This window comes from Streptomyces sp. NPDC027672 (assembly GCF_055566335.1).
Genome location: NZ_JBVHSO010000002.1, coordinates 1 through 455,089 on the forward strand (window position 1 = coordinate 1; position 455,089 = coordinate 455,089).

Sequence of the window (455,089 nt, forward strand, 5' to 3'; positions counted from 1 at the left end):
AGGAACAGCACCAGGACCAGGACCTGGTTGACCGGGCGCAGCGAGGGCAGGGTGATGCGGCGGATCTGCTGCCACATCCCGGCGCCGTCCAGCGCGGCGGCCTCGTACAGCTCCCGCGGGATGTTCTGCAGTCCGGCCATGACGATGAGGAAGGCGAACGGCCAGCCCTTCCACACCGAGACGGTCAGCAGGGCGTAGAAGCTGTTGTCGCCGATCAGCCAGAACGACGGCTTGCCGGTGAGGTGTAGCTGGTCGTGCAGGACGTGGTTCACCAGGCCGTTGTCGTGCTGGAACATGAACGCCCAGGTGATGACGGCCGCGTAGACCGGCAGCGCGTAGGGGATCAGGAAGACGGTGCGCAGCAGGCCGCGGCCGCGGAAGGTGTCCTGCATGTAGATCGCGGCCGCGGTGCCGATCGCCCAGCACATGCCGACCGACAGCAGGGTGAAGCCGACCGTGACGAGGAAGGAGTGCAGCAGGGCCTCGCCGACGGGACCGTTGACGTCCACGGACAGCTTGTAGTTGTCGAGGCCGGACCACGGGGCCGTGCCCCAGTCGCGGATGTAGAACTGGGTCAGCTCCTTGAAGCTCATCGTGATGCCGATGACCATCGGGACCAGATGGACCAGGAGTTCGAGGACCAGGGCGGGCAGCAGGAGCAGGTACGGCAGTCCGATGCGCTTGATCCGCCCGGGGCGGCGCGGGCCGCGCGCCGCCCCGGGGGTGTTCTCGTGCACCGACCGCGTGTCCGTCTCGGGGATCGTGGTCGTCATGAGAGTGTCCGCCCTCACTTCGCCGGCATCTGCTGCTGGGCCTTGAGGAGTTTGGCCTCCACCGACTCGGTGGTCACCGCGCGGCCGGCCGCCGCCTCCGCGAACAGGTCCTTCACCGCCGTGCCCACGGCCGTCTCGAACTGGGACTCGTCGGCTACCTGCGGCAGCGCCTGCGCGCTGGTGGCCAGGGTCTGGCGCAGCACCGCGGTGCCCTGTGTGTTGAACGCCGGGTCCGACTGGGCCGACTCGACCGGCGGGATGGAGCCGTAGGCCTTGTTGAGGATCTTCTGCTCCTCGTCGCTGGTCATGAACTTCACGAACTTCGCGGCCCCGTCGAGGTTGTGGGTGTTCTTGAAGACGGCCATGTTGATGCCGGCCACCATCGAGTTGATTTGGGTACCCGTGCCCGGCGTCCCGGACCGGACGGGCGCGGGGGCGGCGGCCCAGTCGGAGTCCTTCATGCCCAGCGACTTGAAGGTGGCGGCGGCGGTCTGCCACAGCACCATCGCCGTCTTTCCCTTGGCGAAGTCACTGAGGGACTGGTTCTGTGCGTACTCCGCGTTGCTGACCGGGATGACCTTGTCCTTGGCCATCAGGTCCACGTACTGCTTGACCGCCGCGACCACGCCGTCGTTGGTGAAGTCGGGCTTGCCGTCGGCGGTGAAGAAGTCCGCGCCGTGCTGCTTGGCGAGGACGAACACCTGGTGGATGTTCTCGGAGAGGTTGGAGCCTTCAGTACCGATGGCCTGCTTGCCCTTGGCCTCGATCTTCTTGCCGTCGGCGACCAACTCGTCCCAGGTGGCGGGCGGCTTGGCGATACCCGCGTCGGCGAAGATCCTCTTGTTGTAGTAGAGGGCGTACGACATCGAGTACAGCGGGACGGCGGCCGGATCCTGGCCCTGGACGCCGGTGGAGCCGAGGGCGGAGTCGACGAAACGCTCCTTGCCGCCGATCTTGGCGAAGTTCTTCTCGTCCCACGGCAGCAGCGCGCCGGTCGCCTGGAGCGAGGCGCTCCAGGTGTTGCCGATGTTGAGGATGTCGGGGCCCTGGCCGGAGGTGGCCGCGGTCAGGATCCGGTTCAGCAGGTCCGCCCAGGGCACGACCTCCAGCTTTACCTTGATGCCCGTCTGCTTCTCGAACTTGTCCAGTTCGGGCTGGAGGACCTTCTTGTCCACGGCGATGCTGGCGCCCTGGTTGGAGGCCCAGTAGGTGAGCGTCTTGGGCGAGTCGTTGGACCCGCCGCCAGTCGATGAACCGCCGCCGCAGGCCGTGGCCACGAGAGCGAAAGACAAAGTAACGGCGCCTACGGCCGCGGCTCGGGTGGTGCGCATGACTCCTGGTGTCCCTTTCCGGGGGTCGAAGCCGTGGAAGCGCCTGCGGAGCCGACACCGCGTTCGACTTCAGTAGGCCCAAGGCTTAATTTATGACGTGAGTTAAGACGCGCAAGAAGGGTGGCGTCAAGAGGTTGGACCCTTACGCCTTACCCACCACGTCGGCGAACGAGGAGGCCAGGTGACACAGCACCGTGGCCGTACGGTCCATGACCTGCGGCGGGAGAGCCGGACCGCCGTTTTGCAACGGTTGTATTTCGACGGGCCGATGAGCCGCTACGCACTCGCCTCGACGACCGGGCTGAGCTCCGGATCGATCAGTAACGTGGTGGCCGAGTTGATCACCGACGGTCTGGTGGAGGAGGCCGGCAGGGTCGCCTCGTCTCGCGGGCGGCCACGCGTCCTGGTGCGGATCGTGGCTGGCCGCGGCTATCTGATCGGCGTGGACGTCGGGGAGAACCGGGTGCGAGTGGAGCTGTTCGACCTGTCCCTCACCGAGCTGGCACGGGTGGATCTCAGGGTGGCGTACCGGGACGGTCACGCCTACGACGTGGACGTGGTCGTGCGGAACATCAACGACGGTGTCGCCGAGGTGCTGCGGGCGTCCGGTGTCGACGGCGAGCACCTGCTCGGCGTCGGTGTCGGAGTGCCCGGCATCGTCGATGACAGCGTCGAGAGCGGCTCCGTCGTGCACGGCCAGACCATCGGCTGGACGGCCGTGCCGCTGGAGCGTCTCCTGCGCCGCACCGGCCGGCTTCCGCCACACGTGTCGTACTTCATCGACAACGGAGCCAAGACCGCGGGCCAGGCGGAGATGTGGTTCGGCGCCGGACGCGGCGCGCGCTCCGCCGTGGTGGTGCTCTTCGGCTCCGGTGTCGGCGCCTGCGTGGTCACCGACGGCCTGGAGCGCGGCCGGGCCGTCGAATGGGGCCACCTCACGGTGCAGGTGCGCGGGCGGCGCTGCCGCTGCGGCGCGTCCGGCTGTCTGGAGGCGTACGCGGGCGCCGAGGCGCTCCTCGCCCGCTGGCGCGAGGCGGGCGGCAGGCCCTCGCCCGGCGGTGACGAGGAGGGCACTCTCACCGAGCTGCTGGCAGCGGCCTGCCCGGAGGACGGGAGCACGCCCGATCCGGTGGCGGCGACCGTTCTCGCGGAGACGGCCCAGTACCTCGGCGCGGGCCTGTCCGACCTGATCAACCTCTTCCAGCCCGAACGGATCGTCGTCGGCGGCTGGGCCGGCCTGCGACTCGGTCCACGGTTCCTCGAAGAGGTGCGCACGCACGCTTTCGCGCGTACGCTGCGCCACCCTGCCACAGGCGTGGGCATAGAGCCCGGCCGCCTCGGTCCGGACGCGGTGACCATCGGTGCCGCCGCCCTGCCGCTCGCGGACTTCTTCGCCCATGGCGGCCGCCGTCCGGCTCCCACGGTCATACCGACGCCGGACCGCCCTGGCAGGCGCCCCTGAGGCGGCGGCTCTGCGAGGCCGGCCCGACCCGTGGCCCGTCGCTCTGACAGGCGGCCGGACTCGCTGCCGGGCCGCTCCCCTCACCCTTTCCGCGGCCCGCCGCTCGGCCGGCTGACGCACCGTGGTCAGTGGAGAGCGGCAGGCCAGGGCGACGCCGGAGCCGCCGGAACCTAGCACCGCCGCCTCGTTCGGCGCCCGCCCGCCCTCGCGGAGCATCGCGCGCTCGCCATGCGCCGTCCCGGCAGGCGTCACGGCCGTCGGACGCGAACCCTACTCCGCGGGCCGGCAGGTGTTCGACGGCCAGCCGCCCGCCTTCCTGGTGACCGAGGTCGACATACTGTGCGGCGGGAAGCCCTGTAGAGCGCTCTCCGCGCCCTTGTGTCACTCCCCGAGGGTGCCTACGTGCATGTCGGCGGTCAGCGTCAGGTGGCCCGCCGACCGGCCGGCGAGCAGTCGCCATACGCCGGTCTCCGTGCGCCACCCGCCGTCGGCCTCGGACCAGTGCCGCAGGGCGCGAGCAGGTACCTCGATCACGGCGGTCAGCCGTTCCCCCGGGTCCGCCTCCACGGCCGTGTATCCGGCGAGCCATCGCCTCGGGCGCTCCACCGCCGAGCCGGGTTTCGCCACGTAGAGCTGCACCACTTCGCGGCCACGCCGCCTCCCCGTGTTGCGCAGGGTCACGCGGACCGTCAGGGGACCGTCGTCGTGCACGGCCGCCGGGGCGTCGAGTTGCTCGTACTCCCATGAGGTGTAGCCGAGGCCGTGTCCGAACCAGTACGCGGGCGTGCGGCCCGCGCGCAGCCAGGCGCGGTAGCCGATGTGCAGTCCTTCCTCATACGGCAGGACGCCGGCCTCGGGCCGTGTGCCGGTGACCGGTACGTCCCGCAGGGCGGCACCCCAGGTGGTCGGCAGCCGTCCACCCGGCTCGGTAGCCCCGAACAGGACGTCGGCCAGTCCGTGACCCGCCTCCTGGCCGGGGAACCAGGACAGCAGGATCGCTCCCGCCTCGTGCCGCCACGGCATCTCCACCGGGCCGCCCGCGTTGACGACCACCACGGTGCGCGGGTTCGCGGCCGTCACGGCACGCACCAGCTCGTCCTGGTGGCCGGGGAGGGCGAGACCGGTCCGGTCATGCCCCTCGGACTCGCTGTCCTCCGTGGTGCCGACGCACACGATCGCCACCTCCGCGTCGCGTGCCGCCTCGGCCGCCGCGACGAGGGCCGACGCGGGATCCGGCGCGGGCGGGCCCGCGGTCACCACCGTGGCGCGACCCGAACCGGGAAGCAGTTCCCGCCGGGCCACCACATGCACGCGACCCAGGTGGGACAGCCGGACGCGGCCGTACCGGCACGGCGGGTTCACATGGACGACGGCGGGGTCGTCGGTCTCCCGCGGGAACGTACCGTCGACGACGGCGCGGCCGTCCACCGTGAGACTCATACGGCCGAAGCCGCCGATGCCGAACGTCCACTCCCCCTGCGCCGTGGGAGCCAGCAGAGCACTGATCTCCACGCTGTGGGCGCCCGGCGGTACATATGGTTCCAACTGGCGCCCGCTGTGGCGGTCTTCGGCGTGCAGTTCGCGTCCCTCCGCGTCGAGCACGCGGACCAGGACGCCGGGTGCGCCGCTGCGCGGGTTGCGGCATGTCGCACGGTCGAGGGGCGGGGGCGCGGTGCCGAGAGCGGGGCCGGGGGCATGGACGACGCGCACACCGTCGCCCAGTGCTCTGCGGATCCCGTCCAGCGGCGAGACGACATGGTGAGGGAAGACGCCGGCGCTGCCGCCGCCCTGGGCTCTCGGCTGTGCGGCGTGCGGCCCGATCACCGCGACACTGCGCAGGGAGGCGGGCGTCAGCGGCAGCAGTCCGTCGTTGCGCAGCAGGACCGTCCCGGCGGCGACCGCCCGGCGCAGGAGCGTCCGCTCGTCACCCGGGCCCGCCGGACCGGTGCCGACGCCCCGGGACGCGCCCAGCGCCCCCACCCGGTCGGCGAGCCGAAGCAGGCGGCGGGCCTTGTCCTCGACCGCCTCCAGCGGCACGGCGTCCTCGCGCACGGCCCGTACCAGGGCGTCCCCCCAGGGGCTTTCCGGTCCCGGCATGGCGAGGTCGTGGGCCGCGAGCGCGGCGGGCACCGTGGAGCGCATCGCACCCCAGTCGGAGACGACGACCCCGTCGAACCCCCACTCTCCCTTGAGCGGCTCCGCCAGCAACGGGCTCTCCGTCATGGTGGCGCCGTTGACGCCGTTGTAACCGGCCATGACGAGCCATACTCCGGCCGCCACTGCCGCCTCGAACGGCGCGAGGTACACCTCGCGCAGGACCCGTTCGGACACCCGGACATCCACGGTCAACCGCTCGGTCTCGGAGTCGTTGGCGACGAAGTGCTTCGCGGTCGCGGCCACGCCGTGCTTCTGGATCCCGCGGATCAGTGCGGCCCCGGTGCGACCGGTCAGCTCCGGGTCCTCCGAGAAGCACTCGAAGTGACGGCCTCCCAGGGGTGAACGGTGGAGATTGAGCGTGGGGGCGAGGACGACGTGCACGCGCTTGCGGCGTGCCTCGGCCGCGAGCAGTCCCCCGAGCCGCTCCACGAACTCCTCGTCCCACATCGCCGCGACGGCGGACGGTGAGGGCAGCAGCAGTGAGGTGTTCCGTTCGTCCCAGGCTTCTCCGCGCACTCCGACGGGACCGTCCGACGTCGCGATCTCCCCCAGTCCGATGACGGGTTCCGCGTGCGTGTGCCAGGTGTCGGCTCCGGTGAGAATCCGCACCTTCTGCCCCAGATCCAGCTTGTCGAGCAGTCGGGCGCGTTCTTCTTCAGTCATTCCGTCTGCCTCCTCGGCCGCTCATCGGAGAGCGCTCTCCCAAGCATTCCGAGGAGATCAGGTTCCTGTCAATGAGGCCGCCGTCTCTTCCAGTGTCGTGCGAGTGGAGTTCTCGGACGCTTGGAAAGGATCTCGTCGGGGGTCTTGGTTCACGTGATCAGCTGGCAATAGCCGTTGACCCTCACGCATGTCGGCTGGGTTCTGCCGACATGCGGGAGTCTGGAGTAGAGCCGTCCTTCGGCCCGGCGCTGTTGTTCAGCGCCGAGCCAGCGATCATCACCTATGAGGCGTGGCGTTACCCCACGTCAGGAGGGGAGGTTCCAGCGCTGGGCGTTGGTGTTGTTGCAGTCGAAGATCTGCAGTGGGGTCGAATGGGCCATCGTGGCGTCCACGCGGTCCAGCAGACCGTGCGGGGAGGTGGACGGCGCGGTCGGTAGCTGGTCCACGACCTCCGCGAGGACGGTCGCCGTCAGTTCGGCATCGTGTTCCTGGTCGGTGGAGTAGTTGGTCCGGCCGAAGACCGCGCTGACGCGGGTCGGCGCGAGCGGCTTCGCGATGTCTCGGCCACGCCGTCGAACGTCCGTGCCCTGCCGACCAGTTCAGAAGTGAGCGCGGCGTTCGGATCGTGCAGCCGAGCGCGATCCTATGCCGGGGCTGCTGCCCGACCGATGAAGGCCGGGCAGGCGCCCCCTGGTGTCTCTCTGGGGGTCCTCTGGTCTGGACGAGGGCCCGCGCTGTCGCCTACCGCAGTGGGCGGTGACCTTGAGGTAAGCGGAGCGGACCGCGCCCCTGGTCTACAGCCCGGCCGCCGGTTCGGAGACAGCATCCTCTGAGCTGGGGCTGCGCGACCGTCGACGCGGGTGGATCACGCGATCCGGGCCACCCGGGTTCCGCGTCCTTCGCCGGCGAGGAGCGGCATCATCGTCTGGAACATGGTGGTGAGGTGCTCGCTGGCGAGGTGGGCGTCGAGTGATGCCTGGTCGCGCCATTCCTCGATGAGGATGATGTGGCTGTCGTCGTCGAGGTCGCGCAGGAGTTCGTAGCGCAGGCAGCCGTCTTCGGCGCGGGTGCGCTCGACGACGCTTTCTATGAGAGAGCGGACCTCGTCGGCCTTGCCTTCGGCGGCGTTGCTCTCGGCGATGATCATGACGGTGTTGTTCACGGTTCTTCTCTCTTAGGTTCCGGCGTGATGGTGCTGCGCGCAGGTGGAGTGGCGTGCTGACGGGGGTGAGGTCAGGTGGCGAGCAGCTGCTGGTAGAAGTCGGCGGGGTCGGCGGCCAGGGATGCCTTGACGTGGGCGCTCCATTGGTCGACGACGACCTCGATGAGGTTGTTCTCGACGCCGTCGAGTGCGGCGCGGGCTACGTCGGCGGGGTCGGTGAGGGGGCCGTCGTAGTCGGCGCCGGCCATGATGTCGGTGTCGGCCGCTCCCAGGACGACGCCGGTGACGAGCGTGTTCTGCCCGGCGAGTTCCAGGCGGATGCCGTTGGTCATGCTCCACTCCGCCGCCTTGGCCACCGCGTAGGCGTTGCTGCCGTTGTAGGAGAACCACGACAGGGCCGAGAGCACGTTCACGATCGCGCCTCCACCGTTGGCGGCCAGGACGGGGGCGAAGGCGCGGACCATGTTCAGATTGCCCCACAAGTGCGTGTCCAGCTCGCGCCGGATCGCGTCGAGTTCGCTGCCCAGGAGGTTGGTGCCGGTGGAGATCCCGGCGTTGTTCACCAGCAGGTCGACGTCGGTGGCCGCCGCTGCGGCGGCCTCGATCGAGGCAGGGTCGGTGATGTCGAGCTGCAGGACTTCCACGCCCGGCAGGTCGATGCTGCCGGGGCGCCGGGCGGTCGCGTAGACCTTCGCGCCGCGCTCGGCGAGCTGCGCGGCGAAGTGACGCCCGATCCCTCGGTTCGCGCCGGTGACCAGCGCTGTCGCTCCGGAGATGTTCATACAGGTGCCCTTTCGATGCGGCCGTAACAGGTCAGGCCGGCTCATGGATCCCGCGCGTACTTCGGCGGTATTGCTACGCTAAAACCTGACGTCAACGTGAGGTGCAAACGGAAGGGAAGTGATCCGCGTCATGCGCATCGGACAGCTCGCCAAGCGCTCGGGGGTGAGCGTGCGCGCCTTGCGCTACTACGAGGAGCAGAATCTCCTGGAGTCGACACGGACGCCCGGCGGGCAGCGCGACTACTCCGAGGATGCCCTGGACCGCGTCCAGCTCATTCAGGATCTTTTTGCCGCCGGCCTCTCCAGCCGAACCGTCGTCGAGCTGTTGCCGTGCGTGAGCACCGGCACCGCGACCCCCGGCATGCTGGACCAGCTCACCAACGAGCGGGACCGCATCGCCGAGCGCATCCAGGACTTGTCCCGAGCGAAAAGCAAACTCGACCGCGTGATCGAGGACATCGTCGCAGCGGGAGTCGTCAAGGCGTGACGGTCCTCCGCGTGTCTGCGACTCATAGAGCCTTACAGTGCGGACGCCAGGTTTGCAGCTGCTGGGACGGCTTGCGCACTGGACCGTGATCCGGTTCCACAGTAGGTAGAGCTATGAGCGCGCCGGGCGGACCGGCACAGCTCAGAGGGCGTGGGCCAGGGCCCGCCCGAGTAAAGGATCGTCGGCGACCGGGCGGTCTCCTGTGGCGAGCCAGCCCGGCCGCACTCCGCGCTTATGCCGCCCTGACTGTTTCAACAGCTGCGCCGACCTCGGCCCAACGTGGCCTGGGGTCGGCGTGCTGTGCTGTGCGGGCGGGAAGCCTCGCTCACCAAGGCCAGGACGTCACTGAACACACCGGTGCCCCGGTCGATTCCGTACGGCCTCCGCTGCTTGTGAGCGCGCTTCGTCGGGAGTTGCCGCGGTGTGGGTGTGTCAGCGTGGGGTGAGGGCGAAGTCGGGATCGCGGCGGCGGAGTTCGGCTGCGGCGATGGTCCGCTTGTGTACTTCGTCCGGGCCGTCGGCGATTCGCAGGTGTCGCTGGTGGACGTACATCTCGGCGAGAGGGGTGTCGTTGGACATGCCGGCGGCCCCGAAGACCTGGATGGCTCGGTCGATGATCCGGGCGGCGATGCTGGGGGCGGCGACCTTGATGGCGGCGATCTCGACGCGCGCTCCCTTGTTGCCCACGGTGTCCATCAGCCAGGCCGCCTTCATCGTCAGCAGGCGGGCCATCTCCAGGTCGATGCGTGACTCGGCGATCCAGTCCTGGATGTTGCTGCGCAGCGCAAGCGGCTGTCCGAAGGTGGTCCGCCTCTGCGCCCGGTCGATCATCAGGTCCAGTGCGCGTTCGGCCATGCCGATGGACCGCATGCAGTGGTGGATGCGGCCGGGACCCAGTCGCGCCTGGCTGATGAGGAAGCCGTCGCCTTCGCCCGAGATGATGTTGCCGGCGGGTACCCGCGCGTTGTCGAAGAGGATCTCGGCGTGGCCTTCGCGGTCCATGTAGCCGAAGGTAGGCAGTGACCGCACCAGGGTCACGCCGGGGGTGTCGATGGGGACGAGCATCATGCTCTGCTGACGGTGCTTGGGCCCGGTGGGGTCGGTCTTGCCCATCACGATGAGTATTCTGCACATCGGGTGCATCGCGTTGGACGCCCACCACTTGCGGCCGTTGAGGACGTATTCGTCGCCGTCGCGGACCATGCTCAGTTCGATGTTCGTGGCGTCGGAGCTCGCGACGGCCGGCTCCGTCATGGCGAACGCGGAGGCGATTTCACCGTCGAGCAGCGGCCGCAGCCACTTCTCCTTCTGCTCGGGCGTGCCGAAGCGAGCCAGCACCTCGATGTTGCCGGTGTCCGGCGCGTTGCAGTTGGTCGCCTCCGGGGCGAGATGGGCGCTGCGCCCCATGATCTCGGCGAGAGGCGCGTACTCGACGTTGGTGAGCCCGGCGCCGAGATCGGATTCGGGAAGGAAAAGGTTCCACAGCCCTTGCCGGCGCGCTTCCGCCTTGAGGTCCTCGACCACGGCCGGGTGGTGGAACAGGTCGCCGGACGCCTTCATCTGCTCCTCGCTCACCGCCTCGGCCGGGTAGACGAACTCGTCCATGAAGGCCTCCAGCCGCTTTTGGTAGTCCAGAGCGCGTTCGGAGGGGCGAATGTCCATGAGGTTCCTCGCGATGTCCGCGGCTCGGTCTCGCCGCTGTGTGGGTAGGACCGCCCGGGCCGAGCGCCGCTGCGCCCGTCGGACTGGCCCGAGGCTAGAACAATCGCCAGTCGTGTGCAACATTATTGGAAACGTTGCATCACTGGTGATGGCGACCGCACAGTGTCCGATGAGGGGAAATCCAGATGAGCAGAGCAGCAATCGTGGCGACGGCCCGGACGCCGATCGGGAAGGCGTACCGGGGGGCGTTCAACAACACGCAGGGCCAGGAGCTTGCGGCGCATGCGATCTCCCACGCGCTGGACGTGGCCGGAATCGAGGCCGAACTGGTGGAGGATGTGGTGCTGGGCTGCGCCGTGCCGGAGGGGACGACGGGGTTCAACGTCGCCCGCCAGGCCGCGCTGCGGGCCGGCATGCCGACGAGCGTGCCGGGCATGACGGTGGACCGGCAGTGCTCTTCGGGGCTCATGGCGATAGCGGTGGCCGCTCAGCGCGTCATGTTCGACGGGCTCAAGGTCGCTGTTGGAGGGGGCGTCGAATCGATCTCCCTGGTCCAGAACGAGCACAACAACCGGTACCGGGCGGTCGATCCCTGGCTGAGCGAGCGGGTCGCCAGCTTATACTACCCGATGGTGCGCACGGCGGAGATCGTCGCCCTGCGGTACGGGATCAGCCGGACACGTCAGGACGAGATGGGTGCGGAGTCCCATCGCCGCGCCGCGGCGGCGCAGGACTCCGGGCTGATGGACGCGGAGATCGCGCCCATGACGGTGGTGAAGATCGAGAAGGACCGCGAGTCGGGCGAGTCCCGCGAGGTGGAGATCACGATCAGCCAGGACGAAGGGCTGCGCCGCGCTACGACACGGGAAGGGCTTGCCGCGCTGCGGACCGTGCTGTCGCCGGACGAGGCGGGCGGCGCTCCGTCGGTGACGGCCGGCAACGCCTCCCAGCTGTCGGACGGCGCCTCGGCCTCGGTCCTCATGGACAGCGACTACGCGGCCGCCCTGGGCCTGGAGCCGCTGGGCTACTACTGCGGCCTGGCCGTCACCGGGTGCGATCCCGAGGAGATGGGGGTGGGGCCCGTCGCCGCCGTTCCGAAGCTGCTGGAGCGGCACGGACTCACGGTCGGCGACATCGGCGTGTGGGAGCTCAATGAGGCTTTCGCGTCCCAGGCCATCTACTGCCAAGACGCCCTGGGGATCGATCCCGAGAAGTGCAACGTCAACGGCGGTGCCATCGCGCTCGGCCACCCCTACGGCATGACAGGTGCCCGGGCCGTGGGGCACGCCCTGCTGGAGGCACGGCGTCGCGGCGAGCAGTTCGCCGTCGTGTCGATGTGCATCGGCGGCGGCATGGGCGCCGCCGGCCTCTTCGAGGTCGCCTGAACGCCGGGGGTGGTCCGCCCGCACCGCGGTCGGGCCGCCCCGGCGCTCATCCCAGGGCCTGGTAGATGGCCGTGACGTACTCGGCCGAGCGGTCCGATCCGATGACTCCGGCCGACATCTGGTTCATGACGTAGGAGATCGTCAGGCCGCGATCGGGATGCATGACGGTCAGTGATCCACCCCAGCCGCCCCAGAAACAGGTACGCCCTTGGTCGATGTAGGGCAGCGACTGCGGCTCGGACAGTGCGTAGCCGATGCCCCACCGCATGGGGAGCCCCAGAACCAGGTCGACGCCGCTGGCTTGCTCCTGGAAGATCAGGTCGATGGTCGAGGGGCGGAGCAGACGCACTCCGCCGACCGAGCCACCGTCAGAGACGGCCGACAGGATCCTGCTGAGCGATCGGGCGTTGCCGTGTCCGTTGACGGCCCCGAGTTCCGCGCGCCGCCAGGCGTGCGTGTTGACCGTCGCCGCGTCGATGAGGGGGCGGGCGAAGGTCTTGACCATGATGTCGTCGGGGTCGGCCGCAGCGAAGTCGAAAGCATACGGCGGTGGTGGGATGATCTCGGCCACCCTCGCGTCGTCCTCGGGGCGCACACCGATCTGGAAGTCGGCGCCCAGCGGGGCGGCGATCTCCGTCCGGACGAATTCCGTCAGCGACAGTCCCGAGACGCGCCGCACGAGCTCCCCGACGAGGTGGCCCTGGCTGTTGGAGTGATACCCGGAAGCCGTCCCCGGCGGCCACCACGGTGCCTGATGCGCCAGCCGGGCGGTGGCGCCCGGCAGGTCGTACAGATCCTCCGTGGCCAGTGGCCCGTCCCAGCCCGAGAGGCCGGAGGTATGCGACATGAGATGACGCACCTCGATGCGGCTCTTGCCCTGGGCGGCGAACTCGGGCCAGTAGCGTGCGACAGGGGCGTGGACGTCGAGCAGTCCGCGGTCCACGAGCATCAGCGCGGCCAGATTGGTGACCATCTTGGTCGAGGACCAGACGTTGACGATCGTGTCCCTCGACCACGGCACGGTGCGTGCCGCATCCCGGTGGCCGCCCCACAGATCCAGGACCGGTTCTCCGTACAGGTCGACCGCAAGCGAAACACCCACCTCCTTCCCGCGGGCGATGTTCTCCTCGAGGAGCTCCCTCACCTTCTCGAACCGCGCATCGCATTCTCCGTCGACTACCTCTGTCATGGCTGAACTCCCTGGCTGAACGGCGATAGACACGGACCTGCCGTTGCAGCACCTGCCAGTGCTGTGACGCGGGTCACCATGCAACGTATGGTCGAATGTTGCAAGCGTCAATAGCCTGGATACCTCCCCGCAACAATCACATGAACGCTGCGCGGATGCTCCGCCGCCGTCCGCTCCCACGCGGACACCCGGCCCCTGCCGCGACGAAGGAGAAACCTGCCATGGTGAGCCTGCTGGACCCCGTCCGCCTTCGCGCCGATGCAGCGCCCAGGAGCGTCGCCATCAGGGACGCCGGCGAGCACTTCAGCTACGAAGGGCTCCTCGAATCGAGCCTGCGTTTCGCCTCGATCCTCGACGCTCAAGGCGTCGCACCCGGGGAGCGGGTCGTTCTCATCGCGCCGTCGGTGTCGGCCTACGTCGTGGCCTACCTCGGCATCCAGGCAGCAGGCTGCGTCGTGGTACCGATGAACACCATGTCGACGAGCGAGGAAGTCAGCTACGTCGTGCGCGATGCACAAGCCTCACTGATCATCGCCTGGCACGAGGCGAGCGCACCCGCCCGGAAAGCGGTGGCCGCGGACGGGCCACCGGTCGTCACCCTCGTGCACGGTATGTGGGAGGCCCTGCCGCTCGCGGCCCTGACCGACCGGGACCCCGACGACACCGCGGCGATCCTGTACACCTCGGGCACCACCGGTCGCCCCAAGGGCGCCGAACTGACGGTCGCGAACATCTTGTCCGCAGCGCGGATCTCGGTGGAGTGCAGCCAGGGAACACCGGACGACCGGATCGGCACCGGGCTGCCGCTGTTCCACATCTTCGGCCAGATCTCGGTGATGATGGCCTCGCTCACCGCAGGGAGCTCCCTGCACCTGGTAGCACCCTTCGGCCCCGAGGCCATGATCGACGCCATCCGCACACACCAGCTCACCATCATCGCCGGCGTGCCGACCATGTGGAACGCCATGCTGCGCTCGTCCAAGGGCGAGGACGGGAGCGGGTTCGGCAGTGTCCGTCTCGCTGTCTCCGGTGGCGCCCCGCTCCCGGCGCCGGTGGCCCAGGCCTTCGAGAGCCGTTTCGGGTGCGAGCTGCTCGAAGGGTACGGGCTGACCGAGACGACCTCGCAGGGAACCTTCAACGGCCAGGGAGGAATCCGGAAGTCAGGCTCGGCGGGCCGGCCGGTACCACGGACGTCGGTGGAGGTCCGGAGCGAGAAGGGTTCGCCTCTTGGCCCGGGAGAGGTGGGCGAGATCTGGATCAGCGGCCCCTCGGTCATGAAGGGATACTGGCGGCGGACCGAAGCGACCGCACAGGCCCTGGTCGACGGCTGGCTGCGGACCGGCGACCTCGGCATGATCGACCAGGACGGCGACCTCTTCATCGTCGACCGCCTGAAGGACCTGATCATCCGGGGCGGGTACAACGTCTACCCCGGCGAGGTCGAGGAGATCCTCTACGAGCACCCGCGCATCGTCGAGGTGGCCGTCGTCGGCGTACCGGACGAGCACTACGGCCAGGAGGTCGCCGCCGTGATCGTCCTGGACCGGCCGGGATCTGTCACCGGGCCCGACATCATGGCGTGGGCACGCGAGCGGATGTCGGCCTACAAGATCCCCCGCCTCGTCAGGTTCGCCGAGGCCCTGCCCAAAGGGCCCAGTGGGAAGATCCTGAAGCGGACCATCGACACCGACCGGTTCCGGCAGTCGGCCTCCGCGGCGGAACAGGCGGAATGACGTACTGGCTCCTCCCTATACTCCGGTTGTGACTGCGAAACGAGAGGCTGGAAGAGCGGCGGTGCGGCCCGGCGCACGCGAGGCGTTCAGCCTCGCCCTGAAGAAGTTCGTCAAGGGCGACCGCCTGGACATGCAGGATCTCGCCGCCGAGCTCGGCGTGGACCGTACGACGCTGTTCCGGTGGGTGGGCAATCGCGACACTCTGGTCGTCAACATCCTCACCACGCTGGCGGACCCCACCATCAAGAAGGCCGCCGAGGCGGCGAACGGCAGCGGAGGCGCTCGTATCGCGCGGATCGCCGAGATCTACGCGCAGAAGATCATCGACGCCTCGTACTACCGGGCGTTCATGCAGCGCGAGCCGGAACGCTCACTGCGGCTGACCACCACCAAGGCCAGCCCGCTGCAGCAGCACATCGTGGAGAACTTCCACAACCTGCTGCAGCAGGAGCAGGACGGCGGCCACGAGTTCCCGCCGATGGACCTGCACGACCTGGCCTACCTCATCGTGCGGATCATCGAGTCCTTCATCTACGCCGACATCATCACCGGCGAGGAACCGGACTCCGCCAAGGTCGGTGCGGCGATCGCCGCTCTCCTGACGACCTCCCCGGCCGCCCGGTAGGAGACTCCACGTCCACGACCGGGGCGTATGAACAACCGGGCCGGGCAGGAGGACCGCACCATCGCCGTCTTGCCCGGGCCCGGGCGGATCTTCGTCAGGCGATGGAGGCTCCGCCGTCGACGATGACGGTGGAGCCCAGTACGTAGTCGCCCGCGCGGGAGGCGAGGTAGACCGCCGCGGCGGCCATGTCCTCCGGCTCTCCGATGCGCCGGGCCGGAATGTAGCCGATCACCTCCTCGGCGTGGTCCCGGGCGGCACGGTTCATCTCGGAGGCGAAAGCGCCCGGCGCGATGGCGCTGACGACGATCCCGCTCTTGATGAGTTCGAGCGCCATCCTGCGCGTCAGGTGGATCACGCCGGCCTTGCTCGCGTGATAGGAGTAGGTCTCGCCCGGATTGACCGCGATTCCGTCCACCGACGCGATGTTGATGACCTTCGCAAGGTGCGCACCGGCCGACCGCACCAGGAACGGCTTCAGGGCCTGGGTCAGGAAGAACAGACCCTTGACGTTGAGGTCCATCACCTTGTCCCAGCCGGACTCGGGGAACTCGTCGAACGGGGCGGCCCACGCGGCGCCCGCGTTGTTCACCAGCACGTCCAGAGCCGGCTCGCGCTCCGCGTACCTGGCCACGAGGTCATTGATCCCCGGAACGCTCGACACGTCCCCGGGCAGCGAGTGGCACTCCCCCAGCTCGGAGAGCTCCCGGGCTGCGGCGTCGCACGCCTCCGCCTTGCGGGCGGTGATGTAGACGCGGGCCCCCTGAGCCAGAAAGCCCTCGGCGATCATCCTGCCGATGCCGCGAGAACCGCCGGTGACCAGGGCCGTGCGGCCCTCCAGTGAGAACAAGCCAGTGATGTCCATGTCGAACTTCCTGTTCAGTTACCTAGCAAGGCTGCAACATTCGCTGATATGTTGCAGGAAGGTACCGCCTCGACGATCGCGCACACAACCCCCGCAGTTGATCTTCCGGAAGGCCCGAGCATGCCCGCCGCCCGACCAGCATCCCTGCAGCCCGTCGATGCCGACTGGGCCACCGACTGGCTCACCTCCTGCGGCCTGCAGATCTCCCCTCCCCTCATGGCCCAGCGCATCGGTGCGGGCCTTTCCAACCTGACGTACCGGATCAAGCACCACGCCGGCCGCACCTGGGTCCTGCGCAGGCCGCCCTCAGGAAAACTCCTGGCCTCCGCCCACGACGTCCTGCGCGAGGCCCGCATCATCAACGCACTGTCGGGCACCGCCGTGCCCGTCCCGCGCATCTACGGGACCAGGCACGACGCCGCCGGTGTCCCATGGGTGCTGATGGAACACCTCGGCGGCGTGGTCATCGACGACATGGACACCGCCGCACGGACCCCGATCGCGGAACGAGCCTCAATCGGCCTGGACATGGCCACCACTCTCGGACTCATCCACGCCGTCGACCTGGAAAAAGCGCGTCTTCAGGACCTTGCCAGCCACGAGCCCTACGCCCCTCGACAGCTGAAGCGCTGGAACCGTCAGTGGGAAGCGTCCAAGACCGGCGAACTCCCGGCGCTCGACCGCCTCACCCGGCGTCTGGAGCGGGCCATGCCCGCCCGGGAGGAGACGACCCTCGTGCACGGCGATTTCCACATCAAGAACGTGGTCACCGACCAAGGCACGATCGCCGGCGTCCTCGACTGGGAGCTCAGTACGCTGGGCAACCCGCTGGCCGATGTCGGCACCCTGCTGGCGTACTGGCCCGCACACGGCGAATCGGACATCAGCGACATGACCTCCGCCTCCACCCTGCCCGGATTCCCCAGCCGGACCGAACTGGTCGACAGGTACGCGACCACCACCGGACGAGACACCTCAGATGTGGGCTTCTGGCACGTCCTGGGCCTGTGGAAGATCGCGATCATCGCCGAAGGGGTACTGCGCCGCTCCCTCGACACCCCCACCGACCGCGCGCGGACAGGCATCCCCACCCGCGACGTCATCACCTCGCTCGTCGGCTACGCCCACACCATCGCCGACGACGCCTCCCTCTGAACGCTCCCGTGACCACCGGGGCGAAACCGCATCCGAAAGGACAGAGCACCATGCCGCAGACTTCGACGCATCCGAACGAGGACCTCGTTCTCTCACAGCGGCACGGGGCCGTCCTGCTGCTGACGTTCAACCGCCCGGACAAGCTCAACGCATGGAACAACGACCTTGAGAACCGGTACTTCGCACTGCTCGACGAAGCCGAGGCAAACCCGGACGTACGCGCCATCGTCATCACTGGGGCCGGCCGGGGATTCTGCGCGGGCGCGGACATGACCGATCTCCAACGCGTCGACGAACTCGACGACTCCGGCCTTCCGGCCCGCCCCCGCCCTCGCGAGTTCCCCCTCACCATCCGCAAGCCCGTGGTGGCCGCGGTCAACGGGGCCGCCGCCGGACTCGGGTTCGTCGAGGCCCTGTTCTGTGACATCCGCTTCTCCACACCCGACGCCAAGTTCACCACCGCCTTCGCCCGCAGAGGGCTCATCGCCGAGTACGGCGCCGCGTGGATCCTGCCGCGCCTCATCGGCACCAGCCGCGCGCTCGACCTGCTCCTGTCCGCCCGCGTAGTGCGCGGAGACGAGGCGCTGGCCATCGGCCTGGTCGACCGCGTCGTGCCTGCGGAAAACCTCGTGGACGCTGCCGTCGCCTACGCGCAAGAGCTGGCAGACCTCAGCTCCCCCTGGGCGATGAGCGTCATCAAACAACAGGTCCACAGCGCCATGGACACCGACTTCGCGACCGCCGTGGCCCGCGCCGACGACCTCATGCAGGAGTCCCTCCTGGGCCCGGACGTCGTCGAAGGCGTGACAAGCTACCTTGAGGGCCGCAAGCCCCGATTCCCCGGGCTGGCACCGCGATGACCCGTGACCACGCAGCCCCAGCCCCTCGGTCCTTGCGCCAAGCCGTGCTGATCGACTTCGGCGGCGTCCTCACCACGAGCGTGCTCGATGCGTTCCGGGCCTTCGGCAGTGAAGAATGCCATGACCGCGATCTGCCCCTGCGCCTCCTCACCGAGGACGAACAGTCACGCGAACTCCTGAGCGCCCACGAAGAAGGCCACCTGAGCACCGAGGAGTTCGAGACCGGCTTCGCAGCCCGACTGGAACTGCACGGCGCAGCAGTGGAACCACGCGGCCTGATCGCGCGCATTCAGAAACGGTTGTACCGGGACGAATCGATGGTCACCCTCGTCAGCACCATGAGAGGTCATGGCATTCGTGTCGGCCTGATCTCGAACTCCTTCGGCTCCGACGCCTACGCCGGCTGGGACCTCGACTCACTGTTCGACAGCGTCACCATCTCCGGCCGCGAAGGGGTGCGCAAACCCTCCCGCCGCCTCTACCAGATCGCCTGCGACCGAATGGGCTGCCGCCCGTCCGAGATCGTCATGATCGACGATCTGAAGCAGAACGTCGTCGCGGCAGAGCGTCTGGGCATGGCCGGCATCACCCATCGTGATATCGCAACCACCACCGCCGAGCTCGCCCAGCACCTCGGCCGACCACAAGCCGAATTCATACCCGCCTCACGCTGAACGGCTCTAGCGCGGCCGCCCGGGTAGACCCATCTGTCCGGGCGGCGGCCGGCAGAGATACGAAGGCTCCGATCGAGGCGGGCTGGTCGGTCCACACCCAGGAGATGTCGTCGAACGCCTCGGGGCTCGCGACCCGAGAAGCGCGCTGGAGGAGCGGGGGAGAGTCTGGAGAAAGACCTCCAGATCCCGCCAGGCGGGCACCACCTTCTCGACGCCGACGACCGAGACCAAAGTCTCGGGCAGGGTCAGGCACATGCGTCCATTGCCCTCCGACTCGACGACCACCAGGGTGCCGGTCTCGGCGACCACGAAGTTCGCGCCGGAGATGCCGGCCTTCGCCCGCAGGAACTTCTCCCGCAGGTGCAACCGGGCCGCCTCCGCCAGCTCGGCCGGCTCGTCGGACAGTCCGTCCGGCGCGGGACGACCCCAACGTGCCGTCTAGGAGCGGAAGATGTCACGGATCTCGCCACGGTTGCGATGGATGGCCGGGACCAGGATGCGCGAGGGATGGTCGTCGCCCAGCTGCACGATCAGCTCGGCCAGATCGGTCTCACGCCATGAGCGCCAGACATCAACGGCCGAACCCGCGATCCGACTGACATCATGTTCCGGAACCTCGCGGCAGTTACTCCTGACCCGCCTCACTCATACCCGTCACCCTCCCCACACCCTGCTTGGATGATCCCGATGTCTCTTGTGCAGCACCTGAACCCCGAGTCGGCCCCCGCACCGGCCGGGACGTACAGCCACCTGGCCATCACCGCGCCCCAGGCCCGTGTCGCCTTCTTCTCCGGGCAGATCGACATGAGCGCGCCCGGTGCTGAACCACCCCGAGGCGCAGCAGAACAAACCCGGGCAGTCTTTGACGCCATCGCGGAACTGCTCGCTTCCCAAGGGGCGCAGCCCGCAGACCTGATCAAACTAACGACTTACCTCGTGGGCCGGGGCCACCTGAACGAATTCAACGAGATGCGCAGTGCGGTCTATGCCCAGTGGTTCCCCGAAGGGGATACCCCCGCCAACACCCTGCTCATCGTTGCTGGACTGGCGCACGAAGCACTCCTGGTGGAGATCGAGGGCTCCTTCGTCTGCCCCTAGGGTCCGTCTTCAGAGATCATCGGGTGGTGGATCGTGGTGGGGTGATACGTCGCCATGAACTCACTGATCAGGAGTGGGAGTTGCTCGCTCTGCTGATACCGCGGGCCGCGACAGGCCGACCCCGGGTGGCAGACCGGCAGGTCATCAACGGGATGGTCTACAAGATCCGCACCGGGATCTCCTGGCGTGACCTGCCCGGCCGCTACGGGCCGTGGCAGACGGTCCACACCCGCTTCCGTCGCTACGCCCTGGACGGCGCGTTCACCCGGGCCCTGCAGCAGATACAGGCCCGGGCCGACGCCACCGGTGACATCGACTGGCTGGTCCAGATCCTCGCACCGGCCCGGGTCGGCCACGCCGCCGACCTGACCATGTGATCGCGGACAAGGCATACAGCTCTCGCGGCTTCCGCAGCTACCTTCGGCAACGCGGCATCGCGCACACGATCCCCGAAAAGGCCGACCAACTGCGGCACCGGCACAATCGCGGGAGCAGCGGTGGCCGACCGCCAGGCTTCAACCGGGAGATCTACCGCCGACGGAACGTCGTCGAACGCTGCTTCAACAAGCTCAAGGGCTTCCGCGGCATCGCCACCCGGTACGACAAGACCGCTCCTTCCTACAAAGCAGCGGTCACACTCGCGTCACTCCTGCTCTGGGCAAGATCCCTTTGAAGACGGACTCTAGTTGAGCCGCGGTCTTGGCACATTCCTCCAATGCAACGCGCTGGGGACCGCGCCTCTCGGTCTGGTCCCACTCTTCGCGCCCGGCAGATCGGCAACCACCAGACCGACACCTCGGTCCCGAACGTAGCGATGGCAGCGGACCAGCGGCAGCAGCAGCGCGTCCGCACCTGATGGCGTGTCAGTAAAGTCAGCATTGGGTCAGCAAAAGGCCGGCCGAAGCTGTCAGAGGCAGCCGCACTCTGGGCCTCGGTCAGACGCGTACGAGCCTCCAGGAGCCTGGAGGGCATCGCTTCTCAAAACCGCGCGCATCCGTCCCATAGGCGTTTCGCGGAGCCTGCCCCGCCTCCGCAGGTCAGCGAGGGATCCGGCGCGGCTTCAGTGAGACCGTGGGGAGTTCGGGGGCCGGGAGCGGGTCGCCGTCGTAGCCCTGGACCGTGCCGAACCGGTCCCCCGTCATCCACTCCTCGCGCGCCTTGGCGATCTCTTCGTGCGACCTGCCGATGAAGTTCCACCACATGATGATCTCCTCGCCGAAAGGTGTTCCGCCGAGGAGGACCGTGCGCGCGGGGGTGTCCGACTCGTTCGTCAGGGTCAGGGTGGCGGGGCCCGGGTGGACGTAGCCCAGGTCGGCGGGGCGCAGCAGGGTGCCGGCCAGGCGGACGGTGCCCTGGTCGACCAGGAGACCGTGTTCGAAGCCGGGGTCGACGGCGAGCGTCACCGAGGTGTGGGGCCGCAGCAGGATCTCGGCGCCGAGCAGGGGCGTGAAGGCCGGCACCGGGGAGGTGACGCCGGCGAGTGAGCCCAGGAAGACCCGGATCTCGGCGCCTTCGCTCCGCACGGGCTCGGGGACGTGGTGCCGGAAGTCGGGCGCGGTGTCGCGGTGTGCCTCCGGCAGTGCCACCCAGAGCTGTACGCCGTGCAGGACCGTGGTCCGCGGGGTGGAGACCTCGGAGTGGCTGATGCCGTGGCCGCCGGTCATGAGGTTCAGTTCCCCGGGCCGTACGAAGGCGTGGCTGCCGAGGCTGTCGCGGTGCTCGATCTCTCCGCTGAAGAGCCAGCTCACCGTCTGCAGTCCGGTGTGCGGGTGCGGGGCGACGTCCATGCCGCCGGTCTCGGAGACGTCGTCGGGGCCGTAGTGATCGGCGAAGCACCAGGCGCCGATCAGGGTCCGGGCGCGCTGCGGCAGCGTCCGCCGTACGGTCATCGCGCGCGGTCCGCCCAGCGGCACGTCGCGCGGTGTCAGTACGTCGACCCGTGCCGTCCCGGCCGGCGGCTCGCCGTCCGCCACCGTGCCGCAGCGCACTTCGACGGGTACCGCCTCGACATTGCTCATCATGGACCACCTCTCCACCGCTGATTGTTTTACATTCAATCACCATCCGGCCGGATGCGCGTGGCGGTCCGTCTCATGATCGCAGACCCGGGCGAGGGGCGGCCCGGTGCTCCCCGTCACCAGCGGACGGCCGTGAAGTCGACCGGCCGCGGGCGCAGCAGACGCGTACGGTCCGCCAGGCCGCGCAGTCGCCGGGACATCTCGTCGGCCGGCAGGCGGCGCCGGTCCCCGTGGCCCGGCAGGACCCATTCGAACCGCAGCCGGCCCGCCGTCCTGGCCAGGGAGCCGGCCAGCGCCTCGATGGAGTACCAGGTCACGCTGTCGGCGACTTCCAGGTCACCGGTCGTACGCGACCAGTAGAAGCTGTCACCGCTGAAGCAGTAGCGGTCGTCCGCGAGACACAGGACGCTGCCCCGGGTGTGCCCGGGCAGCGGGTGGACGGTGACGCCTTCGGCGATCTCCACCGGGTCCAGTCCGCGGATCACGCGGTCCGCGTCCGGGGCGGCGTCCAGGTCCCCTTCGTGGATCCACAGCCGGGCGCCGAAGTGGTCGGCGTAACGGCGGCCGTGCGCGGCGTGGTCGCGGTGGGTGAGCAGCACGTCGGTGACCGGGCCGCCGGCGGTGTGGCGCGCGGCCAGCTCACGGCTCCAGCGGGGCGTGTCGATCATGATGCGGGCGCCGCCCGGCCGCAGCAGCAGGTAGGAGTTGGCGCCCGCGGTGCGCGGCGAGTTGTGCCCGCAGATCAGCACACCGTCGTCCAGGGCCAGCGGGAACGGGTCCAGGGCCCGGTCCGCGCGGCCGGTCACCGGCCGGATGGAGCGGGTGGGGCAGGCGAAGACCGCGGCGTGCAGGCTCCGGTTCTCCGCCTCGTCCGCCGGGGCCCGCAGGACCCGCGACTTCCCGTCGGCCTCGTCGATCAGCCCGGGCGCGAACTGCCGGGCCACGTCGCAGTTCACGCAGCGGTCGTCCACGTACCATCCGTCCACGGCGGACTCCTCTCCACGGGCAGGCGGCCCCGGCTCGGGCCCGCCCTTCAGGGGTATCCCGCCGGGCCACCGGAGCGGAACCCCCTCCCGGCCTTGTGTTTCCGGCGCCCGGGCGCTCTGGGCGGGCGCGTCCCGGTGGGTGCCGGAGGGCGCGGCGGCGGGGCGCGGGCGCCACGGCTCAGGTCCGTACCTCGAAGCCGCCGCGCCCGTCGAAGAGCACCTCGCACACCGCGTCGAACCCGTCCGCCGTCGACGGTCTGCGCAGCCGTCCCAGCGTGGCCAGGACACCGACGTCGGGCACCCGCTCGCGGCCCTCGCGCGCGGCGTTGCGCCGGAGGGAGCCCGCCACGTCCGGCGGGAACCAGTACGCCGTCACGGTCGCCCCGTACGCCCGCGCCGCCGCCACCAGCGGGGCCCATTCCTGCGGTGACGGGTTCGTGTTGTCCACGGCCACCGCACGCCCCGCCGCCAGGTGCTCCGTCACCAGCCGCATCTGCCGGGCCTGCTTGTTCCTGGCACCGCGCGGGAACAGGTCCTTGCCGACCAGCTCGTACCGGTCGGCAAGGCACCGGGCGTAGAAGGTGGACTTGCCGGACGCCTGCAGCCCGACCAGCACCGCCAGGTCCGCGTGCGTCGCCATACCCGCCACGATGGCACGCCGTCCCGGACCCGGGCGAGAACACCGGCGGCGGCACGCCCGGGGATGACCTCATCCCCGGCCCTGGCCCCTCCAGAAGGCCGGTGACCTGCGGGCCGATGCCGTCAGCCCCACCCCTGGCCCGCCAAGAGGCCGGTGACCTACGGGCGGATGCCGTCAGCCCCGGCCCTAGCCCTCCAGGAGGCCGGTGACCTGCGGGCCGATGACCTCCCAGACGGGGCCCGGCAGGTGGCCGAGGTCCGTGGCGCGCAAGGCGTCGAGGGCCTCCTCGGCGCCGGTGCCGGTGCCGGTGCCGGGCCCGGCGAGGGCGTCGGCGTCGTAGCGGGTGGTGCCGGTCAGTACGTCGTAGCCGTCCCGTACGGCCACGCGCAGGCGGCGCCCCGTCCCGTCCTCGGTGTGCAGGGCGGAGGCCACGACCAGGGGCGGTGCCCCGCCGGGCGGGGCGGGCAGCTTGCGGTAGGCCGAGGCGAGCGGGGCGGGCCAGCGCAGGCCGAGCAGCACGGGACGCTTGGCGACCACCTCGGCCAGGTCCGTCTCGCGGACGGCGTCGGGCTCCAGGACCGTCGCCCGGGCGTCCAGGACCAGGGCGGCGGGCAGCAGACAGCGCAGCGTACTGCCGGCGAGGTTGCCGCCGACCGTGGCCGTCCGCCGTACGGCGCCGGTGCCGACCGTGGCGGCGGCCAGCCGCATGACGTCCGGCACCCGGGTGTCGATCCGGTGCAGCACCACGGCGCCGCCCAGCGCCTGCGGCCCGATGACGTTCGCCTCCGGCACTCCGCGGAGCGACATCGCCAGCTCCGGGAACCCGTCCCGCTGCCAGGTCGCCCAGACGAGGGTCGCCCCGCCTATCGGCACGGCCCTCTCGGCCAGGCACTCCCGGGCTTCCGGCACGGAGGTGGGCAGACGCAACAGCACAGCGGCCGACCTGCCTTTCTGGGACTCGGGACGAGGGGCGGACGGCCGCCCCGCCGACAGCGCAGTCTTCTCGGCAGGCAGGGGGCGCGTACAGGGCTCACACGGGCATGCGGGGACGGCGTACGCGACACGGCTCGACCCGATCGGCTCCTCGGCCTGGGCGGACCCCGCGTTGCGCAGGAGGGCCGGGCCCGACGGGCGTGAGCGGCCGTGAACAGGCGTGAAGGGTATGCCGAGACGTATCTGAGCGGTGTGGCGGGCACGAAAAAGTCCTGCCGGGCCCGGGGGCCCGGCAGGACTCGTCGGTCGGAGCGGCCGGGGCTAGCCGCGGCGTCCGGCCGGATCCTGCGCGGAGGTGTCGTCGCGCTCGGCGTCACCCCGGAGCGGTCCGGAACCCGCGGCTCCGGGGGCCGACGGCTCCGCCCGGTCCCCGTGGCCCGGCCACCAGGCGGCGTGGCCGATCAGGGCCGTGAGGCTCGGGGTGAAGAACATCGCCATGACGAACGCCGCCACCGCGATGCCGAAGGAGACCGCGAAACCCATCTCCGACAGCAGCGCGTTGCCCGCGAGCATCATGGTGGCGAAGGTCGCCGCCAGGATGAAGCCGGCCGCGGCCACGGTCGGTCCGGCGTGCCGCAGCGCCATGCCGGCCGCCTCGCGCGGCTCCCGGCCCTCGCGGGCCTCCTCACGCAGCCGGGCGATCATGAGGATGTTGTAGTCGGTGCCGATCGCGACCACGAAGAGATACATGATCACCGGCAGCATGAACATCAGGCCGGAGTGCCCCTGCGCGCCCTGGAAGATCCACACGGTGGCCCCCAGGGTGGCACCGAAGCCCAGGCCCACGGAGGCCATCAGGTACCAGGGAGCCACCACACTGCGCAGCAGCAGCCCCAGAATGATCATGATGAGGAGTGCGGCGACGGGGAAGACCGTCTTGTAGTCGTGGTTGACCGCCGCGTTGATGTCCTTGAAGATCGACGACATACCGCCGACCACCGCCTCGCTGCCGCCCGGCGCCGCCGAGTGCGCGACCTCGCGGACCCGGCCCACGGCGTCGATCGCCTTGTCCGTCGACGCCTCGTACTTGAGCGTGACGGTGAAGTCCGCGGTGGTGCCCTCCCTGTTGAGCTGGGTCATACGGGCGGCGGCGACCCCGTCCACCGCGGCCAGCTTCCGCGCGTACGCCTTGAAGCCGGACGCGTCGAGCGGCTTGCCGTCGACGCTGGAGAGGTAGACGTCGGTGGGTGCGGCCGCGCCCGCCGAGTACGCCTTCTGCATCTCGTCCTGGACGACCATCGACTCCTTGGTCTTGGGCATGGAACCCGAGGCCAGGTCGAAGGTGGCCTTGTAGCCGAAGGTGCCGGCCGACAGGACGAGCAGGATCAGACCCGAGGCGATGGCGGCCAGCGCCGGGCGGCGCTGGATGCCCCGGCCGAGGGCGGCGAAGCGGGCGTTCTGCGGTTCCTTCTGCCAGGACTTCGAGGGCCAGAAGACCTTCGGTCCGATGAGCGAGACCACGGCGGGGATCAGGGTCAGGCCCGCGACCAGGGTGGCGGCGACCGCGATGGCGAGCGCCGGACCCATCTGCTTCAGGAAGCCCAGCGTGGACAGCACCAGGGCGAGGAAGGCGATGATGACCGCCCCCGCCGCCGAGGCGATGGCCTCGCCGACCCGGCCGACCGCGTTGACCATGGCCTCCTTGGGTTCGTCCCCGGCACGCAGGCTTTCGCGGTAACGGAAGATCAGGAACAGGAAGTAGTCGGTGCCGACGCCGAAGAGGACGACGATGAGGATCGACGAGATCGAGCTGTTGGCCTGGAGGTCGAACAGCTTGGTGGCGTAGGCGATCAGTCCGTTGGCGATGGCGGAGACCAGGCCGATCAGCACCAGAGGCAGTACGGCGAGGATCGGCGCCCGGAAGATGATCAGCAGGGTCACCAGGATGATGACGAAGGTGCCGATGCCGATCAGCGCCTGACCGCGCTTGGACGAGTCCTGCTGGTCGAGGGCCTGGGCCGCGGAGCCGCCCAGTTTGACGTCGAGATGCGTGCCCTTGGCCAGTTTCCCGGCCTCTTCACGCAATTCCTTCGCCGCGTCGGCCTGTTCGGGCTGACCGGCCTTCTTGCTGTCCATCTGCACCAGGGTCATGGTGTACTTGCCGTCCTTCGACGGCTGGCCGGGGACGACCTTCTGCACCTGGTCGATGTGCTTCTTGCCCAGTTCTTCGGTGATGCGGGCGACATCGCGCTGGTCGTCGGCGGTCAGCTTGCCGCCGTCGGTGCGCTGGTAGAGCGCGATCGCGGACGGCGTGAAGGCGCTGGGGAACGCCCTCTGCTGAAGGTCCGCCGCTTGGATGGACTCGTAACTCTTGGGTAGAAAGCTGCTCTCGTCACTGTTCGAGGGCAGGCTCGGGGCGGTGGCGACGATGGCCACCGCGGCGATCAGCCACGCCACGATCGTCCACACGGGATGACGGACGACGGCGCTGCCTATTCGTCGGAACATGCGGAGGGTCCTCCTGGGAAGGAAGATCACCGCAGCCCGGGGAGCGGTCCCTGGCATCGGCGACCCCGACCGGCACACGTCGAACGGGCCGGTCGCATGGTTGTCTTGGCCTCTCATCCTAGTGACCACGCGCCCGCATCCCCTCATCGGACGCGCACGGCCCCTCCCCCGCGGCCGGGGACGGCAGCGGCGGGTGAAGGACCACGGGTGAGCGGTCGCGGGCGCGCGGTCGCGGGCGCGCGGTCGCGGGGAGACGGCCGCGGGTGAGCAGTCGTCAGGTGCCGGGCCCGCGTGCGGCATGGCCGCCGCGTCGCGCCTACCGGGACCGGTACGGCAGGCTCGGTTGGCCGGCGGCGGTACGGAGGTGGCGCGTGGAGTGGTCGGAGCGGGTGGTCGTCCGGGACGGCGTCCGGCTGGTGTGCCGTGACCGGGGCGGCTCCGGACCCGCCGTGGTGCTGTTGCACGGGCCGGCCGGCCACGCCGGCGAATGGGACGCGGTGGCCCGGCGGCCGGCGGGACGGTTCCGGCCGGTCGCGGTCGACCAGCGCGGGCACGGCGCCGCCGAGCGGCATCCGTCCGACGTCTCGCGCGCGGCCCTGGTGGCGGACGTGGTCGCGGTCGCCGGGCAACTGGGGCTGCACCGGCCGGTCCTGGCCGGGCAGTCGCTCGGCGGCCACACGGCGCTGCCGGCCGCCGCCGCGCATCCGGGACTCGCCCGCGCGCTCGTCCTCGTCGAGGCCGCGCCCCGCGATCCCGATCCCGGGGCTCCGCAGGCCATCGCCGCCTGGCTCGACTCGTGGCCGGTGCCGTTCCCCTCCCGGGAGGCGGCGGTCTCCTTCTTCGGCGGCGGCCCGGTGGGCGAGGGCTGGGCGGCCGGGCTGGAGTACCGCGAGGGCGGCTGGCATCCGCGCTTCGACCGTGCGGTGACGGTGGCCTCGGTCGCGGAGAACGCGCGGTGTTCCTCCCGGCCTGCCTGGCAGCGGGTCGGCTGCCCCACGCCGGCCGTGTTCGCGCAGTCGATCGGCTGCCCCACGCCGGCCGTGTTCGCGCAGTCGAGTCTGCTGCCGGGGGCGGACAGACGCGATGCTCGCCCAGCGGCCGGACACCCGGGCGGTGAGCGTTCCCGGCACGGGGCACGACCTGCATCTCGAACAGCCGGAGGTGCTGCACGGCTGCTGGAGGACTTCCTCGCCGGCCTCACCTGACGTCCGGGGCCGCGTCCATGGCCCGGCTGCCTCGGCCATGGAGGGTGCCGGTGTGGTGGCGGGGTCAGCCCGTGGCGCCGACCAGGGCGGCCGGCCGCTGCCGGGCCTCGGCGATCACGCGGGCGCCGCGGTCCGGCGCGGTGTCCAGCCGCGGCAGGACGTCCGGGGCGGCGATCGCGGGCAGGAGATGGCCGTAGAGCGCCGACGTGCGGTCGGCCAGGTCGGTCCAGCCGGCCGCGGTCTGCGAGACGAACTGCACGCCGATCCAGGCGCCGAGGAAGACCTGGGCGGTCTCCTCGGGCACCACGTGCGGCAGCACCTCGCCGCGTTCCTTGGCGTCCGCGAGCACGCCCGAGGTCAGGCGGGCCCAGGCCGGCCAGGCGCTGCCGAGCACCTCGTTGCCGGGCAGGTCGGCGGAGATCCGGGCCCCGGCGAGCAGGAGGGGTTCCCTGGGCAGGCGCCTTGCGAGGACCATGCCCGCGTCCACCCACTCCTGGAGCTTCAGCTCCCGGGGCAGGAGGTACTCGGGGCTCAGTTGTTCCTCCAGCACGCCCCGGGCGAGGTCCGCCTTGGAGTCGAAGTGGAAGTACAGGGCGCCCTTGGTCACGCGGGCCCGCTTGAGGATCTCGGCGATGGTGGCGGCGGCGTACCCGCGCTCCGCGAAGACGGCCGCGGCGGCTGCCAGAACGGCGCGTCGGGTCCGGACACCTCGCTCCTGCCGTGCCACGGACCCTCCCTCAGGCCGGAAACCAGACCGAACAGCACGCACCATACCGCACGTCCGGTCAACACCGTGGTGGGCAAAGGTTGTTGAAAGGAACGGTCCCACACAGCGCCGGGAGACGGCCCGGCGGCGGCCGAATTCGGTTGCGGCGGGGCCGGTGAGCCGGGTGTGCTGGTCCCATGGGCGGTGCCACGGAACAGGCGGGACGGGCCGGGGCGGCGGGCGCGGCCGGGACGCGGCCGGCTCCCTGGCGCGGGCGGGCCGTCCTCGCGGCGCTGATGCTGTCCGCGTTCACGCTCAACACCGTGGAGAGCCTGCCGGTCGGTCTGCTCGAACCCGTCGCCCACGGCCTGCGCGTGTCGCTGTCGGCGGCCGGACTGCTGGTCACCGGGTACGGCCTGACGGTGGCCGTGGCCTCCGTGCCGCTGGCCCGGCTCGTACGGTCGGTGCCCAGGCGCCATGTGTGCACCGGACTGCTGGCCGCGCTGACCGCGTCCGGTCTGATCGCCGCGACGGCCGCCTCCTACGGGCAACTCCTCCTGGCGCGGCTGCTGTCCGCTCTCGCGCAGGCGCTGTTGTGGGCGGTGGCGGGACCGGTGGCGGTGGGCCTGTTCGCGCCCGAGGTGCGCGGACGGGTCGCCGGGGCGCTGTCCGTCGCCGGGTCGCTGGCGCTGGTGGCCGGGGTGCCGGCCGCGACCTGGCTGGGCCGGCACGGCGGCTGGCGGCTGCCCTTCGTCCTGCCGGCCGTGCCGGGACTGCTCTGCCTGGTGACGATCGCCGCCCTGCTGCCGGCCTCGCCCCCGGAGGAGGAGCCCGCCGCGTACGCCGAGCGGCCCGATGCCCGCCGGTTCGCCCTCGTGCTGGCGGCGGGGTTCCTCTCCGCCACCGGGGCGTTCGCCGGCTACACCTACATCGCGGTGTTCCTGGAGGGCGTGAGCGGGTTCGCCCCGGGCACGGCCGGCGTCCTGCTCTCGGTCTTCGGCGCCGCGTGCCTGGCCGGGGTGAGCGTCACCGCCGTACTGCTGGACCGTTTCCCGGGTCCGGCGCTGACCGCGGCCGTGTGCGTACAGGCCGTGGGCATGCTCGGCCTGTCCGCGGCCGGCGCCCGGCCGGTGGCCGCCGTGGTGTTCCTGGTGCTGACGGGCGGTGCGCTGGGGCCGGTGTTCATGGCCGCGCAGCACGCGATGCTGCACTGCGCTCCGGGCCGTACGGACCTCGCGCTCGCGGCGAGCTCCGGCTGCTACAACGCCGGGATCGCGGCGGGCGCCGCGCTCGGCGCGCTGCTCCTGCCGCACACCGGCGCGCGGGGCGTCTTCCTCGCGGGCGGAGTGCTGACCGCGGGGGCCTGCGCGGTGCTGCTCGGCGAACGACTGTCGCCGCTGTCACGCCGGCCACGCCTGCCCCGTCCGCCGGGGCCGGACTGATCTTCCCCCGCGCCGCGGCGCGGGCCCCGGCCGGCGGCGCGCAGGTGTCGGACCGGGACGCGGGGGCATCGGCGGTGTATGGATGCACGGACGTGGACACTGCGGGGCCGGTCCCAGGCGCGGCAGGCGGCGGACAGTACGGCGATGACCGTGGCGGCGCGGGCCGGTTTCGCCGCGCGCGGGCTGATCTACGTGCTCGTGGCGGTCATCGCGTTGCAGATCGCCTTCGGCGGGGCCGGCCACGGGCGCCAGGCCGACCGGGGCGGTGCCCTGGGTGAGCTGGCCGAGCGGCCGTTCGGGTCGGTGCTGCTGTGGGCCGTGGGCGTGGCGCTGGCCGGAATGGCGTTGTGGCGGCTGTCGGAGGCGGTGTTCGGCGGCTCGGGCACCGACGGCTCGAAGCTCTCCAAGCGGGTGACGGCCCTGTTCCGTGCCGTGTTCTACGGCTTCGTGTCGTACTCGGTGCTCGCCTACGCGGCCGGGGACCGGGGCAGCGGCAGCGGGTCCTCCGACCGGCACACCGACGATGTCACCGCCCGGGTGCTGGAGTGGCCCGGCGGTCAGTGGCTCCTGGGCCTCGCGGGCGCCGGTGTGGTGATCGCCGGGCTGTGGATCGCGGGGCGGGCCGTGCTGCGGAAGTTCCGCAAGCACCTGCGGACCGGGGCCATGTCCCCCCGGGTCCGTCCGGTGGTCGAGTTCCTCGGCGTGACCGGTGGCGCGACCCGGGGCGTCGTCTTCGCCGCGGCCGGTGTGTTCGCCGTCGTCGCGGCCGTCCGGCACCAGCCGGGGCAGGCCAGGGGCATGGACGACACGCTGCGCGGGTTCCGGGACCTGCCGGCCGGGCCGTGGCTGCTCGCGCTGGTCGCCCTCGGTCTGGCCGCGTTCGGGCTGTTCTCCTGGTGCTCCGCCCGCTGGCGCGACCTCTGAGCCGGCGGCCGGCGGGCTCCCGGGTCCCGGGACGCGGTCAGTCGGAGTCGGGTTTGCCGCGCGCCGCGGCGTACGCCTGGGCCGGTGTCATGGTGACCCCGTCGAGCTTGACCGTCTTGTAGGGGCTCACCTGGGCGCAGGTCTTGGCCTGGTCGGCGGTGGAGGCGTGGGCGCCGCCGACGGCGGTCTTGGCGTCGGACGTCTTCGGCGCCGGGCCGGCGGCGGATACGGAACTCCCGCCCGGGTAGCCGGCTCCGCTCGGCCAGTCGCCGCCGATCACGAGGGTGAGGCCCGTGCCGGTGCCCTGCCTGAGGTGCGAGGCGGGCAGACCGAGTGCCTTGGCGACCGTCAGCGCCTCGGGCCGGTGGCCGGTGCCGTAGGTGAGGGTGGTGGTGGCCGCGGGGCGGGGCGCGTTGCCCGTGCTGGTGGCGGAGCTGAAGCCCCGGCCGGTGAGGGCGCCGGCGACCACGGAGGCGCGGCCGGTGATGCCGGTGCCGTTCTCCACCGTCACCGCGATCCGGGACGCGGGCACGGCGGCGGCCGTGGCGGACGCGGACGCGGACGCCGTGGCGGACTTCTTCCCGGAGCCCGCGGTCAGGGACCGGTCGTCCGCGATGGCGGCGAACAGGGACGCGGCCCCGGGTCCGGCCACCACGCGGTCGTGGTCGGCGGGGTCGGGTGCCGTCTGCATCGTCGCGAAGGTGATGCGCTGGGCGGGCACCTTGTTCACGTCGGTCGCGAGCCCGATCAGCTTCCGGACGGTGCCCAGGCCGTCGTCCACGGTCAGCGCCTTGGTGGCGGCGTCGGCCAGCTTGTAGACCGCGGAGGGGTCGGTGAGCGTGCCCGCGCTCTTGAACTTGCGGATCACCGCGCTGAGGAAGATGTGCTGCGAGACCGTACGGCCGAGGTCGCTGCCGTCGCCGAAGCCGTGCCGGGAGCGTACGAACTCCAGCGCCGCCTCGCCCTTGAGGGTGTGGGAGCCCTTCGACAGCTTCAGGTGGGAGTAGGTGTCGTAGACGTCGTCGCTGACGCACACCGAGACGCCGCCGACCGCGTCGGACATCTTGACCACACCGGAGAAGTCCAGCTTGACGAAGTGGTCGATGGGGATGCCGGTGAGCCGGTGGACCGTGGCGACCTGGCAGGCGGGGCCGTACTGGAGGGCGCTGTTGATCTGGCCGTAGTAGCCGGGCGTGGACTTGCCCGACTCGGTGTCCGAGCAGGCCGGGACCTTCGTCATGGTGTCGCGCGGGATGCTCAGCACGGTGGCGTCGGAGCGGTCGGCGGATATGTGCAGGACCATCTCCACGTCCGCGTTGCTGCCGGTCTGCACCCCGGTGTGCGCGCAGCCGCCGCCGAGCGCGCAGTCGGCGGCGCTGGTGCGGCCGTCCGAACCCATGACGAGGATGTTGATGGGGGTGCGGCCGAACGCGTCGGCCTTCTCCGCGCCGCCCTTGCCGTCCAGCGAGACGCTGTGGATGTTGCCGTCGAGATGCTGGTAGAACCACCAGCCCACGCCGGAGGTCAGCACGATGAGGGCGGACAGCGTGATGGCGGAGCCCCGCAGGATCCGCCTGCCGCGTCCCGGCGCGCGGGCCGGGCGGGGCGGCCTGCCGCCGCGTGCGCGCGAGGCGACGCGGGCCGCGGCCCGGCCGCCGGACGGACCCGCCGGTGCCGCACCGGCCGCCCGCTGACCCGCCGGCCCCGCCGGTCCCGTGCCCGCCGCGCGCCCGCCGGGTATCCGGGCGCCGGGGCCGTGTGTGGCCCGGCCGGCCTGCCCGTTCCACGGGTCGCTCATCTTCCACTCCCCCTGAACGGTCGGGCCTGAACGGTCGGGCCTGTGCGTCGTCGGTCGTCTGATCGCGCCTGGTCGCGTCTGTTCGCGCCTGGTTGCGCAATCTAACAAACGTACGAACCGGACAGCACGGATCCTTACGGAATTCACAGGAGGCAGGGTGCCGGACGGCACGGCGGGAGGCGGGTCCGGAGCTAGGGTCTTTCGTTGGGATCGGGCCGGATCAGGGAGCGGGGTCTGGTGCCGTGCATCGCAAGGCGGAGGAGGGCGCCATGGCGGAGCCATGGCAACCGACGACAACGCCGCTGGGGGCACCCCCTGCTCGAAGAGCTTGGGGGAGGTGCCAGGGCCCGCGAGCCCGGCATGATCCAAACGAGAGGCCCTACACCGTCGGTGCCGTCGCGCCGGGCCGGTGCGGGCGCGTGTCGTCCGCCGCGGGGGCCGGGCCGGCCAGCCGGGGGAAGGAGCGGGCGGCGGCCAGGAAGCCGAGCGTCGTCAGCACGAACGGCCAGGTGAACGCCTGCCCGCCGGCGGGTGCGAGCAGATGCGCGACGGCGGGTGTCACGGCGGTGGCCGTCGCGGCGCCGAGCAGCGCGTACGGCAGCGTGGCCGGGGCCGCCGCCAGGAAGACACCGCACAGCGCCACGGCGACGAGCACCGCGTTGCAGCCCATCGTGCCGTCGGCGATCCGGGCCGCCGGCACGCCGAGCGCCCAGGCGGTCAGCAGGCCCGTCGCACTGCCGGCGCAGGCCGCCAGCGCCGCCACCCGGCTCGCCAGGAACAGGCCCGCGAGCAGCAGCGCACCCGCGTACCACTGGTCCAGGAAGAAGACCTGGGAGACGTTGCGGAAGAATCCCCGCCACAGCTCGTCCGGGCCCGGCGCGGTGGGGCCGGCGGCCGGGCGGGGCAGCGCGGCGAGGCCGCGGCCGGGCGGCCGGACCCGCCGGAAGGCGGGCGCGGCGATGGTGACGGCGCTCGCGAGCAGGCAGTACGGCAGGGTCAGCGACGGCAGCCGCCAGACCCGCAGCAGCCGGACCACGGCGGCGGTGGCGACCACGGTGACGACGCAGCCGGCGGCGGCCAGCAGCGCGGTGCCGGGCCGGCCCGGTCCCAGGAACACGGCGCACCACAGGGCGAGGAGGCAGGAGTTGAAGCCCTCCAGGCCCTGCTCCACCCGGTCGCGGGCCACGTGCAGCAGCCGTGCCGTGCCGGTGCCGAGGGCGGCGCCGGCCAGGGCGTAGCCGGCGTAGCGCCAGTCGGCCGTGGCCAGCGCGAGCAGGACGACGGCGCCGGTCCGCGCGTCGGCCAGGAACATCACCTGGGCCGGGCCGCGCAGCACCGGCCGTCCGGCACCCGCGCCGCGTTCCGTGCCGGGTCCCCGCCGCCGCCACCGGACCCCGTACGACCGCCCCACGCCCCGCCCCTCCCCGAAGCCCATCGTGCACTATTCCGCGATACGGCATGCAACTTCCGCCATACGATACCGCTTGTCGAGGTCCGCCGGGTGGCCGGTCCCGTCGGCCGCCGTCGCGGCAGCGGGCGCTCGCCGCCGCACCGCCCGGTGCGTACGCCGGTGCACGCCCCCCTCGGCGGAGGCGGGCGGGAGTGCGGTGCGGAAGACCGGCATCGTCCGCGTGATCCTGGGCAGCCTCCCGATGAGGAAAGCTCTGGGCAAGGATTGATGAGCGAGGAACGCGTGGCGGACACGGTCGAGACGAACGAAGAGGTGGGACCGGACCGGCTGTCGGTCACCCGGTCCACCGTGGACGGCGTCACCGTCGTCACGGTGACCGGCGAGATCGACCACCACACCTCGGGTGTGCTGCGGGCCGCCCTCGCCCCCGCGGACCCCGCCCCCGGAGCGCGCACCGTCGCGGACCTCAGCGGCGTACCCTTCATGGATTCCAGCGGCATCAACGTCCTCATCGCCGGCCACCAGGCCCACGAGCCGGCGGGCTGGCTGCGGCTGGCGGGCGTCCGCAGGCCCGTCCTGCGCACCCTGGAGATCGTCGGCCTCACGCCGCTCATCGCCTGCTACCCCAGCGTCCGCGAGGCCCTGGAGGACTGACGGCGGACCGGCGCGTGGGGCCGGGGGGCGGGGCTTGCACACGGGTCGCCCCATGGGGTCGGCGTACGCCGTGACAGCGCAGCTCACCGCACGCCCCCGTAAGCGATCTGTCCGTTTATGATGCGGAATGCCGGATTGTCTCTCCCGTCCGGCTGCCGTCCGTCGTCCGTCGTCCGCCGCAGAGGAGCAGAGCCCATGACCGGTGATCCGGAGCCGATCGGCGCGCAGGCCCGCCGTGCGCTGGAGCAGGAACTCGCCGACCTGCGGGACGAACGCCGGCTGGTCGCCGGGACGCTCCGGGACTCCGCCTCGGTCGGCGACCAGGCCGACCAGGCCGACGCGTTGCGGCGCGTCGACCAACTGGCGCGGCTGGACCGCCGTATCGAGGAGATCACCGATCGGCTGCGCCAGGCGGAGGCGGCCGGTCCCGCGCCCACCGATGTGGCCGGCGTGGGCAGCACGGTCACCGTCCGGTTCCCGGACGGCGCAACCGAGACCCTCGAGATCGCGGAGGTGGCCGAGGCGCTGGACCAGAGGCTGGTCACCGCCGACAGCCCGCTCGGCCGGGCGCTGCTCGGCCGCCGGCCCGGGGACAGCGTGCGCTACGACACCCCGGACGGACCGGCGACGGCCGTCCTGGAGTCGATCGGCTCGCCTCCGTCCTCCTGACGACCGCCGGCCGTCACTCCACTGGAGCCGGTGCCGCGCCGTCCCCGCCCTTGCGCACCGTGCAGTGCAGGGTGTCGTTCCGCACGTCGGCCACGATCGTGTCGCCGGGCTCGGCCTCGCCGCCGAGCAGCAGGGTCGCGATGCGGTTGTCCAGTTCCGCCTGGATCGTGCGGCGCAGCGGGCGGGCGCCGAACTCGGGCTGGTGGCCGTGGGCGATGAGCAGCTTCTTGGCGGCTTCGGTCACCTCCAGGTCCAGGCCCTGGGCGCGCACCTTGTGCTTGCTGCGGTCCAGCAGGTGGTCCACGATCCGTCCCAGGTCGTCCTGGGTCAGACCGTGGAAGATGATGATGTCGTCGATCCGGTTGAGGAACTCGGGCAGGAACCGGGTGCGCAGGTCGTCCATCAACTCGTCCTTGAGCGCGGAGACATCGCCCTGGTGGTCCAGGATGCGGTGGGCGCCGATGTTGGACGTCATGATGACGACGCAGTGCCGGAAGTCGACGGTGCGGCCCTGGGCGTCGGTGAGCCGGCCGTCGTCCAGGATCTGGAGCAGGGTGTTGAAGACGTCGGGGTGGGCCTTCTCCACCTCGTCGAAGAGGACCACGCTGTAGGGGCGGCGGCGGACCTTCTCGGTGAGCTGGCCCGCCTCCTCGTAACCGACGTATCCGGGAGGCGCGCCGACCAGCCGGGCGACGGTGTGCTTCTCCTGGAACTCGCTCATGTCGAAGCGGATCATGCGGTCCTCGCTGCCGAACAGGAGGGCGGCGAGGGTCTTGGCGAGTTCGGTCTTGCCGACTCCGGTCGGGCCGAGGAAGAGGAACGAGCCCACGGGACGGTTCGGGTCGCCCATGCCGGCGCGGTTGCGGCGCACGGCCTGGGAGACGGCGGTGACCGCCTCGTCCTGGCCGACGATCCGCGCGTGCATCTCCTCTTCGAGCCGCAGCAGTTTCTCCTTCTCGTCGGCGGTGAGCTGGGAGACCGGGATGCCGGTGCGGCGGGCGACGACGTCGGCGATGTCGGAGGCCGTGACGGAGACGACGCCCTCGCGGCGCTCCTCGATGCCGGCCAGCTCGCCCTCCACCTCGGCGATCTGCCGCTTCAGCTCCGAGGCCTTCTCGAAGTCCTCGGCGGAGACGGCCTGTTCGAGTTCGCGGCGCAGCATGGCGATACGGTCCTCGCGGCCGACGATCTCGGTGGAGCGGCCGGTGCCGCGCAACCGCACCCGGGCGCCGGCCTGGTCCATCACGTCGATCGCCTTGTCGGGCAGGAAACGGTCGCTGATGTAGCGGTCGGAGAGTTCGGCGGCGGCCGCCAACGCCTCGTCGTCGAACCGGACCTGGTGGTGCGCCTCGTAGGTGTCGCGCAGCCCTTCCAGGATCTGCACGGTCTCCTCGACGCTGGGCTCGGGCACCAGCACCGGCTGGAAGCGGCGTTCCAGCGCGGCGTCCTTCTCGATGTACTTGCGGTACTCGTCGATGGTCGTGGCCCCCACGACGCGCAGTTCACCGCGCGCGAGGGCGGGCTTGAGCATGTTGCCCGCGTCCATGGCGCCCTCGCCGGTGGCGCCCGCGCCGACGACCGTGTGCAGTTCGTCGATGAAGAGGATGATCCCGCCGTCGGCCGCCTGGACGTCCTCGATGACCTTCTTCAGCCGCTCCTCGAACTGCCCGCGGTACTGGGCGCCCGCCACCATGCCCGACAGGTCCAGCACGACGACCCGCTTGTCCTTCAGGCTGTCGGGGACCTCGCCGGCGACGATGCGCTGGGCGAGTCCCTCCACGATCGCGGTCTTGCCGACCCCGGGTTCGCCGATCAGCACCGGGTTGTTCTTGGAGCGCCGCGAGAGGATCTCGACGGTCTGCTCGATCTCCTCGGCCCGCCCGACCACCGGGTCCAGCTTGCCGGCCTTCGCCTCCTCCGTCAGGTCACGGCCGAACTCGTCCAGGGTGGTGGCCGGTTTCCCGCGCTCGGCGGGGGCCGCCTCGGTGCGCGCCGCCGGCTGTTCGGTCAGGCCCGCCAGGCGCTGGGTGTCCGCGCCCTCGGCCCGCAGCATCCGGGCGGCGCCCGTGTCGCTGTCGCCGATCAGGGCGCCGAGGATGTGCTCGGGACCGATGTAGGACGCACCGGCCGCCTGCGAGCGGGCGTAGGCCGCGCCGAGCGTGCGCTTGGCGGCCGGGGTGAGGCCCGGCCGCGCGGAAGGCTCGCCGGACTCGCGGGGCAGCACCTTGGCCAGTCCGGCGGCGAGCGCCTCGGGGTCCAGACCGGCCTGGGAGAGGAGCCGGCGGGACGAGGGGACCTGGGTGGCCGCCCAGAGCAGGTGCTCGGTGTCGAGGTCGGGGGTGCCGTCCTCGGCGGCCCGCCGCGCGGCCAGGTTGAGCAGTTCCTGCGCCGACTCGGTCAGCAGCCGTCCGATGGGCACGCGCTGCACGGCGGGGGGCGACGATGCCGGCGACATCCCGAAGAAACGATTCAGCAGCTCACTGAAGGGATCCGACGAACCGAACGGTGCACCGAACGACATCGACATGACAGCTCCTGGCGCGCGGGGAGGTCGGCGGTCCGCGGAAGGCGTCCGCGAGCGGCGCCCACGAAGGGGCCGTAATCACTGAAACCCGCGGTGGACGGCACCGCAAGCGGAGGACGGCGGGCGGGAGACCACCGGGAAGGGGCACCCGCCGGTCCGGGAACCGGAACCGGGAACTGGTCGCAACCGGAACCGGGAACCGGTCCGGGAACCGGTCCGGGAACCGGAACGAGGAAGCCCGCCGAAGCCCGCCATGGCGCCTGCCCCAGCGGCGCGGCGGCTCTCCCGCGGAACGGCTCACACGGGTGGGTAGGACTCCCCTGGGGCGCGGGTCAGTAGAGCACCGGCAGGTCCCCGGGGCGGACGCGCAGGGTGACCGGCAAGGTGGCCTCCACCTCGCCGTCGGCGCCGTACGGCACGGGCCGGCCGGCCTCGACGCGCAGCTCCCGGCCGCGCAGGACGCGCACCTCGGGGCGGCGGACGTGGGCGCCGGTCCGCAGCTCGCGCATCAGCGTGAAGAACAGCCGGCGCGGGGCCTCGCGGATCAGCACGATGTCGAGAAGTCCGTCGTCGACCTTCGCGCCGGGGGCGATGAGCCGGCCGGAGCCGTAATAGGGCGAGTTGGCGGCTACGACGGTGTAGCCGCGGTGGGTGTGTTCCGTACCGTCGACGGTGACGCGGTAGTCGGCCGGCCGCCAGGCGGCGACCGCCCGCAGGCCGCCCGCGTAGTAGGAGGCGGCACCGCGCAGCAGCCGGGCGTTGTTGGCGTGCCGGTTGGCCTCCGCGTCGACACCGGCGTACACGCTGCCCAGGACGACGGTGCGCGGATGGACGGCCGACTCGACCTCGATGGTGTCGACGGGCCGCGGCTCGGCGTGCAGCAGGAGGTCCGCCAGCGCCTCGGGTTCGGCGGGCAGGCGCAGGGCGCGGGCGAAGTCGTTGCCGCGGCCGGCCGGTACGAGGCCGAGCACGGTGCCGGTGCCGCTGAGCGCGCCGCCGATGCCGCCGGCGATGCCGTCGCCGCCCACGGCCAGGACGATCCGGCCGCGCCCGCCCGCCCTGCGGGCGATGTCCTGGGCGTGGGCGAGGCTGTGGCTGTACTCGGTCTCCAGTCCGGCGCCGGCCGCGCGCAGCAGCCGGGCCAGCCGGAGCAGGGTCGCCGCCCCGGTGGAGCCGCCCGCTGTGGGGTTGACGACGGCGGTGAACTGGCGCATCGGTGTGCCTTTCGCGGCAGGCGGTCGGTTCGGGTGGTCAGTCGGTGGGCAGCAGGACGCCCGGGTTGAGCAGGCCGTCCGGGTCCAGGCGGTGCTTGACGGCGCGCAGCACCGAGACGCCGAGCGGGCCGGCCTCGCGGACGTACCAGTCGCGGTGGTCGGTGCCGACCCCGTGGTGGTGGGAGATGGTGCCGCCGGCCGCCAGGACGGCTTCGTTGGCGGCGTGCTTGGCGGGCGTCCAGTGGGCCACCGGGTCCTCGCCCTGGGCGCTGACGACGGTGAAGTACAGCGAGGCGCCGTTCTCGTAGACGTGGGAGATGTGGCACATCACCAGGGGCGGGGTGCCGGCCCGGGTGAGGGTGTCGGTCAGGGCGGTGCGGACGGCCGTGTAGAGGCCGGGGAGGCGGGACCAGAACGCGGCGGTCTCCAGCGTCTCGGCGAAGGCGCCCGCGTCGAGCAGGGCGTCGCGCAGATAGGGCGCGGAGTAGCGGCCGTGCGCCCAGCGTTCGCCGGGTGCGGTGCCGGCCGGGGTGCCGCCGCAGGCCCGCAGGACGTCCGCCGCCCGCTCGCGGCGGTGTGCGGTGTCCTCGGCGGTGCCCTCGTAGCCGGCGATCGCCAGGCAGCCGGTGCCGTCCGGCTCCGGGCCGGCGCCGATCGCGTCGGGCTGCGCGAGGCCGATGAACGTCTCGGTCTCGTCGGACAGGCGCAGCACGGTGGGCCGGGGCCCGTCCTGGGCGAGCCGGCGCAGCGCCGCCGTGCCCTCCTCGAAGGAGCCGAAGCGCCAGCCCTCGTACACCCGGGCCTCGGGCAGCGGGCGGATCCGTACGGTGACGGAGGTGATGACGCCGAAGGCGCCCTCGGAGCCGAGGATCAGCTGGCGCAGGTCGGGTCCGGCGGCGGAGCGGGGGGCGCGGCCGGTGTCGAGGGTGCCCTCGGGGGTGGCGAGGGTCAGGCCGAGCACCATCTCGTCGAACCGGCCGTACCCGGCGGACGCCTGTCCGCTGGAGCGGGCGGCGGCGAACCCGCCGAGGGTGGCCCACTCGAAGGACTGCGGGAAGTGGCCGAGGGTGAACCCCCTTGCGTTGAGCCGCCGTTCGGCCTCGGGGGCGCGCAGGCCGGGCTGGAGGACGGCGGTGCGCGAGACCGGGTCGAGGTCGAGCAGGGCGTCCATGCGGCGCAGGTCCAGGGCGACGAACGCGCTGCGCTGCGGGGCGAGTCCGCCGACCACGGAGGTGCCGCCGCCGAAGGGGACGACGGCCAGGCCGTGCGCGGCGCAGACGCGGAGCACGGCGAGCACCTGGTCGTGGCCGGCGGGCAGGACGACGGCCTGCGGTACGTCGGCGAGGTCGCCGGCGCGGATGCGCAGCAGGTCGGGGGTGGACTTGCCGCGGGTGTGCCGGACGCGGGTCTCCGGGTCGGTGCGGACGTGCTGTGCGCCGTCCACGGCCCCGGCGAGCGCCGTCAGGGCGGCGGGCGCGACGACGGGTTCGGGCGGGCGGACGTCCGCCAGGGCGAGCGGGGGCGTGCTGCGCGGCCGGACGCCGAGCAGGTCGCGCAGCAGCCCGGTCACCGTGTCGGGCAGTGGCGCCGCCTTGGCCGGGTCGCCCCAGCCGTTCCACAGCATGTCCATTGAACGGTCGTCCTCACAGGGTCGGTGTGCTGGTCGGGGTCCTGGCCCCGGTGTCCGGTGCTTGGTGCTCGGCTCGGTGCTCGGTGCTGGGTGCTCGGTGCGCGCGGTGCGGCTGCCGTGCCCCGTGCCGGGACGCTTCCGCCCGGCCTCCGGGGCGTTACACTGTGACACATGACGCCTATTCGTCACAACGGTTCGGACAGTGATCCCGTGCTCGACGCGGCACGCGACTGCGTGCTGGCCGTCGGGGTACGGCGCACCACGCTCGCCGACGTCGCCCGGCGGGCCGGCGTCTCCCGGATGACGCTCTACCGGCGCTGGCCGGACCTGCGGACCCTGGTGGGCGATCTGATGACCCGGGAGTGGATCGAGGTGGCCACCCGGGCCATCCCTGAGCCCGCGCCCGGCGTCGCCACGCGCACCCGGATCGTGGACGGACTGGTGGCCGGGGTGGAGGCGTTCCGCGCGCATCCGCTCTTCCGCAAGATCGTCGACGTGGACCCGGAACTGCTCCTGCCGTATGTGCTCGACCGGCGCGGCGCCAGCCAGGAAGCGCTGCTGGCGCTGCTGGGGGACGCGTTGCGCGAGGGCCACGCGGACGGGTCCGTACGGCCCGGTCACACCGAACGGCAGGCCCGCGCCGTGCTGTTGACCGTGCAGTCCTTCACCCTGTCCCTGCGCACGATGACCGACGAGGACGACCCGGAGCTGGACTCCGCCGCGTTCCTCGGCGAGCTGCGCGCCCTCCTGGAGAGGACCCTGACGCCATGAGCCACACCGAGGCCGCGCCCGGCTCGTCCCTCGACGCGGGCCGGCGCGCCCGGGACCTGGCCGAGGCCGCGTCCGGCCGGACGGCCGACGTCCTGGTCGTCGGGCTCGGCGCCACCGGTGCCGGGGCCGCGCTGGACGCGGCGGCCCGCGGGCTGGACGTCGTCGCGGTGGACGCCCACGACCTGGCCTTCGGCACCTCCCGCTGGAGTTCGAAGCTGATCCACGGCGGGCTGCGGTATCTGGCCTCCGGGCAGTTCGACGTGGCCCACGAGAGCGCGGTCGAACGCGGTGTGCTGATGACCCGTACGGCCCCGCACCTGGTGGCCGCCCAGCCGTTCGTGCTGCCGCTGACCCCGCTGGTGTCCCGGGCCCAGGCCGGGGTGGCCTGGGCCGGCTTCCGGGCCGGGGACGTGCTGCGGCTGGCCGCCCGCACCCCGCGAGGGGTCCTGCCCGCGCCGCGCCGGCTGTCGGCGACCGAGGCCCGGCACCTGGCGCCGTCGGTCCGCGCGGCCGGACTGCGCGGCGGACTGCTGTCCTGGGACGGCAGGGTGACCGACGACGCCCGGCTGGTGACCGCGCTCGCCAGGACGGCCGCCGCGCGCGGCGCCCGGGTGCTGACCCGGGTGCGGGCGCTGGAGCTGACCGGGACCGGCGCCCGGATACGCGACGAACTCACCGGCGAGGAGGGCGAGATCAGGGCCCGCGCGGTGATCAACGCCGCCGGGGTGTGGGCGGGCGGCCTCGCCGACGGCATCCGGATCCGCCCGTCCCGCGGAACCCATCTGGTGCTGCGCTCGGAGCGGCTCGGCGCGCTGCCCGCCGGCCTGCACGTGCCCGTCCCCGGCGAGAGCAACCGTTTCGTGCTGGTCCTGCCGCAGGGCGACGGCCGGGTCTACGTCGGCCTGACGGACGAGCCGGTCGACGGCGGCATCCCGGATGTGCCGGAGGTGCCCGAGACCGACATCGGCTTCCTGCTGGACGTGCTCGGCTCCCTGCTGGACGCTCCCGTGTCCCGGGACGAGGTCGTCGGTGCCTTCGCCGGGCTGCGCCCGCTGCTGGACACCTCCGCGCACGACGGTGCCGGGCCGGCGCCGCGCACCTCCGACATCTCCCGCCGGCACGCGGTGCTGACCTCGCCCGACGGTGTCACCACCGTGGTCGGCGGCAAGCTCACCACCTACCGGCGGATGGCCGAGGACGCCGTGGACGCCGCGGCCGTGGCGAGCGGGCTGCGCGCGGCCCCCTCCCCCACCGCCGCGCTGCCCCTGATCGGCGCCGCCGCGCCCGGACGGCTGCGCGCCCTGCCCGCGCCCGGCCGGCTGATCCGCCGCTACGGCACCGAGGCCGTGGCCGTCCACGCCCTCGCCGTCCAGGACCCCGCCCTGGCCGAGCCCGTGCTCCCCGGCCACCCCGTCACCCGCGCGGAACTGCTCTGGGCGGCCCGGCACGAGGGCGCGCTCGACGAGTCCGACCTGCTGGACCGCCGTACCCGCATCGGCCTGGTCCCCGAGGACCGCGCCCGAGCGCTGCCCGCCGCCCGGGAAACGCTGGAGCGCGCACGGACGGCACACCGCTGACCCGGACGACCGCTCCCCCGGCCCGCACCGGGCCAGGCGTGCCCGTCCCACCGGGCCGCTGGAGCGCGCACGGACCGCACACCGCTGACCCGGACGACCGCTCCCCGGCCCGCACCGGGCCGGGCGTGCCCGTCCCACCGGGTCAGAGCAGGCGGCGGATGTCGCCGCGGACCCGGTAGAAGCCGCCTGCCGCCGGGTGCAGGGCGTCGACCACGTAGCGCGCGCCGGGTTCGCGTATCGCGCGGGGGAACTGGACGTTCCAGGAGGAGTCGTAGCCGTCCGATATCACGTGCACCCGCACCCGGCCGTCCTCCCGGACGCACTCGACCACCACCGACCCGGCGGGCGCCCGCTCGACCGCGGACACCGCTGCCGCGCCCGTGGCGGGGGCGTACGCCGGCAGGGCGGCGGCCAGTTTCACGTCCCGCACCACCGGCACCGTGCCCTGCTGGGCCGCGGCGACGGCCGCCTCGCTCGCGTCCACGCACACCAGCGAGCCGTCGGTGGTGACCAGGTACAGCCGCTCGTCGCGGTACTGCATCGACAGCGCCGAACCGCCGCCCGTGCCCAGCTTCCACAGCCGCCGGCCGTCCCGGTCGAAGCAGTACACGGAGGAGGCCGCGTCACCGGCGAAGACGAACCGGCCGCCGGGTGAGGTGGCGCACGAGTACACCGGGCCGTCGCACGCGTACGTCGCCTCGACGGCGCCGGTGGCCTTCGACAGCCGCTGGACCACGCGGTGTGCGGTGCCCGCGTACACCGCCTCCTCCTCCTGCCAGCCGAAGAGCACGCCGCCTCGGGTGGGCGTGTGCCACAACTGGCCGCCGCCGTCCGGCGCATAGGCGGTGACGCCCCGGTGGTGGCCGTGGTACACGGCCCGGTCGTCGGCGCGCACCATCCAGGCGTGCTCGCCCTGGCTGCGGCGGGACCACTGGTGTTCGTCCTCGTGGTCGATGACCGTGAGCCCGCCCGCGCGGTCCGAGACGTCGAGGACGCCCTCGTGGATGTCCAGCCAGAAGATGTCGACGTCCGCGGCGATGTCGTAGGCGGCGAAGGGCAGTTTGGCGGAGAGGTCGTACACCTTGCCGTCGTCGCAGCCGGCGTAGATCCAGAAGTCGTCGGCGACCAGGCACTTCACGCCGTCGGGAAGGCTGAAGCGGGCCAGGACGGCGCCCTCGTGGTCCAGGGTGTAGACGTCGCCGGCCTGGTTCCCCACCCAGCAGCGCTCGTCGTCGACGTGGATGCCGAACGCGGCGGAGCCGGTGCGGAACCGCCACAGCACCGGTGCCACGGCCCGCGCGGTGGACGGCGCGGAACTGACCTGACGGCGGGTCACCGCGCGGGGCGGGCGCTGTCCGCGGACGGCCGGCGCGTATCCCTTGCGGACCTTCTCGCCGACCTTCCGCGCGGCGGCGGCCCGCGCCTTCTCCTCGGTCGGGAACGTGGAGGTCTGGGTCTGCCCGTCGGCGCCGATCCTGCCGTACCGCACCGTCACCACCCGGCCGTCGACCGCCACCTCGTAGAACTTGTGGGCACCGCCGCCCTCCTGCGAAAGCTCCAGATACGTCGTCGACAGCGCGGACACCGCGGACATGGCAGACCTCTCCCCCAGCTGGACCCGCGGCCGTTCCGGCAGGTCCCCGACTGCTGTTCACGGTAGGGGCAGGCACTGACAATCGGCCCTGCGGCGGATCGCGGCCGGCCGCCGCGGGTCGCCGCCGGTCGCCCCCGGTCGCGGCCGGAAGCCGCGGACGGCCGGTACGGCCATCGGTGGTCGGCGGGCGGTGGTGGGCGGACAGCGCGGTGGTCGGCCTGGCGGTCGACGGTCGACGGTCGGCGGTCGGCCGCCAGCGGTTACGGCGCGTCGGCCGCCGTCGGCGTCGGTGACTCCATGCCGCCCAGTAGCCGGTGCAGGCACCGGAGCGCGAGCGCGGCCGGGGAGCCCTCGCCCGTGACGCCGGCCTCCGTGCCGGCCCAGGTCTCCAGCGCGATGCGGATCGCGTCCGTGGCCGCCGCCGCGACCAGGCGCACCTCCAGCGCGTCCGGACTCGCTTGCGCGAGCCGGGCGACGACCGGGACGAGCCGCTCCTCGGACTCCTGGTTCACCCGGTACCACACCGCGCGCAGCGCGGGATCGTCCGCGGCGGCGCGCAGCAGCCCCCGGGTCCGCAGCAGCGCCTCGGCGGCCTCCTCGTCCGGCGCGGTGAGCGACTGCTCCACCGCCGTCGCCAGCGCCCGGAACAGACCGGCCCCGGGCTCGGCCGCCTCCAGCAGCGCCCGCCACCGGTCGGCCCCGGCCGCGAGCAGCGGGCTCACCGCGTCCTGCTTGGAGCGGAAGTAGCGGTAGAAGGTGCGCAGCGCGACGCCCGCGTGCCGGGCGATCTCCTCGGCGGTGGTCGCGTGCGGGCCCTGGGCGGCGAACAGCCCGGCCGCCGCGTGGGCGATGTCGAGCTGGGTCGCGGCCTTGCGGCGCTCGGTCAGGGAGGAGGGCGGCGGCTTCGTGCTCACCTCTGAAGCGTACGGCCCCGCACAGCCAGGTGGCATCCGATGCCGTAATGGCAAAACGTGCCATGACGGCGTAACGTGAAGGACACCGAGGCGCCGGACGGCAAGAGAACCGGCGTCCCACAGGGCTCGCCGCACCCCGGCGGGCCGGGCAGGAGAAACACACATGAACCGCTACGACGGCCGCCGCGTGCTGATCACCGGAGGCGGCTCCGGCATCGGCCAGGCCACCGTGCTGCGCGTCCTCGCCGAGGGCGGCAGCGTGGTGGCCGCGGACGTGAGCGAACGGGGCCTTCGGGACACCGCGGAGAAGGCCGGCGGCTTGGCGGACCGGCTGACGACCCTGGTCATCGACGTCGCCGACGAGACCTCCGTGCGTGCCGGGACGGCCGCGGCGATCGCTTCGCTCGGCGGTCTGGACGTGCTGGTCAACGCCGCCGGGATCCTGCGCTCCTCGCACACGGACCGCACGAGCCTTGCGGACTTCACCCGCGTCCTCCAGGTGAACCTCGTCGGCACCTTCCTGATGATCCGCGAGGCGATACCGGCGCTGCTGGACGGCCGGGACGCCGCGGTCGTCAACTTCAGCTCCACCTCCGCCGCGTTCGCGCACCCCTACATGGCGGCGTACGCGGCGAGCAAGGGCGGCATCCAGTCGATGACGCACGCGCTCGCGGCCGAGTACGCCGGCCGGGGCATCCGCTTCACCGCCGTCCAGCCGGGCTCCATCTCCAGCGGCATGACCGACGGCAGCGGTGCCAGCGGCCAGAGCACGGGGCCAGGCCTGCCCGCCGACGCCGACATGACCCTGTTCGCCAAGCTGTCCCCGGCCCTCGGCCAGGGCTTCGCCGGACCGGAGACGGTGGCGTCCGTCGTGGCGATGCTGGCCTCCCGGGACGGCGCGTTCATCACGGGCACGGAGATCCGCGTCGACGGCGGAACCCACTTCTGACCGCCGCGGTGCGCGGACCGGTGCTCGGCGCAGGTCTGCTCTCGTCGTAGTGCTGTGCCCCGGCCACCCGTGGTGGCCGGGGCACTAGGAGGCCTGGACGGCCCAGGCGCCCTCGCGGGTGGAGTTGTCGCTGATGGTGACGTAGTCGCCGGTCGCCTGGTCGCGGAGCACGGTGATGTTCGGCTGGTGCGCGACGGGATGCTCCTTCTGTCAGGACCGCTGAGCCGAGAGCTGCGGATACATGGCCGCGAGGTCTCCGGACAGACCGGCCTTGACCTGCCTGCTGACATCGTCCGCCAGCACCTCGTACGTCCCGGTCTCCACGCCGTCGAGCGCGAGCGCGGCGACCTGGTGGGGGCTGGACTTGGGCGCGTCCACGTGCGCGGTCATGTCGGTGTCGACGTAGCCGACGTGCAGCCCGGTCACGCCGATGCCGCGCGGGGCCAGTTCCAGGCGCAGGGAGTTCGTCTGGGACCACAGGGCGGCCTTGGTCGCGCTGTAGGAGCCGGCGAGACCGATCCAGGAGAGCGCGGAGTGGACGTTGAGCAGGTGACCGCCGCCGTTGCGCTGGAGGATCGGCACGAAGGCCCGGGTGACCAGCAGCGGGCCGAAGAAGTTGGTCTCGAACTCCCGGCGTACGTCGTCGAGCGGGGCGTCGAGGAAGGAGTGCGCGCCCAGCGAGATGCCCGCGTTGTTGACGAGGACGGTGACGTCGGGCGCCGCCGTCGCCGCGGCCTGGACGGACTGCGGGTCGGTGACCTCCAGCGCGAGGGGCACGGCGTCCGGATGGGTGACGGTGCGGGGGTCGCGGGCCGTCGCGTACACCTTGGCGGCGCCGCGCGCGTACAGCTCTTCCACCAGCGCCTTGCCCAGCCCGCGGCTGCCGCCGGTGACCAGCGCGACGGAGTTCTTGATCGAGGTCATGTGCGTCTCCAGACAGGAAAACCGATCGGTTTCCACTACCGTAAACCGATCGGTTTCCCGCGGCAAGCGGGATGGTCAAGTCAGATGCGAGTGCGTGGGAAATCCCAACCGAGCAGGTGGGGCGGCGACCGACGGGGCGGGGAACGGCCCGAGCGCGTGGATGACCGTTCCCCGCCCCTGCCGGCCGGACCGCCGACGCCTGGGCGGCCGGGGCGGCGCGCCGGTCCACGGACACGACCGGCGCGCGAACCCGCACCGCCGGTCGCCGGTCCTGCTCCGACCCTCCGCCACCGCGCCCGCCCGCGCCATCCGGAGGGGCCCGGGCGGGTGAAAGAGGAGCGCTGACGCCCTCCGCTCACCCCAGCCGCCGGCCCGCCCCGCTCCCGTCCGCGCCCCCCGGCGCCCGCACCCCGCTCCCCCGCCCCTCGACCCCCGTCGACGACCTGCGGGAACTCCCTGCGTTGCCCGGGAAGTTGATATGGGAAGCTGGGCCCGGCCGGTGCGGGCCGAGGCCGTACCGGCCGTGGAGAGGAGCACAGCGTGACAGAGAACGGCGTCGAGGCCGTCACCATCGACACCAGCAGACCCCATCCCGCGCGGATCTACGACTACCTGCTGGGCGGCAAGGACAACTACGAGGTGGACCAGCAGGCCGGCGACCGGCTCGCCGCCGCGGCCCCCGAGGCACGGATCGGCGTCCGGGCGAACCGCGCCTTCCTCCAGCGCGCCGTGCGCTACGTGGTGGGCAGCGGGATCCGGCAGATCCTGGACATCGGCACCGGACTGCCCACCTCGCCGAACGTGCACGAGGTCGCGCAGAAGGTGGCGTCCGATGTGCGCGTGGCCTACGTTGACAACGACCCGATCGTCGCCGCGCATGGAAACGCCCTGCTCAGCCGGTCCGGCACGACCCGCATCGTCCTGGGCGACCTGCGTGAGCCGCGGGCCGTCCTGGACCACCCGGACATCCGCCAGCTCATCGACTTCGATCAGCCGGTCGCCGTACTCCTCGTCGCCATCCTGCACTTCCTCGCCGACACGGACCGGCCCGCCGAGGTCGTCGCCACCCTGCGCGACGCGCTGCCCGCCGGCAGCTTCCTGGTGCTGTCGCACGCGACGGGTGACTTCGCCGACCGCTCCGCCGCCCAGGACGTCTACACCAACGCCACCGCCTCGCTGAACCTGCGCACCCGCGCCGAGGTGGAGCGGTTCTTCGACGGTTTCGAGCTGGTCGAACCGGGCCTGGCCCAGGTGCCGTTCTGGCGCCCGGACGCCCCGCCGCCGCCCAGGTCCGAGGAGATCGGTTTCTACGGCGGCGTGGCCCGCATGTCCGCCTGACCGGCCGGTCCCCTCCCGCACTCCCGCAGCGCTCCCGCACGGAGGACCGGTGGCCCGCCCTCGGCGAGGACGGGCCACCACCGGACGCCACGGACCGGCACGGGACACGCACCACGGACCGGCACGGGACACGCACCACGGACCGGCACGGGACACGCACCACGGACCGGCACGGGACACGCACCACGGACCGGCACGGCAAAGCGCGGGAGGCACAGCCGCCCCCACCCGGGAAGCCGCCGCCCTCACGGGCCGCCGCCGACCACCATGGTGCCGCCGACCCCCGTGGTGCGCCGGGCGTACCGGTGGGACGCTGGAGGAGAGAGGTGTCCGACCAGGCGACCCTGGAGGGCCGATGGGGCGTGACGTTCCGGCGCTCGTCTTCACCCGCGAGGACCGCCGCCGGTACCGGACCAAGATGCAGAGGTGCCTGGAGGCGTTCGCGCAGATGCTGCGCGAGGCGCGCTTCGACGCGGAGCGGCCCCAGGTGGGCCTGGAGATCGAACTGAACCTGGTGGACGAGGACGCCGAGCCGGCGATGCGCAACAGCGATGTGCTGGAGGCGATCTCCGACCCGGCGTGGTCCACCGAGCTGGGCCGGTTCAACCTGGAGATCAACGTCCCGCCGCGGCGGCTGGTCGCGGGCGGTCCGGACGCCTGGGAGGCGGAGATCCGGGCCGCGCTGAACCACGCCGAACAGCGGGCCCGGTCGGTCGGCACCCGGCTGATCACGGTCGGGATCCTGCCCACGCTGCGGCAGGAGGAGATCGGCGAGGGCGCGCTGTCGGAGAACCCCCGCTACCGGCTGCTCAACGACCAGGTCTTCGCGGCCCGCGGCGAGGACCTGCGCATCGAGATCGACGGCGCCGACCGGCTGCGGACCTACGCGGACACCATCACCCCGGAGGCCGCGTGCACCAGTACGCAGTTCCATCTCCAGGTGTCGCCCGAGGAGTTCGCCGGCTACTGGAACGCGGCGCAGGCGATCGCCGGGGTGCAGGTCGCGCTCGCGGCCAACTCGCCGTTCCTCTTCGGCAAGGAGCTGTGGCACGAGACGCGGATCCCGCTGTTCGAGCAGGCCACCGACACCCGCCCGGAGGAGATCAAGGTGCAGGGAGTACGGCCCCGGGTCTGGTTCGGGGAGCGGTGGATCACCAGCGTGTTCGACCTGTTCGAGGAGAACCTGCGGTACTTCCCGGCCCTGCTGCCCCTGTGCGACGCGCAGGACCCGGCGGAGACCCTGGACCGCGGTGACGTCCCGGAACTGTCCGAACTCACCCTGCACAACGGCACGATCTACCGCTGGAACCGGCCGGTGTACGCCGTAGCCCACGACCGGCCGCACATCCGGGTGGAGAACCGGGTGCTGCCCGCCGGACCGACCGTCGCCGACACCCTCGCCAACGGCGCGTTCTACTACGGCCTCACCCGCGCCCTGGTGGAGGAGGACCGGCCGGTGTGGTCGCGGATGTCCTTCGCCGCCGCCGAGGACAACCTGCACGCCGCCGCCCGGTACGGCATCGACGCGCCGCTGTACTGGCCCGGGATGGGCGAGGTGCCGGCGCCGGAACTGGTGCTGCGCCGGCTGCTGCCGCTCGCGCACCGGGGCCTGGAGCTGTCCGGCATGGACGCCGCCTGGCGGGAGCCGCTGCTCGGCGTGATCGAGCAGCGCTGTGTGACGGCGCGCAACGGGGCGGTGTGGCAGAAGGAGATGTTCCACCACCTCGCCGCCACCACCCACTCAGGCCGGCACGAGGCGCTGCGCCGGATGACGCAGGTGTACATCGACTACATGCACCTCAACGCCCCGGTGCACACCTGGCCGGTCGACTGACCGGCGCCGGGGCCGGGGCCGGCGGCGCGGACAGATCCTAGGCCGGTGCCCGGGTCGGTCGTTCCAGGCTGGTTCCCGGGCATGCCGAGGCTTCCGGCAGGTGGGTCTTGGCCCACTGCGCCAGTTCGCGGAGCGCCGGTTCCAGGGCCGCGCCGGCGCCGGTCAGCCGGTAGGACACGCGCAGAGGCGGGCCCTCGTCGACCTCGCGCAGGAGCAGCCCGGCCGCGCCGAGTTCGGCGAGCCGGTCGGAGAGCATGCGTTCGCTGATGCCGGGGATGGCCCGGCGGAGGTCGGCGAAGTACGCGGGCTGTTCCACCAGGACGGCCACGATCGGCCCGCTCCAGCGCTTGCCGAGGAGCTGGAAGACACGGGTGATGCCGTCGTCCACCCGCTTGCAGGCCGCGCTGTCGTGGTTCTCGTCCATTACCTCATGCTACTACCCCGCCGTAGGGTGCTGAAGAAAAGTAAGCTCATGTGGTAAACATAGTCCAGTACGAAACATCAGCCCAACGCTCCCGGCGTCCGGCTGCCCAGCCCTTTCCCGGAGACATCCATGGCCACGCTGCTGCACATCGACTCGTCCCTCTTCCCGGCCGGGGCGTCCGCCTCCCGCGCCGTGACGGAAACCTTCCGCAAGCACTGGGAGGAGGAGCACCCGGAGGGCACGGTCGTCTACCGCGACCTGGCGGCGCAGCCCGTCGCGCACATCACCGCCGACGCGCACCTCGCCGGCTTCGTCGACCCGGCCGACCACACTCCGGAGCAGGCCGCCGCCTTCGCCGAACGCGTCAAGCTGATCGAGGAGCTTGAGCAGGCCGACGCGGTGCTGATCGGCGCCCCGATGTACAACTACTCGATCCCGTCGACCCTCAAGGCCTGGGTGGACAACGTGATCCTGATCGGCCGCACCGCGGGCGCGTCGCCCTCCGCCAAGGGCACCCCGGTGACCATAGTCGCCAGCCGCGGCGGCTCGTACGCGCCGGGCACGCCGCGCGAGGGATACGAGTACGTGCAGAACTACCTCAAGGCCGTCTTCGCCGACGCCTTCGGCATGGACGTGGAGTTCATCGTCCCGGAGCTGACCGCGGCGACGCAGAACCCGGCGATGTCCGAGCTGGTCCCGCTGTACGAGGCCTCCCGCGACCGCGCCCTGGCGGACGCCGCCACCCGCGCGCGGGACCTCGCCAAGCGCCTCGCGGCCTGAGTCCGCAGGGGCGTGAGTCCGCACGGGCCCATGCCCGAACCGGCAGGCGCCTGAACCGGCTCCCGCCCGCACCGGCCCGCGCCCGCCGGGCACCACGACACCGCCCGGCCCGCACCACCACGGCGCCGCGCCACCACGGCAGCGCGAGTCGCCAAGGCGGCGCCACCGCACCGCGGTCGTCAAGGCGCCACGCGCCCAGGCGGCCCCGCCCTGGCCCCGGACCGCCGCACCCGCGGTCCGGGGCCGCGTGCGCGCCACCGCCCGCCCGGCCGTCCTCAGGCGAGGACCAGCACCAGGGGCACGCCCCGGCACGGCACCAGTCGCAGCCCCTCGCAGGTGCGGGGCCGGGCGGTGGCGAGGACGTCGCCGAAGTCCGGGCCCTTGGTGAGGGAGCCGGCGAGGTGGGCCGCGTCGGCGGAGGCGGCGACCCGGCCGCGGGCGTTCACCAGCCGGGCCGGGCGGGCGAGGCCGCGCAGCAGCGGGAGCACCGCCGCCTCGAAGTGCCGCAGATACACGTCGGCCGCCGCCACCCCGGCGAACCGGCCCTCGAACCAGACCGGTTCGGACAGCGTGAGGCTGTACTCGTCGGAACAGAGGTAGTCCACGTACGGGCCCGCCACGGCCCGGCGCCCGGTGGCGCGGGGCAGCGCGAACCAGTCCCAGTGCGTGTAGTCGGAGTAGGCCGACCGGCCGGGGTCGAGATCGAGCAGGAGCGGGCGTACGACACCGTCGGCGCCCGACTGCCACCACTCCAGCCAGGCCGGCGCATCGGCCAGCAGCCCGGGGTCCGCGACGAAGCCGGCCCCCGAGACGAGCGCTTCCCGGTCCAGCCGCAGGTGCAGTCCGGGGCGCAGGGCGGCGAGGTCGCGGCTGACGGGCCGGCGCCCCTCGGCGGCCACCCGGCGCAGCAGGACGGCGGTGTCGGCGCGGGTGGCGGCGACCGCCTCGAAGACGGCTTCCAGCGCACCGCCCACCTGTGCGGCCACCCAGGTCTCCGGTTCGGTGCCGACGGCGGCGAGCCGGGACCTGACGCCCATGGTGTCCTCCAGCGGACGGGAACCGGACGCGGCACGGTCAGAGCGTGAGGCGTACGGCGACGAGCCGCGCCGTCGTCTCCCTGACGCACCGCTCGGCCAGCGTGCCGGCCGTGTGGTCGGCCCCATCCTGCACCGCGGCGACGAGGCGTCGGTGCCGGTCCGCAACTTCTTCACGACAGGCGTCCTCGGCGAGGACGAGACAGGGCAGCGCGCCCACCTCGCTCTGCAGGGCGACCTGTTCGCGGGTGAGCCGGGCGGACTGGGCGGCGGCGGCGAGTTCGACGTGGAAGCGGCCGTACAGCCGGCCGCGCGCCGCCGCGTCCCCGGCCTGGGCCAGCTCCCGCGCCGTACGGCGCAGCGGCCGCAGGTCGGCGGGTTCGGTGCGCTCGGCGGCGAGCCGGGCGGCGGCGCCGGACAGCGCGGCCCAGTGGTCGCCGAGGTCGCGCAGTTCCTCGGTGCTCCAGCCGCGCAGCCGGTCCCGGAGCCGGTCGTCGGCGGGGACCTCGGGCAGCGAGACGAAGCTGCCGCCGCCCCGGCCCCGCCGGGTGGTGACCAGGCCCTGCTGCCGCAGTGCCATGAGCGCCTCGCGCAGGGTGACCGTGGAGACGCCGAGCCGTCCGGCGAGTTCGCTCTCGCCGGGCAGTTGCTCGCCGTCGGCGAGGAGGCCCAGCTCTATGGCGTCGCCGATGCGGTGGACGACCGCGTCGACGCGGGCCCGGCTGTCCACCGGGCTGAAGACGGCCCGGCGGGCGCCGCCCTCTGTCTCGTCCTGCCTCACGGTCACCACCTCGCGCGTTGACGCAACCTTTACCCTAAGGCCCTCTTGAGCTATGACCTATGACTTCATATGTTTGCGGTCAACGTTCAGCGCGCCAGAAAGGTTCCCGTATGGAGGGAATGGCGATCCGGCTGCAGGGCCTGCGGAAGGCGTTCGGCGCGACGGCCGCCGTGGCCGGCGTCGACCTGGAGATACGGGACGGCGAGTTCTTCTCGATGCTCGGCCCGTCCGGCTCTGGGAAGACGACCCTGCTGCGGCTGATCGCCGGGTTCGAGACGCCCGACCAGGGCCGGATCGAACTCGCGGGACAGGAGGTCACCGGTCTCGCGCCGTTCGAGCGGGACGTGCACACCGTCTTCCAGGACTACGCGCTCTTCCCGCACATGACGGTCGAGCAGAACGTCGCCTACGGGCTGCGGGTCCGCAAGGTGCCGAAGGCCGAACGGCTGGTCCGCGCCCGCAAGGCCCTCGCCGAGGTCCGCCTCGAAGGCTACGGGCAGCGGCGGCCCCGCGAGCTGTCCGGCGGTCAGCGCCAGCGCGTCGCACTGGCCCGCGCGCTCGTCGGCCGGCCCCGCGTGCTGCTGCTGGACGAACCGCTCGGCGCGCTCGACCTGAAACTGCGCGAGCAGATGCAGGGCGAACTCAAGGCGCTCCAGCGGGAGGTGGGCATCACCTTCGTCCTCGTCACCCACGACCAGGAGGAGGCCCTGACCATGAGCGACCGGATCGCCGTCGTCGACCAGGGCCGCATCGCCCAGACCGGGACGCCCGCGGAGATCTACGAGCGCCCGGCGACCGCGTTCGTCGCCTCCTTCGTCGGCGTCTCCAACCTGCTCGACGGCGAGACGGCCCACCGGGTCGCCGGCGCTCCGGGCACCTACAGCATCCGCCCGGAGAAGATCCGCCTCCTGAAGGAGTCCGCCGCACCGGACGAGCCGGACCACGCCACCGCCACCGGCACCGTGGCCGAGGTCGTCTACCTCGGGGACGCCACCCGCTTCGTGGTCGACCTGGACGGCGGCGGCCGGCTGACCGCGCTCCAGCAGAACCTGGAGACCTCCTCGGCGGACGCCGCCGCCTACCGGGGCACCCGGGTCCGCCTGGCGTGGCACCGCCGGCACACCGTCCGGCTCCCTTCCTGACTTCCTGATCCCGTCCTCTGCCCTTGGCCCTGAACCCGTCCTCTCCCCTTGGAGGAACGCCGTGCGCCTCACCCGTACCGCACGCGCCGCGGCCCTCGGTGCCGCCGCGCTGCTGCTCGCCGCAGCCTGCGACTCCTCCGGGTCCGGCGGTCCCTCCGCCACCGGCCTCCACCCGCCGGACCTGAAGGCTCCGGCGGCACTGGGCCGGACCGAGGGCCAGGTCAACCTGATCGCGTGGGCGGGCTATGTCGAGGACGGCTCCGACGACCCCCACGCCGACTGGGTCAGCGGTTTCGAGAAGCGGACCGGGTGCCAGGTCCGCGCCAAGGTCGCCGCCAGCTCGGACGAGATGGTCAAGCTGATGAAGACCGGCGCGTACGACGCCGTCTCCGCCTCCGGGGACGCCTCCCTGCGCCTGATCGCCTCCGGTGACGCGGCCCCCGTCAACACCGCCCTGGTCCCGAACTACAAGGACGTCTTCAGCGGGCTGAAGAACGACCCCTGGAACTCCGCCGAGGGCCGAATGTACGGCATCCCGCACGGCCGGGGCGCCAATCTGCTGATGTACGACACCGAGAAGGTGCGGCCCGCGCCCACCTCCTGGTCGGCCGTCTTCGACGGCGCCGCCCGGTACAAGGGGCACGTCACCGCCTACGACTCGCCGATCTACATCGCCGACGCGGCCCTGTATCTCAAGTCCGCCAGGCCGGAGTTGAGGATCGAGAACCCGTACGCGCTCGACCGGAAGCAGTTCGACGCGGCCGTGGCGCTGCTGAAGCGGCAGAACGCGAACATCGGCGAGTACTGGAGCGACTATCTGAAGGAGGTCTCGGCCTTCAAGAGCGGCGACTCGGTGCTCGGCACGACCTGGCAGGTGATCGCCGGCCTCGCCGCCGACGAGGGCGCGAAGGTGAAGACGCTGGTGCCCAAGGAGGGTTCGACCGGCTGGTCGGACACCTGGATGGTCTCCAGCAAGGCCAAGCACCCCAACTGCGCCTACAAATGGCTGGACTGGATCGTCTCGCCCAAGGTCAACGCCCAGGTCGCCGAGTACTTCGGCGAGGCACCGGCCAACTCCCGGGCCTGCGCGGAGACCGAGGACGAGAACTTCTGCGCGGCCTACCACGCGGCCGACGAGGGCTACTGGAAGAGGATCGCCTTCTGGAACACGCCCATCGAGCAGTGCCTGGACGGCCGCAGGGACGTGACGTGCGTGCCGTACGCCGAGTGGGTCCGGGCCTGGACCGGGATCAAGGGCTGAGCCGTGCCGACCGACGTGCCGGCCGCCGCCGGCCGGGGCACCGTCCGGCGGCTCGCCTCGCTCCTGCACCGCGGGCCCCGGCTGCGGCTGACGCTCCTGCTCACCGCCCCGCTGCTCTGGCTCACCGTCCTCTACCTCGGCTCGCTGGCGGTCCTGTTCGTCTCCGCCTTCTGGACGACGGACTCCTTCACCTCCCAGGTGGTGAAGGTCTGGTCGACGGACAACTTCCACGCGCTGCTGACGACACCGGTCTTCCGGCAGGTCGTCCTGCGCAGCGTCGTGGTGGCCCTCGCGGTGACCGTGCTGTGCGCGGTGCTCGCCTTCCCGGTCGCGTTCTACACCGCCCGCCTCGCCCCGCCGCGCCGGCGTCCGCTGCTGGTGGCGGCGATCCTCACCCCGCTGTGGGCGAGTTACCTGGTCAAGGTGTACGCCTGGCGGCTGATCCTGTCCCGGGGCGGGCTCGCCGACTGGCTGCTGACCCCGTTCGGACTGCACGGCCCCGGCTACGGCCTGCCCGCCACGGTGCTCACGCTGACGTACCTGTGGCTGCCGTACATGATCCTGCCGGTGCACACCGCGCTCGAACAGGTGCCGGCCGGGCTGCTCGACGCCTCCGCCGACCTCGGGGCCCGGCCGGGCCGCACCTTCCGCTCGGTCGTGCTGCCCCTGGTGCTGCCGTCCGTCGCCGCCGGTTCCGTCTTCACCTTCTCGCTGAGCCTCGGCGACTACATCACCGTGCAGATCGTGGGCGGCAAGACCCAGCTCGTCGGCAACCTCGTGTACGCGAACATCGACCTCGACCTGCCCATGGCCGCCGCGCTCGGCACCGTGCCCGTGGCCGTGATCGTCCTGTACCTGCTGGCGGTCCGCCGTACGGGCGCCCTCGACACCCTGTAGGAACCCGGAGGAAGGAGCACCATGCGTCTCGGCCGCGCCGCGCGCATCGCCCTGCGGACCGGCGCCGGGCTCGGTTTCGCGGTGATCTACGCCCCGCTGCTGCTGGTCCTGCTCAACTCCCTGAACCCCGACCGCAGCGCGGGCTGGCCGCCGCCGGGGCTGACCGCGCGGTGGTGGTCGGTGGCGGCGCACAACCCCGGTGTCCGCCAGGCGCTGTGGGTCTCGGTGAAGGCCGGGCTCGGGGCCACCGCCCTCGCGCTGGTGCTCGGCACCCTCCTGGCGTTCGCGGTGGCCCGGCACCGCTTCTTCGGCCGGGACACGGTGTCCTTCCTGGTGGTGCTGCCGATCGCGCTGCCCGGCATCGTCACGGGCATCGCGCTGAACTCGGCCTTCGGCACCGTGCTGGAGCCGCTCGGGGTGGGCCTCGGGCTGTTCACGGTGATCGTCGGGCACGCCACGTTCTGTGTCGTGGTGGTCTTCAACAACGTGGTGGCCCGGCTGCGCCGTACGGCCGGTTCGTACGAGGAGGCGGCCATGGACCTCGGCGCGACCACCTTCCGGGCGTTCACGGACGTCACCTTCCCGCTGGTGCGCTCCGCGCTGCTGGCGGGCGCCCTGCTCGCCTTCGCGCTGTCCTTCGACGAGATCGTGGTCACCACCTTCACCTCCGGTCCCGGCGTCCGGACCCTCCCGCTGTGGATCTACGACAATCTGGCCCGGCCACGGCAGGCACCGGTGGTGAACGTCGTGGCCGCGGTCCTCGTCCTGCTGTCGGTACTCCCGGTCTACGCCGCCCAGCGGCTGTCCGCGGACACGGCCACGTCGAGCCGCGTGTAGGCGCCGGTTCGCGGGCAGCCGCCCGGCACCCCGCCGGGGTCCGCCCGCTCCGGCCGCCTACGATGATCGTGCCGGTACGGGAGGGAAGGGGCTGCGGCATGACGGGTGGGGACACGACGGGCCGGGCGCGGACCCTGCGCGCCTCCTACGAGGCCGCCTCGGCGGTGGTCGCCGGCCTCGGCGACGAGGAGTCGTGGCAGCCGACCGGCTGCACGGGCTGGGCGGTCCGCGACCTCGTCTTCCACTGCCTGGCCGACGCCCGGCGTGCCCTGGTGGCCCTGCACACCCCCACGGACGAGCCCGCCGACCGGGACGCGGTGACGTACTGGCGGGACTGGCGCCCGGACACCACCGGGGCGGCGCACGGCCGGCGCTACGCGCGGGTCAACGGCAGCATGTTCCTCGACTTCGGGCAGTTGAAGGAGGCGTACCTGGAGACGCTGGCGGCGGCCGTGCACGCGGCGGAGCAGGCCGATCCCGGGCGCCGGGTGGCCACGCAGGGGCATGTGCTGACGGCCGGCGACCTGATCACCACGCTCGCGGTGGAGGCGACGGTCCACCATCTCGACCTGACGGTGGCCCTCCCGCTGGCCCCGGGCCCCTCACCCGAAGGGCTGGCCGCGGTGCGCGCCACCCTGGACGGGCTGCTCGGCGGCCCCGCCCTGCCGGAGTGGAGCGACGCCCACTACGCGCGCGTGGGCACCGGCCGGGCCGCACTGACCGACGCCGAGCGTGCCGCGCTGGGCCCGGTGGCGGACCGGTTCCCGCTGTTCGGGTGAGCGAGGGCCGGCGGCCCGCCGGCCGCACGTCCGACCCGGCGACACGCGGGCACGGTGTCCGCGCGGTGCGGGGCGGCCCGGCCGGGAGGATGGAAGCCTGCGGCCATGAACATGCCTCCCAGCGTCAACAGCTACGTCGACCGGGTCACGGCCGGGCCCGGCGGCGCGATGACCGACGAAGCCGGCGTCCTCACCGGTGACCTCACCGTGGCGACCCTCCTCCTGCCGGACGGCCACAGCGTGCGCGTCGCCGTGCAGCACTACGGCGACGACACCTGGTACACCCTCTCCGGGAGCCCGGCCCCGGTGCCGGCCGGCCGGCTCGCGGCGTACCACCGGGACCTGCTGGGCCGTATCCGGCGCGGCGGCGGCACCCGCGCCAGCTGAGCGGGCGGGGCCCGTCCTCGGCGTGCGCGCGGCGGGGCGGCCTTCCGTAGGCTGAAGGAGTCCGGTCCTCGGGCCGGAAGGTCTGTCACGGGCAGGAGGCGGTCGTGATCGAACTCGCCGCGGTGTTCGGCGTCGCGGGAGCGGCGAGCAACGCCGTGGGCACCGCGTTCCAGCGCAAGGCGGCCTCGGCCAGCAGCCGCGGCGGACTGCGGCTCCTCGCGGAGCTGGTGCGCCGGCCGTACTGGGTCATCGGCATGGCCGGGGTGATCTGCGCCGCGCTGTTCCAGAGCCTGGCCCTGGTCAACGGTCCGCTCGCGCTGGTCCAGCCGCTGTTCATCCTGGAACTGCCCTTCGCGCTGCTGGTCGGCGGCGTGCTGATGCGCCGGCGGCTGCCGCGCTCGGGCTGGTGGGGCGTCGGCGGCTGTGTGACGGGCCTCGCCGTCCTGCTGGTGGCTGCGGCCCCGCGCGGCGCGGCCGACCAGGCGCCGCTCGCCCGGTGGATCCCGGCGCTGGTCCTGGGTGTCGCCGTGATGGGCGCCGCGGTGCTGCTGGCCGGCCGGGGCCGCCCGCCGGCCCGGCGCGCGGCCTTGCTGGCCGCCGCCTCCGCGACCGGCAACGCCCTGACCGCGGCCCTGCTGAAGTCGGCCAGCGGCACCTTCGCCGACCACGGCCTGCCGGCGTTCCTGCGGTCCTGGCAGACGTACGGCTTCGCGCTCGCCGGTGTCGCCGCCGTACTGCTGCTGGAGAACGCGTTGCAGGCCGGTCCGCTGGCCGCGGCGCAGCCCGCGCTGACCATCGGGGACGCGGTGGTGAGCCTGGCCCTCGGCATCACCCTCTTCGGCGAACGCGTCCGCACCGGCTGGTGGCTCGTGCCCGAGGCGTGCGGGGCCCTGCTGATCGTCGTGGGGGTGCTGGTGCTCAGCCGGGCCGTGCAGCGCATCGTCGTGCTCCCGGCGCCCGCGCCGCAACGGGACGCGGTCTCGTGAGGCCGCTCAGGGAGCGGTGACCAGCGGGGGCACGCCCCAGTCGGCGACGAGTGCGGTGCGCAGGGCGCGGACGGCGTCCGGGCCGACGCGCTCCACCAGCACCGACTCGATCACCCCGATGGTGGCCTGCGCGCGCTCGTGCACGCGCAGGCCCTCGGCGGTCATCCGGATCAGCCGCCGGCGCGCCGAACCGGGATCGGGTTCCTGCTCCAGCAATCCCATGCCGATCAGGCCGTGCACCGCCTGGTGGGCCGTCTGCCGGGTGACGCCGATCCGCCGGGCCAGCTCGGAGACGGTGGTGCCGTCGGAGTCGAGCATCGCGAAGACGGACGCCTGCGCCGTCGTCACCGGCTGCTCGCCCGCCGCCTCCATGCTGGCGAACAGGGCGTCCTCGAACCAGCGGCGGGCCTCGGACAGAAGCTGGGGCAGATGGGCGGCGCGATGGCTCATGGCTCCTCGGAGGTTCGGGCACCCGGCGGTACCCGGCGGATTATCCCCCGGCGCAGTGCCGTACGACGAACTCGGCGGTCCGTGTGAAGCAGCGCTCGGCCTCCTCCTCCGTGAGCCCCACCCACAGGTGGTTGCCGCCGGGCACCTTCACCTGCTCGACCGGTACGCCCGCGGCCCGCAGCGCCGTCGCGAGCCGGTCGCTCTGCGCGCAGGGCACGAACTCGTCGCCGGTGCCGTGCAGCAGCAGGAACGGCGGCGCCCCGGGCGTCACCCGCAGCGCGGGGCTCGCGGCACGGGCCGGGCCGGGCGCGGCGGCCGGGGCGGCGCCGAGCAGCAGCGCCTCGCGGGTGGCCGGGTCGTGCGGGTCGAAGCGGCCCGTCGGGTGGTCCTCGGCGAGGCGGGTCAGATCGGTCGGCGCGTACCAGGTGACGCAGCCGCGCACGGTCGCCGCCGGTCCGCCGGGGCCGGGCGCGGCGGTGAGCGCGGTCAGCGCGGCGAGATGACCGCCGGCGGACTCGCCCCAGAGCACCACGCGGTCCGGGTCCACGCCGAGCGCGCCGGCCCGGTCGCGCAGCCAGACCAGCAGCGTCCGCAGGTCGTCGAGCTGGGCCGGGAAACGGGCCTCGCCGCTGAGCCGGTAGTCGGGGCAGACCACGGCCACACCGGACCGGACCAGCCGGGCGAACGGGCCGGGCGTCCAGTGCCGGAACCGCGGGCCCGGGTCGTCGCGCCGTCCGGTGCGCCAGCCGCCGCCGTGCACGAAGACGACGACCGGGAGCGGGCCGGCCGCCGGCTCGGGCAGCCATACGTCGGTCTCCAGCGGCCGGACGCCGTCGGGTACGGCGTACACGGCGGCGCGCAGCAGCCGCACGCCGGGCGCGGGCCGGGCCGGCGGCGGAAGCGGCAGCCGGGCCGGGTCCGGCGGCGCGGGGAGTGCGAGGGGCGAGGCGGGCGCGTCGGCGGACGCGGACGCGCCGGTGCCGGGAACGCTGTGGTCCGGCACGGGGTGCGGGGGGATCGGGTTCTCGGTCGGCATGGCGGGTTCTCTCGGTGGGCGAGGAGCGGGTACGGGGTCCGGGCGTTGTCGGTGGCCGGTGAGCACCACGTCGGCGCACGGCAGCGGCTCGGGCGCGGAGTCGAAGAACGCGGTGCACGGCAGCGGCTCGGGCGACGAGTCGAAGGACGCGGCGTGCGCCCGGGCGGCCTCGGTGGGGGTCCGGCAGCAGTCGCTGCCGTACAGCAGCCGGTCCGGGTCGGCCGGCCCGAGCGGGGCGGGCGCCTGGCGCGGGAGGGCCCCGCCGGCCACACCTAGACCTACGGCACGGCCGTCAGCTCCCGGTGCGCCACTGGTGGTCGGGGAGGAAGCGGACGTCGTACTGCTGCGGCACGGTCCCGAACTTCTCCGGTTCGGGCACGAACGGCCGGGCCGGCAGGCCGAGGCCGTCGGCCGGTGTGCCGAGGGACTCGAAGAACCGCTCGAACGTGCCGCCCGGTCCGGCTGCCACGCCGACGACCTGCGAGTGGTGGCGTTCCATGCGGTAGGAGTGCGGGCAGTTCTTCGGTACGAAGCCGAAGTCGCCGGGCGTGAGCAGCTTCTCGTACTGCTCGCCTTCGAGGTCCTCCACGAAGAGCCGTACGGCGCCCTGCGTGATGTAGAAGACCTCGTAGGTGTCCGCGTGGGAGTGCGCGGGGATCAGCTCGCCCTTGGGTCCCTCGCAGGTGAAGAAGTTGAAGGTGTTCTCGGTCTGCTCGCCGCCCGCGTAGACCGTGACGAGGTCACCGAAGAGGTGCGCCCGGTCGCCCAGGCCCTTCTCGATGAAGTAGGGCTTGCCCGGCTCCGGCGGGATGAAGGAGCGGGACCGGTAGCGGGTGGCGTATTCGATGGTCATGCGGAGCCTCCGGTTGGTGCGCTGACTAATGTCAGGCTACCTGACATAGCGCGCGTGGCCAACGGTGCGGAGGACCCCGATTCCGGTCCGGTGCCGTCAGCGCCGCCGGACGAGCCGTACCTCCTCCACGCCCAGCAGCCCGAGCAGCGGCACCCTGCCGACCCGCTGCCCGGGATCGACCGTCAGCCCGGAACCGCGGATCAGGTCCAGCAGCAGCTCGGCCAACGGCATCACCATGTGCCGGCCCCAGCAGCGCTCCGACGCGTGCCCGAAGGGCAGGTAACCCGGGGTGGCGTCCGGGTCGAGGGTGTCCCAGCGCTCCGGGCGGAAGGCGTCCGGTTCGTCCCAGAGCGCGGGGTCGCGGTGGGACAGCAGCGGCAGCAGCAGGACGTCGTCCCGGGCGCCGATCCGGCTGTCGACCGCCGGGTATTCGGGAGAGGCGTTGCGCAGGATGTTCCAGGAGGGCGGCAGCAGCCGCAGCGACTCCAGGATGATGTTGCGGTGGGGTGTGCCGTCGTCGAACGGGGCGCCGAGCCAGAGCGCGTTGGCCACGAGCGTGGAGACGGTGAAGCACACGGGGGCCGCGGCCCGGCGGTAGACGCCCATGGCGTACCGCCGCTCCTGGTAGCCCCGGGCCCGCGCCGCGCGGTCGGCGAGGCCGGTGAGCCGGGCGTCCGGCCGGGGCCAGCCGGGCAGCGCGGCGCCGACGCCGATCACCGACCAGGTCAGCTTCGGGGTCAGTTCGAGGGTGCGGCTCATCAGCATGCGCAGCCGGCGGGGGTCCTGGCCGAGGATGAGATCGCGCAGGAAGAGGTGTCCGGTCAGCGGCCAGGGGCCGGCCAGGTCCACGTGCCGGGGCAGCGGCCGGGCCAGCGCCTCGCGGACGTCGTTGCCGATGGTGCGGGTGACGGCGGACGCCTCGGCGCGGCTGATGGAACGCCCGTGCAGCGGCTTGAAGGTGGGCCGTTCGGTCTCGGTGGCCCGGCGCGCGGCCAGGATGCGGTCGGCGACCTCGTGCCCCGCGACGCCGATGGTGTCCGGTTCCAGCCGGAAGACGTCCCGGCCCAGGTGCTCGCCGATGAGGGCGGCGAGGCGCGGCGCGAACACCGTGGTGCGCGCCGGCGGGGCGGATGACGACGGCATGGCTCCTCCAATACGGGGGCGGGGCGGGGGTGAGGCGGGGCGAGGGAAGGACGCCGCTGCCCGGCCGGACCGCGGCGCGGTACGACCGGACAGCGGTGTCAGCGCCTGTGCGCGCGGCGCGGGATCAGTACCACAGGTACCAGGCGTTGGCCTTCAGGCTCTTGGGGGCGGCGACCCGGTTGCGGATGGCGAAAAGGAGCTTCATGGCGGCACCTCCTCTCGGGGGGCGGAAGGGTGACACGCGGCGACTCCGGACGGAACCGGTGAAGATCACGTGTCGACGGCCTCCGGAACCTGCCCAAGATCGTTGACCACTTAATCGCCAGGGCGCCGAAAACCTCGCCGACCAGTCGTTTTCAGACTTTCGCCGGCCAACGGCACTCCGGTCCGACTCTCCGCGCCGACGCCTGCGAGCCGCGCTGCGAGTGAGGTCGACACCCCGGCGACGGCCGTGCCGAACGCCCGGATGCCGGACAGCCGGTCACGGGGAGCGGACACGCGCCGACCCCGCCGCGGCCCGGCCCGGCGGACGGGAAGTTGGCCGAATACGTACGCTCATACGCCCGGAGCCGCCACACGGACGGCCTCTCGATGCCCGCGCGATCCGGAAGCGTCGCTTCAGCTCTCCGTACGACCGTCTCCCGTACGGCTGCCGCCCGTACCGCCGCCTCCCGTACGGCCGCCATCCGTGCGGCCGTCTTCGGTCTGGACCGTGGCCGGCTCGCCGGCCTCGGAGACGACGAGGTCGAGCAGGCCCGGGAAGCGGGCGTCCAGGTCGTCGCGGCGCAGCCGGTTCAGCCGGCGGGTGCCCTCGTCGCGCTGACGGATGACGCCGGCCTCGCGCAGCACCTTGAAGTGGCCGCTCTGCGTGGACTTGCTGACCGGCAGCGCGAACGTCGTGCACGCCAGTTCGCCGTCCGGGCCGACGCCGGCGAGCCGGGCGACGATGGCCAGCCGGACCGGGTCGCCGAGGGCGGCGAGCACGGTGTCGATGCGCAACTGGTCGCGGTCGGGATGGACGAGCGGGGTCGCGGTACGGCTGGCCATGCCACCAGGGTACCCAAGCATGTTCGGTCGTCATGAACATCCTTGGGTTCATGTTCAGCTTCTCCGAACATCTGCTATGTTCGCCGAACTTGAACATGAACGGCTCTCCGAACGCACCCGCACCCTGTCTCCGGGAGGCACGCATGCCGCTCCACCGTCCTGTCGCCGCCGCGCCCTCCCGAGGGCCGCTCGATCCGGGGCGCCGGCTGCGGTTTCGGGCCACGGCCTACACCCTGCTGGTGCTGCTGACCGGCACCAACCTGCCCACCCCGCTGTACCGGGGCTACCAGGCGGAGTTCGGTTTCTCGCCCCTGGTCGTCACGCTGGTCTTCGCCGTCTACGTCGCCGTACTGATCCCGGCCCTGCTCGTCGCGGGCCCCCTCGCGGACGCGGTCGGCCACCGGCGCGTGCTGCTGCCGGCGGTGGCCGTGGCCGCGCTGGGAGCCCTGGTCTTCGCCCTCGCGCGGGACACCGCGTGGCTGTTCGCCGCCCGTGCCTTGCAGGGCCTCGCGCTGGGCGCGGCCTCGGGCCCGCTCACGGCGGCGCTGACGGAGCTGGAACCACGCGGCGACCAACGCCGGGCGGCGCTGGTCTCCACGGTGGCCTCCGTCGGCGGCCTCGGGCTCGGCCCCGTGCTGGCCGGCCTGCTCGCGCAGTACGCGCCCGCGCCCCGGGTGCTGCCGTTCGCCGTGGAGATCGCGCTGCTGGTGCCGGCGGCGGCCGCGGTCCGGGCGCTGCCGGCCGGGCGCTCCGGCGTCCGGTGGCGTCCGCGCCGCCCCGGTGTCCCGCGTGAGCTGCGGGCGGTGTTCGCCACCAGCGGTACGACGGGTTTCCTCGCCTTCGCCGTGACCGGCCTGTTCCTCGCCCTGGTCCCCGCCTACGCCGCCACGCTCTCGGGCAGCGGCAACCTGGTGCTGGGCGGCGCGGCGGTGGCGCTGCTGCTGTGCTGCTCGGCGCTGGCCCAGCTCGCCGGTCACGGCAGGCCGTCCGGCACCCTGGAACGCGCCGGTCTGCCGCTGCTGGCCGCCGGGCTGGCGCTGCTGGCCCTGGCGGGCGGTGTCTCCTCGCTGCCGCTGCTGCTCGCCGCCACCGTGGTCGCGGGAACCGGTCACGGGCTGGCGTATCTCGGCGGTCTCAGCGCGGTCAACCAGGCGGCGCCGGCCGGCCGCCGCGCCGATGTGCTCTCCACCTTCTACGTGATCATCTATCTGGGGGTCGGGCTGCCCGTCATCGGGGTCGGCTTCCTCGCCTCGGCGACCGGCCTGCTGCTCGCCGTCCAGTCCTTCGCCTGCGTCGTCGCCGTGCTGTGCCTGGTGGTGCTCGCGGCCCTCGGCCGGACCCGCCGCCGCGCGTCCGGTCCGGTGCCGGGCGGCGCCGACGGCGGGTCCGGCCGGCCTCATCTCACGCGGCGGGCCGGGGGCAGGTGACGTCACCGGCCGGCAGGTGCCCGGTCGCGAAGTAGGAGTTGACCGTGGCGTCCACGCACGCGCTGCCGAAGACGCCGTAGACCGCGTGCTGGTCGGCGTCGCGCAGGGTCACCAGACGGGAGCTGGGCCAGTCGCGGTGCACCGTCTCGGCGTTCCGGTAGAGGGTGCGCGGGTCGCCGGTGGCGTTGACGAGCAGGGCGGGCAGGTCGGCGCGGACCGCGGTGGGGCGTTCGCGCGGCGGCGCCCAGAACGCGCAGGGGTTGATGTTGTGGCTGACGGGTGTGAACAGCCGGTCCCCGGTCCCGGCGCGGCGCAGGTCGCGCCAGTACGTCTCCGGGTCGCGGGGTGCGGTCCCGTCCGCGCACAGGGTGGCCGTCTGCGCGCTGCCGTAGGCGGAGTCGTGCCCGGTCAGCAGGAAGTCCAGGGTCTGGGCCAGCCACGGGGACGGCGAGACCGTCCGGCCCTCGGCGGCCTGCCGCACGTCCCTCACGGCCTCGGCGAACTGGCCGTAGGCGGTGGGATTGTCCTGCGAGAGGCCGTTGAAGACGACGACCGGCAGGATGTGTCCGTCCACGCGGTGGCCGCCGAGGCGCAACGGGGTGCGGGCGGCGGCCGCCCGGACCGCCTCGACGGTGTCCAGCACGGCGCTCGCGGTGCGGCCGAGCCCGTAGTCCGCGTCGTGCGCGGCGGCCCAGCCGGCCCAGTCGCGCAGGGCGTGCCCGTTGGCCTCCTCGGTGCCGCGCAGCAGCCGGGGGCCGTAGGTCGCGGGGTCCACCACGCCGTCCAGGACGACCCGGTCGGTGCGGCCGGGGAACATCGTCGCGTACACCTGGCCCAGGTAACTGCCGTAGGAGTAGCCCAGGTAGGAGATCCTGCGCTCGCCCAGCGCGGCGCGGATCACGTCCATGTCGCGCGCGGTGTTGCGGGTCCCGGCGTACGGCACCAGGTCGCCGGCGTGGGTACGGCAGCGGCGGGCGAGGTCCGCGGCGAAGCCGGTCATCCGGTCGAAGCCGGCGCGGCCGGTGCCGGCGCCGCGGACCATGCTGCCGGTGGGCCAGTGGCAGTCCAGCGGGGTGCTGCGGCCGACGAAGCGGGGGTCCACGCCGATCACGTCGTAGCGCGCGGCCACTTCGCGCAGGGCGTCGTGCACGTAGGGCGGGTCGCCGAGCGTCTGGCCGCCGGGGCCGCCGCTGTTGAGGAGCAGCGGGCCGACGCGGTGGGCGGTGTCGGTGCCCCGGATCCGGGAGATGGCGACGGTCAGGGTGCGGCCGTGCGGACGGTCGTAGTCCAACGGGACGGTGACGTCGGCGCATTGGGCACCGGCCTGTTCCAGTTCCCGGCCGGTGGCGTCGTCGGGCCCGAGCAGGCAGCTCTTCCAGTGGAGGCGCTGGTGGTGGTAGCGGGCGAGCGGATCGCCGGCCGGGCGGTCCGCGGCGGGTGCGGTCTGTGCGGCTGATGCGACGGACGCGACTGAGGCGGCGGGTGCGGTGGCCGACTCGGCAGGCGCGGCCGTGGTGGCTGATGCGACAGGCGCTGCTGATGCGGCCGTAGTTGCGCCCAGGGACAGGGTGCCGGCGAGGGTCAGGGCGAGGGTGGCGGCCCGGGCGGCGCGGCGCCGTGGGCGGGGTCCGCCGCCTGGACGGGTGACGCGGGTCATGCGGGGGTCCTTCCGTTGGACGCGCCCTCACAGAGGGCCGTGTCGACGATGGCGAGGAAGTCCTCTTCGGCCTCGAGCGTGGCGGGCACCTCGGTCAGGGCGACCGCGGCGGTGCGCCCGCCGGGGCCGCGGGCGACCAGCGCCCGGTGGCCGCCGGGCACGGTCCCGGCGTGGCCCCACCAGGTGCCGCCGCAGGACAGCGGTGAGGAGATCAGGCCGAGCCCGTAGCGGGCGCCGGGCCAGAGGCGGTCGGGGTCGGCGGCCACCGTCCGCCGCATCTCCGCGAGTTGGTGTGCGGGCAGCAGCCGGCCGGTGAACAGCGCGGTGGCGAACCGGGTCAGGTCGGCCGGGCTGGACACCAGGGCGCCGCCGACGCCGCCGAACGTCGTGTTCCAGGCGGTCCCGTCCACACGGTGGCCGTCGGCCGAGGTGAAGTAGCTGTGCGAGTGCGGGCCGTTGATGCGGGGCTCGTCACCCGGCCAGTAGGTGTCGCGCAGGCCGAGCGGCGCGATGATGCGGCGGGTGATCTCGGACTCCGGGCTGTGTCCGGTGACCGCGCGGATGATCAGCCCCGCGATCAGGTAGTTGGTGGTCGCGTAGTGCCAGGTGTGCTCCGGGCGGGGCAGTCGCAGGGCGCGGGCGATGAGCCGGCGCGGGGTGAAGTGGCGGTACCGCATCCGCTCGGGGTGCTGCCACTCGGGCGCCTCCAGGTAGTCGGGCAGTCCGCTGGTGTGCCGCAGGAGCTGCCGTACGGTGATCCGGCGGCCGTCGTAGCCGCCCGCGCGGATCAGTCCCGGGAGGTAGCGCTCGACGGGCGCGTCCAGGGAGAGCCGCCGCTCGGCGGCGAGGCGCAGGACGACGGTGGCGGTGAAGGTCTTGGTGACGCTGCCGGCGCGCAGCCGGTCGGTGGTGTTCATGGGGCGGCCGGTGCGCAGGTCGGCCGTGCCGTCCGTCGCCGTCCAGCGGGCGCACGGGGCGGCCGGGTCGGGGCCGGTGACCAGGACCGCGGCGCCGGTGATGTGGTCGTGTGCCACCAGGTGGCGTACGGACCGGGTCACCTGCGGGTGCGGGGCGCACGTGCCGGGCGCGTCGCGGGACGGCTGCGCGACGGCGGCCGGGGCCGCGGTGAGCAGGCAGGCCAGGGCCAGGGTCAGGGCCACGGGGCCGGTACGACGGCGCCGCGCGGGGGTCGGTAAGTAGATCGCCATGGCGCTCCACGCTAGGCAGCGCCCGGGGCGTCCTCACTCCGGCAGGCAGGCGGATCCGCAGGGGGCCGGCCCCCGTGCGGGAGGGGAGGAAAACCCCCGGCGCCGGCCCGCCCGCCGGCCGCGTGCGCCCAGCGAACCGGTTCCCGTGCAGACCAGTGAGCCGGTGGGCGCACCGGTGCCCGTACCGCCCGGTGAGCCGATCGCCGCACCGATATTCGTACAGGCATACCAAGGGTGAACGAGGGGTTGTTGTGCCGCCGCCGGGTCCGGGTCCTGGCACTCTGCTGGGGACGATCCGGCCCGCATCCGGCCGGGCCGGGCGACAGCGGCCACGGGTCCGCTCTGTCGCCGCCGAGGGCGGGCAGGACGGTGGAGGAAGTGATGGACGGTTCCGCCGCGTCCCCCGGTCCGCCGGACGGGGCGCGCCGGAGGGTGCCGCGGCACGTGGCCTGCGTGATGGACGGCAACGGCCGCTGGGCGGCCCAGCGGTCGCTGCCCCGTACGTCGGGCCACCGCGCGGCGGAGACGACGGTGATCGACGTCATCGAGGCGGCGCGGACGGCGGGCGTGGAGTGGCTGAGCCTGTTCGCGTTCTCCACGGAGAACTGGCAACGGCCCGGCCCGGAGGTCGAGTTCCTGATGCGGCTGGTCCGCCGTGTGGTGCGCAGGCACGCGCCGCTGCTGCACGTGCGCGGGATCCGCTGCCGGTTCCTCGGGGCGACGGATCCGCGCATCCCGCCGCCGCTGGCCCGGGACTTCGCCGATCTGGCGACCCTGACCGGCGAGAACCGGGGCATGACGCTCACCGTGGCGTTCGATCACGGCGGACGCCGGGACATCGTGGCGGCGGCCCGGTCGCTGATCCGCAGCGGAGTGCCGGCCGAGGACGTGGACGAGCGGTGTTTCGCCGCCCATCTGCCCTTCCCCGACACACCCGATGTGGACCTGGTGATCCGGACCTCCGGTGAACAGCGCATCTCCAACTTCATGCTCTGGCAAGTCGCCTACGCGGAGTGGATCTTTCCGCCGGTCCTGTGGCCCGACTTCCGCGCGGAGCACTTCCTGGAGTGCCTGCACACCTATCAGCAGCGCGACCGCCGCTTCGGTGGCGTACCGCCGCACGTGAACGGAGAACGACGACCATGACGGAGACGGACAGCGACGAGCCCACGCACCCCGACGGCGGTGCCCCGGCCGGTGCCGGTGCCGGTGCGAAATCCGGTGCCGGTGCCACGGCCGGTGCGCGGGACGGTGCAGGCGCGGGCGCCGGCGACCCGGCGGACACCGGCCGGCTCTTCGGCGCGGGCAGCCGGTTCCACGGCTTCTTCAACGACCCGCGCTGGGCACCGGCCATGGTCCGGGCCACCGTCCTGGAGGCCGCGCATCCGCAGATCGGCGCGGCCCTGATCGACAACTCCACGTTCGTGGCCCATCCGTGGCGGCGGCTGCGCAACACGGTCGTGAGCCTCCAGCGCATGTTCGGAGCCGACGACGAGGTACGGCGCAGGGAGGCGGCGCGCCTGAACCGGATGCACGCCCGGCTGAAGGGCACCGACGCGGACGGCCGGCCCTACGACGCGATGGACCCGGCGGTGCGGGCCTGGGTGGTCGCGACCCTCTTCGAGAGCAGCGTCACGATGTGCCGCCTGAGCGGACAGCCGCTGGAGCAGACGGTCATCGAGGAGCTGTACGCCGAATTCCGGGCGTACCTCGCCGTGTTGGACGGCGACGCCGGCCAGCTTCCGCCCACCGTGCAGGAATTCTGGCCGTACTTCGACCGGGTGGTCGAGGAGGAGCTGGAGAGCACCGAGGCGGTGCGCATCATCCTCTACCGGCTCTTCGACCACCTGCCCGCCCCGCCGCTGCTGCACGGCCTGCCCACCCTGTGGGCGGCGGGCCGGGCGCTCGCCGGACCGCTCGTCGGCGTGGTCACGGTGGCGTCGCTGCCGGAACCCTTCCGGCGGCACGCCGGGCTGCCCGAACTGCCCGGCGCCCAGACGCTGATGCAGGGCGCCTATCTGGGCGCCGGTCTCGCCCGGTTCCTGCCGGACGGCTGGATCCGCACCGACACCCTCACGGACCTGCTCTCGCTTTCCCCCGGCTCCCCCGACAGCGACGACCCGCGGGCCCGGACGCTCAGCGCGCTCCGGGACCGGATGAAGCGGGCCGGTGCCCTGGTCCGGCTGATCACCCCGCTGCCGCCGGAACCGGAACCCGGCGACGCGCAGGGGACGCGGCGCGGCGCGGAGGAGTTCTTCGCCACGGTGCTGGACCAGACCGGGGACGGCTACCTGGACTGGCCCGACCTCGCCGCCATGGCCCGGGAACTTGCCGGCCGGCTCGACCTGGACGAGCCGGCCGAGACCCGGCTCTACGACGCGTTCGCCGACTGGTGGCGGGAACTCCAGGCGGCTCTCGACACCGACGGCGACGGCCGCGTCAGCCGCCGCGAGTACGCCGAGGCCGTGCCGTCGCTCGCCGGTTCCGCCCTGATCCGGGTCGCCGAGGTCCTCTTCGACGTCACGGACGCCAACGGTGACCAGCGCATCGACGCGGCCGAGTACCGGGCCCTGTTCCGCCGGGGCTTCGGACGTGACCTGGCCGGCGCCGACGGCACATACCCGCGCGGGGCCTTCGTACGGGACTTCCTGTCCTTCATGTCCGGCCGCGAACGCTCGACCCCGTACGACCCGCTGCTCGCCGACGCCTGATCCGGGGCCCGGTCCGGACCCCGCCCGGTCAGCCGAGGCCGAGGACGCTCATGGTGTGCTCGGCCATGCGCCGCTCGCCGAGGGCGTTGGGGTGGACCGGGACGATGTTCTGCCCGAACAGCAGCGGCTCGACCCACCGGGTACCGACGGGCCGGCAGGCGTCGTGCCCGGCGGAAGCCGTGGCGAAGTCCACGTAGGTGGCGCCGGTCTCCTCGGCGGCGCGCCGGACCACGTCGTTGAGGTGGGTCTGGAGGGCGTGCAGGTACGGCACGTCACCGGCGGCGAGGGGCAGTTGGACGAAGCACGACGGGTCGGCCGTCGCCGGGGTGATCCACGGGTAGCCGAGGACGGCGACCCGGGCGTGGGGCGCCTTGGCGCGTACGGCGCGGAGCGCGGTCTTCAGCGCCGGGTAGGTGGTGGCGTCGATCTGGTCGTCGAAGGACGTGCCGTACTTGTCCTTGCAGGGGCTGCCCTTGCCGCCGCTGAAGACGCCCGCGGTGCCGCAGGCGGTCACGGCGTTGATGAAGGTGCCGTTGTCGTTGCCGCCGATCGTCAGCGTCACCAGGTCGGTGTCCGCGGTGAGCGCGTCGGTCTGGGGCGCGACGCCGGGGTACTGCGCCTCGGTGAAGTCCTTGGTCTGGGCGGCGCCGCAGGTCACGTCCGTGAGCCGGGCGCCCGTCCGGCCGGCGATGACGTGTGGGTAGTTCGCGGTGGAGCGCAGACAGAGCGGACTGCCGAGGTCGACGGGCAGGACGCCGGAGGCGGCGCTGTAGCTGTCGCCGAGCGCCGCGTAGCGCAGGGGTTCGGTGGCCTGGGCGGGGGCCGTGCCGAGACCGAGGGCCAGCGCGCCGACGACTGCGGACGCCGCGGTGAGGACACGGCGCAGAGTAGTCATGGGCATGACATTTCCTTCCCGGAAGGGGACACGACGGACGCACCGGCGGGCGTGCGCCAACGGGCATGGCGGTGCCACGAGCTGCACCGGAACGCGAGAACGGGACGGTTCGACCGGGCCGGGGCGGGAGACCGGCCGCGGGATTACCACGGAGTACTACCGATAGGTAATGTGCGGCCGGCGAAACACGGAGTCAACATCGCGGACCGAACTTTTGAAACACGGACCTCCGGACCCGCCCGGGGCCGTCACCCCATCAAGGGGCAATAGTTCGGTTATGCGAAGTTTTACCTGTTTTCCGTGCGGTGACGGTCGCAATATGGGCACCCGAAGGGCAGGAGCACCACTATCCGGAGGCACGCCATGATCGTCCTCGGCATCATCCTGCTCGTCGTCGGCTTCCTCACGGGGATCTCGATCCTGTGGACCATCGGGGTGATCCTGCTGGTGATAGGGGCCATCCTGTGGATCCTCGGGTCCATGGGCCACGCGGTCGGCGGCCGCCGCCACTTCTGGTAACCACGCCACCTCGCCCCGCCCGCGCGCCGGCCAACGGCCCGCGCGCCGGGCGGACGCGCGCGGCGACCGGTTCCGGGGGCGCGTGAACCCGCCGGACCGCGCCGTCGGGCGGGCGCGGGCGGCCGGCGCGGGTGGCCGACGCCGGCTGTCCGGCCGGACGGGGCGCAGCGTCACGCCGGTCCTAATACCGGGCGGGACGTCTTGGTATGGGGCGGCACGGTCCTGGTACCGGGCGGGACGGCGGTGCGCGTACGGACCGCCCTGGCCGCCGGCTGAACGGCCGCGGCCCGCCCACGCACCGCGCACGGGAGCCTGTCCGCGCGGGCGCGGGACCTTCGGGGGCCGGGCCTCCGGGGCGGGACCGCCGGTCAGGGCCGGACACGGGCGCGTACCAGCCGTGGCCTGCCACCGGCGTCTCCCCCACACCACCGGCCCCGGCGCCACGACCGGCGCCGACACGCCCTCTGGCCAGTGACGGCACCGCCCGTCAGCGCGTACCCGTGCGTGGTCGTAACCGCGCTTGCCGTCGACCCCGTTGCCCTGGCCGGCATCCCCCTGGCGCCCCGGCCGCCAGACCCCGCCCTCAGCCGCACCGGCTCCTCTCAGGGCACTGCCCGTCGGTGTCGAGGTGGCCGCGAAGGGGTCGGGGCGGGTCGGTGCCGCCCCGGCGTTCCCCGTCAGGCGCAGGTGCCGGTGGGGCGGGCGCGGGTCACCACGTCGGTGATGCCGGTGGTCGCGTCCAGCCAGACGACCCGGGTGCCGTCGGCCGCCGCCGCGGAGAGCTGCTCGCCCCGGTCGCAGGAGACCCGGGCGCGGTGCGTGCCGTCGCCCGCGCGGTCCGGGGTGAACTGCCACAGCTTGGACAGCGCCGCGTTGCCGGTTTCGGCGTCGGGGGTGCGGGCGACCACCGTCACCGCGGCCGCGGAGGCCGTCACGTCGGCGATGTCGAGGGCGCCGGGGCCGGTCTCCGGACTGAGGTCGGTGATGCCCGAGCCGTCTATTGCGGCGCGGCGCAGGGTGGTGGCGCCGTTCTGGCCGGTGGCGTCGAGCAGCCAGTAGACGCGGTCGGCGGTGAGGGCGGTCGGCCCCAGGCTGGTCTGCGGACCCGCCTGCTGGATCACCGTCTCCGCACCGGTGGCCGTGTCCCGCAGCCGGGTGGTGGCCTCGTACACCGCGGAGACGCGCTGCCAGTCCTGGTAGACGATCCGTCCGGCGCTCACGGACGGGAAGGTCGCCCGGTGGTAGGTGCCGCCGCCGATGGTGACGACGTTCGCGGGGTCCTTCAGGCTCAGGTAGGCCACACCGGCCCGCCCGCCGATGTTGTAGTAGGCGAAGGTCACGAGGTCACCGTCGACGCCCAGTGCGGTGCCGGTGCTGCGGCCGTGCCACAGGGTGCGCACCGGTCCGCCGGCGAGCGGCCGGGCCAGGATGTCCACGCCTCCGGGGCCGTGGGCCTGCCACACCACGGTCTTGCCGTCGGTGGCCGGATTCACGTGGTAGCGGCCGTCGTTGGGGCTCATCAGCCGGAGCTGTCCCTTGCCGTCGGTGCGGCCGGCCCACACCGAGTACGGTTCCGCGCCGGACTCGTCGGAGTCGGCGGCGGCCCACCAGCCGCCGCCCGCGCCGAGCCGCGAGTCGTAGGTGTCGACGCGGGAGAGCAGCACGTCGGAGTCGATGCCGAGGGCCTCCTCCCAGTGCGGGACGATGCCGTGCGCGGTGAAGGCCCGCCGTACGGCCGCGAGTTGCCTGCCACCGGCCTTGAGCTGTTTCGCTGCGGCGAGGACCGCGTCCCGGCCCTGGGTGAAGCCGTCGAGCGGGGTGAGGTATTCGGTGAGCGCCTTGTAGACGACCGCGTCGGCGAGTTCGGGGCCGAGGTCCTCGCGGATGTCCCAGAGTGCGCCGGCGAAGATGGTGGAGTTCAGGTGGACACCGCCGTTGTCGGTGCCGAATCCGACGCCGAGGAAGGAACCGGCGGTGGTGCGCCCGTCGTTGAGGTCGCGGATGGCGCAGGCGCGCGGGTCCTTGGTACGGCACAGGGTCTCGCCGAGGAGCCCGGAGTCGGGGTCGTCCATGGGGAGGTGACGGACGTCCGCCTCGATGGCGTTGCCGAAGTAGTCGGCCAGCGCCTCGTTCACGGCGCCGGACTGGCCCGCGTACACCAGGTCGGCGGAGTGCTGGACGACGGCGTGGGTCATCTCGTGGCCGACGACGTCCAGGGCGGCGGACAGCGGGCGGTACTCGTCGTCCCCGGAGCCGTAGACCATCTTCTGGCCGTCCCAGAAGGCGTTGACGTACGGCTGTCCGTAATCGGTGGCGCCGACCAGGGAGTTGACGGTCATGCCGTGTCCGTCCAGGCCGTCCCGGCCGAACCTGGTCCGGTAGTGGTCGTAGACCTGTCCGGCGGCCCAGTGGGCGTCGACCGCGCCGGACACGGTGGCGTCGGTGCCGAACAGCGGGGTGGGCGAGGCCATTTCCTCCAGGCCGTCGGGCCAGGCTCCGGACAGGTCGCTCGCCCAGCGGTCGCGCGCGTCCCAGGTGGCGAGGACGTGACCGGGATCGTCCTCGCCCTGGACCCGGGTGCGGTCGCGCAGCACATAGGCGTCGCGGGTGTCGTCGTGGGTGACGGCGAGCGGCACGGTGGTGCCGTCCAGCCGGACACCGGAACCGGTCGTCGCGGACCCGTCGCCCAGCCGGACAGCGGAACCCGTCGTGCCGGGTGCGGGGACGGCGGCCGGGGCACGGCCCGCGCCGTCGCGGGAGGTCGTGGTGGTCCAGGCGGCCTTGGTGCCGGGGGCGGCGAACGTGCGGACACCGCTGTACTGGAGCACCGGATAGCCGGCCCGGGCGTCGATGTACACCTCGCGCAGCACCGGTTCGCCGGATGCCGGGCCGGTGCCGCGGACGGTGATGTGCCGGGTGAGGATGCCGGTGCCCCGGGGTACGACGACCAGGCCGTGCGAGGTCCCGGTGAGCGGCGTCGCCGCGTCCCCGCCGACCGGCCCGGCTGCGAGATCGCGCCGTACGGAGTCGACCGCGCGCTCGACCGCCAGGGTGTCGCCGATCCCGGCGGCCGTGCCGGTGCGCAGTCCGCCGAAGTACCGGCCGGAGGTGCCGGTGACGATGCGGCGGCCGTCCCGCTGCTCCATGCGGACGATGTACTGCCCGCCCAGGACCGGCACCCCGTGGTACGTCTGCCTCAGCCGCACGGTCCGCCGGTCCCCGGAGACGAGCGTGCCCGCGGGCTCCAGGTCCCGTAGCGGGTCGGCGATCCGGTAGCGGTCCGCGCGGCCGGCGAGGTAGGCGCGCGCGGCGTCCGCGGCGGTACGCGCCGTGGGTGCCTGCTCCCGGATGCCGTCCACCAGGGCGGGCGTCGCCGGGTCCCGGGGGCCGGGCGGCGCGGCGGCGCCGGCGGGTGCCGCCGGAACGACGAGTGCGGCGGCCCCCAGGAGCGCCGCCGCACCGGACAAGAGGTTCCGCCGGGCTCTCGCCCCTGCCGCCGGCCGCCCGGCGCGCGTTCCGCACTGCCTCACTGTCCCCAACCCCCCACGCCCACAAGCACGTTGCCCGGCAGCGGTCCGCCGTCGGGCAGGGCCATTGGAAGCGGTGGCACGCCGGTGCGCAACAGACCTGACGAGGCGAGGGCGATTTCCGGACCCGGCCGCCGGCCCACTGTCGCGGGAGCGCCCCGGAATTGTCCGTGGTCCGTAACAGACGGATCCCGTGATCGTTCTCCGTCGTCCTGCCAGATGCACGGAACCGATCGGCACGGCGGAACGACACTTCAGGGGCGGGGACGACATGGCACGGCACGGTGGACGGGGCTGGTACGGGCGGGTGCTGGCGGCGGCGGTCGGGGTGACGGCGGTGGCCGCCGCCACCTCGGTGTGGACGGCGCAGGCCGGCCAGCCCGGCGGCGGGTCCGCCGCCCCGGGTGCCGCCGCGCGGCCCGGCGCGTCGCAGGCGGCGCCCGTGTCCGCGACCATCGTCCACGCCTCCGACCGGGGCGCGCACGCGGTCAACATCACCATCGACGACGGCCCGGACCCGGTCTGGACCCCGCAGGTGCTCCGGCTGCTGCGGGACAACGGCGTGAAGGCGACCTTCTGCATGGTCGGCCCGCAGGCCCAGGCCCACCCGGAGCTGGTCCGGCAGGTGGTGGCCGCCGGTCACCGGCTGTGCGACCACACGGTGGCGCACGACACGGCCATGGACCACAAGTCCCCGGCGTACCAAGCGCGGCAGATCCTCGATGCGGAGCGGCAGATCACCCAGGCGTCGGGCGGTGTGCGGCCCCTGTACTACCGGGCCCCGGGCGGCGCCTTCACCCCGTACAGCCGGAAGCTGGCGGCCTCCCACGGGATGCGGCCGCTGGGCTGGAACGTGGATTCCAAGGACTTCGAGCGGCCGGGCAGCGAGACCGTCGTCGCCACCGTGAAGAGCCAGTTGGCCAACGGTCCCACGATCCTGTTCCACGACGCGGGCGGCGACCGCTCGCAGACGGTGGAGGCGCTGCGCACCCTGCTGCCGTGGCTGAAGCAGCAGGGGTACGCCTTCGGTTTCCCCGTGCGCTGACCGGGCGTTTGCCGGTCATGAGGTCTTTGTACCGGTGAGGCGTTGCACGGGGTGCGTCCGCTGGTCACAGAGTGGTGGAGACCTCTTGTGGGTGTGTTCGGGCAGCGCCTAGCCTCCGAGGCGTTGTGCACAGCGAAACCAGTATTGCGCATGTTGCAACGCCACAGGAGGAGCAGTCCATGAAGCTGTCCGTCCGCCTCGCCGCATTCACCGCGCTCGCCGCCGCGCTGGGCACCGCCTGCGCGCCCCAGACCTCGGGCACCTCCTCGCCCGGCAAGGACGAGAAGACCGGCACCCTGCGCGTCTGGCTCTTCCAGGAGGTCGACAACCAGCCCAAGGAGCGGGTCGTCGACACCGTCCTGGCCGGGTTCGAGAAGGCCCACCGGGGCGCCCGCGTCAGCGTCGAGTACATCCCCGTCGACACCCGCGCCCAGCGCGTCAAGGCCGCCTTCAACGACCCGGGGTCCGCGCCCGACGTCATCGAGTACGGCAACACCGACACCGCCGGCTATGTGCACGACGGCGGACTCGCCGACGTCACCCGGGAGTTCGGTGCCTGGAACGAGGCGAAGGACACCGATGCGACCGCCCGGCAGTCGGTCACCGTGGACGGCAAGGTCTACGGTGCGCCGTACTACGTCGGCATCCGGGCGCTGTACTACCGCACCGACGTCTTCCGACAGCTCGGCCTCCACGTGCCGAAGTCACAGGCCGAGCTGATCACCACCGCGAAGCGGGTGCACGCCGCGCGCCCCGACCTGTACGGCCTCGCGGTCGGCGGCGCCTACACCTACGGCGCGATGCCGTTCATCTGGGCCAACGGCGGCGACCTGGCCACCCGGAAAGGCGGTGGGTACACCTCGGCCATCGCCGGACCGGCCGCCCGCAAGGGCATCACGGCCTACACCTCCCTCTTCGGCGACGACAACTGTCCCGCCGCCAAGTGCGCGGGCATGAACGGCAACGACACGGTGACCGCCTTCGCCGCCGGCAAGGCGGCCATGGCGATCGGCGGCAACTTCAGTCACGCCGCCGTGGACGCCGGGAAGGCCAAGGGGAAGTACGCGGTGGTGCCGCTGCCGGGCGTGCGGCCCGGCTCCATCGCGCCGGCGTTCGCGGGCGGCAACAACATCGGTGTGCTGAAGAGCACCTCGCACCGCACGCTCGCCGTGGACCTGATGAAGCGGCTCGCGGGCAAGGAGACGCAGGGGCGGCTCTTCGACGCGATGGGTTTCCTGCCGACCTTCGCGGACGTACGCGAACAGGCCGCCGCGAGGGACCCGTTCGCGAAGCCGTTCGTCGACACGCTCACCGCCGGCACCCGGTTCGTGCCCGCCTCCCCCGGCTGGGCGCAGATCGACTCCTCGCTGGTGCTGCCGACCATGTTCCAGCAGATCGTCAGCGGCAAGAAGGACCTGCCGGCCGCCGCCGCGGACGCGGCCCGCCGGATGAACGACGCGTTCGGCACCGCGGGATGACGCGAAAGGCGGCCCGCCAAGCCGTACCCCCGCTCTCCCGGCCGCGCCGTGGGTCCCGTGCCCACGCCGGCTGGACACCCTGGCTCTATCTCGCGCCGGCCCTCCTCGTGTCCGGGGCACTGCTGGTCTACCCCGTGTACCAGCTCGGGCTGATGTCGTTCCTGGAGTACACCCAGGCCCAGGTCAGCGGCGGCGAACCGACCCGCTTCCGGGGCCTGGACAACTACACCGGGCTGTTCGCCGACGAGCAGTTCCGGCAGGTGCTGCTGGCGACGGTCGGCTTCGCGGCGGCCTGTGTGGTGTGCACGCTGGCGGTGGGCTGCGCGCTCGCCGTCCTGCTCACCCGGGTCCGCGCCGTCCCGCGGACCGCTCTGCTGCTGGCCGCGCTGGGAGCCTGGGCGACACCGACGGTCACCGGCTCGACGGTCTGGCTGTTCCTCTTCGACCCCGACTACGGCCCGGCCGACCGCCTCCTGGGCCTCGGCGACTATTCCTGGACGTACGGCCGGTACAGCGCCTTCCTGCTGGTGCTGCTCGAAGTCGTCTGGTGTTCCTTCCCGTTCGTGATGGTCACCGTATACGCCGGCATCCGCGCCGTACCCGGCGAGGTGCTGGAGGCCGCCGCCCTGGACGGCGCCTCGCAGTGGCGGATCTGGCGCTCGGTGCTCACGCCGATGCTGCGGCCCATCCTGGTCATCGTCACCGTGCAGTCGGTGATCTGGGACTTCAAGGTCTTCACCCAGATCTACGTGATGACGGGCGGCGGCGGCATCGCCGGGCAGAACCTGGTGCTGAACGTCTACGCCTATCAGAAGGCGTTCGCGTCCTCGCAGTACAGTCTCGGCTCGGCGATCGGCGTCGTGACGCTGGTGATCCTGCTGGCCGTCACGCTCGGCTATCTGCGGCTGCTGCGCCGCCAGGGGGAGGAACTGTGAGCCCCGTACGCGCCCTGCTGCGGCGCCCCTGGCGGACGGCCGCCGAGGCGACCGCGCTGCTGACCGCCGCGGTCGTCGCCTTCCCGCTGTACTGGATGCTGCTCGGCGCGCTCCGGCCGGCCGGGGAGATCCAGTCCACCGAGCCGCGGCCCTGGACGTCCTCGCCCTCGCTCGACTCCTTCCGGCGCGTGTTCGAACAGCACGCCTTCGGCCGGTACTTCGTCAACAGCCTCGTCGTCGCGGTGAGCGTGGTGCTCGCCTCCGCGCTGATCGCGTTCCTCGCCGCGACCGCCGTGACCCGCTTCCGGTTCCGGTTCCGGACCACCCTGCTCGTGCTGTTCCTGGTGGCCCAGATGGTGCCGGTGGAGGCGCTCACCATCCCGATGTTCTTCCTCATGCGGGACGCCGGCCTGCTGAACACGCTGGGGTCCCTGGTCCTGCCGCACATCGCCTTCTCGCTGCCGTTCGCGATCTGGATGCTGCGCGGGTTCGTCCGGGCCGTCCCCGAGTCCCTGGAGGAGGCGGCGTACCTCGACGGGGCCAGCCGTGCGCGGTTCCTGTGGCGGATCCTGTTCCCGCTGGTCCTGCCGGGCCTGGTGGCCACGAGCGTGTTCTCCTTCATCTCCGCCTGGAACGACTTCCTGTTCGCCAAGTCGTTCATCATCAGCGACACCACGCAGTCGACCCTTCCGATGGCCCTGCTGGTCTTCTACAAGCCCGACGAGCCGGACTGGGGCGGGGTCATGGCGGCGTCCACCGTGATGACCGTCCCGGTCCTGGTGTTCTTCGTCCTGGTCCAGCGGCGCCTGGTCTCCGGGCTGGGCGGAGCGGTGAAGGACTGACGCAGGCCGCCCGCCCCCCGCGGCCGGCCGGCGTCGCAGCGCGGGAAAAACCGCTGGCCGGACCCCTGGCCGTGGTGCTGGGATGAGGCGATGCGAGAGGATCACACGGCGGTCGTGGACCGCGGCCGGTACCCGGACGCGGTGACCCCCTGGGAGCGCGAGTCCTGGCGTGCCGGGGCCCTGGAGTGGGTCGCGGACCGGCTCGCCGCGCACGGCCTGGTCCAGGACGGGACCTTGGAGGTGCGGCTGCGGCCGTGGTCGGTGCTCGTCCGGGTGCCCGTGGCCGGGCGGACGGCCGTCTGGTTCAAGGCGAACCCGGAGGCCAGCGCGTTCGAGGGCCCGCTGACCGCCGCGCTGGCCCGCTGGGTGCCCGGGCAGGTGCTGCGGCCGCTGGCCGTCGACGCCGGGCGCGGCTGGTCGCTGCTGCCGCACGGCGGCGAACTGTTCCGGGCCGTGCTGGACCGGGAGCCGGTCGCGCCGCGCGAGTGGGAGGCGCTGCTGCGTCAGTACGCGGGCATGCAGGGCGACTTGGTGCCGCACACGGCCGGGATCGAGCGGCTGGGCGTGCCCTCCGCGCGCACCGCCGGGCTGCCCGCGGTGTTCGACCGCCTGCTCGCCGCGAGCCACGCGCTGGACCCGGACGAGCGCGCCCGGCTGGCGGCCCTGCGGCCCCGGCTCGCCGACTGGTGTGCCGAACTCGCCGCCGTCGGCGTGCCGGACACGCTCGACCACGCCGACCTGCACGACGGCCAGTTGTTCCGGCCGGAGCCGGGCCGGTTCACCTTCTTCGACTGGGGCGACGCCGCCGTCTCCCACCCGTTCTGCAGTCTGCGCGTCACCGCCGAGCGGGCCCGCGACCGCTACGGGCCGCAGGTGCTGCCCCGGCTGCGCGACGCCTATCTGGAACCGTGGACCGGCCCCGGCCGCACGGCCGCGGAACTGCGGCGGGCGGCGGCGCTCGCCTGGCGGCTGAGCGCGCTGGGCCGGGCCGCCTCCTGGGGGCGGATGTTCCCCGGCCCGGCCGGCGCCCGACCGGGAGCGGTCCAGAGCGCCGAGTGGCTGCTGGAACTCCTGGCCGAGCCGCCGTTCGGGGCCGGCTGACCGCCCGGACGGTCAGGGCAGCGGGGTGCCGCCGGTCGCGTTGAGGATCTCGGCCGTGATGAAGCTGGCCTGGGGCGAGGCCAGGTAGACGTAGGCGGGGGCGAGTTCGACGGGCTGGGCCGGGCGGCCGAGCGGGCTCTGCTTGCCGAACTCCGCCGTGTCGGGCAGCGTCGCCGGGATGAGCGGGGTCCACACCGGTCCGGGCGCCACGGCGTTGACCCGGATGCCGCGCTCGGCGACCATCTGGGCCAGCCCCTGGGTGAAGGTGACGATGGCGCCCTTGGTCATCGCGTAGTCCAGCAGCGGCGGGCTGGGCTGGTACGCCTGCACCGACGTGGTGTTGATGACGCAGCCGCCGGCCGGGATGTGCGGCAGGGCGAACTTGGTGAGCCAGAACATGCCGTACAGATTGGTCCGCAGCACGCGGTCGAACTGCTCGGTGCTGATCGCCTCGATGCCGTCCGGCTGGGCCATCTGGTAGGCGGCGTTGTTGACGAGGACGTCGATGCGGCCGAACTCGTCGACCGCCCGCCGGATCAGCTCGCGGCAGTTGCTCTCCTCCCTGATGTCGCAGGGCACGGCGACCGCCTTGCGGCCGGCGTCCTCCACCAGGCGGGCGGTCTCGCGGGCGTCGTCCTCCTCCTCCGCGAGATAGGTGAAGAGCACGTCGGCGCCCTCGCGGGCGTAGGCGAGCGCCACCGCCCGGCCGATGCCGGAGTCCCCTCCCGTGATCACGGTCTTGCGGCCGTCGAGCCGGCCGGAGCCGCGGTAGGAGTCCTCGCCGTGGTCGGGCGGCGGGTCCATCGGGCCGGTGTGCCCCGGATGCGGCTGGTCCTGGGAGGGGAAGTCGGGGCGGGCGTGCTGTGTGACCGGGTTCGGCCGCTCACCCTGCTGGTCCGGCACGGTGGCCTCCTCACGTGTCGCGCGTTCGGTACAGCCGACCGTGTTCCCGCCTCGCGGCGGACGAAAAGCGTCCGGTGCCGGTCAGGGCGTGGGCGCGTCCGGGCCGCCGGCCCGCATCCGGTCCCGCCGGGCGAGGTTGTACAGCCGCAGCAGGTGCTTGGCCACGGCGCAGGGCGCGGCGTCGGCGTGGCACTGGCGGCAGGTCCGCAGGTGCTGCTCGTAGGTGAGGCGCGCGTTTTCCAACGCGTCGTTGACAGAAGACATGGACTTCTCCGGGCAGGGCGCGTCCGGGGAGGGACAGCGCCGAAGTTGACTGACTGGTACACCCGAAGCAAGGTGATCATGTTACTGGCGGTACTGGGAAACTCGTACTGTCACCACGGCCCCGGCCGCCCCGCCGGCCCCCTGCGCGCCCCCTCCCCCGCCCGGCCTTTCACCCCGGCGGGACCGAAGCCGGCGGTGCGTTTCCTCGTTGTCCCGGGAGGCCGGGTACCGCTCGGCGGGAAACCACGTGAAGCTCCGCGTGGGGTCTGGACGACATCGCCCGGGTCTTCGCCGGGCTGTGGGAGCGGGTCTGCGCGCGGGCCACGGTCGGCTGCCTGTGGAACGACGGCCTGTACGGCCGGCTGCTACGGCACGAGCGGTACGGGTTCCCGGCCGCGCTGTCGGATCGCGGCCACACGCTCGCCGACCTCGGCGCCTACCGGGAGCCGGCCGGCGACCTCCAGGACGAGGCCGACCGGCTGCGCGACCTCGGCGCGGAGATCGTCACCAGCGCGGCCACCGCGGCCGACCTGGCCCTCTTCCACCGCCGGGTCCGCGAGGCGGGGCTGCGGCTCCGGCTGATCACCTGCTCGCGCCGGCTGACCTACCCGCACCCCCACACCCGTCCGGCGCCCGAGGTGCACGCCGAACCCGGCGCCGCGCGGGTGGGCACGCTCGTCTACTGGAGCCCGGGCCACCCCTGCCGCTCCAGCCTGGACGGCATCACGGCCGCGGAGCCGGCCCGCGCCTACCAGGAGGACACCGGTGATCCCTGGCTTCCAGCCCCTGGGACTCGCACACGCCCTGCTGGAGACCGCCCGCCACGCCCTGGCCACGGCCGCCGACCCGGCCGACCGCGCCGCGGTCGCCGACGCCCTCGCCCGCACCCGGCTCGGCACCGTCGCCGGCCGGCTGGACTTCACCGCCGGACCGACCCCGAACATCGCGCTGCTCCCGCTGGTGGGCGGCCAGTGGCAACCGGGCCCGGACTGCCCCCGCCTGACCGTGGTCGACAACACGGCCCACCCAGCCGTACCCCTGACAGCCGAACTGACCCCGACCGACTGAGCGGGCCCCGCGCGGTCACCCTCCTGTCCGTAGTCGCCGGGCGTGTTCCAGGAAGGCCGTCAGGCCGACGTCGAAGGCGCGGTCGGCGCGGCCCTCGCCGACCGCGGCGAGGGCCTGGGCGAGACGTGGGGTCGGGGCGCCCGCCGTCAGTTCCCACATCGTCTCGGGGGCGGCGAGGTCGAGGGCCGAGCCCAGCACCAGGTTCTCCAGGGCGATGAGCAGCGGCATGATCTCGGCCGGTGCGAACCCGGCCGCCAGCAGGACGCCCACCGCGCGCTCGTACTGGGCCAGCACCCGGGGCGCGCGGACGGGCGAGGTCATGAGCAGCGGGATCACCCGGGGATGGGCGGCGAACGCGGCCCGGTAGGACCGCGCCCACGCCTCCACGGCCGCGTCCCACGGGGTCGCGTCCAGCGTGCCCGGGTCGATGGCCGCGCTGATGTGCTCGCGCAGCAGTTCCACGATGCCGTCCCGGCCGTCCACGTGGTGGTAGACGGACCCGGTCTGCACGCCCAGCTTCCGGGCGATGCGCGGGACGCTGAAGTCGCCCGTCTCGTCGACGAGCCGGAGCGCCGTGGCGGTGATGCGCTCGCGGTCGAGGAGCGGTGTGCGCGGCCGTCCCATGATCGGTGTTCCCCCCTGAGGTCTTCCCGGATGCCCAACGGCAGGTTACATTGCGGAAACCGAAAGCCTTTAGGTTTACGGCTTCGGGGGCCGCCATCCCGTCGTGCCCCCGCGAGACACCGGCTCCGTACGGCCCACCCCGGCCGTGCCCGCCGGCGCCCGCGAACCCGGCTGCCCCACCACCGGGACCCCCTCCCCTCTCGCCGCCAGAAGGGCTCCCCGCATGTCCGTGTCCACCCGCGAGATCCCGGAGGAGGCCGCGCCGTCCGGCGCGGCCGCCCTCCGCTCCGGCACGCTCGGCACCGCCGACATCACCTTCTTCGTCGTCTCCGCCGCCGCGCCGCTGACCGTGATGGCCGGAGTCGCCCCGCTCGCCATCCTGCTGGGCGGTGTCGGCGCGCCCGTCGGTTATCTGCTGGCCGGGCTGACCCTGGCCGTCTTCGCCGTCGGCTTCACCACCATGAGCCGCCATGTCACCGGCGGCGGCGCGTTCTACGCCTACATCACCCGGGGCCTGGGCCGCCCGGCCGGCGTCGGCGCCGCCCTGCTCGCCCTGGTCGGCTACAACGGCATGGAGATCGGGGTCTACGGCCTGCTCGCCACCACCACCCGGGACACCCTGCACACCCTGTTCGGCGCCGACGTGCCCTGGCTGCCCGTGTCCCTGGTCGGTCTGGTGCTGATCGGCTACGGCGGCTACCGCTCGATCGACTTCGGCGCCAAGCTGCTCGGGATACTGCTGGTCGCCGAGACCGGGATACTCGTCCTGCTCGCGGGCGGGGTGCTGCTGCGGGGCGGCGCGCACGGCCTCTCCCTGGCCTCGCTGACCCCGGACCGGGTGTTCGTGCCGGGCACGGCGGCCGTCCTCGCCTTCGCCTTCGCGGCGTTCACCGGTTTCGAGTCCACCGTCATCTACCGCCGCGAGGCCCGCGACCCCGAACGCACGGTCCCGCGCGCCACCTACGCGGCGGTCGGCTTCCTCGGCCTGTTCTACGCCTTCATCGTCTGGATCGCCGTCCAGGCGTTCGGCGACGACCAGGTGGTGCGGGCCGCGGGCGAGGACCCGGCCGGGCTCTTCTTCACCGCGATCACCACCTACGTTGGCGGCTGGGCGGCCGGCCTGATGCACGTCTTCATCGTCACCAGCGTGCTCGCCTCGCTGCTCGCCTTCCACAACGCCATCAACCGCTACGCGCTGGCCCTGGCCGAGGAGGGCGTGCTGCCCCGCCGCCTCGGCCGCGTCCACGGCCGGCACCGCTCCCCGTACGTCGCCGGTCTCGCGCAGACCGCGCTCGGCGCCGTGGTCGTCCTCGTCTTCCGGGCCGCCGGCGCCGATCCGTACCAGCAGCTCCTGCTGTGGGTGAACACCCCGGGGATGATTGGCCTGTTGCTGCTGCAACTGCTGGCCGCGATCGCCGTGCTGTGCTACTTCCGGCGGGTACGGCACACCGAGGGCCGGGTGCGCACGGTGCTGGCCCCGGCCCTCGCCGCCGTCCTGCTGACGGCCGCGATCGTGCTGGTGGTCGGCCATATCGACCTGTTCACCAGCGCGTCCCCGACCGTGAACACCGTGCTCGCCGCCGTCGCGCCCGTCGTCTTCCTGCTCGGTCTGCCGCTGGCGTGGTGGCTGCGCCGCAACCGCCCGGCCGTCTACGCCGCGTTCGGCACCGAACCCACCGAATGACCCTTCCTCACCCAGGAGTTCACAGCATGCCCGCTGCCGGTCTGATCCTCACAGGCGCCCACGTCCACACGCTCGACCCCGCCCGCCCCGCCGCCACGGCCGTCGCCCTGCACGACGGGCTGATCACCGCCGTCGGCACGGCGGACGACGTCCCGGACTGGCGCGGCCCCGGCACCGAGGTCGTCGATCTGGGCGGCGCGCACCTCGTGCCCGGTCTGACCGACGCGCACAGCCACCCGGTGTGGGGGCTCGGCATGGCGACCGGCACCGACCTGTCCGGCGTGACGGACCTGGCCGGACTGCGCGCGGCGCTCGCCGGGGCCGAGCGGCTGGCGGGCTGGGTGGTGGGCCACGGCCTGGACCACAACGCGTTCGAGGGCCGCCCGGTCCACCACGAACTGGTGGCGGACGTCCTGGGGGCCACCCCGGCCTTCCTGCGGCTGTACGACGGCCACTCCGCCCTCGCCAACGGCCCCGCCCTGGCCGCCGCCGGGGTGGCCGGGCCGCGCGCCTTCGACCAGCGGGCCCAGGTGGTGTGCGACGCCGCCGGCCGGCCCACCGGGCATCTGGTGGAGCACGCGGCGATGGACCTGGTCACCGAGGTCATGCCCCGGCCGTCGTACGCCGAACGGCGGGCGCGGCTGCTGGAGTTGCTGTCCGCCATGGCCGCGACCGGGCTGACCGGCGCCCATGTCATGGACGGCGGGGACCTGGAGCTGGTGGAGGCGGTGGCGCGGGAGACCGTGCTGCCGGTGCGGCTGCGGTTCGCGCCCTGGTGCATGCCGGGCGCGGACGCCGACGCGCTGCGCGAACTGGTCGAGGCGCAGGGCAGGGGCGGCCGGCACTGGGTGGTCGGCGGGGTCAAGTTCTTCATGGACGGCACCGTGGAGGGCGGCACGGCCTGGCTGGAGCATCCCGACTGCCACGGCCAGGGCACCGACGCGTTCTGGCCGGACCCGCACGCCTACGCCGAGGCGGTCCGGACCCTGCACGCGGCCGGTGTCCGCACCGCCACGCACGCCATCGGGGACGCGGCCGTACGGCACGTCCTGGACACCGTGGCCTCGCTCGGACCGGGCGGGTACGGCGCGCACCGGATCGAGCACATCGAGACGGCGCCCGACGAACTGCTGCCCCGGTTCGCCGAGTTGGGGGTGGCGGCCTCGCTCCAGCCGCCGCACACCGGCTACACGCGCGACGACGGCACCGACGAGTGGTCGCGGCGGCTGGGCGGCGACCGGGCCGCCCGCGCCTGGCGGCTGCGCGACCTGCGGGAGGCCGGTGCCACGGTTGCCCTCGGCTCGGACTGGCCCATCGCGCACTACGACGTGCGGGCCGTGCTGGCGACGGCCCGCCGGCCCAGGGGTGCCGCGGCGCACCGGCCGGGGCTTACCCCCGTACAGGCGCTGGAGGGCTGCACCAGCCATGCGGCGGCCGCCGCCGGGGAGAGCGCCGTCGCCGGCCGGATCGCGCCCGGCCGCCGCGCCGACCTCACCGCGCTCGGCGTCGACCCGGTACGGGCGCCCGGAGACGAACTCGTCGACGCGCCCGTGGCGTTGACGGTCACCGGCGGGCATGTGGTGCACCGGGGACCGGGCTGGTAGGACCTCGTCGTACGAGAACCACGCGCGGACCCGCGCCGGCGCGGTGGCGCAGACTGGGAGGATGAACGACTTCGGCCTGATCTGCCAGGACACCGCTCCCGAGTGGTACGGACGGCTGCGCGCGCGGAGCGACGACCTCTCGCCCGCCGACTGGCTCACCGTGCGCGGGCCCGGGCAGGGCGCGTTCGGCACCGTGGCGGGCGTCGCCGCGCCGGGCTTCGCCGCCTACGCGCGCGTCCTGCACCCGGCCGCGCTCGACGAGCGGCCGGTGCGCTGGTCGGCCGTGGCCGCCGCTCGGGGAACCCGGATCACGCCGGGCGTCCGCTGGCACGAGGTCATCGGCACGGACCGGGAGTACGTCGAGCGCTCCGGTCCCGGAGTGCCGGGCGTGTGGGACGAGCATCCCGCCGAGGGCCCGACACCGCCCGGGGTGGCGCGGGCGCTGCTGCCCGTGCTGGCCCGGCACACCCGGACTCCGGAGCGGTGCTGGTTCGGGCTGTGGCACGGGTACGGCCGCTGGGACTGGGACCGGTTCCCCACGTTCGGGACACCGGGCCGGGAGGAGGTCCTGCTCGCCGGCCGGCTGGCCGACGTCGTCTCCCCGGTGGCCATGGACGAGTTCTCCGAACTCCCCGACCTGTGGTGGCCGCAGGACCGCGCGTGGATCGTCGGCGGCGACGTGGATCTGGTCAGCACCTACGTCGGCGGCTCGGCGGAGCTGATCGCCGGTCTGCTGGCCGCGCCCGGCCTGGAGGCGCACCCGGTGGCACCGGGCGACCTCGTCGGCTGACGGCCGGAAGCGGGACGCCGCAGGAAGCGGCGTCCCGCGTGGCGGGTGACGGCTACGGCGTCACGACGCGGCCGCCGAAGGTCACCGCGAGGTGGCCGTCGGAGGCGAAGGACCAGCCGAGGGCGCCCGCGTACGAGGAGCAGCGGGAGCCGTTGGTGCCGGTCCAGAACTGGTTGGAGGCGTCGGCGTCGCCGATGGTCTTGTCGTTCGAGCCGCTGCCGGCGAAGCGGCACGAGGTGTTGGTGCGGAACACGGACGTGCCCTTGTCGAACGAGAAGTTCCGCTCGGCGTTGTCGATGCCGACGTTGCTGGAGATCGTCATCTTGCCCGGGTTGCTGTTGTAGGTGAACCCGTGGTGGCCGTTCTTGTAGGCGATGCTGTGCTGGACGACGTGGTTGACGGCGATGTCGTCGCCGCCCAGCTTGTAGCCGTTGCGGTCGCCGTTGGAGTTGACGGTGCCGTCACTCAGCGTGCCGTTGCCGTAGGACAGGGAGTACTCGATGGTCACCGGGCCGATGGCGCCGGTGTCCGTCTTGGTGTACAGGTCCCAGCCGTCGTCGATGTTGTTGTGGGAGACGTCGTAGCGGAAGACGTTTCCGGTGCCGGTGGTCAGCTTCGCGGCGAAGCCGTCGGCGTCCTCGCCGTCGGAGTCGGCGTTGTCGTGCGACTCGGAGCTGACGATCAGGTTGTTCGACGGCCACTGCGAGTTGGGCGTGGTGGAGGCGATCCGGCCGAGCTGGAGCCCGGTGTCCCGGTTGTAGGCGGTCACCGCGCGCTCGACGATGTTGTTGCTGCCGCCGACGAAGATGCCGTTGTCGCCGGCGTGCTCGACGGTCAGGCCGGACAGCCGCCAGTAGTTGGCGTTGAGCTGGATGCCCCGGTTGGCGGGAGCCTCGGTCTGCGCCGAGAAGTTCAGGACGGGTTTCTCGCCGGGGTAGGCGGACAGGGTGGTCCGGGCGGCGGCCGTGCCGTCGCGGCCGGCCGGGATGGTGACCGTGGCCGCCGGGGTGTACGTGCCGCCGCGCAGGTAGATCGTGCCGCCGGAGGTGATCCGGCTGATGGCCGAGGTGAGCGTGGTCGGGGCCGATTCCGTGCCGGCCGCGCCGTCGGTGCCCTTCGGCGACACGTAGAGCACGGTGCCGGCCGCCGCCGCGGCCCCGCCGGCGGCGGGCGAGGCGGAGCCGGGCCCACCGGCCTGGTACGGGGCGGGCACGGCCAGGGCCGTGGTGCCGGACAGCGCGACGAGCGCGCCGGTGAGCAGACCGGCGCACGCGATGGCTGGTTTCAGTTGCATCGGCTTGTCTCCCTGCGGGTTGACTCGGCTGTGCGGATGCGAGTGGTCCAGGGGGGTGAACCCGGCCCCCGGTCGTGGCATGGTGGCCGGGTGAGGGAAAGCGCTTTCTCCCTGGACCTTCCCGACGGTAGAGAGACGTCATGCACACGTCAACCACCGCGTACATGATTCATATTCAGATAGGTGAATGGGGAAGGAGTGCGGGGTTATTCGCCGGGCGCCAGAGTGCGGGCCACGATCGCCGCCGCGTCGGCGATCAGGGCCTGGTCCACCGGGGCGTCCCTGGTGCTCTTGCCGGACAGGACGGCCAGCACGAGCGGGGTCCCCCGGGTCGTCCAGGCCACGCCGATGTCGTGGGCGCTCGCGTAGTCGCCGGTGCCGGTCTTGTCGGCCACGACCCAGCCCGCGGGCAGCCCCTTGCGGAACCGCTCGGCACTGGTGGTGTTGCCCTTCAGCCAGCCGACCAGGCGCTCGCGGTCGGCAGCGGCCAGCGCCCGGCCCAGGGCGACGCGCTCCAGGCTCGCGGCGGCGGCCGCCGCGGTCGTGGTGTCCCGCGGGTCGCCCGGGATCGCCGTGTTCAGCTCGGGCTCCCACCGGTCGAGCCGGCTCACCTCGTCGCCCAGCGACCGGTAGAAGCGGGTCAGGCCGGCCGGGCCGCCGATCTCCCGGAGCAGCAGGTTGCCGGCCGCGTTGTCGCTGTACTGGATCGCCGCCGCGCACAGGTCGGCCACGGTCATGCCGGTCGCCACCTGCTCCGCGGTGCGCGGGGAGTTGGGCAGGAGGTCGTGCGGCGGGTAGTGCACCACGCGGTCCAGGGGCGCGCGGCCGGCGTGGTCGCGCAGCACCGCCGCCGCGGCGAACGCCTTGAACGTCGAGCACATCGCGAACGGCTCCCCGGCCCGGTGGGCCACGGTCCGCCCGGTGCGGACGTTGCGCGCGTACACGCCGAGCCGGGCGCCGTAGCGCCGCTCCAGCCCGGCCAGTTCGGCCTGCCCGGCGCGCGACCGGGCGTCCGGGGCCGCCGACGCGGCCGGCGCGGACCGCGCGGTGGCGGTCAGCGCGGTGCCGGCGACCGCGAGACCGCCCTGGAGCAGGCGGCGGCGCGGCAGCGGGGGGAGACGGTCGGTCCTGGGCATGGGCGTACTCCTTCACGGGTCGTCCGCCGCCGGCGTCCGGCCGGCGACGAGGACAGCGAACCAGCGGGAGGGCAGCCATGTCCAAGAGGGAACTTTGAACGACTCATGCCTTGTTGATATGACTGCCGGATGGATCTGCTGGCACATCTCGAGGCGTATGTGGCGACGGCCGAGGAGGCGGGCTTCTCCCGGGCCGCCGACCGGCTCGGCATCGCCCAGCCCCTGCTCAGCCGCCGGATCAAGACGCTGGAGGAGCATGTCGGCGGCTCGCTGTTCGACCGGTCCCGGCGGCAGATCACGGTCACCGAGCTGGGCGTGCTGCTGCTGCCGTACGCCCGGGACGTGCTCGACCGGGCGCAGCGGCTGCGGCAGGCCGCCCGTTCGGCCCAGCGCTCGCGGGTGCGCGCCGTCGGCGTGCCGGCGGACTGCGCGCCGGCCGCGCTCGCCCGGGTCATCCGCGCCGGCACCGAGCACGGCGTCACCCTGGGCATGCGTGAACTGCCGCCCCTGGAGCGGGTGTCCGGGCTGGCGGACGGTTCCCTCGGCTGGGCTCTGGTGCGGGCCGCTCCGGAACAGGCCGCGTTCCGGGTGCCGTTGGGGCTGGCGTCCGCGCCGGTCCCGGACGGCGCGGGAAGCGAGGCCGGACGGCGCACGGTCCACCTCGAAGAGCTGCGGCCACGCCGCGGTCGCGCCGCCGGACGCGGCACCGCCCCGCCCCTGTTGCTGCTGACGGAGGATCAGGTGCCGTACTACACCGACCGGCTGGGCCGGGCCGCGGCCCGCGCCGGGCTGTCCGAGGAGCGGATCCGGCCCGCCGGACCGGCGGCCACCGCGCTCGCCGAGACGCTGGCCGGGCATGCGCTGCTGCTGTGCGCCGAACCGTTCGCCCGGCAGCACGGCGCCCACTGGGCGCCGCTGGCCGACCGCGCGCTGCACCGCGGGTACGACGTGAGCGCCGGCCGGGACCGGGACGGCGCGGGCGAGGTGCCGCACTGGCTGGCCGCGCTGCTGGCGTCCGCGGTGGGCGCCGTACCGCACCGGCGCGGCGGGCCGGCGCCCGGGGAGGGGTCCGGGGCCGGGTACGGCCCGGGGCCGGGGGCCGGGGACGTTCCGGCGCGGCTGGCGGCGCGCGGATGAGCGCGGCTGGCGGCGCGCGGATGGGCACGGCGGCGCACCACCCGGTGTACACCGGCGGCCACGGCGCCCTCCTGGACGTCGCGGAGGCCATCGCCGCGGACTGGGCGGCGCTGGGCGTGCGCGGCTCCTTCCTCGCCCGCAACCTCGACACGGGCGAGCAGCTCGGCTTCGACGCGGACGAACCGGTGCCCCTCGCGTCGGTGGCGAAGGTCCCGCTCGCCCTGGTCGTGCTGGACCGGATCGCGGCCGGCGAGCTGGACCCGGCACGGCCGGTGACGGTGGACCCCGGCACCAGCAGCGTCGGACCCACCGGGCTCGCCGCCTTCCGGCACCCGGCCACCGTGGCCGTGGGCGACCTGCTCCTGCTGATGCTGTCGGTGAGCGACAACGCCGCGGCGGACGCGCTGTTCGCGCTGGTCCCGGCGGCGGAGGTGGACGCCCGGCTGCGCGCCTGGGGATGTGCCGGGATCCGGGTGCGGCACCGGATGAACCACCTGTACGAGTGCGCGGCCGGTGCCGCCGGCAACGACTTCTCCCTCGCGCTGGAGCTGGCCGTCCGGGACGAGCGGGCGGGCCGGCACACCATCGAGACCCTGGACCCGGCGCACGCCAACGCGGGTTCGGCCGCGGCGCTCGTCGGTCTGCTCCAGCGGGTGTGGCGCGACGAGATCGCCACTCCCTCGGCGACGGCGGAGCTGCGCCGGCTGATGGGGCTCCAGGTCTTCACGCACCGGCTGGCGGGCGAGCTGCGCACGGACACCCTGCGGTGGAGCGGGAAGACCGGTTCGTTCCTGCATCTGCGGCACGAGGCGGGCGTGGTGGAGGCGGAGTCCGGGGAGCGGGTGGCGATGGCGGCGCTGACCCGCGCGGGGCGTTCCGCCGGGGTGGCGGCGGACATCGATCTGGCGATCGGGATGGCGGGGCGGGAGGCGTTCGAGGCGCTGCGCGGGTAGCGCGGGCGGGCCGGCGCCGTGGGAAGGCCGGTCGGGCGGGCGGGGAGTGCGGCCCCCGCGCGCCTGGTCCGTCAGGGCAGCAGGCGCTGTTCCTTTGCCAGCGCCACCGCTCCCGCCCGGGTCTCCACGCCCAGTTTGTCGTAGATGCGGCGCAGATGGGTCTTGACGGTGGCCTCGCTGATGTAGAGGGCGCGCGCGATGGCGTGGTTGGCCAGGCCACGGGAGAGATGGGCGAGGATGTCGCGTTCCCGGGGTGTGAGGGCGGGGCGCGGGTCGCGCAGCCGGGACATGACCCGGTCGGCGACCGGGGGCGAGAGCGCCGGGCGGCCCCGGGCCGCGGCGTGGATCGCCGTGAACAGGTCCTCGGCGCGCTCGGCCTTCAGCAGATAGCCGGTGGCACCCGCCTCGACGGCGCGGGTGACGTCGGCGTCGGTGTCGTACGTGGTGAGGACCAGGACGTGCGGGGCGGACGGCTGGGCGCGCAGCCGGCGGGTGGTCTCGACGCCGTCGATGCCCTCGCCCAGTTGCAGGTCCATGAGGACGACGTCCGGGGCCGTCCTGCGGGCCAGCGCGAGCGCCTCCTCGCCGCTGCCGGCCTCGCCGACGACCTCGATGCCGGGCGCGCTGTGCAGGAGCGCCAGCAGTCCGGCGCGTACGACGGCGTGGTCGTCGCAGACGAGGATGCGCACCGGGGTCCGGGCGGCCGTACCGGGCGGGTGGGTCATCTCGGCTCCCAGGGGATCGCCGCCGACAGGGCGGTGCCCTCGCCCGGCGCCGACTCGACGGTGAGGGTGCCGCCCAGCTGACGCAGGCGGGCGCGGATGGCGGGCAGGCCGTGGCCGCGCTCCCCCACGCCGGCCGCGGAGGCGGCGGGGGTGGCGGGGGTGGCGGGAGTGCGCGGGTCGAAGCCGCGGCCGTCGTCCGTGACGTCCAGCACGATCTGGTCGTCCAGGCAGGTCAGGGTGAGGGTGGCGGTCGTGGCCGCCGCGTGTTCGCGGACGTTGGCCAGGGCGCCCTGGGCGATGCGCAGCAGGGCGGACTCCACGGGCGCGGGCAGCGGCCGGGGCGGGGTGCCCTCGGTGTGCACGCGGACGGTGAGCGCCGGTGTCGTCTCGCGTTCGGCGACGGCGTGCAGCGCCCGGTGCAGGCCGCCGCCCCCGGCCAGGTCGGCCGGGGTGAGGTCGTGCACGAAGCGGCGGGCCTCGGCGAGGCCGTGCTCGGCGGTCGCCGCGGCCGTGCGGACGTGGTCGCGGGCCGTGCCGGGCGCGGTGTCCCACAGCCGGTCGGCGGCCTGGAGCAGCATGCGCTGGCTGGACAGGCCCTGGGCGAGCGTGTCGTGGATCTCCCGGGCGAGCCGTTCGCGTTCGGCGAGGGTGCCCTCGCGGCGTTCGGTGGCGGCGAGGTCGCGCCGGGTCCGCACCAGGTCGGCGATCAGCGCGCCCTGGCGGGCCGCCTGGCGCTGCATGACGACGAAGACGGTGGTGGCCACGGCGGCCACCGCGGGCGGTGCCAGCAGCACGTTCGGGTCGGCCCAGCCCGCCAGGCGGAGCTGGGCGGCCACCGCGAGCGCGGTCAGCACGGCCACCAGCGGCACCGCGGCGCGCGGCGGGAGGGTGCGCAGGCCGGTGTAGAAGAGCGGGACCGCGCACCAGGCGAAGCTGGGGGCCAGGACGACGAGCAGGGCCCAGGCCGCCACGACCAGGCCGAGCCAGGTCAGCCGGCGCGGGGTGGGGCGGACGCCGAGGGCGGGACCGAGGGCGTAGAGCCCGGCCAGCAGCGCGGACAGGGCGATCACCCACGGGGTGTGGGGACCGTCGGCGTGCCGGGCCAGGTAGCGGGCGGCGGAGGCGAAGAGCAGCACGAAGAACGCCGTGTGCATGACGACGGCGAGGACGCGGGTGTCGTCGCGCTCGGCTACGGCCATCGTCGGCACCTCCCTCGGATCCGCGCTGAACTGGGCAAACACCCTCCATTGTGCCCGGGTGCGCGAACCGCGGGGTCATCCGATCGGATGACCCCCGGGACATCCGGTCCACCGACCGGGCACCGTCCGTTCCGGGCCCAGGATCGATGGCGGAAGCGCATCCGCTCCCCTCGCCCCACCGGAAGGAAACCCCGGCATGCCCAGCCGCACGAAGCCGTCCCGCCGTACCCGTGTCCTGGTGGGCGGCGCCGCCCTCGCCGCCCTGGCCGCCGGTGCGGCCGGCACGGTCGCCGCCAGCGCCGCCGACTCCCCCGGCGCCACCGCCGCCGCGCCCGCGACCGCCCGTGACGGGGAGCTGACCCGGCACACGCGGCTGACCGTGGACGCCGCCGAGAAGGCGGCGCGGGCCGCGCTGGAGGCCGCCGGGAAGGACGGCCGGCAGGTGTCCGTGGCCGTCGTCGACCGCGACGGCAACACCGTGGTCACCCTGCGCGGGGACGGCGCGGGCCCGCAGTCGTACGAGTCCGCCCAGCGCAAGGCGTACACCGCGGTCTCCTGGAACGCGCCGACCTCGGAGCTGGCCGGGCGGCTGACGCAGACGCCGAACCTGAAGGACATCCCGGGCACGCTGTTCCTCGCGGGCGGCACGCCGGTGACCGCCAAGGGCGCGCCGGTCGCGGGCATCGGTGTCGCGGGCGCCCCGTCGGGCGACCTGGACGAGCGGTACGCGCGGGCGGGCGCGGCGGTGCTCGGCCGCTGACCCCGGCCGGCACCGGCGGGCAGGAAGACAGCGCGTCCGGGCCTGCCCCCGCGGGGCGGACCCGGACGCGCTGTCCGGCCGGTCAGACCAGGTCGAACCGGTCCGCGTCCATCACCTTGTGCCACGCGGCGACGAAGTCCTTGACGAACTTCTCCTTCGCGTCGTCACTCGCGTAGACCTCGGCGAGGGCGCGCAGCTCGGAGTTGGAGCCGAAGACGAGGTCGGCCCGGCTGCCGGCCCACTTCACCTCGCCCGTGCTCGCGTCCCGGCCCTCGAAGGTGGTCTGGTCCTCGGACGTCGCCTTCCACGCCGTGCCCGGGTCGAGCAGGTTGACGAAGAAGTCGTTGGTGAGGACGCCGGGCGTCTTGGTGAGGACGCCGAGCTGCGACTGCTGGTAGGTGGCGCCGAGGACGCGCAGACCGCCGACCAGCGCGGTCAGCTCGGGCGCGCTCAGGCTCAGCAGGTTGGCCTTGTCCAGCAGCAGGTACTCGGCCGGCAGGCGGTTGCCCTTGCCGAGGTAGTTGCGGAAGCCGTCCGCGGTCGGCTCCAGCGCCTCGAAGGACTCGGCGTCGGTGTGCTCCTCGCCGGCGTCCACGCGGCCCGGGGTGAAGGGCACCTCCACCGCGAAGCCGCCCTCCTTGGCGGCCTTCTCCACGGCGGCGGCACCACCGAGGACTATCAGGTCGGCCAGGGAGACCTTCTTGGCGCCGGAGGAGGCGTTGAACTCCTGCTGGATGCCCTCCAGGGTGCGCAGCACCAGGGCCAGCGCGTCGGGCTCGTTGACCTCCCAGCCGCGCTGCGGGGCGAGGCGGATACGGGCGCCGTTGGCGCCGCCGCGCTTGTCGCTGGCGCGGAAGGTGGAGGCCGACGCCCAGGCGGTGGTGACCAGTTGGGTCACGGACAGGCCCGAGTCGAGCAGCTTCGTCTTCAGGGCCGCGACGTCCGCGTCGTCGATCAGCTCGCCCTCGCGCTCCGGCAGCGGGTCCTGCCACAGCAGGGTCTCCTGCGGCACCTCCGGGCCGAGGTACAGCGACTTCGGGCCCATGTCACGGTGGGTCAGCTTGTACCAGGCGCGGGCGAAGGCGTCCGCGAACTCCTCCGGGTTCTCGTGGAACCGGCGGGAGATGGGCTCGTAGACCGGGTCGAAGCGCAGCGCCAGGTCGGTGGTGAGCATCGTCGGGCGGTGCTTCTTCGCCGGGTCGTGCGCGTCGGGGATGATCTCCGGGGCGTCCTTGGCGACCCACTGGTGCGCGCTGGCCGGGCTCTGGGTCAGCTCGTACTCGAACTCGAACAGGTTCTTGAAGAAGCCGTTGCTCCACCGGGTCGGCGTGCTGGTCCAGGTCACCTCCAGACCGGAGGTGATGGCGTCCGCGCCCTTGCCGGTGTTGTAGGTGTTCCGCCAGCCGAGGCCCTGCTCCTCCAGGCCGGCGGCCTCCGGGTCGGGGCCGACGTGGTCGGCGGGGCCGGCGCCGTGGGTCTTGCCGAAGGTGTGGCCGCCGGCGATCAGGGCGACGGTTTCCTCGTCGTTCATCGCCATCCGGCGGAACGTCTCACGGATATCGCGGGCCGCGGCGAGCGGGTCCGGGTTGCCGTTCGGGCCCTCCGGGTTGACGTAGATCAGACCCATCTGGACGGCGCCGAGCGGGTTCTCCAACTCGCGGTCGCCGGTGTAGCGCCGGTCGTCGAGCCAGGTGGTCTCGGGACCCCAGTAGACGTCCTCCTCGGGCTCCCAGACGTCCTCGCGGCCGCCGCCGAAGCCGAAGGTCTGGAAGCCCATCTGCTCCAGGGCCACGTTGCCGGTGAGGACCAGCAGGTCGGCCCAGGAGATGCTCTGGCCGTACTTCTTCTTGACCGGCCACAGCAGCCGGCGGGCCTTGTCGAGGTTGGCGTTGTCGGGCCAGCTGTTGAGCGGGGCGAAGCGCTGCTGGCCGGCGCCGGCGCCGCCGCGGCCGTCGCTGATGCGGTAGGTGCCGGCGCTGTGCCAGGCCATGCGGATCATCAGCGGGCCGTAATGGCCGAAGTCGGCGGGCCACCAGTCCTGGGAGGTGGTCAGCACCTCGGCGATGTCCTGCTTCACGGCCGCGAGGTCGAGGGCCTTGAAGGCCTCGGCGTAGTCGAAGTCCTCGTCGAGCGGATTGGCCACGGCCGGGTTCTTGGCGAGAATCTTCAGGTTCAGCCGCTCCGGCCACCACTGACGGTTGCCGCCCCCCTGGGTCGGGTGCAGGGCCCGGTCGTGCGCGACGGGGCAACCGCCGCTCTCGCCCTCCGACTTGGCGTCTGTGACGATCGCGTCGTGGTTCTCAGTCATGGCAATCCTTCCGAACTGTGCGGAACTCGGTGCTCAGGATCTGCGGCCGGTGGAACAGTCGGGGCACAGGCCCCAGTACACGACCTCGGCCTCGTCGATGGCGAAGCCGCGGTCGTCCGAGGCGGTCAGGCAGGGCGCGTCGCCGACGGCGCAGTCGACGTCGGCCACGGCCGCGCAGGACCGGCACACGATGTGGTGGTGGTTGTCGCCCACGCGTCCCTCGAACCGGGCCGGGTGGCCGGCCGGTTCGATACGGCGTACGAGACCCGCCGCGGTCAGCGCGTGCAGGGCCTCGTAGACGGCTTGCAGCGAGATGTGGCCCACGCGGTCACGGACTTGGGAGGCGATCGCCTCGGCGCCGAGGTGGTCGCCGCCCCGGACGGTCTCCAGCAGCGCGACGCGGGCCGCCGTCACACGCAGTCCGGCACCGCGCAGCTCCTCGGCGGTGGTCGGTGTCCGGGAGGCGGTCATGGCGCTGAACCTACCGGCATAAACACGAACGGTTCAAGGAAATGAAGAATGCAATTCTGGCCGCCTTCCGGATGCGGTGTTCTGCGGTGTTCCAGGGGGCGGACCGCCACACGAAACGCACGAACCTCGTACGGTGGGAAAGTCTGACTTAGTGGTCGAAGTGGTCGAAGTGGTCGTCGGGAGGGACGCCGGTGGACCTGGACAGCGTCGCCGACGAGCTGTACGCGCTGCGGCCGGAGGAGTTCGTCGCGGCCCGCGACCGGCGTGCCCTGGACGCCCGCGCGGCCGGTGACCGGGCCCTGGCCAAGGCGATCGGCGCGCTGCGGCGGCCCAGCCTGGCCGCCTGGGCCGGCAACCTCCTGGTACGCCATGAGCCGGCGGAGGTCCAGCCGCTGGCCGCCCTCGGCGAGGAGCTGCGCCGGGCGCACCGCGAACTGGACGGCGCGCGGCTGCGCGAACTGACCCGGCGGCGCAACGAGGTGATCGGCGCGTTGGGGCGGGAGGCCCGGCGGCTGGCCGCGCGGGAAGGGCACCCGGTGGGCGACGACGTGCAGCGCGAGGTCGAGCAGACCCTGCACGCCGTACTCGCCGACCCGGAGGCGGCCCGCGAGTGGGCCACGGGCCGCCTGGCGAAACCGCTCCGGCCCATGTCCGGTTTCCCCCAGCCGGACGAGACCGCCCTGAAACACCACACGGTCTCTTCAGCGACGACCGCACCGAAGGGCCGCGCTGGAGCGAAGAGGCCCGGCGGAGCCGAGAAGCCCGGCGGGGTGGAAAGGCCCGGTCGGGTGGAGAAGCGCGGTGGGGTGGAGGGGCCCGGCGGCAAGGAAAGGTCCGGTGGGGTGGCGAGGCCCGGCGGAGCCGAGAGGCCCGGCGGAGCCGAGAGGTCCGGTCGGGCCGGGAAGACCGCCGCCGTCAGGAAGTCCGGTCGGGCCGGGAAGGCCGGGGCGGGGGGCGGACCCGTCGGGGCCGGGGTTTCCGGGACGGCCGAAAAGCCCCCCGGGACAAGGGAGTTCGGCGGAGTCGAGACGGAACGTGGGTCGGGGGTGGCGCGGCGTGCGGACGAGCTGGCGCACCGGCGCCGGCTCCGCGAGGCGCGCGACGCCGTGCGCGCCGCCGAGAAGGAGCTGCACGCCCGCGAGACGGAGGCCCGCGCCGCCGAGCGGGAGGCGGCGAGCGCCCGCGACCGCGTGGCCGGGGCGGACGAGCGTGTGCGGGCGCTGCGCGCCGAGTTGCGCGGCGCCGAGGAGGAGCGGCGGCGGGCCCGTACCGAGGAGCAGACGGCACGGGACCGCGCCCGGCAGGCCGGCCGCGCCGTACAGGAGGCCCGGCGCCGCGCCGGGACCGCCGCGGCCCGGGCGGACCGGCTGGGCAGCGGATAGCGGACCGGGGACAGCGGTACGACGGCCGGCCCGCCGCACGGGAGGAGGCGGGGCGCCGTACGCGCACGCTGTCGCCGCCACGATGCGGGGCCGCCCCCGTCCGTTTCCGAGGACACCGGTCGCCGGGCGGCGCCCGCACAGCGGGTCGTCACGCCCCCGTACCCTCTTCCCGTGCCAGCCTCCCGCCTGCATCGCGTCGCCGTCCTCGTGCTCGAAGGCGCGAAACCGCTCGATGTCGGAATCCCCGCGCAGGTGTTCACGACCCGCGCGAGCATGCCGTACGAGGTGCGGGTGTGCGGGGCGGCACCCGGTCTGGTGACCGGCGGCGACGGACTCGCGTACTACGTCGCCCACGGACTCGACGCCCTCGCGTGGGCGGACATCGTCTTCGTCCCCGGCTACCGGTTCCCGGACCGCGACGACCCGCCGCCGGCCGTAGTCGACGCGCTGGTCGCCGCCCACACCCGGGGCGCGCGGCTCGCCGCCATCTCGACGGGCGCCTTCGCGCTCGCCGCCACCGGTCTGCTCGACGGCCGGCGCGCCACGACCCACTGGCACTACACCCGGGCACTCGCGGCCAGGCACCCGCTCGTCCAGGTCGACGAGAACGTGCTGTTCGTCGACGAGGGCAGCGTGCTCACCTCGGCCGGCGCCGCCTCCGGCATCGACCTGTGCCTGCACATCCTGCGCGGCGACCTCGGGGTGGCCGCGTCCAACCACGCGGCCCGCCGCCTGGTCGCGGCCCCCTACCGCAGCGGCGGCCAGGCCCAGTACGTGCCGCGCAGCGTCCCCGAGCCGCTCGGCGAGCGGTTCGCCGACACCCGCGAGTGGGCGCTGCACCGGCTCGGCGAACCCCTCACCCTCGACATACTGGCGCGGCAGGCCGGGGTCTCGCCGCGCACGTTCTCCCGGCGCTTCGTCGAGGAGACCGGCTACACCCCGATGCAGTGGGTGATGCGCGCCCGCATCGACCTGGCCCGCGAACTGCTGGAGCGCTCCGAACGCGGCGTCGAGCAGATCGCCGCCGATGTCGGCCTCGGCACCGGCGCGAACCTGCGGCTGCACTTCCAGCGCATCCTGGGCACCACCCCGAGCGAGTACCGGCGCACCTTCACCCGGGGCGAATGAACCGCCCCGGACCGCCTGGCGGGATCCTTTTGAACCATGGCGATCCCGCCACTGTCGGCGATGCCCGGCCGCGGGCGAGCCTGGTCGGGCGAAGGGAAGGGACATCACTCATGACTCGCATCGCCATCAACGGATTCGGCCGCATCGGGCGCAATGTGCTGCGCGCACTGCTGGAGCGCGACAGCGCCCTGGAGGTCGTCGCCGTCAACGACCTCACCGAGCCCGCCGCGCTCGCCCGGCTGCTCGCCTTCGACAGCACGGCCGGCCGGCTCGGGCGCCCGGTGAGCGTGGACGGGAACACGCTGGTCGTCGACGGCCGGCGGATCACGGTGCCGGCCGAGCGCGAACCCGCGCAGCTCCCCTGGGCCGAACTCGGCGTCGACATCGTCCTGGAGGCCACCGGCCGCTTCACCTCGGCCAAGGCCGCCCGCGCCCACCTCGACGCGGGTGCGAAGAAGGTGCTCGTCAGCGCGCCCTCGGACGGCGCCGACGTCACGCTCGCGTACGGCGTCAACACCGACGCCTACGACCCGGACGTGCACACGATCGTCTCGAACGCCTCCTGCACCACCAACGCGCTCGCGCCGCTGGCCGCGGTCCTCGACGAACTCGCGGGCATCGAGCACGGGTTCATGACGACGGTGCACGCCTACACGCAGGAGCAGAACCTCCAGGACGGTCCGCACCGCGACCCCCGCCGCGCCCGGGCCGCCGGCGTCAACATCGTGCCGACCACGACCGGTGCCGCCAAGGCGATCGGCCTGGTGCTGCCGAACCTCGAGGGCAAGCTGTCGGGCGACTCGATCCGCGTCCCCGTCCCGGTGGGCTCGATCGTCGAACTCAACACGACCGTCGCCCGCGACGTGACGCGCGACGACGTACTGGCGGCGTACCGGGCCGCGGCGGAGGGGCCGCTCGCCGGCATCCTGGAGTACTCGGACGACCCGCTGGTGTCGTCCGACATCACGGGCAACCCCGCCTCGTCCATCTTCGACTCGGCCCTCACCCGCGTCGACGGCCGCCACATCAAGGTGGTCGCCTGGTACGACAACGAGTGGGGCTTCTCCCACCGCGTGATCGACACGCTGGAACTCCTCGCCGGACACTGACCGGACGCCGGGACGGCACCCCGCCCCCGGCGACCACGCGGGCCGGCCCTTCCACCACACGGGCCGGCCCTTCGCCATGCCGGCCGGGGCGCAAACGTGCTGCTGCGCGGCGGCCGCACTCCGCGCCCCGCACCGCGGGAGCCGCCCACACCGCGGGACCGCCCTCACCCGGGCGGGCGTACCCGGGCGGCCGTACCCGGTCCGCCGTACGGGGCATCCGTGCCGGTCCTCGTCCGGCAGCAGTGTGATGTTCGCCGGGCGGCGTGAGGCGCGGGGGACGGACGGGCAACGTACCCGTTCATGCCCCACGCGATTTCCCTGCGGCAGGTGATGCGATGACCACGGCGACGACCCGGACGCCCCGGACGCCGCCCGCACGGACCGGCGCGACGGCCGCCGGGCCCCCCGCGCCGGCCGCCGCGCCCTCGCTGCCCTCGCTCACCGGACTGCGCTGGATGGCGGCGCTGCTGGTGTTCGGACTGCACGTGCACAACTTCGCCTGGTTCGGCGGCACCGGCGGCCGCCTCGTCGCCTGGGGCTTCGGCGCCGGCGCCAGCGGAGTGTCCTTCTTCTTCCTCCTGTCGGGATTCGTCCTGACCTGGTCGGCCCGGCCCCGGGACCGCGTGCTCGCCTTCTGGCGGCGGCGGATCGCGCGGATCTACCCGGTGCACCTGGTCACCCTCGCCGGCGCCTTCCTCCTGGCGTCCGCGCTGACGCACCAGGCGCGGCCCACGCCGAAGCAGGCCCTGGCGAACGCGCTGCTGCTGCACTCCTGGTGGCGGCCGTGGTGGCAGACGCTGAACCCGGTGAGCTGGTCCCTGGCGTGCGAGGCGTTCTTCTACGCCGCCTTCCCCCTGCTGTACCTGCTGCTGCGGCGGCTCGGGGCGCGCGGCTCGGCCCTGCTCGGCGGGCTGGCGGCGGTCGCGGTCCCCGTGCTGGCCTGGGCCGACGCCCATCACTGGTGGACCCACTCGGTGTACTCGTTCCCCGCCGCGCGGCTGCCCGAGTTCGTGCTCGGCGCGGTGACCGCGCGACTGGTGCTGCTCGGCCGCTGGCGCGGACCCGGCCTGGAGGCGTCGCTCGCCCTGGCCGTCATCGGGTACTTCCTGGTCCCGCAGGTCACCCCGGGCTACTCGGCCACCGTGTGCACCCTCGCCGGGTTCGCCCTGCTCATCCCCGCGGCGGCGGTCGCGGACCTGTGCGGGCTGCCGTCCCTGTGGCGGCGCCGGCGGATGGTGCGGCTCGGGGAGCTGTCGTTCGCCTTCTACATGGTCCATCTGCTGGTGCTGCGCGCGGCGGCCACCGTGCTGGGCCCGAAGCCGCGGTTCGGCGTGCTGCCGGGGCTGGCCGTGAGCGCCGCCGCGTTCGCCGTGTCGCTCGCCTTGTCCTGGGCGCTGTACGAGGGGGTGGAGCGTCCGGCGCGCCGGCTGCTGCTCTACCGCCGCCGGCCGCCCGCGCCGGCGGAACCGCTTCCGGCCCGCCGGGAGGCCCCGGCCCCGGTACCCGACTGACGGCCACGGACTGCGACAGACGGCGACCGACGGCGGCAGGAGGCGACAGGAGGCGACAAGCGGCCACCGGGTGCGACGGGCGGCGACAAGCGGCGGCCGGCTGCGACGGAAGCGTAGGCGCGCTGGTCAGAGCGGGTTTCCGGGCGCGGAAGCACGGGCGGCCCGGCGTTCCGGCCGAGCCGTCCCGCGTGCACGCGAGTGACGTCCGCAACATCGAGGAGAGTCTCGCGGATTTCGGGGTAGGCGCCTGCCGACACCGGGCCGGCGGCGTGTTCCGCCGGGCCGGCCGCACTCACGCACCTAAGGAGCCGAGCAGCGTGCGCGGAAGACAGCACGGGGCGAGCGGGTGGCCGGCCACCGGCCGGTCCCCCTCCCCTGCCCACCGGCGCGCCGCGCCACGCCGGCCCCTGCCCGGGCGCCTCCCGAGCCGTCCGGAGCACGTCCCGCCGCCCGGAACGTACGCTCCGGCAGCCGCAGACCGGTGCCCGCCGGCCGCCGGCCGCGCCACCGCGCCGGCCGTGACCGCCGCGCCGCACCGGCCGTCCCCGGCCCCCTCCGCCGTACCCGCCACACGGCTCGGACGGCCCTCCGGACCGCGCCGGGTGCCCGGCCGGCCGTCCCCGGACCGCCCCTCGGCCGGCCCGGTCACGCCGGAGAAAACGCTGACGGGAGCAGGTTTTGAAGGCCCCGACACCGAGAGCTACGGTGGGCGGTCGGCAATCCCCGGCTCGGGAGAGCCGGTCCACCAGCGCACCTGGCTGCGCGAGAGGAGAGGATGACAGTGCCCGAGCAGGACGCGGCCCCGTCGGCACCGCAAGTGGTGAGTTCCTTCCTGGAACAGCGCAAGGAACAGATCGCCCAGCGCTGGGCCGACGCCCCCTTGTTCCGCTCGGTCTTCACCGTCTCCCGCGACGAGGCGGTCGAGGCGTGCAAGGCCGTGGTGGACGCCCTGTCGGAGGTGGCCGTCAGCGGACGCCTGGAGGACACCAGGGCGCCCGGCTACGCGCCGGTGCGCGACCAGTTGGGGCGGATGACCCAGTCCCGGGCCCGCAACGGGTCCACCCCGGCCCAGATCGCCGACGAGGTGGCCGCGCTGCGCGCCCCCGTGATCGAGCTGCTGCGCGACGAGTTCCCCGATCCCGCGGCCCCGCAGGCCCAGGAGTGCGTGCTGGCGCTGACCCTGCTGCTGGGCACGCTGCGCCTAGTGGTGCTGGAGACGGCGCTCGACGCGAACACGGAGCTGATCGAGCGGCAGCGCCAGCAGCTGCTGGAGGTGGCCACGCCGGTCATCAAGCTGTGGGAGGGCACGGTCGCCGTCCCGCTGATCGGGACGCTGGACAGCGCGCGGGCCCAGGGGGTGATGGAGTCGCTGCTGGAGGCGATCGTCGACCAGCGCGCCCGGTACGCCATCCTGGACATCACCGGTGTGCCGACGGTCGACTCGCTGGTCGCGCAGCACCTGATGAAGACGGTGGCCGCGGCCCGGCTGATGGGCGCGGAGTGCATCGTCTCCGGGATCCGCCCGGCCATCGCGCAGACCATCGTGCAGCTCGGCATCGACCTGGGCTCGGTCCTCACCCGGGCCTCGCTGTCCGACGCGCTGGCCTACGCGCTGGGCAAGCAGGGCATCGAGGTGTCCCGTTCGGACGCGGCTGCGAGCGCCCGGTGAGCCATCCCTTCCCCGGCCACTCGACCCAGATCCCGGTGCTCGCCCTGGGCGACGTGCTGCTCGTCTCCTTGCAGGGCGAGCTGCACGACGGCATGGCCGAGCAGTTGCAGCACGACATCACCAACCGGATCGCCACCAACCGGGTGACCGGCGTGGTGATCGACATCTCCGGTGTGGACATGGTCGACTCGTTCCTCGGCCGGGTGCTCGCGGAGATCGCCTCCACGGCCCGGCTGCTGGCGGCCCGCACGGTCCTCGCCGGGATGCGGCCCGCCGTGGCGATCACCCTGGTCGAGCTGGGTCTGACCCTGCCCGGCCTGGTCACCGCCCTGGATGTCGACCGTGCCATGGAACTCCTCTCCCAGAGGGGGAGCTGATGCAGACGTCCGGCCAGGTGACCGCGACGAGCCTGCCCATCGGGTCGGACGCGGACCTGGCCTGGGTACGGCAGCATGTGCGGCAGTGCGCGGCGGCGCTCGGATTCGGCCTGGTGCAGCAGACGAAGCTGGTGACGGCGGCGAGCGAGCTGGCCCGTAACACCCTGGTGCACGGCGGTGGCGGCCGGGTGGAGATCACCCCGCTGGACGACGGGCGCAACCGGGGCCTGCGGATGTGTTTCATCGACAGCGGTCCGGGCATCCGCGATCTTCAACTGGCCATGACCGACGGGTACACCTCCGGCGGCGGTCTCGGCCTCGGACTGAGCGGAGCGAAACGACTGGTGCACGAGTTCAGTGTCGACACCGAGCCCGGCCGGGGCACGACCGTGACGGCCACCGCCTGGGTGACCCAGGTGCCCGGGTCTCGTCCGGGGGTGGGATGAGCCGGGTGTGGGAGGTCCCGGTGCACGACTCCACCCGGGTCCGGGACGCCCGGATCGCGGCGCGCGAGGCGTGCGGTGAAGCGGGGCTCGCTCCGGCGCGTACGGCGGCGGCCGAGCTGGTCGCCACCGAGCTGGCCACCAATCTGCTCAAGCACGCCGACGGCGGGCGCATGGTGGTGAACCTGGTGGAGCCGCCGGACGGCGCGGGCACGTCGGTGCAGTTGTTCTCGCTCGACCAGGGGCCGGGCATCCCCGACGTGGGCGCCGCGCTGCGCGACGGCTACTCCACCGCCGACGGCTCCCTCGGCGCGGGGCTGGGCAGTTGTCTGCGCAGCGCCAACGCCTTCCACCTGTTCAGCAGGCCGGGCCGGGGCACGGTGGCGACGGCCCGGATCGACCCGGAGCCCGCCGGACGCGGGGCGCCCACGGCCCAGTTGCCCGCGGGCGGGATCACGGTGGCCCTCGGGCAGGCCGGGGACTCCGGTGACGCCTGGGGCTGGGCGCGTTCGGGAGGGACGCTGACGATGCTGCTCGCGGACGGTCTCGGGCACGGTCCGAAGGCGGCGCACGCCTCCACCGAGGCGGTACGGGAGCTGCGCCGCGCCGCCCATCTGCCGCCCGGGGAGATCCTGCGCCGGCTGCACACGGCGCTGCGGCCCACCCGGGGCGCGGCGGTGACGGTGGCCCAGGTGGACACGGACCGGGCGGAACTGAGTGTCGCCGGGGTCGGCAACGTGGGCGGGCGGGTGCGCACCGGGGAGTCGTGGTCCTCGCTGGTCACGCACCCGGGGATCGTCGGGGCGTACTTCCCGGCGCAGGTTCCGGTGCGCCGGCTGCCGTGGCGGCCCGACAGCCTGCTCGTCCTGTACAGCGACGGACTGCCCAGCCGGTGGACACCGCCGGAGGACGCCGGGCTGCTCGCCCACGATCCCTCGGTGGTGGCCGCGGCCATCCTGCGCGACGCGGGCAGCCCCGCCCGCCCCGTACGCGACGACACCACCGTGGCCGTACTGGCCCCCGACCGCCGGACCCGCACCCATGACAGCCGCTTCTGAGACCTGGACCATCGCCTCCGCCGCGGACGCGGCCCGCGTCCGCGCCGTGCTGGCGCGGCTGACCGCGGACGCCGGGGTGCCCGCGCTGGACCGCGCCCGGTTCCTCGGCGCGCTCGGCGCCCGGCTGCGGCACGGCCTGGCCGCGGGCGGTACGGAAGTGGCCGTGGCCGCCGGCGCGGACGGGGAGCTGCGGGTCGCCGTGGACGGCCCGGAGCCCTGGCGGCACACGCTCCGCTGCCCGGCTCCCGTGCCCGGCCCGCTGCCCCGCCCGGACGAGGTCTCGCTCGCCGAGGCACTGCTGGAGGCCGACGAGGACACCGCCGCGCTGCTGACCAGCCTGGCGGAGACGGAGGAGCTGCTCGGGTTCCACCGGGAGGAGCTGCACCAGACCAACCAGGGTGTGCTGGCGCTGCACGCCGAGCTGGAGGCGGCGGCGCTGGCGCAGCGCGATCTGCTGGACGCCGAGCGGGCGGCGCGCGCCGAGGCGGAGAAGGCACGCCGGCTGCTGACCTTCCTGGCCGACGCGAGCGCGACCCTCAACGCCTCCCTGGACCACGAGGACATCCTGCGCCGGCTGCCCCGGCTGCTGGTCCCGCGGTACGCCCGGCACGTCGACGTCTGGCTGATGGACGACGAGCGGACCCCGGGCGAGCGGGTGGCGGCCACGGTGACGGCGGCGCGCACCGGCCGGCCCCAGCACGCGGGACCCCGCCCCGGCGGGCTGCCGGGCGTGGACGACCTGCCCGCCTCGGAGATCTCCCCGGACCGGCCGCTGCTGTGCCTGCCGCTGGGCGCGCGCACCGTGCAGGGCGTGCTGACGCTGGTCGCGCCGGGCGACCACTTCGACCCGGACACCACCGTGATGCTGCTGGAACTGGCCCGGCGCGCGGGCACCGCCCTGGACAACGCCCGCCAGTACGAGCAGCACCGGGATGTCGCCGAGGCGTTGCAGCGGGCCCAGCTGACCGACCTGCCCCACACCTCGGACCTCGCGCTGGCCGCCCGCTATCTGCCGGCGACGCGCGGCCTGAACATCGGCGGTGACTGGTACGACGCCTTCTCCCAGCCGGACGGCAGTGTGCTGGCGGTGATAGGCGACGTCACGGGGCACGGGCTGCGCGCGGCGGTGATCATGGGCCAGTTGCGCACCGCGCTGCGTGCCTACGCCGTCGAGGGCAACGGTCCGGCGCGGATCCTCACCCTGCTGCACCGGATGCTCCGCCACCAGCAGCCGGAGCTGTACGCGACCTGCGCGATCGCCCGGTTCACGCCCGGTGAGCCGGACGTGGTGTGGGCCGCCGCGGGCCATCCGCCGGCCGTCGCCCGCGGTCCCGGCGGCGAGGTGCGGGTGCTGGAGGAGAAACCGGGCATCATGCTCGGGGTTCCGCTGCCGTACGAATACGAGGAGCACGCCGTGGAGTTGCCGGCCGGCTCCACGCTCGCGCTGTACACGGACGGCCTGGTGGAGCGGCGGTCCGCCGGGATCGACGCGGGCATCGACCGGCTGGCCCGGGCGATGGGCGACCTCGGCAGAGCGGATCTGACGGATCTGGACGCGGCGGCGGACGCGCTGCTCAAGCCGATGCTGCACGACTCCGAACACGACGACGACATCTGTCTGTTGCTCTGCCGCACCGCGCGGGGCTGACCAGCCGTGCGCCGGCCTCCGGTCGCGGAGGCCGGCACAGGGCGGGGCGTCACTTGTTGAGGCAGTAGTTGCCGAAGGCCGGGTTCAGCAGCCCCACGATGTTGATGCTGTTGCCGCACACGTTGGCCTGGATCTCGATCGGCACCTGGACGACGTTGCCGGACAGGATGCCCGGGCTGCCCACCGCGACGCCGGTCGTGCCCGGGTCCGAGTCGGCGACGGCGGCGGTGGCGCCGGTCAGGGCGAGGGCGCCCGCGAGTACGGTCGTGGTGGCGAAGCTGCGAAGACGCATGTTCTTCCTCACGGTTGGCATTGGGACGCCTTCATCACATCCCGTGAGGTGTGCCGTTCGCCTCTCCTGGTACGCCGTTCGGGCAGGCCCTCGCCCGGATCACCGCCGGGTCCGCGGGTCAGGCGGCGGACGGGAAGCGTTCCCAGACGCGGTGGGCGGCGAGCAGCCCGGTGAGCTGCCCGAGCACGGTGGCCGCGGTGTCGCCGACGAGCACGCCGGGCGCGTCGAGCGGGATGCCGGCCGCTTCCAGCGCGGCTTCTCCGCCCTTGGCGGCGCCGATGGCCTTGCCGTGCCGGTACGCCTCCTGCAGCAGCAGTCCCACGCGCGGGTCGGGCGCGGCTCCGTGGCCGCCGGGCTGGCCGGCCTTGGCGTCCCGGGCGCCGTAGGCGTCGGCGCCGATCCCGGGTGTGCCGGCCACCAGGATGGCGTCGAACTCCACGGAGCGCGCGGTGGCGTAGGTCCGCTGGACGGTCACCGGGTCGGCGCCGTCCCCGAGGGTGCCGCCGGCCGGTGCGATGACCAGCGGGACCATACCGCCGTCGAGCACTTCCTGGCGTACGGCGCGTACGCCGTCCAGGTCGCCGTCGGGCCCGGTGAGGATGCCGATGATCCGGCCGTCGGTGGGCCAGGTCTGCCCGATCTGGGAGAGCGCGGGGCTGGGCTCGACGTCGGCGAGGGGCACGGTGGGCTCGGGCGCGGGCAGGCCGAGGCCGGCGGCGACGCCCGCGCACAGCTCCGGGTCGATGTTCGCCAGGACCTGCAAGGCCCGCTCCCGGATGGCCTGCTCGTAGCACTTGCCGAGTTCGAAGGTGTAGGCGGCGATGATGTGCTCGCGCTCGGGCGGGCTCATGCTCAGCCAGAACCGGCGCGGCTGGCTGAAGTGGTCGCTGAACGACTCGGGTGCCTCGCGGACCTTGGTCGCCTCGGGGACGCGCACGGGTGTCTCGACGAAGGCGCCCAGGTCGGCGCCCGCGGTGAAGGGGCAGCCGCCGTCGAGGGAGTTGGGCCGGTAGGGTGCCACGCCCCGGTGTACGGCCGTCTGGTGGAAGCCGTCGCGGAGCATGTCGTTGACGGGTGCGTGCGGCCGGTTGATCGGGAGCTGCGGGAAGTTGGGGCCGCCCAGCCGGGTGATCTGCGTGTCCAGGTAGGAGAAGAGGCGGCCGGCGAGCAGCGGGTCGTCGGTGATGTCGATGCCGGGGACGAGGTGGCCGACGTGGAAGGCGACCTGTTCGGTCTCGGCGAAGAAGTTGGACGGGTTGCGGTCCAGGGTGAGCAGCCCGATCGGCTGCACGGGCGCCAGCTCCTCGGGGACGATGTTGGTCGGGTCCAGCAGGTCGATGCCCTCGAAGGTCTGGTCGGGCGTGTCGGGGAAGGTCTGGATGCCGAACTCCCACTGCGGGTAGGCGCCCGCCTCGATGGCGTCGGCGAGGTCCCGGCGGTGGAAGTCGGGGTCGACGCCGTTGATGATCTGCGCCTCCTCCCACACCAGGGAGTGCACGCCCAGCTTCGGCTTCCAGTGGAACTTCACGAGCGTCGTCTCGCCGGCCTCGTTGACCAGGCGGAAGGTGTGGACGCCGAAGCCCTCCATCGTCCGGTACGAGCGCGGGATGCCGCGGTCGGACATGTTCCACAGGGTGTGGTGGGCGGCCTCGGTGTGCAGGGTGACGAAGTCCCAGAAGGTGTCGTGGGCGCTCTGCGCCTGCGGGATCTCCCGGTCGGGGTGCGGCTTGCCGGCGTGGATGACGTCCGGGAACTTGATGGCGTCCTGGATGAAGAAGACCGGGATGTTGTTGCCGACCAGGTCGAAGACGCCCTCGCTGGTGTAGAACTTCGTCGCGAAGCCCCGGGTGTCGCGGACGGTGTCGGCGGAGCCCCGGGAGCCGAGCACGGTGGAGAAGCGGACGAACACCGGGGTCTCGACGTCCTCGGCGAGGAACGCCGCCTTCGTCACGTTCGCCGCGGTGCCGTAGCTGCGGAAGACGCCGTGCGCTCCGGCGCCGCGGGCGTGGACCACGCGCTCCGGGATGCGCTCGTGGTCGAAGTGCATCACCTTCTCCCGCAGGTGGTGGTCCTGGAGGAGCACCGGGCCGCGGGGTCCGGCCTTGAGGGAGTGGTCGGTGTCGGGGAGCCGGGCGCCCTGGGCGGTGGTCAGATAGCTGCCGCTCTGCGCCATCCGGGCCTGGTCGGCGCCGGTCGGCTGGCCGGTCGGGGAGACGGTGTCCGGGCCGGTCTGGTCGGGCTTGGGCGGCAGCGGCTCACGGGGCTCGGTCGGTTCGGCGACGGTCGGGGACTGCGGCGCGGGCTTGCCCGGGATGCCGTCCTCCGGGCCCGCGGGTCCGCCTTGGAGGGCGTCCGCCACCTTGTCCGCGGCGCGCTTCAGGGGGTTCGTCTCGCTCATCGGTGATGCAGTCCTTCGCTGGTCACGGGTGCGGGTGGGTCCGGCAGGCACGGGCGGCCGCCGGGTGCGCGGTGGCGACGCCGGGGAGATGGCGCGGGCGCCATGGCTCCGGCCGGGCCGGATGCGGGTGGGATACGGATGAGATGCGGATGGAAGGGGTCGGTGGCGGCCCCGTACCGGGGTCCCCGGGCGGGAGCGTCCGAAACCGGGAACCTCGGGGAGTTCCCGGTCGGGGTGAAGTCGGGCCGTCTCCCATCGAGTTGCCGGGACGGCAGGCCCGCCGGACGCGTCGGCCCGGACCCGGGGACCACCGGCAGGGCCAGGCACCGCCTCCCGCCGAGGGCGTGTGCCTCGGCAGGGCCGGCGCCGTGACCCGGGGCGGACCGTGATCCGGCCGCCCGCACTGGTCACCCTAGGCGCAGACGGGAGCCGGCGCAGTTCGGTGCGGGGCCGGCGACGGGCCTGCGGCCTGCCGGTCAGGAGACGGCGACGGGCCCTGCGGCCGGTCGGTCAGGGGCGTACGGGTCCGGCCGGTGTCACGGGCGGGCCACGACGCGGAAGCTGTCCAGGGCGGGGTCCGCCGCGTCCGGGATGAGGAAGCCGTGGGCGACACCGCTGCGCAGGTAGTCGACGACCTCCGCGGTGATCACCTCGCCCGGCGCCACGACCGGGACACCCGGCGGATAGGGGCTGATCGTCTCGGCGGCGATCCGGCCCACGGCCTGGTCGGCGGGCACCTGTTCGGCGGGGCCGAAGAAGGCGTCGCGGGGCAGGACGGCCTGTTCCAGTTCGAGGACGCCGGGCGCGGGCAGGTGCACCGTGGGCTGCCGCTCGATGGTGTCCGCCCGCTCCACCAGCGAGTGCACCGACTCCACCAGCAGCTTCTCGGTCTCGTCGTCGTCGGCGTAGGTGATGGAGGCGCTGATCCGGCAACTGTCCGAGCCGCCCACGTCGATGTGGCAGTGGGTGCGCAGCCACTCCGCCGCCTGCATGCCGCTGATGCCGAGGTCCCGCACGTCGACGACGATCTTCAGCGGGTCGTACTCGGCGGCCAGCCCCTCCTCGATGATCTCGCCGCCCATCACCCGCAGCCCGGACAGCTCCCGCAGCCGGGCCCGGATGCGCTCGGCGCGGTGCAGGGCGGCGTCCAGGAGGCCGTGGCCCTGCTCGACCATCTGCCGCCGCCAGCCGTCCAGGGTCGCGTACACCAGGCTCGAGGCGCTGGTGGTGCCGAGCAGGTCCTCGCGCTGTTTGAGCACGTCGGGCGAGACCCGGTCGTGCTGGAGGTGGAAGACCGAACTCTGCTCGATGGCGCCGCCCATCTTGTGGACGCTGGTGACGACCAGGTCGGCGTCCGCGTTCATGCCCCACACCGGAAGGTCCGGGTGGAAGGGCAGGTGGGCGCCCCACGCCTCGTCCACGATCAGCGGCACGTCGGACACGTGGCAGGCGTCGGCCACCGCGCGCACGTCGGCGCAGGTGCCCCAGTCGGTGGGCGTGATCAGCAGCATGCCCTTGGCGTCCGGGTGTTCCCGCAGCCGGGCGCGCACGTCGTCGGCCTCCGGCGGATGGGCCATGTGCCGTTCGCCGTCGAACTTGGGGTGCACCCAGATGGGTTCCACCCCGTTGATGATCACCGCGGCGATGACCGACTTGTGCGCGTTGCGGGACAGCAGCAGCTTCTCGCCCGGGCCGGCGACCGCGCACATCGCGGTCCGCACGGACAGGGAGCTGCCGCAGGTGGAGAAGAAGGCCTGCTCGGCGCCGACCGCGTCCGCCATCAGCTCCTGCGCCTGCTGGAGCACGCCCTGGGACTGGCGGCGGTCGTCCAGGCCGTTGAGGCTCAGCACGTCGGAGCGGAAGACGTCCAGTCCGACGATCTCGGCCACCCGCGGGTCGGCGCCGCGGCCCTGCTTGTGCCCGGGAGGCCCGTACGCCACGTCCCCTCGCCGCCGGAACTCCTGCAGAGCCTCCAGAACGGGTACGCGTGAGTGGTCCATGCAAGCCTCCTGAGCCGGTCGGTTCCGCATCCTCCGTGTTGCACCGGCCGGGCTGCCCAAACCAGATGGGCCGGTGTCACAGGGCCGTTCGGGTGGAACCCGGCGGGCGCACCCACCCGTTCCGCCGTACCCGCAGGAGGTTTTCGTGTCCCTGTACGACCGGATCCGCGAGGAGGTCGCGCGGCGCGCCGACGCGCTGTGGGCCGTGGCGTCGACGCTGCACGCCGACCCGGAGACCGCGTTCGCCGAGCACCGGGCGGCGGCGCTGCTCACGGGTGAGCTGGAGGGCGCGGGGTTCACGGTGCGGCGCGAGGCGGCGGGGCTGCCGACGGCGTTCACGGCCCGCTCGGGCCACGGCCGGCCGGTGGTGGCGTTCCCGCTGGAGTACGACGCGCTGCCCGGGCTCGGCCACGCCTGCGGGCACAACCTGATCGCGGCGGCCGGCCTCGGGGCGGCCCTGGTGGTGGACGCCGTGCGGGACGGTGCGCCGGGCACGGTCCTCGCGGTGGGCACGCCCGCCGAGGAGGGCGGCGGCGGGAAGGCGCTGGAGGTGGAGGCGGGCGTCTTCGACGGGGTGGACGCGGCGCTGATGTTCCATCCGGGGGTGTACGACTGGGTGCGGGCGCCGCTGACCGCGCAGGAGCAGTACCGGGTCGCGTTCCGGGGCCGGGCCGCGCATCCCACGGGCAACCCGACGGAGGGCGTCGACGCGCTCGCCGCGCTGATCGAGCTGTTCAACGTGGTCTCGGCGCTCGGCCGGCGGCTGCCGGAGGGCTCCCACGTGCAGGGCATCATCACGCACGGCGGCACGGCCACGAACATCGTGCCGGAGTACGCGGAGGGCCGGTTCGGGCTGCGCGCGCTCACCACCACCGCGCTGGACGAGCTGGCGGGACACCTCCGGACGGCTGCCGAGGGCGTGGCGCGGGCGACCGGCACGACCGTGACGGTGGACCGGGCGAGCGTGCGCTACGAGCATTTCCGGGACAGCACGGCGCTGTCCGAGCGGTTCGCCGGTCATCTGGGCCGCGCCGGGATCACCCTGACCCCGCCCGCTCCCGGCGTCTACCTCGGCTCGTCCGACATCGGCAACGTCAGCGGCCGGGTGCCGGCCATCCATCCGTTCGTCTCGATCATGGGCGCCGGTTCCGACCACACGCCGGAGTTCGCCGAGGCGGCGGCCTCGGACCGGGCCCGCCGGGTGCTCCTCGCGGTGGTGGAGGCGCTGGCCTGCACGGCGGCGGACACGCTGACGGACGCGGGCCTGCGCGAGCGGGCCTGGGAGGGGCTGCGCCGGTCCGAGACGTGAGGGCGGAGACCGGGACGGGCGCATAGGGCAGGGCGGTCAGGAAGAGCCGCCGCAGCGGACCTCGCGTTCGTCGTCGCGGCCGTCGGCGGCGGCCCGGGCGCGCACATGTTCCACCGCGGCGGGCAGCGCCCGGCGGATCGCCTCGGGCAGCGTGCCCCGGACCGGCCACTCCACCACGCAGCGCGCCACCTCGCGCAGTTTGGTGTTGGTGTGCTGCGAGATGTGCTTGAGGACCTCCCAGCCCTCCTCCGGGCGCATCCGGGCCATGGTGATGACGACCCCGATCGCCTGGTCGACCAGGGCGTGCGAGCCGAGCGCCCGGCGTAGCTGGGCGACCTCCTCCCGGAGTGCTCCCAGCTGGTCGGTCTGCTCGTCACGTCCGATCATGCGATCACCTTGCGCGGCATGCCCGCCCGGCGCCAGCCGTCCGGCGAACGATCCGGCATACGGCCGTACAGAAAGCGAAAAAGGGCTGGTCACGGCGGACATGAAAGCCTCCGCGCGGGGCATGCGCGCAGCCATGGAATCGCTCACCTTCGACAGCGACGACCTGGAGGTCACGGAGGATTTCCTCAGCCGGGCCTACGCCAGGATGCGGATCGCCAGCGGCAGTCCGGGCTCGACCCGGGCCCGGGTGCACCGCGCCGGCGTGCCGTCGGTGAGCGTCGACGAACTCGCGCTGGACTTCGAGATGGCCTACTCGGTGACGCCGCTGGGCCGGATCTGTCTGTGCGTGGTGCACGAGGGAACCGTGCGCGACCACGCCTACCAAGGGGTCGAGGACTCCTTCGGGCCGGGGGACGTGGTGCTGTTCGCGCCGCCGGACCTGCCGTACTCGGGGCGGATCCGCCACGCCCGGTACACCATCGCCCTGCTGGACCCGGCGCTGCTCGGCCAGGTGGCCGCGGGCCCGGACGAGGCGCGTGCGGTGCGGCTGACCGGGCACCGGCCGCGCTCCGCCGCCGCGGCGCGCCAACTGCGCCGTACGATCGGCCATCTGCGCGACGCGGTGCTGGCCGAACCCGAGATCGCGGACGAGCCGCTGGTCGCCGCCACGGCAGCGCAGCACTTGGCGGCGAGCGTGCTGGCCGCGTTCCCGAGCACGGTGCGCGGCGAGCCCGCCGCCGCCGACCGCGCCGACGCGCACCCGGCGGTGCTGCGCCGCGCGCTCGCCTATGTCGACGACCACGCGGACCAGCCCGTCACGGTGGCGGACATCGCCGCCGCGGCCCATGTGACGGTGCGCGCGCTGCAGTACGCCTTCCGCCGGCACCTGGACACCACGCCGCTGGCCCATGTGCGCCGGGTCCGGCTCGCACACGCCCATCAGGAGCTGGTGGCGGCGGATCCCGGCGGCGGGGCCACGGTCACGCGGGTCGCGGCCCGGTGGGGTTTCCACCACCCGGGCCGCTTCGCGTCCTTGTACCGGAGCACCTACCGCCGGGCCCCGCACGAGACCCTGTCGGCCGGCTGACCGGCGGACTACGGGAAGGACGTCACCTTGGACGGCACGGTGTCGGTGCCCGAGGTGGGTGCGCCGGTGCCGTTGACGACGTGTGCGTACTGGCCCTTGCCGCCGAGGGAGATCACCAGCAGGTCGTGCATCCTGATCCCGGAGGTGGCGGGCACCTGGAAGCCGTGGGCCTGGACGATCGACGGATCGGCCGTGTAGTTGCAGTAGCTGCCCAGGCCCCACGCCTCGTGGGTGGTGACGGAGTCGGCGACCTTGTAGGCCGCGTAGCCGACGATGCCGTCGTGGGTGACGGCGGCGGCGTTCGGGGCGTCGTACGCCTTCTCGTTCTGGAAGAAGACCGTCCGGCCGCGCTCTCCGCTCCAGTAGACGTCGTACTTGTTGAAGTGCTCCACGAACAGGCCGGTGGCCAGCACGTCGTTGCCGTTGACCCGCAGGCCGTAGTCGGCGCGGTTGGTCTCCCAGCCGACGCCGCTGCCGTGGTCGGCGCGCCAGATCCAGGTGTGGTCGACGATGACGTTGTTGCTGTCGACCACCACGGAATCGGTGGCGAGACCGGGTCCGGCGCCGCCGATGCGGACGAACACGTCCTGCATGGTGGTGGGGTTGGCGGAGTGGTCGGCGGTGGCGCCCGGGGTGCCGATCCGCAGGAGCGTGTCGGACCTGACGGAGCCCGCGTCGATCAGGAAGCCGGCCAGCTTCACGCCGTCGACGTCGGCGACGTGCATCGCGTCGACGCCGTTGTCCGGGACGAGGGTGGCGAGGCCGAGGCCGAGGACGACGGTGTTCGGGCGGGTGACGTCGATGGTCTGGTCGAGGTGGTAGACGCCGGGGGTGAACAGGAGGTTGAGACCCTGGGCGAGGGCCGCGTTGATGGTGGCGGCCGTGGCGCCCGGCTTGACGACGTAGAACTGGTCGAGCGGGAGCGAGGTGCCCGCGTTCGCGGGCCAGGAGACGCCCCGGGCGTTGGTGCGCTTGGCCGGGACGAACACCTTGTAGGCGGAGCCGTCCAGGTAGAGGAACGGCTTCTCGCGGGAGACCGGGGTGGTGTCCAGGGTGGTGTACGGGCCGCTGTCGAAGTTGGTGGCGGGTGCGCCCTGGACTCCGGAGAAGGTCATGTTCCACACGCCGTTGGTCCAGCCGCCGACGGAGCTGTCCCGGGTGTACCACTGCTGCTGGGAGTACGGGCCGACGGTGCCGTCGATCTTGGAGTCGGCGATGTAGCCGCCGGAGGCCCAGCCGTAGCCGTTCGGGGCGAGGTTGAGGCCGCCCTTGACGTGGATGCGGCGGAAGGGTGCCGCCTGCGCGACCGCCCAGCGGTCGGTGCCGTTGGACGGGGTGAGGGCGAAGTTCTCCGCCGAACGCCAGAAGTTCTGGGTGGCGTTGCCGTTGAACCAGCCGGCGTCGACCGTGACGTCACCGTTGATCTGGGTGTCGTCGGGGTTGAGGCCGAGCCCGGACAGCGAGGTGTAGAAGCCCAGTTGGGCGTTGATGCCGTTGTAGGTGCCGGGCTTGAGCAGGAACTGGTAGCGGCCGGTGCCGAACTGGTCGGACTCCTGCCGGGCGAAGACGTCGTCGAACTTCTGCTGGAGGTTCGGGGTGGAGGGGTCGACGACGATGACGTTCGGTCCGAGGTCGCCGCCGCCCTGGACCGGCGGGACACCGGTGGTGCCGGTGTGCACGGCGACCTCCCACAGCGAGTAGCCGTAGCCGGTGCCGCGGGCGGTGCCGAGGATCCGGACGTACCGGCCGGACCCGCCGACGTCGTACGACGCCGTGCCGCCGGACGCGCCGGTGACGCTCTTGAGGGTGCTCCAGCTCTGGCCGTCCGCGGAGGCCTGGATCTGGAAGTCCCTGGCGTAGGCGGCCTCCCAGTTCAGGTCCACCTTGCACAGGTCCCGGACGGCGCCGAGGTCGACCTGGAGCCACTGCGGGTCGGTGGCCTGGCTGGACCAGCGGGTGGCGGTGTCACCGTCGAAGGCGGCGGAGGCGGGCGTGCCGGCGTTCTCGGCCGAGGAGGCGGTGGCGGGCTTGCCCCGGGCGGCGTTGGCGGTGTCGCAGCCGGCCTGGCCGCCGTCCAGGCTGCCGAACACCTGGAACTCCCACAGCGAGTAGCCCCACTGGGTGGCCCGGTGGACGCCGAGCATCCGGACGTAGCGGCCGTGCCCGGACACGTCGAGCGTGTCGGCGCCGCCGTCGGACCCGGTGACGGACTTCAGGTCGGTCCAGGCGGTCCCGTCCGCCGAGATCTGGACCTTGTAGTCCTTGGCGTAGGCGGCCTCCCAGTCGAGGACCACGCGGGTGACCGAGGCGGAGGCGCCGAGGTCGACCCGGACCCACTGGTCGTCGGTGGCGGCCGAGGCCCAGCGGGTGGAAGTGTCGCCGTCGACGGCGAGGCCGGCGGCGGTTCCGGCGTTCTCCTGGGACGACGCGGTGGCCGTCCTGCCCTGGGACAGGGGGGTCTCGGCCGCGGTGGCCGAGGGGTGGGTGGCGGGGAGGGCGGTCAGCGCGGCCGTTGCGGCCAGCGCGACACCCAGGGATCTCCATCTCATTTCGGGCGGCTCCAGAGGTGGGCGGGGTCCACATGCCTGACCCCACGGCTTAGTTCATGTTTTGATTTAAGTGATGAACCAACCAGCCCACAAGACTCGGGAAGCGAAGAACTTCAATTGCCCCGCCGGCGGGGCGGGGTCCTGCCGGCCGGTGTCAGGCTCCGGCCGGCAGGAAGGACAGGGTCTGCTCGGCCGGGCCGCGGCCGTCGCCGAGGGAGCCCGCGGCGGCGGTCCAGGTGCGCGCCGGGCTGGTCTCGGCACGCCGGCCGGCGGCCGCGGAGAGGCCGAGGACGAGGCCGCTGTAGCGGTTGACCAGGCGGTGGGTGCCGGCCGGGGCGGGCAGCACGAACCACTGCTGTCCGGCGGCGGGTTTCCCGGACCGGGCCGCGGTGGCGGTGGGCCGGGCTCCCCAGGCGCGGCCGGCCGGCCGCGTGGAGTCGACGCCCAGCAGCCGGCCGGTCGCCGCGTTGACGACGGTGTAGGCGCCGTCGCCCGTGGGCGCGAACGACCACACGGCGCGCGCGGAGCCGGCGGACGGTGCCACGGAGGTGACGGCAAAGCCGCCGGACTCCTGGGCGAGGACGCGGCCGGTGCCGCCGGCGATGCGGTAGCGGCGGCCGGGGTCCACGGGCGGCGCGGCCGGCGCGGCGGAGTCGACGGTGAGATCGGCGTACTCGCCCGAGGAGCCGTGCGAGCAGCCGAAGGAGCAGTAGGCGCGGAAGGTCCGGCCGACGACGGACGAGCCGGTGCGGCTGACGGGGTCCAGGAACCAGCGGTACCAGGAGGCGGTGGTGTAGTCACCGGTGTCGCCGATGAGCCGCCACTTCTGGGTGGCGAGATCGTCGGTGGCGTACAGGTACTGCGGTGCGCCGCCGCTCTGGTCGACGGCCTGCGGGGTGCCGATGTACCGGCCGAGGTGGGCGTCGTAGGCGATGTTCAGCAGGAACAGCGGCGAGGTCGGGGGCATGTCGCCGGCCGCGATCTGCTCGGCGGCGGTGCCGGGGCGGGCCGGGTCGTACTCGGCGGAAACGGGCGGGTAGCCGGCGGGATGGCTCGCGTCGGCCGGGACGAGGGTGCTCTCCCGGCCGCCCGTGCCGGGCTGCGACCAGCTTCCGCCGTACCACTTGCGCCAGGAGCCCGGGGCCATCTTCGCGGCGATCGGGGCGCGGGCCACGTGGGCGTGGAACGCCTTCCAGCCGCCGTCCTTGTCGACGATCCGCGAGCCGTAGTAGACGTAGAAGTAGCCGGAGGCGGTGTCGACGAAGAGACGCTGGTCGCCGTCGCCGTAGGAGTACGTCTGGTGCGGGAAGGCCGTGGTGTCGCCGCGCCCGGTGCTGTACGGCGAGGTGAGCACGTGGTCCTCGATGGTCCAGGTGCGGCCCCGGTCGGTGGAGACGGCGTAGTCGATGGCGTCGTAGTGCAGCCCGTCGCCGAAGGGCTGCGGGGTGAACTCGTTGTGCACCAGGCCGTACCAGTCGCCGGTGTCCGGGTCGACCCACACCCCGGACAGGTCGCAGTAGTTGCGCTGCGTGTAGTGCGAGCCGCTCGGGGCGTACGTCGCCTCGCGTCCGGTGGGGCTGTTGTCGCACCGCCAGGTGGTGTCGTCGTTGCGGTCGGCGGGGTTGGCCGGGTCGGCCGCCTCGCTGAGGCTCCGGTCGAAGACGGCGGTGTCGAAGTCCCCGCCGGTGTAGAAGTCCCACACCCGGGGGTCGCCGGCGCCGTAGAGCGCGGCGGACTGCTGGTAGTGGAAGGTGCCGTCGCGGTCGAGGAACGGCGTGGCGGGGGTGTCGGTGGGGTGGGTGAACGGGACCGGGGTGCCCACGGTCACGGTGTAGCGGGCGTCGGCGGTCGACGCGGTGTGCGCGGGGGACGGGGTGTGCGCGGGGGACGGGGTGGCGCCGCCCAGGAGCAGGGTGACGGCGGCGGCCACGGCGCCGCCCGCTCGGCTCGACAGTCGCACGGAGAACTCCTCATCGCCGAAGGGCCGGTGACACGGAACGATGCGGTCCCGGCGGCGCCCCGGCCATGGACTCCCGTGCCGCGCCTCTTGCACTTTCGCGTGCGTCCCGCGACCCGGCCGGCCGGGCTCAGCGCGGCTCGGGCGGGACCGCGGACAGCGGGGTGTCCCAGGCCAGTTGGGCGAGGAGCCGCTCGTCGGGTCCGGCGGGGCGGGCCACGACGGGAGCCGGTCCGGACGGCGCGCGGGTGCCGCGGGACAGACCGCCGCTGACGGTGATGTTGCGCTCGGCCCGGGGCCGGCGGTGCCGCTCGTACGCCGCGTACGCGGCCGCCGGCTCCCGCAGGTCGCGCAGCGCCTTGGCCAGCACGACGGCGTCCTCCAGCGCCATCGAGGCGCCCTGGCCGGTGGCCGGGGACGCCGCGTGGGCCGCGTCGCCGACGAGCAGGACCCGCCCGGCGTGCCAGGGGGCACCCAGCGGCAGTTCGGTGGCGTTGGTGACCATGACCGCGCCGGCCGCCCCGACCAGCGCGGCGGCGGGCGTGGCGTCCGCGCGCAGCAGCGCCAGCAGCCGCTCGCGCGGGTCGGCGGACGGTCCGGCGGACGGTTCGGCGGACTGTTCAGCGAACGCCCCGGCGGACAGCGGCTCGCCGCCGGCGCGGGCGAACCAGTAGGTCTCCCCCGCCGGGGACACCGCGTACCCGAAGGCGGTCGCGCTGCCCCGCACCATGGTGATGGCGCCGTCCGGGCCGGGTGCGGGCGCGGTGCCGGGCGCGGCGGCGGTGTAGCCGTAGTAGACCCGCTGGCCCGCGTACACCGGCCGGACGCCCGGCAGCACCAGGCGGCGCACGGTCGAGTGCAGTCCGTCGGCCCCGACGAGCAGGTCCGCGGTGACGGTGGTGCCGTCGGCGCAGCGGGCGGTGACGCCGTCCGGGCCCTGCGCCACGGACACCAGCCGGACGCCGTGGCGCAGCGGGACGCCCCGCCGGACCGCCTCGGCCTGGAGGGCCGCGTTCAGCGTGCCCCGGCGCAGACAGCGGTAGCGCAGGGCCGGGTCGTCCGCCTCGCCGAGCGGCGTGTGTGCCACCTCGGTGCCCTGGTCGTCGAGCAGCCGCAGGGAAGTCAGCGGAAAACCGACGGCCGTGACGGCGTCCGTGGCGTCCAGTTCGGCCAGCGCCCGCATCCCGTTGCTTCCCAGGGTGAGGAAGGCGCCGATGTCCTCCGCCGTGTCCGGGTGGGCCTCCAGGACGGTGACGCCGAAACCGGCCTTGTGCAGCCCCAGGGCGGTCGCGGTGCCCGCGATCCCGCCGCCGACGACCAGTACCCTCATCGCGTCCGCTCCCCCGGCAGTGCTCGGACCCCTCGCGCGGCCCCTGGCGTGACCATCTAAGAACAGCGACGGCCGGACGGGGCCGGGATCCGGACAAGGCGGCCGGTGGCGATGCGGTGGCGACGGCGGCAGGCGCCGCGGTGAGCGGACGTGCGCGCGGTGGCTGCCACCGGACCGGCGTCGGCCCGTTCCCGGGTCGTGCGCCTCCCGCTCCCGGGGTGCGTCGAAAGGCCGGGCGGACCGGTCCCGGGACACGCTCCGTGACCGCCGTGCACCGGCACGCCCCCGTGTGCGAAGGATGATCGCCGGGGAAGTGGGTACGTCCCGGCCATGCGGGTGAGCGTGGTGGATGCGGGGTCGAACACGGTCCGGTTGGTGATCGCGGATGTGGAAGGCGGTGTTCCGCTGCCGGTGCACACCGTCAAGTGGAAGCTGCGCCTGTCCGAGGAGGCCGGTGCGGACGGTGTGATCACCGACGAGGCGGTGGAGCGTCTGGTCAAGGCGGTGGACGCGGCGGGCGTGGCGGCCCGCGAGTGGCACGCGGCGGGCCCGCTGGCGTTCGCGACCACGGTGGTCCGCACCGCTCCGAACCGCGACGAGGTGCTGCGCCGGGTGGCGGCCGGGACCGGCATCCGCATGTGCACCCTGCCCGGCGAGACGGAGGCCGAGCTGACGTTCCTGGCCGCCCGCCGCTGGCTGGGCTGGAAGGCGGGCCCGCTCGCGCTGCTGGACATCGGCGGCGGCTCGCTGGAGGTGGCGTTCGGACGGGGCCGGCTGCCCGACTTCGCCGCCTCACTGCCGCTCGGCGCCGGCCGGCTCACCCGGGAGCACCTGGCCGCCCAGGACCCGCCGGGCGCGGACGAGCTGAAGGTGCTGCGCCGCCGTATCCGCCACGAACTGCGGGACGTGGCCGCGCGGATCCGCTGGGAGGGCCCGCGCACCGCCGCCGTCACCTCCCGTACGTTCCAGCAGCTGGCCCGGCTGTGCGGGGCCGCGCCGGGCCGGTACGGCCCGTTCGTGGAGCGGGAGCTGGCCTGCCGGGACCTCGGCGAGGCGGTGCGCACGCTCGGCGCGCTGCCCGCGGCGGAGCGGGCCGGACTGCCCGGCATCTCCGCGCCGCGGGCCGCGCAGAGCCTGGCCGGGGCGGTGGTGGGGCACACCGCGCTGAAGCTGATGGGCCTGCCCCGGGCCGTCGTCTGCCCCTGGGCGATCCGCGAGGGCGTGCTGCTGCGCTATGCCGAGGACGGCGCCGACTGGTGGGCGGACGCCACCGCCGGCAGTGCGGCACCGCTCCCGGCGGCGGCCCTGCGCATCGCGAGCCCGCCGGCCTGACGGACCGGGTCCGGGGACCCGGTCAGGAGGCGTCCCGCAGGCGGGGCACGCAGCCGAACCAGTCCACCTCGTCCTCGTCGGTGGTGTAGCCCAGGCACCTGATGATCTTGTCGTGCAGGGTGCCGGTCCGCTCGACGCCTCCGTCCACGTAGTCGTTCTTGTGGTGGGGCTGTACGAGGGTGTCGATCTCGACGATGTACCAGCGGTGGTCCTGGTCCGGCACGTCGCAGTGGCGGGCGGTCAGGTTACGGCTGGGCCCTTCACTCCATATGGGGCGTTCGGCGCGATCGCAGTGGGCGCGGCCGGCGGCCTCGGCGGTAGCGGCGCCGGTGCCGAGCAGCGCGGCGGCGCCCGTGGCCACCGCGGCGCCGACGCCGCACAGGCGCGTGAGAGTGGGGTTCATCGTGGGGTCCTCCTACCGGCTGTGGTGACGGCCGGAATCGCCGTGTCACCTTGCCGTGATCGTCACACCGGCCGGCAGGCCCGGCCCGCCGGGCGGCGTCCCGGTCCCCCGACCCGGTGACTTCCGTGCTGCCAATGCAGCAGAGGCCCGTCAGCGATGCCGAGGTACGGGACCGTCAGCGATGCCGGTGTGCGGGACCGTCAGCGATGCCGGTGTGCGGGGCCGTCAGCCGGGCCGGTGTCCCAGCCGGTCCCCGCCCGGTGCCAGGTCCTGGGTGCCGATCACGGACAGCAGCTCCAGTTGGGCGGCTCCCTCGGTGCCGGGCGGGGCGCTGAACCACAGCAGGCGCTGCCGGCCGTCCTCGCTGAACAGGTTGTGGCAGTCCAGTTCGATGACGCCGAGCGAGGGATGCACGATCCGCTTGCGCTCGGTGCGGCGCAGGGCCACGTCCCGCTGCTCCCAGAGGGCGGCGAACTCCTCGCTGTGCCGGCGCAGCGCGGCCACCAGTTGGGTCACGTCGGCGTCCCTGGCGCGCCGGGCGGCGACCGCCTGGAGGTCGGCGGCGAACACCCGGGAGTGGTGCGGATGGTCCTCGGCCGGGTGCAGGGCGCGGGCGGCCGGGTCGGTGAACCAGCGGTACGCGAAGCTGCCGTCGAGTCCGCGTCCCAGCGGTGCCGGACCGAGGAGGGCGACGGCGAGCGCGTTCTGCGCGAGGGTTTCGTGCAGGTCGGTGATGATCCGGGCGGGCGTGGTGGTGAGCCGGTCCAGCAGGCCGAGCAGGGCGGGCTGCGGGTGTGCCGCGGGGCCGTGCGCGGTGGCCGGGAGCGGGCGTTCGGCCAGGTGGAAGAGGTGGTCGCGTTCGTCGCCGCTCAGCCGGAGGGCGCGGGCGAGCGCGGCCAGCACCTGTCCGGACGGCTGGGCGCCCCGGCCGCGCTCCAGCTCCGTGTAGTAGTCGGCGGACAGCCCGGCGAGCTGGGCGACCTCCTCGCGCCTGAGGCCGGGCACCCGGCGCCGGGGTCCGGTGGGCAGACCGGCGTCGGCGGGGCGGACCCGGTCACGCCGGGACTTCAGGAATGCGGCCAGCTCCGAATGGTTCACGCTCCCCATGGTCACGCCCGCGCGCCCGCGGAGCCAGGGGTTGCCGGCCCCAGGGTGCGGACAACCCTGGCCCGCGTCCGGCGCCCGGCCCACGCTGGAGGGGCACCGACCACCCCTCCGACCGGCAGGAACCCACCATGACCTCGCAGGACTCCACCCCGGCCCAGCAGCCCGCCACCTCCACCCAAGAACCCACCATCCACGAGCCCGCCGCCACGGCACCGGAGGCCACCCCGCGGCCGGCCGGAACGCGGCCCCCGGCCCGCGTCGCCGTCGTCACCGGCGGCTCGCGCGGCATCGGCCGGGAGACGGCGCGGCGGCTGGCCGCCGACGGGTACGCCGTGGTGGTCGGCTACGGCGGCGACCAGGAGGCGGCCGGCGCCGCCGTCGAGGAGGTGACCGCGGCGGGCGGCCGGGCGGTCGCCGTCCGCGCCGACGTGGCCGACGAGCAGCAGGTCGCCGCCCTGTTCCGGACCGCCGAGGCCGAGTACGGCGGGGTCGACGTCGTCGTGCACACGGCGGGCCGGATGCTGCTCGCGCCGATCGCCGAACTCGACCTCGCGGACCTGGACGAGCTGCACCGCGTCAACATCCGCGGCACCTTCGTCGTCGCCCGGGAGGCGGCCCGGGCCCTGCGCCCGGGCGGCGCGCTGATCACCTTCTCCACCTCCGTGGTGGGCCTGGCCTTCCCGTCCTACGGCGCCTACAGCGCGAGCAAGGGCGCGGTCGAGGCGCTCACCCTGGTGCTGGCGCGGGAGCTGCGCGGCCGGGACGTCACCGTCAACGCGGTGGCCCCGGGCCCCACGGCCACGGACATGTTCCTGGACGGCAAGGACGAGGAGACGGTCGCCCGGCTGGCCGCCCAGCCCCCGCTGGAGCGGCTGGGCACACCCGCCGACATCGCCGAGGTGGTGGCGTTCCTCGCCTCGCCGGCCGGCCACTGGGTCAACGGCCAGGTCGTCCGCGCCAACGGCGGCATCGTCTGAGCCCCGCGCCGGCGCGGTGACCGCCCCGCGGTATTGACATGTACCTGTGCCACCCCCGAGGCTTCGTGCGTGAAGTTGCTCGATTGAGGCTCGTTTCGAGCGTCTCCAAGCAATCTCGTCAGGACAGTCAATCCGCAAAGGTGCGAGGGGAGCTGTTCCGCCGTGCGAAGACTCCGACATCGGATGCCGTGGCCGGCCTGGGTACCGCTGGGGCTGGCGACCGCCCTGGCCGCGACCGTGCTGGCCGGTCCGGCACCCGCCGAGGCGGCGGCCACCGCCTCCGGCGCCGTACTCGATCCCGCGCAGACTCGCGCCGGCTGGCAGAGCCCGGTCTACGCCCGGGGCACCGGCGCCGGCCCCGAGAAGTGCCCCGCCGCGGCCGACGACCCCGACGGCAGGGTGTGCGACCGCTTCGACCTGACCGTCTCGGTGCCGGACGGCTACTGGGACGACAACCCCGAGGGCGGTGTCCCGCTGTCGATCGCCTGGGAGCACCCCTCGGACGACTTCGACCTGTACGTCTACGACGACCACGGCAAGCAGGTGGCGTCCGCCGCGGGCACCGCGGACCCCGAGGCCACGGTGATCCCGCGGGCCTCGGGGACGTACCACGTGCTCGTCGTGCCGTACGAGGTGCACGACGGCTCCTTCACCGGCACCGCCTACCTGCCCCGGACCACGGACGCCGGTGATCTCACGTCCTTCTCGGGCGGCCACGGCAGCTACACCGTCGGGGCCGGAGCCCTCACCGCCCGCGCCGACTTCCTGACGGACGGCCGGCTGCGGCTCCAGGCGGACCCGTCGGGCGCGCTGAGCGACCCGGCCGGCACCGCGATCGTGCGCGAGCGGCCGGCCCTCCAGCCGCGCACCTCGTCCTTCGACGCCGGCGACTACTACGGCGTCCGCGCGCCGGGAGCCGTGCTGCGCGTGTACAAGAAGCCGCTGCGGTTCGGGCTGTACCGGCCCGACAACCGCACCCGGATCTGGCAGGAGGACCGGCCGCTGCGCTGGTCGACCGGCGGGATGCGGCAGAGCCTCGCGCGCGGCGCCGGCGAGCAGTTCTTCGGCGGCGGCGAGCAGAACGGCTCCTTCTCGCACCGCGGCCGGACGGTGTACGTCGCCAACAGCTTCGACTGGAACGAGGGCGGCTACAACAACTCCCAGCCGTTCTACCTCTCCAGCGCGGGCTACGGCGTCTTCCGCAACACCTTCGCACCGGGCGTGTACACCTTCGGTTCGCCGGTGACGACCGGGCAGCAGGAACGGCGGTTCGACGCCTACTACTTCCTCGGCGACGCCAAGCAAGTGATCGGGAAGTACACGGCGTTGACGGGCAGGCCGTTCATGCCGCCGGTGTACGGCCTGGAGCCGGGCGACTCCGACTGCTATCTGCACAACGCCAACCGGGGCGAGCGGCACACCCTGGACGCGCTGAAGGTCGCCGACGGCTACACCGAGCACGGCATGCCGCTCGGCTGGATGCTGGTCAACGACGGCTACGGCTGCGGGTACGAGAACCTGGAGCAGACCGCCAAGGGCCTCCAGGACCACCACGCCCAGCTCGGCCTGTGGACCCAGGACGGCATCGGCACGCTCGCCGAGCAGGTCAGGGCGGGCCAGCGGGTGGCCAAGCTGGACGTGGCCTGGGTCGGCAACGGCTACAAGTTCGCACTGGACGCCTGCGACGCCGCCAAGAAGGGCATCGAGGACAACAGCGACGCCCGCGGCTTCGTGTGGCTGCCGGTGTCCTGGGCGGGCGCGCAGCGCTGCGGGGTGCTGTGGAGCGGCGACCAGAAGCTGTCCTGGGACTACATCCGCTGGCAGATCCCGGCCTACGCCGGCGCGACGATGTCCGGGATCGCCTACAACACCGGGGACGTGGGCAGCATCTACCGCCACGACGCCGAGATGTACACCCGCGACCTCCAGTGGAAGGCGTTCCTGCCGGCCGTCATGACGATGGACGGCTGGGCGAGCGACCTCACCACCGGCAAGCCCGCCGACCAGCAGCCGTGGCGCGACGGCGAGCCGTACACCTCGGTCAACCGCGCGTACCTCCAGCTCAAGGAGCGGCTGCTGCCGTACATGTACACGCTCTCCGCCGAGGCGGCGAAGACGGGAGTGGGGGCGGTGCGTCCGCTGTGGCTGGAGTACCCGGACGACCCGGCTACCCTGGGCCCCGCGGCGAAGTACGAGTTCCTGTCCGGTCCGGACTTCCTGGTCGCGCCGGTCTACGAGGACTCCGACACCCGCGACGGCATCTATCTGCCGAAGGGCACCTGGACGGACTACTGGACCGGGCGCACCTACGAGGGCCCGGTGACGCTGGACGGCTACCACGCCCCGCTGGAGACCCTGCCGCTGTTCGTGCGCGAGGGCGCGATCGTGCCCATGTGGCCGAAGGGCACGACCAGTTGGCAGACCCGCGACCGGCACGAGCTGGACTGGGACCTGTACCCGGCGGCGCGCGGCACCAGCCGCTACACGCTGTACGAGGACGACGGCGTGACGCGTGACTTCGCCCGGGGCGCCGCGGCCACGCAGCCGGTGTCGGTGCGCGCCGACGCCCGGGGCACGACCGTGACGGCCGGCGCGAGCCGGGGCGCGTACACGGGCAAGGCGGACGCGCGGGCGTACCGGTTCACCGTGCACGGCACCCAGACGCCCGCCCGGGTGCTGCTCGACGGGCGTCCGCTGCCGGCCGGCGCCTGGTCGTACGACGCGGACACCCGCGTGACGACCGTGCTCACCCCGCGGCTGCCGCTCGACCGGGGCTTCACCCTGCGACTGGTCGACCGGAGGTAAAGGAATCGTATGGTCTAGTCCAAAGACTCGGTTGGTCTAGTCCAACTTATTGACGTGACCGCAACAGCTCCCGGAGGGTGGGGCTCCCCGTTCGGGGTCCCCATCCTCTGGAGGCACGCATGAGACGTCTTCGGGCATGTCTGGGCGCGGCGGCGGCCGTCACCCTCGCCGCGGCCGGCGCCACCGCGCTGCTCGCCGGCAACGCCTCGGGCGCGACCACCGCGCTCGACAACCGCTGGTACGCCGCCGCTCCCTACCTGATGCCGCAGGACAACGACCCGCCGGACGCGGGTGCCATCATGGACGCCACCGGTCTGAAGGCGTTCCAGCTCGCCTTCGTCCTGGCACCCAACGGCGGCGGCTGCACACCGACTTGGGACGGCACGGCACCGGTCGGCTCGGACACCGCCGTACGGTCGGTGATCGACGCCATCCGGGCCAAGGGCGGCGACGTCTCGGTCTCCATCGGCGGCTACGGCGGCACCAAGCTGGGGCAGGCCTGCGCGGACCCGGCCGCCACGGCGGCGGCCTACCAGCAGGTCATCACCAAGTACGGGCTGCACGCCATCGACTTCGACCTGGAGGAGCCGGAGTACGAGAACACCGCGGCCATCCACAACGAGATCGGCGCGGCGAAGATCCTCCAGCAGAACAACCCCGGTCTGTACGTCTCCGTGACCACGGCCGGCACGGCGGACGGAACCGGCTGGTTCGGCAAGCAGATGCTGCTGGAGGCCAAGGCGCAGGGCTTCACCCCGAACAACTTCTCCATCATGCCGTTCGACGGCGGCTTCAACAACGCGGCGAGCCAGACCAGCGCGCTCACCAAGTTCAACGCGGTCCTGCAGTCCACCTTCGGCTGGGACGAGGCGACCGCCTACGCCCACGAGGGCTTCTCGGGCATGAACGGCCGCAGCGACACCGGCGAGTACTTCACGCAGGCCGACTTCCAGACCGTCCTCGACTACGCCACCGGCCACCACATGGACCGGTTCACGTTCTGGTCGCTCAACCGCGACCGGCAGTGCAGCCCGCCCGACAACGGCGGCCGCACCTCCGGCACCTGCTCCAGCGTGGCGCAGAGCCCCTGGGACTTCGCCAAGTACTCGGTGAAGTTCGCCGGCGTCACCCCGCCGACCACCCCGCCCACGCCCACGCCGACTCCCACGCCGACCCCGACCCCGGGCTCCTGCAAGCCGGCCTGGAGCGCGGCGACGGCGTACACCTCCGGCACCGAGGTCTCCTACGGCAAGCACAACTGGAAGGCCAAGTGGTGGACCCAGAACGAGACGCCCGGCGCCTCGCAGTGGGGACCCTGGCAGGACGAGGGCGCCTGCTGAGCCCGCACCGGTCCTGACCTGCCGCGAGCACCCGGCGCCGGGACGCCGGCACCCGGCCCGACCTGCGCGACTGGTGCGAACGGCGGGACGGTCGTAGCGTCGGGTGCACGCGGTCGGACCAAGCACGACGGGCGGGAGCGGCCATGCGCGGATCACTGGTGAGAACGGCGGTCACCCTGGCGGCGGGGACCCTGCTGACGGCGGCCGTGACCACGGGCTCGGCCGGTGCGCCGGCCGGCGCCGCCCCGTCCCGCCACGGCCACACGGCGCGGCCCGTCCTGGTCGACTGCCGGTGGCAGCGCACGGTCCGCCCCGGCGACTTCCTGCTGGCCTGCGGCGACGGCAACAGCCGCCTCACCGACCTGAGCTGGTCCGAGTGGAACCGGGGCGAGGCGACGGCCGTGGGGACGAACGTGGTCAACGACTGCCGGCCGTACTGCGCGGCCGGCACCTTCCGCGCCTACCCGGTGACCGTCCGGCTCGACGGCCCGGAGCCGTGGCGGAACCACCCCGGCCTGCGGCACTACACCCGGATCAGCCTCACCTACCCGGGCGACCGCCCGGCGGGCTACCGGCACGTCATGACCTACCCGCTCTGGGACTGACCCGCCCCGGCCCCGCGCCGCCCGTCCCGCGGGACGCGGCCGGGGCCCGGCGGTCCGCGGCACACCGGTGCGGCCGGGGCCCGACGGCTCCTGGGACACCAGTGCGGCCGGGGCCCGACGCCCCTGAGACACCGGTGCGGCCGGCCGGCACCCCGGCACCGCCGCCCGGCGGGCCCGCGTGGTCCGCGCGGGCGATCCCGCGGCCCGGCTCCCGCCACCGGCGGCCCGCCGCCCTCATGTTGGTGTGACCCCGCACGCCGGCGCCCCGCGCGCCGACCGGAAAGAGGTCACATGCCCCGACGCCCCCGCCTGACCGGTGCCGCCACGGCCGCGCTCGCGCTCGGCCTCGTCGCCGCCGCGCCCGCCGCCGGCCCCGAGCCGCCCGTCACCGACGCGCGCATCGTCGCCCGCTTCGACCCGGCCGCCGGGCAGACGGCCGAGAACATCGCGCTCGAACCCGACGGCTCCGCCGACCTCACCTTCGCGTACGCCCGTACGGTCGCCCACGTGAGCCTCGACGGGACCACCACCACCCGCGCGACCCTGCCGGTCGTGGCACACCCGGCCACGCCCCGTCTGCGCCGCGCCGTCGTCACCGGCATCGCCCGCGCCCACGACGGCACGCTGTACGTCAACTACGCCACCGGCACCAGCGCCACCGGCATCTGGCGCCTCTCCCCCGGCGGCGGCCCGCCCGTGCGGATCGCCCGGCTGCCGGCCGACGGCTTCCCCAACGGGCTGGCCCTGGACGAGCGCCGGGGCGTGCTCTACGTCGCCGACTCGGTGCGCGGCACCGTCTGGCGCGTGCCCGGGTCGGGCGGCCCGGCGGTCGCCTGGGCCCGCCGGACGGAGCTGGAGCCGTCCCGCGCCGGCAGCCTCGGCGCCAACGGCGTCAAGGTCCACCGCGGCGCCGTGTGGGTGTCGAACTCCGACCGGGGCACGCTGCTGCGCCTCCCCGTCCGCGACGACGGCTCCGCCGGTCCGCCGGAGACCCGGGCGACCGGACTCGACGGCGTCGACGACTTCTGCTTCGCCGGCACCGGCCGCACCGTCCTGGCCGCGCTGGACGGCGGCCAGGTGGTGCTGGTCGGGCGCGACGGCAGCCGCGCGGCCGTCCTCGGCGAGGCGGACGGGCTGTCCGGCCCGACCTCCGTCGCCGTACGCGGCCGGACGGTCTACGTGCCCAGCGCCGCCTACCGGACCCGGCGGGCCCCGAACCTGGTCCTGGCCCGGCTGCGGTACCCCTCCGGCCGGCTGTAGGCGAGGCGCCGGCCGGCCGCGGCGGGGCCGCGCGCCCGGCCCGCCCGGCACGCCGGGCGGGGCCGGGCGGGCCGGGCGGGCAGGTCACGCCGGACGTGCCGGGCGGCGGTCGTGGGTCAGGCGATCTCCACCAGCAGGTCGCCGCCCTCCACCTGCTGGACGCGGTGGACGGCCAGCCGGGAGACGCGGCCCGCCTTCGCGGCGGTGATCGCGGCCTCCATCTTCATCGCCTCGATGGTGGCGACCGTGGCGCCCGCCTCGACCTCGTCGCCCTCGGCCACGGCCAGGGTCACCACTCCGGCGAACGGGGCGGCCACCTGGCCCGGGTCGGTGCGGTCGGCCTTCTGGGTCGCCGGGATGTCGGAGGCGACGGCCCGGTCCCGGACCTGGATGGGCCGAAGCTGCCCGTTGAGCGTGGACATCACCGTGCGCATGCCCCGCTCGTCGGCCTCGCCGATCGCCTGCAGCTCGATCAGCAGCCGGACACCGGGCTCCAGGTCGACGGCGTACTCCTTGCCGGGGCGCAGGCCGTAGAAGAACGCCTTGCTGTCCAGCACGCTGGTGTCGCCGTAGCTGTGCCGGTGGGTGTCGAACTCGCGGGCCGGGCCGGGGAACAGCAGCCGGTTGAGGGTGGCCCGCGGGTCCTTGGCCAGTCCCTCGCGGTCCTCGGCGGACAGCTCGGGGGCGGGCCTGGCCTCGGCCCGGCCCCGGAGTGCCTTGGTGCGGAACGGCTCCGGCCAGCCGCCGGGCGGGGTGCCCAGCTCACCGCGGAGGAAGCCGATCACCGAGTCCGGGATGTCGAACCGGTCCGGGGTCTCCTCGAAGGCGTCCGGGGAGACCCCGGCGCCGACCAGGTGCAGGGCCAGGTCGCCGACCACCTTGGAGGACGGGGTGACCTTGACCAGGCGGCCGAGGATGCGGTCGGCGGCGGCGTACATCGCCTCGATGTCCTCGAAGCGGTCGCCGAGCCCGAGGGCGACGGCCTGGGTGCGCAGGTTGGAGAGCTGGCCGCCGGGGATCTCGTGGTGGTAGACGCGGCCGGTCGGCGCGGCGAGGCCCGCCTCGAACGGCGCGTAGATCCGGCGCACGCCCTCCCAGTACGGCTCCAGGTCGCCGACCGCCTGGAGGTCCAGGCCGGTGGGCCGGTCGGAGTGATCGGTGGCGGCGACGAGCGCGGACAGCGACGGCTGCGAGGTCGTACCGGCCATGGAGGCCACCGCGCCGTCGACCGCGTCCGCGCCGGCCTGGATCGCGGCGAGGTAGGTGGCGAGCTGGCCGCCCGCGGTGTCGTGGGTGTGCAGGTGCACCGGCAGGTCGAACTCGCGGCGCAGCGCCGAGACCAGCTTGGCCGCGGCGGGGGCGCGCAGCAGTCCGGCCATGTCCTTGACGGCGAGGACGTGGGCACCGGCCGCGACGATCCGCTCGGCCAGGCGCAGGTAGTAGTCCAGGGTGTAGAGCCGTTCGGCCGGGTCGTTCAGGTCGGCGGTGTAGCAGAGGGCCACCTCGGCGACCGCCGTGCCCGTCTCGCGTACGGCGTCGATGGCGGGGCGCATCTGTTCCACGTCGTTGAGGGCGTCGAAGACGCGGAAGATGTCGATGCCGCCGGCGGCGGCCTCCCGCACGAAGGCGTCGGTCACCTCGGTCGGGTACGGCGTGTAGCCGACGGTGTTGCGGCCGCGCAGCAGCATCTGCAGGCAGATGTTCGGCACCGCCTCGCGCAGCGCGGCCAGCCGTTCCCAGGGGTCCTCGGCGAGGAAGCGCAGCGCGACGTCGTAGGTGGCGCCGCCCCAGCACTCCAGGGAGAGCAGTTGCGGCAGGGTGCGGGCGACGGCCGGGGCGACGGCGAGCAGGTCCCTGGTGCGCACCCGGGTGGCGAGCAGGGACTGGTGGGCGTCGCGGAAGGTGGTGTCGGTGACGCCGATGGTCGGCGAGTCGCGCAGGTGCCGGGCGAAGCCCTCGGGGCCGAGGTCCGCCAGGAGCTGCCGGGATCCGGCGGGCGGTGCGCCGGCGGGCAGCGGCGGCAGCTTGGTCAGCGGGTCGGGCAGGCCGGGCCGTTCGCCGTGCGGCTTGTTGACGGTGACGTCGGCGAGGTAGGTGAGCAGCTTGGTGCCGCGGTCGGCGGAGTGCCGGGCGGTGAGCAGTTGCGGGCGCTGCTCGATGAACGCGGTGGTGACCCGGCCCGCCTGGAAGTCCGGGTCGTCCAGGACGGCCTGGAGGAACGGGATGTTGGTGGCCACGCCGCGGATGCGGAACTCGGCGACCGCGCGCCGGGCCCGGCCGATGGCGGCCTGGAAGTCCCGGCCCCGGCAGGTGAGCTTGACCAGCATCGAGTCGAAGTGCGCGCTGATCTCCGTACCGGCGTGGGTGGTGCCGCCGTCGAGCCGGATGCCGGAGCCGCCCGGGGAGCGGTAGGCGCTGATGCGGCCGGTGTCCGGGCGGAAGCCGTTGGCGGGGTCCTCGGTGGTGATCCGGCACTGCAGGGCGGCGCCGCGCAGGGTGACGGCGTCCTGGGTGAGGCCGAGGTCGGCGAGGGTCTCGCCGGCGGCGATGCGGAGCTGGGCCTGGACCAGGTCGACGTCGGTGACCTCCTCGGTCACGGTGTGCTCGACCTGGATGCGCGGGTTCATCTCGATGAAGACGTGGTTGCCTTCGCGGTCCAGCAGGAATTCGACCGTGCCGGCGTTGCGGTAGCCGATCTCGCGGGCGAAGCGGACCGCGTCGGCGCAGATCCGGTCGCGCAGTCCCGGGTCCAGGTTGGGCGCCGGGGCCAGCTCGATGACCTTCTGGTGGCGGCGCTGCACCGAGCAGTCGCGCTCGAAGAGGTGGATGACCCCGCCCTCGCCGTCGGCGAGGATCTGCACCTCGATGTGGCGGGGCTCGACGACGGCCTTCTCCAGGAAGACGGTCGGGTCGCCGAAGGCGGAGGCGGCCTCGCGGGAGGCGGCCTCGATGGACTCGCGCAGCCGGGCCGGGTCCGTCACCCGGCGCATCCCGCGTCCGCCGCCGCCCGCGACCGCCTTGACGAAGACGGGGAAGCCGATGTCCCCGGCGGCGCGCGCCAGTTCGTCCACGTCGGTGGAGGGCGGGCAGGAGCCGAGGACGGGCACGCCGGCCGCGCGGGCGGCGGCGACCGCGCGGGCCTTGTTGCCGGTCAGCTCCAGCGTGTCCGCGCCGGGCCCGACGAAGGTGATGCCCGCCTCCTCGCAGGCGCGGGCCAGCGCGGGGTTCTCGGACAGGAAGCCGTAGCCCGGGTAGACGGCGTCGGCGCCGGCCCGGCGGGCGGCGGCCACGATCTCCTCGACGGAGAGGTAGGCCCGCACCGGGTGGCCCGGCTCGCCGATCTCGTACGCCTCGTCGGCCTTCAGCCGGTGCAGCGAGTTGCGGTCCTCGTGCGGGAACACGGCGACCGTGCGCGCGCCGAGTTCGTAGCCCGCCCGGAACGCCCGGATGGCGATCTCTCCACGGTTGGCGACCAGCACCTTGCGGAACATCATGGATTCCCTTCAGCTGCCTGCCCGGCGACGAACACCCTGGTGTCGGCCCGCCCTGCCGTACTCGCGGACACCCTAGGGTCTGACCGTAGGGGGCACGGTGCGAAAACCGTCACACCGACAGGGTGTGCGGCGCCACAGATCACCGAGAGGTGATCTTCGCCCCGTTTGCTCCGTGCCCGGATCCGGGCTTCCCGGCCTGACCGACCGTCCGCTTTCGGGAAGATGCCTGGACTCTTTCTATTTGGATCACGAATTCTCGTATAGTGACCGCAACTTCACCTGCAGTGTCACGTCTCCCAGCCGTATGAGGACCAGACCGGACCGATGACCGCGCCTACGCAACCCGGCGACCGACCCACCCTCCGTACGTTCGTCTCCGCCCTCGCCGTGACCGGTGTGCTGTCGGCGCTCGCGGTCTGCGCGGCCGTGGCGGTGGCACCGGGGCCGGCGCACACCACCGTCGTCCGGGGCGGGGCCGCGGCGGCGGTCCTGCTCAGCGTGGCGGTGGCCACGGCCGCGCACGCCCGGCGCACCGCGCGCGACGCCCGGCGCCGGCTGGAGGAGGTCACCCAGGACATCGGACGGCTGCTCCAGCAGCAGGCCCGTACGACCGAGGAGGCGCGCCAGGAGCAGCACCGGCTCATCGACGAACTCGCCCGGCAGCGGGCCGAGTTCACGGAGTCGTTCGCGGCCGAGCGGGACCGGCTGGCGGCGGAGGGCGCCCGGGAGCTGGAACGGCTCCGGCAGGACAACGCCCGGCTGGCGGCCGAGGCGGAGCGGGCCCGGCGGGAGCGGGCGGCCGCGATCTCCGCGACCTCCAACGCCGCCGCCCGGATGCAGGCGCTCGCCACGGCCACGCTCGCCGACCTGCGGGCCATGGAGGACCGGCACACCGACGAGGACGTGCTGGCCGATCTGCTCCACCTCGACCACCGCACCGCGCAGGCCGGCCGGCTCGCGGACTCCATCGCCGTGCTCACCGGGGCGCGTTCGGGCCGCCGCTGGGCGCGTCCGATCGGGATGGAGTCGATCCTGCGCGGCGCGATGGGCCGGATCGCCGGTTACCGGCGGGTGCGGGTGCACTCGGTCAGCGAGACCGCCGTCGCCGGGCACGCCGCCGAGGGCGTGATGCACGCGCTCGCCGAACTCCTCGACAACGCGGCGAACTTCTCGCCGCCGACGGCCGAGGTGCACGTCTATGTGGAGGAGGTGCCGGCCGGGGTCATCGTGTCGGTGGAGGACAGCGGCCTGGTGATGGGCGAGGTGCAACTGCGCCGCGCCGAGCGGGCGGTCTCCGGAGACGCCTCCGAGCTGGGCGGTCTGACCGGCACCCGGCTCGGGCTCGCGGTGGTCGGCCGGCTGGCCCGCAAGCACGGGCTGAAGGTGTCGTTCCGGCCGTCGGCGCGCGGCGGCACGGGCGTGCTGATGCTCGTCCCGCAGGACATCCTGAGCAGCCCGGCCGCGGCCGTGGCCGCGCCGCCCGCCGCCGCCCCGCGTTCCCCGGGCGCCTCGCCCGCACCGGCACCGGCCGCCGAGGCGGCCCCCGCCCCCGAGTCCGCTCCCCCGCCGGAACACGGCCCGGCCGGGCTGCCCAAGCGGCGCCGGGGCCGTACGCTCGCCGAGGCCGAGCGCGCCCGGTCCGCGTCCGGCACCGGGTCCCGCACCGCGCCGACGGCCGAGGAGAGCAGGACCCGCGTCGCCCGCTTCAGCAGCTTCCGCCAGGCCGTCCGCCCGTCCAGCCCGCCGAACGGCCGCTCAGCCGCCACACCGGCCGCCCCGACGAGCGGCGGCACCGGTGCCACACCGGCCGCCCCGACGAGCGGCCGACCGGGCGCCGCGCCCACCACACCGGCCGGTGACGGGCCCAGCACCCCGAACACCAACCCCTCGGTCGATGCCTCGCACGCGCCGGTGCCGGACGGCCTCGCCGCCACACCCGTGCGCGGCACCGCGTGGGACGGCGGCGAGGGCACGGCCCACACGCCGGACGCCCGGGCCGCGGACGCGCGCCCCCCGGCGTCCCCGTCCCGCCCCGCACCCGGCGCCCGAGCCGCCGTACCCTCCCCGCACCAGGCACCCGGCGACCAGACGGCCGTACCCTCCGCGCACCCCGCACCCGGCGGCCAGGCGGCCGTGCCCTCTTCGCACCAGGAACCCGGCCAGGCGGCCGGGCCGGGCACCGCAGCCGGTGACCAGGCCGCCGCCGGTCGCCACCCGCATCTCCCCTCGGACACCCACCCGCACACGCACCCGGAAGGCGACACCACTTCATGACCGGCCCGACCACCGCCGACGACACGCTCACCTGGCTCCTGGAGGGCCTGCTGGAGAGGACCCCGGGCGCCCGGCACGCGCTCGTGCTGTCCCGGGACGGGCTGAAGCTGTGCCGGACGCCCGAGCTGAGCGTCGACCAGGCCGACCAGCTCGCCGCGATCGCCGCCGGCATCCAGTCGCTGTCGCACGGCGCGTCCGTGGAGTTCGGCGACGGCAGCGGTGGCGTGCGCTCGGCGATGACGGAGTTCTACGGCGGTGTGCTGTTCATCGTGGAGGCCGGCGCCGGCGCCCATCTGGCCGTGATCACCACCGAGGACGCGGACGCCGGTGTCGTCGGGCACAACATGAGCGAACTGGTGGAGCAGCTCGGCGAGCACCTGACCGCTCCGCCCCGCACCTCATGAGCGGACCCGGCGGGCACCGGCCGGGCCGGGACGACGCCCCGGACCGGCTGTACACCATCACCCAGGGCCGCAGCCGGACCGACCCGGACAACCCTTTCGACCTGGTCACCCTGGTGGTCGCCGAGTCGGAGCCGACGACCGGCATGCAGTCCGAGCACGTGGCGATCCTGGAGCTGACCCGCTCGCCCACCTCGGTGGTGGAGATCGCCGCCGAGCTGCGGCTGCCCGTGGGCATCACCAAGGTGCTGCTCTCCGACCTGCTGGCGGCGGGCCGCGTCAGCGCGCGGCATCCGCGCCCGCCGGCCATAACCGATCCCGACATCCTGGAGCAGGTGCTCGTTGGACTCCGCAATCTCTGACGCGCGCACCCCGTTGGGTGCCTCCGCCGACCAAGGCTTCAAGATCGTGGTCGTGGGCGGCTTCGGCGTCGGCAAGACGACGCTGGTCCGCTCGGTCAGCGAGATCCGTCCCCTCAACACCGAGGAGACGATGACGCAGGCCGGCGAGACGGTCGACGACATCGGCCAGGTGCGCGGCAAGACCGCCACCACGGTGGCCTTCGACTTCGGCCGGATCACGCTGGACGCGCGCAAGGTGCTGTACCTGTTCGGAGCGCCGGGCCAGGAGCGGTTCTGGTTCCTGTGGGACCGGCTGTTCTCCGGCACGCTCGGCGCGGTGGTCCTGGTGGACACGCGGCGCATCGACGACTCCTGGTACGCCATCGACCGGCTGGAGCACCACGGCACGCCGTTCATCGTGGCCTGCAACGACTTCGGCGGCCCGGTCCGGGCCGGCGCGGACGTCCGCGAGGCCCTCGACCTGGACCCGCACGTGCCGCTGATCGACTGCGACGCCCGCTCCCGGGAGTCGTCCAAACAGGTGCTGATCACGCTGGTGCAGCATGTGAAGAACCGGTACGCCGACCCGTCCGCGCGGGCGGGCCTGCCCCGACAGGAGTTCGTGTGACCACCCCCGACGCCGTCCCGCTCAGCGGACCCAGGTTCCAGACCGAACCCGCCCGCCTGTACCGGGAGATGCGGCGCGACCACGGCGCCGTGGTGCCGGTAGTGCTCGACGGCGGCATCCCGGCCTGGCTGGTGCTCGGCTACCGCGAGCTGCACCAGGTCACCGGCGATCCGGTGCTGTTCAGCCGGGACTCGGACCTGTGGAACCAGTGGGAGAACATCCCGGCGGACTGGCCGCTGCTGCCGATGATCGGGCGCAAGCAGCCGTCGATCCTGTACACGGTCGGCGAACGGCACCGGCAGCGCGCGGCGATGATCAGCAACGCGCTGGAGGAGGTGGACGCGTTCGAACTGCGCGCGCACGCCGAGCGGTTCGCGGACGAGCTGATCGACGCGCTGTGCAGCGCGGGCGAGGCCGATCTGATCGCGCAGTACGCGATGCTGCTGCCGGTGCGGGTGCTGGCCCGGCTCTACGGCGTCCCGGACGAGGACGGCCCGGGTCTGGTCACCGCCCTCAACGACATGATCGACGGCCGGGAGCGGGCGCTGGCCGGGCAGGCGCATCTGGCCGGTTCCATGGCGCGGCTGGTCGCCGACCGGCGCAAGGAGCCCGCGGACGACGTGGTCTCCCGGATGCTCGCCGACGAGGGCGGGTTCGGCGACGAGGAGATCGTGCAGGACCTGATGGTGATGATGGCGGCCGGGCACCAGCCGACCGCCGACTGGATCGGCAACTCGCTGCGGCTGATGCTGACCGACGAGCGGTTCGCGGCCTCCCTGTTCGGCGGCCGGCACAGCGTCGCGGAGGCGATGAACGAGGTGCTGTGGGAGGACACGCCCACACAGAACGTGGCGGGCCGCTGGGCCGCCCGCGACACCCACCTCGGCGGCCGGCGGATCGGGGCCGGCGATCTGCTGCTGCTCGGTCTCCAGGGCGCCAACTCCGACCCGCAGGTGCGGACCGACGCCTCGGCGCTGACCGGCGGCAACAGCGCGCACTTCTCCTTCGGGCACGGCGAGCACCGCTGCCCGTTCCCCGCGCAGGAGGTCGCCGAGGTGATCGCGCGGACCGGCATCGAGGTGGTGCTTGACCGGCTCCCGGACATCGATCTGGCGGTGCCCGCCGACTCCCTCGCCCGCCGGCCCTCGCCCTGGCTGAGAGGACTGACCAGACTTCCCGTGCGGTTCACCCCCGTACCCACCCGCTGATCGCGCGCCGCCCCGGCCGGTGAGCGGTGCGGCCGGGGCCCGGGGACCGTCCCCGGACCGGCGCCGTACCGCCGCACTCCGACCCCCGACTGGGAGGCACGTCACGATGACGACCGGTACCGAAGCACCCCGCATCGTCCTGGATCCCTTCGTCACCGACCTGGACGCCGAGAGCGCGGCGCTGCGCGCGGCCGGTCCGCTCGCCGCCGTGGAGCTGCCGGGCGGTGTCCCGGTGTGGGCCGTCACCCACCACGCCGAGGCGAAGGCGCTGCTCACCGATCCGCGCCTGGTGAAGGACATCAACGTGTGGGGTGCCTGGCAGCGCGGGGAGATACCCGCCGACTGGCCGCTGATCGGCCTGGCCAACCCGGGCCGCTCGATGCTCACGGTCGACGGCGCCGACCACCGCCGGCTGCGCGCCCTGGTCGCGCAGGCGCTCACCCCGCGCCGGGTGGAGCGGCTGCGGGAGCGGATCGAGCACCTCACCGAGGGGCTGCTGGACGCGCTGCCCGCGGACGGCGGGGTGGTCGACCTGAAGGCGGCCTTCGCCTACCCGCTGCCCATGTACGTCGTCGCCGACCTCATGGGGATCGAGGAGGCCCGGCTGCCCCGGCTGAAGACGCTGTTCGAGAAGTTCTTCTCCACCCAGACCCCGCCCGCCGAGGTGCTCGCGACCCTCACCGAGCTGGCGGGGATCATGGCGGCGACGGTGGCGGCGAAGCGGGCCGAGCCCGGTGACGACCTGACCAGCGCGCTGATCCTGGCCTCGCAGGACGGCGACCGGCTCACGGACGAGGAGATCGTCTCCACGCTCCAGCTGATGGTGGCGGCCGGCCACGAGACGACGATCTCGCTCATCGTCAACGCCGTCGTCAACCTCTCCGCCCACCCCGGGCAGCGCGATCTGGTGCTGTCCGGGAAGGCCGAGTGGTCGGCGGTGATCGAGGAGACCCTGCGCTACTCGACGCCCACCTCGCACGTCCTGATCCGGTTCGCGACCGAGGACGTGCCGGTCGGCGACCAGGTGATCCCGGCCGGGGACGCGCTGATCGTGTCGTACGGCGCGATCGGCCGCGACGAGAACGCGCACGGTCCGACCGCCGGGGAGTTCGACCTCACCCGCGAGCCGGTCAACCGGCACATCTCCTTCGGTCACGGCCCGCACGTCTGCCCCGGTGCGGCCCTGTCCCGGCTGGAGGCGGGTGTCGCCCTGCCGGCGCTCTACGCCCGGTTCCCCGGGCTGGACCTGGCGGTCCCTGCGGCAGAGCTGCGCAACAAGCCGGTGGTGACGCAGAACGACCTGTACGAGCTGCCGGTGCGCCTGAACCCGTGACCGCGCCGTCCCGGGAGCCCCGGCCGGCACCGGCCCGGCCGGGGCTCTCGCCCACAAGGCGCCCCAGGCGGGGTGAGCGTCCCTTGTGGCGGCCCGGGAACCGTAGGAGAGTGACCGCCGGCGTGGAAGAACGCACCGTCCAGTGAGAGGGAAACCGCATGGCCACCGAGGAGTCCGACCCGCCCGAGGACGCGGATTTCCGGCGCGTGGACTCGCTGGCGCGGGAGATCTTCTCCGACGTGGCCAACAAGTGGGCGTTCCTGATCATCGAGGCACTCGGTGAACGCACGCTCCGGTTCAGCGAGTTGCGCGACGCGGTCGAGGGCGTCAGCCACAAGGTGCTCACCCAGAACCTGCGCATGCTGGAGCGCAACGGCCTGGTCAGGCGTCAGGTGCACCCCACCGTCCCGCCACGGGTCGACTACACCCTCACCGGCCCCGGCCAGGGTCTGCGCGCCACCGTCCACGGCATGTGTGCGTGGACCCGCCGGCACCTGGGCGCCATCGAGGCCGCCCGCCACCACTTCCACGCCTGACGTGCGGTCCGCCGGGGCATCCGCCCGCCCGGCTTGACTTCGAGAGCGCTCGAACCCGTAGCGTCACGGCCGGTGCGCGGGGGATGCGCGTGCCCGGTCCTTCCCACGGGATGCCGGGTGCCCGGATCCGTCGCTAGATGGAAGCAGTCCCTCGCGCCCGGAGAAGGACGGACCAGCTCACGGAAGGAACTTCCATGCACCAGCGCAGCCTGCGGGAACTCCAGGTATCGGCCATCGGACTCGGATGCATGGGGATGTCCGCTTTCTACGGCTCCGCCGACCGGGCCGAAGGCATCGCCACCATCCGGCGCGCCCTCGACCTCGGCGTCGACTTCCTGGACACCGCGCAGCTCTACGGCCCGCTCACCAACGAGTCGCTGGTCGGGGAGGCGGTCAAGGGACGCCGCGACGAGTATGTGATCGCGACGAAGTTCAACTACCGGATGGACGACGCCGTACCCGGCGACATCAGCACGATCGGCCCGCAGGACGGCTCCGCCGAGCATGTGCGCAGCTCGGTGCACGGCTCGCTGCGGCGCCTGGGCACCGACCACATCGACCTGTACTACCAGCACCGTGTCGACCCCGAGGTGCCCATCGAGGAGACGGTCGGCGCGCTGGGCGAGCTGGTCGCCGAGGGCAAGGTGCGCTACATCGGGCTGAGCGAGGCGAGCGCGGAGACCATCCGGCGCGCCCACGCCGTCCATCCGGTCACGGCGGTGCAGAGCGAGTACTCGCTGTGGACGCGGGACGTGGAGGCCGAGGTGCTGCCCGCCTGCCGGGAGCTGGGCATCGGCTTCGTGCCGTACTCGCCGCTCGGCCGCGGTTTCCTCGCGGGCCGGTTCTCCTCGCCGGACGAGCTGGACCCGAACGACTTCCGCCGGACGAACCCGCGCTTCACGGACGCCAACCTGGAGGCGAACCGGCGGCTGGCGGAGAAGGTGAAGGAGATCGCCGCGGAGAAGGACGTCACCCCGGCCCAGCTCGCCATCGCCTGGGTGCTGGCCCAGGGCGAGGACCTGGTGCCGATCCCCGGCACCAAGCGGCGCGCCTACCTGGAGCAGAACGCCGCCGCGGTCGACATCGAGCTGACCCCGCAGGACCTGGCCCGCATCGACGCCGAGCTGCCCGAGGCGGCGGGCGAGCGGTACGACGAGGCGGGGATGCGCTCGGTCAACCGCTAGCCGGCCCCCGGAAGGGGGCTGTGAGGAAACCCACGCGCGGGCCAACCGCCGTAGCGCGCGGGGGGTTTGCCGGGACGGGGGCGCGGCCGGGGGCCGGTGTGGCGATGACCGGGGTGTCCCGTCTGCCAGCATGGTCGGCGCCCTTGACCAGGCGGCCCGGCCGTGCAGCACAGCCGGACCCTCGGGCTCCGCCGGTCTCTCTTCCCCCGCCTGGTTGTCGAGTATCCCGCCGTGCCCCGTGCCTCCGCCCTGCCCACGTCCGCGCCCGCCCAGGCCCCGGCCTCGCACGCACCGTGGCGCTCCCTGCGCCACCGGGGCATGCGCTGGTGGTCGGCGGCGAACTTCGTCTCCAACGCCGGTACGTGGATGCAGCTCACCGTGCAGAACCTGCTCGTGCTGCACCTCACCGGCTCCGCGGCGGCGACCGGTCTGTCCATGTCCGTCCAGGCGGCGCCCGCGCTGTTCGTGAGCCTGCTCGGCGGCGCGGCCGTGGACCGCTGGCCCCGGAAGACGACGGTCGCCGTCAGCCAGGCCCTGCTCGGCGCGGTCGCCTTCAGCACGGCGCTGCTCGTGGCGGCGGGCCGGATCGACATGACGGCACTGCTGGTGCTGGCCGCCGTGACCGGTGTCATCGCCACCGTCGACGGCCCGGCCTGTGCCCTGCTCGGCAACGATCTCGTGCCCGCGGCGGACGTGCCGTCGGCGATCGGGGTGGGCGCGCTGGTGCACGGCGCGGGCCGGCTGACCGGCACCGCGCTGGCCGGGGTGACCGTCGGCTTCCTCGGCACGGGCGCCGCGTACGCCGCCAACGGGCTGTCGTTCCTGTGCGTGGCCGCAGTGGTGCCGTTCCTGCGGCCGGCTCCCGGGGCCGCCGGGGAACCGGCGGCCGGGCCGCGGCCGGCCGCGGCGCGCGCGGAGACGACCGTGCGGGAGGGTCTGTCCTTCTTCCTGCGCAGCCCCCGCCTGGTCGCCCTGGCGGGCATCACCGGGCTCAGTTCCGTCTTCGGCCGCAATTACGGCCTGACCCTGGCCGTCCTGGTCACCGGGCCGCTGGCGGGCAGCGCCGGGGCGTTCGGCACGGTCTCCACGGTGCTGGCCGTCGGCGGCATCCTCGGCGCGGTCCTCGGCGCCCGGCTGCGCGCGCCCTCGGTGCGGACCGTGGGCCTCCTCGCGGCGGCGGGCGCCCTGCTCCAGGTGGTGGCGGGGCTGTCGCCGTCGCTGGCCGTGCTGCTGGTCCTGGTGCTGCCGATGGCGGTCGTGGAGTCGGTCTCCGACACCGCGGGCACGGCCGTGCTCCAGACCGATCCGCCGCCGCGGCTGCGGGGCCGGGTACTCGGCGTGTGGAGCAGCGTCGGCACGGTGTGGAGCCTGGGCGGACCGCCGCTGCTGGGGCTGCTGATGGAGTGGGCCGGGGCGCGCGGCGCCCTGGTGGCGGGCGGGCTGCTGATCGCCGGACCGGTCGGCGCGGGCCTGCTGGTGCGGCGCGGCCGGGGCGGCCCGGTGCCGGTGGCGCTGCCCGCGAAGGACGGCGACGTCACCGGCCGCGCGGCCCTCGGCACGGCGGCCTGACGGGCCCCGCCCGGCGTCAGGCGGTCCGGCCGGGCAGGTGGTACACGTGGAACGCCTGCCCGATCACCGGCTGGGCGACGTTGCGCACGCGCACGCCCCCGCTGGTCATGCCGTGCTCGGTGCCCGCGTGGGCGTGGCCGTGCACGGCGAGGTCGGCGCCGCCGGTGTCGATCGCCTCGGCGAGCAGATAGCTGCCGAGGAACGGGTAGATCTCCAGCGGTTCCCCGGCGAGGGTCTCCGGGACGGGCGAGAAGTGGGTCAGCGCGATCCGTACGGCGCAGTCCTGCTCCTCCAGTTCCTTCAGGGCGCTGTGCAGGCCCTCGGCGCAGCGGCGGGAGTAGCGGACGAACTCCTTCATGAGGGGTTCGCCGAACTCCCCGGCGCAGCGGCCGACGAAGCCGCCGCCGAAGCCCTTGGTCCCGGCCACCCCGATCCGGACGCCGTCCGCGGTGACGACGGCGGACTGTCCTTCGAGGACGTGGGCTCCCGCTTCCTCGAGGATCGCGGTGACCTCCTCGGGCCGCTCGTCGTGGTGGTCGTGGTTGCCGAGGACGGCGACGACGGGCACCCCGAGGTCCTTGATCTCCCGGGCGACGACGGCCGCCTCCTCCGGTGTGCCGTGCCGGGTGAGGTCGCCGGCGAGCAGCAGGACGTCGGCGCACTGGGGCAGGGTCTCGAAGGAGGGGCGCAGCGTGCCCTGGCTCTCGGGGCCCATGTGGATGTCCCCGACGGCCGCGACGCGGATCATGTCAGGTCCTCTCCGTGGTCGGGCGAGGAGGTTCCGGCGATGAGCAGGTCACTGTGGACCGGATGTCCCGCCAGTTGCTCCCGGGCCATGCGCAGGATGTCGTCCCGGCACTGGGCGGACGGCACGGTGCCGGTGAGCAGGACGGCGTCGCCGCGCAGTTCCAGGCGTACGCCGAGTTCGCCGAGGTCTCCGGAGGCGAGCCGTTCGGCGAGGTGGGCGACGCGGTAGTCCAGGCTCCCGGCCGTCTGCGGGGGCGGGCTGGTGTCGGTCATGACTGCCCCTCCCGGGGTTCGATCACGTTCAGCCGTTCGAGCAGGAACAGGAACGCGGCGGGCATGGGTTCGTCGCCGCAGGCCGCGCGGACCGCGTCCCAGTCGACCTTCTCGCGGACGGCGCGGGCCACCGGCAGGACCGATCCGAAGTCGCAGTAGTGCTCGGAGAAGGCGTGGATCAGGCTCTGGATCAGGTCGGTCGGGCTGAGCACGGGCATCAGGACCGAGTCGACCGGCAGGACGTGGGCCCGTTCCAGCATGTCCCGGGTGACGGGCCGGTGGGCCAGCGCGAAGATGATGTCGACGTTCTGGCCGTGGCTGGTGGTCTTCAGCAGCCAGTCCTCCGGCGGGGTCCGTACGCCGAGCCCGGCCTCCCGGAGGGTGGCGGCCACCGCCTCCGCGTCGTCGGGCAGGATGGCGAAGTCGGCGTCGTGCTGGAGGTAGCGGCTGCCGCCGTGGGCGTAGACGGCCACGCTGCCGGCGAGCGCGAAGGGATGGCCCGCGCGTTTCAGGAGCGCGCCGATGTGTTTGGCGGCCTCCAGGATCGCCTGGCTGCGGTCCTGGGGCAGCTCCGCCGGCTCGGCCGCGTGCGCTGGCTCGGTGTCGGCCGCATGCGGCGCCTCCGGAGCGGGCGGGAGCGGCGGCTGCGCCGGCCGTACCGGTCCCGGGGCGGGCGTGCGGACCGGCTGACCGGGTCCCGGAGCGGGGGGCGGCGCCGGCTTCACCGGTCCCGGGGCGGGCGCGGGCGTCGGCTGCACGGGTCCCGGAGCGTGGGTGAGCGCGGGCCCGGACGGCTCCGGGGCGTGTGCGCCCGTCGGCTGCCGTGGCTCCGGAGCGGGCGCCGGCTCCCGGTCCGGTCCGTCCGTGGCGAGCCGGAGTTCGGTGACCTCCGGTCGCCCCACGGGCGCGGTGTCCTCCCCGTTGTGCGTCATGACCTCTCCATTCGCACCCTGACTTCCCCGGGCGGCCGGTCGGCCCGGGGAGCTACGGGTACCCGGCGCCGCGCCCGCGACACCGGGTGCTACGGAGGTTCACTCCTCCACGACGAGCGCCGGGGTGCCGGCGGTGAGGGTCCGTCCGTGGAAGAAGGCCGGGGCGCGGCGCCGCATCACCAGCATGATCACCACGCCGAGGAGCAGCAGGCCGACCCCGATGACGAAGACGGAGCCGACGCCGAGGACGGCCGAGCCGCTGCCGTAGGCCGGGTTCCACATGTCGTAGAGGGTCTTGCCGAACACGGCGGTGAGCAGCAGGCCGCCGAGGACCGGGAAGAAGCCCTTGAAGAGGGCGTCGCGGGCGGAGCGGGTGAGCTCGCGGCGGAAGAACCAGGCGCAGGCGAACGCGGTGAGCGCGTAGTAGAAGCAGATCATCAGGCCGAGGGCGTAGATGGTGTCGACCAGGACGTGCTCGCTGAGCAGGGACATCACCGTGTAGAAGGCGCCGGTGGCGACGCCGGCGGTGACGGTGGCCCGGCCGGGGGTGCGGAACCGCTCGTGGACGCGGGCGTAGGAGGCGGGCAGCGCCTGGTACGTCGACATGGCGAGCACCGTGCGGGCGACCGGGATGAAGGTGGTCTGGAGGCTGGCGGCGGCCGAGGCGAGGACGGCGGCGAAGAGCAGGATGCCGAGGGCGTGGCCCATGACCGGTCCGGCCAGGGCGGCGAAGACGTTGTCGGAGGTGGCCGGATCGGCCAGGCCCAGGCCCGAGGTGCCGGAGCCGACGGCCATCTGGGCGGCGACGCCGGTGGTGAGGTAGGAGCCGACCAGGACGGCCATGGCGATCAGGGCGGCCCGGCCGGGCGTCTTCTCGCTGCCGACGGTCTCCTCGTTGGCGGTCAGGCAGGTGTCCCAGCCCCAGTACATGAAGATCGACAGGGAGAGTCCGGCGCTGAAGGAGGCGAAGGAGTCCACCGCGAACGGGTTCAGCCAGGACCAGGAGAAGTCGGTGTGGCCGGGGAAGGCGCCGGCGCGGGCCTTCTGCAGGGCCATGACGACGAAGAGGGCGAGCACCACGAGCTGGAGTCCGACCAGCGCGTACTGCACGCCCTTCGTGGTGGTCATGCCGCGGTAGCTGATCGCGGTGGCGGCCGCGATCAGCGCCAGACAGGTGAGGATGTGGACGGCCTTGTGGGCGTCGAGGCCGGCGACCGCGTCGCTGCCGGTGATCTCCCCGGCCAGCAGCCACAGGTAGGAGGTGGCGACGCCGGCGAGGTTGGACAGCACGATCACGGTCGCGATGACCAGGCCCCAGCCGCACATCCAGCCGACGTGCGGGCCGAACGCCTTGACGGTCCAGGTGAAGGAAGTGCCGCAGTCGGGCACCGCCTTGTTCAGTTCCCGGTAGGCGAAGGCGACCAGCAGCATCGGCAGGAAGCCGGCCAGGAAGACGGCCGGCATGTGCAGGCCGACCTCGCCGGCGGTGGAGCCGAGGGTGGAGGTGAGGCAGTAGACCGGGGCCACGGTGGAGACACCGATGACCGCGCTGCCCAGCAGGCCGATGGAATTGCCGCCGAGGCCCTTGCCCCGCACACCGTCGCCGGTTGCCGTGTCGGGGGCGTCCGGCCTCATCGCCGTCTGTGTCATGACACAGGACGCTAAATGCTGCGATTTCGGTTGAGGGCGGTACAGAAGGAACCCGGAAAACCTTTGATTCGCAGGCTCATCGAGCAAACCGACCGGTATTTGAACGGTAGATTACGCTAGCCGATCCAAAGGATGAAGGCAACGTGGCGACTGTCCACCATTCGGGAAACGAAGGGCCGTCCGGAATATCCCGTTCCCGTTCTTTCCCTGTGACGTGCGCCACTACCGCCGTCGGCGCACCCTGGGAGGCATGACCTCCCGGCCCGGGCACACGGCACCGCGGCGGCCATGGCGGTCGGCCCACGCGCTGCTCGTGCTCCCGGTCGCGCTCATCGTGGTGATCACCGTGGTGGACATGCGGACGCCCGTCGACGTCCACCTCGGACCGGCCCTGGTGATCGCCCCCGCGCTCACCCCGTCCTTCGCCGGCCCCCGGACCACCGCGGGCGTCGGCGCCCTCGCGGTCGCCGCCCAGGTCCTCCTCGGCGTCACCCACGGCGGGCTCGGCACCACCAACCACGTCGTGCAGATCGTCACCCTCACGCTCCTCGTGGTGCTCACCGTCCTCTACAGCGCCCTGCGCGAGCGCCGGCAGGCCCAGCTTGCCCGGGTCCGCACGGTCGCCGAGGCCGCGCAGCACGTCCTGATGTGGCCGCTGCCCGAGCGCCTCGGCACGCTGCGGATCGCCTCGCTGTACCTGGCCGCCGAGGACGAGGCCCAGATCGGCGGCGACCTCTACGCGGCGGCCCGGTGCGACGGCGCCGTGCGCGTGCTGATCGGCGATGTGCGGGGCAAGGGGCTGCCCGCGATCGGCGAGGCCGCGCTGCTGCTCGGCGCCTTCCGGGAGAGCGCGCACCGCCGGATCCCGCTGACGGAGCTGGCCGCCGCGCTGGACCGGAGCATCACCCGGTACGCCGCGGAGCTGGACCCGCCGGAGGAGCGGGGCGAGCGGTTCGCCACCGCGCTGCTCGTGGAGATCCCGGACGGGGAGCCGGTCACCCGGCTGACCAGTTGCGGCCATCCGCCGCCGCTGCTGCTGGGCCCCGGCCACGTCGTCACGGTCCCGGGCCTGCACCCGTCGCCGCCGCTCGGCGTGTACGACGGCGCCGCGCACACGCTCGACGTCCTCTCCTTCGGACCGGGCGACACGCTGCTGCTGTACACGGACGGGGTGGTGGAGGCGCGGGACGGGCGCGGCCGGTTCTATCCGCTCGCCGAACGGGTGGCGCGGTGGACCGGGGACGGCCCCGAGGCGCTGATGCACCACCTGCGGCGCGATCTGCTCGCCCACGCCGGCGGCCGGCTCGGCGACGACGCCGCGCTGATCGCCCTGTACCGCTCCCCCGCCGGACGCCGCCACCACCTCCCGCACGGCGACCCGACGCGGCCCGGCTGACCGGCCGTAGCGCTCACCCGTCCGTGCGGCGACCGGCGCGGCCCGGCTGGCCGGCGGAACGTCCACCCGTCCGTGCGGCGGTGTTCAGCCGGGAGGGTGGCCCGCCCGGCGAGGCGCCGGAGAGAAACCGTGGCGGGATCCGACGCCGACGACTACGGCGGTGACGTCGTCCGGACGGCGTCGGCCGTGCCCGCTCTCACGGCCCTCTCCCCCGGCTACGGCTTCCCGCAGGACGGCGGGGCCGGCGATCCCGGCCGGGTGCGGTGGGTCACGGCCGGCCGGGGCATGCGGCTGCCGCGCGCGGTGCCGGTCGTGGCCCCGCCCCGAATGGGGCGGGGCGGGGCCGTCCCCGGTTCAGCCGGCCTGCTTCAGACCGGTGATCTTCAGGGTCTTCAGGTCCGACTGGACGTCGATCCGGCTGACCTGCGGGTGCGGACCGTCACCCCAGGTGAGCGTGACCCGGCTGGTGGCGTGGCCCATGCCGGAGCCCGTGTAGGCCACCTTCCACTTCACCGGCACGTTCTGGGCGAACAGGATGCCGTCGGCGTGCTCCTTCTTCTCGAAGGCGGCCACGGACTTCTGCGCCGCCGCGGAGAGGTAGAAGCCGCGCAGGGCCTTGGCGGTCGCTGCGGCGCCGGGTTCGTCGGCGGCCCAGACGGCGTCGATGTAGGCGCCGTAGAAGTCGGTCACGCGCTGGCTGACGTTGCGCGGATCGCCCTGCGCGGACGACACGGCGGCGGCGCGGGTGGTGTGGCTCGCGGAGGCGCCCGCGAGGGCGGGCGTGACGGCGGCCAGGGTGAGGCCCGCGGTGAGGGCCGCGGCGGTCAGCAGGGTCTTGCGGTTGCGGACGGACATACGTTTCGTTCCCCCGGATTCTGCGCGACCGGGCCATCCCGGTCACCGACGGTCCCTAAGACCGTATTCCGCGCGCTCCGGTTCCGCTTCCCCATGGTCCGTTCGGGTCAATTCGCCCGTTGGGGGGCACGGGCCGGAGGGGCGGGCCGGGGGCGCCGGCCGCCGTGCCCGTCGTACGGACGGGACGGGGCCGGGGTCCGGGAGGTGGGTCGGACCCCGGCCCCGGGTCTGTCAGGGCTTGCGGGCGACCGCGCCGTACATGGCGATGTCCTCGTCCCGGATGCCCTGTTCGCCGCTGCCGTCGGGGTGCCAGTGGTGCACCTGGACGATGCCGGGCTCGACCAGGTCGAGGCCGGCGAAGAACTCCTGGGCCTCGTCCACGGTGCGCAGCCGCATCGGCATGTTCCGGGCCGCGTACTCCCGGGCGACCCGGCCGACCTCCTCGGGCGCGAACTCGGCCGTGCCGATGGACATCGCCAGGTAGCTGCCGGAGGGCAGCGGCTCCAGCAGCCGCCGTACGACGCCGACCGCGTCGTCCGCGTCCAGCATGAAGTGCACGATCGCGATGACCGTGAGCGCCACGGGCCGGTTCAGGTCCAGGGTCTCGCGCAGCTCGGGGGCGTCCAGGATGGCGGCCGGGTCGCGGAAGTCGGCTTCCAGGTACGCGGTCCGGCCCTCGGGGGCGCTGGCCAGCAGGCCCTGGGAGAGGGTGAGCACGATCGGGTCGTTGTCGACGTAGACGACACGCGACTCGGGCGCCACGGCCTGCGCGATCTCGTGCAGGTTGGGCGAGGTCGGGACGCCGGTGCCGATGTCCAGGAACTGGCGCACACCCGCCTCCCGGGCGAGCCAGCGCACGGCGCGGTTCATGAAGTCGCGGTTGGCGCGCATGTGCACCGGGAGCGCGGGCCACTCCCGGGCCATCGCGTCGCCCGCCTCCTTGTCGGCGGGGTAGTAGTCCTTGCCGCCGAGTATGTAGTCGTAGATGCGGGCGCTGTGGGCGTTCTCGGTGTCGATCCGGTCGGCCGGCCATCCGTTGTCGGGCAACGCCGTGTCTCCCATTCGGTCGGGGTCGGGGCTCGCGCCCGCGGGTGCGTCCGCGAGCGCGGTGGCGCGTGGAGGAGGGGTGTGGCGGGCGGTACGGGCGGCGGCTCACCACTCCTTGCGCAGTGCGGCGAGCAGGGCCTCGGTCTTCCGGGCGGGCGCGGCCTGGGCACTGAGCCGGTCCAGGGCCTCCCGGTAGACCACGACCTCCTCGGACTTGTCGAGGTACACCGCCCCGGCCAGACCGGTGAGGTAGGCGACGTCGGGCAGTTCGCGGGCCCGGAACCGGAACAGGTGGAAGGCGCCGGCCCGCAGGGCGGGGTGCGGGCCGTTGGCGAACGGCATGAGCTGCACGGTGACCTGGGGCAGCCGGCTCAGCTCGACGAGGTGGTCGATCTGCGCGCGCATCACCTCGGGGCCGCCGACCGGCCAGCGCAGCGCGGTCTCGTCCATCACCACCCACAGGCGCGGCGGGGCCGGCCTGGCCAGCAGTTGCTGGCGGCGCAGGCGCAGCGCGACGCGGCGTTCGACGGTCTCCTCGGTGGCGTGCGGCTCCGCCGCGGTGAGCAGGGCGCGGGCGTAGTCCTCGGTCTGGAGCAGGCCGTGCACGAACTGGTTCTCGTACGCGCGGATCTGCTGGGCCGCCTGTTCCAGGCTGAGGTAGGCGGCGAACCAGTCCGGCATGACGTCCCGGTAGGCGTGCCACCAGCCGCGCTTGTTGGCCTCGCGCACGGACTGCAGGAAGGTCTCGATCTCCTCCTGGTCCGTGACGCCGTAGACCCGCAGGAGTTTCTCGGCGTCCGCGAGCCGCAGCCGCGCCACCTTGGCGGCCTCCATGCGGCGGATCGTGGAGTGGCTGACCCCGATGGCCGCACCCGCCTCGGCATAGCTGAGGCCGGCCCGGACGCGCAGCCCGCCGAGCTGTCTGCCGAGGATCATGCGCAGCACGGAAGGTGCGCCGCCCCAGTCGGTCTCCGCGGTCACGCCCACCCCCTCGTCAGCTCCCGGGATCACCCTCGCACGGGTCCGGTACGGCACCCATTCGATCACGTCGTGGCGAATGCAGCATGCACGTCGCCACTTGCAAATTTCAACTTGTCGGTTGCGGTGCCCGGTTGGCAGGTGCCAGAGTGGGCGCACTGCTCCAGCGGGCAGAGCAGGCAGCCGGGCGGACGGTACGGAGTCCGCCGCCCCGGTGGCCGCGAGCCCGCTCGTGCACGGCCGGACGAGAGGAAAGGCGCATGGCTCGGCCCTCTCCGCTCCGACCGCTCCCCCACCCACCGCTCCATCCCCGACGGCTCCGCCGCCCGGCCGGTCCCTACCGGCCGGGGCGTTCCGCCCCGGCGCGCCCGGACCCGTACCCGGTCGCGCCGGCGTCCCGGCACCGGGCGGCGGAGACCGTGCTCCACCCCGGCGGGACACCGGACGACCGGCCTCCACGCCGGACGCCGGACCCGGCCCGCCGCTCCGGACCACCCGGAGGCGAGCGTCCTGGTCGACTCCCTGGGCCCTACGGCCCCGACCGGCTCGCCTCCGGGGCCGCACTCCCCCGCCTCGCCGGCCACCCGTGGCCGGCCCACGGCCCGACCGGCCACGGCCTGACCGCCCGGCGCGGGGCCGTGCGCACCGGCCGCCGTGCCACGGGCGGGCCCCCGGCCGTGCGCTGACCGCCGCCGACGGACGCCGGGCCGGGTTCCGCCCGCGCCCGTCTTCGCCGCACCCCCCTTTCGTACCGCCCCGGACCATCCCCCACTCGTCCGAAGGAAACCCGTGCACCCCACACTCCCCTCCCCCGCGTCCGCCGATCCGTCCTGGACCCGCACCCACCCCAAGCCCGGCCCCCGGGAACAGGCCGGCTGAACCGCCGGCCGGGACGCCGTCCGCCCCGGCCCGGCGAACCGGCCGTACCGCTGCGGCGTTCCGGCCCGCGACCCGCTAGATTCACGGCCGGTGCGGGTGGTCCGCACCCGTCGGCGGCCGGTTACCCACCGGTGTCCGGGCCCGCCGCGCGTTCCGTACCGCCGAGGGGTGCCATGGTCTGGTCGCTGCTCCGCCGCCGGGCCGCGTCCGCGCTCCCCACGCCCGGGAAGTGCGGGCCCGGCCGGCACGTGCTGGCCACCGAACGGCTGCTGCTGTTCACCCCGCGGACCCGGCTGGACGTGGTGGCGGTGCTGGCGGCGAGCGCGGACGCCGAGGCGCAGCGGTGGCTCGGCACCCAGGCGGACGAGCTGCTGCCCGACCCCGCCGTCCGCCGGGCCCTGCTGGCCTGGCGGCCCGTCGGCCACGACCGCCGCCGGATCCCTCCCGTGCTCGCCGAGCCGTACGCGCCCGGCCCCGACGGCCCGCTGCTGCTGGTCTGTCTGCGCCGGTCCGACCTCGGCTACGCCGGCGGTCTCGAACTGCATTCGCGGACGGGCGAGATGGGCGGGTGGCTGGCACCGGGCTGCCGTGGCCGGGGCCTGGGCGCGGAGCTGTTCCGCGCGGGCGTGGAGCTGGCCCACACCCATCTCGGGCTCGCCACGGTCCGCGCGGGGGCGGAGCGGGGGAACACCGCGAGCCGGGGGGCCCTGCTCCGCGCGGGACTGGTTCCCGACGGCGGGCCGGCCCGGCACACCCTGCCCGACGGCCGCGTGGTCGACGCGGTCTGGCACCGGCACGACAGCCCGGCCGCGACGCGCTGCCGCTGATCACGGGGCGCGCGGGGCAGGAGGGGCTTGCGGGGCAGAGGGGCAGGAGGGCGTACCGGTCCCGGTGGTCGGGCGGGTACTCGGGGGCGCCGGTGCAGCGGCGCTCGGCCGTGCCCGGCCGGCGGAGCGGACATATGCTGCGAAATGCCGCCCTCGAAGGGAGTGCCCATGGCCGACACGCCCACCGGCCCCACCGCCACACCGGACCCATCGGACGCACCGGGCCCATCGGACGCACCGGGCCCGCCGGACCCGTCCGGCGCATCGGGCCCGTCCGGCTCCCGCGCCGCCGAGCTGTCGCTCCGGCCGCTCGGCTTCGCGCACCTGGCCGCCGTGCTCGACCTCGGGCGCCGGGTGTACGACACCGACGCGATGCCCTACACCGGCTGGTCGCTGTCGGCCGTCGCCGGGCATCTGGACGCGCCGGACCCGGCCTGTCTGGTGCTGCTCGACGGCGACCGGGTCGCCGGGTTCGTGCTCGGCTCGCTCTCCTTCGAGCAGCGCGCCGACTGGGGCTACCTGGAGTGGATCGCCGTCGACCCGGACTACCAGGGACGCGGGGCGGCCTCCCGGCTGGTGCGCGAGTGCTGTGCGCGGCTGGCCGAGGCCGGCGCGGTGTGCGTGGTCACGGACGTGGAGCGCGGCAACACCGCCTCCGCCGAGCTGATGCGCCGCAACGGCTTCGCCGAGGAGGCCACGGTCAGCCTCTTCGTCCGGCAGCTGACCGACGCGCAGGCGCCGGGCGCGGGCCGGGCCCGGGGCGCGTCCGGGCCCCGCCGTCATCTCACGCGCGCGGCGGCCGGACGGGTCCGCTGAGCCCGGCTCCGCGGACCCGGCGCGATCCGGTCCGGGAGGCGGTCAGTCGACTGCGGTGAAGGCCAGTACGGCGTTCTGGCCGCCGAAGCCGAAGGAGTTGCTCACCGCGGCGCGTATCCGGTGCGGGCGCGGCGTCTTGGTGACGATGTCCAGGTCCATCGCCGGGTCGAGGGTGTCCAGGTTGGCGGTGGGCGGGATCAGTTGGTGGCGCAGGGTGAGCACGGTGCAGGCCGCCTCGATGGCCCCGGCTCCGCCGATGGCGTGTCCGATGGTGCCCTTGACCGCGGTGAGGGGCGGGGGCCGGTGGAAGACGCGGCGCAGCGCGTTGTGCTCGGCGGCGTCGCCCTGCGGGGTGGCGGTGCCGTGCGCGTTGACGTGGTCGATGTCCTCGGGGCCCAGGCCGGCGTCGGCGAGGGCACCGCCGAGGGCGCGCGCGGCGCCGTCGCCGTCGGGACGCGGGGCGGTGAAGTGGTGGGCGTCGCAGGAGGCGCCGAACCCGGCGAGCAGCGCCTCGGGCCGGACGCCCCGGGCGCGGGCGTCCTCGGTGCGCTCCAGGACGAGGACGGCGGCGCCCTCGCCGAGGACGAAGCCGTCGCGGTCCCGGTCGAACGGGCGGGAGGCCGTGTCGGGCCGGTGGTTGCGGCGGGACAGGGCGCGCATCTGGGCGAAGCAGGCGGCGGTCATCCGCAGCCGGGCCGACTCGCTGCCGCCGGCCAGGACCAGGTCGCAGCGGCCGGACAGCAGCCAGTCGCGGGCCAGGCCGATGGCGGTGGTGCCGGAGGCGCAGGCGGTGCTGACCACCATGTTGGGGCCGAGGGCGCCGAGGTCCAGGGCGATCTCGGCGGCGGCCATGTTGGGCACGCTGCGGGGCAGGGCCAGCGGGGAGACCCGGTCGGGGGCGTCGCCGGCGAGCCGGTCGAACTCGGTCTGCCAGCCCTGCATGGAGCCGGTGCCGACGCCCATCACGACGCCGATCCGGGCGCCGTCCCAGCCGGCCGGGGCGAGCCCGGCGTCGGCGACGGCCTCGCGGGCGGCGAGCAGCGCGAAGGTGGTGAACCGGTCGAGCCGGCGGGCCAGCCGGTGTCCGAGCAGGGCCGCCGGGTCCAGGCCGGGCACCTGGCAGGAGAAGGCCACGGGCAGCCCGGCCAGGGCGGGGTCGGCGGCGGCGGTGGACTGCCCGGCCAGCAGTCCCGCCCAGGCCGCGTCCCGGCCGATGCCCACCGGGGTGATCAGACCGAGCCCGGTGACGGCCACCGGGGCCCGCCGCGTACCTGCTTCCACCTGCTGCATGAGGCGTGATTATCCGGGCGGGAGGAGCCGGCCGCGGGCCGTGACCGGGCCATCGGCGCGGCATGGCGGGCGCTACCACCCGGATGAACGAACGCGTGCGCCGATCCGCCGTCGCGACCCGCCGGCTCGACGGCCGTCCGCCCCGGGACGGACGCCCCCTGACACCGCCACTCACACCGGACGCATCGCCCCGGCTCCCCCAACCCGCACGGCCCCGGCTCATCCGCCCGACCCGGACACAAAGCCCCCCCGGCTCCCCCAGCCCGCACGGCCCCGGCCCTCCCACCGGACCCGGGCACAAAGCCCGCCCCGGCAACCCCAACCGGCCCGCTTCGGCACCGCGCCCCCTTCCCGGGCCGGGCCGGGTCTACCGTCCCGGCCCCGAAGCGTCGCCCTCGCCGGAGCCGTCCTCCGGGTCAGGTGTGTCCTCGGGCGCGTCGTCCGTGTCGTCCCCGGCGTCGGCCGGGTCCAGGGCCCGGACCGCGCTCGACCACGCCGCCGTGAGCGCCGTCTCCAGGTCGCGCAGGGGACGGCCGGAGGCGTCGAGGCGGAGGGCGGGGCCGATGTGGACGTGGACGCGGGGACGGCGGGCCGGTGCGGTGGCCCAGCCGGCGAGTTGCTTGGCGTAGCTGCCGGAGGAGACCCGGCGGGCGCCCGCGTGCCCGACCGGAAGCACCGGGGCGCCGGTGGACAGCGCCAGCCGGACCACCCCGGACTTCAGGCGCCCGGGCGGCCGGTCGTGGGCGGCGTGGTAGCGGGGCAGGCGGCCCTCGGGGTAGACGAGCACGCCCCGTCCGGCGGCCAGGGCGTCGGCGGCGTGCCGCAGGGCGTCCGGTGCGCGGCGGCTGCCCCGGTGCACGGGCACGTGGCCCTCCCGGGTGAGGACGCGGCCGAGCAGCGGCACCCGCCACAGTCCGGCCGTGGCCAGGACGGCGGGGCGCAGGCCGAGCCGGTGCAGGGTGCCGACGAGCAGCACCGGGTCGAAGAACGAGGTGTGGTTGGCGGCGAGGACGTATCCGCCGCCGGGCGTGCGCGGCAGGTTGCCGGTGCCGCTCACGCTCGTGTCGCTGAAGACGGGCACCAGGGCCCCGGCCCACGCGGACAGCATCGGGCGCTCCTCTCGGCCGCTTCGCACCCGGGTGCCGATCATCACCGGCCCGGTGCCCGCGCGCACGCCCGTGCTGCCCCGAATGCCCGTCCGGCGTGCGGTGCCCGGGAGCCGGTGGCTGAATGGCCGTCATGGAGTTTCTCGCCGCGTACGACGCGATCCCCGAGGACGACGTACCGCAGCGGGTGGCCCTGCTGCGGCGGGCCATGGCGACCGGCAGGGCGGCCCTGTTCGCCGAACTGCGCGCCCACCGCCCGGTGTTCACCACGCCGATCGGGGTGTTCGTCACCCGGCACCCGGATGTGCTGGAGGTGCTGTCGGCGCCCGAGACGTTCACGGTGGGCGTCTTCGGGCCGGTCCTGGAGGATGTGCTCGGCGCGCCGTTCATCCTGGCCCGGGACGGTGCCGACGTGCACTGGCGGGAGCGCGGGTACGGGCAGCTGATGCTCGCCGCCGAGGACGCGCCCCGGGTGCGGGAGCTGACCGCGCGGATCGCGGACGAGGCGCTGGACGAGGCGATCGGCCGGGGTGCGGACACCTTCGACCTCGTCCAGGACTACGCCCGTCTGGCCGCCGCCCGGGTCGCCGCCGCCTACCTGGGGTTCACCGGGATCGAGGAGGACACGCTGCACTCCTGCACCCGCCGGATGCAGTGGGCGTTCGCCGTGAACCCCGGCCGCGACCCGGAGATCCACGCGGCGGGCGTGGCCGCCGGCCGGGAACTGCGCGACCGGGTAGCCGAGGTGATCGCCCGCCGCCGGGCCACGGCTGCCGGGGACGGTCCCGACGATGTGCTCGCCCGGATGCTGGGCACCCCGCTGCCCGCCGGGTACGGCTTCGACGACGAGCGGGTCAACGCCAACCTGGTCGGCTATCTGACGGGCTATCAGCAGAACGCCACCCAGTGCACCGTCACCGCGCTCAAGGAACTCGCCGTACGTCCCGGCGTGCTGGCCGAGGCGGAGCGCGCGGCGGGCGAGGGCGACCCGGCGCGCTTCGACGCCTATGTGTGGGAGGCGCTGCGCTTCCACCCGTTCGTGCCGGTCACGCCCCGGCTGTGCGTGCGCGACCACGTGCTGGCGGCGGGCACCGGGCGGCGGACGGTGATCCCGGCCAAGAGCGTGGTGCTGGCCTGCTTCGCGTCGGCGATGTTCGACGAGGAGGTGCTCGACCGGCCCGCCGAGTTCCGGCCCGGCCGCCCGCCCGCGCACAACCTCGTCCTCGGCTACGGCGCCCACGACTGCGTCGGCAGGTACGCGGCCCGGGTCATCGTGCCCGAGCTGGTGCGGCGCGTGCTGCTGCGGCCCGGTGTCCGTCCGCTGCCCGGCGCCGAACGCGACCTGGACTACGCGGGCACCCCGTTCCCGCAGCACTACACGGTGCGGTCGGGCCGTACCGCCGTGCCCACGCCCTGACACCGGCACCCGACCCGTGACCCGCGGCCCCGGCAGCACCGGTCCGGTCCGCGAACCCACCGGAGGACCCATGACCGTCACCTCTCGTCCGTCCGGGGCCCTGCCGTGGACCGGGGCCCGGGACCGGTCCCGGGACGGCGTGCGCAACCGCTTCGAGACACATCTGCTGACCCACTACGGCCCGGCCTGGCGGACGGTGCGGCGCAGCCGGTGGCTGCACCGCAGGCTCAACTCCACGCTGACCGACCTGGCCGTGCTGAAGGCGCCGCCGCGCCCCAACCCGCTGAGCACGAAGGCCCCGTACACCTCCTGGGACTCGCTGACCGACCGTTCGTGGGTGGGCCGGCACCTGCCGCCGGTGGCCGAGGTGCGCCGGGACCTGCCGTCCCCGGAGCGGGTGGCCGGGCTGTTCCGCCGTGAGGGCGGGGGCCGTTACTGCACGCGGTCGAGCGCGCTGCTGCCGGCCTTCGCGCAGTGGTTCACGGACGGTTTCCTGCGCGGTCACGCGGCCACCGGCGATCCGCGCCGCACCGACTCCCCGCACACCCTGGACATGAGCCAGCTCTACGGCGACCGCGAGGAGGTCACCGCCTGTCTGCGCGCCTTCGAGGGCGGCCGGCTGAAGAGCCGGACCGTCGGCGGCGGCGAGTTCCCGCCCGCGCTGTGCGAGGGCGGCCGCATCCTGGACGAGTACCGGCCGATCCGGCCGGTCCGGTTCGACGAGGTGCCCGAGGAGTTCGTGGACACGCTGTTCGCGTGGGGCGGGGAGCGCGCGCACGCGCACATCGGGCCGATGGCGCTGAACGTCCTGTTCCTGCGCGAGCACAACCGGGTCGCCGGGATCCTCGCCGCCGCGCACCCCGGCTGGGACGACGAACGGATCTTCCAGACCACCCGCAACACGCTGATCGTGATGATGATCCGGGTGATGCTGGAGGAGTACATCAACCACATCACGCCGTACCACTTCGACTTCGTCCTCGATCCGGTCCGCACCGACCGCGGGCGGTGGCACCGGGAGAACCGGGCGACGATCGAGTTCAGCCTCGTCTACCGCTGGCACAGCCTGGTCCCGTCCGCGTACACCCTGGCCGGCCGCACGGTGCCGCTCGTGCGGACCATCGCCAACGGGCAGCTCGTCCTGGACCGGGGCCTCGGCCCGCTGTTCGAGGACCTGTCCCGGCAGCCGGCCGGTCTGGTGGGCCTGTTCAACACGGACGAGCTGCTGCTGCCGCTGGAGGCGCACGCCGTCGCCGTGGGCCGGGAGCTGCGGCTCGCCTCGTACAACGACTACCGCGCCCACTACGGCTTCCCCCGGGTCACCGACGTCGGGCAGATCTCGGGCGATCCGCGGGTGCGGGAGGCGCTGCTCGACCTGTACGGCGACGTCGACGCGATCGACCTGTACGTCGGGCTGTTCGCGGAGGAGCCCGAGCCGGGTGCGATCTTCGGGCGGCTGCTCGAACGCGTCATCTCCGTGGACGCGTTCTCCGAGGCGCTGAACAACCCGCTGCTCGCGCCCCGGCTGTTCGGGCCCGCCACCTTCTCCCCGGAGGGGCTGGAGATCGTCCGGCGGACCCGCGGTTTCTCGGACCTGGTGCACCGCAACCTGCCCGAGGACACGGGCCGTTACCTCGTGTCGCTGGGCAGGAGCGCGGCCGAGACCTCGTGCGGGGCCCGCTGAGCGGGGTCAGCCGCCGGTTCCCGCGTGGGCGCGCAACGCCTCGGCGGCGGTGCGCAGTTGGCCTGCCGCCGAGACGCAGGAGGCGGCCTGCCGCTCCAGGGTGGGGCGGCTCCAGTCCGGGGCCGCCGGGCAGCCGGCGAGCGTGGCCGCGGTGGCGCGCAGCCGCCGGGCGTACTCCTCCATCAAGGCGGCGTCCGACCGCAACGCCTCGGCGCGCTCCAGCAGTTCGGTGGCGTACGACGTGACGTCGGGGGTCTCGGTCACCATGGGGTGCTCCCGCGAGGCGGTGGAGGGGGTCGGAATCAGCGCGGCAGGACGGCGCCGGCGCTGCGGTGCAGCATGAACTGGGGGCAGGTCAGGACGAACCGGGGGCGGGCCGCGGCGATGCCGAGCCGGCGCAGTTGCCCGGCGAGGGGTTCGGCCGCCGCGGTGTCCAGCCGGAGCCGCAGGCCGCCGCCGCCGTGCAGCCGGAGCCGGCCGTGGGTCCGGACCTGGGTGCGGATGGTGCTCTCGCCCCGGCGGCCGTAGAGGATCCAGTCGGCGTCGGGGCAGCGCGCGCCGGGTCCGAGGCGGCCGTCCACGGTGAGGCCGAGGTTCGGGGAGCGGACGTCGATCCGACGGCCCGTCAGTTCGGCGTCGACGGCCGTCCGGGTCGCGGGCTGGCCCCAGATCTCCCGGGCCACGACCCGGGCCTCCTCGCTGGTGACGGCGAGGGAGAGGAGGTACCGGCCGGTGCGCCGGAGGTCGACGCGGCGCAGCAGGTCCAGGGCGACGTCGTAGGGGCGGGGCCGCCACAGGTCGTCCACCAGCACGGACAGGGAGATCTCGGCGTACGGCCCGATGGTGGTGCAGCGGTGCTCGTACAGCGAGAGCACGGCCAGGGCGTGCCGGCCGAGCCGGCTCGGGGTCATCCAGGTGACGTCCGGCAGCAGGGTGCGGGCGGTGTCCGCGTCGACGGGGAAGCACAGGTGGGCGGCGGAGGAGTCGTAGTAGCGCACGGGGACGTCGACCGGACCGGCCGCGGTGGGCAGCGAGGCGGTGGGCAGGGTGAGGAAGGGGTAGCCCTCGGGCGGGTTGGCGCGGTCCTTGAGCTGGTAGGCCTGGGTGCGCACGACGGGGCCCCGGTAGGGGGCCAGGGCCTGGTCCACGCGCAGGCGGGCCTCGGGGACGACGGTCCTGAGGTGCTCGATGTACTCGTGGATCATGTGGCACAGCGGGAACTCGTGTGTGGGCCCGGTGTAGTCGACCTCGTACCAGTTCGGGTGCGGGTCGAAGGCGGAGCCCGCGCCCCGGCCGTCGAGGACGGGCACGATGTCGTGCTGGTTGGTGATGCTCGCGACCCAGGTGCGCGGGTCGGCGGGCTTCTTGTTGTCGACCGGGGAGCCGACCGTCACCACGTGGGTGACCCGGTAGGTGCGGCAGAACTCCTCGTCCTGGGCGAGGTTCATCACCGCGATGCCGCCCTCGCTGTGCCCGATCAGCGCGAGGTCGGCGCCGCGCGGGATGCCGTAGTCGCGCAGGGCGAGCAGGAGGGAGCGGGTGTACGGCGAGTCGGGCATGAACAGGTTGCGCCAGGCGCCGATGAAGTCCTGCGGGGAGTCGTTGCGGGGGCGGCCGGGCGCCATGCCGGGCGCCTGGAGGACGTAGCGGACGACGCCGTCCGGGCCCCGCACGTTCTGCAGCAGGATCCGCCCGTCGGTGGAGAGCGTCTCGATGTTGCGCAGAAAGCCGAGGAAGGTGCCTTCCGTGGCGATGACCTGCCGTTCCTGGTCGGTCAGGGGCATGGCCTCCGCGGCGCCCTCGCCCCGGTCCAGGTTCGCCAGCCGGGCGGCGCTGACGCCGTGCAGCGGGTCGGCGGACAGCTCCCTGCCGGCGGCCAGCGCCCAGCCGGTCTCGTCGTTCTTCGGGTCCTCGTCCAGCAGGGCGCGGATGGCCAGGAGTTCGGCCATCAGCGGGGCCAGCCCGGACAGCGCGCGCTGGGCTCCCTGGTCGCGGAACAGGGCGCGCAGGGCCCGTACGGCCTCCAGGTCCCGGTCGGCGGTGACGGCCTCGGTCAGCCGGCGCATGCCGGGGTCGCGCACGAACTCGGGGTGGTCGGCCAGCACGGCGGCGATCCGCAGCCGCAGCGAGCTGACCGCCACCAGCGCCGCCAGGCTCTCCCGGCCCAGCACCTCGCCGGCCGCGCCGAGCAGGTGGCCCACGCCCCTGGGCGCGGTGATCGCGGAGCCGCCGAGGCCCTGTCTGGTGGTCAGGGCCCGCAGCAGCGCCCACTGGGCGGCCAGGCCGGTGCGGGGCCGGCGGCGCGCGGAGACGGTCAGGGCCGGGGAGAACAGCGCGGTGCTGGTGCGGGCGGACACCGCGCGGATGCCCTCGGCGACGTCCACCACGTCCCGCGCGCAACCGCGCAGCAGTTCCCTGGTCTCCTGGCCGTCCGGCACGGGCCGTCCGGGTGCGGTGCCGTCCGCGCGCATCCGACGCTCCCTCTGCTCGACGACATGGGGCGGGAGGTGCGGGCGCCGCGCCGGGGCGCGGTCCCGCTCCCATGGTCGGCCAGCGGGGCGGCGCCCGCACCTTCATCCATCCAGGTAGAGGATGTCCGCCGGGGCCGCGCCGGGCGCCGAGCCTGGGCGCCGGGTGCCCGGGGCTGGCGCATAATCGCCGCACATGACCCCCTGCACTGCCCCGCGCCGCCTCGCGGGAGGCGCGCCGTGACCCTGTCCCCCGACCACCCGGAGGGCCTGCGCGCCCCGCTCCCCGACACCGTCCCGGTCGGACTGCCGCTGCGCACCGGCTATCTGCTCACGCTCGTGGTGGGCCCGCTGGCCGTGCTGGCGCTGGCGCTGCCGGCCGCCCTGGCCGGCGGCTGGGGGCCGCGCTGGTACGACGCGGTCCTCGGCGCCGGCATGTACGCGCTGGCGATCATGGGCATCACCGCCGGCTACCACCGGCACTTCACCCATCTGTCGTTCAAGGCGAAACGGCCGCTGCGGATCGCCCTCGGGATCGCGGGCGGCCTCGCGATGGAGGGACCGGTGACCCTGTGGGTGGCCGAGCACCGGCGCCACCACCAGTACGCGGACCGGGACGGCGACCCGCACTCGCCGTGGCGGTACGGCACCGGCCGGCGGGCGCTGCTGAGGGGGCTGTGGCACGCGCAGGTCGGCTGGTTCTCCTCCTCGCCGGTCCGCTCCCACCATCCGCGCTACGTCCCCGACCTGCTCGCCGACCCCGACGTGCGCCGCCTGGACCGCTGTTACCCGCTCACCATCGCCGTCTCGCTGGCGCTGCCGCCGGCGCTGGTCTGGGCGCTCACCCAGGACGGGCGGCCGGCGCTGGTCACCTTCTTCTGGGCGAGCCTGGTCCGGTACGCCGTCGTCCACCATGTCACCTGGTCGGTCAACTCCGTGGCCCACGCCTTCGGCGCCCGTCACTACGCGACCCGCGACCAGTCCCGGGACGTGCCCTGGGTGGCCCTGCTGACCTTCGGCGAGGGCTGGCACAACCTCCACCACGCCGACCCCAACAGCGCCCGGCACGGCGGGCTGCGCGGCCAGCCGGACCTGACGGCGTGGCTGATCGCCCGGTTCGAACGGTGGGGCTGGGCATACGACGTGCGCTGGCCGGACGAGCGGCGGATCGGCGCCCGGCTGCGCGGCGGGGCGGCCGGCCGGTGGGCGCCGGGCCGTCAACCTCCCGCGAAGTAGCGGGAGAACGGGGTCGAGTCGACGGCGAACATGCCGCTGAAGGGCTCGTTCAACTGGTAGACCAGCAGCACGGTGAAGGTGATGAGTCCGGTCAGGCCCATCACCATCACCACGTGTGTGACGCTGCGCCGTACGCCGAACATGAACATGAAGGCCACGGTCAGCACGCCGCCGACGATCAGCCCGAACCACAGCACGGGTGACATGGAGCTTCCCACGTCCGCCTCCCGGCCGCGCCGGGCGTCGTCCAGGGTGCTGAGCTGGGCCAGGATCTCCTGGAGCGTGGCCTGCTGGGCGAGCGTGGCGTCGGCGGGGAGCTGGCCCGCCGCCCGCAGGTCGTTCAGCAGGTCCCAGCCGCGCCGGCCCGGCGGCTGTCCGCCGGTCATGGCGGGCCACTCCTCGCTCACGACCTGGTGCACGTACGCGTCCACGGCGGTCCTGGTCCGTTCGCCCTCCAGCGCCGGCAGTCCCGCCGAGAGCAGGCGGATCTGGTGGGCGGCGCTCGCCTCCGCCTGCACATGGCCCTCCGCACCGGACCGCGTCTCCCACACCGACACCATCGACAGACCGAGCACGAGGGCGTAGAGCACGCCGACCATCATGGAGATGTACTCGGCGACGTCCTCGCGGGGTTCCTCGTCCGGGGCGGGCGGCCAGTAACGGTGCCGGATCACCACGATGCCGGCGGCGACCACGGCGATGCCCAGGACGACGGCGAAGGTCTCGATCATCGGCTCGGATGCTCCTGTCGTCTAGGTGTGCTCGGTGGCGTAGGGCTGCCCGGTGGCGGGAACGACGGCTACTTGCCGATGCGCCGCGAGCCGAGGAGCGCGGCGGCGAGGGCGGCGGGGATCAGCAGCAGCAACAGCGCGGCGAGCAGCCCGAGCCCGGTGGGCCCACTGCTGGGCCGGATGAAACGGGAGGTGATGGAGGGGTTGCGGCGGGAGGCGTGCGCGGTCGGGGAGGTGCGGGGGGTGGAGGGGGAGTTGGGGGTGGTCGACTGGCCGCCGGTCGCCTGGCCGGCTGTGGTCTGGCCTGCGGTGGTCTGGCCTGCGGTGGTCTGGCCGCCGGTGGCCTGACCGGCAGTGGTCTGGCCTGCGGTGGTCTGACCGCCGGTGGACTGACCGGCTGTGGCCTGGCCGCCAGTGGACTGGCCGGCTGTGGCCTGGCCTGCCGTGGACTGACCTCCGGTGGACTGGCCGCCTGCGGATTCGCCGCCGGTCGACTGGCCGCCCGTGGACTGGCCGCCGGGTGCTTCGCCTCCCGTGGTGGTCCCGCCCTGGCCGGCTGAGGCGCCGGCGACGGCTCCCGCCGTCCCTCCGCCGACCGCACCCGCTGTTGCTCCGCCGGCCGCGGCTCCGCCTCCGGCCCCGGCTCCTCCACCGGTCGCCGCTCCACCACCGGTCGCGGCTCCGTCCCCGCCGGCAGCCGCCGCTCCGCCTGTTGCGGCGCCTCCACCTACTGCTACACCCGCACCACCGGCAGCGGCGGCACCTCCGCCTGCGGCGGCGCCCGCACCGGCCGCGGCACCCGCACCACCGGCGGCCGCACCTGCTCCCGCCGCGGCACCGGCTCCTGCACCGGCAGCCGCACCCGCCCCGGCGGCAGCACCGGCCCCAGCAGCGGCGCCCGCACCGGCAGCAGCGCCGGCCCCAGCCCCGGCCGCAGCACCCGCGCCACCGGCAGCCGCGCCGGCACCGGCACCCGCGCCCGCCCCCGCTGCTGCACCAGCACCAGCACCAGCACCAGCACCAGCACCAGCGGCTGCCCCTCCCCCGGCACCCGCACCCGCGCCCGCCGCCGCGCCGGCACCTGCCCCGGCGACCGCTCCAGCGCCCGCGGCTGCTCCCGCACCGGCAGCCGCGCCCGCCCCCACACCTGCTCCCGCTGCCGCGCCGACGCCCGCCACCGCTCCCGCGGCCCCGGCTCCAGCCGCCGCACCCGCACCGGCACCGGCTGCCGCACCCGCCCCTCCCGCGGCGGCACCCGCCACCGCACCGGGCGCGCCCCCGCCGGGCACGGGTACGGCTCCACCCGGCACGGGCACGATCACTCCGGGGACAGGTGCCGGCGCGCCGGGCAGGGGCAGCGGCAGAGGCGGCGGGAAGACGGTTCCGGGCGGCACGGGCAGGACCGGCGGCACAGGCGGCGGCACGGGTACGGGGGCGGGCGGGGCCGGGACGGGCGGCGCGGGGACGGGCGGGGCCGGCGGCGGTACGGGGACGGGGAGAGGTGGCGACGGAATCGGGACGGGTGTGGGAGCCGGCGGAGCGGGCGGCGGGGGCGGTGGGTACAGGGTGAACCCGCCGGTCGCCCAGGCCTTGAGCGGGGGCGGCCACTCCGGACAGCCGTCGGGCCGCAGGGTCTTGATCCGGTCGGTTCCCTTGACGTGTCCCTCGCTGAAGTACTCCCCCGGTGGCCGCTCCACCGTCGCCACGCAGCGCGCCGAGCCGCCCGGCTCCAGACTCGGGACGGTGTCGTCGCCGGACGGGCAGACGATGACGGGCGACTGGAGCACCGGGTCGGTGATCCGCAGGTCGAACACCGTGCGGTTGCCGGTGTTGGTCACGTCGTAGAACACGGTGGCCCGGCCGAGGGCCAGGGCTCCGTCGTAGATCTCGCCGCCGGGCAGCACGGTCTCGGGCAGTGCGGTCATCACGGTCTCGGACAGGGACAGCCGTCCGCCGACGCCCGCGTAGCCGGACCGGTAGGCCGCCCGGGACTCGTAGCCGAGGGAGGGCACGCGGCCGACGGCCGTGACGTCCGCGGTCCGGACGCCCTCGCGCGCGGTGGACCAGGCGGTGCAGACCGCCGTGTCGAGGCCGCGGAGCATCGGGACGTGATCGCCGCCGCCGGGGCAGCGGAGGGCGGCGTCGGGCAGTTCCGGGTCGCTGACGCGGACGTCGTACAGGTCGGCCCCGGTCCGGTTGACCAGGCGGTACGTCTTGACGAGCGGGTGGCCGACGCGGATGCCGGGGTCGATCGCCTCCGTGCCGGGCCGGGTGTCGACGGTGACCTCCAGGGCGAGCCCGCGACTGCCCGCGCCGTCGGCGACGGCGCGGTCCGCCGCCCCGGCGCACATGGCCAGGAGCAGCGGAAGCACCGTCGGGAGGCGGGCCGCGAGGGTCCGCCCCTGCCTCCCTGTCACCGCTACGAGCACAGGGAGAGGATTAGCAGGGCCCTGTCCGGGCGGTCGCGGTCCACGCCGGTCACGCGACGTGATCGTATGAAGATCACTCCGGTGGCCGCGCGGGGGCCCGGCGGTGTGCCCGGACCTCTCAGCCGCCGGGCATCAGGCCCGCCGCGAGCGTGGCTCCCAGCTCCCAGCACGCCTGCGTGGCGGCCTTGTCCGGCTCCCCGGTGACGGTCACCGGCTCCGCCGCCCGGCGCCACCCCAGGCCGGTGGTGACGGCCTCGACGGCACGCACGGCACCGGTGACGTCGTTGCCGCCGTGGACGTAGTAGCCGAAGGGGCGGCCCCGGGTCTCGTCCAGGCACGGATAATAGATCTGGTCGAAGAAGTGCTTGAGCGCGCCCGACATATAGCCGAGGTTGGCGGGCGTGCCGAGCAGGTAGCCGTCGGCTTCCAGCACGTCGGAGGCGGTGGCCGAGAGGGCGGCCCGGCGTACCACGCGGACGCCCTCGATCTCCGGTGTCGTGGCGCCCGACACGACGGCCTCCAGCAGTGTCTGGCAGTTCGGCGACGGGGTGTGATGGATGATCAGCACAGTAGGCACACCCGGCACCCTGCCCCGTGGCCGCCGCCCGTGCAAACGACGGGCCGCGGCGGGCGTCGCGAGGGGACGGACGGCCGGGGAGGACGGAAGGAGTCGCCGTGACCGAGGAGAACCGCCGGGCGCCGGCCGCCGCGGTGTTCGACGCGCTGGGCCTGGACTACGAGCGGGCGTTCGCCGGCTCCGCTGCGCACCGGGCGTCGCTACGCCGGCTGCTGGAGCGGCTGGCACCGGGCAGCAGGGTGCTGGACGTGGGCAGCGGGACGGGACGCCCGACCGCGCACACGCTGGCCGAGGCCGGGCACCGGGTGCTGGGCATCGACGTCTCGCCGGTCATGGTGGACCTGGCCGCGCGGCAGGTGCCCGGGGCCGAGTTCCGGCTCGCCGACATCCGTGAGACGCCGTTGCCGGAAGCCTCGTTCGACGCCGTGTGCGCGTACTTCTCGCTGCTGCAGATGTCGCGTGCCGAACAGGCGGACGTGGTGGCCAGGCTGGCGCGCGCGGTACGGCCCGGCGGTCTGGTCGCGCTGGCCACCGTGCCCGTGGACGTGGAGGACGCCCAGGGCGTCTTCATGGGCCAGCCGGCGTCGCTGACCAGTTTCAGCGCGGAGGCGTTCACCGACCTGGTGACCGGCGCCGGTCTGACGGTGCTGGCCGAGGAGCGGACCCTGTTCGCCCCGGACCATCCCGGGGCCGTGCCCGAGCCGCAACTGTTCCTGCACGCCCGGCGGGAGACGGGGCCCTCCGCGAGCGGGTGAGCCGCACTCCCTCCGGCATTGCCCCTGCCCTCGGCTACAGTGACGGCTCCGAACCGGAGGGGAGACGACAGTGCAGGTCAGGGTGGGGACGGTCGGGGGTGGCGTGGTCGTCGCGGCGGCGCTCGCGGCGCTGCTCGGCGGGTGCGCGCAGCGGGCGGACGACGACGGGAAGAAGTCCGCGAGCACGCCGTCCGGCAGCACGGGGGCGACGGCCGGGGACACGCCGGCGAAGGCCGCGGCGGCGCGCGGCGGCACGGTGGGGCCGGCCGGTTCGGCCTGTGAACTGCCCGTCAGGTTCGCCGTCGCCCAGGGCTGGAAGGCCAAGGCGGTCGAGGCCGTGAAGGAGCCGGCACAGACGGCGAACGGCGGGGACGACGACCTGGCGGCGGCGCTCGACGGCCTCCTCCGGCAGGGACCGGTCACCGCGGCCTGCGAGATCGACGCCAAACCGGCCGGCCACCTCGGCTTCCTGCGCGTGTGGACCGGCGGGCCCGGCGACGCGGACGCGGGCGGGGTGCTGCGCGCGTTCGTCGCCGCCGAGGACGGCTCGGGCAAGGCGGCGTACCACTCCTTCACGACCGGCGGCGGTCTCCCCGCCGTGGAGGTGGAGTACCTCTACACCAGCAAGCTGCTGGAGGAGACCAAGAAGGAGAGCGCCTTCGCCGTCAGCACGCCCGGCGGCCCGGTCGTCCTGCACCTCGGCGGCCTGGACACCGGGGAGCACGAGGCGATGCGGCCCGCGTACGAGCTGGCCAAGCAGACCCTCGGGCTGTCCTGACGGCCGGCGGCCGGGCCGCTCAGTCCGTGGCCGTGGCCCGGCCCAGATAGGTGAGAGGGCCGGCGTCCGGCACCCGGATCGGATGGAAGCCGACCCGGTCGTAGAAGGCGCGGGCGGCGGTGTTGGCGGTGACCATGCCCAGGTGGACCGCCTGGACGCCCTGTCCGCGCAGGGCACGCAGGAAGGTGTGCAGCAGACGGCGGCCGTGTCCCTGCCCCTGCCAGCGGGGCAGCAGGTCGATGTGCAGATGGGCCGGGTAGCCGGCGAGTTCGGGCACGAGCATCCGTTCCGGGTGGTGCAGGAGGTGGATCATCTCCTCGGCGGGCGTGCGCGGCGGTCCGGCGGGCCTGGGGTAACGGCCGGCCAGCCGGGGGATCCAGTCCCGCCGGAACTGCTCGACGAAGCGCCCGGTGTCCGCGGTGCCGAGGAGGTATCCCACGGCCCGGCCCGTGCCGTCGTCCAGCACGAAGGCGAGGTCCGGGTCGAAGTGGCAGTACGGCTCGGCGAAGATCGACGGCAGGAGACGGAGGTCGGGGTAGATCGCCCGGGAGTCGCCTCCGGCATGCGCGGTACGGACGCAGACATCGGCGACGGCGTCGCGGTCGGCGGGGCGGTAGGGCCGGATGACGGGGTACGGGTGCGGGGTTGCCATGGGGCTATCCTGCGGGGTTTGGGAGCGCTCCCACAAGGATGAGGGCCGATCGCGCGGCCTGCCGGACGGGGCGGAGGCGTTGTTCTTGACGTTGGCGTTGGCGTTGGCGTTAGTAGCGCAGGCGCCTGGCCCGGAGCAGCATGAACAGGCCCGAGAGGGCGAGCAGTGTGCCGGCGGCCGCGGACCAGAGGTGGATTCCGGTGCTGGCCAGGCCGCCGGGGGTTGCTCGGGGCTGAGCCCGGGGAGCCGGGGGCAGGGAGGCGGGCGGTGTTGGGGCGGTTGCCGGGGTCGGGGCGGTGTCGTGGGTGTCGCTCTTGGTGCTGGGCGCCGGTGCGGAGGCGGTGGCCCCGCCGGACGCCATGGGCGTCGCCGCCGTACCGGAGTCGCCCGAAGGCCGGCAGGCGCGGCCCGTGTTGACACAGTCGACCATCTCGCGCATCAGGTCCTCGTCGAAGACGTTGATGAAGTCGCCGTGGTCGGTGACGGGCTTGTGCAGTTGCTCGGGGAAGGAGTCCACCGCGAACAGCGGGACGGTACGGCCGCCGTCCGAGACGCTCGGCGCGGGGACGTCGTAGACGATGCGCTGCACCAGTTGCGGAATCGCCCGGAAGCCGGCCGGGCAGGAGCCGTCCGGCGTGGTGAAGGCCACGTGGGTGCGGTGGTTGGCGCTGTCGGTGTTGCGGCCGTCCCAGCAGCTCTGGAAGCGGAAGGTGCGCACCACGTCGCTGCCCGGCGGGCACAGCGGGTACTTGTCCGTCAGTTGCCGGTCCTCGTAACCGGTGCAGCTCCAGGACGCATTGGCGTTCCCGGGACCGTTGACGAACGCCTTGGCGTCGCCGGTGACGACACGCAGCAGGCGCGGCATGGCGGTGACCTTGCCGCGCGGGTTGCCCACGAACGTCAGCGTCACCTCCTCGGGCGTGACGATCTGGCCGGTGTTGCCCTCCGTACCGCCGCCCGGGGCCCCGGCGTCCCGTTCCGGCCTGCCGTTCTGCAGGCGCAGCACCGGCCAGTAGTACGCCGACTTGTCGCCCTTGTTCACGCAGCTCGTGGCGGCGTTCGCCAAGTCCGCGTCGGTGGCGAAGGCGTTGGTGGACTGGTTGCCGATGTAGTCGTGGACGTGGTGGGCGCCGTTGGCGACTCCGGGGGCGACGATCAGGTTGTCGGAGTTGAACAGGCCGCCCGCGTTCACCCCGCAGTCGGAGCTGAAGGTGCCGCGCGAGGCGCCGGGTCGAGGCGGCGGGGCGGGCGCGTCCGGCGGTACGGCGGTGATGTCGGCGTAGTCGGAGGCGACGGGCCCGTTGCCGCCCTGCCCCGCACCGGTCTGCGGGCCGGCGGGCGGGACGGGTCCGGCGGTGTCCGGGACGGATGCGGCGCTCCGGCTCTCGGAGGCGGAGGCGTAGACGTTCACGGCGACGAGCCCGGCTCCGCCGAGTATCAGAGCGACCGCCGTGAGGGTCGCGCGTCGTGCGCGGGCCGGGCGTCTGCGCCTGTTGCGTGCCAAGGTCGTTTCCCTGTGTGTGATCACCGGTCGGGCATGGAGTTCCCCGACCTCATACGGATGACGAGGCCGCCGTGTTCACACGAGACCGCCGTGTTCACATGAGACCGCCGTGTTCACACGAGGCCGTCATTTTCAACGGAGTCGCGCGTGCGCCGGAACACACAGGAAAGCACGGTTCACAGCTCTGGGGCGTCGCGCGTCATCACAAAGATCACGCATACGTATCGGGCATTCCACGCCTCAACCTTCACACGTGGCGCACACGTTGGCTAGGTTGACGCGAGGCCGCCGCCCGGCAGCACCCGGCGTGCCGCCCAACTGCCTTGCGGGGCGAGGAAGGAGCACGTCTTCGATGGCGCCGGATAGCCGCGACGAGGTTCGGCAGCGGATCGACTTCTTGTACGACCAGGCCGAGAACGACACCGGCACTTTCAACGCCACCCGGGCCATGGCGGTCCGGGCGCGCTCCCGCGGAGTGCCACCGGCCAGGCGGCCGGGCCGGCGTCCCGGCCCGGAGCCGATGTCGGAGCCGGACGAGATCACCCGGCAGTGGTTCGACACGGCGCGCACCGCGCTCGGCCCGACCGTCCCCGCCGTACTGCCCGCCGCCCGCCTGCCCGACCGGGCACCCGCCCCGGCCCGCCTTCCGTCGATCGGCGAGAACGTCATCCTGCCGGGCGCCGGCCCGGCGGCGGCCCTGGAACCGGGCCCGTCCGGCCCGACGCCCGCGGCCCTGGAGGACGGTACGAACGGGTCACCGGCCGAGCCTGCGACGAACGCGCTCCGTACGGCAAGCGCGATGACCACACCGCTTCCGACGGGCGCGGTGACTGCACTGCCTGCACGGGCTGTGCTGACCGCGGCACCCGAGGGAGGCGCGCCGGTCACGCTACCTACGAACGCCTCGGTGGCCGCACCGCCCGAGAGGGGCGCGGTGACCGGGCTGGCTGCGACGACCGCGCCACACGAGAGAAGCGCGCCGGTCACGCCTCCTGCGGACGCTTGGGTGGCCGCGTCACCCGACAGAGGTGCGCTGATCGCGCCGCCCCAGATAAGCGCCCCGGTCACGCCACCCCCGGACGCTTCGCCCGGGAGAGGTGTGGCGGCCCCGCCGCCCGACAGCGCTGCGACGGTCGCGCTGACAGTCGGGGGCGTCGTGCCGCAACCGTCGGCGGTTCGCGTGGCGGGTGAGGTACCCGGTGCCGTGTCACTCCAGCCCCAGCCCTTCGGCATGCCCTCGGAACTGGCCGCCCCCGGTGATCCGTTCACCCACCACACCACCCTGTCCACCCCGCCGATGCCCCTGCCCACGGCAACCGCAACCGCAACGATCACGGCACCAGCACCCCTGCCGGCCCCGGCGCCGGCCACCCCGCACCCGGCCTCCCTCGCCCCCGCCCCCGCACCCTCCTGGGCTTCCAGGTCCCCCCTCACCGATGCTCCCGTCCCGGAGCCGCCGGGGGCCCTGCGTGCGCTGCGTGCCGCCAAGGCGGTCGCGTTCGCCCGGGTGCAGGTCGGCAAGCCGTGCGTGTGGGGTGCGACCGGGCCGGACTCGTACGACTGCTCCAGCCTCACCCGGGCCGCCTGGCGGGCCGCCGGGGTGACGTTGCCGCGCGCCGCGTACGAACAGGCGCGGGCCGGGACCCCGGTGACGGTGGCCACGATGGAGCCCGGCGATCTGGTCTTCTTCTTCGACGACGAGCGGCACGTGGGCCTCCACGTCGGCGGCGGCATGATGGTGCACGCTCCGGGACCCGGCTCGTCGGTGCGCGAGGAGTCGATCTACGGCGCCGGCGAGGCGGCGATCCGCCGGATCATCCGACCCGCCTGAGACCGCCTGCGTGAGCCGTAACGGCCTGCTCTCCCGAAGCTACGGCGAAGTGACCGGAATCCCCCGCCCACATCCGGCTGTTGGAGTTGCGGGCGGCACCACGGGCCGTGACCAGTCGAGTTGACCGGAGCCTCGTGATTGGTCTTGGCCAGTTGGTCAGCCCCTGGGGGTCACCAGTCCGACCCGGTAGGCGAGGACGACGGCCTGGACTCGGTCGCGTAGGCCGAGTTTGGCCAGGATCCTCGACACGTAGGTTTTGACCGTCTCGGGAGTGATGTAGAGCTGCGCGGCGATCTCCGCGTTCGACAGTCCCTCGGCGATCTGCCGGAGCACCTCCAGCTCGCGCGGGGTCAGTGCCCGTACCACGTCCTCCCTGGCCGGCCGGGACGTATCGGCCGGGCGCAGGTGTGCGGCGAAGTGGCCGATGAGGTGGCGGGTGACGGCGGGGGCCAGCAGGGTCTCGCCCCGGGCGACCGTCCGGATGCCGTTGACCAGCTCCGCCGGGGGCGCGTCCTTGAGGAGGAAGCCGCTGGCCCCGGCACGCAGCGCGTCGTAGACGTAGGCGTCGACGTTGAAGGTGGTGACGACCAGCACCTTCGGCGGTGCCTCGGCGTCGGGACCGGCGAGTTGCCGGGTCGCCTGGATGCCGTCGAGCAAGGGCATCCGGATGTCCATCACCACCACGTCGGGACGCAGGCGCCGTGCGGCCTGGACCGCCTCGTGCCCGTTCTCGGCCTCTCCGACGACCTCCAGGTCGGGCTGGGCGGAGAAGATGGTGACGTAGCCGGTGCGCACCAGTGCCTGGTCGTCGCAGACGAGCACGCGGATCGGTGGCGGCGCATGGCTCACGGGGTCACTCCGGTGCGGGCTTGGACGGAAGGGTGGCGTGGACCTCGAACCCGCCTCCGGGCCGGGGTCCGGCCTCCAGTTCACCACCGGCCATCCACGCCCGTGCACGCAGCCCCGCCAGTCCACGCCCGCCCCCAGGGTCCGGCTGACGCACGGTGGTTGGGGTCGCCGGGGAGGCGGTGGGCCCGTCGGTGGTCACCGTGATCTCGATGCGCTCCTCGCCGTGCCGGACCAGGACCCGTGTCGGCTGCCCGGCGGCGTACTTCATCGCGTTGGTGAGTGCCTCCTGCACCACCCGGTACGCGGCCAGCTCCACGTCCACGGACTGCGCTCGCCGCTCGCCCCGCTCGCTGAACTCGACCGGCTGCCCCGACCAGCGGGCCTGTTCGACCAGGTCCCCGAGCCGTCCCAGGGTGGGTGCCCGGTCCGCGCGCGCCGGGTCCGCGGACGCCGACTCGCCGGTCGCCTCCAGCACGCCGAGCAGGTAGCGCAGTTCTGTCAGCGCCCGCCGGCCGGTGTCGCTGACGGCCGACAGTCCCTCGCCGGCCTTGTCCGGTGCGGAGGTGAGCAGGAACTGTGCCGCGTCCGCCTGGACCACCATGGCCGTCACATGATGGGTGACCACGTCGTGCAGCTCGCCGGCGATGCGTGCCCGCTCTGCGGCCGTGGCCACTTCGGCGGCCAGCCGCCGCCGCTGCGCCTCCTCCGCCCGCCGTGTGCGTACGGTGCTCCCCACCAGCCAGAACGCGCCCAGCGTCAGATAGAACGCGAGATAGTCCGCGATGCCCTGCGGTGAGCCGAGGCGGTTCAGGACGAGGGTCAGCACGGCGTAGCCCGCGCTCACCACGCCCGCCAGAGCGTGGCGGAGGCGGATCTGGTGGGCCCCGGCCGAGTACAGGGCCAGATACAGCCCCAGACTCCCGAACGTCGTCGGGAAGCCCAGCGCCTGGTACGCGGCGAACGCGCCCGCGATGACGACCAGACTGCCCGCGGGCCATCGCCGGCGGGCCGCCAGCGGCAGGGTCTGGGCCAGGATCAGCCCGATGCTCGGCACGCTCACCGGCCGCTCGGGCAGGTCCCCGATCTGCGCCCCGATGTGGGACACGGTGGGCACGAAGGCCAACAGGGCCATCACCAGGGCGAGGACGCCGTCCTTGAGGAAGGCGTCCCGCTCCTCCCACCAGTCGAGCGGCGCCCGGAACAGCGCACGGCTCCAGGGCGCCTGAGGGGATGTCACTACCGTTTCCTCCGGTCAGCCGGCCTGGGTGTGTCGTGCGGATCGGCGGGGCAGCAGACGGCCGCCGCGGCGGGCGAGGACGACCATGCGGACGGCGAGCAGCACACCGAGGACCACGGGCACCAGCGCCGCCTCCAGGCCGAAGCCACCACCGGTCAGCACGGCGGAGCCATGCGCGTCGACGGTGAACAGGCCCTCGGCGGTGTGCCCGGAGACCGGGATGCCGAGCAGCCCCTCGGTGGTGTTCCAGGCGAAGTGCAGCCCCGCAACGAACCAGATGTTACGCCGCCACAGGAACGCGGCGCCGAGCATCACGCCCGCCTCCACGGCGATCGCCAGCGCACTCCACGCACTGGCTTCCGGAACGCTCAGATGGGCGATGCCGAAGAACAGCCCGGTGATCACGATGGCGGCCCGGCTGCCCCACAATTGCTCCAGGGCCTGGAGCGCGAGACCGCGGAACAACAGCTCTTCGGTGACCGCGGCGCCGGTCTGCACCATGACCGCGGACCAGACGACCGCCATGAAGCCGTGGCCCGCCCAGGAGAACGAGTAACCCCCGAACGCCGTGATCAGCAAGGCGGACACCCATACGAAGCCCAGGCCCGTCGCGCCGCCCAGCAGCGCCTCCCGGCCGGCTCCCCGCCGGGCGATCTCCGGCGCCGGGCGTCGCGCGACACGGCGCATGACCAGCCAGTACACGGCCACCGCGACCGCCGCGCCCAGCGCCGGAACCGGACCGGGACCCGTGGCGGTCAGGGCCGAGACCAGGCCGACGCCGGCCAGGCCCGTCACCATCCAGCCGAGCGGAGAGCGGACGATCCGGCCGAGACGGCCGCCGCGCGCGTCGGGATCGTCGGGGCCCGGGCCCGGGCCGGGGACTCCGGCGTGCCGTGCGGTGGATGGTGTACTCATGGTGGCCCCCCTGTGGCGGTCGCACCGGCGGCGACCCGACCACCACGCTAGGAATCCGGCGCCGTCCGCGAATCACCCGCGCATGGACAGCTCCTGTAGCTCTCGCGGGGGATGCGCCCGGGAAACGTCTTACGTACCGCCCGCCCGGTGGGGAGCCTGGGCTGCTTCGGGACAGCAGGCCCATAAGTGCGGCCTGGGTGAGCCATAAGATCGGCTTATGAGGTCATAGACCCGACCCCCGTACCAACTTAGGGCTGCCTTAGTTTAGGCTTCCTGATCAAGTCGCCCATTTTCACGCGAAGGGAACCTGATCATGCCGCGCGCCCTGCGGGTAGCCATCGTCGGAGCCGGCCCCGCCGGGATCTACGCCGCCGACGCCCTGCTCAAGTCCGAGGTGGCCGCCGACCCCGGTGTGTCCATCGACCTCTTCGAGCGGATGCCCGCCCCGTTCGGCCTGATCCGGTACGGCGTCGCGCCCGACCACCCGCGCATCAAGGGCATCATCACCGCCCTGCATCAGGTGCTCGACAAGCCGCAGATCCGGCTGTTCGGCAACGTCGACTACCCGACGGACCTCGGCCTGGACGACCTGCGCGCCTTCTACGACGCGGTGATCTTCTCCACCGGCGCGATGGCCGACCGCGACCTGTCCATACCCGGCATCGACCTGGACGGCTCCTACGGCGCCGCCGACTTCGTCTCCTGGTACGACGGCCACCCGGACGTGCCGCGCACCTGGCCGCTGGAGGCCGAGAAGGTCGCCGTCCTCGGCGTCGGCAACGTGGCCCTGGACGTGGCCCGCATCCTGGCCAAGACCGCCGACGAACTGCTGCCGACCGAGATCCCGCCGAACGTCTACGACGGTCTGAAGGCCAACAAGGCCGTGGAGATCCACGTCTTCGGCCGCCGTGGCCCGGCGCAGGCGAAGTTCAGCCCGATGGAGCTGCGCGAGCTGGACCACTCGCCGAACATCGAGGTCATCGTCGACCCCGAGGACATCGACTACGACGAGGGCTCGATCGAGACCCGGCGCGGCAACAAGCAGGCCGACATGGTCGCCAAGACGCTGGAGAACTGGGCGATCCGGGACGTCGGCAACCGTCCGCACAAGCTGTTCCTGCACTTCTTCGAGTCGCCCGCCGAGATCCTCGGCGAGGACGGCAAGGTCGTCGGCCTGCGCACCGAGCGCACCGCCCTGGACGGCACCGGCAACGTCAAGGGCACCGGCGTCTTCAAGGACTGGGACGTCACGGCGGTCTACCGCGCGGTCGGCTACCTCTCCGAGAAGCTGCCCAAGCTGCCCTGGGACATCGCCTCCGGCACCGTCCCGGACCAGGGCGGCCGGGTCGTCGAGGAGGGCGGCACCCCGCTGCAGTCCACCTATGTCACCGGCTGGATCCGGCGCGGCCCGGTCGGTCTCATCGGCCACACCAAGGGCGACGCCAACGAGACCGTCGCCAATCTGCTGGACGACTACGCGAACGGCCGCCTGCACACCCCGGCCACGCCCGAGCCGGAGGCCGTGGACGCCTTCCTCGCCGAGCGGAACGTCCGCTTCACCACCTGGGAGGGCTGGTACCGCCTCGACGCCGCCGAGCGGGCCCTGGGCGAGCCGCAGGGCCGCGAACGGGTGAAGCTGGTCGAGCGTGAGGACATGCTGCGGGAGAGCGGGGCGTAAGGCCCCGGCTCCACCGGGGACGGCGGGGGCCGGCGCGAGTGCGCCGGCCCCCGTGGCCGTGCGGGCCCGCGCCGGACCGGAGCGGTTCGTCTTCCTGAAGATCGCCCGCACGTGACGACGAAGCCCCAGCTCATCCGTGCAGGAGCACGGCAGATTGGCCGTATCTCGTCTGCCGTCCCATGACCCCGCACCGGCTTAATGATGCTCCCGCGTCACGCACCGCGCGGGTGGGTGTGACGACAGCACGGGGGAACCATGGACGGCACCGGCGGCATCGGCGTACCACCTCCCGGGACACCTCCCTGGCCTCCGCCACAGCTTCCGCCCCAGCCCCCGTCTCCTCCGCCCCAGCCGCCTCCTCGGCTACCGCCGATGCCGCTGCCTCCCCGCCGGGGAAGGCCTTCCCCCTGATCGTCGTCTTCATCGTCCTGATCTGGCCGAGGAAGCCGGTGCTGGTCGTCGAGATGAACAGCGGTTCCAGGGTGGTCCTGACCCTGCCGACCATGGATGAGCTGCGGGCGATCGCCGGGCAGATCGTGTACGCGATCGACCACCCGGAATACGAGTTCTCCGCCGTCCTTCACCAGTACAACACCACGAACAACTTCGGTTCCGTCGTCAACCTGAACGGCGGCAGGGGAAACACGGGGATCAGACTGTGAGCGACACGTCGAACTACTACGGGGACGTCGTCAACGTGAACGGCGGCGAAAAGGTCGTCGGCATCAACCACGGCACCGTCGTCCACCACGACGACACCGCTCAGGACACCGGGCTCCAGGCCGCCGTGACGGACCTCACCCTCCTCCTCGAGGACCTGCGCCCGGCGCTCGCCCCGGACCAGGCGCGGACCGTGGAGAACGCGCTGCCCGCGCTCACCCCCGACCGGGCCGCCCTGCGTGAGCGCGGCATGATCCTGGCGTCCGTCGCGCAGATCGCGGCGACCGTGGGCGAGGTGGGCAGGCCCGTCATGGAGGCGCTGGGGCGGCTGCTCGCGCTGCTGGGCTGACGGGCCGCACGGGCCCCGGCGTACGGCGTGCGCTCCGTGCGCCGGTCGCACTTCCGGGCGACGCGCGGCGCCGGGCCCCCGCGCCCCGGTCGCGCCGCCGAGCGGTGATACTGGGAGGCGCACCCGCCCCCGTCAGCAGATTGGCTCATGTCGAACTCCGCCGCCGACCACGCCACCGTCCCGCAGACGCTCTGGGCGGTGCGGGGCCGTCACACCGGTCCCGCCCCCGAGGACGTCGTCCGCCGCACCCTGCGCCGGCACAAGGAGAGCGGGGACATCGACGACTTCGCCGAGCCGGCCGCGGCCGGGGATCCCGGCCTGCGGGTCTTCGAGGCCCGCTGGCGGGCCGGGGGCACCGTGACCGTGCGGGCCCGGCTGACCCTCGTACCGCCCCGGGACCGGCTCACGGGGCACGAGTGGCGACTGGTCGCGGAGGCCGAGCGGCCGTGGGACGACGCATGGCCCTCGCCGGCGACCCTGTTCTGGCCCGACGACGCCGCCGACGAGGACGGCGACGGCTCCTGGGACCACCACCCCACGGTCCCCGGGCTGCGCTTCCGGCACGTCAACGCGCTGCCCGAGGACGACAAGGAGATGCGGCGCCGGCTGCGGGACGCGGCCCGGGAGGCGTGGTGCGTCCATGTCGTCGTGCACGAGGCGATGACCCCCGACGAACGGGGCCGGCGGCCGCTGGCCCGGCTGCTCCCGCCCGGACTGCGCCACCGCGTGATCGAGCACCGGGCCACCCCGCAGCAGTTGCGCGGAGTCAACTGGGCCCTGAAGGACCTCGGCGTCGAGGTGCCGCGCGGCGGCGCGGTCCTGCTGCCGCCGGATCCGGCGCCGGACGGCTACGACGGCCGGGAGCACAGCGTACGCAACGTCTTCCTGGACGGTTCGGAGCCGGCCGAGCTGATCGCGGCCCTGCGGCACTTCGTCGCCCTGCCCCGGCCGCTGTCCCAGGGGGCCGCGGAGGCGCTGGCCGACCTGCGCGAGAACTGGACCCTGCTGACCCTGCACGAGGAGCTGGAGGCCCAGCGGCGGCTGGTCGCGATGTACGCCGAGGCGCTGGAGGCGATGACGAAGTCGCGGGACCTGTACAAGGAGGCCGCCGAGCAGGCGCTGGAGGCCCTGGCCGCCTACCGCGACGTCCCGGTGCCCACCCTGCCCCAGCAGCGGCCCGGCTCCCGCTCGCCGGGCGCGTTGCAGCAGCTCACCCGGACGTTCGAGCGGCTGCGGCTGCCGGGCAGGGGCCGCCAGCCGGAGCCGGAACACTCCGGCGCGGCGGCCTCGGCGGACGTGCCTGGCACATCGGACGCGCCTGACACACCGGACGCGTCCGGTGCGCCGGACGAGATCGTGCGGGAAGGCGTCGGGGGTACGGGCCGCGGGGACGGGAAGGCGTCCTAGAGCGGTCCGGACCACCGGCCGGGCCTGCTCGGCGCGCGGACCGGAGAACGCGGACCGCAGAGCGCGGAGCGCAGAGGGCGGACCGGAGAAGGAGCGAGGATGGACACGACCACGACCCTGCTGGTGCTCGGCGGCGTCGTCGCGGCGGTGCTGCTCGCCGTCGCGGTCGTGCTACTGGTGCGGCTGGTGCGGACCCGGCAGACGCTGCGGCGCGCGGGTCTGCCGACCGGTCCGCGCTGGGTGTTCTGGGGCGCGGTCGCGTATCTGCTGCTGCCCACCGACCTGATGCCCGACCCGGTCTACCTGGACGACATCGGCGTCCTCCTCCTCGCCCTGCGCAGCCTGCGCACCGCCCGGCCGCTGCCGGGCGGGACGAAGGACGCCTGACCGGCCCAGGCCCGGCCCGGCTCGCTATGGGTGATCCGCCGGCGAGGGAACCGTGGCTCAGCCCGCTCCCGCACCCTCCGTCCTGCGCGCCGTCACGGCCGTCAGCAGCACCGCCAGTGCCCCGGCGGTGGCTGTCACGGCCACCGGACCGGCCAGCCAGGGCGGGGCCAGGGTCGCCGCCGGCAGCGCCACGTCCGGCAGGCCGAGACGGGCGCCGAACACCGGTCCCGCGGCGAACGCCGCCGTCAGGACGGCCGAGACCGTCGCCCCGACCAGCCGGGCCGGTGCGGTGCGCGCGGTGAGGGCGAGCGCCAGCAGCCCGCACAGCGCGGAGGCGAGCAGGGTGGTCCCGAGGCTGCCGTGGGACAGCCCGGTCCAGTAGCGCGGGAGGTGGGCCAACCCGCACAGGAACACCAGCAGCGCGGCACACCGGGCGGCCCACACGGTGGCCGCGGGCGCCCGTCCGCCACCGGCCCGGTGCACAGCCGTGGCCGGGACGGAGGCGGACGCGAAGAGGAACGCGGAAGCCGGGGCGGAAGCACTACCGGAAGGCGCAGGAGCGGAAGGCGACGGCACCGAAGCAGCCCGCACCTCGACCGTGCTCCCCTGCGTCGCCGGCTCCTTCGCGGGCCATCCTGCCCGCGGCGGTGTCCCCCGCCCCTGCTGGAACGGCGCATCGGCCGCCCTGAAGCCCGTCGACCCGGCACCGGTCGGACCGGAGTCCGCCGGGTTCAGAGCCGAGCGTTCGGGCGGCTCGTCTTCCGTGGCCAGGCTGTCGATCAGTTCGGCGAGGTCCTCGACGGGGCGGTGGACGGCCACCGCGCGTATGGCCGTCTGCCCGCAGTGCGGTTCCACGGGGCCGCGGTGCAGCAGCCGCACCAGCCGCGAGACCTCCGCCAGCGGGCGGCCCTCGGCGGCGGCGCGGATCAGCTCGTCCGCGCTGTCGGTCTTCCTGGGCGGCTCGGTCAGCAGGGCCACCAGGCGGGTGACGTCCTCCACGGACCGTTCGGTCCCCAGGGCACGCAGTGCGGACGCCGTGGTCCGGGCGTGCCCGGGTGAGCGCTCCAGCAAGCCGAGGAGCCGGACGACGTCCTCCAGCGGGCGGTCGGCGACGGCCGCGTGGACCAGACCGTGCAGCGGGTCGTCGTCCGCCGGGGTGTCGTACACCGGGGCGCTGGACACGGGATCGTGGTGCCCGTCGTACTCGGCGCTGTCACGCGCGGAGCCGTCAGGCGTGCGATCGCCCGGGCCCCCGGAGCCTTCCGCGGGCGGGTCGGTGGGCGCCGGGGCTATGAGCGTGTCCTCGGGGCGGGGTGACGGAGAGCGGGTGGTCATCTCGGCTCCAGGGGACGGGTGCGGGCGCGGCTGCGCGCCCCCGCACGCGGTCGGCGTCACACGGTCCGCGGCCGGTCGGCCGGTCACGGCACGCACGTGGTCCGTCGCCGGTCACGGCGGCGCGCAGTCCATTCCTACGAGCGGGTCCCGGGCCCCGCCACCCGGGCGGCGCGCCGGTGTGAGGGAACCGGCAGCGGGCCCTGCTCCGACCGGGTGACGGTCTCGCCGGACGGCGCCGGGCAGTGTAGACATGGGCACATGGTGCGACTGCCCGGCCGGTCCGCGACCCGGCCGCCCCGAACGCTCGGGTACCCGCGCGCACCGCACGGCCCGGCGCGGCCGGGCCGTGGTCCGGGGGGCGGCCGGCCCGGGGTGCTCCGGTCGGCGGTGACCGGGCGCAGCGTGGCCGGTCAGGTGTTCCTGCTGCAAGTGGTGATCGTGCTGCTGCTGGTCGTCTCGGCGGTGGTGGCCCAGGTGCTCCAGGTGCGGCACGACAGCGACACCGAGGCGGCGAATCGTTCCCTCGCCGTGGCCGAGACCTTCGCCAACGCTCCGGGTACGGCCGCGGCCCTGCGCTCCGCCGATCCCACGGCCGTGCTCCAGCCGCGCGCGGAGGCCTCCCGCAAGGCGACCGGCGTGGACTTCATCGTCGTGATGAACACCGACGGTATCCGCTACACGCACCCCGAGACGGACCGGATCGGCAAGAAGTTCGTCGGGAACATCGGTCCGGCGCTGGCCGGGGGGACGGTCACCGAGCACGTCACCGGCACCATCGGCCCGCTGGTGCAGGTCGTGGTGCCCGTGCGGGACGCGGCGGGCACGGTGGTGGGCCTGGTGTCCGCCGGGATCACCACCGCGCACGTGGGCGGCACCGCCGACCAGCAGTTGCCGCTGCTGCTCGCCGCGGCGGCCGCCGCGCTGGCGCTGGCCACGGCGGGCACGGCCCTGGTCAGCAGACGGCTGCTGCGCCAGACGCACGGCCTCGGGCCGTACGAGATGACCCGGATGTACGAGCACCACGACGCGGTGCTGCACGCGGTCCGCGAGGGTGTGCTGATCGTCGCGGACGACGGCCGGCTGCTGCTCGCCAACGACGAGGCGCACCGGCTGCTGGACCTGCCGGCGGACGCCGAGCGGCGGCATGTGCTGGAGCTGGGTCTGAACGACGAGACGGCGGGTCTGCTGGCCTCGGGGCGGGTCGCGACGGACGAGGTGCACCTGGTCAAGGACCGGCTGCTGGCGATCAACCAGCGGCCGACGGATCTGCGCGGCGGCCCGCCCGGCAGTGTGACCACGCTGCGCGACTCCACCGAGCTGCGCGCGCTGTCGGGCCGCGCGGACGTGGCCCGGGAGCGGCTGAACATGCTGTACGACGCCGGGGTGGGCATCGGCACCAGTCTGGACGTGTCGCGGACCGCGGAGGAGCTGGCCGGGCTGGCGGTGCCCCGGTTCGCGGACTTCGCCACCGTCGACCTGTTCGAGGCGGTGCTGAGCGGGGAGGAGCCGCGGCCGGATACGGCGCTGCGCCGTACGGCCTGCGCGGGCGACCGCGAGGACGTCCCGCTGTACCCGGTGGGCGAGCGGATCCGGTTCGTGGCGACCTCGCCGCAGACCCGTGCCCTGACGACGGGGCAGTCGGTCGTGGCGGCGCGGCTGCGGGACACGCCCGGCTGGCGGGCGCAGGACCTGGAGCGCACCGACCAGGTGCTGGCGTACGGCATCCACTCGCTGATCACCGTGCCGCTGCGGGCGGGCGCGCTGGTGCTGGGCGTGGCGAACTTCTGGCGGGCGGAGAAGCCGCAGCCGTTCGACGCCGAGGACGTGTCGCTGGCGGAGGAGCTGGGGGCGCGGGCCGCGGTGTCCATCGACAACGCCCGCCGGTACACCCGCGAGCACAGCATGGCGGTCACGCTCCAGCGCAGCCTGCTGCCGCGCTCCCTGCCCGAGCAGGGCGCCCTGGAGATCGCCTACCGCTATCTGCCGGCCCAGTCGGGTGTCGGCGGCGACTGGTTCGACGTGCTGCCGCTGTCCGGTGCCCGGGTGGCGCTCGTCGTCGGGGACGTGGTGGGGCACGGCCTGCACGCGGCGGCGACGATGGGCCGGCTGCGGACGGCCGTGCACAACTTCTCGGCGCTCGATCTGCCGCCGGACGAGCTGCTCGCGCTCCTGGACGAGCTGGTCGGACGGATCGACCAGGACGAGACCCCGGCGTCGGGCGGGGCCGTGGTGACGGGCGCGACCTGTCTGTACGCGATCTACGACCCGGTGTCCCGGCGGTGCACGCTGGCCCGGGCCGGTCATCCGCCGCCCGCGCTGGTGGGTCCGGACGGCTCGGTGGAGTTCGCGGACGTGCCCGCGGGTCCGCCGCTGGGGCTGGGCGGGCTGCCGTTCGAGACGGCGGAACTGGAGCTGGCGGAGGGCAGCCGGCTGGTGCTGTACACCGACGGGCTGGTGGAGGACCGGGACCGGGACATCGACGAGGGCCTGGCTCTGCTGTCCGACGCGCTCGGCGGGACGCCGGGCGCCTCGCCCGAGGAGACCTGCCGCACGGTGCTGGACCGGCTGCCGGCCCGGCCGAGCGACGACGTGGCGCTGATCGTGGCCCGTACCCGGGTGCTGGGCGAGGACCGGGTGGCGCAGTGGCAGGTGCCGTCCGATCCGGCGGCGGTGTCGCGGGTGCGGTCCTCTGTGACCCGGCGGCTGGCCGACTGGGGGCTGGAGGAGCTGGCGTTCACGACGGAGCTGATCCTGAGCGAGCTGGTCACCAACGCCATCCGCTACGGACGCGGTCCGATCGGGATGCGGCTGCTGCGGGACCGGACGCTGATCTGCGAGGTCTCCGACCGCAGTACGACCTCGCCGCACCTGCGGTACGCGGCGAGCACCGACGAGGGCGGCCGGGGGCTGTTCCTGGTGGCGCAGCTCGCCGAGCGGTGGGGCACCCGGTACACGCCACACGGCAAGGTGATCTGGGCGGAGCAGCCGCTGCCCTGAGCGCGGGCCGGCGCGGACGGAAGGGGCGCCGGGGCACGGCACGGGCCCGGCGGACGGCGACACGCGGTCCGCCGGGCCCGTGGCGGGGCACCGGGACGCCCGGGCGGGCGACGGTCAGTCGCCGCCGAGGCGGGCGCGCAGCAGCTGCTTGCCCAGCTCGGCGCCCTTGCGGCTGTCGGACTGGGCCTTGCGGAACAGCTCCACGACCTCGTTGTCCTTCTCCCGCTCGGCGTCCTGGATGTACTGCTCCAGGCGCAGGGCGTTGCTCAGACACGCCTCGACGTACCAGATGAGGTTGTAGTCCTTGTCGCGCGTGCCCGTGACGTCGCCGGTCTCGCTGGTGCTGGTCATCCGGGATTCCCTCCTTGTGTCGAGCCTGAGTCGGTCCCGCTGTGGGACCGCCCGGGTACCCGGGCCGGGTGCGGACACACCGCCCGTTCGGGTACCGAACCGCCACGCATCGGGCACCGGGCCGTATCGGGCCACACCGGGGCGCGGGCGGTGCCGGGCCCGGCGGCGCGGGGCGGCTCAGCCGAGGGCGCGGTCCAGGTTGAAGGCGGCGCTGATCAGGGACAGATGGGTGAACGCCTGCGGGAAGTTGCCCTGTTGCTCGCCGGTGCGGCCGATCTCCTCGGCGTACAGACCGAGGTGGTTGGCGTAGGTGAGCATCTTCTCGAAGGCCAGCCGTGCCTCGTCCAGCCGGCCGGCCCGGACCAGCGCCTCGACGTACCAGAACGAGCAGATGGAGAAGGTGCCTTCGTCGCCGCGCAGGCCGTCGGGGCTGGCCTGCGGGTCGTAGCGGTAGACGAGGGAGTCGGAGACGAGGTCCTCGGTGAGCGCGTCCAGGGTGGACAGCCACTTGGGGTCGGTGGGGGCGATGAACTTGGCGAGCGGCATCATCAGCACCGAGGCGTCGAGGACGTCGGCGCCCTCGTACTGCACGAAGGCGCCCCGGCGCTCCGACCAGCCGCGGTCCATGATCCGCCGGTAGATGGTGTCCCGGGTCTGGCGCCAGCGGCGGTGGTCGGCGGGCAGGCCGCGGTGGTTGGCCAGGCGGATCGCCCGCTCGATCGCGACCCAGCACATCAGCCGGGAGTACAGGAAGTTCTTGCGGCCGCCGCGGGTCTCCCAGACGCCCTCGTCGGGCTGGTCCCAGTGGTCGCAGACCCAGTCGACGAGCCGGCACAGGTCGTCCCACTGTCCGCTCGGGATGGGCTGCGCCCACTTGTCGTAGAGGTAGGCGGAGTCGATCAGCGCGCCGTAGATGTCGAGCTGGAGCTGGTCGGCGGCGGCGTTGCCGACCCGGACCGGCGCGGAGCCCAGGTGGCCCTCCAGGTGGGGCAGTTCGCGCTCGGGCAGCTCGGTGCGGCCGTCGATGCCGTACATGATCTGGAGCGGTCCGGTGCCGGCGCCGTCGCCGGGGCTGATGTTCGTGGTCAGGAAGTGCATGAAGGCCGCGGCCTCGCCGGTGAAGCCGAGCCGGAGCAGGGCGTAGACGGCGAAGGCGGCGTCGCGGACCCAGACGTAGCGGTAGTCCCAGTTGCGTTCGCCGCCGAGCTGCTCGGGCAGGCTGGTGGTGGGCGCGGCGACGATGGCGCCGGTGGGCGCGTAGGTGAGCAGCTTCAGGGTGAGGGCGGAGCGGTGCACCATCTCCCGCCAGCGGCCCCGGTAGCGGGACTGGTGCAGCCAGTGGCGCCAGTAGGCCACGGTGGCGTTGAACTCGTGTTCCGCCTCGGCGTGGGCGCAGCCGCGGGGCGGCACCCGGACGCCGAGCTGGTCGAGGGCGAACACCGCCGTCTCGCCCTCGGCCAGTTTGAATTCGGCGCGCGCGTCCCGGCCGTCGTTCTCCACGGCGACGGTGGAGGTGAAGGCCAGGGACTGCTTGGGTGACTCGAAGACGATCATGTCGTCCACGAGGCGCAGGGTGTGCGGGTCGGCGCCGTAGTTGAAGCGGGGGGCGATCAGCGCGCGGAAGGGCACGGTGCCGCGGACGCAGATCACCCGCCGGATCAGCCGGTGCCGGCGCACCTCGCACACCTCGCGCGTCTCGTCGCAGTACACGGGCATGAAGTCCTGCACCTCGCCGACGCCCTCGTCGGTGAAGAAGCGGGTGATCAGCACGTTGGTGTCGGGGAAGTAGAACTGCTTGGTGCGGGCCGGTACGGCGGCGGCCAGCTCGTAGCGTCCGCCGCGTTCGGCGTCGAGGATGGCCGCGAAGACGCTCGGGGAGTCGAAGGAGGGGCTGCAGTACCAGTCGATGGTGCCGTTGGTGCCGACCAGGGCCACGCTGCGCAGGTCGCCGATGAGGCCGTGGTCGGCGATGGGCAGGTAGCGGGGGCTGGGGGCGTCCTCGGCGAACGGGGTCGCGGCCATCGGCGGCCTCCCGGTGTGCGGTGCGGTGCGATGCGGTGCGTTTCCCCGCGCTCGCGGGGTTCTCCCGCTGCCGGGATCCTCCCGGTCCGCGGTGTCTGCTCCAGCTTACGAGTGCGGGGTTCGCGGTGGCGCGGGAAGGCGCCCGGCGTCCGTTCCCGGGCCTTCCGGATGCAGGGTGGGCCGCGGCGGGCAATGGTGAGAGTGTGCCCCGTTCGGAGGCACCGGCACGGATGCGGTCATCCGGACCGAGGAGGAGGCATCATGTCGGCACCCACACCCGAAGAGTCCCGTGCGTCGGACGACGTGCGCACCCCGGACGCCCTGCTCCACTCCGCGCCCCCCAGGGATGTCACCCCGGAGGACCTGGTGATGGCGGCGGGCAGGGACGTCACACCGAAGACCCTCGACTGGGCGCGGCGCAAGCTGGAGTCGGAGGGCCCGGCGGCCATCGAGAAGCTGCTGCCTTAGGGCGGTCCGGGGATCCGGCGCGCAGAGGCCGGGCGGACGGGCGGGCCGGGTGCGATCGCGCCCGGCCCGCCCGCTGTCACCCGCCCGCCGTGTCCGCCGTGGACGGCCCCCGGGACGCCTGCCCGGGAGGACCGGCCCGCGTCCCCGGTGTACTCAGGGCTCCTCCTCCACCACGTGCATCGCCGCCTCCTCGGCGCCGGCCGCTCCCCCGTCGATCCCGATGTCCCGGGCGACCTCCTCCTTCGTGGTGTCGGTGTGGGCGCCCTCGTCGGGGGCGACCAGGCGGCCCGCGCGGGCGCCGCCCGCCTCCGGGTCGACCGGCTCGCCCTCGCCGCCGGGCAGGTCGCCGATCTCGTCACCGGGCGGCGCGGTCACGTCCGGGACCTCCTGGCCGAGCCGCTCGTCCAGGCTCTCGCCCTCGTGCTGCTCACCGGCGGTGATGCCGTGCTTGGTGACGCCCAGCGGGCGTTCGGGCGGGGAGTAGCCCTCGTCGAGGATGTCGTCGTAGGTGCGCTCGCCGACCGCGTCCTGCAAGTCCAGGGGCGCGGCGTCCTCTTGTTCCTCGTTGGTGCCGGTGGGCTGGTACGCGTCGTCCGCCATGGGGGTCTGCTCGGACTGCTGCTCGCTCATGGTCGCCTCCTTCGGGGTTCGCGGGCGGTCCCGGTCCGCGTTTCCCGTGGGCGGATCATTAATCCCGCCCGGACGGCTCGGCGCGGGAGCGGCCCGGGGGGTCCGAGCATGATCGGCGGCCCGGGGCGTGCCCGGCGGCCCTGATCCGCTCCCGCCGCGTCGTGGAGCCGCGGACGCGGTGCCGGCCGGGCGGTTTGGTCCGGCCGGGCGGGGAGGCGCGGAGCGGAGTCAGGGGCGGCCGTGTGGAGGCTTTCCTCCGGGTGGAGCGGGTACGGCTGCGCCTCAAGCCTTGTGCCATCGATCCGTACCTGCAACAGCCCTGCAGTAAAGAGGGCGGCACGGCTTGCCCATGGAGAGGGAAAGCGTGAGCGGGAAAGTCTGCCGGGGCCGCTGGTCCGGGGCAGGTCACAGCGCCTTGCGGCGCACCAGCGCGCCGAGCACCAGCAGACCGGGCAGCAGCGGCAGCCAGACCGTCAGCAGCCGGTAGCCGAGCACCGCGGACGCGGCGGCGGCACCCGGGGTGCCGGCGGCGGTGAGGGCGAGGGCCAGCGCGGCGTCCAGCGAGCCGAGGCCGCCCGGTGTGGGCAGCAGGGCGGCGGCGCTGCTGGCGGCGAGGTACAGCAGCGCCACCTGGAGCGGGGCGAGCGCCAGCCCGACGGCCCGGGTGACGGCGATGAGGACCAGCGCGTGCAGCACCGCGAAGGCCAGGGAACCGCCCCACAGGGCCGCCGCGCGGGCCGGACGGGCGTGCGGCGCGCGGAGGCCGGCCAGCACGGTGCCGAGCGCCCGCCGGCACCGCGCCCACCACGGGGTGAGCGGCAGCAGGGCGACCAGTACGGCCGCGCCCGCGGCGGCGGCGACCGCCACCGGGGAGACGCGCGGCAGGCGCAGCAGCCCGGGGCAGGCCGGGGCGAGCAGCGCGATCAGCGCCAGGCGGACGGCGGCGCCCGCGGCGGCCTTAACGGCGAGGGCGCCGGCCGCGCGCCGGGCCGGCAGCCCGCAGCGCATCAGGAAGCGCAGGTTCACCGCGCCCGCGCCGAGGCCGGCGGGCAGCAGATGGTTGGCGGCGGAGGCGGCGAACTGGGCGGCGACCAGCCGGGCGCCGGGCAGCCGCCGGACGACGGCGCCCTGCTGGGCGAGCGCGGCGGCGGCCCAGGTGCCCAGGGCCGCCACCGCGCCGGTCAGCAGCCAGCCGGGGTCGGCGACCGCCAGCCGCCCGGCCCCGCTCTCCACCACCGGCCAGTACCGGTGAAGCAGGTACAGCGCGCCGAGCAGGACGGCGAGGCAGCCGCCGGCGTGCCAGCAGGCGCGGCGGCGGCCGAGGGCGGCGGCGAGGCCGGCCGGTGAGGTCATGGGCGGGCGCCCGGCACGGCGTAGTACAGCCGGACGGCGCCGGCCGGCGCGGAGGACCAGCCGCGGGTGTGACCGGGCGGCGCCGCACCGGCCGGCACCAGCGTGGCGACCGGGATCCGGCGGGCGGTGCGGAGGATGCCGGCCACGGTGGTGTTGGCGTTGGGCCCGGTCGTCGCGGCCGAGGCGCACCCGGCGGCGAAGCCGACCGGGATGGCCTCGTGACCGGTGACCAGACAGGGCGGCCGGACGCCGTGGCGGTGCAGTTCGGCCGCGGTACGGGCCCAGGTCCTGCGGGCGGCCGTGGTGGTGCCGGCCACCCGCAGGACCATGGCGGCCTGCACCAGGAGGTACACGGCGAGCCCGGCGCAGACCAGCACCGCGAGGACCGGACGCGGCACCGGGCGCCGGGCGGCCGCCAGCCGGGTGAGCGCGTCGGCGACCGGGACGGCGAGCAGCGCGTAGGCGGGCAGCAGGAAGCGGGGGGCCGCGTAGTCGAGCAGGAACAGGTAGGGGAACGCGGCGGTCGCCGCGCAGGCGAGCGGCAGTGCGGTGGCCGCCGGGCGCCGGGCGCGGACGGCGAGGACCACCGCGAGGACGGCGAGCGGGGGAAGCGCGAACCACCAGAAGGTGAGGAGGGGATGCGGCAGGGCGCCGGCACACGGGCGGCACAGGGTCCGGCCGCCCAGGCCCCGCAACTGGTCCGCGAAGGCGAGGTGCCAGTCGAGGCCGCCTTGGATCGCGGCGCCGTCGGCCAGCCGGCGGGCCAGGCCGCCGTAGCGCGTGTACGCCTCGGCCACCCACTGGACGGCGCCGGCGGCGAGCCCGGCCGTGAGGACGAGCAGCGCCCGCCGGTGACCGCGCCGGAGGCCCACGGCGAGCAGGGGCAGGCTCGCCCAGACCGCGTCCACCGGCCGCATCCACGCCATCAGCAGCGCGCTCCCGGCCAGACCCCACAGGGCCGCGCGGTCGGCGCGGTCGGCCCCGAGGCGCAGGAAGCAGGCGACGGCGGTCAGGGCGGCGACGGCGACCCAGAGGTTGGGCATGGCCTGGGGGCCGTAGAACAGGGTCACCCACAGCGAGGCGAACAGGCCGCCGGCCAGGGCGAGCACCCGCACCGGGAACAGACCGCGCCAGGCGCGCAGCGCCAGGAACAGGGCGAGACCGGAGAGGACGGCGAGGTAGGTCCGCAGCAGGGCCGTGGACGAGGACCAGGCGGCGACGGGCGCGACCAGCAGGGAGACGCCCCGGGCGCGGGGCGCGCTGAAGAAGGCGGCCGGGGCGTGCCGGCTGACCTGGCTGACGTACACCGTCTCGTCCCAGCCGAGGCCCATCCCGGGCCGCACGAGCAGGAGTTGGGCCAGCGTGAAGGCCACGGCGACGGCCGCGAGCGGCCGGCCGGCCGGGGCGGGGCGGGCGGACGCGGGGCGCTCGTGTTCCCGGTCCGCCGTGCCGAGTGCCGCGTGCGCGCTGCCGCCCATGACCACCCCTCAAGTGCCCTCGGATCGCGAGGTCCACTGTCCCTCCGCGATGCCCGGGGGCCGGGAGGCGGGCGGGGAGACACGGCCGCACCGGCGCGGATCACCCGGCCGCGCCCGGCGGGCAGGGCCATCCGGCGGACGCCCCGGCACACCCTACGGCGGGAATCCGCCGGCCCGGCGCGTCCCGCCCGGCCGACGGCTCCCGCCGCGGCGGGCCGGCGCGCTCAGCGCGTGCTGCCTCCGTTCGGGGCGCGGTGGCGTGGCTGGCCGGGGGCCGGGCGGCGGCGCGCCGGTGGTACGGCCCGTACGGCGGGCATGTCCGTGCCGACCGTCAGCGGCTCGCCGTGGTGGCTGAGCGTCAGCGGTTCGCCGTCCAGCAGCGCGTACGTCACCTTGTCCGCGCCGATGTCCACGCGCAGCCGGCGCCCGCGGAACTGGACGTGGAAGGCGAGCCGGCGCAGCCGCTCGGGCAGCCGGGGCGCGAACCGCAGCGTGTCGCCGGCCCGGCGCATGCCGCCGAACCCGGCGACCAGCGCCATCCAGGTGCCGGCCAGCGACGCGATGTGCAGCCCGTCCCGGGTGTTGTGCTCCAGGTCCGCCAGGTCCATCAGCGCGGCCTCGGTGGTGTAGGCGTACGCGAGGTCCAGGTGGCCGGTCTGGGCGGCGATGACGGCCTGGCAGCAGGCGGACAGGGAGGAGTCGCGGACGGTCAGCGGTTCGTAGTAGGCGAAGTTCCGGGCGATCTGCTCCGCGTCGTACTCCTGCTCGAAGTGGTCGTTGCAGGTGTACATGGCCAGTACCAGGTCGGCCTGTTTGACGACCTGTTTGCGGTACAGGTCGAAGTAGGGGAAGTGGAGCAGCAGCGGGTACTGGTCGGCGCGGGTGCCGGCGAAGTCCCAGCGCTGGTAGCGCGTGAACCCGGCGTGCTGTTCGTGGACGCCCAGTTCGGAGTTGTACGGGACGTGCATGGCGTCGGCCGCGTCCCGCCAGGCCGCGCTCTCCTCCTCGTCCACGCCGAGCCGCCGTGCCTCGCCCGGGTGGCGTTCCGCCGCGTCGGCCGCGGCGCGCAGGTTCTGCCGCGCCATCAGGTTGGTGTAGGTGTTGTCGTCGGCGACGGCGCTGTACTCGTCGGGGCCGGTGACGCCGTCGAGGTGGAAGACGCCGTGGCTGTCGTGGTGGCCGAGCGAGCGCCACAGCCGGGCCGTCTCCACCAGCAGTTCCACGCCGGTCTCGCGTTCGAAGGCGGTGTCGCCGGTGGCCTCGACGTACCGGACGACCGCGTCGGCTATGCCGGCGTTCACGTGGAAGGCGGCGGTGCCGGCCGGCCAGTAGGCGGAGCCCTCCGGGCCGGCGATGGTCCGCCAGGGGAACGCGGCGCCCGCGAGACCGAGCTGGGCGGCGCGTTCGCGGGCCTCGTCCAGGGTGCTGTGCCGCCAGCGCAGCGCCTCGGCGACGGCCCGGGGCGCGGTGTGGGTGAGCACGGGCAGCACGAACATCTCGGTGTCCCAGAAGGCGTGCCCGTCGTAGCCGGAGCCGGTCAGGCCCTTGGCCGGGATGGCGCGCCGCTCGGCGCGGGCACCGGCCTGCAGGACGTGGAACAGCGCGAACCGGACGGCCTGCTGGATCTCCTCGTCGCCCTCCACCTCGACGTCGGCACGGGACCAGAAGTCGTCCAGGCGCTCGCGCTGGCCGGCCAGCAGCCCTTCCCAGCCGTCGTGCGCGGCGGCGGCGAGCGCGGCGTCGACCTGGTCGGCCATCGCGGGCAGCGAGCGGGCGCCGGACCAGCCGTGGGCGACCAGCTTCTCCACCCGCAGCGTCTGGCCGGGCTCCAGTACGGAGGTGACGGTGAGCCGGGCCACGTCGATGCCGCTCTCGGCGCGCAGGGTGGTGCGCTCGGGGCCGGTGACGACGTGGTCGGCGGCCACGGCGACCCGCAGGCCGCTGTTCCGGGTGCGGTGGACCAGCCGCAGCCGGCCCTCGGCGGCGAAGCCGTCCTCCTGCTCCAGCGGTGACTTCAGGGCCCGTGCGGCGCGCGGGTCGCCGTCGGACGCGGGCAGGCTCTCGTTGGCGACCAGCTCCGACTGGATCACCACCCGGCTGCGGCTGTCGACGGCCTCCACCTCGTAGGCCACGGCGGCCACCGCACGCTGGGTCAGCGACACCAGCCGGGTGGAGCGCACCCGGACCGTCGAGCCGGCCGGGGAGGTCCACTCGCAGGTCCGCTCCAGCACTCCGCGCCGCAGGTCCAGGACGCGTTCGTGGGCGACGAGCCGGCCGTAGCGCAGGTCGAACGGCTCGTCGTCGACCAGCAGCCGCAGGATCTTGCCGTTGGTGACGTTGATGACGGTCTGCCCGGACTCCGGATAGCCGTAGCCCGCCTCCGCGTACGGCAACGGGTGCACCTCGTGCACGCCGTTGAGGTAACTGCCGGGCAGCCCGTGCGGTTCGCCCTCGTCGAGGTTGCCGCGCCAGCCGACGTGCCCGTTGGACAGGGCGAACACCGACTCGCTCTGGGCGAGGACGTCCAGGTCGAGGGCGGTCTCCCGGACGGCCCACGGCTCGACGGTGTACGACCGGTCGGTGATCACTTCTCGTCTCCCAGCTCGGCGAGGTCCCGTACGACGGTGTCGGCGCCGTGCGCGTACAGCGCGTCGGTCTGGCCCACCCGGTCCACGCCGACGACATAGCCGAAGCCGCCCGCGCGGCCCGCGTCCATGCCGGCCAGCGCGTCCTCGAAGACGGCCGCACCGGACGGCTCGACGCCCAGGTCGCGGGCGGCGGCGAGGAAGGTGTCGGGACGCGGCTTGCCCGGCAGGTTCCGCTCCGCCGCCACGACGCCGTCGATGCGCACGTCGAAGAAGTGCTCGGCGTCCACCGAGCGCAGCACGTCCCGGCAGTTGGCGCTGGAGGAGACGATCGCGGTGCGCAGGCCGGCGGCGCGGACCGCCTCCAGATAGCGCACGGTGCCCTCGTAGACCTCGACGCCGCCGGTGCGGATCTTCTCCAGCAGCAGGTCGTTCTTGCGGTTGCCGAGGCCGTGCACGGTACGGGCGTCCGGCGGGTCGCCGGGGTCGCCCTCGGGCAGGTCGATGCCGCGCGAGGCGAGGAAGGCGCGGACGCCGTCGGCGCGCGGACGGCCGTCCACGTACTCGTCGTAGTCGGCGGCGTCGAACGGCCGTCCCCGTTCGCCGTCGTACTCGCGCAGGAACGCGTCGAACGTCTCCTTCCAGGCCGCCGCGTGCACGACGGCCGTCTTGGTGACGACCCCGTCGAGGTCGAACAGGCAGGCCTGGATGGTGTCGGGGAGACCGAGCTGAGTCATACCGGGGACTCTTCCCCGTCCGGGACGGTCCAGTGGGTGGCGCACACCACATGTTTTCCCGGCGGGTGGTGACACACTCTCCTGTGTGCCGCCCACCTTCGACGATCTCCTCGTACGCGCCCGTTCCCTGACCCGGGACGGCCGGCGCGCCCTGCTCGGCATCGCGGGCAGTCCCGGCGCCGGCAAGACGACGCTCGCCGAGCAGCTGGTGGCCGCCCTGAACGGCGACGGACCGCGGTGGGCCGCGCACGTGCCCATGGACGGGTTCCACCTGGCCGACGCCGAACTGGACCGGCTGGGCCGCCGGGACCGCAAGGGCGCGCCGGACACCTTCGACGCGGCCGGGTACGCGGCGCTGCTGCGGCGGCTGCGCGAGGAGACGGACGGGGTGGTGTACGCGCCGGCGTTCGAACGGGTGCTGGAGCAGCCGCTCGCGGGCGCGATCCCGGTGCCGCCGGAAGCCCGGCTGGTCGTGACCGAGGGCAACTACCTGCTGCTGACCGAGGGTTCCTGGGCGCGGGTGCGGCCGTGCCTGGACGAGGTGTGGTTCTGCGAGACGGCCGAGGACGAGCGGATACGCCGTCTGGTCGCCCGGCACGAGGAGTTCGGCAAGGAGCACGCGGCGGCCGTGGCCTGGGTCGCGGGCACGGACCAGCGCAACGCCGACCTGGTGGCGGCGACCCGGGACCGGGCGGACCTGGTGGTGGAGACGACGGCGATAGGCGCGGAGAGCTGACGGGTCGTCAGCCCTGGGCGGACGTTCCCGGTCATGTTCATCGGGCCGGACCCGGACGGCCGCCCCTTCCGGTCGATGGTGGGCCCCGGTGAACTCCGCGCGGCCGCCGGCCGTATCCGTGGGTACGGCGGAAGGTCCGCCGGTACGACACGTGCGGGGGTGGGGCGGTGCGACAGTGGGGCCGTGACGCGGCGCCCGGGCCCTCGGCGGCTCCCGCGCCGGCCGGCCGTGCCGCGCCGCCGCGCCGGTTGCGGCGGTGGGGGCCGCCGCTGCTGGTCGTCCTGCTGCTGGGGCAGATGGCCGCAGTGCTGGTCACCACGGCCGTCCGGCAGACCCCGACCGTCGACGAGCCGGTGTACGTCGCCACCGCCACCGACTATCTGCGCGCGCACCGGCTGCGCTACAACCCCGAGCATCCGCCGCTCGGCAAGCTGCTGATCGCGGCCGGGGTCGCGGTGGCCGGCCCGCATTACGACCCGGCGTACCACGGCGGTCAGGGACAGGTGGGCCGGCACCTGCTGTACGAGTCGGGCAACGATCCCTGGCGGCTGATGCTGTGGGCGCGGCTGCCGGTGATCGCGCTGACGCTGCTCACCGGACTGGTGGTGTTCGTGTTCGCCCGGGACCTGACGAGTACGGCCGGCGGGCTGACCGCGCTCGCCCTGTACGCGTTCTGCCCGGACGTCGTCGCGCACGGCTCGCTGGCCACACTGGACGCGCCGGCCATCGGGTTCGTGCTGGCGTCGGTCTGGCTGGTGTGGCGGGCCCGGCGCCGGCCCGCCCGGTATCTGCCGCTCGCCGGGGCGGCGCTCGGAGCGGCCGTGGCGACGAAGATGAGCGCGCTGCCGGCGGTTCCGGTGCTGATGGCGCTGGCCGTGGTGTCCGTCGCGGCCGCCCGCCGGTCCGGCCCGGCGGTGGCACCGGACGCCTCCGTCCGCCCGTCCCGCCCGGCGGTGGCACGGCCCGGTCCGGGCGGGGCCCCGGCTCCCCCGGTCCGGCGCCGTGCACGCGTGGCCCGGCTCGCGCTCCGCTCCGCCCGCGCGCGCATCGCCCGCCCCGCGCTCCGTTTCGCCCCCGCGCTCTCCGCCCGCGCGCTCTCCGGCCGGCTCGCCGCATGGCGGCCCGTGGTGGCCGCGCTCGGCGGGGCCTGCGTCGTGGCCGTCGTGGCGGTCGGCATCGTGTGGGCCGCGTATCTGGCCGTGGATCCGCGGCTGCGGTTCGTCCCCGCCGAGCCCGTCCCGGCCGTGCACGGGCCGCGCGCCGGTCTGGTGGAGCTGCTGCCGGTGCCGCCCGCGTACCGGGCCGGGATGCGGGTGCAGTTCGGGCTGGAGCGGCTTCCGTGGCGGGGCTATCTCTTCGGGCACCTGTACACCGGCCCGCGCTGGTACTACCTGCCGGTGGCCCTGCTGGTGAAGACCCCGCTCGGGCTGGCGGCGCTGGGCGCGGCCGGTGCCGTGGCGGCCGCGGTACGGCGCCGGACCCGGCCCGCCGCGCCGTACCTGCTGCTGCCGCCCGCGGTGCTGCTGGCGGCGGCGATGACGGGGGCGCGCAACTTCGGGACCCGGTACGCGCTGTTCGTGCCGGTGTTCCTCGCGGTGGCGGCGGCCTGTGCGTCCGTGCCCGGCCGGCGCTGGGCGGGGCCGCTGGGCGGCGCGCTGGTGCTGTGGGCGGCGGTGAGTTCGGTGCGCGCGTTCCCGTACTACCTGCCGTACGCCAACGAGGCGTTCGGCGGGCCCGCGCGCGCCCACCTGCTGCTCCACGACTCCGGCGTGGACTGGGGGCAGGACCTGGGCCGGCTCGCCGAGCGGCTGCGCGAGCGGTACCCCGGCGAGCGGGTGTGGCTGGTGTACAAGGGCAGCGGGGTGCCGTCGTACTACGGCATCCGCGCCGCCGATCCGCGCAGGGTGGCGCCGGACCGGGTGCACGGACTGCTGGCGGTGTCGGACTCCGCCGTCGCCACGGCGCGCGGCCGGCTCGCCGGGCTGCTCGCGCACAGCCGGCCGGTCGGCGAAGTGGGCCATTCCATCACCCTGTACCGGCGCTGAGCCCGTCGTCTCAACCCCCTGGTCACGGCGGTGGGTGAGCTATGTTGAGTGCTCGTGGCAGACAAAGGAGGCCGACCGGTGCCCTCGCCGCAGCAGGCACGCGCACAGGCATCAGCGATCACGTCGGGCAGGACCGCACCGAAGGCCGAGGCCGCCGCCCCCGCCTCGCGGCTGCGGGAACTGTTCGACGGCCCGCGTCTGTCGCCGGGCCAGCGGCGCATCGCCCAGTACCTGATCGAGCACCTCACCGAGGCCGCGTTCCTGTCGATCACCGAGCTGGCCGACCGGGTCGGCGTCAGCCAGCCCTCCGTCACCCGCTTCGCCGCCGCCGTCGGCTTCAGCGGCTACCCCGCGCTGCGCGAGACGCTCCAGTCGATCGCGCTGAGCAGCCTGGCGGGCGGGCCCGGCGAGGAGAACCGGGCCAACGAACTCCAGGCGGCCGTCGACGCCGAGATCGAGAACCTGGAGAACCTGCGGCGGGACTTCGCCGATCCCGAGCGGGTCATCCACGTCGGCCGCGAGCTGTCCCGCTCCGCTCCGCTGACCGTGCTCGGGCTGCGCATCTCGGTGTCGCTCGCCGAGTACTTCGGCTACGCCGCCCGCCGCATCCACCCGGACGTACGGCTGGTGACCCGCGGCGGCAGCGTGGCCTACGACGCGCTGTCGCAGGCCCGGGGCGCCGGCGGCACCTGGGTGCTGGCCTTCGCCATGCCCCGGCACTCCCAGGAGACGCTGACCGCGGTCCGGGTGGCGCGCGCCGCGGGCCTGAAGGTGGCCCTGGTGACCGACCTGGCGCTGGGGCCGCTGGCCGACGAGGCCGACGTCACCTTCGCCACGGGCACCGGGTCGCGGCTGGTCTTCGACTCCTACGCGGCGCCCGGGGTGCTGGCCGCCGCGCTGCTCCAGGCCATGACCGACGCCGATCCGGAGCGCACCCAGGCGCGACTGGAGACGTACGAGCAGTTGTCGGAGCAGCATCAGTTCTTCCTCAAGGACTGAGCCTCTTTCGCAAGAACTGAGTCTCTGCCGCGTCGGGCCGGACGGGGGCCGGTGCGGTGGCCGGTCCTTCCGCCGGTACCGGTGCATCCGTGAAGATCTTGCGGTCGTCCACCCCCTGGACGGGGATCATTCACCGCATATCGCGCATGAATGTTTTCATGCGTCTTGAAAACGGGTCGGCATATATAAATACTGCTCCGCGGACTCACCGCACGGACACCCCCAGCCGCCGCCCCACCCGCGGCGGCGCCCGGGGTGGACGAGGGGCGCGTCGTCTGCGCGACGCGCCCGTGGCGGCCCCGGTCATCCCCTAGGCCGGGGCCGCCCCGAACCCGTCGGCCGCCGCACCGCCGACCGCCCGCACGCCGCCGCCCACCGGAAGCGATGATCATGCCCCTGACCAGCACGCGCATCAGCCCCGACTGGCCCTGTCAGGTCAAGACGCCGGGCAGCTACGACTGGGAGCGCTCGGCGGCCAAGTGGCTGCGCGAGCTGATCCCCGCGCGCTACGCCAGCTATCCGGCGCTCATCCGGCACCCGGTCCTGCTCGCCCGGCACGCGCAGCTCCAGGTGCAGCAGGAGATCCGGGTCGCGCGGACCGCCCTGCAGACCGCGCGGGCCGAACTGCCGGTGCTCGGCCTGCCCGAGTCGGTGATCGAGCACACGATCAAGCTCTACGCCGCCGAGATCCTCCAGCTCCAGCACATCGCGCGCAGCGTCCGCGCCGTCAGCGAGGCCCTGGCCGGCCGCGGCACGGGCCGCTGACCCTCCCCCAGCCCCCCGCACCGGACGCACCCCGGCAGCGGACGGGTCCGAGCGTCCGCGTGTCCGCCGGTCCGGCCCCGCCGGGAGCGGTCGCCGCGGCGCGCGCGGCGACCCCGCGGCCGCCCCGCCTCCCCGTGTGAAGGTGGCATAAACCTTGACCTGGCATACGAGTGATCGAGCGGGCCGGCGTATGCCATGCTCGTCGCGTGACGAGCGAGCCCCTGCCTCCGGTGGACCGCGCCACCAGCGACGAGCTGGCGGCACTGGCCAAGGTCGTGGCCCGGCAGCGCGCCGAGCTGGAACGGCTGCGGGACGTGGCGGCCTCCTCGGCACTGCTGGAACGGGCCAAGGGTGTGCTGATGGCCGTCACGGGCTGTACGCCGGACGCCGCTCACCGGGATCTGGTCCGGCGTGCCGAGGACGGCAACCGCACCCTTCTCGAACAGTGCTGGCTCACGCTGGGCGCGCTGCCGCCCGGAGAGCGGCCCGCCGCCCCGCCGGAACCGCCCGCCGCCGGCTCCTGGGGGCGCGGGCCCGCCGGCACCGGTGAGCCGGCGGCGGTGCTCGCCCGCCTCGGCCGCGACCTGGTCCGGGTCGGCTCGCCGCACGAACTGGCCGGCTGCCTGCTGGACCACCTGGCGGCCGAGACGGACGCCGACGCGGTGATGCTCTACGAGCGGCTGCCCGAGGGCGGCCTCGGCCTGATCGGGCACGCGGGCGTCGATCCCACCCTCGCCGCCCAGTGGCGCCAGATCCCGCCGGTGGCCGGTGTGCCCGCGCTGGAGGCGCTGCGCGCCGGAGAGCCGTACTGGCTGGAGGACCACGAGCGGGACAGCGCCCGCCATCTGCTCATCGGCACCCCTCCGCAGCGCTGGCTCACCCGGGCCTGGCTGCCGGTGTCCGCCGGCGACACCGCGCGCGTCGCCCTCGGTGTGCTGCGCCGGCGCGACGCGCGGTTCACCCCCCGTGAGCGGGAGCTGCTGCGGGCCGTGGCCCGGCTGTGCGCGGGCCGGCTGCGGGCCTTCGACGCGTCCCGGGACGACGCGGCCGAGGACACCTCGCGGACCGTGCAGTCGGTCTTCGACGCGCTGCCGGGCGCGGTGCTCCTGCTGGTCCCGCTGCGCGCCGCGGCCGGCGAGGTGGAGGACTACCGCATCGTCGCCGCCACCCCGGACGCGGTCGACGTGTTCGGCCGGACCGGGCGGGACATGATCGGCCGGCACATCCTGGAGAGCTATCCGTCGGTCGCGGGCGAACCGCTGTGGCAGGGGTACCTGCGCGCGCTGCGCACCGGAGTGCCGTTCGAGAGCGAGCCGTTCGCCTACCAGGACGTGATCGGCGAGCTGCCCGTGACCGCCACCTACACGGTACGGGCGGCTCCGCTGGGCGAGGGCCTGGTGGTGTCCTGGCTGCGGCACGACCCGGCGGAGCGGCAGGAGCAGCGCCTGGCCGACGTGCAGCGGCTGGGCAACCTCGGCTGGGCGAACTGGAACCTCGTCACCCAGGAGATCTCCTGGGCGGAGCAGACGTACGCCGTACTGGGGCTGCGGGAGGACGAGCGGCCGGTCCGGCTGGAGCGGCTGCCCGACCTGGCCGTGGCGGAGGACACCGGGCCGCTCGCGCACGCGATCGCCGGGCTCGTCACCCACGGCCGCTCCTTCGACGTGCCGTTCCGGACCGAGACGTCCGAGGGCGTCCGGCATCTGCGGATGGTCGCGGAGGCGGTCATGGCGTCCGACGGCACCCCGGTCGAGGTGCACGGTTTCGTCCAGGACCTCACCGCGCAGCGCAGCGCGGAACTCGCGCTGGTGGAGAGCGAACGCGCGATGCTGCTCCAGCGCGGCATCCTCCAGGCCGAGCGCGCCCTCGCGGCCCGGCTCCAGCACGCCCTGCTGCCGCAGCCCGGCAAGCCGGTGCGGCTGGCCGGGCTGCGCGTCGAGGTGGCCTATCTGCCCGCGCAGGCCGGCATCCACGTCGGCGGCGACTGGTTCAGCGCGATCGAACTGCCCGACTGCGACGCGCTGTTCGTGGTCGGCGACGTGGCCGGCCACGGCCTGGACGCCGTGGCCACCATGGCCCAGCTCAGGTTCACCGCCAAGGGCATGGTGAGCACCGGTTCCTCGCTCACCGGGGCGCTGGCGCGGCTCAACCAGTTGCTGCTGCACTCCCGCGACAGCCAGACCACCGCCACCATGGTCCTGGCCCGCTACGACCCCGGCCGCCAGGTCCTGGCCTGGGCCCAGGCCGGGCATCTGCCGCCGCTGCTGGTGCGCCGCGGCGAGGCGCGCTTCCTCGACCGTCCCGGCGGCATACTCCTCGGCGCGACGGGCGCCCCCGTCTACGAGTCGCTCGAACTGCGGCTGGAACCCGGTGACCGGCTGCTGCTGTACACCGACGGCCTGGTGGAGCGTCCCGGCGAGGGACTCGACGCGGGCTTCGACCGGCTGGCGGAGGCGGTGCGCGGCCACGGCAGCGGCGAGTCCGGCTCGCTGGACGCCCTGCTCGCCGCCATGCTCGCCGCCGAACGGCGGGACGACGTGTGCGTGCTGGACATCCGGCTGCCGCTGGAGGCAGTACAGGAGGCGGTGGCGACCCCGCAGGAGGCGGACGGCTAGGGAGCCGCGGCCGCTTCCGCGTGCCGTCCGGTGCCCGCGTGCCCGCGGGGAGCACGCGGGCACCGCGCGCGGCGGCCGGGCACATCGGGTGGTACGCCGTTCAGGCGACGGACCGGAAAAGGCCCGGCCCGTCGAGCCGTCAGACGACCAGCTCGGCCAGCCGTCGCGTGAGGTCCTCCCGGCGTGCCTTGACGTAGGCGAACTGCCGTACCGGGGTGCAGCCCCGGGACAGCTTCACCGCGTCCGAGCCGGTGGAGTAGTGGATGTGCGTCAGGCCCTCGGCCATGGCCAGCCGCAGCAGTTCGTAATAGACGAGACCGAAGTACAGCGGCAGCCGCCCCTTCGCCGCGTAGTCGAAGCCGCCCTGGCGGGCGTACAGCTGCCCGCCGTGGGTGAAGGTCAGCACGAAACCGGCCAGCTCACCGTCCAGGTGGGCGGTGGTGACCCGGGCCGCCGCACCGGCGTGGGCGGCCACGCTGCGCAGGACCGCGAGGAAGGCCGCCGCGTCCGCGGGCGTCCCGTGTTTCGCGTACAGGGCCGTCTCCAACGGAGCGATCCGCTCGATGAGTTCCCCGGTGAGCGGCTGGGTCCGGTAGGTGACGCCCGCCTCCGCCAGCACCCGGACCTCCTTGCGGATCTTCACCCGGTGCCGCGACGGGAACCGGGCGAGGTACGTGCCGAAGTCCCCGTCGGCCGGCACGTCCAGGGAGTAGGCCGTCTGCCCGGGCAGGACGGTGTACCGCCTGGACTCCAGCACCCGGCGCAGCAGGGTGTCGTCCTCGTCGACGTACAGGAACGACACCGCCTCCAGGCCGGCCCGCCACGCCTCGTCCTCCGCCGTCGCGACGAGCCGGCTGACCGCCGCGTGCTGCTCCTCGGGCGGCAGGCCGGCCCGCACCCCGGCCTTGGTGTGCGAGGGGTTGCGGCCGCCGCAGGCCAGCGCGGGCATGAGCGCGCCGGGCCAGTCGGCGGTCTGCCCGGTCAGCCGCTCGTGGATCGAGGCGACGACCCGTCCGGGGGCGCAGAAGACGTACGGGGTGTCCGCCTCCAGCGGGTAGGCGGGCAGAGCCGCCGACGGCTCGCCGTCCCGCAGGGCCGTGAAGTAGTACGGAGGGGTGGCCGCGGTCGCCTGCGCGTGCCGGAGCCACGGGGACGTCGCGTAGAAGCCCCGCGGTCCGAACAGCGCGTCCCAGTGTTCCGTGCCGACGTCCGCCAGGTCCCGGTGCACGGCCACGTCCCACGCGGCGGTGCCCTCGGCCGGGGCGGCTGTCACTGCTCGTCCTCGTCGGCGGCGAAGACCGGGGCGAGCTGGCCGAGCGCGGACTCGGCGCGGCGGACCGCGTCGCCGGTGGTGTCGCCCACGGCGACGACGTACCCGAGCAGGTCCAGGTTGCTCTCGGCGGGCCGCACCCGGTCCCCGGGGCGGACCTCCAGGTCCACGTCCGCCACACCCGGGACGCGCCGTGCCAGGTCCACGCCCTCGACGCGGGCGAGGATGCCGGTGCGGTGCGCGGCCAGATAGCGGGAGGCGGCGGCGCGGTCGCGCGTGCGGGTGAGGTCGGCGGTCTGCCCGGCGTGCAGCCGGACGACCTCCCGCTGCAGGTAGACGCCCGTCGCCTCGCGTATCAGCTGGGTGATCTCGGCGCCGGGCATGCGCCCGTTGACCTCCACGATCCGCGGTCCCTCGGCGGTCACCTTCACCTCGGCGTGGGCGGCCCCGAAGTCGTGGCCGACCGCGTCCAGGGCGCGCCGGGCCAGGTCGGCGCAGCTCCGGCGGACCGGTTCGGACAGCATCGAGGGGAAGGTGTCGCCCATCTCCACGAAGTGGGGATGGGGGCCGAGTGCCTTGTCGGTGACGCCGAGGATGTGCCGTTCGCCGTCCACGAGGACCGACTCCACGCTGACCTCGAAGCCGATCAGGTACTCCTCGACCAGGACGCCGGGACGGCGCGGCTGGCCGCGGAAGTCGGTGGGGCTCGCGGTCAGGTCGCGGTAGGCCGCGACCACCTCGGCGGGGGTGCGGCACAGGGTGACCCCGATGCTCGCGGACTCCGTCATCGGCTTGACCACGCACGGGTAGCCGAAGCGGTCGGCCGCGGCCAGCGCGTCGGCCTCTCCGGTGGCCTGGTGGTAGTCCGGCACCGCGACACCGGCCGCCCGGCATGCGTCGCGCATCAGCAGCTTGTCCCGGCAGTTCCGGGCCGCCTCGGGGGACAGTCCGGGCAGACCGAAGCGGGCGGCGACCTCGGCGACGATCGGGATGTTGTAGTCGGTGACGGTCATCACCCCGCGCAGCCGGCCCGCGGCGTGGAACGGGGCGAGCGCGGCGACGACCGCGTCGACGGAGTTGGTGTCCGTGGTGACGACCTCGTCGAGGTGCTTGGCGTACACCTCCTCGGCCAGGCTGACCACGCGGTAGCGGTCCGGGTCGTTGCTCACCAGGACGGTGTGGAAGCCCAGTTCGTGGGCGGCCCGCAGCGGGGTCAGGCCGAAGTTCGACAACTGGCTCTCGACGACGGCGAGGACACCGGGTTCAGTGCTCATGGCTGTGCCTTTCGGATTCGGGCGTCGCGCATCGGACGCGGTCTTCTTCGCGGGCCGCGGCGACGGCCTCGGCGATCGGCCGCCGGGCCGCCAGGGTGAGGAGCAGGGCGGCACAGGTGCACGCGGCGGGCAGGCCGAGGGCCGTGACCGGGCCGGCGCTGTCGGCGACCGCACCGGTGAGCGCGGAGCCCAGCGCGCCGCCCACGGCGATGAAACTGCCCACGCCGGCGAACGCCTCCGTCATCCGGTGCCGCGCCGTCAGGTCGCCGATGAGCTGGAACTCCTCGGCGCCGGTGGGGGCCATGGGCAGCCCGCTCAGCGCCAGCAGCGCGCCCAGCAGGAGGAGCGTCCAGACCGTGGGCAGGCCCGCGCGGTGGGCCAGGGCCGCCGACGGCAGCACGGCCAGCGCGAGGGTCAGGACCACCAGGAGCCGTACGTACCGGCGGAAGGTGCTGCCGCCACGGGTCCGGGCGCCGTAGAGCAGACCGCCCACGACGCTGCCCGCGGACTGCAGGGCGACCAGCGATCCGGCCAGTTCGGGGGCGGACCCCTGAGCGCGCAGCATCGCCGTGACGGCCACCGCCAGTGCGCTGGACAGGGCCGCGGTGAGGGCGATCGCGGCGAGCACCGACAGCGCGGCGGCACCGCGCCGGGTGCCGCGGGCCGCCGGGCGGCGGGGCACGGGCGCGCGGCGGCGCACGATGCCCGCCTCCCCGTAGCCCACCGCTCCCGCCGCGAGCAGCACGGCGGTGACCGGCAGCGCGGTGCGGGCCCCGAGGAGCCAGCCGAGCGCGCTGACCACCGACGGGCCCAGCACGAACAGCAGTTCGCTGAGGGTCGACTCGAACGCGTAGGCCCGCTTGCGCAGGTTCTCGTCGTCGGTGAGGTCCTGCCACATCGCCCGCGCCGACGCACCCACCGGAGCCGTGACCAGGCCCGCGCAGCAGGCCACGGCGAACAGGACGCCGGTGGGCGCGCGGGACGCCCCGAGCGCGGCGGCGACCAGCAGCCCGCCGGCCACCGGCCCGGTGATCCGCAGCACGGGTGCCGGCCCGCGCCGGTCCATCAGCCGGCCGATGAACGGCCCGCCCACGGCGCTGCCGAGGGCGTACACCGCTCCGGCACCGCCCGCCACCGCCACGGAGCGGTCCGACTGGACCAGGGCCAGCAGCAGGGCGAGCGGCACCATCGTGCCGGCCAGGCGCGCGAGCGCGGCGGGCACCGCCGCCGCACTCGCGCCGGGGAGCCTCAGCAGCTCGGCGTAACTCCTGAACATCACGACGACTCGGACGGCCGGGCGCCCGGGTCGGCCAGCCGGAACACGTCGGCTCCCGTCTCCGCCCGCCAGACCAGTTCCTCCTGGTCGCCGTCGAGCGCGACCACGGCGGACCTGGTCCGGATGAAGTTGTTGCTCCGGCCGAGCGAGTAGGCGCCCGTGTCGTGCAGGCACAGCAGGTCGCCAACCCGTATGTCCTCGGGCAGGTCGACGGAGGCGGCGTGGATGTCGTTCTCGTAGCACAACGGTCCGGCCACCGACCACGCGGCGGTCGTCGGCGCGTAGGCACGGCCGAGCGGCACCAGACGGTGCACCTCGCCGCTGCCCGTCCAGGGGGCGACGTTGTTGCCGCCGTCCAGGATCAGCCAGCGGGCGTCCGGCAGTTCCTTGCGCGACATCACCCGCGTCACCAGGGCCATCGCATCGGAGACCAGCCAGCGCCCCGGCTCGCAGGCCAGGTCGACGTCGGCCAGGCCCGCCTCCCGCAGCCGCTTGTCCACGTCGGCCAGCAGCGCGGGCACGTCCAGGACCGGCTCCGGGTCCGGCGGCGGGGTGCCGCCCTGCTGACCCCACAGCGCCGTGAGCGGGCCGGTGCGGGGGCGGCGGATGCCCGGGACGCCGAAGCCGCCGCCGATGTTGACCTCGCGCAGCCCGACCGTGCGGTGCAGAGCCGCGGCCTCCCGCAGGATCGGCTCCAGCGCAGCCACCAGCAGCTCCTGGTGCACGATCTGGCTGCTGAGGTGGGCGTGCACCGCGGTCAGCGACAGGTGCGGGCAGGCCGTGATCCGCTCGATGAGACCGGCGAGCTGCGCGGACCCGGCCGGCCAGCCGAAGCGGTTGCGGCGGGCCGCCCGTTCGGCCAGTGCCCGGTACGACGGGTCCGGCGACGTCGACAGCGGCAGCCCCGGGGAGATCCGGATGCCGACCTCGATCCTCCGCCCGGCGGCCGCGGCCAGCCGCTCCAGCGTCTCGATCTCCTGCTCGCCGTCGATGTTGACCCGCACTCCGTGCCGTACGGCCGTCGCCAGCTCTTCCTCGGTCTTCACCGGGCCGTTGAACACGATGGCCTCCGGCGGGAATCCGGCGGCCAGCGCGGCGGCCAGCTCGTAGCCGGAGACCACGTCGGCGCCCATGCCGTGACCGGCGAGCCGCCGGCACAGATAGGGCAGGTAGTTGGTCTTCACCGAGTAGTAGACCCGCGTGGGCCTACTCAACGAGTCCAGTGCCGCGAGCAGTTCGCGGGCCGCGCGGTCGAGCCGCCCGGCGTCCAGCACCTGCACCGGTGTGCCGTGCCGGCCCGCGATGTCGACCAGCCGGTCGTAGTCCCAGTCCGCGGCGGTCCGGGGGTCCTGTGCGAGGCGGCTCACGACGCGGCCTCCGTCCCGGCCGCGGCGTGCCGCGAGGTCCCCGTCAGCAGCCGGAACCCGGCGTCGATGTGGTCGCGCTCCAGCAGGTCGGCGTAACGGCGGTGCCACGCACCCGAGTCGAGGTCGGCGCGCAGCCGGGCCACGCCGCGCTCGACGGCCGCCGGATCGGTCAGCGCGAACGCCGAGCAGGCCCGCCGGACGGCCGGCTCCAGGTAGGCCGCCGGCCGGCGCCAGAAGGCGGTCATGAAACCGTCCGTGAAGTCGTGCCAGACGGGCAGTTCGGCGACCTCGCAGGGTCCGAGCAGCGTGGTGATCCGCTCCAGCGACGGGACCCGGGACCGCTCGGCGTCGGCGATCTCCGGTACGTAGTCCCGGGTGAACCAGTAGTCGGCCTGGACGTCCATGTCGTAGGTGACGACGGCGAACCGGTCGGCCACGCGGAGGAGTTCCGCGATCCCGGCCTCCAGGTCCGACCAGTGGTGGACGGTCAGCACGGCCATGGCCGCGTCGAAGGTCCGGTCGTCGAAGGGCAGGTCCTCGGCGCGGCCCGCCAAGCAGGGGGCGCTGCCCGCGGCCCGCTGGGCGCGCATCTCCAGTGAGGGTTCGACGGCGATCACCTGGAGGCCCTCCGGCTCGTACGCGCCTGAACCGGCTCCCAGGTTCAGGACCGTACGCGCGTCTCCCAGGGACTCGCGGATCAGCGCGGCCCAGCGCGGGTCGGGGCGGCGGACGGTGGAGTAGCCTACGCCGATGCGGTCATAGACGGCGGCCGTGCCCGAGTCGGCGGCGGGCAGGCTGTCGAGAACGGTGTGGGTCACGGGGCTCACGCCTCACTGTTGCTGGCGAGGACCTCGGCCTCGTACTCCTCGCCGTAGCGCCGGTGCTCCCACGGGTTCACCGCGACCAGCCACACGTCGCGGTGGCCGCCCTCCTCGCTGAGGTGCTCGATGTCGGTCACGTGATGGAACATCGACCGGTCGTCGAAACAGATCGCCTGGCCGTCCTGGAGGGTGGTGGTGAAGAACGGCTCACCACCGCCGAGCGGCATCAACTGCGTTTCGCCACCGGATATGTTGTGCCGCCGGGTCACGGCGACGATGCCGTAGTGGTGGCCGTCGCGGTGCGGGCCCTCGGGCGCCGCCACTCCCTCCACCTCCGGGGTGGACACGACCCGGCACTGGTGCACGTTCAGCTGCCAGACGGTGCCCTTGTCCAGGTCCAGGGCCTCGGCTCCGGCCGCGATCAGCGGCGTGGGGTCCGTCGTCAGCGGTTCCAGGGTGCGCAGCCGGCCGCCGACCAGGTCGTTGTACTGGCGGGGCTGGGCGAAGTGACGGTGCGGCAGGAGTTCCAGCTTCCACTCGCCGTCGTGGACCAGCCGGAACTGCGAGAAGCGGCGGTAGCGCTGTTCCGAGCCGGTGTACGGGTCGAGCGGGAGGTTCTCGAACTGGGAGAGGGTGTACTCGTCCAGTTCCGGTGTATCGATGATCGCGAAGCCCTGTGCGTTCAAAGCCATGCCTGACTCTCTCCTTCGCGCTCCGGGACCCCGTGCCACAAGCCCCCGAGCTGCACGGATCAGTGATTGCGAAGGACGCTAGCCAGGTGCGGACCGAAGGTAAATGATCTTGCTGGTCGAGCAGCCCCCTCCCCTCTTCGACAAAATGGCGGGTTGACCGGGGATGGCGCGTATGAAAACGGCAGGTGACGCCGAACCCTCTGGCTGATTACGGCATTTGACGGTATGTCGGATGTGAGATGAGTGGTGCCGGGGCCGAGGAGACCGGACCCGGCCGGCCGCTCAGTCCGCCGGGTGGCCCGCCTCGATGGTGGCGGCGGCGGAGAGCCGCAGCAGCGGTCCGTCCCGGCCCTCGCCCCACTCGACCGGGTCGAGCACATGGCCGACGTGGTCGCCGCCGTCGACGCGGTCCAGGACGGTGCCGACGAACCAGGCCGCCACGCCGTCCAGCACGGCGGCGCCGGCGTGTCCCTCCCGCCAGCCGGTCCGCGCGAACTTGTCGGTCTCGTCGCCGGTCTCGCCGCCGAAGAGTTCCGCGAGGTCCCGCTGGTCGCGGGTGAGCAGATGGACGGTGAGGTGCTGCGCGGCCCCGGCGACCCGGTAGGTGCGGTTGGCCTTGGACAGCCAGACGACGAACCGGGGCGGCCGGATGGAGCACTGGGAGGCGAAGCCGACCAGACAGCCGGCGCGCTCGCCGCCCGCCACGGCGGTGACCACGCACATGTCCGGGTCCAGCCGGTCGAAGAAGCCGTCCAGATCGGGGTCCGGGCGCTCGGAAGGACCGTCCGCGTCCGGCTCGTGCCCCGCGCCGTCCACGGCACCGCCCTCCGTACCGTCTGTGTGCCGTGTGCCGCTCTGCTCCGTCATGCGGTCCGCTCCCGTCCGCCGCCGCCCGGCCCACGCCGGCCGGTGTACTGTCCGTCCCGCTTCGGTGTGCCCCGCCTTCCGCCCGCGAATCGTCCCCGGGACGGTCACGGCAGTGCCGTCCGCGTCGGTCCCGCCCGCCAAGGCGGCACCGGACCCCTGCCCGCTCCCGCGCCCGGCGGTCCGACCGGCACGGCGGAAGCCGGCCAGCGGATCACCCTCCGGCCCGGCCGAGCGGGCGCCGCCGGGACGGTCACGGCGGCGCCGACCGCGCCGAACACCCCCGCCAAGGCGGCACCGGACCCCTGCCCGCTCCCGCGCCCGGCGGTCCGACCGGCACGGCGGAAGCCAGCAGGCGGATCACCCTCCGGCCCGGCCGAGCGGGCGCCGCCGGGACGATCACGGCAGCGCCGACCGCGCCGAACACCCCCGCCAAGGCGACACCGGGCCCCGCTCGCTCCCGCGCCCGGCGTCCGACGGCCACGGCTGAGATCGACCGCGGATCACGACCCGGCCCGGCCGAGCGGGCGCCGCCGGGACGATCACAGCGGCACTGTCCACGTCGGGCCCGCCCACGCGACACCGAGCTCCCGCCGCTCCCGCGTCCCGCGTCCGGCGTCCGACGGGCACGGCTGAGGCCGACCGCGGATCACGGCCCCGCCCGGCCGAGCGGACGCCGCCGGGACGATCACGGCAGTGCCGGCCGCGTCAGTCATCCCCGCCCCGGCCGCACCGAACCCGCGCCGGCCCCCGCGTCCGGCCGTCCGACCGGCACGGCGGAAGCCGGCCGGCGGATCACGGGCCGGCCGGGCCGAGCGGCCATCGCCGGGACCGTCTCGGCGGCCGGCTGCCGGTCACGGGCCGGTCGGGGCGGGGGCTCCCTCGGCGAATCGGCTCAAGGACGCCGTGAACGCGGCGACGAAAGCGTCTCTGGTGTCCTCCGGCAGTGCGTCCAGGGACAGATAAGGGTTCAGGTCCTCCAGTTCGACCAGCAGGAGGCTGCCGTCGGGGGCGCGGCAGGCGTCGACGCGCTGGATGCCGTAGCCGAGGGCGTTCCAGTCGATGAAGCGGCGGGCGAATTCGAGGTCGGCGGCGGTGGCCGCGTACGGCTTCAGCTCCCAGCGGCGGACGGGGTCGGGGGCGTACAGGGCGTACTGGAAGTCGTCGTCGACGAAGTAGAAGGACACCTCGTAGGCGAAGTCGACGCGGGGCTGGACCAGGACGTCGCCGGCGGCGAAGCCGGCGAGCCGGCCGGCCGGGACGATCCGCAGGCCGAGGGAGTCCGCGCCCTGCTTCGGCTTGACCACATAGCGCTCGGCGGCCGGCAGCAGGTGCGCGTCCTCGACACAGCCGACGGTCGGGATCACGGGGCAGCCGGCGGCGGTCAGGTCGAGCAGGTACTGCTTGCCGGCCATGTCCGCCTTCCCGGTGAGCGGGTTGTACACGCGGGCGCCGGTGGCGAGCGCGCGGGCGCGGAAGGCGTCGTACTCCTTCTGATAGCCGAGGACGGGCCCGCTGTTGCGCACGACGACGGCGTCGAAGGCGTCCATCAGGGCCACCGCGTCCGCCGGATGACACAGGGCCAGGTCGAAGCGGTCGCGCAGCCGGGAGGCCAGGTGGACGTCCTCGTCGCCGTAGCGGCGCCCGCGGGCCCGGTACGCCAGGTCGGTGACGTACAGCAGGCGGGGACGGGCGTCGGGCATGCGGGCTCCTCGGGAAGTGGTCCGGCGGCGGAGTGCTCCGGCGACGGTGCAGAGACGGTGCAGAAAGGTTACGCCGCAGGTTACGGCGCCTTTCGTCCACCCCGGTACGCCCGGCGGGCGCGGCCGGACAGCACTCGGTTCCCCCGCGACGCCCCTCGTGCTGCACCGAGTGCCAGGCGACGGGTCCGGGTGCTACGTTCCTCGTCCATGAGCTCCAGCAGCACGGCGCCGGCCGCCCGGCCGCCGATCCGGGACGCCCTGGTGGCGGCGGCCTTCCGGCTCTTCCTGGACCGCGGGTACGAGCAGACCACCGTGGACGACATCGTGGCCCTGGCCGGGGTCGGCCGGCGTTCGTTCTTCCGCTACTTCCCCTCCAAGGAGGACGTGGTCTTCCCCGATCACGAGGGCTGTCTGGCCGAGATGACCGCGTTCCTCGCGGCGAGCGGCCCGGAGCACGAGCCGGTGCGCCGGGTGTGCGACGCGGCCCGGCTGGTGCTGCGGATGTACGCCGAGAACCCGGCCTTCTCCGTGCAGCGCTACCGCATCACCCGCCGGGTGCCGGGGCTGCGCGCCCACGAACTGTCGGTGGTGCGGCGCTACGAGCGCGCGCTCGCCGCGTACCTGCGCGACCGGTTCGCGGGCCGGCCCGACGGGACGCTGCGCGCCGACGTGATCGCGGCCGCGGTGGTCGCCGCGCACAACAACGCGCTGCGCTCCTGGCTGCGTGCGGACGGCGCGGGTGATCCGGGCGCGGCCGTGGACCACGCGCTGGACCATGTGCAGCGGACGTACGCGCGGACGGCGGACGCCCCGGCGGCCGCCGTCTGGGCCGGACCGGGCGGGTCCGGCGCGGCGGGCCGGGACGAGGACGTGGTGGTGCTGGTCTCCCGCCGGGACGCCCCGCTCTGGCGGGTGGTGCGGGAGCTGGAGTCGGTGCTGGACCGCTCCTGACCCCACGCACCCGCCTCGGCCTGATTTCGGGGTACGGAGTGCCTTTACGCGTGACACTGAGTGCCATAACCTGTCGGCGTGCACGGTGGCACGGCAACCGCGCACACGTGTGCCCGGCCCCCCACGGGCATGCGGGATTCCGGCCGAGTGCAGGGAGTTGACCAGCGTGTACCACCACTCAGCAAGCGCCTCGCAGCCGGCGGCCGGGTCCGCGACGGGTGTTCTCGAACCCACCGCCACGGACTCGCGGGACGCCCTCCTCTTCCAGCGCTGCACCTGGTGCGGCACCGCGACGTACCACCGGCTGCTGTGCCCGGTGTGCCAGGGCAGCGAGCTGCACACGGAACGCAGCGAGGGCGTCGGCACGGTCCGCCACTCCACCGTGGTGCACCGCAACACCCCGGCGGCGCGCAATGTGTCGCTGATCGAGATGGCCGAGGGATTCGTCGTCCGCGGCCGGGTGATGGGCCCGCCGGTCGGGATCCACAGCGGCGACCGGGTGCGGCTGTCCACCGCCCAGGACCCGGTGCGCGGCGAACCGGTCTTCCAGTTGCTGGACGAGCCGTACCGGGCCTGGACCTGACCGCCGCCCGCACGACGGTGTGACACATCACCTGCCGCGCACAGGCAACCCACAGCCTTCGCTTTCCATCCTCCGGGAGCGAGGGACGCCCGGGACCACCGGGACGTCCGAGGGACGGGGTTCGAGGAGGAACAGTGGTCCGTGCCCGGCGCATATGGGTGGCCGCCGCCGCGTTGCTCGCGGTGGCGGGGGCATCCCCGGGAGTGGCTGTCGCCGATTCCCGGCCAGCCGCGGGATCAGGCACCTTGGCGGACGGCCCGCCGTTGCCGCCGGGCTGGCGGCTGGCCGGTGACGGCTCGGCACCGCACCTGGTGTGGCGGTCGGGCCGGGCGGTGCCGATGGGTGACGCCCGGGTCGAATTCCGCTCCGGCGGACGGCTGTTGGGCGTGCCGCGGCCGAGCGCCAACGGGCACACCTTCCGGCTGCCGCTGGACGGCCCCGGGGCGAAGCGGCTGCGTGATCTGCAAGTGTGGTCCGGCGGGCGGCGGTTGGACGCGCGCCAGACGCAGGACACCGCGCCGGCGGTCCGGCCGCCGGCCCCGCTGCCGGCGAACGGCGTGGACCCGGGCAAGCCCGGCGCCTACCGCACCAGGACCGGCGAGTACGCGCTGAAGTCGGTACGCCTGCCCGGCCTGCCGGCGCCGGTGGAGATGCGCGCGGTGGTCGTCGCGCCGGTCGGCGCGACCGGCAGGCGCCCGCTGGCACTGTTCCTGCACGGCCGCCACTACACCTGTTACAAGGGAGCGGACATCACCGGCGACTGGCCCTGCGCGGCCGGCAGCAAGCCGGTGCCCAGCCACCGCGGCTATCTGCGGGACCAGCGGCTGCTCGCCTCCCAGGGCTATGTGACGGTGTCCGTCTCCGCGAACGGCGTCAACGGCCAGGACTACGCGGCCGAGGACGGCGGCGCGCAGGCCCGGTCGTCACTGGTGCGGCTGCACCTGGCCCGCTGGGCCGGCTGGGCCGCCCACCCCGAGACCGCGCCGAAGGTGGTCCGCGAGGCACCGCGCGCCGATCTGTCGAAGGTGCTGCTGGTCGGGCACTCCCGGGGCGGCGAGGGCGTCAACCGGGCCGCGCTGGACAGCCTGGCCCCACCGCCCGCCGACCAGGACGGCTACCACGGCCCGGTGCGCTGGACGATCAAGGGCACCGTCCTCATCGGCCCCACCGTCTTCGGCCAGAACCCGGTGCCGGACGTGCCGTCGGTCTCCGTCCTGCCGGGCTGTGACGGCGATGTCTCCGACCTCCAGGGCGAGGTGTACGTCGACGGCACCCGCGGGGTCGGCAACGGCACCGCGCTGCACAGCGCGGTGTACGTGATCGGCGCCGACCACAACTTCTTCAACTCGGAGTGGACGCCGGGCCAGGCCGCGGCCCCCGCCGAGGACGACTTCTCCGACGACCCGCACCACCCCGACCCGGTGTGCGGCAAGCGGGCCGCGACCCGGCTGACCGCCGTCCAGCAGCACCGGGCCGGAGCCACCTACATCGCCGCCGCCGCGCGGCTGTTCCTGGCCGGCGACGACCGGGTGCGGCCGCTGCTGGACGGTTCCGGCAAGCGGGCACCGTCCGCGGACCCGGCGCGGGTGCTGAGCCACGCGGTGGGCGCCCGCCGGGGCGCCGGCTTCCTGCCGGACGGCGCGGTGTCGGTGACCGGCGGCAGGCTGTGCGCCGCGGTCGACCCGAGCCCGGCCAAGAGCTGCCTGGGGCCGGACACCAAGGGCACCTCGCCGCACTTCGCGCAGTGGGAGACCGAGCGGGAGACCGGCCGGCGCGCGGTCGCGCTGCGCTGGACGCGCACCGGCGCCCCGGCCCGGGTGACCCCGCGCGAACCGGTGTCGCTGACGGGTTCCTCGGCGCTGGCGCTGCGGATGTTCGTGCCGCCGAACACGCGGGGCGCGCGGTTCGACGTGTCCCTGACCGACACCTCCGGCAAGAAGGCCAGGCTGGGCCGGATCACGCTGGACGGACTGCCCGGCAGTGAGCGGACCGCCTCCTACTGGGCCCGGGAGGTCCGGGTGCCGCTGTCGCCGGCCGGCCGCGCCGGACTGAAGCTGGGTTCGGTCAAGTCCATGGAACTGACGTCGCGTTCGGCGTCCGGGCGGGCCTGGCTCATGGACGCCTGGGGCTGGCGGCCCGGGACGCCCGCGGTGCGCGCGGAGGCGCTGCCGCGGGTGGACGTCGGCCGGACGACCGTGGACGAGGGCGACTCGGGCACGCGCACCTACCGGGTCCCGGTGCAGGTGACGGGCCGGGGCGGCAGCGGCCGGGTCCGGGTGTACGTCCTGGACCCGGCGACCGGGCGGACCACGGACCGGCTGGTGACGGTGCGTCCGGGCGGCCAGGACGTCGACGTGCCGGTCCAGGTGACGGGCAACACCCGCTACGGCACCGACGTGTCTCACGACGTGCTGGTCAAGGCGGTCCGGGGCGCGCGGGTCGGCTCCTACCGGGGCGGGGTCACCGTGCACGACGACGACCCGGCGCCCACGATGACCGTCACGCCCGTCGCCGGCAAGGTGACCGAGGGGAAGACGCTCACCTGGCGCCTGTCGCTGTCGGAGCCGGTGGACGTCGACCTCGGCGCCCTGTTCGAGGTCGCGCCGGCCACCGCTCCGGAGCTGTCCACCAAGGACGTGCCGGCCGGCTGGCTGAAGGACATGACGGGTGAGAAGCCCGATCCCGAGCGTGCCCTGTCCAAGCTGTCCGGGCTCTACCTGTGGGCGGACATCCCGGCCGGCCGCACCAGCGCGGACATCACCGTGCCCACGGTCAAGGACCGGGTCCGGGAGGCCACGGAGTCGGTGCGGTTCCGGCAGACCGACCTGGGCACCGGCGAGCCGCAGGCCGGCGGGCTGGAGCTGACGGGTTCGGTGCTGGACGCGTCGTAGGACGCCCCCGGGTGGCCCTCACGGACCGAGGGTCACCCGGATGCCGACCGTGCCGGCCGTGCCGCGGCGGAGCCGGCTGCCCAGCAGGCTGAGCCGGCCGAGGACGCCGTACTTGCGGGCGATCAGCTTGCGGTAGCGGGCGGTGGTGGCCGCGTCGGTGATCTCGGCGGTGGCGGGCCGCTGATCGCCGGTCGGGTTGCCGCGCAGGTCGCACGGGCCGACGAGGACGTCGGGCCGGCGCCGGACCCGCTTGACCTTCCCGCTGCCGGCGGCGGTCCACACCCCGAGGCGGTCGCCGTCCCGGACCACCCACACCGGGGTGGCGACGGGCGTGCCGTTCCTGCGGTAGCTGGTCAGCAGCAGATACTTGCCGGAACCGAGCCGGTCGAGCCGCGTGTCGTCCATGTCCGCAGTGTAAGGGCCGGTCAAATTCCAGGTCGGGCCGTGAGGATCGGCTCGGCCGTCTAGATTTCCTAGCGCACGGTGTACCTCCCGTCAGGCATCCCTCAGGCACAGGAGCTGACTCACGTGACCGACAACCCGGCGGCCGCCGGCGACCTGGCCGCGTCGCTGCGCGCCCGCGTCGACACCAGCCGGCCGCACACCGCCCGGATCTGGAACTACTGGCTCGGCGGCAAGGACTACTACGAGGCCGACCGCGCGGCCGGCGACCAGATCCGCCGGCTGCACCCCGGCATCGGGGACTACGCGCGCGCCGACCGGCTCTTCCTCGGCCGCGCGGTGCGCCATCTGGTCGGCGAGGCCGGCATCCGGCAGTTCCTGGACATCGGCACCGGGCTGCCCACGGCCGACAACACGCACGAGGTGGCGCAGCGGATCGCACCGGAGTCCCGGATCGTGTACGTCGACAACGACCCGCTGGTCCTCGCGCACGCGCGCGCCCTGCTGACGAGCACGCCCGAGGGCCGCACCGACTATCTGGACGAGGACCTGCGCAACGTCGACGCGATCCTCGAACAGGCCGCGCGGACCCTGGACTTCGGCGAACCGGTGGCCCTGATACTGCTCGGCGTGGTCATCTTCATCGGCGACGACGAGGACCCGTACGGCCTGGTGCGGCAGTTGACGGACCGGCTGCCGGCGGGCAGCCATCTGGTGCTGTCGCACACCGTCACCAGCCCGTCCATGCCGGACGTGGACGAGGCCGTGGCGTTCTGGAACGAGCACGGCACACCGCGGCTCACCCAGCGCACGCCCGCCGGTGTGGCCCGGTTCTTCGACGGCCTGGAGCTGCTGGAGCCGGGCGTGGTGTCCTGCTCGCGGTGGCGGCCCGGGCCGGACGCCGGGGCCGCGCCGGAGGAGGTCGCCATGTTCGGCGGGGTGGCCCGCATGAACTGAGCGGCCGGCGCCGGTGAACACCCGTGCCGCGCACGCCGTATGGAGGAGCGGGCCGTCGACGTACCGGGGGCCCCGCGGTGCCCGGTGCGGGCACCGCGCGGTCGGGTTCGGCTTCGGGAGCCTTCCATGCGGCACGCACGACGACGGGTCGTCCGGCGAGTGACACGGCTGGCGGCGGCCGGCGGACTCCTCCTGGGGAGCGCCATGACCGCCCAGGCGGCCCTCGCGCGTGCGCCTGCGCCGGCCGTCGCCGGTGTCCTGCGCGCCCCGGACGGCACCGGCGCCGCGCTGGTGGCGCGGCTGGGTACCGCCCGTACGGCGGGCAGTTGGCTCGGCGCCGACGGGCGTCCGGTCGTGGCGGTGACCGACGCGGCGGCGGCGCGGGCGGTGCGCCGGGCCGGGGCCGGCGCGCGGATCGTGACGCACAGCATGGACGAGCTGAAGTCGGCGGCGGCGGCGCTGCGTTCGGCGCCGCGGGTGCCGGGCACGGCCTGGGCGGTGGACTACCGCGCCAACCGGGTCGTGGTCCGCGCCGACCGCACGGTGTCCGCCGGGGACTGGTCCCGGCTGAGCCGGGTCGCCGGCCGGATCGGCTCCTTCGTGCACATGGAACGGACGAACGGCGCGTTCACCACGCGGCTGAACGGCGCGCAGCCCATCCTGTCGGCCGGCGGGCGCTGCTCGGCCGGGTTCAACGTCACCGACGGGCGCTCCGACTTCATCCTCACGGCCGGGCACTGCGGGGACACCGGGGCCGCCTGGTTCGCCGGCGGCCCGGGCGGCCGGCCGCTCGGCACCACCGTGAACAGCTCTTTCCCGGGCGGGGACTTCTCGCTCGTGCGGTACGCCGGCGGCACCGCCGGCGCGGGCGCCGACGTGGTGGCGGTGGGCGGCGGCAAGGGCGTGCGGATCACCGGGGCGGCCGATCCGGCGGTCGGGCAGCGGGTGTTCCGCAGCGGCAGCACCAGCGGGCTGCACGACGGCCGGGTCACCGCGCTGGACGCGACCGTCAACTACCCGGAGGGCACGGTCACCGGGCTGATCGAGACCACGGTGTGCGCCGAACCGGGCGACAGCGGCGGCCCGTTGTTCTCCGAGGGCGTGGCGCTGGGCGTCACCTCGGGCGGCAACGGGGACTGCGCGGCGGGCGGGACGACGTTCTTCCAGCCGGTGACCAAGGCGCTGTCGGCGCTCGGGGTCCGGCTGATCGTGCCGGGGCCCGCCGCGGGCGGCGCCCGGGAAGGCTCGCCCGCCCGGTCGGCTCCGGCGGACCAGGGCGCGCGGGCGCCCGGCACGGCCTCGCCGGGTTCCTCGGCGCCGGTGACGGGCGGGCCGGGCGGCACCCCGCTGGCCCGGCTGGTCGACACCCGGAACGTCGGGCCGGGGCTGTTGGTGGTCGCGGGCAGTCTGATCGCGCTGGTCGCCACCCGGTACCTGCGGGCCGAGCAGGACCGCAAGGCCTACCGGCGGCACTATTCGGCGACCTGGGGCTGACCGGGCGCCGGGGCGCGGCGGGGAGGACGAGAAGAGGACACCCGTGCGGTGACACGGGTGCCCTCCACGGTACGGCGTGGTGCGCGCGGGCCGGTCAGGCTGCCCGGTGCGACCGCGGGGCCGCGGCGGCCCACTCCAGCACGAGGCGCTGGTACTCCGCGCGCTGCTCGGTGGTCAGAGTCCCGCCCGACCGGCGCCACAGGGCCCGGATCTCCTCGTTGACCTCCGCGGCCGATCGCTCGGAGACGGGTTCAACAGTGGTGGACATGCTGTGAAGCATATGCCGAGCGACGTGAAGGCGATGTGAGTAAGTACCCGCGATACGGACATTCCGGACCGTGTTACTCATCACGTCAAGGTGTCAACCGGAAACGGCACGTCCGTTCCCGGTGCCACCCGCCGCCCCGGCGCCGCGGACTCAGGTGCCGGGCTTGCGGCCGTAGACGAAGACGTCGTCGCCGTTCCTCAGCAGCGACCAGTACTTCTTGGCGACCGTCTTCGTCATGTTGACGCAGCCGTGCGAGCCCGGCGGGTTCCACATGCTCAGGCCGACCGAGTGGAAGGCCTGCCCGCCGTCGAAGAACTGGCTGTAGGGCATCGGCACGTCGTAGACGGACGAGACGTGGTCGATGTCCCGCCAGTAGATCTTCTTCAGGCCGGTGCGGGTCTCGAAGCCGTCGCGGCCGGTGCGCACCGGCACCGGGCCGTAGACCAGCCGGCCGCCGTCCTGGATCCAGCTGAGCTGGAGCGTGAGGTTCACGCAGGCGATCCGGCCCTTGTTCACCGGGCACTTGCCGTCCTTGTTCGGCTTCTTCCCGACGGCCTTCTGCTTGTTCATGAGGTCCATCACGCCCCAGGTGACAGGCCCGGCATAGCCGATGTTCGGCGTGATGCCGTGCTTGTTCTGGAACGCCTGGACCGCCTTGCAGTCGCCGGCGGACTGCCTGCCGTCGACCGGCCGGCCCAGGAACTTCTCCACCTGCTTCTGGTACGGCCCCGTGCGCGTCGTACAGCTCGCGGCCTGTGCCGGTGCGGCGGTGAGGGCGAGCGCGAGCGGCGCCACCAGTCCCGTGACACCCAGCGCGACGACGCCTCTTGTGCGTATGCCCCCCATGGCGGCCTCTCTCCTTCTTTCCGGTTCTCCGGTGGTTCGCCCGGTCCTCCCCGGGTGCCTTCCTGCGCGCATTCCCGCGGTCTCGGACTACTAGACCGGGCCGGTGAGGGCATGGTTGTGTTTCCGGTCAGGCTGTGACGAAACGGTGAAGTTCAGACCGTACAACACGCCCGGAGCAGCTCGACCGCCCGGGTCAGGGTCTCCGGAGTCGCCGTGAACGGCAGCCGCAGATGCCGGGTCAGGGTGGTGCGGTCGGCGGCGAAGCGGGGGCCCGGGGTGAGGGCGAGACCGCGGGCGGCGGCGCGGGCGGCGAGGTCCGTGGCGCGCGGGCCGGTGCCGTCCAGACGCAGCCACAGGGTCAGTCCGCCCGCCGGGACGGTGTACGTCCAGCCGGTGCCGGCGAGCAGCCCGGCGAGGTGGTCGCGCTGGGCGCGCAGCCGGGCACGCCGGTCGGCGAGCAGGTCCGGCAGCGGCGCGCCGAGCAGTTCGGCGGCGATGAGCTGCTCCAGGGGCGGCGGCGCGAGCTGGGCCTGGAGCGGGTTCAGCCGCAGTTGCCGTACCAGCTCCGCGGTGGCCCGGAGCCAGCCGACCCTGAGGCCGCTCCACAGCGTCTTGCTCGTGGAGCCGATCTGGATGACCCGGGCGCCGGCGAGGTGTGGCTCGGTGCCGGGCGGTGTCCGCAGGTCCAGCTCGCGCATGGTCTCGTCGGCGATGACGGTCAGCTCGTGGCGGTCGGCGAGCGCGGCGACCGCGCGGCGGGTGGCGGTGTCCATGTGGGCGCCGGTCGGGTTGTGGAAGTCCGGGACCAGATAGGCGAGGCGTGGACGGTGCCGGCGCACGGTGGCGGCCAGGTGCGCGGTGTCCCAACCGTCCGGGGTGGTGACCGGGAGGGGCAGCAGGCGGGCCCGGCGGGCGCGCAGTACGGCGAGGGCGCCGGGGTAGGCGGGGTTCTCCACTAGCACGGGCGCGGTGCGGTCGGTGTGCAGCTGGTCCAGGAGCAGCGTCAGGGCGGCCTGGGCGCCGGCGGTGACCAGGATCTGTTCGGGCCGGGTGGCCAGGCCGGCCCGGGTGTAGCGGTCGGCCAGCAGGGCGCGCAGCCGGGGCAGGCCGGCCGTGGCGGTGCCGGAGTCCACGAGCAGGGGCCCGCTCAGCTCGGCGGCGCGGGCCAGGGCGGCCCGGTAGGCGTCGTGGGGTGCGGCGGTCACCGCCAGGGTGAGGTCGAGGTCGGCGCCGGGGGCACCGCCCCGGTCGAGGGACCAGGGGCTGGTGCGTTCGGTGAGGCGGGCGGGCAGCCGTACGGCGCTGCCGCTGCCGTGCCGGGTGCGCAGCCAGCCGTCGGCGCGCAGCAGGCTGAGCGCGGCGACCACCGTGCCCCGGCTCAGGCGCAGGGTGCGGGCCAGTTCCCGTTCCGAGGGCAGCCGGGTGCCGGCCGGGAGCCGGCCGTCGATCACGGCCTCCCGGACCGCCGCGGCCAGGGCGCGGGCGAGCGGTTCGGAGCGGGTGCGCCAGTCGCCGAGCGCGGCGACGAATCCAGTGTCCACCGGTCCATTTTTACCGGTCCACTCCGTCCGAAGTGGACCAGGCGCGGGAGGTGCCCCGCGGCCTAGGCTGCGGCGCATGGACCCCACGCTCGCCGGTGATCTCGCCCGGCTCCCCGCACTGCTCCAGGCCGCCCGTGACCTCGCCGCCCGGGAGGTGGCGGAGCTGGCCGTCCGGCCGGTCGCCGCGCCCGGCCGGACCCCGGACCGCGCTCCGCTGCCGGCCGGCGGCGTGGGCGGCGAGGCGGCCCTCGCGCACTTCGCCGAGCGGTGGGCGCCCGGTTTCTCCGGTTCGGCCGGACCGCGCTACCTCGGCTTCGTCACCGGCGGCGCGACGCCCGCCTCCGTCGCCGGCGACTGGCTGACCTCCGCGTTCGACCAGAACCTGTCCGGTGCGGGCGGTTCCTGGGCGCAGGAGCTGGAGCGGGAGACGGTGGCGTGGCTGCGCGAGCTGTTCGGGCTGGGCGAGGCGCACAGCGGGGCGTTCGTGACCGGCGCGACCATGTCCAACACGGTCGGGCTGGCCATCGGCCGCCAGTGGGCCGGCGAACGGCTGGGCGTGGACGTCTCCCGGCAGGGCACCGCGGCGCTGGGCCCGCTCGACGTGCTCTCGGGCAGCCCGCACTCCAGCATCGCGAAGGCCATGTCCGTGCTGGGTCTCGGCCGGGACCGGCTGCGGCCGGTGCCGCTGCTGCCGGGCGGCCGGGAGGCCGTCGACGTGGGCGCGCTGGAGGCGGCGCTGGCCGAGCGGGCCGGCCGGCCGGTGCTCGTCGTCGCCAACGCGGGCACCGTGAACACGGTCGACTTCGACGATCTGCGGGCGATCGCCGCGCTGAAGGAGCGGTACGACTTCTGGCTGCACGTGGACGGGGCGTTCGGCGCGTTCGCCGCGCTCTGCCCGGAACACGCCGCGCTGGTCGACGGGCTGGACGCGGCCGACTCGGTCTGCGTGGACCTGCACAAGTGGCTCAACGTGCCCTATGACGCGGCCGTCCAGTTCACCCGGCGCCCGGACCTCCAGGTGGAGGTGTTCCACAACGCGTCGCCGTACCTGGGCGTGCCGGAGGGCGAACCGGAGTTCCTGCATCTGACCCCGGAGAACTCGCGCCGGCTGCGGGCCCTGCCGGCCTGGTTCTCGCTGGTGGCGTACGGGCGGGCCGGGCACCGGGAGATCGTGGCGCGCAACGTGGCCCTGGCCCGCCGGCTCGGCGCGGGCATCGAGGCGCTGCCGGGCCTGCGGCTGCTGGCCCCGGTGCGGCTCAACGTGGTCTGCTTCACCCTGGCCGCGGACCCGTCGCGGGAGCGGGTGGCGGAACTGGCCCGGGCGGTCGCCGCGTCCGGCGAGGCGTATGTGACACCGACGGTGTACGACGGGGTGCCCGCACTGCGCGCGGCGTTCAGCAACTGGCGGACCACTCAGGCCGACACCGACCGGGTGCTGAAGGTGCTGGCGGCGGCCTCCGGGTGAGGGCTCCGGGGTCAGGGGGCGCGCCGGACCGCCGCGCGGAATCCGGTGTGGACGGCGGTGAGGCCGCCGTCGACGACGAGGGTGGTGCCGGTGATCCAGGCGGCGTCGCGCGAGGCGAGGAAGGCGACCGCGGCGGCGACGTCCTCCGGTTCGCCGACCCGGCCGAGCGGGTACAGGCCGCGCACCGCGTCCAGGTCGTCCTCCCGGCCCTCCCACGCGGAGGTGCGGACGGTGCCCGGCACCACGAGGTTGACCCGGACGCCTCTGGGCGCCGCGTGCCCGGCGAGGGTCCGGGTGAGCGAGCCGAGGCCGGCCTTGGCGGCGCTGTAGGCGTGGTTGCCGAAGTCCTGGAGGCCGTTGACGGAGCCGATGCTCACGATGGCCCCGCGTCCGGAGGCGGCGAGGTGGGGCAGGGCGGCCCGGCAGCAGCGGTGCGCGCCGGTGAGCGTGACGTCCAGGTCGCGCGCCCACACCTCGTCGGGGTCCTCCTCGAAGAGCGGGACGTCCGGGCTGCACTGGGCGGCGCAGTTGACCAGCACGTCGAGCGACCCGAAGACGGTGACGGCGCGGGCGACGGCCGCCTCGACGGCGGCGCGGGCGGCCACGTCGCAGCCGAACGCCTCGGCGGCCAGGCCCCGCCGGCGCAGTCCGGCGGCGGTCCGTTCGGCCTCGGGCAGGTCCCGGTCGGTCACCAGGACCCGGCCGCCCTCCTCGGCGAGCCGCCGGGCGACGGCGGCACCGATGCCACGGCCGGCGCCCGTGACGAGAACTCCGTGCCCTGCAAAGCGGGTGGGATCGGTCATGCGCCGACGGTACGTCCCGACGGGCCCCGTTTCACCGCCGCTGCACGAGCTTTCCTCACCACCGGACGCCCCACCGCCGGTCTCACCGGTAGCCGGTGACGTCCGCCGGGCCGCCCGCCTCCTGTACCTCGGTCAGGTACCGCCAGGCGTCCGGCCGGCTGCCGTCGAGGTCGGTGAAGCCGTAGGTCCGGGCGAGGCCGCCGCTGGACAGGGACTGGCCGTTGAACCGGGCCACATCCGGGTCTGCGGCGAGCGCGGCGACGGCGCGGCCGGTGAAGCGCGGGGTCTCGGAGATGGCGAAGTGGGGTTCGCGGGCCAGGGCGTCCCGCCAGTTCTCCTCGCGGACGCCGTACGCGTCGAGCATGATCTCCGAGCGCATCCAGCCGGGCGTCAGGGCCACCGCCGTCGCCCCGCGCGGGCCGAGTTCGTGACCCAGGGCGAAGGCCATGCGCAGCACGGACGCCTTGGCGAGGTCGTAGAAGAAGTTCACGCGGTAGGTGTCGCGGTTGTGCTCGGCGGTGCCGTCGGTGACCTCCACGACCAGGCCGCCGGGCCGGCGCAGCAGCAGCGGCAGGGCGTAGTGGCTGGTGACGGCGTGGGTCTCGACCGCGAGACGGAGCAGCCGCAGCCCGTTGTCCAGGTCGTGCTCCCACACGGGCGTGTCCCACTCGAAGAGCTTCTCGCCGCCCCAGATGTCGTTGACGAGCACGTCGAGGCGGCCCTGCTCGTCCGCGATACGGTCCACCAGATGCCGTACGGCGGTCCGGTCGAGGTGGTCGGCCGGTACGGCGATGCCCCGGCCGCCGGCCGCGGTGACGAGGTCGGCGGTGTCCTCGATGGTCTCCGGGCGGTCGTACTCGGAGCGGCGGGCCCGGGTGCTGCGGCCCGAGACGTACACGGTGGCGCCGGCCGCGCCGAGTTCCACGGCGATGCCCCGGCCCGCGCCCCGGGTCGCCCCGGCGACCAGCGCCACCTTGCCGTCCAGTGGTCCTGTCATGTCCTGCCTCCCGTGCGGTGCGTGTGCTGCCGTGACCCACCCTCACCGGGAAACCGGACATCTTCTGTCGGCTTTCCCGGGCGGGATGTCGGCCGGCCGCCGCGGGCGCGGGACGGGACGGGACTTGCGCGGTCTCAGTGTCCGCGGGCGATCCATTCGTCCAGGTGGGGAGCCTCGGCGCCGATGGTCGTGGCGTCGCCGTGGCCGGTGAGGACCTTGGTCGCGGGCGGGAGGGTGAGGAGGCGGTCGCGGACCGAGTCGATGATCGTCGGGAAGTGCGAGTAGGAGCGCCCGGTGGCACCCGGGCCGCCCTGGAAGAGGGTGTCGCCGGTGAACACGGTGCCGAGCCCGGGGTCGTACAGGCAGACGGCGCCCGGGGCGTGGCCGGGGGTGTGCAGGACGGTGAGGTCGGCGCCGGCCGCCTCGATGACCTGGCCGTCCAGGAGGTGCCGGTCGGGGTCGCGGTCCGGGTGGGTCTGCCGCCACAACGGCAGGTCGTCGGGGTGCAGCCAGATGGTGGCGCCGGTGCGGTCGGCGAGGGCCGGGGCGGCGTTGACGTGGTCGTTGTGGGCGTGCGTGCACACGATGGCGGTCAGCCGCCGGTCTCCGACGGCACGGGCGATGGCCTCGGCGTCGTGCGCGGCGTCGATGACGATCACCTCGCGTTCGTCGCCGACGAGCCACACGTTGTTCTCGACGTCCCAGGTTCCGCCGTCGAGGGTGAACTGGCCGCTGGTGACGAGGCGTTCGATGCGGGCGGCCATCAGAGCACCACCACCGAGCGCAGCACGTCACCGTGGTGCATCCGCTCGAACGCCTGCTCCACCTCGTCCAGTCGGACCGTCTCGGTGACGAACGCGTCGAGCGGCAGGCGGCCTTGCAGGTGCAGGTCGATCAGCATCGGGAAGTCACGGGTGGGCAGGCAGTCGCCGTACCAGCTTGACTTCAGGGCGCCGCCGCGGCCGAAGACGTCCAGCAGGGGCAGTTCGAGCCGCATCTCGGGCGTGGGGACGCCGACGAGGACGACGGTGCCGGCGAGGTCACGGGCGTAGAAGGCCTGCCGGTAGGTCTCCGGGCGGCCGACGGCCTCGATGACGACGTCGGCGCCGAAGCCGCCGGTCAGCTCGCGGACCGCCTCCACCGGGTCGGTGTCCCGGGAGTTGACGGTGTGGGTGGCGCCCAGCGTGCGCGCCTTGGCCAGCTTGCTGTCGTCGATGTCCACGGCGATGATCCGTGCCGCGCCGGCCAGGTTCGCCCCGGCGACGGCCGCGCCGCCGACACCACCGCAGCCGATGACGGCGACCGAGTCGCCGCGGCCGACGTTCCCGGTGTTGATCGCGGCGCCGATGCCGGCCATCACACCGCAGCCGAGGAGGCCGGCCACCGCCGGGGAGACGGCCGGGTCGACCTTGGTGCACTGGCCCGCCGCGACGAGCGTCTTCTCGGCGAAGGCGCCGATGCCGAGGGCCGGCGACAGCTCCTGGCCGGTGGCGGCGAGGGTCATCTTCTGCCGGGCGTTGTGGGTGTCGAAGCAGTACCAGGGCCGGCCGCGCAGGCAGGCCCGGCACTGGCCGCACACGGCCCGCCAGTTGAGGATGACGAAGTCGCCGGGGGCGACGTCGGTGACGCCCGCGCCGACCGACTCCACGACGCCGGCCGCCTCGTGGCCGAGCAGGAAGGGGAAGTCGTCGGAGATGCCGCCCTGCTTGTAGTGCAGATCGGTGTGACAGACCCCGCAGGCCTGGACGCGTACGACGGCTTCGCCGGGGCCCGGGTCCGGCACCACGATCGTCTCGATCCGCACGGGCTCGTTCTTGCCCGGTGCGATCACTCCGCGTACTTCCTGCGCCATGGACTGGTCCCTTCGTCGAATGCCTGCACGGCCGACCCTACGCGGGAGTGATCCCCGGCGGGACGGGCCACGGGGGCGTTCGTGGATCTTTCCGGACGCCGGCCGGGGTGCGGGCCGTCCCGGCCGGTACGGCCCGCACCCCGGCGGGTGTCCTCAGTGGATGCCGCCCAGCAGCCCGAGCGCGGGCGCCGCCGGGGCGAGGACCTGCTGCACCTGGTTCAGCTGGTGCAGCTCGCGGAGGTGTTTCAGCTCCTGCACCTGGCCGCTGACGCGCGGCACCTGGCCCCGGTGGGATGCGGGCACGGCGCCGGTCGTGAGGGAGTCCAGCGTGTTGAGCGCGCCCAGTTTCCCGACCAGCGGCGCGCCGGAGCCCGCCGCGCTCGCCTGCGGCACGGCCAGCCCCGCGATCCCGGCGGCCAGACCGACGGCGGCGACGATACGTCGTGTTGAGATCATGTCCCGGCAACGGCCGCGGGCCCCGGCCGGACACGGGCGGCGCGACGGCCTCACCCGTGAGGCTGAGCGCGGCGGCCCCCTCGCCGGGACGGAGGCCCTTCCGCCAGCCCCGGGAGGAAGGGCGGTACGGCGGCCGTACGCACGCTCGGTTACCCTGGACGCGGGCCGTGACTGGCGCTGAGGTGGAGCACCACCGGGGAGCGGCCCGTGAAGCAGCCGCGCGCCTGGGCGAGAAGAGCCGATCCCAGCTCAGGAGTGTGCCGCATGACCCAGGCCCGTCTGATGGACGGCACCGCGCCCGCCCGCCGCATCGTCGAGGAGACCGCGCGGCAGGCCGCCGCCCTCACCGCACGCACCGGCACCGCGCCGTGCCTCGCGACCGTGCTGGTCGGCGAGGACCCGGCGTCCGTGACGTACGTCCGCATGAAGCAGAACCGCTGCCGCCAAGCCGGCATCACCTCCCGGCACGTCACGCTGCCCGCGACCACCACGACCGCCGAACTCGTGGGCGCGCTGCGGGAGTTGTCGGCCGACCCGGAGGTGCACGGCATCCTGTTGCAGCACCCGGCGGGCGAGCACATCGACGAGCGGGCGGCGTTCGAGGCGATCGCGCCGGAGAAGGACGTGGACGGTGTCACGTTCGCCTCCTTCGCCACGATGAGCTTCGGGCTGCCGGGCTTCGTCTCCTGCACACCGGGCGGCATCATGCGGCTGCTGGACGAGTACGGCGTCGACCCGGCCGGGAAGCGGGCCGTGGTGGTGGGCCGCAGCGCGATCCTCGGCAAGCCGGTGGGCATGCTGCTGCTGGCCCGGGACGCCACGGTGACGTACTGCCACTCGCGCACCCGGGAGCTGTCGGCGGTGGTCCGCGAGGCCGACATCGTCGTGGCCGCGGTCGGCCGGCCCCGGCTGATCCGCGGGCAGGACGTCAAGCCGGGCGCGGTCGTGATCGACGCGGGCTACAACCCGGGGAACGTGGGCGACGTCGACTTCGACTCCGCCGTGGAGCGGGCCGCGCTGATCACGCCGGTGCCGGGCGGGGTCGGTCCGATGACGATCGCCACGCTGCTGGAGCAGACCGTGACGGCCGCCGCCCGGCAGCTCGGGGCGTAAGGCCGCCCGTCCGGACGCGGGCCGGGCGCGGGGCCGCGCGGGCGGAGAGCGTCCCCGGATTCGGGACTTCGGGGTACCGGGGCCGCGGGGAGCGGCCATACTGACGCTCGTGCGCGTTGCGGTCATGACGGCGGGTTCCCGGGGCGACGCCGCCCCGTACACCGGGCTCGGGCACCGGCTCGTGCTGGCCGGGCACGAGGTCACCCTGGTCACCCACGGGCGGTTCGAGCCGCTGGTGGCGGGTTCGGGCGTGCGGTTCCACGCGCTGCCGGTGGACCCGCGGGCGGAACTGGAGTCCCCGCGCGGCCGGGGCCTGCACCGCAGTGCCGGCGGCGCCGGGAAACTGCTGCGGGTGGCGGATCTGGCGCGGCGCGTGGTCGGCCGGCTGACCGAGGACCTGCTCGGCGCGGCCCGGGACAGCGACGTGCTGCTGCTGTCCGCCTCCGTGGCCCCGCTCGGGCAGACGATCGCCGAGGGACTGCGGCTGCCGAGCCTGGGTGTCTATCTGCAACCCCTCGCCGCCACCCGGGAGTTCGCCCCCGCGGTGCTCGGCGGCGGGTCCTGGGGCGGGCCGGTCAACCGGCTCGCCGGGCACGGCGTGAACCGGGCGGTGGAGCAGATCTTCTCCGGTGCCGTCCCGGCCCTGCGCGAGCGGCTCGGCCTGCCCCCGCTGCGCACCGGTGCCGCGCTGCGGGCCCGGGAGCGGCGGCGCTGGCCGGTGCACCACGGCTTCAGCCCGCTGGTGGTGCCCCGGCCCGGTGACTGGCGGGCCGGCCTGGAGGTGGGCGGCTACTGGTGGCCGTACGACAACGGGACCCCGCTCCCCCGGGCCGTGCAAGAGTTCCTGGACGCCGGGCCGCCGCCGGTCTTCGTCGGGCTGGGCAGCGCCACCGTGCCGGACGCCGGGCGGCTCAGCGCGCGGGTGGTGGCGGCGCTGCGGCGGGCCGGGCTGCGCGGAGTGATCCAGCGCGGCTGGGGCGGGCTCGCGGCGGACGGGGACGACATGCTGACCATCGGCGAGGTGCCGCACGCGCCGCTGTTCCCGCGGCTGGCCGCCGTGGTCCATCACGCGGGCGCGGGCACCACGGCGGCGGGGCTGCGCGCCGGGGTGCCGGCCGTGCCGGTGCCGGTGCAGTTCGACGCGGGTTTCTGGGCGGCGCGGCTGGTCGCGCTGGGCGTCGCCCCGGCCGTCGTACCGCTGCGCGGGCTGACCGTGGACGCGCTGGCCGCGGCCCTGGTCCGGGCCACCCGGGATCCGGCGTACCGGCGGCGCGCCGAGGCACTCGGGTCCCGGATCCGGGACGAGGACGGCGCCGCGCCGGTGCTCGCCGCGCTGGAACGGCTGCCGGGCTGAGCCGTGCGGCCCCGCGAGGATCGGGGACGGTGCCGCGCCGGTACTCGCCGCGCTGGAGCGGCTGCCGGGCTGAACCGTTTCGGCCCTCGCGTCCCGTGCCGGGCCGCTGCCGGGCGGTCAGCCGGTGGTCAGCACCATGCGGAACCGGGCGGCGCCGGCGAGCATCTTGTCGTACGCCTCCCCGGCCCGCTCCAGCGGCACCGTCTCGGTCATCGGGCGGATGCCGTGCAGGGCGCTGAACGCCATGGTGTCCTCCACGTCCCGCGCGGTGCCGGACGGGTGGCCGCGCACGACCCGGCCGGCCATCAGCAACTGGGCCGGGCTGACGCCGAGCGGGGCGGTGTCGGCGCCGATGACCACGAGCTCGCCGCGGTGGGCCAGGCCGTCCACGGTGGCGGTGATGGCATCGGAGTTTCCGGCGGTGGCCAGGACGGCCCGGGCGCCGCCGAGGGACCGCAACGCCTCGGCGACGGGCGTGCCGGAGGTGCTGTCGATGTAGTGGTGGGCGCCCAGCCGCTTGGCGAAGTCGGCCTTCTCGGCGCCCCGGGCGATGCCCACCGTCTCGAAGCCCATGGCGACCGCGTACTGCACACCGAGGTGTCCCAGACCGCCGAGGCCGAGCACCGCGACCAGGTCCCCGGGCCGGGCGGAGCTGCGCCGCAGCCCGTTGTACGTGGTCACACCCGCGCAGGCCATCGGTCCGGCGTCGCTCGCGGCCAGGGCGTCGGGAACGCGGGCCAGGGCGTCGGCGGGCACGGTGACCTGCTCGGCGAACCCGCCGTCGTAGGCCCAGCCGGGCACCGTCAGGTTCGGGCACACGACGAAGTCGCCCTCGCGGCAGGGCACGCAGTGGCCGCAGCTGCCGCCGAACCAGCCGACGGCCACCCGGTCGCCCACCTGCCAGCCGCGCTCCCGCACGCCCTCGCCCAGCTCCTCGATCCGGCCGGCGATCTCATGGCCAGGCACCACCGGGAACGTGACGCCCGGCAGCGCGGCGCCGACGAAGAGGGCGTCGCTGTGGCAGACGCCGCACGCCTCGACGGCGATCCTCGCCCGGCCGGGACCCGGCCGGGCGACCTCGCGCTCGACCAGTTCGAAGGAGCCGTGGGGAGCGGTCACCTGCGCGACCCGATAGGTACTCATGGTGGTCTCCGGTGTGAACGGGTACGACGGCCTTCCCACCCAGCAGACCAGCTCAGCTCCGATCACGCGCGCCGAGCCGCGCCCTGCCCGCCGGGACCGCGGCCCGGGTGCCGGGGTCAGCCGGTCCCGGGCCGCCGGCCGTCCGGCCGGAGCATGCCGAGCAGCAGCCGGACCAGCTCGTCCACCACCTCGTCGAGCGTGGCGTCGACCCAGCCGGCGGTCCAGTCGTGCAGCAGGCCGTTGACGCTGCCGATGAAGGCGGTGGCCGCGAGCCGGTAGTCGCGCGGCGCCGCCTCGCCTCGGGCCACGGCCGCGTCCGCCTCGGCGCGGATCAGGGCGACCCAGCGGGCGCGGCGGGCGAGCCGCTGCTCCTCCAGTCGGGCGCTGACGCCGATGATCTCCATGAAGGCGATGCGGACGCGGCGCGGGTCGGCGGTGACCGCGCGGGCGTAGGCCCGGAAGAGCACGGTGGCGCGCTCGGGCAGGGGCAGCCCCTCGGCGTCGGCGAGCGCGTCCAGGACGGCCTGCTCGGCCCAGCCGTTGACCTGGAGGTGCAGGGCGGCGAGGACGTCCTCCAGGGTGCGGAACTCCTCGTAGAACTGGCGGGTGGACAGGCCCGCGGCCCGGCTGAGCGCGGCGACCGTGGTGCTCCGGTAGCCGGGCGTGTCACCGAACAGCCGCAGGGCCGCGTCGAGGAAACGGCGGCGCCGCTCGGCCTGCCGTTCCGCGGCGGACCGGCCGCCGTAGCGTCCCGTCGGCGCTCTGAGCCTGCCGTCCACGCGTCCCCCTCCGCCATCCGCCGGTCGTTCGATCGTGTCGTGCACGCCTCTTGTCGAGAAGGCCGCCTTCTCCTTACTTTTCAGTAAGTCCACTGTGAAAGCGCCCGTGTTCAGATTCCCTCCGAGGAAAGAGAGCCGTCATGGCTGTCTCCAGAACCAGGCACCTGTGCTCCGTGGCCGTCGCCCTCGCCCTCACCGCCGCCGGCCCCGCGGCCGCCGCCTCCGCCCGTCCCGCCGCCCCCGCCCGTCCCGCCGCCCCCGACGGCCTGCGCGAGGTGCTGTTCGTCGGCAACAACTGGGACGGCACCGCCGACGTCCTCCGCTCCTCCGGCGACTTCGCGAGGATCGGCCGGATCAGCGTGATCCCGGACAAGGCCGCGCGGCTGGCGGAGATCAACGCCGACCCGGTCAAGTGGATCTACTTCCAGGCGATCCGCAACAGCGTCGGCGAGGGTCACGACCAGTTCGCCGACGACATGTACTCCACGCCGGACGGCCGGTCGGTGGTGGTCTCCCGGCCCAGTTTCGCCGATGTCGTCTCCATCGACCTGGCCAGCGGGAAGGTCAACTGGCGTTTCCCCGTGGCCGGTTACCGGGCCGACCACATGGCGGTCTCCCCGGACGGCACCCGGGTGGCGGTCTCCGCCTCGACCGCCGACACCGTGCACGTGCTGGACATCGCCACCGGCCGGCAGCTCGGCTCGTTCGCGACCGGGGCCAAGCCGCACGAGAACATCTTCACCAAGGACGGCAAGTACATCTGGAACATGTCCATCGGCGACGTCAACACCGACCTCGACAGTCCCGGCTGGGACTGGACCAAGGGCGACCGGCACATCACGGTCGTGGACGCGACGACGTACAAGCAGGTCAAGGTCGTCGACATGCGTCAGCGGCTGGACGCGTACGGGCTGAGGGACTTCTCCGACGCGGTCCGCCCGGCCGTGTTCTCCCCCGACGAGTCCAAGCTGTACTTCCAGGTGTCCTTCTTCAACGGCTTCTTCGAGTACGACGTCGCCACCGACAAGATCACCCGGATGAAGACCCTGCCGAAGAACCCGGCGACCAGCGAGGACCGCACCACCTGGGTCAACGACTCGCGCCACCACGGCCTGTCGATGAACCCCGCGGGCACGAAGCTGTGCGTCGCGGGCACCATGGACGACTACGCGACCGTGGTCGACCGCGCCTCGCTCCAGGAGGGCCCGCTGATCCCCGCGTCCAAGCCGTACTGGGCGACGGTCAGCGGGGACGGCGCGGACTGCGTCGTCTCCGAGAGCGGCGCCGACCAGGTGACGGCGATCGACTTCGCCACCGGGCGGAAGGTGACGTCGGTCCCGGTCGGCGATCACCCGCAACGCGTCCGGCTGGGACACGTACCGACCGACTGGAGCGGCACCGACGCCTGACACCCCCAGACCGTGGCCTCCGGGGTGCCCCACTCACCCCGGAGACCACGTCCCCGTCCTCGGGGGGCGGGGCAGGGCCACGTCCCCGTCCCCCGGGGCGGGGCACCGGGCGAGCGGGCGGCGGGTGTGGCCCTGCACCGGAGCGGCGACGGGGCGCCACTCGGCCGGAGGCAGGGGCGGGCCGGCCGCGGGGCACCACCCGGGCGGTCTGGGCGGGTGGCGGGGGCTTGTTGTGTTACGGCGTGTGGTTTTGTGGGTCGCCGGTTATGCGGGCGTGCAGGTGTTGGTCGTGCCAGCCGTCTGTGTGCAGCAGGGCGCTGCGTTGGGTGCCCTCGAAGGTGAAGCCGGAGCGGTTCGCCACCCGGCAGGAGGCGGGGTTGGCCGTCGAGTGGCACAGGCGCAGCCGGGGCAGGCCCAGGTCGTCCAGGGCCCACCGGGCGAGCCGTCGGACCGCCGTGACGGCGAGGCCGGCGCCGCGGGCCTCGGGCAGCAGCCAGTAGACGAGTTCGGCGCCGCCGGCGGCCAGGTCGACGTCGTTCAGACCGACGAGCCCGAGGGGCGGGCCGTCCGGCCGGGCCAGGGCCCACACGGCGCCGGTCTCGGCCCGCCACCGCTCGTGCATGCGCGCGATCCGGGCGCGGGCCTCCGCGCGGTCGGCGACGGTGAACAGGTTCCAGTGCCGGATCGCGGGGTCCTGCCCGGCGGCGACCAGCGCGCCGGCGTCCTCGGGCCCGGAGTCCTAGCCCAGACGCCAGGGAACAAGTAACCCGTCAGTAGGTTCCGGGGTTCGCTTCTCTGCCGTTTCCCGTTGCCGGGGCCCCTCGTTGGGCTGTCCGGGTGAATGCCCGGAGGGTCGACGACAAGGGGCGGGTGTGCAACAGGAGTGGTCGCCGGAAGAGCTGTTGGCGAGCTGGACGCTGGTGGAAGGCGACTGGAAGCTCGTGGCCAACAAGACCGGGGCGACGAGGCTCGGCTTCTGCATGATGCTGAAGTTCTTCGAGATCGAAGCCCGGTTCCCGGAGTTCATGGAGGAGTTCCCGCAGTCCGCTGTGGAGTACGTCGCCGGTCTGGTGAAGGTGCCGGCGGCGGAGCTTGCGAAGTACGACCTGGCGGGCGCGAAGCGTCACCGGAAGCAGATCCGTGAGGCGTTGGGGTTCCGGCCGGCGACGCTGGAGGACGAGGAACAGCTCACCACGTGGCTGGCCGTGGAGGTGTGCCCGGTCGAGCTGGTGGAGGACCGGCAGCGGGAGGCCCTGCTGGTCGAGTGCCGGGCGCGCAGTATCGAGCCGCCGGGCCGGACCCGGGTTGAGAAGGTGCTGGTCGCGGCCCGCAACCGGTGGGAGCGGGTGTTCTGCGCGCGGGCCATCGAACGCCTGGGGGATGTCGGGGTGGCCCGGCTGCTGGCGCTGCTCAAGCGGGACCCGGGCGCGGTCGGACTGGACTCCCTGCTGACGGAGGTCACCAAGCTGAACGACGTGCGCAGACTCGGGCTGCCCGAGGGGCTGTTCGCGGACTGCTCGGAGAAGCTGGTAGCCGCGTGGCGGGCGCGGGCGATCAAGATGTACCCCTCGGACTTCCGCGACACCGCCGAGGACATACGGATCACCCTGCTCGCGGTGCTGTGTTCCTCGCGGCAGTCGGAGATCACCGACGCACTGGGGGACCTGCTGATCGCCCTGGTGCAGAAGATCAACGCCCGTGCCGAGCGGCGGGTCGAGCGACAGCTGACGGCCGAGCTGAAGAAGGTGAGGGGCAAGGAGGGCATCCTCTTCAAGCTCGCCGACGCGGCGATCGGCAAGCCGGACGAGATGGTGCGCACGGCGCTGTACCCGGTGGTCGGGGAGAAGACGCTGCGCGACCTGGTGGCCGAGGCGAAGGCGAACGAGAAGGTCTTCAAGGCCAAGGTCCGTACCACGCTGCGCTCCTCGTACAGCTCTTACTACCGGCAGATGCTGCCGCCGCTGCTGCGCACGCTGAGCTTCCGCTGCAACAACACCGCCTACCGGCCGGTGATGGACGCGCTCGCGCTGCTGGAGAAGTACGCCGACGTCGACGGCAAGACGCGCTTCTACGACGCCGGCGACGCGGTGCCGATGGACGGCGTCGTACGCAAGGACTGGCGCGAGGCCGTCGTCGACGACAAGGGCAGGGTCGAGCGCATCCCGTACGAGCTGTGCGTCCTGGTCGCGCTGCGCGATGCGATCCGGCGCCGAGATATCTACATCGAGGGCGGGAGGCGGTGGTGCAACCCGGAGGACGACCTGCCCGGAGACTTCGAGGCCACCCGCACCGTACACTACGCGGCGATCCGCCAGCCCACGGACCCCGGGGCGTTCATCACCGACCTGAAGCGGCGGATGACCGAGGCCCTCGACCGGCTGTCCGGGGCGCTCGCGGACGGCTCTGCGGGCGGAGTGAAGGTCACCACCCGGCACGGGGAACCGTGGATCAAGGTTCCGAAGCTGGAGAAGCTGGACGAGCCCACCGGCCTGACAGCGCTCAAGGACGAGGTCGTACGCCGCTGGGGCGTGCTCGACCTCCTGGACGTGCTCAAGAACGCCGACTTCGACACCGGCTTCACCGACGAGTTCGCCTCGGTCGCCGCGTACGAGCGCATCGACCGCGCCGTCCTCCAACGACGCCTCCTGTTGGCCCTGTTCGCCCTGGGGACGAACATGGGCATCCGTGCCATCGTGGCGACCGGCGAGCACGGCGAGAGCGAGGCGGCGCTGCGGCACGTGCGCCGGCATTTCATCACCGTCGACAACCTGCGGGCCGCCGTGCGCAAGCTGGTGAACTCCACCTTCGCCGCCCGGGACACCGCATGGTGGGGAACCGGCACCTCGTGCGCGTCGGACTCGAAGAAGTTCGGGTCCTGGTCCTCGAACTTCATGACCGAGTACCACGCCCGCTACGGCGGCAACGGCGTGATGATTTATTGGCATGTGGAGCGGAAGAACGTCTGCATCTACTCCCAGCTCAAGAGCTGTTCGTCGTCCGAGGTCGCGGCGATGATCGAGGGCCTTTTGCGGCACTGCACGGACGCCGAGATCGAGTCGAACTACGTCGACACGCACGGCGCGTCCGTGGTCGGATTCGCCTTCACCGAGCTGCTGAACTTCCGTCTGCTGCCCCGGCTGAAGAACATCGGCAGCATCCGCCTGTATCGCCCGGACGACTCCCCGCCCGGCTGGCCGGCGCTCGGCGGCTCGCTGTCGACCCGGGCCATCAGGTGGGACCTGATCGCCCAGCAGTACGACAGATGGTCAAGTACGCCACCGCGCTGCGCCTGGGCACCGCCGAGGCGGAACAGGTCCTGCGGCGCTTCACCCGCGGCGGCCCCAAACACCCCACCTACGCCGCGCTCGAAGAACTCGGCCGCGCAGTACGCACCATCTTCGCCTGCGACTATCTCGCCAGCCCGGACCTGCGCCGCGAGATCCACGGCGGCCTTCAGGTCGTGGAGAACTGGAACAGCGCGAACACCGTGCTGCACTACGGCAAGGACGGCGCGCTGACCGGACCGGACAAGGAGCACGCCGAGACCTCGATGCTCGCGCTGCACCTTCTCCAGTCGAGTCTCGTCCACATCAACACCCTGCTGCTTCAGCGCGTTCTTGCCGAACCGGCCTGGGCGAAGAAGCTCTCGGACGAGGACCGGCGCGGGCTGACCGCGCTCTTCTGGGCGAACATCAACCCGTACGGCACCTTCCGGCTGGAGATGGACAAGCGGCTCGACTTCGCCCTGCCCACCGTGCCCCATCCCCGGACACCGGCCAGCACCGCCGGCCAACCAGCAACGGAGTCCCGCCATGCCCGCTGAACAGTACGGACGCTGGGTCAGTGCCGCTGGCACCACCGCCTTCGCGCAAGACGGCTCTCCGGCCGCGGAGCTTGCCCTCGCGTGCGCCCTGCACGCCCTCAACGAGGTCTCCAAGGGCGTCGAGCCGGGTCCCGCCGCCGCGGTGCTGACCATCTCCGGCCCGGACGGGACCGGGCTCGGCCAGCTCGCCGCCGACGCCCAGGACGCGGAGATCCTGGCCAAGCGCGTGCACGAGATGTCCGCCGACCGCTACGGTCAGGTCTTCGCCGAGGACCTGGAGGCGCTGATGCGCAGGTACCAGCAGTGACCGCTGCAACCCCCATCCGCGACGTCCTAGTCCCCAAGGCCTGTGCATGGGTGCGTGTCGTGGCCTCGCTGGGGTAGTGGCGGCTGCCGGGCGAGGACCGTGGTCAGGTTGTGGCCTGGAGCAGCAGGACAGCCACAGCAAGGGACAGCAGGGCGACTGCGGCCACTTCGAGGGCAAGCGAGCAGACGAGCAACCGTGCCGCTGAGCGGTTCGCACCGCGCAGGCTGTCGAGCAGGTCCAATCGAGCCTTGTGCAATGTCGAGAATGGATCCGAGTCGGAGCTGTCCCAGGCTTCCCGCAGCCATTGAGTACTAATAGTGGTCTGGCGGCGCGGGGTGCTCACAGTCAACGCTGTGACGGCGGCGCCAACGAACAGGGCGAGCGCGGCTACGGTCAGGATTGTCGCTGATGTAGGTAAGCGGTCTTGAGAGGTCCGGCCACTGACCGAAGCGGCTCCCAACGCAAGCGCGACCAACACACCACTGCTGCTCACTACCGCGTTGCCGCGCTGGATCAGTGACTCCTTGATCTTGCGTTCCTCATTGAGTTGATCCTCCAATAGAGCGCCGAGGACCTGCCTGACGTTACTCTCCGGCATCGCGTCACCCCCTTCCTGGATCCATCAGACAGATCGCAGTGTCGTCGGAGACGTCCGGCCCGATCGGCGCATCAGATGGCTAAAGGACCAGTCCGCAAGGGATGGCGGCGAAGTCAGTCTCCGGTTCTCCAGCGGAGCAAGGAGCTCCTCCCCCAGACTGAGTACGGAGCTTGAGATACTCAACGAATCGACCAATTGCCTCAACGGCACCATTTCCTCACTCTGCTGGGCCACCCTTGTACGCAATAGGGAAATCTCCTCCAAGTTGTCCGCGCCGTCATTCCAGTCTTCGAGTTTGGTAATGACACGCTGCAGCCGTGATCGGATACCCGCCGTTCGAAGGTTCAGCCGGTTCATTTCCTCGGCCGGAGGTAGCACGACGATCACCTCGCGGAGCTTCTCAGCAAGGACCCTGCCCGATGACCCGCCATCCCGGATTGCGGCTAGTTGACTGCGGCAATCCACGATCAACTCGGGGGCCAAGCGCTCCACCTCTCCGAGGCCACGCCAGAGGGCGTCGATCTGCGACGACGGGATGGGGACTCTCATTAGCTCGCTCACTCTCCGCTGAGCCGATCGCTGCTCCCTCAGCATTTCAGCAAGTTGAGCGGGGGCGGGTCCGATGTTCACAATGAGCTGCTTGATTAGACGGTAGACGGAAAGGTCCTCCTCCATGGCAATAACCGTGCCATGCCGCTCCCGCATGCTCAGTACTAGGAGGCAGGGCATGAGTGACTCGCGAAGTCCGAAAAAGGCTGCCGCGCTAGAAGTCGCCTGCGTCCATCCTCTCTCGTGTTCTTCACGCGAGTGCGGTCTCGCACCGGCCACCCAACCGAATTGAGAATCCGAACCGTCCCGGCGCATGGAATCCCAGAAGGCACTTCGAAATGCCTCGTCCCGAATAGGCAGGTCTACGCGCATGCCCTCAGCTCCCACGATCTCCCGGCCCCGAGGACTCCGGACGCCGCCGACCTCTGCCTCAATCGGGCGCCCGTACGGAGGCGCTACAGGACACAGCACCGCCAGCGACGCACCGCTCAGATCGTGAACGCTTGTCCAGTCTTCGATCAGCTCTTCATGCTGGGTGCGGGCCTCGGCAGTTCGGGCCAGTATCAGCACCGCACCCAAATAGCCACTCGTAGCGGATGCGGACAGCAGGTGCCTGAGAAACACATTGATCGGTAGCGGAGTGACGTACATCAAGCCCCCTGTCGACGAGATGGGGAGCAGCCCAGCCGCGTGCCCCCGCAGCAGCAGTATGAGGGGGCGATCTCATCGGCACGAGAGGTTCCCGGATCTGAGTCGATCTTTGCGGGACCTGGGTGCTGAATGGTGGCCTGCTGGGGGAAGCTGTCGGCAAACGCTCGAATGACGACAGGCGCGGCGAGCGTCCAATGAACCCGGACTTTTCGGGGGCTATCGGCGGCTCGGATCCCATCAGATCCGATGGAAGCTGATGACAGGGTTTGCTGACAGCTAGGGTCGAATGCGACCACCACAGCGGGGAGCGGCATGGCCAACCTGGTCTACAAGCGGGTGTCGACCGACCAGCAGTCGACCGACCGTCAGAACCTCGTCCTGGACGAGGCCGGGATCGAGGACCCGGTCGTCTTCGAGGAGGACGCCGGCACCTCCAGCCGCCTCCACCCGCTTCAGCGGCCGAAGTTCGGCGAGCTGCTCACGTATGCGCGGCCGGGTGACACCGTGCACATCTCCGAGATGTTCCGCCTCGTGCGCGGCACCGGGCACATCCTCGACGTGCTCGACATTTTCCACCGCGACCGTCTCGCCTTGCGGATCCACGACGGCGCGTTCTCCGCCATGGACCTCACCGCCCGCCACCCGCGCACCGGGGAACTGCTGTCCACCGTGAAGTTCATGGTGCAGACCCTCGCCGCCGCCGGCGAACTCCAGCGCGACCTCCAGCGGGAGCTGACCTACGACGGACTGCGGGCCGCCGAGGCCAAGGGCAACAAGGGCGGGCGCCGCCCCGCCGTCACGGCCGCGAAGGCCACCGCCGTGCGCGCCGGGTACCTGGGCGGCCGGTCCATCGCCGGTCTGGCCCGCGACCACCACGTCAGCCGCGGTGCCATCCGTACCGCCGTCGCCGACCTCATGCCCGAGCACACCGCCATCGAGGAGGATGTTCCCGCCCCGGAGTTGCCGGTCACCCTCGACATGCCGGGCAAGGTCGCCGACTTCCTGCGCGCGGCCGGACTGGAGCCCGCCGAGCGGGCCGCGCTCGACCAGGGCGTGACCGTACGGCGTGGCCAGGGCTACACACTTCGCGTCACCGCGGCGCCCTTGGTCCACAGCCAACTCCTCGGCCGCTGCCAGCCGCTCGACGTCCCCTCGGCAATCCCTGCCCAGCGCAAGGCCCGCCGCGAGTACGCGAACCGCGTCAACGCCCTCGGGACCGAGACCCCGTAGCAAGCCACCCGGGCTTCAAAACCAAGGGGCTTCCGACCTGGGAGATGTCGAAGGCCTTCCCCGTTCCGCTGGTCACAGGCGCCTTTGGATCGAAGGGCTAGGGCCGAAACCTACTGGCGGGTTACTTGTTCCCTGGTGTCTGGGCTAGGACTCCGGGGCGTCCTCGGGCCGCCAGGGCCTGAGTTGCGGGCCGCCGTCCGGCAGGTCGAGGACGGGCTGTGGGCGGCCGGCCATGCGGCCCGCGGGGACGACGGGGGGTATGCCGGTGCCGGTGATCATTCCGGCATGGTCGCACAGCCGCTGCGGTGGCCGGGCGGTGCTACGGCCGCGGCAGCCGGTGCAGGGTCACGTCGGTGAGCGCTCCGCCGGCGGCCGTCGCCGTCAGGTAGGTGCAGTGCGGCTGGCGGCGGCGGTCCGTCGGCGAGCCGGGGTTGAGCAGGCGCAGTCCGCCGGGGGCGGTGGTGTCCCAGGGGATGTGGCTGTGTCCGAAGACCAGGACGTCCAGGTCCGGGAAGCGGGCCGCGCAGCGGGCCTCGCGGCCCTGGGCGGGGCCGGTCTCGTGGACGACGCCGAAGCGCAGGCCGCCCAGTTCGGCGTAGGCCACCTCGGGCAGCCGGGCGCGCAGGTCGGGGCCGTCGTTGTTGCCGTAGACGGCGATCAACCGGCGGCTGCGGCTCTCCAGCAGGTCCAGGGTGGCGGTGTCCACCCAGTCGCCGGCGTGGAGGACGGCGTCCGCGTGCGGGAGTTCGGCGAGCACCTGCTCCGGGAGCCGCTTGGCCCGCTTGGGCAGGTGTGTGTCGGACAGCAGCAGGAGGCGCACGTGCGGAGCCTACGCGGTGCGGCGGCGCAGGCCGCGTACGGTGGCCAGCACGGTGGCGGTGCCCGCGCCGAGGACGGCGGCGGTGGCGGCCGGGTGCCGGACCAGGGTCTCCTGCCAGGAGCGGGCGTGGGAGATGTCGTCGAAGGCGCCGTGCGCGCCCTGGTCGTCGGCGGGTGAGCGGTCGACGGGCTCGAAGAGGTTGTCCAGGTGGGCCGGCGGGACGCTGTCGGTCTGCTGGGAGTCGAAGCCGGTGCGGGCCAGGTAGCGGTCGAGCAGCGCCGGCGCGAACCGGTTGGCCCAGAGCGTGGCGGCGGTGGAGGCGCCGACGTAGTACTGCTTGCGGTGCGGGTGGTCCGCCGCGTAGAGCACGCCCCGGGCGGCGACCTCGGGCTGGTAGATCGGCGGGACCGGCATCGGGTGCTTGGAGAGCCGGGAGCGCACCCACTGGAACTGGGGCGTGTTGACGGCCGGCATCTGGGCGACGGTGACGTGCACGTTGCTCCCCCGGTGCAGCAGTTCGGTGCGCAGCGAGGAGGTGAAGCCGTTGATCGCGTGCTTGGCCCCGCAGTACGCCGACTGCAGCGGGATGGAGCGCTCGCCGAGCGCGGAGCCGACCTGCACGATGGTGCCGCGGTCGCGGGGCAGCATGCGCCGCAGGGCGGTGCGGGTGCCGTTGACGAAGCCGAGGTAGGTGACCTCGGTGACCCGTTTGAACTCCTCGGCGTTGATCTCGTCGAACGGCGCGAACACCGTGGAGAACGCGCAGTTGATCCAGACGTCGATCGGGCCGAACGCCTGTTCCGCGGCCTCGGCGACGGCCTCCAGCCGCTCCGGGTCGGCCGCGTCGGCCGCCTGGACCAGGGGCCGTCCGCCGAGCGCCGCGACCTCGTCGGCCGCCGCTTCGAGGCCGCCCTCGCCGCGCGCGACCAGGACGACGTCGGCGCCGCGCCGGGCGTACAGGCGGGCGGTGGCCCGGCCGATGCCGGCGCTGGCGCCGGTGATGACGACGGTGGGGGGCATGGTCCTCTCCTTGGTCAACGGGGTCTTCCTCACTGCACCCGGTACGGTGCCGCGCGCTCGGCGGCGAGGGTCAGGCCGAGTCCGGGTGCTCCGTCGGCGCCCGGCGTGACGCTGCCGCCGCCGGGGTCGAGGGCGCCGTCGAACAGGAGCCGTTCGATGCGGACGTGGTCGTGGAACCACTCCAGGTGGCGCAGGTTGGGCACGGCGGCCGCCGCGTGGGCGTGGGCGTGGGGCGCGCAGTGCCCGGAGACGTCCAGCCCGCGCGCGTGGGCGAGCCCGGCGGCGCGCAGCCAGACGGTGATGCCGCCGCACCGGGTGACGTCGGCCTGGAGGCAGTCGACGGCGCCCGCGGCCAGCATGTGCCCGAAGTAGGCGAGGGTGTAGCCGTATTCGCCGGCGGCGATGTCGAGCGGGGTCCGGCAGCGGAGGTCGGCGAGGAGGGCGAGGTGGTCGGAGGAGACGGGTTCCTCGAACCAGGTGACGCCCTGGTCGGCGAGCGCGCCCGCGACGCGTACCGCCTGTCCGCCGGTGTAGCCGCCGTTGGCGTCGACGTACAGCTCGGCCGTGTCGCCGATGGCGGCCCGGGCGCGGGCGACGCGTTCGAGGTCGCGGCCCTGCCGGGTGCCCCACGACTCCCCGATCTTGATCTTGACGCGGGGGATGCCCTGTTCCTCGGTCCAGCCGCGCACCTGGCGTTCCTGCCGGGCGGCGTCGTAGGTGGTGAAGCCGCCGCTGCCGTAGACCGGCACGTCGTCGCGGGCGGCGCCGAGCAGGCGGACGAGGGGCAGGCCGAGCAGGCGGGCCTTGAGGTCCCACAGGGCGATGTCGACGGCTGCGACGGCCTGGGCGGCGAGGCCCGGCAGTCCGGCGTTGCGCACGGCGCGGCACATCAGCTCGTTGGCGCGCGGCACGTCCCAGGCGGACAGGCCGGTGACGGTGCCGGCGAGCAGTTCGCGCACCAGGTGGGCGGTGGCGGCGGCGCCGTAGGTGTAGCCGAGTCCGGTGGCCGCGCCGGAGCGTACGGTGACCAGGACGAGGGTGGTCTTGTCCCAGGCGAGCGTGCCATCCGCCTCGGGGCCGTCGGTGGGCACGGTGTAGACGGCGGTGTCGACGGCGTCGACGGCCGGCTGGTCGTCCATGGTCACCTCCCGCGCCGCCGCAGTCCGGCCTCGGTGGCCGCCGCCGGCGCCGGCGGCGGCCACCGAGGCGGTCGTCGCCCAGCGTGCCGTACGGGACGGCCGGGCGGGGCGGGTGGCCAGGCGCTCCGGGTGGTCGCCGGGCAGGTCGCCGGCGAGGCCGAGCGCCAGCACCTCGGCGAGGTGCAGCGCGCGCCGGCCGGTGCCGCCCTGTTCGATCTGGGTGCGGCAGCTGAAGCCGTCGGCGAGGACGAGGCTGTCGGGTGCCGCGCCGCGGACGGCGGGCAGGACGCCCTGTTCGGCGACGGCCATGGAGACGTCGTAATGACCGCGTTCGAAGCCGAAGTTGCCGGCGAGACCGCAGCAGCCCTCGTCCAGCACCTCGGCGTCGAGGTGGGCGCGGCGCATCAGTTCGCGGTCGGCGTCGAACTTCAGGACGGCGTGCTGGTGGCAGTGGGTCTGGACGGTTGCCCGCCGGGCGAGCCGGGGCGGCCGCCAGCCGTCGGGGGCGTGCCGGACCAGGTGTTCGGCGAAGGTGCGGACCTGTCCGGCCAGCCGCTCCACGTCCTGGTCGCCGGGCAGGAGTTCGGGCGCGTCGGAGCGGAAGACGGCCGTGCAGGACGGTTCCAGGCCGATGACCGGCGTACCGGCCTCCAGGTAGGGCCGCAGCACGTTCAGGGTGCGGGTCAGCACCCGCTTGGCGACGGTGAGCTGGCCGGTGGAGATCCAGGTCAGGCCGCAGCACACCGGCTCGGTGGGGACGGCGACCCGGAAACCGGCGTCCTCCAGGACGCGGACGGCCGACTGCGCGACGGCGGGGTGGAAGTAGGTGCTGAAGGTGTCCGGCCAGAGCACCACCGTGCGGGGGTCGGCCGGGTCCGGTTCCGGCCGGCCGCGGGCCCGCCACCACTGGACGAAGGACTCCCCGGCGAACACGGGTGCGGTGCGGGCCGCGTCGACGCCGGCGAGCCGCTTGCCGAGGCCGGCCAAACCGGGCGCGTGCAGCGCGGCGTTGACCAGCCCCGGGGCGGTGCGCGACAGCCGGGCCCACAGCGGGAGCCAGCCCATGGAGTAGTGGGCCGGGGGACGCGGCCGGCCCGCGTAGTGGTGCGCCGTGAACTCCGCCTTGAGCGTGGCCATGTCGACCCCGGTCGGGCAGTCGGACTTGCAGCCCTTGCAGGCCAGGCAGAGGTCGAGGGCGTCGCGTACGGCGGTGGAGCGCCAGCCGTCCCGGATCGCGGAGTCGGCGTGCCCGCCGAGCATCTCGAACAGCAGCCGGGCCCGGCCGCGGGTGGAGTGCTCCTCCTCCCTGGTGGCCCGGTAGGACGGGCACATGACGCCGCCGGAGTGGCCGCGGCAGTTGCCGATGCCGACGCAGCGCAGCACCGCGCGGTCGAAGGAGTGGTCGTCCTCGGGGAAGCCGAAGTGGGTGGCGGGGGCGGCGGGCCGCCACGTGGGGCCGAGGCGTAGCTGTCCGTCGACCGGGTGGGGGTGGACGATCTTGCCGGGGTTCATCCGGCCGCCGGGGTCGAACAGCTCCTTCAGCTCGCCGAAGGCGGTCACCAGCCGGGCCCCGAACATCCGGGTGAGCAGCTCGCCCCGGGACTGGCCGTCGCCGTGCTCGCCGGACAGCGAGCCGCCGTAGGAGGCGACGAGGTCGGCGGCGCGTTCCAGGAACCGCCTGAAGCGGGCCACGCCTTCGGCGGTGCGCAGCCCGAACGGGATGCGGGTGTGGACGCAGCCCTGCCCGAAGTGGCCGTACAGCGAGGGGTGGTCGTAGTCGAACTCCTCGAACAGCGCCCTGAGGTCGCGCAGATAGTCGCCGAGCCGTTCGGGCGGTACGGCGGAGTCCTCCCAGCCCTCCCAGGTCTCCCGGTCGTCCGGCGGGCGGGCGGTCACGCCGAGTCCGGCCTCGCGGGCCCGGAGCATCTTCTGCTCGCGTTCGGGGTCGTCGGAGAAGGCGACGTCCGCGTCCGCCTCCTGGCGGCCGAGGGCGTGCAGCAGCGCGTGCGCCTGTTCGTCGACGGCCTCCTGGCTGTCGCCGCTGTACTGCACCATCAGCCAGCTGTCGCCCTCGGGCAGGATGGCGAGCGAGTCCAGGTAGGCGCCCTCCTCGCGCATCAGCTGGGCCATCCGGCCGTCCAGGGCCTCCAGTTGGGTGGGGTTGCCGTGCTCCAGCAGGCGGGGCACGTCGTCGGCGGCGGCGCAGATGTCGTCGTAGCCGAGGACGAGCAGCGACTGGTACGGCGGCACGGGCACGAGGTCGATCTCGGCGCGCAGCACGGTCACCAGGGTGCCCTCGCTGCCGACGAGCGCCTTGGCCACGTCGAAGCCGTTCTCGGGCAGCAGCGAGTCCAGGTTGTAGCCGGAGACGCGGCGCGGGATCTTCGGGTAGCCGCGGCGGATGTCGGCCAGGTACTCGGTGGCGATGCGGTCGAGGCCGGCGTAGATCCCGGCGAGCCGGCCGCCGCCCGCGATGATCCGGGCCCGCTCGTCGGGCGGGGTGGGGCCGACCCAGGCGCGCTGTCCGTCGTAGGTGAGGATCTCCAGGCGGCGGACGTTGTCGACGGTCTTGCCGTACGCCTGGGCGGAGGCGCCGCAGGAGTTGTTGCCGATCATGCCGCCGAGCGCGCAGTGGCTGTGGGTGGACGGCTTCGGGCCGAACTGGAGCCGGTGGCGGGCCAGGTGTCGGTTGAGTTCGTCCAGGACGATGCCGGGCTCCACCACGCAGGTGCGCCGCTCGGCGTCGACGGAGAGGACACCGGTGCAGTACTTGCTCCAGTCGATCACCACGGCGGCGTTGGTGGTCTGTCCCGCCAGGCTGGTGCCGCCGCCCCGGGACAGGACGGGGGCGTCGAAGCGCGCGCACACCGACACGGCCCGGGCGCCCGCCTCCACGGTGCGGGGCACGACGACGCCGAGCGGGGGCTGACGGTAGTTGGAACCGTCCGTGGCGTAGGCGCCGCGGCTGCCCGCGTCGAAGCGGACTTCGCCGTCCACCTCGGCGTGGAGGGCCGCCTCCAGGCCGGAGCTGTCCGGAGGGGTCATCTGCGCTCCCTGGGTTCACCGACGTACCGCACTGTCCGGGCCGGGCGAGTACCCGGTGCGCCGCACCGTAAAAGGGACAGGCAGGTACCCGGGGCGCCGCACGGCGAAAGGGACAGGCAGGTACCCGGGGCGCCGCACCGTGAAAGGGACAGGCAGGCTGAACAGGCTGGACTGAACAGGCTCAACTGGACAGTCTGGCCTGTCGGTCCTAGTCTTGGCGTCCATGGCCGACATCTCCGACTCCGCCGCCCACGCCGCGCGTGACCTGCGCGTGGTCTTCAGCAGACTGCGGCGCCGCATCCGCGAGGTCGGGCGGGACGCCGGCCTCAGCCCTTCGCAGGAGTCGGCGCTCACCCTGGTCGGCAAGCACGGCGCGGCCACGGCCAGCGCGCTCGCCGCCGCCGAGGGTGTGCGCCCGCAGTCCATGGCCAGCACGCTCGCCGCCCTGGAGCAGCACGGGCTGGTCCGCCGGGCGCCCGACCCCGACGACGGCCGCCGCCAGCTCGTCACCCTGACCGACGCCGGCCGGGCCCGCACCGAGGGCAACCGGCAGGTGCGCGAGGAGTGGCTGGCCCGCGCCTTCCAGGACCGCTACACCGAGGAGGAACGGCAGACGGTCCGCACGGCGCTGGAGCTGCTGGACCGGCTGTCCCGGCCCTGACACCGGCGCGTGCCCGCCGGGACGCGGCCGGTGGGCCGCCGCGCGCCTGCGCCGCCACCGCGGCGTCTCCCCCGAACCACAGGAAAGGCCTGACCGACGCATGTCGCTCACCACGCTCGACCCCCGTACCGCCCTCGTCGCGATCGACCTCCAGAACGGCATCGTGGCCATGCCCACCCAGCCCCTGCCGGGCCCGGAGGTCGTCTCCCGGACCGCCGCGCTCGCCGACGCCTTCCGCACCCACGGCCTGCCCGTGGTCCTGGTCCGGGTCTCCTTCGCGGCCGACGGCGGTGACGCCGTGCCCGGCCGCACCGAGCGTCAGGCGCGCGGGCTCGCCTTCCCGGAGGGCTGGGACCTCGTCGTGGACGAGCTGTCCGGCCACCCCGGCGACATCCGGGTCACCAAGCACAACTGGAGCGCCTTCCACGGCACCGACCTCGACGACCAGTTGCGCCGCCGGGGCATCACGCAGATCGTGCTGACCGGGATCGCCACCAGCATCGGCGTGGAGTCCACCGCCCGCGACGCCTACGCCCGGGGCTATCACGTCACCCTCGCCACGGACGCCATGGCCGACGCCGACGCCGAGGCGCACGCCAACAGTGTGGAGCGGATCTTCCCGCGGCTCGGCGAGACCGGCACGGCCGACGAGATCGCGGCCCTGCTCGCCCGGACCCGCGTCTGACCGCCGGTCCCCGGCTGCCGGGGACCGGCGGTCGGACGCAGGGCGTCAGTCCTCACCGCGCGTGATGACGCCCCCGCCGTCCGGGCCGGGCCGCGAGGTCCGCGGGCCCGGCACCGCGTGGCCGCGGGCGCGTCCGGTGCCGGTCAGGTGCGGCCGCCGCCGCCACTGCCGAAGGAGCCGCTCGAACCCGACGACCAGCGCGGCCGCTGCTGGTCGTCGGCGCGCTTGGTGCCGACGTTGCCCAGCTCGTGCGGCGTGAGGCGGTCGCTCCCGTCGGCGGCCCGGGGCACCTCGCCGGGCTCACGGACCTCACGGGTCTCGCGCACCGGGCCCCCCGCCGGCATCTTGGGCTGCTCCTCCGGGCGCGGCGGCGCGGGCTCGCGCTCGCGCACCTTGATGCCCAGCCGGAAGGCGTAGATGATCCCCACGACGCAGGCCACTCCGGCGATCAGGATCAGCGCGTATCCGAAGACCTGGGCGCCCGAGGCCGCTTGGTACATGGCATTGTTCATGTCCGCCGGGTACCCGGCGCGGCCCGCCGGATGCCTGCACGGCCGTCCGCACGTCCGCCCCGGCGCACCGGCTGACCGGCGGACGGCGCACCGAGACGGGGCCGGCGGCGCACCAGGGCGGGGCCGGCGGTCAGTCGCCGGTGTCCGAGGCCGCGCGTTCCACCTCCGCCTCCACCTCGGCCCGGGGCCGGCCCGTCTGCTTGGCGTACTCGCTCACCGCCGTCTGGACATCGCGGGCCAGGTCGCGCCAGGCCCGCAGGGCGGTCTCGTAGGTGCCCGACTGGACGCCCGTCATGCGGCGCTCGGCCGGCGGGCCGTAGGCGTCCCGCAGTTCCTGGACCTGGAGCTGGGCTGCGTCGGCCGCGCGCTGCTTGGCGACCAGTTCTTCGAAGGTGTGCGACACGCCAACCGACCTTAGGGCAGTGCCGGCGGGCGGGCCCCCGGCGACCTGCCGGAACCGGCCGTACCCGTACCCGAGTGGCGGGTCAGCCGCCGGGCACGAGGTCCGCCCACACCTGTTTGCCGCCGCTGACCGGGACCGTGCCCCAGGCCTCGGACACGGCCTCCACCAGCAGGATTCCCCGGCCCCCGGTGGCCTCCCAGCCGATGCCGGCGAGTTTGACCGGGCTGCGCGGCGAGGAGTCGGCGACGGCCAGCCGCAGCCGGTGGTTGACCAGGGTGAGGTCGAGGCGTACCGGGCCCCCGGTATGCACCAGCGCGTTGGTGACGAGTTCGGAGACGGCCAGCAGGGCCGCGTCCACCGTGTCCTGCGGCATGCCCCAGGCGCGCAGGGTGCGCCGGGTGAAGCGGCGGGCGTGGCGGACCGCCTCCGGCACCCGCCACACCGTCCAGCTCTCCCGCAGCGGACGTACGGCCAGGCCGTCGTAGCGCATCAGCAGCAGGGCCACGTCGTCGCCGCGGTGGGCGCCGGCCAGCAGGGCGTCGGCGGCCAGGTCCAGGTGGGCGGGGTCGGCGGCGGCCAGCGCACGGGCCAGCCGGTCCATGCCGGTGTCCAGGTCGGAGCCGGGCGACTCCACCAAGCCGTCGGTGGTCAGCGCGAGCACGGTGCCCGGCCGCAGCCGCAGCGGGGTCATCGGGAACTCGGCCTCGGCGAGCACGCCGAGCGGCGGGCCGCCCTCCGTGCGCAGGATCTCGGCGCGGCCGTCCGGGTGGCGCAGCACCGGCTGCGGATGGCCGGCGCGTACGCACCAGGCGGTGCCCTCCTCCATGTCGACGTCGACGTAGCCGCAGGTGGCGAAGAGGTCGGTCTCCATGTCCAGCAGCAGCCGGTTGGCGCGGGAGACGACCACGTCCGGGGCGTGTCCCTCCGCCGCGTAGGCGCGCAGCGCGGTGCGCATCTGGCCCATCAGGGCGGCGGCGCTCGCGTTGTGGCCCTGGACGTCGCCGATGACGAGGGCCACGTGGTGGTCGGCGAGCGGGATCACGTCGTACCAGTCGCCGCCGACCTCCAGGCCGGCCGTGGTGGGCAGGTAGCGGGCGACGGCGGCCCCGCCGGCCAGCCGGGGCAGCCGGCGGGGCAGCAGGGAGCGCTGGAGCATGCCGACCAGTTCGTGTTCGGCGTCGAAGGCGTGGGCGCGCAGCAGGGCCTGACCGGTCAGTCCGGCGCAGGCGGTCAGCAGGGCGCGTTCGTCGGGGGCGAAGTCGTGCGGGCGGTCCCAGCCGACCAGGCAGGCGCCGGCCATACGGCTGCCGGCGGGCAGCGGCAGGACGGCGAGGCCGCCCGGGCCGACCCCGGCGAGAGCGGGCTCCAGCGCGGACCCGGCGGGCCAGATCCTGGCCCGGCCCGCGCGCAGCGCGGCGGCCAGGGTGGGCATGGCGCGCACCGGCGCGTCCGGCCACTCGGTGCGCCATTCGCTGCGCCACACCTCGGGCCAGGCCTCGGGTTCGGGCGGGTCGAGGACGGTGACGACCAGCCGGTCGTTCTCCAGTTCGGCCAGGGCGACCCGGTCGGCCCGCAGGGGCTCCCGCAGTGCGGCGACGACGGCCCGGCCGACGTCCTTGACGGTGCCGGCGGTGGCGAGGGCGGCGGCCAGGCGCTGCACGCGGGCCACGTCGGTGGCGTCGGAGCGCACGGTGGAGGCGTCGACGACCGTGCCGACGAGCCGGGCGGAGCGGCCTGGGCCGCCGGGCAGCAGCCGGCCGCGCAGCCGCAGCCACCTGGGCGGCCCGTCGGACCGCAGGATGCGGAACTCCAGTTCGCGCTCGCCGATGGACATGTGGTCGGCCTCGACCACGGACATCAGCGTGGGCAGGTCCTCGGGCACCGTGCGGCCCAGCAGGGTGTCCACCCGGCCGTCGAAGGCGTCCCGGTCGATCCCGAACAGCCGCAGGAGGGCGTCGCCGGCCTCCACCCGGCCGGTGTCCATGGCCAGGCTGAAGGCGTCCTCGGACAGCTCGCCGGGGTCGCCCGGGGCGGGCGGCGCGGGGACGGCGACCGCGCGGGCGATCAGTTCCAGGCAGGCCCGGTCGCCGGCGCCGAAGCCGCCCGGGTGCTCGCCGACCGCCAGCAGGCAGCCGCCGCCCGCCGCGCCGAGCGGCAGGACGGCCAGGGTGAAGTCCGGCGACGGGACACGGCGGGCGTCCGGGCCGCCGGCCGGTTCCGCCGGGCCGAGGCGGAGCGGCCGTCCGGTGCGGTGCGCCTCGGCGACCGCGGAGGAGCCGGCCGCCGGGTAGCCGTCCCGGAGGCCGTACAGGGTGCGCGGCAGACCGGCCGACTCGGCGAGGCGGAGCAGCGCGGGATCGTGACCGGGTGTGTACACCCCGGCGAAGGACGCCCCGGCGAACACCAGCGCCAGTTCCAGCACGCGGCGGAGGCGGTCCGGGGTGGCCGGGGAGGCCGCCAGCGAGGCGAGGGCGGCTTCGGCACGCTGCGGCGCCGTGCCCGTTCCGCCGGCCGCAACGCCCTCACTCACCACCTCGCCATTACAGCGCGTACGGGCCGCCCGCGCAGCCCCTGTGCACGGGAGCCGGGACCGCCCGGCCGGGCCGGGCCGGGTCCGCTCCGGCCGGATCCGGACGGGGGACCCTAGTCGTCCGTCGTCCGGATGCCCCGGCTGAAGGTCGCGGTCACCGCGGCGGCGGTGACCAGCACGGGGAAGACCAGCATGGCCGGTGCCGGGCTCCAGCGGGCCAGCAGCGCGCCGGCCAGCGCGGGAGCGAGAGCGGCGGCCGACCCGGCGGCGAGCAGCACACCGGCGACCACGCGGCCTTGCAGGTGGTCCGGGGTGACGGCGGCCTGGCGGGCGAAGAGGGCCGCGTTCGCCGTGGGCCCCAGGAACACGGCGGCGGCCAGCGGTACGGCGGCCAGGACCGAGCCGGCGAGCAGCGCGCCGGCCGTCATCAGCGCGGCGGTCACCCAGCACAGCAGGGTGAGCAGGGCGGGCAGCGGCAGCCGCCGCTGGAGCGCGGGGGCGGCGAAGGCGCCGAGGAGGCCGCCCAGCGCGAAGACCGCGCCGGCCAGGCCCACCAGGAGCGGCGGGGCGCCGGCGCGGCGCAACGCGAGCGTCGTGGCGAAGACCATGCCGGTGAACGCCATGTTCAGCGGGGCGGCGATGATCAGCAGCGCGCGCAGGAACGGATGCGCCAGCAGGAAGCGCAGCCCCTGCGTGGCGGACGCGCCGCCGGCCGGGACCGCCGTCCGCCGGGGCTGCTGGAGGGGTCGGCGGATGCGGGACACGGCGACGAGGGAGAGCAGGTAGCTGAGCGCGTTGCCGAGGAAGGGCAGGGCCCGGCCCAGCCCGAACAGCAGGCCGCCCAGCGGCGGACCGGTCAGCGAGACGGCGTAGGCGCGCGCCTCGTTGCGGGCGACGGCGGAGGTGAGCTGGTCGGGGCGGACCAGGTTGCGGACGGCGGCGTGCTCGGCGGTGCTGAACACGGCCGTGGCGGCGGCGCCGGCCACCACCACGGCGAGGATCACCGGCAGGCTCGCGGCGCCCGTGGCGACGGCCCAGCCGAGCAGGGCGTACCCGGCGAGCCGCAGGACATCGCAGACGATCATCAGCCGGCGCCGGTCGAAGCGGTCGGCGAGGACACCGGCCGGCAGCCGGCACACCAGGGTGGTGACGAGCCCGGCGGTGCCGACGAGTCCGGCCCGTGCCGGGGAGCCGGTCTGCTGGAGGACCAGCAGCGGCAGCGCCAGGTCCACCATGGCGCCGCCCAGGTCGGACAGGCACTGCCCGGTCCACAGCAGGGTGAAGTCGCGGTTGCGCCACAGGCTCGGCGCCCGCCCGGTGTCCACGGCCGCGCCGTCGCCCGGCGCCGGCCGGCTCACCCCGCGTCCTCGGCGGACACCGCGCCGCGACCGTGCTCGGCGGCGGCCGGCCCGGCGGCGTCCACGGCGGAAGCCACCGGCGGCCCGGCTACCGGCCCGGCCGAGTGAACGGGGACAGCCGCCGACGCACCGGCGCTGCCCACCGGTTCACGCCGGCCGACAGCCGACTCGGCCCGGCCAAGCGCCGGTTCGAGCGCGCTGGCCTGCTGACCAACCGCCGGATCGAGCACGACGACCGACTCCTGCTGACCAACCGCTGGATCGAGCGCGATGACCGACTCCTGCTGACCAGGCGCCGGTTCCAGCCCGGCGACGGCCGACTCGCCCCGGTCAACCGCCGGTTCAGGCCGGTCATCGGCCGACTCGGCCTGACCGACCACCGGTGCGCCCTCGGTGGTCGTCCCCTCGTCGGGCTGCCGGGTCGGGATGACCAGCAGCTTGGTGACCGCGCCGTCGTCGTCGACGACGTCGCGGACGTGGCGGAAGCCCAGGCGGCGGCACATGGCCAGGCTGGCGGTGTTCCCGGCGCCCACCATGCCGTACGCCTCGCTGAGGCCGAGGTTGTCGGCGGCGTGTGCCAGCAGGCCGCGGACCACCTCGCCGCCCAGGCCGCGGCCCCAGTACGCGGGGGCGAGCGCGGTGACGAGTTCATGGCCGTCGACGTTGCCGGTCGGCTTCACCTCGGCGTGGCCGACGTAGGCGTCCGCGAGCCACAGCCCCCACACGTCGAACCGGCGCCGCGGGTAGACGTCGTCGAGGATGGCGCGGAACAGCTCGCGGAGCTGCGGTTCGGGCACGAGGTCCTGCCCCATCCAGCGGCACACCTCCGCGTCGCGCAGCAGGGCGACGAAGACGTCCTCGTGTTCGGGCCGGTAGGGGAGGAAGTCCAGGCGTTCGGTGCGCAGGACGGGGGTCATGGCGGGCTCCTCGGGGAGTGGTGCGGTGCGGCGGGGGCCGAGGGCGGTGGGGCGCCGGTACGGCGGCACGTGGGGGGAGGCGGTGCCGGGCCGGCGCGTGGCCGGCCCGGCGGGTGTGGCGGCGTGCCCGGTCAGGCGCCGGCGTTCTCCATGCGCTCGCGCAGGCTCTTGGGCCGCATGTCGGTCCAGACCTCGTCGACGTAGGCGGAGCACTCGGCCTCGGTGCCCTCCTTGCCGACGGGCTGCCAGCCGGCGGGCACGTCGATGTCGACGGGCCAGAGGGAGTACTGCTCCTCGTCGTTGCGCAGCACCTGGTAGCGGGTGTTCTCGTCCATGTCGTCTCTCTTTCGTCGTCGTGGGTTCACGGGCGGGCACCGGCGGTGGCCGGTCGGGGCGCGGGGTGCGCGGGGGCCGCGCCGGGCGGTGCGCCGGGGCGGTGCCTCGCGGGGGCGGAAGGTCGTCACCGGCCTCCCCGGGCGTGCCGGGCCAACTGGCGCAGGGCCTCGGCGAAGTCCTCGGCCACCCGGCGCACGGTCTGCGTGTCGTGGACGCCGGGCCGGTGGTGCCAGGTGAAGGCGAGCCGGCCCTGCTGGACCGCGCCGACCACCTCCACCAGGTGGGAGCCGGGGTCCCGGGGGTCGTGGTCCTGCCCGAGGGAGCCGTGTTCGGCGCGGACCAGGCCGCCGTCCCCGGTCTCGGGGCGGGCGTCCCACTGGCCGAGGTAGTTGAACACCACCTGGCTGTGGGCGCTGTTGCCGAGGCGTTCGCGGACCTCGGGCGGCCCGAAGGTGCGCAGCGCGCCGAAGCCGATCCCGTTGCCGGGCACGGCGCGCAACTGGCGGCGCACCGACTTCACCAGCGACCGCCAGTCGCGGTCCGGACCGGAGGTGCCGGGGTCGGGCACCTGGAGGGCGACCGGGTGGACGGTGGTGAACCAGCCGACGGTGCGGGTGAGGTCGACGCCGTCGAGCAGGTCCTCGCGGCCGTGGCCCTCCAGGTCCAGGCGGACCCGGTCGCGTCCGGTCCAGCGGGCCAGGGCCAGGGCGAGGGCGGCGAGCAGCACGTCGTTGACGCGGGTGCGGTAGGCGGTGGGCGCGGCGCGCAGCAGGGCCGTGGTGTCCTCCTCGCCGAGTTCCACGCTCACCGTGGCGGCCGGTCCGGCGCCGGGTGCCGGGGCCGGGGCCTCCTCGGCGCGCACCGCCTCCTCCCAGTACGGCAGTTCGTGGTCGAGGCCGCCTTCGGCGACATGGGCGGCGAGCCGCCGGGACCACTCGCGGAAGCTGGTGCTCCGCTCCCCCAGGGTGACCGGGCCGCCCGTCAGGGCCTGCCCGTAGGCGGTCTCCAGGTCGTCGCGCAGGATGCGCCAGGAGACGGCGTCCACGACCAGGTGGTGGGCGACGAGGAGGAGGAACGCGGGCCGGTCCGCCTCCCCGGTGAACAGGGCGGCGCGCAGGTGCGGGCCGTGGGCCAGGTCGAAGCCGGCGTGCAGTTCGTCGGCGGCCTTCGCCATGGCCGCGTCGGCCTCGTCGGCGGACAGGCCGGTCAGGTCGTGGGTGACGAGGAGGCCGTGGCCGGGGGCGGGCGGCGGGTTGAACTGCCGCCAGCCGTGCTCGTCGCGGGTGAACCGCATGCGCAGCGCGTCGTGGTGTTCCAGCAGGGCGTCGAGCGCGGTGCGCAGCGCCCCCTGGTCGGGGGTGCCGTCGAGTTCCAGCAGCGCCGACTGGTTGAAGTGGTGGTGGGCGGCGCGCGGGGTGGTCAGGAACCAGTGCTGGATCGGGGTGAGCGGCACCTCGCCGGTCGCCGGGCCGTCGGCGGACGGGCGGGGCGCGGTGCGCACGACGGTGGCGAGTTCGGCGACGGTCTGGTGGGTGAACAGGTCCCGGGTGGCCACGTGCAGACCGTCGCGGCGCAGCCGGGAGACGACCTGCATGGTCAGGATGGAGTCGCCGCCGAGGGCGAAGAAGTTGTCGTCGGCGCCGACCTCCCCGATGCCCAGGACGTCGGCCCAGACGCGGGCGATACGGCGTTCGGTGTCGGTGCGCGGCGCGGTCCGCGGTCCGTCCGGGGCCTGGGCGGGGCCGGGTGCGGGCAGGGCCCGTCGGTCGGTCTTGCCGTTCGGGGTGAGCGGCAGCCGGTCGAGCGGCACGAAGACCGAGGGCACCATGTGCGGGGGCAGCAGTCCGCCCAGGTGCAGCCGCAGGTCGCCGACGGGCAGGCCGGTGCCGGCCGGCTCGGCCGGGACGACGTAGGCGACGAGCCGGTCCGGTGCGCCGGGTTTCTCCCCGGCGCGGACGACGACGGCGGCGTCCCGCACCAGGGGGCTGCGGCGCAGCGCGCTCTCGATCTCGCCGGGCTCGATGCGGAAGCCGCGCAGCTTGACCTGGTCGTCGGCGCGGCCGGCGAACCGGAGCCGGCCGTCGGCGGTCCAGCGGACCAGGTCCCCGGTGCGGTACATCCGCTCCCCCGGCGCCCCGTACGGGTCGGGCAGGAACCGCTGGGCGGTCAGTCCGGGCCGGCCGAGGTAGCCGCGGGCGAGGCCGGGCCCGGCGAGGTACAGCTCGCCGGTCACGCCGGGCGGTACGGGGCGCAGCGCGGCGTCGAGGACGTGGACGCGGGTGCCGGCGGCGGGGCGGCCGATGGACGGGGCGCCGGTGCCGGGGGTCAGCGGGCCGGTCCAGGTGGCGACCACGGTGGCCTCGGTGGGCCCGTAGGAGTTGATCATCCGGCGGCCGGGCGCCCAGGTGTCGACCAGGTCGGCGGGGCAGGCTTCGGCGCCCACGATGAGGGTGCGCAGGTGGGGCAGGGCGGCGGCGGTGCCGGGCGGCACGGTGGCGAGCGCGGCCGGCGGGATCAGGGTGTGGCTGATGCGCCGCCCGGCGAGCACCTCGGCCAGGCGTTCCCCGACCAGCGGTCCTTCCTCGCCGGTGACCAGCGTGGCGCCGCCGAGCAGCGAGACGCACAGTTCCAGGACGGAGGCGTCGAAGCTGGGCGAGGCGAACTGCAGGACCCGGTCGCCGGGGCCCGCCGCGTACTGCGCGGCGGCGGCCGCGGCGAACGCGGCGAGGCCGCGGTGGGTGACGGCGACGCCCTTGGGTGTGCCGGTGGAGCCGGAGGTGTAGACGACGTAGGCGGGGTGGCCGACGGTGAGCGCGGTGGGGCGGTCGGCGTCCGTGGGCGCCGTGTCCGCGCCGTCGGCGTCCCAGACCTGGGCCGGGTCGTCGAGGACCAGGTGGGCGCCCGCGTCCCGGATCATGAACGCGCGGCGCTCTGCCGGGTAGCCGGGGTCCACGGGCAGGAAGGCGCCGCCGGCCTTGGCGACGGCGAGCTGGGCCACCACGCTCGCCGCGGAGCGGGGCAGCGCCAGGGCCACCACGCGCTCCGGTCCGACGCCGTCCCGCAGGAGCCGGTGGGCCAGCCGGTTGGCCGCCCGGTCGGTCTGCGCGTAGGTCAGCTCCCGGTCGCCGTCCGCGAGTGCCACCGCGTCCGGGGTGCGGGCCGCCTGCCGTTCGAACAGGGCGGGCAGGGTGGTCTCGGGCACCGGGCGGAAGGTGCTCCGGCCCTGGGCCGACAGGCGCCTCAGCTCGTCGGCGGAGGCCAGCGGCAGCGCGCCGAGCGGGCGGCCGGGGTCCTCGGCGACGGCGTGCAGCAGGGTGCCGAGCTGGCCGGCCATCCGTTCGGCGGTGGCCGCCTCGAACAGGTCGGTGTTGTAGGTGAGCAGGCCGTGCAGGTCACCGGAGGCGGTCTCGGCGAACTCCAGGGTGAGGTCGAACGCGGCCTGCTCCGACTCCGGTTCGACGTCGGTGACGTGCAGGCCGGGCAGGTCGAGACCGGCCGTCGGGGTGTTCTGGAGGACCACCATGACCTGGAAGAGCGGGCTGCGGCTGGTGTCGCGCACCGGCTGGACCTCGTCCACGACCCGTTCGAACGGCACGTCCTGGTGGGCGAAGGCGTCGAGGACGGTACGCCGGACGTCGCCGAGGAAGGCGGTGAACGGCCGGTCGGCCGCGGCCCGGGAGCGCAGCACCAGGGTGTTGACGAAGAATCCGACGAGTCCTTGTGTCTCGGGCCGGTCGCGGCCGGAGGTGACGGTGCCGACGGTGACGTCCTCGGCGCCGGACAGCCGGGCCAGGTAGGTCTGGGCGGCGGCGACGAGCGTGGTGAACAGGGTGGTGCCGTGGTCCCGGGCGAGCCGGGTGAGCCCCCGGACGGCCGCCGCGGGCACCACCAGCCGGGTGGTCGCGCCGGCGCTGGTGCGCACCGGCGGCCGGGGCCGGTCGGCGGGCAGTTCCAGCGGTGCGGTGCCGGCGAGTTGCTCTTTCCAGTAGGCGAGGTGCTCCGCGGACTCGGTGTCGCCGGTGGCGCGCTGCCAGTGCGCGTAGTCGGCGTACTGCACGGGGAGCGGCGGGAGTTCCGCCTCGGTGGCGCCGAGTGCGGCGCGGTAGTGGTGGGCGAGGTCGCCGAGCAGGACGGAGGTGGACCAGCCGTCGGTGACGATGTGGTGCAGGGCGAGCGAGATCACGTGGTCGTCCGGGCCGAGCCGGACCAGACCGGCGCGCAGCAGCGGGCCCTCGCGCAGGTCGAAGGGGCGGGCGCGGTCCTCGGCGAGCAGGCGGCGCAGCTCCGGTTCGCGGGCGGGTCCGGCGAGCCCGGACAGGTCGCGCAGCGGCAGCGGCACGTCCTGGGGCGGGTGGACGATCTGGACGCCGTGCCCGTCGACGCTGTCGAAGGTGGTGCGCAGGGACTCGTGCCGGGCCACCACGGCGGCGAGTGCCGCGCGGAGCGCGCCGGTGTCCAGGGTGCCGCGCAGGCGCAGGGCGAGCGCGGTGACGTACTCGGCCCCGCCGGGTTCGAACTCCTGGAGGAACCACAGGCGTTGCTGGGCGTGGGACATCGGCGCGACCGCGTCGCGGGCGACCGGCACCAGTGCCGGGCGGCCGGTGTCGCCCGGTGCGGCGAGCAGGCGGGCCAGCGCGGCCGGCGTGGGGTGGGTGAAGACCGCGCGCGGGGTGAGGTCGGTGCCGAAGGTCTCGGCGAGCCGGGAGGCGAGCCGGATGCTGAGGATGGAGTCGCCGCCGAGCTGGAAGAAGTCGTCCTCCGCGCCGGGCGGTTCGCTGCCCAGCACCTCGGCGAAGACGGCCGCGGCACGCCGCTCGGCCTCGGTGCGGGGCTCGACCCGGGTCCGCCCCGGGCCGGTGTCCGGTGCGGGCAGGGCGGCCCGGTCGACCTTGCCGTTGCGGCTGAGCGGGAGGGCGGTGAGCGGGACGACGGTGGTGGGGACGAGGTAGTCGGGCAGGGTGCGGGCGGCGAAGGCGCGCAGTTCCGCGCCGTCCTGCCCGGCCGGTCCGACGACGTAGGCCACGAGCCGTTTGGCGCCCGGCCGGTCCTCGCGGGCCAGCACGGCGACGTCCACGACGCCCGGGTGGGCGGCGAGGGCGGCCTCGACCTCGCCGGGCTCGACCCGGAAGCCGCGGATCTTCACCTGGTCGTCGGCGCGGCCCAGGAACTCGACGGTGCCGTCCGGGTGCCGCCGGGCCAGGTCGCCGGTGCGGTACATGCGGGTGCCGGGCGGGCCGAGCGGGTCGGCGAGGAAGCGGGCGGCGGTGTCGCCGGGACGGCCGAGATAGCCGCGGGCGACGCCCTCGCCGGCGAGGTACAGCTCGCCCGGGCAGCCCGGCGGCACGGGCCGCAGCCGGGCGTCGAGGACGTGCACCCGCATGTCGTCCAGCGGGCGGCCGATGGGGACGGTGCCGGGCACGGCCGCCGGGTCGGTGAGGGCGAAGGTGGTCGCGAAGGTGGTGGTCTCGGTGGGCCCGTAGCCGTCCACGACGGTCAGCCCGGGGCAGGCGGCGAGCACCCGGCGCACGGCCTGCGCGGGGACGACGTCACCGCCGGTCCAGACCTGCCTGAGGCCCTGGAAGGAGTCGGGGGCGTCCTGCGCGAGCAGCCGGAACAGTCCGGCGGTCAGCCACAGCGCGGTCGGTCCGGCGTCGCCGGCCAGTCGGCGCAGCAGGGCCGCGTCCACGGTGTCGCCGGGCGCCACGAGCACGCAGCCGCCGTTCAGCAGCGGTGCCCACACCTCGAAGGTGGCGGCGTCGAAGGCGGCCGGCGAGTGCAGCAGCACCCGGTCGCACACCCCGCCGGCGAACCGGCTGTCGGTGGCCAGCGCCGCCACGTCCCGGTGCCGCACCGCGACGGCCTTGGGCAGCCCGGTGGAACCGGAGGTGAACATCACGTACGCCAGCCGGTCGGGGTCGGCGGCCGGGCCGGCGGCCGGGGGCCGGGGGTCCGCGGGGCCCGGGCGGGCGGCGGTCACGTCGGCGGTGGTGAGCCGGGCGGCCGTGCCCGCCCGGGCGAGCAGGGTGCGGCGGCGTTCCTCGGGGGCGCGGGTGTCGACGGGGACGTAGGCGCCGCCGGCCAGGAGCACCGCGAGCTGGGCGACGACGAGTTCGGCGCAGCGGTCCAGCACGAGCGCCACGCGGTCCTCGGGCGCCAGCCCGCCGGCCACCAGGCGGCCGGCCAGCGCCGTCGCCCAGTCGTGCAGCTCACGGTAGGTCAGCACGCGGTCGCCGTCGCGGACCGCGGGCGCGTCCGGGGTGCGGCGGGTCTGCTCGGCGAACAGGTCGACGGGGCTGCGCGGGTCGGCCGGGCGGGCGGTGGTGTTCCAGCCGGCCAGCAACGCGCGGTCGGCCGGGGTGAGCAGGTCCAGGCCGGCCAGGTCGGTGTCGAACCCGTCGGCGAGGGCGGTGAGCAGCGCGGCGAGGCGGTCCGCGGCGCGCTCGGCGGTGCCGGGGTCGAACAGGGCCGGGTCGTAGGCCAGGTCGAAGGCGAGCCGCCCGGCGAGGTGGGCGCGCAGGCACCACGGGAAGGTGGTGGCGTCGTCGGCGCGCACCTCCTCGACCCGGACGCCCGTGCGGGCCGTCGCCGACTCGTCCACGGGGTAGTTCTCGAACACCACCATGCTGTCGAACAGCGCCTCGCCGGGCGGGACTTCGCTGACGGCCTGGATGCGGGGCAGGGCGAGAAAGTCGAAGCGGCGGGCGTCGCTCTGCCGTTCCTGGAGGTCGCGCAGCCACGGCAGCACCGGTCCGGCCGGTATCCGGACCCGGGCCGGGACGGTGTTGATGAACATGCCGATCATGCCCTCGACGCCGGGCAGTTCGGCCGGGCGCCCGGAGACGGTGGTGCCGAACACCACGTCGTCCCGGCCGCCGGAGCGGGCCAGCAGCAGCGCCCAGGCGCCCTCCACCACGGTGTTGACGGTGAGTCCGGCCCGGGCGGCGCCCTCCCGCAGCCGCCGCGAGACCTCCGGGTCCAGCGCGTGGTGGACGCTCACCGCGGACCGGGCGCGGTGGGCCTCGGCGGGCGTGCGGTCGTACGGCAGCGGGGTGCGGGCGGTGAACCCGGCGAGGGTCTCGGCCCAGTGCCGTTCGGCCGCCGTCTCGTCCTGCGCGGCGAGCCAGTGCAGGAAGTCCGCGAAGGGCCGCCGTACCGCGGGTGCCGGGTCCGGGCCGCCGGTGAGCGCGGCGTAGCGTTCGCACACCTCGGTGAGGAGCTGTCCGGTGCTCCAGCCGTCGAGGACGATGTGGTGCGTGGACCACAGCAGCAGCACCTCGTCGCCGGGCAGGGCGGCCAGGGTGAGCCGGGTGAGCGGCGCGGTGGTGAGGTCCAGGCCGGCCGCGCGGTCCTCGGCGAGCAGCCGCTCGGTGGCCGCGGCGCGTTCGGCGGGTGTCAGGGCGCGCCAGTCGAGGCGGGTGACGGGCAGCTCGGCGTGGCGGTGGACGACCTGGACCGGGTGGGGCAGGCCGTGCCAGTGGACGCTGGTGCGCAGCGCCGGGGTGCGGTCGGCGACCTGCTGCCAGGCGGCGGCGAAGGCGTCCGGGTCGGGCACGCCGGACAGCCGTACGGCCGTGCGGTCGAAGTAGGCGTGCTCGGTGTCGACGAGTCCGTGGAAGAGCATGCCGGACTGGAGCGGGGTGAGCGGCAGGACGTCCTCGGTGTGCCGGCCGGTGCCGACGAGCCGGTCGAGCTGGTCCGGTGCGAGGCCGGCGAGCGGGAAGTCGGACGGGGTGCGGCCGCCGGCTCCGGGGTCCGCGCAGTGCGCCGCGATCTCGCGCAGGGCCGTCAGGGTCTCCTCGGCGAGCCGGCGGACGGTGTCCTGGTCGTAGACGGCCGCCGGGTAGGTCCAGCCGAGTTCGAGGCGGCCGTGCTGGACGACGCCGGTGATGTCCAGGAGGTAGGGGCGGGGTTCGTCCGGGTCGGTGTCCCGGCCGGCCGGCGGCAGCGCGCCGCGGACCAGGCCGCCGGCGCCGGTGCCGTCGGCGTCCCACTGTCCGTGGTAGTTGAAGCCGACCCGGGGTGCCGGGGCGCCGGCGAGCGGGCTGTCCGGGACGAGGTGGCGCAGGGCGCCGTGGCTGAGGCCGTGCAGGGGCACCGCGCGCAGTTGTTCCTTGACCGAGCGGAGCGTGTCGTGCCAGCCGGCGTCCGGGGCGACGCGCAGGGCGAGCGGGAACTCGGCGGTGAACCAGCCGACGGTCCGCGACAGGTCCAGGTCGGCGAACAGTTCCTCCCGGCCGTGGCCCTCCACGCCGAGCAGCACCGTGTCGCGTCCGCACCAGCGGGCCAGGGTGCGGCCGAGGGCGCTGAGCAGGACGTCGTTGACCTGGGTGCGGTAGGTCTCCGGGACGCGGCGCAGCAGGGCGCCGGTGGTCGGCTCGTCCAGGGTGACCGTCAGGGTGGCGGCGGTGCCGTACGTGTTCGGGCCGGGGCGGCCGGCGGGCAGGCCGGCGGGGGCCGTGCCGGTGCGGGTCCAGTACGGCAGGTCGGCGTCCAGGGCGCCGGAGCGGGTGTGCCGGTCGAGCCGGGCGGCCCAGCGGGCGTAGGAGGTGCCGGCGGGGGGCAGGTCGGCGGGCCGGCCGGCCGCGGCGGCCCGGTGGGCGGTCTCCAGGTCCGCGAGCAGGATGCGCCAGGACACGCCGTCGATCACCAAGTGGTGTGCGGTGATGACCAGTTGGCCCGGGAGTTCCGTTCCCCGGTCCAGGTGGAGGACGCGGAGGACCCGCCCGGCGGCCGGGTCGAGGGTCCGCTGCGCCGCGTCGGTGAGCCGCTGGGCCTCGGCCTCCAGTGCCGTGTCGTCCAGCCCGGACACCGGGTGCCGGGTGAAGACGCCGTCCGGGGCCTCGGGCAGCGCCTCCTGGCGCCAGCCGTCGGCGGTGCGGTGGAACCGGGTGCGCAGGGCGGGATGGTGGCCGACGAGCGCGGCGACGGCCTCCTGAAGCGCCGTGTGCCGGGTGCCGGGGGCGAGTTCGAGGCGCTGGGTCATGGTGAACCGCAGCGGCTGTCCGGGGTCGCGGCCGTCCAGGTACCAGTGCTGGATCGGCGTCAGCGGTGCCTCGCCGGTCTCCTCGGCGACGGCCGCGGGCGGGGCCGGCTCGGTGGCGCGGAGGGCGAGTTCGGCGATGGTCTGGTGCCGGAACACGTCCTTGGTGGTGAGGGCGAGCCCGGACTGCCGGGCCCGGGCGACGATCTGGATGCTCAGGATGGAGTCGCCGCCGAGCGCGAAGAAGTTGTCGCGGGTGCCGACGCGTTCGACGCCGAGGACGTCGGCCCAGATCGCGGCCAGGCGTTCCTCCGTGCCGGGCCGGGGCGCGACGTACGGGGTGCCGCTGTCGGGCTGGGCGGGCGGTGCGGGCAGGGCGCGCCGGTCGGTCTTGCCGCTGGTGGTGCGGGGGATCCGGGTGAGCGGGACGAACGCGGCGGGCACCATGTGGTCGGGCAGGGTGCGGCGCAGCGCGAGCCGCAGGGCGTCGGCGGACGGGACACGGCCGGCGGCGGGCACGACATAGCCGACGAGCAGGAGCCGGCCGGCGTGTTCGCGGGCGGCGACGGCGGCGTCGGCGACGTCCGGGTGGTCCCGCAGGGCGGCCTCGACCTCGCCGGGCTCGATGCGGAACCCGCGGATCTTGACCTGTTCGTCCACCCGGCCCAGGAACTCCAGCAGTCCGCCCGCGTCCCAGCGGGCCCGGTCCCCGGTGCGGTACATCCGCTCCCCCGGTGCTCCGAACGGGTCGGCGAGGAAGCGCGCGGCGGTCAGGCCGGGCCGGTTGAGGTAGCCGCGCGCCACCTGTGCCCCGGACAGGTACAGCTCGCCGGGCACGCCGGGCGGCACCGGGCGCAGCGCGGCGTCCAGGACGTAGGCGCGCAGGTTGCCGCCGGGGCGGCCGATGACGGGGCGGCCGGGCCGGTCGGTGACGCGGCCGTAGACGGCGTCGACGGTGCATTCGGTGGGCCCGTACATGTTGTACACGGCCACGCCCAGTTCCTCGTCGGCGCGCACCAGTTCGCGCCAGCCGGCCGCGGTGACGGCCTCGCCGCCGACGAGCAGCAGACGCGGGTGGTGGCGGCCGGGGGCGAGCAGCCCGGCGGAGGTCAGTTCGCGCAGGAACGACGGTGTGACGTTGACCAGGTCGAGGCGGTCCCCGGCGATCTGGGCGCAGAACGCCCCCGGGTCCAGGCGGACGTCCTCGTCGATGAGGTGGACCTCGTGGCCGAGGGCGAGGAGCAGCGGTCCTTCCCAGGAGGTGTCGAAGGAGAAGGAGGCGCTGAGCGCGGCCCGCAGCCGCCGTCCGCCGGCGGTGTGCGGGGCGAGGAGGCCCGTGCGGTGGTCGTGGCAGAGGTTGACCAGTTGCCGGTGTTCGACGGCGACGCCCTTGGGGCGGCCGGTGGAGCCGGAGGTGTAGACGAGGTAGGCGGTGTGCCCGGGCAGCAGGGGCCGGATCCGGTCGGCGTCGGTCGGGTCGTGGTCGGGCAGCAGGTCCCAGGGCACCGCGTCGAGGTCGGTGAGCAGCAGGTGCGGCCGGGCGTCGGTGAGCAGGAACCGCTGCCGTTCCTCGGGGAGTTCCGGGTCGAGGCAGAGCAGGGCGGCGCCCGCCTTGAGGACCGCGAGCAGCGCCACGACCAGGTCGGAGGTGCGCGGCAGGCGTACGGCGACCACGTCCTCGGGGCCGGCGCCCCGGGCGATGAGGTGGTGGGCGAGCCGGTTGGCGCGCCGGTTCAGCCCGGCGAAGTCCACGGTGGTGTCGCGGGCGGCCAGGGCGGTGTGGTGCGGGGTGCGGGCGGCCTGGGCCTGGAAGAGAGCGGGGAAGGTGGTGTCCGGCTCGGGCAGCCGGGCGCCCTGCCCGTGGCCGAGCACCCGGGTGCGTTCGGCGTCGGTCATCAGCGGCAGCCGGGCCACGCGCTGTCCGGGGTCCTCGGCGACGGCCTCCAGCAGGACGCGCAGCCGGGCGGCGAGGTGTTCGGCGGTGGCGGCGTCGAACAGGCCGGTGTCGTATTCCAGATGGCCGGTGAGGCCGCCGTCGTCCTCCACGAAGTCGAAGGCGAGGTCGAAGGTGGCGGTGCGGACCGGCGGGGTGACCGGTTCCACGGCCAGGCCAGGCAGCCGGGGCGGTGAGGCGCCGAGGTTGTGCAGGGCGACCATGACCTGGAACAGCGGGGTGCGGCTGGTGTCCCGCTCGGGCTGGACGGCGTCCACGACCCGCTCGAAGGGCACCTCCTGGTGGGCGAACGCCTCCAGGACGGTGCCGCGCACCTGGCGCAGCAGTTCCCGGAAGGAGAGGCCGGGGCGGACCTGGGAGCGCAGCACCAGGGTGTTGACGAACATGCCGACCACGTCGTGCAGTTCGGACCGCTCCCGGCCGGCGGTGACGGTGCCGACGGTGACGTCCTCCTGGCCCGCCCAGCGGGCGAGCAGCACCTGGCAGGCCGTGACCAGCGTGGTGTAGAGCGTGGCGTCGGCTTCCCGGCCGCGTTCGCGCAGCCGCTCGGTCAGCGCGGCGGGCAGGGTGAACGTCAGCAGGGCGCCGTCCCGGCCGCGGACGGCCGGGCGGGGCCGGTCGGTGGGCAGCTCCAGCGGGGTCACGCCGTCCAGGACGCGCCGCCAGTAGGCGAGTTCGGTGTCGGCGTGTGCGGCGCGGGCGCGCTGCCAGGTGGCGTAGTCGGCGTAGCGCACGGCCGGTTCGGGCAGGTCGGGGCGGCGGCCGTCCAGCGCCGCCGCGTACAGCTCGCCCAGGTCCCGGGCCAGTACGCCGACGGACCAGCCGTCGGTGACGATGTGGTGCACGGCCAGCACGAGGACGTGCGCGTCGGCGGCGAACCGGCCCAGCCGGGCCCGCAGCAGGGGACCGGCGGCCAGGTCGAAGGGGGTGGCGGCCTCCTGGTCGAGGAGGGCGTCCAGGGCCGCGTCGTCCGCGAGGCCGGTCACCGGGAGGTCCACGGGCCGGGGCGGGTGGACGATCTGCCGGGCCTGGCCGTCGTGTTCGGCGAACGTGGTGCGCAGCGCCTCGTGCCGGGCGACCAGGCCGTCCAGCGCGGTGCGCAGCGCGCCGGTGTCGAGCGGGCCGCGCAGCCGCAGCACGGACAGGGTGGTGTACTCGGCGCTGCCGGGCTCGAACCGGTCGAGGAACCACAGGCGCTGCTGGGCGTACGACAGGGGGGCCGGGGTGTCCGGGTCGGTGGCCGGGATGGTGTCGGCGGCTGCCCCGGTACGGGGTTCGCCGAGCGCGGCGGCGAGGTCGGACAGCGTGGGGTGGGTGAACAGCAGCCGGGGCGAGACGTCCGTGCCGAAGGCGGCGCGCAGCCGTGAGGTGACGCGGACGGCGAGGATGGAGTCGCCGCCGAGGGCGAAGAAGTCGTCGTCGGCGCCGGCCTCGTCGGTGTCCAGGACGTCCGTCCAGGCGGCGGCGACCAGCCGTTCGGCGAGGGTGCGCGGCGGGGTGCGCGGGCCGTCGGCGGCGAAGCCGTCGGGGCCGGGCGCGGGCAGGGCGCGCCGGTCCAGCTTGCCGTTGCCGGTGAGCGGCAGCGCGGCCATCGGCACATAGGCGGCCGGCACCATGTGCGCGGGCAGCAGCTTCTCCAGGTGGGCGCGGAGTTCGGCGGCGGGCGGTGGCGGCAGGGCGCGGTCGCCGGTGCCGGTGCCCACGACGTGGGCGACCAGCCGGCGGGTCCCGGCGGTGTCCTCGTACACGCCGACGGCGGCCGCGCCGACGTCCGGGTGGCCGTGCAGGGCGGCCTCGATCTCGCCGGGTTCGATGCGGTAGCCGCGGATCTTGACCTGCTGGTCGGCGCGGCCCAGGTACTCCAGGGTGCCGTCGGCCCGCCAGCGGGCCCGGTCGCCGGTGCGGTACATGCGGGTGCCGGGCCGGCCGAACGGGTCGGCGGGGAAGCGGGCTGCGGTGAGGCCGGGCCGGTCGAGGTAGCCGCGGGCCAGGCCCTCGCCGGCGACGAACAGCTCGCCGACGGCGCCGGGCGGTACCGGCTGGAGGGTGCCGTCCAGGACGTAGAGCCGCAGGTCGGGGATGCCGGTGCCGATGGGGCTCGCGGTGCCGGCCCGGGTGGCCGCGCGGTCCAGCGGCGCGTGGGTGACGTGCACGGTGGTCTCGGTGATGCCGTACATGTTCACCAGGCGCGGCGCGGTGTCCGGGTGGCGGGTGTACCAGTCGGCGAGCCGGGTGACGTCCAGTGCCTCGCCGCCGAAGACCACCGTGCGCAGCGCCAGGCGGCGGCTGACGTCCGGGAGTTCGGCGTCGGCGCGGATCAGCGGGTAGAACGCGGAGGGCGTCTGGTTGAGGACGGTGACCCGTTCGTCGGCGAGCAGGCGCAGGAAGTCCTCCGGGGAGCGGGCGGTGTCCTCGGGGACGACCACGAGCCGGCCGCCGTGCAGCAGCGGGCCCCACAGCTCCCAGACGGAGAAGTCGAAGGCGTAGGAGTGGAACAGCGTCCACACGTCGTCGGGGCCGAAGCCGAACCACTGCCGGGTGCGGGTGAACAGCCGGACGACGTTGGCGTGCGGGACGACGACGCCCTTGGGCCGGCCGGTGGAGCCGGAGGTGTAGATGGCGTAGGCGGGGCTGTCGGGCAGGGCGCGGCGGGGCGGTCCGGCGGCGGGCCGGCGGGCCAGGTCGGCGCGTACGTCCGGGTCGTCGAGCAGCAGCCGGGGTACGGCCGTCTCCGCCGCCGTCGGCCCGGTGGTCACCAGGGCGACCGGTCGGGCGTCGGCGAGCAGGTGCCGGAGGCGTTCCGGGGGCAGGTGCGGGTCGACGGGCAGGTAGGCGGCGCCGGTCTTGAGGACGGCGAGGACCGCGACGACGAGGTCGGTGGAGCGGGGCAGCGCGAGGGCCACGAACCGCTCGGGTCCGGCGCCCAGTTCGGCGAGCCGGTGGGCGAGCCGGCCGGCGCGGGCGTCCAGGGTGGCGTAGTCGAGCCGTTCCCCGCCGCAGGTGACGGCCTCGGCGCCGGGGGTGCGGGCGGCCTGGGCGGCGAACAGGGCGTCCAGGGTGGTGGCGGGCCGGCCCTCCTCGGTGCCGTTCCAGCCGGTCAGCATCCGGTGCCGTTCCTCGGCGGTGGTCCAGGCGAGGGCGCGCACGGGCCGGTCCGGGTCGTCCGCCAGCTCGGTCAGCAGCAGGCAGAGCCGGCCGGCGAGGGAGCGCACGGTCGCGGCGTCGAACAGCTCGGGGTCGTAGGCGAGGTCGAAGCCGAACCGCTCGCTTTGGTAGGCCCGCAGGACGAGGGCGTAGTTGGTGGCGTCGCGGGCGGAGACGTCCGCGAGGCGTATCCCGGTGGCGTTCGAACGGGCCTGGTCGAAGGGGTAGTTCTCGAAGGCCACCATGCTGTCGAACAGCGGGCTGCCGGCGGGCACGTCGCTCAGCGAGGTCAGTTCGGCCAGCGAGACCGCCGCGAACCGCCGTGCCTCGGCCTGCTCCTCCTGGAGCCGTCTCAGCCAGTCGGTGGCGCTCCGGCCGCCGTCCACGCGGACGCGGGTGGGCAGGGTGTTGATGAACATGCCCACCATCGACTCGGCGCCGGGCAGGTCGTCGGGGCGTCCGGAGACGGTGGTGCCGAACAGTACGTCGGGTTCGGCGCCGTAGCGGGACAGCAGCAGCGCCCAGGCGCCCTGGACCACGGTGCCGAGGGTGAGTCCCTTCGCCCGGGCGGTCCGGGCCAGCCGCGCGGAGACCTCGCCGGACAGGCCGGCCGTGTGCACGCCGGCGGAGCGGGTCTCGTGACCCGGGCGCCGGACGCGGTCGGCGGGCAGCGGGGTGGGGGTGGCGAAGCCGGCGAGGACGGTCCGCCAGTGCGCGTGCGCGGCCCGCGTGTCCTGGCCGGCCAGCCAGCGCACGTAGTCGCCGAACGGGCGGCGCGCCGGGGGTCTGGGGGCGGCGCCGGTGGTGAGCGCCGCGTACTCCTCGAACACGTCGGCGAGCACCTGGGCGAGGCTCCAGCCGTCCAGGATCAGGTGGTGGGAGGTCCACAGCAGGTGCAGCCGGGCGTCGGGCAGCCGGACGAGGGTGAGCCGCATCAGGGGTGCCGTATGGAGGTCGATGCCCTGGGCGAGGTCGTCGGCGCGCAGCCGCTCCAGCCGTCCGGCGCGCTCCGCCGCGTCCAGCTCCCGCCAGTCCACCTGCCGTACGGGCACCCGGACGGTGCGGTGCACGACCTGGAGCGGCACCGGCACGCCCTCCCACACCACGCGGGTGCGCAGGGCGGGCGTGCGGTCGGTCACCCGCTGCCAGGCCAGGGCGAGGGCGCCGGGGTCGGCGATGCCCTCCAGCAGCAGCGCGGCCTGGTCGACGTACACGTCGTCCGGTCCGCCGACCAGCCGGTGGAAGAGCATGCCTTCCTGGAGCGGGGTGAGGGGCAGCAGGTCTTCGACGTCCCGGCCGTCGCCGGCGAGGCGGTCCACCGCGGCCTGGTCCAGCCGGGCCAGCGGGAAGTCGGACGGGGTACGGCCGCCCGCGCCGGGGGCGGCGCAGTGCTCGGTGAGGGCACCGAGCGCCCGCACCATGGCCGCGGCCAGTTCCTCGACGGTGCCGGCGCGGTGCACCCGGTCGCTGTAGTGCCAGGTGATCTCCAGTTCGCCGTCGGAGACCAGCGCGGACACGTCGAGCAGATGGTCCAGCGGCGCGTCCGGGTCCGTGTCCCGGCCGGGTACGTCGGCGACGGGCGCGAAGTCGCTTCCGGCGGACGCCTCCCACTGGCCGTGGTAGGTGAAGCAGACCTGCGGGAGCGGGAGTCCGCCGAGCGGCCGGGCCTCGGGCCGGGGCGAGCCGAGGTGGCCCAGGGCCTGGTAGCCCAGGCCCCGGCGGGGCACGGCGCGCAGCCGTTCCTTGACGGTCTTGAGGGTCGTCCCCCAGTCGTCCGCCGGGGCCAGCGTGACCGGGTACTGGGTGGTGAACCAGCCGACCGTGCGGGACAGGTCGGTGCCCTCGGCCAGGTCTTCCTCGCGGCCGTGGCCCTCCAGGGCGACGGTCACCCGGCCGGTGCCGGTCCAGTCGGCCAGCACCCGGCCGAGCGCGCTCAGCAGCACGTCGTTGACCTGGGTGCGGTACACGCCCGGGACGCGCCGCAGCAGGGCCTCGGTGGTGGCGCGGTCCACGCGGGTGCGGACGGTGCGCACGGACCCGGCGAGCGGGGTGCCGGGCAGGTCGACGGGGAGCGGGGTGCGCGGCTGCGCGGTCTCCTCGGTCCAGTAGGGCAGTTCGTCGTCGAGGCCGCCGGAGCGGACCCGCCCGGCCAGGTCGCGGGCCCAGGCGGCGAACGGGGTGTGTTCGGGTTCCAGCGCGGGTTCGTCGCCCGCCGCGGCCTGCCGGTAGGCCTGTTCCAGGTCGCCGAGCAGGATGCGCCAGGAGACGCTGTCGACGGCCAGGTGGTGGGCGGTCAGGAACAGGCGCGGGCGGTCCCGGCCGGTGAGCAGGGCGGCGCTCAGCAGGGTGCCGGTGGCCGGGTCCAGGGCGGCGCGGGCGGCCTGCGCCGCCTCGGCGGGAGCGGTGCCGGCGCCGTACCGGGCCAGCGGTGCGGTGGCCGGGCCGGCGCCGGGGTGCTGCCGCCAGGTGCCGTCGGTGCGGGTGTACCGGGTGCGCAGCGCGGGGTGCCGGGCCACCAGGGCGTCCAGGGCCGTCTCCAGCGCGCGGATGTCGAGGTCGTGCGGCAGGTCGAGCAGCATGGACATGCTGAAGTGGCGCAGCGGCCCGTGCGTGGCGAAGAACCACTCCTGCACCGGGGTGAGCGGGGCGGGCCCGTCGTCCTCGGGGCGCCGGGGCGCGGGCACGGGTGCGGTACGGCGGGACGCGGCGGCGGCGAGGTCGGCGACCGTCTGGTGCCGGAAGACGTCCTGGGAGCCGATGTGCAGACCGGCGGCGCGGGCCCGGGAGACGGCCTGGATGCTCAGGATCGAGTCGCCGCCCAGCTCGAAGAAGTTGTCCGTGACACCCACCCGGGCGACCCCGAGCACCTCGGCCCAGATGCCGGCCAGGGTCTCCTCGTCGGGTGTGCGCGGGGCGGTGTACCGGCGTTCCTCGTCCGTGTTCTCGGGCGCCGGCAGGGCGCGGCGGTCCAGTTTGCCGCTGGTGGTCAGCGGCAGCGCGGGCAGCGCGGTGAAGGAGGAGGGCACCAGCGCGTCGGGCAGCACCCGGCGCAGGGCCGCCCGCAGGTCGGCGGGGGCGGGGCGGGGCGCGTCGGGTGCGGGCACCACGTAGGCGGCGAGGCGGGCGTGGCCGTGCGGGTCGGGCACGGCGACGACCGCGGCGGCGGTGATGCCGGGCAGCGCGAGCAGGGCGGCCTCGATCTCGCCGGGTTCGATGCGGTGGCCGCGCACCTTGATCTGGTCGTCGGCGCGGCCCAGGTAGTCCAGGCGGCCGTCGGCGGTCCAGCGGGCCAGGTCGCCGGTGCGGTACATCCGCTCCCCCGGCGCCCCGTACGGGTCGGGCAGGAAGCGGGCCGCGGTCAGTCCGGGCCGGCCGGTGTAGCCCCGGGCGAGCTGCGGGCCCGCCAGGTACAGCTCGCCGCCGACGCCGGGCGGCACCGGCCGGAGCCGGCCGTCCAGCACATAGGCGCGCAGGCCGGGCAGCGGGCGGCCCACCAGCGGGCGGTCGCGGCCGTCGATCCGGCAGGACAGCGCGTCGACCGTGCACTCGGTCGGTCCGTAGAAGTTGTGGGCGGTCACGTCCGGGTGGGCGGCCAGTTCCCGCCACAGCGCGGGTCCGACCGGCTCGCCGCCGAGCATGAGGACGCGCGGGTGGTGCCGGGCGTCGGTGAGCAGCCCGGCGGGCAGCAGTTGCCGCAGGTAGGACGGGGTGACGTCGAGGAAGTCGATCCGGTGTTCCACCACGTACTCGACCAGGGCGGCCGGGTCCATCCGGGTGACCTCGTCGACCAGGTGCAGCGGGTGGCCGTCGGCGAGCAGCAGCACACCTTCGAGGGAGGTGTCGAAGGAGAACGACGCGGTGAGCGCGACGTTGAGCGGGCCGCCGCCCGCCTCGGCGACGAAGCCGGCCCGGTGGGCGGCCAGCAGGTGGGCCGCCGCGCGGTGGGAGACGGCGACGCCCTTGGGCCGGCCGGTGGAGCCGGAGGTGTAGATGACGTAGGCGGTGTGCTCCGCGTCCAGCGGGGCGCGCCGGTCGGCGTCGGCGGGGTCGGTGTCCGGGGCGGTCGTGGGGACGGCGCGCAGGGCGTCCTCGTCCAGGACCAGGGCCGGGCGGGCGTCCTCCAGCAGGTAGCGGACCCGCTCCTCGGGCAGGGCCGGGTCCAGCGGCAGATAGCCGGCGCCGGACTTCCAGACGGCGAGGATCGCGACGATCATGTCGGCGGTGCGCGGCAGGCGCAGCGCGACCAGCCGTTCGGGGCCGGCGCCGAGCGCGATCAGGTGGTGGGCGAGCCGGTTGGCGCGGGCGTTGAGCGTGCCGTAGTCCAGCCGTTCGCCGCCCGCGACGAGGGCGAGGGCGTCCGGGGCGTCGGCCGCGCGGCGCTGGAACGTCTCCGCGTGGACGGTGTCGGGCGCGGTGAGGCGCGGTCCGGCGCTCCAGTCGCGCAGGACGTGCCGTGCCTCGTCCCCGGACAGCAGCGGCAGGCTGCCCAGCGGGCGGTCCGGGGCGTCGGCCGCGCCCTGGAGCAGCCGCAGCAACTGCCCGGCCAGCCGCTCGGCGGTGGCGGCGTCGAACAGGTCGGTGCGGTACTCCAGCAGGCCGGTCAGGCCCTCGCCGTCCGGGACGAACTCCACGCTCAGGTCGAAGGTGGCCGCGTGCCGGGGCACGGTGACCGGGGTGGTGGCGAGGCCGCGCGGGGCGGTCGCGGCGGGCGGGTCGGGGTGCAGCAGGACCATCACGTCGAACAGCGGGTTGCGGCCCGCCTCGCGGTGGGCGCCCACCGCCTCCACGATCCGCTCGAACGGCGTGTCGCCGTGGGCGAAGGCCTCGCCGACCGTCTCGGCCGCCCGCGCCAGCAGGTCCCCGAAGGACTCGGCGGCGTCCACCCGGGTGCGCAGCACGACGGTGTTCACGAAGAACCCGACGGTGCGTTCCAGGTCGGTGCGGGACCGGCCGGGGGTGAGGGAGCCCACGGTGATGTCGTCCTGGCCGGACCAGCGGGCCAGCAGCGCCTGGACGGCGGCGACCAGCGCGGTGTGCAAGGTGGCGTGGTGTCCGGTGGCCAGGTCGCGCAGGCGTCCGGTCAGCGCGGCCGGGACGGCGAAGGTGTGGACGGCGCCCTCGCCCGCCTCCTCGCCGCGCCGCGGCCGGTCCAGGGGCAGTGCGGGTGCCGCCGCCCCGGCCAGCTTCTCCTTCCAGTGCGCGAGGTGGCGTTCGAGGCGGGGGCCGGAGAGCTGCGCGCGCTGCCACACCGCGAAGTCGGGGTACTGCGTGAGCACCGGCGGCAGTTCGGGCGCGCTGCCGTGCGCGAGGGCGTCGTAGGCGGTGCACAGCTCGTCCAGGACCACGCCCATCGACCAGCCGTCCGTGACGATGTGATGGGCCGTCAGCAGCAGGACGTGCGCGGTCGGGGACTCGCGCAGCAGCAGGGCGCGCAGCAGCGGGCCGTGCCGCAGGTCGAAGGGGCGGGAGTACTCGATGAGCAGGTCCGCGTCCAGGTCGCCGGTGTCCCGGACCGGCAGCGGCACCGGGCCCGCCGGGTGGACGCGCTGCACCGGCCGGCCGTCGGTCTCCTCGAAGGTGGTGCGCAGGGCCTCGTGCCGGGCGACCACGGCGGCCAGGGCCGCGCGCAGCGCCTGCTGGTCCGGCGTGCCGGTGAAGCGGACCGCGACCGCGCTGTTGTAGCGGGCGTCGCCGGGCCGCAGTTGGTCCAGGAACCACAGGCGCTGCTGGGCGAAGGACAGCGGCAGCGGGCGGTCCCGGTCGGCGCGCGGGATGCCCTGCCGGGCCGCGGGGGCGGCGCCGCCGGACCGGCCGGCGAGCCGTCGCCGCAGCGCCTCCCGCATCTCCTCGGGCAGCGCCTCGGCGCGGTCCCGCCGGGAGGACCCGGACGGCCCGGAGGACTGGGCGGAACCGGAGGGGTTCGAAGGGGTCGAAGACGTCATGGTCGTCGGGTCCTCACCGTTCGTCGTGGTCGGGGCCGCCGTACGCGGCGTCTTCGTCGTCGTGGCCGCCGTACGCGGCCTGTTCCAGTTCGCTCAGCACCTGGTCCTCCACGAGTTCCGCCAGGGCGGCCACGGTGCGGGAGACCAGGACGTCGCGGGGGGTGAGCGCGACCCCGAACGCCTCGTTGGCGCGGGAGGCGATGAGCAGGGCGCGCAGCGAGTCGCCGCCGAGCAGGAAGTAGTCGTCCTCGGCGCCCGCGGGCGTCTGGAGCGTCTCCTCCCAGATGGCGGCGAGCGCCTCCTCGGTCGGGGTGCGGGGCGCCACGTACGCGGGCCGGGCCCGCTCCTCGGCCGGGGCCGGCGCGGGCAGGGCGGCCCGGTCGGTCTTGCCGTTCTCGGTGAGCGGGAAGCGGTCCAGCACCACGAACGCCGCCGGCACCATGTACCCCGGCAGCGAGCGGGCGGCCAGCTCCCGCAGCGCGGCGGGCGCCGGCGGTTCGGCGCCGGGGGCCGTGAGCAGGTGGGCGACCAGGCGCGGCAGGCCGGGCTCGTCCTCGCGCACGCTCACCACGGCGTCCAGCACGCCCGGATGGCGCACCAGGGCCGCTTCGACCTCGCCCGCCTCGATGCGGTGGCCGCGCAGTTTGAGCTGGTGGTCGGTGCGGCCCAGGTAGTGCAGTTCGCCCGCGCCGTCGCGGCGCACCAGGTCGCCGGTGCGGTACATGCGGGTGCCGGGCGGCCCGAACGGGTCGGCGACGAAGCGGGCCGCGGTCAGTCCGGGCCGGCCGAGGTAGCCGCGGGCCAGCGCCGGTCCGCTGAGCCAGAGTTCGCCGGGGACGCCGTCCGGGACGGGCCGCAGCCGGGCGTCGAGGACGTAGGCGCCGGTGGCGGGCAGCGGGCGGCCGATGGGCGGTGCGGTGCCGTCCGCCGTCAGCGGCGCGGACCAGGTCGCGACGACGGTGGCCTCGGTGGGGCCGTAGGAGTTGACCATGCGGTGGTGCGGGGCCCAGCGGGCCACCAGGTCGGGTCCGCAGGCGTCGGCGCCGACGGTCAGGGTCTTCAGGTCCGGCAGGGTGCCGGGCGTGCCGGCGGGCAGGGTGGCCAGCGCGGCCGGCGGCAGCAGGGTGTGGGTGATCCGCTCCGACCGCAGGACCTCGGCCAGTTCGGCGCCGAGCAGCGGACCCGGCCGCGGTACGACCAGCCGGGCGCCGTGCGGCAGCGACATGCACAGCTCCAGCACGGAGGCGTCGAAGCTGGGCGTGGCGAACGCCAGCACCCGGTCTCCGGCGGCGACTTGGTAGTGGGATGCCTCGGCGGCGCTGAACGCGGCGAGTCCCCGGTGGGTGACGACCACGCCCTTGGGCGTGCCGGTGGAGCCGGAGGTGTAGATGACGTAGGCCGGGTCGTCCGGGTCGAGCGGGCGGGTCCGGTCGGCGTCGGTGGGCCGGTGTCCGGGCAGACCGTCCGGGGCGGCGGTGAGCAGCGCGGCGGCCTCCTTGGCGTCCAGGGTGAGGGCGGGGGCCGCGTCGCGCAGCATCAGGGCGATCCGCTCCTCGGGGTAGGCGGGGTCCACGGGCAGGAACGCGGCGCCGGCCTTCGCCACCCCGAGCTGCGCCAGCACCATGTCCGCGGAGCGGGGCAGCAGCAGCGCGACGAGGTCGCCGGGGCCGGTGCCCCGGGCGATGAGGTGGTGCGCCAGCCGGTTGGCCCGCTCCTCGGCCTCGGCGAAGGTGAGCAGGGTGCCGGGCGCGTCGAGCGCGGGCGCGTCGGGCCGGCGGTCGACGGCGGCCTCGACGAGGGCCGGCAGGGTGGCCGGGGGCACCGGGCCGAGAGCCGGCCGGGACGGGCCGCGCAGCAGCCGCTCGCGCTGCGCGGGCGGCAGGACGTCGAGGTCGTCGAGGCGGACGGTGCCGTCCGAGGCGGCCAGCGCGTGCAGGGTGTGCAGCAACTGGCCGGCCAGCGAGGCGGCGGTGCCCTCCGTGAAGTACCGCGGGTCGTAGCCGAGTTCGACGGTCAGCCGGTCGCCGGGCGAGACGACCACGGTGAGCGGGTAGTTGGTGGCCTCGCGGGCGTCCAGGTCGCGCAGGGCGAGCCCGTGGGCGCCCGCGGTCGCGTCGCCGACCGGGTAGTTCTCGAAGACCACCAGGCTGTCGAACAGGGCGGTGCCGGGCTCCAGTGCGGTGAGGGCGTGCAGCGCGTTGAGGGGCAGGTGGTCGTGGCGGCGGTCCTCGGCCCGGGCCTCCTGCACCGCGCGCAGCCAGGCGGCGGCGCGGGCACCGCCGTCGACGGCCGTGCGGGCGGGCAGGGTGGTGATGAACAGGCCGGTGATGGTGTCGGCGCCGGGCAGTCCGGCGGGCCGCCCGGAGACGGTGGTGCCGAAGCAGACCTCCCGCTCGCCGCTCCACCGTGCCAGCAGCAGCGCCCAGGCGCCCTGCACCAGGGTGTTGAGGGTGAGGCGGTGCCGGCGGGCGAACTCCTGGAGCCGCAGCGTCTCCCGCGCGTCCAGCCGCTGCGACAGCCAGGTGCCGGAGCGGGCGGTGGTGTCCGGGGCGGGCCGCCGGTCGTAGGGCAGCGCGGTCGGGCTGTCCAGGCCGGCCAGGACGCCGCGCCAGTGCTCCTCGGCGGCCCGGTTGTCGCGGGCGGCGAGCCAGGCGGCGTAGTCCGCGAACGGCCGGCGCTCGGGCAGCCGGGGCCGCTCGCCGCGGGCCAGGGCGGCGTGCGCGGCCATGACGTCGGACAGGACGTGGAAGACGCTCCAGCCGTCCAGCAGGACGTGGTGGAACGTCCACACCACGCGGACCGCGTCCGGGCCGAGCCGGACCAGGGCGAGCCGCAGCAGCGGGGCCCGGTCCAGGGCGGTGCCCGGAGCCCGTTCGGCGGCGAGCAGCCGCTCCAGCTCCGCCGCGTGCCGGCCGGCCGGCAGCCCGGTCCAGTCGTGCCGGGTGACCGGCAGGGTGACGTCCCGGTGGACGACCTGGAGCGGCACCGGTACGCCGTGCAGGGCGACGGAGGTGCGCAGCACGGGCGTGCGGTCCACCACGTGCTGCCAGGCGGCGGCCAGGGTCGCGAGGTCCCGGGCGCCGTCCGCGACGAAGGTGATCTGCTCGACGTAGAGCCCGTGGGCGGCCTCGTCCAGGCCGTGCATCACCATGCCGGCCTGGGTGGGCGTGAGCGGGTACACGTCCGCGACGTCCGTTCCGTCGCCGACGAGCCGGTCGACGGCCGCCTGGTCCAGCGGGGCGAGCGGGAAGTCGGACGGGGTGCGGCCGCCGGCGCCGGGTTCGGCGCAGTGCCGGATGACGGCGCGCAGCTCCTGCGTCAGCTCCGCCGCCAGCCGGGCGACGGTCTCGCGCCGGTGCACCTCGCGGGAGTACGACCAGGTGAACTCCAGCCGGTCGCCGACGATCTGGCCGAGCACGTCGAGCAGGTGCGGGCGGTCCGCGGAGCGGTCCATGCCGCCGGCGAGACCGCCGTACGGCGCGTGCAGCAGGCCGCCCGGGGCCGGGTCGCGGTCGGGCCGGCCGAGGTAGTTGAAGCAGATCTGCGGCAGGGCGGGCAGCTCGCGGCCGGCCGTGGGATGCAGGTGGCGCAGCGCGCCGTAGCCGATCCCGCCGTGCGGTACGGCCCGCAGGTTCTCCTTGACGGACTTCAGCACGGTGCCGGTGCCGGCGTCCCGGGGCACGTCCAGGGCGACCGGGTGGACGGCGGTGAACCAGCCGACGGTCCGGGCGAGGTCGGTGTCCGCGAACAGGTCCTCGCGGCCGTGGCCCTCCAGGGTCACCGCGACCCGGTCCCGGCCGGTCCAGCGTGCCAGGACCCGGCCCAGCGCGCACAGCAGTACGTCGTTGACGCGGGTCCGGTAGGCCTCCGGCACCTCCTGGAGCAGCCGCCGGGTCTCCTCGGCGTCGAGTCCGGCGGTCACGCTCTCCTCGTCGGCGGCGGTGTTGGCGCCGCCGGGCCGGTCGACGGGCAGCGCGGCGCCGGTGTCGAGGCCGCGCCAGTGGGCGAGTTCGCCGTCGAAGCCGCCCGCCTCGGTGTGCGCGGCGAGCCGCCGCGCCCAGTCGCGGAACGGGGTGCTCTTCGGGGCGAGGGCGGGCTGTGCGCCGTCGCGCAGCGCGCGGTAGGCGGTGTCCAGGTCCTCCAGGACCAGCCGCCAGGACACGGCGTCCACGACCAGGTGGTGGGCGGCGAGCAGCAGCACCGGCCGGCCGCCGTCGTCCGGTCGGCACAGCGCGGCCCGCAGCAGCGGCCCGCCGGCCAGGTCGAAGTCGGCGCCGAGGGCCTGGGCCACCTCGTCCGGGTCCGCCCGGTGGTGCACCTCCAGGACCACGTCGTGGTCGCCGGGCGCGGTGCCGTACTGCCGCCACGTGCCGTCCGGTGTGCGCGCGTAGCGCAGCCGCAGCGCGTCGTGGTGCCCGGCCACGGCGGCCAGCGCGGCCCGCAGCAGGTTCTCGTCGGGATCCGTGGCCAGCTCGTGGGCGACCGTCTGGCTGAAGTGGGCGGGGTCGCCGGTGAGCGTGCCGAGCAGCCAGTGCTGGACCGGGGTGAGCGGGGCGTCGCCGGTCACCGGTCCCTGTTCGGCGGTGACGGCGGCGGCCGGCAGCCGATCGGCGGCGGCGGCGAGCGCGGCGAGGGTCTGGTGGGTGAACAGGTGGCGCGGGGTCAGGGCGAGCCCGGCCCGGCGGGCGGCGGAGACGATCTGGATGCCGAGGACGGAGTCGCCGCCGAGCGTGAAGTAGTTGTCGTCGGCGCCGACTTCGGGTACGCCCAGCACCTCGGTCCAGATCCCGGCGAGGATCTGCTCGGCCTCGGTCTGCGGCGGCCGGCCGGCGGTGCCGGCGGCCGGTGCGGACCACTCGGGCACGGGCAGCGCCCGCCGGTCCAGCTTGCCGGTGGCCCCGAGCGGCAGCCGCTCCAGCGGGACGACGAGCGCGGGCACGAGGTGGTCGGGAAGGCTCCGGGCGAGGAAGGCCCGCAGCTCGGCGGGGTCGGGCAGACCGACGGGGCCGGTGACCGCGTCACCGGTGGGACCGGGACCGGTCGCCGGGGACCCGGCGAGTGCGGCGGAATCGGCGGGACCGGCGGACCCGGCAGACCCGGAAGACCCAGCGGACCCGGCGGGTGCGTCCGGCCCGGTGGGACCGGCGAGGGCGCCGGTGTGCGGGCGGTCCGGGGTGCGGGGTACCGCGTAGCCGATCAGGCGGCGGTGGCCGGCGTGTTCGACGACCCGGGCCGCCGCCGCGGCCACGGCCGGGTGGCGGGCCAGCGCGGCCTCCACCTCGCCGAGTTCGATGCGGAAGCCGCGCACCTTCACCTGGTCGTCACCGCGGCCGAGGTAGACGAGGTCGCCGCCAGCCGTCCAGCGGACGAGGTCGCCGGTGCGGTACATGCGGCTGCCGGGCGGGCCGAACGGATCGGGCAGGAAGCGGCCGGCGGTCAGGCCGGGGCGGCCCAGATAGCCGCGGGCGACCCCGGTCCCGGCGAGGTGCAGCTCGCCGGGCGCGCCGACGGGCACCGGGCGCATCCGCTCGTCCAGGACGTAGGCGCGGGCGCCGCCGAGGGGCCGGCCGATCGGCGGGTCGCGGTCGGGGTCGGCCGGGTCGCAGGTGAAGGCGGTGGCGTAGACGGTGGCCTCGGTGGGGCCGTAGATGTTGCGGACCTGGCTGCCGGGGACGGCGGCGCGGACCCGCTCCACGGTCCGCGCGGGCAGCCCCTCCCCCGCGAGGACGACGGTGTCCGCGGTGATCCGTACGGCGTCCTCGGCGAGCAGCCGGTCCAGGGCCGAGGGCACCGCGCTGAGCAGTCCGGCCCGCCAGGTCCCGGGGCGCTCGGCGAGGGCCAGCAGGTCGCGGACGATCTCCACACAGCCGCCGGACAGCAGCGGCGCGAAGATCTCGAACACCGACACGTCGAAGTTGAGCGAGGTGGAGGCCAGCACGTGGGCCAGGCCGCGCCCGGTGAACTCGGCCGCCGCCCAGTCGGTCAGGGCCCGTACGGAGGCGTGGCTGACGACCACGCCCTTGGGCCGGCCGGTGGAGCCGGAGGTGTGGATGACGTAGGCCGGGTGGCCGGGCAGCAGGGCGGTGCGCCGCTCGTCGTCGCCGACGGGGGTGTCCGGCACCCCGGGGCCGGGTTCGGCGTCCAGCAGGATGCGGGTGAAGGGGTCCTCGGGCAGCCGGCCGGCGGTCTCCGCGGCGGTGATCACGGCGTCGGGCCGGACGTCCTCGAAGAGGAACGCGACGCGCTCGGCCGGGTACTGCGGGTCGACCGGCAGATAGCCGGCGCCGCTCTTGAGCACCGCGAGGAGGGCCGTGATCAGGTCGGCGGTGCGGGGCAGGCAGAGGGCGACGAAGCGCTCGGGTCCGGCGCCGGCGGCGATGAGCCGCCGGGCCAGCCGGCTGGAGCGGGCGTCGAGTTCACGGTAGGTGAGGCACTGGTCGCCGTGGCGTACGGCCGGGGCGTCCGGGGTGCGCTCGGCCTGCCGCCGGAACGCGTCGGGCAGGGTGTCCCGCGGTGCCTCGGCCGTCCGGCCGCCGAACCGGGCCACCAGCGCCCGTCCTTGAGCAGGATCCAGCAGCGGCAGCTCGGCCAGGCGGCGCTCCGGTGCGTCGGCCATGCCGGTCAGCAGGGTGCGCAGGGACTCGCCGAGTGCCCGCACCGTGGCGGTGTCGAAGGCCGCCGGGTCGTAGTCCAGGTTGACCGTCAGGGTGTCACCGGGCGCGACGACCACGCTGAGCGGGTAGTTGGTGGGCTCCAGGTCGCGTTCCTGCTCCATGGCGAGGCCGTGCCGGGACAGCGCGCCCTCGTCGAACGGGTAGTTCTCGAAGACCACGATGGAGTCGAACAGGCCGGTCCCGCCCGGCACTTCGCTCCACGACTGGACCTGGGCCAGCGGGACGAAGTCGTGGCGCCGGGCCTCGGACTGGGCGGACTGGAGTTCGCCGAGCCAGTCCAGCAGCGGGCGCCGCCCGTCCACCCGGGCGCGGGTGGGCAGGGTGTTGATGAACAGGCCCACCATCGAGGTGACACCCGGCAGTTCGGCGGGCCGGCCGGAGACGGTCGTGCCGAACACCACGTCGGTGCCGCCGCCGTAGCGGGACAGCAGCAGCGCCCAGGCGCCCTGGAGCACGGTGTTGAGGGTCAGGCCGGCCCGCTGGGCGGTCTCCCGCAGCCGCGCCGAGACGTCCGGGCCGAGGGTCACGCGCACGGACCCGGAGGAGGAGCTGCGGTGGGCCTCGGCGGGCCGCCGGTCGCGGGGCAGTTCGGTGGGGGCCTGGAAGCCGGCCAGGGCGGTGCGCCAGTACGCTTCGGCGCCGGCGGTGTCCCGCCCGGCCAGCCAGCCCAGGTAGTCGGCGAACGGCCTGCGCTCGGGCAGGCTCGGGCGGCGCCCGGAGGTGAGGGCGGCGTACCGCTCGCACACCTCGTCGAAGACCTGGGCGGCGCTCCAGCCGTCGAGCAGGACGTGGTGGAACGTCCACACCAGGCGGACCCGGTCCGGTGCCAGCCGGATCAGGGTCAGCCGCATCAGGGGCGCGGCGCCCAGGTCGACGCCGGTGTCCCGGTCCTCGGCGAGCAGCCGGTCCAGCTCGCGCTCACGGCGCTCGGCGGGCCACCGCGACCAGTCGTGCCGGGTGACGGGCACGGTGGCGTGGTGCCGGACGACCTGGAGCGGGCGCGGGGTCTCCTGCCAGACCAGGCGGGTGCGCAGCACCGGGTTGGCGTCGGCGGTGTGCTGCCAGGCCGTGGCGAGCGCCTGCGGGTCGGTGACGCCGGACAGCACGAGCTGCACCTGGTTGACGTAGGTGCGCGCGGTCGGGTCCAGCAGGCTGTGGAAGAGCATGCCGGCCTGCATCGGGGTCAGCGGGTAGATGTCGGCGACGTCCCGGCCGTTCCCGGCGATCCGGTCCACGGCGGTCTGGTCCAGCCCGGCCAGCGGGAAGTCGGACGGGGTGCGGCCGCCGGCGTCCGGGCGGGCGCAGTGCGCGACGATCTCGCCGAGCGCGCGCAGCATGCCCTCGGCGAGCGCGGTGACGGTCTCCTCGCGGTGCCGTCCGGCGCTGTAGTGCCAGGTGATCTCCAGCCGGTCGTCCTCGACACGGGCCACGACGTCCAGCAGGTGCGGCCGTTCGGCGTCCGGGGCGTCGGCGCCGCCCAGTCCGCCGGGCACCGCCTTGACCAGGGTGGCGTCGGGGGCGGACCAGTCGAAGCGGCCCAGGTAGTTGAAGCTGATGCCGGGTTCGGGTGTGCCGGTGAGCCGGGGGTGGCGGGCGAGGTGGCGCAGCACGCCGTAGCCGAGGCCCCGGTCGGGTACGGCCCGTAGCTGCTCCTTGACCGACTTCAGGGCGGTGCCCCAGTCGCCGGCCGGGACGGAGAGGGCGACGGGGTACAGGGAGGTGAACCAGCCGACCGTGCGGGACAGGTCGACGTCCTCGAAGAGCCGGTCCTCGCGGCCGTGTCCCTCCAGGCCGACGGCGACGGTGTCGCGTCCGGTCCAGTCGGCGAGGGCCCGGCCCAGCGCGGTGAGCAGCACGTCGTCGACGCGGGTGCGGTAGACGCCGGGGACCCGGCGCAGCAGGCCGGCGGTGCGGTCGCGGTCCAGCCGGACGGTCACCTCGCGCAGGTCGGCGGTGGTGTTGCCGCCGGTGCCGTCCACGGGCAGCGGGTCGGCGCAGGCCCGGGCGGCCCGCTCCCAGTGGGCGAGCTGTCCGGTGAAGCGGTCGTGGTCGCGCAGCCGGCCGGCCCACTCCCGTACGGAGGTGGTGCGGGCGGGCAGCCGTACGGGCTCGCCGGCCGCGGCCTGCCGGTAGGCGGTCTCCAGGTCCTCCAGCAGGATGCGCCAGGAGACGCCGTCGACCACCAGGTGGTGGGCGACGAGCAGCAGCCGGGCGGGCCCCTGGCCGTCGGCGGTGAACAGGCGGGCGGTGAACAGCGGCCCGGTGTCCAGGTCCAGTCCGGTGTGGGCGGCCGCCGTGACGGGTTCCTCGGCCGACCGGTCGTGGACCTGGAGCAGTTCTGGGACGGAGCCGTCGGCGGCGGCGATGTCCTGGCGCCGGGTGCCGTCGCCGGCGCCGCCGCGTGGGAACCGGGCGCGCAGGGCGTCGTGGTGGGTCCACAGGGCGGCGAGGGCGCGGTGCAGGGCGTCCCGGTCGACGGGGCCGGCCGTCTCGACGACCACGGACTGGTTGAAGAACCCGGCGTGGGCCGGTTTGGGGTCCAGGAACCAGTGCTGGATCGGCAGGAGGTCCGCCGTCCCGTCGACCGGTCCGGTCCCGGCGACGGCGGGCGCCGCGGCGCCGCCGGCGGCGGCCAGCGCGGCCACCGTGGGGTGGCGGAACAGGTCGCGCGGGGTGAGGGCGAGTCCGGCGGCGCGGGCCCGGGAGACCACCTGGATGCTGAGGATGGAGTCGCCGCCCAGCATGAAGAAGTTGTCGTCCACGCCGACCCGTTCGACGCCGAGCAGGTCGGCCCAGATTCCGGCGAGGGCGCGCTCGGCCTCGGTGCGCGGCTCCCGGTGGGCCCGGTCGCCGCCGGCCGACCAGTCCGGCGCGGGCAGCCGGCGCCGGTCGACCTTGCCGTTGGCGGTCAGCGGCAGCGCGGGCACGGTGACGAACGCGGCGGGCAGCATGTAGTCGGGCAGGCCGGCCGCCAGGTGGGTGCGCAGCTCGGCGGCCGGAGGCAGCGCGGCGGCGGCCGGTACGAGGTGGGCGGCGAGCCGCTTGCGTCCGCCGTCCTCGTACAGGGAGACGACGGCCTCGGCGACGGCCGGGTGCGCGGTGAGCCGGGCCTCGATCTCGGCGGGTTCGACGCGGAAGCCGCGGATCTTGATCTGGTCGTCGGCGCGGCCGGTGAAGTGCAGTTCGCCGTCGGCGCTCCAGCGCACGATGTCCCCGGTGCGGTACATGCGGGTGCCGGGCGGGCCGTAGGGATCGGCGACGTAGCGCGCGGCGGTCGCGCCGGGCCGGCCCGCGTAGCCGCGGGCGAGACCCGCGCCCGCGATGTACAGCTCGCCGGGGATGCCAGGGGGCTGCGGCTGGAGCGCGGTGTCCAGGACGTACACGCGGGTGTTGTCCAGCGGGCGGCCGATGGGCAGGACGGCGGGCAGCGCGTCGCCGGACCGGAAGACGCGGCGGGTGGCGAAGGTGGTGGTCTCGGTGGGGCCGTAGCCGTCCACGACGGTCAGCCCGGGGCAGGCGTCCAGGACCCGGCGCACCACCGCGCCGGGCACGGCCTCGCCGCCCGTCCACACCTCGCGGGCGCCGCGCAGGCAGCCCGGGTCCTCCTGGGCGAGCAGCCGGAACAGGCCGGCGGTCAGCCACAGGCAGCTCACCCGCCGCTCGGTGACGGCGTGCCGGACCTGGGCGGCGTCCAGGTCGGTGGCCGGGGCGAGGACGGCCGTGCCGCCGCGCAGCAGGGGCACCCACACCTCGTAGGTGGCGGCGTCGAAGGCGTGCGGCGAGTGCACGAGGACCCGGTCGTGCCCGGCGAAGGCCCGGTCCCGGGCGAGCGCGGCGACGTCCCGCTGGCGCACCGCGACGCCCTTCGGCGTGCCGGTGGAGCCCGAGGTGAACATCAGGTACTGGACGTTGTCGGGGTGGACGGCGACGGCCGGACCGGACGGGCCGTCGGCGAGCGGGGCGCCGGGAGCGGCGCCGGACGCGTCGTCGGCCCGCACCACACCGTCGCCGGGCAGCGCCTGCCGGGCCGTCTCCTCCCAGCCGGCGTCGGTGAGCAGCAGGCCGGCGCCGGCCTCGGCCAGGGTCCGGCGCAGCCGCTCGGCCGGTGCCCTGCCGTCCAGCGGCACGTACACGCCGCCGGTGCGGACCAGGGCCAGCTGGGTGACGATCAGCTCCACGGACCGGTCCATCAGCACGCCGACCGCGCGTTCCGGCCGTACGCCGAGTCCGGTCAGCCGGTCCGCCAGGCGGGCGGCGCGGGCGTCGAGTTCGCGGTAGGTGAGGTGCCGGTCCCCGGTCTCCAGGGCCACGGCGTCGGGCGTACGGCGCACCTGCGCGGCGAACAGGCCGGCGACGGTGGCCTCGGGCAGGTCGGTGGCGGTGTCGTTCCAGTCGCCGAGCACCTGGGCGCGGCGGTCCGGGGCGAGCAGCGGCAGCCGGGCGGGCGGGCGCCCGGCGCCGGCGGGCAGGTGGGTGAGCAGGACGGTCAGGTACTCGGCCAGGCGTTCGGCGGTGCCGGTGTCGAACAGCTCGGGGTCGTAGCCGAGCCGCAGGCCCAGCTCGGCGCCCGGGTAAGCGGTCAGGCTCAGCGGGTAGTTGGTGGTCTCGACGCCCTCCAGACCGGTCAGCCGCAGTCCGTGGGCGGCGGCGAGGTCGTCGTCCACCGGGTAGTTCTCGAAGACCACGATGCTGTCGAACAGGCCGACGCGCTCGGGGAGTGCGGTGAAGGTCCGGATGCGGGTGAGCGGCAGGTGGTCGAAGCGCCGGTCCTCGCTCTGGTCCTGCTGGAGCGCGCGCAGCCAGTCGAGCAGGGTGCCGTGGCCGGGGACGGCGACCCGGGTGGGCAGGGTGGTGATGAACAGGCCGGTCATGGCGTCGGCGCCGGGCAGCTCGGGCGGCCGGCCGGACACGGTGGTGCCGAACACCACCTCGTCGCGGCCCGCCTGCCGGGCCAGCAGCAGCGCCCAGGCGCCCTGCACCAGGGTGTTCAGGGTGAGCCCGGAGGTCCGGGCCAGTTCCTGGAGCGCCCGGGTGGCGGCCGCGGGCAGGGCGCGGCGGACCGCGTGCGTGGACTCGGCGCGGTGGGCCTCGCGCGGCTCGCGGTCGTACGGCAGCGGGGTGGCCTCGGTCAGGCCGGACAGCCTCTGGTGCCAGTGCCGTTCGGCCGCTTCCGGGTCGCGCCGGCGCAGCCAGGCCACGTAGTCGCGGTGGGGCGGGCGGTGCGGCAGGGTTCCGGTCCCGGCGTGCTCGGCGAAGACGTCGGAGAGGACCTGGAACATGCTCCAGCCGTCCAGCAGCAGATGGTGGAAGGACCACACCACCCGCACCGAGGTCTCGGACAGGCGGGCCAGGCACAGCCGTTGGAGCGGGGCCCGGCCGAGGTCGATGCCCTCGGCGCGGTCCCGGACGAGCAGGTCGGCCAGCCGGGCGCGGCGCTCGTCCCCGGTCAGGTCGCGCCAGTCCAGGCGGGTGACGGGCACGGCGACGTGGCGTGGCACCACGAGCAGCGGTTCGGGCACGTCCTGCCAGACGACCCGGCCGCGCAGCGCCTCGGTGCGGTCGGTCACCCGCTGCCAGGCGGCGGCGAGGGCCCCGGGGTCGGGCACGCCGTCGAGGACGAAGGTCAGTTGCTGGACGTAGACCCCGCGGTCGTCCTGGGACAGGCCGTGGAAGAGCATGCCCGTCTGGGTGGGCGTGAGCGGGTAGACGTCGGCCACCGCCGCCGGGTCCGTGCCGGTGATCCGGTCCACGGCGGCCTGGTCCAGCCGGGCCAGCGGGAAGTCGGACGGGGTGCGGCCGGCGGTGCCGGGCCGGGCCGCGTACCGGGCCAGGTCGGCGAGCGCGTCGGCGAACCGCCCGGCGAGATCCGCGACCGTCTGCTCGCGGTCCGGTCCGTCCGCGTAGAACCAGGTGAACTCCAGGCGGTCGCCGGCGAGTCGCCCGACGACCTCCAGGGCGTGCGGGCGCCCGGCCGCCGGGTCGGCGTCCAGCTCCAGCGGGCGTACGGTGCCCCGGTACAGGCCGTCCGGGTCCGCTGGCAGCTCCATCCGGCCCAGGTAGTTGAAGCTGATCCGCGCCTCGGGGGCGGGCGGTGCCGCGCCGGGGCCGGCCAGCCGGCGCAGCGCGTCGTGGCCCAGGCCGTGCCGGGGTACGGCGCGCAGTTGCTCCTTGACCCGCTTCAGCACGGTGTCCCAGCCGGCGTCCTCGGGGACGGCGAGCGCGACGGGGTAGCGGGTGGTGAACCAGCCGACCGTGCGGCTGATGTCGAGTTCGGGGAAGAGTTCCTCGCGGCCGTGGCCCTCGACGTCGACCACCACCCGCTCCCGGCCGGTCCAGCCGCACAGTGCCCGGCCGAGGGCGCCGAGCAGCACGTCGTTGGCCTGGGTGCGGTAGGTGTCGGGCAGGGTGCGCAGCAGCGCCGAGGTGTCCTCGGGGCTCAGGCGCACGGTGACGGCGCGCTGGTCGGCGTAGGTGCCGGCGCCGCCGGCCAGGGCGGCGGGGAGGTCGGGTTCGGCGGCGGGGACCGCCTCGGCCCAGTACGCCCGCTCGTCGTCGAAGCCGCCGTCCGCGGCGTGGGCGGTCAGCCGGCGGGCCCACTGGCGCAGCGGCGAGGACTTGGCGGGCAGCGCGGCGGCGCCGTCGCGGCCGGCGCGGCGGGCCCGGTAGGCGCGGTCCAGGTCCTCCAGCAGCACCCGCCAGGAGACCCCGTCGACCACCAGGTGGTGGACGGCGAGGTGCAGCACGCGGGGCCCGTCGGCGCCGGTGTCGTGCAGGACGGCCCGCAGCAGCGGTCCGTGGGCGAGGTCGAAGGGGCCGAAGTGCGGGGTGTCCGTCTCCGGTCCGGTGTGGCGGGCCAAGGGGAGGCGGGGCGCCCGCTCGTCGACGGACCAGCCGGACGCGGGGTCCGCGCCGCCGGCGGTGAACCGGGAGCGCAGGGCGTCGTGGTGGGCGGCCAGGTCGTTCAGCGCCTCCTCCAGCGCCGCCGGGTCCAGGTCGTCGGGCAGCCGGAGGGACAGCGCCTGCGCGAAGTGGGCGGCGCGGTCGGCGGCGGAGTCGAACAGCCAGCGCTGGATGGGCGTCAGCGGTGCCGTGCCGGTGGCCGGTTCCGGGGCGGTCTCGCGCGGGCCGGACGCGGCGTCCGCGCAGCGGGCCAGGGCGGCGATCGTCTGGTGCCGGTAGACGTCCCGGGAGGTCAGCGGCAGGCCCTCCTGGCGGGCGCGGGCCACCACCTGGATGCTGAGGATGGAGTCGCCGCCGAGTTCGAAGAAGTTGTCGTCGACGCCGATCCGCTCCGTCCGCAGCACCTCGGCCCAGACCGCGGCGAGGGCGCGCTCGGTGGGCGTGCGGGGCGCGACGTGCCGTACCGCGCGGACGGCGGGGCCGGGGTCGGGGAGCCGGCCGCGGTCCACCTTGCCGTTCGGGTTGAGCGGCAGGGCGTCCAGGACGACCACGGTCGAGGGGACCATGTAGTCGGGCAGGGTGCGGCCGAGTTCACGGCGTACGGCCTCGGGTTCGGTGCGCTGTCCGGCGGCCGGGACGACGTAGCCGACCAGGCGGCGGTGGCCCTCGCCGTCGTCGGTGACGGTGGCCGCCGCCTCGGTCACGTCGGCGCAGCCGCGCAGCGCCTCCTCCACCTCGCCCAGCTCGATGCGGAAGCCGCGCACCTTGACCTGCTGGTCGATCCGGCCGACGTACTCCAGCGCGCCGTCAAAGCGGCGGCGCACCAGGTCGCCGGTGCGGTACATGCGTTCGCCGGGCGCGCCGAACGGGTCGGCGACGAACCGGGTGGCGGTCAGTCCGGGGCGGTTGAGGTAGCCGCGGGCCAAACCGCCGCCGCCGAGGTACAGCTCGCCGGTGACGCCGACCGGCTGGGGGCGCAGCGAGGCGTCCAGGACGTAGGTCCGGGTGAGCGCCACCGGGTCGCCGATGGGCGGGGCCTGCTCGGGCAGCCGGTCCCCGGCGAACCAGGCGGTGGCGTACACGGTGGCCTCGGTGGGGCCGTAGATGTTGGCGATCCGGCAGCCGGGCAGGGCGGCGCGCAGTTCGTGCGGCGTCTGCGCGGGCAGGGCCTCGCCGGCCAGGACGACGGTGGACGCGGTCACGGGCGCGGTGCCGCCGGCGATCAGCCGGGAGACGACGGAGGGCACGCCGCTGAGCAGCCCGGCCCGGCGCGGACCGGCGCCGTCGGCGAGGGCCGGCAGGTCGGCGACCACCTCGACGGTGCCGCCGGCCAGCAGCGGGCAGAGCAGTTCGAAGACCGAGACGTCGAAGTTCAGGGAGGTCGCGGCGATCACATGGGCCAGTTCCCCGGCGTCGAACCGCTCCCCCGCCCAGCGGGCCAGCGCGGCGACCGTGCGGTGGGTGACCACGACGCCCTTGGGGCGGCCGGTGGAACCGGAGGTGTAGATGACGTACGCCGGGTGGTCCGGCAGCAGCGGCCGGAGCCGGTCGGCGTCGGCCGGCGGCGTGTCGGCGAACTCCGGTCCGGCGCAGTCCTCCAGGAACAGCGGGTCGCAGTCCGCGGGCAGCGCGGCGGCGGTCTCCCGGGTGGCGAGCACCAGGGCGGGCCGGGCGTCGTCGAGCATGAGACGGACCCGCTCGGCGGGGTACGCCGGGTCGACGGGCAGATAGCCGGCGCCCGAGCCGAGCACCGCCCACAGCACGGGCACGAGGTCGGCGGTGCGCGGCAGGCAGAGCGCGACCAGCGTCTCCGGGCCCGCGCCGCGCGCGACGAGCAGCCGGGCCAGCCGGGCCGCGCGGCGGGCGACCTCGGCGTAGTCCAGCCGGTCCGGGCCGCAGATCACGGCCGTACGGTCCGGGGTGCGGGCCGCCTGGGCGTGGAACAGCCCGGGCAGCGTGTCCCGGCCGGACTCCCGGGAGCGGCGGGCGGGCGGGTTCCAGCGGTCCACCAGGGTGTGCCGCTCCTCGGCGGAGAGCATGGGCAGCTCGGCGAGGGTGCGGCCGGGGCCGTCCGCCATGCCTTCCAGCAGGCGGTGCAGATGGGCGGTGAGCCGGGCCACGGTGGCCGTCTCGAACAGGTCCGTGCTGAACTCGGCGGTCAGCACGCAGCCGCCGTCCGTGTCCGGGGTGAACTCCAGGACCAGGTCGAACCGGGCGGCCGGGCGGGGCAGCGGGTGCTCGGTCAGGCGCAGGCCGCCGGCGCGCGGCGGCACGGGCAGGGCGGTCTGCTGGACGACGAGGGCCTGGACGAGCGGGGTGCGGCTGGGGTCGCGGGGCGGGGCCAGCTCCTCCACCACGCGGTCGAACGGGACCCCGTCGTGTGCGAAGGCGTCCAGCACCGTGGTCCGCATGCTCTCCACGAACCGGTCCACGGTGGCCCGTTCGTCCACCTCGCCGCGCAGCACCACCGTGTTGGCGAAGAACCCGGGCACCTCTTCCAGGTCCCGCCGGCCGCGTCCGGTGGTGACGGTGCCGAACGCGACGTCCCGCTGTCCCGAGTAGCGGGAGAACAGCAGCGCGGCGGCGCCCGCGAACAGGGTGAACACCGTGGTGCCGCGGCCGGTGGCCAACTGCCGCAGCCGGTCGACCAGATGGGCGGGCAGCACGTGCCGGTGGGCGGCGCCGGCGGTGCCCCGCACGGCGGGACGCGGCCGGTCCGTGGGCAGCTCCAGGTGCTGGAGGTCCGCCAGGTGCCGTCTCCAGTAGGCGAGGTCGGCGCGGTCCGCGTCACCGGCCCGCTGCCGCCGCTCCCACACCGCGAAGTCCGGGTACTGCACGGCCGGCTGGGCGAGGTCCGCGGGTTCGCCGGTGGTCTCCGCGTGGTAGAGGGCGGCGAGTTCGCGGGTGAGGATGCCCACCGACCAGCCGTCGGTGACGATGTGGTGCTGGGCCAGCAGCAGTACGTGCTCCTCGGCGCCCAGCCGGATCAGCAGGGCCCGGGTGAGCGGGCCGGCCGCCAGGTCGAAGGAGTGGTTCAGCTCCTCGGCGAGCAGCGCCTCGACGGCCGCTTCCGGGTCGGGCGCGCCGGTGCGGTCGGCCGTCCGCAGCGGCAGACCGGCGTCCGGTACGACGCGCTGGGCGCCCTGGCCGTCGACGGTGGTGAAGAGGGTGCGCAGGGAGGCGTGGCGGGCCGCGAGGCGGTCCAGGGACCGGCGCAGCGCGTCCGGGTCCAGCGCGCCGCGCAGCCGCAGGGCCACTCCGGTGTTGTACTCGGTGCCGCCCGGGGTGAGTTCGTCCAGGTACCACAGCCGTCGCTGCGCGCTGGACAGCGGCAGCGTGTCCCCGGCCGGGGCCGGCGGGATCGGTTCCGGCGGCGCGGCGGCCGAGGGGTCGGCGAGCAGCGGGGCCAGCGCGGCGATCGTCCGCGCGGTGAAGACGTCCCGCACGCTCAGCCGGACCCCCAGCTCCTCCCGGACCCGGGCCAGGACCCGGGCGGCGAGGATCGACTCTCCGCCCAGGTCGAAGAAGTCGTCGGTCACCCCGACCGCGTCGACGCCCAGGACCTGCGCCCAGATCACGGCGAGCCCCCGCTCCTGGTCCGTCCGGGGCGCCACCCGCCCGGCGGCGACCGTGCGCTCCGGTGCCGGCAGCGCCCGCCGGTCGATCTTGTGCTGCGGGGTGAGCGGCATCCGCTCCAGCACCACGACGGCCGCCGGCACCATGTGGCCGGGCAGCACGGCGGCCACGGCGGCCCGCAGGGCGACGGGGTCCGGGGCGGCCGGGGAGTGTCGGGGGCCCGGGGTCGCCGAGACGGCCTCCGCGGCCGGGGTGGTCCCTGCGGCCGAGGCGGTCCCGGCCGCCGGCGCGGACTCCGTGGCCGGGGTGACGTAGGCGACGAGGCGTTGGTGGCCCGGTTCGTCCTCGCGTACGACGACCACCGCCTCGCCGACTCTGCCGGCGCCGACCCGGCGCAGGGCCGCCTCGATCTCGCCCGGCTCGATCCGGAAGCCGCGGATCTTCACCTGCCGGTCCAGCCGGCCCAGGAACTCCAGTTCTCCCCCGGCGGTCCACCGCACCCGGTCCCCGGTGCGGTACAGGCGCGCGCCGGGGGTACCGAACGGATCGGCCACGAAGCGCGCAGCGGTCAGCCCCGGTCGGCCCAGGTAACCGCGGGCCACCGCGTCGCCGCCGACGAACAGTTCGCCGTCCGCGCCGGGCGGCACGGGCCGCATCGCGGCGTCGAGGACGTACACCCGGGTGTGCGGCAGCGCGCCGCCGATCGTCGGCGTGCCCTGCCCCGCGGTGAGCGGCCCGGTCCAGGTCGCCACGATGGTGGCCTCGGTCGGGCCGTAGGAGTTGATCATGCGGCGGCCGGGTGCCCAGCGGTCCACGAGCCCGGCGGGGCAGGCCTCCGCGCCCACGATCAGCGTGCGCAGCTCGCGCGCGGTGCCCTGCGCGGGATCGGGCAGGGTGGCCAGCGCGGCCGGCGGGATCAGGGCGTGGGTGATGCGGTGCTCGTCCAGGACGGCGGCGAGTTCGTCGCCCAGCCAGGGCCCGTGCGGCGGTACGACGAGCGTGGCGCCGGACAGCACGGACGAGCACAGCTCCAGGACGGAGGCGTCGAAGCTGGGCGAGGAGAACTGGAGCACCCGGTCGCCGGGTCCCACCGCGTACCGTTCGGCGGCGGCCGAGGTGAAGCCGCCGATGCCGCGGTGGGTGACGGTCACGCCCTTGGGCGTGCCGGTGGAGCCCGAGGTGTAGATGACGTAGGCCGCGTGATCGGCGTCGGCGGCGGCCGGCCGTCTCGCACCGTCACCGCTGTCGCCGCCGGCCGCGTCTTCGCCGTCGCCGTCCAGCAACTCCCGGACCAGGCGCGGGTCGTCGAGGGTGACGGCGGGCGCGGCGTCGGTGAGCATCATGGTCCGGCGCTCGGCGGGGTAGGCGGGGTCCACGGGCAGGAAGGCGGCGCCGGCCCGGGCCACGGCCAGCTCCGCCGCGATCAGCTCCATGGAGCGCGGGAGCACCAGGGCCACCACCCGGTCGGGCCCGGCTCCGCGCCGTACCAGGTGCGCGGCCAGCCGGTCGGCACGGCCGGCCAGTTCACGGTAGGTCCAGGTCCGTCGGCCGTCGGTGAGGGCCGGCGCGTCCGGGGTGCGGGCCACCCAGGCGGTGAACAGCTCGCCGAGCGTCGGGTGCGCCGGGGGCGCGGCGCTCTCCGTGGCACCGGCCGCGGGGCCGGCCTGCGGCAGGGAGGACGCCGGAGCAGGCTTGTCGTGCAGGTCCGTCATGGGTGAAGTCCTTTGGAGAGCGGGACGATGCGACGCGCGGGCCGGCCGGCCGCGGCCCGCCACGAAGGCGGCGCGCCGGATCGGAGGTGGCACACCGGGTGTGCCCGGCGGTGGGACTGCTGCCGTGCGGTGAGCGGAGGGCGGCCGACCGGTCCCAGGGCCATGGCCTGGTGCCGGGCCGGTCTCGTACCGGGGTGGCCCGGTGCCGGGTGGCCTGGTGCCGAAGTGGCCCGGTGTCGGGGTGCTGTCTGCTGCCGGTGCCGTTCGCGGGCCGGGCGGCCGGCGGGACGCCTGCCGGTGACCTCGGCCAGCCGGGGCCGGTGCGGCGACCGGCACGCGGGACCCGGCACCCGGAACCGCCCGGCCCGGCGGCCGCCGGCCGGCGTGCGAAGGCCCGGTCACCGACCGGACCGGGGCCACCGGACCGGGGCGAACACGCCCGCCGCGCACCGGCACCCGGCACCTGGCACCCGGCACCGCCCAAGGCGGAGCGGCCCGGAACCGGACGGCCGGGAAAGCCCCCGTACCGGCGGCCCCTGCTCAGCCGTCGTCGGTACGGCGTGCCGTGCGCCCGGAGATCTGCACCCGGTCGATCCGGCCGGTGGCGGGATCGCGGTGGAACCGTCCGCCGGGTTCGAGGTATCCGGTGGCCGGATCGCGCAGATCGCAGGACAGGTCGGCGTAGCAGACCAGCGGGAGGGGCAGGTCGCCGTCCACGGACAGGGCCGGCGTGCCGTCCGGTCCGGGCGCGATCCGGTAGGCCGTGGTGCCGTTGCGGTAGGTGCCCACGCAGCCGGCCGGGGCGGCGACGGGCCGGCCGCGGTCCGCGCTCTCCACGGCGGCCGGCACCCGGACGCCGGTCAGCTCGGCCAGTTCCTCGGTGAGGTCGCGCCAGAGGGCGGTGGCGCCGCCGGCGTTGCCGGTGAAGGCGACGACCACGCCGCTCTCCGGGTCGACCCGCAGGTGGCAGGAGGTGCCCTGGGCGTTGCCGTCGTGGCCGCACCAGACCCGGCCGTCCCGCTGGTACAGGGCGAGCCCGGGGCCCCAGCCGTCGGCCAGCGTGCCGGGGCGGGCGGCGGGATCGGGCCGGCGCATCTCCTTGACGACGGCGGGCGGCAGCAGGTCGGAGCGGCCGGTCAGCGCGTGGCCGAACGCGGTCAGGTCCAGGGCGCTCGCCAGCAGCGCGCCGGCCGGTGCCTCCAGCGGCGCGAGGTTCTGCCGGGCCGGACGGGCCTGTCCGGTCGCGGTGTTGACGGCGTGTCCGGCGGCCACGGGACGCGCCGGCGAGGGCTCGCCGACGAACGCGGGCCGGATGCCGAGGGGTTCGAGGAGCAGCGCCCCGGCCGCCTCGGGCCACGGCATGCCGGTGACCGTCTCCACCAGCCGTCCGGCGGCGACGTAGCCGGCGTTGGAGTAGGAGAAGTCGGTCCCGGGCGCGAAGAGCAGGTCACGCTCGGTGCAGACGGCCGCGAGATAGCGGGCGGCGGTGGTCGTGGCGGCGGTGTCCGAGTCGGGGCCGGTGGGCAGTCCGCCGGTGTGCGTGAGCAGGTGACGAATCGTCACCTCGGGTATGCCGCTCAGTTCGGGGAGGTGGCCGGCGGCGGGTTCGTCCAGGTCCAGGTCGCCGTCGTCGGCCAGGAGCAGGACGAGCGCGGCGGTGAACGGCTTGGTGAGCGACCCCAGGGGGACCGCGGTGCCCGCGGCGCAGGGGGCGCCGGTTGTGACGTCGGCGGTGCCGGTGTGCACGGCGATCACGTCCGTGCCGGTGGCCAGGGCCAGTTGGGCGCCGGGGACCCGGTGGGTGCGGGCGAGGGCGTCGAGGCGGTCCTGCAGGTCCCGGTGTAACAGGGACGGCGGCCGGGATACGGCCGGAGCGGCGGGGATGGTGTACGGCATGAGCAGGGACTCCCGTTGGATGGGGCTCAGGTGCGGGTGTTCCGGTGCGGTCCGCGGACGAGCGGTGCGGGGACCGGCCGGAGGCGCTGCGGGCGCGGGGGGTTACGGTCTGCGGACCTCGACGGGCAGATGTCGTACGCCGACGATGACGGCCGGGTTCTGGTAGGCGATGTCCTCGTAGGAGGGGATCGCCACCATGCGGAATCGTTCATGCATCATGCGCAGGGCGATCCGGGCCTCCAGCCGGGCCAGCGGCGCGCCGAAACAGAAGTGGATGCCGTGCCCGAAGGTCAGATGGGGATTGGGGCTGCGGGTCACGTCGAGGAGGTCGGGCGCGGTGAAGCGGGCCGGATCCCGGTTGGCGGCGCCCAGGTGCGCCATCAGCAGGGAGTCCTCCGGGATGGCGTGGCCGCCGAGGACCACGGGCCGGGTGACCCGGCGGCCCAGTTCGGGGAAGGGCGGCAGCCAGCGCAGCACCTCCTCGACGGCGGCCGGGATGCGCGCGGGGTCGGCGCGCAGCGCGGCGTCCGTGCCGGGGTGCCGGTCGAAGGTGACGACGGCGTTGCCGAGCAGCGCGGTCGTGGTGATGTGCCCGGCGACCAGCAGCAGCGCCACGAAGCCGACCATCTCCTGGTCTTCGAGGCGGACGCCGTCCACCTCGGCGGCGATGAGCCTGCTGGTGAGGTCGTCGCCGGGGGCGGCCCGGCGGGCGCGGATGTACTCCAGCATGTAGGCGTTCATCTCGCGCACGGTGGGTGCGATGGCGTCGAGCGCCCGCTCCAGGTCGGCCATGTCGGGCGCCTCGCCGAGCTGGTCGCCGCCGAACAGGACGCTCGCCCACTCCTGGAAGAGCGGGTGTTCCTCGGCGGGGATGCCGAGGAGTTCGGCGATCACGATGATCGGCAGCGGATAGGCCAGCGTGTCGACCAGGTCGAACCGGTCGCGGTCGGCGACGGCGTCCAGCAGCCGGGCGCAGACGGCCTCGATCCGGGGGCCGAGCCCCTGGACGACCCGCGGGGTGAACGCCTGGCTCACCAGGGTGCGCAGGGTGCGGTGCCGCGGCGGGTCCATGCCGACGAAGTTGCCCTGGGTGAAGGTCTCGAAGTCGGACTGGGTGGGAGCGAGGGCGGAGAGCTCCGAGGAGTACGCCGCCGGGTCGCCGAGCACGGTGGAGACGGTCTCGTGGTCCAGCGCCTGCCAGACGCCCTGTCTCTCGTCGTAGCGCACCGGACCGGTCTCGCGTAAGCGCCGCCAGCGGTCGGGTAACTCCTCCAACAGGAGGTGTACGCCCGTTTCTTGGCTGCTGATCACCATGTCTCCTCGCTAACGGCTGGCGGGTGCGGGCACGAAGGGGTGCCCGCACGGGAGGTCGTGGACCGGGGCGGCCCGGACCGCGGGCGGTCCCGGGCACGGCTGTGCCTGTGCTGTTCCGGAAGATCGGACGGAGGGAGCGCGTGGCCCGCGCGGCCCTCCTCGTGCACGGCGGGCGGGTCAGCCGCCGTCGCCCGGACGCCGGAGCGCGCCGGACGTCCTCAACACACGCGGTACGGAACGCCGTACCCACGGTGCCGGACACCACGGCCGCGCGGCCGGCCGCGGCCCCGCGGCGAGCCCGGCCCTGTGACGCGCCAACCCGACATAACCCCATCCCCTCGGTGATACCTCCCGCGCGGCGAACGCACGGGACCCTCCCGGTTCCCGGACGGACGGCAGGGCCCCCAGCCCGGTCGTCCGAAACGAGGTGTGACAATACGCAGTCCTCGGGCGCGCCGCCTTGCGATTGGCACAATGCGCCCCTCAGGACACCTTCGTTTCGATGGAACTCGGCCACAGTCTTCACGGCGAGTCACGAGCAAGCAACCCCCAGGAGTTGAACGGAGAGTGCTGTGCCGGTGCTTTTGCGTCACCGTCCGGCTGATTCCGCTCCCTCCTGGCGCACGGGGGGAGCTCGACCGGAACAGTCGCCGACGCGTGTGCCCCGTCCTCCCGGACACAAACCGGCCGTGTACGAGAAAAGTCGCCGCCGAAGCGGCGTGCGGGCCGTCGTGGCGTCCTGGCCACTTCCGTGCGGTGCCGCCCGGAGCGCTGCGGCGGACCGGGCGGACCTTCCCTGAACTGGGGTGATGATCCGGCCATCGGACGGTCGGCAAACTGCACTCGAAAGAGTGAAGCGACACGCAGGGGGCCGCACCGGCGCGGCCACGACACGCCCGAGGCGTTCCCCGCGGAGCCGTCCCGATCCCCGCCCTGCCGGGCGTCCGAAAGCCGCCGACCGCCTTCCCTGTGTATGAATTCGGCCATCCTGGCGCGACCGGAGCGCACGCGTGACTTCGGAACACCACCCCCGCTCCTGCCGCACCGTCGCGCGCCCCGGCGCCGGGCGTGCCCGGGGCGAGCCGGAGCGGGCGCCGCCGGCCCCGCGCCGGGTACCGGGGCACGCGCCGTGGGCGCCCGCGCATGGATACGGCGGAACGGGGTATGCGGAGGCATCCGCCGCGCGCGGGCAGCGGTGAAGACCGGCGCGGACGGTGCGCGAAGACCCGCGCGGACGGTGGGCGGAAGACCCGCGCGGGCTCGCCGTGCGCCGGCCCGCGCGCCGGGGGAGTCTGGTGCCGGACGCGGCGCGCGGGCGCGGGAGGAGGTGGTCGGCGTGTCCGACAGACCGGGGCCGGAACCGGCGCCGGCGGCCGGCGTGACACCGGCCGCCCAGCCGGTGCTGTCGCTCGCGCTGGTCTCGATGATGCAGGAGGTGCGCGCCCACTCCGGTGCCGTGTACCTGCTCAAGGCCGGCGAGCCGGTCCTGGAGATGGCCGTGCACGCGGGCATGCCCCGGGCCTTCGCGGCGCCCTGGGAGCGGGTGGGACTGAACGCGCCGCTCCCGGTGGCGGACGCGGTGCGCGAGCGGCGCGTGGTGTGGGTCGCGGGCGAGGAGGAGATGGCCCGGCGCTATCCGCGGGTCGCCGTGGTGCTGCCGTACCCGTTCGCGCTGGCCGCCGTCCCCGTGGCGACCGAGCGGCAGGTGTACGGCGCGGTGTTCGTGACCTGGCCCGGCGGGCATCCGAAGGAGCTGTCCGGCGCGGAGCGCCACCATCTCTCGGCGGCCTGCGAACGGCTGGCCCTGCGGCTGGAGCGGTCCGCGCGGGAGGGCCGCCCGCCCGGCCGCGAGGACGACGTGCTGTCGGCGCCGGTCTCGGGCACGGCGGACACCCTGGGCTCGGTCGAGGCGGCCCGGCTGGTGTCCCGGCTGCCGTACGGACTGGTGTCGCTGGATCTGCACGGCCGGATCGGTTTCCTGAACGCGGCCGCCGCCGAGCTGCTCGGCCGGCCGGCCCGGGAGCTGCTGGACACGCCCTTGTGGGCGTCGGTGCCCTGGCTGAACGACCCGATGTACGAGGACCGTTACCGGGCGGCGCTGCTCAGCCAGCAGGCGACGTCGTTCGTGGCGCTGCGCCCGCCCGGGGACTGGCTGTCGTTCCGGCTGTACCCGAGCACGACCGGGCTGAGCGTACGGGTCAGCCGGGCCCGCGAGGTGGCCGAGATGGCGCGCGGCACCCCGCGCACGGACCCGGCCCCGACCCGGCTGGTGACGATCTCCCAGGTATTGAACCTGGCGGGCGCGCTGACCGAGGCGGTGGGCGTGCGCGACGTGGTGCAGTTGGTCTGGGAGGAGGTGGTCCCGGCCGTCGGCGGCCAGGCGGTGGTGATCCTCGGCTCGCAGGGCGGACGGCTGCATGTGCTCGGGCACCGCGGTTACGGGGACCCGCACATCGTGGAGCGGTTCGACGGGCTGCCGCTGGCCGAGCGGACCCCGGGCACCCAGGCGCTCAGCACCGGTGTGCCGGCGTTCTTCGACTCCCAGGACCACCTGGAGCGGGTGTATCCGAACCGGCACGAGACGCCGGACGGCTTCGCGGCCTGGGCGTATCTGCCGCTGATCGCGTCCGGCCGGCCGGTCGGCACCTGTGTGCTGGCGTACGCCGAGCCGCACCCGTTCCCGGCCGCCGAGCGTGCGGTGCTGACCTCGCTCGGCGGGCTGATCGCGCAGGCGCTGGACCGGGCCCGGCTGTACGACACGAAGCACCGGCTGGCGCACGGCCTCCAGCAGGCGCTGCTGCCGCGCTCGCTGGCCGCGCTGCCCGGCATCGAGGCGGCGGCCCGCTATCTGCCCGCCACCGACGGCATGGAGATCGGCGGCGACTTCTACGACCTGGTGCCGACCCGGCCGCAGGCGGCGGCGGTGATCGGCGATGTGCAGGGCCACAACGTGACCGCGGCGGGGCTGATGGGCCAGATCCGCACCGGTGTCCGGGCCTACACCATGGTGGGACAGGCGCCGCACGAGGTGATCGGCAGCACCAACCGGCTGCTGATCGACCTCGACGCCGAGCTGTTCGCCAGTTGTCTGTATCTGCGGCTGGACCCGGTGCGCGGGCGGGCCGTCATGGCGCGGGCGGGCCATCCGCCGCCGCTGCTGCGCCGGCCGGACGGGCGGGTGCGGGTGCTGGACCTGGCCGGGGGGCCGCTCCTCGGGATCGACGCGGCGGCCGTGTACCCGACGACGGAGGTGTCCCTGGCGCCCGGTTCGGTGCTCGCCCTGTACACCGACGGTCTGGTGGAGTCCCCGGGCGTCGACATCGAGGACGCGCTGGCGGACCTCGGCGCGCTGCTCGCGGAGGTCGGCGACCGGCCGCTGGAGGACCTGGCGGACGAGGTGGTGCGGCACAGCGCGGCGGCGCGGGAGCGGGCGGACGACGTGGCGGTGCTGCTGCTGCGGGCACGCGACGACGGCTGAGCGCCGTGGCGAAGACCCGGCCCTCCCGCCGGAGGGCCGGGCCCCACCCCGCCGACTGGAACCGAGGGGGGCCGGCGGGGGGTATAGGGAGGGGAACCGGCCGAACGGGTGCGCGTCCGGCTCCCACGGACAGCGACCACGACCGGACCGATCGGCCGGCACGGGACCGCTCGGTCGGTGACCGGGCCTCTCGGTCGGTGACCGGGCCGCACGGGCGACACCGATCCGCGACCCGATCGCTCGGCCGACGCCGCTCCGCGACCCGATCGCCCGGCCGAGACCGGGCCGCGACCGGGCCGTTCGGTCGGCACCGGCTCGCTCGGTCAGCGACCAGTCCATGCGATCGGCGCCGCTCCGCGTCCAGACCGCTCGGTCCGCGACCGGACCGCTCAGCGCGTGCCGCTCACCGGCGACGAGCCGTCGTCCGCCATCCCGGCCCCGGACCGGTCACCGGCCGGGTCGGAACCGCCCGGGTGGGCAGCCGACGGATCGGAACCGGAGGGGTCGGAGCCGGCCGGGTCGGACGGCTCGGCGCCTCCGCCGATCTGATCACCACCGGCCCCGGCCTCGTCACCGGCGCCCGCAGCCGCACCGTCACCCGCACCCGCACCGCCGTTGCCGTCACCGCCCCCTCCCCCGTCCCCGAGCGTCGCGCCCGTGGCCTGGAGTGCGGTGGTGACCGGCTGGAAGAAGGTCTCGCCGCCGTTCGTGCAGTCGCCGCTGCCGCCGGAGGTCAGGCCGAGGGCACTGCCGTCCTGGGTGAACAGGGAGCCGCCGCTGTCGCCGGGCTCGGCGCAGACGTCGGTCTGGATCAGGCCGGTGACGGTGTCGACGCCGTTCGGGTCCGTCTCGCTCTGGAAGTTGACGGTGGCGTCGAGTCCGGTGACCTGGCCGTCGTGCAGCCCGGTGGTGGAGCCCATCCGGAAGACGGTCTGGCCGACGGTGGCGTCCGCGGCCTGGTCGATCCGTACCGTCCGCCCGCCGCCCACGGCGACCTCGCTGGGCGCCTGGGTGCCGGCGTCGTCGTACTTGACGAGGGAGAAGTCGCCCTGGCCGGGGAAGGTGGCCTGGTCGACGGTGGCGAGGGGCCGCCCGGTCTGGGAGTCGGACCACTTCTCGGCGGCGACCCCGCAGTGACCGGCCGTCAGGAAGGCGGGGCTGCCGTCGGCGGCGGTGACGTTGAAGCCGAGGGAGCAGCGGACGCCACCGCCTTGCACCTGGGAGAAGATGGCGTCGCCGCCGGAGAGGTACGTCTTGAACGTGCCGGAGGACTTCTTCAGGGTGGCCATGCCGGGGCCGAGGCCGCGCACGCTGGTTTTCAGCCGGTCCCACCGCGCGCCGGTGACGGTGCTGTCGGCGGTGACGACGACCTTGTCGGTGCGCGGGTCGACGGCCCAGGAGGTGCCGGGGATGGTCGCCTCGGCCTTCAACGTCCGGGCGGCGGCCCGCAGTTCGGCGGTGCCGTGGTCCACCCGGCGGACGACCGCGCCCGCCTGCTGCGCCCGGACGACATCGCCATCGCTGCCGGCAAGGACGTTGACGACGAGTTGCCGCCTGCCGCTGTCGTAGTACGACCCGGCGAAGGCGTTGCCGAGGATCTTCCGCACCCGGGTGGCGAGGCCCGAGGCGTCCGCGGCCTTCAGGGTCTTCGCGGTGCCGGTGACGGCCGACGCCTGGTCCGCGCCCCGGGGGTCCTGGGACGCGTGGGCGTGGGGCAGCAGGAGCGCCGCCGCGCCGAGCGCCGCGACACCGCCCGCCGCTATCGCGGCCTTGCGCTTCGGCCTGCGCTGGTGACTCAACCTTCTCGACCTCCTGGGAACGGGGGCTGCCGCTCGCGGACAGTGCGTGGAGCGGGGTGGGTGTGCGGCGCCTGGATGGCCTTAGGTACGCGCCGGCCGCGCGGTGCGTTCAGTTCCGCTTCCGAACGGCGGTGCGGACGCGGGGAATCGGCCACGCAACGCGGACGCGGGACTCGGCCCGGAGCGCGGACGCGGCGAATCGGCCGCGCAGCGCGAACGCGGGGAATCAGCCACACCTCACGGACCCCGGACCGACGCGGACATCCCGGCCGAGGCGGTCCACTCGACCACACCGGTCAGACACATGCAGCAACCGACCGGTAACGCTCAGCTTCGGACATGAAGCGGAATACCCCCTTCAGGGAATCTGCACATCGATTACCCAGGCACCGCACGGGCGCCCGGCTATCTGCACATCCGCGCGTCCCGTGTGGCGCCATTGGCGAGGAGTGCCGGTTTCGCGTTCCGGCGGACCGGGCGCCGGGCGCGGCGATGCCGTGCGGCGTGTGAAGGAGTCGCCGACAAGCCGTGCGCAGCCCTGCACGGTTCACGCCCGTCACGAGCCAAGTGCGCAGGTGAGAGCGCTGGTTGAGTGGAAGCGCGCGCCGCGTGCGTGCTTTGATCCATCGCACCGCAGGGGTCGGCGGGCCGCCCGGAGAGGGTGGCCCGGTGCCCGCGGTCGCGGCCGTCCGTCTGTCCCCCAGAGGGGGCCGCTCCCCCCTTGTGAAATACCCATACGAAGGGAAGTTCCATCATGAACTCCACCCCCCAGGTCGAGACCGTCGAGATCTCGGACGCCGAGCTGGACAACGTCTCCGGCGGTCTGTCCGTGAACACCCTCAACAGCACCCTCGGCACCGTGAACGAGATCGCCCCGGGCGTGACCGGTCTGGTCAACACGGTCGTCGGCACCGTCGAGGGTGTCACCGGCCTGAACACCGCCCCGGTCACCGGCCTGGTCGCCGGTCTCTGACCGCACCCCGGTGTCACCGAAGTCCCGGAGCCGTCCCTCGGCTCCGGGACTCTCGGACGTGTTGAACCCCCTGCGTCTCTCCCCCAGGTGAGGGAAGTTCCGTGCAGTTCCGCCAACAGGCCCTCGCCAGACAGCAGTCGCCGGAGGAGCTGGACCTCCCGGTGCGGCTCGCCCGCCCGCAGGGCCGGCTCGCCCTCGGCGTCGCCGTCGTCGTCATGGCCGCCGCCTCCGTGTGGGCGGTGACCGGCTCGGTCGCCTCCACGGTGAGCGCACCCGCCATCCTCACCCACGGACAGGGCAGTTACCTGCTCCAGAGCCCGGTGGCCGGGCAGGTGACGGCCGTCCTCGCCCGGCAGGGCGAACGGCTGCCCGCCGGCGCCCCGGTCCTCAAGGTCCGTACGGGCGACGGCGAGACGGTCGTGCGGACCGTCGCCGCGGGCCAGGTGACCACGCTCGCCGCGACCATCGGCCAGATCATCCGGACCGGCACCGACGTGGCCGCGGTCGAGAAGACCGCGCACGCCTCCGACCCGCTGTACGCGACCGTGTACGTGCCCGCCGAGGAGGCCGCCGCCATCCCGGCGCACGCCCCGGTCGACCTGACCGTCTCCTCCGTGCCGGCGGAGCGCTACGGCGTCCTGCGCGGCGAGGTGAAGTCGGTGGACCGCGTCGCGCAGTCCGCGCAGTCGATCGCCGCGTTCCTCGGCGACGGCCAGCTCGGCCGGCAGTTCACCCGCGACGGCCGCCCGGTGGCCGTCCTGGTGGAACTGCGCACGTCGCCGTCCACGAAGAGCGGTTACCAGTGGTCGACCGCCGGCGGCCCGCCCTTCCGGCTCGGCTCCATGACCCTCGCCACCGGCTCCGTCCGGCTCGCCGACCAGCGTCCCGTCGATTGGCTGCTCCCGTGACCGTACAGACCGGCGACCCCCGGCCCGCCCGGGGCCGCAGACGCGCGGCCCCCGCCGGCCGGCCGGCCCCCGCCTCCCGCGCCGGCACGGTCCGCACGCCCACCGTGCTCCAGATGGAGGCCGTCGAGTGCGGCGCCGCCTCCCTCGCGATGGTCCTCGGCCACTACGGCCGGCACGTCCCGCTGGAGGAGCTGCGCATCGCCTGCGGTGTCTCCCGGGACGGCTCCCGCGCCTCCAACCTGCTGAAGGCGGCCCGCGGTTACGGCCTGACGGCCAAGGGCATGCAGATGGACCTGGCCGCGCTCGCCGAGGTGCGGGCCCCGGCCATCCTGTTCTGGGAGTTCAACCACTACGTCGTCTACGACGGCATGGGCCGCCGCTTCGGCCGGCGCGGGGTGTACGTCAACGACCCGGCCAAGGGCCGCCGTTTCGTGCCGATGGAGGAGTTCGACGGCAGCTTCACCGGGGTCGTGCTGGTGCTGGAGCCCGGCGCGGACTTCACCCGGGGCGGGCGCAGGCCCGGCGTGCTGGGCGCGCTGCCGGCCCGGCTGCGCGGCACCGCGGGCGCCCTGCCGGCGGCGGTGCTGGCCAGTCTGCTGCTGGTCGCGGTCGGCGCGGCCGTGCCCGCGCTCAGCCGCACCTACATCGACATGTTCCTCATCGGCGGACAGACCTCGCTGCTCGGCGTGCTGTTCACCTCGATGGCCGGCTGCGTGCTGCTCACGCTGGTGCTGACCTGGCTGCAGCAGGCCAACCTGCTGCACGGCCGGATCATCTCCTCCACCCTGTCCAGCGCCCGTTTCCTGCGCCATCTGCTGCGGCTGCCGGTGACGTTCTTCGCCCAGCGCTCCCCCGCCGACCTGGTCCAGCGGCTCCAGTCCAACGACCAGGTCGCCGAGACCCTGGCCCGCGATCTCGCGGCGGCCGGCGTGGACGCCGTCGTGGTCGTGCTGTACGCGGTGCTGCTCTACACCTACGACCCGCAGCTGACCTTCCTCGGCATCGCCGTGGCCCTGCTGAACGTGGTGGCCATGCGGCTCGTCGTACGGCTGCGCGCCACCCGCACGGCGAAGCTGCGGGCCGACACCGCCCGGCTCACCAACACCTCCTACACCGGCCTGCAGCTCATCGAGACGCTGAAGGCGACCGGCGGCGAGGACGGTTACTTCTGCAAGTGGGCCGGGCAGCACGCCGCCACCCTGGAGGAGCAGCAGCGGCTCGGCGTGCCCAGTGCCTGGCTGGGCGTGGTCGCGCCGGCGCTCGCCACCTTCAACAGCGCGCTCATCCTGTGGATCGGCGGGCTGCGCGCGGTGGAGGGGCAGATCTCGGTCGGTCTGCTGGTCGCGTTCCAGGCGCTGGTCACCCGGTTCACCGCGCCGCTGACCCGGCTCAACGGCGTGGCGGGCCGCATCCAGGACTTCGCGGCCGACGTGGCCCGGCTGAAGGACGTGGAGAACTTCCAGGCCGACCCGCTCTACGACCGCCCCGACGGCGCCGACTCGGTGCGCAGGCTGCGCGGGCACGTGGAGCTGGAGAACGTCACGTTCGGCTACAGCCCGCTGGACCGGCCGCTGCTGAGCGGCTTCGACCTGACCGTCGGCCCCGGGCAGCAGGTGGCGCTGGTCGGCGGTTCCGGCAGCGGCAAGTCCACGGTCTCCCGGCTCATCTCCGGTCTGTACACGCCGTGGGACGGGGTGATCCGCATCGACGGCCGCCGGCTGGAGGACATCCCGCGCGGGGCGCTCGCCGCCTCGGTCTCCTTCGTCGACCAGGACGTCTTCCTGTTCGAGGGCTCGGTACGCGACAACGTGGCGCTGTGGGACCCCTCGATCCCGGACGAGGCCGTGGTGGAGGCGCTGAAGGACGCGGCGCTGTACGACGTGGTGATGCGCCGGCCCGGCGGCGTGCACAGCGAGGTCGAGCAGGACGGCCGGAACTTCTCCGGCGGCCAGCGCCAGCGGCTGGAGATCGCGCGGGCGCTGGTGCGCCGGCCGAGCATCCTGGTGCTGGACGAGGTGACCAGCGCGCTGGACGCGGAGACCGAGCAGGTGGTGATGGACAACCTGCGCCGGCGTGGCTGCGCCTGTGTGGTGATCGCGCACCGGCTGAGCACGGTCCGCGACAGCGACGAGATCGTCGTCCTCCAGCACGGCACGGTCGTGGAGCGCGGGCGGCACGAGGAGCTGGTGGCACGCGGCGGCGCGTACGCGGCGCTGGTCAGGGAGCGGTGAGATGACGACCGTCGGTGAGGGCGACCTGGTGCTGGGCGCCCTGGGATCGCTGGGGACGCGGCTGGACTGCGCCGGGCTCGGCCGGCTGGACCTCGAAGGGCCGCAGGTGCTGTGGCTGGTGGCGGCCGGCGCGCTGGACCTGTTCGCGGTGGACGCCGCCCAGCAGGGCCACTGGCACCACCTGGGCCGGCTGGAGGCGGGCACGCTGCTGCTCGGCCCGGTCGCCGGGCCCCAGCACACCCTGGTGGCCCGGCCGGTCCGGGACTGCGTGGTGCACCGCGTCGCCCTGCGCGAGCTGTACCAGCCGGCCGGCACCCAGACGTGGTCGTACGACGAGTACGGCAACCCGCAGTACGTGCCGCCCGCCTCCAGCCCGCTGGAGTACGCGGTCGCGCTCGGCCTGGGCCGGGGCCTGTCCGTGCTGTTCCAGGCGCCGCAGGCGGAGGACCGCGGTGCCGCGCCCGCCGACGACGACGTGTTCTGGATGCAGGTCCCGCCGGGCAGCGTGCAGTACGGCTCGCTGTACGGCGCGGAGGCCGCCGCCGACCTGCTGATGGACCCGGCGCTGTGGCAGACCGTGGTGGACCAGCAGTACCGGCTGCTGACCACGCTGGACCGGTGGATCGAACAGTTGGAGGAGGCGCACGAGACCCGCGCGGCCGCCGGGATCAGGGCCGGTGAGGCGGTGCGCGCGCAGGCCGACCGGACCCTGCTGGCCGCGATCGGCAAGCGCTCGGCCCGCCGGCTGACGGCCGCCGACGCGGACGCCACGTACGCGGCCTGCCGCGTCGTCGCCGAGGCGGCCGGGATCACGCTCGCCGAGCCCGCGCGCGGCGGCAGTGAGAGCGAGCGGCTGGACCCGGTCGAGCGGATCGCGCTGGCCTCCCGGGTGCGCACCCGGGCCGTCCGCCTGGACGGGCGCTGGTGGCGGGAGAACACGGGCCCGCTGGTCGGCCACCGGGCGCTGTCCGGGGCGCCGGTGGCGCTGCTGTGGCGGCGCGGCGGCTATGTCGCCGTCCACCCGGGCACCGGCCGCCGGACCCCGGTGGACAAAGCGAACGCGGCGGAGTTCGAGCCGCGCGCGGTGATGTTCTACCGGCCGCTGCCCGACCGGCCGCTCACCCCGCTCGGGCTGCTGCGGTTCAGTCTGCGCGGCAGCCGCGCCGATCTGCTGAACCTGCTGCTCGCGGGTCTGGTGACGGTGGCGATCGGCGCGCTGGTGCCGATCGCGACCGGCAAGGTGCTCGGCGAGTACGTGCCGAAGGCGCAGGAGGGCCTGATCGCCCGGGTGTGCCTGGCGGTGATGATCGGCGGGGTGGTCGCGGCGGCGTTCACGCTGCTGGAGAACCTGTCGATCCTGCGGCTCGAGGGCCGGATCGAGGCGGCGCTGCAACCGGCCGTCTGGGACCGGCTGCTGCGGCTGCCCACCCGGTTCTTCACCCGGCGTTCGACCGGGGAGCTGGCCAGTGCGGCGATGGGGGTCAGCGCGATGCGCCGGCTGCTGGCGGGCGTCGGCCCGGTGGTCGCGCAGTCGGTGACCGTCGGCGCGATGAACCTGGGGCTGTTGCTGTACTACAGCGTGCCGCTGGCGTGCGCGGCGCTCGGGATGCTCCTCGTCGTCGCGGCGCTGTTCGGCGGGCTCGGGCTGTGGCAGGTGCGCTGGCAGCGGCGGCTGGTGGTGCTCGGCAACAAGCTGAACAACCAGGCGTTCCAGACGCTGCGCGGGCTGCCCAAGCTGCGGGTGGCGGCGGCCGAGAACTACGCCTACGCGGCCTGGGCGCGCCAGTTCGCGCGCAGCCGGGAACTCCAGCAGAAGGCCGGCCGCATCAAGAACCTGACCACGGTGCTGGGCGCGGTGTACCTGCCCGTGTGCACCCTGCTGATGTTCATGCTGCTGGCGGGCCCGGCCGAGGGCTCGATGTCGGCGGCGGACTTCCTCGCCTTCAACACCTCGGTGACCATGCTGCTGACCTCGGTCACCCAGCTCACCGGCGCGTTCGTGTCGGCGGTGGCGGCGCTGCCGCTGTTCGAGGAGATCAGGCCGGTGCTGCGGGCCACGCCCGAGGTCCGCGCCGCGAGCACCCGGCCCGGCCCGCTGTCGGGCGCCCTGGAGGCCCGCCGGCTGTCGTTCCGGTACGCCGACGACGGCCCGCTCGTCCTGGACGACGTGTCCTTCGCCGTACGGCCGGGCGAGTTCGTGGCGGTCGTCGGCCCGAGCGGCTGCGGCAAGTCCACGCTGCTGCGACTGCTCATCGGCTTCGACCGGCCGGTGTCCGGCAGCGTCCTGTACGACGGGCAGGACCTGGCGGCGCTCGACCAGTCCGCGGTGCGCCGCCAGTGCGGGGTGGTCCTCCAGCACGCGCAGCCGTTCAGCGGCTCGATCATGGACGTCATCTGCGGCGCCGAGCCGTACACCGCCGAGGAGGTGATGGCGGCGGCCGAGCTGGCGGGGCTCGCGGAGGACATCCAGCGGATGCCGATGGGGCTGCACACGATCGTCGCGGGCAACGGGGCGGTCTCCGGCGGCCAGCGGCAGCGGCTGATGATCGCCCAGGCCCTGATCCGGCGTCCGCGGATCCTCTTCTTCGACGAGGCGACCAGCGCCCTGGACAACGACACGCAGCGGGTCGTCATCGACAGCACCCGCAAGCTGAACGCCACGCGCGTGGTGATCGCCCACCGGCTGTCGACCGTCCTGGACGCCGACCGGGTGATCGTGATGGAGGACGGCAAGGTCGTCCAGCAGGGCCCCCCGGCCGAACTCCTCGCGGACACGACGGGCCGGCTGCACGAACTGGTGCGCCGGCAGCTCGCCTAGGACGTCTCGTCGGTGCCGTCCGTCCACTCCTGCGGGTGGTGGGAGGGCATCCAGTGGTGCTCGGTGAACCAGCGGCCGAACAGGGCACCGCCGTAGATGACGAACCCGACGCCGATCAGCCAGGACTCGACGACCAGGACGGTGCCGACGGCGCCGTAGCTCAGCGCGTTGGTGACGATGAGCGGGGTGAAGACGAGGTAGGAGAAGGCCCGCAGTCCGACCAGGCCGATGACCGTGGCCACCGCGCCCGGCAGCAGCGCGCGCCAGCGGATCTGCCCGCCGAGCAGGAAGCGCTGTCCCCACCAGAAGAACAGCACCCCGCTGACCGCCGACAGGGTGATGCGGTGAGCGCCGTGCAGGGTCGTCTTCGTCGCCACCTCCTGGTACAGGTACGCGGTCAGCACCACCAGCCAGGTGGCCTGCCGCCACACCCGGTGCCAGGGGCCGGCCGCCAGGCCCCAGATCCGTTCGTAGGCGTTCTGCACGCTGCCGCCGAAGGCCACCCCGAAGACGGCGAGCAGGACGGCGCTCCAGACGCTGGTGGTGCCGATGACCTTGCGGGGCGCGCTGATCACGTCGGTGACCACGTGCGCGGACCGGCCGGACAGCCCCATGCCGTCGGTGAGCCAGGAGGCGAAGCCGCCGCGCACCAGGGGGTCGGCGGCGGCGACGACGATCAGCAGCGGTGCCAGCGTCACCAGGGCCAGCGTGGCGAAGCCCATGGCGCGGTGCATGAGCTCCAGCTCCCGCCCGTGCTCGAACAGGGCCCGGATCCGCAGCCACTGCCACGCGCGGTGCAGGCCGCGCCGCAACCACCTCACGGCTCCTCCCGTGCTCGCCGCCCCACACCCTCCGTCGTACCGGTTCCTCCAGCGTGGCACGCGGCGGGCGGCGCGCAGCCGCAGGGCGGGCACCGGGGCGCCCGCGTGCCGCGCACGGGCGGCCGGCCGGGTGACCCGGCCGGCCGAGGCGCCGTTTGGGCGGCGCGCCGGCGGAGAAACGTCCATGCGTGCGCAGCAGCGACCCTCGGACGCCGGACGGCCCGCGGCGGATCCTGATCGTGAGCGCGGGCATGGGGGCCGGGCACGACGCCGTGGCCGCCGAACTCGCGCGGCGGGCCGTGGCCCGGGGACACGAGGCCGAGGTGGCCGACGTGCTCCGGCTGCTGCCGTACGGCCTGGGCACGGGCCTGCGCCGCGGCTACCAGGCGTCGGTGCGGCACCTGCCGTGGCTGTACGCCGGGGTCTACGGCGCGTTCCTGCGCGAGGGGCGCGGTCCGCGGCCCAGCGGGGTGCCGCTGGCCCGGCTCGCCGGGGACCGGCTGACGGAGCTGGTGGACCGGCTGGACGCCGACGTGGTGGTGTCCGTCTTCCACCTGGCCGCCCAGTTGACCGGGGATCTGCGGGCGCACGGCGGGCTGCGGGTGCCGAGCGCGGTGTTCCTGCTGGACTTCGCGGTGCACCGGCAGTGGCTGCACCCGGGCAACGACCGGTACCTGTGCCTGACGGAGCCGGCGGCGCGGCGGGTGCGCGCGGCGCTCGCCGTGCCCGCGGTCACGACCGGGCCGGTGGTTCCGCCCGCCTTCCGCGGGCCGGCCCCGACAGCGGCGCGATGGCGGGAGCGGTTCGCCGCGCGGGCGCCCGGCCGGCCCGCGGTGCTGCTGTCCGCCGGTGCCTGGGGCGCGGCGGCGCGGCCGGCCGCCACCGCCCGGCTGCTGGCGGCGGCCGGCTGGCTGCCGGTGGTGCTGTGCGGCCGCAACGAGCGGCTGCGCGCCCGGGTGTCCCGGGAACCGGCCGCGCTGGCCCTGGGCTGGGTCGACGACATGCCCGGTCTGCTGGCCGCGGCGTACGCCCTGGTGGACAACGCGGCCGGGCAGACCGCCGTCCAGGCGCTCGCCGCGGGCCTGCCGGTGATCGGTCACCGCCCGCTGCCCGGCCATGGCGCGGACGGCGTGCGCCGGATGGCCGGCCTCGGTCTGTCCGCGCTCGCCCCGGACGGTCCCGCGCTGCTCGTCGCCCTGGAGGCGCTCGCGGCGGGCGGCCGGGAGCGCGCGGCCCGGGTGGCCCGGGGACACGCGCTGTTCCGGGCGGACCCGTTGGACCACCTGGCCCGCCCCTGACCCGGCGTACCACCCCGGCACCGGAGCGTGCGCCCCGGTGCCCTCAGCCGTGCGGCCGTTCACCGGGGGCGGGTGCGGCGGGCAATGCCGGGTCCAGGTGGTGTGCGCCGAGCGGGCCCACCGTCAGGCCGGCCGCGCGGCAGTCCCGGACGAGGGCCGGCAGCGCGCCGAGCGCGGCCCGCCAGCAGCCGGGCGCCCCACAGCGGTCGGAGTCGTGCAGCAGGACGGTGCCGCCGCCGCGCAGGTCGGCGGCGATCCGGGCCCGTACGGACGCCGGTGTGGCGGCGGCCGTCCAGTCCCGGCCCCACGCCGACCACAGCACGGTCCGCAGCCCGGCCCGCCGGGCGGCCCGCCAGCGGCCGGCGGTGAGGATGCCGTAGGGCGGGCGGTACCAGCGCGGGCGCCGCCCGGTGAGGTCGTGCACCACGCGGACGGCGCGGGCGACCTCCTCGGCGTCGCGGGCGGGCGCGGGCCGCCAGGGCCGGGTGTGCCGCCAGCCGTGCACGCCCAGCTCGTGCCCGCGCCGCACGGTCTCGCGGACCACGCCGGGATGGCGTACGGCGTGCTCGCCGAGCACGAAGAAGGTGGCCCGCACCCCGAGCGCGTCCAGCGCGTCCAGGAAGCGCGGGGTGGACTCCGGGTCGGGTCCGTCGTCGAAGGTGAGCGCGATGTGCCGGGGGTGGCCGGTGCCGGCGAACCCGGGGAAGAGCAGCGGCCGTACGCCCGGCAGCCAGGTGGCCGCCGGGACGATGTGGACCGCGGCGGCGGCCGGCAGCAGGGCGGCGGCCGTCCGCCAGGAGCGGCCGGACGGGACGGACATCGGTGACCTACCTCCTCGGTGCGCGCGGAACCGTGGTGGCCGAGCCGGCCGCCGCCGGGTCGCCGGCGTCCCACTCCCCGCCCACGGACGGGGCGTGGGCGAGGCCGATGCTGCCCGCGCCGATCAGGGCGACGCCGACCGCCTCCGGCAGCAGGTGCAGGCCCAGGTGGATCGTCTCGGCGAACAGCACCCAGCCGAGGACGACGCTGGCGAGCGCGTCGCCGAGGGTGAGGGTGGGCTGCGAGGCGGTCAGCGAACCGGCGGCGAGCGCGCCCTGCAACAGCAGGAAGGCGACGAGTCCGGCGGCCCCCGTGGCGTACAGCGACCAGTGCCCGAACATCGCCGCGGGTCCCTGCGCGAGCCGTCCCACGGCCTCCTTCAGCAGCGCCGCCGTGGTGGCGAAGGACACCGCCGAGGCCAGGCCGAGCAGCGCGGCCCGGGCGGCACCGCGGACCGGGCGGGCGGCGAGCACGAGCAGGACGACGGCGCCGAGCGCGCCGCCGCCGCCCAGCAGCCAGGCCGCCGGCGGCGCGGTGGGCCGCCCGGCGGTCGGCGCGGCCGCCAGCAGGAACAGCGACAGCCCGCCGGCGAGGGCCAGGAACGCCAGCCAGGTCCGGGCCTCGGGGCGGCGCCGGAAGACGACGCTGCCGACGGCCAGGGTGAACAGCAGCTCGGCGGCGAGCAGCGGCTGCACCAGGGACAGGCTGCCCGTGGCCAGCGCCCCGGCCTGGAGCAGGCTGGACAGCGCCAGCAGCCCGGCGCCCGCGAGCCAGGAGCGGCGGCGCAGCAGGTTCCCGAACCGGCGTACGGCGGATCCCGCCCCGCCGCCCCGGTCCGGCTCCTGTACGGCGGCCCGGCGCTGGAGGACCGAAGCGGCGGCGTTGGACAGGGCCGCGAGCAGGGCGAGCAGCACCGTGACCGCGGTCATGGCCCGCTCACCCGAAGCGGCCGGCGAGCCGCCGGTAGAGTCCGGGCGCGGCACCGCGCACCCGGGCGGGCAGGCGCAGCCAGGCGGGGACGTACACCTCGTCGCGGCCGTGGCGTACGGCGGCGCAGACCGCGTCCGCCACCCGTTCGGCGGGCACCGGCCGGGGCCAGGACCGCGCGTAGGGCAGGCCCCGCCGGTCGAAGAAGGGCGTGTCGACCACGCCGGGGACGACGTGGCTGACGCCCACTCCGGTGCCGCGCAGTTCGTAGCGCAGGGAGTCGGCGAAGGTGCCGAGGGCGGCCTTCGCCGCGGAGTAGACGGCCTCGCCGCGCACGCCGACGCTGCCGGCGAGGGACCCGATGAGGACGACGCGTCCCGAACCGGCCGCGACCATGTGCGGCAGCAGGGCGCGCACCAGGCGCACGGTGGCCAGCAGGTCGACGGTCACGATCTCGTCGATCCGGGCGGCGGGCATGGCGGTGAAGTCCCCGGCCCAGCCGACGCCGGCGCCCGCCACCAGCAGGTCGAGCCGGCCGAGGTGGTCCAGGGCGAGGTCGGTGAGCAGGCGGTCGGCGCCGGGCCGGGCCAGGTCGGCGGGGAGCGCGAGGGCGCCGGCCTGCGCGGCCACCTGCTCCAGTCGGGTGATGTCGCGGCCGTTGAGGACCAGCCGCCAGTCGCCCTCGGCGGCCAGCCGGCGGGCCACCGCGGCGCCGATGCCCGAGGAGGCGCCCGTCACCAGGGCGGCGCCGCCCCGCCCGGCCCGGCCGGGGCCGCGGGGCCGTGCGGCGGTCTTCTCCAGGGCCGGGGCGGGGGCCGGGGCGGGCCGGGTGCCGTGGGACGGTCCTGCGGGTGACGGGGCTTGGGACATGGTGACGACCTCACTGCGACGGCGTGCGCGGGCTCGCTGACTGAGGGGTCGAACCCTCGCGGTGTATCCAGGGCGCCACACACTGAAACACCGCGCACGGCGAAGCCTCCGTCCCGCGGGCCCTCACCGGGTGCGGCGGAACGCTTGGGACGGCTTCGGCGGGTAACTCGCAGGAGAGATCACCACGACGGCGAAAGGAGACGCCATGCCGGGCGGGAACGGCCGTGACGACCATGAGGACCGGCCGGAGACGGCCGTGGAGGAGGTGCTCCGGGAGGTCGAGGAGGCCGGGAAGCGCGAGGACAAGCGCGACGAGGACGACCGGGGCAAGAAGTCCTCGGGCGAGGCCGGGGACGCCATCACGCCGAACACCGGGGCCCAGGAGCAGGCCGAGGGCGACGGGTGAGTCACCGCGCGGCCGGGCCGTCCGGTGACTTCGCGGGGGCGCGGCCGACGAGGAGTGCGCTCGCGCGGGCCGGGCACCCGGGTGCGTGCGCGGTCGGCCGGGCGTTGCTCTGCGTACCCGTGGGCGCGGCCGCCGGGCTTCCGGTGTGATCCGCGCCACCTTCGTGTGCGCTCGCGCACACGGTTGAAACCGGTTGTTTTTCGCCGCTCCCCGGGGAGGCCCCCCACGGGCCGACCCGGGGAGCGGCTGTGTGCCCGGGACGCGGGCGGCCCCACTCCGCCCGCCCGTCCCGGTGCGAGATCGCAGGTTCCCCGCTCCAGGGGGCCGCACTCCCCAGTTGCGGGCCTGATCCGGCGTCACGGGGACACCCTGCGATCCCGGTCTCTAGAACGCGAAGAGGCTGCCGCCGACGGCATCCCTCGCGCAGGTGTTGCCGAAGGTGCGCTCGTAGGAGACGCGCTGGCCCTGCCAGACGCCCTGGACGGTGACGACGACCGGGTCGTACACCTTGGTGCACATCACGCCGTCGACGGGCTTCAGGGCGTCGAGGTCGCCGCCCAGGCCGCGCAGTTCCGCACAGGCCTGGGCCGGGGCGGGATGGGTGCCGGAGGCCGTGGGCGCGCAGCTCAGGGTGACGGCGCGCTCCGGCGTGGCCGTGGCCGCGTCGTCGCCGTGGCCGGTGGTGAGCACCAGCGCCGAGGGGGCGTAGAGCGACGACGGGGCGGCGCCCGGTGCGGCGACGGCGGCCCCGGTCAGGGGTCCGCAGACGGCGGCGGCCGTGAGGCCGAGGGCCGCAGCCCAGCGCGCGGTGTTCCGCATTGTGTGCATCCTTCCGCTCGAACAGACGAGGTGCCGGCTCCAGCCCGGTCGGGGCGGTGGAGCGGCGTGCGCCACTCTGCCGAGTCCGCGGGCGAAACTCACATCGAACCCATGGGTTTCGGTAACCTTTCGTGTTGAATCAGTGGCGCGAAGTCACGGAATTCGAACGTCGGGTCCCCGCAACAGAGCGGTTCCCCCGGTACGGAAACGGCCGGATGGCCGAAAGTCGGCGGTTCGTTAATCGTCCTGAAACATTCCGACTCCGCCCCCTCCGCGTCCCTTCATGACTCCCTGTGTTCATGAAGTGATCACCAGGAGCCGGGCCGTCCGCCATCCCGGGACGGACCGGCCCGCGCCCCGCCCGCGCACCGGACCGGCACCCTCTCCCTCCTCGCCCGACGTACCGGTCGGTATCGTCGGGCGGGCACACGGCCGACGACTGCCGGGGAGGGACGGATGGGGCAGCACTGGGCGGACTTCCAGTACGAGATCTATCTGAACGGGATGACGGGGACGGTGCCCCGGCTGCCGACCGATCTGACCCGCCTGGAGGAGCTGGCCGAGCACCGGCTCGGTCCCGGTCCGGTGGGCTATGTCGCGGGCAGCGCGGGCGACGGCGGCACGGCCCGCGCCAACCGGGCGGCCCTGGCCCGGCGCCGGATCGTCCCCCGCATGCTGCGCGACGTGCGGGAACGGGACCTGACGACCGAGGTGTTCGGGCGGACGCTGCCCGCGCCCCTCGCCCTGGCGCCGGTCGGCGTGCTCTCCCTCATGCATCCGGACGCCGAGCCCGCCGCCGCCCGGGCCGCCGCCGCGCAGGGCGTGCCGTTCGTCCTGTCGTCGGCGTCGAGCACGCCGCTGGAGCGGGTGGCGGAGGCGATGGGGGACGCCGAGAGGTGGTTCCAGCTCTACTGGGGCAAGGACCGCGAGGTGACCCGCAGCTTCCTCGCCCGGGCGCGGAGGGCCGGCTACTCGGTGCTGGTGGTCACGCTGGACACGCCCCTGCTGGCGTGGCGGCCCCGCGATCTCGACCAGGCGTACCTGCCGTTCCTGCACGGGGTGGGCACCGCCAACTACTTCACCGATCCGGCGTTCCGGGCCGGTCTCGCCCGGCCGGTGGAGGAGGACCCGAAGGCGGCGGTGCTGCACTTCCTCGGCCTGTTCGGGGACGCCGGCCACACCTGGCCTGACCTGGCCTTCCTGCGCGAGCACTGGGACGGGCCGATCGTCCTCAAGGGCGTGCTGCACCCGGACGACGCCCGCCTCGCCGCGGACGCCGGGATGGACGGCGTGGTGGTCTCCAACCACGGCGGCCGGCAGGTGGCCGGCTCCGTCGCGGCCGCCGACGCGCTGCCCCGGGTCGTGGACGCGGCCGGCGACCGGCTGACGGTCCTGTTCGACAGCGGGGTGCGCACCGGCGACGACGTGTTCAAGGCCCTCGCCCTCGGCGCGCGGGCGGTCCTGCTGGGCCGGCCGTACGCCTACGGACTCGGTCTGGACGGCCAGGCGGGCGTGGCACACGTCATCCGCTGCCTGCTGGCGGAGTTCGACCTCACCCTGGCCCTGTCCGGCCACGCCGCCTTGGACACGGTGGACCGGACGGCACTGGAGCCGGACTAGGTCTCCCCGGGACACTCGCGGCCCTCGGCGCGCGCCCCGTGTGCGGCGGACGCGCGCACCGGCCGGCCGCGCACGCTTCCCGGGCGTGCGCGGCCGGTGGTGCAGTGGGCAGCGGCCCTCCCCGGAGGGCCCGGTCCCGGCCGGCGGCCCCGGCGGCCTCCCCCGCCGGCCGGGCCGGGCCGGCCGCGGGTCAGATCTGCCAGGAGCGCAGCCGGTCGGCGGCGCCGTAGACGTCGGTCTTGCCGGAGATCAGGTCGCGGGCCAGGTCGACGAGGGCGCCGTAGGGCGGGTCGATGCCGGCGTCGCTGACGAACATGTAGGCCACGGCGGTGGCACAGGCGAACCGGGCGTTGGCCGCGGGCAGCGGCTTGAGCACGGCCAGGGTGTGCAGCAGCGCGGCGGCCCGCCAGGCCGCGTCGGAGTCGACACCGAGCCGGGGCGGGTCCACCCGGTGCCGGGCGACGGCCGCGACCAGCGCGGAGAAGTCGTCCACGGCGGGCTGGTCGGGCAGGACCTCCTCGTGCCGCTGGAGCAGCCAGGGGACGTCGATGTGGATGACGGAGGGCATCGGTCAGGCGGCCCGGCCGCGCACGGGGCGCTCGTCGTCCGGGAAGGCCGCCGCGAACTCCTCGGCGTGGCCGGCGAAGAAGCGGCGGAACGCCTCCGCGCCCTCCTGGAGGGCCCGGTGCCGGGCGATGTCGGCGGCGGCGGCCTCACGCACCAGCGCCTTCATCGACGTCCCGCGCTCCTTGGCGATCTGGCGCAGGTCCTCGAGTTCCCGATCGCTGAACTCCACGTTGAGAGCTGGCATGCCTCCACGGTACCGCGCGGGTACTCGCGCGTAAATACGCGCAGGTGGGGCGGCACCCGTCGCGGTACCGGCCGGGGCGGTCCAGGGGGCAGGGCCGGTCGCGGACGAGCGGGTCGCGGCGATCCGCCGCGCCCGGCCGGCCGGGTGCCGCGGACCCGTTCCCGGCCGCTCCCGGCCGCTCCCGCCGGGTCCGGCCGGGCGGCCGGGCGGCCGGGCGGCCCGCCGGGGCCCGGCACCGGCGTCCGCGGAAGGTCGTGAAGCACTACGCTGGGACACGGGTGGTGCCATCTGTTCACTGTGAGTGTGCCCTTGGGAGCGGCGACGATGAGCCGGGTCTATCCGTTCGACGATGCGGCCACGGCCCGCGCTGTCATCGGCGACGACGGCACGCTGGTGGAGTGGAACGAGGGGGCCCGGCGCCTGCTCGGCCACCCGGCGGACACCGTCGTAGGCCGCCCCGCCGCCGGCCTGCTGGCCGCTGCCGCCCCCGCGCCGCCCGCCGGCCCCCGCTGGGCGGGCACGGTCGGCCTGCGCCACCTGGACGGCCGTACGGTCCCCGTGTGGCTGCTCGCCCACCACCTCCCGCCGCGCGACGGGCACCCGGGCCACTGGCTCGTGGTCACCCCGCTCCCCGGCGCCGAGCCGTCCGCCGCGCGCGACCCGCTCGCCGACGCGGGCCTGGACCAGTCGCCCTGCGCGATCTCCGTGTACGACGAACGGCTGCGGCTGCGCCGGATGAACGAGGCGATGGCCGCCGTCGTCGGACTGCCGCAGGAGCGGGTGCGGGGGCTGCGGATCGCCGAGATCGGCGGCAAACCGCAGAGCGAGGAACTGGAGCGGAACCTGCTCAGGGTGCTGACCTCGGGCCGGCCGCTGGACGTCGAGATCTTCCTGCGCACCGGCGGCGAGGACCGGGCCCACGCCTGGCTCGCCCGGATGGCGCCGGTCCGGGACGCCGAGGGCCGGGTGCGGGGCGTGTGCATGACCGCGCACGACGTCACCGACAACCAGCGGGCCCGGCAGCGGCTGCACCTGGTCAACGAGGCCAGCGTGCGCATCGGGACCACGCTCGACGTCACCCGGACCGCCCAGGAACTGGCGGACATGTGCGTGCCCGCGCTCGCCGACTTCGTCACCATCGACCTGCTCGACCCCCAGGAGTACGGCGGCGAGCCCCCGGCCCGGGTCACCGCGCCGGTACGGCTGCGCCGCGCCGCCCACCAGTCCGTGCTCGACGGCGTGCCGGAGGCGGTGATCGCCCCCGGGCAGACCGAGCGGTATCCGCGGTCCTCGCCGCAGGCGGACGCGCTGGCCCAGGGACGCACCCTGACCACCTCGGCGGCGGACGGCGCGGCGGACCCGCGGCCGGCCTGGCACGGAGGACGCGATGAGCGGGTGCGGCGGTACGGCATCCACTCCTCGATGTCGGTGCCGATCCAGGCACGCGGGCTGACCCTGGGCATCGCGGTGCTCACCCGGCACCGGCGCCCGGAGGCGTTCACCGCGGACGACGTGCTGCTGGCCGAGGAGATCACCGCGCGGGCCGCCGTCTGCATCGACAACGCCCGCCGCTACTCGCGCGAGCGGGAGACCGCGCTCGCGCTCCAGCGCAGTCTGCTGCCCCGCACCCTGCCGCGCACCGCCGCGCTGGAGGCGTGCTCGCGCTATCTGCCGGCCGCGCGCGCCGGGGTGGGCGGCGACTGGTTCGACGTGATCCCGCTGTCCGGGATGCGGGTCGCGATGGTCGTCGGGGACGTGGTCGGGCACGGCATCCAGGCCTCGGCCACCATGGGCCGGCTGCGCACCGCCGTCCGCACCCTGGCCGACATCGACCTGGCCCCGGACGAGCTGCTGACCCACCTCGACGACCTGGTGCTGCGGCTGTCGGACGAGTCCGGCGGCGCGGACGCCTCCGGTGCGGACGGCGGTCCCGGCGAGGTCGGCGCGACCTGCCTGTACGCCGTCTACGACCCGGTGTCCCGGCGCTGCACCCTGGCCCGCGCCGGGCATCCGCCGCCCGTGGTGCTGCGGCCGGGCGGCCCGCCGGAGGCGCTGGACGTGCCCGCCGGTCCGCCGCTGGGTCTGGGCGGGCTGCCCTTCGAGTCCACCGAGGTGGAACTGCCCGAGGGCACCGTCCTCGCGCTGTACACGGACGGGCTGGTGTGGGCCCGGGAGCGGGACCCGGAGACCAGCCGGGAGCTGCTGCACGAGACGCTGGCGGCGTACACGGACTCGCTGGACGAGACCTGTGACCGGGTGCTGCACACGCTGCTGCCGTCCGGCGGCGCCCCCGACGACGTGGCGCTGCTGCTCGCCCGCACCCACGGCCTGCCCGCCTCGCAGGTGGCGAGCTGGGACATCCCGGCCGACCCGGCACTGGTCGCGCCGGTCCGCAAGCAGGTGGTGGAACAACTGGCCGCGTGGTCGCTGAGCGAGGCGTCGTTCACGGCGGAGCTGGTGGTCAGCGAACTGGTCACCAACGCCATCCGGTACGGCTCCCATCCGATCCGGCTGCGGCTCATCCATGACGCCTCCACGCTGATCTGCGAGGTCTTCGACAGCAGCCACACCGCCCCGCACCTGCGCCGGGCCAAGGTCTTCGACGAGGGCGGCCGAGGTCTGCTGCTGGTCGCCCAGCTCACCCAGCGCTGGGGCAGCCGGCACACCGCGGAGGGCAAGACGATCTGGGCCGAGCTGCCGCTGTTCGAGGAGGACCACTGACGGGTCAGGACACCGTCAGCCAGGGCCGTATCCGCTTGCGGGCCTCGTGCAGCCGGGACTTGAGCGTGCCGAGCGGGATGCCGGCGCGCTCGGCGGCCTCGGCGTAGTCCAGTTGGCAGATGTCCCGGTAGACCAGCGGCGCGACGAGCTGCGGGCGCTCCCGCTCCAGGCGCTCCAGGGCCTCCAGCAGATCGACCCGGGAGCCGGCGATGACGCTGGTGGTGCGCGGGTCGACGGCGTGCGCCGGTTCGATCACGGCGGGCTGTTCGGCGGCCCGCCGCTTCAGTTCCCGGTACTTCTGCCGGCAGCAGTTGGCGACGACCGTGTACAGCCAGGTGCCGAAGCGGCTGCGGCCCTCGAACCCGGAGATGTGCCGGGCCACTTGGAGCAGCACGTCCTGGGCGGCCTCCTCGGCGTCCTCCCGGCAGGGCAGGAAGCGCCCGCAGCGGCGCACGGTCTCGGGCCGGATCTCGGCCAGCAGCCGGTCCAGGGCCGCGCCGTCACCTGCGGCGGCCCGCCGCGCGAGGTCCTCCACCGGCGCCTGGTCCTGCATGGGACGGCCCCCTCCGCGTCTGTCCCGGCCCAGGCATGATAGTCGTATGCGTCCCCTGGAGCGGATCGGCCGGTACCGTCTCGAACGGCCGCTCGGCAGCGGTGCCTTCGCCACGGTGTGGCTCGCCCACGATCCTGGACTCCAGGCGCCGGTGGCGGTGAAGGTCCTCGCCGAGAACTGGTCGCAGCGGCTCGACGTCAGGGAACGCTTCCTGGCCGAGGCCCGGTTGCTGCGCCAGGCCGGTTCCGGCCGGGTGGTGCAGGTCTACGACATCGGCGAACTCCCGGACGGCAGGCCGTACTTCGTGATGGAGTACGCCGGCTGCGGAACCCTCGCCGACCTGCTCGCGGAGGGTGTGCCGCCGGTGCCGGACGCGCTGGCGCTGACCGCCGAGGCCGCGCGCGGTGCCGCCGCGCTGCACGAGGCGGGCATCGTGCACCGCGACATCAAGCCGGCCAACGTGCTGCTGCACACCGCCCCGGACGGCGCCCGGCGGGTGCTGCTGGCCGACCTGGGCCTGGCCAAGAGCCTCGCGCAGGCGTCGGTGCTGACGCTGGCGGCGGGTTCGGCCGGCTACCGGCCGCCGGAGCAGGCCGAGCCGGGCGCGGGCATCGACGAGCGGGCGGACGTCTACAGCCTGGGCGCGGTCGGCTACGCGCTGCTCACCGGGACCGTGCCCGGCCCGCCCGGCAAGGTGGTCCGGCCGCGGCGGCTGCGGCCGGAACTCGGCGAGGACGTGGAGCGGGCGCTGCTGCGGGCGCTGGAACCGGACCGGGAGCGGCGCTGGCCGGGCGCCCTGGCGTTCGCCGAGGAGCTGGACCGGCTGGCCGCGGGGCCGGTACGGCGGGTGCGGGCCGGCCGGGTCCCGTGGCGGCCGGCCGGGCCGCGCAGCCGGTTCCGCGGGGCGGCCCTGGCCCTCGCCGCCGTCCTCGCCGCCGTCGTGGTCCCGGTGACCGTGGCGGCGCACCGGGGCGGCGGCGGGCCGGACACGGTGCGGATCACGGACGCCGGCGGGCGGGTGACGCTGGCGGTGCCCGCCGGCTGGGGCCGCGAGCTGCGCGGCTCGGGCTGGGACCCGCGCGCGCTCGGGCTGGCGGCGGGACGCGAGCCGGGCCTGGTGGTGGCCGACGACCTGTCCCACTGGTCCGATCCGGCGGCCCCCGTCGACGGGGTGTTCGTCGGTGTCAGCGCGCGCGGCGGCGTCACCGCCCGGGTCAGGGCGCTCACCCATCCGGGTTGCCGCCATTCGGGCGCCCGTGCCTTCGCGGACGCCGCCTGGCGCGGCCTGGTCCGGTCCTGGAGCGGCTGCCCGGACGGCGGTTCGGTCACCGAGTGCGCGCTGGCCCCGGCGGGCGGCGGCGCCCGGCCGCAGGTATATGTGCAGGTGCGTCAGCGGGGCGACGACGGCGCGACCGACGGCGTGCTGCGCTCCCTGCGGGTGGCCTGACCACGCCTGCCGGGGGCCGCGGCGGGGAAGAGAACCCGGCGTGCTCCGAACTTTTCCGGCGGTCCGCGCATCGGACGGTGAGAACGGCGCACCCGGCGCCCAGGCACGCGTGCGGTCGCGTGCCGTGATTCTTCAGGAGTGTGGAGCGACATGGTGCACACCCCCCGGTCCACGCGGCACGGGGCCCTGCTCGTGGGCACGGCCGCCGTGCTGGGCCTGCTGACCGCCTGCGGCGGCGGTGACGGCGTCCGCGGCGGTCCACCGGTCACGGACTCCGGTACGGCCGCGCCCGCGCGGGACACCCCGAGTGCCCCGGCGTCCACGCCGGCCGCCCCGCCCGGTACCCCGTCCGCCTCCGCCTCCCCCACCGCCGCCACGCCGGCCCCGCCGCGCGGGACGGCGTCGTCCACGGGCCACGGTGGAGCGGCCCCGCCCGCGACGGCCGCGGCCGGCTCCCGCTGCCACACCTCCGAGCTGCGGGCCGCCGTGGGCCGCAACGACCCGGGCGCCGGCCAGGAGAACTTCCCGCTGGTGCTCACCAACGCCTCCGGCCGCACCTGCACCGTGCGCGGCTATCCGGGCGCGGCCTTCGTGAACCGCTCCGGTGCCCAGCTCGGCGCGGATCCCCGGCGTGCGCCGGGTTCCGCGGTGACCGTCACCCTGCGGCCGGGGCAGAGCGCCTGGGCCGGGCTGACCTTCTCCAACCCGGGTGTCAGCGGTGCGAAGGCGGCCACCCCGGCCGTGCTGGTGGTCACCCCGCCGGACGAGCGGGACCCGTTGAAGGTGAGCTGGCCGGGCGGGCCGGTACCGGTGTCCGGCACCTCCTCCGCCGTCCGGCTGACGGTGCTCGGCCCCGGCACCGGCCCCTGATCCGCCGGCGGAGTTCCCCGGCGCGGCGGGCACCGGGTCGTCGTCACCCGTTCGCTGCGGTCTGTTTTCATGGGCGGGCACCCTGGTGATCACCTCCGGAAGGACCCGCCCTGAACACCCCGCTCGCCGAGGCCCTGTCCGCCGTCCTGCTGGCCGCCGTGCTGGTCTGGGCCGTCGTACGGCCCTTCGGGCTCCCGGAGGCGGTGCTGGCCGTGCCCGCCGCCGGGATCGCGGTCGCCACCGGCGCCCTCTCGCTCGGGCACGCCCGGGCCGAGGCCGAACGGCTCGGCCCGGTGGTCGGGTTCCTGGCGGCCGTGCTGGTGCTCGCCCATTTCTGTGATGTGGAGGGGCTGTTCCAGGCGTGCGGGGCGTGGACGGCCCGCTGGGCGGCGGGGCGGCCGGTGCGGCTGCTGACGGCCGTGTTCGCGCTGGCGTCGGCGATCACCGCCGTGCTCAGCCTGGACGCGACGGTCGTGCTGCTCACTCCGGTGGTCTTCGCCACGGCCGCGCGCACCGGCGTACGCCCCAAACCGCACGTGTACGCCTGCACGCATCTGTCGAACACGGCGTCGCTGCTGCTGCCGGTGTCCAATCTGACGAACCTGCTGGCGTTCGCGGCGAGCGGGCTGAGCTTCACCCGGTTCGCGGCGCTGATGGCGCTGCCGTGGCTGGCCGCGATCGGCGTCGAGTACCTGGTGTTCCGGCGGTTCTTCGCCCGGGACCTGGCGGCGGCGGCCGTGGCGGACCGGGAGACCGGCGCGGCACCGCGGCTGCCGCTGTTCGCGCTGGTGACCGTCGGCTGCACGCTGGCCGGGTTCGTGGTGGCGTCGGCGTTCGGCGTCGAACCGGCCTGGGTGGCGGCCGCGGGCGCGCTGGTGCTGGCCGGGCGGGCGGTGGTGCGGCGCCGGGCGAGCCCGCTGACGGTCGTCCGGGCGGCGGCCCCGGCCTTCCTGGCGTTCGTGCTGGCGCTGGGCGTCGTGGTGCGGGCGGTGGTCGACAACGGACTCGCGGACGTGCTGGGGCGGGTCGTGCCGGGCGGCACGGGGCTGACCGCGCTGCTCGGGACCGCCGCGCTCGCCGCCCTGCTGGCCAACCTGATCAACAACCTGCCCGCGGTGCTGGTGCTGCTGCCGCTGGCGGCGGCCTCGGGGCCGGGAGCGGTCCTCGCGGTGCTGCTCGGCGTGAACATCGGCCCGAACCTGACCTACGCCGGGTCGCTGGCCACGCTGCTGTGGCGGCGGATCGTGCACCAGCACGAGCACGACGTGGACCTCGGGGAGTTCACCCGGCTCGGACTGCTCGCCGTGCCGTCCTCGCTCGCCGTCGCGGTGGTGGCACTGTGGGGATCGCTGCGGCTGCTCTAGCGGCGCGCGCGACGGAGGGAGGCCGAGGGATGCGGGTGATCGCCTGGGTGGTGGAGGGCACCTGGCCGGCCTGTGTGGACGCCGTGCGCGCCCATGCGCCGGACGACGCCGAGGTGGTGCTGCTCCATGTGAGCGGACCGGACGTGCCCACGGTGGCGCACGGCGCGTTCGCCGGGCTGCTCGGGCGCGGTCACCGGCCGGGGCACGGTCCGGCCGAGGGCTGGCAGCGCGATCCGGGCGACCGGCTGGAGGCGCTGGGCGGCACGTCGGCGGCCGCGCTGCTCGACGCGGCGGCCCGGCGCCTGGGCCGGCCCTGTGTGCGCGTGGAGCGGTCGGGCCGGGTGGAGCGGGAGGTGGTGGCCGCGGCCGAGGGAGCGGGGCTGCTGGTGCTGGCCCGGGACGGGGACCGGTCCCGCCTCGGGCCGAAAAGCCTCGGCCCCGCCGTCCGGTTCGCCGTCGACCACGCGCCCTGCCCGGTCCTGCTGGTGTGGCCGCAACCGGCCCCGGGCCTGGGCACGCTCCCGCCTCCGCCGCCGCGTCACCCGTGACCCCGTGCGGCCGGTGCCCGGCTGCCGGTGCCCCACTTGGCGCTCGCCATCCGCGGGTCCGCGGGGGCGGCGCCGACGGTCCAGCGCTGGGCGGGGCCCGGCGCGCGGGTCTTGAGCACGAGGGCGCCGGAGCCGTCCGTCGCGGCCGGGGTGAGGGCCAGTGCCCGGTCCGAGCGCGGCACCAGGGCGCCGCCCTGGCGGGTGAAGTCGTAGCGCAGGCCGGGGGCGGCCTCGCCGGCGGCCGGGCACGGCGCGAGGCGGACCGAGTAGCCGAGGCGGGAGTCCAGGCACAGACCGGGCGCGGCGGCGCTGCGCAGCAGCCCGTCCTTGTCGTACGTCCACTGCCGGCTCGCGGCGGCGGAGCAGCCGGTCAGTTCCGTCTCGGCGCCCGGGACGGCCCGGTCGCCCACGACGCCGACGCACAGCCCGGAGGCGAGGTCGCGCAGCCCGCCGTGCGGGGTGCCCCGCGACGGGCCGGTCCCGGCCCAGGAAGCGCCGGGCGAGGCCGCGCCGCCGCCCGGCGTCCCGGCGGGCGCGGAGACGCCGCCGGAACCGGCCACCGACCACAGCGCGACCGGCAGGACGACCAGACCGCCGGCGAGGGCGCCGGCCAGCGCGAGATGCCGGCGCCGCACCCGCCGGGCGGCCCGCTGCGCGGACCGCCGGGAGACGGGCACGGGTCCGGATCCCGCCCCGGCATCCGGGACACCGGCGACGCCACGACGGGTCAGCGACCCACTCCGCCCGACCGCCCGACGCCGACCGTCCCGCACACCCGGCACACCCGACGACCCCGGCTCGCCACCGGCCGCGTCGGCGCCCCGCCTCGGAGGCACACCGGCACGCGCGGGTCCGGATCCCGCCCCGGCATCCGGGGCACCGACGGCGCCGCGACCGGTCAGCGACCCGCTCCAGCCGGCCGCCCGACGCCGGCCAGTCCGCGCACCCGGGACACCCGACGGGCCCGGTTCACCGCCCGCGCGGCGCTCCCCGGCCGGGGCCGCACCGGGGCCCCACCCCGGAGACACGCTGGCACGCGCGGGTTCGGGTCCCGCCCCGGCATCCGGGGCACCGGCGACGCCGCGACCGGTCAGCGACCCGCTCCAGCCGGCCGCCCGACGCCGGCCAGTCCGCGCACCCGGGACACCCGACGGCCCCGGTCCGCCACCGGCCCGGCGCTCCCCGGCCGCGTCGGCGCCCCGCTCCGGCACACCGGCACGCGCGGGTTCGGGTCCCGCCCCGGCATCCGGGGCACCGGCGGCCCCGCGACGGGACAGCGGCCCGCTCCGCCCGGCCGCCCGACGCCGACCGGCCCGCGCACCCGGGACATCCGACGGGCCCGGTCCGCCACCGGCCCGGCCCTCCCCGGCCGCGTCGGCGCCCCGCCTCGGAGGCACACCGGCACCCCGATCCCGGAACACCCCGGGCATCGACCCCCGGGACGCCTCGGACACCGGTCCCCAGGGAGCCTCGCCGTCCGGTCCCCGGGGAGCCTCGGCATCCGCACCCCGCAACACGCCGTCGCCCCGACCCCGGAACACCCCCAACACCGGGCCCCAGAACGCCCCGGACACCGGGCCCCGGGACACCGGTCCCCAGGGAGCCTCGCCGTCCGCGCCCCGCAACACGCCACCGCCCCGACCCCGGAACACCCCCGAGACCGACCCCCAGAACGCCCCGGACACCGGACCCCGAGACACCTCGCCGTCCGCGCCCCGGAAGACACCACCGCCCCCGGCGCCCGACGCGGTGCCCTCCCCGGCCGGTCCGGCGGCGTCCCGCGCGGTCGGTGTGACGGCGGCGTCCGCCGCTGCCGGTGTGACGCGGGTGTCCGTCGGCGCCGGTGTGACGGCGGTGTCCGCCCGGGGCGGGGCGGACGGCTCGTCGGCGTGGGTTGCGCGGGCCGTCACATAGGCGTGGGCGTGCCAGCCGAGGACCGCCTCGGCGAGGGCGAGGCCCAGGCCGCCGTGGAACCGGGCGAGTTGCTCGGCGGTGCGGTCGCAGTGGGCGCAGCCGGCCAGGTGCCGGCGCAGATCGGGGTCCATCGCGGTGCCGGGCCGCCGGAAGGTCACGTCGAGCAGCCGCGGATAGCGCCGGCACTCCTCCCGCAAGGCCAGTTCGCGGTGTGCCTGGAGGCATTCCTCGCGCAGCCGTTCGCGGGCCCGGCGCAGCGCGGCGCGGGTGTCCTCCTCGTCCAGGCCGAGCAGCGCGGCGGGTACGGCGAGGGGTTCGGACTCGACCTCGGTGTGCCACAGCACGGCGCGCGCGGTGTCGGGCAGCCGGCGGAAGGCGCGGGAGAGCAGGGGCCGGCCGGGTGCCGGGCGCAGCAGGGTCCGGGCGTCGGACCGCAGGGCGGGGTGGAGGAGTTCCCGGCGCTCGTCGGCGCTCCACTCGGCCGCGATACGGCGGACGGCGACCAGCACCTGGGGCCGCCAGGCGGCACCGGGGCCGGCCTGGCGGAGGCAGTCGCCGAACAGCCGGGTGAAGGCGGCGGTGGTCAGCATGCCCGCGGCGCGCGGCCCGTCGGCGCACAGCCGGGCGTAGGCCAGGGCCGCCGCCCAGTGCCGGTCGAGGAGCGCGCCGACGGGATGCGGCGCCGGTGACGCGCCCGTCCAGTTCTTCAGCGCACCGCTCAGCTGTTCGTCCGACGGGCCCGCCTCGGTCACGGCCGCATTCCTCCCGACGCGCATGACGGAATAAGTCCATACCAACTGGCAGAGAAAGACGTGAGGAAACTCGAACGTCCCTGCGAAGCGGCTCTTGTGAAGCCGCGCTCACTTTTGCACAGCGGAACAGGCCCGAACAAGAGATTCCGCGATTCCCGGAATTTACCGCGGAGCTTTCTTTGTTGACATTCCGTCAAGGGCGGCGGTTTTCCGCTTTCAGTGACCGCTGACGGCGCGCGGGGTGTACGGCTGCCCCAGTTCCGAGATCTCCTCGTCCGTCAGTTCCAGCTCTACGGCGGCCACCGCGTCCTCGATGTGCTGCGGCTTGGCGGCGCCGACGATCGGTGCCGTCACGGTGTCCTGGTGCAGCAGCCAGGCGAGGGCCACCCGGGCGCGCGGCACGCCCCGGCCGGCCGCGATCCGGGTGACCGCCTCGACGATCGCGCGGTCGCTCTCCAGGTACAGCCGGCTGCCGAAGTCGTCGGTGGTGCTGCGTCCGGTGACCGTGCCCCAGTCGCGGGTGAGCCGGCCCCGGGCGAGCGGGCTCCACGGCAGCACGCCGACGCCCTGGTCCGCGCAGAGGGGCAGCATCTCGCGCTCCTCCTCGCGGTAGAGCAGGTTGTAGTGGTTCTGCATGGAAACGAACTTGGTCCAGCCGTTCCGCTCGGCGGTGTACTGCGCCTTGGCGAACTCCCACGCGTACATCGAACTCGCGCCGATATAACGGACCTTTCCCGCCTTGACCAGATCGTGCAGCGCCTCCATCGTCTCCTCGACCGGAGTGTCGTGGTCGTAGCGGTGGATCTGGTAGAGGTCGACGTAGTCGGTGCCCAGGCGGCGCAGGCTGTGGTCGATCTCGGTCATGACGGCCTTGCGGGACAGCCCGGCGCCGTTGGGACCCGGCCGCATCCGGCCGTGCACCTTCGTGGCCAGCACGATCTCGTCACGGCGGGCGAAGTCCCGCAGGGCCCTGCCGACGATCTCCTCGCTGGTGCCGTCGGAGTAGATGTTGGCGGTGTCGAAGAAGTTGACGCCCGCCTCCAGCGCCTGCCGGATCAGCGGACGGGACGCCTCCTCGTCGAGCGTCCACTCGTGGGTGCCGCGGTCCGGCACGCCGTACGTCATGCAGCCCAGACAGATCCGCGAGACGTCCAGGCCGGTCCTTCCGAGCTTCACATACCGCATCGTTGCTGCTCCTGCCTTGGAAACGACGGTCGTGGCCGAGCCTACGGGGTGGCCGCCCGGCCTGACTTGACGACGGGAGCGGGCGGGGGATTTGATCCTGGCCTGTGCCGCGCCGCCCGGCGTGGGCGGAATGGAGCGGATGTGCCCCCCACCGGAGATGCGCGCACCCCGGCGTCGCGCGCGGCCCTGGGCGCCCTGGCGGCGGCCCTGACCGTCACGGCGTCGGTCCTGGCCGGCTGCGCCTCCGGCGGCACGGAGCGGCACGGCTCCCCGAAGCCCGCCGCGGTGCGGCTGCCGCCGCGCGGTGCCGGCTTCGACTACCAGATCGGCGGCGCCTATCCCCCGCCGCCGGGCGTACGGATCGTCAGCCGCGACCGCTCCGACCGCCCGGCGCCGGGCCTGTACAACATCTGCTACGTCAACGCGTTCCAGGCCCAGCCCGCCGAGCGCGCCTCCTGGCCGGCCGGCCTGCTGCTGCGCGACGGGCACGGCAGGCCCGTCATCGACGAGGACTGGAACGAGCCGTTGCTGGACCTGCGCACCCCGGCCAAGCGGGAACGGGTGGCGCAACGGGTGAACCGCTGGATCGACGACTGCGCGGACAAGGGCTTCGACGCCGTCGAACCCGACAACTACGACAGCTACACCCGCTCGCACGGGCTGCTCGGCACGGCCGACGCGCTCGCGTTCATGCGTCTGCTCTCCCGGCACGCGCACGCCCGGCACCTGGCCATCGCGCAGAAGAACACGGCCGAACTGGCCGGGCGGCGCCAGCGGGCCGGACTGGACTTCGCGGTGGCGGAGGAGTGCGGCCAGTACGACGAGTGCGGGGTGTACGCGAAGGCGTTCGACGACCGGGTGGTGGACATCGAGTACACCGACCGCGGTCTGGGCGCGGCCCGCGCCCGCTGGGCCGGCCGGCTGAGCATCGTCCGCCGGGACCGGGACGTGACCACCCCGGGCAGCGCCGCGTACGTCCGCGCGGTGCGCTGACCGTATCGCCCGTCCCGGAGGCGGGCCGGTACGGCGGTACGGCGGCCGGGGCCGCCGTACCGCGGGCCGTCAGGCGGTGCGCTCCCGCACGGTGATGGCGCTGACCGGGCAGGCGCGGGCCGCCTCCCGGACCATCGGGTCCCCGACGCCCTCCTCGCTGCCGGGCAGCAGGGCGCTGTAGCCGTCGTCGTCCTGGGTGAAGACGCCCGGCGCGGCCAGCGCGCACTGCCCCGCACCGATGCAGACGTCCTTGTCGATCTCGATGTCCATATGCATGAGTGAAGCCTCTTACCAGGTCACGGGGAGTTCCAGCATCCCCTGCACCGTGTCGCCCGGTTTGAACGGGATGTCCTCGGCCGGGGCGGCGAGGCGCAGCCCGGGCAGCCGGGTGAACAGGCTGCCGAGGGCGATCTCCAGTTCCGCGCGGGCCAGGTTCTGGCCCAGGCACTGGTGGATGCCGAAGCCGAACGCCACGTGGTGGCGGTCGGCGCGGTGGAAGTCGAGATCGTCGGGGCCGTCGTACACGGACGTGTCCCGGTTGATCACCGACGTCGAGAAGAGCACCCCGTCGCCGGCCCGGATCGTGATGCCCTCGACCTCGATGTCCTCCAACGCCACCCGCTGCAACCCTTCGGCGATGGACAGCATCCGCAGCAGTTCCTCGACGGCGGTGGGCAGCAGCGCCGGGTCGGCGCGCAGTTCGGCCAGCCGGGCGGGGTGCCGCAGCAGGGTGTAGGTGCCCAGGGAGATCATGTTGGCCGTCGTCTCGTGCCCGGCGACCAGCAGGATGAGGGCGAGGGAGATCAGGTCGGTCCGGTCCAGTTCGCCCGTGGGCAGCCGGTGGCGGACGAGGTCGTCGAGGATGCCGTCGCCGGGCTCGGCTTCCTTCGCCTTGCTGTCGATCAGCTCGCCCATGTACTGCTCCAGCCGGTCCCGGGCGTCCAGCGTGTCGGCGCCGGTCGGACCGCGCAGCAGCCGGCGGGACTGCGCCTCGAAGAACTCGTGGTCGGCGTAGGGCACGCCGAGCAGACCGCAGATGACCATCGAGGGCAATGGCAGCGCGAAGGCGGTGACCAGGTCGGCGACCGGACCGCGCGCGATCATCGTGTCCAGCAGTTCGTCCACGATGCGCTGGATCCAGGGGCGCAGCGCGGCGGCGCGTTTGACGGTGAACGCCGGGATGAGCATCCGGCGCTGCCGCTGGTGCTCGGGGTCGTCCAGCCCGAGCAGGGCCACTTTGCGGCTGAGGCCGGCCTGGAAGCGCGGCGTCTGCGCGGGGAAGCCGGAGCGGCGGCGGTCGGTGGACAGACGGGGGTCGGCGAGCAGGGCGCGGGCGGTGTTCCGCGCGGTGACCAGCCAGACCTCGCGGCCGTCGTAGAGGGTGGCGCGCGACAGGGACCGCCCGTCGCGCAGGGGGGCGTAGCCGGTGGGCGGGTGGTAGGGACAGGAGCGGTCCTGCGGGAAGGCGACGGGTCCGGCCGCGGCAGCCGGGCCGGTGGTGTCCGTCAGTTCCGTCATGGAAAGACCTCGCAGACGTCGGGAGGTGCGTCGTGCCGATCTTCATTAGATGCCTCAGGCATCTATGGTGCGACGTGAAGTTCGGCCACTTCGGTGACCCGGCCGATCTGGCCGGAACACCACGGGTCCCAGGGGCGGCAACCAGCCTCCTTCCCATGGTGCGTACGAGCGGCGGTGATCGCGTCGGCGGCCCGGTATGCGGTAGGGATGCATCGTGAGGCCTCCGGTGTTGACGGTGGCACAGACGGCGCTGGAACGACGAAGGGAACGGCAGGCAATGCCTCTTGAGGGTGAGTACGAGCCCAGTCCGACGCAGTGGGTGCGCGAGCAGGTCGAGCTGTACGAGAGCTCCGGCGGGACGAAGGGGACGACGCTGCGCGACACCGGACTGCCGGTGATCGTGCTGTCCACCCGGGGCGCGAAGAGCGGCAAGATCCGCAAGACGCCGCTGATGCGGGTGGAACACGGCGGCCGGTACGCGGCGGTCGCCTCGCTGGGCGGCGCGCCCAAGCACCCGGTCTGGTACTTCAACGTGCAGTCCGACCCGCACGTCGAGCTGCAGGACGGGCCGGTCAAGCGGGACATGCTGGCCCGTGAGGTGACCGGCGAGGAGAAGGCCGAGTGGTGGGAGCGGGCGGTGGCCGCGTTCCCGCCGTACGCCGACTACCAGCAGAAGACGTCCCGGGAGATCCCGGTCTTCGTGCTGGAACCCCTCGCGGACAGCGCCTCGGACGAGAGCTGATTTCCGGCCGGACACCGATCCGTTTCAGAAAAATCTGTTCCGGGGACGTGTGAGCCGGCGGGCGCCCGGGCATTCGTGCCGTCAGGCCCCGCCGCGTTCCCCCGTCGCGGCGGGGCTTTGTGCCGCCTCGCCCGCGGGCCGGTCGGTGACGTCGAGGAAGATCTGTCCGGCCTCCGGGAACGTGCGGGCCACGGACCGCTTGATGCGTACGGCGACCTCCTCGACGCGTTCGCTGTCCAGGCCCGGCACCAGATCGATCCGGGCGGCCACCAGGGTGGAGTCGAGACCCGTCTGCATGGTGAACAGCGCCTCCACGCTGTCGATCTCGGGCTGGGCCCGCAGCAGCGCCCGGATCCTGCCCGTCAGCTCCGGATCGGCGGCCTGCCCGATGAGCTGGTCCCGGGCCTCGCGCCCGAGGCGGTAGGCGACGTAGACCAGCAGGACGCCGATCGCCAGCGAGGCGGACGCCTCCCACACGACCTGCCCGGTGACCATGTGCAGCGCCATGCCGATCAGGGCGAGCGTCACGCCGAGCACCGCCGTGCCGTCCTCGGCGACCACCGTGCGCAGCGCGGGATCGCGCAGCCCGGCGAGGCCGCCGCCCTGCCGGCGCACCTGGTGCAGCGCCCGCAGCAGCGAACCGGCCTCGGCGGCCAGGGCCACGGCCAGCACGATCAGGCCCGCGATGTAGCCGCCGAACGTCTCGTCGGCGCCTTCGCGGAGCGCCTCGACGCCCTGGAAGAACGAGAAGCAGCCGCCCATCACGAAGATGCCCACGGCGGCCAGCAGCGACCAGAAGAAGCGCTCCTTGCCGTAGCCGAACGGGTGCCGGGTGTCGGCCGGGCGGCGGCTGCGGCGCAGGGCGGCCAGCAGGAAGACCTCGTTCAGGCTGTCGGCGACCGAGTGCGCGGCCTCCGACAGCAGGGCGGGTGAGCCGGCGAGGACACCGCCGGCCGCCTTGGCCACGGCGATCACCAGGTTGGCCCCGAGCGCGACGAGGACGGTGATCTTGGTGTGCCGGTCGGCCTCGGAGCCCTTGCCCTCGCCGGCGGGCTCCTTGTGCTCGTCGCCGGCCCCGGGCTCCGCGCGCTCGCCGCCGCGACGGCCGGTTCGGCCGCCGTCGGCGGCGGGTGCGGCCGGCGTGCCGTCGGCCGGTGTCCCGCCGTCCGGTGTCCCGCCGTCCGGCGCCGCGCCGGCCGCGTGGCGTGTCCCGCCCGCGTCCGGGGGCGCGCTGTACGCCGGTGGTGTCGTCCTGTGTCCGGCCGTTGGTCCGGCCGTCTCCCGTTCCGAGGATGTCCCGCTCACCTTTCGCCGACTGCCCCGGACCGGGCGGCTCACACCGTGCGCACCGCACCGGACAGAGGCTTCCGCTGGCCGGAACCGGTCGGTGAGCGGCGGTCCGGGCAGCGGTATCCGGCCGGTGACACCCTCGCGGAAGCGGACGGGTGGCCGGGGAAGAACGGCCCGCATGAGGATCGTCTGACGAGGAAGGAGACAGCCATGGCCAAGAACAAGAAGAACAAGCTCCCTCTCGCCTACCAGCCGGTCGGATTCGCGCTCAGCTGGGCGGGTGGCGCGCTGGCCGGTATGGCCTTCCGCAAGGCGTGGAAGGTGATCCGGCACGAGGAGGACGCGCCCGACGCGCTGGACCCGGACCGCGGCTGGGGCGAGATCCTGCTGGCGGCGGCCGTCCAGGGCGCGATCTTCGCGGTGGTGCGCAGCGCCGTGGACCGCACCGGCGCGCAGGCCATCGCCCGCTCGACGGGCGTGTGGCCGGCGACCGGCAAGGGCGGCCGCGACTGACCCGTCCGAAGGCCCGGCCGCCGGCCGGCTGCGGTCCGGCGGCCGGGCCTTCGGCCGTGACTCAACCCTGTTTCGGGACCGTGGTTCAGCCCTGTTCGAGGGCCAGGGCTCAGCCCTGTTTCGGGGCCGTGGGCGGCACCAGGCGGAGGGTGAAGGAGTGGCCGGCGGGGTCGGAGTAGCCGCGTTCCTCGTAGGGACCCGCCGCGTCCCTGGTCTCGATCGGCCGGCCGCCGAGTCCCACCACCCGCCGTTCGGCCTCGTCCAGGTCCTCCACCAGGAAGTCGAGGTGGACCTGGAGGGAGTTCTCGGGGCGCGGCCAACTGGGCGGGGTCGCGTTGGCGTCACGCCGGAAGGCCAGCCGGATGCCGTCGGCGCCGCGGATCTCCACCAGGTTGGCGGACGCGACGGTCCGCTCGGCTTCCAGGAACTCGCGGTAGAACTCCGCGAGTTTCTCCGGCTCGGCGCAGTCCAGTACGACCACGCCCGCTTTCACCACTGCCATGGGTCCTCCCGGGATGTGTCCTCTTCCCAGCGCTTATCCCGGGCCGCCCGATTCAGTCGGCGGTGGCGGGTGTTCCGCTTGCGCCGGGCGGCGGAGCGGGCGGGCGGCCGGGGCGCGGTGTGCGGCCGGAGAGCGGCCCGCGCCCCGGCGAGCGGCCTCAGGCGCAGCCGACGCCGTCCTTCACCCGGGGCCAGGCCTCCACCCCGGTCGCCGTGCGGACGTAGAGGACCGTCTTGTCGTCGGTCAGCCACAGCCTGCGGCCGGCGCGGTGGTAGCCGGTGTCGCGGGCGTCCGCGGGCATGCGGACCCGGGCGTGGTACGGCCCCTGGAGCAGGCCGGCGAGCACGCCCTCGGGATCGCGGGCGTACAGCCGGCCGGCCAGGGTCAGGAAGCGGGCGGACTGCCAGTCGCAGTGCTCCGCTCCCGAGGAGCTGTGCAGCCGGCTCACCGGCACCCTGCGGCCCGCGCGGTCGGTCCACACCTCCCAGCCCTCGGCGGCTGCCACGCTCTCGGGGAACTCGGCAGGGTCGCAGGAGGCGTTGGTCTCCGGGCCCCAGCCGGGACGGTCCTTCTGGTCCCGGGCCACCACGACCGCCGCCTTGGTCCGGCCGTCCACGTCGTAGGAGTAGAGCACCCGGTCGCGCTCCCGGCGCTCCACGCGGTAGCCGTGGTCGGGCAGGTCCGACTGGTCCATGTCGAAGTGGAGGGCCAGGCCCTCCTCCGGGGTGCCGCCGCCCTCGGACGCGCTCCACCCGTCCGGTCCGGAGCCCTCGAAGATCTCGCCGTCGCACTCCAGGGCCCGGCCGGCCGCTCCGGAGGCCAGGCGCAGCGCCCGGGGGCCGCTCTCGTCGAGTTCCCTGGTGGGCACCGAGAGCGGGCCGCCGTACGGTCGGGCCGGCGCGGTGCCCTCGACCACCAGGTCCGGGCGGGGGCCGGTGTCACAGCCCGCCGCCGTCACCGCCGTCACCACCGTCAGCACCGCCGCCGCCACGTGTCCTGCGCGCATTCCCGCCCCTGTTCCGTCGTGTCCCGGTCGTGTCTCCGCCGTGTCGCGGACGGTCCTTCGACGCCGGGACGGGCGGGAACGTTCAGCGGGCCCGCTGGAAGGTGCGCCGGTAGGCCTGCGGGGAGACCCCGATCGCCGCGTGCAGGTGCTGGCGCAGCGAGGCGCCGGTGGCGAAGCCGACCTCGGCGGCGATCCGGTCCACCGGCAGGTCGCTGGCCTCCAGCAGGTGCCGGGCACGGGCCACCCGCTGCTGGATCAGCCAGCGGCCGGGGCTGAGGCCGACCTCGTCGTTGAAGCGGCGGGCGAAGGTGCGCAGGCTCATCCGGGCGTGTCCGGCGAGGTCCGCCAGGGTGAGCGGCCGGTCCAGCCGGTCCAGTGCCCAGGCGCGGGTCGCGGCCGTGTCGGCGGCGCCGCTGTCGGGGACCGGCTGCTCGATGTACTGGGCCTGTCCGCCGTCGCGGAACGGGGGCACGACGCAACGGCGGGCGACGGCGTTCGCCAGTTCGCTGCCGTGGTCGGTGCGGACGATGTGCAGGCAGATGTCGACGCCGGAGGCGGCGCCGGCGGAGGTGAGCATGCGGCCGTCGGCGACGAACAGGACGTCCGGGTCGAGTTCCACCTGCGGGTAGCGGCGGCGGAACAGGTCGGTCATATGCCAGTGGGTGGTCGCCCGGCGGCCGTCGAGCAGCCCGGCCTCGGCGAGGACGAAGGCGGCCGTGCAGATGGACACGATCCGGGCGTCCGGGCGGATCCGGGCGAGCGCGGCGGTGACCTCGGCGGGCAGCCGGTCGGGGATGTGAGCGGGCGCCATGGAGGTGACGATCACCGTGTCGGCGGTGTCGAGGACCTCGGGGCCGTGGGCGACGCCGATGGTGAAGTCGGCGCAGGTCTGCACCGGCCGGCCGTCGACCGAGCAGGTGATCACCTCGTAGCGGCCGTCGGCCGCGCCGAAGATGCGGCTGGGGATGCCCAGTTCGAAGGGGTAGGCGCCGTCGAGGGCGAGGACGGCGACCCGTTCCGGGCGGCCGGGGCGCGGCTGTCGGTCAGGCATGGCACGATCCTATCGGAGGTTGACTTTTCTGCCATTTCCCGGCCGGGCGGACTGGGGCACGCTGGGTGACCATGAGCGATGTGAACACGATGCGAGCGATCAGCCAGGACGTCCTCGGCGGCCCCGAGGTCTTGCGGGAAGTACGGATCGAGCGGCCGGTGCCGGGTCCGAACCAGGTGCTGGTCCGGGTCCGGGCGGCCGGGCTCAACCCGACGGACTGGAAGCACCGGGCCACCGGCGGTTTCCTGGGCGAGCCCCCGTTCGTCCTCGGCTGGGACCTGTCCGGCGAGGTCGTGGAGACCGGGATCGGGGCCGCGGCCTTCCGGCCCGGCGACGAGGTCTTCGGCATGCTGCCGTACCCGTACGGCCACGGCTCGCACGCCGAGTACGTGCTCGCCCCGGTGCGGGCCCTGACACTCAAGCCGGCCGCCCTGGACCATGTGCACGCGGCGGCGCTGCCGCTGGTGTCCCTGACCGCCTGGCAGGCGCTGACCGAGCACGCGGACGTCCGGCCGGGGCAGCGGGTGCTGATCCACGCGGCGGCCGGCGGGGTCGGTCATGTGGCGGTGCAGATCGCCAAGGCGCGCGGGGCGTACGTGATCGGGACCGCGAGCGAGGGCAAGCACGGCTTCCTGCGGGAGATCGGCGTGGACGAGCCGGTCGACTACCGGTCCACCGACGTCACGGAGGCGGTGCGGGACGTCGACGTCGTCCTGGACACGCTCGGCGGGGAGACCTCGGTGCGGTCGCTGCGGACGCTGCGGCCCGGCGGTGTGGTGGTGTCGATCCTGCCCGTCGGGGACGAGGACTTCCCCGCGGAGGCGGAGCGGCTGGGCGTGCGGGCGGTGCGGATGCTGGTCGACGCCGACCGGAGCGGGATGCGGGCGATCGCCGAGCTGGCGGAGTCCGGGCGGCTGACGCCCACGATCGCCGGCACGTTCCCGCTGGCGGAGGCGGCGAAGGCGCACGAGCTGGGCGACACCGGCCGGACCACGGGCAAGCTGGTGCTGCTGACGGACTGAGGGGCACCCGGGGCGACACGCCACAAACTCGAAGACATATGTCAATCGAACGTGCTCAAATTCCTTCCATCGGGGGTAACTTGACGATCGGATGACGTCGTCGGTGCACGGGTGGAAGGTGGTGCCGAGGTGCGACAGGAATGCGTGTCCCCCACCCGGCAACTGGGCGTGTACGCCTACCGCGGGCACACGGTGCTGGAGTTCCGGGGTGAGATCGACCTCGTCGCGGCGGAGGAGATCGGCCCGGTCCTCGACCGGATCACCGCCGGCACCGGCGTCCGGGCCGTGATCGACCTGCGGCAGGTGGAGTTCTTCGACTGCTCGGGGCTGCGGCTGCTGTACCGGGCGCACGCCCGGGTGCGGGAGCGCGGCGGGCGGCTGCACCTGGTGTGCACCCGCCCGCTGACCCTGCGCGTCTTCCGTGTCACCGGCCTGGCCCGGCTGCTGCCCCCGCAGCCGGACCTGGACACGGCGCTGGACCGGGCCGCGGCGGTGGCCCCGGACGGGGCACCGGCGTAACGACGGCTTCCTGACGGCCGTTCGGCGCATGCGCCCGGCCTGTTCCGGCCGCCGGCGGGCATCCGGTGGGCAGGAAGGAGGACCGTCACGATGACGACTTCCCCCGCACGCCTGCCGGGCTGGGCCAAGGCCGTGGTGGCGCTGGTGGTGGTGCTCGCCGTCCTGTTCGCCGGGATACGGCTGGCCGTACTGCCGGGCGTCAAGGACCTGTTCGGCACCGAGACCCATGACCGCTCCGGACCCGCACTGCTGAAGTCGGTGCGGGACATGAGCCGTTACACCGCCGCGTCGGGCAACTTCCAGGTCGTCGTGGACCTGGAGAAGGACGCCAGGTTCCTGCCCGACGCCCTGCGCGGCACCCGCACCCTGTACGTCGGCGCGGGCACCGTGGACGCCTATGTCGACCTCGGACAGGTCGGTGAGAAGGACGTCACGGTCGACGCCGGCCGTACGTCCGCCACCCTCCGGCTGCCGCACGCGCGGCTCGGCAAACCGGCCCTGGACCCCGACCACTCCTACGCCGTCGCCAAGCAGCGCGGGCTGCTGGACCGGCTCGGCGACCTGTTCTCGGACAACCCCAACGGCGAGCAGGCCGTACAGCGGCTCGCCGTGCGGCACATCGGCGACGCGGCACGCGGCAGCGGACTGACCGCCCGCGCCGAGACCAACACCACCAGGATGCTCCAGGGCCTGCTGCGCTCGCTCGGCTTCAAGGAGGTGCACGTCTCCTACGGCGCCGGGCGCGCGGGCGGCGCTCCGGGCGGGAGCGGCTGATCAGGAGCCCAGCACGCCCGGCAGGGCCAGTGCCCCCAGCAGGGTCGCGCCCACCAGCAGCCAGGCCACGTAGTCGCCGACGTGCCCGGACTGCAGGCGCCGCAGGGGCCCGGCCCGGCCGGGAGCGGCGGCCCAGGCCGGGCGGACGACGGCGAGGCCGGCGAGCGCCACGGCCAGCAGGGCGGAGGCCACGCCCAGCAGGACGCCGTGCGCGGTCCAGCCCACGACGGCGTGGGCGCCGCCCGAACCCGCCTCGTTGACGGAGCGGGCCACCAGGCCGCCGAAGCCGGGTGCCACGCCGACGGCGAGCGCGGCGGCCAGCAGCACGGCGGGCACGGTCGTCATGGTGTCCGGGATCCGGCCGAGCAGGCCGGCGGTCTCCGGTTCCTCACCGGAGCCCTTGGTCTCGTACGCCGCGTCCCCGGGGCGCGGTCCGAGGCCCAGGAACACCCGGGCGGCGACCCGCAGGACCGCGCCCGCGGTGATCGCGGAGGCCGCCACGTACACCACGGTGAGCGGGCCGCCGGCCGCCTCCTCGCCGACCGCCTTGCCGAGCCCCGTGCCGAACGGCGGCAGACCGGCCAGGCCCAGCGCGCCCACGGCGAACATCACCCCGGTGGCGGGCAGCGACCGGCCCCGGCCGTGCAGTTCGTGCTCGTCGACGCTGCCGAAGCGGTCCAGCAGGACGCCCGCGCAGGCGAACAGCGCGGCCTTCACCCCGGCGTGCCCGAGCAGGTACAGGGCGACGCCGTCGTCCCCCTCGGGCGTGAGGACGCCCAGCCCGACGAGGAACAGGCCCGTGTGGGCGACGGTGGAGCAGGCGAGCAGCCGTTTGATGTGCCGCTGGTACCAGCACATGACGGCGCCCGTCACGGCGGTCAGCGCGCCGAGCGTCACCAGGACCCGCGTCAGGTCGGCGGCGGGCACTCCGCCGGGTCCGGCGAAGACGGTGCCGTACACCCGCCACACCCCGTACGCGCCGAGTTCCACCATGACACCGGACAGCAGCATGCACACCGGGGTGGGCGCGACGGCGTGCGCGTCCGGGAGCCAGAAGTGGAACGGCACGGCCGCCGCCTTCACCAGCAGCCCGGTGAGCACCAGCACGAAGGAGGCGAGGACCAGGGCGTCCGGTCCGCCGGGCCCGGCCGCGTCGAGGCCGCGCCCGATCTTCGCCATGGCCAGTTCGCCGGTGCGGGCGTACAGCAGGGCGATGCCCATCAGCAGGGCGTAGGCGCCGAGGGAGTTGACGACCCCGAAGGCCAGGGCGCCCTGGACGGCCTTCGCCTCGTCGATGCGGTAGCCGGTCAGGGCGTACGCCACCACGCTCATCAGCTCGAAGAACACGAACGCGTTGAACAGGTCGCCGGCGAGGGCGAAGCCGCACATGGCGCCCTGGAAGACCAGCATCAGCGCGGTGAACGAGCCGGTGTGGCCGCCGCGCGGCTCGGCGAAGTACCGCCAGGAGTAGGCGAGGGCCGCCAGGGTCAGCAGCGAGGCCAGGGCCGCCATGCCGAGCGCCGGGCCGTCCCCGACGACGAGGATGCCGACGCTCTCCCCGCCGACGGGCAGCCAGCCGCCCACCCACTCGGTCATCGGCGGCGCCGAGTCCAGCAGCAGGACGACGGCGAGGGCGGCCGTGCCGCCGCAGACCGCGAAGCCGGTGATCTCGACGGCCGCTCTGGGCAGGAACCGGCCCGCGGCCACCAGCAGGGCGGCGCCGAGCAGCGGGACCGCGACGAGCAGCGGGAGCAGATGACTCATCAGCCGCGCAGCTCCCGCAGTTCGTCGGGGTCGACCGTGCCGTGCCGTTTGGCGATCTGCAGGACGAGGGCCAGCAGCAGCGCGGTGACGGTGGCGCCGACGACGATGTCGGTGAGGGTGAGGGCCTGCACCACCGGGTCGACCACCGGGCGGGAGCCGGGCCGCAGGTCGGAGAAGACGGGCGCGGTGGCGCCGGCGCGGTAGCCGACCGCGAGCAGCAGGACGTAGGTGGCGGACTGGCACACCGCGAGGCAGCCGACGGCGTGGATCAGGTTCCGGCTGGTGGCGAGGCCGTAGCAGCCGGTCAGGAAGAGGTGGACGGCGACCAGGTACGGCAGGACGTGCGGCACGGTGTTCATCTCCCGCGCGCCTCCTCGGTGTCGCCCTCGATCTCGACGGCCTGGTCCAGGAAGTGGGCGAGCAGGACGACGACCGCGCTCGCCACCTCGGCGCCGACGGCCGCGTTCAGCAGCGGAACGGTGCCACCGGAGGACAGCGTGTTGAAAGTGCCGTACGGCAGCAGCGTGTTGGCCAGGAACGCGGTGCCGGCCGCGACCGCGGCGAGGCCCAGGACGAGGTAAGCGCAGACGGCGAGCGCGTCGGAGGTCTGGTAGACGGCGAGCGGGCGGACGCGTTCCAGCGCGCCGTAGTCGGCGCCGAGGTAGAGCAGGTGCAGGGCGGTCGCGGCGACGATCCCGCCCTGGAAGCCGCCGCCGGGGCTGAGCTGGCCGTGGGCGACGACGTAGAGGCCGGTCAGCAGGGCGACGGGCAGCACGAGCAGGGCGTAGCGGCGCACCGGGCGGGCCACCTCGGCGGGTTCGGGCGGGGCCCGGTGCTCGTCGCGGGCCTGGCGCAGCAGCACCACGCAGCCGAGGACGGCGGCGAACAGGATGCTCATCTCGCCGAGGGTGTCGTAGGCGCGCTGGTCGAAGTTGACGGAGGCGATGGTGTTGGCGGTGTGCCGGGCGAGGGCGGCGCGCACGGCCCGGTCGCCGTACGGGTGCCGTCGGCCGCCGAAGTCCGGCAGGCCGAGGCAGGCGGCGACGAGCAGGGCGGCGAGGCCGGCCCCGCCGACGGCCAGCAGCCACGGCCGCAGCCGGTTCACTCGGTCTCCTGCTCCGGCCGGCCCCGGCGTCTGACCTTGCGCACCGAGAGCATGACCTGCAGCGGGGTGAGGGCAGAACCGACGGCGAGCTGGGACAGGGCCACGTCGGGTGCCTGGAGCACGGTGAACAGCGCGGCCAGCGCCACTCCGAGGAAGGACAGCACCAGCGCCTGGCGGGCGGGGTCGCGCTGGGCCACGGCCGCGGTGCCGGAGGCGGCCACCAGCAGCAGGGCGACGACGATCACCACGTCGGACACACGGCACCCACCCTCGCCACCCCACCGGCCACGCGACACCCGAGGCCGGTCCCGTACCGGGTCCCGGCCCCGACTCGGGTCCCGGTCACCGCCTGAACTCGGGGCACCGCCCCAGTCCCGGTCTCGGCCCCGGCGCCCGTCCCCTTCAGCGTTCCGTCAGCCACCCCGTACCTCCCGGAAGCCGCCGGCCGGTGCCCGGGCGGCGATCACGTTGCCGCCGATCAGCAGCGCGCCGGTCACCAGGAGTTTGACCATGGCCCGGCCCGGTCCGCCGGCCACGCACAGCGCGGTCACCACCGCCGCGGCGAGCCCCGCCGCCGCCCAGGTCAGCCCCCGGGCGCCCGGCCGGTCCCCGGGCCGGCCGACGGCGAGCAGCCGGGCGAAGACCAGCGTGCCGACCGGGCCGAGCAGGGCGAGCAGCAGAGCCAGGTCGACGTAGGACGGGCGGCCGTAGCCCCGGGCGAGGAGCAGCAGGGCCGGGCAGACGACGGAGGTGGTCAGGTTCTGGGCGATCACCCGGCGGGCCGGCGGTCCGGTGGCCACGCCCCACAGCGCGGCGGCCCCTCCCCCGCCCAGCACGGCGGTCGCCGCCAGGATCCAGCCGTTCACCGCCAGGTCACCGCCCGCCGGCCGGCCCGGGCCAGCACCGCGCCCACGGCGGCGCAGCCCGCGCCGACGATCCGTTCCAGGGTGTCGACCGTGCTGATCAGCACCAGCCACAGCAGGGCCAGCGCCACCCACCAGACCAGGAGTTCACCGGCGGCGAGCAGGACCGCGCGAGGGGCCGTACGACGGAGCACGCGGCGCCTCCTCGGTCCGTTGTGCGGTGGTACGCGGTCCTGTGTCCGGTGGACCGCTGGGGGCATCCAAGCACCGCGGGCGCCCGGCGGACGCGGCGGCACGCGGGTCCGCGCGCCCGGTGCCCCGCAGGCGTGAACGACGCAGCCGGCGGCGGCCGTCCGGCGGGTGGCATCTCGCGGCGCCGGGCGGGTAAGCGGGCTTCCACACCGGTAAGTCGCCGCCTGGGAGGACCGCATGGCCCGTACCGTCCCGCGCCTGCCCGAGGTCCTGCGCGCCGCCCGGATACGGCGGCCGGACCGCACGGGCGCCGCCCGCAAGCCGGAAGCGGACGCGGACGCCGGCCCGGCGCCCTACCCGGAGACGGAGGCCCCGGCCCGGCCCCCGCGGCACGCGCTGCCGCTTCCGGTACGGCTGCTGGCGATGCTGGCCGCGTTCGCGGTCATGGTGGTGTTCGCCGTCGTCCTGGCCCGGCTGACGCTCCAGCCGTCGCCCGCGTCGGTGTCCCTGACGCACAGCAACGTGCACCCGGGCCGCTCGCTGCGGGCCTATCTGGAGCAGGCGCCGGCCCGGGAGGCGATCCGGCAGATCGGCGGGAACGTGCTGCTCGGCGTGCCGTTCGGCGTGCTGGTGCCGGTGCTGGCGCCGCGCGCCCGGGGAGTGCTGCGGGTGCTGGCGCTGACCGCCCTGGTGATGCTGATGGTGGAGCTGGTGCAGGGTGCGCTGGTGACCGGGCGGGCCTTCGACGTCGACGACGTCATCCTCAACACGACCGGGGCGCTGCTGGGCTGGCTGCTGCTGGGGCGGCGGCTCGGCCACGGGGTGCACCGGCGCGTGCGGGAGCCGTCGGCCGGCTGATCCGGCGCAACCAGCGCAACCAGCGCAACAGGTCTGTACCAGAGTATTGACGGAGCCCTTATCTCACTCCTTAAATCAAGAGGCATCACGCATCCGTGTCCCCCCACGAGAACGGAGAGCCATGGCCTCCCCACGCCTGCTCCGCAGATGTCTCCTCGCCGCCCTGTCGGCCGCGCTGATCGGCTCGGCCGCCGTCGGACCGGCGCACGCGGAGTCCGCCGCACCGGCGGCCGCGGCCGTCACCACCTTCTCCGACACCTTCGACGGGCCCGCGGGCGCCGCGGTGGACGGCTCGAAGTGGACCCTGGAGACCGGCGACAACGTCAACAACCACGAGCGGCAGTACTACACGTCGGGGACGAAGAACGCGGCCCTGGACGGCCAGGGCCATCTGGTGATCACGGCCCGGAAGGAGAACCCGGCCGGTTACCAGTGCTGGTACGGCAGTTGCCAGTACACCTCGGCCCGGCTGAACACCGCCGGGAAGTTCAACGCCCAGTACGGCCATGTCGAGGCCCGGATGAAGATCCCGCGCGGGCAGGGCATGTGGCCGGCGTTCTGGATGCTCGGCACCCCGGTCAACTGGCCGGACTCGGGTGAGATCGACGTGATGGAGAACGTCGGCTTCGAACCCTCGACCGTGCACGGCACCATCCACGGCCCCGGCTACTCCGGCTCGGGCGGCATCGGCGCGCCGTACTCGCTGCCGAACGGGCAGTCCTTCGCGGACGCCTTCCACACCTTCGCCGTCGACTGGGCGCCCGACTCGATCACCTGGTCGGTGGACGGCACCGTCTACCAGCGCCGCACCCCCGCCGACCTGGGCGGCAAGACCTGGGTGTTCAACAAGCCGTTCTTCCTCATCCTGAACCTCGCGGTCGGCGGCTACTGGCCCGGCGACCCCGACGGCTCCACCCAGTTCCCGCAGACGCTGCTGGTGGACTCGGTGTCGGTGACGACGAGCGACAGCGCCGCCGGAGTGCCGGTCCGGGGCCTGGCGGGCAAGTGCGCGGACGTGGCCGGCGCGAACCCGGCGAACGGCACCGCGGTCCAGCTCTACGACTGCAACGGCACGGGCGCCCAGTCCTGGACGGCCGGCTCGGACGGCACCCTCCGGGCGCTCGGCAAGTGCCTGGACGTGAAGGACAACGGCACGGCCGACGGCTCCGCCGTCCAGCTATGGGACTGCACCGGCGGCCCCAACCAGAAGTGGACCGTCACCGGTGCGCACGACATCGTCAACCCGCAGGCCGACAAGTGCCTCGACGTCGCCGGGAACACCTCGGCGAACGGGGCGCGGCTGCAGATCTGGACCTGCACCGGCGGCGCCAACCAGAAGTGGACGGTCGGCTGAGGGGTCCGCTCAGCGCACCTTCCAGGTGTACTTGTCCCCGCCGACGAAGCGGACCACGTCCGGGTCGTCCAGGTCATGGATGGTGACGCCGTAGGAGGCGGCCGTCTCCAGCACGTCCGTGACGGTCCGGGCCTCGCCGACCACCTGACCGTCGATCTCCATGATCCGGAAGGGCGGATCACCGTGCCGGCCCGGGCACACACCATGGACCAGGACCCGCGGCCGGCAGATGTGGGGAGCTGCTTGTTCGGTCATGCAATAGAGCCTAGAACGCGACGCGGGCCGACGGGTCGTCCACCGGGTCCCTGCCGCCCCTGAGCACCGCGGCCCGCACGGCCCCGGCTCAGGGGCGGCGCCAGTCGTCGCTGGTCAGATGGGATCCGGCCTGTGGGCCCATGCGCAGCATGCCGCCGTCGACGCTCCAGGAGGCGCCGGTGACGTACGAGGCGTCCGGACTCGCCAGGAACGCGATCACCGCGGCGACCTCGCGGGCGTCGCCGGGCCGGCCGAGCGGTACGCCGGGGCGGCGCTCGGTGTGCACGTCGGTGTCCTCCTGGCCGGTCATCGGGGTGGCGATCTCGCCCGGCGCCACCGCGTTCACCGTGATGCCGTGCTCGGCCAGCTCCAGGGCCATCACCTGGGTGAGCAGCCCGAGGCCGCCCTTGGCCGCGCAGTACGGGGCGGCGCCGACCCGGGGCTGGTGCTCGTGCACGGAGGTGACGTTGACGATCCGGCCGCCGTCGCCCTGCCGGATCATGTGGCGCGCGGCCCGCTGGCCGAGCAGGAACGGGCCGACGAGGTCGACGTCCAGGACCGGGCGCACATCCTCCAGGGTGAGGTCGAGGTACGGGGTCATCGTGCCCGTACCGGCGTTGTTGACCAGGACGTCGATCCGGCCCAGCTCGGCGCAGAGGGTGTCCACCACGTCGGCGGCCTCGGGCAGCCGGGTCAGGTCCAGCCGGGCCACGGCGGCGCGGCGGCCGTGCGCGCGGACCTCCTCGGCGGTCTCCTCGGCGCCCTTCTCGTCGGAGTGCCAGGTGATGCCGACGTCCAGGCCCGCCTCGGCCAGACGTACGGCGGTGGCACGGCCGATGCCGGAGTCCGCGCCGGTGATCAGTGCCGTTCGCTGCGCGGCCGGTGTGGGCATGGCTCGCCTCCTCGGGTAGGTGATCGCAAGGACGGGCCTTCGCAGTACCCGGGGGCGCGGGCGGCAAACGGCCGCGCCGACCGGGCGCGGGGGGCGGTCCGGGGGCACGGGGTGGTGCGGGCCGCCGGGCCATGCGTCGGCCGTCCGCGTGGTTCCCCGCGCCGCTCCGGGGCGTCCGGTGTGAACCTGGAGTGCATGGACCCCGTCGCCGCCCTGGACCGGATCGCCTTCCTGCTGGAGCGGGCACTCGCGCCCGCCTACCGGGTACGGGCCTTCCGCACCGCCTCCCGGACGCTGGCCGCGCTGCCCGCCGAGGAGGTGGCCGCGCGGGCGGCGGCCGGGACGCTGGAGTCGCTGAAGGGGGTCGGGCCGAAGACCGCGCAGGTGGCGCGGGAGGCGCTGGCCGGTGAGATGCCCGGTTACCTGCGCCGGCTGGAGGAGGAGGCCGGGGCGGCGGCCGGCGCCGAGGGTCCCGGGTCCGGGCTGCGGGCGCTGATCCGGGGCGACTGCCACACGCACTCGGACTGGTCCGACGGCGGCAGCCCGATCGAGGAGATGGGGCGGACGGCGGCCGGACTGGGGCATGAGTGGACCGTGCTCACCGACCACTCCCCGCGGCTCACCGTGGCCCGCGGGCTGTCGCCGGAGCGGCTGCGGGAGCAGCTCGCGGTGGTGGCGGACCTGAACGCGCGGTGGGCGCCGTTCCGGCTGCTCACCGGGATCGAGTGCGACATCCTGGAGGACGGCTCGCTGGACCAGGAACCGGAGTTGCTGGAGCGGCTGGACGTGGTCGTGGTGTCGGTGCACTCCAAGCTGCGGATGGACGCCCGGTCCATGACCCGCCGCATGGTGGCCGCCGTGCGCAACCCGCACGCCGACGTCCTCGGGCACTGCACCGGGCGCCTGGTGACGGGCCGCGGGCGGCCGGAGTCGCAGTTCGACGCGGACGAGGTGTTCGCGGCGTGCGCCGAGTCGGGCACGGCCGTGGAGATCAACAGCCGGCCGGAGCGGCTGGACCCGCCGCGGCGGCTGCTGCGCCGGGCGGTCGCGGCGGGCGTGCTGTTCGCCGTCGACACCGACGCGCACGCGCCCGGCCAGCTGGACTGGCAGCTCCTCGGCTGCGCCCGGGCCGAGGAGTGCGGGGTGCCCGCCGAACGGGTGGTGACCACCTGGCCGGCCGGGGAACTGCTGGACTGGACGCGGGAGGGCCGGGTCCCGGCGCGCGCGGCGGGTTCCTGAACCCGAAGTCGTGGTACCCGGACCCGTACGAGAGATCCGGACGACAGACGCCCGGACCAGATACGACCGGACGACAGACGCCCGGACGACAGACGCCGGACGCGAGGCACCAGGCGGGAGACCGGGCGGCAGCCGGGAAGGCGCCGTGGTCGCCGTACGGGAGCCGGGAAAGGGATACTCCGCATGGAACGAGCCGCCGTCTTCGACGTCGACGGAACCCTGGTCGACACCAACCATCTGCACGTCGTCACCTGGTGGGAGGCCTTCCGCCAGGCCGGGCACGACGTGCCCATGCACGCCGTGCACCGGGCCGTCGGGCTGGGCTCCACGGACCTGATCGCCCATCTGCTGGGCGACGACCGCGACCCGGACCAGGACGACGAGCTGAGCGCCGCGCACAAGGCGCTGTACGGCCAGTACTTCGACCGGCTCCCCGCCCTGCCCGGCGCCGGTGACCTGCTGCGCCGGCTGCACGGGGACGGCTGGACGGTGGTCCTCGCGACCTCGGCGAGCGGTGCCGAGCTGGGCGCGCTGCGCCGGGCGCTCGACGCGGACGAGGCCATCACGGACACCGCGAGCGCCGACGACGTACAGCAGGGCAAACCGGCGCCCGAGCCGGTGGAGCACGCCCTGGAGCTGGCCGGGGTGCCCGCCTCGCGGGCGGTGTTCGTCGGGGACACCGTGTGGGACATGCGGGCCGGCAGCAAGGCCGGGGTGCGCTGTCTGGGGGTGCTGTGCGGCGGGATCCCGCGCGCGGACCTGGAGGAGGCCGGGGCGGAGGCGGTGTACGCCGATCCGGCCGATCTGCTGGCGCGGCTGGCCGGGAGCCCGCTGGCGTGAGCCGGGGGTGACGCAGGTCACGGAAGGGGCCGGAGCACCCCGAAGTGGTTGCCCGTTGAACAAGACGTGGGTACGGAGGGGACAGTGTCCCCGGGCCTCATCTCTCGCCCACAGGGACGATCGTTCGGCTGAAGCCCTGTGGAGCCTTTCGCCGCGAGGCGACCGCCCTCCGCGCCCGCCACCCGACCGCCCCGGCCGTGATTCCCCCGTCACGGCCGGGGCTTCTCCATGCCCCGGCCCCGCGTGACCGACACCGCCGCGAGCCTCCCGCTCCCCGGGTACGGGCCTGTCACGGGCCTCCCGCTCCTCGGGTACGGCCCCGCCGCGAGCCTGGCGTACCGCGTGTGCGGGTCGTCCGCCCGGGTACCCGGCGGCTCGTCACAGCCTCCGTGAGCAGGCGAGAGGAGCCGAAGGTGAGCAGCTCAGCGGGCAGCAGGGTGGTCGTCACGGGCGCCACCGGCAACGTCGGGACCAGTGTGGTGCGGCTGCTCTCGGAGGACCCCGGGGTCGCGTCGGTGCACGGACTGGCCCGGCGGACGCCCGCGTGGGCGCCGCCGAAGACCGAGTGGTCCGCCGTCGACCTGCGGTCGGACCGGGAGGACCTCGCCGAGCGGTTCGCGGGCGCCGACGCCGTGATCCACCTGGCCTGGGCGTTCCAGCCGACGCACGACCCGGTGCAGACCTGGCGGACCAACGTGCTCGGGAGCATCCGGGTGTTCGAGGCGGTCGCCGCCGCCCGGGTGCCGGTGCTGGTGCACGCCTCCTCCGTCGGCGCGTACTCGCCGGGGCCGAAGGACCGCGCGGTGGACGAGAGCTGGCCGACACACGGCTGGCCGGACGCCGCGTACTGCCGCGAGAAGGCCTATCTGGAGCGCACCCTGGACGTGTTCGAGCGCGACCATCCCGAGGTGCGGGTGGTCCGGATGCGGCCGGCGTTCCTGTTCAAGTGGCAGTCGGCGAGCGAGCAGCGGCGGATCTTCGGCGGGCGGTTCCTGCCCGGACCGCTGGCCCGGCCCGAGCTGCTGCCGGTCCTGCCGGACATCCCGGGCCTGCGGGTGCAGGCGCTGCACACCGACGACGCGGCCGAGGCCTACCGGCTCGCGGTGCACTCGGACACCGCCCGGGGCCCCTACAACCTGGCCGCCGACCCGCCGCTGGACGCCACCGTGCTCGCCGGGCTGCTCGGCTCCCGGGCGGTCCGGCTGCCGCGTACGGCGGCCCGCTCGGCGATCGCCGCGGCCTGGGGGCTGCGGCTGCTGCCGGCCTCGCCGCACCTGTTCGACGCCGTGCTGCGGCTGCCGCTGATGGACTCCGCGCGGGCGCGCGCCGAGCTGGGCTGGCAGCCCCGGCGTACGGCGACGGAGGTGATCCAGGAGTTCCTGGAGGGCCTGCGGCAGGGCGGCGGGATGGAGACCGAACCGCTGCGGGGCCGGAAGGCGGGCTGAACGGGTCCCGTACACCACCCCCTACACCACGAGGAGCGGAGAACACGATGACTGTGCAGGAGTCCGGATCCGGGGAGCAGGAGCGGCCGGTGCCCCGGGACATGCCCGACCAGCAGGCCGGCCCCGACGAGGACCCGTGGGACCTCTCCCCCGGGCGCCCGGCCGGCGAGAAGCCGGACAAGGAGACGACACCCGGCCCGGACGAGGACGCCGCGCCCGGCCCGGACGGGTCCGGCACCGACGCCCAGGACGCGCCCCGCACCGACACGGAGGCCCCGGGACCGGACGAGCCGTCGGCCTAGGGCCTGCCGCTCATCGCGGTGTGCGTTCGCGGAGGGCGGCGCGCCAGGCGGGCAGGCGGTCTTCGGCGGCCGGTTCCGGGCGCCGGCCGCCGCTGGCGAAGAACTCGGCCAGCGGCAGGATCGCGGCGCCGACGGTGACCGCGTCCGGGCCGAGCCGGCCGAGGTCGATGCTCACCTTGTCGGCCGGGTACCGCAGCGCGTAGGTCGCCGCGTGCCGGCGGACGGCGGGCAGGAAGCGGGTTCCGAGCTGGAGTCCGGCCCAGCCGCCGATGAGGATGCGCTCGGGCTGGAAGAGGTTGATCAGGTCGGACAGGCCGGCGCCGAGGTATTCGGCGGTCTCCTCCAGGACGGCCAGCGCGACCGGGTCGGGCGCGGTGCCCTCGGGCGGGTAGGCGGCGGCGAGCATCGCGGTGAGCGCGGTCTCCTCGTCGGTGTCCCCGGGCGGCCGGCCGCCCTCCTCGCGCCAGCGGGCGAGCAGCGACTCGGCGCCGGCGTACGCCTCCAGGCAGCCCGGCGCACCGCAGCGGCAGCGCCGCCCGCGCACCCGCACGGTCAGATGGCCCCACTCCACGGCCCGGCCGTGCTCCACCTCGGGCGTGACCAGGCAGGCGCCGACACCGGAGCCGAAGAGCACGACCACCGCGTTGCGGGCGCCGCGCCCGGCGCCGAACCACATCTCCGCCTGGCCGAGGGTCTTGGCGCCGTTGTCGATGAGGTACGGCACCTCGTCGGGCAGCGGCGAGGCGGAGCGCAGCAGCCGCTCCAGCGGGACCGCGTCCCAGCCGATGGTCTGGCCGTGGACGACGGCGCCCCGGTCCGGGCTGTGCTCGACGATGCCGGGGACGCCGACGCCGACGCCGAGCAGCCGGCCGGGCTCGGCCTCCGCGGCGGTGAGGACCTCGGCGATGCCCTCGCGGATGTGACCGGTGATGACGTCGACGTCGTAGCCCTGCGGGGACAACGGGCGTTCGACGCGGGCCAGTTCCGTCAGGGCCAGGTCGAACAGCTCGACGCGGACCCGGGTCTCGCCGACGTCGACGCCGATCATCTGTCCGCTGTGCGGAGCGACGCGCAGCAGGGTGCGGGGCCGGCCGCCGTCGGAGTCGACGCTGCCGGCCTCCTCGACCAGGCCGTCGGCGATCAGGTCCGCGACCACGTTGCTGACCGAGCCGGAGCTGAGTCCGGTGGCCGGGCCCAGTTCGAAGCGGCTGAGCGGGCCGTCGAAGTAGAGCCGCTGGAGCACCGCCGTGCGGTTGCCCCGTCTCAGGTCGCGTACCGTGCGCCCGTTGCGCGCCGCCATGTGGCTCCCTTCACGAACCCTGCCCGACCTGCAACATACCCCTTCGGGTACCGGGGCGCGACATTTCCCCACACCTTAGTTCACGCTATGAGCAAAGAGGGGGAGGAGGCGGGCACCCGGCCGGGCGGCCGGGTGCCCGCCGACGGCACCGCCGCGCCCCGCTGCGCCGGGTCGCCCACGGTGCCCCCTCCCGCGCGGCTCAGCCGGCCGCGTACACGTCCTCCACGTACCGCCCGTCCGCCATCAGCGTGTTCAGCCAGCGCTCGGCCGCCGCCCCGTCGGCTCCGGGGGTGTGTTCCCGGTACAGCGTACGGAACGCGTCGCGGACGCCGGGTGCCATCCGGGCGCCGTCGCCGCAGACGTACACCCGTGCGCCGGCCGCGAGCAGCTCCCACACCTCGCCGGCCTCGGCGGCGATGCGGTGCTGGACGAAGGAGGCGCCGTTCTCGGGTGCGGCGCTGAAGGCCGGGCGCAGGCGGACGGCGCCGGCCCGTTCGGCGGCCCGCAGCTCGTCGGCGTGCAGATAGTCGGCGTCGGGTGCGTCGCAGCCGAAGTACAGCAGGGCGGGCGGGAGTTGCGCGCCCGCGCGGCGGGCGGCCAGGCGGTCGGCGACGGCGCCCCGGAACGGCGCGAGGCCGGTGCCCGCGGCGACCATCACGACCGGTGCCGAGCCGTCGATCCGGAAGGCCTCGCGGCAGGGCTGGACGCGGGCGTACACGGTGTCGCCGGGCCGCAGGGAGGCCAGGTGGCCCGATCCGGTGCCCCGGTAGCGGCCCTTGCCGGACCGCGCCGGGGCGTCGAGCACGGAGACCATCAGGTCGGCGTGGCGGGCGTCGGCCGCCGGCGCGGAGGAGATGGAGTAGTGGCGCGGGCGCAGCGGGGTCAGCAGGTCGAGCAGGGCCGGCCAGTCCAGGGCGCCGCGCAGCGCGGGGTGGTCCTCGGCCAGCTCCAGCAGGGTGCGCGGGTCGTCGTCGGGCAGGGCGGCGAGGGCGGCGCGCTCGGGCGGGCAGGGGTTGGCCGCGGCGAGGAGGGTCCGCTGCCGGGCCGTGGGCCGTTCCTGCAGCTCCACGTGGTGGGTCAGCAGCTCACGGACCGTCAGCGGGCGGTCGACGGCGAGGCCCTCGCGGCGCGGGCGGGTGGCCCGGATGTCCAGGACGGCACCGGCGTCGAGGCCGAACGCGGCGATGGCGCGGTCCACCAGGCCGGGGGCGTTGGCGGGCAGCACGCTCAGGTGGTCGGCGGTGCGGTAGGTGACGCCGTCGGGCAGGGCGATCCGCAGGAACCGCTTGGTCCGCGGGTGGCCGGGCGCGGTGAGGTCGCGGGCCTCGGTGACGGTCATCGGGACCAGGCCGTGCCGTTCGGCGAGGGCGTCCAGCGGGCCGCCGGTGACGGTGCGCACGGTGTAGGCGTGGGCGGGCTCCTGCGGCGCGTCCGTCCCGGCGTCCGGGTCGCCGTACTCCTGGAGCAGCGCGGTGCGCAGCCGGGCGGTGAACTCCGCCACGGTGCCGGCGAGGTCGCCGGAGGCGTCGGCGGCGGCGCGCGCGATGAGCCGGGTGGCGCCGAGTTCGGCGAGGCGGGCGTCGACGCGGGTGGGGACCTGCTGGTAGGTGGCGGCCCAGTTGCGGTCGCCGACGCCGAGGACGGCGTAGGTCACGCCGGTCAGGTCGGGCGTGCCGTCGAGCCAGGCGGCGAAGGCGGTGGCGTCGTCGGTGGGGCGGCCGTTGTAGGAGGCGGCGGTGATGACGACGGGCCGGTCCGCGGGCAGGCCGTCCGCGTAGGCGTCCAGGGCGGCGACCTCGGTGGCGCAGCCCACGGCGGCGGCCTCGTCGGCGAGCCGGGCGGCGAAGTCCCGGCAGGTGCCGTAGTTGCTGCCGTGCAGGAACAGGGCGCGGGTGCCGGGGCGGACCCGGGCCGGAAGGGTGTCCGGGGCCGGGGTGCCGGCGGCCGGCGCGGGGGCGGTGCCGGGCAGGGGCGCGTGCACGCGGTCGGCGGCGGTGCGCGGGGTGAGCGTGAGGGTGAAGCCCTCGGGCTTGAGGGTGAGGGTCTCCTTCACCGTGAGGCGGTAGCCGGCGTGGTCGTGCAGCCGGTAGCGGTGGACCAGCAGGGCGAGCAGCATGGTCGCCTCGTGCAGGGCGAACTGCCGCCCGATACAGGCGCGTTCACCGGTGCCGAACGGTTTGAAGGCGTGTACCGGGCGGGCCGCCTCGGCCTCGGGGGTGAACCGCTCGGGGTCGAACAGCTCCGGGTTGTCGCCCCAGACGGGCTCGCGGTGCAGCATCGGGGTGAGCACGGTGACGGCCTGGCCGGCGCGCAGCGGGATCCGGCCGCCGAGCAGGGTGTCCTCGCGGGCGTGCCGGCTGAACGCGGCGGCGGTCGGCCACAGCCGCAGCGCCTCGTTGAGGACCTGCCGGGTGTAGGTGAGCCGGCCGATGTCCTCGTACGCCGGCTCGGGGTCCGGGGTGTCGCCCCACAGCGCGTCGGCCTCGCGCTGGACGAGCCGCAGGACGGCGGGGTGCTTGGCGAGGTAGTACAGCGCGAAGGACATCGCGCCGGAGGTGGTCTCGTGGCCGGCGATCAGGAAGGTGATGACCTGGTTGCGGATGTTGGCCGGGTCCAGGGTGGTGCCGTCGGCCGGGTGCGGGGCGCTGAGCATCAGGCCGAGCAGGTCCGCGGCGCCGCTCTGGTCGGTGCCGGTGCGGGCGGCGATGACGTCGTCCACGACCCGGGCGAGGTAGCCGGCGTCCCGCCGGAAGGCGGCGTCGGCCGCCGAGTGGTCCTGGTCCGGGGTCCGGGCCAGGCGGTTCATGCTCCACTCCAGGCAGCGGACCATCGACTCCACGAAGGGATGCGGCTCGGCGCGTGCGAAGGAGCCGAAGTCGTAGCCGAACCCGGCCAGTCCGATCGTGTCGAGGGTCATGCGGGTCATGTCGTCGGGCACGTCGACGGGCCGGCCGTCCCGGGCCGCCCGGTCCCAGGAGTCGAGGAGCCGCCGGGCCACCTCCAGCATCACCGGGTGGTAGGTGCGCATCGAGCCGAGCGCGAAGGCGGGCATCAGGATGTCGTGCGCCCGGGCCCAGTTGGGCTCGTCGTTGTACGCGGTGAACAGTCCGTCGGCGGCGAACTCGCGCACGTTCTCCAGGGCGGGGCCGATGTGCTTGGCGAACCGGTCCTCGTCGGCCAGGTCGGCGACCAGGTCCGCGTCGGCGACGAACATCGCGTCCCGGCCGTGCAGCCGGCGCACCAGCACCGGGCCGTGGGCGCGCATCAGCTCCATGGCCTGCTGGATGGGGGTGCGGCCGGGTCCGGTGGCGGTGATGTCGACGACGGGGACGCCGGGCAGGGCCGCGGCGGAGGAGGAGTGCAGTGTGGTGGGGGGCATGGCGCGACGACTGCCTTTCGCGTAGCGGACTGCTGTGTTCCAGGGTGGTCGACGGGCGGCCGGTGCCCGCGCCACGGCACTACACGTTCGTGCAGTGGAAACCGGGCCGCCGGACTTGCGCGGCCGGGCGGTCCGTCGGCCGGCCGCCCGGACACGGCCGCGGCGCCGGGCGCCGGCCGCTTGGTTCCCGCCCGCCGAGTTGCCGCTGACCTGCCTCTTCCTCTTGGATGGGCGTGCGGCCGGCGGACCGGGAGGGTGTGATGGAGACGGGACGGGCCGACGCGGTGGTGTGGCGCAACCGGGCCCTGCTCGTGTTCGACCGCGTGTCGGTCCCGGTGGCGGTGTGCGACGTGTACGGCCAGGTGGTGCTGGCGAACCCGGCGATGGCCGCCGAGTGCGGCACGAGCCCGGGCCGGCTGCGCGGCCGGCAGGTGCTGGAGCTGTTCCGGCCGCAGGAGTCCACCCAGGTGGAGCGGATCGCCGAGGCGCTGCGGCTGCGGCACCGCTCGCGCTACCAGGTCTCCGTGTGCTGGCGGGCGCCGGACGGCACCGAGCGGTACGGAGAGCTGACCGCGGACCCGGTGAGCGACAGCGCCGAGGACACCCCGGCGCTGCTGGTGATGCTGCGGGTGCTGGGCGAGCGCACCGCGCCCGCGCCGGAGCCGGTGCGGGCCACCGAGGCGGAACGGCAGGTGCTGGCGCTGCTGGCCGGCGGCGCCACCACCGCGCGGGCCGCCCGGGAGCTGGGCCTGAGCCGGGACGGCGTCACCTATCACCTGCGCCGGCTGTCGGCGCGCTGGGGCGCGGCCAACCGCACCGAACTGGTGGCCCGCGCCTATGCCTTGGGCGTCCTGCTGCCCGGGGTCTGGCCGCCGCGGGCGAGCCCAGCCGAGGACGAGTAGGAAATTCGCTGGCCTCTCCTTCACAGGGCTACATACGATAGTCGCCTGCCTAGGGCTCCTAGGCTGTGTCGTCGTCACCGGAAGGACTCCCCCCCATGCGAGCGCTTACCGAGCAGGACATCCGCGCGTCGTTCGTCAACTGCTCCAAGGGCGAGGCCAAACGGCTGACCGTGCCGCGCGATCTGGAGGAGCGTCCCTGGAACGATCTGGACTTCCTCGGCTGGCGCGATCCCGGGGCCCCCGACCGCAGCTATCTGGTCACCGAACAGGACGGCCGGCCCGCCGGTGTCGCCCTGCGTTTCCCGCCCGCGCAGCGCGGCTTCCTGCACCGCAGCATGTGCTCGCTGTGCCTGACCACGCACCCCGGCGGCGGAGTGTCCCTGATGACCGCGCGCAAGGCGGGCACGGCGGGCCGGGAGGGCAACTCGGTCGGGCTGTACATGTGCACGGACCTGGCCTGCTCGCTGTACGTGCGCGGCAGGAAGACCCCCGTCGCCGGCGCGCGGTTCGCGGAGAGCCTGACCCTGGAGGAGCAGATCGCCCGCACCCGGGACAACCTCTCCGCGTTCGTCGCCAAGCTGTACGTCTGACCCCCGGGCGCCGTCCCCGGTCGCCCCATGGCCGGAAACAGTCCGCGAACGGTCACGTTCGACCTGGCCGCCTAACGGGAACAGGCCAAGGATGCTCGACGTACGAAAGTGGATCTCTGGACTGCTGCGTCTGCTGGGGCGCCGCCGGGAACCGGTGGTCGTCCAGACGCTGCGGTCCGCCGCGGCGGCGACGGTCGCCTACGTCATCGCGCTCCGGCTGAGCCCGGAGCCGGCCCCGCTCACCGCGCCGCTGACCGCGCTGCTGGTCGTTCAGGTGACCTTCTACGCCACGCTCACCAACGGCATCCGCCGGGTGAACTCGGTGGTCGCCGGCGTGTTGGTGGCCATCGCCTTCAGCGTGCTGGTGGGGCTGACCTGGTGGAGCCTGGCGCTGCTCATCGTCGCCGCGCTGGGCGTGGGCCACCTGGTGCGGGTGGACGAGTACGTGGCCGAGGTGGCGATCAGCGCCATGCTGGTGCTCGGCGTCACCACGGTGGGGTTCACCGCCTGGGCGCGGATCGTGGAGACGCTGATCGGCGCGGTCGTCGGCACCGCCTGCAACCTGCTGCTGCCTCCGCCCGTCTGGGTGGACAAGGCGGGCGCGTCCATCGAGGACCTGGCCCGGCGGGTGCGCCAGCTGATGCTGCGGATGGGCGAGGAGGCCGCGGGGCGCATCCCCTGGCAGCGGGCGGCCGAGCGGCTGCACGAGGCACGCCGGCTCGACCACGACATCGTGCGGGTGGACGCGGCGCTGCGGCAGGCCGAGGACAGTCTGCGGCTCAACCCGCGCGTCAAGGAGGGCCTGCTGCACCGGGTGGTGCTGCGCACCGGTCTGGACACGCTGGAGATCTGCACGGTGGTGCTGCGGGTGCTGGCCCGCACGTTCACGGACCTGGCGAAGGCCCGCGGCTCGAAGGAGCTGTTCCCGGCCCAGGTCGGCGGGACCGTGGAGCAGTTGCTGTCGGAGATCGCCGACGCGGTGGTCAGCTTCGCGGTGCTGGTGACCACGGACCTGAGCGAGAACGCCGAGTCGGCGGAGGCCCGGCTGACGGCCGAGCTGCACACCGCGGCCGGCACCCGGGACCGGCTGGCCGAGCTGCTCCGGGAGGAGATCGGCAAGGACTGGGAGAACTGGCAGTTGCTCGGCGCGGTGGTGACCGAGACGACCAGGATCATCGACGAGCTGGACACCGAGCACCGCACCCGGCGCCTGCTGGAGGAACTGGACCGGGTCTCCCGCGAGCAGCGGGCCAAGCTGCCCCGGATGGCCTGGCTGCGCGACCGGCTCGGCATCCAGGAGGAGCTGTGGCGCAACCGCGCCGGCTTCGGCAGCCGCTCCCGGTGACCCGCCCGCCGTGCCGTTGCACAGCGCGCAACCGCTGTTGCCGGTCTTGCCTCCGGCGGCGGGCCCGCGCCAAGGTGTCTGTCACGAGCGGGGCGACCGACGACTGAGGTGCGGCATGGACACGCAGGCACGGACACCCGGGCAGCGCCCGGAGCAGGGCGGCGGCTGGACCAGGCGCCGGTTCGCCGGGGCGGTGGCCGGCGCGGCGGCGGTCGTCGCGGTCCCGGCCCCGGCGGCCCCGCCGGCGGCCACCCCGGCCGCGCGGGTCGCGCCCGGGCCCGCCGCGCCGCGCCAGGAGCCCCCGGGGCCGCGCCCGCTGTACGTGGGCACCTACACCTCGGCCGCGGGCGGCGGCACCGGCGTCACGGTGGCGTCGTACGACCCGGAGTCGGGCCGGATCACCCGCACCGGCACGCTCACCGGCGTGCCCGACCCGTCGTATCTCGCGGTGCACCCGGACGGGCGCACGCTGTACGCGGTGGCCGAGCGGCAGGACGGCGGGGTGACGGCCGTACGCCTCGCGGACCGGCGCGTGCTCGGCACCCGCACCACCGGCGGCGCGGGCCCCTGCCATCTGTCGGTGCACCCCGGCGGCCGCTGGCTGCTGAGCGCGGACTACGGCTCGGGCAGTGTCACCGTGCACCCGATCGACGCCTCGGGCGCCCTCGGCGAGCGCACCGCCCGGGTCGTGCACACCTCGCCGCCGCCCGGTCCCGGGCAGCAGGGTCCGCACGCCCACCAGATCGTCACCAGCCCGGACGGCCGCTACGTCCTCGCCGTGGACCTCGGCACCGACACCGTCTACACCTACCGGCTGGACACGGCGCGGGGCACGCTCACGGAGGTGGCCCGGGCGCGCACCCGGCCGGGCGCGGGGCCGCGCCATCTGACCTTCCACCCGGGCGGCCGGTACGCCTACCTGGCCAACGAACTGGACGACACCGTGACCGTCTGCGCCTACGACCCGTCCTCGGGCCGGCTGAGCGTGGGCGAGCCGCAGCCGACCGGGTCGGAGGGCGGCACCAACTATCCGGCGCAGATCCTGGTGACGGCGGACGGCCGGTACGCGTTCCTCGCCAACCGGGGCCACAACAGCCTGGCGCGGTACGCCGTCGAGTCCGGCGGGGCCCGGCTGCGACTGCTCGGCACGGTGCCGACGGGCGGGGACTTCCCGCGGCAGATCGCGTGCGCACCGGACGGCCGGCTGCTGTTCGCGGCGAACCAGCGCTCCGGCACGGTCACCGTCTTCCATGTCGACGCGGACGGCGGCGGGCTCACTCCGGCCGGCGAGCCGTTCGCGTCACCGGTCGCCGTCTGCGCGCTGCCGCTGTAGCGCGCGGGGGCAGGAGGCGGCGACGGCCTGCGCGAGCAGGGCGTGGACGCGCTCGGTGAGCTGGGTGACGTCGTCGGCGGGCGCGTGGAAGGGCAGCCGTACGTCGCCGTGGGCGCGGGTGCGTTCGATGCGCAGGGTCAGTCCGTGCCGGTCGACGGCGAGCGGGGCCACCCGGGTCACGGCGTGCAGGCTCTCGGGCCGCACCAGGCGGGTCAGCCGCTCGACGGCGTCGGGGTGGGCGTCGGCGAGGTGGGTGAGCAGCCGGGCCTCGGCGGCGGCGAGCGGGTCGGGCCGGGCGGCGGCGAACTCCTCCAGGCCCACGACCACCGGTCCGGACGCCTGCCGGAGCACCACCCGGGCGGGGTGGAAGAGCAGCGCGTCCCCGGCCGGGGTGAGCGTGCCGGAGAGCCACAGCCGGGCGCGGATCCGGTCGCGCACCGGTACGGGTGCCACGTCGGCGAACTCCAGCAGGGCGGCCGGCTCCTGACGCGGGGCGCACAGGGACGCGGCGGACAGACCGCTGTCCTCGGGCACCGCCAGGCACACCCGGCCGTCCTCGGTGACGGTGTGCGCGCCGGCGTACTCCTCGCGCACACCGTCCGCCGTCACCGCGCACGACCACGCGGTGGCCAGCACCGAGCGGGCCCGTTCCGCCGCGCCGGGGGCGGCCGTCCAGTCCTGTGTGTCACCCATCCCGAGACCTCCTTAGGTAAGCCTTGCCTAACCTATCGGAGTCCGGGGCGCGCGCCAACCACGCCCCGCCGGCGCACCGGGTCACGCAAGGATGCCCAGGAGCGCGCGGGCGCACAGGTCGCGCACCTGCTCGCGGCTCGACTCGCCCGCGCCGCGCAGCCATTCCAGACAGACGGCCGTGGTGAAGGCGAGCCAGCCGCGCACCGCCAGACGCACCTCGGGAGCGGTCTCGGCGGCCGGCCCGAACTCGGGGTCGGCGGCGAGCGCGGCCAGGATCTGCCGCTCCTGCGCGGCCAGGGCGCACTGGTAGACCCGGCGCACCGCCTGGTCGCCGGCCGCGTCGGCGCGGTGGAAGGCGCGGAAGCCATGGGCGTGGGCCTGGACGTAGCCGAGGTAGGCGTCGAGCCCGGCGGTCAGCTGCTCGCGCACCGGCACCCCGGGCACGGCCGCCGTCATGCGCAGCATCCGCTCGCTCTCGCGCTCCACGACCGCGGCGAAGAAGTCCCGCTTGGTCGGGAAGTAGTGGTACAGCAGCCCGCGCGAGACACCGGCGATCTCGGCGACCCGCTCGATCCGGACATCGTCGTAGGGACTGTCCGAGAACAGCTTCGCGCCGACCGTCAGCAACTGCTCGCGCCGCTCCCCCGTGCTGAGCCGGCGGCGGGTGCGCTCCCGATGATTCGCGGGCATGCCGTCACTGTACTTGACGCCGGTTCAACAGCCGGACGACACTGGAACGCGTTATTGAACCCACGTACAACACACCGCGCGGCACCCGCGCACACCGCCTCAACGAACCGCTGGACCAAGGGAGATCGCGTCATGGCGGGGAGGACGCAGACCATGGAGAACGGGCTGCCGAAGGGTTTCCGGAGCGCCGAGCGGGGCTGGCCCGAGCTGCACCGCATACCGCACCCGCCGCGCCGGGTGCCGCTGCTCGGCGATGTGCTCGGCGCCGACGGGCGCCGACCGCTCCAGGACACCATGCGCCACGCCCGCCGGCTGGGCCCGGTCTTCCGGCGGCGGGCCTTCGGCAAGGAGTTCGTCTTCGTGTGGGGGGCGCGGCTGGTCGCCGACCTCGCCGACGAGTCACGGTTCGCCAAGCACGTCGGGCTGGGCGTCGCCAACCTGCGGCCGGTGGCCGGGGACGGCCTGTTCACCGCCTACAACCACGAGCCCAACTGGCAGCTCGCGCACGACGTCCTGGCGCCCGGGTTCAGCCGCGAGGCCATGGAGGGCTACCACGGGATGATGCTGGCCGTCGCCGGCCGGCTCACCGACCGCTGGGACCGCCTGCTCGCGGCCGGACACACGGTCGACGTGCCCGGCGACATGACCCGGCTGACCCTGGAGACCATCGCCCGCACCGGTTTCGGGCACGACTTCGGCTCCTTCGAACGGGACCGCCCGCACCCCTTCGTCACGGCCATGGTCGGCACGCTCGGCTACGCCCAGCGGCTCAACAGCGTGCCCGCGCCGCTGGCCCCGCTGCTGCTGCGCTCCGCCACCCGGCGCAACGCGGCCGACATGGCCTTCCTCAACCACACGGTCGACGAGCTGGTGGCCGCCCGGCGCCGGTCCGGCGGCGGCGAGGGCGACCTGCTGGACCGCATGCTGGCCACCGCGCACCCGGTGACCGGGGAGAAGCTGTCCGCGGAGAACGTCCGCAAGCAGGTCATCACGTTCCTGGTGGCCGGCCACGAGACCACCTCGGGCGCGCTCTCCTTCGCGCTGTACTACCTCGCCCGGCACCCGGAGATCGCCGCCCGGGCCCGCGCCGAGGTGGACCGCGTCTGGGGAGCGACCGCACAGCCGCGCTACGACCAGATAGCCAGGCTGCGCTATGTCCGCCGGGTGCTGGACGAGTCGCTGCGGCTGTGGCCGACCGCGCCCGCCTTCGCCCGCGAGGCCCGCCACGACACGGTCCTCGCCGGCGAGCACCCGATGCGCCGGGGCGCCTGGGCCCTGGTGCTGACGCCGATGCTGCACCGCGACCCGGAGGCGTGGGGCGAGGACACCGGGCGGTTCGACCCGGACCGCTTCACCGCTGCGGCCGTACGGGCCCGGCCGCCGCACGTCTTCAAGCCCTTCGGCACCGGCGCGCGGGCCTGCATCGGCCGCCAGTTCGCGCTGCACGAGGCGGCGCTGGTCCTCGGTCTCCTGCTGCGCCGCTACGACCTGCACGCCGACCCCGGCTACCGGCTGGCCGTCACCGAACGGCTGACCCTGATGCCGGAGGGCCTGCGGCTGCGCCTGGAGCGCCGGCAGCGCCCCGCGGAGCCGCACGGCGGCACCGACGCGCCGCGCGCCCGGCCGGACCTGCGGGACCTGTCCTCCGGAGCGGACCGGGCTCGCGGAGCCTGATCGGAACAAGAGGGCCCAGCGCTCCGCCGCCCAGTGCGCCGGACGGTCCGAACGAGAGGTCTCAGCGCTCCGCCGTCCAGTGCGCCGGGCGGCGGACCGTCCCGGGCAGCCGGGTGCCGGCGCTGCCGCGGGCCGCGTCGAGTTGCGGCTGGGTGAGGAAGAACGCGCCGGTAAGGTCCGCGCCGGTCAGGTCGGCGTCCCGCAGGTCGGCGCCGATGAGGTCCGCGCCGCGCAGATCGGCGCCGGTGAGGTCGGCCGCGATCAGACAGGCACCGCGCAGGCTCGCCCCGCGCAGGTCGGCGCCCTTGAGCCGGGCGCCGGCCAGATCCGCGCCCCGCCGGTCCTTGCCCTTGGCCTTCCCCTTGCCCTTGCCGCCGGCGCCGGCCCGGACCAGCTCGCTGGCGCGCAGCAGGTGCGTGTTGACCTCCTGCCGGTGCGCGGCCACGTCCAGCGCGGCCAGCTCGTCGGGGGTCTGGCGGGTGAGCCGCTCGGTCTTCTCCAGGGCCCGCCGCAGCTCGGGGTGGACCGGCCGGGCGGCGGGCAGGCCCAGCGCCTCCGTCAGGTACCACAGCAGCTCGTGGAGCTGCCGGACGACCGGGAAGACCTCGGACATGCGGCGCGCCTGCTCCTTCGGCGCGGTGCGCCGGTCCTGTCCGCCGAAGGTGACCTGGGAGACCTTCTGGCCGGCGCCGAAGCAGTCGTAGACGGTGCAGCCGCTGAAGCCCCGCTGCCGCAGGCCGTCGTGGATGCCGCAGCGGTGGTCGTCCCGGAGGTTCGGGCAGGGCAGCCCGGCGGGCTTGTCCAGCGCGAAGTCGGCGGACCGGGCGAAGGGCAGGGCCACGCAGCACAGGCCGAAGCACTGGGCGCAGTCGCCGCGCAGGTCAAGGAGGTCGGGGATCGGGTCCGGCATGGTCCACAGCCTACTCACCGGCGCGGCGGCCGCCGGTCTCAGACCTCGTCGCGGACGAGCGCCAGCAGCCGGTCCAGAACCCGGGGCGCGCCCGTGCGCAGGCCGTCGTGCTCGAACTCGTCGGTGACCCAGGTGCGCAGGCCCCGCACGGCGCGGGCGGTGTCGAGCGCGTGGGCGGTGTCGACGTACATGTCGTCGTGGTAGACCGTCGCGGCGACGGGCACCTCGTTGGCGGCGAGGCGGGCCGGATCGTACAGCGCGGGCCAGTCGGTGCGGGCGGCGAGCAGCTCGGCCGTCTCGCGCAGCGGCCGCAGGGCCGGGTCGGTCTCGAACATCCAGGGGTGGACGGTCTCGCCGGTGAAGAGCACCGGGCCGTCACCGGTGAGCGCCTTGGCCGCGTCGAACTGCGGGAACTCGGCGCGGACGCGCTCGGCGGCCCAGGCGGTGGGGCGGGCGCCCTGGCCGTAGACCGACTCGTGGACGACGGCGTAGAGCGGGTGCGCGGCGTACGACAGCAGGGTCTGCGCCTGTTCCTGGAAGGCGTCGGACAGCTCCGTCCCGGCCGGGGTGCGGACGAAGGCGTCCTCCAGCAGGTGGTGCAGGCGGTGGCTGCCGTCGCTGGTGCCGAGCATCTGGCCCAGGGCCTGGAAGGCCTCCACCGTGAGGCGGTAGCCGTTCGGCAGGACCACGTCGTGGGTGAGGAGGTGGTCGGCGATCCGCCGGGCCGCCGCCACGTCCTGCGGGTAACGGTCGTAGTGCGCGGCGACCTTGCGCTCGATGCGCGGATAGGCGGCCCGGTAGACGTCGTCGGCGTGGGCGTGCAGGGAGGGCAGACCGCCGGTGATCAGCGCGGTGTGGATGCCCTCGGGAGCCAGGGAGAGGTAGGACACGGTACAGAAGCCGCCGAAGCTCTGGCCGAGCACGGTCCACGGGGCGCCGCCGGTGACCCGCGGACGGATGGCCTCGCAGTCGCGGACGATGGAGTCGGCGCGGAAGCGGGCGAGGTAGTCGGCCTGGGCGGCGGGGCCGCCGCGCAGCGGGAGCGTCTGGCGGTTGGCGGGCGTGGAGCGGCCGGTGCCGCGCTGGTCGAGCAGCAGGACGCGGTACTCCTCAAGGGCCCGGTCGAGCCAGGCCTGCCGTCCGATGAAACGGTTCGCCCCGAAGCCGGGGCCGCCTTGCAGGTACACCAGCCAGGGCAGGTCCTGCCCGGCCTTGTCGCTCGCCACCGCCTCCCGGGCGTACAGCTCGATGGTCTCGCCCGCCGGGTCGGCGTGGTCGAGGGGCACGGTGAAGCGGTGGTCGGTGAGGACGACGCCGGGCTGGCGGTAGCTGAGGCTCAACGGGTCTCCCGGGACGGGCGGCTGGGACGCGACCCAGTTCAGCACACGGCCGTACGCGGGCCGAGACCCGGGACCAGGGTTCGTCACTGAACCACCGGTCAGCGGGCGGCCGGGGTGGCGCCCGGCCGGTCACCCGGTACGCGTACCGCGGGGGCACCGCGCGGGAGCGGGCGGCCGAGGCCCGGCTCGCCGCACGGTGACCCGCGGCCTGCCCGCCCCGGGGCCCGCGGATTACGCTGCTTCTGCTTCTGCTTCCGACTTCGCCCGCCGGCCGACCGCACGGGACCGCACCGGACCGTTCACGACCCTGACCGACCGCCATCCGATCGTCCGATGACCCATGACCGACACCGAGGAGCCGCGATGCGTGTCGCCCTGTTCCTGACCTGTGTCAACGACACGCTGTATCCGGACACCGGCCGGGCCGTGGTGAGACTGCTGCGCAGGCTGGGGGTCGACGTCGACTTCCCGATGGGCCAGACCTGTTGCGGGCAGGCGCACTACAACACCGGCTACCGGCATCAGACCGAGCCGCTGGCCCGGCACTTCGCCGAGGTCTTCGGTGGCTACGAGGCGATCGTGACCCCGTCCGCCTCGTGCGGGGCGATGGTCCGGGAGCTGTATCCGCGGCTGGGCGAGCGGGCCCGGGCGGAGGGACGCGGCGACGCGCTGGCGCGGACCCTGGCGCCGGTGGTGCCCAGGACGTACGAGCTGACGGAGTTCCTGGTGGACGTGCTCGGGGTGACGGACGTGGGCGCCTACTACCCGCGCAAGGTCACCTACCATCCGACCTGTCACGGGCTGCGCGGTCTCGGGCTCGGCGACCGGCCGCGCCGGCTGCTCGGCGCGGTGCGGGGCCTGGAACTGGTCGAGCTGCCGGGTGCCGAGGAGTGCTGCGGGTTCGGCGGCACGTTCGTGGTGAAGAACGCCGAGGTGTCGGCGGCGATGGGGGTGGACAAGGTGCGCCACGCGGAGTCGACGGGCGCGCAGGTGCTGTGCGCGGCCGACAACTCGTGTCTGATGCACATCGGCGGCACGATGAGCCGGCTGCGCACGGAGTTGCGGCCGGTGCACCTCGCGGAGATCCTGGCGAGCACGGAGGAGGAACCGGCGGTATGAGCGGCACGTTCGTCGGCATGCCGGCCTTTCCCGAGGCCGCGCGCGACGCCGTCCACGACCCGACGCTGCGCGCCAACCTGCGCCACGCCACGCACACCATCCGCGCCAAACGGGCCCAGGCGGTGGGCGAGCTGTCCGACTGGGCGCAGTTGCGGGAGGCGGGCCGGCGGATCAAGGACCACACACTGCACCATCTCGACCGCTATCTGGAGCAGTTGGAGGAGGCGGTCACCGCGGCCGGCGGCACGGTGCACTGGGCGGCGGACGCCGAGGAGGCCAACCGGATCGTCACCGCACTGGTCCGGGCCACCGGCGAGTCGGAGGTCGTCAAGGTCAAGTCGATGGCCACGCAGGAGATCGGCCTCAACGAAGCCCTCGCGGCGGCGGGGATCCGCGCCTACGAGACCGATCTCGCCGAGCTGATCGTGCAGTTGGGCCGGGACCGGCCCTCGCACATCCTGGTGCCGGCCATCCACCGCAACCGGGGCGAGATCCGGGACGTCTTCCGCTCCGAGATGGGCGCCTGGGGCCGCCCGGCCCCCGAGGGCCTGACGGACACGCCCGCCGAACTCGCCGAGGCGGCCCGGCTGCACCTGCGGGAGAAGTTCCTGCGGGCGAAGGTCGGTGTCTCCGGCGCCAACTTCATGGTCGCCGAGACCGGCACGCTGGTCGTCGTGGAGTCCGAGGGCAACGGCCGGATGTGCCTGACCCTGCCCGAGACGCTGATCTCCGTCGTCGGCATCGAGAAAGTCGTCCCCACCTGGCGGGACCTGGAGGTCTTCCTGCAGACCCTGCCCCGCTCCTCCACCGCCGAGCGCATGAACCCGTACACCAGCATGTGGACCGGCACCACGGACGGGGACGGGCCGCGCGCCTTCCATCTGGTGCTGCTCGACAACGGCCGCACCGACGCCCTCGCCGACCAGGTAGGCCGCCAGGCGCTGCGCTGCATCCGCTGCTCGGCCTGCCTGAACGTGTGCCCGGTCTACGAGCGGGCCGGCGGGCACGCCTACGGCTCCGTCTACCCGGGCCCCATCGGCGCCATCCTCAGCCCGCAGCTACGGGGCACGGGCAGCGCGATCGACGCCTCGCTGCCGTACGCCTCCTCGCTGTGCGGCGCCTGCTACGAGGTGTGCCCGGTCGCCATCGACATCCCCGAGGTGCTGGTGCGGCTGCGGGAGCGGGTGGCCGAGGGCGGTCCGGCGGTGCGGCAGGGCAACAGGGTGCTGCTGCGGCCGGCGAAGGGGCACGCGGCCGAGCGGGCGGCGATGCGGGCGGCGCGCTGGGCGTTCGGCCGCCCCGGGGCCCTGCGCGCGGGCCAGCGGCTGGCCTCCCGCACCCGCCGGCTGCATCCGCGCACCCTGCCCGGCCCCGGCCGGGCCTGGAGCGGCGCCCGGGACCTGCCGGCCGTGCCCGCGGAACCCTTCCGGGACTGGTGGCAGCGCACGCGCGGCGGACAGGAGGACACCCGGTGAGCAGCAGGGAACGGATCCTGGGCCGGGTGCGGCGCGCGCTGGCGGACGTGCCACCGGACGGGCGGCCGTACCAGGAGGCCGTGCCCCGGGAGTATCTGCGCGAGCACGGGGAGCGGACCGCCGGGCAGACGGTGGAGCTGCTGGCACGGAACCTGGCCGACTACCGGGCCGTCGTGCACCGGGCCGACGCGGCGTCGGTGGCCGGCCTCGTGATGCGGCTGCTGGCCGAGCGCGGCTCCCAGGAGGTGCTGGTGCCGCCCGGGCTGCCGCCGGAGTGGATGTCCGCCGCCGATCCGGTCCGCATCCACGACCGGGCGGCGGACACCGCGCGGCGGCTGGACCGGGTCGACAGCGTGATGACGGGCTGCGCCGTGGCGATCGCCGAGACCGGCACCCTGGTCCTGGACGGCTCCCCGGACCAGGGCCGGCGGCGCGTCTCGCTGATCCCGGACCACCACATCTGTGTCGTCCGGGTCCCGGACCAGGTCGTCTCCTCCGTCCCGCAGGCCCTGGCACGCCTGGTTCCCACCCGCCCGCTGACCTGGATCTCGGGCCCGTCGGCCACCAGTGACATCGAGCTGGACCGGGTGGAGGGCGTGCACGGCCCGCGCACCCTGGAGGTGATCCTGCTCGGCTGAGCCCTCCCCTTGGTACGACAGCCGTCGTAGTTTGACAGCGGTCGTACCATGCCGCACAGTGATGCCTGATCACCTGATCACCGGTGCGGCGAGGGGGAGTTGGCATGGCGAAGACGGTGCGGTTCCACGAGACCGGCGGGCCCGAGGTGCTGCGGCTGGAGGACCTGGAGCCGGGCGAGCCGGGTCCCGGCGAGGTGCTGCTGCGCATCGAGGCGATCGGCGTCAACCGGGCCGACGGGCTGTTCCGCGGCGGCCGGTACATCGAGCCGGTCAAGCACTTCCCGGCCCGGCTCGGCAACGAGGCGGCGGGCGTGGTGGAGGCCACCGGGCCCGGGGTGACCGGCTTCGCGCCCGGTCAGCCCGTCAGTGTCGTCCCGAACTTCTCGCACAACGACTACGGCGTCTACGCCGAACGCGCGCTGGTCCCCGCCACGGCGCTGCTCCCCCGCTCCCCGGACGTGGACCCGGTCGGCGGCGCGGCGGTGTGGATGCCCTACCTGACGGCGTACGGCGCGCTGGTGGAGGTCTCCGGTCTCCGGGCCGGCGAGACGGCCCTGATCACCGCCGCCTCCAGCGGTCCGGGCCTCGCCGCGATCCAGACGGCGAACCGGCTCGGCGCCACGCCCGTCGCGGTCACCCGCACCCGCGCCAAGCGGCAGCGCCTGCTGGACGACGGCGCCGCCGAGGTGATCGTCTCCGACGAGGAGGACGTGGCCGGGCGCGTGCTGGAGCTGACCGGCGGCCGGGGCGCCGAGCACGTCTTCGACGCCGTCGCCGGACCGGGCGTACGCGAGCTGGGCCGGGCGGTGGCCGCCGGCGGAACGCTGCTGCTGTGGGGCATGCAGAGCGGCGAACCCACCCCGTTCCCCGGCTTCGACCTGGGCATGCCCGCGCTGAACATGCGCACCTACACGGTGACCCGGGAGGTGCTGGCGGTCCCCGGGCGGATGCGGCGCGGTGTCGCCTTCGTCGAGTCGGGGCTGCGCACCGGCACCCTGCGCCCGGTGGTCGACCGCACCTTCCCGCTGGAGGAGGCCGCCGAGGCCCACCGGTACATGGAGGCGGGCACGCAGTACGGCAAGATCGTGCTGACCACCGGGCGGTGACGGCCGGTGTCCGCCGGCCGGGCCAGCGCGGGATGAGGTCCGGCGCGCGCCGCCGTAGCGTGGGGGAATGATCCGGTTCGAGCAGGTCACCAAGCGGTATCCGGACGGTACGACGGCCGTGGACGGCCTCTCCTTCGAGGTGTCCGAAGGCGAACTGGTGACGCTCGTCGGGCCGTCCGGGTGCGGCAAGACGACGACCATGATGATGGTGAACCGGCTCATCGAGCCGACGTCCGGCCGCGTCCTCGTCGACGGTGAGGACGTCGCGGCCGTCGACCCGGTGCGGCTGCGCCGCCGCATCGGCTACGTCATCCAGCAGGTGGGGCTCTTCCCGCACCGCACGGTCCTGGACAACACCGCGACCGTGCCCGCGCTGCTGGGCTGGAAGCGGGCGAGGGCCCGGGCCCGGGCGGCGGAGCTGCTGGATCTGGTGGGCCTCGACCCGGCGACGTACGGGCCGCGCTATCCGCGGCAGTTGTCCGGCGGGCAGCGGCAGCGGGTCGGCGTGGCCCGGGCGCTGGCCGCGGACCCGCCGGTGCTGCTGATGGACGAGCCGTTCGGCGCGGTCGACCCGGTGGTGCGCGCCCAGTTGCAGGACGAGTTCCTGCGCATGCAGGCGGCCGTGCGCAAGACGGTGCTGCTGGTCACGCACGACATCGAGGAGGCCGTCCGGCTCGGCGACCGCATCGCCGTGTACGGGCGGGGCCGCATCGAGCAGTTCGACACGCCCGGCGCGGTGCTCGGGGCGCCCGCCACGCCGTACGTCGCCTCCTTCGTGGGCGCCGACCGGGGGCTGAAGCGGCTGTCGGTCACCGCGGTCGAACCGGACGACCTGGAGCAGCCGCCGGTGGCGCGGCCGGAGGAGGACGCGGCCCGGGTGCTGGCGCGGCTGCGGGCCGGGGACGCCCGCTGGGCGGTGGTCCTGGACACCGCCGGCGAGCTGCACGGCTGGGTCGGTGCCGACGGGCTGGCGGCGGGCGGCACGGTCGGGGACCTCGCCCGCCGGATGACGGCCTGGGTGCCGGTCGGCGCGTCGCTGAAGCAGGCGTTCGGGGTGATGCTCCAGCACGACGCCGGCTGGGTGGCCGTGCTGGACGGCGCGCGGTTCCTGGGCGTCCTCACCCCGGCGAAGCTGCACGAGGCGCTGCGCCGCTCGGTGGACGCGGACGCGCGCGGTGTCCGGCGCGGGCAGGTGCCGTTCGACTCGGTGGCGGACGCCTGAGCCGCGGCTACCGGAGCAGGCCCTTGGCCCGGAGGTAGGCGCGGGCGACGTCGGCGGGCAGCCGCCGCCAGGTGTCGACCTGCCGGTTCATGGCGGCCAGGTCGGCGGTGGTGAGCACGGTGTTGAGCCGGCCCAGGGCCCGCGCCACCCGTGCGCTGCCCGCGCGGGAGCGGTTGACGACCGGGACGATGTGGTCGGCGTTCTGCAGGTGCCGGTCGTCGGCGAGCAGGACCAGGCCGAAGGAGTCGAGGGTGGCGTCGGTGGTGGTGGTCAGCACCATCTGGTCCCGGCCGTCCCGCACCGCCCGCTTGGCCTGGGTGGTGCCGACGCCCTGGGGATCGATCCCGGTGAGCCGGATGCCGTACACCTTCCGCAGGCCGGGTGCGCAGTACGGCCGGCGCACGCACTCGTCGCCCGCCGCGAGCCGTACCGGCAGCCGCGCGGCGCCGAGGTCGCCCAGGGAGCGCAGGCGGTGCTGCCGGGCGTACGCGGCCCGCACCGCGAAGGCGTTCTGGTCGACGGCCCGGCCCGGCGGCAGGACGGACAGTCCGCGGGGCGTGGCGAGGGCGCGCAGGCCCTTCATGGTGGCGCCGAGGTCGGGCGAGCCGACGGGGGCCGCGGCGGCGCCGTGGGTCCTGGCGCCCAGCCAGTCGGCGAAGGTGGCCGCGTACTCGGGCACGACGTCGATCCGGCCGGCTTCCAGGGCCGGTTCGTACAGCTCCCGGTTGGCGACCGTGAGGAGGGACGTGCGGTAGCCGGCCCGGCCGAGCAGCTCGGCGTAGAGCCGGGCGAGCAGGTCGCTCTCGGTGAAGCCGGCCGAGCCGATGGTCAGCCGGTGGCTGTCGCCGGGCGGCGCGGTGACCCGGCCGCGGTCCTCCAGGGACGGGCCGGTGGCACAGGCGGCCGGCGCGAGCAGCGCGGCCAGCGCCGTCGCGGCGCGTGCCGTGCGCAGCAGCCGGGCCCGTCCGCGGGGCCCGCCGCCGGTCATCGGCCGCCGCCCCGCGCCCGGGCCGGTGCGGACCGTTCGGCCAGCTCGAAGACGCCCTCCACCGCGAGGGCGAACACGGCGACGAGGAACGCGCCCGCGACCACCTGCGGCGTGCTGGCCAGGTTGAACCCGGCCGTGATGATCCGGCCGAGGCCGCCGCCGCCCGCGAGCGCGGCGATGGTGGCGGTGGCCACGAGCTGCACCGCGGCGATCCGGACCCCGGTCAGCAGCAGTGGGAGCGCCAGGGGCAGTTCCACCCGGAACAGCAGTTGCCGGCCGGTCATCCCCATGCCCCGGGCGGCCTGGACGACGTCCCGGTCGACCTCGCGCATGCCGACGTAGGCGTTGGTGAGCAGCGGCGGTACGGCGAACAGCACCAGGGCGACCACGGTGGGCCCCTGGTCCCACCGGCCGACCGGGGTCAGCAGGAGCAGGACGAGCACGGCGAAGGTAGGCACGGCGCGGCCGGCGTTGGAGAGGTTCACGGCGAGCGTGCCGCCCTTGCCGAGGTGGCCGAGGACGAGCGCGACGGGCAGGGCGAGCACAGAGCTGAGGACCAGGCAGACGGCGGTGAGCGTCAGGTGCTCCAGCAGCCGGTGCCGGATGCCGTCCTCGCCCGGCCAGTGCGCGGGGTCGGTGAGCCAGGCCCAGGCGGCGGTCAGGGTGTTCATGTCCCGGCCGCCCTGGTCCACGGGGTGAGCAGCCGCTGCACGCCCAGCAGGAGCAGGTCGGCGGCGACCGCGATCAGCACGCACAGCGCGGACGCGGTGAACACCTGGGCCTTGAAGTAGCTGTTCATACCGGCGTAGAGGAGGTTGCCGAGGCCGCCGTGGCCGACGATGGCGCCGACCGTGGCCAGCGAGACCGCCGAGACGGTGGCGATGCGCAGGCCCGCCATCGCGGCGGGCAGGGCGAGCGGCAGCTCCACGGTGAGCAGCAGGCGGACGGGGCCGTAGCCGAGCCCGCGCGCGGCCTGCCGGGTCTCCTCGGGCACCGCGCGCAGCCCGGCGAGGATGTTCCGCACGAGCAGGGTGAGCGAGTACAGCACGAGTCCGGCCACGACGAGCGTGGCCGACAGGCCGTAGAGCGGCAGCAGCAGGGAGAACATGGCCAGCGACGGGATGGTGTAGAGGACCGTCGTGACGGCCAGCACCGGGCCGGCCGCCCAGCGCGCACGGCGGGCCAGCAGCGCGAGCGGCAGCGCGATGACCAGCCCGGTCAGCACCGACAGGAACGTCAACTGGAGATGCTGGACCACGGCGTCCAGCAGGATCTGCCGCCGGGTGCTCAAGTAGGCACCGCAGATCCACTCGTTGCGCACGAGACAGTCCTCCGGAACCGCGGTCACGAACCCATTGGACGGGACGAGCACGGGGGCGGCGCGACGGGGTGGGCCGTACGGGGGCGCGGGGTTGGCGGGGGGTGCCGGACTGGCGGGGGGGGGTGTCGGGCCGGCGGGTGCGGGGCAGGGGGCGGGCGCAGGCGGCCGGTGCGGTGGGGCAGCCACAGGGGGCCGGTGCCGGGCAGAGGACGGCCTCAAACAGCCGGTGCAGGGCAGGGGGCGGGCGCAGGCGGCCGGTGCCGGGCAGCGGTCCGCCGCAGGCAACCGGTGCCGGGCAGCGGTCGGCGCCGGGCGGTGGTCAGCCGTAGGCAGCCGGTGCCGGTCAAGGGGCCGGCCTCAAGCGACCGGCGCGGGGCAGCGCGGCCAGCGCAGGCGACCGGTGCCAGGCAGGGAGCAGCCCCAAGCGGCCAGCGCGGGGCAGCGGCCAGCCGCAGGCAGCCGGCGCCGGGCGGCGGTCAACCGCAGGCAAGGCAGCCGGTGCGGGACAGCGGCCAGCACAGGCGGCCGGCGCCGGGCAGGGGGCGGCCTCGTGGTCGGGTAGACGTCAGTGCAGGTCGGCTGCGTCCAGGAGTGCGGTTACCGTGGCCGTGAGGAGGCCGTCGTCCAGGCGTTCCATGCCCGCGCCGGCCCGGGCGCTGGCGCCGTCGAAGACCAGGACGAGCTGGCGGGCGAGGAGCGCGGGGTCGCGGGCGCCGCCCAGCTCCGCCTCGGCGCGGAAGCGGGCCGCCAGTGCGTCCTTGACGGCGCGGGCGACCAGGCTCGCCGGGTGCTCGGGGTCCTTCAGCTCGACCAGCGCGGCGAGGTAGGGGCAGCCGCGGTACCCGGCGTCCTGGGCGGCGAGGGCCAGCCGCTCGAAGACGTACAACACGCGCTCGCGCGGGGTCGCGGAGCCGGGGTCGGGGTGGGTCAGCTCGGCGTCGTACCACGGGGCGGTCCGTTCGAGGCTCGCCGCCAGCATCGCGTCCTTGCTGTCGAACAGCTGGTACATCGACCGCTTGGACACGCCCGCCTCCCGGCACAGCGCCTCGATGCCGACGGAGACGCCTTCGCGGTAGGCGAGCCGGGCGGCGGCGTCGAGCAGGCGCTCGCGCGGGGACGCCTTGTCTGTGGTGGCCATAGGGCGAGGTTACCGCGCCGCGGCCCCGGGGAAACCGATCGGTGTATACCGTGGCGCGGAAGTTGAACAAGCGCTTAGATAGGAGCCGCCCGGAACCGCCCGGGCCGCTGCTCCCGACCCGCCCGGAGGCCCCGTTGTTCACGTCCGTCGACGACGTCTCCGCCCGCCTCGCCGAGACCGGCTACCTCGCCTCGCCGGCCGTCGCCACGACCGTGTTCCTCGCCGCCCGGCTGGGCAAGCCGCTGCTGGTCGAAGGGCCCGCCGGGGTCGGCAAGACCGAACTCGCCAAGGCCGTCGCCGCGGTGGCCGGGGCCCGCCTGGTCCGGCTCCAGTGCTACGAGGGCGTGGACGAGGCGCGGGCCCTGTACGAGTGGAACCACGCCAAACAGTTGCTGCGCATCAGCGCGGGCCGCGGCGAGAGCTGGGACGAGGCCCGCACCGACATCTTCACCGAGGAGTTCCTGCTCCCCCGCCCGCTGCTGACCGCCATCCGCGGCGACGAGCCGACCGTGCTGCTCATCGACGAGACCGACAAGGCCGACGTCGAGATGGAGGGGCTGCTGCTGGAGGTGCTCAGCGACTTCCAGGTGACGGTCCCCGAACTGGGCACGGTCACCGCCACCCGCCGCCCGTTCGTCGTCCTGACCTCCAACGCCGGCCGGGAGCTGTCCGAGGCGCTGCGCCGCCGCTGCCTGTTCCTGCACATCGGGTTCCCGGAGGAGGAGCTGGAGCGGCGGATCGTCCGGCTGAAGGTGCCGGGCCTCGGCGAGGCGCTGACCGAGTCGGTGGTCCGGGTGGTCGGCGCGCTGCGCGCGATGGATCTGCGCAAGGCGCCGTCCGTGGCCGAGACCGTCGACTGGGCGCGCACCCTGCTCGCCCTGGGCGCCGGCACGCTGGACGAGACCGTCGTACGGGACACCCTCGGAGTGATCCTCAAACACCAGGACGACATCCAGAAGGCGGCGGCCAAACTGGACCTGGACGCGCTGTGACCGCCGTCGCCGACCGGATCACAGGCCTGGCCGGGGCGCTGCGCGCGCACGGGGTGCGGGTCGGCACCGGGGAGACCGTGGACGCGGCCCGCGCGGCGGAGGCGCTCGGGCTCGCGGACCGGGAGCTGCTGCGCGAGGGCCTGGCCGCGACACTGCTGCACGGGCCGGGCCAGCGGGCCGTGTTCGACTCGGTCTTCGACCTGTACTTCCCGCGCTCGGTCGGCGGCCCCGGGACCGCCCCTGCGGACCGGGACGCCCTGCGCGACCGGCTCGCCGAGGCGCTGGCCGACGACGACCGGGCGCTGCTCGCACGACTGGCGGCGGAGGCCGTCGACGGGCTCGGCGGATACGGCGCCTCACCGGGCTCGGACGGCTGGTCGGCGTACCAGACCCTGGACCGGCTGCGTCCGCAGACCCTGCTGGCCCGGGTACGCGCGGAGGTGCGGGGCCGGGACGGCGGCGGCGGCGCGGGGTTCACGGACCGGCTGCTGGACGACGAGATCCGGCGCCGCATCGAGGAGTTCCGGCGGCTGGTGGGCGCGGAGGCACGGCGCCGGGTGGCCGAGCGGCGCGGCCGCGAGGAGATCGCGCGGCGGGGCGTCCGGCCGACCGCCGACCGGGTCGACTTCCTGTCCGCCGGCCGGGACCAGCTCGCCGAACTGCGCAGGACGGTACGGCCGCTGGCGCGCAAGCTGGCCACCCGGCTCGCCGCGCGCCGCCGCCGGGCCGCGCGCGGCACCATCGATCTGCGCCGCACCCTGCGCTCCTCGCTGTCCACGGGCGGCGTGCCGATGCGCCCGGTGCTGCGCCGGCGCCGGCCGGTCCGCCCCGAACTGGTGCTGCTGTGCGACGTGTCGGGCTCGGTGTCCGGGTTCTCGGACTTCACCATGCTCCTCGTGCAGGCCCTGCACGAGGAGTTCAGCAAGGTGCGCGTGTTCGCCTTCGTCAACCGGCTGGACGAGGTCACCGGCCTGCTCGGCCACGGCGGCGCCGACCCCGAGGGACTCGGCGCCCGGATCCGCGCCGAGGCCACGCTCACCGGCTGGCACGGCAGCAGCGACTACGGCGCGGCGCTGGGCGAGTTCGCCGAGCGGTACGGCGACGCGGTCGGCCCGCGCAGCACGGTGTTCGTCCTCGGTGACGCCCGGACGAACATGAGCGACCCCAACCTCGCCGCCGTACGCGGCATCGCCCGGCGGGCCCGCCGCGTGTACTGGCTGAACCCCGAGCCCCGCGACCGCTGGGGCACCGGCGACTCGGCCGCGCCCGCGTACGCCGAGCTGATCGAGATGCACGAGTGCCGTACGGCCCGGCAGCTCGGCGCGCTGATCGCTCGCCTGCTGCCGGTGTGAGACTCGGCGCGCTGATCGCCCGCCTGCTGCCGGTGTCAGACCCGGCACGTTGATCGCCCGCCTGCTGCCGGTGTGAGACCGTGACCGACCGGCCGCGGGCACCGGCCGCTCCCGCAGACCACCGAGCCGAGGAACCGTGATGAGTCAGCACCCGCCCGTACCGCTGGGCACCTTCCCCACTCCCGTCGAGCCGGCGCCCCGGCTGGCCGCCGCGCTCGGGCTCGGGCCGGACGACCTGTGGGTGAAGCGGGACGACCTGACCGGCCTGGGCGGCGGCGGGAACAAGATCCGCAAGCTGGAGTGGACGGTGGGCGCGGCGCTCGCCGAGGGCGCGGACACGCTCGTGACCACCGGTGCCGCGCAGAGCAACCACGCCCGGCTGACCGCCGCCGCGGGCGCCCGGCTCGGGCTGGACGTCGTCCTGGTGCTGCGCGGCTCGCCGGGCGCCTCGCACTCGGGCAACCTCGCCCTGGACGGGCTGTTCGGGGCGCGGCTCGCCTGGGCCGGCGAGGTGGACCGGGCCGGGCTGGACACGGCGGCGGCCGAGGTCTGCGCGCGGCTGCGGACCCAGGGCGCCCGTCCGGCGCTGATCCCGTTCGGCGGTTCCAGCACGACGGCGGCCCGGGGCTACGCGGCCTGCGGCGCGGAACTGCGCGAGCAGGTCCCGGAGCTGCGCACGGCGGTGGTCGCGCTCGGCTCGGGCGGCACCATGGCGGGTCTGGTCGCGGCTCTGGGCAGCGGATCGGTGCTCGGCGTGGACGTGGGCGCGCTGGCCGACCCGGCCGCCGCGGCGGCCCGGTTCGCCGCACCGCTGACGGCGGAGCGGATCACGCCGGACGGGCTGCGGGTGCGCCGGGACCAGGTGGGCGCCGGGTACGCGGCCCTGACCGGCCCGGTGTCGGACGCGCTCCGCCTCGCCGCCCGTACCGAGGGCCTGGTCCTGGACCCGGTCTACACGGGCCGGGCCCTGGCCGGTCTGCGTGCGGCCGTCCGGGACGGCGAGATCCGTCCGGGCGAGCGGACGGTCCTCGTCCACACCGGCGGGCTGCCCGGCCTGTTCGGCAGCCCGGCGGCGATCACCTTCGCGGAGGAGGGCGCGGGCACGTTCGGCGAGTGAGCGCCGGGACGGGCCTTCCGAAATTCCGTTTACCAGGAGGCGGTGGGCCCGCTAGGTTCTCCCCGTCGGCCGGGTCGTTCCCGGACCGGCGTCGTCGACGAGGAGGTGTGGAGCACATGCGCAGGAGTGCCCGGCAGTCGAGCCCGCGTACCGGACTTCGCCCCCTCCTCACGACGGAGACACCTTGTCGCTTCGCATCACCCCACTGACCGACCCCGTCGACGGGCCGCACAGCCGGCGGCTCGCCTGGCTGGCGTCCGACGCCGCTTCCCTGCCTGTCGGGACGGCCTTCCTGCGGCTGTTCACCGATCCCGGACAGCGGCACCTGGCCGAACTGACCCTCTGCGTCCATCCCGCGGAGCGGCGCCGGCGCGTCGGTTCCCGGCTCCTCGACGCCGCGGTGGCCACCGCCCGGGACGACGCCCGGCGCCGCGTCGTCGCGCAGGCCGAGGCCGGATCGCCCGGCGACCGCTTCCTGGCGGCCCGCGGTTTCCGCAGGGTCCTCACCCTGCGGTTCTCCCGCCTGGCCCTGGCCGGTGCGGACCTCACCGCCCTCGCCGGCATCGCCGCGCGTCCGCACCCGGGCTACCGGCTCGTGTCCTGGCAGGGCACCGTCCCCGACGACCTCGCGCCGACGTTCGCCGCCGCACGGCGCGCCATGGACGACATGCCCATGGACGAGGCCGACCACACCACGGTGACCTGGGACGTGGACCGTGTCCGGGCCGCGGCGGCCGCCGTCGCCCAGCGCGGCGACCTGCTGCACACCGTCGTCGCCGTCGACACCGGCGACGGCTCGGTCGCCGGGTTCACCGAACTCGTCGTTCCCGGCGACGGTACGGGGGACGGCCAGCACTACGGCACGGGCGTACTGCCCGAGCACCGCGGGCACGGCCTCGGCCGGTGGATGAAGGCCGAGTCGATCCGGCAGGCACGCGGACGCCATCCGCGCCTCGGCGGGCTCCTGACCGACACCGCCGAGGGCAACACGCACATGAGACGGATCAACGACGCGCTCGGCTACACGCCGACGCACACGACACATCAGCGCCAGCTCGACCTGTAGCGGCGCCGCGGACGGGCCGGACCCGGGCACCTCGCCCGGCCCGGTCCGGTCCGGCTCGGGGCGCTAGCCCTTCGCGTACTCGTTCGCCATGGTGCCCGCGAAGTCGTACAGCACGACCTGCTCGTCACCGACCACCCAGGCGTCGTGTCCGGGCGCGCACACAAAGACATCACCCGGGCCGACCTCGGCCTCCGCGCCGTCGTCCATGCGCAGGCGCATCCGTCCGCGCACCACGTAGCCGTTGTGGTGGACCATGCAGCTCTCGGTGCCCGCGATCGGGCCCACCGACTGCGACCAGCGCCAGCCCGGTTCGAAGGTGCCCACCGCGAAGTCGAGCCCGCTCAGGTGGAGCGCCTCGAGGTGGCCGCGGGGGAAGTCGCGCCGTTCGTCCGGCTTCTCGACCGTCTTCACTTCCAGCATGACGGTGTCCTTCCTTCCGGTCTTCCGGCCGCTCACCGCGGCCGGGGCCGGCCGCTGTCCGCCGGCGGTCCCGGACGGCCCCGGCGCCACGCGGCCGTACCCCACGACTCCATCGTCGTCCCCGCGGTCCGGCGCCGCCAGCAGACGGAAACCGAGCCCGCCGCCGGTGCGGGTCACCAGTCGGGCGCCGCCCGCAGCAGCAGGGCACGTACGCGGGCCACGTCCGGGTTGTCGCAGATGCCGGGGCGCTGCACGAGGAAGCCGGTGTTGATCGGCGGGTCCGCCGGTTCCAGCAGCGCGACGAGCGCGCCGGACACCAGCAGGTCCTGGCACAGGTACCGGGGCAGTACACCGAACCCGGCGCCCGCCACCACGGCCGCGAGGACCCCGCGCAGGTCGGGCACGGTCACGTCGGCGGCACGGGACAGCCGCCGGCCGAAGACGTGCCGCCAGTAGCGGCGGGCGATCGGCAGGTCCTCGGCATAGGTGATGAGCGGGACACCGTGCAGGAACGCGGGGTCCGGGGCGGCGGACCGTTCGGCACGGGGTGTCCGGGCGGCGGACCGTTCGGCATGGGATGCCCGGGCGGCGTCCTGGGGCTCGGCGGTGCCGGGTGGCGTCCGGGCGGCCCAGACCGGGGCGGCGACCAGGACGAACTCCTCGTCGGTGAGCGGCACGGCGTGCAGGGTACGGCCGCGCGGGCGGGTGGTGGCGATCACCAGGTCGTGGCGGCCGGCACGCAGTTCGTCCAGCAGCGGATCGGTCAGCCCGGTCGCCACGCGCAGCCGTACGCCCTCGGCGACCAGCGGTGCCAGGGCCGGCAGCACGGTGGTGCACAGCAGTTCCGCCGGGCCGGCCAGGTGCACGGGCCGGGTCCGGGCCCCGGCCGGCGCGGCGGGGCCTGCGACGGTGGCCAGTTCGTCCAGGGGCGCGGCGATCCGCGTCGCCAGTTCGTCGGCGACCGGCGTCGGCGACACGCCCCGCGGCAGCCGTTCGAACAGTTCCCGGCCGGTCTGCCGCTCCAGCGCGCGCATCTGCGTCGTCACCGTGGGCTGCGACAGCCCGAGCAGGCGGGCGGCGCCGGTGAAGGAGCCGGAACGGTACACCGCGAGGAAGGTGCGCAGCAGGTTGAGGTCGAGGGAAGCGGTCTCCACACACCGAGTATCACCGCCGTCCCGGCCCCGGCTGCCATAGGGCTGGCTATGGCAGCCATGCGATACGTCATTGGCGACCTGTGGCTTCCCTCGCCTACGTTCGAAGCCGCAGACCCCAGTCTTCCTGGGTTCCCGGCTTCCTGGAGAGAACCACCATGTCGAAGATCCTTTTCGTCCTGACCGCCGCCGACCACTGGACGCTCGCCGACGGCACCGCGCATCCGACCGGCTTCTGGGCCGAGGAGGTCGTGGTCCCCTACCGCGCCCTTGAGGCCGCCGGCCACGAGATCACCGTCGCCACGCCGGGCGGCGCGGTGCCGCCGGTCGACCGGGCCAGCCTGGCCGCCGAGGTCAACGGCGGCCAGGACCGGGCCGACGCGTTCGCCAGCGCGCTGGAGGAGATGACCGAGCTGCGGACGCCGGTGCCGCTGGCCGAGGTGGACCTCGACGACTTCGCCGCCGTGTTCTACCCGGGCGGGCACGGCCCCATGGAGGACCTGGCCGTGGACGCCGAGTCCGGCAGGCTGCTGGTCACGGCCCTGGACTCGGGCAAGCCGCTGGCCGTGGTGTGCCACGGTCCGGCCGCGCTGCTCGCCGCGGTCCGGCCGGACGGCGCGAACGCCTTCGCCGGTTACCGCGTGGCGGCCTTCACCAACGAGGAGGAGACCCAGGGCGGCCTCGCCGGACAGGCCCCGTGGCTGCTCCAGGACCGGCTGACCGAGGCGGGCGTCGACGTGCGTGCGGCTGAGCCGTGGGCTCCGCACCTGGTGGTGGACCGCAACCTGATCACCGGCCAGAACCCGGCCTCCTCGACACCGGTCGCCGAGGAACTGCTGAAGCGACTGGGCTGAGCGACAGGTGGTGGGCCCGCCGGTTGAGGCGGGCCCACTGGCTGGGGCGGGGTCGCTGGTTGGGGCGGGCCCACCGGGCGAGGCGGGGCGCGGTGGCCTCGGACGGCGAGAGGTGGCGTCGGCGGAGAATTCCTCGCCCCTCGGTCGCAACCTCGGCCGGGGTCGGACGTCTGTCGGGGTGGAGGCCTCCACTTCGAACCGATGTCCGACCCGAGCGACCGAAGGAACACATGTCCGCACACCGAGCCCCGAACTCATCGCGCACCCACCGGCTGCGCACCGCCCTGGGCGTCTCCGTCGCAGGCGCGGCCCTGGCCGTCACCGGCACCCTCGCCGCGCAGGCGGCCCAGGGCGACGACCGCACCGAGGCCGACCGCTCCGCCACCGCACCGGCTCCCGCGCACGCCGTACCCGCCGCCGCACCGACCCCGGCGGACCACCACGCGGCCCCATCGCCGGTGCCCTCCCCGCCCCGCACGGGAACGCCTTCTCCGGTGCCCTCCCCGCCCCGCACGGGCACGCCTTCTCCGGTGCCCTCCCCGCCCCGCACCGGAACCCCCTCCCCCGTGCCCTCCCCGGTCCACACCGGAACACCTTCCCCGGTACCGTCACCACCCCGCACCGGAACCCCCTCCCCCGTGCCGTCACCGCCCCGCACCAAGAGCCCCGCCCCGGCCGCCCTTTCCGCAGTGCCGTCCACCGCCGGCCCCGGGCCCCGGCACCCCGTGCCGGACCCGCCGCATCGCCACCCGTACCACCGTCACGCCGCGCCGGCGCCGGTTCCGCAGCAGTACTGAGGCAGGGCCGGGAACGCGGGAGCCGTCGTGCGGCGGCTCCCGCGTTCCGGTGCCGGGAGATCCATGACGACAGCGACACCACCGGCCGCGGCCCTTCCCTGGGCACGCGCCGGCACCCCGGAGCCCGCCGCGTCCCGGCGGCGGCGCTTCACCCACGCGGTGCGCACCCGCGTCCTCACCCTGGCCCGCACCCGGATCGGCGCGGGTACGCCACCGGCCGCCCCCGTCGCCGCCCGGAGCGTCACCGAGGCCCAAGGCCCGGCGGACATCGAGGAGTTGTACCACCACCGCCGGCTGTCCCTGGTACGCCTCGCGGTGCTGCTGGTGGACGACCTGCCGACGGCCGAGGACGTCGTACAGGACGCGTTCACCGCGCTGTTCCGGCGGCACGGACACCGGCTGGCGGCGCTGGACGACCCGGAGGCGTATCTGCGGACCAGTGTCGTCAACGCGGCCCGCTCGGTGCTGCGCCGCCGCAGGACCGTACGGGCGCACACCCCGGCGCCCGAGGGCCACGCGCCCGCGCCGGAGGAGGACGTGCTGCTGCACGAGGACCACCGGGAGGTGCTGGCGGCGCTGCGCACGCTGACCCGGCGACAGAAGGAGGTGCTGGTGCTGCGCTACTGGTCGCATCTGACCGAGGCCGAGATCGCGGCGACGCTCGGCCTGTCGCGCGGTGCCGTCAAGTCCACGGCGAGCAGGGCACTGGACGCTCTGGGCCGGCGGCTGGAGGAACTGCGATGAGCGAATCCGGTACGGAGAGTAGGGCGGCTACGGCGGTCGAGGAGCGGCTGCGGGCGGCCCTGGCCGCGCGTGCGCACCGCGTCGGCCCCGCCGACCTGCGGCCGCTGCCCGCGCCGACCGGGCCGGCGCGGGCACGGCGGACCCTGGTGCGCCGGACGGTGGCGGGCCTGCTGGTCCTGGCCGCCGTGGCCGCGCTGGTGTTCTTCGCCGCGCGCGGCGGGCAGCCGCGCCCGGTCCAGCCGGCCCGCACCCCGCACCCGTCGACCGGGACGCCGTCCCCGGCTCCGAGCCCGCCGGTGCCGTCCCCGGTCACACCCGAGCCCTCCCCCAGCACCCACCGGTCGTGAGCGCGCCGGGGGCCGGGCGTCGGCCACCGGCGGCGACCACGGGGTGAACGGCCGAAGATGTGCTTCCCAACGCCTGCCGCACAGCCGGAAGTTGGGAGGCTGAGCGGCCCGTGCCGCCGGACCGGACCGGCTCAGGAATCCGGGGCGTCGCCCTCGTCACCTGCCGCCCCAGCAGCCCGTTCCCGCGCGCCGCCCAAGTAGATGTGGGCCTCATGGATTTGGCCATCCCTGCGCGCCTTGACAGCGCCCCCGCGCGCCGGGGGGCGCGGGCGTCCATCCGGGGCCGGGCGGGGGCGGCGGGCCGTGTCCGGGGCCGGTCCACGGCCGGTGCGATCCGCCCGCCGGCCAGGGACGATGCCGGAACGGGCCGGGCGGTGCCCGCCGTGAGCGCCCCGGCGGACCGCGCCGGGCGGCCCGCCGCGCGGGGGCCCGATCCGCCGTTCCGGCCGGCGGCCGGACGCTTCCCGAGACCCGTCGATTTTGCGTCAGCTACGACTCCGTTATGGCAGCCGCCCCGGGGAAGTAGGTACGATCGGCGCTCGTCAAGGCGCGAAAAGAGCCACAACCCCCCACCTTCGTAGCCAGTTGTGGCATCACGTTGAACTCTCAGTCGCCGGAGAATGTACCGTGCCATCGGCAGATCATGAGGAAGTCAAGAAGAGGTCAATTCTCGACCAGCTTCTCAGCCTTGCGATGAGATCACCGGACTCTCCGGCGGCGTCGGACGCCACCGAGTCCGTTTCCTACGCGGAGCTGTGGCGCCGGACCGAGACCATGGCCCGGATGCTGCGCGCCCACGGGTGCCGTCCGGGCCGCCCGATCGCTTTGTGTATGTCACCGACGGTTTCCCGGCTGGCGGCGATGCTGGGCATCATGGGCAGCGGCTCGCCGTACGTACCGGTCGACCCGCATTTTCCCGACAGCCGAATCCGCTCGATCATCGACGGAGCCGGGGCGGACCGGGTGATCGTCGACGAGGTCACCGCGAAGAGATTCGCCTCGCTGCCGTACGAGACCCTGGACGCCTCCGCGTGTTCCGCGGCCGGGCCGGCGGATTCCCCGGGTTCCCCGGAATCCGCGCTGACCGAATTGAGCGGCTCCGATCTCGCCTACATCATCTACACCTCGGGGTCGACGGGTAACCCGAAGGGCGTCGCCGTGGAACACGGCAGCGTGAGCCATCTGTTCCGCGCCCTGGACCGTGTGCTGCCGCAATCACCGGACCGGTCCGCCCCGTGCTGGCTGGCCGCGGCGAACTTCTGCTTCGACATGTCGGTCGTCGACCTGTTCTGGCCGCTGACCCGGGGAATCCCCGTCGTGATCGCCGACATCGATTCCCTGGCCGGGAGATCCCCGGAAGGCGCCGAGTTCCTGACCGGTGTCCTGGCCGGCGGCAAGGTCACGCACTTCCAGTCCACTCCCTCCCTCGTCCAGCTGATGCTGCGCGATCCCGTGCTCGCCGCCGCGGTCCGCCGGCTCCACGTCCTCATCATGGGCGGCGAGATCGTGCACCCCGAACTGGTCGCCCAGCTCCGACCGGTGCCGCACGTCTTCAACGGGTACGGGCCCACCGAGACCACCGTGTACACGACGCTGCACGAGTGCTCCGACGAGGACACCGAGCAGGTGCCGATCGGGCGGCCCCTGGACGGTGTGGAGCTGCGGGTCGTCGACGAGGACGGACGCGACTGCCCGCCCGGCACTCCCGGGGAACTGCTGATCGGCGGCCCGGGACTGGCCCGCGGCTATCTCAACGACGCGGAGCTGACGGCCCGCAAGTTCCCGGTGCTCGGCGAGGGAACGGACCGGCGCCGCTGGTACCGCACCGGTGACCTGGTCACCATCGGCGCGGACACGGCCGTGCGGTACCGGGGCCGCGTCGACAGCCAGGTCAAGGTGCGCGGTTTCCGGGTCGAGCTGGGCGAGATCGAGGCGGCGATCCGCGCGGTCCCCGGGGTCGAGGAGGCCGCCGTGTTCCCGGTCCGCGACCCGAGCGCCCGGGTGGTCGGGCTGACCGCGGCGGCGAAGTCCACGGCGGCCGGGGTCCGCGAGTCCGCCGTCCTCGCGGAGATCGGCAAGGTGCTGCCGTCGTACGCGGTCCCGCAGACGGTGCGGATCCTGCCGGAGCTGCCGCTCGGCGTCACCGGCAAACTGGACCGCAAGGCGCTGGAACGCCAGTTGGCGGACCTGGTGCCGGTCCCGCGTCCGGACGCGTCACCGGAGCGTACGTCCCGCTCCTCCGGCGGACGTCACGAGGACCTCGTGGCCGCGGCGTGGAGTGCGGTGCTCGGCGAGGACGTACCGGCCGACGCCGACCGGAACTTCTTCGACTTCGGAGGGAATTCGGCCCTGCTGGGCCAGGTCCTCACCCGCCTTCGTGCGGAATTCCCCGAGGCGAACCTGCAACTGGTCGAGATGTATCGGTATCCCACGGTGCCCGCGCTGGCGGAGCGGCTCAGAACGCAGCCGCCGGCAGCGCACGCGGCGCCCGTTCCGCCCCAGTCGCCGGCCGGCGGCTCCGTCCGGCAGGACGAGAGCCGGCGCACCCGGCTGAGCGCGGCGGACCGCAGGCGGCTGGCCCGCCGAACGAAATAGCCGGGACAACTCACAGAAAGTAAGGATTCGCGACGTGAGTCAGCACGACGTGAGTGAGAACAGTCGGCTGGAAGACACCGCGTGGGACGCGTCGGAGGAATACGGCCCGAGCGCCTCGCAGAGCGTGGCCATCATCGGAATGGCGTGCCGGTTCCCGGACGCGGATTCCCCGGCGCAGTTCTGGGCGAATCTGGTCGACGGAGTGGAATCGATCAGAGTCGAGGACGACGCCGATCCGAACGGATGGCTGCGGGCCAGATCGACCCTGGACGGCATAGACCGGTTCGACGCCGAATTCTTCGGCTACAGCCCGCGGGAAGCCGCTCTTCTCGACCCGCAGCACCGGCTGTTCCTGGAGGTGTGCTGGGAGGCGCTGGAGGACGGCGGCGCCGCCGGCCGCCGGCGGATATCCGATATCGGTGTCTACGGCGGCAGCGGGACGAGCCTGTATTTGATGCACCATCTCAGTGGCCAGGCCAGCAGATCCCTGCCGAACTATCTCGACTCCACCGACGATTTGCAGTTGGCCATGGCCGCGGAACGCGACTACCTGACCAGCCGGGTGTCGTACAAGCTGGACCTCAACGGTCCCAGCGTCAACGTGCAGGCCGCGTGTGCCACCTCGCTGTACGCGCTGCACCTGGCGTGCCAGGCGCTGCTGGCGGGCGAGTGCGACATGGCGCTGGCCGGCGGGTCGCACGTGCCGGTCCCGCAGATCGACGGCTACCAGCCGGAACCGGGCCTGGTGCTGTCGCAGGACGGTCACTGCCGGGCCTTCGACGCGCGGGCCACGGGAACGGTCTTCGGCAGCGGGGTCGGTGTGGTGCTGCTGAAGCCCCTGGACCGGGCGCTCGCCGACAACGACCGGGTGTACGCGGTCATCCGGGGCACCGCGGTCAACAACGACGGTTCCGGGAAGCCGGGTTTCAGCACGCCGAGCGTGGCCGGTCAGGCCGCGGTGATCCGGCAGGCACTGGCCGCCGCCGACGTGGAGCCCGCGTCGGTCTCGTACGTCGAGGCCCACGGCACCGCGACGCCGACCGGCGACCCCATCGAGGTCGCGGCGCTCACCGAGGCGTTCAGCGGGGTGCGCCCCGGGTCCTGTGCCCTGGGGTCGGTCAAGACGAACATCGGGCACCTGAGCTGGGCCGGCGGCATCGCCGGGCTGATGAAGACCGCACTCTCCCTGTGGCACCGCAGGCTGCCCGCCTCCCTGCACTTCCAGGAGCCCAACCCGGCCATCGACTTCGCCGGATCACCGTTCTTCGTGCAGACGAAGACCGCGGACTGGGAGACCGACGGCGGGCCGCGCCGCGCCGGGGTCAGCGCCTTCGGGCTCGGCGGCACCAACGCGCACGCGATCCTGGAGGAGGCGCCGCCGGTGCCCGCCGACCGGGACGCCTCCGCCCGGGACACAGCCCCCGGTGTCCAGGTGCTGCCGCTGTCCGGACGCAGCGAGTCCGCGCTGCGCGACCTGGCGGCCCGCGTGGGCAAGGCGCTGCTGGACGATGCGGCCCCGGAGGTCGCCGACGTGGCGTTCACCCTCGGCGAGGGGCGCCGGCACTTCGCCCACCGGGCGGCCGTCGTCGGCTCGGACCGCAAGACGCTCGCCGCGCTCCTGGACGCCGTGGCGGACGGGGAGACGGACGTCTCGGACCGGTTCGACGGCGAGATCGGCGTCGCGTCCGGGCGGGCGCCCGGCACGCCGCCCCGGCTGACCATGCTGTTCTCCGGGCAGGGCGCGGAGTACCTGGAAGCGTGCCGTGACCTCTACCTGTCCGAACCGGCGTTCCGGGAGATCCTGGACAGCGCCGATCCGCAGGTCCTGAAGTACACCGGGCACCGCGTGTCGGACTTCCTCTACCAGGACAGCGCGCGTCGCGGCATGCCCATCACCGACATCCGGCTGGCCCAGCCGGTCGTCTACGTCCTCCAGGTCGCGCTGGCCCGCCTGTGGCGCGCGTGGGGCGTCACGCCGGACCTGCACATCGGCCACAGTCTCGGGGAGTACGCCGCGGCGCACTGCGCCGGCGTGTTCGACTTCGACACCGGGCTGTACCTGGTGTGCGAGCGCGCGAAGCTGCTCGACAGCGTGCCGGAGTCCGGTGCCATGGCGGCCGTCTTCACCGGCGAGCAGGAGGTGCTCGCCCTGCTGGAGGGCCAGGACCGGGTCGGTGTGGCGGCGGTCAACGCGCCGAACCGCACCGTGATCTCCGGTGACCGCGACGCCCTGGACGGCGTGCTCGCCGAGGCCGCCCGGCGCGGCATCACCTGCAAGCGGCTGCGCATCGGACGGGCCGGGCACTCCGTGCACCTGGACGCCATCCTGGACGACTACACGGCCGTCCTGGAGTCCGTCGAGATGCGTCCGCCGGCGCGGCCCATCATCTCCACGCTGACCGGAGCGGCGATCGGCGAGGAGATCGCCACGCCCGGGTACTGGCGGCGGCAACTGCGGTATCCGGTGCGGTTCCTGGAAGCGGTCCGCACCGCCGCCTCCGACGGCTCCGGGGTGTTCCTGGAGATCGGGCTGTCCAACACGCTCGTCAACCTGACCCAGTTGGCGCTGGACGACGTCGGCGGCAGCGAACCGGCGTACCTGGAGACGCTGCGCTGGGAGCGCGACGACATCGCGTCCACCCGGCTGGCCCTGGCCGGCGCGTACACGGCCGGTGTCACGGTGGACTGGGCGGCCGTATCTCCGGGCGGGAGGATGACCGGCCTGCCCACCTATCCGTTCCAGCGGGGCCGCCACTGGGTCGCGCCGGCCCGGCCGGCCGGCGAGGCAGCGGCCGAGCGCGTCGACAGCGACTCGATGGGAGCGGTGGCCGCGGGCGCGGCGGAACAGCCGCCCACGAGCGGCACCGGCCACTACGTGGTCACCTGGACCGACGCCCCGCCGGCCGACGGGGCGCCCGCCGCGCGGCCCCTGGCGGACACGCGGTGCATGGTCCTCGCGCCCTCGGCGGCGTCGGTCGCCGAACTGGCCCGGGAGCTGGAAGGTCTGGGCGCCGGGGTGCTGGTCCATGTGCTCTCCGACGAGCCGGAGGCGGTGGCCGCCGCCACCCGGGCCATGGCCGGCTACCGGCCCGCCATGGTCGTCAACGCCGTACCGGCGCTGCGCAAGCGGCACGCCGACCTCGGCGGCCTGCCGCTCGCCACGGAGTCGGTGTCCGACGACATGGTCGCCGCCGGTGGTCTCGCCACCCTGCGGGCCTTCCAGGCGCTGTCCGCGGCGAACCTGCCCGAGGCCACCGTCTGCACGGTCACCTCGGGCGCCCACCGGGTCCTCACCTCGGACGACGTGATTCCCGCGCAGGCGGCAGTCGTCGGTGTCGCGCGGACGGCGCGCACCGAGTTCTCGACCCTGCGCCACGTCCTGATCGACCTGGGCGCCGCCGACACCAAGCACCGGTGGGCCGCGGCGGCCGCGCGGCTGGCGGCGGCCATCGGCGCGGCGCCCGGCGCAGACAGCGAACTGGCGCTGCGCGGCGACCGGGTCCTGCTGCCCCGGCTGCGCCCCGCGCGGGTCCCGGCCGGCGGCGGGCGCGTGCGCGTCACACCCGGCGGCTGGTACCTCGTCACCGGAGGTCTGTCCGGGATCGGTCTGGAGTGCGCGCAGGCGCTGCTGGAACTGGGCGCGAGGAAGCTGGTGCTGTGCGGCCGCAGCGCTCCCGGCCCGGAGCGCGCCGAGCGCGTGCGGCGGCTGCGCGAGGCGTTCGGCGCGGACATCCGGACGGAGACCGTCGACGTCACCTCGCGGCGGCAGGTCGCCCGGCTGTTCGCCGAGTACGGCCGCGGGGACTGCACCGTGCGCGGTGTGGTCCATGCCGCGGGGGTCATCGACGACGCGATCATCGACCGGACGGACTGGAGCCGGATGGAGCGCGTGCTGGGCCCGAAGGCACAGGGCGCGTGGAACCTCCACCAGTGCGCCACCGAGCAGGCGCCCGACCTCGACCTGTTCGTGCTGACCTCCTCCTACGGCGGTCTGTTCGGCAACCCCGGGCAGGCCGGCCACGCCGCGGCCAACACCTTCCTCGACGCGCTGGCGGCCCACCGCCGGGCCGTCGGGCTGGCCGGTCTCTCCCTGGACCTCGGCTCCTGGTCGGACGTCGGGTACCTGGCCGGCAACGACGCCTTCCTGCGCGGACTGCGGGAGCAGGGCGTCGGCACCATCTCCAGCGCGGAGGGCCGGCCGGCGGTCCGCGCCGCGATCGAGGGCTGGCCCGCGGGACAGGTCGCCGTCCTGCCCACCCGGTGGGACGACCTCGCCGCGGACCACCATCTGGCCTCCAACCCGGTCCTGAGCGGGGTGACCGGCGACACCTCCACGCCGTCGCCCGACGGCCCGGACGGTCCGGCGCCGGTGACGCCGGCCGACATCCTGGCCCGCTGCCAGGAGGTGGTCTCCCGCGTCCTGGGCTACGACGCCGAGGAGCTGGGCCGGATCGACCTGACGAAGGCCGGCATGGACTCGCTCAACGCGCTCACCATCCGGAACAAGCTCCAGCGCCTCCTCGGGGTGCCGCTGCCTGCCTCGATCTGCTTCGACAGGCCGACCCTCAGCGAACTCGCCGCCGACATCGAGAAGCGGATGACGGAGATTCGGGACTGACATGAAGATGACGGTGGGGCCGGACGACGGCCACGACTCCGTGCGCGCGCAGCACGTCACCGGCACGGCGGCGGAGGAATTCCTGCCGCTGGTGCGGGAGTTCGAGAGCGTCCATCAGGAAGGCGCGGACTCCGGCGCCGAGCTGTGCGTCTACGTGGGCGGCGAGGAGCGGGTCGCGCTGCGTTCCCGGGGGCAGGAGCCGGACCGGCTGCAGAACGTGCGCTCGGTCAGCAAGGCCCTGCTGTCGGTCATCGCGCACGCGCTGCACGAGCGGGGCGTCATCGACCTCGACAGCCCCATGGCCGGGATCTGGCCGGAGTTCGCCGCCGCCGGGAAGGAATCCCTCACCCTGGCCACCTTCCTGAGCCACCAGGCCGGGCTGGTCGGCGTCGACCGCCGGCTCTCCGTCGACGACGTGCTCGACTGGGACCCGGCCGTGGAGGCCCTCGCCGCACAGCGGCCGTACTGGGAGCCGGGCACCGATCACGGCTACCACGACCTGACGTTCGGCTGGGGCGTGGGCGAATACCTGCGGCGGGCGACCGGGAAGACGGTGGACGCCCTCTTCGAGGACGAGTTCCGGGGGCCGCTCGGCGCCGAGGTCCGCATCGGCATCGACGCGGGCGACTACACCCGGTTCGTGCCGTTCCAGGAGACGCGGCCGGCGGGCAGCGGAACGGCCGCCGAGGTCATCAACCTGCTGGGAGACAAGTCCTCCCTGCTGAGCAAGTCGCAGCTGAATCCGAACCTGCTGAACGCCGAGCGGTCGCTGCGGTATCTGAGCGCGGAGGTGCCCGGCTGCAACGCCGTCTCCACCGCCCGGCCGCTGGCCAGGATCTTCGCGGCGACCCTCGGCCCCGTCGACGGCGTACGCCTGTGGAACCAGGAGACGCTGCGGCGGGCCTCCCGGCTGCGCAGGCGGGGCACCGACCGGGTCTTCGCCCGGGAGCGCGCCTACGCGGAAGGGTTCATGCTGCCCGACCACAACCTTCCGCAAGCGGGCCTGGACGTCGAGTCGTTCGGGCACTACGGGCAGGACTGCGCGCTGGTCTTCGCCGTCCCCGAGCACGACCTCGCCTTCGCCTACACCTCCACGCAGCTGAATCACCGGCTCGATCAGTACACGCCGACGGACGACCGTTCGGCCCGGCTCGCCCGGACGGCCGTCGAGTCGGTACGGCGGGCCCGCTGAGGCCCGCCGGAGCAACGCGGGCACACTGAACGACGATTGGGGTTCTTGCAATGACGGACACCCTCATGGAAGACAATCCGCGTCTTCTCGACATCCTCGACCGGCTGAGCGCCAAGTCGATCGAGGACTACTACAACCCGTACCAGATGTTCGAGTGGCCGGACACGCTGCCCGAGGACATGTGGTGGATGAGCCCCGAGCTGACCACGACGTACGGCACGGACGTCGCCGAAGAGCTGACGCGCGAACAGCTCCACGCGCTGTCCAAGTACGAGAGCGTCAACTTCTACAGCCTCAACGTGCACGGCATCCGGGAACTGCTCATCGAGGTCACCAAGCGGATCCACACCGACGACTTCGCCAGGTCCTCGGAGTTCTTCCACCACTTCATCGGTGAGGAGAACGAACACATGTGGTTCTTCGCGGAGTTCTGCCAGCGGTACGGCCGGAAGATCTACAAGCAGATACGCGGCGGGGCCGAGACCATCCCGGCGGACAACGCGGCGAGCCTGCTCGTCTTCGCGCGCATCCTCATCTTCGAGGAACTGGTCGACCACTTCAACGTGCGGATGGGCGCGGACGAGCGCCTGCACGACACGATCCGGGGCATCAACCGCATCCACCACCAGGACGAGTCCCGGCACATCGCGTTCGGCCGGGAGCTGGTCAAGGCGCTGTTCGAGAGCTTCCGCAGCCGGGCGACCGCCGAGGAACTCGCCGAGGTGAGCAACTACATCAAGCGCTACCTGACGTACAGCTTCGAGTCGCTGTACAACCCGCAGGTGTACCGGGACGCCGGCCTCCCCAAGCCGCTGGAGGTCCGGCGGCGGCTGCTCGAAGGGCCGCGGCGCCACGAGTTCGAGGCGCAGGTGTTCCGCAAGACGCTGCCGTATCTGACCAAGCTGGGCCTGCTCTCGGACGAGGCACGGCCCGCCGGACCGTCCGGGAGGACAGCACAGTGACCCGCGTGGGCAGCAGCCGGATCACCGGTGGTCTCGCCATCCTCGGCCCCTCGGAAGCGGCGTTGCTCCGGCTGCTGGACGACACGTTCAGACACTGGGGCACCGACGCGGGCGCCGGGGAGATCTCCGCGCCGCCGGTCTATCCGGTGGACGACCTGGCGAACCTGGACCTCTACGTCAACTTCCCCCATCTGGCCCTGGTCGCCGGCGGGCTCCGGACGCCCACCTCCGGGCCGGCCAAGGGCCGGTTCACCACCGAGCAGGTGGCGGAGCCGCACCTCGGCCTGTCCACCGCGACCTGCTTCGCCGCGTACCTGCTCTACCAGGACACGCGGGTGCCCGCGGACACCCTGGTGACACTCGTCAACCGGTGCTTCCGCAAGGAGACCCACTTCGACGGCCTGCGCCGGCTGCTCAGCTTCCAGATGCGGGAGATCGTCGCCATCGGGTCGTTCGAGCACACCCAGAGCGTGATCGCCCGGTACCGGGAGCGGATCGAGGAGTTCCTCGGCCGGCTGTCGCTCGACGTCGAGGTGCAGGCCGCGACCGATCCGTTCTTCCAGGGCGGCGCGCGCGCCCTGCTCCAGCGGCTGGAGCCGGTGAAGTACGAGTTCCAGGTCGACGGTGTCGCCATCGCCTCGGTGAACACGCACCGGAACTTCTTCGGCGAGCGGTGCCGGATCACCGTCGGGGAGGACGACGCGGTGGCGTTCACCGGCTGTGTCGCGTTCGGGCTGGAACGGTGGGTGGGCGCCCTGATCGACCGCCACGGCGGCGCCGAGCAGGCCCTGACCCGAGTCGAGCAGGCACTCCGTGCGACCGGCTCCGCCTAGCGCACCGCGCGTCGGGGTGGACATCGTGCCGCTCTCCCGCGCCGAGGAACTCGTCCGGCCGGACCGCCGGCCGGTGCTCAGCCGCATGCTCCTGCCCGAGGAGATCGCCGCCTGCACCCGGCAGGGCCGCCTGGACCCCAGCTCCGTCGCCGGTCTCCTGGCGGTCAAGGAAGCGGTCTTCAAGCTCTTCCACGTACGGGACAGACCGGTGCCGTGGCGCTCCATACAGGTGGAGAGCGGGGCCGGCACCTGGCCGGTCGTGCGGCTGCACGGGGTGGCCGCGGAACTGGCCGAGGCCGCCCGGATGCATCCCGAGATATCGGTCAGCCTGGCCCACGACGGCGGCTACGCCGTGGCGGTCGCGGCGGCCGTCCACACATGAGGCCACACACGAGAAAGGTGTCACTGTGACCGAGCCGCAGGCAACGGGGATCGACGTCATCAAGAACTGGATCCTGGCCAGGCACGAGGACCGGACCGACATCGGTCCCGACGAGGACCTGATAGAGAACCGCCTCGTCGACTCGCTCTCCTTCGTCGAGTTCGTGTTCCTGATCGAGGAGACCGGCGGGGCGGAGATCGACATGGACTCCCTGGACATCAACGACGTGCGCACCCTGGCCACCATCGAGAAGCGTTTCCTGTCCGCCTGAGGAACGAAGAGGAAGACATCCGCGTGGACGACATCTCCTACACCGCCCAGTGGACCGCGGCCGCACGCGCGCTGGAGAGTGAGCGCACGGACGCAATGTTCCGTGACGACTACGCCCGGCCCCTGGCCGAACCCCGCGGGTTCGAGCTGCTCGACCGCTACCAGGGCGCCGCCGTGTCCGACTTCATCGCCGTGCGCACCCGCTACATGGACGACGCGCTCACCGGCGTCCTCGGCCGGACCGGGATACGCCAGGTCGTGCTGCTGGCCAACGGCATGGACGTACGCACCCACCGGCTCGACTGGCCCGAGGGCGCCACCGTCTACGAGGTCGACCACGGCGCGCTGCTCGACGAGAAGCAGGCGCGGCTGGCGTCGCTCGCGGCCGAGCCGAGGGTGCCGACGGTGCCCGTCCGGGCCGACCTGGCCGGGGACTGGCTGGAGGCGCTGAAGTCGGCCGGGTTCGACCCCGCGCAGCGCACCCTGTGGGTCGCCGAGGGACTGGTCTTCTTCCTCACCGAGGAGCAGGTCGGACGGCTGCTCGACACGGTGGCCGGCGCCTGTCCGGCCGAGAGCTGGCTGATCGTCGACATGACCAGCGCGACCCTGCTGCGCCACCCGATGACCCAGCCGTTCCTGCGCTCGCTGCGCGAGGACGGCACGCCGTGGCAGTTCGGCACGGACGACCCGGAGGAGTTCCTGGACGGCCACGGCTGGACCGTGCGGGACCTGAAGCAGCCGGGAGAGCCGGGTGCGGGCGCGGGACGCTGGCCGTACGCCGTCGCACCCCGGGAAGTCCGCGGCGTACCGCGGAACTGGCTGATCAGCGCCGTCTCGACGGCGTAAGGGCGACTGCCGCCCGGTGCCCGCCGCGTGGCGGGGCGCCGGGGCGGCGGCCCCGGCCACGGCGCCCCGGCGAAGGGGCGCCCTCACTGAAATATCGGCAATTATGAAAACCGGTTTGGAGATCGCATCACGGTGGCGGAAAACAACACGTCCGCAGGCACCTCTCACTGGCGAGTGCCGACCGCGGTTCTGGCCCTCGGCGCGTTCGTGGTCGGGACCGACGGCTTCATCATCGTCGGCCTCTTGCCCGAAATCCGCACTACATTGCACGTCAGCACGGGTGCTGCCGGACAGTTGGTGAGTCTGTTCTCGCTCGCGTACGCGATCCTGGGACCCGTCCTCGCCGCGTTCACCGGCAAGTGGTCACGGCGTCGGGTCCTCGTGACCGGAGTCGCCCTGCTCGCCGTGGGCAACGCGGTGACGGCGTCGGCGCACCAGTACGGGCTGGTCCTCGCCTCGCGCGTGCTGGCCGGCGCCGGCGCGGCCCTGTTCATGGCGAGCGCCGTGGCCACGGCCGCGTATCTCGCCGGTGAGGAACGGCGGGGCCGGGCCATCGCCATGGTGACCGCCGGGGCGACACTGGCCCTTGTGCTGGGTGCGCCGCTGGGCACCCTGATCGGCGGGGCCTGGGGCTGGCAGGCGGCGATCTGGTTCGTCGCCGCGGTCGCCGCCGTGGTGGCGGCCGTCGTGGCCGCGCTGCTGCCGGCCGTCCGGCTCGACCAGGGCGCGTCGCTGCGGCAGCGCATCGCGCCGCTGACCGACGGGCGGGTCCTGCGCGTCCTGGTGGTGACCCTGCTGGCGTTCACCGGCATCTTCCTGCCCTTCACCTACATGAGCGCGGTCTTCGCGCCGGCCATCGACGGCGAGCAGGCCCGGCTCGCGCTGCTGCTGCTGGTGTTCGGCATCGCCGCCACGGGCGGGAACCTGACGGCCGGCACGCTGGCCGACCGGTACGACCCGCGGCGCGTGGTCATCGGCGCCACCGTGGGCGTCACCGCGGTGTTCCTGATCATGCTGCCGATCCGGGAGACCTTCGTGCTCGTGGCGATCGCCACGGCGCTCAGCGGTGTCGTGTCGTACTCGGTCATCGGACCGCAGCAGCACCGGATCATCACCTACGCACCGCCCGGCGGCGCGTCGGTGGTGACCTCCCTGAACACCTCCGCCGCGTATCTCGGCAACTTCCTCTCCAGCGCCCTCGGGGCGGTCATCCTCACCCACTCCGCGGCGCTGGTGCTGCCCGTCGCCGCGGGCTTCGCGGCCTGTGCGGCCCTGCTCAGCTGGCTGTTGCCGGACCGCCGGAAGGCCGCCGACGAGGCCGGCTCCCTGTCCGCCACCGCGAAGTGACCCGCCCGGCGCCCACCTTCGACAGAACGGGACAGAAAACGCATGGTCAGCATGGAGAAGCACAGCGTCGACGTCGCCGGCATACCCGTGGGGTACTACAAGGACGGCCAGGGACCGGAGATCGTCCTCATCCACGGCGGCACCGGGCACCCGGAGACCAGCTTCGCGACCCTGCTGGACGAGTTCACACCGCGCCGGACCGTGATCGTGCCGGGGTACTCGGGCAGCGACCTCACACCGCTGCCCGAGGGTGAGGTGGACATCGATCTGCTGGCCGATCAGGTGCTGGGCGTGGTGAAGGACGCCGCGCAGGGCCCGGTGGACCTCTTCGGCATCTCCACCGGCGCCGTCGTCGCCGCGGCGGCGGCCGCCAAGGAGCCGGAGCTCGTACGGCGCCAGGTCCTGCTGGGCGGTTTCGTGAACTACCGCCAGCCCTGGCAGCGTCTGCTCGCGCGGACCTGGCGCCGGCTGGCCGAGCTGGACGCGAACGCCTTCGCCGAGTACACGCTCCTGCATGTGCTCTCGGACGAGTTCCTGGACTCCATGAGCGCGGGCGACCGCCTGCGGCTGCGGGCCGGGCTGATGCCGACCGAGGGCATGGTCGCGCTGGTCGATCTGGTGAGCCGGGTGGACATCAGCGACTACGTGGGGCGGATCACGTCGCCTACGCTCGTGGTCGGCATGAAGCACGACCAGTTGGTGCCGGTGCGCTACGCGCGGCAGTTCCATGCCGCGATACCGGGCAGCGAGTACGTGGAGATCGATTCGGGGCACGCGGCGGCGATCGAGAAGCCGGCCGAACTCCTGAAGATCATCACGGAGTTCCTCGCGTGAGAGCGGGTGTCTCCGGGGCGGCGGCGCCGTCCCGGAGACACCCGTTCACCGGTCAGCTCCCGGCGAGGAGTTCCAGCGTGTCGACCACGCGGTGGGAGAAGCCCCACTCGTTGTCGTACCAGGCGACGACCTTGACGTAACGGCCGTCGACGCGGGTCAGCGCGGAATCGAAGACGGACGAGGCGGGATTGCCCGTGATGTCGGAGGACACCAGCTCGTCCTCGGAGTATTCGAGGATGCCGGCGAGCCGGCCCTGAGCCGCGGTGCGGTAGGCCTCCAGCACCTCGCCGCGCGTCACGTCCCGGCTGACGTGCGTGTTGAGTTCGACGATCGAGCCCACCGGGACGGGGACGCGGATCGAGTCGCCCGACAGCTTGCCGTCGAGGCCGGGCAGGACGCGGCCGATCGCCTTGGCCGCGCCCGTGGTGGTCGGGGCGATGTTGACGGCGGCGGCCCGGGCGCGCCGGGCGTCGCGGTGCGGGCCGTCCTGGAGGTTCTGTTCCTGGGTGTAGGCGTGCACGGTGGTCATGAAGCCGTGCTCGATGCCGGCCAGGTCGTCCAGGACCGAGGCCAGCGGTGCCAGCGCGTTGGTGGTGCAGGAGGCGTTCGAGACGATGGTGTGCGCGGACGGGTCGTAGGCGTCGGTGTTGACGCCGTACGCGAGCGTGACGTCGGCGCCGTCCGAGGGCGCGCTGACGAGCACCTTCCGCGCGCCGGCGTCGAGGTGGGCGCCGGCCGCCTTGGCGGCGGTGAACCGGCCGGTCGACTCCAGCACGATCTCGGCGCCCAGTTCGCGCCACGGCAGGTTCGCCGGTTCGCGTTCGGCCAGCACCTTGATGCGGCGGCCGTCCACGACGAGGGTGTCGCCGTCGACCTCCACCGGGCGGCCGAGGCGGCCCGCCGTCGAGTCGAACTTGAGCAGCCGGGCCAGACTGGCGGGATCCGTCAGGTCGTTGACCCCGACGACTTCGAGCGAGCTGTCGCGTTCGAGTAAGACGCGCAGCACGTTGCGGCCGATGCGGCCGAACCCGTTGATGGCGATGCGAGTCATGTCTCCAGATGTCCCTTCGAGTGTCCACGGGGATGTGCGGCCACGCCGTTTCCTCACGCACCGCACGGGCACGATCCCCGTCTTTCCTCTCCGGGAACAGGCTAACCAAGAGCCTGCCGCCCCGAGGACCCGGCCCCCGGCCGTCACATCCTGAACTACTCACGACAGCCAGGGAGTTGACCGGGGCCGCCGTCCGCCCGCGCTACACCCCCGCCGCGTCCGCGGCCGGGACCGGCGGTACGTCCCGGAGGTACGGGGCGGCCTCGGCGGCGGAGTAGGAGGAGGTGAAGGTGAACGCGCGCGGCGACGGCCCGTGGGCGCGCAGCTCCGCCAGCCGCGCCAAGCCCTCGTCGACGGTGGGCAGATGGCCGGCCGGGATCCACCAGAGCACCAGGTGCGCCTGGACGTGCCGCTGGAACCACGCGCGGCGGCGCCGCATCAGGTCCAGGTGTCCGCTGCGGTAGGTGAAGTCCCACAGCGCCTCCCGGGTCTCCCACACCGACATGGTGACGATGACGTCCTCGCCGGCCGGGCGCAGACCGGTGGCGTCGGGCGCCCCTTCCTCCACGAGCCGCCACACGAAGCCGGGCGTGCCGTCGGCGGCGGCGTTGACCGGGTCGAGCATCTCGACGAACGGCGCCATGCGCGGATCGTCGAGAGGGTGGCGGAGGGTGGCGACGTTGAGCTGGGCGAGGTGGGCGGAGGCAGGCGTGGATGGGGTCATGACCCCATATCAGCATGCCCCGTTTTCTATGTCAATCAATCTTGTTTTTAGAATCCTCGACCACCACACAGCATTCACCCGGCCGGGCCTCCATACGGGCGCGGACCGGACCGTCCGTGCCGAGCAGTCCCTCCAGCAGCGCGAGGTTCATGCCGCAGACGAGCGGCGGGAAGCGTTCGGCCACGGCGTGGAAGGGGCAGTTGCGCAGGCGGACCACCGGTCCGGCGGTCCCGGCCGCCTCCTCGGGACCGTCCTCCCGGTACGGCTCGTAGCCGCGGGCGGCCAGGGTCCGCACGGCCTCGTCCAGGTCGCCGCAGGGCCCCTCCGCGCCGCGCAGGGCCTCGCCGCGGCGGCGAGCCGCCGCGCAGAGACCGGCGTCCAGACCGGCCTGCTCGGCGGCCTCGCCGAGCAGTTCGGCGACCGTGCGGTAGTCCCGGGCCGGCAGCGACACCGTCCGCTCGGCCCGCGCCCGTGTGTACACCTTGGCGGGCCGGCCTGCCCCCGGCCCCGTGCGGCCCGTCAGGCGGCGGCTGCCGCTCTCCAGCAGTCCGGCCTCGGTCAGTCTGTCCAGGTGGTGCGCGGCGAGCGTGCGGGCCACGCCGGCCGCCTCGGCGGCCTCGTTGCGGCCCACCTCGCGGCCCTGCGCCACCACGTACTCGTACAGCCGCCGCCGTACCGGATCCTGGAGCGCCGCGATCGCGTCGATGTCGTCCACCCGGCCATTCTAGGAACAACCGCGGTCGGAGATAGAAGGCGTACCGCGCCGTCCGCACCGACATCCCGGAGCCGGAGGCACGGGGAGAGCACCGACCGAGCCGAGGAAGCGACGGCCGCCGGCGCGTCCCGGTCCGTCCGGGCGTGGCCGCGCCGGAACGCCACCCGGTGCGGTCCGGAGGTGGCGGTGGGTGACGCCCCTGTGGTGCGAAGCCCGTCGACCTCCCCCATATTGGACAACGTGACCTCTGCGGACGCAGGTCCGGTCGGCCGTAGTACCCGCGCGGCCGGGCGCGCTCCGGGGGCCGCCTCGTCCCCGACCCCGTCGGCGGCACGGGACACACCGGCGCCTTCGGGGGCCCACGCGCCCGGCGGCGCACAAAGGAGGCTGTATGTCCTTCCACGACCCGGCAGTGCTCGACTGCCCCTTCGACTTCGCTGACGCGCTGGAGTTCGATCCCGAGCTGGCCGCCCTGGCGCGGGGCGGCCCGGTCAGCCGGATCCGGCTGCCCTACGGCGAGGCGGAGGCGTGGCTCGTGACCAGCTTCGCCGGGGTGCGGCAGGTGACGATCGACGCGCGGTTCAGCCGCGCGGCGATCGTCGGGCGCGACTACCCGAGGATGACGCCCGAACCGATCGTGTCACCCGAGTCGATCAACGTCACGGACCCGCCGCACGCCACCCGGCTGCGGCATGTGGCGGCCCAGGCGTTCACCCGGGACCGGGTGGCGGCCATGCGGCCGGCGGTGGACCGGGTGGTGGACGGGCTGCTCACCAAGATGGCCGAGGCGGGGCCGCCCGCGGACCTGGTGACCCATCTGTCGGTGCCGCTGCCCCACCTGACGATCTGCGAGCTGCTCGCCGTGCCCGAGGCCGACCGCGCGGAGCTGCGGGACCGCACCATGCGGCTGCTCGCCACCTCCCCGGACGCCCGGCAGGACGCGGCCGAGGCCAAGGCGTCCCTGCGGGCGTACTTCGCCGGGCTGGTGCCGCAGCGCCGGAAGGCACCCGGCGAGGACCTGCTCAGCGCGCTGGCCACGGCTCCGGTGCCGGAGGGCGAGGAACCGCTGAGCGACGACGAGCTGGCGGTCCTGGCGGTGACGCTCATCCTCAGCGGCAACGACACCGCGACCTGCCAGATCAGCAACATCGCGTACCTGCTGCTGACCCGCCCCGAACAGGAGCGGACCGCGCTCGTCCGCGACCCCGGCCGGTTCCCGGGCGCGCTGGAGGAGCTGCTGCGGTTCATCCCGTTCCGCAAGGGCGTGGGCATCCCCCGGATCGCGCTGGAGGACGCGGAGATCGAGGGCGTCCGCATCAGCGCCGGCGACTACGTGCACGTGTCCTACCTGGCGGCCAACCGCGATCCGGCCGTCTTCCCCGACCCGCACACCCTCGACCTGGAACGGCCGGTGCGTCCGCACATGACGTTCGGCTGGGGCGGACACCACTGCCTCGCCGCGCCGCTCGCCCGCGCGGAACTGGAGAGCGCGGTCACCGGTCTGCTGACCCGTTTCCCCGGCCTGCGGCTGGCCGTCCCGGCCGATGACATCGCGTGGGACACCGGCACCATCCGCCGTTTCCCGCTGCGGCTGCCGGTCACCTGGTGAGGCCGTCCGGGTCCCGGGCGGCGCACGGTCTTACGGAGTCGTGACGTGCGGGCGCGGCCGGGCGGCCCGGTGCCGGGGCGGGCCTAGCGTGGTGTGATGCGCGTACTGGTCACCGGCGGTGCCGGGTTCATCGGGTCCCATGTCGTCGAGGCGCTCACGGCGCACGGGCACGAGCCGGCGGTGTTCGACACGCGCGCCGCTCCGGACGCGGACGTGCGCGATCCCGTCGCGGTCGCGCGGGCCGTGTCCGGCGTGGACGCCGTCTGCCACCAGGCCGCGCTGGTCGGGCTCGGCACGGGATTCGGGGACGCGGCGGAGTACGTCTCGCACAACGTCCTGGGGACCGCCGTCCTGCTCACCGCCATGGCCGAGGCGGGCGTACGGCACCTCGTGCTGGCCGGTTCGATGGTCGTGTACGGCGAGGGCCGGTACGCGTGCCCGCACCACGGGGTGGTACGGCCGGGACCGCGGGCGGTCGCCGATCTGGACGCGGGACGGTTCGACCCCGGGTGCCCGCGGTGCGGCGGCGCGCTCGTGCCCGGGCTGGTCGGCGAGGACACGCCGGCCGATCCGCGCAATGTGTACGCCACGACCAAACTGGCGCAGGAACACCTGGCCGCCACCTGGGCCCAGTCGGCCGGCGGGTCCGCCGTGTCGCTGCGCTACCACAACGTGTACGGGCCCCGGATGCCCCGGGACACGCCGTACGCCGGCGTCGCCTCCTTCTTCCGCTCCGCGCTCGCCCGGGGCGAGGCGCCCCGGGTGTTCGAGGACGGGCGGCAGCGCCGGGACTTCGTGCACGTGCGGGACGTGGCCCGGGCCAATGTCGCGGCACTGACGGCACCGGCCGCGCCGGGCCGGCTCACGGTCTACAACACCGGCAGCGGCGAGCCGCGCACGGTCGGGGACCTGGCCCGCGCGCTGGCCGACGCCCACGGCGGGCCCGCGCCGGTGGTCACGGGCGAGTACCGGCTCGGCGACGTACGGCACATCACGGCCGACTCCGCGCGGCTGCGGGCCGAGCTGGGCTGGCGTCCGGAGGTGGAATTCGCTCAAGGCATGCGGGAGTTCGCGGTGCCCGAGTGAGCGCAGGCGGGGGGTGGTGGGAGCCCGCGGCGGCCGGGAGGCCGGGACAGGCAGGTGACCAGGAAGCCGCCGGTCAGGGGGTCGTGGGCAGGACGACCTCGAAGCGGCAGCCGCCGGGGATGTTGTGTACGGCGGTCCGGCCCTGGTGCGCCTCGACGATCCCGCGCACGATGGCGAGCCCGAGTCCCGCGCCGGCCGGCGGGGTGCGGGCGTGGGTGCCGCGCCAGCCGGTGTCGAAGACGCGCGGCAGATCCTCCTCGGGGATGCCCCCGCAGCCGTCGGTGACGGAGAGGACGATCCCGTCGGGCGAGCGTTCGGCGGCGATGGCGACCGTGCCGTCGGCGGGCGTCCGGCGGATCGCGTTGACCAGCAGATTGCCCAGCACGCGGCTCATCTCCTTGGCGTCGACCTCGACCGGCACCGGCGCCACCCGGTCGCCGACCAGCCGGACGCCGTGCGCGCGGGCGAGCGGGCCGGCCCCCGCGAGGGCGTCGCCGACGAGGTCGTACAGGGAGACGCGGGACGGGCTCAGCGGCAGGGCGCCGGCCTGGATGCGGGAGAGTTCGAAGAGGTCGCCGACCATGGCGTTGAGGCGTTCCACCTCGGTGCGGATCTGCCGCAGATAGCGGGCGGGGTCGTCCGCGACCCCGTCCTCCAGCGCCTCCGACATGGCGCGCAGCCCGGCGAGCGGGGTGCGCAGGTCGTGCGAGATCCAGGCGACGAGTTCCCGGCGTGAGGACTCCAGCGTGCGTTCCCGTTCCCGGGACCGGGCCAGTTTCGCGCTGGTGGCGGCCAGCTCCCGGCTCACCTCGGCCAGTTCGGCGGTGGCCGGGGCCGCGGGCGCGGCGAAGTCGCCCGCCTCGCCGAAGGAGCGTGCGGCGAGGGCGAGTTCGCGGCTGCGGGCGACGACCCAGCGGCCGAGCACGAGCGCCGTCGCCAGGGAGACCGCGGCCGCCATCGCGACGACCGTCGTGACCACGGTCAGGTCGTGCGGGGACAGGAACATGGCCCAGGCGACGGCGAGGGTGCCGGCGAGGACGCCGCCGACGCCGACGGCCGCGACCACGGCGAGGGACACGGTGAGCGAGCGGCGCCGCAGCAGCCGCAGCGCGGCGGCTCCCGCCAGGCCCGTGGCGGCGGCTCCGGCGAAGGCGTAGAGGGCGATGAGCAGGGTGTCGCGCATGTCAGCCCGTCTCCTCCCGGCCGGCCGGGTCGAAGCGGTAGCCGACGCCCCACACGGTCTGCACCAGGCGGGGCCGGGCCGGGTCGTCCTCGACCTTGCCGCGCAGCCGGCGGACGTGGACGGTGACGGTGGACAGGTCGCCGAAGTCCCAGCCCCACACCTCGCGCATCAGGTCCTCCCGGCTCCAGGCCCGTCCCGGGTGCCGCAGGAAGAAGGCGAGGAGGTCGAACTCGCGCAGGGTGAGGGCGAGTTCGGTGCCGTTCCGGGTGGCGCGGCGGGCGGCCGGGTCGACGGTGAGCCCGGCCGCGGCCAGCGGGCGCGGGTCGGCGGCGGGGAGCGTCCGGCGGAGCACCGACCGCACCCGCAGGACGAGTTCGCGCGGGCTGAACGGCTTGGTCACGTAGTCGTCGGCGCCGACCTCCAGGCCGAGGACGCGGTCGTCCTCGTCGCCGCGGGCGGTGAGCATCACGACGGGGACGGGCGCCCGGGCGCGCAGCCGCCGGCAGACCTCCAGGCCGTCCATGCCGGGCAGCATCAGGTCGAGCACCACCAGGTCCGGCCAGTTCGCGGTGGCGCGGGCGAGCGCGGCGGGGCCGTCGCCGGCCCGGTCGACGTCGTACCCGGCGCGGCCCAGGTAGCCGGCGACGATCTCGGCGACGGTCGCGTCGTCGTCGACGACCAGGATCCGGGCGGCCGCGGGGGCGGGCGGTCCGGCGGGGGCCGGGTCGGGCGCGGTCCCGGCCGGGGCCGCGCCCCCGGCCGGGACGGCTGGCTGCTGCTGCATGCCTCCAGCCTCGCACCGGGCCGTCGCGGGCGTCCCGCCCGGAGCCGGCCCCGGGGCCCGGTGTCCGCGTTTCGTAAGATGGGGAAGTCCGGTATGTCCGCTTCCCATTCGTAGGGTGAACGGCGTGACCTCCTCGACATCCTCACCACCGGCGGACGTGGACGTGGTGCTGCCCTGTCTGGACGAGGCCGGGGCCCTGCCCTGGGTGCTCGACCGGATCCCGGCGGGCTGGCGGGCCCTCGTGGTGGACAACGGCTCCACCGACGGCTCGGCCGGCCTCGCCCGCGCCCTCGGCGCGACCGTAGTCCACGAGCCGCGGCGCGGCTTCGGTGCCGCCTGCCACGCCGGTCTGGCCGCCGCCACCGCCGACGTCGTCTGCTTCTGTGACTGCGACGCCTCCCTGGACCCGGCGCTGCTCGTGCCCTTCGTGCGGGAGGTCCGCGACGGCGACGCCGACCTGGTCCTCGGCCGCCGGCGGCCGGTACGCCGAGGCGCCTGGCCGGTGCGCGCCCGGGCCGGCAACGCCGCGCTGACCCGGCTGCTGCGCCGCCGCACCGGGCTGCGGCTGCACGACCTCGGCCCGCTGCGCGCCGCCCGCCGGGAGCCGCTGCTCGCGCTGGACCTCGGCGACCGGCGCAGCGGCTATCCGCTCCAGATGGTGGTGCGCGCGGCCGACGCCGGCTGGCGGATCACGGAGCACGACGTGCCGTACCGGCCGCGCACCGGCGCCTCCAAGGTGACCGGCACCTGGCGCGGCACCTGGCAGGCGGTGCGGGACATGAGCCGGGTCCTGGCGGAATCCCCGGCCGACGGGAGGACCGTACGGTGACCACGCTGCTCGTGATCGCCAAGGAGCCGGTGCCCGGCCGGGTCAAGACGCGGCTCACCCCGCCGTTCACTCCCGCCGAGGCGGCGGACCTCGCCGAGGCCGCCCTGGCCGACACCCTGGACGCCGTGGCGGCCGCGCCTGCCACCCGGCGCGTGCTGGTGCTGGACGGCTCCCCCGGCCCCTGGCTGCCGCCCGGCTTCGACGTCGTACCGCAGTGCGCGGGCGGCCTGGACGCGCGGCTGGCCGACGCGTTCGCCCGGTGCGCCGGGCCCGCCCTGCTGATCGGCATGGACACCCCGCAGGTGACCCCGGACCTGCTCACGGCGGACTTCGCGGACTGCGACGCGTGTTTCGGACCGGCGGACGACGGCGGGTTCTGGGCGCTGGGCCTGGCCGCACCGGATCCGGTCCTGCTGCGCGGCGTGCCGATGTCGACGCGGCGGACCGGCGCCGTGCAGCGGCGGCGGCTGGTGGCCGCCGGGCTGCGGGTGCGCGATCTGCCCCGGCTGCGGGACGTGGACACCGCCGCCGACGCGGCGGCGGTCGCCGCCCTGGCCCCGCGCGGCCGGTTCGCCGCCCGGCTGGCCGCCTGTCCGCCGCGCACCGGAGCCGGGCGATGAGCACGCCGCGGGCCGTCGCCTGGGCGGGAGCCGACCCCTATGCCGCCGCGCTGCGCAGCGGGCGCGGCCCGCTGTTCCTGCGCCGCGGCGACGGCTGGCTGCTGCCGCTGGAGGTCGAGCGGTGGTGCGCGCGGGCGGACCCGGTCGACCTGGCGGTGCTGGACCGGTGCGAGGGCGCGGTGCTCGACGTCGGCTGCGGACCGGGCCGGCTGGTGGCGGAACTCGCCGCCCGGGGCCGTACCGTCCTCGGGATCGACATCAGCGCGGCCGCCGTCGACCACACGGTGCGCCGGCTCCGCAGCCGGGCGCCCGGGTCGAATCGGGCCCTGCGCCGCTCGGTGTTCGAGCCGCTGCCCGGCGAGGGCCGCTGGGGCACGGTCCTGCTGATGGACGGCAACATCGGCATCGGCGGCGACCCGCGCGCGCTGCTGGACCGGGTCGCCCGGCTGCTGCGTCCCGGCGGGCTGCTGATCGCCGAGACGGCCGCGGTGGACGTCGACGAGCGGTCCGAGGTGCGGGTCGTCACGGGCACCGCACGCGGGACGGGCGAGGAGACGGGCGCGGTCTTCCCCTGGGCGCGGCTCGGCACGCCGGCCCTGTCGCGGTACGCGGCCCGCTCGGGCTGGCGGACCGCGGATCAGTGGGCGGCCGGCGGACGCCGCTTCGCCGCGCTGCGCACCCGCAGCGCCAGCAGCAGGGCCGAGCCGCCGAACAGCACCGCGGTGATCAGCAGCCAGCGGGCCGGGTAGCCGGCCGGCGACAGCCCGGTGGCGGACCGGTAGCGCCGCCCGGCCAGCCCGCTGACCAGCGGGAACCACACGAGCAGCAGCAGCCCGGACAGGGCCGCGGGCACCCGGACGTACATCGTCCGGTTCCGGCGCCCGGCCGCGTCCAGCCCGCGGACGACCGCGCGGTCCGCCAGCGTGTACAGCGGCAGCAGCACCAGGTCGTGCAGCACCGCCGCCCCCGCCAGCCACAGCGCCACACCCCGCCAGTCGTCCGCGAACAGCCGGACCCCGGCATAGCCGGCGAGCGCGAACGAGCAGACCAGCAGGAGGAGGTGGAGGGGGCTGCCGAGGGGCGGGCGCGGGCGGTTCACAGGTCCTCGAAGGTCAGTCGGGCCACCCACTTGGTGTTGAGCACACCGGGCGCGGCGGGCACGATGATCCGCGCCGGGTAGCCGTGGTCGGGGGACAGTTCCTCACCGTTGACGTACAGGGCGAGCAGGGAGCGGGGGTCGGCCGCCTGGCCGGACCGCAGGGCGGCGCGGCGGAAGGCGCCGTGCCGCTGGAGCGACTCCACGAACACGTCGGGCGGGTCACCGCCGTGGCCGACGAGCGCCGCCAGGTCGCGCAGCCGCACCCCGCGCCACCACTGGTCCGCCGTCGACCAGCCCTCGACGCAGGCGATGGGCAGCGCCGCGCTGTGCTGCGGCAGCCGCAGCAGCTCGGCGCGGCTGAGACGGACCGTCCCGGTGCGCCCGGTGACGACGAGCCGCCAGGCGTCCTCGTGCGTGTCGGCCGGCGCGATCCCGGCGTATCCGGCGGTCTTGTTGATCTGGAACCCGTTCGGGCCGCCGCCGGGATCGGCTCCGCCGTGCGGCGCGAGCAGGGCCGTACGGCGCAGGGGCCCGCCCAGGCTCTGCCCGGCCGTGGTCACGAACAGCAGCAGCGAGCCGCCGCCGACCAGTCCCAGCGCGCCGCGCCGGGTGACGGTGGGCGGGTCGGGGCGCGGGGCGACCAGGTCGTCCGCCAGGCCCGGGCGCCGCCGCAGCGCCCGCAGCGCCGTCGGCGCCTTCAGCGCGGCGTGCACCGCGAACGCGGCGAAGAACACCCACGCGCCGTAGAAGTGCAGCGGGTAGAAGGAGCCCGGGAAGACGTACTGCAACTGGATGTTGAGCACCCCGGTCGTGAACTCGAACAGCCCGCCGCCGACGAGCAGCAGCAGGGAGATCCGCTCCAGCGCGTGCGTGACGGACCGGGCCGGCGGCAGGGCGAACAGTCGCGGCACCACCGACCACAGCTTGGCCAGCAGCACCGGGACCAGGGTGATGCCGAGCGTGACGTGGACGCCCTGGGTGAGCCGGTACAGCCAGGCCGGGCCGGTGGGCCAGGTGAAGAGGTAGAACCCGAGGAGGCCCTTGTCCGGTGTCTGGTCGTTCACCGGGGACAGGTCCGGGCTGTAGGCGGCGTACGACACCAGGCCGGTCACGAACAGCACGGTGACACCGGCGAGCAGCACCACGCCGAGGACCGAGGTGAACCACGGGCCGCGCAGCGGGCTGCGCCAGAAGCCGGGAGAGCCGGGGAGCCGGGGGCGGTCGTCTCGCATGAGAGTGACGGTAGGCCCGGGTACGGTCCCTACCGGGTCCGCCACCCATGACGAAACGCTGACGTCGCACCGCCGGTCCCGGTCGTCACCCGGTCGCGGCCCTAGCGTTCCGGTGTGACCCAGGCTCCCCACCGTGACCGGTACGCCGGCCGGCGCGCCGATCTGTGCGCCGCCGCTGCCGCCGCCGCGCTCGTCCTCGTCGCCGTGCTCGTCGGCCGGCACCTCCAGGACACCCGCCGCACCCTGTTCGTCCACTGGCCGCCGCTGTTCGCCGAGTGGGACCCGCACCTGGGCCCGGGCACGCCGGCCGCCGTCCTGGTGGCGGCCGCCGTGGTGGCCGCGGGGCCGGCCGTGGCCGGCCGGCTGCCGTGGCGGGGGCTGCTGTGGGCGGCCTGGGGCACGGCCCTGGCCTGGACGTGGTCGCTGGCGCTGGTGGACGGCTGGCGGCGGGGCGTGGCCGGACGGCTCACCACCCGCAGCGAGTATCTGACGGTCCTCGGCCGCTTCCACGACATCCCGGCCGCGCTGCGCGACTTCACCCACCACATCGTGAGCGGTGGCCCCGCCCCCTGGCCCGCGCACGTCGCCGGGCATCCGCCGGCGGCCACCCTCACCTTCGTCCTGCTGGACCGGGCCGGGCTGCACGGCGGCGGCTGGGCCGGCACCTGGTGTATCACCGTCGGCGCGAGCGCCGGTGTGGCAGTGCTGGTGGCGGTGCGCGCGCTGGCCGGCGAGGCACCGGCCCGGCGGGCGGCGCCGTTCCTGGTGACGGCCCCGGCCGCGGTGTGGGTGGGCGCGTCGGCCGACGGCTACTTCGCGGCGGTGGCCGCCTGGTCCGTGGCGCTGCTGGCCCTCGCGGTCACCGGGCGGTCCGCGGCCTGGGCGGCGGGCAGCGGTCTGCTGTACGGCCTGACCTGCTTCCTGTCCTACGGCCTGACGCTCTTCACGCTGATCGGGGCGGCGGTGGCGGTGCTGGGCCGGCGGCGGGTCCGCGAGCGGCCGGTGCTGCTGCCGGTGCTGTTCCTGGCCGGGGCGGCGGTCGTCCCGGCGGCGTGCGCGCTCGCCGGGTTCGACTGGTGGGAGGGGTACCGGCTGCTGGTGACGCGCTACTACCAGGGCGTCGGCGGCATCCGCCCGTACGGCTACTGGGTGTGGGCCAATCTGGCCTGCACCGTGCTGATCACCGGCGTGGCGACCGTGGCGGGGCTGCGCCGGGCCGGCGCGGCGGCCGTCCGCCGCACGGCCGGGCCGGCCGACGACCGGCTCGCCCTCCTCCTGGCGGCGGCCCTGCTCGCGCTGCTGGCCGCGGATCTGTCCGGGATGAGCAAGGCGGAGACGGAACGCATCTGGCTGCCCTTCGCGATGTGGCTGCTCCCGGCATGCGCGTTCCTCCCCCGCCCCCGGGCCTGGCTCACCACCCAGACGGTCCTCGCCCTGCTGCTGAACAGCCTGCTGTTCACCGGGTGGTGAGACCGCCTTACGGGCGCAGGGCCCCCCGGCCTCGGGGCCCGGGCAGGGGCCGCCCGGGTGCCGGGCCGGGAAGGGGGCGCCCCGATGCCGGGCTCCGGGAGGGGGCGTCCGGGTGCCGGGCCGGGAAGGGCCGCCCGGGTGCCGGGGTCCGGGGAGCGGCTGCCCGGGTGTCGGGGCCGCGGGAAGGGGACGCCCCGATGCCGGGTTCCGGGAAGGGGCGTCCGACGGGTTCCGGGCGCGGGGTTCCGGTGCGGGCAGAGGCCGCCCCAGGGCGCCGGAAAAGGCCCCCGGCCCCGGGAAGAGGCCGCCCAGGTGCCGGGGTCCGAAAAAGGGCCGCCCCGATGCCTGGTTCCGGGAACGGGCGTCCGTCCGGCGGGTTCCGGGCGAGGGGTTCCGGCTCGGAGAAAGGCCGCCCCAGGGTGCCGGAAAAGGCCCCCGGCCCCGGGTCCCGGGAGGAGGCCGCCCAGGTTCCGGGTTCCGGGAAGGGGCCGGCCCCGATGCCGGGCTCCGGGCTCCGGGCTCCGGGTAGGGGCCGGGTGCCGGCGCGGCCGTCTTGCCGGGGTGAGAAGTGGCCGTCTCGGTCGCGGGTCCGGGAAGAAGCCGCCCCCCGGGCCCCGGTCGGGGGCCGGGGGGCGGGTGGGGTCAGTTCCCCAGGGTGGCCGTGCGGGTGCGGAAGCGCCGGTACAGCACGGCACCGCCCAGCACCGACGTCAGGCCGGCGGCGGCCGCCGTCCAGGCGCCCTCCGCTCCCGTGTGCGCGAGGGTGCCGGGCGTGCGCGGCCGGACCACGGTGGGCGTCGGCTTCGGCGCCGGGCGGGTCGTGGACGGGTGGCGCGGCGGCTGGTGGTGCACCGGCGGCGCGGACGGCTCGTGCGCGGGCGGTGTGACCCGGCCGGGCTCGTGCGGACGCGAGGCGTTCACGGACGTGTTGCCGAAGGCGGGATTGAGGATGCCGACCACGTCGACGCTGTTGCCGCTGACGTTCGCGGGCACGTCGACCGGAAGCTGGACGCCGTTGCCGGAGACCACGCCCGGCGAGCCCTTCACGGCGCCGTGGGCCGTGGCGCCGCCCGAGTTCGCCGCCCCCGCCTTGACCTCGTGGCCGCCCAGGTTGGCGCAGCGGTTGCCCATGGCCGGGTTGAGCAGCCCCACCACGTCCACGGTGTTCCCGCACGCGTTCACCGGAACGTGCACCGGCAGCTGGATGCCGTTGCCGGAGATCAGCCCGGGCGAACCGCCCACGGAACCGTTGGCGGCGGAGTCGGCGTACACCGGCCCGGCCACTGCCATCGCTCCGGAGGCGGCGGCGAAGGCGATCACACTGTTTCGGGTAACCCGTTTCATCGGTTCCCTGTCCTTCCAGATACGGTCGCGGGCACTCGCCCGCACCCGGTGAAACGCTGGGGAAAGCATGCAAGTTATGGCTTATCAATCTTTCGCCCCGTACTAGTTGCGGATCCGCCCGCCGGGGCACGGCTCCGGCGGGCGGCGCGGCCCAGGTCACGGGGGCGCCTGCGGAGAGCCACGGGGCTCCTGCGGAGGGCGCAAGGTGCCCGGACGCGCGGGCGCCAGGTGCCCGGACTCGCGGGCGCGCGGGCGCGGGATCGCCGGAGGTGCGAGGCGCGGGGCGCCCGGAGGTGTGGGCACGGGTGGCCGGACGCGCGGGCCCGGGGCGGCCGGACGTGCGGGCGCACGCCGTACGAACGGGCGCGCGGCGGCCGTGCGTGCGGGTCCCCGGGCGGGGTACTCCCGCCGCCGGACCCGCCCGCCGTCCCCGGCGGCGCGGATGGCCGAGCGTGGGGCAGCGGCGGGGCCAGGAAGCTGGTAGCTGTCGTCAGGGCACCTCCGCCGGAACCGGCACCCCGGAACCGGCGCCCGGACCGGCCGGCCCCGCACCGACCGCCCCGGCACCGGCCGCCCCGGTACCCACCGGCCCGGCAACGGCCGATCCGGCACCGACCGCCCCCGCGACCGACCGGTCCGGGACCGACCGAGACGAGGAGCGATGGCAACCACCGTGCGAGACACCGGCACCGGCACCGCGCCCGCCAGTCTGCGCCTGCCCGGCATCCTGCTGGGCGTGGGGCTCGGCGGATTCGTGGACGGCATCCTGCTCCACCAGCTCCTCCAGTGGCACCACATGCTCACCAGCACCGACCACGACCGCATCGGCGTGAAGTACTACGACCCCGGCACCGTCTCCGGGCTGCGGATGAACACCGTGTGGGACGGCGTCTTCCACACCGTGTGCTGGCTCGCCGTCCTGACCGGCCTCGCCGTGCTGTACGCCCGGGTGACCACCGGCCGGCGGCGGGTGTGGGCGTCCCGGGTGCTGTGGGGGTGGGTGCTGGCCGGGTGGGGCCTGTTCAACCTCGTGGAGGGCCTGCTCGACCATCAGATCCTGGGCATCCACCACGTCCGCGGCGGGCCGCACCAGCTGTGGTGGGACATCGCCTTCCTGGTCCTGGGCGCGCTGCTGGTGGCCGTCGGCTGGCTGCTGGCGCGCGGCGGCCGGTCCTTCGACCCGGTGGCCGGCCCGGGACGGGACGGGGTCGCCGCCTGATGGGCCACGACCACACCTCGCACACCGGCCACCCGGACGCGGGCGGCACGCCGGGCGTCGTCCTGCCCCTCCTCGCGCTGCTGGTGTGCGCGGCAGGCTATCTGCTGCCGGCGTGGCGGGCGCGGCGCCGCAATCCGGTGCGGGGCTGGAGCCCCTGGCGGACCGCCGCCTTCGGCACCGGCCTGGCCCTGCTGGCGGTGGCACTGCTGCCGCCCGTCGCGTCCTTCGCGCACCGCGACTTCCGCGGTCACATGGCGCAGCACCTGCTCATCGGGATGTACGCCCCGCTCGCCCTGGTGCTCGGCGCGCCCGTCACCCTGCTGCTGCGCACCCTTTCCGCGCCCCGCGCGCGCCGTCTCACGGCGGTGCTGCACAGCGCTCCGGCCCGGCTGCTCGCGCACCCGGCCGTGGCCCTGGTGCTGTCCGCGGGCAGCCTGCCGGTCCTGTACTTCACGCCGCTGTACGAGAGCGTCCTCGCCCATCCGGCCGGGCACTGGCTGCTGCACGCGCACTTCCTGCTGTCGGGCTGCCTGTTCGCGCACGCCGTCGCCGGTCCCGACCCCGCTCCGTCCCGGCCCGGCGTCCGGGCCCGGCTGGTGTTCCTCGGCTGCGCCATCGCCGTGCACGCCGTCGCGGCGCAGTTGATGTACGGCGGGTTCGGGGTGGCCGTCGACGCTCCCGTCGCCCAGATCCAGGGCGGCGCCACACTCATGTACTACGGCGGTGACATCGCCGAACTCCTCCTGGCGGCGGCGCTGGTCGCCACCTGGCGGCCCGTCCGGCACCCGGCGGGACGGCCGGCGCGCGGCCGGGCCCGCACGCTGAGCGGCGGGGCCGCGTGACCGGAGCGAGCGGCACGGGGAGACAGTGCGGTGCCCGGCCCCCAAGAGGTCAACCCTAAGACGTGGAATATTCAACAATCTCCCCCGGTTGTGGCAGCCGAACGAGATCACAGCGGGGACGCGAGGGGAGACTCCGATGCAGACGCGACCGGAGAGCACGTACTACGCCCACGGCAGCGCCGCCGAACGCTGGGAGCGCGCGCAACTGTTCTTCGAGGCGAAGGACTACGCGGGCGCGGCCCGGGTGCTGTCCGGGCTGGTCGAGGAGGTGCCGGAGCAGACCGGGCCCCGGCTGCTGCTGGCCCGCTCCTACTACCACTCGGCCCAGTTGCGCCGCGCGGAGGCCGAACTGCGCACCATCGTGGAGCGGGACCCGGTGGAGCACTACGCCCGGCTCATGCTGGGCCGCACGCTCCAGCGGCAGGCCCGGCACGAGGAGGCGGAGCGGCACCTGCGGATCGCCTCGGCCCTCGCGGGCGACTTCCCCGAGGAGTGAGGCGTCACAGCGGGGTGGCCGCGCGCAGGATCAGGACCAGCGTGACGGCCGAGTTCGCCGACGACATCGCGGAGGCCAGCGCCCCGGCCGCGGCGCCCCAGACCGCCAGGCCGGCGGCGGTGAACGCCGACGGCCAGGTGCGGGCCGCCGGGGCGGGCGCCAGCAGCGCGGCGACCCGGCGCGGCACGGGACCGGGCGCGGCCAGCGCGGCCAGGGTCGGCGCGGGCGTGCCCGGCGCCAGCAGGGCCGCCTTGCCGATGGCACGGGCGACCGTGCGCCGGTCGCCGACCGCGCGGGCCGCCTCCTCGTCGGCCCATCGCTCGGCCGTGTAGACCACGGCCGTGCGCAGCGGGCGCAGGAACGGGTTGGCGCGGGCGGCGAGATGGGCGGCGAGCAGGTGGCGGTGGTGCCGGGCGGCCAGGTGGGCCCGCTCGTGCGCGAACAGGGCGCGCCGCTCGGCCGGGGCGAGTGCGGCCAGCAGCGCCGTGCTGACCACGATCCGGCCCCGGTCGCCGGGCAGCGCGTACGCGTACGGCGCGCTGTCGGGCAGGACCGCCACCGTGGACCCCGGCACCCCGGCCAGGGCGCGGCGGGCGCGGCGGGTGACCCGGCAGTGCCGTCCCAGGGTCCGGGCACAGGCGGCGGCGACCGCGGCGAGCGCCGGTATCGCGGCCCGGCCGGCCACCTCGTCGTGCGGGACGGCGGCCCGCACCTGCGGGTCGGACCAGCCGTCCGGCAGCGGGTTGCCGGGCAGTTGCGCCGTGCCGACCACCATGAGCAGGGCCAGGCACAGCGTGCTGCACACGGCCATGACGACGGCGACCGCGGTCAGCAGCCGGGTGGCGGTGCGCGGGTGCAGCCGGGTGGCGGCGAGCCGGGCGACCGGCCACGCGGACAGCGGCAGCACCAGCGGCAGGAAGACGAAGACCCCCATCGGCGCTCAGTCCTCCGTGCCGCCGGCGTCCGGGGCCGGGATGTCGAGCAGGGCCCGCAGCACCTGTTCGTCGCCGGGCGGCAGGGCGGTGACGAAGCTGGCCAGCACCGCCTCGCGGTCCCGTTCGCCGTCCAGCAGGCGGCGCATGCGCAGCGCGGCCAGCCGGGCCACGTCGGCCGTCGGCGTCCACCGGAAGGACCGGCCGTCCCGCTCGCGGGTGACGACGTCCTTGGCGAGCAGCCGGGTCAGGATGGTGACGACGGTGGTGTAGGCGAGGTCGCCGCCGAGGTGCTGGCGCACCCAGGCGGCGGTCACCGGACCGTCCGCCTCGCGCAGCGCGCCGAGCACCTGGCCCTCCAGTTCGCCCTGCCCGCGCCGCCGGGCCCGGCCGTCGTCCCGCGTCATCCCCGGTTCCCTCCCCCGTCTGCCGCCTGCTGGTTCACCCACCGTCCCACGCTACTTCACGCCACCGACACCGCCGTGCCCGCGCCGGTGCGGGGCCGGGCGGCCGGGCGGGCATGGCATGCTGACGCGATGGCATCTGAGCGTGACGACACACCGCTCGCCGAGCGGGTCGAGGAACTCCTCGCCGCCGGCGGCCCCTTGCCCATCGTCGCGGCCGGCCGGCCCGTGCTGCGCCGCGCCGCCGCGCCGTACGACGGTCAGCTCGGTCCGGCCCTGCTGGCCCGGTTCGTGGAGGCGCTGCGCGTCACCATGCACGCGGCTCCCGGGGTGGGCCTCGCCGCGCCCCAGGTCGGGGTGGGGCTGAGGATCGCGGTCATGGAGGACCCGGCGACGGTGCCCGAGGAGGTCGCCGCCGCCCGGGGCCGGGTACCGCAGCCGTTCCGGGTGCTCGTGAACCCGGTGTACGAGCCGGCCGGCCCCGCCCGCGCCGCGTTCTTCGAGGGCTGTCTGAGCGTGCCGGGCTGGCAGGCGGTGGTGGCGCGCCACGCCGAGGTCCGGCTGCGCGGCGAGGACGAGCGGGGCCGCGCCCTGGACGAGGTGGTGACCGGCTGGCCGGCCCGGATCGTCCAGCACGAGACGGACCACCTCGACGGCACGCTGTACCTGGACCGTGCGGAGCCGCGCTCGCTGTCGACCGGCGAGGCGGTGGCGGCCCTGTGGGCCCAGCCGACGCCCCACGCGGCGGCCGAGGCCCTGGGCTTCCCGCTGCCGTAGCGCCCGGGGCCGGTCCGCCGGGGCGGACCGGCCCCGGCCCGCTCAGTTGTCCCGGTACGCCTCCAGCAGCCGCAGCCACACCTCGCTCAGCGTCGGGTACGACGGGACGGCGTGCCACAGCCGGCCGAGCGGGACCCGGCCGGCGACCGCGACGGTGGCGGAGTGGATGAGTTCGCCGACGCCGGGGCCGACGAAGGTGACCCCGCGCAGGATCTCGTCCTCCAGGTCCACGACCATCCGGGCCCGGCCCTGGTAGCCGTCGCCGTACAGGCCGGCGCCCGCGACGGAGGAGAACGCGACGTCGACGGCGCGCACACGGTGCCCGGCCTGTTCCGCCTCGGCGAGGGAGAGCCCGACCGCGGCGGCCTCCGGGTCGGTGAAGACGACCTGGGGTACGGCGTCGTGGTCGGCGGTGGCCGCGTGGGCGCCCCAGGGCTCGGCCAGGACCGGGTCGCCGGTGGCGCGGGCGGCGATGGCGGCGCCCGCGATCCGGGCCTGGTACTTGCCCTGGTGGGTGAGGAGGGCGCGGTGGTTGACGTCCCCGACCGCGTACAGCCAGTCGGTGCCGGTGACGCGCAGGCTGTCGTCCACGTCCAGCCAGGAGCCGGGTTCCAGGCCGACGGTGTCCAGGCCGAGGTCGCCGGTCGCCGGGACGCGGCCGGTGGCGAAGAGGATCTCGTCGGCCTCGATCCGGTCGCCGGCGGAGGTGACCGCGACCACCGTGCCGTTCTCGCGGGCGACGGACTCCACGGAGGTGCCGGTCCGCAGGTCGACGCCGGCCTCGACGAGGGAGTCGGCGACCAGTTCCCCGGCGAACGGCTCCATGCGGCTGAGCAGGCCCTTGCCGCGGACGAGCAGCGTGACCCGGGAGCCGAGGGCCTGCCAGGCGGTGGCCATCTCGGCGGCGACGACTCCGCCGCCGACCACGATGAGCCGGCCGGGGGCCGTCTTGGCGCTGGTCGCCTCGCGGCTGGTCCACGGCCGGACATCGGCGAGTCCGGGCAGGTCGGGGAGCTGGGCGCGGGTGCCGGTGGCGACGGCGACGGCCTGCCGGGCGGTGAGTGTGGTGACCGTGCCGTCGGGGCCGGTGACGGTGACCGTGCGGGGGCCGGCCAGCCGGCCCTGGCCCCGGTAGAGGTCGGTGCCGGTGCCCTCCAGCCAGCCGACCTGGCCGTCGTCCTTCCAGTGCGCGGCGAAGTCGTCCCGGCGGGCGAGGACGGCCGGGGCGTCGAGCGGGGCCCGCACCGCCTGGGCCAGGCCGGGCAGCCGGCGGGCGTCGGCCTGCGCGATGACCGGCCTGAGCAAAGCCTTGCTGGGCATGCAGGCCCAGTACGAGCACTCTCCGCCGAGCAGTTCGCTCTCCACGAGTGCGGTGGTCAGGCCGGCCGCGCGGGTGCGGTCGGCGATGTTCTCCCCCACCGGCCCGCCCCCGATCACCACGACGTCGTAGGCGATGGATTCCGTTTCCGTCATGGGGCCAGTCTGACGGACCCGGGGCCGGTGTGGTGGGTGGTGTGCGCGGTGACCACAGGGGTACGCGCCCGGAGTACAGGCGTGCGCGGGCGGAATAGGCGGCCCGGCGGCCGTGTTGGTGCCGTCGGCACACCCCACACCAGGAAGAGGGAATCACGCCATGACCAGCACTGTGGAGCTGACCAAGGAGAACTTCGACCAGACGGTCAGCGAGAACGGGTTCGTTCTCATCGACTTCTGGGCGTCCTGGTGCGGGCCCTGCCGCTCGTTCGCGCCCGTGTACGAGAAGGCCGCCGAGGAGAACCCGGACCTGGTGTTCGCCAAGGTGGACACCGAGGCGCAGCCGGAGCTGGCCGAGGCCTTCCAGATCCAGTCGATCCCGACGCTGATGATCGTCCGTGACCAGGTCGCCGTCTACGCCCAGCCCGGCGCCCTGCCCGCGCCGGCCCTCGCGGACCTCATCGGGCAGGCCCGCGGGCTGGACATGGACGAGGTCCGCAAGAGCATCTCCGCCCAGCAGGAACAGCCCCAGGAGTAACGGGCAGCGGGTGCCCCGGCGCGGGTCCGGTCAGCTGGACTCGCGCCGGACCACCGAGGCGCCCAGCACGGTGTGCACGCCGGGCTCGGCGCCGGGCTCGCGGACCGCGCGGTCGACCAGCCCGGCGAGGTCGCGCCCCGGGGGGAGTTCGATGCGGACCGTGCTGAGGCGGGGCCGCAGCAGCCGGCCCAGCAGCAGGTCGTCGGCGCCGATCACGGCCACGTCGGCGGGGATGCGCAGGCCCTCGTCCTGCAAGGCGCGCATCAGCAGCATCGCGTACGCGTCGTCGTACGCGAACACCGCGTCCAGGCCCGACGCCGGCCAGCGGGCGGCCAGTTCGGCGGCGGCCTCCTCGGTGCAGGCGAGCGGCAGCTCCGTGACGGTGGCGTCCGTGCCGCGCAGTGCCTCGCGCACGCCGGCCAGCCGGGGCCGGGCATAGGTCTCCAGCCCTGGTTCCCCGGGCATAACGACCCCGATCCGGCGCCGGCCCCGGTCGTACAGGTGGGCGCCCGCGCAGCGGCCGACCGTGGTGTGGTCCATGAGCAGGGCGTGCGCTCCCTCGACCCGGGCGGGCCCGAGGGTGACCACGGCCCGGGCGCCGGCCCGTCTGAGCACGGCGACGCCCTGCGGGCCGAGGCCGGCCTCGGGCACCAGGACGGCGACGGGTCGCAGCTCGGCCCAGGCGCGGGCGGCTTCGTCGCCCTGGAGGCCGACGCCGCCGTACTGGACGACGGTGTAGTCGAGCCGGCCGAGCGCCCCTTGCAGGTCGCTGAGGAACCCGCCGTAGAGAGGGCCCACCGGGACGACCGGGGCGGGCATGAGGACGATACGGCTGTGTCCGGCGCGCAGGCTGCGGGCGGCGGCGTGCGGGACGTACCCCAGCTCGCGGGCGGCGGCACGCACGCGCAGGCGGGTGGCCTCGCTGATCCGTACCGAACCGGCGTCGTTGAGGACGTAGGAGACGGTCGAGCGGGAGACGCCGGCCAGGCGGGCCACGTCGGCGCTCGTGGGTGTCTTCGGTAGCTGCGCCATGACAGACCGCATCCTGGCAGAGGGGCGCGGGCCGGGGGCGGCCGGGGCACGGTGGTTCATCGTTGGACGGCTCCGGCCCACGCGCACGGTACGGCGGACCCGCACGGGCATGCCCGCACCCTGCGTCGAACATGTTCGACACGAACTTGTTCGGACCGAACATGTTCGTTATGGTGTCGGCATGACCGCTGCTCCCCGCTCGCGCCGCGAGCGCCCCGCCAAACCGGCCCTGTCCCGGGAGGGCATCATCGCCGCCGCCGTCGCGATCCTGCGCGCGGAGGGGCTGTCCAAGGTGACGATGCGCCGGCTCGCGCAGGAACTCGACACCGGACCCGCCTCGCTGTACGTGTACGTCCGCAACACCGCCGAGCTGCACGCGGCCGTCCTGGACGAACTGCTCGGCACGGTCGGCCCCGCGCCCGCCGAGGGCGACTGGCGGGAGCGGCTGGAGCGGGTCCTCACCCGCTACACCGCGATGCTCCTGGAGCACCCGACCCTGGCCCGCTCGGCGCTCACCGCCCGGCCGAGCGGCCCGCACTACCTGCGTCTGGTCGAGACCCTGCTCGATCTCCTGCGGACCGGCGGCGTACCGCGCGCCCAGGCCGCGTGGGGCGTGGACCTGCTGCTCCAGCACGCCACCGCGACCGCCGCCGAACACGCCGGCGAGGAGTCGCCCGACGACTGGCAGGCGGTGATCCGCGCCTTGCGCGAGGCGCCCGCCGCCACCCATCCGCGCATCGCCGCCGACGCCGACGCGCTGCTGTCGGGCACCCCCCGGGCCCGCCTGTCGTGGGCCTTCCGGACCCTGATCAACGGCATCGAGCGGACCGCCGTACCCACCGAAGGCCAGGAGGCCCCATGATCCCCGCGTCCCTCCCCCACCACCCCGTCGCCGTCGTCGGCGCCGGACTCGGCGGGCTCGCTCTCGCCCGGGTGCTGCGGGTGCACGGCATCGAGGCCGCGCTGTTCGACCTGGAGCCGTCGCCGGCCGCCCGGACGCAGGGCGGCATGCTCGACATCCACGACGAGACCGGCCAGGAGGCGCTGCGGGCCGCCGGCCTGCACGAGAGGTTCCTCGCCCGCGTGCACACCGGCGGCCAGGCCGTGCGGGTCCTCGACCGGGACGGCACCGTCCGGTTCGAGGAACCCGACGACGGCACCGGCGGGCGCCCGGAGATCGACCGGGGCGAGCTGCGCGACCTGCTGCTCGGCTCACTGCCCGAGGGGACCGTCCGGTGGGGCGCCAAGGTCACCGGCGCCCGCCCGCTGGACGGCGGCCGGCACCGGGTGACGCTCGCGGACGGCACCGCGTTCACCACCGACGTCCTGGTGGGCGCGGACGGCGCCTGGTCGCGGGTGCGGGCGCTGGTCTCGGCCGCCCGGCCCGCGTACACGGGCGTGTCCTTCGTCGAGGCGGATCTGACGGACGCGGACGTCCGGCACCGGGCAAGCGCGGAGGTCGTCGGCGGCGGCATGCTCTTCGCGTCCGGCCCGGGCCGCGGGTTCCTCGCGCACCGCGAGTCCGACGGCAGCCTGCACGTGTACGCCGCCGTCGTGGCCCCCGAGGACTGGCTGGACGGCATCGACTTCACCGACGCCGAGGCGGCGAAGGCGGCCGTGCTGAAGGAGTTCGACGGCTGGGACGGGCGGCTGCGGGCGCTGGTCGCGGACGCGGACGGACCGCTGGTGCCGCGCCGGATCCACGCCCTGCCGGCGGGCCACCGCTGGGACCGGGTGCCCGGGGTCACCCTGCTCGGGGACGCCGCCCACCTGATGTCGCCGTTCGCGGGCGAGGGCGCCAACCTGGCCCTGCTGGACGGCGCCGAACTGGGCCTCGCGCTGGCCGCGCACCCCGGGGACCCGGAGACCGCGCTCGCCGCGTACGAGGCCCGGATGTTCCCGCGCGCGGGGGACTCCGCGGCCCAGTCCGCCCACGGTCAGGCCCTGCTGTTCCGCGAGGACGCGCCGGGAGGTCTGGTGGAGATGTTCACCGGCCACGGCGGCTGACCCGCACCCGGCCCGTGGCGGCCGGGCGGGCCTCAGCGTGGCGGCTCGGTGCGCGTGACCCGGGCGACCAGGTCGAGCCAGGCGGCCTCCAGCCGGGTCATGGGCATCCCGCACTCGCGGGTCAGATGGTGGATCAGCGCCGGGTCCAGCGAGGACAGCAGGGTGTGGGCCAGCAGGTCGCAGTCGGCGTCGGGCACGATCCGCCGCAGCAGCACCGTGACGTGGGTGCGCAGCGATCCGGCGGCGGGGTGGGAGAACCGGCGGGTCGGTTCCGGCTGGGCGGCGAGCTGGAGGTCCAGGTGCTCCACCGAGCGGTACAGCACCGCGAGACCGAACGCCCGCAGCCGCTCCAGCGGCGGCGAGCCCGGCCCGAGCGGGGGCGGGCCGCCCAGGAAGTCGGCCTGGAGCTGCCGCTCCGAGTGGTCGAGCAGGGCCATCAGCAGTCCGGTGCGGTCGCCGAAGCGGCGGAAGACGGTGCCCTTGCCCACCTTGGCCGCCGCGGCCACCGCCTCCATGGTGACCCCGGCCACCCCGTGCTCCGCGATCAGCCGCGCGGCGGCCTCCAGCAGCCGGGCCCGGTTCCGGGCCGCGTCGGCGCGCAGGCACGGCTCCTCGGGGGCCGTGCCGACCTCCAGCAAGCCGGAGGCGTCGGAGGGCTCTCGAGGCGGGAAGGGCGGCAGAGCGCTGGACATGACGACAGCGTAAAGCATCGGGAAGAAAACTGGACCGCGGTCCGCTTAGGGTGGTACACAATTAAACGGACTTAGGTCCGGATCGTGTCACCGGCTTTTTCCTTCCCTTGGAGTTCCCATGTCTGTTCGTATCCTCGCGCTCGTCGGCAGCCTGCGCGCCGGTTCCCACAACCGCCAGCTCGCCGAGGCGGCCGTGAAGCTGGCCCCGGAGGGCGCCGAGGTGCAGGTGTTCGAGGGCCTGGCCGACGTCCCGTTCTACAACGAGGACATCGACGTCGAGGGCAGCGTCCCGGCCGCCGCCGAGAGGCTGCGCGAGGCCGCGCAGGCCGCCGACGCCTTCCTCTTCTTCTCCCCCGAGTACAACGGCACGATCCCGGCCGTCCTGAAGAACGCCATCGACTGGCTGTCCCGCCCGTACGGCGCCGGCGCCTTCGGCGGCAAGCCCGTCGCCGTGGTCGGCACCGCCTTCGGCCAGTACGGCGGCGTGTGGGCCCAGGACGACACCCGCAAGGCCGTGGGCATCGCCGGCGGCAAGGTGATCGAGGACATCAAGCTGTCCATCCCGGGCTCCCTGACCCGCTTCGCCGAGACCCACCCGTCCGACGACGCCGAGGTCGCCGCCCAGCTGACCGAGGTCGTGGCCCGGCTGCACGGCACGGTGGGCGCCGCGGCCTGAGCCGTACGCCTCCCCTGAGCGGTAGCCTCCCCTGGGCCGGAACCGAGGCGGTTCCGGCCCTTGGTGCGCCGTGACGGCCACGGCACCGGCCGGCGGCCGGGTCGTCGTCCGGCCCGGAGCGGGTAGACGGGCCCCTGTGCGCGCCTCGCGGCGCGGCGCCGGCCCGCCACCGGGCCAGTCACGGAGGAGAACCCATGTCCCTGGTCCCGCCGCCGTTCGACGCGGAACTCGCCGCCGTACTGGAGTCGTTCCAGGGCGCGCTGACGCCCGGGTTCGGGCCGGACGACATCGCCGCCGCCCGGCGCGGCGCGGCCGCGGTGCCGGTCGACGTCACCCTGGGCGGCGCCTTCGAGGCGGAGGACCGCACGGTCCCCGGCCCCGCGGACTCCCCCGGCCTCCCGCTGCTCGTCTGCCGCCCGGCGGGCCCCTCCGTCCCGGCCGGACTGCCCGTGTTCTACCACGCGCACGGCGGCGGGCTGGTGGCCGGCACCAACCGGGCCGGTGTGACCGAGCCGCTGGCCTGGGCCCGGGAACTGGGCGCGGTCGTGGTGTCGGTGGAGTACCGGCTCGCGCCCGAGCACCCGCATCCGGCGCCGGTCGAGGACGCGTACGCCGGGCTGCTGTGGACCGCCGAGCACGCGCGGGAGATCGGCGGTGACCCGGACCGGATCGTGGTCGCGGGCGCCAGCGCGGGCGGCGGGCTGTGCGCGGCGCTCGCCCTGCTCGGCCGGGACCGGCAAGGGCCCCGTCCGCTCGGCCAGTTGCTGATGAGCCCGATGCTGGACGACCGCGGCCACACCGTCTCCAGCCGGCAGATGGCCGGCGTGGACCTGTGGGACCGCACCGCGGGCGACACCGCCTGGACGGCCCTGCTCGGCGACCGCCGCGGTGGCCCCGGCGTCTCCCCGTACGCCGCCCCGGCCCGCGCCACCGACCTGTCCGGCCTGCCCCCGGCGTTCCTGGACGTCGGCTCGGCGGAGACCTTCCGGGACGAGGTGGCCGACTACGCGTCCCGGATCTGGCAGGCCGGCGGCGTGGCGGAACTCCACGTCTGGCCGGGCGGCTGCCACGGCTTCGACGCGCTCGCCCCGGACGCGGCCCTGTCCCGGGCGGCCCGCGCGGCCCGGGTGGACTGGCTGCGACGGCTGCTGGCACGGTAGGCGACGCCGACCGCGCCGCGTGCCGTCCGGCAGACACCACGCCCTCGGCCGAACCTCCGCGGGCACCCGCCCACGGGTCCCCGCCAGGAGTCGCGGCGCGCCAACTCGTCTTCCAGAGCCGGTCTCGCCGGAGCCGCGCGGTCTCGCCGGGGCCCGGCCCGCGGGATCAGGACGCGGACAGCGCGACGCCCAGGGCGATCAGGAGGGCGGCCTTGAGGACCTCCAGCGCCACGTACCCCAGGTGGCTGCGCGAGCGGGGCAGTTCCTCGCCCGCGAGCACCCGGTCCGACCTGCGGTTGAGGCGCGGGCGGACGACGGCGAGCTGGATCACGAGGAGGGCCGCCACCGCCGCGGTCAGCGCGGCGGGCCCGGCCGGGGCGTCGCCCACGGTCACCGCGGCGGCCACGGCGACCGCCAGGACGGCCTCCACGGCGTTCAGCGCACGGAACACCAGCCGGCCGATGCCCAGGCCGACGGGGATCGTCACGCCCGGGGCCCGGAACTTCAGCGGCGCCTCCAGGAAGGAGATCGCCAGCACCATGCCGAGCCAGACGAAGGTGACCGCCGCGCCGGTGGCGGCGGAGGTGGCGTTCATGCGGTACGGGCCTTTCTGCGCCGGAGTGGGCGGGACTCAGTCGGCAGTCGTGCGGGACAAGTGGGCGACACAGGAGTCGGGTTCGGCGAACGGTTCCAGGGCCGTGACCGTCAGCGGCGCCTCCAGCCGCGCCAACGCCCCCTGGATCAGGCCCAGATGGAGCGCGCACACCAGCTCGCCCTGCTCTTCGGCGAGTTCGAGGAACGGGCAGTGCCGCAGCCGGATGCGCTCCGGCGGCCCGCCGGGCTCGCCGCCTTCCGGGTGCGGCGCGAAGCCCAGGCCGTCCAGCAGGCCGAGCAGCCCGGCCGTCGCCCGCTCCGGGGTGGGCGTCCCGCCCGGCGCGGGCGGGTCGGCCAGGAAGCCGCCCCAGGCACGGCCCGTCTCCCGCGCCTGCGCCCGCGCCTCGGCCGGGCCGGCGGTCGCGGCCCAGCGGCTGAGCAGCATGCGGGCCAGCAGCCGGTAGTCGCGCGGGCCGCCGCGGTCCATGCCGGGGCGCGCGGTGTAGACGGTGCGGGGCCGGCCGGGTCCGGCGGGCTTCTCGGTGCGGGGCTCGACCAGGCCGTCGGCCATCAGGGCGTCCAGGTGGAACCGCACGGTGTTGGGGTGGAGTCCCATCCGCTCGGCCGCCTGCGCGACCCCGAGCGGCGAGGGCGCCGCGCGCAGCACGTCCAGCAGCGCCCGGCGGCGCGGACTCTCCCGCGTACTCACGTCCGGACCCACCCCTTCTTCCGCCCACGGCCATTTTTCACGAATCGTACATGGACTAATTGTAGAGTGGCCGCAGACCGTGAACGGGGGACCGTGAGCCGAGGGGAACAGCAGATGACATCGCCGTCCGCGACCGACACCGGGCCCGCCGCCGGCCCGGCGCCGCAGCCGCGCGTCCTGTGCGAGACCCGCGCGCTGGCCGAGGAGCCGCCGGTGCCGGCCGGGGTGCTGTGGAAGCTGGCCGAGAGCGGGCGGCAGCTCGACGCGAACGTGGTCCGGCTGGCCCCGGGCGGACGGGTGCCGGCCCACACCGAGGCACACCTGGACGTGCTCGTCCTGGTCGTCGCCGGTGACGGCGTGCTCGGCGACGGCTCCCCGGACACGGCCCGGCCGCTCGCCGAGGGCGCCCTGGTCTGGCTGCCGCGCGGCGCCGTGCGCGGCATCACCGCGGGCCCGGCCGGCCTGACGTACGTCACCGTGCACACCCGGCGTCCCGGCATGCGGATCGGCGCCCGCCCCGGCACCGCGCCGGACCGCCTCCCCGGCCCGGCGTCGCCCTGACACCGGGCTCGCCGGACAACACCCGCCTGGCAGGGCCGAGTTCGGCGCGACCGGCCCCTTCCTGCCGTACGGCGGTGTGCCGAGCGGCACGGCGGGACCGGACAGAGCGCTACGGCCGCACCCGGCCGCGCCCCGCGGACCCGCACGCCGGGGACACCTGCGTCACGACTCCGGCGGCCCGTCCCGCCGTGCCTGCGGGAACGCCCGTGCGAACGCCTCCCGCACCGCCGCTCCCGGTGTCCGGTCCAGCACCCCGAACACCACGTGCTCGAACGAGGACGCGAACCGGCCGCCGGGCCCCAGCGCCGCCCGGAAGGCGCCCGCGACCTGCGCCGGGTCGTTCCGGAAGACACCGCAGCCCCAGGCGCCGAGGACCAGCCGCCGGTAGCCGTGGGCCGCGGCCGTCTCCAGCACGCGTTCCGCCCGCACCGCCAGGGCGCCCGGCAGCCCGGCGGCCCGCTCCGGCACCGTACGCCGGATCACCCCGGCGTTGGGCGCGGCGGCCGTGAGGAAGCCCGCGCGGAACGGCTCGGCCAGCAGCCGGCCCCGGTCGTCCCTGAAGACCGGGACGCCCGGCGAGTGGATCACCCGGTCCGAGTAGAACGGGTCGCGGTCGGCACGGTGGTGGTCGTAGAAGGCGCGGGCCGTCAGCAGGCAGGTGTACAGCGCGGAGGCGCGGCACAGGGCCTCCTCCTGGGCCTGCGCGCCGTTCAGGTAGCCGCCGCCCGGGTTGCGGGCCGAGGCGAAGTTCAGCACCGCGACGGGGGCGCCGGCCAGCCGGCGGGCCGCCTCCAGGCTGCTCTCGCCGGTGACCTCGCAGAGCGGACCGGCGCCGGCCGCCGCCACGGGCGGCACCGGGACCGGCTCGGACGGCACCGGGACCGGCTCGGGCCCGAACATCCGGGTGCCCGCCCGCGCGGCCCCGACCGCGTCCGCGAGCGGCACCTCACGGCCGTCCGGCGCCCGGTACCGGCCCGCCGCCACGATCTGTTCCGTCTCCGCGGCGATCCCGCGCAGGCGCGCGCTCACGGCGCCACCCCCGTGGACGCCGTGACCGCGTCCCGCGCGGTCTCCCCCGTCGTGCTCATCTCCGCATCCTGGGCGATGCTGGTGCTGCGGTGCAACGGAGTTTTCCCGCCCCGGACCGCCGTGACCAGCACGGGAGACGAACAGAAGGGCAACGGCAGACGAGCGGGAGGCGCGTGCCGGACCGGCCCGGAAAGCCGGAACGGGCGAGGCAACGGACCGCGGAACAGCGAGCGGAACGGGCGGCGAAACGGACGTGAGCGGTCCGCAACGTCCGGGCGCGCGCCCTTGTGCACGCCCGCCGAATGGTTTTGGGTGGGACGAGTGCCTGCCCGGCGACCGCTCCGGGCAGGTGACATGGTGGACCTCAGGAGGACCCCGACATGTCGGCTACACAGAGCGACGACGGCGACTGTACGGAGTACCACGCCGCCGTCACCGAGGACGAGGCGGAAGCCCTGATACGGGGCATCTGCTTCAAGACCGGACCACCGCGCACACTCGGTGTCGAACTGGAGTGGCTCGTCCACTCCCTGGAGCGCCCCCAGCTCCCCGTCACAACCGAACGACTCGAAGCGGCCTACGCCGCACTGCGGGCCCTGCCCCTGGGTTCGGCGCTCACCGTCGAGCCCGGCGGCCAGTTGGAGCTCAGCTCCCTGCCCGCCGCCTCCCTGATGGAGTGCGTCGACACCGTCTCCGCCGATCTGGACACCGTCCGGGCGGCCCTGGCCGGGCACGGACTCGGCCTCGCCGGCATCGGCCACGACCCCTGGCACCCGCCCCGCAGGTTCCTGCGCGCGCCGCGCTACGACGCCATGGAGACGTGCCTGGACCGCACCGGTCCGGCGGGCCGGCGCATGATGTGCACCTCCGCCTCCGTCCAGGTGTGCGTGGACGCGGGCCACGAGGAGCCCGGCCCGCTGGGGCACGCCCGGCGCTGGTGGCTGGCCCATCAGCTCGGCGCGGTCCTGGTGGCCGCGTTCGCCAACTCCCCGCTGCTGGGCCGGCGGCCCACGGGCTGGCAGTCCACCCGCCAGCTGACGTGGATGGAGATAGGGGCCGGCCGGGCCGGCGCGCCGCCGCTGGACGCCGAGCCGCGGGCCGCCTGGGCCCGGCACGTGCTGGACTCCCCGGTGATGTGCGTCCGCCGGGAGAGCGGCCCGTGGGAGGTGCCGGCGGGCCTCACGTTCCGGCAGTGGACCCGCTCCCGGACGCCCCGGGCGCCCACCCGGGCCGACCTCGACTACCACCTGACCACGCTGTTCCCGCCGGTCCGGCCGCGCGGCCACCTGGAGCTGCGGATGATCGACGCGCAGCCCGGCCGGGACGGCTGGATCGTGCCGCTCGCGGTGACGGCGGCGCTGTTCGACGACCCGCGGGCCGCCGAGACGGCCTACCGGACCGTGAAACCGCTCGCCGAGCGGGCCCGGGACCGGCCCGCCCCGCACAACCCGCTGTGGTCCGACGCGGCCCGGCACGGGCTCGCCGACCGGGAGCTGCGCGAGGCGGCCGACGCCTGTTTCGCCGCGGCCCTGGAGGCGCTGCCCCGGCTCGGCGCCGCCCCGCGGATCGTCGACGCCGTGGCCGGTTTCCGGGACCGCCACGTGGCCCGGGGCCGCTGCCCCGCCGACGACCTGCTGGACCGGCTGCCCGCCATGACGCCGCCGCCCCGGACCGGGGGCACACCCACCGCCCACGGGAGGAAGGACCTCCGCACATGACCGCCCGGGAGACCGACACGTCCACCGCGACGGACACCACGACGGACACCACGACGGACACCGACGCCCTGCGCGAGCGGGCGCTGGCCAGCCTCACCACCGCCCGGGCCCGCACCACGCTGCTGACCAGCTGCGTCGACGAACCCGACCTCACCGCCCAGCACTCCCCGCTGATGTCCCCGCTGGTGTGGGACCTCGCGCACATCGGCAACCAAGAGGAGCAGTGGCTGCTGCGGACGGTCGGCGGACGGGAGGCGATACGCCCCGAGATAGACAACCTGTACGACGCCTTCGAGCATCCGCGGGCCGAGCGCCCCTCGCTGCCGCTGCTGCCGCCCGCCGAGGCCCGGCGGTACGCGGCCGAGGTGCGCGGCCGGGCCCTGGACCTGCTGGAGAACGCCGAGTTCGGCGGCAGCCGGCTGACCGAGGCCGGCTTCGCCTTCGGCATGATCGCCCAGCACGAACAGCAGCACGACGAGACCATGCTGATCACCCATCAGCTCCGGACCGGCCCGCCGGCCCTGACCGCGCCCGGCCCGGAGCCGGCCCCGCCGTTCACCGGGCCCGCCGAAGTCCTGGTGCCCGGCGGCCCGTTCACGATGGGAACCTCCACCGAGCCCTGGGCGCTGGACAACGAACGCCCGGCGCACCCGCGCCAGGTGGAGCCGTTCTGGATCGACACCACCCCGGTGACCAACGCGGCCTACCAGGCGTTCATCGAGGACGGCGGCTACGACACCGAGCGCTGGTGGGCGCCCGAGGGCTGGGCGCACATCAGGCGGCACGGCATCACCGCCCCGCTGTTCTGGCGGCGGGACGGCGGCCAGTGGCTGCGGCGCCGGTTCGGGGCCACGGAACCGGTGGCGCCCGACGAGCCGGTCCTGCACGTGTGCTGGTACGAGGCGGACGCCTACGCCCGCTGGGCCGGGCGGCGGCTGCCCACCGAGACCGAGTGGGAGAAGGCGGCGCGCTTCGACCCGGCCACCGGCCGCTCCCGGCGCTACCCGTGGGGTGACGCCGATCCGGCGCCCGAGCACGCCAACCTCGGCCAGCGCCACCTGGGCCCGGCCCCGGCCGGCAGCTATCCGGCGGGCGCGTCGCCGCTCGGGGTACGGCAGTTGATCGGTGACGTGTGGGAGTGGACGGCGAGCGACTTCCTGCCGTACCCGGGCTTCCGGGCCTTCCCGTACCGGGAGTACTCGGAGGTGTTCTTCGGGCCCGAGCACAAGGTGCTGCGCGGCGGCTCGTTCGCGGTGGACCCGGTGGCCTGCCGCGGCACGTTCCGCAACTGGGACTACCCCGTGCGCCGGCAGATCTTCTCCGGCTTCCGCACCGCCCGGCCGGAGGCCGTCTGATGTGCCGTCACCTCGCCTACCTGGGACCCGAGGAGCCGCTCGGCCGGCTGCTCGTGGAACCCCCGCACAGCCTGTTCCGCCAGTCCTGGGAGCCGCGCCGGCAGCGGTACGGGACGGTCAACGCCGACGGTTTCGGAGTGGGCTGGTACGCGCCCGGGGACCCGGTCCCGGCGCGCTACCGGCGCTCCGGGCCGATCTGGGCGGACCTGTCCTTCGCCGACCTGTCCCGGGTGGTGCGGTCGGGCGCCGTGCTCGCGGCGGTCCGCGACGCCACCCTCGCGGGAGCGGACGCCGAGGCCGCCGCGGCGCCGTTCGCCGCCGGGCGCTGGCTGTTCAGCCACAACGGCGCCCTCGCCGGCTGGCCGGACTCGGTGGCCCCCCTGGCGGCCGGGCTGCCCCCGGTCGAGCTGCTGTCGCTCCAGGCCCGCACCGACTCGGCGTTCGTCTGGGCGCTGGTCCTGCACCGGCTGCGCCAGGGCGACACGCCGGACCGGGCGCTGGCCGAACCGGTCCGCCGGCTGGCCCGGGCGGCCCCGGCGTCCCGGCTCAACCTGCTGCTGACCGACGGCGACACGATCGCCGCGACCGCCTGGGGCGATTCGCTCTGGTACCGCGCGGAGCCCGGCCGGAGCACGGTCGTCGCCTCCGAGCCGTACGACGACGATCCGCTGTGGCAGGAGGTCCCCGACCGCACCGTGCTCACCGCGAGCCGCACCGGCGTGCAGCTCGCCCCGCTGGACGTTCCGGCGGCCGTACCCTCGAAGGAGCCCTGTCGTTGAGCCCCCTGCACGTCACCCGTACCCTCGCCGAGGACGCGACGGACGCCGCGCTGCGCGCCGATGTCCTCGGCGGTCTGACCGCCACGCCCAAGTGGCTGCCGCCCAAGTGGTTCTACGACGCCCGCGGCAGCGAGCTGTTCGAGCAGATCACCGAGCTGCCCGAGTACTACCCGACGCGCGCCGAGCGGGAGATCCTCGCCGCCCGGTCCGGTGAGATAGCCGCCGCCGGCGGGGCCCGCACCCTGGTGGAGCTGGGCTCGGGGTCCTCGGAGAAGACCCGCTATCTGCTCGATGCGTTCACCCCGCTCGCCGCCTACGTCCCGGTGGACGTCAGCGAGAGCGCCCTGGTCCAGGCCGGGCAGGCCCTGGTCGAGGAGCGTCCCGGCCTGGAAGTCCACGCGTTGATCGCCGACTTCACCGCGCCGCTGGCCCTGCCCCGCACCCCCGGGCCCCGGCTGGTGGCCTTCCTCGGCGGCACGATCGGCAATCTGCTGCCCGCCGAACGCGCGGCCTTCCTGGCGTCCGTGCGCGCGCTGCTCGACCCGGGCGACACGCTCCTGCTCGGCACCGATCTGGTGAAGGACGAGCGGGTGCTGGTCCGGGCGTACGACGACGCGGCCGGGGTGACGGCCGCATTCAACAAGAACGTGCTGTCCGTGGTCAACCGTGAACTGGGCGCCGACTTCGACCCCGAGGCGTTCGAGCACGTGGCCCGGTGGGACGCCGGGCAGGAGTGGATCGAGATGCGGCTGCGCTCCCGTACCGCCCAGACCGTGAAGGTGCCCGCGCTGGACCTCGCCGTGGACTTCGCGGCGGGCGAGGAGCTGCGCACCGAGGTGTCCGCGAAGTTCCGCAAGGAGCGGGTGACCGCGGAACTGGCCGCAGCCGGACTGCACCTGACCCACTGGTGGACGGACGAGCAGGACCGGTTCGCGCTGTCGCTGAGCGTGGTGCGCTGAGCGGGGCCCGGCGGCTCAGCGCAGGTCCGGGACGAGCGCTTCGGTGATCTGCCGGGAGGCGCGGCGGGCCTCGATCGCCGGGTCCCCGCCCTGGAGCACCCGGGTCATGTACTCCTTGATCGGGTTGTCGGCCTCGACGTCGGCCCACTGAGGAGTGGTGGGGGTCGCCCGGCCGTGCGCCGCGCCCGCGGCCATGGCGGCGACCCCCTCCTCGCCGGCGACCGCGCCGGCGAGGGTGGTCTTGTTGGGCACGTAGTTCATGGTGCGGGCCAGCTCGGTGTCCCACTTGGCGCCGGTGAGCGCCCCGACGACGGTGGTCGCGGCGAACTGGTCGTCGGTGTTCTGCGGCACCACCAGGTCGGAGCCGCCGGTGAAGACGGCGCCGGGCCGGCCGGCGGTGCGGCCGGGCACGGGGAAGAAGCCGATCTTGCCGGTCAGTTCCGGGTTCTTCCGCAGGACCGCCTGGACGAGGCCCGGTACGGCGATGATCTGGGCGACCTTGCCGCCGGCGAACACCCCGGCCTGCGGCGGGTGTTCCTCGTCGGCCGCCGCGGGGCCCTCGCCCAGTGCCTGGAGCCGGCGGTAGAAGTCCATGCCGCGCAGCGCGGCCGGGCTGTCCAGGGTGCCGAGCCACTCGTGGTCCTTCTCCTCGGCGAGTTCGCCGCCCTCGTCCCAGATGAACCCCGACAGCGTGTACCAGTCCTGTCCGGCGAGGTAGATCCCCTGGTTGCCGCCGCTGTTCAGCTTCTCGGTGGCGGTGAGCCACTCGTCGCGGGTCTTCGGCGGGCCGTCGATGCCGGCCTGCCGGAAGAGGTCCTTGCGGTAGACGACGACCCGGCTGGCCGCGTACCAGGGCACGCCGTACTGCTTGTTGCCGTCCTTGCCGGGCTGGGCGAGGCCCGGCAGCCACTTCTCCTTGCCCCAGTCCCGCATCGACTCCAGGGTGAGGTCGGCCAGCCGGCCGCCGTCGGCGTACAGCGGCACCTGGGTGTTGCCGACCTCGATGACGTCGGGGCCGGCTCCCGGGCCGGCCTTGAGCGCGGCGCGGACCTTCTCCACGATGCCGGTCCACTCCTGGATGCGGATGTCGAGGCGCAGGTCGTCGTGGGTGCGCTCGAAGTCCTCGGTGAACCGCCGCAGGAACTCCCCGGAGGCGCTGTCCTTCATCAGCCAGACGGTGACGGTCGTGCGCTCGTGGTCGCCGGGGAGCATTCCGCAGGCGCTGACGAGGGAGCCGGTGGCACAGAGGAGGGCGAGCAGACGACGTCTCACGAGGGGTCCTGTTCTGTCTGGCAAGGGTGCTGGGACAGCGGTCGGGGGCCCGGCGTGGGGGGACGAGCGGGAAGGCTCGTACGGGTGGGGTGATTTTGGTATGTACCAATGCGGAGGTCAAGCGTTACCGGGCGGTACGGGCGGGACGCCGTGCGGGGGCGGCGCGGATACGGCACGGTGGAGTACGGCGTGAACGAGAGGAGCACCCGCATGTCGAACCACACCTACCGGGTCACCGAGATCGTCGGCACCTCGCACGAGGGCGTCGACCAGGCCATCCGCAACGGCATCGCCCGCGCCGGCCAGACCCTGCGCAACCTGGACTGGTTCGAGGTGACCCAGGTGCGCGGCCAGATCGAGGACGGCCGCATCGAGCACTATCAGGTGGGTCTGAAGGTCGGCTTCCGCATCGAGGACGGCACCTGAGCCGCCCCCGGCGGGACCCGGGACCCGAGCCGCCCGGGCACGGCCGCGTCAGGTACGGCCCTCCCGCTCCTGCGCCTCCCGCAGCGCGTCCGACGACACCGCCCAGCGGGCCCGTACGACCGTGAACCCGGCCCGCTCGGCGGCGTCGCACACCAGCTCGTCGTCGTCCACGAGGAAGCGGATCTCGCGGTCCCGGGCGAGCCGGCGCAGGATCTCCAGCTTGGTGGTCCGGGCCGGCCTGCGGTCGGCGTCGCGGCGCATGAACAGCCGCCCCTCGGGCAGTCCGTGCGCCGCCAGCCACTCCCGGGTGTCGCGGCGGAACCGCTCGGGGCGCCCGGTGAGATAGACGACCTCGCAGGCGCGGGCGCTCTCCACGGCCAGCGCCACGCCCTCGGCGAGCGGCGGGTCCTGGGGCGCGGCGGCGAAGAACGCCTCCCATTCGCGGGGCCGTACCTCCAGGTGGTGCTGCCGGTGGGCGGTGCCGGCCAGCGTGTTGTCGAGGTCGAACACGGCGATCGGCCGCCCGCTGCTGTCACTCACACCGGCCACCCTAACCAGCGGCCGGCCGTGGAACACCCCGGGCCGGGCACCGGCCGGCGCGCCCTGGGGGGACGGGCCCACGCCCCCGCGCTTGCGCGCCGCGGGAATCACCGGCCCGCCCAGGCGTTGAACCCTGCGTGAGCAGCTCTGTGATCAGCCGGACCCGGTTCTCCGTCCTGGACCGCTCCCGCACCCGGGAGGGCCACCCGCCCGCCGAGGCGCTGCGGGACACCGTCGCGCTGGCCCGGGAGGCGGAGGCGCTGGGGTACCACCGGTTCTGGGTCTCCGAGCACCACGGCGTGCCCGGGGTGGCCGGCTCCGCGCCGACCGTGCTCGCCGCCGCGGTCGCCGCCGCCACCCGCACCATCCGGGTCGGCACCGGCGGCGTCATGCTGCCCAACCACCGCACCCTGGTCGTCGCCGAGCAGTTCGGGGTCCTGGAAGCGCTGTTCCCGGGCCGTGTCGACATGGGGCTCGGCCGCTCCGTGGGCTTCACGGACGGGGTGCGCAAGGCGCTGGGCCGGGACAAGGGCGACGCGGAGGACTTCGGGGCGCAGCTCGGCGAGCTGCTGGACTGGTTCACGGGCGCCTCGCCGGCCGGGGTGCGCGCCCGCCCCGCCGAGGGCCTGACCGTACCGCCGTTCGTGCTGGCCACCGGCGAGGGCGCGCGGATCGCGGCCCGCGCCGGACTGCCCCTGGTCATCGGGGATCTGCGCGGCCGCGAGAAGCTGCTGCGCGGCGTCGACCGCTACTGCTCCCTGTTCCGCCCCTCCCGCTGGGCCGCCGAGCCGTACGTGGTGATCTCCGGCACGGTCGCGGTCGCCGGCACCGAGGCCGCGGCGCGCCGGCTGCTGGTCCCCGAGGCCTGGGCGCTGGCGCACTCCCGCACGCACGGCACGTTCCCGCCGCTCGCCCCCGCCGAGGCGGTCGAGGCACGGACGATGACCGCCAGGGAGCGGGAGCTGTACGCGTCCGGGCTCGCCGGGCACATCGCGGGCACCGCGGACCAGGTCGCCCACGAGCTGGAGGCGGTGCTGAAGGAGACGGGCGCCGCGGAGGTGCTCGTCACCACCAGCACGTACGACCGTACGGCCCTGCTGGACTCCTACCGGCGGCTCGCCGCGCTCTTCGCGCCGGGCCGCTGAGCCGCCCGAGATGCGGACCCGGCCCCGGCCGGTGACCCTGAAAGGGCAAGCCGCAATCGACGAGGAGGGCTGCCATGTCCTTCATGGACAAGATCAAGGGCATGCTCAAGGGCCATGAGGGCGTGGCCGACAAGGGCATCGACAAGGGCGGCGACTACATCGACCAGCGCACCGGCGACAAGTACCGGTCGCAGGTCGACACCGGACAGGACAAGGCGAGGGACGAGTTCGGCACCCGCGGGGACCGGGGCAACCCTCCGCGGTCGTAGCGCTCGGGGGCGGCATAGAGTAGGCCCCCGATGCACAGTTCCCATGATCCGTACGTCCGCGTCCGCGGCGCCCGCGAGCACAACCTCAAGGGCGTGGACGTGGACATCCCCCGGGACGTACTGGCCGTGTTCACCGGCGTCTCCGGCTCGGGCAAGTCCTCCCTGGCGTTCGGCACCCTGTACGCCGAGGCCCAGCGGCGGTACTTCGAGTCGGTGGCGCCGTACGCGCGCCGGCTGATCCACCAGGTCGGGGCGCCCCGAGTCGGTGAGATCACCGGGCTGCCGCCCGCGGTCTCGCTCCAGCAGCGCCGTTCGGCGCCGACCTCGCGCTCCTCGGTGGGCACGGTCACCCAGCTGTCCAACTCGCTGCGCATGCTCTTCTCGCGCGCCGGCACCTATCCGCCCGGCGCCGCGCGGCTCGACTCGGACGCGTTCTCGCCGAACACGGCGGCCGGTGCCTGTCCGGCCTGCCACGGCCTCGGTCAGGTCCACGACACCACCGAGGAACTGCTGGTCCCGGACCCGTCGCGGTCCGTGCGCGAGGGGGCCGTCGCGGCCTGGCCGGGCGCCTGGCAGGGCAAGAACCTGCGGGACATCCTGGACGCGCTCGGGTACGACGTGGACCGGCCCTGGCGCGAGCTGCCCGCCGAGCAGCGCGAGTGGATCCTGTTCACCGACGAGCAGCCGGTGGTCACCGTGCACCCGGTGCGGGACGCCGACCGCATCCAGCGGCCGTACCAGGGCACCTACACCAGTGCCCGCCGGTATGTGCTGAAGACGTTCTCCGACACCAGGTCGGCCACGCTGCGGGCGAAGGCGGAGCGGTTCCTGACCAGCACGCCCTGCCCGGCGTGCGCGGGCAGCCGGCTACGGCCCGAGGCGCTCGCGGTGACGTTCGGCGGCCGGACCATCGCCGAGCTGGCCGCGCTGCCGCTGACCGACCTCGTCCCGCTGCTCGACGGCCGCTCGGAGGCGGCCCGGGTGCTCACGGCGGACGTGAAGTCCCGGATCGCGCCGGTGATCGAGCTGGGCCTCGGCTACCTCAGCCTGGACCGGGCGGCCCCGACGCTCTCCGCGGGCGAGCTGCAACGGCTGCGGCTCGCCACCCAGTTGCGCTCCGGACTGTTCGGCGTGGTGTACGTGCTGGACGAGCCGTCCGCCGGGCTGCACCCGGCAGACACCGAGGCGCTGCTCACCGTGCTGGACCGGCTCAAGGCGGCCGGGAACTCGGTGTTCGTCGTGGAGCACCACCTGGACGTGGTGCGCGGCGCCGACTGGGTCGTCGACGTGGGACCGGGCGCGGGCGAGCACGGCGGGCGGGTGCTGTACAGCGGGCCGCCGGCCGAACTGGCCTCGGTGGCCCGGTCGGTGACGGCCGGGTACCTCTTCGACGAGTCGCCCGGGCCGGTCCGCCGGGTCCGCGAGCCGCGCGGCTGGCTGACGGTGGGCCCGGTGACCCGGCACAATCTGCGCGAGGTGGCGGCCCGGTTCCCGGTCGGCGCCTTCACCGCGGTCACCGGTGTGTCCGGCTCGGGGAAGTCCACGCTCATCGGCGAGCTGACCGAGGACGTGCCCGGTGTCGGGCGGCTGGTCCGGGTCGACCAGAAGCCCATCGGCCGCACCCCGCGGTCCAACCTGGCCACCTACACGGGCCTGTTCGACGTCGTACGGAAGGTGTTCGCCGGCACCGCGGAGGCGAAGGCGCGCGGTTACGGGGTCGGGCGGTTCTCCTTCAACGTCCCCGGCGGGCGCTGCGAGACCTGTCAGGGCGAGGGCTTCGTCAGCGTGGAGCTGCTGTTCCTGCCGAGCACGTACGCGCCCTGCCCGGACTGCGCGGGCGCCCGCTACCGCCCCGAGACGCTGCAAGTGGCCTACCGGGGCCGGAACATCGCGCAGGTGCTGGACCTGACCGTGGAGGCCGCCGCGGAGTTCTTCGCGGACAGCCCGGCCGCCGCGCGCAGTCTCGGCGCCCTGCTCGACGTGGGCCTCGGTTATCTGCGGCTCGGTCAGCCCGCGACCGAGCTGTCCGGCGGCGAGGCCCAGCGGATCAAGCTGGCGAGCGAACTCCAGCGCGGGCGCCGGGGCCACACCCTGTACCTGCTGGACGAGCCGACGACCGGGCTGCATCCGGCCGACGTCGAGGTGCTGATGGACCGGCTGCACGGGCTGGTCGACGCCGGGCACACGGTCGTCGTGGTGGAGCACGACATGACGGTGGTCGCGGGCGCCGACTGGGTGATCGACCTGGGGCCGGGCGGCGGCGACCGGGGCGGGCGGATCGTGGCGGCCGGCCCGCCGGACCAGGTGGCCCGCGCGCCGGGCAGCGCGACGGCACCCTATCTGGCGCGAGTCATGCCCTGAGCACCGTGCCCGGCCCGCGGTTTCGCCGGCCCGCGTGTTGTCTCCGGCCCGCGTGTTCTCTCCGGTCCGCGTGTTTTCGCCGGCTCCCGCGGCCACCCGCTCGTGACCAGGGCCGTGTGGGTCCAGGCCGGCTCCGGGGCGGGCGGCTGGGCGGCACGGGCGAGGGTCCGGCGGTCGGGGTGGGCGCCGGGCGGGAGCACCGGCCGGATCTCCACCTCGGCGACCAGGCCACGGGTACGGGCCACCCGCCACAGGGACGCGAGCAGGGTGTCCTCGCCGACGAAGGCCGCCGCGGTGCCGGGGCCGCCGTCCAGCCGCCGGTAGCGCAGGACGACCGGCTGCACCGGCACGCCCGCGTCCAGCGCGGCCTGGAAGACGGCCCGGCGGAACCGGCCCTGGGCGCGCCCGCACCAGGTGCTGCCCTCGGGGAAGGCGGTCACGGCCGCGCCCGCGCGCAGGGCGGCGGCGATCCGGGCGACCGCGCCGGGCAGGGCGCGCAGCCGGTCCCGTTCGATGAACAGGGTGCCGCCGCGCGCGGCGAGCGCGCCCGCCACGGGCCACCGCCGGACCTCGGCCTTGGCGACCATCCGGGCCGGGCGCACGGCGGCGAGCAGCGGGACGTCCAGCCAGGAGACGTGGTTGGCGACCAGCAGCAGCCCGCCGGCCGGCGGGGCGGCGCCGGTGACGCGGACCCGGACCCCGGCGGCCCGCACGATCACCAGGCACCACCGCCGGACCCACTCGGCGGACCTCCTCCCCCGCGCGCCGCGCCGCCCCCGGACGAACGGGGACAGCGCGATCCCGGCCAGCACCAGGGCCGCGACGGCGGTCAGCCGCAGCACGGCGCGGGCGCCGGCCACGGCGGGCCGGCCCGGCTCCGCGCAGGCCGCCGGGGTGCAGGGCGCGGTGGGCAGCCAGCCGCTCATCCGGCCGGGACGAGGGAGAGGAAGTGCCGCAGATAGCGCGGGTGGATCCGGCGCATCGACAGCAGGACGTACAGGTCGGCGACCTTGAAGTCCGGGTCGTGCGCGGGCTCGCCGCACACCCAGGCGCCGAGCCGGAGGTAGCCGCGCAGCAGGGCGGGCAGCTCGCCGGGGCCGGCCGTGGCCCGGGCGGCGGGCGGGGTCCAGGGCAGCAGCGGCCGGACCCGGAACTCCTCGGGCGCCAGGTGTCCGGCGCGGACCCGCTCCCAGGTGCCGGCGGCGAGGGCGCCGCCGTCGGCGAGCGGGACGGAGCAGCAGCCGGCCAGCCACTCGTGGCCCCGGTCGGTCATGTAGCGGGCTATGCCGGCCCAGATCAGGCCGATGACGGCGCCGTCGCGGTGGTCGGGGTGGACGCAGGAGCGGCCGGCCTCGACCAGGCCGGACCGGATCGCGCCGAGGCCGGTGAGGTCGAACTCGCCCTCGGCGTAGAGCCGTCCGGCGACCGCGGCCCGCTCGGGCGGCAGCAGCCGGTAGGTGCCGACGACCTGCCCGGTCGCGGTGTCCCGCACCAGGAGGTGGTCGCAGTAGGCGTCGAAGGCGTCGATGTCGTGCCCCGGCTCCGCGTCGCCCAGCAGCGCTCCCAGCTCCCCGGCGAAGACCTGGTACCGCAGCCGCTGCGCGGCCCGGACGTCGGCCTCGTCGCGGGCGAGGGCGACGGTGTAGCGGGCGGGTGGGGCGGGCTGCGCGGGACGGTCGAGCGTGGGAACGCCGGTCATGGCTCACTCCAGGTGACGGGCCGGTTCGGCGGCAGCGGCGGCGGACCCGGTGTGGTGCGGCCCGCCGCTCCTGTTCTGCCGAGGCCGGTTGGCGTGCGCGTGACCTGTGCCGGGAGAGCGGATGTGAGGGTGGTGAACGCCGTTCTTCCGCCGGCCGGCCGCCGGGGTGCCGGACCGCGCCGTTCCGGCCGTGGCGCGCGGTGGCCGAGTGGCCGGATCACTCTCCCGTGGACCCTGATACCGGTCAGCACCATGCCGAGCGAGCGCGGACTCGCCCCGGCGGAGCCGGCGGACCTGCCACCGACCCGGCCCCACGACGCCGTCCTGCCGGACCCGGACCGATGTGCGGGGCGCGCGGGCCGGGTACGGCAGCCTACTGGTGCTCACCGGCCGTCCCGGCCCGGCCGGGACGGCAGACCCACAACGCGGTCCGGCCGGGGCGGCGGGCCTGCGCCCGGCGCGGCCGGGCTTCCCGGTCGGGAGGTGGTGGGCCGGGCCGCGGAGCGTGGCCGCCCGCCGGCCCCGCTTCCGCGCCGGGTGGTGCGGGTGCCCCGAGGTCAGGCGGGCGGTGGCTCGACGGCGTGTTCCAGGACGGCCATGGCGCTGGTCAGCTTCATCGCGGCCTGGGTCCAGGCCAGCGAGCGGGGACCGTCCAGCACCTCGCCGGCGACCTCGTCGCCCCGGTGGGCCGGCAGGTCGTGCAGGAACAGCGCGCCCGGCCAGCGGTCGAGCAGCGCGGCGTCGACGTGGAACGGGCGGAAGATCTCCCGCCAGGACGCGTCGGGCTTGCTGGTGCCGGTGGTCTGCCAGCGCGTGGTGTACACGGCGTCCACCTCGGCGGGCGCGTCCGCGAGGTCGTGGATCTCGTCGAGCCGGGCCCCGACGGCTTCGGCGTTCTTGCGGGCCAGGGCGAGCGCGTCGGCGGGCAGGCCGTAGCCGGGCGGGGTCGCGAAGGTGACGTGGGCGCCGGGCACCGTCGCCAGCCCGTGGGCCAGGGCCGTCGCCGTGTTGTTGCCCTCCCCCGTGTACAGCAGCCGGATGCCGCTCAAGTCGCCGTAGGCCAGGGTCAGTACGGCCAGGTCGCATACGCCCTGCGTGGGGTGTTCCTCGGCCGCCATCGCGTTGATCACCGGCAGCCGGCCGGCCCGGGACAGCTCCCGCAGCTCCGTGAGCGGCCCGGCGGTGCGCGCGACCAGCAGGTCCAGCATGGCGCCGAGGACCCGGCCGGTGTCCGGCAGCGACTCGCCGGTGTTCAGCTGGAGGTCGCCGGGCCCGTAGGTGACGGGTGTGCCGCCGAGCCGGACGGCGCCGGTCTGGAAGGCGGTCCGGGTACGGGTGGAGGTGCGGGTGAACAGCACCCCGACCACCCGGTCCCGCAGCGGCCGGTCGTGGGCCGTCCGGTCCCGGAACAGCTCCACCGAGCGGGCGACGAGCCGGCGCAGCCGCTCGGGCTCCACCTCGGCCAGCGTGAACAGTCCCCGCTCGGGCGCGGGGGCCGGGACGCCGAGCAGGTCGGGCGGTCCGGCGAGGTCCCGGGCGGGTGGTCCGCCGGGGCCGGGCAGGGGCGGGTGTGCGGGCACGCGTGATTCCTCCGTCACCAGTCGTCTCCTTCGGTCTCGGTCTCAGCAGGCCCGCCGCGTGTACGGCGTCACGGGCGCCGTCGGCCGCGAGCACTCCCGCCGCCCGCACCCGGGGGTGGCCGGCGTACGGGCTGAGGGCAGGTACAGGCGTCCGGTGCTCGGTTCGTCCCACGGAGCCGGCGCGGATCGCGGCGGACGCCCGCCTCGGCGTACCAGTCCCGTCCGGCGCCGCCTGCCTGGGTCATCCCGTGCCCTCGGTCCGGGGTACGGGCCCGTCGGCGGCCAGGAGGCGGACGCCGGGCGGCGGGGCGGTCCCGGTCAGGCCGTGGGCGCTGCGCCAGTCCGGGGAGTAGACGGTGCCGAGGTAGCGGTCGGCGCCGTCGGGGCACAGACAGGCGGCGCTGGTGCACGCGGGATCGGCCCGGAACCTCCGCAGCGCCGCCGCGACCAGGGCCCCGGCGCTGCCGCCGACGCCGACTCCGGCGGTGTCGCGCAGCCACAGGCACACCGTGACCGCCTCCTGGGCGTCGATGTGCACCGTGGGCCGGTGTCCGTCGGGCAGGAACGCGGACCGACGGCTGGCGCCGATGCCGGACAGCAGGCGCGGGCCCGCCGTACCGCCGAGGGCCGCCGAACCGGTCACGTCCACACCGACCAGCTCCCAGTCCGGGCCGGACTCCTCGACGTAGCGCCGGAAACCGGCCAGGGTGCCGCCCGTGGAGACGGCCACCAGCACACTCATCCGCTGACCGCGGGTCTGCCGGTGCAGCTCGGGCGCGGTGCCGGTGGTGTGGGCGTTCGGGCTGGCCGGATTGTGGTACTGGTCGGTCCAGACCAGGCCGGGCCGCTCACGGAGCAGGGACCGCACCCGGTCCAGCCGGCCCAGGAGGTAGCCGCCGGCGCCGTCCTGGGTGTCCACCGTGACGATCCGGGCGCCGAGCGCGCGGATGTCGTACAGCAGCGCGGCGCTGGTGCGCGGGTCCACCACCGCGGTGAACGGCACCCGGTGGGCGGCGGCCAGCGCGGCCAGCGCCAGCCCGAGGTTCCCGGACGTGGACTCCACCAGCCCCGCCGCCGGGTCCACCCGCGCCTCGACATCCCGCCACAGCGCGAGCGCGGTACGCCCTTTGACGGACCCGTACGGGCTGTAGCTCTCCAGTTTCAGCCACAGCTCCCGCGGGATGCCGTCGACTTCCAGCCGCAGCCGGACCACCGGGGTCGGCGCAGGGCCGCCCCCTGCTCGTGACGTCGACACCATCAGAGCGCGCCGTCCCCGTGCGCCTCCTGCCGCACACGGCGTGCGCCCGCGGTGTGGGCTGCGGACAACGCGTCGCGCCACAGCGGGCTCGGTGCCCGTGGCGGGGTGGGCAGGCGTACCGCGGAGGAGGGGTCCCGGTGCGGGGAGGTGACGGCGTGACCGCGGGCCTCGTCGGGACGCGGCGGCGCGGACACCGCCGGCCGGAAGTGCGTGGCGGGTACACCGTGCCGCTCCGGGAGGCGCGGTACGCGGGGTGCGCCGGTCCGGGCGCCGTACCCGGCCCGTGGTGGCTTGCCCGGCACGGCCTCGCGGTGCCGGGACGGGATCGTCTCGTGGTGGGCTCCGAAGGGAGGCGCCGCCGCCCGGCGCGCCCCGCCGGACCAGGGCTCGGGCCTCGGGCCACGCTCGGCCGGCACGCGGCCGGCGTGCCGCCGCCCTTCGTTCTCGTCCCACTCCCAGGGGCGCCGGAGTAGTGCCGCGGACACGGACATCGCCATGGGTGGGTCCTTACGCTCACTCGGGCCTGCGGACTTTCCGCTTCCGATCATGTCAGCGCGTCGGCTCCCGGTCAGGGGGCCAAATCCGCCATCCTGACGCCGGACGGCGCTGGCCGGATTCCGGTGCGCCGGGGCCGGGGAGGGACTGTCCGGCCGGCACCGCGCTCCCTACCGTGGGGACGTACCGCCGGCCAAGCGCCGGTCGCCGGAAGGAGAACCGCCGGATGACACCTCCGCCCCGGGACCCGCCCGGCCCGCCCGGCCCCGCCGCGCACCGGCCGGCGGCCGGCGCCCCCGCCGTACCGGACCTGCTCGGCGAGGCGCGCCGGCTGGCCCCGCAGGCGGTCGCCCTGCGCCGCGCCCTGCACCGCGGCCCCGAGGAGGGTCTCACCCTGCCGGCCACCCAGCGCCTGGTGCTGGACGCGCTCGACGGCCTCGGCCTGGAGATCCGCACCGGTCGCGCCCTGTCCTCCGTCACCGCGACCCTCACCGGGGCGGGCGACGGTCCGACGATCCTGCTGCGGGCCGACATGGACGCGCTGCCGGTCACCGAGGACACCGGTCTGCCGTTCGCCTCCCGGGCCCCGGGGCTGATGCACGCCTGCGGGCACGACGCCCATATGGCGATGCTGGTGGGGGCCGCGCGGCTGCTCGCCGGGCGGCGCGCCGCGTTCGCCGGACGCGTGGTGTTCATGTTCCAGCCCGGCGAGGAGGGTCACCACGGAGCCCGCCTCATGATCGAGGAAGGCGTGCTGGAGGCGTCCGGCACCCGCGCCGAGGCCGCGTTCGCCCTGCATGTGCATCCGAACCTGCCGGCGGGCGCGGTACGGCTGCGGCCGGGACCGCAGATGGCGGCCTCCGACCGGTTCCGGGTCGTCGTCCGGGGCCGCGGCGGCCACGCCTCGGCCCCGCACACCGCCTGCGACCCGGTGCCGGTGGCCTGCGAGATCGTGCTCGCGCTGCAGACGGCGCTGACCCGGGGCGTGGCCGCCGACGACAGTGCCGTGCTGAGCGTGACCCGGCTGGCCGCGGGCACCGCCGCCGGTGTCATCCCGGACACCGCCGAACTGGCCGGTACGCTGCGCACGCTGGCCGGGCCGACCCGGTTGAGGCTGCACGAGACGATCGCCCGGGTCGTCGGCGGAGTGGCCGCCGCGCACGGGGCCACGGCGGAGGCCGTCATCGACCCCGGTTACCCGGTCACCGTCAACGACCCCGGCGTGACCGGCCTCGTGCTGCGGGCCGCCGCCGACGCGCTCGGCGCCGGGGCCGTGGACGTCCTGCCCGCCCCGCAGATGACGGCGGAGGACTTCTCCTACGTCCTCCAGGCCGTGCCCGGCGCCCTGGCCTTCCTCGGCGCCTGCCCGCCGGACCGCGCACCGCACGAGGCACCGGCACTGCACTCGCCCAGGATGACCATCGACGAGGACGTCATCGCCACCGGCATCGCCTGCGAGGCCGCCGTCGCCCTGGCCTTCCTCGCCGGCCGCGCCCCGGATCCGGACCGGTGACGGCCCCGGTCATACGGGCCGGTCGACACCGGACACCTCCTCCGCCGCGTGGACAGCCGCGCGGCCGCGCGGTGGCACCACGGAAGCGGCCACGGAATCCGGCCGGGCCCGCAGGACCCGGCCAAGTGCGGTCACCTGCCGTGGTCATGTGTTGAGGTGTCCGGTGTGCCGCCCGTACTGTGGTGAGGCGGTACGACACATATGACAACCGGCTACCCGTCGGGGCGCCGGGCCGAGGAGGCTTCCGTGGCTGCTGCTCGCACAACTGTCCCCGATCTGTCGGACCAGGGCGTCGCGAAGCTGCCGGAGCCACGGGGGCCGGTCACGGAGGCGCTGCTGGGGGCGCTGGCGGGCGAGCCGGGTGACTTCGCCGCGCCCGCCGCCGAGGACGACCCGCTCACCGGCGAGGACCATCACCTCGCCCTGTACGTGTGCTACGAACTGCACTACCGGGGCTTCGCCGGCGTGGACGAGCGCTGGGAGTGGGAGCCCGCGGTGCTGGCCCTGCGCGGCCGGCTGGAGCGGCCGTTCGAGGAGGCGCTGCGCGACCGGTTCGGCGCCGAGCCGCCCGAGGACGCCGCCGCGGTCATCGCGGCGCTGAGCCGGATCGCCGACGAGCCCGGGCCGCCGCTCTCGCGCCATGTGCGGGACGAGGCCACCCTCGCGGAGGTGCGGGACTACGTCACCCTGCGGTCCGCGTACCAGCTCAAGGAGGCCGACCCGCACGCCTGGGCCATTCCGCGCCTGACGGGCCGGGCGAAGGCCGCGCTGCTGGAGGTGGAGTTCGACGAGTTCGGCAGCGGGCGGCCCGAGCGCATCCACGCGGAGCTGTACCGCGAGACGATGGGCGCGCTGGACCTGGACGGCCGGTACGGCGCCTATCTGGACGCCGTGCCCGGGCTCATGCTGGCGACGGTCAACCTCATGTCGCTGTTCGGTCTGCACCGGCGGCTGCGGGGAGCGCTCGCGGGCCATCTCGCGTTCGCGGAGATGACGTCCTCGCTGGCGAACAAGAACGTGGCGGACGGCCTGCGCAGGCTGGGCCTCGGCCCGGCGGCCACCGGCTTCTTCGACGAGCACGTCCTCGCCGACTCCGTACACGACGTGATCGCGCTGCACGATCTGGTCGGCGGCCTGCTCGCGCAGGAGCCCGCGCTGGCACCGGACGTGCTCTTCGGGGCCACGGCGACGAGCGGCCTGGACGCGCTGTCCGCCCGGTACCTGCTCGACTGCTGGGCGGAGGGCCGGCCCACGCTGCGGACCGTGTGAGCCGCCCCGCCGCCCAGACTGGGGGCCGGTCCCCTACTCGGTGTCGCGGCGGCGGCCGCGGTCGCGGAAGCGGGTCAGCTTGTGGGTGCTGTCGCACCACGGCTTCTGGCCGGACCGGCCGCAGCGGCACAACGCCACCACGGGCCGGGTGACCTCCGTCTCCGTGCCGTCGGCGTCCACGACGCGGTGCGCGCCGCGCACCAGGAGGGGACCGTCCGGATAGGCGGTGATCACGCAGTCGGGCTCTTCTCGCACGCTGTCTCCTCCTTGTTCGGTGTCATGGCCCGCGGCTCGCCCGGGGCCATGTCTCGCCGGACGCGACCGGTGCGCACCCGTTCAGAGCGAGGGTGCGGACCGGAAGTTCCCGGTCTCCGTGACCAGCAGTTCGGCCACGTCCGCCAGTCCCGCGCCGGCGGTGAGGGCGCGGCGCTGGCGGTCGGCGGAGGTGCCCTGGCGCAGCGCCTGGTCCACCAGGCCGGTCACCTCCGCCCAGTCCCCGGTGTCCGTCAGGGGCCCGCGCACGTGGTCGAGCAGCCGGTGGACGAGTTCGGCGGCCGGCACCAGCGCGACCGCCAGCGGATCGACGAGCCGCTCGGTGAGGCCGAACCGGACGGCCCGCCACTTCGCCACGCGCAGCAGTTCCGGGTGCACCTCCGGAGCCGGGTCCCCGTTCGCCATCTCGGTGAGGCACTGGCGGACCAGCGCGCGCGCCAGCCCGGCCTGGAGCACGGCCTCGCCGACGGTGGTGCAGGCGTCGGCGATGCGGAACTCGACGGTGTGGTACCGGGTGCCCGGCCGGACGTCCCAGAAGACCTGCCCGGCGTCGGCGCCGGCCTCGACGGCGACGAGCCCGCGGACCCGCTCGCGGTGGTCGGCGTAGGAGGCGAGCGTCGGGGGCATGCCCGCGGTCGGCCAATGGGACCAGATGATGCCGCGGTAGCTGGCGTAACCGGTGTCCTCGCCGGTCCAGAACGGGGAGCTGGCCGCCAGCGCGGCCAGCACGGGCACCCACGGGCGGACCCGGTTGATCACCGCGACGGCCGTGTCGCGGTCCTCGACTCCCACGTGCACATGGCAGGCGCAGACCAGGTGCTCGGCGGCGAGGCGGCCGTAGACGCGGGCGATGTGGTCGTAGCGCGGCGAGGAGGTGAAGCCCTCCTGCCGCCAGTCGGCGAGCGGGTAGGTGCCCGAGGACGCGATCGCGAGCGCGTGTCCCGCGGCGGCCCGGCTCAAAGTCTCCCGCCGCTCGCACAGTTCGGCGCGCAGGGCGTCCAGACCGCCGCAGATGCCGGTACGGCTCTCGATCATGCAGGGCCGCAGTTCGCAGCTGTAGGTCTCGCTGCCGTCCTCGTCGAGGTGTCCGCGCAGGGCGTCGAGCAGGGGCGCGCTGTCGGCGAGCCGGTGCGTGGCCTGGTCGAGGACGAAGAACTCCTCCTCCACCCCGACGGTGAGCGGTCCGTCCGCGGGCCACGCGGCGGCGTCCTCCCGGCGCCCGGGGTCAGACATGGCGGCGCCGGGACTCGTCGGGCAGGCTCACGACCCGGACCGGGACGTGCCGGCCGGCCGGTGCCGCGTCGAGGGTCTCCAGCTCCAGCGTCCGGGACCGGCAGGCCAGCTGGAGCAGCGGCAGCAGCTCCTCCGGCGGCAGGAAGCGGCGCGGCGCGGATTCCCCGGCCGCCGTGCCGTCGTCGCGCCGGCACGACAGGCCGACGACGAGGTAGTACGGGACGCCGTCGGGGGTGCGCAGGAGCGGGCCCTCGCCGGACGCCTCCAGTTCGCGCACCCGGGCCATGTGGTCGCGGGTGTGCTCGCCGAGCCGCAGGGCGCCCAGCGTGAGCGAGGTGATCCGGTAGCCGTGCTCGTGCAGCAGGGCCGCCGTCCGGCGGGGCGTGGTGTAACTGCCCACCGTCAGGGCGAGGTCGGCGCCCAGCGCCGAGGCGTGCCTGAGCACGTGCCGGACCAGGCTCAGTCCGTCGGCGCCGCCGTCGATCGACGTGCGGCCGCCGGTGCCGGCGGGCGACGGCAGCGGCACGTACGGCGGGTTGCTGGCGATCACGTCCGGCGCGGCGGTGAACGGACAGGCGGCCAGCAGCCCGTCGGGCGAGAGGGCGGCGTAGTCGGCGGGGCCGAAGGACACCCGGCCGCCGGCGGCGCCGTCCGGCGCCGGGCCGTCCGTGGCGTCGGCGGCCTGGGCGGCCTCGGTTGCGGTGGCGTAGCGGGCGGCGGCCCACGCCAGGCTGTCGGCGGAGACGTCGACGCCGTGCACCCGCGCGGCGCCCGCGCGCGCCACCGCGGCGGCGGCCGCGCCGCTGCCCGAGCCGAGGTCCAGCACCGTGGCGCCCGGCCTGAGGACGTCGACGGTCGCCCACACGCCGATCTCGGTGTCCACCGGGTCGAAGAACACCCGGGCCCGGCCGGGCGGGGTGCGGTCCTCGGGGCGCAGATGGCGGTAGTCGGCGACCCGGACGACGGCGGTGCCGTCGTCCGGCCGTTCGGCGATGGCACGGTCCGGCGCGTCGTTCGACGGCGATGCACTCACCGATAACTCCCCTGGGGAGACGTGGTCGGGAACTGAGCGGTTCATGCTAACCAGCACATCATGCGGGGTGCCATAAAACGACGTTTCCTACCACCTGATCAGCCGATGGGAAGAGGTGCGGCGGGCGGGACAGGCGGTCCGTCCGGCATGTCGGCCGTGGACGGGCCCGCCGGATGCGGTCCACTGGGTCGCCGCCGGGCCCGCACGGACGAGCGCGCGCCGGCGGAGACCGCACCGAAGGAGAGGACCGCATGAGCACGCTGCACGGCCGCCCCGCGGCCACCCGGGAGCAGGGGCTGTTCTCGTTGGCGGACGTGGAGCCCGCGGCGCTGCGCAAGCTGGTCGCGCGGTCCGCCGAGCTGTTCCACGACCGGCGGGCGCACGATCTGCCGCTGCGGGACCGGCTCGTCGGGGTGCTGTTCACCCGCACCTCCACCCGTACCCGTACCGCCTTCCAGGCCGGCGCGGTACGCCTGGGCGGCACCCCGGTCTGCTACGGGCCGCACGACCTCCAGCTCGACACCGGGGAGTCGGTGGGCGACACCGGCCGCATCCTCGGTGCGATGCTCGACCTGCTCGTGGCGCGCACCGCGGGGCCCGTGCGGCACCTGCGGGAACTGTCCGGCGAGGGCGGGCTGCCGGTGGTCAACGCGATGGCGGCGGAGGAGCATCCGACGCAGGCGGTGTGCGATCTGGCCACGCTGACGCTCGCGTACGGCGATCTGAGCGGGATCCGCGTGCTGTACCTCGGCGAGGGCAACAACACGGCCACCGCGCTGGCCCACGGGCTCGCCACGGTGCCCGGAGCACACGTCACCTTCGTCACGCCGCCGGGGTACGGGCTGCCGGACGGGGTGCTGGCCGCCGCGCGGAGCGTCGCGCGGGACACGGGTGCCGTGCTGGCCGAGACCCACTGCCCGGCCGAGGCGCCGGACCGGGTCGACGTCGTGTACACCACGCGCTGGCAGACCACCGGGACCAGCAAGGCGGACGCGTCGTGGCGGGAGGTGTTCCGGCCCTTCCACGTGGACGAGGCGCTGATGCGCCGCTGGCCGCGGGCGTCGTTCCTGCACGATCTGCCCGCCCACCGCGGCGACGAGGTCGCGGGCGCGGTGCTGGACGGGCCGCGTTCGCTCGCCTGGACGCAGGCGGCGATGAAACTCCCCAGCGCGATGGCCGTCCTGGAGTGCGTGGTGCGCCCCACCGCGTGAGCCGGCGCGAGGGACATCTCCGGCCCGCTCGGAGCCGGACGTTTCCGGCCTCGGCTCCGGCCGGACATCAGACGGGGCCGGTGAGCACCACTCCCGGCCCCGCCCGCCCGCCTCCTGTTGGGCGAACGCTCATACCCGTGCCCCGCGCGGGGCACGGCCGGCCGCGGCGCTCAGCGCCCGCCCGTCTTCCGGGCGGCCCGCAGCCACTCCTTGTTCATCCTGGTGATCGACATCAGCGGGATGCCCTTGGGGCAGGCGGTGGCGCACTCGCCGGCCAGCGTGCACCCGCCGAAGCCTTCCGCGTCCATCTGCGCCACCATGTCCAGCACCCGCGTCTCCCGCTCGGGCGCGCCCTGGGGCAGCACGTTGAGGTGGTTGACCTTGGCCGAGGTGAACAGCATCGCCGCGCCGTTGGGGCACGCGGCCACGCAGGCCCCGCATCCGATGCACTCGGCGTGCTCGAAGGCGAAGTCGGCGTCGGCCTTGGGCACCGGGGTGGCGTGGGCCTCCGGCGCGGAGCCGGTCGGCGCGGTGACGTAGCCGCCGGCCTGGATGATCCGGTCGAACGCCGACCGGTCCACCACCAGGTCCTTGATCACGGGGAACGCGGACGCCCGCCACGGCTCGATGTCGATGGTGTCGCCGTCCCGGAAGGACCGCATGTGCAGTTGGCAGGTGGTGGTGCGCTCCGGTCCGTGCGCGTCGCCGTTGATGACCAGCGAACACGCGCCGCAGATGCCCTCGCGGCAGTCGTGGTCGAAGGCGACCGGTTCCTCGCCGGCCAGGATGAGCCGTTCGTTGAGGACGTCCAGCATCTCCAGGAAGGACATGTCGGGCGAGATGTCGTCCACCTCGTAGGTGGACATCGCTCCTTCGGCGCCGGCGTTCTTCTGCCGCCAGACGCGCAGGGTGAGCTTCATGCGTAGCTCCGCTGGGTGGGATGGACGTACTCGAAGACCAGGTCTTCCCGGTGCAGGACGGGTGCCTCGCCGGTGCCGGTGAACTCCCAGGCCGCGGCGTAGGAGAACGCCTCGTCCCGGCGGGCCGCCTCGCCGTCCGGGGTCTGGGACTCCTCGCGGAAGTGGCCGCCGCAGGACTCGGTGCGGTGCAGCGCGTCGAGGCACATCAGCTCGGCGAGTTCCAGGTAGTCGACGACGCGGTTGGCCTTCTCCAGCGACTGGTTGAACTCCTCGCCGGTGCCGGGCACCTTGATCCGCCGCCAGAACTCCTCGCGGATCTGCGGGATGCGCTCCAGGGCCTTGCGCAGTCCGGCGTCGGAGCGGGCCATGCCGCAGAACTCCCACATCAGTTCGCCCAGTTCGCGGTGGAAGGAGTCCGGGGTGCGGTCGCCGTCCACGGCCAGCAGCAGGCTGATCCGGTCCTCGGTGTCGGCCAGCACCTCCTGGACGACGGGATGTGCGGCGGTCACCGGCTCCTGGTGGGGGTGGCGGGCCAGGTAGTCGTTGATGGTGGCCGGCAGGACGAAGTAGCCGTCGGCCAGGCCCTGCATCAGGGCGCTGGCGCCGAGCCGGTTGGCGCCGTGGTCGGAGAAGTTGGCCTCGCCGATCGCGAACAGGCCGGGGATGGTGGTCTGGAGGTCGTAGTCGACCCAGAGGCCGCCCATCGTGTAGTGCACGGCCGGGTAGATCCGCATCGGCACCTCGTACGGATCCTCGTCGGTGATCCGCTGGTACATGTCGAAGAGGTTGCCGTACTTCGCCTCGACGGTCCCGCGGCCCAGGCGCCGGATGGCGTCGGCGAAGTCCAGGTAGACGCCCTGTCCGCCGGGGCCCACTCCCCTGCCCTCGTCGCAGACGTTCTTCGCGGCGCGGGAGGCGATGTCGCGCGGCACCAGGTTGCCGAAGGACGGATAGACGCGTTCGAGGTAGTAGTCCCGCTCCTCCTCGGGGATCTGGTGCGGCGGCCGGGTGTCGCCCTTGGCCTTGGGCACCCAGATCCGGCCGTCGTTGCGCAGCGACTCGCTCATCAGGGTCAGCTTGGACTGGTGCTCGCCGGTGCGCGGGATGCAGGTGGGGTGGATCTGGGTGAAGCAGGGGTTGGCGAAGTACGCGCCGCGCCGGTGCGCCCGCCAGACGGCGGTCGCGTTGGAGTTCATGGCGTTGGTCGACAGGTAGAAGACGTTGCCGTAACCGCCGGAGGCGAGGACGACGGCGTCCGCGAAGTAGGTGTCGATCCGGCCGGTGACCAGGTCCCGGGCCACGATGCCGCGCGCCCGCCCGTCGACGACGATCAGGTCGAGCATCTCGGTGCGCGGGTGCATCTCGACGTTCCCGGCGGCGATCTGCCGGGACAGCGCCTGGTAGGCGCCGAGGAGGAGCTGCTGGCCCGTCTGGCCGCGGGCGTAGAAGGTGCGGGAGACCTGGACGCCGCCGAAGGAGCGGGTGTCGAGCAGGCCGCCGTACTCGCGGGCGAACGGCACGCCCTGGGCCACGCACTGGTCGATGATCTCGACGGAGATCTGCGCGAGCCGGTGCACGTTGGACTCGCGGGCGCGGAAGTCGCCGCCCTTGACCGTGTCGTAGAACAGCCGGTGGATCGAGTCGCCGTCGTTGCGGTAGTTCTTCGCCGCGTTGATCCCGCCCTGCGCGGCGATGGAATGGGCCCGGCGCGGGGAGTCCTGGTAGCAGAACTGGACGACGTGGTAGCCCTGTTCGGCCAGGGTGGCGCCGGCGGAGCCGCCGGCGAGACCGGTGCCCACCACGATCACCGTGTGCTTGCGCCGGTTGGCCGGGTTGACCAGCTTGGCCTCGAACCGGCGCTTGTCCCAGCGCTCGTGGATCGGGCCGGCCGGGGCCTTGGTGTCGGTGACCGGCGTGCCGGTCGCGTAGTCGGTGTACGTCATGGTCAGCTCACCACTCCGGTCATGACGCCCACGGGTACGGCGATGAAGCCGGCCGTGAGCAGCAGCGCGAGGACGTCGGCGAGGGTCTTCAGGGCGCGGTCGCGGGCGCGGCTGCCGACGCCGAGGGTCTGGGCGGCGCTCCAGAAGCCGTGCCGGATGTGCAGGCCGAGCGCGAGCATCGCGACGATGTAGACGACGTCGCCGTACCAGGTGGAGAAGGTGTCCACCACGTTCTGGTACGGGTGTCCGTTCTGGAAGCCGCCGGGGTGCACGGTGCCGGTGGTCAGGTCCAGCAGGTGCCAGACGATGAACAGGCCGAGGATGACGCCGCCCCAGCGCATGGTGCGCGTCGCGTAGCTCGCCCGCGGCTTCTTGTGGACGTACCGGCTGGGCCGCGCCTTGAGGTCGCGGCGGCTGAGCTGGTAGGCGGAGGTGGCGTGGGCGGCCACGGCGACGACCAGGACGATCCGGATCAGCCAGAGCGTCCACTCGTAGTGCATGAACGGTTCGCCGACGGTGCGCAGCCAGTGCGCGTAGTGGTTGAACTCGCCCGCGCCGAAGAAGATCTTCAGATTGCCGATCATGTGCGCCACCAGGTAGAGCAGCATGATCAGACCGCTGACGGCCATCACCGTCTTCTTGCCGACGGTGGAGTCCCACACCGTGCGCGCCATGGACGGCCGTCGGTCCGTCCGCGTTGCCAGAGCCATGGCAAGCACGCTAGGGCTACAGGTCCCGATCGGTCCAAGACATGGTCCAGCTCGTTTCCATAGCCCCGAGCTATCATGGCAGCATGCAGTTCCCGCAGCTCCGGTACTTCGTGGCCGTCGCCGAGACCCGGCACTTCACCCGGGCCGCCGAGCGGGTCCATGTCGCCCAGCCGTCGTTGTCGCAGCAGATCAAGGCGCTGGAGCGGGAGCTGGGCGCGGACCTGTTCCTGCGCGCCCGGGGCAATATCACGCTCACCGACGCCGGGGAGGCGCTGCTGCCGCTGGCCCGGCGCATCCTGGCCGACGCGGACACCGCCCGGCAGGAGGTGCAGGAGCTGGTGCAGTTGCGGAGCGGGCGGGTGCGGCTGGGCGCCACCCCGAGCCTGTGCACCGGTCTGCTGCCGGACGTGCTGCGCGCCTTCCACGACCGCTACCCGGGCATCCGCCTGCTGATCGAGGAGAGCGGCTCGCACGACCTGGTGCGGGAGCTGGCGCGCGGCGCGCTCGACCTGGCGCTCGTCGTGCTGCCGCTGCCCGCGCCGGCGCCCGCGCTGACCACCGTGGAGCTGCTGCGCGAGGACCTGGTGGTGGTGTCCTCACCGGAGGCGCCGGCGCCCGGCCACGGCGGGCGGTCGGTGCGCGTCGCCGATCTGGCGGGCGAGCGGCTGGTGATGTTCCGGCACGGGTACGACCTGCGGGAGCTGACCGTGGCCGCGTGCCGGGCCGAGGGCTTCGAACCGGACTTCGCCGTGGAGGGCGGCGAGATGGACGCGGTGCTGGGGTTCGTGCGGGCCGGGCTGGGCGTCGCCGTGGTGCCGCGCATGGTCGCCGCCCGGGCCGGCCGCGGCCTGCGGGTGACCCCGCTGGCCCGGCCCGGACTGCACCGGACGATCGCCCTCGCCCACCGCAGCGACGTGGCCCCGCCGCGGGCGGCCCGGGAGTTGCAGCGGATGCTGCTGGAGCGGTGAGGGACGGTCCGTCCGCGGGCCTCCGCCCGGTGGGACCGTCCCTCGGCGCGTCAGCCGGTCGCGTCCACCAGGGCCAGGTCGTGGAGTCGCTCCGGCGGGCCGGGGCGGGCGTAGTACCAGCCCTGGGCCGTGTCGCAGCCCAGTATCCGAAGCTGCTCGGCCTGGGCGCCGGTCTCCACGCCCTCGACGGTCACCGCCAGGTCGAGGCTGTGGGCGAGGGAGACGATGCCCTCCACGATCTTCAGGTCGACGGGATCGGCCGGGAAGCGCTGCATGCCCTGGGTGAAGGAGCGGTCGAGTTTGAGGACGCTCACCGGCAGCCGGCGCAGGTTGGCCAGGTTGGAGTAGCCGGTGCCGAAGTCGTCCAGGGCGATGTCGACGCCCATGTCGGCGAGCCGGCGCAGGGGCTTGAGGAGGTCGTCGTCGGCGCCGATGAGCGCGGACTCGGTGACCTCCAGGCACAGCGCCTCCGGGGCGACGCCCGCGCGTTCGAGGATGTCGACGGTGTCCTGCACCAGGCCGGGGTGGCTGAGCTGGCAGGGCGAGAGGTTGACGTTGATGCGCAGCGGGCCGGCGGCCTGTTCGCCGTGGCGTTCCCGCCAGGCGCGGGCCTGCCGGATGGACTCCTCCAGCACCCAGCGGCCGAGCGGCACGATCAGGCCGGTGTGCTCGGCGAGCGGGATGAACCGGTCGGGGCCGAGGATGCCGTGCTGCGGGTGCAGCCAGCGCACCAGGGCCTCGGCGCCGCGCACGCTGCCGTCGCCGAGGTGGACCAGGGGCTGGTACTCGATGAAGAACTCGCCGCGCTCCAGCGCGGTGGGCAGGGCCGTGGTCAGGCCGTGCCGGGTGATGGCGCGGGCGTCGGCCTCGGGGTCGGCGAGCTCCGAGCGGTTGCCGCCCGCCGACTTGGCCCGGTACATGGTGATGTCGGCGCTGCGCAGCACCTCGGCGGCGGTGCGCTCGCCCGCCGCGCCCTCGACGATGCCGAGGCTGCCGCGGACCAGCAGGTCGCGGCCGTCGATACTGATGGGCGTCACCAGCGCGTTCATGATGCGCTCGGCGAGGTCGTCCACCGTGCCCTCGGCGGCGGCTCCGGTGGTCAGGGCCACGAACTCGTCGCCGCCGAGCCGGGCGACCATCTCGCCGGGCGCGGTCGCGCAGGACTGGAGCCGGTCGGCGACCTCCACCAGCAGCCGGTCGCCGGCCGCGTGGCCGAGGCTGTCGTTGATGGTCTTGAAACCGTCCAGGTCCAGGTAGCACAGGCCGAAGCGCTGGCCGCCGCCCGCGTTCAGCACCTTCTCCAGCCGTTCGAAGAACAGCGTGCGGTTGGGCAGGCCGGTAAGGGCGTCGTGAGTGGCCTCGTAGCGCAGCCGCAGGTTGAGCAGCCGGCGCTCGGTGGTGTCCTCCATGAGGGCGAGCTGGTACTGCGGTCTGCCGTCGGCGTCGCGCAGCAGGGAGACCGTGAGATTGGTCCACAGTGCCGTGCCGTCGGGCCGGTTGAACGCCTTCTCCAGGTGGTAGTGCTCGCGCTCGCCGCACACCAGTTCCTGGTAGAGCCGCCAGGTCTGCGGGGCGTCCTCCGGATGCACCCAGTCCTGCACACGCCGGCCGCGCAGGGTCTGCTCGGAGAGCCCGAACATGCGCAGCAGGGCCTCGTTGACCTGGAGGACGTTGCCGTCGAGGTCGGCGATGCCGATCCCTATGGCGGCGCCCTCGAAGACCGCGCGGAAGCGGGCCTCGCTGGCGTGCAGCGCCTGGGCGACCACGCCCTGCGCCCGCAACGCGGCCTGGGCGATGGCCTCCTGCTCGGCGAGGGTGCGCTCGCGCAGCGCCTGGGCGTAGCCGGCGGCGAGCGCGTGCTGCAACCGCGAGGAGCGCATGCGCAGTTCGTCCTGGGGGCCGTCCGCGCCGCAGTACAGCACCAGATAGGCGTCGACGCAGTCCAGGGTGCGGGCCAGCGCCTCGGGGTCGGTGCAGTGCGCCTCGACCAGGGCGGCGCCGACGGCCTTCGCCTCGCCCGCGTCGAAGTTGCGGGCGCGCAACTGCTCGCTCAACCGGCGGGCGAGCGGGAGGAGTTGTTCTTCGAACTCGACGCGGGTCAGCGAGGTCGAGGTCACCGGGAAGAGCGCCCGGCTCCAGATCGTCGTCAGCCGGCGCAGTCTGCCCTCCGGCCCGTCCGGCTCGGTGATCACGCCGTACGCCCCACGCCGGCGAAACCGGAGAAGGCATACGGATCCTCGTCCTGAGGCGCCGAGTCCGGGCGCCAGTGCGGCATCTGCACCAGTCCGGGTGCCACCATGTCGTACCCCTCGAAGAACCGCGCGATCTCCTCGCGCGAGCGCATGATCAGCGGGTTGCGAATGTCCTTGTATACGTCCACCGCGCCCTCGGCCCGTTCGGCGGGCAGCGGGATTCCCTCGTACGAGGCATGGGTGAGGATCAGCAGGCTGCCGGGCGCGAGTGCCTCGCGCAGCTCGGCCACCGCGCCGTACGGGTCGTCCGCGTCGTCCACGAAGTGCAGTATGGCAACGAGCAGGAGTGCCACTGGCCGGTTCAGGTCGATCAGCCGCTCCAGCCGGGGGCTGGCGAGGATCTCCCGGGGCTTGCGGAGGTCGGCGGCGATCACGTCCGCGTCGTCGTTGCCGGCCAGCACCGCCTCGCTGTGGGCGACGGCCACCGGGTCGTGGTCGACGTACACCACCCGGGCGCCCGGTGCGGCGGCCTGGGCCACCTCGTGGACGTTGCCGAACGTCGGGATGCCGGAGCCGATGTCGAGGAACTGGGTGATGCCCTCCCCGGCCGCGAACCGCACCGCGCGGCGCATGAACGCCCGGTTGGCCTGCATGGTCTTCGGCAGGCCCGGCAGGAACTCCAGGGCCCTGCGCGCCGCTTCCCGGTCGACCTCGAAGTTGTGCGAACCGCCCAGGTAGTAGTCGTAGATCCGCGAGACGCTCGGCACCGTGATGTCGATGCTGCGTGGGGCCCAGGCGGGACGCTCCATGTATCTCTCCAAGGCGTGGACAGGGTGTAGGCGATCCGGTGTTCGAGCTGAGGCTACTGATCGCCCGCCAAAGGAGCGACCCGAACCGGATATTGACCATCCGTTCCCGGTCACTGCCTGCGACAAGTGCCCGTCCGACCCCGTTGCGTGACGGCCGGACGGCTCCGGCGCACCCGGCGGGCGGCTCGTGCACGGCACAACGATCCGCCCCCTCCGTGCGGTACGGAGGGGGCGGATCACGGCCGCGCGCCGGGCCGGGCGGGACGGTCGACCCTGGGGCGGGGTCTACTTCCCCGGCGCGCCGACCGGCTTGCCGTCGGGCGAGACGGCGTACCAGGTGCCGCCCACGCCCTGACCGTTGGTGTCACCCGGGGCCTTGTCCCCGGAGAAGGTGTAGACGGGCCAGCAGTCGACGGTCATCTGCTTCACCCCGTCGGGCCGGGTGAAGGGCATGAGTCCCTTCTTCCGCACGCCCTCGGTGTCGTTGGCGGCGACCGGGCCGACGGCCGGCCACTTCTCCAGGCAGGCCCCGGTGCAGCGGGAGACGGACTTCGGCCAGGCCTGGTCCTTCAGGAAGCGGTAGACCGTCCTGCCGTGGCGGTCCACGACGATCTCGCCCAGCTCGGGGTCCTTGCGCACGGACAGGCCGGGCAGGGCGGACGCCTTGGCCTTCTTGCCGTTCGGGGCGAGCGCGAACCAGGTGCCGCCCACGGCCTGGCCGTTGACGTCACCGGCGTTGACGTCCTTGACGTAACGGTAGGCGGGCCAGCCGCCGACGGTGAGCTGGCGGGAGCCGTCGGCGCGGGTGACCTCGCCGAGCAACGCCTTGTCTACGCTGGCGCCGGCGGTCGCGTCGCCGGCGGGGACCGGCGGCCAGGTGGTGGCGCAGTCGCCGGCGCAGTGGGACGCGGGCGGATCGGCGGTGTCCTTGTCGAACCGG

At 74.5% G+C, this 455,089-nt stretch carries 366 protein-coding genes, 9 pseudogenes and 1 riboswitch (1 of these 376 cut by a window edge); of the genes and pseudogenes, 185 read left to right on the forward strand and 190 right to left on the reverse strand.

All coding sequences use genetic code 11. From position 1 onward, the window contains the following. Both ACZ4SV_RS04540 and ACZ4SV_RS04545 read right to left on the reverse strand, forming a co-directional pair. A partial coding sequence (locus tag ACZ4SV_RS04540) for a carbohydrate ABC transporter permease (RefSeq protein ID WP_468001341.1) occupies positions 1–773 on the reverse strand: 773 nt, incomplete at its 3' end. 14 nt (positions 774–787) lie between these two features. Next, entirely contained in the window at positions 788–2,104 is a 1,317-nt protein-coding gene (locus tag ACZ4SV_RS04545; protein ID WP_468001343.1) for an ABC transporter substrate-binding protein, read from the reverse strand. A gap of 181 nt (positions 2,105–2,285) precedes the next feature. Here ACZ4SV_RS04545 and ACZ4SV_RS04550 point away from each other — a divergent pair. Then, positions 2,286–3,613 (forward strand): annotated as a pseudogene (locus tag ACZ4SV_RS04550) (ROK family transcriptional regulator). Between the two features lie 334 nt (positions 3,614–3,947). On the opposite strand, the gene ACZ4SV_RS04555 reads toward ACZ4SV_RS04550, so the two are convergent. The 4 genes from ACZ4SV_RS04555 to ACZ4SV_RS04570 all read right to left on the reverse strand — a co-directional run bounded on the left by ACZ4SV_RS04555 (position 3,948) and on the right by ACZ4SV_RS04570 (position 8,330). Beyond that, positions 3,948–6,386, reverse strand: a complete 2,439-nt coding sequence (locus tag ACZ4SV_RS04555; protein ID WP_468001345.1) for a glycoside hydrolase family 3 C-terminal domain-containing protein — start codon at positions 6,384–6,386, stop codon at positions 3,948–3,950. Positions 6,387–6,691: 305 nt separating this feature from the next. Continuing rightward, a complete protein-coding gene (locus ACZ4SV_RS04560) occupies positions 6,692–6,832 on the reverse strand; it encodes a hypothetical protein (protein WP_468001347.1) in 141 nt (46 codons plus the stop codon). A gap of 419 nt (positions 6,833–7,251) precedes the next feature. Next, on the reverse strand, positions 7,252–7,548 hold the full coding sequence (locus ACZ4SV_RS04565; protein WP_468001349.1) for a putative quinol monooxygenase: 297 nt from the start codon (positions 7,546–7,548) through the stop codon (positions 7,252–7,254). Between the two features lie 71 nt (positions 7,549–7,619). Next, positions 7,620–8,330, reverse strand: coding sequence for an SDR family oxidoreductase (locus tag ACZ4SV_RS04570; RefSeq protein WP_468001351.1), 711 nt, complete (start codon positions 8,328–8,330; stop codon positions 7,620–7,622). Between the two features lie 130 nt (positions 8,331–8,460). Between ACZ4SV_RS04570 and ACZ4SV_RS04575 the strand changes: the two genes are divergently transcribed. After that, a complete protein-coding gene (locus ACZ4SV_RS04575) occupies positions 8,461–8,817 on the forward strand; it encodes a MerR family transcriptional regulator (protein ID WP_468001353.1) in 357 nt (118 codons plus the stop codon). 432 nt (positions 8,818–9,249) lie between these two features. Here the strand turns inward: ACZ4SV_RS04575 and ACZ4SV_RS04580 are convergent, their stop codons facing one another. After that, a complete protein-coding gene (locus tag ACZ4SV_RS04580; protein WP_468001355.1) occupies positions 9,250–10,479 on the reverse strand; it encodes an acyl-CoA dehydrogenase family protein in 1,230 nt (409 codons plus the stop codon). A 185-nt stretch (positions 10,480–10,664) separates the two neighbouring features. Between ACZ4SV_RS04580 and ACZ4SV_RS04585 the strand changes: the two genes are divergently transcribed. After that, positions 10,665–11,864, forward strand: coding sequence for an acetyl-CoA C-acyltransferase (locus ACZ4SV_RS04585; RefSeq protein WP_468001357.1), 1,200 nt, complete (start codon positions 10,665–10,667; stop codon positions 11,862–11,864). 46 nt (positions 11,865–11,910) lie between these two features. Here the strand turns inward: ACZ4SV_RS04585 and ACZ4SV_RS04590 are convergent, their stop codons facing one another. After that, positions 11,911–13,053: a serine hydrolase domain-containing protein gene (locus ACZ4SV_RS04590; protein ID WP_468001359.1), complete on the reverse strand. Its 1,143-nt coding sequence runs from the start codon at positions 13,051–13,053 to the stop codon at positions 11,911–11,913. A gap of 221 nt (positions 13,054–13,274) precedes the next feature. Here ACZ4SV_RS04590 and ACZ4SV_RS04595 point away from each other — a divergent pair, with 221 nt between their 5' ends. Both ACZ4SV_RS04595 and ACZ4SV_RS04600 read left to right on the forward strand, forming a co-directional pair. Beyond that, positions 13,275–14,786, forward strand: a complete 1,512-nt coding sequence (locus tag ACZ4SV_RS04595; RefSeq protein ID WP_468001360.1) for an AMP-binding protein — start codon at positions 13,275–13,277, stop codon at positions 14,784–14,786. A gap of 28 nt (positions 14,787–14,814) precedes the next feature. Next, the gene (locus tag ACZ4SV_RS04600) at positions 14,815–15,411 is read left to right on the forward strand and encodes a QsdR family transcriptional regulator (protein WP_468001362.1); all 597 of its coding nucleotides are present in this window, start codon (positions 14,815–14,817) and stop codon (positions 15,409–15,411) included. Between the two features lie 94 nt (positions 15,412–15,505). Here the strand turns inward: ACZ4SV_RS04600 and ACZ4SV_RS04605 are convergent, their stop codons facing one another. Beyond that, complete coding sequence (locus ACZ4SV_RS04605; RefSeq protein WP_468001364.1) at positions 15,506–16,273, reverse strand: SDR family oxidoreductase; 768 nt, start codon at positions 16,271–16,273, stop codon at positions 15,506–15,508. Between the two features lie 120 nt (positions 16,274–16,393). Here ACZ4SV_RS04605 and ACZ4SV_RS04610 point away from each other — a divergent pair, with 120 nt between their 5' ends. From ACZ4SV_RS04610 to ACZ4SV_RS04620, 3 genes are read left to right on the forward strand one after another with little or no spacing between them, the layout of a single operon-like run. Further along, complete coding sequence (locus tag ACZ4SV_RS04610) at positions 16,394–17,428, forward strand: phosphotransferase family protein (protein ID WP_468001366.1); 1,035 nt, start codon at positions 16,394–16,396, stop codon at positions 17,426–17,428. 50 nt (positions 17,429–17,478) lie between these two features. Further along, positions 17,479–18,288, forward strand: a complete 810-nt coding sequence (locus tag ACZ4SV_RS04615; protein ID WP_468001368.1) for an enoyl-CoA hydratase-related protein — start codon at positions 17,479–17,481, stop codon at positions 18,286–18,288. 44 nt (positions 18,289–18,332) lie between these two features. Next, entirely contained in the window at positions 18,333–18,962 is a 630-nt protein-coding gene (locus ACZ4SV_RS04620) for an HAD family hydrolase (protein ID WP_468001370.1), read from the forward strand. A 141-nt stretch (positions 18,963–19,103) separates the two neighbouring features. On the opposite strand, the pseudogene ACZ4SV_RS04625 reads toward ACZ4SV_RS04620, so the two are convergent. Beyond that, a pseudogene (locus ACZ4SV_RS04625) lies at positions 19,104–19,514 on the reverse strand (LUD domain-containing protein); the annotation flags it as partial. A gap of 126 nt (positions 19,515–19,640) precedes the next feature. Between ACZ4SV_RS04625 and ACZ4SV_RS04630 the strand changes: the two are divergent. Then, positions 19,641–20,060, forward strand: coding sequence for a RidA family protein (locus tag ACZ4SV_RS04630; RefSeq protein ID WP_468001371.1), 420 nt, complete (start codon positions 19,641–19,643; stop codon positions 20,058–20,060). Between the two features lie 41 nt (positions 20,061–20,101). Then, a pseudogene (locus tag ACZ4SV_RS04635) lies at positions 20,102–20,733 on the forward strand (transposase). Between the two features lie 364 nt (positions 20,734–21,097). On the opposite strand, the gene ACZ4SV_RS04640 reads toward ACZ4SV_RS04635, so the two are convergent. From ACZ4SV_RS04640 to ACZ4SV_RS04660, 5 genes are all read right to left on the reverse strand, one after another. Further along, positions 21,098–22,078 carry a pirin family protein gene (locus ACZ4SV_RS04640; protein WP_468001373.1) on the reverse strand — a complete coding sequence of 327 codons (981 nt, stop codon included), beginning with the start codon at positions 22,076–22,078 and terminating at the stop codon, positions 21,098–21,100. 116 nt (positions 22,079–22,194) lie between these two features. Continuing rightward, the gene (locus tag ACZ4SV_RS04645) at positions 22,195–23,064 is read right to left on the reverse strand and encodes an MBL fold metallo-hydrolase (protein WP_468001375.1); all 870 of its coding nucleotides are present in this window, start codon (positions 23,062–23,064) and stop codon (positions 22,195–22,197) included. Positions 23,065–23,242: 178 nt separating this feature from the next. Next, the gene (locus ACZ4SV_RS04650) at positions 23,243–23,704 is read right to left on the reverse strand and encodes an AAA family ATPase (protein ID WP_468001377.1); all 462 of its coding nucleotides are present in this window, start codon (positions 23,702–23,704) and stop codon (positions 23,243–23,245) included. 186 nt (positions 23,705–23,890) lie between these two features. After that, the gene (locus ACZ4SV_RS04655; protein WP_468001379.1) at positions 23,891–24,637 is read right to left on the reverse strand and encodes an FAD binding domain-containing protein; all 747 of its coding nucleotides are present in this window, start codon (positions 24,635–24,637) and stop codon (positions 23,891–23,893) included. Positions 24,638–24,958: 321 nt separating this feature from the next. Further along, positions 24,959–27,145, reverse strand: coding sequence for an MMPL family transporter (locus ACZ4SV_RS04660; protein ID WP_468001381.1), 2,187 nt, complete (start codon positions 27,143–27,145; stop codon positions 24,959–24,961). Between the two features lie 371 nt (positions 27,146–27,516). Here ACZ4SV_RS04660 and ACZ4SV_RS04665 point away from each other — a divergent pair, with 371 nt between their 5' ends. Beyond that, complete coding sequence (locus ACZ4SV_RS04665) at positions 27,517–28,350, forward strand: alpha/beta fold hydrolase (protein ID WP_468001383.1); 834 nt, start codon at positions 27,517–27,519, stop codon at positions 28,348–28,350. 64 nt (positions 28,351–28,414) lie between these two features. Here ACZ4SV_RS04665 and ACZ4SV_RS04670 read toward each other — a convergent pair whose 3' ends face one another. Continuing rightward, complete coding sequence (locus tag ACZ4SV_RS04670; RefSeq protein ID WP_468001385.1) at positions 28,415–29,077, reverse strand: ScbR family autoregulator-binding transcription factor; 663 nt, start codon at positions 29,075–29,077, stop codon at positions 28,415–28,417. A 275-nt stretch (positions 29,078–29,352) separates the two neighbouring features. On the opposite strand from ACZ4SV_RS04670, the gene ACZ4SV_RS04675 reads away from it, so the two are divergent. Continuing rightward, entirely contained in the window at positions 29,353–30,498 is a 1,146-nt protein-coding gene (locus ACZ4SV_RS04675) for an MFS transporter (RefSeq protein ID WP_468002466.1), read from the forward strand. Between the two features lie 144 nt (positions 30,499–30,642). Continuing rightward, the gene (locus ACZ4SV_RS04680; protein ID WP_365880043.1) at positions 30,643–31,422 is read left to right on the forward strand and encodes a DUF1206 domain-containing protein; all 780 of its coding nucleotides are present in this window, start codon (positions 30,643–30,645) and stop codon (positions 31,420–31,422) included. Positions 31,423–31,459: 37 nt separating this feature from the next. On the opposite strand, the gene ACZ4SV_RS04685 is transcribed toward ACZ4SV_RS04680, so the two are convergent. Further along, positions 31,460–33,220, reverse strand: coding sequence for an LCP family protein (locus tag ACZ4SV_RS04685; protein WP_468001387.1), 1,761 nt, complete (start codon positions 33,218–33,220; stop codon positions 31,460–31,462). A gap of 379 nt (positions 33,221–33,599) precedes the next feature. After that, positions 33,600–34,631 carry an urea transporter gene (locus tag ACZ4SV_RS04690; RefSeq protein WP_468001389.1) on the reverse strand — a complete coding sequence of 344 codons (1,032 nt, stop codon included), beginning with the start codon at positions 34,629–34,631 and terminating at the stop codon, positions 33,600–33,602. A 267-nt stretch (positions 34,632–34,898) separates the two neighbouring features. Between ACZ4SV_RS04690 and ACZ4SV_RS04695 the strand changes: the two genes are divergently transcribed. Next, positions 34,899–35,285 carry an STAS domain-containing protein gene (locus tag ACZ4SV_RS04695; protein WP_365882635.1) on the forward strand — a complete coding sequence of 129 codons (387 nt, stop codon included), beginning with the start codon at positions 34,899–34,901 and terminating at the stop codon, positions 35,283–35,285. A 195-nt stretch (positions 35,286–35,480) separates the two neighbouring features. Beyond that, positions 35,481–35,954 carry a GreA/GreB family elongation factor gene (locus ACZ4SV_RS04700; protein WP_468001391.1) on the forward strand — a complete coding sequence of 158 codons (474 nt, stop codon included), beginning with the start codon at positions 35,481–35,483 and terminating at the stop codon, positions 35,952–35,954. 13 nt (positions 35,955–35,967) lie between these two features. On the opposite strand, the gene ACZ4SV_RS04705 is transcribed toward ACZ4SV_RS04700, so the two are convergent. From ACZ4SV_RS04705 to ACZ4SV_RS04715, 3 genes are all read right to left on the reverse strand, one after another. Continuing rightward, entirely contained in the window at positions 35,968–38,481 is a 2,514-nt protein-coding gene (locus ACZ4SV_RS04705) for an ATP-dependent Clp protease ATP-binding subunit (protein ID WP_468001393.1), read from the reverse strand. A gap of 329 nt (positions 38,482–38,810) precedes the next feature. Further along, positions 38,811–39,692, reverse strand: a complete 882-nt coding sequence (locus ACZ4SV_RS04710) for a diacylglycerol kinase family protein (protein ID WP_365882641.1) — start codon at positions 39,690–39,692, stop codon at positions 38,811–38,813. Between the two features lie 37 nt (positions 39,693–39,729). Then, positions 39,730–41,322, reverse strand: a complete 1,593-nt coding sequence (locus tag ACZ4SV_RS04715; RefSeq protein ID WP_468001396.1) for an FAD-binding oxidoreductase — start codon at positions 41,320–41,322, stop codon at positions 39,730–39,732. Positions 41,323–41,493: 171 nt separating this feature from the next. Between ACZ4SV_RS04715 and ACZ4SV_RS04720 the strand changes: the two genes are divergently transcribed. Both ACZ4SV_RS04720 and ACZ4SV_RS04725 read left to right on the forward strand, forming a co-directional pair. Beyond that, positions 41,494–42,093 carry a TetR/AcrR family transcriptional regulator gene (locus tag ACZ4SV_RS04720; protein WP_365882645.1) on the forward strand — a complete coding sequence of 200 codons (600 nt, stop codon included), beginning with the start codon at positions 41,494–41,496 and terminating at the stop codon, positions 42,091–42,093. Beyond that, on the forward strand, positions 42,090–43,670 hold the full coding sequence (locus ACZ4SV_RS04725) for a glycerol-3-phosphate dehydrogenase/oxidase (protein ID WP_468001398.1): 1,581 nt from the start codon (positions 42,090–42,092) through the stop codon (positions 43,668–43,670). Before ACZ4SV_RS04720 ends, ACZ4SV_RS04725 begins: the two co-directional genes overlap by 4 nt. Before the next feature lie 142 nt (positions 43,671–43,812). On the opposite strand, the gene ACZ4SV_RS04730 is transcribed toward ACZ4SV_RS04725, so the two are convergent. Beyond that, a complete protein-coding gene (locus tag ACZ4SV_RS04730) occupies positions 43,813–45,264 on the reverse strand; it encodes a WGR domain-containing protein (RefSeq protein WP_468001400.1) in 1,452 nt (483 codons plus the stop codon). Between the two features lie 260 nt (positions 45,265–45,524). Next, a complete protein-coding gene (locus tag ACZ4SV_RS04735) occupies positions 45,525–46,178 on the reverse strand; it encodes a TetR family transcriptional regulator (protein WP_468001402.1) in 654 nt (217 codons plus the stop codon). Positions 46,179–46,341: 163 nt separating this feature from the next. Here ACZ4SV_RS04735 and ACZ4SV_RS04740 point away from each other — a divergent pair, with 163 nt between their 5' ends. After that, a complete protein-coding gene (locus ACZ4SV_RS04740) occupies positions 46,342–47,127 on the forward strand; it encodes an SDR family NAD(P)-dependent oxidoreductase (RefSeq protein WP_468001404.1) in 786 nt (261 codons plus the stop codon). Between the two features lie 210 nt (positions 47,128–47,337). On the opposite strand, the gene ACZ4SV_RS04745 is transcribed toward ACZ4SV_RS04740, so the two are convergent. Next, positions 47,338–48,051 carry an SDR family oxidoreductase gene (locus ACZ4SV_RS04745; protein ID WP_468001406.1) on the reverse strand — a complete coding sequence of 238 codons (714 nt, stop codon included), beginning with the start codon at positions 48,049–48,051 and terminating at the stop codon, positions 47,338–47,340. Between the two features lie 540 nt (positions 48,052–48,591). Between ACZ4SV_RS04745 and ACZ4SV_RS04750 the strand changes: the two genes are divergently transcribed. Next, positions 48,592–49,389, forward strand: a complete 798-nt coding sequence (locus ACZ4SV_RS04750; protein WP_468001408.1) for an SAM-dependent methyltransferase — start codon at positions 48,592–48,594, stop codon at positions 49,387–49,389. Between the two features lie 355 nt (positions 49,390–49,744). Next, positions 49,745–51,223 (forward strand): glutamate-cysteine ligase family protein, encoded by a 1,479-nt coding sequence (locus ACZ4SV_RS04755; RefSeq protein ID WP_468001410.1) that lies wholly within the window; start codon positions 49,745–49,747, stop codon positions 51,221–51,223. 37 nt (positions 51,224–51,260) lie between these two features. Here the strand turns inward: ACZ4SV_RS04755 and ACZ4SV_RS04760 are convergent, their stop codons facing one another. After that, complete coding sequence (locus ACZ4SV_RS04760; protein WP_365881356.1) at positions 51,261–51,647, reverse strand: winged helix-turn-helix transcriptional regulator; 387 nt, start codon at positions 51,645–51,647, stop codon at positions 51,261–51,263. Positions 51,648–51,776: 129 nt separating this feature from the next. On the opposite strand from ACZ4SV_RS04760, the gene ACZ4SV_RS04765 reads away from it, so the two are divergent. Continuing rightward, a complete protein-coding gene (locus tag ACZ4SV_RS04765; RefSeq protein WP_468001412.1) occupies positions 51,777–52,427 on the forward strand; it encodes an FMN-dependent NADH-azoreductase in 651 nt (216 codons plus the stop codon). A gap of 275 nt (positions 52,428–52,702) precedes the next feature. Here the strand turns inward: ACZ4SV_RS04765 and ACZ4SV_RS04770 are convergent, their stop codons facing one another. Further along, positions 52,703–53,464: a cache domain-containing protein gene (locus ACZ4SV_RS04770; protein WP_468001414.1), complete on the reverse strand. Its 762-nt coding sequence runs from the start codon at positions 53,462–53,464 to the stop codon at positions 52,703–52,705. A 37-nt stretch (positions 53,465–53,501) separates the two neighbouring features. Next, on the reverse strand, positions 53,502–54,242 hold the full coding sequence (locus ACZ4SV_RS04775) for a FadR/GntR family transcriptional regulator (protein WP_397945398.1): 741 nt from the start codon (positions 54,240–54,242) through the stop codon (positions 53,502–53,504). A 110-nt stretch (positions 54,243–54,352) separates the two neighbouring features. On the opposite strand from ACZ4SV_RS04775, the gene ACZ4SV_RS04780 reads away from it, so the two are divergent. From ACZ4SV_RS04780 to ACZ4SV_RS04810, 7 genes are all read left to right on the forward strand, one after another. Beyond that, complete coding sequence (locus ACZ4SV_RS04780) at positions 54,353–55,384, forward strand: ABC transporter ATP-binding protein (protein ID WP_468001417.1); 1,032 nt, start codon at positions 54,353–54,355, stop codon at positions 55,382–55,384. Between the two features lie 61 nt (positions 55,385–55,445). Then, on the forward strand, positions 55,446–56,645 hold the full coding sequence (locus ACZ4SV_RS04785; protein WP_468001419.1) for an ABC transporter substrate-binding protein: 1,200 nt from the start codon (positions 55,446–55,448) through the stop codon (positions 56,643–56,645). Positions 56,646–56,648: 3 nt separating this feature from the next. Beyond that, on the forward strand, positions 56,649–57,542 hold the full coding sequence (locus ACZ4SV_RS04790; RefSeq protein ID WP_468001421.1) for an ABC transporter permease: 894 nt from the start codon (positions 56,649–56,651) through the stop codon (positions 57,540–57,542). Between the two features lie 21 nt (positions 57,543–57,563). Then, positions 57,564–58,379 (forward strand): ABC transporter permease, encoded by an 816-nt coding sequence (locus ACZ4SV_RS04795; protein ID WP_468001423.1) that lies wholly within the window; start codon positions 57,564–57,566, stop codon positions 58,377–58,379. 98 nt (positions 58,380–58,477) lie between these two features. Next, positions 58,478–59,158: a maleylpyruvate isomerase N-terminal domain-containing protein gene (locus tag ACZ4SV_RS04800; protein ID WP_468001425.1), complete on the forward strand. Its 681-nt coding sequence runs from the start codon at positions 58,478–58,480 to the stop codon at positions 59,156–59,158. 105 nt (positions 59,159–59,263) lie between these two features. Then, the gene (locus tag ACZ4SV_RS04805) at positions 59,264–59,545 is read left to right on the forward strand and encodes a hypothetical protein (protein WP_365882801.1); all 282 of its coding nucleotides are present in this window, start codon (positions 59,264–59,266) and stop codon (positions 59,543–59,545) included. Positions 59,546–59,649: 104 nt separating this feature from the next. After that, a complete protein-coding gene (locus ACZ4SV_RS04810; protein ID WP_397934789.1) occupies positions 59,650–60,531 on the forward strand; it encodes a DMT family transporter in 882 nt (293 codons plus the stop codon). A 6-nt stretch (positions 60,532–60,537) separates the two neighbouring features. On the opposite strand, the gene ACZ4SV_RS04815 is transcribed toward ACZ4SV_RS04810, so the two are convergent. The 6 genes from ACZ4SV_RS04815 to ACZ4SV_RS04840 form a co-directional block, all read right to left on the reverse strand. Then, a complete protein-coding gene (locus ACZ4SV_RS04815; protein ID WP_397934791.1) occupies positions 60,538–60,981 on the reverse strand; it encodes a MarR family winged helix-turn-helix transcriptional regulator in 444 nt (147 codons plus the stop codon). Between the two features lie 40 nt (positions 60,982–61,021). After that, positions 61,022–62,287, reverse strand: coding sequence for an alpha/beta hydrolase fold domain-containing protein (locus tag ACZ4SV_RS04820; RefSeq protein ID WP_468001428.1), 1,266 nt, complete (start codon positions 62,285–62,287; stop codon positions 61,022–61,024). Positions 62,288–62,309: 22 nt separating this feature from the next. Beyond that, positions 62,310–62,870 carry a quercetin 2,3-dioxygenase gene (locus ACZ4SV_RS04825; protein WP_468001430.1) on the reverse strand — a complete coding sequence of 187 codons (561 nt, stop codon included), beginning with the start codon at positions 62,868–62,870 and terminating at the stop codon, positions 62,310–62,312. A gap of 96 nt (positions 62,871–62,966) precedes the next feature. After that, complete coding sequence (locus tag ACZ4SV_RS04830) at positions 62,967–64,013, reverse strand: cytochrome P450 (RefSeq protein ID WP_468001432.1); 1,047 nt, start codon at positions 64,011–64,013, stop codon at positions 62,967–62,969. Between the two features lie 124 nt (positions 64,014–64,137). Further along, positions 64,138–64,254 (reverse strand): tryptorubin family RiPP precursor, encoded by a 117-nt coding sequence (locus ACZ4SV_RS04835; protein WP_468001434.1) that lies wholly within the window; start codon positions 64,252–64,254, stop codon positions 64,138–64,140. 377 nt (positions 64,255–64,631) lie between these two features. Next, positions 64,632–65,060, reverse strand: coding sequence for an ArsR/SmtB family transcription factor (locus ACZ4SV_RS04840; RefSeq protein WP_468001436.1), 429 nt, complete (start codon positions 65,058–65,060; stop codon positions 64,632–64,634). Positions 65,061–65,203: 143 nt separating this feature from the next. Here ACZ4SV_RS04840 and ACZ4SV_RS04845 point away from each other — a divergent pair, with 143 nt between their 5' ends. Next, positions 65,204–66,487: an MFS transporter gene (locus ACZ4SV_RS04845; RefSeq protein WP_468001438.1), complete on the forward strand. Its 1,284-nt coding sequence runs from the start codon at positions 65,204–65,206 to the stop codon at positions 66,485–66,487. On the opposite strand, the gene ACZ4SV_RS04850 is transcribed toward ACZ4SV_RS04845, so the two are convergent. Together ACZ4SV_RS04850 and ACZ4SV_RS04855 are read right to left on the reverse strand one after the other, a co-directional pair. Next, positions 66,462–68,144 carry an alpha/beta fold hydrolase gene (locus ACZ4SV_RS04850; RefSeq protein ID WP_468001440.1) on the reverse strand — a complete coding sequence of 561 codons (1,683 nt, stop codon included), beginning with the start codon at positions 68,142–68,144 and terminating at the stop codon, positions 66,462–66,464. The genes ACZ4SV_RS04845 and ACZ4SV_RS04850 overlap by 26 nt on opposite strands. Beyond that, complete coding sequence (locus ACZ4SV_RS04855) at positions 68,141–69,352, reverse strand: serine hydrolase domain-containing protein (RefSeq protein ID WP_468001442.1); 1,212 nt, start codon at positions 69,350–69,352, stop codon at positions 68,141–68,143. The genes ACZ4SV_RS04850 and ACZ4SV_RS04855 overlap by 4 nt, the downstream gene beginning before the upstream one ends. Before the next feature lie 381 nt (positions 69,353–69,733). Between ACZ4SV_RS04855 and uppS the strand changes: the two genes are divergently transcribed. Further along, positions 69,734–70,498, forward strand: a complete 765-nt coding sequence (uppS, locus tag ACZ4SV_RS04860) for a polyprenyl diphosphate synthase (protein ID WP_365941902.1) — start codon at positions 69,734–69,736, stop codon at positions 70,496–70,498. After that, positions 70,495–72,063, forward strand: coding sequence for an oxygenase MpaB family protein (locus ACZ4SV_RS04865; RefSeq protein WP_468001444.1), 1,569 nt, complete (start codon positions 70,495–70,497; stop codon positions 72,061–72,063). Before uppS ends, ACZ4SV_RS04865 begins: the two co-directional genes overlap by 4 nt. Positions 72,064–72,091: 28 nt before the next feature. Here ACZ4SV_RS04865 and ACZ4SV_RS04870 read toward each other — a convergent pair whose 3' ends face one another. Continuing rightward, entirely contained in the window at positions 72,092–72,964 is an 873-nt protein-coding gene (locus ACZ4SV_RS04870) for an SGNH/GDSL hydrolase family protein (protein WP_468001446.1), read from the reverse strand. Between the two features lie 357 nt (positions 72,965–73,321). Between ACZ4SV_RS04870 and ACZ4SV_RS04875 the strand changes: the two genes are divergently transcribed. Next, entirely contained in the window at positions 73,322–73,477 is a 156-nt protein-coding gene (locus ACZ4SV_RS04875) for a DUF6131 family protein (RefSeq protein ID WP_365877571.1), read from the forward strand. A gap of 677 nt (positions 73,478–74,154) precedes the next feature. Here ACZ4SV_RS04875 and ACZ4SV_RS04880 read toward each other — a convergent pair. Beyond that, positions 74,155–76,944, reverse strand: a complete 2,790-nt coding sequence (locus ACZ4SV_RS04880; RefSeq protein WP_468001448.1) for a M4 family metallopeptidase — start codon at positions 76,942–76,944, stop codon at positions 74,155–74,157. A 331-nt stretch (positions 76,945–77,275) separates the two neighbouring features. Between ACZ4SV_RS04880 and ACZ4SV_RS04885 the strand changes: the two genes are divergently transcribed. The 5 genes from ACZ4SV_RS04885 to ACZ4SV_RS04905 all read left to right on the forward strand — a co-directional run bounded on the left by ACZ4SV_RS04885 (position 77,276) and on the right by ACZ4SV_RS04905 (position 82,405). After that, complete coding sequence (locus tag ACZ4SV_RS04885; RefSeq protein WP_468001450.1) at positions 77,276–78,049, forward strand: polysaccharide deacetylase family protein; 774 nt, start codon at positions 77,276–77,278, stop codon at positions 78,047–78,049. 179 nt (positions 78,050–78,228) lie between these two features. Then, positions 78,229–79,527, forward strand: a complete 1,299-nt coding sequence (locus ACZ4SV_RS04890; RefSeq protein WP_468001452.1) for an extracellular solute-binding protein — start codon at positions 78,229–78,231, stop codon at positions 79,525–79,527. Continuing rightward, positions 79,524–80,462: a carbohydrate ABC transporter permease gene (locus ACZ4SV_RS04895; RefSeq protein ID WP_365877562.1), complete on the forward strand. Its 939-nt coding sequence runs from the start codon at positions 79,524–79,526 to the stop codon at positions 80,460–80,462. Before ACZ4SV_RS04890 ends, ACZ4SV_RS04895 begins: the two co-directional genes overlap by 4 nt. Further along, complete coding sequence (locus ACZ4SV_RS04900; protein WP_365877560.1) at positions 80,459–81,304, forward strand: carbohydrate ABC transporter permease; 846 nt, start codon at positions 80,459–80,461, stop codon at positions 81,302–81,304. The genes ACZ4SV_RS04895 and ACZ4SV_RS04900 overlap by 4 nt, the downstream gene beginning before the upstream one ends. 90 nt (positions 81,305–81,394) lie before the next feature. After that, positions 81,395–82,405 carry an aminoglycoside phosphotransferase family protein gene (locus ACZ4SV_RS04905; RefSeq protein ID WP_468001455.1) on the forward strand — a complete coding sequence of 337 codons (1,011 nt, stop codon included), beginning with the start codon at positions 81,395–81,397 and terminating at the stop codon, positions 82,403–82,405. A 12-nt stretch (positions 82,406–82,417) separates the two neighbouring features. Here ACZ4SV_RS04905 and ACZ4SV_RS04910 read toward each other — a convergent pair whose 3' ends face one another. The 3 genes from ACZ4SV_RS04910 to ACZ4SV_RS04920 all read right to left on the reverse strand — a co-directional run bounded on the left by ACZ4SV_RS04910 (position 82,418) and on the right by ACZ4SV_RS04920 (position 84,117). Beyond that, positions 82,418–83,308 carry an SDR family oxidoreductase gene (locus ACZ4SV_RS04910; protein ID WP_468001457.1) on the reverse strand — a complete coding sequence of 297 codons (891 nt, stop codon included), beginning with the start codon at positions 83,306–83,308 and terminating at the stop codon, positions 82,418–82,420. An 81-nt stretch (positions 83,309–83,389) separates the two neighbouring features. Next, positions 83,390–83,572: a hypothetical protein gene (locus tag ACZ4SV_RS04915; protein WP_468001459.1), complete on the reverse strand. Its 183-nt coding sequence runs from the start codon at positions 83,570–83,572 to the stop codon at positions 83,390–83,392. Positions 83,573–83,937: 365 nt separating this feature from the next. Beyond that, positions 83,938–84,117 (reverse strand): hypothetical protein, encoded by a 180-nt coding sequence (locus ACZ4SV_RS04920; protein ID WP_468001461.1) that lies wholly within the window; start codon positions 84,115–84,117, stop codon positions 83,938–83,940. Positions 84,118–84,337: 220 nt separating this feature from the next. On the opposite strand from ACZ4SV_RS04920, the gene ACZ4SV_RS04925 reads away from it, so the two are divergent. Further along, positions 84,338–84,640 (forward strand): hypothetical protein, encoded by a 303-nt coding sequence (locus tag ACZ4SV_RS04925; RefSeq protein ID WP_468001463.1) that lies wholly within the window; start codon positions 84,338–84,340, stop codon positions 84,638–84,640. A 15-nt stretch (positions 84,641–84,655) separates the two neighbouring features. Here the strand turns inward: ACZ4SV_RS04925 and ACZ4SV_RS04930 are convergent, their stop codons facing one another. After that, entirely contained in the window at positions 84,656–85,264 is a 609-nt protein-coding gene (locus ACZ4SV_RS04930; RefSeq protein WP_468001465.1) for a TetR/AcrR family transcriptional regulator, read from the reverse strand. A 223-nt stretch (positions 85,265–85,487) separates the two neighbouring features. On the opposite strand from ACZ4SV_RS04930, the gene ACZ4SV_RS04935 reads away from it, so the two are divergent. The 3 genes from ACZ4SV_RS04935 to ACZ4SV_RS04945 all read left to right on the forward strand — a co-directional run bounded on the left by ACZ4SV_RS04935 (position 85,488) and on the right by ACZ4SV_RS04945 (position 89,342). Beyond that, positions 85,488–86,948, forward strand: a complete 1,461-nt coding sequence (locus tag ACZ4SV_RS04935) for an APC family permease (protein WP_468001467.1) — start codon at positions 85,488–85,490, stop codon at positions 86,946–86,948. 26 nt (positions 86,949–86,974) lie between these two features. Then, positions 86,975–88,552: an amidohydrolase gene (locus tag ACZ4SV_RS04940; RefSeq protein ID WP_468001469.1), complete on the forward strand. Its 1,578-nt coding sequence runs from the start codon at positions 86,975–86,977 to the stop codon at positions 88,550–88,552. A 61-nt stretch (positions 88,553–88,613) separates the two neighbouring features. Continuing rightward, on the forward strand, positions 88,614–89,342 hold the full coding sequence (locus tag ACZ4SV_RS04945) for a hypothetical protein (RefSeq protein ID WP_468001471.1): 729 nt from the start codon (positions 88,614–88,616) through the stop codon (positions 89,340–89,342). 52 nt (positions 89,343–89,394) lie between these two features. Here the strand turns inward: ACZ4SV_RS04945 and ACZ4SV_RS04950 are convergent, their stop codons facing one another. After that, positions 89,395–90,636 (reverse strand): right-handed parallel beta-helix repeat-containing protein, encoded by a 1,242-nt coding sequence (locus ACZ4SV_RS04950; protein WP_468001473.1) that lies wholly within the window; start codon positions 90,634–90,636, stop codon positions 89,395–89,397. 206 nt (positions 90,637–90,842) lie between these two features. Next, positions 90,843–91,772, reverse strand: coding sequence for a class A beta-lactamase (gene bla, locus ACZ4SV_RS04955; RefSeq protein WP_468001475.1), 930 nt, complete (start codon positions 91,770–91,772; stop codon positions 90,843–90,845). A 129-nt stretch (positions 91,773–91,901) separates the two neighbouring features. Here bla and ACZ4SV_RS04960 point away from each other — a divergent pair, with 129 nt between their 5' ends. After that, entirely contained in the window at positions 91,902–92,909 is a 1,008-nt protein-coding gene (locus tag ACZ4SV_RS04960) for a LysR family transcriptional regulator (protein WP_468001477.1), read from the forward strand. Then, positions 92,906–93,862, forward strand: a complete 957-nt coding sequence (locus ACZ4SV_RS04965; RefSeq protein WP_468001479.1) for a serine hydrolase — start codon at positions 92,906–92,908, stop codon at positions 93,860–93,862. The genes ACZ4SV_RS04960 and ACZ4SV_RS04965 overlap by 4 nt, the downstream gene beginning before the upstream one ends. Positions 93,863–93,933: 71 nt before the next feature. On the opposite strand, the gene ACZ4SV_RS04970 is transcribed toward ACZ4SV_RS04965, so the two are convergent. Together ACZ4SV_RS04970 and ACZ4SV_RS04975 are read right to left on the reverse strand one after the other, a co-directional pair. Continuing rightward, entirely contained in the window at positions 93,934–94,587 is a 654-nt protein-coding gene (locus ACZ4SV_RS04970) for a response regulator (protein WP_468001481.1), read from the reverse strand. Next, on the reverse strand, positions 94,584–95,786 hold the full coding sequence (locus ACZ4SV_RS04975) for a sensor histidine kinase (RefSeq protein WP_468001483.1): 1,203 nt from the start codon (positions 95,784–95,786) through the stop codon (positions 94,584–94,586). Before ACZ4SV_RS04975 ends, ACZ4SV_RS04970 begins: the two co-directional genes overlap by 4 nt. A 196-nt stretch (positions 95,787–95,982) precedes the next feature. Here ACZ4SV_RS04975 and ACZ4SV_RS04980 point away from each other — a divergent pair, with 196 nt between their 5' ends. Continuing rightward, a complete protein-coding gene (locus tag ACZ4SV_RS04980) occupies positions 95,983–96,546 on the forward strand; it encodes a GlcG/HbpS family heme-binding protein (RefSeq protein ID WP_468001485.1) in 564 nt (187 codons plus the stop codon). Between the two features lie 82 nt (positions 96,547–96,628). Here ACZ4SV_RS04980 and katG read toward each other — a convergent pair whose 3' ends face one another. Both katG and ACZ4SV_RS04990 read right to left on the reverse strand, forming a co-directional pair. Then, a complete protein-coding gene (gene katG, locus ACZ4SV_RS04985) occupies positions 96,629–98,854 on the reverse strand; it encodes a catalase/peroxidase HPI (RefSeq protein WP_468001487.1) in 2,226 nt (741 codons plus the stop codon). Positions 98,855–98,887: 33 nt separating this feature from the next. After that, complete coding sequence (locus tag ACZ4SV_RS04990; RefSeq protein WP_365883586.1) at positions 98,888–99,325, reverse strand: Fur family transcriptional regulator; 438 nt, start codon at positions 99,323–99,325, stop codon at positions 98,888–98,890. 191 nt (positions 99,326–99,516) lie between these two features. Here ACZ4SV_RS04990 and ACZ4SV_RS04995 point away from each other — a divergent pair, with 191 nt between their 5' ends. The 9 genes from ACZ4SV_RS04995 (at position 99,517) to ACZ4SV_RS05035 (ending at position 109,650) form a co-directional block, all read left to right on the forward strand. Continuing rightward, positions 99,517–100,707, forward strand: a complete 1,191-nt coding sequence (locus tag ACZ4SV_RS04995) for a hypothetical protein (protein WP_468001489.1) — start codon at positions 99,517–99,519, stop codon at positions 100,705–100,707. Between the two features lie 171 nt (positions 100,708–100,878). Continuing rightward, positions 100,879–101,835: a GlxA family transcriptional regulator gene (locus ACZ4SV_RS05000; protein WP_397934839.1), complete on the forward strand. Its 957-nt coding sequence runs from the start codon at positions 100,879–100,881 to the stop codon at positions 101,833–101,835. A gap of 110 nt (positions 101,836–101,945) precedes the next feature. Continuing rightward, positions 101,946–102,944 (forward strand): type I glyceraldehyde-3-phosphate dehydrogenase, encoded by a 999-nt coding sequence (gene gap / locus ACZ4SV_RS05005; protein ID WP_397934841.1) that lies wholly within the window; start codon positions 101,946–101,948, stop codon positions 102,942–102,944. A 335-nt stretch (positions 102,945–103,279) separates the two neighbouring features. Continuing rightward, the gene (locus ACZ4SV_RS05010) at positions 103,280–104,455 is read left to right on the forward strand and encodes an acyltransferase family protein (RefSeq protein ID WP_468001492.1); all 1,176 of its coding nucleotides are present in this window, start codon (positions 103,280–103,282) and stop codon (positions 104,453–104,455) included. Positions 104,456–105,230: 775 nt separating this feature from the next. Then, positions 105,231–106,124: an STAS domain-containing protein gene (locus tag ACZ4SV_RS05015; RefSeq protein WP_468001494.1), complete on the forward strand. Its 894-nt coding sequence runs from the start codon at positions 105,231–105,233 to the stop codon at positions 106,122–106,124. Then, entirely contained in the window at positions 106,121–106,501 is a 381-nt protein-coding gene (locus ACZ4SV_RS05020; protein WP_468001496.1) for an STAS domain-containing protein, read from the forward strand. Before ACZ4SV_RS05015 ends, ACZ4SV_RS05020 begins: the two co-directional genes overlap by 4 nt. Continuing rightward, on the forward strand, positions 106,501–106,947 hold the full coding sequence (locus tag ACZ4SV_RS05025; protein ID WP_365883389.1) for an anti-sigma regulatory factor: 447 nt from the start codon (positions 106,501–106,503) through the stop codon (positions 106,945–106,947). Before ACZ4SV_RS05020 ends, ACZ4SV_RS05025 begins: the two co-directional genes overlap by 1 nt. After that, entirely contained in the window at positions 106,944–108,002 is a 1,059-nt protein-coding gene (locus ACZ4SV_RS05030) for a SpoIIE family protein phosphatase (RefSeq protein ID WP_468001498.1), read from the forward strand. The genes ACZ4SV_RS05025 and ACZ4SV_RS05030 overlap by 4 nt, the downstream gene beginning before the upstream one ends. Then, positions 107,986–109,650, forward strand: coding sequence for a PP2C family protein-serine/threonine phosphatase (locus ACZ4SV_RS05035; RefSeq protein WP_468001500.1), 1,665 nt, complete (start codon positions 107,986–107,988; stop codon positions 109,648–109,650). Before ACZ4SV_RS05030 ends, ACZ4SV_RS05035 begins: the two co-directional genes overlap by 17 nt. Positions 109,651–109,699: 49 nt before the next feature. On the opposite strand, the gene ACZ4SV_RS05040 is transcribed toward ACZ4SV_RS05035, so the two are convergent. The 3 genes from ACZ4SV_RS05040 to ACZ4SV_RS05050 form a co-directional block, all read right to left on the reverse strand. Beyond that, the gene (locus tag ACZ4SV_RS05040; RefSeq protein WP_468001502.1) at positions 109,700–109,942 is read right to left on the reverse strand and encodes a chaplin; all 243 of its coding nucleotides are present in this window, start codon (positions 109,940–109,942) and stop codon (positions 109,700–109,702) included. A 118-nt stretch (positions 109,943–110,060) separates the two neighbouring features. Next, positions 110,061–112,340, reverse strand: coding sequence for a catalase (locus tag ACZ4SV_RS05045; RefSeq protein ID WP_468001504.1), 2,280 nt, complete (start codon positions 112,338–112,340; stop codon positions 110,061–110,063). Between the two features lie 536 nt (positions 112,341–112,876). Continuing rightward, positions 112,877–114,340, reverse strand: a complete 1,464-nt coding sequence (locus ACZ4SV_RS05050) for an aminotransferase class I/II-fold pyridoxal phosphate-dependent enzyme (RefSeq protein ID WP_468001506.1) — start codon at positions 114,338–114,340, stop codon at positions 112,877–112,879. Between the two features lie 145 nt (positions 114,341–114,485). Between ACZ4SV_RS05050 and ACZ4SV_RS05055 the strand changes: the two genes are divergently transcribed. Beyond that, positions 114,486–115,649: an amidohydrolase gene (locus ACZ4SV_RS05055; RefSeq protein WP_468001508.1), complete on the forward strand. Its 1,164-nt coding sequence runs from the start codon at positions 114,486–114,488 to the stop codon at positions 115,647–115,649. Positions 115,650–115,685: 36 nt separating this feature from the next. Here the strand turns inward: ACZ4SV_RS05055 and ACZ4SV_RS05060 are convergent, their stop codons facing one another. Next, on the reverse strand, positions 115,686–116,036 hold the full coding sequence (locus ACZ4SV_RS05060; RefSeq protein WP_468001510.1) for an ANTAR domain-containing protein: 351 nt from the start codon (positions 116,034–116,036) through the stop codon (positions 115,686–115,688). Positions 116,037–116,169: 133 nt separating this feature from the next. On the opposite strand from ACZ4SV_RS05060, the gene ACZ4SV_RS05065 reads away from it, so the two are divergent. Next, the gene (locus tag ACZ4SV_RS05065; protein ID WP_365881302.1) at positions 116,170–117,123 is read left to right on the forward strand and encodes a helix-turn-helix transcriptional regulator; all 954 of its coding nucleotides are present in this window, start codon (positions 116,170–116,172) and stop codon (positions 117,121–117,123) included. 8 nt (positions 117,124–117,131) lie between these two features. Here ACZ4SV_RS05065 and ACZ4SV_RS05070 read toward each other — a convergent pair whose 3' ends face one another. The 3 genes from ACZ4SV_RS05070 to ACZ4SV_RS05080 all read right to left on the reverse strand — a co-directional run bounded on the left by ACZ4SV_RS05070 (position 117,132) and on the right by ACZ4SV_RS05080 (position 122,959). Next, positions 117,132–119,672, reverse strand: coding sequence for a discoidin domain-containing protein (locus ACZ4SV_RS05070; protein ID WP_468001512.1), 2,541 nt, complete (start codon positions 119,670–119,672; stop codon positions 117,132–117,134). A 154-nt stretch (positions 119,673–119,826) separates the two neighbouring features. Further along, complete coding sequence (locus tag ACZ4SV_RS05075; protein WP_468001514.1) at positions 119,827–121,632, reverse strand: RICIN domain-containing protein; 1,806 nt, start codon at positions 121,630–121,632, stop codon at positions 119,827–119,829. Between the two features lie 127 nt (positions 121,633–121,759). Beyond that, a complete protein-coding gene (locus tag ACZ4SV_RS05080; protein ID WP_468001515.1) occupies positions 121,760–122,959 on the reverse strand; it encodes an FAD-dependent oxidoreductase in 1,200 nt (399 codons plus the stop codon). A gap of 330 nt (positions 122,960–123,289) precedes the next feature. On the opposite strand from ACZ4SV_RS05080, the gene ACZ4SV_RS05085 reads away from it, so the two are divergent. Beyond that, a complete protein-coding gene (locus ACZ4SV_RS05085; RefSeq protein ID WP_468001516.1) occupies positions 123,290–124,291 on the forward strand; it encodes a Ppx/GppA family phosphatase in 1,002 nt (333 codons plus the stop codon). A 22-nt stretch (positions 124,292–124,313) separates the two neighbouring features. Here ACZ4SV_RS05085 and ACZ4SV_RS05090 read toward each other — a convergent pair whose 3' ends face one another. Both ACZ4SV_RS05090 and ACZ4SV_RS05095 read right to left on the reverse strand, forming a co-directional pair. Next, a complete protein-coding gene (locus tag ACZ4SV_RS05090; RefSeq protein ID WP_365877845.1) occupies positions 124,314–124,694 on the reverse strand; it encodes a hypothetical protein in 381 nt (126 codons plus the stop codon). A 225-nt stretch (positions 124,695–124,919) separates the two neighbouring features. After that, entirely contained in the window at positions 124,920–125,792 is an 873-nt protein-coding gene (locus ACZ4SV_RS05095; protein ID WP_468001518.1) for a helix-turn-helix transcriptional regulator, read from the reverse strand. A gap of 137 nt (positions 125,793–125,929) precedes the next feature. Here ACZ4SV_RS05095 and ACZ4SV_RS05100 point away from each other — a divergent pair, with 137 nt between their 5' ends. The 5 genes and pseudogenes from ACZ4SV_RS05100 to ACZ4SV_RS05120 all read left to right on the forward strand — a co-directional run bounded on the left by ACZ4SV_RS05100 (position 125,930) and on the right by ACZ4SV_RS05120 (position 132,788). Further along, the gene (locus ACZ4SV_RS05100) at positions 125,930–126,778 is read left to right on the forward strand and encodes an SDR family oxidoreductase (protein ID WP_468001520.1); all 849 of its coding nucleotides are present in this window, start codon (positions 125,930–125,932) and stop codon (positions 126,776–126,778) included. Between the two features lie 633 nt (positions 126,779–127,411). Next, positions 127,412–129,568 (forward strand): annotated as a pseudogene (locus tag ACZ4SV_RS05105) (glycoside hydrolase family 31 protein); the annotation flags it as partial. A 134-nt stretch (positions 129,569–129,702) separates the two neighbouring features. After that, complete coding sequence (locus tag ACZ4SV_RS05110) at positions 129,703–130,923, forward strand: carbohydrate-binding protein (protein ID WP_397945428.1); 1,221 nt, start codon at positions 129,703–129,705, stop codon at positions 130,921–130,923. A 143-nt stretch (positions 130,924–131,066) separates the two neighbouring features. Then, a complete protein-coding gene (locus tag ACZ4SV_RS05115) occupies positions 131,067–131,528 on the forward strand; it encodes a hypothetical protein (protein ID WP_468001522.1) in 462 nt (153 codons plus the stop codon). Positions 131,529–131,819: 291 nt separating this feature from the next. After that, entirely contained in the window at positions 131,820–132,788 is a 969-nt protein-coding gene (locus tag ACZ4SV_RS05120; protein WP_468001524.1) for an SMP-30/gluconolactonase/LRE family protein, read from the forward strand. A gap of 116 nt (positions 132,789–132,904) precedes the next feature. On the opposite strand, the gene ACZ4SV_RS05125 is transcribed toward ACZ4SV_RS05120, so the two are convergent. Continuing rightward, positions 132,905–136,279: a pyruvate carboxylase gene (locus ACZ4SV_RS05125; protein ID WP_468002468.1), complete on the reverse strand. Its 3,375-nt coding sequence runs from the start codon at positions 136,277–136,279 to the stop codon at positions 132,905–132,907. A 327-nt stretch (positions 136,280–136,606) separates the two neighbouring features. Between ACZ4SV_RS05125 and ACZ4SV_RS05130 the strand changes: the two are divergent. The 9 genes and pseudogenes from ACZ4SV_RS05130 to ACZ4SV_RS05170 all read left to right on the forward strand — a co-directional run. Further along, positions 136,607–138,151, forward strand: a pseudogene (locus ACZ4SV_RS05130) (sensor histidine kinase); the annotation flags it as partial. A gap of 401 nt (positions 138,152–138,552) precedes the next feature. After that, the gene (locus ACZ4SV_RS05135) at positions 138,553–138,960 is read left to right on the forward strand and encodes a roadblock/LC7 domain-containing protein (RefSeq protein WP_365880160.1); all 408 of its coding nucleotides are present in this window, start codon (positions 138,553–138,555) and stop codon (positions 138,958–138,960) included. Continuing rightward, a complete protein-coding gene (locus ACZ4SV_RS05140) occupies positions 138,957–139,319 on the forward strand; it encodes a DUF742 domain-containing protein (protein ID WP_468001526.1) in 363 nt (120 codons plus the stop codon). The genes ACZ4SV_RS05135 and ACZ4SV_RS05140 overlap by 4 nt, the downstream gene beginning before the upstream one ends. After that, positions 139,300–139,926: a GTP-binding protein gene (locus ACZ4SV_RS05145; protein WP_397934872.1), complete on the forward strand. Its 627-nt coding sequence runs from the start codon at positions 139,300–139,302 to the stop codon at positions 139,924–139,926. The genes ACZ4SV_RS05140 and ACZ4SV_RS05145 overlap by 20 nt, the downstream gene beginning before the upstream one ends. Then, positions 139,923–141,134 carry a cytochrome P450 gene (locus tag ACZ4SV_RS05150; protein WP_468001528.1) on the forward strand — a complete coding sequence of 404 codons (1,212 nt, stop codon included), beginning with the start codon at positions 139,923–139,925 and terminating at the stop codon, positions 141,132–141,134. Before ACZ4SV_RS05145 ends, ACZ4SV_RS05150 begins: the two co-directional genes overlap by 4 nt. A gap of 106 nt (positions 141,135–141,240) precedes the next feature. Further along, positions 141,241–142,467: a cytochrome P450 family protein gene (locus ACZ4SV_RS05155; protein WP_397934874.1), complete on the forward strand. Its 1,227-nt coding sequence runs from the start codon at positions 141,241–141,243 to the stop codon at positions 142,465–142,467. 158 nt (positions 142,468–142,625) lie between these two features. Continuing rightward, entirely contained in the window at positions 142,626–143,003 is a 378-nt protein-coding gene (locus tag ACZ4SV_RS05160) for a winged helix-turn-helix transcriptional regulator (RefSeq protein ID WP_468001531.1), read from the forward strand. 194 nt (positions 143,004–143,197) lie between these two features. Further along, positions 143,198–144,187: an aldo/keto reductase gene (locus tag ACZ4SV_RS05165; protein ID WP_365880170.1), complete on the forward strand. Its 990-nt coding sequence runs from the start codon at positions 143,198–143,200 to the stop codon at positions 144,185–144,187. A gap of 318 nt (positions 144,188–144,505) precedes the next feature. Next, complete coding sequence (locus ACZ4SV_RS05170) at positions 144,506–145,756, forward strand: MFS transporter (protein WP_365941753.1); 1,251 nt, start codon at positions 144,506–144,508, stop codon at positions 145,754–145,756. Between the two features lie 16 nt (positions 145,757–145,772). Here ACZ4SV_RS05170 and ACZ4SV_RS05175 read toward each other — a convergent pair whose 3' ends face one another. From ACZ4SV_RS05175 to ACZ4SV_RS05190, 4 genes are all read right to left on the reverse strand, one after another. Next, positions 145,773–146,504 carry a metallophosphoesterase family protein gene (locus ACZ4SV_RS05175; protein ID WP_468001533.1) on the reverse strand — a complete coding sequence of 244 codons (732 nt, stop codon included), beginning with the start codon at positions 146,502–146,504 and terminating at the stop codon, positions 145,773–145,775. Then, the gene (locus tag ACZ4SV_RS05180) at positions 146,501–146,776 is read right to left on the reverse strand and encodes a BON domain-containing protein (RefSeq protein ID WP_365884276.1); all 276 of its coding nucleotides are present in this window, start codon (positions 146,774–146,776) and stop codon (positions 146,501–146,503) included. Before ACZ4SV_RS05180 ends, ACZ4SV_RS05175 begins: the two co-directional genes overlap by 4 nt. After that, positions 146,773–147,501 (reverse strand): nucleotidyltransferase family protein, encoded by a 729-nt coding sequence (locus tag ACZ4SV_RS05185; RefSeq protein ID WP_468002471.1) that lies wholly within the window; start codon positions 147,499–147,501, stop codon positions 146,773–146,775. The genes ACZ4SV_RS05180 and ACZ4SV_RS05185 overlap by 4 nt, the downstream gene beginning before the upstream one ends. Before the next feature lie 306 nt (positions 147,502–147,807). Continuing rightward, positions 147,808–149,358, reverse strand: a complete 1,551-nt coding sequence (locus ACZ4SV_RS05190) for an APC family permease (RefSeq protein WP_365884203.1) — start codon at positions 149,356–149,358, stop codon at positions 147,808–147,810. Positions 149,359–149,608: 250 nt separating this feature from the next. Here ACZ4SV_RS05190 and ACZ4SV_RS05195 point away from each other — a divergent pair, with 250 nt between their 5' ends. Beyond that, positions 149,609–150,754 (forward strand): PP2C family protein-serine/threonine phosphatase, encoded by a 1,146-nt coding sequence (locus ACZ4SV_RS05195; protein WP_468001536.1) that lies wholly within the window; start codon positions 149,609–149,611, stop codon positions 150,752–150,754. Positions 150,755–151,108: 354 nt separating this feature from the next. Here the strand turns inward: ACZ4SV_RS05195 and ACZ4SV_RS05200 are convergent, their stop codons facing one another. From ACZ4SV_RS05200 to ACZ4SV_RS05210, 3 genes are all read right to left on the reverse strand, one after another. Continuing rightward, positions 151,109–151,609 carry a hypothetical protein gene (locus ACZ4SV_RS05200; protein WP_365883667.1) on the reverse strand — a complete coding sequence of 167 codons (501 nt, stop codon included), beginning with the start codon at positions 151,607–151,609 and terminating at the stop codon, positions 151,109–151,111. Between the two features lie 231 nt (positions 151,610–151,840). Continuing rightward, positions 151,841–152,656, reverse strand: a complete 816-nt coding sequence (locus tag ACZ4SV_RS05205) for an SAM-dependent methyltransferase (RefSeq protein ID WP_468001539.1) — start codon at positions 152,654–152,656, stop codon at positions 151,841–151,843. Between the two features lie 105 nt (positions 152,657–152,761). Beyond that, the gene (locus tag ACZ4SV_RS05210; RefSeq protein ID WP_468001541.1) at positions 152,762–153,637 is read right to left on the reverse strand and encodes a helix-turn-helix domain-containing protein; all 876 of its coding nucleotides are present in this window, start codon (positions 153,635–153,637) and stop codon (positions 152,762–152,764) included. A gap of 1,049 nt (positions 153,638–154,686) precedes the next feature. On the opposite strand from ACZ4SV_RS05210, the gene ACZ4SV_RS05215 reads away from it, so the two are divergent. After that, entirely contained in the window at positions 154,687–155,340 is a 654-nt protein-coding gene (locus tag ACZ4SV_RS05215; protein WP_468001543.1) for a GNAT family N-acetyltransferase, read from the forward strand. 168 nt (positions 155,341–155,508) lie between these two features. Next, on the forward strand, positions 155,509–156,156 hold the full coding sequence (locus ACZ4SV_RS05220) for a GNAT family N-acetyltransferase (RefSeq protein WP_468001545.1): 648 nt from the start codon (positions 155,509–155,511) through the stop codon (positions 156,154–156,156). Positions 156,157–156,198: 42 nt separating this feature from the next. Here ACZ4SV_RS05220 and ACZ4SV_RS05225 read toward each other — a convergent pair whose 3' ends face one another. Continuing rightward, positions 156,199–157,446: a beta-ketoacyl-[acyl-carrier-protein] synthase family protein gene (locus ACZ4SV_RS05225; RefSeq protein WP_468001547.1), complete on the reverse strand. Its 1,248-nt coding sequence runs from the start codon at positions 157,444–157,446 to the stop codon at positions 156,199–156,201. 367 nt (positions 157,447–157,813) lie between these two features. Beyond that, positions 157,814–158,554 carry a lysophospholipid acyltransferase family protein gene (locus ACZ4SV_RS05230; protein WP_468001549.1) on the reverse strand — a complete coding sequence of 247 codons (741 nt, stop codon included), beginning with the start codon at positions 158,552–158,554 and terminating at the stop codon, positions 157,814–157,816. 131 nt (positions 158,555–158,685) lie between these two features. Here ACZ4SV_RS05230 and ACZ4SV_RS05235 point away from each other — a divergent pair, with 131 nt between their 5' ends. Next, positions 158,686–159,969 carry a cytochrome P450 gene (locus ACZ4SV_RS05235; RefSeq protein WP_468001551.1) on the forward strand — a complete coding sequence of 428 codons (1,284 nt, stop codon included), beginning with the start codon at positions 158,686–158,688 and terminating at the stop codon, positions 159,967–159,969. A gap of 70 nt (positions 159,970–160,039) precedes the next feature. Beyond that, complete coding sequence (locus ACZ4SV_RS05240) at positions 160,040–161,653, forward strand: peroxidase family protein (protein WP_468001553.1); 1,614 nt, start codon at positions 160,040–160,042, stop codon at positions 161,651–161,653. A 6-nt stretch (positions 161,654–161,659) separates the two neighbouring features. Here ACZ4SV_RS05240 and ACZ4SV_RS05245 read toward each other — a convergent pair whose 3' ends face one another. Both ACZ4SV_RS05245 and ACZ4SV_RS05250 read right to left on the reverse strand, forming a co-directional pair. Next, positions 161,660–161,920 carry a hypothetical protein gene (locus tag ACZ4SV_RS05245; protein ID WP_468001555.1) on the reverse strand — a complete coding sequence of 87 codons (261 nt, stop codon included), beginning with the start codon at positions 161,918–161,920 and terminating at the stop codon, positions 161,660–161,662. 35 nt (positions 161,921–161,955) lie between these two features. After that, positions 161,956–164,124: an acetoacetate decarboxylase family protein gene (locus ACZ4SV_RS05250; RefSeq protein ID WP_468001557.1), complete on the reverse strand. Its 2,169-nt coding sequence runs from the start codon at positions 164,122–164,124 to the stop codon at positions 161,956–161,958. Between the two features lie 237 nt (positions 164,125–164,361). Between ACZ4SV_RS05250 and ACZ4SV_RS05255 the strand changes: the two genes are divergently transcribed. Then, the gene (locus tag ACZ4SV_RS05255) at positions 164,362–165,357 is read left to right on the forward strand and encodes an acyl-CoA desaturase (protein WP_468001559.1); all 996 of its coding nucleotides are present in this window, start codon (positions 164,362–164,364) and stop codon (positions 165,355–165,357) included. Here ACZ4SV_RS05255 and ACZ4SV_RS05260 read toward each other — a convergent pair. From ACZ4SV_RS05260 to ACZ4SV_RS05270, 3 genes are all read right to left on the reverse strand, one after another. Further along, positions 165,339–166,088 (reverse strand): bestrophin-like domain, encoded by a 750-nt coding sequence (locus ACZ4SV_RS05260; RefSeq protein ID WP_468001561.1) that lies wholly within the window; start codon positions 166,086–166,088, stop codon positions 165,339–165,341. The genes ACZ4SV_RS05255 and ACZ4SV_RS05260 overlap by 19 nt on opposite strands. A 733-nt stretch (positions 166,089–166,821) precedes the next feature. Beyond that, positions 166,822–167,322, reverse strand: a complete 501-nt coding sequence (locus ACZ4SV_RS05265) for a hypothetical protein (protein ID WP_468001563.1) — start codon at positions 167,320–167,322, stop codon at positions 166,822–166,824. Between the two features lie 1,313 nt (positions 167,323–168,635). Beyond that, the gene (locus ACZ4SV_RS05270; RefSeq protein WP_365883547.1) at positions 168,636–169,094 is read right to left on the reverse strand and encodes a flavodoxin family protein; all 459 of its coding nucleotides are present in this window, start codon (positions 169,092–169,094) and stop codon (positions 168,636–168,638) included. 98 nt (positions 169,095–169,192) lie between these two features. Between ACZ4SV_RS05270 and ACZ4SV_RS05275 the strand changes: the two genes are divergently transcribed. Together ACZ4SV_RS05275 and ACZ4SV_RS05280 are read left to right on the forward strand one after the other, a co-directional pair. Next, positions 169,193–169,849: a class I SAM-dependent methyltransferase gene (locus ACZ4SV_RS05275; RefSeq protein ID WP_468001565.1), complete on the forward strand. Its 657-nt coding sequence runs from the start codon at positions 169,193–169,195 to the stop codon at positions 169,847–169,849. A gap of 70 nt (positions 169,850–169,919) precedes the next feature. Further along, the gene (locus ACZ4SV_RS05280) at positions 169,920–170,627 is read left to right on the forward strand and encodes a lipoprotein (RefSeq protein ID WP_468001567.1); all 708 of its coding nucleotides are present in this window, start codon (positions 169,920–169,922) and stop codon (positions 170,625–170,627) included. A 19-nt stretch (positions 170,628–170,646) separates the two neighbouring features. Here ACZ4SV_RS05280 and ACZ4SV_RS05285 read toward each other — a convergent pair whose 3' ends face one another. Then, positions 170,647–171,279: a GNAT family N-acetyltransferase gene (locus tag ACZ4SV_RS05285; RefSeq protein ID WP_365883550.1), complete on the reverse strand. Its 633-nt coding sequence runs from the start codon at positions 171,277–171,279 to the stop codon at positions 170,647–170,649. Between the two features lie 109 nt (positions 171,280–171,388). Next, entirely contained in the window at positions 171,389–172,807 is a 1,419-nt protein-coding gene (locus tag ACZ4SV_RS05290) for a DUF1996 domain-containing protein (protein ID WP_468001569.1), read from the reverse strand. A 1,441-nt stretch (positions 172,808–174,248) separates the two neighbouring features. Between ACZ4SV_RS05290 and ACZ4SV_RS05295 the strand changes: the two are divergent. Next, positions 174,249–174,614: pseudogene (locus tag ACZ4SV_RS05295) on the forward strand (C40 family peptidase); the annotation flags it as partial. A 156-nt stretch (positions 174,615–174,770) separates the two neighbouring features. Here the strand turns inward: ACZ4SV_RS05295 and ACZ4SV_RS05300 are convergent. The 3 genes from ACZ4SV_RS05300 to ACZ4SV_RS05310 are packed head-to-tail and all read right to left on the reverse strand — an operon-like array spanning position 174,771 to position 177,615. Next, on the reverse strand, positions 174,771–175,463 hold the full coding sequence (locus ACZ4SV_RS05300) for a response regulator (protein ID WP_468001571.1): 693 nt from the start codon (positions 175,461–175,463) through the stop codon (positions 174,771–174,773). A 4-nt stretch (positions 175,464–175,467) separates the two neighbouring features. After that, a complete protein-coding gene (locus tag ACZ4SV_RS05305) occupies positions 175,468–176,700 on the reverse strand; it encodes a sensor histidine kinase (RefSeq protein ID WP_468001573.1) in 1,233 nt (410 codons plus the stop codon). A gap of 15 nt (positions 176,701–176,715) precedes the next feature. Beyond that, positions 176,716–177,615, reverse strand: coding sequence for a lysostaphin resistance A-like protein (locus ACZ4SV_RS05310; protein WP_468001575.1), 900 nt, complete (start codon positions 177,613–177,615; stop codon positions 176,716–176,718). 313 nt (positions 177,616–177,928) lie between these two features. On the opposite strand from ACZ4SV_RS05310, the gene ACZ4SV_RS05315 reads away from it, so the two are divergent. The 5 genes from ACZ4SV_RS05315 (at position 177,929) to ACZ4SV_RS05335 (ending at position 182,096) form a co-directional block, all read left to right on the forward strand. Next, a complete protein-coding gene (locus ACZ4SV_RS05315; protein WP_365881718.1) occupies positions 177,929–179,293 on the forward strand; it encodes an FAD-dependent oxidoreductase in 1,365 nt (454 codons plus the stop codon). Positions 179,294–179,742: 449 nt separating this feature from the next. Next, positions 179,743–179,955, forward strand: coding sequence for a hypothetical protein (locus tag ACZ4SV_RS05320; protein ID WP_468001577.1), 213 nt, complete (start codon positions 179,743–179,745; stop codon positions 179,953–179,955). Then, positions 179,952–180,302 carry a hypothetical protein gene (locus tag ACZ4SV_RS05325; RefSeq protein ID WP_468001579.1) on the forward strand — a complete coding sequence of 117 codons (351 nt, stop codon included), beginning with the start codon at positions 179,952–179,954 and terminating at the stop codon, positions 180,300–180,302. The genes ACZ4SV_RS05320 and ACZ4SV_RS05325 overlap by 4 nt, the downstream gene beginning before the upstream one ends. A 147-nt stretch (positions 180,303–180,449) precedes the next feature. Beyond that, positions 180,450–181,709, forward strand: coding sequence for a hypothetical protein (locus ACZ4SV_RS05330; RefSeq protein WP_468001581.1), 1,260 nt, complete (start codon positions 180,450–180,452; stop codon positions 181,707–181,709). Between the two features lie 99 nt (positions 181,710–181,808). Beyond that, positions 181,809–182,096, forward strand: coding sequence for a YkvA family protein (locus tag ACZ4SV_RS05335; protein WP_468001583.1), 288 nt, complete (start codon positions 181,809–181,811; stop codon positions 182,094–182,096). Between the two features lie 57 nt (positions 182,097–182,153). Here the strand turns inward: ACZ4SV_RS05335 and ACZ4SV_RS05340 are convergent, their stop codons facing one another. Beyond that, on the reverse strand, positions 182,154–183,431 hold the full coding sequence (locus tag ACZ4SV_RS05340) for a hypothetical protein (protein ID WP_468001585.1): 1,278 nt from the start codon (positions 183,429–183,431) through the stop codon (positions 182,154–182,156). A 258-nt stretch (positions 183,432–183,689) separates the two neighbouring features. Between ACZ4SV_RS05340 and ACZ4SV_RS05345 the strand changes: the two genes are divergently transcribed. Beyond that, the gene (locus ACZ4SV_RS05345; RefSeq protein ID WP_468001587.1) at positions 183,690–186,428 is read left to right on the forward strand and encodes a SpoIIE family protein phosphatase; all 2,739 of its coding nucleotides are present in this window, start codon (positions 183,690–183,692) and stop codon (positions 186,426–186,428) included. A 114-nt stretch (positions 186,429–186,542) separates the two neighbouring features. Here ACZ4SV_RS05345 and ACZ4SV_RS05350 read toward each other — a convergent pair whose 3' ends face one another. Together ACZ4SV_RS05350 and ACZ4SV_RS05355 are read right to left on the reverse strand one after the other, a co-directional pair. Next, positions 186,543–186,779 (reverse strand): hypothetical protein, encoded by a 237-nt coding sequence (locus ACZ4SV_RS05350; RefSeq protein ID WP_397934920.1) that lies wholly within the window; start codon positions 186,777–186,779, stop codon positions 186,543–186,545. A gap of 177 nt (positions 186,780–186,956) precedes the next feature. Beyond that, the gene (locus ACZ4SV_RS05355) at positions 186,957–188,801 is read right to left on the reverse strand and encodes a glycoside hydrolase family 15 protein (RefSeq protein ID WP_468001589.1); all 1,845 of its coding nucleotides are present in this window, start codon (positions 188,799–188,801) and stop codon (positions 186,957–186,959) included. A gap of 261 nt (positions 188,802–189,062) precedes the next feature. Between ACZ4SV_RS05355 and ACZ4SV_RS05360 the strand changes: the two genes are divergently transcribed. After that, the gene (locus ACZ4SV_RS05360) at positions 189,063–189,269 is read left to right on the forward strand and encodes a hypothetical protein (RefSeq protein ID WP_365883144.1); all 207 of its coding nucleotides are present in this window, start codon (positions 189,063–189,065) and stop codon (positions 189,267–189,269) included. 153 nt (positions 189,270–189,422) lie between these two features. Here ACZ4SV_RS05360 and ACZ4SV_RS05365 read toward each other — a convergent pair whose 3' ends face one another. From ACZ4SV_RS05365 to ACZ4SV_RS05385, 5 genes are all read right to left on the reverse strand, one after another. Then, entirely contained in the window at positions 189,423–189,899 is a 477-nt protein-coding gene (locus ACZ4SV_RS05365) for a DUF5709 domain-containing protein (RefSeq protein ID WP_365941751.1), read from the reverse strand. Positions 189,900–190,304: 405 nt separating this feature from the next. After that, positions 190,305–191,252: a lysylphosphatidylglycerol synthase domain-containing protein gene (locus tag ACZ4SV_RS05370; RefSeq protein ID WP_468001592.1), complete on the reverse strand. Its 948-nt coding sequence runs from the start codon at positions 191,250–191,252 to the stop codon at positions 190,305–190,307. After that, positions 191,249–192,730: a hypothetical protein gene (locus ACZ4SV_RS05375; RefSeq protein ID WP_468001594.1), complete on the reverse strand. Its 1,482-nt coding sequence runs from the start codon at positions 192,728–192,730 to the stop codon at positions 191,249–191,251. Before ACZ4SV_RS05375 ends, ACZ4SV_RS05370 begins: the two co-directional genes overlap by 4 nt. A 224-nt stretch (positions 192,731–192,954) precedes the next feature. Beyond that, positions 192,955–195,318 (reverse strand): glycoside hydrolase family 65 protein, encoded by a 2,364-nt coding sequence (locus tag ACZ4SV_RS05380; protein WP_468001595.1) that lies wholly within the window; start codon positions 195,316–195,318, stop codon positions 192,955–192,957. Next, the gene (locus ACZ4SV_RS05385) at positions 195,315–196,052 is read right to left on the reverse strand and encodes an HAD family hydrolase (protein ID WP_468001597.1); all 738 of its coding nucleotides are present in this window, start codon (positions 196,050–196,052) and stop codon (positions 195,315–195,317) included. Before ACZ4SV_RS05385 ends, ACZ4SV_RS05380 begins: the two co-directional genes overlap by 4 nt. A gap of 85 nt (positions 196,053–196,137) precedes the next feature. On the opposite strand from ACZ4SV_RS05385, the gene ACZ4SV_RS05390 reads away from it, so the two are divergent. From ACZ4SV_RS05390 to ACZ4SV_RS05410, 5 genes are all read left to right on the forward strand, one after another. Then, positions 196,138–196,788 (forward strand): nucleoside/nucleotide kinase family protein, encoded by a 651-nt coding sequence (locus ACZ4SV_RS05390; RefSeq protein ID WP_468001599.1) that lies wholly within the window; start codon positions 196,138–196,140, stop codon positions 196,786–196,788. A gap of 296 nt (positions 196,789–197,084) precedes the next feature. After that, the gene (locus ACZ4SV_RS05395) at positions 197,085–198,833 is read left to right on the forward strand and encodes a phospholipid carrier-dependent glycosyltransferase (protein WP_468002473.1); all 1,749 of its coding nucleotides are present in this window, start codon (positions 197,085–197,087) and stop codon (positions 198,831–198,833) included. A 78-nt stretch (positions 198,834–198,911) separates the two neighbouring features. Continuing rightward, the gene (locus ACZ4SV_RS05400) at positions 198,912–199,832 is read left to right on the forward strand and encodes a MurR/RpiR family transcriptional regulator (protein ID WP_365883108.1); all 921 of its coding nucleotides are present in this window, start codon (positions 198,912–198,914) and stop codon (positions 199,830–199,832) included. 384 nt (positions 199,833–200,216) lie between these two features. Further along, positions 200,217–200,597, forward strand: coding sequence for a hypothetical protein (locus ACZ4SV_RS05405; protein ID WP_365877505.1), 381 nt, complete (start codon positions 200,217–200,219; stop codon positions 200,595–200,597). A 206-nt stretch (positions 200,598–200,803) separates the two neighbouring features. Then, positions 200,804–203,212 carry a SpoIIE family protein phosphatase gene (locus ACZ4SV_RS05410; RefSeq protein ID WP_468001602.1) on the forward strand — a complete coding sequence of 803 codons (2,409 nt, stop codon included), beginning with the start codon at positions 200,804–200,806 and terminating at the stop codon, positions 203,210–203,212. 139 nt (positions 203,213–203,351) lie between these two features. Here the strand turns inward: ACZ4SV_RS05410 and ACZ4SV_RS05415 are convergent, their stop codons facing one another. From ACZ4SV_RS05415 to ACZ4SV_RS05450, 8 genes are all read right to left on the reverse strand, one after another. After that, on the reverse strand, positions 203,352–204,485 hold the full coding sequence (locus tag ACZ4SV_RS05415) for a GNAT family N-acetyltransferase (protein ID WP_468001604.1): 1,134 nt from the start codon (positions 204,483–204,485) through the stop codon (positions 203,352–203,354). Then, positions 204,482–205,756, reverse strand: a complete 1,275-nt coding sequence (locus tag ACZ4SV_RS05420; RefSeq protein ID WP_365877498.1) for an ATP-grasp domain-containing protein — start codon at positions 205,754–205,756, stop codon at positions 204,482–204,484. Before ACZ4SV_RS05420 ends, ACZ4SV_RS05415 begins: the two co-directional genes overlap by 4 nt. Beyond that, positions 205,746–207,032: an MFS transporter gene (locus ACZ4SV_RS05425; RefSeq protein ID WP_468001606.1), complete on the reverse strand. Its 1,287-nt coding sequence runs from the start codon at positions 207,030–207,032 to the stop codon at positions 205,746–205,748. Before ACZ4SV_RS05425 ends, ACZ4SV_RS05420 begins: the two co-directional genes overlap by 11 nt. Beyond that, positions 207,032–208,399: a diaminopimelate decarboxylase family protein gene (locus ACZ4SV_RS05430; RefSeq protein ID WP_468001608.1), complete on the reverse strand. Its 1,368-nt coding sequence runs from the start codon at positions 208,397–208,399 to the stop codon at positions 207,032–207,034. Before ACZ4SV_RS05430 ends, ACZ4SV_RS05425 begins: the two co-directional genes overlap by 1 nt. Next, positions 208,396–209,217, reverse strand: a complete 822-nt coding sequence (locus ACZ4SV_RS05435) for a class I SAM-dependent methyltransferase (RefSeq protein WP_468001610.1) — start codon at positions 209,215–209,217, stop codon at positions 208,396–208,398. Before ACZ4SV_RS05435 ends, ACZ4SV_RS05430 begins: the two co-directional genes overlap by 4 nt. Before the next feature lie 5 nt (positions 209,218–209,222). Further along, entirely contained in the window at positions 209,223–209,912 is a 690-nt protein-coding gene (locus ACZ4SV_RS05440) for a 2OG-Fe dioxygenase family protein (RefSeq protein ID WP_365877490.1), read from the reverse strand. A 282-nt stretch (positions 209,913–210,194) separates the two neighbouring features. Then, positions 210,195–210,635 carry a flavin reductase family protein gene (locus ACZ4SV_RS05445; protein WP_365877503.1) on the reverse strand — a complete coding sequence of 147 codons (441 nt, stop codon included), beginning with the start codon at positions 210,633–210,635 and terminating at the stop codon, positions 210,195–210,197. Positions 210,636–211,630: 995 nt separating this feature from the next. Beyond that, positions 211,631–212,479: an ATP-grasp domain-containing protein gene (locus ACZ4SV_RS05450; RefSeq protein ID WP_468001612.1), complete on the reverse strand. Its 849-nt coding sequence runs from the start codon at positions 212,477–212,479 to the stop codon at positions 211,631–211,633. 207 nt (positions 212,480–212,686) lie between these two features. Here ACZ4SV_RS05450 and ACZ4SV_RS05455 point away from each other — a divergent pair, with 207 nt between their 5' ends. From ACZ4SV_RS05455 to ACZ4SV_RS05465, 3 genes are all read left to right on the forward strand, one after another. After that, positions 212,687–213,430, forward strand: a complete 744-nt coding sequence (locus ACZ4SV_RS05455) for a TetR family transcriptional regulator (protein ID WP_365877486.1) — start codon at positions 212,687–212,689, stop codon at positions 213,428–213,430. A gap of 166 nt (positions 213,431–213,596) precedes the next feature. After that, complete coding sequence (locus ACZ4SV_RS05460; protein ID WP_468001615.1) at positions 213,597–214,013, forward strand: Zn-ribbon domain-containing OB-fold protein; 417 nt, start codon at positions 213,597–213,599, stop codon at positions 214,011–214,013. Between the two features lie 134 nt (positions 214,014–214,147). Beyond that, positions 214,148–216,904 (forward strand): alpha/beta hydrolase family protein, encoded by a 2,757-nt coding sequence (locus ACZ4SV_RS05465; RefSeq protein ID WP_468001617.1) that lies wholly within the window; start codon positions 214,148–214,150, stop codon positions 216,902–216,904. Positions 216,905–216,922: 18 nt separating this feature from the next. Here ACZ4SV_RS05465 and ACZ4SV_RS05470 read toward each other — a convergent pair whose 3' ends face one another. Beyond that, positions 216,923–217,309, reverse strand: coding sequence for a PPOX class F420-dependent oxidoreductase (locus tag ACZ4SV_RS05470; protein WP_468001619.1), 387 nt, complete (start codon positions 217,307–217,309; stop codon positions 216,923–216,925). A gap of 123 nt (positions 217,310–217,432) precedes the next feature. Here ACZ4SV_RS05470 and ACZ4SV_RS05475 point away from each other — a divergent pair, with 123 nt between their 5' ends. Both ACZ4SV_RS05475 and ACZ4SV_RS05480 read left to right on the forward strand, forming a co-directional pair. Next, positions 217,433–218,263: an SAM-dependent methyltransferase gene (locus ACZ4SV_RS05475; protein ID WP_468001621.1), complete on the forward strand. Its 831-nt coding sequence runs from the start codon at positions 217,433–217,435 to the stop codon at positions 218,261–218,263. A gap of 126 nt (positions 218,264–218,389) precedes the next feature. Further along, positions 218,390–219,757, forward strand: coding sequence for a S1 family peptidase (locus tag ACZ4SV_RS05480; RefSeq protein WP_468001623.1), 1,368 nt, complete (start codon positions 218,390–218,392; stop codon positions 219,755–219,757). Positions 219,758–219,851: 94 nt separating this feature from the next. Here the strand turns inward: ACZ4SV_RS05480 and ACZ4SV_RS05485 are convergent, their stop codons facing one another. The 3 genes from ACZ4SV_RS05485 to ACZ4SV_RS05495 form a co-directional block, all read right to left on the reverse strand. After that, entirely contained in the window at positions 219,852–220,037 is a 186-nt protein-coding gene (locus ACZ4SV_RS05485) for a hypothetical protein (RefSeq protein WP_365883817.1), read from the reverse strand. 138 nt (positions 220,038–220,175) lie between these two features. Next, the gene (locus ACZ4SV_RS05490; protein WP_397934942.1) at positions 220,176–220,871 is read right to left on the reverse strand and encodes a L,D-transpeptidase family protein; all 696 of its coding nucleotides are present in this window, start codon (positions 220,869–220,871) and stop codon (positions 220,176–220,178) included. Between the two features lie 152 nt (positions 220,872–221,023). Next, positions 221,024–222,412 carry an aminotransferase-like domain-containing protein gene (locus ACZ4SV_RS05495; RefSeq protein ID WP_468001626.1) on the reverse strand — a complete coding sequence of 463 codons (1,389 nt, stop codon included), beginning with the start codon at positions 222,410–222,412 and terminating at the stop codon, positions 221,024–221,026. Between the two features lie 76 nt (positions 222,413–222,488). Between ACZ4SV_RS05495 and ACZ4SV_RS05500 the strand changes: the two genes are divergently transcribed. Then, entirely contained in the window at positions 222,489–223,877 is a 1,389-nt protein-coding gene (locus tag ACZ4SV_RS05500) for a pyridoxal phosphate-dependent decarboxylase family protein (RefSeq protein WP_468001628.1), read from the forward strand. 11 nt (positions 223,878–223,888) lie between these two features. Here ACZ4SV_RS05500 and ACZ4SV_RS05505 read toward each other — a convergent pair whose 3' ends face one another. The 5 genes from ACZ4SV_RS05505 to ACZ4SV_RS05525 form a co-directional block, all read right to left on the reverse strand. Then, positions 223,889–224,680, reverse strand: coding sequence for an SDR family NAD(P)-dependent oxidoreductase (locus ACZ4SV_RS05505; protein ID WP_468001630.1), 792 nt, complete (start codon positions 224,678–224,680; stop codon positions 223,889–223,891). 82 nt (positions 224,681–224,762) lie between these two features. Beyond that, positions 224,763–225,677: an SDR family oxidoreductase gene (locus ACZ4SV_RS05510; protein ID WP_468001632.1), complete on the reverse strand. Its 915-nt coding sequence runs from the start codon at positions 225,675–225,677 to the stop codon at positions 224,763–224,765. 134 nt (positions 225,678–225,811) lie between these two features. Beyond that, positions 225,812–226,441 carry an MBL fold metallo-hydrolase gene (locus tag ACZ4SV_RS05515; protein ID WP_468001634.1) on the reverse strand — a complete coding sequence of 210 codons (630 nt, stop codon included), beginning with the start codon at positions 226,439–226,441 and terminating at the stop codon, positions 225,812–225,814. Further along, positions 226,441–227,529, reverse strand: coding sequence for an S-(hydroxymethyl)mycothiol dehydrogenase (locus tag ACZ4SV_RS05520; protein ID WP_397934950.1), 1,089 nt, complete (start codon positions 227,527–227,529; stop codon positions 226,441–226,443). The genes ACZ4SV_RS05515 and ACZ4SV_RS05520 overlap by 1 nt, the downstream gene beginning before the upstream one ends. A 153-nt stretch (positions 227,530–227,682) precedes the next feature. After that, positions 227,683–227,985 (reverse strand): hypothetical protein, encoded by a 303-nt coding sequence (locus tag ACZ4SV_RS05525; RefSeq protein ID WP_468001636.1) that lies wholly within the window; start codon positions 227,983–227,985, stop codon positions 227,683–227,685. A 157-nt stretch (positions 227,986–228,142) separates the two neighbouring features. Next, positions 228,143–228,222: riboswitch (ZMP/ZTP riboswitch) on the forward strand. Between the two features lie 27 nt (positions 228,223–228,249). Here ACZ4SV_RS05525 and ACZ4SV_RS05530 point away from each other — a divergent pair. Together ACZ4SV_RS05530 and ACZ4SV_RS05535 are read left to right on the forward strand one after the other, a co-directional pair. Continuing rightward, the gene (locus ACZ4SV_RS05530; RefSeq protein ID WP_397934953.1) at positions 228,250–229,098 is read left to right on the forward strand and encodes a bifunctional 5,10-methylenetetrahydrofolate dehydrogenase/5,10-methenyltetrahydrofolate cyclohydrolase; all 849 of its coding nucleotides are present in this window, start codon (positions 228,250–228,252) and stop codon (positions 229,096–229,098) included. A 124-nt stretch (positions 229,099–229,222) separates the two neighbouring features. Continuing rightward, entirely contained in the window at positions 229,223–230,452 is a 1,230-nt protein-coding gene (locus tag ACZ4SV_RS05535; protein ID WP_468002475.1) for a glycosyltransferase, read from the forward strand. 117 nt (positions 230,453–230,569) lie between these two features. On the opposite strand, the gene ACZ4SV_RS05540 is transcribed toward ACZ4SV_RS05535, so the two are convergent. Both ACZ4SV_RS05540 and ACZ4SV_RS05545 read right to left on the reverse strand, forming a co-directional pair. Further along, positions 230,570–231,595, reverse strand: coding sequence for an alcohol dehydrogenase catalytic domain-containing protein (locus tag ACZ4SV_RS05540; RefSeq protein WP_397945472.1), 1,026 nt, complete (start codon positions 231,593–231,595; stop codon positions 230,570–230,572). A 116-nt stretch (positions 231,596–231,711) separates the two neighbouring features. Next, positions 231,712–232,374 (reverse strand): TetR/AcrR family transcriptional regulator, encoded by a 663-nt coding sequence (locus ACZ4SV_RS05545; RefSeq protein WP_365883216.1) that lies wholly within the window; start codon positions 232,372–232,374, stop codon positions 231,712–231,714. A gap of 140 nt (positions 232,375–232,514) precedes the next feature. On the opposite strand from ACZ4SV_RS05545, the gene ACZ4SV_RS05550 reads away from it, so the two are divergent. Further along, positions 232,515–233,783 carry a YncE family protein gene (locus ACZ4SV_RS05550; RefSeq protein WP_468001639.1) on the forward strand — a complete coding sequence of 423 codons (1,269 nt, stop codon included), beginning with the start codon at positions 232,515–232,517 and terminating at the stop codon, positions 233,781–233,783. A 235-nt stretch (positions 233,784–234,018) separates the two neighbouring features. On the opposite strand, the gene ACZ4SV_RS05555 is transcribed toward ACZ4SV_RS05550, so the two are convergent. After that, positions 234,019–234,495, reverse strand: coding sequence for a GNAT family N-acetyltransferase (locus ACZ4SV_RS05555; RefSeq protein WP_468002477.1), 477 nt, complete (start codon positions 234,493–234,495; stop codon positions 234,019–234,021). Positions 234,496–234,655: 160 nt separating this feature from the next. Here ACZ4SV_RS05555 and ACZ4SV_RS05560 point away from each other — a divergent pair. Together ACZ4SV_RS05560 and ACZ4SV_RS05565 are read left to right on the forward strand one after the other, a co-directional pair. Continuing rightward, positions 234,656–237,606, forward strand: a pseudogene (locus ACZ4SV_RS05560) (Tn3 family transposase). Then, positions 237,596–237,913, forward strand: coding sequence for a hypothetical protein (locus ACZ4SV_RS05565; protein ID WP_468001641.1), 318 nt, complete (start codon positions 237,596–237,598; stop codon positions 237,911–237,913). The pseudogene ACZ4SV_RS05560 and the gene ACZ4SV_RS05565 overlap by 11 nt, the downstream one beginning before the upstream one ends. A 103-nt stretch (positions 237,914–238,016) precedes the next feature. On the opposite strand, the gene ACZ4SV_RS05570 is transcribed toward ACZ4SV_RS05565, so the two are convergent. Together ACZ4SV_RS05570 and ACZ4SV_RS05575 are read right to left on the reverse strand one after the other, a co-directional pair. Beyond that, positions 238,017–238,511, reverse strand: coding sequence for a hypothetical protein (locus ACZ4SV_RS05570; protein ID WP_468001643.1), 495 nt, complete (start codon positions 238,509–238,511; stop codon positions 238,017–238,019). Positions 238,512–238,535: 24 nt separating this feature from the next. Beyond that, a complete protein-coding gene (locus ACZ4SV_RS05575) occupies positions 238,536–239,186 on the reverse strand; it encodes a hypothetical protein (RefSeq protein ID WP_468001645.1) in 651 nt (216 codons plus the stop codon). Positions 239,187–240,023: 837 nt separating this feature from the next. Here ACZ4SV_RS05575 and ACZ4SV_RS05580 point away from each other — a divergent pair. Further along, positions 240,024–240,941, forward strand: coding sequence for a recombinase family protein (locus tag ACZ4SV_RS05580; protein WP_468001647.1), 918 nt, complete (start codon positions 240,024–240,026; stop codon positions 240,939–240,941). A 144-nt stretch (positions 240,942–241,085) separates the two neighbouring features. On the opposite strand, the gene ACZ4SV_RS05585 is transcribed toward ACZ4SV_RS05580, so the two are convergent. The 5 genes and pseudogenes from ACZ4SV_RS05585 to ACZ4SV_RS05605 all read right to left on the reverse strand — a co-directional run. Then, positions 241,086–241,220: a hypothetical protein gene (locus tag ACZ4SV_RS05585; RefSeq protein ID WP_468001649.1), complete on the reverse strand. Its 135-nt coding sequence runs from the start codon at positions 241,218–241,220 to the stop codon at positions 241,086–241,088. A 40-nt stretch (positions 241,221–241,260) separates the two neighbouring features. Beyond that, positions 241,261–241,761, reverse strand: a complete 501-nt coding sequence (locus tag ACZ4SV_RS05590) for a metallophosphoesterase family protein (RefSeq protein WP_468001651.1) — start codon at positions 241,759–241,761, stop codon at positions 241,261–241,263. 9 nt (positions 241,762–241,770) lie between these two features. After that, positions 241,771–242,781, reverse strand: coding sequence for an SDR family oxidoreductase (locus ACZ4SV_RS05595; RefSeq protein ID WP_468001653.1), 1,011 nt, complete (start codon positions 242,779–242,781; stop codon positions 241,771–241,773). Positions 242,782–242,810: 29 nt separating this feature from the next. After that, the gene (locus ACZ4SV_RS05600) at positions 242,811–243,920 is read right to left on the reverse strand and encodes an enolase C-terminal domain-like protein (RefSeq protein ID WP_468002479.1); all 1,110 of its coding nucleotides are present in this window, start codon (positions 243,918–243,920) and stop codon (positions 242,811–242,813) included. Positions 243,921–243,944: 24 nt separating this feature from the next. Further along, a pseudogene (locus tag ACZ4SV_RS05605) lies at positions 243,945–246,965 on the reverse strand (FAD-binding and (Fe-S)-binding domain-containing protein); the annotation flags it as partial. Positions 246,966–247,188: 223 nt separating this feature from the next. Between ACZ4SV_RS05605 and ACZ4SV_RS05610 the strand changes: the two are divergent. Together ACZ4SV_RS05610 and ACZ4SV_RS05615 are read left to right on the forward strand one after the other, a co-directional pair. Further along, on the forward strand, positions 247,189–247,626 hold the full coding sequence (locus ACZ4SV_RS05610) for a MarR family winged helix-turn-helix transcriptional regulator (protein ID WP_365880029.1): 438 nt from the start codon (positions 247,189–247,191) through the stop codon (positions 247,624–247,626). 100 nt (positions 247,627–247,726) lie between these two features. Further along, complete coding sequence (locus ACZ4SV_RS05615; protein ID WP_468001656.1) at positions 247,727–248,311, forward strand: isochorismatase family protein; 585 nt, start codon at positions 247,727–247,729, stop codon at positions 248,309–248,311. 143 nt (positions 248,312–248,454) lie between these two features. Here ACZ4SV_RS05615 and ACZ4SV_RS05620 read toward each other — a convergent pair whose 3' ends face one another. From ACZ4SV_RS05620 to ACZ4SV_RS05665, 10 genes are all read right to left on the reverse strand, one after another. Continuing rightward, complete coding sequence (locus ACZ4SV_RS05620) at positions 248,455–248,823, reverse strand: DUF6479 family protein (RefSeq protein WP_365941632.1); 369 nt, start codon at positions 248,821–248,823, stop codon at positions 248,455–248,457. Between the two features lie 130 nt (positions 248,824–248,953). Further along, a complete protein-coding gene (locus tag ACZ4SV_RS05625; protein WP_365880035.1) occupies positions 248,954–249,226 on the reverse strand; it encodes a hypothetical protein in 273 nt (90 codons plus the stop codon). Positions 249,227–249,308: 82 nt separating this feature from the next. Continuing rightward, complete coding sequence (locus ACZ4SV_RS05630) at positions 249,309–251,756, reverse strand: SpoIIE family protein phosphatase (RefSeq protein ID WP_468001659.1); 2,448 nt, start codon at positions 251,754–251,756, stop codon at positions 249,309–249,311. 113 nt (positions 251,757–251,869) lie between these two features. Next, complete coding sequence (locus ACZ4SV_RS05635; protein WP_397945479.1) at positions 251,870–253,114, reverse strand: MFS transporter; 1,245 nt, start codon at positions 253,112–253,114, stop codon at positions 251,870–251,872. After that, positions 253,111–254,031, reverse strand: a complete 921-nt coding sequence (locus tag ACZ4SV_RS05640) for a GNAT family N-acetyltransferase (protein WP_468001661.1) — start codon at positions 254,029–254,031, stop codon at positions 253,111–253,113. Before ACZ4SV_RS05640 ends, ACZ4SV_RS05635 begins: the two co-directional genes overlap by 4 nt. 131 nt (positions 254,032–254,162) lie before the next feature. Then, the gene (locus ACZ4SV_RS05645; protein ID WP_392825278.1) at positions 254,163–254,366 is read right to left on the reverse strand and encodes an MbtH family protein; all 204 of its coding nucleotides are present in this window, start codon (positions 254,364–254,366) and stop codon (positions 254,163–254,165) included. Positions 254,367–254,491: 125 nt separating this feature from the next. Further along, complete coding sequence (locus ACZ4SV_RS05650) at positions 254,492–274,387, reverse strand: non-ribosomal peptide synthase/polyketide synthase (RefSeq protein ID WP_468001663.1); 19,896 nt, start codon at positions 274,385–274,387, stop codon at positions 254,492–254,494. A gap of 13 nt (positions 274,388–274,400) precedes the next feature. After that, positions 274,401–293,249: a non-ribosomal peptide synthetase gene (locus ACZ4SV_RS05655; protein ID WP_468001665.1), complete on the reverse strand. Its 18,849-nt coding sequence runs from the start codon at positions 293,247–293,249 to the stop codon at positions 274,401–274,403. A gap of 540 nt (positions 293,250–293,789) precedes the next feature. Further along, the gene (locus ACZ4SV_RS05660; RefSeq protein WP_468001667.1) at positions 293,790–295,145 is read right to left on the reverse strand and encodes a serine hydrolase domain-containing protein; all 1,356 of its coding nucleotides are present in this window, start codon (positions 295,143–295,145) and stop codon (positions 293,790–293,792) included. 102 nt (positions 295,146–295,247) lie between these two features. Continuing rightward, positions 295,248–296,459, reverse strand: coding sequence for a cytochrome P450 (locus ACZ4SV_RS05665; RefSeq protein ID WP_468001669.1), 1,212 nt, complete (start codon positions 296,457–296,459; stop codon positions 295,248–295,250). A gap of 1,327 nt (positions 296,460–297,786) precedes the next feature. Here ACZ4SV_RS05665 and ACZ4SV_RS05670 point away from each other — a divergent pair. After that, positions 297,787–299,937 carry a PP2C family protein-serine/threonine phosphatase gene (locus tag ACZ4SV_RS05670; RefSeq protein ID WP_468001671.1) on the forward strand — a complete coding sequence of 717 codons (2,151 nt, stop codon included), beginning with the start codon at positions 297,787–297,789 and terminating at the stop codon, positions 299,935–299,937. A gap of 389 nt (positions 299,938–300,326) precedes the next feature. Here the strand turns inward: ACZ4SV_RS05670 and ACZ4SV_RS05675 are convergent, their stop codons facing one another. After that, on the reverse strand, positions 300,327–301,736 hold the full coding sequence (locus tag ACZ4SV_RS05675) for a S1 family peptidase (protein WP_468001673.1): 1,410 nt from the start codon (positions 301,734–301,736) through the stop codon (positions 300,327–300,329). A gap of 754 nt (positions 301,737–302,490) precedes the next feature. Between ACZ4SV_RS05675 and ACZ4SV_RS05680 the strand changes: the two genes are divergently transcribed. The 4 genes from ACZ4SV_RS05680 to ACZ4SV_RS05695 all read left to right on the forward strand — a co-directional run bounded on the left by ACZ4SV_RS05680 (position 302,491) and on the right by ACZ4SV_RS05695 (position 308,666). Continuing rightward, a complete protein-coding gene (locus tag ACZ4SV_RS05680) occupies positions 302,491–302,709 on the forward strand; it encodes a type A2 lantipeptide (RefSeq protein WP_365872658.1) in 219 nt (72 codons plus the stop codon). A gap of 101 nt (positions 302,710–302,810) precedes the next feature. After that, positions 302,811–303,617 carry a hypothetical protein gene (locus ACZ4SV_RS05685; protein WP_468001675.1) on the forward strand — a complete coding sequence of 269 codons (807 nt, stop codon included), beginning with the start codon at positions 302,811–302,813 and terminating at the stop codon, positions 303,615–303,617. Positions 303,618–303,721: 104 nt separating this feature from the next. After that, positions 303,722–305,848, forward strand: coding sequence for an NHLP family bacteriocin export ABC transporter peptidase/permease/ATPase subunit (locus tag ACZ4SV_RS05690; RefSeq protein WP_468002481.1), 2,127 nt, complete (start codon positions 303,722–303,724; stop codon positions 305,846–305,848). 1 nt (position 305,849) lies between these two features. Continuing rightward, the gene (locus ACZ4SV_RS05695; protein WP_468001677.1) at positions 305,850–308,666 is read left to right on the forward strand and encodes an NHLP bacteriocin export ABC transporter permease/ATPase subunit; all 2,817 of its coding nucleotides are present in this window, start codon (positions 305,850–305,852) and stop codon (positions 308,664–308,666) included. Here the strand turns inward: ACZ4SV_RS05695 and ACZ4SV_RS05700 are convergent. Continuing rightward, a complete protein-coding gene (locus ACZ4SV_RS05700; RefSeq protein WP_365872668.1) occupies positions 308,663–309,478 on the reverse strand; it encodes a ribonuclease BN in 816 nt (271 codons plus the stop codon). The two genes, ACZ4SV_RS05695 and ACZ4SV_RS05700, sit on opposite strands and share 4 nt — an antisense overlap. 260 nt (positions 309,479–309,738) lie before the next feature. Between ACZ4SV_RS05700 and ACZ4SV_RS05705 the strand changes: the two genes are divergently transcribed. After that, positions 309,739–310,785 (forward strand): MGDG synthase family glycosyltransferase, encoded by a 1,047-nt coding sequence (locus ACZ4SV_RS05705; protein WP_468002484.1) that lies wholly within the window; start codon positions 309,739–309,741, stop codon positions 310,783–310,785. A 43-nt stretch (positions 310,786–310,828) separates the two neighbouring features. Here ACZ4SV_RS05705 and ACZ4SV_RS05710 read toward each other — a convergent pair whose 3' ends face one another. The 3 genes from ACZ4SV_RS05710 to ACZ4SV_RS05720 are packed head-to-tail and all read right to left on the reverse strand — an operon-like array spanning position 310,829 to position 313,401. Continuing rightward, complete coding sequence (locus ACZ4SV_RS05710) at positions 310,829–311,605, reverse strand: polysaccharide deacetylase family protein (RefSeq protein ID WP_468001679.1); 777 nt, start codon at positions 311,603–311,605, stop codon at positions 310,829–310,831. Positions 311,606–311,612: 7 nt separating this feature from the next. Continuing rightward, on the reverse strand, positions 311,613–312,533 hold the full coding sequence (locus tag ACZ4SV_RS05715) for a DMT family transporter (RefSeq protein WP_468001681.1): 921 nt from the start codon (positions 312,531–312,533) through the stop codon (positions 311,613–311,615). 7 nt (positions 312,534–312,540) lie between these two features. Further along, the gene (locus tag ACZ4SV_RS05720; protein ID WP_468001683.1) at positions 312,541–313,401 is read right to left on the reverse strand and encodes an SDR family NAD(P)-dependent oxidoreductase; all 861 of its coding nucleotides are present in this window, start codon (positions 313,399–313,401) and stop codon (positions 312,541–312,543) included. 205 nt (positions 313,402–313,606) lie between these two features. Between ACZ4SV_RS05720 and ACZ4SV_RS05725 the strand changes: the two genes are divergently transcribed. Next, a complete protein-coding gene (locus ACZ4SV_RS05725; protein WP_397934991.1) occupies positions 313,607–313,807 on the forward strand; it encodes a hypothetical protein in 201 nt (66 codons plus the stop codon). Positions 313,808–314,191: 384 nt separating this feature from the next. Here the strand turns inward: ACZ4SV_RS05725 and ACZ4SV_RS05730 are convergent, their stop codons facing one another. Beyond that, positions 314,192–314,626: a protease inhibitor gene (locus ACZ4SV_RS05730; RefSeq protein WP_397934992.1), complete on the reverse strand. Its 435-nt coding sequence runs from the start codon at positions 314,624–314,626 to the stop codon at positions 314,192–314,194. Positions 314,627–315,082: 456 nt separating this feature from the next. On the opposite strand from ACZ4SV_RS05730, the gene ACZ4SV_RS05735 reads away from it, so the two are divergent. Beyond that, on the forward strand, positions 315,083–316,246 hold the full coding sequence (locus tag ACZ4SV_RS05735; RefSeq protein ID WP_468001686.1) for a lactate 2-monooxygenase: 1,164 nt from the start codon (positions 315,083–315,085) through the stop codon (positions 316,244–316,246). Positions 316,247–316,436: 190 nt separating this feature from the next. Here ACZ4SV_RS05735 and ACZ4SV_RS05740 read toward each other — a convergent pair whose 3' ends face one another. Together ACZ4SV_RS05740 and ACZ4SV_RS05745 are read right to left on the reverse strand one after the other, a co-directional pair. Continuing rightward, complete coding sequence (locus ACZ4SV_RS05740) at positions 316,437–316,814, reverse strand: toxin Doc (RefSeq protein ID WP_365942264.1); 378 nt, start codon at positions 316,812–316,814, stop codon at positions 316,437–316,439. Between the two features lie 3 nt (positions 316,815–316,817). After that, positions 316,818–317,057: a hypothetical protein gene (locus ACZ4SV_RS05745; protein ID WP_365942263.1), complete on the reverse strand. Its 240-nt coding sequence runs from the start codon at positions 317,055–317,057 to the stop codon at positions 316,818–316,820. A 324-nt stretch (positions 317,058–317,381) separates the two neighbouring features. Between ACZ4SV_RS05745 and ACZ4SV_RS05750 the strand changes: the two genes are divergently transcribed. After that, a complete protein-coding gene (locus ACZ4SV_RS05750; protein WP_468001689.1) occupies positions 317,382–319,778 on the forward strand; it encodes a SpoIIE family protein phosphatase in 2,397 nt (798 codons plus the stop codon). Positions 319,779–319,782: 4 nt separating this feature from the next. Here the strand turns inward: ACZ4SV_RS05750 and ACZ4SV_RS05755 are convergent, their stop codons facing one another. After that, positions 319,783–320,331 carry an RNA polymerase sigma factor gene (locus tag ACZ4SV_RS05755; protein ID WP_365941875.1) on the reverse strand — a complete coding sequence of 183 codons (549 nt, stop codon included), beginning with the start codon at positions 320,329–320,331 and terminating at the stop codon, positions 319,783–319,785. 46 nt (positions 320,332–320,377) lie between these two features. Here ACZ4SV_RS05755 and ACZ4SV_RS05760 point away from each other — a divergent pair, with 46 nt between their 5' ends. The 4 genes from ACZ4SV_RS05760 (at position 320,378) to ACZ4SV_RS05775 (ending at position 324,560) form a co-directional block, all read left to right on the forward strand. Then, positions 320,378–321,778 carry a serine/threonine-protein kinase gene (locus ACZ4SV_RS05760; protein WP_468001691.1) on the forward strand — a complete coding sequence of 467 codons (1,401 nt, stop codon included), beginning with the start codon at positions 320,378–320,380 and terminating at the stop codon, positions 321,776–321,778. Between the two features lie 150 nt (positions 321,779–321,928). After that, on the forward strand, positions 321,929–322,648 hold the full coding sequence (locus ACZ4SV_RS05765) for a DUF4232 domain-containing protein (RefSeq protein WP_468001693.1): 720 nt from the start codon (positions 321,929–321,931) through the stop codon (positions 322,646–322,648). A gap of 110 nt (positions 322,649–322,758) precedes the next feature. Beyond that, positions 322,759–324,012: an SLC13 family permease gene (locus tag ACZ4SV_RS05770; RefSeq protein ID WP_468002486.1), complete on the forward strand. Its 1,254-nt coding sequence runs from the start codon at positions 322,759–322,761 to the stop codon at positions 324,010–324,012. Between the two features lie 29 nt (positions 324,013–324,041). Further along, the gene (locus ACZ4SV_RS05775; RefSeq protein WP_468001695.1) at positions 324,042–324,560 is read left to right on the forward strand and encodes a universal stress protein; all 519 of its coding nucleotides are present in this window, start codon (positions 324,042–324,044) and stop codon (positions 324,558–324,560) included. Here the strand turns inward: ACZ4SV_RS05775 and ACZ4SV_RS05780 are convergent. Together ACZ4SV_RS05780 and ACZ4SV_RS05785 are read right to left on the reverse strand one after the other, a co-directional pair. Continuing rightward, the gene (locus tag ACZ4SV_RS05780; RefSeq protein ID WP_468001697.1) at positions 324,551–327,226 is read right to left on the reverse strand and encodes an RICIN domain-containing protein; all 2,676 of its coding nucleotides are present in this window, start codon (positions 327,224–327,226) and stop codon (positions 324,551–324,553) included. The two genes, ACZ4SV_RS05775 and ACZ4SV_RS05780, sit on opposite strands and share 10 nt — an antisense overlap. Before the next feature lie 216 nt (positions 327,227–327,442). Continuing rightward, positions 327,443–328,411 (reverse strand): aldo/keto reductase, encoded by a 969-nt coding sequence (locus ACZ4SV_RS05785; protein ID WP_468001699.1) that lies wholly within the window; start codon positions 328,409–328,411, stop codon positions 327,443–327,445. Between the two features lie 141 nt (positions 328,412–328,552). Here ACZ4SV_RS05785 and ACZ4SV_RS05790 point away from each other — a divergent pair, with 141 nt between their 5' ends. Further along, positions 328,553–329,404 (forward strand): endo alpha-1,4 polygalactosaminidase, encoded by an 852-nt coding sequence (locus ACZ4SV_RS05790; protein ID WP_468001701.1) that lies wholly within the window; start codon positions 328,553–328,555, stop codon positions 329,402–329,404. 69 nt (positions 329,405–329,473) lie between these two features. Here ACZ4SV_RS05790 and ACZ4SV_RS05795 read toward each other — a convergent pair whose 3' ends face one another. Then, complete coding sequence (locus ACZ4SV_RS05795; RefSeq protein WP_365941871.1) at positions 329,474–329,674, reverse strand: ferredoxin; 201 nt, start codon at positions 329,672–329,674, stop codon at positions 329,474–329,476. 18 nt (positions 329,675–329,692) lie between these two features. After that, on the reverse strand, positions 329,693–330,922 hold the full coding sequence (locus ACZ4SV_RS05800) for a cytochrome P450 (RefSeq protein WP_468001704.1): 1,230 nt from the start codon (positions 330,920–330,922) through the stop codon (positions 329,693–329,695). Between the two features lie 277 nt (positions 330,923–331,199). On the opposite strand from ACZ4SV_RS05800, the gene ACZ4SV_RS05805 reads away from it, so the two are divergent. Then, a complete protein-coding gene (locus ACZ4SV_RS05805; RefSeq protein WP_468001706.1) occupies positions 331,200–331,664 on the forward strand; it encodes a nitroreductase family deazaflavin-dependent oxidoreductase in 465 nt (154 codons plus the stop codon). Positions 331,665–331,745: 81 nt separating this feature from the next. On the opposite strand, the gene ACZ4SV_RS05810 is transcribed toward ACZ4SV_RS05805, so the two are convergent. Further along, positions 331,746–332,969: a cation diffusion facilitator family transporter gene (locus tag ACZ4SV_RS05810; protein ID WP_468001708.1), complete on the reverse strand. Its 1,224-nt coding sequence runs from the start codon at positions 332,967–332,969 to the stop codon at positions 331,746–331,748. Between the two features lie 195 nt (positions 332,970–333,164). Here ACZ4SV_RS05810 and ACZ4SV_RS05815 point away from each other — a divergent pair, with 195 nt between their 5' ends. Further along, positions 333,165–333,467, forward strand: a complete 303-nt coding sequence (locus ACZ4SV_RS05815; protein WP_365882305.1) for a DUF4235 domain-containing protein — start codon at positions 333,165–333,167, stop codon at positions 333,465–333,467. A gap of 109 nt (positions 333,468–333,576) precedes the next feature. On the opposite strand, the gene ACZ4SV_RS05820 is transcribed toward ACZ4SV_RS05815, so the two are convergent. From ACZ4SV_RS05820 to ACZ4SV_RS05830, 3 genes are all read right to left on the reverse strand, one after another. After that, on the reverse strand, positions 333,577–333,969 hold the full coding sequence (locus ACZ4SV_RS05820) for a VOC family protein (protein ID WP_365882307.1): 393 nt from the start codon (positions 333,967–333,969) through the stop codon (positions 333,577–333,579). Between the two features lie 157 nt (positions 333,970–334,126). Further along, entirely contained in the window at positions 334,127–334,975 is an 849-nt protein-coding gene (locus ACZ4SV_RS05825) for a hypothetical protein (protein ID WP_468001710.1), read from the reverse strand. An 82-nt stretch (positions 334,976–335,057) separates the two neighbouring features. Beyond that, a complete protein-coding gene (locus ACZ4SV_RS05830; protein WP_468001712.1) occupies positions 335,058–336,026 on the reverse strand; it encodes a GlxA family transcriptional regulator in 969 nt (322 codons plus the stop codon). Positions 336,027–336,097: 71 nt separating this feature from the next. Between ACZ4SV_RS05830 and ACZ4SV_RS05835 the strand changes: the two genes are divergently transcribed. From ACZ4SV_RS05835 to ACZ4SV_RS05845, 3 genes are all read left to right on the forward strand, one after another. Beyond that, the gene (locus tag ACZ4SV_RS05835) at positions 336,098–337,048 is read left to right on the forward strand and encodes an NADP-dependent oxidoreductase (RefSeq protein WP_468001714.1); all 951 of its coding nucleotides are present in this window, start codon (positions 336,098–336,100) and stop codon (positions 337,046–337,048) included. Between the two features lie 129 nt (positions 337,049–337,177). Next, positions 337,178–337,567 (forward strand): anti-sigma factor antagonist, encoded by a 390-nt coding sequence (locus tag ACZ4SV_RS05840; protein WP_365882315.1) that lies wholly within the window; start codon positions 337,178–337,180, stop codon positions 337,565–337,567. A gap of 90 nt (positions 337,568–337,657) precedes the next feature. Continuing rightward, entirely contained in the window at positions 337,658–338,341 is a 684-nt protein-coding gene (locus ACZ4SV_RS05845) for a DUF4230 domain-containing protein (protein WP_468001718.1), read from the forward strand. On the opposite strand, the gene ACZ4SV_RS05850 is transcribed toward ACZ4SV_RS05845, so the two are convergent. The 6 genes from ACZ4SV_RS05850 to ACZ4SV_RS05875 form a co-directional block, all read right to left on the reverse strand. Beyond that, entirely contained in the window at positions 338,342–340,105 is a 1,764-nt protein-coding gene (locus ACZ4SV_RS05850) for a complex I subunit 5 family protein (protein WP_468001720.1), read from the reverse strand. After that, positions 340,105–340,464 (reverse strand): sodium:proton antiporter, encoded by a 360-nt coding sequence (locus ACZ4SV_RS05855; RefSeq protein ID WP_468001722.1) that lies wholly within the window; start codon positions 340,462–340,464, stop codon positions 340,105–340,107. The genes ACZ4SV_RS05850 and ACZ4SV_RS05855 overlap by 1 nt, the downstream gene beginning before the upstream one ends. Continuing rightward, positions 340,461–341,210 carry an MnhB domain-containing protein gene (locus ACZ4SV_RS05860; RefSeq protein ID WP_468001724.1) on the reverse strand — a complete coding sequence of 250 codons (750 nt, stop codon included), beginning with the start codon at positions 341,208–341,210 and terminating at the stop codon, positions 340,461–340,463. Before ACZ4SV_RS05860 ends, ACZ4SV_RS05855 begins: the two co-directional genes overlap by 4 nt. Continuing rightward, positions 341,207–341,467 carry a Na(+)/H(+) antiporter subunit B gene (locus ACZ4SV_RS05865; protein WP_468001726.1) on the reverse strand — a complete coding sequence of 87 codons (261 nt, stop codon included), beginning with the start codon at positions 341,465–341,467 and terminating at the stop codon, positions 341,207–341,209. The genes ACZ4SV_RS05860 and ACZ4SV_RS05865 overlap by 4 nt, the downstream gene beginning before the upstream one ends. A gap of 156 nt (positions 341,468–341,623) precedes the next feature. After that, positions 341,624–342,076, reverse strand: coding sequence for an MrpF/PhaF family protein (locus ACZ4SV_RS05870; protein ID WP_468001728.1), 453 nt, complete (start codon positions 342,074–342,076; stop codon positions 341,624–341,626). Then, the gene (locus ACZ4SV_RS05875; protein ID WP_365883439.1) at positions 342,073–342,267 is read right to left on the reverse strand and encodes a hypothetical protein; all 195 of its coding nucleotides are present in this window, start codon (positions 342,265–342,267) and stop codon (positions 342,073–342,075) included. The genes ACZ4SV_RS05870 and ACZ4SV_RS05875 overlap by 4 nt, the downstream gene beginning before the upstream one ends. Positions 342,268–342,502: 235 nt before the next feature. On the opposite strand from ACZ4SV_RS05875, the gene ACZ4SV_RS05880 reads away from it, so the two are divergent. After that, a complete protein-coding gene (locus ACZ4SV_RS05880; protein ID WP_468001730.1) occupies positions 342,503–343,123 on the forward strand; it encodes a VanZ family protein in 621 nt (206 codons plus the stop codon). A gap of 121 nt (positions 343,124–343,244) precedes the next feature. Further along, entirely contained in the window at positions 343,245–344,477 is a 1,233-nt protein-coding gene (locus ACZ4SV_RS05885; RefSeq protein ID WP_468001732.1) for an RICIN domain-containing protein, read from the forward strand. 9 nt (positions 344,478–344,486) lie between these two features. Here ACZ4SV_RS05885 and ACZ4SV_RS05890 read toward each other — a convergent pair whose 3' ends face one another. After that, positions 344,487–344,732 (reverse strand): hypothetical protein, encoded by a 246-nt coding sequence (locus ACZ4SV_RS05890; protein WP_365878767.1) that lies wholly within the window; start codon positions 344,730–344,732, stop codon positions 344,487–344,489. Between the two features lie 88 nt (positions 344,733–344,820). After that, positions 344,821–345,624: an SDR family oxidoreductase gene (locus tag ACZ4SV_RS05895; protein ID WP_468001734.1), complete on the reverse strand. Its 804-nt coding sequence runs from the start codon at positions 345,622–345,624 to the stop codon at positions 344,821–344,823. A 195-nt stretch (positions 345,625–345,819) separates the two neighbouring features. Between ACZ4SV_RS05895 and ACZ4SV_RS05900 the strand changes: the two genes are divergently transcribed. From ACZ4SV_RS05900 to ACZ4SV_RS05915, 4 genes are all read left to right on the forward strand, one after another. Beyond that, positions 345,820–346,863, forward strand: coding sequence for a PHP domain-containing protein (locus ACZ4SV_RS05900; protein ID WP_398214557.1), 1,044 nt, complete (start codon positions 345,820–345,822; stop codon positions 346,861–346,863). Positions 346,864–347,046: 183 nt separating this feature from the next. Next, positions 347,047–347,703 carry an HAD family hydrolase gene (locus tag ACZ4SV_RS05905; RefSeq protein WP_468001736.1) on the forward strand — a complete coding sequence of 219 codons (657 nt, stop codon included), beginning with the start codon at positions 347,047–347,049 and terminating at the stop codon, positions 347,701–347,703. Positions 347,704–348,116: 413 nt separating this feature from the next. After that, positions 348,117–349,148, forward strand: coding sequence for an SDR family oxidoreductase (locus ACZ4SV_RS05910; RefSeq protein ID WP_397945503.1), 1,032 nt, complete (start codon positions 348,117–348,119; stop codon positions 349,146–349,148). A 47-nt stretch (positions 349,149–349,195) separates the two neighbouring features. Then, positions 349,196–349,450, forward strand: a complete 255-nt coding sequence (locus tag ACZ4SV_RS05915; RefSeq protein ID WP_468001738.1) for a hypothetical protein — start codon at positions 349,196–349,198, stop codon at positions 349,448–349,450. Between the two features lie 10 nt (positions 349,451–349,460). Here the strand turns inward: ACZ4SV_RS05915 and ACZ4SV_RS05920 are convergent, their stop codons facing one another. After that, positions 349,461–350,750, reverse strand: coding sequence for an ROK family protein (locus ACZ4SV_RS05920; protein WP_468001740.1), 1,290 nt, complete (start codon positions 350,748–350,750; stop codon positions 349,461–349,463). A gap of 199 nt (positions 350,751–350,949) precedes the next feature. Continuing rightward, positions 350,950–354,129 (reverse strand): bifunctional cytochrome P450/NADPH--P450 reductase, encoded by a 3,180-nt coding sequence (locus ACZ4SV_RS05925; RefSeq protein ID WP_468001742.1) that lies wholly within the window; start codon positions 354,127–354,129, stop codon positions 350,950–350,952. 260 nt (positions 354,130–354,389) lie between these two features. Here ACZ4SV_RS05925 and ACZ4SV_RS05930 point away from each other — a divergent pair, with 260 nt between their 5' ends. The 4 genes from ACZ4SV_RS05930 to ACZ4SV_RS05945 all read left to right on the forward strand — a co-directional run bounded on the left by ACZ4SV_RS05930 (position 354,390) and on the right by ACZ4SV_RS05945 (position 358,299). After that, positions 354,390–355,031 carry a PAS domain S-box protein gene (locus ACZ4SV_RS05930; protein ID WP_365878751.1) on the forward strand — a complete coding sequence of 214 codons (642 nt, stop codon included), beginning with the start codon at positions 354,390–354,392 and terminating at the stop codon, positions 355,029–355,031. A gap of 95 nt (positions 355,032–355,126) precedes the next feature. Beyond that, on the forward strand, positions 355,127–355,621 hold the full coding sequence (locus ACZ4SV_RS05935) for an FBP domain-containing protein (protein WP_468001744.1): 495 nt from the start codon (positions 355,127–355,129) through the stop codon (positions 355,619–355,621). A gap of 91 nt (positions 355,622–355,712) precedes the next feature. After that, on the forward strand, positions 355,713–356,966 hold the full coding sequence (locus tag ACZ4SV_RS05940; RefSeq protein ID WP_468001746.1) for an FUSC family protein: 1,254 nt from the start codon (positions 355,713–355,715) through the stop codon (positions 356,964–356,966). 115 nt (positions 356,967–357,081) lie between these two features. Further along, on the forward strand, positions 357,082–358,299 hold the full coding sequence (locus ACZ4SV_RS05945) for a lactonase family protein (RefSeq protein ID WP_397980039.1): 1,218 nt from the start codon (positions 357,082–357,084) through the stop codon (positions 358,297–358,299). Here the strand turns inward: ACZ4SV_RS05945 and ACZ4SV_RS05950 are convergent. Beyond that, the gene (locus tag ACZ4SV_RS05950; RefSeq protein ID WP_468001749.1) at positions 358,267–358,992 is read right to left on the reverse strand and encodes a DUF2470 domain-containing protein; all 726 of its coding nucleotides are present in this window, start codon (positions 358,990–358,992) and stop codon (positions 358,267–358,269) included. The two genes, ACZ4SV_RS05945 and ACZ4SV_RS05950, sit on opposite strands and share 33 nt — an antisense overlap. Before the next feature lie 81 nt (positions 358,993–359,073). Further along, on the reverse strand, positions 359,074–359,682 hold the full coding sequence (locus tag ACZ4SV_RS05955) for a TetR/AcrR family transcriptional regulator (protein WP_397935034.1): 609 nt from the start codon (positions 359,680–359,682) through the stop codon (positions 359,074–359,076). 132 nt (positions 359,683–359,814) lie between these two features. On the opposite strand from ACZ4SV_RS05955, the gene ACZ4SV_RS05960 reads away from it, so the two are divergent. Then, the gene (locus tag ACZ4SV_RS05960) at positions 359,815–361,356 is read left to right on the forward strand and encodes a cytochrome P450 (RefSeq protein ID WP_468001751.1); all 1,542 of its coding nucleotides are present in this window, start codon (positions 359,815–359,817) and stop codon (positions 361,354–361,356) included. 61 nt (positions 361,357–361,417) lie between these two features. Here ACZ4SV_RS05960 and ACZ4SV_RS05965 read toward each other — a convergent pair. Then, positions 361,418–361,696: pseudogene (locus ACZ4SV_RS05965) on the reverse strand (pentapeptide repeat-containing protein); the annotation flags it as partial. 608 nt (positions 361,697–362,304) lie between these two features. Further along, positions 362,305–363,606 (reverse strand): alpha/beta fold hydrolase, encoded by a 1,302-nt coding sequence (locus ACZ4SV_RS05970; protein ID WP_468001753.1) that lies wholly within the window; start codon positions 363,604–363,606, stop codon positions 362,305–362,307. A gap of 363 nt (positions 363,607–363,969) precedes the next feature. Between ACZ4SV_RS05970 and ACZ4SV_RS05975 the strand changes: the two genes are divergently transcribed. The 5 genes from ACZ4SV_RS05975 to ACZ4SV_RS05995 all read left to right on the forward strand — a co-directional run bounded on the left by ACZ4SV_RS05975 (position 363,970) and on the right by ACZ4SV_RS05995 (position 369,166). Further along, positions 363,970–364,725, forward strand: coding sequence for a (Fe-S)-binding protein (locus ACZ4SV_RS05975; protein WP_468001755.1), 756 nt, complete (start codon positions 363,970–363,972; stop codon positions 364,723–364,725). Then, positions 364,722–366,200, forward strand: a complete 1,479-nt coding sequence (locus tag ACZ4SV_RS05980) for a LutB/LldF family L-lactate oxidation iron-sulfur protein (RefSeq protein WP_468001757.1) — start codon at positions 364,722–364,724, stop codon at positions 366,198–366,200. Before ACZ4SV_RS05975 ends, ACZ4SV_RS05980 begins: the two co-directional genes overlap by 4 nt. After that, the gene (locus ACZ4SV_RS05985) at positions 366,197–366,838 is read left to right on the forward strand and encodes a LutC/YkgG family protein (protein WP_468001759.1); all 642 of its coding nucleotides are present in this window, start codon (positions 366,197–366,199) and stop codon (positions 366,836–366,838) included. The genes ACZ4SV_RS05980 and ACZ4SV_RS05985 overlap by 4 nt, the downstream gene beginning before the upstream one ends. Positions 366,839–366,942: 104 nt before the next feature. After that, entirely contained in the window at positions 366,943–367,944 is a 1,002-nt protein-coding gene (locus ACZ4SV_RS05990; protein WP_468001761.1) for a zinc-dependent alcohol dehydrogenase family protein, read from the forward strand. A 67-nt stretch (positions 367,945–368,011) separates the two neighbouring features. After that, on the forward strand, positions 368,012–369,166 hold the full coding sequence (locus ACZ4SV_RS05995; RefSeq protein WP_468001763.1) for an ATP-binding cassette domain-containing protein: 1,155 nt from the start codon (positions 368,012–368,014) through the stop codon (positions 369,164–369,166). Positions 369,167–369,173: 7 nt separating this feature from the next. On the opposite strand, the gene ACZ4SV_RS06000 is transcribed toward ACZ4SV_RS05995, so the two are convergent. From ACZ4SV_RS06000 to ACZ4SV_RS06015, 4 genes are all read right to left on the reverse strand, one after another. Continuing rightward, entirely contained in the window at positions 369,174–370,154 is a 981-nt protein-coding gene (locus ACZ4SV_RS06000) for an ABC transporter substrate-binding protein (RefSeq protein ID WP_468001764.1), read from the reverse strand. Further along, positions 370,151–370,825 (reverse strand): ABC transporter permease, encoded by a 675-nt coding sequence (locus tag ACZ4SV_RS06005; RefSeq protein ID WP_365883100.1) that lies wholly within the window; start codon positions 370,823–370,825, stop codon positions 370,151–370,153. Before ACZ4SV_RS06005 ends, ACZ4SV_RS06000 begins: the two co-directional genes overlap by 4 nt. Continuing rightward, the gene (locus tag ACZ4SV_RS06010) at positions 370,822–371,502 is read right to left on the reverse strand and encodes an ABC transporter permease (protein WP_468001767.1); all 681 of its coding nucleotides are present in this window, start codon (positions 371,500–371,502) and stop codon (positions 370,822–370,824) included. Before ACZ4SV_RS06010 ends, ACZ4SV_RS06005 begins: the two co-directional genes overlap by 4 nt. 538 nt (positions 371,503–372,040) lie before the next feature. Then, positions 372,041–372,613 carry a TetR/AcrR family transcriptional regulator gene (locus tag ACZ4SV_RS06015; protein ID WP_468001769.1) on the reverse strand — a complete coding sequence of 191 codons (573 nt, stop codon included), beginning with the start codon at positions 372,611–372,613 and terminating at the stop codon, positions 372,041–372,043. A 134-nt stretch (positions 372,614–372,747) separates the two neighbouring features. Here ACZ4SV_RS06015 and ACZ4SV_RS06020 point away from each other — a divergent pair, with 134 nt between their 5' ends. The 4 genes from ACZ4SV_RS06020 (at position 372,748) to ACZ4SV_RS06035 (ending at position 377,140) form a co-directional block, all read left to right on the forward strand. Then, positions 372,748–373,605, forward strand: coding sequence for an AAA family ATPase (locus tag ACZ4SV_RS06020; protein WP_468002488.1), 858 nt, complete (start codon positions 372,748–372,750; stop codon positions 373,603–373,605). After that, a complete protein-coding gene (locus ACZ4SV_RS06025) occupies positions 373,602–374,957 on the forward strand; it encodes a vWA domain-containing protein (RefSeq protein ID WP_468001771.1) in 1,356 nt (451 codons plus the stop codon). Before ACZ4SV_RS06020 ends, ACZ4SV_RS06025 begins: the two co-directional genes overlap by 4 nt. Before the next feature lie 139 nt (positions 374,958–375,096). After that, complete coding sequence (locus tag ACZ4SV_RS06030; protein WP_468001773.1) at positions 375,097–376,074, forward strand: D-cysteine desulfhydrase family protein; 978 nt, start codon at positions 375,097–375,099, stop codon at positions 376,072–376,074. A 184-nt stretch (positions 376,075–376,258) separates the two neighbouring features. Continuing rightward, positions 376,259–377,140 (forward strand): GNAT family N-acetyltransferase, encoded by an 882-nt coding sequence (locus ACZ4SV_RS06035; protein WP_468001775.1) that lies wholly within the window; start codon positions 376,259–376,261, stop codon positions 377,138–377,140. A 63-nt stretch (positions 377,141–377,203) separates the two neighbouring features. Here the strand turns inward: ACZ4SV_RS06035 and ACZ4SV_RS06040 are convergent, their stop codons facing one another. Then, a complete protein-coding gene (locus ACZ4SV_RS06040) occupies positions 377,204–377,560 on the reverse strand; it encodes a cupin domain-containing protein (protein WP_365884177.1) in 357 nt (118 codons plus the stop codon). Between the two features lie 173 nt (positions 377,561–377,733). Next, entirely contained in the window at positions 377,734–378,714 is a 981-nt protein-coding gene (locus ACZ4SV_RS06045; protein ID WP_468001777.1) for a LysR family transcriptional regulator, read from the reverse strand. Between the two features lie 155 nt (positions 378,715–378,869). Here ACZ4SV_RS06045 and ACZ4SV_RS06050 point away from each other — a divergent pair, with 155 nt between their 5' ends. The 13 genes from ACZ4SV_RS06050 (at position 378,870) to ACZ4SV_RS06110 (ending at position 395,332) form a co-directional block, all read left to right on the forward strand. Continuing rightward, complete coding sequence (locus ACZ4SV_RS06050; protein WP_468001779.1) at positions 378,870–379,565, forward strand: type 1 glutamine amidotransferase domain-containing protein; 696 nt, start codon at positions 378,870–378,872, stop codon at positions 379,563–379,565. An 860-nt stretch (positions 379,566–380,425) separates the two neighbouring features. Further along, positions 380,426–381,106, forward strand: a complete 681-nt coding sequence (locus ACZ4SV_RS06055; RefSeq protein ID WP_468001781.1) for an RNA polymerase sigma factor — start codon at positions 380,426–380,428, stop codon at positions 381,104–381,106. Next, positions 381,103–381,453 (forward strand): hypothetical protein, encoded by a 351-nt coding sequence (locus ACZ4SV_RS06060; RefSeq protein ID WP_468001783.1) that lies wholly within the window; start codon positions 381,103–381,105, stop codon positions 381,451–381,453. Before ACZ4SV_RS06055 ends, ACZ4SV_RS06060 begins: the two co-directional genes overlap by 4 nt. Positions 381,454–382,146: 693 nt before the next feature. Continuing rightward, positions 382,147–384,048 (forward strand): amino acid adenylation domain-containing protein, encoded by a 1,902-nt coding sequence (locus ACZ4SV_RS06065; protein ID WP_468001785.1) that lies wholly within the window; start codon positions 382,147–382,149, stop codon positions 384,046–384,048. 49 nt (positions 384,049–384,097) lie between these two features. Continuing rightward, complete coding sequence (locus ACZ4SV_RS06070; protein WP_468001787.1) at positions 384,098–388,666, forward strand: type I polyketide synthase; 4,569 nt, start codon at positions 384,098–384,100, stop codon at positions 388,664–388,666. Between the two features lies 1 nt (position 388,667). After that, positions 388,668–389,858, forward strand: coding sequence for a serine hydrolase domain-containing protein (locus ACZ4SV_RS06075; RefSeq protein ID WP_468001789.1), 1,191 nt, complete (start codon positions 388,668–388,670; stop codon positions 389,856–389,858). Positions 389,859–389,908: 50 nt separating this feature from the next. Next, a complete protein-coding gene (locus ACZ4SV_RS06080) occupies positions 389,909–390,820 on the forward strand; it encodes a diiron oxygenase (RefSeq protein WP_397935064.1) in 912 nt (303 codons plus the stop codon). A 5-nt stretch (positions 390,821–390,825) separates the two neighbouring features. Continuing rightward, positions 390,826–391,653 carry an aminoacyl--tRNA ligase-related protein gene (locus ACZ4SV_RS06085; RefSeq protein WP_468001791.1) on the forward strand — a complete coding sequence of 276 codons (828 nt, stop codon included), beginning with the start codon at positions 390,826–390,828 and terminating at the stop codon, positions 391,651–391,653. After that, a complete protein-coding gene (locus tag ACZ4SV_RS06090) occupies positions 391,634–392,035 on the forward strand; it encodes a holo-ACP synthase (RefSeq protein WP_397935068.1) in 402 nt (133 codons plus the stop codon). The genes ACZ4SV_RS06085 and ACZ4SV_RS06090 overlap by 20 nt, the downstream gene beginning before the upstream one ends. A gap of 25 nt (positions 392,036–392,060) precedes the next feature. Further along, positions 392,061–392,306: a phosphopantetheine-binding protein gene (locus tag ACZ4SV_RS06095; protein WP_397935069.1), complete on the forward strand. Its 246-nt coding sequence runs from the start codon at positions 392,061–392,063 to the stop codon at positions 392,304–392,306. A gap of 23 nt (positions 392,307–392,329) precedes the next feature. Next, entirely contained in the window at positions 392,330–393,151 is an 822-nt protein-coding gene (locus ACZ4SV_RS06100; RefSeq protein ID WP_468001794.1) for a class I SAM-dependent methyltransferase, read from the forward strand. A gap of 174 nt (positions 393,152–393,325) precedes the next feature. Next, positions 393,326–394,498: an MFS transporter gene (locus ACZ4SV_RS06105; RefSeq protein WP_365880246.1), complete on the forward strand. Its 1,173-nt coding sequence runs from the start codon at positions 393,326–393,328 to the stop codon at positions 394,496–394,498. A 42-nt stretch (positions 394,499–394,540) separates the two neighbouring features. Continuing rightward, positions 394,541–395,332, forward strand: coding sequence for an alpha/beta fold hydrolase (locus ACZ4SV_RS06110; protein ID WP_468001796.1), 792 nt, complete (start codon positions 394,541–394,543; stop codon positions 395,330–395,332). Positions 395,333–395,384: 52 nt separating this feature from the next. Here the strand turns inward: ACZ4SV_RS06110 and gap (ACZ4SV_RS06115) are convergent, their stop codons facing one another. The 3 genes from gap (ACZ4SV_RS06115) to ACZ4SV_RS06125 all read right to left on the reverse strand — a co-directional run bounded on the left by gap (ACZ4SV_RS06115) (position 395,385) and on the right by ACZ4SV_RS06125 (position 397,822). Beyond that, entirely contained in the window at positions 395,385–396,383 is a 999-nt protein-coding gene (gene gap, locus ACZ4SV_RS06115; RefSeq protein ID WP_397945529.1) for a type I glyceraldehyde-3-phosphate dehydrogenase, read from the reverse strand. A 202-nt stretch (positions 396,384–396,585) separates the two neighbouring features. After that, positions 396,586–397,107 (reverse strand): DUF3291 domain-containing protein, encoded by a 522-nt coding sequence (locus tag ACZ4SV_RS06120; protein ID WP_468001799.1) that lies wholly within the window; start codon positions 397,105–397,107, stop codon positions 396,586–396,588. A gap of 31 nt (positions 397,108–397,138) precedes the next feature. Next, complete coding sequence (locus ACZ4SV_RS06125) at positions 397,139–397,822, reverse strand: helix-turn-helix transcriptional regulator (protein WP_397935073.1); 684 nt, start codon at positions 397,820–397,822, stop codon at positions 397,139–397,141. A 391-nt stretch (positions 397,823–398,213) separates the two neighbouring features. Here ACZ4SV_RS06125 and ACZ4SV_RS06130 point away from each other — a divergent pair, with 391 nt between their 5' ends. Continuing rightward, positions 398,214–399,431, forward strand: coding sequence for a cytochrome P450 (locus ACZ4SV_RS06130; RefSeq protein ID WP_468001801.1), 1,218 nt, complete (start codon positions 398,214–398,216; stop codon positions 399,429–399,431). 96 nt (positions 399,432–399,527) lie between these two features. Then, positions 399,528–400,517: an NAD-dependent epimerase/dehydratase family protein gene (locus ACZ4SV_RS06135; protein ID WP_468001803.1), complete on the forward strand. Its 990-nt coding sequence runs from the start codon at positions 399,528–399,530 to the stop codon at positions 400,515–400,517. Positions 400,518–400,590: 73 nt separating this feature from the next. On the opposite strand, the gene ACZ4SV_RS06140 is transcribed toward ACZ4SV_RS06135, so the two are convergent. Together ACZ4SV_RS06140 and ACZ4SV_RS06145 are read right to left on the reverse strand one after the other, a co-directional pair. Then, positions 400,591–401,700 carry a sensor histidine kinase gene (locus tag ACZ4SV_RS06140; RefSeq protein ID WP_397945534.1) on the reverse strand — a complete coding sequence of 370 codons (1,110 nt, stop codon included), beginning with the start codon at positions 401,698–401,700 and terminating at the stop codon, positions 400,591–400,593. 1 nt (position 401,701) lies between these two features. Next, positions 401,702–402,484, reverse strand: coding sequence for a response regulator (locus tag ACZ4SV_RS06145; protein ID WP_468001806.1), 783 nt, complete (start codon positions 402,482–402,484; stop codon positions 401,702–401,704). Between the two features lie 115 nt (positions 402,485–402,599). Here ACZ4SV_RS06145 and ACZ4SV_RS06150 point away from each other — a divergent pair, with 115 nt between their 5' ends. From ACZ4SV_RS06150 to ACZ4SV_RS06160, 3 genes are read left to right on the forward strand one after another with little or no spacing between them, the layout of a single operon-like run. Beyond that, positions 402,600–403,313 carry a glycosyltransferase family 2 protein gene (locus ACZ4SV_RS06150; protein ID WP_468001808.1) on the forward strand — a complete coding sequence of 238 codons (714 nt, stop codon included), beginning with the start codon at positions 402,600–402,602 and terminating at the stop codon, positions 403,311–403,313. Continuing rightward, positions 403,310–403,933 carry a TIGR04282 family arsenosugar biosynthesis glycosyltransferase gene (locus ACZ4SV_RS06155; RefSeq protein WP_468001810.1) on the forward strand — a complete coding sequence of 208 codons (624 nt, stop codon included), beginning with the start codon at positions 403,310–403,312 and terminating at the stop codon, positions 403,931–403,933. The genes ACZ4SV_RS06150 and ACZ4SV_RS06155 overlap by 4 nt, the downstream gene beginning before the upstream one ends. After that, complete coding sequence (locus ACZ4SV_RS06160) at positions 403,930–404,682, forward strand: class I SAM-dependent methyltransferase (protein WP_468001812.1); 753 nt, start codon at positions 403,930–403,932, stop codon at positions 404,680–404,682. The genes ACZ4SV_RS06155 and ACZ4SV_RS06160 overlap by 4 nt, the downstream gene beginning before the upstream one ends. Here the strand turns inward: ACZ4SV_RS06160 and ACZ4SV_RS06165 are convergent. Together ACZ4SV_RS06165 and ACZ4SV_RS06170 are read right to left on the reverse strand one after the other, a co-directional pair. Next, positions 404,571–405,032 (reverse strand): hypothetical protein, encoded by a 462-nt coding sequence (locus tag ACZ4SV_RS06165; RefSeq protein WP_468001814.1) that lies wholly within the window; start codon positions 405,030–405,032, stop codon positions 404,571–404,573. The two genes, ACZ4SV_RS06160 and ACZ4SV_RS06165, sit on opposite strands and share 112 nt — an antisense overlap. Continuing rightward, positions 405,029–406,264: a molybdopterin-dependent oxidoreductase gene (locus ACZ4SV_RS06170; protein ID WP_468001816.1), complete on the reverse strand. Its 1,236-nt coding sequence runs from the start codon at positions 406,262–406,264 to the stop codon at positions 405,029–405,031. Before ACZ4SV_RS06170 ends, ACZ4SV_RS06165 begins: the two co-directional genes overlap by 4 nt. Positions 406,265–406,378: 114 nt before the next feature. Between ACZ4SV_RS06170 and ACZ4SV_RS06175 the strand changes: the two genes are divergently transcribed. After that, positions 406,379–407,734 carry a hypothetical protein gene (locus tag ACZ4SV_RS06175; RefSeq protein WP_468001818.1) on the forward strand — a complete coding sequence of 452 codons (1,356 nt, stop codon included), beginning with the start codon at positions 406,379–406,381 and terminating at the stop codon, positions 407,732–407,734. 642 nt (positions 407,735–408,376) lie between these two features. On the opposite strand, the gene ACZ4SV_RS06180 is transcribed toward ACZ4SV_RS06175, so the two are convergent. Further along, entirely contained in the window at positions 408,377–409,078 is a 702-nt protein-coding gene (locus tag ACZ4SV_RS06180) for a chaplin (RefSeq protein WP_365873350.1), read from the reverse strand. 661 nt (positions 409,079–409,739) lie between these two features. Between ACZ4SV_RS06180 and ACZ4SV_RS06185 the strand changes: the two genes are divergently transcribed. The 3 genes from ACZ4SV_RS06185 (at position 409,740) to ACZ4SV_RS06195 (ending at position 411,635) form a co-directional block, all read left to right on the forward strand. After that, entirely contained in the window at positions 409,740–410,297 is a 558-nt protein-coding gene (locus ACZ4SV_RS06185) for a DUF2243 domain-containing protein (protein ID WP_468001821.1), read from the forward strand. Further along, entirely contained in the window at positions 410,297–411,139 is an 843-nt protein-coding gene (locus ACZ4SV_RS06190) for a cytochrome c oxidase assembly protein (RefSeq protein WP_468001823.1), read from the forward strand. Before ACZ4SV_RS06185 ends, ACZ4SV_RS06190 begins: the two co-directional genes overlap by 1 nt. A gap of 136 nt (positions 411,140–411,275) precedes the next feature. Then, positions 411,276–411,635, forward strand: coding sequence for a tetratricopeptide repeat protein (locus tag ACZ4SV_RS06195; protein ID WP_365873344.1), 360 nt, complete (start codon positions 411,276–411,278; stop codon positions 411,633–411,635). A 4-nt stretch (positions 411,636–411,639) separates the two neighbouring features. Here ACZ4SV_RS06195 and ACZ4SV_RS06200 read toward each other — a convergent pair whose 3' ends face one another. Continuing rightward, the gene (locus tag ACZ4SV_RS06200) at positions 411,640–412,569 is read right to left on the reverse strand and encodes a M48 family metalloprotease (RefSeq protein ID WP_468001825.1); all 930 of its coding nucleotides are present in this window, start codon (positions 412,567–412,569) and stop codon (positions 411,640–411,642) included. 6 nt (positions 412,570–412,575) lie between these two features. After that, positions 412,576–412,974, reverse strand: coding sequence for a BlaI/MecI/CopY family transcriptional regulator (locus ACZ4SV_RS06205; RefSeq protein WP_365873340.1), 399 nt, complete (start codon positions 412,972–412,974; stop codon positions 412,576–412,578). Positions 412,975–413,103: 129 nt separating this feature from the next. On the opposite strand from ACZ4SV_RS06205, the gene ACZ4SV_RS06210 reads away from it, so the two are divergent. Continuing rightward, positions 413,104–413,748 carry a peptide deformylase gene (locus ACZ4SV_RS06210; protein WP_365873338.1) on the forward strand — a complete coding sequence of 215 codons (645 nt, stop codon included), beginning with the start codon at positions 413,104–413,106 and terminating at the stop codon, positions 413,746–413,748. A gap of 42 nt (positions 413,749–413,790) precedes the next feature. Here the strand turns inward: ACZ4SV_RS06210 and ACZ4SV_RS06215 are convergent, their stop codons facing one another. After that, positions 413,791–415,221, reverse strand: coding sequence for a dihydrolipoyl dehydrogenase family protein (locus ACZ4SV_RS06215; protein WP_468001828.1), 1,431 nt, complete (start codon positions 415,219–415,221; stop codon positions 413,791–413,793). 160 nt (positions 415,222–415,381) lie between these two features. On the opposite strand from ACZ4SV_RS06215, the gene trxA reads away from it, so the two are divergent. Then, positions 415,382–415,759: a thioredoxin gene (trxA, locus tag ACZ4SV_RS06220; RefSeq protein WP_365873334.1), complete on the forward strand. Its 378-nt coding sequence runs from the start codon at positions 415,382–415,384 to the stop codon at positions 415,757–415,759. Between the two features lie 30 nt (positions 415,760–415,789). On the opposite strand, the gene ACZ4SV_RS06225 is transcribed toward trxA, so the two are convergent. Continuing rightward, positions 415,790–416,791 carry a LacI family DNA-binding transcriptional regulator gene (locus ACZ4SV_RS06225; RefSeq protein WP_468001830.1) on the reverse strand — a complete coding sequence of 334 codons (1,002 nt, stop codon included), beginning with the start codon at positions 416,789–416,791 and terminating at the stop codon, positions 415,790–415,792. A gap of 181 nt (positions 416,792–416,972) precedes the next feature. Here ACZ4SV_RS06225 and ACZ4SV_RS06230 point away from each other — a divergent pair, with 181 nt between their 5' ends. Both ACZ4SV_RS06230 and ACZ4SV_RS06235 read left to right on the forward strand, forming a co-directional pair. After that, the gene (locus ACZ4SV_RS06230; protein WP_468001832.1) at positions 416,973–417,653 is read left to right on the forward strand and encodes a TetR/AcrR family transcriptional regulator; all 681 of its coding nucleotides are present in this window, start codon (positions 416,973–416,975) and stop codon (positions 417,651–417,653) included. Continuing rightward, complete coding sequence (locus tag ACZ4SV_RS06235) at positions 417,650–418,798, forward strand: FAD-dependent oxidoreductase (protein ID WP_468001834.1); 1,149 nt, start codon at positions 417,650–417,652, stop codon at positions 418,796–418,798. Before ACZ4SV_RS06230 ends, ACZ4SV_RS06235 begins: the two co-directional genes overlap by 4 nt. Positions 418,799–418,830: 32 nt before the next feature. On the opposite strand, the gene ACZ4SV_RS06240 is transcribed toward ACZ4SV_RS06235, so the two are convergent. Further along, the gene (locus ACZ4SV_RS06240) at positions 418,831–419,508 is read right to left on the reverse strand and encodes a TetR/AcrR family transcriptional regulator (protein WP_365873326.1); all 678 of its coding nucleotides are present in this window, start codon (positions 419,506–419,508) and stop codon (positions 418,831–418,833) included. 100 nt (positions 419,509–419,608) lie between these two features. Between ACZ4SV_RS06240 and ACZ4SV_RS06245 the strand changes: the two genes are divergently transcribed. Both ACZ4SV_RS06245 and ACZ4SV_RS06250 read left to right on the forward strand, forming a co-directional pair. Then, a complete protein-coding gene (locus tag ACZ4SV_RS06245) occupies positions 419,609–420,166 on the forward strand; it encodes an NAD(P)H-dependent oxidoreductase (RefSeq protein WP_365873324.1) in 558 nt (185 codons plus the stop codon). A gap of 194 nt (positions 420,167–420,360) precedes the next feature. Beyond that, positions 420,361–421,326 carry an alpha/beta hydrolase gene (locus tag ACZ4SV_RS06250; RefSeq protein WP_468001837.1) on the forward strand — a complete coding sequence of 322 codons (966 nt, stop codon included), beginning with the start codon at positions 420,361–420,363 and terminating at the stop codon, positions 421,324–421,326. 166 nt (positions 421,327–421,492) lie between these two features. On the opposite strand, the gene ACZ4SV_RS06255 is transcribed toward ACZ4SV_RS06250, so the two are convergent. Further along, on the reverse strand, positions 421,493–421,921 hold the full coding sequence (locus ACZ4SV_RS06255) for a hypothetical protein (RefSeq protein WP_468001839.1): 429 nt from the start codon (positions 421,919–421,921) through the stop codon (positions 421,493–421,495). A 36-nt stretch (positions 421,922–421,957) separates the two neighbouring features. Beyond that, positions 421,958–422,629 carry a helix-turn-helix transcriptional regulator gene (locus ACZ4SV_RS06260; protein WP_468001841.1) on the reverse strand — a complete coding sequence of 224 codons (672 nt, stop codon included), beginning with the start codon at positions 422,627–422,629 and terminating at the stop codon, positions 421,958–421,960. Positions 422,630–422,743: 114 nt separating this feature from the next. Between ACZ4SV_RS06260 and ACZ4SV_RS06265 the strand changes: the two genes are divergently transcribed. Further along, on the forward strand, positions 422,744–423,190 hold the full coding sequence (locus tag ACZ4SV_RS06265; RefSeq protein ID WP_468001843.1) for a cupin domain-containing protein: 447 nt from the start codon (positions 422,744–422,746) through the stop codon (positions 423,188–423,190). A 162-nt stretch (positions 423,191–423,352) separates the two neighbouring features. On the opposite strand, the gene ACZ4SV_RS06270 is transcribed toward ACZ4SV_RS06265, so the two are convergent. Next, entirely contained in the window at positions 423,353–424,219 is an 867-nt protein-coding gene (locus ACZ4SV_RS06270) for a TIGR02452 family protein (protein WP_468001845.1), read from the reverse strand. A 380-nt stretch (positions 424,220–424,599) separates the two neighbouring features. On the opposite strand from ACZ4SV_RS06270, the gene egtA reads away from it, so the two are divergent. The 4 genes from egtA to egtD are packed head-to-tail and all read left to right on the forward strand — an operon-like array spanning position 424,600 to position 429,030. After that, positions 424,600–425,937, forward strand: coding sequence for an ergothioneine biosynthesis glutamate--cysteine ligase EgtA (egtA, locus tag ACZ4SV_RS06275; protein ID WP_468001847.1), 1,338 nt, complete (start codon positions 424,600–424,602; stop codon positions 425,935–425,937). After that, on the forward strand, positions 425,934–427,292 hold the full coding sequence (gene egtB / locus ACZ4SV_RS06280) for an ergothioneine biosynthesis protein EgtB (protein ID WP_468001849.1): 1,359 nt from the start codon (positions 425,934–425,936) through the stop codon (positions 427,290–427,292). The genes egtA and egtB overlap by 4 nt, the downstream gene beginning before the upstream one ends. Continuing rightward, complete coding sequence (gene egtC / locus ACZ4SV_RS06285; protein WP_468001851.1) at positions 427,292–428,071, forward strand: ergothioneine biosynthesis protein EgtC; 780 nt, start codon at positions 427,292–427,294, stop codon at positions 428,069–428,071. The genes egtB and egtC overlap by 1 nt, the downstream gene beginning before the upstream one ends. Then, the gene (gene egtD / locus ACZ4SV_RS06290) at positions 428,068–429,030 is read left to right on the forward strand and encodes an L-histidine N(alpha)-methyltransferase (protein WP_397935113.1); all 963 of its coding nucleotides are present in this window, start codon (positions 428,068–428,070) and stop codon (positions 429,028–429,030) included. Before egtC ends, egtD begins: the two co-directional genes overlap by 4 nt. 15 nt (positions 429,031–429,045) lie before the next feature. Here egtD and ACZ4SV_RS06295 read toward each other — a convergent pair whose 3' ends face one another. Then, positions 429,046–430,302, reverse strand: coding sequence for an extracellular solute-binding protein (locus ACZ4SV_RS06295; RefSeq protein ID WP_468001854.1), 1,257 nt, complete (start codon positions 430,300–430,302; stop codon positions 429,046–429,048). Positions 430,303–430,512: 210 nt separating this feature from the next. On the opposite strand from ACZ4SV_RS06295, the gene ACZ4SV_RS06300 reads away from it, so the two are divergent. Further along, on the forward strand, positions 430,513–430,728 hold the full coding sequence (locus ACZ4SV_RS06300) for a dodecin (protein WP_365873304.1): 216 nt from the start codon (positions 430,513–430,515) through the stop codon (positions 430,726–430,728). A gap of 48 nt (positions 430,729–430,776) precedes the next feature. Here ACZ4SV_RS06300 and ACZ4SV_RS06305 read toward each other — a convergent pair whose 3' ends face one another. After that, positions 430,777–431,268: a phosphatase domain-containing protein gene (locus ACZ4SV_RS06305; RefSeq protein ID WP_468001856.1), complete on the reverse strand. Its 492-nt coding sequence runs from the start codon at positions 431,266–431,268 to the stop codon at positions 430,777–430,779. Positions 431,269–431,405: 137 nt separating this feature from the next. Between ACZ4SV_RS06305 and ACZ4SV_RS06310 the strand changes: the two genes are divergently transcribed. From ACZ4SV_RS06310 to ACZ4SV_RS06320, 3 genes are all read left to right on the forward strand, one after another. Continuing rightward, positions 431,406–432,413 (forward strand): MsnO8 family LLM class oxidoreductase, encoded by a 1,008-nt coding sequence (locus ACZ4SV_RS06310; RefSeq protein WP_468001858.1) that lies wholly within the window; start codon positions 431,406–431,408, stop codon positions 432,411–432,413. Between the two features lie 74 nt (positions 432,414–432,487). Beyond that, entirely contained in the window at positions 432,488–432,682 is a 195-nt protein-coding gene (locus ACZ4SV_RS06315) for an antitoxin (RefSeq protein WP_365873298.1), read from the forward strand. A 30-nt stretch (positions 432,683–432,712) separates the two neighbouring features. After that, a complete protein-coding gene (locus ACZ4SV_RS06320; RefSeq protein WP_365873296.1) occupies positions 432,713–435,043 on the forward strand; it encodes an excinuclease ABC subunit UvrA in 2,331 nt (776 codons plus the stop codon). On the opposite strand, the gene ACZ4SV_RS06325 is transcribed toward ACZ4SV_RS06320, so the two are convergent. The 5 genes from ACZ4SV_RS06325 to ACZ4SV_RS06345 form a co-directional block, all read right to left on the reverse strand. Next, a complete protein-coding gene (locus ACZ4SV_RS06325; RefSeq protein WP_468001861.1) occupies positions 435,019–435,969 on the reverse strand; it encodes a lysophospholipid acyltransferase family protein in 951 nt (316 codons plus the stop codon). The two genes, ACZ4SV_RS06320 and ACZ4SV_RS06325, sit on opposite strands and share 25 nt — an antisense overlap. Next, positions 435,966–436,742 (reverse strand): GNAT family N-acetyltransferase, encoded by a 777-nt coding sequence (locus ACZ4SV_RS06330; protein WP_468001863.1) that lies wholly within the window; start codon positions 436,740–436,742, stop codon positions 435,966–435,968. The genes ACZ4SV_RS06325 and ACZ4SV_RS06330 overlap by 4 nt, the downstream gene beginning before the upstream one ends. A 557-nt stretch (positions 436,743–437,299) precedes the next feature. After that, positions 437,300–438,340 (reverse strand): ornithine carbamoyltransferase, encoded by a 1,041-nt coding sequence (locus tag ACZ4SV_RS06335; protein ID WP_365873290.1) that lies wholly within the window; start codon positions 438,338–438,340, stop codon positions 437,300–437,302. 223 nt (positions 438,341–438,563) lie between these two features. Next, complete coding sequence (locus ACZ4SV_RS06340) at positions 438,564–439,580, reverse strand: pyridoxal-phosphate dependent enzyme (RefSeq protein ID WP_397935127.1); 1,017 nt, start codon at positions 439,578–439,580, stop codon at positions 438,564–438,566. Then, the gene (locus ACZ4SV_RS06345; protein ID WP_468001866.1) at positions 439,580–440,077 is read right to left on the reverse strand and encodes a hypothetical protein; all 498 of its coding nucleotides are present in this window, start codon (positions 440,075–440,077) and stop codon (positions 439,580–439,582) included. Before ACZ4SV_RS06345 ends, ACZ4SV_RS06340 begins: the two co-directional genes overlap by 1 nt. Positions 440,078–440,301: 224 nt before the next feature. Here ACZ4SV_RS06345 and ACZ4SV_RS06350 point away from each other — a divergent pair, with 224 nt between their 5' ends. Both ACZ4SV_RS06350 and ACZ4SV_RS06355 read left to right on the forward strand, forming a co-directional pair. Next, on the forward strand, positions 440,302–441,588 hold the full coding sequence (locus ACZ4SV_RS06350) for a M20 metallopeptidase family protein (protein WP_468001868.1): 1,287 nt from the start codon (positions 440,302–440,304) through the stop codon (positions 441,586–441,588). A gap of 246 nt (positions 441,589–441,834) precedes the next feature. After that, positions 441,835–442,857 carry an iron-containing redox enzyme family protein gene (locus ACZ4SV_RS06355; protein ID WP_468001870.1) on the forward strand — a complete coding sequence of 341 codons (1,023 nt, stop codon included), beginning with the start codon at positions 441,835–441,837 and terminating at the stop codon, positions 442,855–442,857. Between the two features lie 33 nt (positions 442,858–442,890). Here the strand turns inward: ACZ4SV_RS06355 and ACZ4SV_RS06360 are convergent, their stop codons facing one another. From ACZ4SV_RS06360 to ACZ4SV_RS06370, 3 genes are all read right to left on the reverse strand, one after another. Further along, complete coding sequence (locus ACZ4SV_RS06360; protein ID WP_365873281.1) at positions 442,891–443,112, reverse strand: CDGSH iron-sulfur domain-containing protein; 222 nt, start codon at positions 443,110–443,112, stop codon at positions 442,891–442,893. Positions 443,113–443,193: 81 nt separating this feature from the next. Next, complete coding sequence (locus ACZ4SV_RS06365) at positions 443,194–444,363, reverse strand: carboxylate-amine ligase (RefSeq protein ID WP_468001872.1); 1,170 nt, start codon at positions 444,361–444,363, stop codon at positions 443,194–443,196. Then, positions 444,356–445,396, reverse strand: a complete 1,041-nt coding sequence (locus tag ACZ4SV_RS06370; RefSeq protein ID WP_468001874.1) for a methyltransferase domain-containing protein — start codon at positions 445,394–445,396, stop codon at positions 444,356–444,358. Before ACZ4SV_RS06370 ends, ACZ4SV_RS06365 begins: the two co-directional genes overlap by 8 nt. A 251-nt stretch (positions 445,397–445,647) precedes the next feature. Here ACZ4SV_RS06370 and ACZ4SV_RS06375 point away from each other — a divergent pair, with 251 nt between their 5' ends. Further along, positions 445,648–446,607, forward strand: a complete 960-nt coding sequence (locus ACZ4SV_RS06375) for an ornithine carbamoyltransferase (protein ID WP_365873275.1) — start codon at positions 445,648–445,650, stop codon at positions 446,605–446,607. A 170-nt stretch (positions 446,608–446,777) separates the two neighbouring features. On the opposite strand, the gene ACZ4SV_RS06380 is transcribed toward ACZ4SV_RS06375, so the two are convergent. The 3 genes from ACZ4SV_RS06380 to ACZ4SV_RS06390 are packed head-to-tail and all read right to left on the reverse strand — an operon-like array spanning position 446,778 to position 450,144. Then, entirely contained in the window at positions 446,778–447,527 is a 750-nt protein-coding gene (locus tag ACZ4SV_RS06380; protein WP_365941767.1) for a succinate dehydrogenase/fumarate reductase iron-sulfur subunit, read from the reverse strand. Next, positions 447,524–449,470, reverse strand: coding sequence for a fumarate reductase/succinate dehydrogenase flavoprotein subunit (locus ACZ4SV_RS06385; protein ID WP_468001877.1), 1,947 nt, complete (start codon positions 449,468–449,470; stop codon positions 447,524–447,526). The genes ACZ4SV_RS06380 and ACZ4SV_RS06385 overlap by 4 nt, the downstream gene beginning before the upstream one ends. Before the next feature lie 2 nt (positions 449,471–449,472). Further along, complete coding sequence (locus ACZ4SV_RS06390; RefSeq protein ID WP_365882516.1) at positions 449,473–450,144, reverse strand: succinate dehydrogenase; 672 nt, start codon at positions 450,142–450,144, stop codon at positions 449,473–449,475. A 119-nt stretch (positions 450,145–450,263) separates the two neighbouring features. Here ACZ4SV_RS06390 and ACZ4SV_RS06395 point away from each other — a divergent pair, with 119 nt between their 5' ends. Continuing rightward, complete coding sequence (locus ACZ4SV_RS06395; RefSeq protein WP_365882512.1) at positions 450,264–451,148, forward strand: LysR family transcriptional regulator; 885 nt, start codon at positions 450,264–450,266, stop codon at positions 451,146–451,148. Positions 451,149–451,198: 50 nt separating this feature from the next. On the opposite strand, the gene ACZ4SV_RS06400 is transcribed toward ACZ4SV_RS06395, so the two are convergent. The 3 genes from ACZ4SV_RS06400 to ACZ4SV_RS06410 all read right to left on the reverse strand — a co-directional run. Continuing rightward, a complete protein-coding gene (locus ACZ4SV_RS06400; protein ID WP_468001879.1) occupies positions 451,199–453,340 on the reverse strand; it encodes a putative bifunctional diguanylate cyclase/phosphodiesterase in 2,142 nt (713 codons plus the stop codon). Continuing rightward, positions 453,337–454,149 (reverse strand): SAM-dependent methyltransferase, encoded by an 813-nt coding sequence (locus ACZ4SV_RS06405; protein WP_365883126.1) that lies wholly within the window; start codon positions 454,147–454,149, stop codon positions 453,337–453,339. Before ACZ4SV_RS06405 ends, ACZ4SV_RS06400 begins: the two co-directional genes overlap by 4 nt. A gap of 285 nt (positions 454,150–454,434) precedes the next feature. Beyond that, positions 454,435–455,089: the 3' portion of an SCO0930 family lipoprotein gene (locus tag ACZ4SV_RS06410; protein ID WP_468002491.1), read on the reverse strand. Its footprint extends 311 nt past the window's final position; 655 of the gene's 966 nt are visible here — the last part of the coding sequence; the start codon falls outside the window, past its right edge; its stop codon occupies positions 454,435–454,437.

Excerpts from the sequence above, each read along its gene's own strand:
- ACZ4SV_RS06050 (WP_468001779.1), top strand. The coding sequence starts at position 378,870 with ATGTCGAAGATCCTTTTCGTCCTGACCGCCGCCGACCACTGGACGCTC.
- ACZ4SV_RS06265 (WP_468001843.1), top strand. The coding sequence starts at position 422,744 with ATGACATCGCCGTCCGCGACCGACACCGGGCCCGCCGCCGGCCCGGCG.
- ACZ4SV_RS05225 (WP_468001547.1), bottom strand. The coding sequence starts at position 157,446 with ATGCAGCAGGTGGAAGCAGGTACGCGGCGGGCCCCGGTGGCCGTCACC.
- ACZ4SV_RS05735 (WP_468001686.1), top strand. The coding sequence starts at position 315,083 with ATGGGGCAGCACTGGGCGGACTTCCAGTACGAGATCTATCTGAACGGG.
- ACZ4SV_RS04650 (WP_468001377.1), bottom strand. The coding sequence starts at position 23,704 with ATGGCGACGCACGCGGACCTGGCGGTGCTGGTCGGGCTGCAGGCGTCC.
- ACZ4SV_RS05530 (WP_397934953.1), top strand. The coding sequence starts at position 228,250 with ATGACCCAGGCCCGTCTGATGGACGGCACCGCGCCCGCCCGCCGCATC.
- katG (WP_468001487.1), bottom strand. The coding sequence starts at position 98,854 with ATGACTGAGAACCACGACGCGATCGTCACAGACGCCAAGTCGGAGGGC.
- ACZ4SV_RS05405 (WP_365877505.1), top strand. The coding sequence starts at position 200,217 with ATGATCATGCCCCTGACCAGCACGCGCATCAGCCCCGACTGGCCCTGT.
- ACZ4SV_RS06375 (WP_365873275.1), top strand. The coding sequence starts at position 445,648 with ATGAGCACGCTGCACGGCCGCCCCGCGGCCACCCGGGAGCAGGGGCTG.
- ACZ4SV_RS04815 (WP_397934791.1), bottom strand. The coding sequence starts at position 60,981 with ATGAGCCATCGCGCCGCCCATCTGCCCCAGCTTCTGTCCGAGGCCCGC.
- ACZ4SV_RS05570 (WP_468001643.1), bottom strand. The coding sequence starts at position 238,511 with ATGCCGGAGAGTAACGTCAGGCAGGTCCTCGGCGCTCTATTGGAGGAT.
- ACZ4SV_RS06195 (WP_365873344.1), top strand. The coding sequence starts at position 411,276 with ATGCAGACGCGACCGGAGAGCACGTACTACGCCCACGGCAGCGCCGCC.
- ACZ4SV_RS05015 (WP_468001494.1), top strand. The coding sequence starts at position 105,231 with ATGACAGTGCCCGAGCAGGACGCGGCCCCGTCGGCACCGCAAGTGGTG.
- ACZ4SV_RS05550 (WP_468001639.1), top strand. The coding sequence starts at position 232,515 with ATGGCTGTCTCCAGAACCAGGCACCTGTGCTCCGTGGCCGTCGCCCTC.
- ACZ4SV_RS05980 (WP_468001757.1), top strand. The coding sequence starts at position 364,722 with ATGAGCGGCACGTTCGTCGGCATGCCGGCCTTTCCCGAGGCCGCGCGC.
- ACZ4SV_RS05170 (WP_365941753.1), top strand. The coding sequence starts at position 144,506 with ATGCGCTGGTGGTCGGCGGCGAACTTCGTCTCCAACGCCGGTACGTGG.
- ACZ4SV_RS05565 (WP_468001641.1), top strand. The coding sequence starts at position 237,596 with ATGCCCGCTGAACAGTACGGACGCTGGGTCAGTGCCGCTGGCACCACC.
- ACZ4SV_RS05715 (WP_468001681.1), bottom strand. The coding sequence starts at position 312,533 with ATGACCGCGGTCACGGTGCTGCTCGCCCTGCTCGCGGCCCTGTCCAAC.
- ACZ4SV_RS04595 (WP_468001360.1), top strand. The coding sequence starts at position 13,275 with ATGGTGAGCCTGCTGGACCCCGTCCGCCTTCGCGCCGATGCAGCGCCC.
- ACZ4SV_RS04740 (WP_468001404.1), top strand. The coding sequence starts at position 46,342 with ATGAACCGCTACGACGGCCGCCGCGTGCTGATCACCGGAGGCGGCTCC.
- ACZ4SV_RS06130 (WP_468001801.1), top strand. The coding sequence starts at position 398,214 with ATGTCCTTCCACGACCCGGCAGTGCTCGACTGCCCCTTCGACTTCGCT.
- ACZ4SV_RS05485 (WP_365883817.1), bottom strand. The coding sequence starts at position 220,037 with ATGCTTCACAGCATGTCCACCACTGTTGAACCCGTCTCCGAGCGATCG.
- ACZ4SV_RS05250 (WP_468001557.1), bottom strand. The coding sequence starts at position 164,124 with ATGCGCGCGGACGGCACCGCACCCGGACGGCCCGTGCCGGACGGCCAG.
- ACZ4SV_RS05850 (WP_468001720.1), bottom strand. The coding sequence starts at position 340,105 with ATGAGTCATCTGCTCCCGCTGCTCGTCGCGGTCCCGCTGCTCGGCGCC.
- gap (WP_397945529.1), bottom strand. The coding sequence starts at position 396,383 with ATGACTCGCATCGCCATCAACGGGTTCGGCCGCATCGGCCGCAACGTG.
- ACZ4SV_RS05925 (WP_468001742.1), bottom strand. The coding sequence starts at position 354,129 with ATGCCCCCCACCACACTGCACTCCTCCTCCGCCGCGGCCCTGCCCGGC.
- ACZ4SV_RS04840 (WP_468001436.1), bottom strand. The coding sequence starts at position 65,060 with ATGGCCAGCCGTACCGCGACCCCGCTCGTCCATCCCGACCGCGACCAG.
- ACZ4SV_RS06015 (WP_468001769.1), bottom strand. The coding sequence starts at position 372,613 with ATGGCCACCACAGACAAGGCGTCCCCGCGCGAGCGCCTGCTCGACGCC.
- ACZ4SV_RS06230 (WP_468001832.1), top strand. The coding sequence starts at position 416,973 with ATGACCGCTGCTCCCCGCTCGCGCCGCGAGCGCCCCGCCAAACCGGCC.
- ACZ4SV_RS05160 (WP_468001531.1), top strand. The coding sequence starts at position 142,626 with ATGGCCACCGAGGAGTCCGACCCGCCCGAGGACGCGGATTTCCGGCGC.
- ACZ4SV_RS06210 (WP_365873338.1), top strand. The coding sequence starts at position 413,104 with ATGGCATCTGAGCGTGACGACACACCGCTCGCCGAGCGGGTCGAGGAA.
- ACZ4SV_RS04970 (WP_468001481.1), bottom strand. The coding sequence starts at position 94,587 with ATGACCCACCCGCCCGGTACGGCCGCCCGGACCCCGGTGCGCATCCTC.
- ACZ4SV_RS04610 (WP_468001366.1), top strand. The coding sequence starts at position 16,394 with ATGCCCGCCGCCCGACCAGCATCCCTGCAGCCCGTCGATGCCGACTGG.
- ACZ4SV_RS04865 (WP_468001444.1), top strand. The coding sequence starts at position 70,495 with ATGACGGAGACGGACAGCGACGAGCCCACGCACCCCGACGGCGGTGCC.
- ACZ4SV_RS05370 (WP_468001592.1), bottom strand. The coding sequence starts at position 191,252 with ATGACCTCACCGGCCGGCCTCGCCGCCGCCCTCGGCCGCCGCCGCGCC.
- ACZ4SV_RS06315 (WP_365873298.1), top strand. The coding sequence starts at position 432,488 with ATGTCCTTCATGGACAAGATCAAGGGCATGCTCAAGGGCCATGAGGGC.
- gap (WP_397934841.1), top strand. The coding sequence starts at position 101,946 with ATGACTCGCATCGCCATCAACGGATTCGGCCGCATCGGGCGCAATGTG.
- ACZ4SV_RS05375 (WP_468001594.1), bottom strand. The coding sequence starts at position 192,730 with ATGGGCGGCAGCGCGCACGCGGCACTCGGCACGGCGGACCGGGAACAC.
- ACZ4SV_RS06395 (WP_365882512.1), top strand. The coding sequence starts at position 450,264 with ATGCAGTTCCCGCAGCTCCGGTACTTCGTGGCCGTCGCCGAGACCCGG.
- ACZ4SV_RS05085 (WP_468001516.1), top strand. The coding sequence starts at position 123,290 with ATGCGGGTGAGCGTGGTGGATGCGGGGTCGAACACGGTCCGGTTGGTG.
- ACZ4SV_RS05050 (WP_468001506.1), bottom strand. The coding sequence starts at position 114,340 with ATGGACCACTCACGCGTACCCGTTCTGGAGGCTCTGCAGGAGTTCCGG.
- ACZ4SV_RS05090 (WP_365877845.1), bottom strand. The coding sequence starts at position 124,694 with ATGAACCCCACTCTCACGCGCCTGTGCGGCGTCGGCGCCGCGGTGGCC.
- ACZ4SV_RS06240 (WP_365873326.1), bottom strand. The coding sequence starts at position 419,508 with ATGCTTTACGCTGTCGTCATGTCCAGCGCTCTGCCGCCCTTCCCGCCT.
- ACZ4SV_RS05725 (WP_397934991.1), top strand. The coding sequence starts at position 313,607 with ATGCCGGGCGGGAACGGCCGTGACGACCATGAGGACCGGCCGGAGACG.
- ACZ4SV_RS05310 (WP_468001575.1), bottom strand. The coding sequence starts at position 177,615 with ATGAGTACACCATCCACCGCACGGCACGCCGGAGTCCCCGGCCCGGGC.
- ACZ4SV_RS05835 (WP_468001714.1), top strand. The coding sequence starts at position 336,098 with ATGAGCGATGTGAACACGATGCGAGCGATCAGCCAGGACGTCCTCGGC.
- ACZ4SV_RS04570 (WP_468001351.1), bottom strand. The coding sequence starts at position 8,330 with ATGAACATCTCCGGAGCGACAGCGCTGGTCACCGGCGCGAACCGAGGG.
- ACZ4SV_RS05830 (WP_468001712.1), bottom strand. The coding sequence starts at position 336,026 with ATGCCTGACCGACAGCCGCGCCCCGGCCGCCCGGAACGGGTCGCCGTC.
- ACZ4SV_RS06300 (WP_365873304.1), top strand. The coding sequence starts at position 430,513 with ATGTCGAACCACACCTACCGGGTCACCGAGATCGTCGGCACCTCGCAC.
- ACZ4SV_RS05640 (WP_468001661.1), bottom strand. The coding sequence starts at position 254,031 with ATGACCCCCGTCCTGCGCACCGAACGCCTGGACTTCCTCCCCTACCGG.
- ACZ4SV_RS05315 (WP_365881718.1), top strand. The coding sequence starts at position 177,929 with ATGCCGCGCGCCCTGCGGGTAGCCATCGTCGGAGCCGGCCCCGCCGGG.
- ACZ4SV_RS05140 (WP_468001526.1), top strand. The coding sequence starts at position 138,957 with ATGAGCGGACCCGGCGGGCACCGGCCGGGCCGGGACGACGCCCCGGAC.
- ACZ4SV_RS05035 (WP_468001500.1), top strand. The coding sequence starts at position 107,986 with ATGACAGCCGCTTCTGAGACCTGGACCATCGCCTCCGCCGCGGACGCG.
- ACZ4SV_RS05065 (WP_365881302.1), top strand. The coding sequence starts at position 116,170 with ATGGAATCGCTCACCTTCGACAGCGACGACCTGGAGGTCACGGAGGAT.
- ACZ4SV_RS05820 (WP_365882307.1), bottom strand. The coding sequence starts at position 333,969 with ATGGCAGTGGTGAAAGCGGGCGTGGTCGTACTGGACTGCGCCGAGCCG.
- ACZ4SV_RS04700 (WP_468001391.1), top strand. The coding sequence starts at position 35,481 with ATGACCGGTGATCCGGAGCCGATCGGCGCGCAGGCCCGCCGTGCGCTG.
- ACZ4SV_RS06215 (WP_468001828.1), bottom strand. The coding sequence starts at position 415,221 with ATGACGGAAACGGAATCCATCGCCTACGACGTCGTGGTGATCGGGGGC.
- ACZ4SV_RS04800 (WP_468001425.1), top strand. The coding sequence starts at position 58,478 with ATGACGGGTGGGGACACGACGGGCCGGGCGCGGACCCTGCGCGCCTCC.
- ACZ4SV_RS05515 (WP_468001634.1), bottom strand. The coding sequence starts at position 226,441 with ATGGCCGCCCGCATCGAACGCCTCGTCACCAGCGGCCAGTTCACCCTC.
- ACZ4SV_RS05765 (WP_468001693.1), top strand. The coding sequence starts at position 321,929 with ATGGTGCACACCCCCCGGTCCACGCGGCACGGGGCCCTGCTCGTGGGC.
- ACZ4SV_RS05650 (WP_468001663.1), bottom strand. The coding sequence starts at position 274,387 with ATGACGTCTTCGACCCCTTCGAACCCCTCCGGTTCCGCCCAGTCCTCC.
- ACZ4SV_RS05440 (WP_365877490.1), bottom strand. The coding sequence starts at position 209,912 with ATGGCTTTGAACGCACAGGGCTTCGCGATCATCGATACACCGGAACTG.
- ACZ4SV_RS05815 (WP_365882305.1), top strand. The coding sequence starts at position 333,165 with ATGGCCAAGAACAAGAAGAACAAGCTCCCTCTCGCCTACCAGCCGGTC.
- ACZ4SV_RS05775 (WP_468001695.1), top strand. The coding sequence starts at position 324,042 with ATGCGGGTGATCGCCTGGGTGGTGGAGGGCACCTGGCCGGCCTGTGTG.
- ACZ4SV_RS05115 (WP_468001522.1), top strand. The coding sequence starts at position 131,067 with ATGCGCGGATCACTGGTGAGAACGGCGGTCACCCTGGCGGCGGGGACC.
- ACZ4SV_RS05935 (WP_468001744.1), top strand. The coding sequence starts at position 355,127 with ATGCGAGCGCTTACCGAGCAGGACATCCGCGCGTCGTTCGTCAACTGC.
- ACZ4SV_RS05060 (WP_468001510.1), bottom strand. The coding sequence starts at position 116,036 with ATGATCGGACGTGACGAGCAGACCGACCAGCTGGGAGCACTCCGGGAG.
- ACZ4SV_RS06005 (WP_365883100.1), bottom strand. The coding sequence starts at position 370,825 with ATGAACACCCTGACCGCCGCCTGGGCCTGGCTCACCGACCCCGCGCAC.
- ACZ4SV_RS05345 (WP_468001587.1), top strand. The coding sequence starts at position 183,690 with ATGGTGCGACTGCCCGGCCGGTCCGCGACCCGGCCGCCCCGAACGCTC.
- ACZ4SV_RS04870 (WP_468001446.1), bottom strand. The coding sequence starts at position 72,964 with ATGCCCATGACTACTCTGCGCCGTGTCCTCACCGCGGCGTCCGCAGTC.
- ACZ4SV_RS05825 (WP_468001710.1), bottom strand. The coding sequence starts at position 334,975 with ATGCGCGCAGGACACGTGGCGGCGGCGGTGCTGACGGTGGTGACGGCG.
- ACZ4SV_RS04770 (WP_468001414.1), bottom strand. The coding sequence starts at position 53,464 with ATGGGCGTCAGGTCCCGGCTCGCCGCCGTCGGCACCGAACCGGAGACC.
- ACZ4SV_RS04585 (WP_468001357.1), top strand. The coding sequence starts at position 10,665 with ATGAGCAGAGCAGCAATCGTGGCGACGGCCCGGACGCCGATCGGGAAG.
- ACZ4SV_RS04875 (WP_365877571.1), top strand. The coding sequence starts at position 73,322 with ATGATCGTCCTCGGCATCATCCTGCTCGTCGTCGGCTTCCTCACGGGG.
- ACZ4SV_RS04950 (WP_468001473.1), bottom strand. The coding sequence starts at position 90,636 with ATGCAACTGAAACCAGCCATCGCGTGCGCCGGTCTGCTCACCGGCGCG.
- ACZ4SV_RS05070 (WP_468001512.1), bottom strand. The coding sequence starts at position 119,672 with ATGAGATGGAGATCCCTGGGTGTCGCGCTGGCCGCAACGGCCGCGCTG.
- ACZ4SV_RS06075 (WP_468001789.1), top strand. The coding sequence starts at position 388,668 with ATGAAGATGACGGTGGGGCCGGACGACGGCCACGACTCCGTGCGCGCG.
- ACZ4SV_RS05445 (WP_365877503.1), bottom strand. The coding sequence starts at position 210,635 with ATGTGCGTGGTCACCGCCGTGGCGGGCGGCGAGCGCGCCGGCTGTCTG.
- ACZ4SV_RS05665 (WP_468001669.1), bottom strand. The coding sequence starts at position 296,459 with ATGGTGATCAGCAGCCAAGAAACGGGCGTACACCTCCTGTTGGAGGAG.
- ACZ4SV_RS04545 (WP_468001343.1), bottom strand. The coding sequence starts at position 2,104 with ATGCGCACCACCCGAGCCGCGGCCGTAGGCGCCGTTACTTTGTCTTTC.
- ACZ4SV_RS04615 (WP_468001368.1), top strand. The coding sequence starts at position 17,479 with ATGCCGCAGACTTCGACGCATCCGAACGAGGACCTCGTTCTCTCACAG.
- ACZ4SV_RS05195 (WP_468001536.1), top strand. The coding sequence starts at position 149,609 with ATGACCTCCCGGCCCGGGCACACGGCACCGCGGCGGCCATGGCGGTCG.
- ACZ4SV_RS04695 (WP_365882635.1), top strand. The coding sequence starts at position 34,899 with ATGAGCGAGGAACGCGTGGCGGACACGGTCGAGACGAACGAAGAGGTG.
- ACZ4SV_RS05920 (WP_468001740.1), bottom strand. The coding sequence starts at position 350,750 with ATGGCGGCGCGCAACGGGCGCACGGTACGCGACCTGAGACGGGGCAAC.
- ACZ4SV_RS06200 (WP_468001825.1), bottom strand. The coding sequence starts at position 412,569 with ATGGGGGTCTTCGTCTTCCTGCCGCTGGTGCTGCCGCTGTCCGCGTGG.
- ACZ4SV_RS05245 (WP_468001555.1), bottom strand. The coding sequence starts at position 161,920 with ATGGTGACCGAGACCCCCGACGTCACGTCGTACGCCACCGAACTGCTG.
- ACZ4SV_RS06250 (WP_468001837.1), top strand. The coding sequence starts at position 420,361 with ATGTCCCTGGTCCCGCCGCCGTTCGACGCGGAACTCGCCGCCGTACTG.
- ACZ4SV_RS05110 (WP_397945428.1), top strand. The coding sequence starts at position 129,703 with ATGAGACGTCTTCGGGCATGTCTGGGCGCGGCGGCGGCCGTCACCCTC.
- ACZ4SV_RS05660 (WP_468001667.1), bottom strand. The coding sequence starts at position 295,145 with ATGCCGTACACCATCCCCGCCGCTCCGGCCGTATCCCGGCCGCCGTCC.
- ACZ4SV_RS06065 (WP_468001785.1), top strand. The coding sequence starts at position 382,147 with ATGAGATCACCGGACTCTCCGGCGGCGTCGGACGCCACCGAGTCCGTT.
- ACZ4SV_RS05740 (WP_365942264.1), bottom strand. The coding sequence starts at position 316,814 with ATGCCCTCCGTCATCCACATCGACGTCCCCTGGCTGCTCCAGCGGCAC.
- ACZ4SV_RS05995 (WP_468001763.1), top strand. The coding sequence starts at position 368,012 with ATGATCCGGTTCGAGCAGGTCACCAAGCGGTATCCGGACGGTACGACG.
- ACZ4SV_RS04830 (WP_468001432.1), bottom strand. The coding sequence starts at position 64,013 with ATGCCGTCGTCATCCGCCCCGCCGGCGCGCACCACGGTGTTCGCGCCG.
- ACZ4SV_RS04905 (WP_468001455.1), top strand. The coding sequence starts at position 81,395 with ATGCGAGAGGATCACACGGCGGTCGTGGACCGCGGCCGGTACCCGGAC.
- ACZ4SV_RS05945 (WP_397980039.1), top strand. The coding sequence starts at position 357,082 with ATGGACACGCAGGCACGGACACCCGGGCAGCGCCCGGAGCAGGGCGGC.
- ACZ4SV_RS05900 (WP_398214557.1), top strand. The coding sequence starts at position 345,820 with ATGGACCCCGTCGCCGCCCTGGACCGGATCGCCTTCCTGCTGGAGCGG.
- ACZ4SV_RS05600 (WP_468002479.1), bottom strand. The coding sequence starts at position 243,920 with ATGGACGACCAGCCGGCCGTCGACGCCGTCGACACCGCCGTCTACACC.
- ACZ4SV_RS05125 (WP_468002468.1), bottom strand. The coding sequence starts at position 136,279 with ATGTTCCGCAAGGTGCTGGTCGCCAACCGTGGAGAGATCGCCATCCGG.
- ACZ4SV_RS04555 (WP_468001345.1), bottom strand. The coding sequence starts at position 6,386 with ATGACTGAAGAAGAACGCGCCCGACTGCTCGACAAGCTGGATCTGGGG.
- ACZ4SV_RS04685 (WP_468001387.1), bottom strand. The coding sequence starts at position 33,220 with ATGAGCGACCCGTGGAACGGGCAGGCCGGCCGGGCCACACACGGCCCC.
- ACZ4SV_RS04940 (WP_468001469.1), top strand. The coding sequence starts at position 86,975 with ATGCCCGCTGCCGGTCTGATCCTCACAGGCGCCCACGTCCACACGCTC.
- ACZ4SV_RS04640 (WP_468001373.1), bottom strand. The coding sequence starts at position 22,078 with ATGAGCAATGTCGAGGCGGTACCCGTCGAAGTGCGCTGCGGCACGGTG.
- ACZ4SV_RS05355 (WP_468001589.1), bottom strand. The coding sequence starts at position 188,801 with ATGGCCGCGACCCCGTTCGCCGAGGACGCCCCCAGCCCCCGCTACCTG.
- ACZ4SV_RS06185 (WP_468001821.1), top strand. The coding sequence starts at position 409,740 with ATGGCAACCACCGTGCGAGACACCGGCACCGGCACCGCGCCCGCCAGT.
- ACZ4SV_RS05480 (WP_468001623.1), top strand. The coding sequence starts at position 218,390 with ATGCGGCACGCACGACGACGGGTCGTCCGGCGAGTGACACGGCTGGCG.
- ACZ4SV_RS04705 (WP_468001393.1), bottom strand. The coding sequence starts at position 38,481 with ATGTCGATGTCGTTCGGTGCACCGTTCGGTTCGTCGGATCCCTTCAGT.
- ACZ4SV_RS06345 (WP_468001866.1), bottom strand. The coding sequence starts at position 440,077 with ATGGCGATGTCCGTGTCCGCGGCACTACTCCGGCGCCCCTGGGAGTGG.
- ACZ4SV_RS05215 (WP_468001543.1), top strand. The coding sequence starts at position 154,687 with ATGGTCTGGTCGCTGCTCCGCCGCCGGGCCGCGTCCGCGCTCCCCACG.
- ACZ4SV_RS05510 (WP_468001632.1), bottom strand. The coding sequence starts at position 225,677 with ATGACAGGACCACTGGACGGCAAGGTGGCGCTGGTCGCCGGGGCGACC.
- ACZ4SV_RS05575 (WP_468001645.1), bottom strand. The coding sequence starts at position 239,186 with ATGGAGGAGGACCTTTCCGTCTACCGTCTAATCAAGCAGCTCATTGTG.
- ACZ4SV_RS06140 (WP_397945534.1), bottom strand. The coding sequence starts at position 401,700 with ATGCGCGACACCCTGCTCATCGCCCTCTACGCCTTCGCCGGAGCCGCC.
- ACZ4SV_RS05585 (WP_468001649.1), bottom strand. The coding sequence starts at position 241,220 with ATGATCACCGGCACCGGCATACCCCCCGTCGTCCCCGCGGGCCGCATG.
- ACZ4SV_RS05755 (WP_365941875.1), bottom strand. The coding sequence starts at position 320,331 with ATGCAGGACCAGGCGCCGGTGGAGGACCTCGCGCGGCGGGCCGCCGCA.
- ACZ4SV_RS05930 (WP_365878751.1), top strand. The coding sequence starts at position 354,390 with ATGGAGACGGGACGGGCCGACGCGGTGGTGTGGCGCAACCGGGCCCTG.
- ACZ4SV_RS04825 (WP_468001430.1), bottom strand. The coding sequence starts at position 62,870 with ATGACCATCGAATACGCCACCCGCTACCGGTCCCGCTCCTTCATCCCG.
- ACZ4SV_RS04935 (WP_468001467.1), top strand. The coding sequence starts at position 85,488 with ATGTCCGTGTCCACCCGCGAGATCCCGGAGGAGGCCGCGCCGTCCGGC.
- ACZ4SV_RS04710 (WP_365882641.1), bottom strand. The coding sequence starts at position 39,692 with ATGCGCCAGTTCACCGCCGTCGTCAACCCCACAGCGGGCGGCTCCACC.
- bla (WP_468001475.1), bottom strand. The coding sequence starts at position 91,772 with ATGCCCAGGACCGACCGTCTCCCCCCGCTGCCGCGCCGCCGCCTGCTC.
- ACZ4SV_RS05680 (WP_365872658.1), top strand. The coding sequence starts at position 302,491 with ATGAACTCCACCCCCCAGGTCGAGACCGTCGAGATCTCGGACGCCGAG.
- ACZ4SV_RS05425 (WP_468001606.1), bottom strand. The coding sequence starts at position 207,032 with ATGTTCAGGAGTTACGCCGAGCTGCTGAGGCTCCCCGGCGCGAGTGCG.
- ACZ4SV_RS05990 (WP_468001761.1), top strand. The coding sequence starts at position 366,943 with ATGGCGAAGACGGTGCGGTTCCACGAGACCGGCGGGCCCGAGGTGCTG.
- ACZ4SV_RS05135 (WP_365880160.1), top strand. The coding sequence starts at position 138,553 with ATGACCGGCCCGACCACCGCCGACGACACGCTCACCTGGCTCCTGGAG.
- ACZ4SV_RS04605 (WP_468001364.1), bottom strand. The coding sequence starts at position 16,273 with ATGGACATCACTGGCTTGTTCTCACTGGAGGGCCGCACGGCCCTGGTC.
- ACZ4SV_RS05490 (WP_397934942.1), bottom strand. The coding sequence starts at position 220,871 with ATGGGGGGCATACGCACAAGAGGCGTCGTCGCGCTGGGTGTCACGGGA.
- ACZ4SV_RS06180 (WP_365873350.1), bottom strand. The coding sequence starts at position 409,078 with ATGAAACGGGTTACCCGAAACAGTGTGATCGCCTTCGCCGCCGCCTCC.
- ACZ4SV_RS05235 (WP_468001551.1), top strand. The coding sequence starts at position 158,686 with ATGGAGTTTCTCGCCGCGTACGACGCGATCCCCGAGGACGACGTACCG.
- ACZ4SV_RS05805 (WP_468001706.1), top strand. The coding sequence starts at position 331,200 with ATGCCTCTTGAGGGTGAGTACGAGCCCAGTCCGACGCAGTGGGTGCGC.
- ACZ4SV_RS06040 (WP_365884177.1), bottom strand. The coding sequence starts at position 377,560 with ATGCTGGAAGTGAAGACGGTCGAGAAGCCGGACGAACGGCGCGACTTC.
- ACZ4SV_RS05220 (WP_468001545.1), top strand. The coding sequence starts at position 155,509 with ATGGCCGACACGCCCACCGGCCCCACCGCCACACCGGACCCATCGGAC.
- ACZ4SV_RS04885 (WP_468001450.1), top strand. The coding sequence starts at position 77,276 with ATGGCACGGCACGGTGGACGGGGCTGGTACGGGCGGGTGCTGGCGGCG.
- trxA (WP_365873334.1), top strand. The coding sequence starts at position 415,382 with ATGACCAGCACTGTGGAGCTGACCAAGGAGAACTTCGACCAGACGGTC.
- ACZ4SV_RS05285 (WP_365883550.1), bottom strand. The coding sequence starts at position 171,279 with ATGGCAACCCCGCACCCGTACCCCGTCATCCGGCCCTACCGCCCCGCC.
- ACZ4SV_RS06080 (WP_397935064.1), top strand. The coding sequence starts at position 389,909 with ATGACGGACACCCTCATGGAAGACAATCCGCGTCTTCTCGACATCCTC.
- ACZ4SV_RS05940 (WP_468001746.1), top strand. The coding sequence starts at position 355,713 with ATGCTCGACGTACGAAAGTGGATCTCTGGACTGCTGCGTCTGCTGGGG.
- ACZ4SV_RS04715 (WP_468001396.1), bottom strand. The coding sequence starts at position 41,322 with ATGGACATGCTGTGGAACGGCTGGGGCGACCCGGCCAAGGCGGCGCCA.
- ACZ4SV_RS04630 (WP_468001371.1), top strand. The coding sequence starts at position 19,641 with ATGATCCCGATGTCTCTTGTGCAGCACCTGAACCCCGAGTCGGCCCCC.
- ACZ4SV_RS04580 (WP_468001355.1), bottom strand. The coding sequence starts at position 10,479 with ATGGACATTCGCCCCTCCGAACGCGCTCTGGACTACCAAAAGCGGCTG.
- ACZ4SV_RS05745 (WP_365942263.1), bottom strand. The coding sequence starts at position 317,057 with ATGCCAGCTCTCAACGTGGAGTTCAGCGATCGGGAACTCGAGGACCTG.
- ACZ4SV_RS05260 (WP_468001561.1), bottom strand. The coding sequence starts at position 166,088 with ATGATCGAGACCTTCGCCGTCGTCCTGGGCATCGCCGTGGTCGCCGCC.
- ACZ4SV_RS05505 (WP_468001630.1), bottom strand. The coding sequence starts at position 224,680 with ATGACCGATCCCACCCGCTTTGCAGGGCACGGAGTTCTCGTCACGGGC.
- ACZ4SV_RS05730 (WP_397934992.1), bottom strand. The coding sequence starts at position 314,626 with ATGCGGAACACCGCGCGCTGGGCTGCGGCCCTCGGCCTCACGGCCGCC.
- ACZ4SV_RS05620 (WP_365941632.1), bottom strand. The coding sequence starts at position 248,823 with ATGAACAATGCCATGTACCAAGCGGCCTCGGGCGCCCAGGTCTTCGGA.
- ACZ4SV_RS05010 (WP_468001492.1), top strand. The coding sequence starts at position 103,280 with ATGACCACGGCGACGACCCGGACGCCCCGGACGCCGCCCGCACGGACC.
- ACZ4SV_RS06190 (WP_468001823.1), top strand. The coding sequence starts at position 410,297 with ATGGGCCACGACCACACCTCGCACACCGGCCACCCGGACGCGGGCGGC.
- ACZ4SV_RS04845 (WP_468001438.1), top strand. The coding sequence starts at position 65,204 with ATGCCGCTCCACCGTCCTGTCGCCGCCGCGCCCTCCCGAGGGCCGCTC.
- ACZ4SV_RS04745 (WP_468001406.1), bottom strand. The coding sequence starts at position 48,051 with ATGACCTCGATCAAGAACTCCGTCGCGCTGGTCACCGGCGGCAGCCGC.
- uppS (WP_365941902.1), top strand. The coding sequence starts at position 69,734 with ATGGACGGTTCCGCCGCGTCCCCCGGTCCGCCGGACGGGGCGCGCCGG.
- ACZ4SV_RS05760 (WP_468001691.1), top strand. The coding sequence starts at position 320,378 with ATGCGTCCCCTGGAGCGGATCGGCCGGTACCGTCTCGAACGGCCGCTC.
- ACZ4SV_RS04915 (WP_468001459.1), bottom strand. The coding sequence starts at position 83,572 with ATGTCTTCTGTCAACGACGCGTTGGAAAACGCGCGCCTCACCTACGAG.
- ACZ4SV_RS05180 (WP_365884276.1), bottom strand. The coding sequence starts at position 146,776 with ATGACCGACACCAGCCCGCCCCCGCAGACGGCCGGGAGCCTGGACTAC.
- ACZ4SV_RS05350 (WP_397934920.1), bottom strand. The coding sequence starts at position 186,779 with ATGACCAGCACCAGCGAGACCGGCGACGTCACGGGCACGCGCGACAAG.
- ACZ4SV_RS04760 (WP_365881356.1), bottom strand. The coding sequence starts at position 51,647 with ATGGACGAGAACCACGACAGCGCGGCCTGCAAGCGGGTGGACGACGGC.
- ACZ4SV_RS05230 (WP_468001549.1), bottom strand. The coding sequence starts at position 158,554 with ATGCTGTCCGCGTGGGCCGGGGCCCTGGTGCCCGTCTTCAGCGACACG.
- ACZ4SV_RS05455 (WP_365877486.1), top strand. The coding sequence starts at position 212,687 with ATGAGCTCCAGCAGCACGGCGCCGGCCGCCCGGCCGCCGATCCGGGAC.
- ACZ4SV_RS04965 (WP_468001479.1), top strand. The coding sequence starts at position 92,906 with ATGAGCGCGGCTGGCGGCGCGCGGATGGGCACGGCGGCGCACCACCCG.
- ACZ4SV_RS06405 (WP_365883126.1), bottom strand. The coding sequence starts at position 454,149 with ATGGAGCGTCCCGCCTGGGCCCCACGCAGCATCGACATCACGGTGCCG.
- ACZ4SV_RS06245 (WP_365873324.1), top strand. The coding sequence starts at position 419,609 with ATGTCTGTTCGTATCCTCGCGCTCGTCGGCAGCCTGCGCGCCGGTTCC.
- ACZ4SV_RS04720 (WP_365882645.1), top strand. The coding sequence starts at position 41,494 with ATGACGCCTATTCGTCACAACGGTTCGGACAGTGATCCCGTGCTCGAC.
- ACZ4SV_RS04805 (WP_365882801.1), top strand. The coding sequence starts at position 59,264 with ATGAACATGCCTCCCAGCGTCAACAGCTACGTCGACCGGGTCACGGCC.
- ACZ4SV_RS06160 (WP_468001812.1), top strand. The coding sequence starts at position 403,930 with ATGAGCACGCCGCGGGCCGTCGCCTGGGCGGGAGCCGACCCCTATGCC.
- ACZ4SV_RS05710 (WP_468001679.1), bottom strand. The coding sequence starts at position 311,605 with ATGTCCGTCCCGTCCGGCCGCTCCTGGCGGACGGCCGCCGCCCTGCTG.
- ACZ4SV_RS05080 (WP_468001515.1), bottom strand. The coding sequence starts at position 122,959 with ATGAGGGTACTGGTCGTCGGCGGCGGGATCGCGGGCACCGCGACCGCC.
- ACZ4SV_RS06145 (WP_468001806.1), bottom strand. The coding sequence starts at position 402,484 with ATGCAGCAGCAGCCAGCCGTCCCGGCCGGGGGCGCGGCCCCGGCCGGG.
- ACZ4SV_RS04575 (WP_468001353.1), top strand. The coding sequence starts at position 8,461 with ATGCGCATCGGACAGCTCGCCAAGCGCTCGGGGGTGAGCGTGCGCGCC.
- ACZ4SV_RS05360 (WP_365883144.1), top strand. The coding sequence starts at position 189,063 with ATGTCGGCACCCACACCCGAAGAGTCCCGTGCGTCGGACGACGTGCGC.
- ACZ4SV_RS06135 (WP_468001803.1), top strand. The coding sequence starts at position 399,528 with ATGCGCGTACTGGTCACCGGCGGTGCCGGGTTCATCGGGTCCCATGTC.
- ACZ4SV_RS05450 (WP_468001612.1), bottom strand. The coding sequence starts at position 212,479 with ATGCCCGACGCCCGTCCCCGCCTGCTGTACGTCACCGACCTGGCGTAC.
- ACZ4SV_RS05905 (WP_468001736.1), top strand. The coding sequence starts at position 347,047 with ATGGAACGAGCCGCCGTCTTCGACGTCGACGGAACCCTGGTCGACACC.
- ACZ4SV_RS06235 (WP_468001834.1), top strand. The coding sequence starts at position 417,650 with ATGATCCCCGCGTCCCTCCCCCACCACCCCGTCGCCGTCGTCGGCGCC.
- ACZ4SV_RS05955 (WP_397935034.1), bottom strand. The coding sequence starts at position 359,682 with ATGCCCGCGAATCATCGGGAGCGCACCCGCCGCCGGCTCAGCACGGGG.
- ACZ4SV_RS05385 (WP_468001597.1), bottom strand. The coding sequence starts at position 196,052 with ATGACTCAGCTCGGTCTCCCCGACACCATCCAGGCCTGCCTGTTCGAC.
- ACZ4SV_RS05960 (WP_468001751.1), top strand. The coding sequence starts at position 359,815 with ATGGCGGGGAGGACGCAGACCATGGAGAACGGGCTGCCGAAGGGTTTC.
- ACZ4SV_RS04930 (WP_468001465.1), bottom strand. The coding sequence starts at position 85,264 with ATGGGACGGCCGCGCACACCGCTCCTCGACCGCGAGCGCATCACCGCC.
- ACZ4SV_RS05595 (WP_468001653.1), bottom strand. The coding sequence starts at position 242,781 with ATGCCCCCCACCGTCGTCATCACCGGCGCCAGCGCCGGCATCGGCCGG.
- ACZ4SV_RS05420 (WP_365877498.1), bottom strand. The coding sequence starts at position 205,756 with ATGAGCACTGAACCCGGTGTCCTCGCCGTCGTCGAGAGCCAGTTGTCG.
- ACZ4SV_RS05030 (WP_468001498.1), top strand. The coding sequence starts at position 106,944 with ATGAGCCGGGTGTGGGAGGTCCCGGTGCACGACTCCACCCGGGTCCGG.
- ACZ4SV_RS04990 (WP_365883586.1), bottom strand. The coding sequence starts at position 99,325 with ATGACCGCCTCCCGGACACCGACCACCGCCGAGGAGCTGCGCGGTGCC.
- ACZ4SV_RS06385 (WP_468001877.1), bottom strand. The coding sequence starts at position 449,470 with ATGACGTACACCGACTACGCGACCGGCACGCCGGTCACCGACACCAAG.
- ACZ4SV_RS06205 (WP_365873340.1), bottom strand. The coding sequence starts at position 412,974 with ATGACGCGGGACGACGGCCGGGCCCGGCGGCGCGGGCAGGGCGAACTG.
- ACZ4SV_RS05750 (WP_468001689.1), top strand. The coding sequence starts at position 317,382 with ATGAGCCGGGTCTATCCGTTCGACGATGCGGCCACGGCCCGCGCTGTC.
- ACZ4SV_RS04850 (WP_468001440.1), bottom strand. The coding sequence starts at position 68,144 with ATGACCCGCGTCACCCGTCCAGGCGGCGGACCCCGCCCACGGCGCCGC.
- ACZ4SV_RS05175 (WP_468001533.1), bottom strand. The coding sequence starts at position 146,504 with ATGATCCGCGTCGCGGCCGTCGGGGACATCCACATGGGCCCCGAGAGC.
- ACZ4SV_RS05895 (WP_468001734.1), bottom strand. The coding sequence starts at position 345,624 with ATGCCCACACCGGCCGCGCAGCGAACGGCACTGATCACCGGCGCGGAC.
- ACZ4SV_RS05330 (WP_468001581.1), top strand. The coding sequence starts at position 180,450 with ATGTCGAACTCCGCCGCCGACCACGCCACCGTCCCGCAGACGCTCTGG.
- ACZ4SV_RS05520 (WP_397934950.1), bottom strand. The coding sequence starts at position 227,529 with ATGGCGCAGGAAGTACGCGGAGTGATCGCACCGGGCAAGAACGAGCCC.
- ACZ4SV_RS04945 (WP_468001471.1), top strand. The coding sequence starts at position 88,614 with ATGAACGACTTCGGCCTGATCTGCCAGGACACCGCTCCCGAGTGGTAC.
- ACZ4SV_RS06255 (WP_468001839.1), bottom strand. The coding sequence starts at position 421,921 with ATGAACGCCACCTCCGCCGCCACCGGCGCGGCGGTCACCTTCGTCTGG.
- ACZ4SV_RS05845 (WP_468001718.1), top strand. The coding sequence starts at position 337,658 with ATGACGACTTCCCCCGCACGCCTGCCGGGCTGGGCCAAGGCCGTGGTG.
- ACZ4SV_RS05200 (WP_365883667.1), bottom strand. The coding sequence starts at position 151,609 with ATGTCCGTCCGCAACCGCAAGACCCTGCTGACCGCCGCGGCCCTCACC.
- ACZ4SV_RS06340 (WP_397935127.1), bottom strand. The coding sequence starts at position 439,580 with ATGGTGTCGACGTCACGAGCAGGGGGCGGCCCTGCGCCGACCCCGGTG.
- ACZ4SV_RS05120 (WP_468001524.1), top strand. The coding sequence starts at position 131,820 with ATGCCCCGACGCCCCCGCCTGACCGGTGCCGCCACGGCCGCGCTCGCG.
- ACZ4SV_RS04855 (WP_468001442.1), bottom strand. The coding sequence starts at position 69,352 with ATGGCGATCTACTTACCGACCCCCGCGCGGCGCCGTCGTACCGGCCCC.
- ACZ4SV_RS05800 (WP_468001704.1), bottom strand. The coding sequence starts at position 330,922 with ATGACGGAACTGACGGACACCACCGGCCCGGCTGCCGCGGCCGGACCC.
- ACZ4SV_RS05915 (WP_468001738.1), top strand. The coding sequence starts at position 349,196 with ATGACTGTGCAGGAGTCCGGATCCGGGGAGCAGGAGCGGCCGGTGCCC.
- ACZ4SV_RS06170 (WP_468001816.1), bottom strand. The coding sequence starts at position 406,264 with ATGCGAGACGACCGCCCCCGGCTCCCCGGCTCTCCCGGCTTCTGGCGC.
- ACZ4SV_RS06225 (WP_468001830.1), bottom strand. The coding sequence starts at position 416,791 with ATGGCGCAGCTACCGAAGACACCCACGAGCGCCGACGTGGCCCGCCTG.
- ACZ4SV_RS05720 (WP_468001683.1), bottom strand. The coding sequence starts at position 313,401 with ATGTCCCAAGCCCCGTCACCCGCAGGACCGTCCCACGGCACCCGGCCC.
- ACZ4SV_RS05705 (WP_468002484.1), top strand. The coding sequence starts at position 309,739 with ATGGGGGCCGGGCACGACGCCGTGGCCGCCGAACTCGCGCGGCGGGCC.
- ACZ4SV_RS05525 (WP_468001636.1), bottom strand. The coding sequence starts at position 227,985 with ATGATCTCAACACGACGTATCGTCGCCGCCGTCGGTCTGGCCGCCGGG.
- ACZ4SV_RS04895 (WP_365877562.1), top strand. The coding sequence starts at position 79,524 with ATGACGCGAAAGGCGGCCCGCCAAGCCGTACCCCCGCTCTCCCGGCCG.
- ACZ4SV_RS05340 (WP_468001585.1), bottom strand. The coding sequence starts at position 183,431 with ATGACCACCCGCTCTCCGTCACCCCGCCCCGAGGACACGCTCATAGCC.
- ACZ4SV_RS05610 (WP_365880029.1), top strand. The coding sequence starts at position 247,189 with ATGGCCGACATCTCCGACTCCGCCGCCCACGCCGCGCGTGACCTGCGC.
- ACZ4SV_RS04730 (WP_468001400.1), bottom strand. The coding sequence starts at position 45,264 with ATGTCCGCGGTGTCCGCGCTGTCGACGACGTATCTGGAGCTTTCGCAG.
- ACZ4SV_RS06325 (WP_468001861.1), bottom strand. The coding sequence starts at position 435,969 with ATGAGCGGCTGGCTGCCCACCGCGCCCTGCACCCCGGCGGCCTGCGCG.
- egtB (WP_468001849.1), top strand. The coding sequence starts at position 425,934 with ATGACCGCCCGGGAGACCGACACGTCCACCGCGACGGACACCACGACG.
- ACZ4SV_RS06120 (WP_468001799.1), bottom strand. The coding sequence starts at position 397,107 with ATGACCCCATCCACGCCTGCCTCCGCCCACCTCGCCCAGCTCAACGTC.
- ACZ4SV_RS06350 (WP_468001868.1), top strand. The coding sequence starts at position 440,302 with ATGACACCTCCGCCCCGGGACCCGCCCGGCCCGCCCGGCCCCGCCGCG.
- egtA (WP_468001847.1), top strand. The coding sequence starts at position 424,600 with ATGTCGGCTACACAGAGCGACGACGGCGACTGTACGGAGTACCACGCC.
- ACZ4SV_RS04675 (WP_468002466.1), top strand. The coding sequence starts at position 29,353 with ATGCTGTCCGCGTTCACGCTCAACACCGTGGAGAGCCTGCCGGTCGGT.
- ACZ4SV_RS05470 (WP_468001619.1), bottom strand. The coding sequence starts at position 217,309 with ATGGACGACACGCGGCTCGACCGGCTCGGTTCCGGCAAGTATCTGCTG.
- ACZ4SV_RS04890 (WP_468001452.1), top strand. The coding sequence starts at position 78,229 with ATGAAGCTGTCCGTCCGCCTCGCCGCATTCACCGCGCTCGCCGCCGCG.
- ACZ4SV_RS05655 (WP_468001665.1), bottom strand. The coding sequence starts at position 293,249 with ATGACGGACCTGCACGACAAGCCTGCTCCGGCGTCCTCCCTGCCGCAG.
- ACZ4SV_RS05535 (WP_468002475.1), top strand. The coding sequence starts at position 229,223 with ATGACGGCGGGTTCCCGGGGCGACGCCGCCCCGTACACCGGGCTCGGG.
- ACZ4SV_RS05165 (WP_365880170.1), top strand. The coding sequence starts at position 143,198 with ATGCACCAGCGCAGCCTGCGGGAACTCCAGGTATCGGCCATCGGACTC.
- ACZ4SV_RS06380 (WP_365941767.1), bottom strand. The coding sequence starts at position 447,527 with ATGAAGCTCACCCTGCGCGTCTGGCGGCAGAAGAACGCCGGCGCCGAA.
- ACZ4SV_RS05785 (WP_468001699.1), bottom strand. The coding sequence starts at position 328,411 with ATGCGGTATGTGAAGCTCGGAAGGACCGGCCTGGACGTCTCGCGGATC.
- ACZ4SV_RS05395 (WP_468002473.1), top strand. The coding sequence starts at position 197,085 with ATGGCCGCAGTGCTGGTCACCACGGCCGTCCGGCAGACCCCGACCGTC.
- ACZ4SV_RS05190 (WP_365884203.1), bottom strand. The coding sequence starts at position 149,358 with ATGACACAGACGGCGATGAGGCCGGACGCCCCCGACACGGCAACCGGC.
- ACZ4SV_RS05880 (WP_468001730.1), top strand. The coding sequence starts at position 342,503 with ATGGCCCGTACCGTCCCGCGCCTGCCCGAGGTCCTGCGCGCCGCCCGG.
- ACZ4SV_RS05885 (WP_468001732.1), top strand. The coding sequence starts at position 343,245 with ATGGCCTCCCCACGCCTGCTCCGCAGATGTCTCCTCGCCGCCCTGTCG.
- egtC (WP_468001851.1), top strand. The coding sequence starts at position 427,292 with ATGTGCCGTCACCTCGCCTACCTGGGACCCGAGGAGCCGCTCGGCCGG.
- ACZ4SV_RS05580 (WP_468001647.1), top strand. The coding sequence starts at position 240,024 with ATGGCCAACCTGGTCTACAAGCGGGTGTCGACCGACCAGCAGTCGACC.
- ACZ4SV_RS05795 (WP_365941871.1), bottom strand. The coding sequence starts at position 329,674 with ATGGACATCGAGATCGACAAGGACGTCTGCATCGGTGCGGGGCAGTGC.
- ACZ4SV_RS04755 (WP_468001410.1), top strand. The coding sequence starts at position 49,745 with ATGGGGCGTGACGTTCCGGCGCTCGTCTTCACCCGCGAGGACCGCCGC.
- ACZ4SV_RS06055 (WP_468001781.1), top strand. The coding sequence starts at position 380,426 with ATGACGACAGCGACACCACCGGCCGCGGCCCTTCCCTGGGCACGCGCC.
- ACZ4SV_RS05695 (WP_468001677.1), top strand. The coding sequence starts at position 305,850 with ATGACGACCGTCGGTGAGGGCGACCTGGTGCTGGGCGCCCTGGGATCG.
- ACZ4SV_RS05155 (WP_397934874.1), top strand. The coding sequence starts at position 141,241 with ATGACGACCGGTACCGAAGCACCCCGCATCGTCCTGGATCCCTTCGTC.
- ACZ4SV_RS04680 (WP_365880043.1), top strand. The coding sequence starts at position 30,643 with ATGACCGTGGCGGCGCGGGCCGGTTTCGCCGCGCGCGGGCTGATCTAC.
- ACZ4SV_RS04590 (WP_468001359.1), bottom strand. The coding sequence starts at position 13,053 with ATGACAGAGGTAGTCGACGGAGAATGCGATGCGCGGTTCGAGAAGGTG.
- ACZ4SV_RS05950 (WP_468001749.1), bottom strand. The coding sequence starts at position 358,992 with ATGGGTGACACACAGGACTGGACGGCCGCCCCCGGCGCGGCGGAACGG.
- ACZ4SV_RS04725 (WP_468001398.1), top strand. The coding sequence starts at position 42,090 with ATGAGCCACACCGAGGCCGCGCCCGGCTCGTCCCTCGACGCGGGCCGG.
- ACZ4SV_RS04780 (WP_468001417.1), top strand. The coding sequence starts at position 54,353 with ATGGAGGGAATGGCGATCCGGCTGCAGGGCCTGCGGAAGGCGTTCGGC.
- ACZ4SV_RS05365 (WP_365941751.1), bottom strand. The coding sequence starts at position 189,899 with ATGAGCGAGCAGCAGTCCGAGCAGACCCCCATGGCGGACGACGCGTAC.
- ACZ4SV_RS04765 (WP_468001412.1), top strand. The coding sequence starts at position 51,777 with ATGGCCACGCTGCTGCACATCGACTCGTCCCTCTTCCCGGCCGGGGCG.
- ACZ4SV_RS06330 (WP_468001863.1), bottom strand. The coding sequence starts at position 436,742 with ATGACCGGCGTTCCCACGCTCGACCGTCCCGCGCAGCCCGCCCCACCC.
- ACZ4SV_RS05025 (WP_365883389.1), top strand. The coding sequence starts at position 106,501 with ATGCAGACGTCCGGCCAGGTGACCGCGACGAGCCTGCCCATCGGGTCG.
- ACZ4SV_RS06320 (WP_365873296.1), top strand. The coding sequence starts at position 432,713 with ATGCACAGTTCCCATGATCCGTACGTCCGCGTCCGCGGCGCCCGCGAG.
- ACZ4SV_RS05335 (WP_468001583.1), top strand. The coding sequence starts at position 181,809 with ATGGACACGACCACGACCCTGCTGGTGCTCGGCGGCGTCGTCGCGGCG.
- ACZ4SV_RS04795 (WP_468001423.1), top strand. The coding sequence starts at position 57,564 with ATGCGTCTCGGCCGCGCCGCGCGCATCGCCCTGCGGACCGGCGCCGGG.
- ACZ4SV_RS06000 (WP_468001764.1), bottom strand. The coding sequence starts at position 370,154 with ATGACCGGCGGCGGGCCCCGCGGACGGGCCCGGCTGCTGCGCACGGCA.
- ACZ4SV_RS06060 (WP_468001783.1), top strand. The coding sequence starts at position 381,103 with ATGAGCGAATCCGGTACGGAGAGTAGGGCGGCTACGGCGGTCGAGGAG.
- ACZ4SV_RS05540 (WP_397945472.1), bottom strand. The coding sequence starts at position 231,595 with ATGAGTACCTATCGGGTCGCGCAGGTGACCGCTCCCCACGGCTCCTTC.
- ACZ4SV_RS06390 (WP_365882516.1), bottom strand. The coding sequence starts at position 450,144 with ATGGCGCGCACGGTGTGGGACTCCACCGTCGGCAAGAAGACGGTGATG.
- ACZ4SV_RS05500 (WP_468001628.1), top strand. The coding sequence starts at position 222,489 with ATGGACCCCACGCTCGCCGGTGATCTCGCCCGGCTCCCCGCACTGCTC.
- ACZ4SV_RS05645 (WP_392825278.1), bottom strand. The coding sequence starts at position 254,366 with ATGGACGAGAACACCCGCTACCAGGTGCTGCGCAACGACGAGGAGCAG.
- ACZ4SV_RS04660 (WP_468001381.1), bottom strand. The coding sequence starts at position 27,145 with ATGTTCCGACGAATAGGCAGCGCCGTCGTCCGTCATCCCGTGTGGACG.
- ACZ4SV_RS05100 (WP_468001520.1), top strand. The coding sequence starts at position 125,930 with ATGACCTCGCAGGACTCCACCCCGGCCCAGCAGCCCGCCACCTCCACC.
- ACZ4SV_RS05040 (WP_468001502.1), bottom strand. The coding sequence starts at position 109,942 with ATGCGTCTTCGCAGCTTCGCCACCACGACCGTACTCGCGGGCGCCCTC.
- ACZ4SV_RS05615 (WP_468001656.1), top strand. The coding sequence starts at position 247,727 with ATGTCGCTCACCACGCTCGACCCCCGTACCGCCCTCGTCGCGATCGAC.
- ACZ4SV_RS04980 (WP_468001485.1), top strand. The coding sequence starts at position 95,983 with ATGCCCAGCCGCACGAAGCCGTCCCGCCGTACCCGTGTCCTGGTGGGC.
- ACZ4SV_RS05045 (WP_468001504.1), bottom strand. The coding sequence starts at position 112,340 with ATGAGCGAGACGAACCCCCTGAAGCGCGCCGCGGACAAGGTGGCGGAC.
- ACZ4SV_RS05890 (WP_365878767.1), bottom strand. The coding sequence starts at position 344,732 with ATGACCGAACAAGCAGCTCCCCACATCTGCCGGCCGCGGGTCCTGGTC.
- ACZ4SV_RS05975 (WP_468001755.1), top strand. The coding sequence starts at position 363,970 with ATGCGTGTCGCCCTGTTCCTGACCTGTGTCAACGACACGCTGTATCCG.
- ACZ4SV_RS05240 (WP_468001553.1), top strand. The coding sequence starts at position 160,040 with ATGACCGTCACCTCTCGTCCGTCCGGGGCCCTGCCGTGGACCGGGGCC.
- ACZ4SV_RS06030 (WP_468001773.1), top strand. The coding sequence starts at position 375,097 with ATGAGTCAGCACCCGCCCGTACCGCTGGGCACCTTCCCCACTCCCGTC.
- ACZ4SV_RS06365 (WP_468001872.1), bottom strand. The coding sequence starts at position 444,363 with ATGTCTGACCCCGGGCGCCGGGAGGACGCCGCCGCGTGGCCCGCGGAC.
- ACZ4SV_RS04960 (WP_468001477.1), top strand. The coding sequence starts at position 91,902 with ATGGATCTGCTGGCACATCTCGAGGCGTATGTGGCGACGGCCGAGGAG.
- ACZ4SV_RS06110 (WP_468001796.1), top strand. The coding sequence starts at position 394,541 with ATGGTCAGCATGGAGAAGCACAGCGTCGACGTCGCCGGCATACCCGTG.
- ACZ4SV_RS05855 (WP_468001722.1), bottom strand. The coding sequence starts at position 340,464 with ATGAACACCGTGCCGCACGTCCTGCCGTACCTGGTCGCCGTCCACCTC.
- ACZ4SV_RS04975 (WP_468001483.1), bottom strand. The coding sequence starts at position 95,786 with ATGGCCGTAGCCGAGCGCGACGACACCCGCGTCCTCGCCGTCGTCATG.